This window comes from Enterovibrio qingdaonensis, from assembly GCF_028683135.1.
In the GTDB taxonomy this organism is placed as follows: Bacteria; Pseudomonadota; Gammaproteobacteria; order Enterobacterales; family Vibrionaceae; genus Enterovibrio; species Enterovibrio qingdaonensis.
This window is the reverse complement of the sequence record NZ_JAJUBB010000001.1, coordinates 114512-575884: the sequence shown is the minus strand read 5'-3', so window position 1 is coordinate 575884 and position 461373 is coordinate 114512. Positions and strand designations below refer to the sequence as shown.

The following is a 461373-nucleotide window of genomic DNA, read 5'->3' as shown; positions in this document are numbered from 1 at the left end:
CTAACGAACGCTGTGACGGCGTTGACGTTATACCCAATCAACCTGAATTCAAGCATCTTCAAGTTGTTTGGGTATAACCGGCCAAATGGCAGGTTTTTAATAAAAACGTTTGTTTGCGGCATAGCATTGCTCAAACCCATCAGCCCATCCATTGGCATAGCGTATGTCTTTGAACATGCGTTCCCTGTCTTGACGAAAGCCATCTCGGTGAGTTTGTGCTGAGGTGACTTTGCTGTGGCAGCCGTCGTCATAGCCTTCCAAATAGGGAGTGGCGAAGCCGAGATCCGCGAGAGCATCGTGGCGCGTTTGTGAGCATCCCACTAATACAACGACGCTCAACAGGAACAATACTTTGGTGTTGCGTTGGGTTGTCATGCCATACATCCTCTTACTGACATGCATATAGGCTACAACTCTGCAGAGTGTATGTGTTGTCTCAAAACCAATTCAGTATGTTAAGTCTCCTTAACAATACAAATGTCATCAAAATCTTCTTGGTTAACGTTATTTATTAGGCTGATGTACGGTCTCTGAATACAGGAAGCGTGATAAAAAAGTGGAGGGACGGGGAAGGACATGTGGCGATTGAGAAATGTAGGTATCTTGCTAATCACCATGTTGGGCTTGCAAACGGCGTGCGCAGAAACACCTAAAGCCCTTACCGAACTGCCAGTGCCGATCAAGCAAGGCGGCAACAGTAGTTCTCCGATACGGGTGATATTCATTCATGGTTCGCCGGGCAGTAAAGAAGCCTATGACGACTATCTCCAACACCATGCGTTGCAGCTTCTCGATTTGGTGTCTGTAGACAGATTGGGGTTTGGTGAATCGGGCTCAGACGTTGAAACCTCTCTCCACCGTCAGGCAGAAGCGATTGTTCCACTGCTTGAGAACAGCGAAAAGCGAACGTTTTTGGTCGGACACTCGTTGGGCGGTCCAATTGCATTACAAGTTGCGTTATTGGTTCCTGAAAAAGTGAGCGGGTTGCTACTTATCGCCTCAGCGTTTGACCCTGTGTTAGAGGACCCAAAGTGGTACAACTATTTGGCCGATACCATGGTGGCGAAATGGGTACTGCCTGAAGACATGAATCGTTCCAATGAAGAAATGATGGTGTTGGAAGGGGAGTTGGAGAAGCTTTCAGAGCAAAATTGGGAAACCTTGAACATGCCGATAGTTTTGGTTCATGGTGAAGAGGATGACATTGCTGATCCGCGCAATTCTGTTTTTGCTAAACAGAAATTGGATGGGGCTGAGCTCAAGTTGTTACCGAATGAAGGGCACTTCGTTCTTTGGCAAAATGTGACGATTTTGGTGAATGAAATCAATGCTCTTATCAATCAGTCGCTAACTTATCAGGAAGAGCAGCCTAAAACTGGAATGTAAAATTCTGTAAAGCAGGGTTGAAAAAGCAGTGTCGAAGGCGCATTTTAGTTGGGACGAGCAAATATAGCGCAATGAAGCCAACACGATTTTAATCCACGGGGAATCGACATGAGACAAATCCTAATCGGTGCGATGACACTTATTTTAGGCTTCTTCACGCTTGTATTTGCAACGGTACTTGGACTGTTTGTTTCTCTATGTGCTTTGATTGCGAAGCCTTTTGTGATGAAGAAAATACGTAGAATGCAAGAGGAACAGGCTGGCATTTATCAGCAGGAACATTCACAAGCGGAACAAACACCGTTTGGTAAGAAACACGATCATCAAGGTCAAACCATTGACGGCGATTACCAAGACATTACTGACCGTCGCTAGTCAAACGCCGTTAAGCCTCAGAATGTAAAAAACGCCAGTTCAGACTGGCGTTTTCTCTATTATGGCGTGAAGGGGAAGCGCTCCCATTCATATTCATCAAACAGACGTTTTATTTCACCTGTTCTCAGCAGCTTTTCGAATTGCTTGTCATAGATTCTACGCAACTCATTACCTCGCGGAGAATCCGAAAAAGCAGGATATAAACGCAGATCCTTTACAATCGAAATGGCGAGATTTTTGCTTTCTAGATTATCTTCGTCAAGCTCTTCCAATATTTCATCATGGGCATCTAAAAGCGCATCAATGCGATCTGAAGCCAGCAGAGACAGGCCTTGGCGGCGAGACTTTACTTCGCGCTTGTTAAGCTCAGTTTCCAAGTATTCGTCATAGTCGTATCCTTTAATCCAGGCGACCGTTTTCCCTTTTAAACTTGCCTCTCCTTGCCAGCTATTGATCACACTTGGTTTGTATACAGCGGCGACTTGCTCAGCGTCGAAATGCCATTTGGGGTATAAAACACGTTCTTGTTCGTCTATATATGATCCTAAAAAGATGTCCATCTTCTTTGACTGAACCAGTTTGACGCTGCGCGAGTAGGTTGTGGTTTGTGTCTTCACCGAGTAACCCAGCGGTTCAAAAACACGGCGCATGATTTCAAAGTAAAGTCCGCTGCCGTCTTTTTCCGTCGCATCAACCCAGAGTTCACTGATGACGGTTATCTCCCTTTGAGGCACCGTTTGCGCCAAGGTAAATCCGGGCAAAATCAGCGAAATGGTAATTAGCAGCAGTTTTGCGCATTCCCAGCATTTTAATAAACGATACATGATGGTGTTCCCCATATAGATCGCCACGTTCGCGTTCTATTGTTTATAAGAAATTAACCTCACAATACTGCTTTGTAGAAGGTCTTATTGAGCGAAGCTCGTTACTGTCTCAATGTTATGGTTACACAGATAATCGCATGATCACTGGAGTAGGTATCTTGATCAAACTTGGGGTCGACAAGGTGTTTATCCTCACAATGAAAATCCCCGACTTCTGCGATGCTAGCGGGATCTGTGCTGTTGAACTCATTGGATAAAAGAATGTAATCAAGCACAGAGCCCTTGGCGTGAAAGTAGTGTGTCGAAGGCCTGATCAAACCGGTTTCTCCGACGCTTTTTACGTAAAGCTCCCAACTGTCATGCAGTTGGTAGTGAGACAGAGGCATGTCTGCCATGTCTTCGGTGATGGTGCGGAGACTGTTTACATGAAAAGCGCGTAAAACGTCTGAATTCAGATCATCATTAAAATCTCCCATCAATATCGCTGGATTGTTTGTATGGGAGCGTCTTTCAATGATTGACGCCATTAAATGGCATGCCTCTGAACCGCGCTGGATGGAGGACGCCCAAGAGCCAGCAATTTCCTCTCTCATCGTGTCGTGGAGTGTTTTCTTTTCCGGGTTTGGTTTTTCGTCGGTGATGGGACGTTTAGATTTCAAGTGCACAACGTAAACATCAGTTTGACCGATAGACGGAAGCTCTAACGTCGCGAACAGCGGCAAGCGGCTGTACTCAAAGTCTTCATTTAAGCCTAATTTAACAGAAAGTTCTGGGTCGGCCCTTAGAGGCAGCGCGCTTAGAATAGGGTAGCGTGATGCAAGGCAAACCACTGGGCTTTTATAGATGTATTCGTCTAAAGGTTCTGGCTCGTCCACCACAGAGAAAAAGCGATATCCAAGCGGTTCTAATAATGAACGTAAGGTATTGGCACTGAACACTTCCTGAAACGCTATAATATCAGGCTCGTAACTTCCGATATAACGGTTCAGCCATGCACGTTTCTGGTGCCATTGGTCTTCGCTGTAGATATTACTGAATTCGTAATACGCACCCGGCGGCTCGATAAAATTAAACAAGTTTATCGTTGCCAGCTTTAGGCCAAAGGCACTATGTGCGTAGGAGCTTTTGCTATTCGTTGCAAACACACGCATGTCTCAGGAATGATAAGTCTTACGTTAGTATAGCGAAGAGTGGCGTAACGGATGGGAAAGAAAAAGCGCTTCTTGACGAAGCGCTCTTAAGATTTTAAGCGGATGCTTTCATTTCGTCGGACTTGCCTTTCGTTGAGTCGGAGTCATTGCTGACCGCAGACTGGTCACTCAATACTTCGGCAAGGTTTGCTCTAGACAATTCACCTTGCAATTCGCCTGCGTCATCCAATACAGGAAGCGGCAGCTCATGCTCTAAGGTGTCTGGAATGACTTGCTCAAGCAGCGCGTCAGATTGGATACCTGGTACACTTTCTAGCACGGAGTCATCAATGGCATCGTCATGGCGAGATGCTTCCACAGACTCAAGCTTGTCTCGGCACAAGGCACCTTGATAGCCATCGTCATTCATGTAGTAACCGTGTTGGGCTTTCGCCTGACGCATTTGAGCAATCGCTTCGCCGACAGTTTCTGCGCTAATGCGCAGGCTTTGTGGCTTCATGACAGTATCAACGGTCAGTGCACGCGCGCGGTTCACATCTTTAACGAATGCTTCGACATAATCATCAGCAGGGTTGAGAAGAATGTCGACTGGACGCCCTTGCTGTACCAACTTACCATCACGCAAGATGGCAATGCGATCGCCTAAGCGAAGGGCTTCGTCCAAGTCATGCGTGATAAAGATAATGGTTTTGTGAAGCTTCTCCTGAAGTCCAATCAGTTGGTCTTGCATTTCACTTCGGATCAATGGGTCAAGCGCAGAAAACGCTTCATCCATCAATAGAATTTCAGCATCCGTACACAGCGCACGGGCTAGTCCCACACGTTGTTGCTGGCCGCCAGACAGTTGAGACGGGTATTGTTTCTCATAACCGCCAAGACCAACCGTATCTAACCAGTCAGTCGCTTTTTGTTCGCGCTCCACTTTATCTACGCCTTGAACGTGCAAACCGTATGCGACGTTTTGAAGCACAGTGCGATGCGGCATGAGACCAAAGCGCTGAAATACCATCGACATCTTATGGCGGCGGAAGTCCTGAAGGCCTTTGTCATCCAACTTCATGACATCTTCACCTTCAACAATGATCTGGCCTTCAGTTGGCTCGATCAAGCGGTTGAAGTGTCGGATTAGCGTCGATTTACCTGAACCCGACAACCCCATAATGACGAAGATTTCACCACGATCGATATCGAGATTGATGTCTTGGAGGCCTACGGTGTGCCCCGTGTCTGCGAGAATATCGTCCTTAGACTTCCCCGCTTTTACGTCCGGCAACACTTTTGCAGGTGTGTTGCCAAAGATTTTGTAAAGACCCTTGATTTGAATTAGCGGCGTGCTGTTTTCTGCGTTACTCATTGTGGCCTCCGCACAAATGCTGTTGTGTACGCTTCGCATAACTTTGTGATACACGGTCGAAGATGATCGCCAAGGCTACGATGGCAAGTCCATTAATCAGGCCCAAGGTGAAGTATTGATTGGTGATGGATTTGAGAACAGGTTGACCCAAACCTTTCACACCGATCATCGATGCGATAACAACCATCGCCAGAGCCATCATGATGGTTTGGTTGATGCCCGCCATGATTGTTGGCATCGCTAATGGTAGCTGAACACCAAATAAACGCTGCATCGGGCTTGCGCCGTAAGCAGTAGCGGCCTCAAGGACTTCTTTATCAACGAGCCGTATCCCAAGGTTTGTAAGTCGTATGACGGGCGGAATGGCATAAATTACCACCGCGATGACGCCAGGAATTTTACCGATACCAAGCAGCATAACGACAGGAATGAGGTAGACGAATGCGGGCATGGTTTGCATGACATCAAGCATTGGCGTTACTGTCGATTGGACTCGGTTTGATCTCGCCATTGCAATACCGATGGGTATGCCAAGGAATATAGCGAGCATGGTACATACCAAGATAATACTCATGGTACGCATGGTGTCTTCCCACATGCCAAAGTAGCCAATGGCGAGGAAAGATAAGATGACGGCAACAGCAAGTTTCCAAGAGCGGCTGGCGACGTATGAGACCCCTGCAAGAATCGCAATCATTAGCCACCAAGGGGTGCCTAACAGTAGCTTTTCAAACCAGATGAGAAATTGAAGAAGGGGATCAAAAAATGATTCGATGGTTTCACCATAGTTTCGTGAAAACTCACGATAAGCGCCATCGAGTGTTTTGCGAATCGTCAGGAGATCTGAACGAGACATCTCCGGAAATTCGGTCAGCCAAGAATTGTCAGCCATAACAGTACTGCGTCCTCTGCGTCCTTAATTATTAAAACTATACACCCTTGTACTAAGGGTCTTACGTAACCTTATTTAAGACATAGCTAAGATAGGTCACAAAATAATTATCGTTATATTGAAAATGGCGGGCTGAGAAACACAACCCGCCGCTTTGGGAGAGGCGTTACAGCGCAGCTTTCACTTTAGTAGCGACTTCTGGGCTTACCCATTGACCCCAGATATCTTCGTGATTCTCAAGGAAGTGTTGTGCGGCGATTTCACCATCGGCCTGATTCTCTTCCATCCATGCAAGCAAACTATTTAATTGTGCATTAGTGAAAGAGCGTGTAGATAAATAGTTCACGGCTTCTGGAGAGCGGCCTGCAAAGCTTTCAGTGATAACGGTATCAACTGCTGATGGTGGATACATGGTCACTTTAGGCTCCAAACATTCTGCACTGGTGGTACAGCTTTTGAAGTGTTCTTCATCAACACCCGAGCCAAAATCGACTTTCACCATTTCATATTTACCGAGAACGGCTGTTGGTGCCCAGTAGTAACCAAACCAACCTTCACCTCGCTCGTAGGCTTTGGCAATTGAGCCTGACAAGCCAGCGCCTGAACCTGGATCAATCAGTTCAAAACCAGCATCACCTAAGCCCATTGCGCTAAATAGGTTGCCAGAGGAAATTTGACAGTTCCAACCCGCTGGACAGCCGTAGAATGCTGACTTAGATGGATCTTCTGGGTGTTCAAACAGCTCACGGTTGGCCACAATGCCTTCAATTGTCGCGAGTTCGGGTTTCTTATCTACTAAGTACTTAGGTACCCAAAAACCTTCTTCACCACCATCGGAAAGAACAGCACCAGTGAAACGAAGGCGACCTTCTTCTACACCACGATCCAGTGCAGCTTTAAGTGAATTACTCCAAAGCTCAGGTGCAACATCAGGCTCACCCTTTTCGATCATGGATGTACCCGTTGGCATCGTGTCGCCTGGAACCAATTCAGCATCGCAGTTATAGCCTTCTGCGAGGATAAAGCGGTCAACGTTAGCGATGAGGCTTGCGGAGTTCCAGTTCATATCCGCGATTGTTACCTTGCCACATTCTGAAGCCAAGCTTGTCATAGGAGCGGACGCCAGCAACAGCAACGACGTGGTTAAAAGTTTTTTCATGGAAGTTCCCTCTCATTAAAAATAGCCACGATGAATGAATACAGGTCTAATCATTTTCTTCGGTGACTTTCTACTACGTAAAACATCAAAAAGTGGTTTAACTGTCTGATTGTTTTAAGCGCAATAGAATTAATGATAACAAATCCGCATCACAATTTCCCTCTTGATGTTACATTTTGAAATTGAATTGCTTCGCGTTCTAAGTAAATGGTTGGGGTGTGATGAATGGGCGACTACCAGTAAGTGACTGATTTTTAAATATATCCAAACGCTCTATATATAAGGAGTTTCATACGTTTTAGCTATAAAGAAATTTTTCAATCCGTCTGAGAAATAAGAATTTGATTACATGAGAGAGAAAGAGGGGACTTTGTGCATTTCAAGCCGAGATTGGTGAAAGAAGGTTGGGCTCCTAAGGTTCTTACACACTGTCAATAACGACTCTTATTGTGGTGATGCTATGTCTCAAACAGTTCTGGTGTTGGAAGATGATGCGGATATTTCTGATCTTATTGCGCTTCATTTGAAAGTCATGGGGTTTGATGTTTTGAAAGGCGCATCGCTGCAAGAGGGGTTTGAAATACTTAATAGCTGCATGGTGGACGCCATCGTTTTAGACCGAGGGTTAGAGGATGGTGATGGGGTCGTGCTATGCCAACAGCTTCGCCGCCAGCAGAAAGGTTTGCCTATTCTTATTTTGACGGCGATGGACACCGAAACGGACATGGTTGAGGGGTTTGAATCAGGGGCTGATGACTATTTGGCGAAACCGTTTAGCGTGATTGAGTTTCAGGCCCGAGTTCGCGCTTTGTTACGTCGTATCACGCACCATCAATGGTCGGTTGATACACCTAGCGTGAATCCTGTTGAACCAGTGAATTCACCCTCGGCAATGATTTTTAAGCATCTGGAAATTTGCCAGGAAACCCATTGCGTCACGCTAGACGGCATTTCGATTGACCTAACACCCACCGAATTTTCCTTGTTGTGTTGCCTTGCAAAGCGCCCTGACCGTGTTTTTAGCAAAGATGAGCTTTTGAGCCGTGTGTGGAACACCGATTATGATGGTTATCGGCATACCGTTTGTTGTGCCGTGAACCGATTAAGGAGCAAATTGGAGAGCCGACCCAATGTGCCAAAATACATCCATACTGTTTGGGGAGTAGGGTATAAGTTCCGTGAGTCTGCCCCGATGAAGCATTAAGGGTTGAGGAGGTTGCGCTTGGCGTTTAAGCATCGATTGTTGTTGTTCACGTCGGTTTGGTTTCTCGTGAGTGCAGCGATATTGACCTTGTTGAGTGTTAGCGTTTGGGAAGAAAATGAGCTTCGCACACAGCAGTCGCTTCACAGAGAACTTGCTGTACATATGCGAGACGACAACCCGCTGATGGTGGGTGATGACTATAGCCCCAATGCGTTGTCTTCGATTTTCCATACGCTGATGTTGTTGGGACCTGATTTTGAAATTTACTTCTTAGACCCTGACGGCAATATTACGACGTCCGGCCCCCCAATTGACGATGTGCTTCAACCGCAGATCGATACAACGCCGATCAAACAATTCTTAGCAGGGCAACCTTTTCCAATTTTGGGAGAGGATCCGCTCATGCCCGGTAGAAAAAAGGTCTTTTCAGCAGCGCAAATCGACGTAGGTGAAGACATTGCAGGTTACCTGTATGTGGTGATTGGCAGTCAACAGCGAATAGCGTTAGACGACCCGACGTCTCTCTTGCAATACATACCCGTTGTTGCAGGTGCCTTGATCGCCATTTTGTTTTTTGCCTTAGTGGTCTATCGCATGGTCTACAGGCAGATTATTTCACCGGGTAAGATGATGGTGAAACAAATAGAAGACGCCGCTTTATCAGAGTTTAGGATCACCCCTCCTCTTCAGTTCAACGCGGCAGAATTGCAAGAGTTAGCGGCGCAATATCGACGCATGATGGCGATTATTCAACAACAGTTCATTCAACTTCGGGTACAGGAAGCGCAGCGAAGAGAACACTTGGTGCAGTTAAGTCATGATTTAAAAACGCCACTTGCGAATATTCTTGGTTATCTCGAAACGTGGCGCATTCAGCACAAAGAAGGCCAAGGAATGATTGATACGGCGTATCACAATGCGCTCAGACTCCAACAGCGCCTTAACGAACAGTTAGAAGCGGCGCGCTCACCGTCTGCAAAAGTTGTACTTTCCTATCAGGGCATAGGGGTGCTGGCGTTGCTTACTGAGGTGAAAAAGCGATTCGATTTATCGTTGACCCAAAAACAGATAGAAATGTCGATTATTGCCGATCCTAAGCTTGCGATAATGGCCGACGAGCAACTAATAAATCGGGTGTTTGATAATTTGATCGAGAACGCTGTGCGTCATAGTCCTGCGCAAAGTAAGATTAAAATTGAAGGTAAACGTAAAGGTTCGACACGGATTGTCTTTCAAATCCAAAACAGCATAGATCAACACAGTACGTCAGGCTCACTCGGTATGGGGACGAAAATTGTTGAAGCGATATTAAGCCTTCATCAAACTACGTTGCATGTTGCCGTCAAAAATTCGGTATTTCTGGTGACATTTGAGTTATCAGCAAACACCCTTGGCGTAACGCCGATTCAAGATATTCCACAGGAATTGGAAGAGGATACCCCTCCCTTAACATCACATCTTCCACATGTTCATGCTCAACGCTTCAAAAAAGAAGAGGGTGATAAGTTGGATAACTCAGAGACGTTGCATGTGTTTGCTCAAGATAAAGAGGGGAAAAAGGGAGAGCCACTGCCTTCGTTTAACGCACATGGCGTTGCGTCGGTAAAAACGCCTGAAGATGATGAAACATCGAACTCAGAAACCAAAGAATGATGTGGAATAAAAAGGCCGCAATGCGGCCTTTTGAATAACGAAGATGTGGTTTTTACCCGATGAATGCAGGTAATAACCCAGCCATAGCGAGGAAGTGGAAGAGTGCCGTTAGCACACCAAAAAGAATGACCGCACCAATCATGGCTTTCCCGCCCGGTGCCATAAAGCCTTGATTGCCGCCAATCATTGAACGTGATTTCAACGCCAGCAGTGCTGGAACGATACATGCCCAAACGGTTGCCGCAGCACCCGCGTAGCCGATAGCAACGATGAATCCGAACGGAAATAGCAGTGACATGACCAATGGCGGTAAGAAAGTCACCAACCAACATTTGGTTCTGCCTTCTCGCGTATCGTCAAACTTGAAGAAATCGGCCAAGAAGTCAAAAACACCTAAGCCTACGCCTATAAAGGAGGACAGTATTGCGGCCATTGAGAATGCATTGATGGCTTTGGAGACGCTGTCTGAGGTGATAACACCATCGAGTTCTTTCAACAGAACATCGACATTACCACCTTGCTCAATAACCGGACCAAACTCATGGCGAGGGAGGTTGCCAAAAATACTGACCAACCATAGGCAATACAGTGTTAGCGCAATGATTGTGCCACCGAGAATCGCGTACTTTGCTTTACGCTCTTCGCCATAGTAGGCACGCATTGACGACACGGAATGGTGGTAACCAAACGAGGTTAACGCCACAGGTAACATAGCCATTGCGTAAGGTGCATATTTACGCTCTTCATTTGCAGCATCGAAAAGCACACCTAAATCGACGTTAATTGCCATTCCCGACACGCCAAAGACAAAACTCAGAACCATAAATGCAATCAGAACGACTGAAATACGGTCCACTGCGCGCGTGGAATGCCAAACAAATAGCGAAAAGACTAAAACAAAAATGATGGAGGTTAGCTGACTGCTAAGTCCTGTTATTTCCTGCAGGATCAGGCCAGAAGATGTAATGTAAGCATATAATAAAATGCCTCCGACAAAGTATACGGTAATATTATTGAAGAGATTTACTTTGCTGCCGAGAAGATCTTTAGTAACAGAATTAAAAGAAACTTTTAGATCGTAGTGTTTAAACGACTCCAATAACATCCAACCAGAAATAGTCATAACAATCATGGTTGCTGTAATTGCAAGAATTGACCAAACTGTCCAGGCTCCCGCACCTGAACTGGGGAGCCCTAACATACCAGCACCAACGCAAACGCTGGCAATGATACAGGCTCCCCCTATTAAAGAAGGGCTCTTTTCCATAATTATAACTCTCAAATTTCACGAAATTAAATTTAAAAAAGGTAAAAAAAGAGCGCAATATTAATTGCGCTCGATAATATATTTATGCGGTTGGTTCTAATTGAGGTTTAGCCGAAGGCTTTTTTATAGTTGTTACCGGTGATACCTCAGTGAGTCGAGCAGTAAAGTGACGCAATACTGATGGCTCATAGGTGAACTCAAGGCCCTTCACATATTGGGCGTTCTTTTTCACCTCTTCAAACGCTTCAATAATGAAATCCATGTGCGATTGGGTATAGGTAGCACGAGGAATAGTGAGTCGAAGAAGTTCAGCTGGGCAAGGGTATTGCTCACCTGTTTGTGGGTCACGGCCTTGCAAAAGAGAGCCGATTTCTACCGCACGGATGCCCGCGACTTTATAGAGCTCACAAGCCAATGCATGAGCAGGGAATTGATCTGCGGGAATATGCGGTAACAGTTTACCTGCATCAACAAATGCGGCATGGCCACCTGCTTGTTGACAGATAACTCCGATAGATTCCAAACCATCAACCAGATATTGAACTTGCTTGATACGGTACTCCAGCCATTCTTGGCGCATGCCATCGTAAAGGCCAACGGCCAAACGTTCCATGGCACCGCCTTCAAGCCCGCCGTATGTTGGGAAGCCTTCTTGAACGACACAAAGGGTGCGACACTCTTGATAAACATCCATCATGGATTCGTCTTTGAAGCACAGCAGGCCGCCCATTTGGACCATGGCATCTTTTTTCGCGGACATCGCCAGACCATCAGCATATTTATAGGCTTCGCGCGTGATATCGGCGATGGTCCAGTCTTTGTATTCCTCTTCGCGTTGCTGCACAAAGTAAGCATTCTCAGCAAAGCGCGCGGAGTCCATGATGACTGGGATGTCATATTTCTGACCAATCTCGTAGACCGCCTTTAAGTTGGCAATAGAAACTGGCTGACCGCCTGCAGAGTTACACGTGATGGTGCTTACGATGTATGGCACGTTTTCCGCACCCGCTTCGATAATCGCCGCTTCCAACTTCTCTAGGTCAAAGTTACCTTTAAAATCTGCCGTGACGGAGGTGTCAAAGGCTTCTTTGGTGTACACGTTCTTCGCCACACAGCAGTTTACTTGTGTATGGCCTTGCGTGGTGTCAAAGAAGTAGTTCGACAGCGCGACCATTTTGTTTCTGTCTAAGCCTTTTTCTTTCTCACGCTTTTTGATCAGCACGGGAATATAGATTTGCTCAGCACCACGGCCTTGGTGCGTAGGGATAGTTAACGCGTAACCAAAGATGTCTTTCACTGCATTGGAGAGTGCATAGTAGCTGCGGCTCCCACTGTAAGCTTCATCACCACGCAGCATTGCGGCTTGCATATCTTGCGTAATTGCACCCGTGCCACTGTCGGTCAATAAATCGATAAAGACGTCTTCGCTGTCTAACAAGAATGGGTTCATGCCCGCTTTTACAATGGCTTCTTCACGGTAAGCGCGTGTTGTGCGCTTTACTGGCTCGATAACGCGAATACGAAATGGTTCAGGAATATGTTTGAAGTTTTCCATTAGTATGCCTTTTCCTTATTTCGGACGACATGTTATCGCGCGTTATTTATTTTAAGGCGATAGCTGTCCGTCAGAAATTTTAGTTTCTTAAAATGATTTGATTATTTTTGTGCAAAAGAAACCCCTGAGCTATTTAGCCCTTAGATATATTTTGCAGATGTGAGAGTGCATCTAACGCATGAGACTGCGCTAAATGTATTTATGCAGGGAAGAAAAAAGCAATTTTGTAGTCGAGGGTGATCCAGTGATTCATTTCTTTACTGATATCCATAATTACCAACCTGAAACCGAATAATTCAAGCTAACGATAGTATTATCTATAGCACAGAATGTTTGGTCATCTTGAAAAAGATTAAAGTGAGAACGTACCGACAAATTTACAGTCACCAAAATGCATTTAGAAGATGAATATCACATCAATAAGTTACCCGTTTGGAAGGTTGTATAAGAACCAATACGAGTGAGCCTAACAGGACAGCAAAAAGGATCGAAAACAGGCGTTTACCATCATCAATAAAGGCACTGCCTGCACCTTGTGTCAGGCCGTAATAAATAAGAACCACATAGCCTGAGAAAAGCAGTTGAATGGCATTAAAGCTCGCGAAACGCCGCGTCGCGTATATCCCCATTAATAGGGCACAGCATAGGGCGGCACTCAATTGACCAACAAGGTTAGTTTCCAAAGCACTGGCAAGGAGTGCGGGCATAGCAAACAAAAAACCTGCGTAAGTGGCTAGAAGTCGCCTTAATCCGTACCTATGCCCGCTAATGGGGTTGGGGTCTTTCAAAATGAGGGCTATGGTGAGTGTCACTATGGTGCTTTGTACCAAGTTCATGTGAATGGCAGTGATAAGCACGATCAAAATGACCATCGCTTTAAATATGATGTGCCAAATTTCAACGTGGACAGCCCCAAACGCTGGTGGTGGGGTCGTGTCAGCAATGGGGTTGCCCTCAGGTAGTAAGAAAAAAGCGAGGTACGCCACCAGACCTGCAACCATGATTTCCTTGAGCAGTGCTAGGGGAATTTGACTGACATCCAGCCCCTTTTGTTGGGTAAATACAGCGACCAAGATCGTCGACAATAGCAGCATGGTAGAAAGTAGATCCTGTGGGTTGCTGCGCGCTCGCTCAATACACCAGTAAAAAACAATATATAAACAGCTGTAATAAATGATGGGTCGGTCAATGAGGAAATTACTCAGAAATGCCTGAAACCACGCGGATGCAAAGAGCATAATCCCCATGAAAAGCACCATTTTTAGAGGTGGTGGCTTTACGGTGATGCTGAGAAACATGGCACAAATTGCCGGTGCTATCAATGGAAGGGACGTACCGAAATAGTGTTGCCAAAACAAAAGCAGCACGGGAAAAAGCGCGAGACGAAGAATGCCATTTCCACGGCTATGAAACATAGCTTAGGTAACTCCAACACCATGTCCATACATCAAGCAGGCTCTCACCCAATGACGATTGTCCCGTGTAGAAACTGACTGTGGCTCTTCCGCCATAGCGAAGATTGATGTCTTTAGGCAGGTCGAAAAAGCGAATGTTTACAGGGAAACGTTGTGCATGCTGAAGTCCATTGGGCGAATCAAACAAGCCATTGACGGAATCGACGTGCAAGTTGCCGTTACCGCTGCTTCCCCAACCGACAGAAGATACCTCCCCGTGAAAAATCTGTCCGGGATAAGCGTCAAGCACGACCTTTACGACCGTGCCTTTTTCGATGTAGACCAAGGAGCTTTCGCGCACCATGGCAGTCAACCAAAAATGGTAATTATTGATATAGGTGAGTATTGGTTTACCTTGTGATGCGTAATCACCTGTCGCTAACGTCATGTTGGTAATGACGCCGGAAGCGGGCGCATTTAATTGTGTGTAGGACAGATTGAGAAGTGCCTGATCTAGTCGGTTCAGGGCTGACTTTATTTGGGGGTTATTTTTCCCTTTTGGCCCTAAGGCTTGTTCGGCTTTGAGTAAGTCTGCAGTTGCCTGTGAGAGCGCAGCTTGGGCACTGTTTTCCGCAGCGACGCTGTCATCAAGGGTGGATTGACTAATGACGTTTCTTCGAGCCAAGGTTTTGTTTCTTTGCGCATGTTGTGTTGCATTTACCAACTTAACCCTTGCTGCCACTTGATTCGCTTTTGCTGCTTCGATTGCGGCAGAGTCCGCTCTTACAGACAAAGTGGCTTGTTGAAGGGCTAATTTTGCAGCATTGACTTCTAACTGGAAGGGTTGTTGGTCAATGTCGAGTAACGGTTGTCCGCGGCGTATTTCTGCGTTGTTTAATACAGAGACACTTGCGATGGGACCGGAGACTTGTGGGGTTATTCGGATAAGCTGTCCGTTGATACGACCGTGATTAGTCATGGGGGTGAATCTGTCAGCCCATAAAGTATATAGCCATACCAACAATGCTATCCCGATCAAGTAATAGGTTATGCGTCGCGCGCTGTTGGCGGCTTCTGTCTGAGATGGCGCGCTTCTCTCACTGTCTGCGGGTGAATTGGCATCACTCATTGTTCTTATTCCTTCATCCATTCGGCATATAACAACGTTTATGGGTTGTAGTTATGACCTATGCGACTTGACGCAGAAGGATAAGTCTAAGGAAAGGATATCCAGTAAGCTGTCTAAATTTAGACACTTTCTCAAAGAATGATGGAAGAGATTCACCGAGGAGTCCGCCTAGAAAGTTGGCAGGAACAGGAGAGCCCTGCCGTTTTAAGCACTGGTTAATGCCCTGTAAAGTGTGGTTTTCGTTTTTCGATGAACGCGTGCATGCCTTCTTTCTGGTCTTCGGTGGCAAACAGACCATGAAAGGCGCGACGTTCATATTTCACGCCGGCTTCCACAGAGAGCGTCTCTGCATTCAGCACGCACTCTTTTGCGAGCATGACAGCGGGTTTACTGTAACTGGCGATGGTTTTCGCCGCTTCTAAGGTCTCATGCATGAGTTGATCGTCGGGAACAACGCGAGAAACCAACCCAGCGCGTTCAGCTTCAACCGCGTCCATCATTCTTCCCGTCAGTATCATGTCGATTGCTTTTGATTTACCTACCAGATGAGTCAGTCGTTGAGATCCTCCCATTCCTGGAATGACGCCAATCGTCAATTCTGGTTGACCAAATAGTGCCGATTCCGCTGCAAAAATAGTGTCACACATCATGGCGAGCTCACAACCTCCGCCAAGCGCATAACCAGCAACGGCTGCGACGATAGGGGTTCGTATCCGACTAATCGCTTCCCAACCTGCAAAATAGTCAGTTGCCGTCATTTCCTGATATGACATGTCGGCCATTTCGCTAATGTCTGCACCTGCAGCGAACACTTGCTCCGAGCCCGTGAGGATGAAACACCCAACATCAGGGTCATTGTCGTATTGCGTTAATGTCGTGACCATTTCTTGCATCAGGGCGGTACAAAGTGCATTTCGTTTGCTGGGACGGTGCAGACGCAGGATAACAACGCCTTGGATTTTCTCAGTTTGAATAAGCATGTTTTACTCCGTCAGGAATCCCAAATTGCGCCAAAAGCCGGAATGCCTCTGCTTTCCATGCCGAACACAACCTGTCGGGTGAGTTTTTGGTTGGAGATGCAAATCACTGCCTCTGCATCGAAGGATTGGTAGGCGGCATACGCAAGGTGAACCATGTCTGGTTTGCCGTCTTTATCGGTATCCCAGATGATGGCATCAGGTTGAGCTGCAAGTATTTCGTCCACGAGTTTATCGCCATAGGTTTTCCGAGGATCTCGTGTTGACCAGACCAGCAACATAGGAAGTTTTTGCGCCAAAAGGTGCGGTAAACAAGGGCCGATACCACTGCCAGTAGCAATATAGACAACGCGTTTGAACAGCACTTCGATGTTGGCAACACCCGCGGTGGGGATACCTTTCACCCATAAATGCGAAGGTTTGTCGTCAATAAGACGCCCGGTCCAGTCGCCAGCTCTCGACACCGTTAACCGATAGCCAGATTCAGTCGGAGACGGCACATTGGCGAAGTGATGCCATTCCATCAGAGGAGAACGACTAATCGCCATGGATGAACCCGCAAACGGTGTAACACCGTAGTCAAATTTTAACAACGCGACGTGCTTGGACGGAGTATCAATCCGCACAGGGACTTTTCGCAATCTGAGCCAAGGCAGAAGGATACTGAACGTCATGATGCCAAGAAGCCAGCATGCGGGCGTTTGTAGTACGGTTGTCCAGATATCATCTGTTGGTTTGATGTTCTTGGCTAACGAAACGGTTTGAATCCAGAACAGGATCAGAATGAACCAGCCAGCAAAGCGGTGAGTGGCTTCAAACGCATTGTGAAACTTGCGGCGTATCGTTGGCATTGCCATTGCGATCATGATAACCAGCAAGGCGTTAATTATCACCGTACTCCAAAGGGTTACGGTGGATATCTCGGCGGCATTTTCGTGGTGCTGATAGATTAAGCCTCCACTAAACAGGAAAAACCACAAGGTGCCATTGACCGCGCTACCGCTGTGGAGCCCACCGTGGTGATAAACCTTTCCTAAATGCCAGCGAACTGCCAATGGCCATGTTACTGGCGCGAGGGTGGCAAGCCGAAAGAGTAGATTGATGGTGTATTGTTGTCGAACGATAACCGCGATAAAAAAATTACCAATAACGGCGTTACTTAGGCTTGCCAAGTCAACGTGCGAAGCCGTAAACCATCCCCCATCGGTCAATCCATAAATCAGCCAAGCTATATTGACGGAACTCACCAGAATAATTAAACGGACATAGTGCTCAAGCACTGGATATTTCCATATACGGCGAAGAGCAGGTTGCTTTTGGGGCAATTGAACGTCGGTATAGGGGAGCATCATGATGCACTGTTCCCGATGTCCGGCTCGTGCGAAGGTGACGCGTGGTTCTTGTAGATGTCGAGCAGTTTGCGTTTGTCGATTTTGCCGCGCGGCGTCAAAGGCAGTTGGTCGAACGCAATCACTTTCGCTGGGACTGAGTAGTAGGGTAATGAAGCTGCCACATGGGCGATTGCGGTGGCTTCGTCTATCACAGCGGGAACAACAAAAGAGACAAGTTTTTCAGCGTCGACTTTCATCGTGATGGCAAGACGACAATTGTCCAACGTTTCTAAAATGGCAGAGACGGAATCGAGTTCTACGCGATACCCTCTTATCTTGACTTGATCGTCGGTACGTCCGAAATGCTCCAGTTCGCCATTTTCCGTCCAACGACCCAAATCCCGCGTGCGGAACATAATATGACCATCCCCTAAAAATGGGTCGGGACGATATCTTTCTTGGCTAAGGGAGGCATTGGCAAGATACCCTTTGGTAACACCCGCGCCTCCTGCCCACATCTCACCAATTTCACCGATATCACAAGGCTCATAGCAGTCGTTCAATATGTATATCGTGTTATTTGGAGTGGGCTTACCAATGGTGAGTGCTCCGCCAGTTTGAAACCATTTTGCTGTGTTGATAATGGTCGTTTCAGTTGGGCCGCAACCGTTGTAGAAACGACATTGGATTGCCCATTTTTCGGCAAGAGGGCGAGGGCAAGGTTCGCCTGCCACAGCAACGACTTTGACGTCTTCACAGTTATCTGGATTGATTTGCCCAAGTATGGATGGCGTGGCGATGATGACGTTCGCATTGCTGGTTGTGTGTTCAATGACACTGTCACGAATAAGCAGTGTCGCACCGTGACAAAGGGCGACGTAAATTTCCCATGCTGACATATCAAAGGCGATGCTTAGGATCTGTGCGACACGCATACCCGGCGTCACCCCCAAGTTGCCGGGGGAGGTCAAAACAACATTGCATACGTTGCGGTGAGTGACCTGAACACCATTTGGTTTGCCCGTTGTTCCAGAGGTAAATAAAACAAAACAGACATCACTGGGCTTGGTAGGTCGTTTTCCTGCAATATCCAACGCGCGGAACTCGAATGACTTCAATAAGGTATCGAGTTCCAGAACAATGCTGTTGTTAAAAGTAGGAAGCTGTTTTCTATGCGTTGAGAGAGTAAGGATGATGCGAATTCTAGCAACGTCGACGATGTGCTCAAGCTGCTTGGCTGGGGCAACATTGGCATGTTGCGGAACATAGTTAGCACCAATTTTAAGGCAAGCTAACATGCCGACCAACATAGGGATCGAGCGCGTAATAAATAGTCCGACCGACTCTCCCTGCTTCACTCCTGCTTTTTGCAAAAGCGTGGCAAGTTTCTCTGCTTCTTGATTAAGCTCGCCGTAGGAAATTGCTCGGCTTCCATGCATGGCGGCAATGGCATGCGGTGAGCGCGCTGCGTGATATTCGAATGCTTGATTCAGAGTGCTAAATGCAGGTTTCTCTAGTCTTCCTCGGCCGTATTTAACGAACTTGCGTCTGTCTTCTGGAGATAGCTTTGATAGCGGGGCGAGATTAAAAACACTTCCATGTGCTGATGGTTGTTCGGACGGTGACGGTGGAAATAAAACAGAGTTGAGGATGACAGTCACTATCTATTCTCCTTGGTAAAACGGAGTCAAATCACCCCTGAAACGGGCGCAATGACGACGTATTAAAGAAGTTAGTGACTAAATCTCGCGGAAATCTCACAAAGCATTCGCAATAGGTTAGCAATGCAGGGGGCAGGACAGAAGAAACGGAAAATCGCGCTGATTGAGTTCAATCAGCGCATTGTGGAACTAGGTAAGTTTGGCTAGAGGTTTCGCTCTACGCTCGCTTCTCTTGGTTTTTCATCGCCGATTTTCCAGATCGTCCAACCCATAACACCAAAGAGAATGGTGACCAGAGGCGACAACCAGCAGAAAAAGGCGAAGGGTAGATAGGCTAACGTCGCGACGCCTAAGGTCGCAGCCTGATAGGCCCCGCCTGAGTTCCAAGGGACAAGGTTTGCCGTGACCGTCGCAGAGTCTTCTACGGCCCGTGAGAGATTCTCCGGTGCAAGCCCTCGCTCTCGATACGCTTCGGCATAGCTTCGTGCACTCATCACAATCGCCATGTACTGGTCACACAAAATCAGGTTCGCACCTATCCCTGTAAGAACAGTAGATACAATGAGTGAGCCCGTGGATTTTGCAGCGGACAATACTTTATCTGCGATGACTTTCAATTGGTTTGTTCGTTCCATCACGCCGCCAAACATCATGGCGACGATGATGAGGCTGATGGTGTACATCATTGAATCCATACCACCACGAGACAACAGGGAATCAACATCGTCAATACCAGTTGCTGATTCGTACCCGCCAAACGCGGCACTTGCTATAGCGTTGTAATCGGCACCTTGGAGCCCTGCCGCACAGATCGCACCCGAAATGACACCCAGCGCGATGCCAGGGATGGCAGGCATTTTTTTATACGAAACAAACAACACTATCACGAGCGGCAAGAGCAAAACGGGATTGATAAAGAAGGTACTGTCAAGCGTTGTGAGGATAGAGTTGATGCGTTCAATGTTGCTGGTGGAAGCACTGTATTGAAGTCCAATCACGATTTCTATGATCATCGTAAGTCCAATGCTGACGCTGGTGGTATAGGACATGTGCTTGATGTGGGTGAACAGATCCGTGCCCGCCATGGCAGGAGCAAGGTTGGTGGTGTCCGATAGAGGGGACATTTTATCACCAAAGTAAGCACCAGAAAGCACCGCACCCGCGACGATAGGGAGAGGAAAACCTAATCCACCGCCTACGCCCATTAATGCCACACCAATGGTACCTGTTGTTCCCCAACTGGTACCCGTAGCCAAAGATGTAATGGCGCAAATAATGACACAAGCGGGGAGGAAAACCTCAGGGGCTAAGACTTTTAAGCCATAGAAAATCAGTGTAGGCACGACACCAGCGAGGATCCAAACGCCGATGAGAGATCCAACAATCATCAAAATGATCATGGCGGGTAGCGCGTTATGAATCCCTGAGATCATACCTCCCTGAATGTCTTTCCAAGCGAAGCCGCATCTTAGCGCGACGATACTCGCTACCACGACACCGAGCATCATGGGGACTTGTGGATCCAAACCGTATAGAACAATAGAAATACTGATGCCCACAACAAGGGATAAAAGCGAAATGATCGCCTCCCAAAAATGTGGGGCTCTGGCACCTTCTGGAATATCAGTCTGCATGTTACCTCCGACTGTTTACATTTTTGACTGAAGGCCGCTAAGCCGAGGTGACCAAGTTTGTTTTATCATCATTGGCAGGCAAGGCGGCTCTAATAACACGCGTGCGGCGTCTCCCTCCTCCTAAACGGGGAGAGGTGGCAAGCTTCTGGAGGGTGATCGTATCCTTCACTGGAAACCTATCTATTTGGATGGTGAAATATTGTCCAAAGCGATCGCTCACGTGCTTTTTATTTCCTGTCTAGTGAAAAGCCAGACAGGGTTTTCTTAGAGCCTAACGGTGATAAGTTATTGAGGTGTGTTGTGAAAGCGAGACGTACGAAGACTTTTTTCGAATTACGTCTCGCGCCATAAACGATTTAGAATCGCAATATACGTCAATAAGCGTCGGCTATTGTTTATTTACCGACATGCGAGGGAGGGTTAGTGCAATAGCATTTTGTTTGTGAATGTTAAACTTTGACAGATAGCTTTTGCCTTTGAAAAAGCATCCTCATCGTTAAAGTAAATACCAAGTTGTACATAGCTTGAGTGGCTAAATGTGAAGTTATATAACGAGGCAACGCGGAAATTATTTGTTTCTTCGAACAAGCGATAGCGATAGAAAACCAATCCTTTGTCTTCACCATTTTGAATATCAAACGCGTCTTCCGCTTGTTCTTCCATGATCCATTGGAGAGCTTCCTCTGGAGATTCTTCGGGCTCAATACCCCAAATAGAACACCAAATCGTGAATCCTTCATGCCATATGACAAGATCTTCATCTTCCATCGTGACGTTGAATTCACAGGGAAGGTCAAGCGTCCATTCGTCAGTTAGTCGGTAAATGCCGGATGTAATTTGTGGCTGTAGATTGTTTTGCATTTGTTTTTATTGGCCTTTTGGCTCGAGTGTGAAGCACACCTGCATGGAGGCAGCCTACCACTGTTACCGCCGACTTACCTACATTAACCAGATATTTGTGCCACAGCCCCCTCTATCGTGCATTTTCGATACGCATGATTAAAGTGAATCAGTTCATGTTTTTCGTGCAAGTATCATTGCAAATCGAGAGCAGTATCACGACTTTTAGGTCTTCGTAGAGACGCATCGAAACGTTTCGATAAGAATGAGCGAAACGTTTCGATGATGGATTTTTCTTCTTTGGTTTGTATGAGCAAAGAGGCGTTATCGAGAATTAGCCGCTGTAAGAAGGTTAAAGAATGAAAAAAAACACCTTATTGAATTCAGAGATTGCGCATTTAATTTCTACCCTTGGACACACTGACGAGTATGTGATTTGCGATGCGGGTTTACCGATTCCCCAGCATGTTCAACGCATCGATCTCGCATTAACCCACGGTGTGCCTGGGTTTATTGAAACGGTTCGCGTCGTGCTCTCTGAGTCGCAAATCGAAGGCGTCGTATTGGCAGAAGAGTTCGCAGCGGTAAGCCCTGATTGCCACGAAGCACTAATCAAAGAAATCCTCGATGAAGAGGAGCGAAGCGGAAAATCTATTTCTATCCAGTATGTTTCCCACGAAGACTTCAAAGTACGCACCCACGATAGCCATGCCGTTATTCGTACAGGCGAGTGTACCCCCTACGCCAACGTCATCTTTAAAGCGGGCGTCGTTTTTTAACGAGCATTATGGATTGAATGAGACGAGGGCGTTCCTATGACTCAAGCAATATTACAACTCAGTGAGATTGAAAAGGCGTTTCCGGGTGTAAAAGCACTCGATAAAGCCAGTCTCAATGTGTACCCAGGTCGAGTGATGGCACTCATGGGGGAAAATGGTGCGGGCAAATCCACCATGATGAAAGTGCTTACCGGTATTTATGCTTTGGACGGTGGGTCAATCCGCTATGAAGGTAAACCTGCGGCGTTTAAAGGTCCGCGAGATTCTCAGCAAGCCGGTATCAGTATTATTCACCAAGAACTGAATCTGATCCCTGAACTGACCATCGCTGAAAATATTTTTCTAGGTCGCGAGTTTACAGGGGCGTTTGGGCGTGTGCTTTGGGAAAAAATGTACGCGGAAGCAGATAAGCTGCTGGCTCGACTGAACGTAAAACACAGTGCCAAAACACTTCTGGGTGCCCTAAGCCTTGGTGAACAGCAAATGGTAGAGATTGCTAAGGCTCTGTCGTTTGATTCGAAAGTCATCATCATGGATGAACCTACCGATGCCCTGACAGACACTGAAACTGAATCTCTGTTCAAGGTCATCAACGAGCTTCGCGACGAAGGCTGCGGCATTGTATACATCTCCCACCGCTTAAAGGAAATTTTCACCATTTGCGACGACATTACCGTGCTTCGTGATGGCAGGTTCATTGGCGAATGTCAGGTGAAAGACACCGATGAAGACGGCTTGATTGAAATGATGGTCGGCCGGAAGCTCGAAGAGCAATACCCACGAATTGCTGTGACACACGGAGATATCTGCCTCGACGTGAAAAACGTCACTGGATCGGGTGTGAAAGACGTGAGCTTTACGCTGAAACGCGGCGAAATACTCGGTGTTTCTGGTTTGATGGGGGCAGGTCGCACTGAGCTGATGAAGGTGATTTACGGTGCGTTGCCACGTGAGCGTGGTGATGTGGTGCTAAACGGTAAAGCTGTTAATCCAATAAACCCGCGAGATGGACTACTAAACGGCATTGCGTATATCTCCGAAGACCGTAAAGGCGATGGCCTGATCCTTGGCCTGTCTGTGAAAGAAAATATGTCGATATGTGCGCTGGATAAGTTCAGTAAAGGTGTGCAAATCCGTCATGCCGATGAGGTTATGGCAGTCGATGACTTTATCACGCTATTCAACATCAAAACCCCAACCCGTGAGCAGCTAATTGGCAACCTTTCTGGCGGTAACCAGCAGAAAGTGGCGATTGCAAAAGGGCTGATGACCAAGCCGCGTGTCCTGATCCTCGACGAACCCACGCGTGGTGTCGACGTGGGAGCAAAGAAAGAAATCTACCAACTGATCAACCGATTCAAAGCGGAAGGCATGAGCATCATTCTGGTGTCTTCTGACATGCCAGAAGTGCTCGGCATGAGTGATCGCATCATGGTGATGCATGAAGGCCGCATTACTGGCGAATTCAACGCGAAAGACGCCGATCAAGAAACATTACTGGCCTGCGCTGTAGGTAAACACGTTAAGAAGGATGCAGCATGAGTAGTAACGCAGTAACGCCATCAAAAGCGGAAGGTAAAAAGCTGTTCAGCAAAGAATGGCTCATTGAACAAAAATCGCTGATCGCGCTTTTATTCCTGATTGTCGTGGTGTCGTTTTTAAACCCTAACTTCTTTACCGTTGACAACATTCTGAACATCCTGCGTCAAACCTCCATCAACGCCATCATTGCTGTGGGTATGACGCTGGTTATCTTGACGGCGGGTATTGACCTAAGTGTCGGTTCCGTTCTGGCATTGTGTGGCGCATTCGCTGCCACATTAATTGCCATGGAAGTGCCTGTGCTGGTGGCGGTGCCTACGGCATTGTTTGCGGGTGCCGTTCTCGGCGCAATTTCCGGCATCATTATCGCCAAAGGTAAGGTGCAAGCGTTTATCGCGACGCTGGTTACCATGACGCTGCTGCGTGGTGTCACCATGGTGTATACCGAAGGCCGTCCAATCTCGACCGGTTTCACTGACACCGCTGATGCCTTTGCGTGGTTCGGCACGGGCTATGCGTTGGGTATTCCGGTACCTGTTTGGCTGATGGTGATTGTGTTCGCGGCAGTTTGGTACTTGCTGAATCACACCCGTTTTGGTCGCTACATCTATGCGCTAGGTGGCAATGAGTCTGCAACGCGTCTGTCAGGCATTGATGTCGACAAAGTGAAGATTGGTGCATACGCGATTTGCGGTCTGTTGGCGGCTCTGGCGGGCATCATCGTGACCTCTCGTCTTTCTTCTGCTCAACCTACCGCAGGGATGGGCTACGAACTGGATGCTATCGCCGCTGTGGTGCTGGGTGGTACCAGCCTGATGGGCGGTAAAGGCCGCATCATGGGAACCTTGATTGGTGCACTGATCATCGGCTTCCTAAATAACGCCTTAAACCTTCTCGACGTATCTTCCTACTACCAGATGATTGCGAAAGCCGTGGTCATTCTGTTGGCGGTGATGGTCGACAACAAGAACAAGTAACCCTACGAAGCAATAACCCATTTACGTGTAGAACGCGCCAATGTTCCCCTTTCATTGGCGCACCAAAAACAAAAGGATGAAGACAATGAAAAAACTATCCATGCTTATCTCTGCAGCTCTCCTTTCCTCAACCGTTTCCGTGGCTGCACACGCGCAAGACACCATGGCGATCGTCGTGTCTACGCTGAATAATCCATTCTTTGTCACGATGAAAGAAGGTGCCGAAAATAAAGCAAAAGAACTGGGTTATGAGCTGATTGTTTTAGACTCTCAGAATGACCCAAGTAAAGAGCTGTCAAACGTTGAAGATCTCACCATTCGTGGCGTCAAAGCGATTCTGATCAACCCGACGGATTCTGCCGCTGTATCGAATGCCATCCGTATTGCTAATCGCAGTGAAATCCCTGTGCTGACATTAGACCGCGGTGCGCAGCGTGGTGACGTCGTCAGCCATATCGCGTCTAATAATGTTGCTGGTGGCGAAATGGCGGGCAAATTCATCATGGAGAAAGTCGGTGAAAAAGCAAAAGTGATTCAGCTAGAAGGTATCGCAGGTACCTCTGCGGCGCGTGAGCGTGGCGAAGGCTTCATGAATGTGGTTGATGGTGGCTCGATGGAGCTTCTGGCTAGCCAGCCAGCGGATTTCGACCGCACCAAAGGCCTGAACGTGATGGAAAACATGCTGGCAGCAAACCCAGATGTTCAAGCTGTATTTGCTCAGAACGATGAAATGGCTCTGGGTGCTCTTCGCGCGGTTCAAGCATCTGGAAAAGACGTGTTGATTGTTGGCTTTGACGGGACAGATGACGGCATTGCTGCGGTTAAACGAGGCAAAATGGCCGCGACAATTGCTCAGCAACCGGAATTAATTGGTGCAATGGGTGTGGAAATTGCGGACAAAGTGCTTAAAGGTCAGCCGGTTGAGAAGTCTATCCCTGTACCTCTGAAAGTCGTTACTCAATAATGCGTATTGGCTCCCTCGAAAGGGGGAGCTAATAAAGCCGATTGCTTTAGATTCTTGATAAAGAGCCTAAATCAATGTGTTTTTAACCCCAAGCTATCATGGTGTATTTCACGGTAGTTAAGGGGGCAGTATTTACAACAACAAGGTCTCTCAAGAGGCTGAGGATAGCTCGATGAATAAGTTAGTGGTGTTAGGGAGTGTCAACGCAGATCATGTCCTTCAGGTGCCTTCTTTCCCCCGCCCGGGTGAAACCCTGCATGGTCGCAATTACCAAGTTATCCCAGGTGGTAAAGGGGCGAATCAGGCTGTTGCCGCAGCGCGATTGAACGCGGACATCGGCTTTATTGCTTGCGTGGGTGATGACCCATTCGGTATCAATATTCGCGAGAGTTTCAAATGCGACGGTATTAATATTGGGGGCGTAAAGATGCAGGCAGATTGCCCGACGGGCATTGCCATGATTCAGGTCTCCGACAGTGGCGAAAACAGCATCTGTATCTCTGCAGAGGCAAATGCCAAGCTGACAGTTGATGTTATCGAGTCGGAACTTGAGCGTATTCACCATGCTGATTTTCTATTAATGCAGCTTGAAACGCCGCTTGAAGGCATAGCGTACGCAGCCCAAGAAGCGAAAGCGCACAACACGAAGGTGATTTTAAACCCAGCGCCTGCGCGCGAGTTACCAGAAAGCCTGTTAGCTTGCATCGATATCATTACGCCAAACGAAACCGAAGCAGAAGTGCTAACTGGTGTGAAGGTGGAAGACGAAGTAACGGCGAGTGAAGCGGCAGCAATACTTCATGCCAAAGGCATAGAGACAGTGATGATCACCTTGGGTGCGAAAGGCGTCTATGTCAGTCAAGAGGGTAAGGGTCAAATTGTTCCGGGATTTCGTGTGGATGCGACTGACACTACCGCGGCCGGAGATACATTTAACGGTGCATTCGTTACTGGTTTAATGGAGGCAATGCCTTTAGAATCAGCGATTAAGTTTGCGCATGCGGCGGCTGCAATTTCTGTGACACGATTTGGTGCACAAACTTCAATTCCAACCCGTGAGGAAGTGGAAGCTTTCTTAAAAACACATGCCTGATAAGGAGATGACATGGCAACAATGAAAGACATCGCGAAGTTAGCCGGTGTTTCAACCTCAACCGTTAGCCATGTAATCAACAAAACACGCTTTGTCAGTGACGAAATAGCAGAGCGTGTGAACAATGCAGCCAAAGAACTTCAATACTACGCGCCATCAGCATTGGCGCGTAGCTTCAAAACCAACCGCACCAATACCTTCGGCATGATCGTGACCACTTCAACCAATCCCTTTTTTGGGGAAGTGGTGAAAGGGGTTGAACGCAGTTGCTACCATGCTGGCTATAACCTTATTTTGTGCAATACAGAAGGGGATGCCACCCGCATGAAAGCCTCGATTGAAACCATGATGCAAAAGCGTGTCGATGGCTTCATTCTGATGTGTTCAACAATGGAAGGTGAATATTCGGAAATTTTGGAAAAGCTAAAGAGTGTGCCCGTCGTTGTGATGGACTGGGGGCCCATTTCGCTACCCTGTGACAAAATTCAGGATAACTCTTTGCGTGGTGGCTATCTCGCCACGAAACACCTTATTGATAAAGGCCATTCCGCCATTGGTTGTATTACGGGTCCTTTGGTGAAGCATCAAGCGCAAATGCGTTATCAAGGTTTTAAGCGCGCGATGAAAGAGGCCAATTTGCCCATTAATCCTAAGTGGGTAGTAGAAGGTGATTTTGAATGCGAAGGGGGCTATCAGGCTTTTTCAGCGTTCAACAAACATGGCGAACTCCCAAGTGCAATTTTCGCTGGGAATGACATGATGGCAATGGGGCTGATCAATGCGGCGAATGAGCAGGGCATTTCTGTTCCTAGCGACCTTTCCGTCATGGGGTACGATGATATTCATATTGCGAAGTACATGACGCCTTCTCTAACAACCGTTCACCAGCCTAAGTATCGCTTAGGTAAAGCGGCGGTTGATGCCTTGATAGCGCGCATAGGAAATGGCGAACATCCACCGCAAATTGTGGAGCTTGAACCGACCGTGATGGAACGAGGTTCTGTCGCCAAAGCGGGAGCGTCAGCATGAGTGACCGCATTGGGCCAAATGCTCTGATTGTTGAAGGCGGTGCCATGCGTGGTGTGTTTTCGTGTGGTGTGCTCGACCATTTCATGCAAGAAGACTTTTCACCCTTTGACAGCTTTTGGGGGGTGTCGGCGGGAGCGAGTAACCTCGCGGCATTCTTAGCGAAGATGCCCGGAAGAAATCTCAAAATATACCTCGATTACAGTCTGCGAAAAGAATTCTTCACACTCGGTAAATTCGCTTCTGGTGGTGATCTTATGGATCTCGATTGGATGTGGAATATTACGCTTACCGAGCTGGGGATTGATAAAACCGCTCTTCAAGCTGACGAGCGCCCGTTTTTTCTTGGAGTGACACGACAAGATACAGGAATGGCCGAATACCTAACGCCAGATGTTGATGTGTTAGTGGAAACAATGAAAGCCAGCAGCGCACTGCCAATCTTGTATCGCCACGGCGTTAAATTGGGTGAGCACACATACGTTGATGGTGGCGTGACGGATGCAATACCTGTGGCGGAAGCCATACGCAGAGGGGCGAAAAAGATCATGGTACTGCGCAGCCGTCCTGCTAGTTACCGGAAATCTAAGCCTGCTTTTGCTGGTCTCACAAAACGACTATTGAAAGACTATCCAGCGTTGGTCGACCCAATGCTAACGCGTCATATCCGCTATAACGAAACTTTGGAACTCATTGAAAACCCACCTGATGGCGTTGAAATCATTCAGATATGCCCATCTGAAAGCTTCAAATTAAAACGGCTAAGTCGGGATGCGGCAACACTGGAAGCTGCGTACCGCTTGGGCGTAAAAGCCGGTGAACAAGCAATACGCAGCTGGAAAGATTAAAACGAGTTTCTAGTAGTGGAAGTCGAGTTCACGATTGCTAGCAAAGCCCTCGTAAACATTTGAAAACCGTTTCGGTCCTTTTGCTTTCGTTCTTGACCGTTTCTTCGTTGGCTCCGATCGCATGGTTTCTATGCGAGCCAACTCTTTTGCATGCATTTCTGCCTGCTCGATAAATGAATGGTCTTGTAAGGCTGCTTTACGGCTTTGATTTACACGTTCAAGCAACTTATCAAATTCTCTCACGTCCATAATACACCTCCAAAAGCACTGTTTACATATACAGTAATAGCTCTATGGGAACCGTAGGTCAATAGGTTAGGTGAAAAAAACTGTATAAATGAACAGCATTCAAGATCTATGAAAACACACTTTCATTTCAGATTGTTTAATTGTTGAAGGCGTTTTGATGTATGCGTCGAAGTTATCTTCATGAATATATTGCAAAAAAATGTTAGGGACAGAAGATAGATACCCAATCAACCTGAAGATGCAGGTTGATTGGGTATAGAAAAGGACACTGAGGATAAGAATGTGGACGCTTACAAAGACGTATTGTTGGAACGATTAACGCGAGAATGCGAAGCTCTATGTGCCATTCCGGAAAACCAACATGAGCAAAAACGCGAGAAGAAGCAGTTTATTAACGGACTTATGACGGCATCCCGCTTAGTGGGTATTAGCTATGAAGAGCTCAGTGCCGTTATCGAGGCAATGCCGAGTTCCAAGTTCAAAAACCTCGAAGAGAAACTTAATATTCCCGCCTATATTCGAAACAATATTGATATCGGACGCCTCAAGCTAAGAGACTAAAACTTCCCGTTTTCATTCTTCCATTCTGCCCTGTCAGGTATCTCCTCAACGGTATCCCAATGCTCAACGATAAGCCCATTTTCCACTCGGAATAAGTCATAAAATGCGACGTGAGAACCGCCACGATAACCTTCGCAAAGTGTAAGAACAAAGTTACCCTCTGCGAGCGTTGTATGGTGGATTTGGTAGTGAATGATTGGCTCATTGTCTTCGTTAAGCGTGGACAATGCTGCATAGAGTTGCGTCAGGTCGTCGCTAAAATGCGGACTATGTTCGGCATAGTTTTTGGTATCAAAGAAATGTGTAGTTTCGAAAGGCTGTCGTTCCAATAAAACGTGGCTTACAAATTGATTGATGAACGCGCGGTTTGATTCTGTTTTTTCGAGGTCATGGACGTCTGTTTCACCATCGGTCATTGTTCGCCCAGCCAGATTTTTAGGTTGTTTTGCTTGTAGGTTGTCCCAGTGTTCAACGGTTTTATCACCTTCAAACCTGAACACTTCAAAACAAATCTTAACGCTGCTGAAGTCATATTCTGTGTGGGCAAAAACGAAGTCACCGTCAGAAAAAATGCGGATGATTTCGACATGAGGATGCGTTAGCGCGAGATTGGCAAATAACTCCGCAAGCCCCACATCGCCTTCTTTCGTCTTAGGGTTGTGCTGCACGTAGCGTGTTTCATCTACTACCGAAACGACCTTTGCATCACCCGTTTCAATGCCGATTTTCAGTAAGTCATGGATTTTCTGCTTTCGAATGTCAGTCATGAATGCGTCTCGATAAGTACAGATTGTACGAGTGTAGCTGAAGTTCGCGTGAGCAATATGTGTCGATATTGGCGACGTCCGATTGAATCGAATATGCCGAAGGGATAAAAAAACGCGCCAAATTCGGCGCGTTGTTTTATTGCAAGTCGGTACTATCCAATCGAAAATTTACCTACGATTTGGTTCACACCTGTGGTGATAGTGGTTAGGCCATGCGCTTCTTTGGACAGCTTCTCCGTACCAGAAGCGGTACTTTTCCCTAACTCATTGAGTTGTTTTACAGCTTGGTTAACGTTGGCGACAACCGAGTTTTGTTCTTCTGCCGCGATGGCAATTTGGTGGTTCATATCACGAATATTGGATACAGACTCTGTAATTGAAATCAGGGCATCACGCGTTTTGTTGGCCTTGGATGACGTTTCCTCAGCTTCAGAAGCGCTCTTACGCATCGACTCTACCGAACGTTTTGACTCACTTTGTAAGCGGGTGATAAGTGTCTGAATTTCTTCAGTACTTTGTTGTGTTCGGCTAGCGAGACTACGAACCTCATCGGCAACTACCGCGAAACCACGACCTTGTTCACCTGCGCGCGCAGCCTCAATGGCAGCGTTCAATGCAAGCAGGTTGGTTTGCTCTGCAATACCCCTGATTGTGTCGAGAATACTGCCAACGTTTTTGGTTTCTGCTTCCAAGTTCTCAATGACCTGGCTCACTTCACCAATATTCCCTACAAGGTTTTCAATGCTGTTTCGGGTGTCATCCAAAACGCTTTGACCCTCTTGAGAATAACGGTCAGCTTCATTAGCAATATCTGAAGCCTTTTGAGCGTTCTGAGCGATATCGTCAACCGTGGCTGTTAGCTGATGCATCGCTGTCGCAGTTTGCTCTAGTTGTTCTGACTGAGACTCTGTGTTGCGTGATGTCTCTTCCGTCACACTTACCAAGGTGCCGGATGCATTGTTTAAGGTGTCTACTGAGCTAGAAAGCTGACCAACAATATCTTTCAAGTTACCGTTCATTTCGCCCATTGCAGCGAATATGCCTGTCGGTTGCTCTTTATTATCAAATGATTGCGTTAAATCACCGGTTGCGATGTTTCGGGCAATTTGTTCTATTTCGCTAGGTTCACCACCAATAGGTCTGCGAATAGCGCGGGCCACTAGAATACTGAGTAAAATGCCGACTAGAATTGCGACAGCAGAAACGGTAATAACAGTTTGTACTGCCGCCTCACTGTCTGACTGAGCTTCAGGTCCCAGTGTGTCTTGGGAGCTTCTGATCGATGCTTTGAAATCGCCTAAGTTAGTCGTAACCTGCGGCCCTATAACATCCAAAGTGCCAGAAATTCGCTTATTTCTTGCGTGAATGATCTCTGCTGTTTGTTGCAGCGCAGAGGTATAAGAAAGGTGGGCATTGGAAAATGCATCCACCATTTCGCGCTCTTCAGGCGAAGTAAGCAGGCGCTTCAATTGGTTGAGAGGGGCAATAACATCATTCAATTCGTTGAGTGAGCGATTTAAATCTTGATCTGAATTACTGATTAGAAACTTGGCGGCAAATAGTCTACCCAGCAACAAGTTTTGCTGAGCTTGAGACGCATAGAACAAAGAGTCTACTTCTCTATCTGCCGCTGAGTCTTCGATGATTTTTGTCATCGTTTGACGCATTTTAAGGCCATTAGGGTCAAGGTCTTGTTGAACCACGAGATTCCGATCAGCAAAATCTTTCACGATCAAAGCAAAGGTTTCGCCATATTTTGCCATCAAGACTTTGGATTCGTTGAGCTCATTAATTCGAGTGGGGTCTGATTCATGCGAGAGCATTATATCGATGACTTTATCGATATGGGCGATCTCTTTCTCGACTTTGTCGATTAGAGCAGGGTCTTGTGTTTTAAGGAATTTTAGTGCCGTTAGTCTCGCGCTTAGCAAGGTAGCTTCTGCTTCGCTTGCTTCATTGGAGCTACGAGCAAGCCCACGGTAGTCGGTAAAATTCTTAAAACCTTCAGATAAGCCCCCATAACCTACGATTGAAACGACAAGCAGCAGTACCAGCACTGCTGAAAAAGATACGGTGAGTTGCTGCGCAAGCTTGAGTTTGCCTAACATATTAGCCTCCCGCTAATTTGGCTTTAAAACAAATTGTTGTAGTCGATAAACGTGTTGGCGTGCGACCTCCTTCTGGAGCGACCAAAAGGTGGCTGTTATATGTATTTTCTGTCCTTGAAGGCACGCAGTGACAATAACTCTCGTCATCACTATGTGTATTGATGAGTTACTTGTCAGTTACTTAACAAATAGCTCACAATTGAGACGGTTGCGAGTTTGTTTTCTTTCTAATGAGCGTTCGTTGTTGTCTATTGAGGAGGGGCTCCAGCATAGTTATAGGTTTTGTCACTGATTGTTTTTGGGTATTAAAGTTAGTGCATGTTGCACTTAGCTATCTGCTACTTTCTATCGCATGTATTGGAGAACAAAGGCCGATAGATGATGTTCATGATAAACCGTGCTGACATTTCAGATTTAGATGAAATCGTAAAGCTGTATGAAAAATACTTGGCGTTCTACGAGGTCGATCTAAAGGGTAAAAAGCCGCTTGCCTATCTTAAAGAGCGGATAAAAAACGACGAGTCAATCATCTACTTTGCCGTGACTGATGATAATGAATTCGCAGGCTTCACCCAGTTGTATCCCTTGTATTGCTCGTTAGAAATGAAGCGTATTTGGCTTCTCTATGATTTGTTCGTGGATGAGAAGTTTCGCAAAGAGGGCGTAGGGCAGTTACTGCTAGAAAGGGCAGACCAATTGGCGGAGGAGACTGACTCCGCATTCATTATGCTGAGTACGGCGAAAGACAATGTAAAAGCTCAGCATCTCTACGAGAAAAATGGTTATGAAAAAGATGAAGGCTTTTTTACCTATCTAAAACACCTAACACATTAATGCGGGATGCAATACATAGGTTGTTTGGGGACATGACATTTGCTTTCGTTCAGCAGTCGCGCATTCGATTGGTTTATGAACTCGGCGGCACAGTTAGTGTTGCCGCCGAAATTTGCCGAATGCTGTATTAGAGATGGTAGGTTGAAAAGTAGGTCTTAACACACAACCGAGGTTTGCTATTTTCGTTGGTTACAATTGAGGCAAGGCGGACTCTCGCTTGAACCCATAAGCGTTAAAGCATTCGGCAGCAATGATAAGTGCTTCTAGGGCAGGTTTTGCTTCACCTGCTTTGGCGTTAGCAACCTTGGTGGCTGCCTCTTCAATACCGCATTCATGCGAGATTTCGTTCAACACGGCCTGCGGAACGACAGAACCATTTTCGTAAAGCCAGACTGGCGGTTTCAGGTTTTCCAAATCGAGAGCGTTTGCATACAAAGAGGTAGCCAAAGTAAGCATGGCTGCACTAGGTAAGATTTTCAGGATGTGATGCATTGTTACTCCGTCTCTTCGTAATGGGCAGTTAACGCTGTATGCGCAGGTTTTTAAAATAGAATTCTTTGTCGTGTTCGCTGATTTCACGCAACACACGGCACGGGTTTCCGACCGCAACGACATTCGCTGGTATGTCTTTGGTGACAATACTGCCTGCGCCAATCACAGAGTTTTCTCCAATTGTTATGCCTGGCAATACGACAGAATTCGCGCCAATCCAAACATTGTCACCAATATGAACGGGGACGTTAAACTGGCCAATTTTTCTTCTTAGATCAGGGTCAATGGGGTGTCCTGCGGTTGCGATGGTGACATTAGGCCCAATCATGACGTAATCACCGATATAGATGTGTGTGTCGTCGACCAAGGTCAGGTTAAAGTTTGCATACACGTAATCACCCAAATGGGTGTGTTTACCCCAGTTTGCGCGAAGCGGTGGTTCTATGTAGCAGTCCTTGCCAATCTCCGCGAAAAACCTTTCCAGAATCTCCCTACGCTTAGCAGCTTCACTGGGTCTCGTTTGATTGAAATCGTAAAGAATTTCAAGACATTGAGTTTGCTCAGCTGCCAAGCCTTCATCGTCACAGAAGTATAATTCTTGGTTGTGCATTTTTGTTCTGATGGTCATTGTAGGATCCGATAATTGGAGATTGGCGGGATAATAGCGAACTTTACAAATCAGAATGTTGAGCGGAATCTAACTCTCTATCTGCGCTTTAGAAAAGCCTTACAATTCAGTGTGACCCGTCGCCGTAGTGACGCCTATCGATGAGAATGAGGCAAGTTTGTTGATAGTGAAAGGTAGCCTTTATGATGACTAGCAGAAGCTGCATGGGCTTTTTTTTCCCTTTCCATTTGCAAAACGGCTGTTGATTACGCCGTATTTTCAAGCGTGTGTTTATCGTAAAAACAATCAGAATAGTGACAGGCATTTTTAAGATTGAGTGTTTACGCTAAATAGAGGAAGCAGAAAACGTAGAAACTAGCCTTGGCAGGCGAATTTGTAGTAAGGCGTTGATTATGCCACTTATGCTCAGCGAAAATGCTGCGCCAGCGACAGTAAGGATAGCTACGATGAGTGAACGAATTTCAGAACAACAGGCGCAAATACTTTCAGATTATATTGCTGATAAGTGTATGGAAATGGATTTAGGGCCCGAACAGATTCTAGATGGTTTATCTCGTGTTCTGTTAGGCGCGACCAATGACCTTGGGGTAGGTGGCTTTGAATTGGATATTGAGGGATTTGGGCGCTGCTCTGTGGAGCTTGATGCTGAGGAAGAAGCGTAGATTGCATTTAGCAGCCAAGATCGTACAAAAAAGCCGGGATAGCGATCCCGGCTTTATCAATAGCGCGTGGTATTAGCTGCGTTTAGGTTGCTTGTAGGTACGACCTGCTGCTGCGTATGTATCGCGGTTTTTGATTTCGAATTGTGTGTAGAAGAACCACTCAACGAATACCAAGACTTCATCACCCACGTTCATTACGTGCTCAACAAATTCTTGTTCTTCGCCTTGTTCGTTCTCTTCCGTGAATACGTGGTAAACACGGTTTTCACCTTCGATTTCAGCCAGTGAAAACTGGCCTGTCATTTCTTCAGCTGCAGCTGCAACTTCGTCGTCGCCGCATTTTTTCAGCATATCTAATGCTTCTGGCAAACCATTGGTCTCAGCCAATGCTTTTACCAATGTTTCAAATTCTTGTTGTTCCATGATGGAATTCAACCTTTAGCATGAGGCTAACCAATTTCAATATTAGCCTTGGTTATAACAGAAAATGCCCGGCAGAACCGGGCATTTTGAAACGCGAAAAAGAGATTACTCGTCGATTTCCGCGTTGTGGTATACGTTTTGAACGTCGTCACAGTCGTTCAACATATCAATGAACTTGTCGAAAGCAGCGACATCATCGCCTGCAACGGTAGTCATTGTTTGAGGAACAAATGTGATTTCTTCAACGTCTAGTGTCACGTCAGGCATTGATTCAGCCAGTGCGTTTTTCACTTTAAAGAATTCAGTGGTTGGCGCGAATACGGTGATAACGCCGTCTTCACACTCAATGTCAGTCACGTCTGTGTCTGCCATCATCAGCGCTTCCAGAACGGCTTCTTCATCGTCGCCTTGGAACTGGAATACAGCTTGGTGCTCAAACATGTGAGCAACGGTACCTGGGCCACCAATCTTAGAGTGGGTTTTTACGAAGCACTGACGTACTTCCATGTAGGTACGGTTGTTGTTGTCAGTTAGACAGTCAACGATAACTGAGCAACCACCAGGACCGAAACCTTCGTAGCGCGCAACTTCATAGTTCTCACCGCCACCACCTGCTGCTTTCTCAATCGCTTTTTCAATAACGTGAGATGGCACCTGATCTTTTTTCGCTTTCTCGATCATGCGCTTCAGAGACAGGTTGGTGTCTGGGTCGCCACCGCCATTTTTAGCGATAACGTAGATTTCTTTGCCGTACTTAGAGTAAAGCTTAACTTTGGCGCCTTGGGTTTTCGCCATTGCATTCTTGCGAACTTCGAAACTGCGTCCCATGGGGAATCACTCTCTTTGCTATACGTTATAAAATTGGGTGCGATTTTATCAATCACTGATAAGGTTTTTCCAGCATTAATGATAGCTAAACGGGTACAAATACCACTTCTGATCAACGAATCGGCCCAATTGATTAAGGAATATACCCAAGTGGCAGGGAAACAAAAAAAAGAAGAGGCGAAAGCCTCTTCTTTTGCTTACGTTCGCAATCATGCGAGAGGGGGATTACTTTTCAAACCTTACGTTGTCGATACTCAGGACCATTGGGCCTGTAGGCTCTATAACGAAGATGTTTTTGACACTCTCAATGTTTGCCTTGGCTCCGGGTGCAAAACGGTTACCGTTTTCAACCAGTTCAGCAACATTGATTCGGACTTGTTTCCATTGGCCTTTAGGTGGGAGGGCAACATCAATATCACTGGTGTTCGGCCAGCCACTGTCCATCTTAATCATCAAGCCAGCATTAGGCGCACTTTCTTCAACGAGCAGGTCGAACACTAAATCGCCGCCGCTCATCCACTCACCCATGTTGACTTCAGGTGATTCGAAGTAGAAGTTACCCGTGTCGCCCGTTTTCTTGATTGCCAGCACATTTCCTCGGCCTTCAACCTGCTTGGTTTCGGTATAGACCTTGAACTGAGGATCATACTCTTTAGACCGAAGGTGCTTGTCTAAGCCATCTTCATAGAGGGTAAACACCGGACCAGTTGCATAATCCGGCCCTGGAATGATGATCTCGGGAGCTGCTGTGCCCGCCACAAATTGCGCATCATCGGATACCGTAGAACAACCTTTGCCTGTCGCTGGGTCTTTAGAGCACTCATAGACACGGACATAATCCACTTCCATGGTTTGCGGGAAAATGGCCGGGTCAATGTCACCTTCGTTTGCATTCGATGCCCAAGAACCGCCAATCGCGAGGTTGAGGATCATATGGAAGCGTTGGTTAAACGGCGAATCATCTGGGCCTGTGACCCATTTCCCGCCTTCCTTATACTGGCTATACCAACCATCAGAACGCTGCGTGGCGTAGTGAATGCCATCGATGTACCAACGCATTTCACCCTGTTCCCATTCAATGGCATAGGTATGAAAACCGTCAGCTGGGTTAACACCATTTGGTAGGTGATACTCGGCTGCCGTGCTTACGTTGTCAGGCCATCCGCGGCCATAGTGAAGCGTTCCGTGGATACGCGCTTCTTCTTTGCCTGCTTCGGCTCCGAGTTCGTCAGTCGGTGTTTTGAGGTTAACCGCCTCTACAATATCAATCTCACCGGACGCTGCCCAACCACCATAAACATAGTCAGTCGGTAACATCCAAATTGCAGGCCACGTGCCTTGTCCAAATGGGAGTTTGGCGCGAACCTCAAAACGACCGTATTTCCAGTCGCCTTTATTCATGGTGCGCAGGCGTGCCGAGGTATAGGGCAAGGTAGCCTTGTGTCGACTTTTTCCTTCGGGATCTGAAGGGCCAGTAAACTGGTAGTCACGTGCGACGATGTGCAGCTTTCCGTCTTCAACAAAAGAGTTTACTTTACGTTTGGTGTAACACTGTCGTTCGTTGTTACCACCGCCGTAACAGTTGACTTCATGGCTCCATTTTGACTTATCAATGGCTTCGCCACTAAATTCGTCATTCCACACTAAAGTCCATGTTGTATCGGGTCTTACAATTTGCGCACTCGTGTCTGACCCTTCAGAAACGGGCGCATAATTTTTTGATTCACAGCCGACGAGGGCACCCACTATCGCAGTGGCTACGATGGCTCGTCGATAAGGGAAATTGTTCATGTCGTATCCTTACATCCTTGGTCTTTCTGGCTTTCTGCATTGTTTTTGTTTATTCAAAGCATAGAGTCGGGCGAGGAGAGGCTCCTTTACCTGTTACCAGTAAGCATCAGCCTGAATACCAAAGACGATGTCATCCTTGAGCGGAATGCGGTTATTACCCTCTTCACCTGTTGTCCAAGCCAGTGGCAAATAGGTTGCCGTGAATCGAATTTCAGCGGTAGAGAGGCCATCAGACAAAACGTAAGTCGGTGCAACAGTGAATTTTGATTGGTGCCAATGACCACCGTTTTGCACGTTCTCGTAGTAGCCGACTTCTGTTTGGACGATGAGGTTGTCTTTAACAGGGAAAATATTGCGCATCATGACGGATACCCAATAGTTATAACCTGCATCGTCACCTTCATCGTTAGTGCCTTCATCGTTGTATTGCGCTTGGACTGAAGGGAAAAAGCCGATGCCATTATCCATGGTGTAACCACCCCAAAGCAGGGCTCGCGCAGATTTTGCGTCTTCTTCACGGTGAGTGATCAGATAGTACGGGTCGCCGAAGATCGAACCGTAATTAGCGTCGTTTACTTTGTAACCTTGTGTAAGCGAACCGGGACGAAGTGCAGCGTAGTCGGTAATCGTACCACCAAGGAGATTACCTGAACCTAAGCCTTCACCCGCTTGCAAAATGGCGTATGAGAAAGCGTTACCTTTCAGACCAAAGAAATCCAGCATGTGGTAGATGGCAGTCACGTCATAGCCATACTCCGCCCACTCCTTGCCGCTCAGGTCAAAGTTATCGGGGAGGTATTTGTAGTTACCTTGCAATGTTAACGCACCCAACGTATAGGCAGCATGAAACGTGTGCATTGGGTTGTTTTGGTTGTTATTTACATATGCGCGCTGACTTTGAGGGACAAAGCGACTGTTTTGGCGTTCAATGACTTTTGCAGATGTTGACGACGTGGCGATGAAATCATCGTATGAGTCGTTACTGTCGCTAATGTTTCGCTCGCTGAAGATGTATGCGAAATCTAGAAACGCATCGCCGATTTCATAGTCCTGAACACCTGCGCCGAGACCTTCGAGATCGGTGTAGAAGAAATCCGTCATGAAGATATAGTTTTCTTCACCTATTTTTCTTTTACCACCCCAAAGCTTACCGGTTGGCAGAACGCCGTCCATTTCAATGAAGCCAATCAGGTCATCGAATTCGGTATCACCGATACCGACATGAATACTCAGTTGCTGGTCTTCATTGATATTGGCGCGAGTAATAAAGGTCAGATTGCCGTCGTTGTCTGATTCGAGACCTAAACGCCCAAGCTGTTCTTTCTGGCCACCAATGTCGGCTTTTTTGTAATCATTTTCTTTACTTACAAAATAGCCAGCTCTGAAGTACCCATGAAACTCGAACTCCAATGTGTCTAGAACGTCTGCGTTGGCAATCGGTACGCCTGTCATTGCGCTGCTACCGCACAATACAGCCATCGCTAATGTAGACTTTTTCATTTTCACTCCGTGAAGAAGTTGAAGGTTCCTACTCGTGAAAGCGCTTTCTTGTGACTTTTAAAAAAATACCCGAGGTCTAGAAGCGTTGATGCCTGACACCCAAAAGGCAATCAACTTCCTAAGTAGCGAGTTTTTATATCAATTTTGGCTCTTGGCACCCAGTCACTTTGCATATAGCGAGAGGGCATGCACGGCCTGATTCATTTCTTGAAAGTAGTTCCGCAATCTTGGATTGCATTTAGTCACACCTAAATGTGTTACATAACTCGCTGCGTTTTCAAGGTGAGATTGCTCAGATTGGCAATTTTCCATTCATATCGGATGATTATTACTCTTCTTTTTCACTTTAGAACTCATAGATTCATAAGTGAGAATATTTTCAATGCTTGCAAAATTATGTGTGCAAGATCTCATCATTCTCTTATCTGAGACGCCAATAAGCTTGTTTGTTATTGCTACTTAACAATATCTTTACAACTTGCGCGAGCTCCATGCTCGACGATAGAGGCCGAGGCATCGGCCATTTTTTGAAACTGTGTAGAAAGCGCTTTCTTTTTAGTGATGACACCTTAAACCCAAACACGTTTCTCCCTTCGCATTTGGGAGTTTTGATTCTGGCAACACCTCAGTGTTGCGGAGTTACCGAAGGATTTAGAAATACGGATGACATTATGAAGAATCTATTTGCAAAACTGCTACTGATGGCCTCGGTAGCGTTGAGCGGATGTGGTGGAGGCGACGAAGCAGGTGGTAAACCTGTTGCGGGTACGCCAACGGGTGACGAGGTCGTTACAGTTTTCCACCAAGGTCAGCTGAAACCTGGCTTCCAAGCCGTCGGTTGGCAAAATGGTACCGCGCTGACTGCGTTTTCCGCTATACCTACTGAAACGCAAAACTATACTGTAACTACCCCACCAACTGCAGGGACTCGAGCTCCTTGGGGCTGGGGGGCAGGGCTGGTGACTGATGGAGACCGTTCAAACTCCATTAACCTGTCAGGTTTCGAAAGTGGCTACATGAACTTCGATGTGAAAGGCACAGTAACGACACCTGTTACTATTGGCTTTCAATCTGGTCAAGACCGAAATGCGCCCGGCAACGAGAATAATGCACGTCCTTCTAGCAGCAATGGCGTGACGTTCAATGGCGGTACATCGTCAAACAGTGCGATTGCTCCTTTAGCGAGTGGTGAGCGTAAAATTACGTCAGATTGGCAAACGTTCCAGATCCCTATCAGTGAATTGGTCGGCGATAACCTTTTGGACTACAGCGATGTCTCCTCGCCATTGTTTGTGCAAGGCACAGTAGATGATGGTGGTATCCTCGAGTTCAGAAACATTTTCTTCAGCCAGAAGACAGATGGCCAAATTGGTTCTGATAACAATACTGGTACGCCACCACAGGCTCCTGAAAACGGCAACGATGTCACTACCGTTTATTATGACGGCAAAGTTCGCACTAATTTCGTCCCAATTGCTTGGGAAGAAACCTCTTTCCTAGGCAATAATACTGAGATCCAAGCTCTAGAATTGACCACGCCTCCGACTGCAGGTATTGCAAAAGAATGGGGTTGGGGAGCGGGTGTTATTCCTAATGCGGATCAAAATGAGCCATCGATGAACCTGACAGGTTATGAAGATGGTTACATGCATTTTGACATCAAAGGCACCACCACTTCTGAAATGGACATTGGCTTCCAAATTGGTGTCTTCGGTAATCAAGAGCGTCCACAGGTCAATGTGGGTACGAAATTTGGTGCGGGTTCTAACACCATCACCAGCGAGTGGCAGACATACAAAGTGCCTATGTCCACGTTGATTAATGGCCGCTTCCTGGACATGGATGACGTGACCTCTGGCATCTACTTCAATGGTCAAGGTGAAGACGGTGGTGTGGTTCATGTAAGAAACGTGTACTTCACGAAAGGCGAAACCGGCACGATTGGTTCAGATTGGACAGATGACGGCGGTGATGGCGGTGATGGTGGCTCCGGCGGTGGTTCTGGCGGCAATGGTGGCCAAGGCACTGTTGGTGGCAACGAAGATACCCCTGAATTAGCAGTGCAACCTGCACCAACCGGAAACTTCCCTGTATCGAGTGTGGCAGGCGGTGATGCACCGGGCGAAGCTGTTCTGGGTAACGCCAAACTTCCAGCAATTTCTTACGGTGCATTCCGTACGAGAGAGCGTACAGAAGAAAACGTACCAAGTGTGGGTGATCTAAGAGAAGATCTTTTGATCATGCACGCTGCAGGTGTGCGCATGCTTCGCACCTACAACACGCAGGGATTCTCAGACACCGAGAATCTGCTGATTGCTATCAGCCAGTTGAAGGACGAAGACCCTAATTTTGAAATGAACGTGATGTTGGGTGTTTGGATCTCTGCACTGAATGCGTTCTCGGATCAGCCAATCGATAATACTCAGGAAAGCCCTGAGAATGATGCTGAAATGGATAAAGCGGTTGAGTTTGCGCAGAACTATCCAGACATCATCAAAGTGATTGCGGTTGGTAATGAGGCGATGGTTCAGTGGGCAGAAACCTACCGTGTTGTACCACGTATCATTCTGGAACGTGTTCGTGAGCTTCAAGACCTGAAAGCAGACGGCACCATCAGCGAAAACATCTGGATTACCAGTTCAGAGAACTGGGCGGTTTGGGCGATCAATAACGACTACTACCGTGGTCATGAAGCCGACATCAAGGCTCTGATCCAAGCGGTAGACTATGTGTCTGTTCACGTTTATCCATTCCATGACACGCAGTTTGAACCTGAATTCTGGCGAGTTCCGGCTAACCAACAATCATTGTCTCGTCAGGGGCAAGCTGTTGAAGCCATGGATCGCGCATTTAACAAGGCGATTGAGCAGTTCGATGCAGCGCAAACCAGCGTTCTGGCTGTAGACAGCACCAAACAGGTTCACATTGGTGAGACCGGTTGGTCGACAGAGTCAAGCGAAGCTTACGGTGCCGGTGGTACGGGTGCCGCTGATGAATTCAAGCAGAAAGAATACTTTGACGACATCACAGCATGGTCTGCGGAATATGGTGCATCTGTATTCTTCTTCCAAGCGTTTGATGAACCGTGGAAAGGTGACTCAGGCAATCCAAGTCACTCAGAGCAACACTTTGGTCTGGTAGACATCAATGGTAATGCGAAGTACCTCATTTGGGACCTTGTCGACGCTGATGCCTTTGACGGTATCACTCGTGGTGGCAACGAGATCGTAAAATCAAATGGCGGCAATCAACAAACTGTTATTGATAATATTCTTGCGATTCCTTTTGCCGCGAACACAGGGGCTCCAATAGAGGGCAATGTATTCAACATTTACGACGGTACGCTTAACGAGAACCTAAGTGCCGTTAATTGGGAGAATACTTCCTGGTTAGCAGCAAACCCTAATAAGCAGTCTCTCGAACTGACAACACCGCCAACAGCGGGTACAGCGAAAGATTGGGGTTGGGGAGCAAGTACTGCGGTTGTTGGTAGCTCAGGCCAAAACCTGAGTGGTTTCGAAAATGGTTACCTGATGTTTGACATCAAAGGTACCACGACGACTGACATCAATATTGGTTTCCAAACCGGCGTATTCAATGACAGTTCACGTCCACAAACCAGCAACAGTGTGGTGTTTGGCAGTGGTGATTACACAATCACGTCTGAGTGGCAGTCATACAAAATTGCCATGAGCGACCTGACTAACGGTACATCTCCTGATTTTGAAGATGTAACGTCACCGATCTTCTTCCAAGGTTCTACTGATGATGGCGGTGTGGTTGAGCTTCGCAACGTTCGCTTTAGCAAAACGGGCGAAGACGATGGCGGTGATGGTGGTTCGGGCGGTTCAGATAACCCAGACTCTACGTTGACCGTTTACTACGAGAATGCACTGCAAAGTGGCTACCAAGCATTTGGTTGGGAAGAAACTTCGTTCCTTGGCGCGAACACTGCTACTGAATCTCTACAATTGACGCTTCCGCCAACGGCGGGAACAGAGAAAGATTGGGGATGGGGTGCAGGTGTTGTTGGTGCGTCTACTGAAACGTCAGACAGTGCAAATCTGTCTGGCTTTGAAAACGGCTATCTGAACTTCGAAATCAAAGGTACGAGTGCGTCTGGCTTCAACCTTGGTTTCCAGACTGGCTTGTTTGATAGTGAAGATCGTCCTCAAACCTCAAGCTTTGTTACATTCGGCAGTGGTTCCTACACAGTGACGTCCGAGTGGCAGACTTATCAGATCTCAGTATCCGATCTTCTGAATGGCAAAACCGTTGATCTTAACGATGTCACTGCTCCGCTGTTTTTCCAAGGTGCGAATGCTGACGGTGGTGTTGTAGAAGTCCGCAACGTGTTCTATAGCAAAACCACCGACGGTACCATTGGTTCGGAATTGGGTGATGGTGGCAACGGAGGAGATGGCACTTCATCACCAGGGACAGGCTACATCCTATACACGGGTCAACAAAGCACGATAACGTTTGAAGAATTGCAGGCGTGGAATAACGCAAGCATCGAAAGCGTTACAGGTGGCACTTATGATCCTGCGCTTAGCCTTACGGTCTCTGACGGTTGGGGTGCTTTAGCTTGGGTAAATAGCGCGTCTCCGATAGATATCACGCCATATACCCACGCAGTATTCAAAGTGCAGACGGATGCAGACCAAGTTCGCGTATCAATTGATAGTGCAACGCAAGGTCAGAGCGTTAATGACTACGCACTTACTACAGGTACAGCGTTGTCAGGTGGTTGGGTACAAATGACCGTACCTCTGCCAAACTTTACCGATATGACGACGTTTGCTGTTGTGTTGAATGAGAATGGCACACTGCAAATTGCAGACGTAGCATTTGTGAACAATGGTGGAGGAAACACTACCGCGCCTGAAACTGGCTATGTAATGTATACCGGACAAGAAGCGAACATTGCTTTTGATGAAGTTCAAGTTTGGAACAATGCCGGTTTAGCTGATGTTGATAACGATCTATATGATCCTGTCCTTCAGCTGTCAGTAACAAATGAGTGGGGTGCGGTTAATTGGTCAAGCAGCCAGAATCCAATCGACATCTCGTCCTATACACATGCGCAGTTTAAAGTGCGTACTGATGCTAGCCAGATCCGCCTTTCTGTTCAGAGCCTGTCTAAGAGTGAAGTGGTTAAAGATTACTTACTCTCTCAAGGTACTGCTCTGACAGGTGGTTGGGTGCAAATGGAAGTGCCACTACCTGCATTCACAGACATGACAGCGTTTGCTGTGGTATTGCGTGAAAATGGCACGCTAGACATTGCAGATATTGCATATGTCAAAAAAGACAACGGCTTTACGGCTCCTGAAACGGGTTACATCCTGTACACCGGTCAACAAACCAACCTTGTGTTTGAGGATGTGCAAGTTTGGAACAACGCGGGCTTAGCTGATGCTGACAGTAACTTGTATGATCCAGTACTTGAGCTGACAGTAACTGATGGATGGGGTGCATTGGCGTGGGCGAGTAACCTGAACCCAATTGATGTTACTTCTTACACACATGCACGCTTCAAGCTTCTGACAGACCTGAATCAAGTTCGTCTTTCTATCCAAGGTCTAACAGATGGCGAAGTCGCGAATGACTACGCACTGGCAGATGGCACAGCATTGACTGGTGGTTGGGTACAAATGGAAGTTCCATTGCCTAACTTCGCTGACTTGACTGCTTTCGCTGTAGTACTGCAGGAAAACGGTAGCTTCCAGATTGCAGACCTTGCGTTCGTAGACGCTGATAGCGATGGCGGCACTGACGGCGGCACCGATGGTGGTACTGACGGCGGCACCGATGGCGGCACCGATGGCGGTACTGACGGTGGCACTGATGGTGGTACTGACGGCGGCACTGATGGCGGTACTGACGGCGGCACCGATGGTGGTACTGACGGCGGCACCGATGGTGGTACTGACGGCGGCACCGATGGTGGCACTGACGGCGGTACAACTGGAAGTGTGGTTTCTATCTTCAGCGATGACTACACAGATATCTCTGTTAATGAATGGGGACCTTTCTGGGGTGACGCTTCAGCGCGTATCATCGATGGCACGCTAAATGACAGCCCAGCAAAAGTGATCACACTTGGTGCAGGTCAAACCTTTGCGGGTATTGATTTCTCATCAGCAGCCTTTGATGCAACGGGTTACACCACGTTCCATATGCAATACAAAGTCGATGCTTTGTTAGCAGGTCAGGTGGTTAACATTAAGTTGTCTAATCACGACGGTGGCGCAGGTGAGAGCAATGCAATTCAATACACCAGCGTACCTACAGGTACTGATGTCGTTACACTGGCAATTCCGTTGGATGACTTTACCAGTGCAGATGCAAGTGGCTCATTGGCCCGAAATGCGATTGCGCAAATTGTCATCTCTGCTGCGAGAGCAGATACAGATGAGCCTGTAGATATCTATTTGGATAATATCTACTTCAGCGGCAATACTGACGGCGGCACCGACGGTGGAACCGATGGTGGTACTGATGGCGGCACTGACGGTGGTACAACCGAAGATGTCGTGTCCGTATTCAACGATGACTACACAGATCTCGCTATTAATGAGTGGGGCCCTAACTGGGGTGATTCTTCAGCGCGTATCATTGATGGCACGCTAAATGACAGTCCAGCAAAAGTGATCAAGCTTGGTGCAGGTCAAACCTTTGCAGGTATTGATTTCTCATCAGCAGCCTTTGATGCAACGGGTTTCACCACGTTCCACATGCAATACAAAGTAGAACCTTTGTTAGCTGGTCAAGTGGTTAACGTTAAGTTGTCTAATCACGACGGCGGCGCAGGTGAGAGCAACGCAGTTCAATACACCAGCGTACCTTCAAGTACAGACGTCGTTACACTAGCAATTCCGTTGGATGACTTTACCAGTGCAGACGCAAGCGGCTCTTTAGCACGCAATGCGATTGCACAAATTGTTATCTCTGCTGCAAGAGCAGACACGGAGCAAGCGGTAGATATCTATCTCGACAATATCTACTTCAGCAATGGCACCGATGGTGGCACTGACGGCGGCACCGATGGTGGTACTGACGGCGGCACCGATGGTGGTACTGATGGCGGCACCGATGGTGGTACTGATGGTGGTACTGATGGTGGTACTGATGGTGGTACTGATGGCGGCACCGATGGTGGCACTGACGGCGGCACCGATGGTGGTACTGATGGCGGCACCGATGGTGGCACTGACGGCGGCACCGATGGTGGTACTGACGGCGGCACTGATGGTGGAACGACTGGCACCACGCCAATTGTTATCTTCAACGATGCAGCGAACCCTCAGTGGGTAGCGTGGGATTGTTGTGGTGGCACCACACCACCTGTTATCACTGATAGTGATGCAGAGTACGGCGAAGTAACCTTCTTTGAGGTAACTGCTGCGACAGTGAACGGATTTAGTTCACGAGAAGGCGTTGCTACAGATCCTCAGCCAGTCGATGTGAATGCATGGATGGTCGAAGGTGTCATCTCATTTGATATCAAGCTACTTGCAGCAGGTGATGCACCAGCTGATGACTGGAAGTTTAAGATTGAATCAAATGGTGGCCCAGATGTTGGTGGCGAATTCGTGGAGTTAAGCTTAGACAGTCTTCCAGAGTTGAATGTATGGAAGAACTATCAGTTTAACCTGAGCGACCTATCAAACAACGGTCTGGATCTTACTTCAATTGACCTGATAATGGTGTTCCCAGCTTGGGGTACAGGGATCGGTGCTGAGTATGTCATTGATAATGTGACCATCTCGCCAAGTTCCAATGGTACTGATGGCGGCACTGATGGTGGTACTGACGGCGGCACGACTGGAGATATCGTCTCTATATTCAGCGATGACTATACAGATATCTCTGTGAATGAGTGGGGCCCGAACTGGGGAGACTCTTCAGCGCGTATCACTGATGGAGAGCTTGAAGGTAGTCCAGCTAAAGTGATCAATATTGAAGCAGGACAAGTGTTTGCGGGTATTGATTTCTCATCATCAGCCTTTGATGCAACGAGCTTTACCACTTTCCACATGCAATACAAAGTAGATCCTTTGTTAGCAGGACAAGTGGTTAACATTAAGTTGTCTAATCATGATGGCGGTGCAGGGGAAACCAGTGCAATTCAATACACCAGTTTTCCGTCAGGAACCGATGTGGTTACACTGGAAATCCCACTTGGTGATTTCATCAGTGCAGATGCAAGCGGCTCTTTAGCAAGAAATGCGATTGCACAAATCGTCATCTCGGCAGCGAGAGCGGATAATGAGCAGCCAGTTGACATCTACTTGGATAACATCTATTTCGCGAAATAATAGGGTTATCTTGAATGACAGTTGATTAAATTGCTTACTATTTTTTCAACGTAAATCAAAAGGCCGAGCTGTTTGCTCGGCCTTTTTGTTGCTGGAATGAAATCATTGCGCTTGCAATAGTTTTGCTTGCTAAGCGATTGATTCATTTAGCCTGTCATTTAGGCAGTTACGATGAGAATGCGAATGAAATAGTTTACTTGTTTCAGAGAGTTAGCTATTGTCTGGAATGTTACACGTAACATTATGGATAATCAGGCAGAACATGGCTCAACAAAACAAGAAAGCACGCTCTACACTACAGGATGTTGCAGACAAAGTCGGCGTCACTAAAATGACGGTATCTCGGTATATGAGAAACCCTGAGTCTGTCGCGAAAAAAACGCGCGAGAAGATCGCCGCAGCGATAGAAGAAATTGGGTACATTGAGAATCGCGCTCCTGCCATGCTCTCCAAATCCTCCAGTAAAGCCATCGGTATTCTTCTTCCCTCGTTATCCAACCAAATTTTCGCCTCTTTTGTTCATGGTATCGAGACGGTGACCAAGGCCCATGGTTATGAGACTTTGCTTGCGCACTTTAGCTATGACGCGGATGAAGAAGAACACAAAATCGCTTCACTGCTCTCTTATCAAGTTGATGGCTTGATCCTGACTGAAACACACCATACAAAACGCACGCTTCAAATGATCAAAAATGCGGGAATACCTGTGGTGGAAACCATGGAACTTCCGAACAAACCCATTGATATGGCGGTGGGTATGGATCACGTACTGGCTTCATACCAAGTTGTAAAAAGCATGATTGATTCTGGGAAATCGACTATCGCTTATTTTGGTGCTCGGCTAGATACACGTACCCGTTTACGTATGGAAGGGTATGATAAAGCCATGCTGGAAGCAGGTTTGACGCCAAGGCATGTGCTGACCGAAGAGCACTCAAGTTTTTCCCTCGCGAACTATTTACTCACGACGGCACTAGAAACTTACCCAGATTTAGATGGCGTATTCTGCACCAACGATGATATCGCGATTGGTACGCTACTCAGTGCGCAGCAACGAGGCATCAAAATCCCAGAACAACTGGCGGTCATTGGCTACAATGCGCTGGATATTGGTCAAACAATCAGCCCGAAACTGACCAGCGTTGATACGCCACGCTTCCAAATTGGTGAGAAAAGCGCAGAGCTTTTACTTCAGCGTTTAAGAGGAGAAGACGTTGAGGAAAAAATCGTCGATATGGGTTTTAAAGTTACTGAAGGAGAGAGCGTTTAGCCTTCAAGCTTTAATAGCAAGAATAAGCACTAGGTCGAAGTCGGTCACGCTTACATAGAAGGCCGTGATGGTATTACGCCGATTATTTAGAGTAATTGATTACTTACCAACTAAATCATTAAATGATAGTTGCACTTTTTATGAGACTTCATAAAAAAAGAAATAACAGGTATAGCGTTGTAGTGAATAGGGTGTTTATATAAAATTAGGAAAATAACACTCAATTTTTTGAATATATCCGTGATATCTAGAATTACCCGATTTTTCTTTTTTGCTATCGTCTTATCACTGTCTTGTGGATTCGCATGGGGAAGTGAGGGTAAAGATATTACGACACGAGCGGTTAATTTATCCCTCTCTGAAAACCGAGTCTGGCATATGCTATTGCATTACGAGAAGGGTTTGGTGGGAGAGGAGAGTTTAATCAATGATCCCTCGTTTTTTTTATCCCCCAAAGGGCGCGTCAGTCCCGAAGAAGAACTAAAAGCCACAATTCAGGCTTTTTATCAAACGCCTGAGACCCAATGTAAATTTCCAGCAAGAAAGCATTGGCTTAATGAACAGTTGCAATTCCCTTCTTTACCTAACGTAGACTGCTCTGACTATCAAAACTATCTCGAAGCATTCGGCGCACAGAGCATTAGCTTGGTATATGCAAGTGGGTATTTAGGTAATCCTGCATCCATGTACGGTCACGTACTACTCAAGTTCAATAATTCAGAAAACCACGAGTATCTTGATAACACCTTTAACTATGGTGCGCGCGTACCGGAAGATGACAATAAACTGGTGTATATCTTTCAAGGTATTACGGGCGGGTATCAAGGCTACTACGCCAATCAAAAATACCACCATCAAAACTTAACCTACAGTGAATCAGAACTTAGAGACTTGTGGGAGTATCGGCTCAAGCTTTCAGAGCAAGATGTGACATTTGTACTTGCACATCTGTGGGAGTTGGAAAACGCGAGCATGACGTACTATTTCTTTACAGAAAATTGTGCGTATCAGTTGGCTAAGCTTCTTGAATTGGTGATCGATGCCCCTTTGGTGGCTAAGAATAAACTGTGGGTGATGCCATACGATGTCATTGTAATGCTGAACGATGCCAATGGCGGACACTACATTGATGAGGTTATCTATCATGGCTCCCGTCAAGAGCACCTCTATAATCGTTATAAGCAATTAGATGATGATGAGAAGTTAAGTGTTCAATATATTACAGAACAAGGTATTGAAAATATTCCTGCTCATTTAGATAGTCATGATGAAGTGTCTGCAAAAAAAATCATCGATACGCTTTATGATTATTATGCATTTGTTGATGTGAAAAACAGTGGGTTGATGGAAGAGCAAACCAAAAAAAGAAAGCTTCTATTAACCAAACGCTTTTTATTGCCGCCTGGGGATATACAGTGGTCTGACCCCGAGCAATCTCCGCCTCATCATTCTCAAAATACCGCTATGCTACAGGTTTCGCCTTTATATAACGATGCATTTGGTAAAGGGCTGGAATTGCGTTTCAGGGCGAACTATTACGACATGTTGAATCTCAATGCGGCGAGAATTCCCTATTCTCAACTCAATACATTTGATCTCAGGCTACTTTATGAGATTGATGAAGATAAATGGCATTTTCGTGAGCTGACACTGTTCGATATTTTGAACTTAAATGTCTCTCAAACTGGGCTGCAAGAGGACAAGCGATATGCATGGGGAGTGTCTGCAGGTTACCGGCCTACGAGTCTAGATTGCGCGGACTGCTCTGACGCATATGTGAGCGGTTTGATTGGAAAAGGCTGGGAATTCATTGGCGGCTTTGCGGGTTATGCTGCACTAACCAGTGAGCTTCAAGTTGGCAGTTTTAAAGAAGCGAACGTCTTAGGCGGAATAGAAATTGGGGGAGTGGTGACTGCCTCCCCATATTGGGCTAGCTCGATAAAAATTGGCAGTCAGATTTACGTTAACGATAGCGCGGAATATAAGAATTATCTCGTTTGGGAACAGCGAGTTTTTGCGAATCGACATGTCGATTTCAGAACGTCTGTTCGTTATGACGAGGCATTCGAATACGCCGCAAATTTCTCATTATATTGGTGATTACAATGAAAAAATGGACTTTAGTTGCTGTTACAGCAGGTACGCTTTTCACAGGTCAGGCGATGGCAGCACAGAGCAATGATTTTAACCCTTGGACACAATGCGGTATCGGCGCAATGATTTTTGAAGACAACGGCACAGCGGCTGCAATCTCAAACGTCATTTGGGATTTGGGTACGACGGCTGTGTCTTCAAAAATCTCTTCAGAAGATACCTGTAAGGGTAGTGAAGTTAAAGCTGCTCAGTTTATCCAAGATAATTTCGACAAGGTGTTGGAAGAGACGTCTCAAGGCTCTGGTGCACACTTGACTGCAATGCTAGAAATTCTGGAAGTTGAAGAGGTGGCACAGCCACAAGTGATCGCTTCTGTTCGCGCAGATATGGCAGATAAAGTGATAGCAAATGATGCAACACCTGAAGTGTTCTACAACGCAGTAATCGCAAGTCTGTAAGCGTTATACGGCGAGTCGAAAATAAAAAGGGCGGATATCAATCCGCCCTTTTTCTATCTAAGCTTGTCGCGATTAAACGATGAAGCTTGCGCCTTCTTCTGCGCTTGTTACCGATTGGCGCATGACTCGGAACATATTGCGGCCCCAAGTATCTTGCAAAGACTCAGTGTCCAGCTCAATCGCTTGGCGATCAGACATGTCAGCCAAGTTGTTCAGTTCGCCAGTCTGACAGTTCAGGCTCACCATATCACCATCACGAACCAGACCAATTGCGCCGCCACGCAGTGCTTCCGGAGACAAGTGGATTGCAGATGGGATCTTGCCCGATGCACCTGACAGACGACCGTCAGTCACCAGTGCTACTTTGAAACCTGCTTTCTGAATATTACCCAGAATAGGCATGAGTTTGTGTAGCTCTGGCATACCGTTAGCGGCAGGACCGTTGTGGGTTACCACCACGATGCAGTCTTTGTTCAGTTCGCCACGTTTGTATGCTGCTTCAACCGCATGCTGACAAGTGAACACAACCGCAGGTGCTTCAATGATGCGCTGATCTTCTTTTACGGCTGAAACTTTAACAACCGCTGTACCCAAGTTACCGGTGAGGACGCGAGTGCCGCCCGTGCTTTGGAATACTTCACCAGATGCAGCAATAACCTCTGCATCCAGACTACCTTCGATAGCCGTCCACTCAACCTTGCCGTCTTTCAACGCGGGCAGGGTCATTTGACCTTCAAAATCACCGATTACAGGCTTCACGTCACGGTGAAGTAGGTTTGCTTCATCCAGACGTTTTAGAAGGGCAGGGACACCGCCCGCTTCTTGGAAGGCGTTCATGTCAGCAGGGCCGTTAGGGTAAACGCGTGCCAGCAGTGGAACGACTTCAGACAAGTCACTGATGTCCTGCCACGTCAGCAGAATGCCTGCTGCACGCGCCACAGCCAGCATGTGGATGGTGTGGTTAGTACTGCCGCCGGAAGCCAGAAGGGCGATAACGCCATTGATCAGGCTCTTTTCGGTCACAACGTCAGACAGTGGACGGAAATTTTCCGTGCCTGCAGTCATTGAGGCGATTTTTACTGATACATAGTCAGTCAGCGCAGTACGTAGGTCAGTGTTCGGGTGGATGAATGCTGAACCAGGCAGCATCAGACCCATGGCTTCGAATACCAACTGGTTGGTGTTTGCAGTGCCGTAGAAGGTACAGGTGCCTGGTGCGTGGTAAGCGCGGCATTCCATATCTAGAAGTGCATCTTTACCGACTTCACCCGCCGCGTACTTTTGGCGAACGTCGACTTTCTCTTCGTTACTGATACCCGTTGGCATCAGACCTGCTGGTACAAATGCAGTTGGCAAGTGAGCATATGCGAGTGCACCCATCAATTGGCCTGGTGCAATTTTGTCACAAATACCCAGAAGTAGGGTTGCATCAAATACATTGTGGCTAAGTGATAGTGCTGTAGATTGCGCAATCAAGTCGCGAGAGAACAGCGACATGTCCATACCCGCCTGACCTTGCGTTACACCGTCACACATTGCAGGTACGCAACCTGCCACCTGTGAAGTGTGGCCGTACTCAGCGAGCGTATTTTTAATTTGGTCTGGGTATGTTTTGTATGGTTGATGCGCACTTAGCATGTCGTTGTAGGCACTGATCAGTGCAACGTTCGCGTGCGTGAAGTCCAGAATACGTTTCTTTTCAGATGCGCAAGAAGCGGCAACAGCGTGCGCCAAGTTGCCACACGTCAGGCTCTTGCTTGCTTTGCCAATGTCGGCTTGTGCTTTGGTGCGCGCAAAAAATGCGTCGCGGGCTTCTTTGCTGCGTTCGATGAGACGCTGGGTTACATCGATGACGATTTGGTGTGTCATTGTGCGTTCTCTTCTTTTTCTTTCAGGGCAATAACCGAACGCGCGATGACGTCGTCGATTGTGCCTTCGATGCTAACTACGAGGGTGTTGGGTTCGCCGGCTGGGTGTTCCAGTGTTTCAAACTGGCTGTTAACCATGTTTTCTTTCATAAAGTGACCCGAGCGAGCACGCATGCGCTCGAGGATCAATTCCTTGCTGCCGTCTAGGAACAGGAAGGTCACGTTCTCGTTACCTTCACGGATTTGGTCGCGGTATTTCTTTTTAAGCGCAGAACATACGATCACGCCATGCTCGCTTTTGTTTTCTAGGCTATAAGCTGCATCACGGATACGCTCCAACCACGGCATGCGGTCGTCATCGTTCAGAGGTTGACCAGACGCCATCTTCTGGATGTTTGCGCGTGGGTGAAGGTCATCGCCGTCGATGAACTTACGGTTCATCTGCTTTGCAATGTTCTCACCAATTGTGCTTTTGCCTGATGCGCATACGCCCATCACGATGACACTACTACCTGCCATAATTTCCTCATTCACCAAACTTGCGCGTGATCCCATTTTTTGACATCACTTGAAAATATGGGTTTATCTTATTCATGTTATCGGTAACATGTTACCGGTAACTTAGATAAATGTGAACTACCACACAAACTACAATTTAGATAAGGTGAACTCATGGATCAGCTAGCCCAAGCCTCTGACCCTACATTCCTACTGACTATTGCAGCACTTTCAATCGCTGCACTGCTAGTATTGATTATTAAACTAAAAATCCATGCTTTTGCTGCACTTACTATCGTAAGTTTGGTAACGGCAATCGCTACTGGCGTAACATCTGAACAAGTTGTTCCTACCATGATGAGTGGCTTCGGCGGCACGTTAGCCTCTGTTGCACTTCTGGTTGGTTTGGGTGCAATGATTGGTAAGATCCTTGAAGTGACTGGCGGTGCGAAAGTATTGGCAGATACACTGATTGGTCGTTTTGGTAAAGAACGTGCACCTTTTGCACTGGGTGTTGCATCGCTGCTATTCGGCTTCCCAATTTTCTTCGATGCGGGTCTGGTTGTAATGATGCCAATCATCTTGAGCGTTGCTGCTCGTTTTGGTGGCTCTCCAATCAAATACGCATTGCCTTCAGCGGGTGCATTTGCCGTAATGCACGGTTTTGTACCGCCACACCCAGGTCCTGTTGCTGCGGCTGAATTCCTTGGCGCAAACATTGGTCTGCTGCTTGTTGTTGGTATTCTGGTTGCTATCCCTACTTGGTACTTGGGAGCTTACCTGTTCGGTCTGTACGCAGGTGAGAAGTTCAACATTCCACTGTCAAAAGCATTCTTCAACAGCGACAACGTCGTTGATGAGAAGAAACTGCCTAAGTTTGGCACAGTAATGACCATTCTGGTTCTGCCTGTACTGCTGATCTGTCTGGACACTGTTTTGAATACCTTGGCTGTTGCAGGTGTGATTGACGGTAAAACCCCGCTTGTAGAATTCCTGCGTATGCTGGGTAAAACGCCGGTAGCTCTTCTGATCACCTTGCTTGCGTGTCTGGCGATTTTCGCAAAAGACTACGGTATGGCGAAACTAGAGAAACTGTGTGGTGATTCACTGGCTCCAATCTGTGGCGTAATCCTGGTAACAGGTGCGGGCGGCATGTTCGGTGGTGTTCTTCGTGCGAGCGGTATCGGTGATGCGCTGGCGGGTGTGTTGACTGACACAGGTATGCCTGTTGTTGTTGCAGCATTCGTTATCTCAACCTGTCTGCGTGTTGCACAGGGTTCTGCAACCGTAGCTCTGACCACGACAGCGGCTCTGATTGCGCCTGTTGTTGCTGCAACCACTGGCCTGAGCGAGCTGGATCTGTGCTTCATCGTGATTTCTATCGCGGGTGGTGCTACCGTATTGTCACACTTCAACGATTCTGGCTTCTGGCTGGTATCTCGTCTGCTAGATATGGATGAGAAAACCACACTGAAGACTTGGACGGTAATGGAAACGCTTCTGGGCGGTATCGCATTCATCATCGTTGCAGCATTGAGCTTCATTCTTTAAGGGTAATTTATGAAAACCATCGAACAACGTCTAAAAGAAATCCGTATCGTACCGGTAATCGCAATCAACGACGTAGCGCACGCGCTGCCTCTGGCGAAGGTACTGATGGAAAACGGTCTGCCATGTGCTGAAGTGACTTTCCGTACTGAAGCGGCTGCAGAGTCTATCCGCATCATGCGTGACGCATACCCAGAGATGCTGATCGGTGCGGGTACTGTGCTGACCACTGAGCAAGTAGACATTGCAATCGATGCAGGTGTGGATTTCATCGTTAGCCCGGGTTTCAACCCAACTACCGTGAAATACTGCCAACAGCGTAACGTGCAAATCGTACCTGGCGTGAACAACCCAAGCCTGGTTGAGCAAGCAATGGAAATGGGTCTGCGTACCCTGAAATTCTTCCCTGCTGAGCCTTCAGGCGGCGTGAACATGCTGAAAGCACTGACCGCTGTTTACCCAGTTAACTTCATGCCGACGGGCGGTATCAGCCTGTCGAACGTGGAAGATTACCTGTCAATCAAATCTGTTCTTGCTTGTGGCGGTACTTGGATGGTTCCAACCGACATGATGGACAAGGGTGATTGGGAAGGTATTGCTGCGCTGGTTCGTGCTCTGAACGACTAAGACTCAGCTTCCCCCTTAAACACGCTGTTCTCAACGCAATAAGAATGACGCTGTTTCGAAAAAGGCTCGACCTCATGGTCGAGCCTTTTTTGTCGATGCTCAATCACCTTGTCGCTTGAACGTGATTCGGTGCCCCTTTATGGTTATAGCAATCGCGATAATGGGGAAGGGAAGTGTGACAATGGCATAAAACGCTATTGTCATAGGCGATTGCAAAATCATCTCAATGTTGCTGCCTAAAACATACCGATAGTAGACAGCGCAGAAGAAAATCAGAAATACCACACTGGGTTTTTCCTTTGTTATTGAGTATTGAAAGTAAATTGCAGTCATTCCATAAATCGCGATAGACGGCACCAAATCATACGTCACTCCATAGGACCTCACTTGCAAGTAAAGCAAAAGCAAGAAGTAAATAGAGAACAGTATAAATGATGCCGTATACGTTTTACGCATGTGCCGCTACTCAGTTAGTCCATCTGTCGCTGAAAGCTTTGCTGATTACAGGTCGCTCGACAGTAACGTTGGTTTACGTCAAACCTCGGACCAAAAGTAAGAAATTTTGCCCCCCAATCTAGTTGTTTAGGTACATTGATGTCTTTTAACTCTGCAAGTTTTCCTCCCGCTTCATAGAAAGTATCCAGTGCCTCGGTTACTTCTGTCCCACCAGCACCTCCTATGGTTCCAATCAACGCACAGGAAACTACTTGAAGTGCAGAGCATCCCGTTGCGGTATTCGGGTTTAAACCTGCAGCGACTAGTGCGGCATTGTCGCGGTGTTGCCAAGTACCTTTGTATTTTGTCATTTGAGAATTGTTCGAATATTTTTCTTCGTTTATGGCATGCTTTTGTTCGTCATTAAACATGCGTGCTAGTGCCCCCATTGCTGCGCCATCTGAAAATTTACCTCCCGTCAGTTCTGCCGTTGTGCCACCAATAACGGCTGCGATCGTTATCCGCGCACCACTGAACTGCGTTCCTCTATCTATGCCATCTATATAAGGTGAAAATGCTTGAGTGACGGCGGCAGACATAAAGCCATCACCAAATTTCCCACCACGCATAACAGATGACATTCCCCCCGCTACGCCATGCGCTACCGTTTTCATGGCCCATCTCGCGGTACCAAAGCCACCTACTTGGAATGCTTCCCCGACGCCAAAGAAGAGGGCAGAGGTCGCAAGTGTTGTAACCAGCCCTCGAATACCGCCTGTCGCAGCCGCTCGGGCAGCACGAATCGCGAGCCCTACCCAGGGCTGAACAACGGATATGGCCATCACGACAATTTCAAAGGCGTTTTCCTTCACAAATTTGGCGACTTTTTTGACAAGCTTCACATAAGCTTTGCCAATCTTTTTAATGGCTTTACCGATGCCTTTGATAACACGCTTGACGGAATTGACGACCTTTTTGAAGGCTTTCTTGATTGCTTTAAAGAAATGCCCTGAAGGGTCAGTGTATTTGAGCGGGTTATTAAGCACATAACTGTAGCGGTTGAAAGACTGGCTGTTGCTTGAAGCCTGAATATACACATCCGCACTGACAAAACGTGCAAGCGTGGCATCATAGAGGCGTCCATTCATGTGGATAAGCCCGACCTCGTCGATTTCTTCGTGGCCGGTATAGCCTCGGTTTAAGAGCGGGTTTTGGGCGATATGTGTCGGGGAAGTCTCCCACACAAAACTCCGTTTTTTGCCCCATGTATCATAGCTATATCGTGCGACAATATTCCCCCACATGTCAGTCACAAGGTCATTGGAACCTAAAGCGTCACTGTGGGTATAACGAATTTGTCTATCGACAGATGCACTGGTACCGTCAGCATTGGTTTTTTTGAGATCAATGTTGACCGCGACAAGCTTGCCCCCAGCCTTGATGAACTGCTTATGAACAGTATCGCCATTGGCTTTTTGGGTTCGCTCATACATCTTCCCGACATACCAGGTTTGGTCTCCTTTACTGTTGGCTTTATAGTGCCGCTGGTTGTTTTCATCGTATAGAAATGAAACCCATTCGGAACCTTTAGACACTTTGATAGGTTTGTTGACCCCATTCCAAGTGAAAATACGGTTATCACCGGTCAGCATGTTACCGTTGGCATCATAGGTATATGAACGGTTCCCCGCTTGGGTAACAGCATGAGCATGGCGTGTGTCTGCATAGTGGTAATCACCAACATCAGACTTGTTGGTAATATTTCCTGCCTTGTTGTAGCTTATGGTATTTCGTTGGTTAAACAGTGGGTTGGCTACATGTTTCCCACCCAAGCCCAATAGGATATTGCTAGTGACTCGGTCTAGCGCATCGTAGCCATAGATGTCCTCAATGCTGTTAATGTAGTCAGTGCGTTGCAGAACGTTGTCCATGCGGTCGTAGACATAATGAAGTATGCGCAGGGATTCTTGACCGTTCTGCGTTGAAATATTTTGTAGTTGCCCGGTGCCTGCATTGTAGTCATACAAATTGACCAAGCCGTTGCCATAAAGCTCGGAACGTATCCTTCCAGATGCATCTAAGCTATTAAGCTTCCAGTAGTAAACTTTCCCTTCCTCTGAGGTGCTGGCATCCAGATTGGCAAGGTTTTCCAACTCGTTCACACTGTCATCACCCAGCTCTTTGTACCTTGCGGCGACAAACTGCGTTTGTTCAGTGAGTGAGATAAGTTGCTTAGCGGCTTGTAAGTAGCTATTTGCTTCTTGATGAAGATGATCTTGCAGGTACTCGAGACGCTGTATTTCTGCGGCAAGGTTGCTGAGTCGCTCAAAGCTGTCAGTGATCACCTTGTCATAGAAGGGGTGGTCTCGTCCGACGGTGATTTCGGTAATACCAGCAAGGCCGGATTCATCAAAATCGCCATAGAACACGGTAGCTTCACTTGCCGTGAGTTGAGATTCAACAGATGCCCATTCATCAATGCTCACCTTGGAAAGCTCGTTGCCCGTGAGTTTGAGATGAAACGGGGGTGGCAACATTAGCGGGGTTGCCATGTTGTTGGCAGTAAGCACGAAGGTATGAGGTACTTTTAGGTACTTTTCGCCGTTTGGTCCAATAAACACACTGAGCGGCTTACCTGAAACCGCACTTTCGATTTCGGGCGTATCACCAGACACGTGTTCGATTTGGTCTTTAAGCGCATAGTATTCGTCCGCTCGCGCTTTAAGCAGTGCTGTTTCCTGAGTGAGCGCTGTCGCTTTGTCGACATAGTCGCGAGCTTTTGCCAAAGCCTCATCAATCAAAGGTTTGATGACGGCTTGGTATTCACTTTCGCTAAATTGAAGTTGGAACTGGGCTTTGTCGCCCCAAACACCCGTGTTTACGCCTGTTGCAGAATCATACTCATAGTTTAACGAAAAATCGTTCGGCCTTTTGTCTGTTACAACCATGCCATATTGGTTGTATGTCAGACTTCGGCTGAACGTATGTTGCTCAGTTATCGCTTCCTCTTTGGCCAATTGACCAAGACTGGTGTAATACAAGTTTTTGATCAGATTTGGCTTTTCAACCCTAAGGACTGCACCTTTCCAGCTTCGATCGCCATAGCTGTCGTAAAACCATTTTGTGGTTTCAGCGGATGATGACTTCTCCGCTCCCGAACCCGAAATTGTTTCTTCGGTTCGCGTGAGCATGCGACCTAACACATCATAGCTAAAGCGGGTTTTCTGGCCTTTTGCATCGGTTTGCGAAACCAGCTCACCAAAGCCGTTGTAGGAATAATGCCACTGTCCAAGATCCGGGTCGTTCATGTGGGTCTTGTTGCCCATCACGTCGTACTGATTGCGGATTGTTTTTCCATCAGCCCCTACAGCAAGAATCAATTTCCCAGTTGGGGAATAAGACTTACTTATGATAGAGCCTGTGGGCTGAACGACACGAATTTCTTGTCCTTTTGCATTGGAATACGTGGTGGTTTTTCTGTTTAGCGCATCAATTTCGGTGTAAGCATAAGAACCATATTCAAATGAACGCCACGTTGGTGGTTTACCCGCGGGTCCTGGTTCGGAGACGGTTTTGATTCTTCCCAATGCGTCGTATTGTGTATGGGCATAAAGAACGGCATCCCCTGAGAAATAGGGACGAGATACTTTCGCCACTTGTCCGCTGGTGTTATAGCGCGTATTTGACATCACCCAACGGTTATTCAGGCTCAGAGTTGCGGACGCTACTTCTCGTTCCAGCGTATCAAAATAAACGATTTTTTTGCCAGATCCTTCTGTGTCGGTAACATGGCAATAGATTGCAAATTCAACGCTGTGCGGACATTGTGATGAGGATATTGGGTGGAAAGCGGTCAATACGGAATTATAACCATCCTCTGACTTTATGAGTGTTTCTACAACGCGGTTAAAACTATCCACTAAGGTCTTGCTATCTAGACCATTGACATCTTTTACTATCGTTTTGTTGCTGTAATAGCGGTCTACACTTTTGCTGGTGCGCTGATCTTTGGCGTTTGTTGTGGCAACAGTAAGCCAGCTAAGTGTGTGGCGTCGAAAGGTTGTGCTGGCTCTGTTGGACACACCTGTTCCGCTCCACGCAGAAAGGGTGGACTTAGTCACCTGTCCTTCATTATTGCGTACATAGGTCTGTGTCGTAGATAAGGCGTGTTGCGGCTCAGAAATTTGCTTTGCAAGGAAACCCGTGTCTTCGTTATATTCGAAGCGAGACGAGCGCGTTTCTGACTGGCCGTTAGGATTGGTGTGAGTCACTGAGGACTCTGTTAGCCGCCCTAAAATCCAGCGCGCAGCATCATTTTGATAAATACTGGCCGTTTTCTCGGAGAACGTTTCAGTGAGTCTAGTGACAGGGTTGACACCTGTTGTTCGTACTTCAATCTCCCCAACATTGCCGAATTCGTCGATTTTGCTTTCATCTTGCAGTGTCTCTACGGTTGTCAATAACTGCCCTGAAAGGTTGTAGCTTTTTTCTGTTTCTTTGATAGCAAACAGTACGTTGCGAGAATGCCCATATTTTGCGTCGCTTGATAGTACGAAGCTGTTACCCCCATTAATCTCTTCAATGGATACACGTTGGTTGGTGGGCTCCAAATTTGGGACGACACGTTCCACCTCTTCTTGCGAGAGAGGGACCAATTTGGCGGTGAAGTGAAACTCTGTGTAAAGGGATGCAGACGATGTTTTTGTGTGCTCTGTTTCTGCAAGCCGGAAATATTGGGATGACGGTATGATGAGCGGGGTCATCTGACCGTTTGCCAGCGGGATATATAGTGTGACGTTATTTACTTTGTAATAGGTTTCATCCTCGAAGGTGAAGGTGTCAAGATACCCTTCCTGCCCATTCAAGATTGACGACGTTCCCTCTATATCTACTTGAGTGATGGTTTTGTAACGCCCAATATCACGCATGCCGTATTCTTTGTCGGAGCGGTTTAACAATACTGCATCACTGAAATTCCACTTTTGACTGCCCGACTGGGTGCCATCAATATAAAACTCCTTCGCACCTGCAATATAGCCACTGAGTAACCCGTCGGTTAAGTATGTAACCTCTCGGCCTCGAACAATATCACTGGCCTGATTGTACTCCCGTTGCTTAATCCATGAGTAGCCGCTACTTCCAAAACCAAGCAAGTGATAACGCGAAGGACCATAGTAAAACTCGGTGATGTTTTCACCACCTACACCATCGTCGTTGAAGGATTTTGAGACAACAAGATTGTTGGGGTCTTGTTTGACATAGGGGTAGCTAGTGGGGGTTGGCCAGTTGGTGTGACCGACTTCTTTATGTGGGGCGTACTCGACACGAGAGGTATAGCCTAATCCATTGGTGACGGAGCTAAGAAGGGAAGGGGAATGTTTAGCAAGCGTCATGTCGTTACAGCTAAAAAAGCTACCAGTTCCTGAATCGGTGCCAGTGTGTCGGCAATATTCAGTAATGCCATCTTCGTTAATGTCTAAAAACCAACGTCTTCCAGCATGCTTTCCAACTTCACCGAGGGAAAAATCATAATTCTTATTGCCAATGTTGGTGCAACGTAAAGTCGTCCGATTACGACCGATTGTGCGGCAAAACTCCAGCAGCCCATCTCTGTCATTGTCTAACCAAAAATAACTTGGGTCAGGGATTACTGGAGGTGGGTAGATCATTGGCATCTGGATAAGCGGATCGGGATCGAGTACGACATCAACATTCAATGTTTGGATATTGCCAATTGAGCCAAAGGAGCATTTCATTTTTCGGTCGCTAAAGACTCGACAGAAATCGTCTGCACCATCTGCATTGACATCAATCCACCAGCGTTCACCATTTTTTCCCCACTCATCAATGGTGATTTTTTGGTTTTTAACGATGATTTCTGCGTCATTGAATCGCGTGCAGCTTAAGGTGCCATTGGTGTTTTGATTCGTCGAGGTGCACAGATCGTCATAGCCGTTGCCATCAATGTCTGTCCACCAGGTGTGCGTATCCGGTCCCCATTGTATGCCCGAGATGTGGTGTTTTCCCTGAAACGTATTGCCATCATATGAGGTTTGACACGCTAAACGATCGCCCGTGGTTCGGTAACAGATGTCGGGTCTCGCATCCCCGTTGAAGTCGGTGCTCCATATCCATTGATGTCCCTTGGTGGCATGCGCTGTCCAAAAATCCGTGTCTGATTTGTGGCCATCATCGTAAAACTCGGTACAGTAAAAATAGTTTTGCATCGCTTGCTGACAGAGATCGGTGCGTCCATCTCCATCCATATCAATCCAACTCCACCACAAATCGGAGCGAATGGGAGCGGGTAAGCTAAAGTTGACCGTCTTACTGTTGGATTTTGCAACATCGAATTGGCACTGAATAACCTGCGTACTGGTCAATCGACAGTAATCGAGTTTTTTATTCCCTGTAAGATCTAAGAACCAGTCGGTGCCTTGGTTACCATTCAACTTTCCCCAATGAGGAATGTTCTTTTTGAATGCGACTTTTTCGGGCTTTTCGTTCAACCACTCAAAAGATGTTTTCGGGAGGCACTCGTTGCTTGCATCACAATATTCAATAGACGTGATTTGTTGAACTTTCGCGGTCGTATCGTAGGCATTACTTAAGTCTTTGCGTGTTAGCTTGTAGTAGTTTTTCAGTCTATTGTTCGCATGGACGTCAATACGCCACAGCAACAATTTGTCGTTGCGAGTAACGTTGTGGATGCGTTGGCTTCTTGTGTTGAGTGCTTGGCGAGCATTGGAGTAGTGGAAAATAACATTGAATATATCGTATTGAATGGACTCGATTTGTCCAGACGAGCTGTAGTTATAGGTAATGGGGTTTTGACCGGTACGGTCATTTACCTCAGTCAGCAACCACGATTGGTTGTGCCATCTTTGCCCATAAGTGAGGATGTCACCGCCTTTGGTGAACACTTTAAAAGAGCTGCTTTCACTTGATGCGCTGCCGCGCAATTCGACTTTGGAGTAATTATCAATATAAGGACGATACACGGCACCGTCTTGTCCATTTTGTCCACTAAAGAGAACGAGCCTTTCCCCTTCCAGACAGAAATTGTCTCTGTGATCAAATTGCACCGAACGCGCATTGCCATCGTCAATGTTAGGGGTGGAACCACAACGAGAGATAGACGACAGCCCTGACAATGAAAAGCCTGACCCAATAACGCCTCGAGCACTGTCTTGGCTGTTGTATGTCAGCGATAGCGTGGGGGTGTTTCCACCGCGTCCGCTCGGCAGTGAAATAGGAATATCGTAATTAACAGTTCCTGATTGAACAGTCAGTTCACCTGGCAGTGAGCCGACCTCCGTTGCGCCCGCTGAATTGACGAAAACAGCAAGTAAAAAGGGTAGTATACGGCGCATACTCACTCCATGAATGTGGTGTTATCTGTTTGACGACCGAAGCTGTTCCAGTTGCTGATTAACGTTCTCTATTTGCACAACCAGTTCTTCGCGAGAAGGGGCAGATGCCAAGGGTTTCTCTGCTTCAATAGGTTCAGGAATGTTATTGATGACAGCCTTACGTAGTTGTTTAATTGCCACTTGAGAATTCAATTTGTCGACGGAATAATCTTCGTGGTAATTAATTTCAGGTTGCTCGTCTGTATTGTCGCTTTTTTTAACAGTGCTTTTTTCTCGATGGTCGAGATAAGTAAGCAATGCATTCCCCCCTACAATAAGGCAGGCGGAAACGAAAACAATAGGGGCTAACCGTCGGTAAAACCTAGCTGCTAACATGTAAATAACAATCTCTTACAAAATGCGAATATTAATTGCTCGGTGAAGATATGGAGACTGAATTAATCGTGCAGTAGCTGTATGAGTGTGGTCTATCGGTATATAGCAACTTAACAGTGCTTCCTGATATAAAGCTGTCGTAAAGCACCTGCATCATGTGGCTGGAGGTGATGGCACTGACGGCGTTTGTTGCGGGGTCTTCAATGACCAATTTGTGAGTTCTCTTCTCAGAGCTAACGGAGTGTTTACAGGCAGTTGTGCCTTCCAATCCTATATATACCGCGTCGTTATGTACATTGTAGAAGGTGACTTTTCCTTCCTCCAAGCCCACGCCTGCTACCGCGGAAAATGTCATGGAGGATAAGCATAAAGCACCTAGCAACGTATAACCTAAGCCTACTTTTTTCATTTTTTCTTCCTTGTTTTTATTGTGATTTTTACAGTGTTCTCTCGCTTATATCAGCCTTCGGTTTAATAAAGGAAAGCTGACTTGAGGGGATCTAACTGCATCATTGTTTAAAAATTCCCAGTTAACAATGATATTTAATCGATATTTTTATATTTGGGTGTTATTAAAACGAAGGTAAGGTGTTTGATAATGCTTTCTCAGATGTGATAAGCGTTACATTTTTTCATCATTGTTATTCTGACGACTTCAATATTTAAAGTTTCCAATTATAAAAAATGAAATGAAATAAAACTATCATTTCACTAGTAATAGTTTGAAAATTAAATACATCGATCTATTTGATGGTGAGATATGCAAATCAAAATCTTTTCGAGAGTAGATCAAACCAATAAATGGGGAGTGCTTCTACTAAGCAGAACGCTAGGTTTCGCAGGAAATTGCACTGATGGAAGTCAGTATCCCGAAAAAGCACGTAAATAATGAACCGACCTATGCAGTAGGATGAAACAACTGCAATAAGTCTCATCAATGAAACTTCGATAAGGATGCAGATACCTCCAATGTGATCAATGTTGCATTTTTGTAAATGCCGTCTTGTTGGCTTTGTTCAATTTCCTAGTATCAAAACCACTAAAGAAAGCGCTTTCTTTTTGTTTTCTTGCCTAACCCGCGAGATGCATTCATTAGCTACACTCAGTAAAAAGCGAAGCGTACTTTCTTATGGACTAAGCGAAACCTGATGATTGAACAGGGAAAAGGACGGCAACAATGACGAAGGACGGCAACGTGAATAAAAAGACTCTCCTCGCAGCGTTGATACTGGGGGGCTGTGCCACTGGTTCAGTATCTGCGGATGCTGTGAAGCAGGGCGGCACGCTGAATGTGCCCATTATTACCACCAGTTTCGTCGATAACTTTAATCCCTATACGTCGAAAGATGTTTTTCACGGCACCATGTTTGAGCCGCTGGTTGTGTTTAATAACATGACAGGTGAAACGCATTACCGTTTGGCGGAATCTCTCGATGTGTCAGACGATCTGAAAACCATCACTTTAACGCTGCGCGATGGTCTGAAATGGTCAGATGAAAACCCACTGACATCAGGCGACGTGGCATTTAGTTTTGAATTGGCGAAATCGAATCCGGCTTTTGACAGCAAAGGCGTATGGTCGGGTGGAAACTTAGCGTCGATAGAGACGCCAGATGAAAGAACGGTTGTTTTTAAGTTAAACGCACCTGATTCAACGTTCATCTGGAACCTCGAAAAATACCATGTACTGCCAAAGCACATTTGGGAAAAGGTTGATAACGCGACCACGTTTACCAACCCCAATCCTGTCGGCAGCGGTCCAATGACTACGGTGAAATTGCTGAAGCCTCAACAAATGGAGTTATGCCGAAATCCGCATTACTACTTGGAAGGGCGACCTTATCTTGATTGCGTGGTATTTCGTTCTTACAACGACAACTCACAAATTCAACCTGCTTTGATTAAGGGTGAGATTGATTGGGGATCAAACTTCATCGCGGATGTGGAATCCACGTTTGTGAAGCGAGACCCTCAGCACAACCATTTTTGGTACCCCGCTAATGATGCGATTCACCTTTACTTGAACACGCAAAAAGCACCGTTTAACGATGTGCGTGTTCGTCAGGCACTGTCAATGGCACTGGACCGCGAACTGATTGTTGATTTAGCGGCATACGGTTATCCAACACCAAACTTTAATGCCGGTGGTATTGGTGATTTGTACGGCCAGTACATCAACGGCGATATCACGAAACAATTCGAACATCTGACATCATTCGATCAGGACAAAGCAAATGCCTTGTTAGATGAAGCGGGCGTTGTTGATAAAGACGGCGATGGGTATCGCGATCTGCCCGATGGTTCGCCGTTCCAATTTGATATTTCGGTCGTAAATGGCTGGACGGATTGGATTCAAACCATCCAGATGGTCAATGAGCTCTATGACGAAATAGGTGTGAAATCCGGTCTGAAAACAGTCGATTGGTCTGTGTACGAGAAAAGTTTGCGTCAAGGTACTTATGACGTTGCCATTAACTGGTCAATGGTTGCGACAAATCCAATCAGTGCCTATCAGGAATATTATCTGAGCGACCGAGTAGGCAAGGGGATGCACGCCGGACATGGTATGAACAGTGCCGAATTGGATGCACTCATCAACAGCTTTGGGCAAGCGGGTACGGAAGAAGAACAACAAGCGATTCTCAACCAGCTACAAACATTTACGGCAGAGAATCTACCGTTCATTCCGCTGTTTTCAAACCCAACGTGGTTCCAGTACCGAACCAAAAATATTGCGGGTTGGCCAACAGAGGAAAACCCTTACATTCAGCCCGTTTGGTATGACGGCGGTAAACGCGTGATCATCCTGAACAATTTGCACCTGCGATAGTTGCAGGCGAAGTCAGGTGTAGGGGGCGATTGAATGGCATTTCTATTTCGGCGGTTTATGTTCTATTTCTCCGCCTTCTTCATCGCAATTACGTTCAACTTTATGTTGCCTAGGCTGATGCCTGGTGACCCGGTTGAAGCCTTGTTTGCCTCTGCGCAAGGGAGAATGGATCCCGCGCAGATGGATGCTGTTCGCGCTATGTATGGCTTTCTTGATGGAAATATTTTTGAGCAGTATTTCGCCTATATCAAAAGCGTGTTCACATTAGATTTGGGTCCGTCTGTACTGATGTTTCCTATTAGCGTGTCAGAGGTGATTGGAAATGCATTGCCATGGACGTTATTTCTTGCGTTGGGGTCGCTCATTGTCTCTTTGATTATCGGCATCAGTATTGGTACCTATGCGTCATATCATCGTACAGGTTTAGTTGGGCAAATTGTGCCGCCGGTGTTGGCGTTCATTAGTAACTTTCCCTATGTCGTGACTGCATTATTTTTGTTTTATCTGTTCGGGCTGCAGCTTGAATGGCTGCCATTGTCTTACACCTACGATCAGTCCTTGGATCCCGGATTTAACTGGCCATTTATTAGCAGTGTGTTTGAGCATGCAGTGTTGCCCGTTGGTTCTATGGTGGTGGTCGGCATCGCAGGTTGGGTGTTCAATATGCGTAATGCCATGATCAATGTATTGGGCGAAGACTATGTGACCATGGCCGAAGCGAAAGGGCTGAGCAACGGTCGCGTGATGTGGCGATATGCTGGTAGAAACGCCATCCTTCCTGTTGCAACGGCCGTGGCAATGGCGATCGGTTTCTCGTTCGCGGGCTCTATCATGACCGAAGTCGTATTCAACTACCAAGGGCTTGGAAACATCCTCCTTAAAGGCATCGTGGCCCGTGATTACCCGCTAATTCAGGCAATTTTGTTGATATTGGTCACTGCAGTACTTACGGCCAATTTCATTGCTGATCTGCTGTACGTTTGGCTTGATCCTCGGATTTCAAATTAGGTGATGACGATGGATAAGACGATTTCGACAAAGCCAGATAACAGCACGGCAAACCAACCAAGAAAGCCTGTGGCAGGGAAGTTTCGTCGATTCTTCCGTGGTGCTTATGCATTCTTTTATGGCAATCCGCCTGCGATCTTGGGAACACTTCTTCTTAGTATGGTGTTTGCCGGTGCAATATTTGCCAATGTGCTCGCGCCGTATCCAGCAGAGAAGCGCGTGGCGAGACCCCATCAACCGCCAAGTAGTGAACATATCATGGGTACCACGCGAAGCGGTCGGGATGTATTCAGTCAGGTGTTACACGGCGCGCAGAAAACCCTTTCTGTTTCGATTATTGCTGGCCTGATCGCGATGACGTTAGCCGTTATTGTTGGTGTTTCAGCAGGCTATTTCGGTGGCAAGATCGACGAACGCCTTAATTTTCTTACGAATGTTTTTTTGGTATTTCCGCAGCTCCCCTTGCTCATTGTTTTAGCCGCCTTTTTGGGGCAAGTGGGATCTGTGGTTATCACCATTCTTCTCGGGGTGACCTCCTGGCCTTGGGGCGCACGCGTCATTCGTGCGCAAACCATGGCAATACGCAACAAAGAATTCATCTTATCGTCAGAGGCGATGGGAGAATCGAAAGTGCGGATAATTTTGGTCGAGATTTTGCCCAACCTTGTTTCTATTGTATTTGGCGGATTCTTGGGTGCCGTTATCTATGCAATGGGCTCCGAAGCAGGGTTGGGCTTTTTAGGCTTGGGTGACGCGACAGAAGTGAGCTGGGGCTCGATGCTCTATTGGGCGCAAACGTCGTCGGCACTCTATACCGGGGCTTGGTGGGAAATGATGGTACCTGCTCTTGCTCTTGCGATAACGGGCGGTGCGTTGGCACTAATTAATATGTCGATTGATCAGGTCAGCAATCCTAAATTACGCACAGGGCCACATATTAAGCTTTGGAAGAAGCTGAAAAAGGCCGCAGATAAGCGCAGGGGGCTGATGTGACAACGCTATTGGATATTAATAATCTCTGTGTTGACTATGTCTCTCCGAATGGCATTGCTCGTGCGGTCAACAACGTCAGCTTGTCGCTCGCTGAAGGTGAAACACTGGGCATTGCGGGTGAGTCAGGGTGTGGAAAAAGCACCTTGGCATTTGCTATTTCACGTTTGCACAAAGCACCCGCTTTGATATCGGAAGGTGAAATCCTCTACAAAGACGAAGATGTGCTCAAAATGAGCGATAAAGCCCTACGAGCTTTTCGCTGGAATGAAGTTTCTGTGGTGTTTCAAAGCGCGATGAACTCACTGAATCCGGTTATCACGATTGGCGAGCAACTCACGGACGTGATCTTAGCGCATACAGACCTTTCACCTAAGCAGGCGTTAGAAAAAGCGGCTGAACTGCTTCAGGTGGTGGGTATTCACAGCGAACGCCTTTCTGCATTTCCGCATCAATTGAGCGGCGGTATGCGTCAACGGGTAGTCATTGCGATTGCGTTGGCACTTGAGCCGAAACTCATCATTATGGACGAACCGACTACCGCACTGGATGTGGTGGTTGAACGAGAAATCCTGAACGAATTGTATGAATTAAAAGGAAAGTTTGGCTTCTCCATTTTGTTTATCAGCCATGACTTGAGTTTGATGGGCGAAATCGCCGATCGCATCGGTGTGATGTATGCAGGTAATTTGATAGAGCTTGGCGATGCGCAAACGGTGTTTAACCACCCGGAGCATCCTTACACACAAAGCTTGTTAGCGTCTTTCCCCACCATACATGGCGAAAAAGAGCGGTTATACGGTATACCGGGTAATCCTGTGAATCTGCTTGATATCCCTGTCGGCTGTAATTTCCAAGCGCGTTGCGGGCAGTGTTTCCAAGCCTGTAAAGAGAAAGAGCCTGTATTAACACACGTGGGACAGACACATTATGTGTCCTGTCACTTGAAGGCAGGGTGACGCGAATGGAGCCTATTCTTTCCATTGAAAACTTGATCATGGATTTTCGGATTGGGCATTCCGATTCCAATATCATGCGCGCAGTGAATGACGTTTCGTTTGAGCTTAATCGCGGTGAAGCATTGGCCATCGTTGGTGAGTCGGGCTCGGGAAAAAGCACGGGAGCTCGGATCCTTACCCGTATTTATAAAGAAACGGGCGGTAATATTCGGTTTAAAGGACAACCGCTCGCTGACTATGTAAATGAACACGGTGAACTGGAATATGCTCGTCAGGTTCAAATGATATTTCAGGATCCGTTCAGCTCACTGAACCCCGTCCACAATATTTATCATCATTTGGTGCGTCCGTTACTCATACATAAACGAGTTACGAAGAAAGACGCGCGGGAAAAAGTATACGAACTCTTAGAGTTGGTGGGGTTATCGCCTGCTGTTGAAACGGCCGAAAAATTCCCCCATGAACTCAGTGGTGGACAGCGTCAGCGCGTCGCCATAGCGCGTGCACTGGCCGTTGACCCAGAAGTCATCCTTGCTGACGAGCCAATTTCAATGCTCGATGTTTCAGTTCGCCTAGGCATTTTGAATTTGATGGCGGATTTGAAAGACAAGCAGGGTATTTCTTTTATGTACATTACTCACGATATCGCGACGGCTCGCTATTTTGCCGAAAAAACGGCGGTGATGTACGTGGGGCATATGGTGGAGTGGGGAGACAGTGATAGCGTCACGCAAAACCCACAACATCCGTATTCAAAATTACTCCTTTCCGCCGTGCCTGAGGTGGGCCGCGCTGGAAAGCGAGAGTTGTTGGTTAAGAAAGGTGATATCCCGCTTTGGAAACCCGAAAGTCAGGGCTGCCCTTTTTCATCACGTTGTCCGATGGCAACAGATGTCTGCACCGACACAATGCCTGACGCCATGGAAGTGCGAACAGGCCATTTTGCGAGGTGTCATCACCTCTAACAAAAAAAGGTCCAGCGCGAAAAAAAGCACAAGAAGGATCTACGCGCCCGATGCAAGGGACTCTTTTGTATCGGGATTTTTTTGAAATGAAAAGAAAGCGCTTTCTTTTTGTTAGGAACCAAGAAAATGGATAAGTGTTTTACCTTGGCGAGTGCGCCAGTCAAAGGACAGTTTGTTGATATCAAGGGAGAGCGATTCTATCGCATCGAAAACGTCGACCATATGTCTCCGTTCTTTATGAGTGTCGTTTCCGCCAATGACCACTGGTTGTTTGCGTCCTCTACCGGTTGTTTAACGGCGGGTCGCGGGAAGCCAGAAGATGCGATTCTCCCATACCGCTCTGTGGACTTTATTCACGAAAGTGCCGACAACACTGGGCCCAAAACCTTTATTCGTCTGGAAGACGACGGCGGTGATGTGGTGACGTGGGAACCGTTCAATCCGCAACATGATGGAAAATTTTCGCTGACCCGAAATCTCTATAAAAATATTACTGGCGACAAGGTCGTGTTCGAAGAGACTAACCATTCTTTAAGCCTCTCGTTTCAGTACAGTTGGGAGAGTGGGAATACGTTTGGATTTGTGCGCCGTTGTGAGTTGACTGATTTTTCGGGGAATTCGCGTGAGATTGAGGTGCTGGATGGAATTCAGAATATCCTCCCTAATAGCGCGCCAATGCAAGCGTTACAGACCCGAAGTGCGTTGGTCGATGCGTATAAATGGAATGAAATTGTCGCAGGTACATCGCTCGCACTCTATACCATGTATGCGAAATTAAGTGACCGCGCAGATCCGGCCGAGGCTTTGCTGGCAAATATGGTGTTCAGCATTGATGCAGATGAAACAGAAATTCTGTTGAGCAGTCAGCAAATTCCTGCGTTTCGTCGTGGTGATTATATTGATGCAGAAACACTGACGCGTGGTGTTCGCGGCTCGTATTTCCTCCACAAAATGATCACCTTGCCTTCCTCTTCAAGCAACGAATGGTTGATCGTTTTGGACAGCGGAAAAGATCATAAAGATGTAAAAGCTATCGTCCAAGAACTCCAGAACCCTCAGGCGTTGCAAGCAAAAATCGAGCAAGATTGCCAAAAGAACCGTGTAGAGTTGGAATCACTGATCAGTGCCGTTGATGGGTGGCAGTACTCTCACGATGAAGCAACAGCAAACCATCACTACGCAAATGTTTTGTTTAACAGCATGCGTGGCGGAGTGTTTGAAGATGGATATTTGCTGAGAAAAGAAGATGTTCTTCAAACAGCCAAGAACATGAACAGCAAAGTGGTATTGAGGAACACTGCGTTCTATGACGAATTGCCGGAACGCTTTACCCATATAGACCTGATTAAACAAGCAGAGCAAGCCGATGACATTCAGCTTCTGCGTCTTTGTTACGAATACTTGCCGCTAACCTTTGGCCGTCGTCATGGTGATCCGAGTCGTCCTTGGAACCACTATGACATCAAAGTGAAGGACAAAGAGGGGAATCCGCTTCTTGCTTATCAGGGCAACTGGCGTGATATCTTCCAAAACTGGGAAGCACTGGCGTTAAGCTACCCAGACTATCTGCGTTCTTTTATTGCCAAGTTTGTAAATGCATCAACGATTGATGGTTACAACCCTTATCGCATTACCAAAGAGGGCATCGATTGGGAGGTGCTCGACCCCGAAGATCCGTGGAGTAATATCGGCTATTGGGGTGATCATCAAATCATCTACTTACTGAAATTCCTCGAGTGGTCAGAGCGTTTTACGCCCGGGAAGCTGAACATTAGTTTGACGCGTGAGTTCTTTAGTTATGCCAATGTCCCTTATCGTATTGGCGATTCACGCATGTTGTTTGACACGCCAAAGGACACGGTCTCGTTCGATACCCACCTTCAGGAAAGAACCGAAACACTGACAGAGCTGCTTGGTAGTGATGGAAAATTGCTGCTGGACTCAGACAATGAGGTTTATCTGGTCAATCTGTCAGAGAAGTTGCTTGTACCACTGCTGTCCAAATTGAGTAATTGGGTGGTAGATGGCGGTATTTGGCTAAACACGCAACGACCAGAATGGAATGACGCCAACAACGCCATTGTGGGTAATGGCCTTTCCATGGTGACCCTTTATTACATGCGCCGTTATGTCACGCAGCTGCAAAGCTTGTTTGCGACTGCACCGGACAAAATCAGATTATCTGCTGAGGTGGTCGTATGGCTACGCGAAACGCTCGAAATTCTGAACCGTGCGCTGTTAGATGTGAAAAAGAAGACCATTACGCGTCAGACCAAACATAAGCTGCTTACTGAGCTAGTTGAAGTGGCAAGCCGTTATCGTCATCAGGTTTATCATCAACAAGGATTTTCAGGAAAAACGCATATCGACAGGCATGAGATTGAAGGCTTGTTAAGCACGAGCCTGACATTGCTCCATAGCAGCACGATGAGCAACCTGCGTGAAGATGGACTCTTCAATGCTTACAACGTGGTGAAATACAACACCGAAAGTTTGAGTTCGTTGGAACTCTATCCGATGCTAGAAGGCCAAGTGGCGGCATTGAGTTCCGGTGCATTAACGCCGACACAAGCTGTCGCATTGCTCGATAATCTGTTTGCGAGCCAAATGTACCGTGAAGACCAAAAGTCTTTCATGTTATATCCAGACCGCGAACTGCCGGGTTTTATGCAGAAAAACCGGATCCCGACAGAGTCAGCCAAACAAAATGATTTGCTGAGAGAAATGAGTGTTCACGGAGACAAGCGCGTTATTTTTGTCGACGGGGAAGGGGACTTCCACTTCAACCCTAGCTTCGAAAATGTAGGCTTTTTGACGGACGCATTGGCAAAAGTGCGGGATGATTATCCGCATATCCTTGACCATCATTTTGAAGATGCCATCGCTTTGTATGAAGCAGTGTTTAATCACCGTGAATTCACCGGACGTTCAGGCACCATGTTTGGTTATGAAGGGTTAGGGTGTATCTACTGGCATATGGTTTCTAAATTGCTGCTGGCGGTGCAGGAGGTGTATTTTGAAAGCCTAGGTCAAAACCCAAACAGCGCGGAAACCAAACAATTGGCGAAGTACTACTACCGCGTGCGTGATGGCATTGGCTTCAACAAAACGCCGTTGGAGTATGGTGCGTTTCCTGTTGACCCCTACTCACATACGCCGAAACATGCAGGTGCTCAGCAGCCGGGTATGACAGGGCAGGTGAAAGAGGAAATTATTACCCGATTTGGTGAGCTCGGCATTGTGGTTGAAAATGGCGCAATCTCCATCAGACCGTCATTGCTAAAACGCAGTGAGTTCTGCCAAAAAGACGCCAGTTTTACCTTCATTCGTAGCGATGGTGAGAAAGAAACGGTGGCATTGGAGGAAGGTACACTGGCATTTACCTACTGCCAGACACTCTTTGTTTACCGTTTACAGCCTGACAACCATGCGCAAATTGGTGTCAGGGTAGCATCGGGTGACGTTGTGGTGGTGGAAGGAAATCGCCTGCCGGAAAGTCTTTGTACGGAGATTTTCTCTCGCACCGGTGAGGTGGAAAGCGTGCTGGTTGACCTGCCACTTAGCGCAATTTATGACGCATAGTTGAGTGGGGACTGCGGCAAAAATGCTGCGACAAGTACCTATACAACAAGTACCTAAAAAAACAGCCGCTTAAGCGGCTGTTTTTATTCGTATGTGTCCTGAAAAGCTCTGCAAGACGACAGCGTTGTGGGGGAGTGTTTGTTCAAAAATAATACGTAACCATCATTTCGCCGTAGCTGTCTGACTCGAGTCCGAAGAAAAAATCAGACGGTGACAGTGAAGAAAAATCGAATAAGGAAAGGGATAGCTCTATGTTCTGGTTAAGGCGTCGGGTCAATGTTGCTTCCAGAATGTTGCTGTGATGGTCCATATCATGGAGAAGAGAAAGGCTTAATTGGGTTGTGTCTACGTCGTTGAATGAGGTGTGCATAGCCAGTAATAAATCGTGTTGGTAGAGTGAAAGCAGTTCTTCGCCTAACGTGTTGTTAACGTATTCGCCCACCCACCGGATGTCTATGCCACTGCTGAGTACATCAAATGACGTGTACTCACCGCCAATCACATACTGGGTTGTTTTCTCAAAATAGCCGTATTGAGTCGGTGCCTTTGATGTATTCAAGACTTCGAGTTTCGTGAGCATGTTTCCTGCGATCCATTGTACTTCGAGACCGAGTTGGGTCCCGACTGCATAGATGGGTGAAAACTGGCTCGCTTCCAGCAAAAAAGCCGGTTCACGGTTGATGCCATGAAAACCGACCAAAGCAATGTCGACACTGTCGAACGAATAGGCATATCGCGCAGCAAAGCCAGGATAGTAGGCGTCTTGATCGTCTTGCCACTGCGTATGGTCACTGTTGATAGAAAACCCTGAGGATAAACGCTCTTTGTTAGAGCGAAACCGTCTTTTAGGGGTATATGGAAGGTAGTAAACGCTTGCCAGCCCATCACCTAGGTATCCAGAGGCACTGATCAATGGCTGACCTATTTTCGTGTCACCGTCGAAGTCGCTACCAAGATCTCGTTGGTTCAGGATATCGAGAATTTGGGCACCTTCGCTCGCTCCCCAAAATACAATGTCGTATCCCATCGTGATTTCCCATTGTTCGAGATAAACGGCTAAACGGCTTTTGTAAGGATCAAAGAAAGGCGAATCCTCACTGTGACTTCGCACTCTCAAGGCGGGCTCAATGGTTAACAGTGCGTCACTTGAAAGGTCTGAGTGAATGCGTGGAATCATGTCTAGGTGTGTTTGGTTAGACGTTAGACTTTCGGGAGTCTCCCAAAATTGCAGATACCCAAACGAAATTTCCCCAGTAAGAGAGGTTGCCCAAGTTGTTTGAGCCAAGCTTGCTGATGCAATAAAAACTGCCCATAAACGCCATGCTCGTGGTCCTTTCCTTTCCTTCTCACTATTGAGCGGCCGGGTTAAAAACATCCTATGCGTCCTATTAAAAACATCCTATGCGCCCTAATATATCCATATTTCCTGATATATTGAATAATAGTGTTGAGTGATAAAAAGTGAAACCCATGGGAGGGGGAATGTATGACCAGTATTGTTTCTGGGCTGATTAACTTTGGCTATAACCGGACATTTTTAGAGCCGGTTTGGACAGTATTCTTACTGACACTGCTTTCAATCGCGCTCTTAGACCCGCAGCAACTGCCTGTCTCGATTCGGTTTATGGGGAACACCTTTGTCTTAATTATCCCCTTCATTTTGGCGTCATCACTGATTTATGCCTATGTGTCCGCGACACAAGCAGACAGTTTAATTGCCAACGCGCTTCAAGGACGTCAGGCCGTTGTGATTGTAACCGCAGCGATGTTCGGTGCGTTGTCGCCTTTCTGTTCTTGTGGTGTTATTCCTTTGATTGCAGCCATGTTAGCAATGGGCGTCCCACTGGCTCCTGTCATGGCGTTTTGGATAGCAAGTCCTGTTATTGACCCCGTCATGTACCTTTTGACCGCAGGTATTGTGGGTTGGGAGTTTGCAACGCTTAAAGCACTTGGGGCCATTGTGTTGGGATTAACCGCAGGGTGGGCGGTGTATCTTGCTCAACGTGCGGGCTACCTCCAAAACCCATTGAAGCCTTCTGTGACGGGCGATACCACAACGTTGGCCCAGACCGATAAGCCGGTTTGGCGATTTTGGGAAGAGGCCCCGCGTAAGGCGGTGTTTATCGAGAAAACCACCAACATCATGACGCTGTTACTGAAGTGGTTAGCGTTTGCGTTTTTGCTCGAAAGCCTGCTCGTTGCGTATGTGCCAACCGAATGGGTGGCGTCGTCATTTGGGGGAGATACGAATACGCCCATTCTTTGGGCAACCATCATTGGCGTTCCCGCCTATATCAACGGCTATGTGGCTGTTCCGCTAATTGCGGAGCTTATAAATAAAGGGATGCAGCCTGGGGCTGGCATGGCATTTTTGATTGCTGGTGGCATTACGTCTATCCCCGCAATGATTGCCGTTGTCGCAGTTGCGCGTATTCAGGTTGTTATTTTCTATGTGGGCTTCGCGCTTGTAGGTTCGTTTGCTTGGGGGCTTATCTATCAACTGTGGGTGTAAGTTTGGTGAGGGGCTCTAAGAGCATGGAGATTGTAAAATAGTGGCGTGGAGTGAGTGGAACATCTTGCTGGCGTCTTTCGTTCAGCCAACCGTCACTACAATCATTTTCTTTGTGTCGTCGGCGGCAGTCAGTTTATTGCTTGCACTGATATATGTACTGTGTGGCCGGAGCGCTCATAGATCAGTGCGTATGCTCGCGGGGTTGTCTATCGAAGTGTCCCGCGGCGTGCCTACGGTTGTGTTTGTTCTGCTCATGGGAAATATAGGGTTGGCTCCCTTTTTCTCAGGATGGGATATAGAAGGTGCCATTCCGGGTGTTGCGTGGGGGTTTGGTGTAACCGCCATTTTCATTGTTATTGGATTGGCGTATTCAAGTTCTGGGCATTTGGCAAGAATTATAGAAGCCGCGATATCCACCATTAAACCCGACACGATGGAGTACATGGCAACGCTTCATCCTAGTATGTGGGTCAGGGTGAAGCTTATCTTCCTTGAGTGTGCGCCTGCACTTATTCCTACTGTATCAGCAAGATTGGTCCACCATCTCCACAATACGGCGTTTATCTCTATGTTTCCGATCACGGGCATTTTTGCCGCTATGCGCACGGGCGTTATCGAGACTGCACGGGTCATCCCGTATCTTGCCTTCGCGACCTTATTGTTTATCTTGCTGGGTTCTGCCATTCATATCGCGGCAAAGCAACTGGTTAAACGATTGCAGCATCGACCTGATGTGAAGGGGACTTTCAGTCTGACTGAGTGAATCCTTTTTGAAGACTATTGACTAGCTCATTGACCATGTCGCTTTCACCACCGCAGCAGTGTTCAAGCAAAAAGGTGAGAAGCAATCCGATGGTGTCCATATTGACGGAGTAATGGATCATGCGTCCTGCTCGTTTACGTCGCACGAGTTTGGCATTGTGGAGAATTGAGAGGTTAGTAGACATGGTGTTTTGTCGAATGTTCAATCGCTCTGCTATCTCACCCGACGAGAGGCCTTTTTCCCCGGCTTTGATCAGAAGCCTAAACACATCGAGTCTTGTTTCCTGCGCAAGCGCAGCGAATATCTTTGCTGATTCTTCTGAATTCATAGTTATAGAAATTGCTGTGAATAATAGTCAGACCGTGAGTTAGCGTCACCAATTGCATTTACACCTCCGATGCATTGTAAACCTTGACGTTATCAACACATCGGAGGTGTGGCTAAGTGAATACTAACATGCCATCACCAAAAACACACAGTTTCATAACCCATTGAGCTGGTGAACCATTCTTGCTTATCTCATTTTTGATATCCATATATCGGTATATCTCGATATAATGAATATATGGATATCTTTACACGCGGATTGAAATTGCCGCGTGAAAGTCTGGGGCAGGAGGCTTCGGCAAATGGAAGGCGTCTTTGACATTGCTCAGAAGATGATAATTGGTTTGCCGCATGCTCAGCCTGGAGGCCTTGTGCTGACATGGTGTTTGTTTCTTTCAACGATTGTTTTGTCAGTACCGCTCTCTTACATATTGGTATGCGTGTGTAGTAAGCGACCGTTTTTTCAGATGGGATCCGGGGGTGGTTTTGCGCTACTGAGAGCAATACCGCCTTTGGTGATTATTTTTACAATCGACTTTTTTTTGCCATTGGAAACATTTGTAAAGGGTATCTTGGCACTCACGCTCTACTCCATGTCTCATCTGGTGCCGATTTTTGACAAGTATCTTCATCTGTACCCCGACAACCTCGCGCGGGTAGAAAATGTGTTGAAACTGGGGCTGCTGCCCCGTTATGCGAGGCTCAGGGCTTACTGGGTATTTAAAAAAAGTTTCCCTGCAATACATACGCATTTTGTTTCGCTGTTCAAGGACACCAGCATCGTCATTTTGATTGGATTGCTTGAGTTGAGTGCGCTGACAAATTTGCTCGCAAGCCGTGCATATCGCCTTTCTGACTGGCTGATCATCTTTGCTATTTGCTCTGCCCTTTACTTTTTCAATGTGCAGCTATTGAACCTTGTTGGTCAGAGGCTGCGTCACACCGTCTTTCGGTCAACACACAGAATGACCCGAAGCATCAACTAAGGAGAGTTTATGTTCCGAAGAACAGCCTTTTTTATCACCGCATGGTTGGCTCTTTTTTTTTCGCCAGTCCAAGCAAACGAAAACGGGTCGGTTATCGACAGAGTGAAAGAGCGGGGTGAGATTGTGGTTGGTATCCGTCAGGACAACCCGCCTCACTCCTTCATCAATGATAAAGGTGAATGGGTTGGATTTGATGTCGATATCGCGAACGCAGTTGCCGATAAGTTAGGGGTCGACATGAAGCGTGTCCCCGTGGATGAAATTACCCGTATCACCTACTTGCAGAACGGCAAGATTGATATGGCTGCCGCTTCAATGAGCCACACATGGAAACGCGATGATGCCGTGGATTTCTCACAAACCTATTTCTGGTCAGCGCAAACCTTTTTGGTGAGGAAAGACGGTGCTAACTCACTCGATGATTTGGTGGGTAAAAAAGTGGGGATGAACCGGGGGAGCCATTCTATTGGTAACTGGAAACACTGGTTGGAAAAGAACGGTCATCCGGTCAATGAGGAAGACATCATTGAGTTTGGAAACAAACAGATAGCCATGAATGCCGTGTTGTCAGGGAAAATCGATGGGTGGGCAGAGGATGCAGAAGTCTTGGCGAGCTACGCCAAGCCAAATCCGGAGCTAACAGTGCTGAGCGGAGAAGCGATTGGCATGAAACAAGACGGCCTGGGTGTCATTGAAAATGATAGCAAGATGCGCGATGCCATTAATCGCGCCCTACAGGAAATTGAATCCAGCGGCGAATATCTGACTATCTACAATCGCTGGTTTGGCCCAGACAGCGAAACACCGATGCCACTAGAAAACCGTATTGAGGTTTGGCCACAAGGCTAACTGGGGAGATGCCAATGTTCTCACGTCAATCGCTACCAGCACCCAACCTCTCAAAGCCCGCGTTGTTGCTTCAAGATGCCAAGGTGCAATTCGCAGCTGATGCGACATCAGGGGTGTTCAGTGGCTGGTTTTCCCCGCCTCCCGCGCAGGATTCAGTGGCTGTGTTAAACGGCATCAATCTCTCCGTTCCGTCGGGGGCTTGGTACATGTTAGTGGGTCCCAGTGGGTGCGGGAAGTCGACGCTGCTTAGCGTATTGAACAACTTAACGCCGCTCAGCAGCGGTCACGCTTTGAAGTTTGGTGTGCCAGTGGATTGTTGGTGCCGTAAATGGGAGTGCTGCCCGGGCACACGCACTGGCACAGTGTTTCAAACCCCAGCACTATTTGAGCAACTAACGGCACTGGAAAACGTCTGCATGGGCTTCGAGTGTCGCGAAAAAAGCGCGTTACTTGAGAAACAACAAAAAGCACTAGCCGTCATGGAAGAGTTAGGTATTGCGCGCTTTGCAAACCGTTATCCGCCTGAGCTGTCAGGTGGTCAGCAACAACGTGTGTCTATTGCGCGAGCACTCGCTGGAGAACCGGACTTGTTGCTGATGGATGAACCTTTGTCAGCACTGGATGAAGCTAACGTCCAAAAAGTGAATGAAATCCTGCTGGCGCGCCAGCAATCAGGCACCACGATATTGATGGCATCCCACCGGCTGGATGGTTGTTTGGAAGCCTGCACCGCCAGAGTGGACATGAAAGACGGCGTTGTGACGGCCATTAGTGCCTGTAATCACCTGCCTTCGGCAACAGAGAACCAGGATGCTGTTGCTTTTAACCTTCCCAATACAAGGAATGAACGTGTATGGAACTGAAATCGAAAGATACCCGATTGTTCGATGTGCAGTTGACCTATCAAACGGATTACCTGTTCAAAAATGTCGCCAGTGAGCATGGCAACCAAGCGGGTGAACCTTATATGAGCGATGAGCCTGACCCCGTGGGTACCAACAGCGGCCCATCTACACCTGCATTGCTAGGAAGTGCAGTTGGACATTGCCTATCCGCATCACTGTTAGAGCATATGCGCTTTCATGGAGCTAAAACGGACGAAGGCTGCATCGTTACCGACGCTCAAATTACCGTACACAAAGGTGAAGAAGGCTACCCGCGTATCAGAGAAATCAATGTGACGATTATGGCGAATGATGGAGGTGGCTTAAGCAGTCAGAACCGCGCTTCAATCGAACGGAATTTCAAGAAGCACTGCACTGTCTCTGCTTCTTTGTCTCCCGCTTTCCCTATCAACGTCACTGTCCAGTGGACATGAAGGAGAAAAGACGTGTCAAACCTTATGAGTGAAACGCAACGTGTTGAAAACCAAGCTTACAAGGACTTGTTAGCGTATGTGGTCACCAACACAATCTCGGGCGAAATCATGGCGGTAAACAATTACACCACCATGGTTCCGCTTATCGAAGATGTGGATGAAAAAATCCATGTTGTAAAACAGGCCAGAGATGAAGGAGGGCATATCAATGCGCTCTCGAAACTCGGCAAACACATCAACTTCCCCACCATGAAAACCATGGTTGAACCGCAATGGAAGGAGATTGGTCGGTTCGTTAAAGAGCGGGCGCGAGAAGGGGATTTAACCTCCTGTATTATTGCCCAAGACATCATGGTGGAAACCTTCGCAACAGTGGCGTACACCGCGCTGCAACGTAATACCGATAAGCACACCACCAGTCTAGCGGCGAGCATTTTGCTCGAAGAAATTGCACACCTACAGCATGGTGTTGACGAGATTCATCGCATGCTCGACAAGGATGCGGAAGATGTACATCGCTCGTTTGAGTTGGCCCACAAAGCCGTGATGCCAGCCATGATGAGCATGGTGAACTACAACTGTTTTAGCCTGTGTGACCAGCTGCAAATCAAGTGCTCAACCGTATCGCTTGGCGTGATTGAACAGGATTTGGATCAACTGCGCATAGATGCCATTGATACCTACATGGAGAAAATAGACCGTATTGGACTCGACCCAAATCGAGTTGCCCCTTTGCTCTCCTCACTGGTTGATGATGATGCCTCCAAATGGCAGCCAAAAGACAAAGCCGATATTTCTGGAAACCGTTGCTGTCATTAATGACGGATTGCCGGGCGACAGCTCTATTTCGTCATAGAGCTATTTCGCCTGGCGTTAACAAGGACGAATGCTAATGCGAATTCTTGTGTTAGGTGCAAATGGATATGTAGGACGCTTGGTCGCTGCGGCGGTACTTATGGAGGGTTGCCATCAGCTTGTGATTGCATCCAGAGACCCTAATTCATTTGACGAACTGCAACGTGACATCATCAAACTGGCCAGGGATACATTAGATGCCTCAGAGGAAAGCTTAGCGGCGAGCGATGCAGAGATAGCAGCACTGTTCACGACAGTGCATTTTGATGACAACTTGTTTGATGCCCCAGAACTTGATGGGGTAGATATGGTGATCAATTGCATCGGTTCCGTGGAGTATTTCAACGAAGAAAACCTAAACGCAGTCAATGTGGTGCTGACCAGTTGGATATTGGAACAATCGAAAGCAAAAGGGATCGACAAACACATCTATATTTCCACCGCATTTGCACCTGCAGTCAGCGAAGGGGCGATTGAAGAGCGCATTTACGGTGATGAAGGTGATGATCCTACCTTGTACACCCAAACAAAACGCAAAGCTGAGCAACTCGTTTCAGCTTCCGGCCTTGATTACCTTATCGTGCGCCCCTCGGTGGTGATTGGCGACAGTCGCACGGGGCTATATGCAGGAAAGCGTTATGGCATTTACCAATTGTGGGATGGTGCCAAGCGCCTGCTTCCGGGTCACATCGATGTAATGCGCCTTGCGTGCCCCGAAGCGCGCATGAATTTTGTTCATCAAGATGCAGTGATCGCCGTAATGCGGCATGTCCTCGAAAAACCATTGAATGGTCAGATTATCAACCTCGCTTCGGATTCTTCTCAGGCACCCACCATGAAAGTGCTCTGGTCACTGTTGTTTGAGGAGATCGGTCAGCCAGATTCCTTGGAGTGGGCTCCCACCAATGATGCACTCGATTATCGCGGCCTTTCTACGCGTGTTCGTGCCTTCAATGCGTTTTGTCGAACCAACTTGGAAATTGCCAGCCGTAACTGGATGTTCGACCGCACCAGTATCAATGCCATGAAAGCAGAGGGGCTGCAATTTGCAGAGGCTCAGTTGACGAGTATCCGCATTTGCCAGTCGCACTTTATGACTTTGTACAATGAAAAGAAAGGACGGGTATTTAATGAGTGAGTATCGAGATGGAACGTCAGGTGTAGAGCAATGGTTGATGCGGTTAGTGTCATCCGTATTAACCCATCCGAAAATTGCGCTTATTGTGGTACTGGGTTCACTCTTGGTGCTGGCTGGTGGTCTGGCTAAGCTGGAAGTGAACAATTCAGCCCGTGTATTTCTTGCGGTTGGTTCGCCGGAAAAAATCGCGCTCGACGAGCTAGAAGCCAACTATTCCAAAGATGAAAACGTCATGTTTGTCGTGGTTCCACCCGAGGGTGAATCCGCTTCAAGCCCCAAAACATTAGGCCTTCTTCGGGCACTGACTGATGAATTATGGTTCTCACCGTATGCTAGAAAGGTCACGTCACTGGTGAATTTTATCGACCCAGTGGCGGATGCTGATGGCGGTGGAATGATCGTCGATGACCTTATCCTTTCCGGCGAGGAAAGTAGCCTAGAAGCCCAGCAGACACTCACGCGCTTTTTTCAAGAACGGCCTGATGTCATGGGAAATCTGGTGGCCAAAGATGGTCAGGTGGCGACGGTGTTCTTGACGGTGGCGATGTCGAGTGATGACTTGCGAGCCGTGAAGAAAGTCGCGCTTCATGCTCGTGAACTTCAAAAAACCTATTTGGAACAATATCCCGATTACCAAATCTATCTTACAGGACTGGTGATGCTCGACTATGCGCTGACTGAAGCCAGCGATGCTGATTCAGGGTCATTAGTGCCAGCCATGATCGTATTGGTTTTGGTACTAATTGGTGCCTTGTTCCGAGCAGTTGTTCCCTCACTGGTGGTGCTGATGGTGATTCTATGCAGCATCATTGGTGCAGTTGGGGCGGTGGCTTGGATGGGGTTTCAGCTCAATACAGCGTCGGGTGCTGCACCGCTCATAATTCTGGTGTTGGCGGTGGCAAATGCCGTACACATCATCGCTAAAACCTATCACTTACGGCAGAACATGCCTAAGGTAAAACCGCGCAATGTGGTACTTGGTGCCATGGCCTACAACGTGATTCCACTTTCCCTCACCAACCTGACAACCTTTGTTGGGTTTATGAGTCTTAATTTCTCAGATGTCGAGCCGTTTGGAGAGCTAGGTACTATCGCCGCGTTAGGTGTTTTGACCAGCTTGGTCATCAACTTAACCTTGACACCACTGGTATTGAATACGTGGCTGCAACGACGTAAAAAACCCTTGCCAAGGCTGCCCAAAATTCACTTTGGTCAACTCGCTATGCGAGTTTGTGGTAATGCTCGTTGGATCTTATTTGTGTTTTCTACGTTGGCAGTGACTGCGTTACTTGGGTTGCAACTCATCCATTTCAACGACAATTTTGTTGAGTATTTTGATGACAGAAACAGCTTCCGTGTGCAGACGGATCTGGTTCAGGATCATTGGGGCGGAATGGGGCTGATTGAATACTCTTTCGATGCGCCAGAAGGCAAAACAGTCGCTGACCCTGATTATTTGAAACAGTTGGATGCCTTTGCTGAATGGCTCCGTACTCAACCTCATGTCAATGCAGTGATTGCATTGCCGGACCACCTTGCCAGATTGCATCAAGCGTTTAATAACACACCGTATCCGGTGCTGCCCGATGACCCTTATCTCAGTTCTCAACTGTTAACCACCTATGAGATATCCGCACCCTATGGTCACAGCTTAAGTGACCGCGTCACGCCGGACTATCTGTCATCCCGCATGTCAATCATGACGGACAATCTGTCGTCGGCAGAAACCATCGCCATTGAGAAAGCAGCGAATGCGTGGATGCAAGAACATGCACCCTTGTTGTCGGGAACGGCAGGTACCGGGTTATCCCTTGCTTTTGCGTATGTGTCAGAGCGAAACAGCTTGTCGATGCTGATGGGGAATCTCACGACCATTATTACGATTTCGTTCTTGCTGTCGTTGGCTTGGCGTTCATGGAAAATGGGAATTTTCAGTTTGGTACCGAATCTGCTGCCTATTCTTATTGTGCTTGGGATCTGGGGCTATTTTGTCGGTGAAATCAACCTCGCCGTCTCAGTCGTTGGTGCCATGGTTATGGGCATTGTGGTCGATGATACGGTTTACATCCTCACCAAATATCAGTACTCACGCCGTAAGGGCAATTCGGTCGAACAGGCGGTCATCGATGTCTATTCCGGTGTGGGGTTAGCGCTGTTGGTCACAACGCTTGTGATTGCGCTTGGCTTCGCGGTGATGGCGACATCGAGTTTTGCAATTAATGCCAATTTGGGGTTGTTGGCGTTTGGTGTGGTGATTACCGCGCTACTTTACGATTTTCTCTTTGTTCCCGCACTGCTGATCACCGCCGATAAGACGATGCGCCAGCACACGATTCAGGAGGTATGAGCGCGTGAGACATTTAGCATGGATACTGGCAGTACAGATGATACTCTCGACCAGCGTGGCGGCGAATGACGGCGTCTCTGATGGAGCAAAAGGGCGCGCAATTGCCGAGAAAATGGATAAATCCTACAGCGGCTATGGTACGTCTAGCGCAGATGGAGAAATGATCCTGTATCTTGGCAATCGTGAAGTGAAACGATCGTTTCGCAGTCTCACCTTGGAAGACTTGGGTAATACGCCAAATGAATACAACGTATTGGTGTTTGAGTCCCCAGGCGACATGAGAGGGATTGCGCTGCTCACACATGCCAAAACAGAGCCAGAGGATGACAACCAATGGTTATACCTTCCCGCAGCTTCGCGAACCAAACGGATTTCCAGCTCAAATGTGTCAGGGAAGTTCGTGTCGTCTGAATTTTCGTATGAAGATTTGGCAAAACAAGAAGTGGATGAGTACACCTATAAGTGGTTGCGAACAGAAGCCTGTCCGGATAGCGCATTGAACTGCGAAGTGATAGAAACCTATCCCAAGAACGAAAACTCTGGGTACACCAAGCGGGTGATATGGGTGGATACCCAAGATTTCAGAGCGCAGAAAGTGGCGTTCTATAATCGCCGTGGTGTCCATGAAAAAACCTTGGTGCTGTCAGAATATACCTTGCCAGAAAATGGTCGATGGCGGCCGCTTAATCTAAATATGACCAACGAGTTGAACGGGAGAAGAACCGTGATGACATGGTCAAATTATCAATTTGGCGAGCCGCATGGGAAGAAGGACTTTATGAGCCAGCGTTTGAAAGCACTCGCCCGTTAGCATAGAAAAATTGGGGCATTTAAGAGCACCACTAAATGCCCCACGCATCCCGTCAAAATTGTCATTTTTCGCTATCGCTACCGAAAAACGGGCACCTGAATCCTGTTTTAGTACGTCCTCGATCCTGTTCTAGGTCGCGTGGTTACTGGCTTTTCGTCATTCTAGACTCAGTTTGATGAGCAGAAGGAAAACTACCGTGAAGCCGTTGCTAATGACCCTCATTTTTATCATATCTAGCGTACAGACCGTGCAGGCGGAGTCCGTTGGGTTTACGCAAATCACAATGAACGATGATCTCAATCGTCCACTTAGTGTGTTCATTTGGTATCCGACCAAGCAGAAAAATCCCATGTCCAAATTGGCAGAAAACGTCGTGTTTGTCGGCACTGATGTAGTGAAAAATGCGGAGCCCAAAGACACGACTTCGCCGCTGATAGTGATGTCTCATGGCTATCGAGGAAGTTGGCGTAACCTCAATTGGCTCGCGCATAAATTTGCACAGCAAGGTTATGTGGTTGCCGCGCCCGATCACCCTGGCACAACCACCTTGGACCAGTCACAAGAGAGCGCCACGCAATGGTGGCAAAGACCAAGAGATCTGAGCCGAGTGTTGACCTATATGCTAGAGACAAGCGCATGGCAAGGCCAGTTAGATGCATCAGATGTGACGGCCATTGGTCATTCGTTAGGCGGATGGAGCGTAATGCAACTGGCAGGGGCCGAATTCGACCGAGAAACGTTCAAGATCCAATGCGAAATCTTTCCTAACCCACGTGTATGTGGCTTGTCTGACGGACTAGGGTTAAGCAACAAACAGCCAAATGAACCTGAGCGGAATCGGTTTGTGGATGATCGAGTGAAAAAGGTGGTGAGCCTGGATTTAGGGATGGCGCGAAGTTTTTCACCAATGAGTTTAAGCAAGATTAAAGCACCGGTATTGATTTTGGCTGCGGGGATCGACATCGGAGACCTTCCGCAAGCGCAAGAATCAGGTTACCTCGCAGAACATATTCCTTTGCAAATCAGACGCTACAAAGTCTATGAACAAGCAGCCCATTTTAGCTTCATGCAGTTGTGTAAAACAGGAGCAGTTGCGTTGTTAAATCAAGAAGTGCCAGGCGATGGGATAGTCTGTCTCGATGGAAAGGGCGCAAAAAGGGAAAGGCTGCACAACCAAATCTTTCGTGATGTGGTTGGGTTTGTAGACGCCAAAATGTAGGAGGTTACAGAGCCGGGAGGTGTATAAGAGATCAGATACAAGGTGTATAAAAGTCTCATTAGTAAACCAAATGACCAGCAAAAATCTCGATAAATTAGATGGATACAATAGCCATAAGAAGTTGTTTAAATGAAACGGATTTCATTACTTCCCTTGCTTATTGTGTTCCTATCGGGATGCAATAGTGAAGATTCTCCCTCAACCAATTCGCCAGATTCTCCTCCATCAGTACCGCCTCAGGCGGTGTCGTTAGCTGACAGCGTGAAGAAGGAATTGGAACTGTCTTATTCGCGCAATGAACCCCAACTGGACAGGACTTCAAGCCTTGAAGGTAAAGACGAAGATGGTAATGGAGTGCGAGATGATATTGATTTAATTATCGCCGATACCAACGCAGACGACGCAGTGAAAAAGGCTCTCACACAGACAGCCAAAGCGTTGCAAGATGAAATGAAGGTGGATTGGGATAGCTTAAGTGAAACGGAAGCTAAAGATGCAATAAGAGAACTCTCCAGTACCAGTGTAAAGTCCCATCAATGTATGGCTGAGACGCTAGGGTCGGGCTTTTCACGAACATCAAAAACGCTCCAAGCATTAACGTTTAACACCAAAGCGCGAACACTGCATTACCTGAAAGGCAATAACGTCGCAGATGGAATGGCCTTTAGTATTGGGGATCATGATAATGCATGTGAATAGATGGGTTAGCGTTCTCCTGATTTTCTGTTCCGTTTCTTCATTTCAAGTGCGCGCTGCCAATACGAATACTTGTCAGAATGAAGACTATGCTGTGGTGTTCTTTAATGGTGTTTTGACGGACAGGTTTGAAGCGGAAATCAATGTAAGAGAAACGAAATATGCACTGGGTCATGGGACCCAATATAACCAAGAAGATCTGCGATACGTGCTTGCTTATAACCAAAGTGGAAAAGCGAACGGTTTTGTCAGCGCGTTGGAAGACTTTGCTGAAACCTTTGAGCAGCGCTCTGCCGAATACGATCAAATTCTTTCAGAACGTTGGGAGCTTTTTTGGGCGATTTTACGTGGCGAGCAGTCTTCGGGGTTCTTTGACTACCTTGGTGATGTGCTTGCAGGATACTTCAAGCTTTTGCAAGCCGCACTGAGTGAACAGCGTCATGATGTCATCACGCAACTACTGAGTTTCCTCTACAACAATCAAGCTGATCTCCAAACCACGCAAGAGCATCAAGCGATATTAGATTCCTTGATGTGGAGAGGAAACAAAATGGTGCTGGTGGCACATTCCCAAGGCAACCTTTATATGAACAAAGCGTATGAGCATGCGATTAATGTTAAAGCATATTCCTCCGCAGACGCCGTGAAAGCACTTCATATTGCGCCAGCTTCTCCCATACTCAACGGCAATCACATTCTCTCTGATGCAGACTACGTGATCACGTCATTAGATCTCTTCACGGGCTGGAATATAAACACCAATTTTCATTGGCCATCTCATGTCGACAAGCTTGATCCTGTGGGTCATAACTACGTCGACATCTACTTAAATGCGCCGTCAGGTTTGAGGGGCAGAGTCATTGCTGCCATTAATGCTGAACTGCTGAGTGTCACTAAACCTGACATGAAAGAATTTTTAGTGGAAGTAAAACTCACGCCGAAATTTAACCTGCAAAAATACTATAGTGCGTCTGTTCAACTCACGGATTATCAGCAAAAGCTTTATACGGCAGGTTACGATAATTATGATCCCAATAATCCCCCGGACTACTTAGCGATGAAAGTAGATGGCAGTGCATCAAACCAAGACTTGGCCCCGACGGAAATTAATGGCGACCCGTATAAAGGGTATCGGGTAGAAAATTGTGGTGAAGAAGATGAGCAGGACTGGCTGAAGCATGGCAGTTATATGCTGACCGTAGAATACCCCTTTGATAAAGGTGAGCCTTTGAGGTTAAACGGTGCGCCACAACCTGGTACTGAAATTGAAGTGACGGATAGATTTGGTGAAAAACTCAAGCTGAGGGATTCGCTGTTCCCAGGCAACACAGGTAGTACTAGCGGGCACTATATGGCGTGTGTAGACATGGGGCTCAGGAATGTGGTGTCGTTGGATCAAGATGACTACAAACCCTACATCAAGTTGTTCAGACAGCTCAAAATTCAAATGCCCTCCAAGCTGAAAATTGAAGAAATTTGGCCCTTTTGCCTCCCACACTAACGTTTGTGTATGAAGCCGTATATTTCAGACAAAGAAATATACGGCTTTTCTAACGTACCAGCCCAAGAGTGAGGCGAGTATTTATTTATGCATTAAATGCGCATTTATGTGCATAAAAGTATGAATTCATATGCCGATGATGATTATGCTGTTTTTCTGGGCATTTTTACCTTTTATGGGAAATTTATTTCATAAATGAATCAACAAATAGACTGCCTATCGCTATTGCAACGTCTCCTCATCCTTTAGTCATGCTTTCACTTTTATTTACGTCACTCCTATCTCATGCCTTTTCGCCATTGGTAGGGTAAGAGTCTGATAAAAAAACATCAAAAAGAAAAAATGTATCAGTAATGAGAAAGACCTGCCTAGGGGTAAGGAAATATGCTCTAGCAAGCACCACTACTCATTGGAAAGTTTGTGTAACCACTTTCTGGAAAGCTTGTGTCCGAAGAAGACAACACTTTTTAAGTAAATAGAAAGTTGAGTTGAATGACCAAACGTTACTTCAAAGGCGCATTGGGTGGGGTACTTGCATCAACCACATATTATGGACGATAGGTATATTTCCCGATGAAAAAATCTTTGATTTCAATTGCAGTCCTAGCCGGCGCGCTTACGTCAATGCAAGCGATGGCAAACTGTGCAGGTAACGTTTATTCAATGAATGCTGGTCGTAACCACATTGGCCTTCTTTTAGATGTCCAAGAGCTGGATAAGATGACGGGCATTTACACGTCGGATGCGGTGAATCGTACTACGTATCACTCGCGCGCAAAATTTAGCGGGCCTGCGATGTCGTATAACCCTATTACAGATCGCCTCTACTACACCAATTCAACGCAACCTACTGCGTTTCATGTTGCCGTTCCAGAAAGTGATTTTACGGAAGAGGAGTTTGCGGGACTTGATCTTCACGGCAAAACGCTCAAGCAATACCAGCTTGCCTACATGGACCCAAAGACAGGAACACACTCTATTGGGCCCACAGTAAACAAACAAATCTTGCGCATGGCGTTTCACCCGGATACGGGGGAGCTGTTTGCATCAGATGCTATGAACATTTTCAAAATCGATCCTGATACAGGCGATACCACTCAAATAGGTAGCTTTGATAACAATCTGCGATTTGGTGGCTTTACCAGTTGGGGAGCGTTCATATTTTATGAAGGCGACCTTTTGTATGTCACTAATAATCGAACTTTCAAAATCAACACGACCACGGGTGCTCAAACGTTATTGGCGTTTCACTATATCGACTTCTTAACAGCTGCGACGTTAGATCAGAACGGGCAAATGTTGGTTGCTGCGAAAAATCAAAATGTATCTGGAAACGTAAACAGTAACTGGCTGTTCCGACTCAATCCAACTACTGGTGAGAAAAAACCTGTTGGCCTTTTCCCGAGCAGGATCACCGCAATGGGAACAGTAACGTCTGAGGATCACACCTGTTATCCTAAAACTGTTTTCCCAAGCGAGCTAAATCCGGAAGTTACGGGCATCACGCTCGCTTCTGCGTCGGTGACTGAAGGTTCAATTGCCAATGCGACAGTAAACTTTGATCGTGAAACGACAAGCACGACGGCGACACTCAGTTTGTCTCTTACCGACGGTACAGCGGCGCTTAACAGCGACTATCTCAACACCGTCACGCTGCATTACTCAGACGGCACAACAGGCAGTGCTGCAATATCTTCAACTCTGACAAAAATCACCTTGCCGAAAGGCATCACGTCGGTACGCATCGCTATTTCTACCGTAAACGATAGCACAGCGGAAAATAGCGAGACCTTCACCATCAATGCGTGGGCGAAAGATGACAAGAGTGACCTTAGCAGTGCCACGATTGTTATCGCTGACGACGATGGTTCAGGTACTGGTACTAAGCAGTTGGAAGGAAGTGGCAATAATACCCCCGATGACTCCTCGTATGTGACCACCACCAATCCAGATGGCAGCTACACGGTCGTTTGGCGCGGATGGGATAGTAACTACCACGGGAATAACAGAGTCTACCTACAAAGCTTTAACGCAGACGGTACGCTCAAAGGTGACGAGTTAACGTTCGGCACCAGGCAGAAAATAGAATCACCTCAGATCACCATGCTGAACGATAAAGGCGACATGTTGGCGACGTGGACGGGTTACAACAACAGCACTAGCCTTGCCGTACATTCCTATGCTCAGGTTATTTATGCAAACCCTAGCGAGCATAATGGTGCAACGATGGGGCCAGTGATGGATCTGGGGCCATCCGCACTCAGATCGGTCACCTCTGCGCATTCGGGCAATACCAGCGTGGTCGTTTGGGCAAACAATTTCACACTGTACATGCAATTACTGGATATTAATGGCGATAAAGTGGGTGGTGCTCAGTCGATTGGCTCAATTTCTGCCAACTCAAATGGCTACCCAATTGTCTCTGCTCCAGAAATCAATGTATTAGATAATGGCAACTACACCATCTCATGGCGTCACGGTTCGACAGGCACGGGCACTAACATCATGATGCTGTCTTCAGCGGGCAGTAAAATTGGCAGTACGCATACTCTCAATATCGGTGGTACAGATGGTAACGCGGATAAAGAGACGAATGTGGTCAGTATTGGTAACAGTAAATACGCAGTGGTTGGCGCATCGGGTGGGGTCGTCAAAATGGCCTTGATGGATGCGACCAATAACCAGCCAGTAAGCAATTCAATTAAGACCCTAAGTGTATCTGGCACCACCGCCAACGATATGCCATCGATCACACCGATTGGGACAGACGGTAAGTTTGTTGTCGTTTGGCGTGGCATTGAAAGCAATGAATGGCACACCTACATTCAGCACTTCGGCGCAGATGGTAACGCCACCGGTGCAGTTGAAAAATTCTTAGCGACGGGTGGGCATGGCCCCGCGAAAGTTGTTGGTGTAGGTACTGCTGGGGACTACGTGATTGTTTGGGCTGCAATCGCCAGCAATGGCCGATATGAAGTTCGCGTTCAGAAATACAATGCTGGTGGTGACAAAATCGGCAAGCAATTGGCCTTCACAGGGCAAGATAACACCGACAATAGTCTGAACTTCGATATCACACCAGTGGGTAACAAAGGTGCCTTTGCCATCACGTTTGACGGTAAAGATTCGGCAGAAAATGGCAGTGACAGATCAATTTATGTCATCCAAGTTGACGAATACGGCAGCGTGATTCAGCCATAGAGGTAACTTATTGGTATAACCAATTCAAAATTGCAGGTTATGCATAGTTAAAAAGCCAGCAGTCAGGGACTGCTGGCTTTTTATTTCTACGTTTCCAATTATCAAGATGGCTTCTTGTTGAACTCGGCGTCGTTGTCTCTCCAGTCAAAGTACGCATTAACGCCGCGTTCTCCGCTTTCCAACAGCGCGTTGATTTTTTCACGGCTAAGGTCGAAATCCGTGGTGGTGACATCTAACGAGTCAATGAATATTGTGCGGTTCCAATCGTTTTTATGCAGATGCCTTTTGTTTGCCGCTGAACGCATAAAGCCAATCATTGCGACTGCATAGTTCAAAATGTTGTCGATATCTTTCGGTACGTTCGACCAATTGTTTTTATTGGCGGCAATCTCGTCCTTTGCATCCAGCCTAAAACCTAACGTTTCGTGATTGAATTCATAGCCGTCACTTGTGTTGTAGGTAACCTTCTCTCCATTGTCTGGGTTGGATAAATAGGATTCGTGGTCAAAAATGTTTACTGGGTAGTTCCAAGTCACGCCACCGTCGACCATGATGTCTTTATCTGAACCATAACGTACGCATTTGAAATACAAAGGAATGCTCATAGACATTCTTACTGCATCTCTGACCGCAACATCGGGTGTGGTTTTGTGCGAGAAGACTTCTGCAACTTGGTCGGATAGGTTGGTAACGACAAGATAGAGCTCTTTACTATTGCTCTTGGTTTGTAGCTCTCTGAATGTCAGATCTTTCTTTCCCGTTTTGTTTCGAATCAGGTTGCCTATCCAGCGACGAAACACTTCTCCTTCGTGCCAACCAAAGTCATTCAAAAACCGATTGGCGTCTCGGACAACCCCCAAACTATCATCAGCGAAATCGTTAAAGTTTGTTTCTGCGACGATATCGGATACTTCCTTATAGTTATATCCCACAGCAAGCAGAACAGCGGTAATGGCACCTGCTGACGCTCCAGCAACTCGCTCAATACCGGACAGGATACCTCGATGTTCCAATTCTTTGAGGGCACCACCATAGGCAATACCTTTAACGCCCCCACCTTCAAATACCAGATTTCGAAACGTGTAATTAGCCATACTAACTCCAGATATTATAAGAATATAAACTCCATGGAATTTGTTCACCCACGTGAAGCTGCTTGAAACTGATACATTTCGCTAGGTGAATTTTTCGAATGGAGCAGTGTGTAAGTTTGAGAAAGAGGTGAGGTGGCAAGTGAATCAGATTTAGGAAATAGGATATACCTAGGCGTCTTCAAGTTGTTTAGGGATAGGAATTGGAATGTTTTTAAGGGAGAGTGAATAGACTGATGTTATCTAAGTCATTAAAAAAGGGCTTCTCAATGGGGAAGCCCTTCTACAATGCTTTATTTCTTTGCGCGATTTTTAAGGTACGTATCTTGTAGAATGTACATGCGCTTAATATCGCAATATTCGCCGTTTACGAATATCTCTTGGACTAAATGCCCTTCTTCAACAAAGCCGCAATCCTCATAGAGGTGAATCGCTTTTTCGTTATGCACTGACACGCTCAAGTACACTTTGTGTAGGTTTAGAATCGTGAAAGCATAGTTGAGTGCTTTGTTGATCAGTGTACGTGCGTAACCACAGCCTTGATAATCAGGGGCAATGATAATTTGGAATTCAGCGTTGCGGTGAATGGAGTTGATTTCTACCAACTCAACCAAGCCAACAGATTGTTTTTCACCATTTTCAGCGATAAAGCGACGCTCGTTGCTGTCGTGGATGTGCTTGCGGAACAACTCTTCCAGTTCGTAATAAGACTCATACGGCTCTTCGAACCAATATGACATGATTGAACGGTTGTTGTTCAGTTGGTGAATAAAGCGAAGGTCGGTTTGCTCAAGAGCGCGTAATCGGATTTCATTATCCATGTTACTTTCCATTAACAAGTAAAAATAGTGCCCATGCCACAATAAGTAGTGGCTTATGCTGGGTTGAGAATATAGCTCTATTGTTAGCAGCAGGAAATAAATATTTTAACGTTTCGTTCGCACTGAAAGTTTACTGAGCTGAATCTGTGCAATTCAGCAACAATCGCCAATGGTGAATGGCGGATTTGCAGGGCAAATTGTCGAATAAATGCGTTTTTTCGGAACCTGATTTTGCTCTCACTCCCAGTGATTGGCACGTCGAAAGGAAAAGTCTGTTTTGCGACTGGGCACCGAGGTGGAATTCCTCGTTTAAACAGGTAAAATCGCGCCTCCTTTTGTGTCGCTGATAGAATTTAACCATGCACCAACCAGACGAATTGTTTACCCGTTTCCATGCCACTATCGATCAATTCGAGCTGCCGAGTGCGTTTACGTTTCCATTTTACTATCAGCCGCATCCGCTTTGCGTCCTCGCCGCACAAGAACTGCAGCATCACCTGATCACACAATCCGATTGGCAACACGATTTCGGGCTGACAGACACACATGAACCTGCTGCGAACTCAGGGACAGGGAAAATGTTTGGTGTGCTGTTAGTGCGGTCGCCAAACGGTGAACTAGGCTATTTCAGTGCATTCTCGGGAAAAATAGCGGAACAAAATTTATTGACGCATTTTGTGCCCCCTGTGTTTGATATGTTGGCTGAAGAGTGCTTTTTCCAACAGGAATTGGAGAGCATAACGAGGCTCAATACCAAAGTGAAAACGCTCACTGCGGACCCATTGGTATCAGAGCTAACTGCACAGTTGGCACAACAGAAAAACAATTACACAATGCTGGAACAGCAGCATCGTCAATCTATGATTGAGGGACGCGCAGCACGCAAAGAGCAGCGCCAACAGGCGGAGTCAACGCTGACCGGTGAGGCGTTAGCACAAGCCTTAGGTGATTTAGCCAAGCAAAGCGTGGCTGAAAAGAATGTGCTCAAATACCTGAAATTGGAGTGGGACGAAAAAATCGACCAGATCCAATCTGCTTTAACTGCGTTGACGAGTGAAATTGCACTGGCGAAGCAAGAACGTAAAACACTGTCCAATGCCCTTCAAAACAAGCTGTTTGAGCAATATTGCTTCCTCAACGCGCGTGGAGAGGAAAAGTCGCTCACAGACATCTTTGCACCCACGACAAACCCTGTGCCGCCAGCAGGCGCGGGAGAGTGTGCCGCACCCAAGTTGCTCCATTACGCGTATAAACACGGTTTTACGCCTCTCGCGATGGCCGAGTTTTGGTGGGGAGTATCTCCTAAATCAGAAGTGCGCCAACACAAAAAGTTCTACCCCTCTTGCCATGGGAAATGTAATCCAATTCTGAATCATATGCTGGAAGGGTTAGACGTAGACCCGAATCCTCTTGAAATGAACTGGGGTGAAGACAAAACGTTAGAGGTTATCTATCAAGATGAGGCCATTGTTGTGGTCAACAAGCCTTCTGGCCTGCTCTCTGTTCCGGGGAAAACCATAAAAGATTCGGCTTACACGCGTGTGCAAGCTTTGTTCCCAAATGTTGAAGGGCCTTTTGTGCTGCACCGATTAGATATGGCGACATCCGGGTTGTTGGTCTTTGCCCTGACAAGGCGTGCGAACAAGAGTTTGCAAAAGCAGTTTATAACGCGTGGGGTAGAAAAGCGGTACATTGCGACGGTGGAAGGCATTGTCGAACAGTCAGAAGGTGAAATTAATTTGCCAATGCGTGGTGACCCAGATGATAGGCCACGCCAGTTGGTTTGTTTTGAACACGGTAAACCGGCGACGACATATTGGCAGGTGATTCGCGTTGAAGCGGGCCGAAGTAAGCTACATATGTACCCGAAAACGGGTCGCACACATCAACTGCGTGTGCATTGTGCTCATTACATGGGGCTGAACATGCCGATGGTCGGTGACAGTTTATACGGCGAAAAAGACACGCGTTTGCATCTACACGCAGAACAACTGTCGTTTGACCACCCTTACACGCATGAACGCATGACGTTCAGTGCTGAATGTGATTTTTAAGACCGTATGAAGCACCGCGGGAAATCATGATGCTTTCCTGCTCCCTTTGATGAGGTCTTTAATGGTATCTGTCACTTCCTTGAGTTTTTGGCTTTGTTCCTTATAACTCATGGATACTTCAGACGTTGCGCTGGCAATTTGATGATTGTCGTTAACAATGCCAGCCATGGATTCCATCGCAGAATTGACCTGAACAATCCCTTTCATCTGTTGGTTGAAGGCTTCGCTGAATGAATCAATTTCTTTGGCTAGTCCTTCAATTTGTTCGGAAATGCTCGAAAAGCTCACCTGCGTTTGCTCTGAAAGCGATTTGCTTTCCTTCACGCGTATTTCGGTTTCTTTCACGATTTCACCGACGGTGGTCATAGAATCCTTAAGCAGCTTATCAATATCTTGTGAAGCTTGCCCTGACATGAGCGCAAGCTGACCTACCTCTTGCGCAACAACGGCAAATCCTCGGCCATGCTCGCCTGCTCTCTCTGCTTCAATAGAGGCATTGAGTGAGAGAAGCTTCGTTTGAAATACGATGTCGTGAATAACCTTGGTGTAATCAGAGATTTTCTGAATAATGACATTGATTTCTTGCAGTTGCTTATTCGAATTTTCTATCAAGACCACAGAATGTGCCATTTGATCCATGTTCTTGCTACCGGTACTACTTAGCTCCAGTGTCCCTTTTGAAACGTCTAAACAGCTCAAGACATTTTCATTGGTCCGTTTAACCATTTCGGTAATTTCTGAAATGGCAGAGACATTGGAGTCCAGTGCTGCTCGCTGTTTTTCAACGCCATAGGCAAGGTCTTCTGCCCCTTTCAATACGAGGCGAGAATTGTCTAACGCGGCATCAGATACGGTAGAGAGATCTTGTGTAATCGCAATAAGCGGCTTAGACAGTCGGGATGCCACTACATAGATGATGCCGCAGAGGAGAGCGATAATGGCGAAAAAGCAAAACAGAACAACTTTTAGGTTACGTTGCAGTGCGGCTGTCGAGTTTTTCTCGTTATAAATAATATTGAGTTTGCCAAGCAAGGTGCCATTTTGAGCCAGAATATCCTCTGAGTAGGTTTCTGCGTTGACACTGATTTCTTTGGGTTGGATTTCCGTATACGGGATCCCTTGTCCGTCGACAAATTCAATGTGGTCAATGTCATCATCTTGCATGCCGACGTTGACGAAATCTTCCAAAGCGGATAAATCGTAGTTAAGAATATATGTCGCGCTAGATTGCTTTAGAAAATTTGCTAGCGATTCAACTTTCCCCTGTTGAATTCTCGACAGCTCTGTCGCTGTCATTTGGTGAAAGAACAGAGCTGCGGCTGTCAGGAAAATCGTAATGCTGCCAATTAATGGCAGCAAAATACGATAGCGTAAAGACAGTCTGGAAAAGAGTTTTATCCACGTTGTCATACGATCACTTCATTTTTTGAATCGGAATGGCTTTGCCGTTTTCTATTTGGGTCAGATAGACATCATCTAAACCCTGACGGTCTGATTTGCCAAAATTAACCTGCAATCCGCCAAAGTCTTTGTTTTTCATTCCCTCTAGCGCACCCACAAAACCTTCTCTCGTCAATTGAGAGCCGGCTTCATTTAGTGCATCAACAATAACCATGGCATTTAAATAGCCTTCCAGTTGCGTGTAGTAGGGATTATCGACACCGTAGGCACTCAAATCCTTTTTGAAATCAGAGATGATTTTGAGTGTACTTTCATCGGGGTTCGGCATGACTTGAGATATATAACTACCGTCGCCAGAAGCACCGAGTTCAGCGATTAGTTTCTTGGTGCCGACGAAAGAAATATTAGCGAACTTGGGATAGAAGTTTTTACTGTGCGCCATCTTAATAAAGGCTCCACAGGCTTTGTATGCACCGACCATAATGACCGCATCGGGCTGTTTCGCCATGATGGTATTCAGACCTTGCTCAACATCCAGCGTGTTACGCTGGTATCTGCCTTCAGCATAGATTTTCAGACCACGCTTTCTCAGTGCGCGTTGAACGCCCGCTTTGCCTGCTGCGCCATATCCATCGTCTTGTATAAATACGGCGATTTTCTTGTAACCAAGATCATTGATGAAATGATCAACGAGTTTTTCAGTTTCATTGAAGTAACTTGCCCGGACGTTGAAGATATTCTTATTGGCGGGGTTACGAAGAAACTCTGCACCCGTGAAAGGACCGATATAAGGGATTTTTGCGCGGTTAACTTCGGGCACCACAGCTTTCGACGTTGGTGTGCCGACAAAACTAACAAGTGCAAAGACTTTGTCAGTGTAGATAAGACGTTTCGCATTTTTTGCCGCACGATCAGGTTCATAGCCATCATCAAGAGAGATGACTTTTATTTTTCGGCCGTGCACGCCACCCTGTTGATTGATTTTTTCGAAGTAGGCGAGGGTGCCTGCTTTCACGCCATTACCCAACCCAGATGCAGGGCCAGAGAGGGCATTACTCATGCCTAGCGTAATGGTTTTGTCTGTGACACCTACTTCAGCAAATGCTGAGAAGGAGAGCACCCAAATAGCCGCAATGAAGCAACGTAAGTAGTTCATTGATAATCCCTCTATCAATAAGTGAGTTATTTGTGAGTATAGAAAAGAATTCACATGTCTCATTATTGATTTAACGAAGGGGCGTTTATACGAAGTGAGTTGTCGGAGAGTTATTCGCCAGTTTGTCGATAGGCGGACGGTGTCTGCCCGGTAATCCGTGAAAACTCACGGTTGAAATTCGACTTAGTGTGAAAACCTGATTGTAGGTAGATATCAGAGATACTCTCATTGGTATTGGTGAGTAACTGTTTGGCATATTCAATTCGATATCCGTTCATGACTTTTGAAATGTTCTCTCCACACACGTGATTCACCGCTTGGGATATTAACCGTGCAGGAATCCCTAATTTTCTCGCCAATCGATTCAGGGTTAAGTCTGGGTCGAGAAATACCTGCTTTTCTTTCATCAGCACGTCGAGTTTATCGACAATGTTCTTTGCATCGATTTGGCTGAGGGTCGACGTTGCAGGTGTCGGCGGATTTAACGACGCAGTAAGATCTTCTTGATTGTTGGCTTTCGGAGGCACGCTCGCACTGACAATAACGACGGCATAAACAATCGCTGGGATGAGTATGAGATAGCTGATTGAAAGGATGAGCTTCGCGTGATCGGCGTTGTTGGCCATAAAGTCATAACTTAAGACGCCATCAATGAATGCAGAAAATAGCAGCAGTCCGCCTGCTGCACGTTCAGCGGAATTAACAGTATGGATGTTCGTTATTCTGACGCGGGCTGGAACTGAGAATGAGGTCGCGAAAAGCGCAATACCGTACCCGACATATAGGGCGATAAGGAGTATGTCGACAGCATTGAGCCATGTCCCATAGTTAAATGCGCAGACTGTAACAGCAAGCGGGCCAATAATATGAAGCCAACGTTGGCGGTGATTGCCACGTGCATTAGCAAAACATAGCCACGCTGCGATGGGGATAAGTGCGCCCGTGATGGGTTGTATGAAACGAAACAAAGGGACATCGAAACTCCACCTTAATCCGACGATGGCTGTTGCGACCGCACAAAGAAGGATAAACCAAACCGCTTTTTGCCCTGATTGAGGCAGTTTAGTTCTCACAACAATGGCAGTGAGTAGCAAGAGTAACGAAGCGATAAAAGGAAGAGGAATTGAGAGCATTCATGTTCCGTTGCGTTTAGTAATGGGATGTTGAGTGACGGGTAAATGGTAACGCGAACAGAACAAAATTCATACGTCAGGCAACAGCTTGCGAATGTGTCAGAGATGAAATAAGAACACCCTTTTAACAGGCTTGTTACCTATTGATATTATGGAAGAAATATCGATATCTTTTCAAAATAAAAGCGGCGCATATCACATTTTATTGTGAAATAGGTGCTTATATTGACGGCAATTTTTCGATGCATAGAAAGGACGCACCGTGGATATTGTTAGTCGTTTTATCCGTTACACCCAATTCAATACAACCTGCAATCGCAAGAACGCCGCTCAAGGTCAAATTCCATCATCAGACGGACAGTGGGAGCTGGCTCGTCATCTCGAAAACGAGCTGATTGAGCTCGGTCTTGAAGACGTTAACGTCAATGATAAATGCATCGTAACGGCAACTTTGCCAGCCAATACCAACCAAGATATTCCAACGGTAGCATTCTTTGGTCACTTAGATACCAGTGCCGAGCGTGACACCGACACGAATGCGCAGATTCTGCCGTACAACGGTGGTGACCTTTGTCTGAACCCAGAGCTAGGGATTTACCTGAAGCAATCAGAATTCCCTGAACTAGAAAACTACTTGGGTGACGACATCATCGTGACCGATGGTACCAGCTTGCTGGGCGCGGATGACAAAGCCGCAATTGCGGCGATCATGAACGTGCTTGCACACCTTAAAGCGAACCCTGAGATCCCTCATGGCACCATTAAAGTCGGTTTCCTACCGGACGAAGAAGTTGGCCTACGTGGTGCCAAAGCATTTGATGTTGAGGCGTTTGGAGCAGATTTTGCCTACACGTTGGATTGCTGTGCGATCGGCGACATGGTGTATGAAAACTGGAATGCTGGCGATGTGAAAGTGGTTTTCCACGGACAGTCTGCACACCCAATGTCGGCGAAAGGAAAGCTAAAGAACTCGTTGCTGATGGCACACAAATTCATCGCTATGCTGCCAGGTGGTGAAGCACCTCAATATACCGAAGGCCGCGAAGGCTACTATTGGGTGAAAGAGCTGCATGGAAGCAGTGCTGAAACCGTGTTGACCATTGATATTCGTGACTTTACTGAAGAGGGTTACGAACAACGCAAAGTGTTCATGAAGGCGATGGAGGCGAGTTGCAATGCACTTTGGGGTGAAGGCAGCGTGACGCTGACGGTGTCTGACCGTTACTCCAACGTTGAAAACAGTCTGAAAGGTGAAAACCGTTACCCGATTGATATTGCGAAAGCGGCCTATGCGCAGTGTGGTATTACGCCAAACGTGATTCCAATGCGTGGTGGCTATGATGGTTCGATTCTGTCTCAAAATGGCCTGCCTTGCCCTAACTTGTTCACGGGCGCACACAACTTCCATTCCATCTATGAGTATCTGCCTGTTAAATCATTGAAGGCGGCAAGCGATGTGGTACTAGCGGTGGTTGAGCAAACACGCCGTCACTTTGATAAGAGTGCCTCATAATGATTCAGGTTTTTCTGGCACTACTCATTACTGTGATGGTTGCTCGACTGATCTTGAAAGGGTACCGCGCAGAATTGGTTTTGTTTGTCGCAGGTTTTACTCTGATGGTGGCAACGCAGCTATTGGGCGTTGGCTCTATTTTGCCGAAGAACGTTGCGTCGACAGGCCTTGAAGCACTAGACAGCTTTGAGTTCATGCGCATTTTGTTCAGCTCGCGTGCGGCTGAGTTGGGCTTGATGATCATGGCCTTGATGGGCTTTGCACAATATATGGACCATATTGGTGCCAATGCTGCGGTGGTGCGTGTGGTTACGCGTCCACTGCAACGCATGAGCTCCCCGTATATTTTGCTGTTCTTTTCTTACTTGTTCGCAAGCGGTCTTCAACTTGCCATTGGCTCAGCGACAGGCCTCGCCGTGCTGTTGATGGGAACCATGTTCCCAATCATGCTGGGGTTGGGCTTGTCAGCTGCATCCGCGGCAGGCGTTATCGCGACGTCGTTGGCGATTGCTTACACCCCAACGGCGATAGATGCTATCCGTGGCTCACAAGCAGTGAACATGGATGTTGTTGAGTATGTGGTGTACTACCAAGGGCCAGCGGCGTTAGCAACTGTGCTGGTAGTGGGTATTGCGCACATATTCTGGCAACGTCACTGTGACAAAAAAGCGAACACATTGCCGTCAAAAGCAACGATGACTTCTGCATCAGATACAGGTTCGGCGCCAGGCTATTATGCCTTGTTGCCAATGCTACCCATCATTTTTGCTGTCGGTACATCTAGCTTATTTGTTGAAGGTATCAAACTGCATATCGTGACTATCGTACTTTTCTGTATGGCAATTTGTTTGCTGGTCGAAATGGCGAGAAAGCGCGACTTTAAACAGGTTTGTGATGGCTTCAACCAGTTTCTGAGCGGCATGGGTGTTGCGTTCACCACCGTGGTTTGTTTGCTGGTGGCGGCAGGTGTGTTTGCACACGGCATCAAAACCATTGGGGCGATCGAACAGCTTATTGCGTTCTCTGAGCATGTTGGCTTGCCGCCATTTGCTATGGCGGTGGTATTTGCTGTCGTCACGTTAGCGGCTGCCATCATCATGGGCTCGGGTAACGCACCGTTCCTCGCGTTTGTAGAGCTGATCCCTCAGATTGCTGCGAGCATGGGAGCCAATGCGATAGCGATGATCTTGCCGATGCAGCAAGCCTCTCATATGGGCCGTGCTATGTCCCCGGTGTCAGGTGTTGTTATCGCCGTGGCAAGTGGTGCCAAACTTGCGCCATTTGAAGTGGTGAAACGAACCTCTGTGCCTTTACTGATTGGTTTTGTCTTCCACACTTTAGTTATTGGTCTGTTTTTCTACTGATAACGCGGATATATCCCGTATTGAAGAGCCTCAAATGAGGCTCTTTTTTATTTTCAAACCCGCTTTCGTAGATAAATCGAAAATGACGCAGTGACATCGCTTCTTTGCGTAAATTCCTCGAATGTCCAACTATTAACACATGCGCGTTATCGACCGATTATCACAGCGGCAGTATGGTTATTATTTGGGAAGCATACGCAAGGATAGCGGATGGACATTGCTTACCGCGACCTTTACTGGGGCTCGCGCTACCACCTCAAACAAAACAAGCAAGGCCAATTTTATCTCGTTGGTGTGAAGCAAAAGATCTTCTCTGTCTTTGGCATTGTCAGCCTAATCCCGTTCAGTAGTTCCATCGTCATGGCCGTTGTTTCATCGGTTAAAGGAACAGGTGATACCTATTTTTTTATCGGAACCGCCATCTTTTTTTCACTGTTAAGCTTTGTGCTTTTATCACGACGTGAACATTACATTTTCAGTCAGCATCGTGTCGCTCGTTGTTCGGGGTGGCGTGGATTGCCTCTTTCTGAAATCACCTTTTGGCCGCTATCAGATTGCACACTAACCGTCACGCCCATCGTAGAACATAAGAATGGTTGCTGGCTGGAACTGAGCGTGAAAGGAGAGCGTGTATGGCGCAATAGTGTGGGCAATTTTGAACAAACGTCAGATCTCGCCATTTTCCTTTGGCAGCAACACAAGATTGAAATCATGGACAGTGTATCTGCATGGCCCAATACCGTTCCTCTTCGCGCTTCAGCCCCGAATACGGTTAGTGAAGGGGCGAATACAGAGTGTTGGGAGTATGAGATTAAAGGTTCGCTTTGGCGCTTGATATGGGTGTTTCCAGTCACGTTTGTTGTGGCGATTGGGTTGTACTTGGTTAACGCGCTGGGGAGTTGATGTCATGACGCAGGGAGAAGAGTCGAAGAGTGGCGTGACAGAGTTTAAGTTAGGTGGAGGCATTGTTATCAAGCTGATTGGCTGTGTTTTTTTGGCGGCCTCAGCCTTTCTTGCCACCCTAGGCGCCATTGAGTCGAGCGATGACATTTTCATTTGGGCAGTGTGGACGGCGTTTGGTTGGCACCTGACCTTCCTAAAGCATGGCATGGTGATTGACCGAAATAGACGTCGTTTCATCCGCCAAATTTCCAGTCTGTTCCCCATCTATAAATTTGAAGCGAACCTCGATGCTATTCGAGGTTTCGCGGTCTCAAGGGCACTGCTAGGACGAGATCGCTATGGCAGGAAAGTGTTTGAGTTAACCGTACTGTTTGATTCAGGAAAGCGGCAGAAACTGATTGCCGGCAGCAAACAAGAACTCATTGAGCGTGGTAAGGACATCGCCAAATTGTGCGACAAGCCGTTTCATATTGATGAAGCGTGATACGTAAGAAAAGCATGAAAACAACAAGTGATGGAGTGTTATATGGCTAGGAACTGTTTGAAGAGTTCAAACAAGGCGGTTGGGTTAGGTGAGATTTTACTGTGTTGTTTTTTGTCGTTTTCATCGTTGAATGTTTCCGCCGATGCGAACATCGAGCAGGTTCTCGACGCCACAGAAGCACTCAATGACAACACGGAAGAGATACTGGCAGATGCGGAAAAAAACGTAGAAGAATTTGGCGCGATTCTAAACAAGATGGAAGAGGTACAGAACCGTACAGAGTCGGCCTTAGCGGCCATTCGAAGTGTTGATTTCGGTAAAATGGCATCGCTCGCGCACGACAATGCAAGGCTTGGGAACTTGTATATTGCGGAATATCAGACGTATTTAAATCAGGTGGGTGAAGAGTCTACCTGTTATCGCCCCCAAGTCATTGGTGAGTTTAGGGATACGGTCTCAAAATTAAAGGATTATGCGAATAGGATTCCGCAGTTAAAAGCCGTAGGCACTGAAGAAGATGCCTTGCTTTCTATCATGGAACTTGGCTTTAAGAGCGGCAGCTTTTTTGCAGTACCAAGCATGTTTGCTGTGCAGACACTCTGTGTCGTGGGGGATGCCGAGCCTATCTTTGAACAATTCAATGCGATGGAAGGCGATGTTGTAGCTGGCTTCCTCGCTCATGCGATGAAGGGGGAGGGGTTTGAAGATGGCGACATCCCCCCTCTGCCAGAAGACATGATGGAAATGTACGAAGAAGACATGATGGAGATGCACGAAGAAGAGGATGATGCATGGGAACCCGTTCCTTCACGCCCTATCAGCGAAATTACGTTTTCTGACCCTAATATCGAAACCTGTGTAAAGCAATCTGCTGAGATGTTTGAAGCGCAAATGACCGATGAGTTGCCGGAGGTCGTTTGTGAGCTTCAGAATGGAGCAGCGATTGTGTTAGATGATTTGGCGCAGTTTCAGGAACTCAAGCAAGTTGTTCTCGCCGGAGCAACCATTCATTCTCTAGCACCGCTAAGTGGGTTGCCGTACCTCAATTATGTCGTGATCGAAAACAGTGTACTTTCATCGGTTGGCGATGTGTCGAGATTGGGTGGAGCACTCCTTCTGTCAAATACCGCGGTAACGGGGTGGAGTGATTTTGCTGATTCTCGCCTCGACACCCTCAATATTGAGCAGCCCAAAGATTGTCGAAGCTTGTCCACGTTTCTACAAAATGATTCCTTGATCGTGACGTTCCTAGGGACAGGGCAGTTTGAAACTATTGGTGATATTGATGGTAACGGCATGCGAGTGGTGACGGAATGCACCAAAGACAGTGTGTTTTAAGGGAGATGCAGAATAATGAAAATGAAAACCTTTTTATCCGCAAGCCTACTGGCAACTGCTGTATTCTCCGTGGCGAGTGCGCAAGCCTCCGATCTTTTTAGCCCACTACCTGATGCCAAAGAGTCAAAGGAAGGGTCACGTCATTACACGCGCATTCCTATCATCGTCGGGAGTGAAAATGGGAAATTAGTTACTGAGGAGGTTGGTGGACGCTTAAAGCGGTATGCTTATGAACTTCCTCCTTCATACGAACCCTTTCATCTTATTAACAACTACCGTGCTCAGGTTAACATGTTAGGAGGGGAGATTTTATTTAGTTGTGAAGGTGAGGAAAAGTGTGGTGATACCAAGCGACAGATTTGGCCAGTGATTAAGCCGGTTGATAGCATATCTAGAGATGATCCAGCAATACTGGTCGCCCGCATACCGTCAGAAACAAAGCCTGTTATTGCCACAATCTTTTCCGTGACTAGGAAGAAGAAGACCGCATTGCAAGTAGATGTACTGGAAGAAATTCCCGAGCCGCTGGATTTGGTCATAGTGGATGAGAAATACCTCAACAGTGCCCCTGAAGTCATTACCTTTAAAGACTTGAGCCACAAGGATAAGAGGGGAAGTGCTGATCATCCGATGATTAAACGGCTACCCGGAGCTTGGATTCAAGATTATACCCAACATGGCTATGGAGAGACGTTGCTACTTACTGGCTTCGATAAAAAAAAGCCAATTATTACTCAGCAAGCAGGGAAGGTAACGGACATTGGCTATAACTTACCGCGACAATATTCAGAGTATGAAGTGTTTGCCAACTACCATGCAGCCCTAACCAAGCTCGGTTTTAAACCCAGTTTCCGTTGTAAAGGCAAAGAAGGATGCGGGAAAGAAAGTGAGTTCAATGGAAAACTGAAAGCGTTAATCGACATCGGGAGTGATGAGAGTCAGCACTATGGTTTATACAAACTCGAACGTCCGGAAGGGAATGTTCATGTAATGGTTTACGTGCTGGGGTATGTGAATGGGCTTTGGAGTGAGTTGCGCATCGTAGAGGAAACGCAACTCGTTGATGACAGGGTGGTCATAGATCTCGAAGGCCTCACGGACAAAATGGCACAGGAAGGGCATGTCGCACTCGATGGCCTCTTGTTTGAGTTCGACAGTGACAAAATGTTACCTGAAGCCAAACCCGTATTAGATATCCTCGCCACTTACCTCAAAGCACACCCTGACTGGGCGTTTTATGTCGTCGGGCATACTGACGACAAAGGCACTCAGTCATACAACCAAAAGCTTGCCGAAAAACGTGCCAGTGCGGTCGTCAAAACACTGGTTCAGGAGTATCAAATACCGAGAAGTCAGCTTGAAGCGAGTGGAGTAGGTGAATACGCCCCCGTTGCGAATAACCTCAATGAAGACGGTCAAAAACAAAATCGGCGGGTTGAGTTAGTGTTGAGGTCGGATAAGAAATAGCAAGTTACGCCCTTTGCCTGTTTGACAAGTTAAAGGGCGTTTCAATTAGATTTTCTTCACCGACCCTCGTTCCATCAGCGTTGGGAACAAACGCGTATTGATAGTATTAAGCGGCTTGCCTTCCAATAAATTCAGCACACCTTTCGCAGCTTCAACGGCCATGTCTTCCAGCGGGAAGTGAATCGTGGTCAGGGCAGGAGACATGTACTGGCTGTATGTGTGGTTATCAAATCCGACAATTGATATGTCTTGGCCGACTTTCAGTCCGCGGGCATGACAAACGCCATAAGCGGCGAGGGCGATGCTGTCATTGAGACAGAAAATGGCGGTAATGCCGTTGTCTCTGTCCATGAGTCGACGTATGGCTGTGTCATTGCCGTCATGGTCAAAACGGCCTTCAATCACTAAGTCTGCATCGTACTCAATACCGTATTTCGCTAGCGCGTTGCGATATCCTTGCAGACGCTCACGGCTGTCTATTTTACTCAACTGACCCGTCACACAACCGATGCGCTTATGGCCGTTTTTTATCAGGTGTTCAGTTGCAATGTATCCCCCCCACTCGTTATCCATGCAGACGCATTGGTCTGATATTTCAGGGATATAACGGTTCATTAGCATGGTGGCAGGCGTCTGTTCGACAACTTTAAGAATGTCCGCATCACTCAACATGTCTGAGGTGAGCACGAGGCCATCGATTTTCTTCATGTTCAAAAAGCGAATCGACTCTTGTTCTTCATCGTAGTTTTCGTGACCGCTAGTGATAATAAGATGGTAGTTTTTTTGCCTTACCACCTTTTCGACATGGTGCATGAGAGGGCCAAAATAAGGACCGTCGAAAGTGCCGACGAGCATTCCGATGCTGTGAGAGCGATTTGAAGCCAGTGCTTGGGCAAACGCGTTAGGCTGATAACCCAGTTTCTCGATGGCGTCGAAAACCTTTACGCGGTTTTTTTCTTTTACTGAGGTGTGTCCGTTTAGCGCGCGAGAAACGGTGGATTGCGAAACGTTAGCGAGTTCTGCAACTTCTTTTATAGTGATCACGGTAGTGTCCTTTACCTCGTCTGCCAGAGCGAACATAGCGTACTTTCATACTATGGCAGCTTTCTTGAAAGTGCTTTCTTAAGTAACCCCTAAAACAACGTAAAGACTGAACTGTTTACAGTGACTATTTGTATGACGCTAGAGGGCCGATGCTTCAATATATAAACGTTTAAAACTTTCGTTTACTACTGTATTAAGTTTTGCCACGAACTGAAAAATTTTTCCATTCAGAAAGCGTTTTCAAAAGTAGTAAATGATTGCAGATTAACATTTTTGATACTGGTTTTCTTTTTTGAGGCAGGCTTACTCATGATTCTCGTTTTTAGCGGGTGCCGTTAGCCGCTCTAAGAGAGTCGAGAGAGTAAACTGACTGAACACTTCTATACCCGCTCTTCGTAAAAGCGCAGTGGTAATACCTTGCCCTTCAATTTTCTGGCCTTCAAAATTGCCATTGTAAATGAGTGATGATCCGCAGGAGGGGCTTGATTCCGTCAACAAGGCATACTTGATTTTGTGTTGTTGGCACAGTGCCAGTGCTTGTTGCGCACCGGTAACAAACGCCTCGGTGACCTCGATGCCTGTTGTGTTCCTTATGACAGCAGTACCTTCTAATACCTTATCACCATCGGCTGGGAGTATTTCCGCTGGTGGACGAGGTGTTGGCAATCCACCTGCGACTTCCGGGCAGAATGCAATGAGGGTTGCGACCTCATTTAGCCTATCTAAATCACACTGTTCCAGCTTAAGGTCGCTGCCGTTATAGCGGACTTTATTTCCATATAGGCAAGCGCTGATAAGAATTTTTTCCATAATTCAAGTCTTTAACTGTTATGAGTAGCGGCGAATGCTACCACTGATGGCTGTTAAACCGCACGAAACTAAACAATTTCAGGGTGTTAAATGGTTAAAGGATGCTCAAGCATCAGACAGGATAAATTTTTTGCAGCCAAAAGTTGAGAAAATGTGAATTAAGTCAAATAATTTAAGACTCAGGAGGAGAGTCTGTTTATGTCTGAGATGCTGCAGCAATACCTGATCATCAATAATCGTGAAATCCATGTTCGCACTTGGAATCCTGAAGGTGGAGAAACCATCTTCTGCTGGCATGGTCTAGCGCGTAATAGCATCGATTTTGTCGCTTTGGGGGATGAACTGGCCGCAAAGGGTTATCGTGTGATTGCGCCTGACACGCTTGGTAGGGGACTTTCTGAATGGGCGGAATCTCCAAGCGAAGAATATTGCTATGCCAATTATGTCGATCTCGCTGTGAAATTGATGGACTTCTACAGTTGCGACAAGGTGCATTGGGTTGGGACAAGCATGGGTGGCTTGATTGGTATTCTTCTGGCGTCACACAGCGCATTTGCAAGTCGCATCGGCTCCTTGGTATTGAATGATGTGGGACCTGAAGTGCCTAATGCTGCGTTAAAGCGTATTTTCAATTACGTAAATTCGCCTCTGTTTTTTAAACGATATAACGACATTAATCAGTACCTTCAGACGCTTTATCAACCCTTTGGTCCACATACATCCCAGCAATGGCAAACCATGATTTCAGCGTCGGTCAGGCGATTGGATAATGGGGGATACTCGACACACTACGACCCTAAAATCCTCGCGGGTTATAACCCCGATGGGCCTGCATTAAACTTGTGGCGTCAGTTTAAACGCTTGCGGCAGCCCTTGATGTTGATGCATGGCTTGCATTCAGACGTGTTAACCAAGGATATTGTGAAAAAGATGCGTGATGTTCAGCCTGATATGTTTGTAAATTACTATCTTGGATGTGGCCACGCCCCTAACATGTTCTACAAATCCTACCGAACGGATGTCGAGCACTTTATTGAAGCGCATCCGCTAGTTGAGATACAAGAGGACAAAAGAAACGCGGGATAACCCGCGTTTTTTGTTTGTTTTTAGGCACTATTTTGACGCCCAAAGGTGAAGCAGCTCGGTTGCCACGGTTGCTCCAGCTAATGCTGTCACTTCGGAATTGTCGAAGGGTGGACTAACTTCGACAACATCCATCCCCACGAGATTAATCCCTCTTAGCCCGCGTAAAATGCGTAACGCTTTGTCTGACGTAATGCCGCCAATAACTGGGGTGCCCGTGCCAGGCGCAAACGCAGGATCTAGGCAGTCGATGTCGAAGGTGATGTAAGTGGGTCTGTCACCCACCAACACTTTGACATGATTTGCGATATCGTCAGGCGTCATGTCATTGGCAGCTTCCGCACAGATAACATTGAATTCGTGATTCTGTTTGTCATAGTCAGTGCGGATACCGATTTGAACGGAAGCGGAGGCATCGATCAAGCCTTCCTTTGGCGCGTGATAAAACATGGTGCCATGGTCAAAGCGACTGCCTTGGCTGTACGTATCGGTATGCGCGTCGAAATGAATCATGGCCATTTGACCATGCTTTGCGTGATGGGCGCGAAGCAGGGGAAGGGTGATGAAATGATCCCCGCCTAACGTTAGCAAGGTTTTTCCTGACTCCAAAATTAATCCTGCCGCTTCAGCAGCCATGTTGACGAAATCCTCACTGTCGCCACATGTGAAAATTAAATCTCCACCATCCACGATGTTGCAGGTCTCTCTTAGATCGAATGGCCAAGGATATCGGTGCCCCTCCCAAGCGAGGTTGACTGAGGCACGACGAATAGCATCAGGGCCAAGACGTGCGCCTGAGCGTCCAGTTGTTGCCATGTCGTAAGGCATCCCGAGAACCACAATGTCTGCTGCGGTATCGGTGGGGTCTTTGACCATAGGAAGCCTGAGAAAAGAGTATGGATTCGCGTACAGTGAGTCATCTTTCCGGGAGAATACGTTTTCCATGTCAGCCTCGGTGTTGTTATGCCGTCTGTTTCCTCCTCTAAAAATAGCAGCAACCAGCGAGGGATATGTCTACTTTGTGCGAAGTGGCAGAAAGGGATTTGATCTCAGTATCCGGTTTGTTTTTTGTAAATAGTGAAAGGTTTTTCGGGAGTTATGTGAGTTTGTTTAACTTGCTAGAAGTGGAAAGAAATCATTCACTTTGTGTCTAATTTATTGGTCTATACACAAGGGGTATCTTTTAAAATCTCATAGTAAGGTGACAACATGGCAACGACAAGACGAAAGAAAAAGCCAACGGTATGCTTGGTACTGCAAGGTGGTGGCGCATTAGGGGCTTATCACATTGGGGCTTATAAAGCGTTACAGGACCACGGTTTCACCCCTGATTGGTTTGCTGGCATCTCAATTGGTGCACTGAATGCGGCCGTACTTGCAGGCAACAAGCCAGAAGATCGTTTGGACAAGCTTGAGGCGTTCTGGCAGCGTATTTCTCGCCCAGGAACAGACGCACACTTGCCGCCCCAAATGGCAACCGCCTTCAATACGGCCAGTGCGTCGCAAGCTCTTATGTTTGGCCAGCCTGACTTTTTCGTTCCTCGCCCTGTTAACCCATGGCTTGCAGCACCAGGCGAAGCCGCAACCAGTTTTTATGACACCAGACCTTTGTTTTCGACGCTGGAAGACTTAGCTGATTGGGATTTGATTAATTCAAAAGCTGCACGGCTTACCGTTGGCGCAACGCGAGTCACTGACGGTGAGTTAGTCTTTTTTGATAGCAAGAGTGACACGTTAGTCCCGGCTCATGCGGTTGCAAGTGGCTCATTGCCCCCGGGGTTCCCTGCGACTCAAATAGGGGAAGACCACTATTGGGATGGTGGTGTGGTGTCGAACACGCCGATTAACGGTCTGCTTGAACTAGCCGAAGACGAAGATCTGCTTATCTTTATGGTTGACCTTTGGAATGCAAATGGCGAACTACCTAAAACAATGAGTGAAGTGTTGTGGCGTGAAAAAGAGATTCAGTATGCCAGTCGTACCAGCGAACATATTGAGGCTCTCATGGCGAAACGAAACCTCGACCACGTTCTCGCCAAAGCTCCGGGGCTGGTGGACAGTGCGCAAGTGCCTGATGTCACCTCGCTAAAAGTCGGCCGTAAAATCGATATTGTGCATATTACGTTTGATCCTTTGCAAGGGCATATCCCACTTAGTGATGCAGAATTTTCGCGCCGTTCAATCAGGTTGCGTAAAGAATGTGGCTTTGCGGATATGACGCGTGCAATTGAAGAATCGCCGTGGACACAACCGAACGAAGGTTTGCCTTGCCATTTCCATAAACGTCAATGTGATGGTAGCTGGTTGAAAGAGAAGAAATTAGACAAAGCGTCTTAGTAGTCAGCAAATGAAACGACGAAAAGCCCCGTTATAGGGGCTTTTCTCGTTGAGGGAAGAAAAACCTAAACCGCGTTTGATACTTTAAAGCGGCCAACTGAGCGCCTAAAATCTGCGACCAATGAGTTCACTTCTCGCGCAGAGCCTTGAACATCGGATGCGGATTGGTGATTATTGGTCGCCATGTCGGCAATGGCTTGAATACGGCGCGCGAGCTCTTGGTTGGCGGTGGATTGCTCGTGCAATGAACGCGATACCTCTTCAATGATATTGATGAGATCTTGCGATTTTTGATGCATTTCGCGAACAGATTGCTCAGCAGAGTGAGTTTGCGACATGTTGTCATTAACCACACTGACGCTTTCCTCAATGTGTGACACCGTGGTTTCAATGCCATTGCGAAGATCTTGGATGGTAGAGGCAATCTGCTTGGTGGAATCCGACGTTCTAACGGCGAGGTTTCTCACTTCGTCGGCGACGACGGCAAAGCCTCTGCCTTGATCGCCGGCGCGCGCAGCCTCAATCGCAGCATTCAGGGCCAGCAGGTTCGTTTGCTCTGCAACATCATTAATCACACTGATGATGCCTTCGATTTCTTTGGAATGTTGATCAAGCTCTGACACCGCGGAACTGGAACGCTGAGATTTCTCGGACATCTGATCCATGTTATCGATGGTTTGACGCATGGTAGAGGCACCTTGCTGCGCTTGAATGCCACTTTCATTGGAGAGAGATTTCATCTGATCTGCATCATGCGAGATAGTATTTATACTCGCTGCAAACTCCTCGACAAGTGCGGCGATGTTTACCGTATCTTCTGATTGGCGGGTAGATGCACCAACAATGTGGTTCGAGAGATTCTCCAATTTGGCAACTTCTTGGTTAAGTTGAGTTGCACCCACTGCGATTCCCGTTAGTGTTTCTTCAAATGCGACCATTAAGTTATTGAAGGCTCGTCCCAGTTGGGAGATCTCATTGTTCCCTTTAGGCCTGAAACGAACCGTCAGGTCGAGGTTTTTCTCGGCAGTGTTTAGAAGGTTTTGTAGATTGCTAATGGGTGAGGTAATGCTTCTGGCGATGGTAATGGAGATGGCGACCAGAAATGCTGCTATCAGTGCAACGAGTAAGAGTAAGCGTTGAACATCTTCATAGAAAATGGCGTCAATATCATCAACGTAAAGGCCAGTGTTTAGCACCCATCCCCAAGGTTGAAAGGGTAATGAGTATGCGATCTTTGGATAAGGTGTTTCGTCATTTCCCGCTTTTTTCCAAAGATACTCAACAAATCCGCCACCTTGTTTAGCAACATCTACTTGGTCTCGGATGATATAAACGCCATTTACATCCTGCAACCCTGATAAGTTGCGTCCAATTAAGTTGGCACTGATCGGGTGGTGGATCATGGTCGAATTCATGTCATAAATCATGAAATAACCATTGTCGCCATAGCGCATGGCATCCAAAGAGGTGATAGCCCTGTCTTTGGCTTCATTCATGCTAATTTCGCCAGCTTCTGCTTGCTGATAGAGCCGTGTTACAAGCGTCTCCGCTGTTTCTACCAAGACTTGAATCTGACTTTTACGATCTTCGAGCATGTTCTCTCGTTTTAACATGAGAGAGACGATAGTGACGGAAACCAAAGACAACACAGCGATGATTATGATGAGCGACAACCGTTGCCGAATAGACAGGGCATTCATCGTTATTCCCCTTAATTGATAGATAACTCATTAAAAAATATATAATTACTGCCAAGAGTCTAGCAGGCAGAGGGAAAGCTGCAGTTGGTGGTTTCTTTCTGTTTTAGGGAATTGGCGGGTGGGAGAGTACGGTGTGGTGGAGGAAAGTAAGTACTGAAAAGGCCTGCATCGAAACAGCGCGTTATGATATTGATTTTGTGAATTTATTGTTGCGAATTAACATTTTTCAGTTATGTGAGAAGGTGCAAATTCTAGTGTCGAATGCCTGTGGGGAATACCGTACGCATGCCGTGATAAATGCCCGACCGAGGGCGCAATATCTATGTCTATACGGTAACGTCGACCGCAGAGTGTAAAGTGTAAATATCTTTAAACACATAAAAATTGTGTGCTTATCACTTTTCGCTATATCCGAATTCGTGATCTAGGTGTAGACTACGCGCTCTTTGCCCATGTTAACCGAGGTAACCAACATGTCTTTACCAAACTGCCCACAGTGCAACTCAGAATACACTTACGAAGACGGCGCGCTATACGTTTGTCCGGAGTGTGGTCACGAGTGGTCTCAAGACGCATCTGCAGATGCTGAAGATACAAAGGTTATCAAAGATTCTAACGGCAACGTGCTGCAAGATGGCGACACAGTTACTGTAATCAAAGACCTGAAAGTGAAGGGTTCTTCACTGGTAGTTAAAGTCGGCACCAAGGTTAAGAACATCCGTCTGGTAGACGGCGACCACGACATCGATTGTAAAATCGACGGTATCGGTGCAATGAAGCTGAAATCAGAGTTCGTGAAGAAAGTATAATTTCTTACGCCTTGAAAAAAACCGCGCAACGAAGCGCGGTTTTTTTATGGCTAAAATTTGATTAATGTAAGCTCACATTAAATACTTTCGTCCCTATAGCTGATTTAGTGAACGAAATCTCTCGCTGTTCGTACTGGTTGTTAGCGCAAAAAGGAGCGACGACGTGGCAGATTCTAAAGAGGGTAAAAAAGTTCCAACAAATCGATTCAGTCGGGTCGGTATGTTTGGCTCTGTGGTTTCAAAAGTGGCCACAAATATGGCAACCGAAGGTGCTAAGCAACTAATGGCAGGGAAGCGGCCTAAGGCGAAAGATTTACTCCTCACACCCAAGAATATTGCCAATGTTACCCAGCAACTTGCTCAACTTCGCGGCGCAGCAATGAAAGTGGGGCAATTGTTAAGTATGGATGCGGGTGATGCACTCCCCAAGGAATTGACCGACATCCTAGCGAAATTACGTTCTGATGCAGAGCCGATGCCCGCAAAACAGTTGGCGTCAGTGCTAAACGCAGAATGGGGGGCAGATTGGCAAAAGCATTTCCTTTCCTTCAATTTCAAACCTATCGCGGCGGCATCGATTGGACAAGTGCATTTTGCGCATGATGACGATGGAAATGAGCTGGCGGTCAAAGTCCAGTATCCTGGGATTAAAAAGAGCATCAGTAGCGATGTAGACAACGTTGTAACCTTGCTTCGGCTCACTGGCTTAGTGCCGAAAGACGTCGACTATAAGGCACTGTTGGAAGCAGCAAAGAGGCAACTTCATGATGAAGCAGATTATCTTTTAGAAGCGGAACAATTGTCGTCGTTTCGTGAACTGCTTGTTGATGACAAACGCTTTGTGATTCCGAGCGTAACTAACGCGTTGACGACATCCTCCATCCTCGTCATGAGCTTTGAAAAAGGCCTACCGATTGAATCCTTGGATGATTTGCCTCAAGAACTCAAAAATGAGTGGGTGGCTAACCTGTTTGGCTTGTTATTTCGTGAGGTTTTTGAATTTCGTCTTGTCCAAACAGACCCAAACTTTGCCAATTTCCTGTTCCAGCGGGAGTCTGGGCGCATTGTACTTTTGGACTTCGGCGCATCTCGATCATACTCCGTGGCTATCAGTGAAGGTTATCGAATGCTTTTATCTCATGCCATGCGTGGAAACAGAGACGGTGTAACGCAAGCAATGCACCAAATTGGATTCTTCAGTAGCCATATTTTCCCTGAACAAAAACAGGCGGTTGTCGACATGGTGATGACTGCATGTGAGCCTCTGCGCTGCGCTGGCGAATATGACTTTGAAAACACGGATTTGGGCAGTCGCATTCATGATGCGGGGATAAAGCTGAGTATGGAGCAAGGTTACTGGCATACGCCACCTGCTGATGCATTATTCTTACACCGAAAAATAGGGGGGTTATACCTTCTGGCTGCTCGTCTCAAAGCCAAAGTGAACCTCCAAGAGGTGTTTCTCCGACATGCATTGCCTGAGCCAATAGGCGAGAAAAAAGCGGTCTGAGGTAGGCGAAACCGTCAAAAGCACAAAAAACTTTTGGTTCCAACAGACTTATTGCGTCAACTGTTTGAAACTTTTGGATGGTAAAGGTAAAAGACCTAACTATAAAACATTCAAGACATTCGCTTATGCCATCTCATTTATATCAACACATCGAGACCATTTGGAATTACCACATACTGGGTCATTCTCCGCAGCTGTCTGACTGCATTTTTGTATTAGGCAGTAACGACATTCGTGTAGCCGAGTATTCCGCCGCACTGTATCGACAAGGCTTTGCACCCTATATCATGATTTCCGGTGGCGTAGGGCGGTTTACGGACGGTGTTTTTGATAAGTCTGAGGCAGAAACCTTTGCAGAGCTCATGCGAGATGAAGGTGTGCCTGACGAGGCAATGATCCTCGAAACCGCGGCAACAAATACCGGAGAGAACATTCGTTTTTCTCATCAATTGATGAAAGATAAAGGATTGGATTTCAAACGTATTTTGTTGGTTCAAAAGCCATTTATGGAACGACGCGCCTATGCGACGTTTATGAAACAATGGCCTGAACTGGCGGATAAGGTTTTAGTGACGTCTCCACCGATCCCATTAGTTGAATATGCTAATGAGGATATGCCATTTGATACCGTTGTAGCCGCAACCATTGCAGATTTTGAACGGATTAGGGAATACCCTGCAATGGGTTTTCAGACGGAGCAACTTATCCCGTCTCATGTGATTGATGCGTATAACGAGTTAAAAAAGCAGGCACTTTGGTAAGTGCCTGCAGTTTACACAAATCAAACAATGACAATTAGTAGCTAAAGCGGCCAATCATGGTGTTTAGGTTGTCCGCTTGATCGCTAACGCCGTTCATATTGTCTTGAATTCTATTGAGGATGTTGGCGGACTGCTGAATGCTTCCACCCACACTTTCCACGCCTTCAGATGCATCTTTGACCCGATCAAATTGAGCTTTGATTGATACGTTGACCAGTTCAAAATTGGCACAGACTTCATTGCTTGATGCTGTAATTTTCTTCAGAAGATCTCCAGACAAATTCACCTGTTCTGCCCCGCGAGTCACTCGCTCATCGGATTCTTTAATCAATGCTGAAATCTCTTTAGCTGCATCAGAACTGCGCTGTGCTAAATCTCGTACCTCTCCTGCAACGACGGAGAAGCCTCTGCCTTGGTCTCCGGCTCTGGCAGCCTCAACACTGGCGTTAAGGGCTAACAAGTTGGTTTGGAAAGAGATACCTTCGATGGTACTGATGATTTGCTGCATTTTCCGACTTGAATCGGTGATGGAGCGCATTGCACCTTCAATCTGTTTAACCAACGCTTCATTCTCATGAGCATGTTCGAGGGCTTTTTGTGACACGGAAACGGACACATTGGCATGATCTAACGTTTCATCAATGTTGCTTCGCATTGCTTTCATCAACAAGGAAACGTCTTTAAGATCTTTCACTTGGATATCAAATTGCTGATTCAGTTGTGTGACTTCTGCAAACGTTTCATCAGACTTCACATTCACGGTTTTCGCGGATGATTGAATCTCTTCCAGCATCTGCGCGAGTCGTGAAATGGTGTCATTGATGTCTCGCTTGAGAAGAACGTAATCGCCTTTGACGTTAAGTGAGAAGTTTTCGGTGAGATTCCCTTGTGACAACTGGCCAAGCACTTGGCGTGTGTGTGACAGGGTTTGCTCTAAATTAGTGGTCGACTGATTCACTGAACTTGCCAGTTTCAATAAGTCGCCGTTAGCGGTACGTGCATCACAACGTGCCGAGAAGTTACCGTCTGTCACTTGTTCCATCACAGTGACAATACTGGTGATAACGGAATTGGTCGAAGAAGACGCGTGGTTGACCGCCTGCTTCATTTCGTCAAGTTTGCCTTTTGCATCGACATGGACGCGACGATCAAAGTGACCTTTACCCATTTCGGCCATCACTTCGCAGATATTGTTAACAACTGCCTCTGTGTTGGTCATTGAAGAGTTGATCGACTCTTTTAATGATGCCAGTTCACCCGCCGCTGGGGCCGTTATTCGTTTGTTGTAATCACCTTGCTCCATGGCTGACATAACAAGCTTGGCATCAGCCACAAAAGCGGCGGTGGATTTCGCGGAGCTGTTCACTTGATTTTTTAGCTGCGCAAGCTGTCCTTTCGCTTTGGTGGTAATTTGCTGCTTGAAGTCACCCTGTTCAATACGCGCCATCACATCACCAATACTGCGAACCGCGACGTCAATTTCTTCCGCTGAGTCATTGATGCTGTTTTTGAGCGTTGCCAGATCACCAGTTAGATTTGTTGTGATGCGTTGAGAAAAGTCGCCCTCAGACAGCTTTTTCATTGTCCCGGAAATGTCACTTACCGCCACATTCAGCGAGGCAAGCATGCCATTTAGTGCTTCTGCAGCTTGTCCGGTTTCGTCTTTGCTGTGTATTTTCGCACGAGAAGAGAAGAGCCAATTTTGTTTCAATTGGAGTATGAAGTTCGACAGGTCTTCAATAGGCGCTGAGATCAATCGGCCAAATTGTTTTGCAATGAAGAGTATTGAGCTGACAAGTATGATCGCAACCAATAAATAAATTAATTCCAGTGAATAGATTGCAGAGAGTGCTTCCCCTGTTTCCTGTTCGACAATAACAATCCATTGCGTGTCTTTCCCGATAGATACCTTGTGAAAGACGGTAAACGCATCATGGTTTAAGTAGTTATCACCATGCAAAGCAAATGCTGGTTCAATTTCATCAGAGTTTAGTGCGTAGTTTATCGCATCAGTATCAATGATTTTGTCATGCTGGAAAGACGAATAAACCGTCAAATCCTTATCGTGGAATGTGTCGGAGCGAAGTCGTTTATCTGTCCCGACGACAAAAGACTCACCAGTTTCCCCAAGCCCATAATCTTTCTCCATTACAGCTGTGACTTGGCTGAGGGGAATTTGTACAGCCAGAACCGCAATGGGTACACCTTTGTCGAAAACAGGTGTGGCTATAAAGCTGGCAGGCGCGTTGAGGGCGGGCAAATATTGGCTGTAGTCAACAAACGCTGTTGGTGCCGCGTTGTCATCGTTAAGTGATGAGGCGGCCATTTGGTATGCTTTTGCAAGCCCCGAGTCTTTTAGTGGACCATCATTTAGGTTCGTGGCGAAATCTATTTTCTTGTTAACGGTATAAAAGATATCGCCAGTGTCGATACCCACCAAGAAAACATCGTAGAAACCAAATTTATCCGCGTACTGTTTTATATCCTTGTGAAATCGACCATGGGCGAAGTCATATTCAGAGTTTCCCGCCTGAAACAGCTGGCTTTTCTCCCCAATAGGGTGTGTGTTATTAGCGATATAAGCATGTTGAAGTGATTTTGTTGTGTCAGAGTTTTCCTTGATGTGGGTAATAAGTTGGTTTGCCTCTTCTTTATTTATGTCTAGAGAGGGCAGAAACTGCTGGGTGTAGTAGTCGCTAAGCGATGCCTTTTCACTGGCCGTCAATATTTTCTTCGGGTATTGACTAAATCCATTTTTAAGGCGCGTGGTGGCAGAAATTATATCGGGACTGTGTGCAATGCTTTGAATAACAATATTGGTGTTTTCAAAGTACGTTTCTATTGCGTCCCCCTTCAAGTGTGCAATCGCTTGAAGTGCGCCACTTTTTTCTTCCTCCAACGAGTTTGAGGCGGAGTAAAGCCCAATGAGAGCGGTCAGTATTGTGGGAATCAATCCAATCAAACACAAAATGATGGTGACTTTTTTTACCAGCGCAAAATTTTCAAATTCACGTTTCCAGTTTGCCAACACGTTTTTGTCCCGTAATTGAAATGGATGTAACAGTTATATGATTGTAGGAAGGAATTCAGCGTATGCATAAGTGGGCAAACAAGTTTTTGGCCGAAGTGCGGACACGGTTTTTGCTGTGTCGGAACAAGTGACTATCTTGAATGCCCAGCTCGGAAAGGTTTCGAGCATTCTTTAATGACCAATACCAAAGTTTTCACTGCGACAAATTGGCCAACATGTACCTTTTAAACCTGTCCACGTAGAATCAAATTTTTAACATGGAATAGTTAATCAGGTAATGCGGATGCTTTCTCCTTCTCGTTATGCTATCGACCCCCAGCAGCCCCATTGTCAGTGGTGGTTAGCGGTCGCTTCTCCTCAGATCAGTTATAACCGTCAGGAATTCGATTACTTACTTCCAGAGCTTAAGCGACAGGTTGAAGATGTTGGTGACTGGGAGAAAAGCTTTGTCGAATGGTGGGGTATTTCGACGCGTCGAGAGTGGCATGAAATGATCCATCGGTTAGCAATGGGCGAAGTTCATGGCGACATTTGGCGCAATGAATTTGGCAGACGTGCCTGTATGACAGGCAAAGAATGGGAAGAAAGAACCAATGCCGTAAAAAGCGAGGTGGCGAGAGCGGAAATGCGGTATCTCGATGCGACATATCGGCACGTGGGTAAGTCGGGTTTTCTGGCTTGGGACTACAGTCGAGCAGGCTTTCTTGCGCGTGCCGGACTCTGCTTGGGTAAAGTGACGCAGGAAGAATGTGCGTTTTTGCTTAACTTTTTAAGTAAGCGGATCCGCCTCCAGTTTGTAGGTTGGTCTGAGTATCTGCATAGCTTCATTTTTGGTAGAAATTATTGGGATTACATTCACGATGAAGATGATGATTTGGTGAATGTGCCGTATCTCCTTAATGATGGCTTTCATGTGAGTTTCAGTCGCTTTTTCGAAAGCATCGAAAACGATAAAGACTGTCCAGTTCACTGGCTAGACTGGGCGGAGCCGTTGCCTGATCTCGATGCGCCAGAATCTCTACAGGCCATTTTAAATGAAGAGCAGGAGCGTGAGTCATGACGATATGGGAAACGCTCGGTATCGAAGAAACGCACGATGAGACGGCCATTAAAAAGGCGTATCGAAAACAGCTACGCATTCATCACCCAGAAGACGACCCGGAAGGTTTCCAACGCGTGAGACGGGCGTACGAAGAAGCGTTGGCTTCTATCTCGTCTCAGTCCGAATCTGATCCTGACACCCAACTATCCATTGCTCAGAGTGACGAGCAACAGAACATCGAGCTGGCGGAAATAGGGCAATTTGATGCGATTCTTGCTAATGCTGAGCAGAGAATGGCGTTGGATTGTTGGAGAGTGTGGGCCGAATCCGTGATGCTGCTCGCCATTGACCAGCAAGAAGAGATTTCGTTGTATGCGCTTCGTACTGTAATGGCAAATCGATGGCTCCCACCCCCCATCGTCAATGTTCTTTGGGAGTCTCTTGGGTGGCAGACTTACCTGAAAGGATCGGAAGAGCAACAAGAGGTCGGCGAGTTTATTGACGATTGGCGTCAACAGGCATTTACGGTGTCTTTGGAAGAACTGAAGTCGCTGGAACATGCAGAACAAAGAGCGATGCTTGGCTTCTTGCGGCCATTAGAAATTGCATTGAGTATTGGCCAGCCTGACGCAATCGACTATTTGTTTAGCCAGCAGCTCGTTTCACGGCATTGCAACCACATTGAGACTCAGTTGCTATTGCTTCGAGGAGGCGTTGCTTGTGGGCTCACATCAGATTCCTTTCTTCAACAATTGGTGGCTCCGCTTTGTTCCCTCCCTGCGCAAACCTTGTCTCTTAAACAGTGGGATATCGTCGCTAGTGCTGTTTTACTCTTCGGCCGAGAAGATCTGGTTGTTCTCGTCATCGAACGTTTACTGAAACTGAAAGCCTACCCAGAGGTGGCAGACCTGCTTTTTCAGAGCACGGTAGGCATTGACGATCCGCTGCCAATCTGCGCCGCTTTTCTTCGTCAACAATGGATGCCATTGCCCACCGTTTATTGGCGTACTGAGCGTCGATTCGTTCAGCCAAACGAAAAAACGGCGGAATCGAGATTATTCCATTGGCTGCACGGACAACTCATGAATCAAGACAATGGAAATATCAACCATCGCCTTGATTTGCTCGGCTTACCAGACTTCTGGCATTTGGTTGGTGGTGCATTGTGGGCGGGACACTCGGGCAGTTGGGCATGGCTAAGGCAACTAAGTGAATCAATAAAGTCAGCGCAAGAACATAAATCAGGTAGGGAAAGAACACTGCTCATACTCGCAGAGCGCTGGGTGAAAGAGGCCTTGGGCAAAGCCAAGGGTTGTGACACCTTGTTGTTAAAGCTTTCTGCATACGAAAGTGACGCGATGTTCAGCGCAGAGCCACTAAGCTATGAAGAAATATCCTCTCTGTCTAAATCTGACTGGTTGGAGTGTATACGTCGGCATCCGCTTATACCTGATAGCTGGTTTTCGCAGTTGGAAGATGCCGAAATCATCGTATTTGAAGAACTCCGAGATGAATCATTTTTCCCGCATTATGCTGACGCGCTGTGCTTTTATCGTGCCATAAACAAAGACGTTAATATCAGTCATAGTTGGGCGGAGACACCGTTTGATGGGATGTTCGATTGGACGCTTTGGTTCTATTCGCATTTAGCGGCAGGGGGAGAAGACAAGCAGGAAATTATTCGATACCTGAGCGACTTGCCTGAGACGCAGCGCGAACATCAGATTGGGCTTTTATTGCCGTTTGCGGAGCAACCCGATGTTTACCTACCTGACGCTGTTCAAGCGTTTAATCGTTATCCCGAACAGTTTGTTTATCGATTGATTGTTGATCGGCAAGTGACATTGCTGGAAAACAAAAGCGATACAGAATCGCTGGTTGAGATGGCCAAAAAGGGGGATTTACTCGCCACGATGGCGTTGTCGAGAAGATTAATAGAAGACAATTTTGATGAGGCGGTGGTGCTTTGGAATCTTGTTGCGGCAGCCTCGAGTCATTGCCCACACCTGCAAGCAGTGGTTGACTGGCAACAACAAAACTTGCTCACTGTTCGTGATGAACAAGACTTGGTAAAAGAAAGCTATGAGTATTCGAAACCTGAGTTTCTTCATGCCATGTTAACAACCAACAAAACGTGGTTTAGTCCCACTAGCCAAATTGAAGAAAATGACCCAGTTGAAGAGAGTAAAAGTTTTCATTACCCCATGGTGTTGCTCTTAACCCAATTGCATTTAGGGTTGAGTGAAGCAGATCAAAACCTATTGCCGCTTAAAGAGCTGTCAAACCGCCGACTTAAGCAGACGCCATTGCAGCAAGATATTACCGATATCGCCGTTTTTCAGCTTCAAGATATGTACCAAAGAAAGCTGGATCAAGATATTGAAGCTAAAGGAGAAAAGGCAGCGACCTACAGTAAGAAACGGTTGACGTTTCTCTCGGTGGCACTGTTTTTTGCGTGGATTTTTGTGTTCCCAATGTCAGTGCTTAGGCTACCCACGTTCGAGATGGGTTCGGTGATAGTCGCGTCTGTGTTAATGACCATTATGCAAGGGTTGCTGATATGGCAAATCTCTCGGCCAATCAATGAAAAATCAAACAAAAATAAGTATATAGGCTATTCGCTATTTACCTATTTTGCTGCTTTACTTTTTAAATCACCGTTTCTTGCGTTGGTAAATGTGTTTACGCATTTTTATACCGTTTCTCATCTTTCACCGTTGTATGTGAACGGGGGATGGAACAGGATTGTTGTTGCGACGAGAAGTATCAATATGCGCAAGGTGCTTGGATTTAAAGATAAAGAGAACTAGGGTGGTGGGATGACAGTAAACCCCACAGATGATCGAAATTACGCAGAATTGAACAAACCGTTGGCATTGATTATTTTGGTGTTAGGTTGTTCATTTTGTTTCCTGAACATAACGCTTATTTTGTCTGATGAACCTCACGGCGTTCTGATGACATTGATGTATGCCATCATGGCAGCAGTGGCATTATTCGTGACAGTATTTTGGGTGTTTGACTCATACCGGACGAAAGTCACCGACAGCTACATTGCGAAAGGTGAGGCATTGATTCATTGGCAAGATGTTGTGGAAACAAAACCGAGTGAGTTTTCTATTGTGGTGAAGTCTGCAACAGATAGTGTTGTTGTAAATTACTATGCCTATTCGGATCCTGAAGCACTGATTGCGAAAATTCAGGAGCTCGTACGGCGTTCTCAAGTGTCTGATTAAATAGAAAAAGCCCAAACTTTCGTTTGGGCTTTTTCTTATCATGAAAGTTGAATATCCAACTCGTTTTGGATAATGACCACACACTGAGAGGCAAACAGCATCTTTGGCCCCAAGCTGATTTTCTTCACGCCCATGCGTTTCATGCTGTTAAACGTCTTTTTCGGCATCGGGATATGGTCTGTCAGCAAGAAACAAACATCACCGCTGAATTCTTCTTCTCGAATTGGCGTGCCTTTTTTGTCCATCATGTAGACCTGGTAGTCTTCAACCAAGTCCTGAAGCAGCCTTTCGAAACTCATGGTTTGAACAGTGATACCAGGTTCAACCTGACGCATCTGTTCTTTCGTCATACCGACTGATTTGTCCAATGCCTTGGCGACTTTTGCCAAGAGAGCCTGCTCATGAAAACCGTTAAAGTCACTTATTTCATTGGGCTTAAAGCAAATGGTGCGAGAGAAATCTTGCGTGCTTTCGAGAACCAAATAAACGATAACGTCATCACGGTGTGATTGAGCAACGAAGATGGAGTTCATGAGTGTATGAGCCAAAATTTCAGTGTGGGCTTCTTGGCCCACCGACGCGAGCAACTGCTGGCTGTTTGTCGGGGCTGAACGTGCTCGAAGTACAAAGGCGCGCATAAAAAATCCTGATGAATTGAGTATTGCTGGTGCCTGCGCACATAAGTAAAAGGTATCTGCGCGGGGTTTTAGGGGGCGCATTATCCCAGCTTTCGGTCTCACTGTAACGGGAATATTGAAGCATTCATCGCTGAACGTTAAAAATCGATACCGTACCTAAGCGACAAAACGCCTATTTGTAACCGAGGATCTTAAGCTGCCTGTTTACATCTTCACGCACATCTCGGATTGTTCGCTCGTCTTGGCTATCAAGGGCTTGAGTAAACTGAATAATGAGTTGCTCGACCAGATAGCGTTCATCCGCGAGCTTTTCTTCATAGAGTCGATTAAGCTTTTCTGACAGCGCAATATTGGGCAGTTTGTCTCTTGGGTGTACTTTTAGTGCCGCAAGTCTCTCACGGCTGGCTTTTTTATCGTCTTCGCTCATGCCAACTGGCGTTCTATCGATGATTTTCTGTGTGCATTTTTGCGTGGAAACGACGGTAACATCGACTTCAAGCAACCCATTGATGTCATAACTGAATCGCACATCAATCGCCTCGTCACCCGCTTTGTTTTCAGGAACATCTATTTCGAACTCATCAATTTTGATGTTCTCTCTTACCCAAAAACGTTCACCCTGATACACGGCGATACGCACTTTGTTCTGGTTATCTGAAGTGGTGTAGTAACGTTCGACGCGAGAGGTCGGTATGACAGTATTCCGTTCAATTATCGGGCTGAATACATCCACTTGCCCGTTTCGGTTAGAGGCTACCCCCAAACTAAATGGGCTGACATCGGTGAGTACGATTTCTTCAACTGCTTTGTCACGCAGTCGGCAAGCGGCTTGTGTTGCTGCGCCCATGGCGACAACGAGATCGGGGTCAAGTGACGATTGACCGAAGCGGCCGATGAGTCGCGTTGCTAATTGTTGAACTTGGCGAAGGCGTGTTGCTCCCCCAACGAAAATCAGTTCATCAATGTCTTGTGGGGAAATCCTCGCGTCACTGAGTGCTTGGCGTAACGGCTGCGACAGACGCAACAGTGCAGATTTCCAAACACCATCAAGTTCATGTTGGGTGAGGGAGATGTTGTCAGAAAAAGGCTCTGGCAGGGAAACACTAAATTCCGAGGCGTTTTCACGTTTTGCGTCTTCACACGCACGAAGGATTTTAGCCTTATCAGCCAGTGAGAAATCGGCACCGTCTTTACTGATTTTCTCGATAACAAAATCAGCGAGACATTGGGTAAAGTCTTCGCCGCCCAAACGGTTATCACCTGCTGAAGCGCGCACGTCAACAAAACCGTCGGCATGTTCAACAACCGTGACATCAAACGTGCCACCGCCAAGGTCAAACACAAGGAAACGTCGCTCGTGAGATTCATGAAGGCTATATGCGAGACAGGCGGCGGTAGGTTCGTTGATAAGTCGTACCGCGATTAAATCTGCGAGTTCTGCAGCGTGATGCACTTGTTTGCGTTGTTGGTCACTGAAGTAGGCTGGCACCGAAATGACGACTTCTCGAATAGGCTCGCCAAGGTAGGCCTCTGCATCGGCTTTTAGCGAACGCAAAATAAGTGCGCAAAGCTCTGTGGGTGAGAAACGGTGTTTCCCAAGCTGATAGGTTTTTTCCGTACCGACATATCGTTTAAATGCAGCGGCGGTTTCTTGAGGGCGAGTGATAAGGCGAGATTGGGCGGCATCACCCACCAACACTTGGCCGTCATCATCAACGCTGACGACAGAGGGTGTTAAGTACTGTGCGAGAGCGTTCGGAATGATTTCCGCTTTGCCATCACGCCAGATAGCAATCGCACTGTTTGTTGTGCCTAAATCGATCCCGATAGCGATAGGTTGTTTATGGGTCATCCACACTTCCAATGTATGTCGTTTCCCAGCGAACCCTTTCGCTCCATTTCTAAACAGAAATGCGCAATATCGTTGAAAACTGGGACGTTAACCTATGAGATAAATACCCAATAACACCCATGCGGCAATGGCAAATGTTTCAATAACAACCATCAGAATGGGTTCATACCCAATCGTAAACAGTTTTTTCACCGAGGTTTTGATACCGAGTGCCGCGACGGCTGAAACCAGACACCAAGAAGACAGACTCGACAACGAACTTGTTACGCCTGCCGGAAGAATATGGGTGCTATTTATGGCGACGCAGACACAAAAGCCTATCACGAAAAAGGGCAGAAGGGGAATGTCGGCTTTTTCACAATCCTTGTCAGGATGGCTACGGAAATAAAGGGAAAGCAGCAGAATGACGGGTACCAATAGCGCGACTCTGAGGAGCTTGGTAATGGTGGCGTATTCGCCTGCTTGCGGTGAAATAGAGTAACCTGCACCAACGACTTGGGCGACGTCGTGAATCGTGCCTCCTAGAAAAATGCCGGCGAGTCTGTCATCAAACCCAAGCACGTTGACGAGAATCGGGTAAATGATCATGGCGATAGTACTAAACGCCGTGACGGCAATAACGGTAAACAGGGTATTTCGTTCACTGTATTTGTGCTTTGGCAATACAGCGGATATCGCTAAGGCTGCAGATGCACCACAAATGGCAACCGCCCCTCCCGTTAACATGCCAAATTGAACACGTCGGCCGAAAAGTTTGGCGATGAGCATGCCAATAGAAATGGTCAGAGCAACGCCTGCGGCAACCCACGCGAGCAGCTCCCAGCCGAGTGACATCATCTCTTCAACCGTGATACGTAACCCCAGAAGTGCCACCCCAAATCGCAGTACTTTTTTAGCCGCGAATTCAATGCCCGGTTGGCACTTAGGATCGGTGGCGAGAAAGTGAAAGGCGATGCCGAGTAACAGCGCGAATAGCATTTGTGGTGCGGCATAATGTGAGGCGAGAAAAGTCGCTGCGGCAGCAACCGTAACAGCGAGCAATAAACCAGGCGCAAGGCTCTTTATTGTATTTTTCAACGCGTGTCCGTCAGGCACTTGTCGTCGAAGGGAAGAAAGCATAAAACATCCTGTTTAAGCGTGTGAGTGATGGGCTAATTCGATTAGTTCTTCGTAGAGTGTGTCCGCGAGTTCAAGGCCGTTCGCCAAAACGTGTTCTCTTCGCTGAAGCCGTTTGTTGCCGGGAATTCTTACTCCGTCTTGCTCTGTCATCGCATTCAGTAGCATCTCAATACGCTCAGCAAAGTGTGGGCCTGTGCTGGAAGGGTCTATGGCGACCACGGCATGGCCAATGGCTGGTGGGTCACCTTCGGTATCGAAAAATGAGGATGCTTCAAAACCATACAGTGCGCCAGACAGCGATGCTGAGAGGATTTCCACCATCAATGCCAGTGCGGCACCTTTTGCATCACCGATGGGTAACATTGAACCTTTAACTGCTTCGTCAGGGTTTGTGGTCGGTTTGCCGTGTTCATCGATAGCCCAATCGTCCGGAATGGATTCACCGTTTTTGCGGGCCAGCAGTACTTTACCGCGTGCGACTTTGCTTAGACTCATGTCAATGACGAGAGGGGGAGACGTTGCTCGCGGGCAAGCAAATGCAATGGGGTTAGTACCAAAAATTGGCCGATGGCCTCCCCATGGCGCAATGGCACTCGGGCTGTTTGAAAACACCAACGCAATGCAGCCCTGCTTGGCAATACGTTCGGCATGAAAACCTGCTTGTCCAAAATGATGTGACCGATAAACTGCGCCCAGCGCTAATCCTTGTGCTCTTGCCATTGCGGGCAAAATACTGACGAGTTTATCCATGGCAGGGAAAGCAAAGCCTAGTTCCGCGTTGATATGGCAAATAGCAGGTTTTGGAATGGTGACTTTGGGTTGCGCATCTCCCATGACCTTGCCTACCTTAACTTGGTCGATATATGCGCTAAGGCGAGAAATCCCATGCCCGGGTTGTCCGTCTATCTCCGCCTGTATTAATGCGTTAGCGACGGAAACAGCACTTTCGTGTAAAACCCCTACGTTTTCCAACGCTAAGGAAACAAGATATTTGGCGTCAGTAGGGTCGATCTTTATGCGCATAACGCGTCCTCCATGAAAACGAATATCTTGCGAAATAGAGGCGGTGCTGGCAGCCCAGCACCGTGTAGTAGCTTATGCGCTTCGATACAGTTTGGTCAGCACGAACTCACGGTGACCAAGAGATTCTGCTGCCGTGTAACGGCCGTTTGCAGTGCGAAGTGTCATGTCGATGAGTGCATCACCCGCAGAGTCCATATTCAGCTCGCGGGCTAGAATACCTGAGACGTCGACATCAATATGCTCGCCCATGGTGCGCACGGTACGTGGGTTGGCGGTGATTTTAATCACAGGCACAATCGGGTTGCCGATAACGTTACCTTGACCTGTTGGGAACAGGTGAACGGCAAAGCCTGCGGCCGCTTGCAAGGTCACACATTCCGCTGCGGCAGAAGATGTATCCATAAAGTAGAGGCCAGGGCCTGCTGCAGGACGTTCCGCTGGTGTCAGTACGTCAACGAACTGCGTGGTTTTACCGATTTTCTGGTAGTTACCAAACGCCTTCTCTTCGATGGTGGTTAGGCCGCCTAAGATGTTGCCTTTGGTTGGCTGGCTATCAGACAAGTCAGAGGTCTTGTGCGGTTCAATCACCTCATCCATGTACGCCTGCCATGTATTGAGGAACTTCTCGCCGATTTCAGGAGAAACAGCACGCGTTGCACAAATTTGCTCTGCACCGGTTAACTCTGATGTTTCACCGAAACACAAGGTTGCACCTTGAGCTGACAATTTGTCGCACAAGTTACCTACGGTCGGGTTTGCCGCGAGGCCAGATGTGGTATCAGACTCGCCGCACTTCATCGAAATCCAAAGCTCGCTCACATCACATTCTTCACGGGTGAGTTCGCTCGCTGCTTGAACATATTCTTTTGCTACGCGAGACGCAGAAGCAATGGTGTTGATGTCACCGTTTTGCTCGATAGCAAAGCCCTGAACTGGCTTACCTGATTCTGCGATGCCTTCAACAACGCGGGCTGTCCACTCTGGCTCAATACCGATGACGACTACTGCAGCGACGTTCGGGTTGCAGCCAGTACCAATCAAAGTACGGAAGTGCAGTTCCAAATCCTCACCGAACTGCAAGCGTCCGTATGGGTGAGGAATCGCCAATGTGCCTTTAATGTTGTTGGCAACAGCTTCACAAGCTGCGTTCGACAAATCATCTAATGGCAAAATAATCACATGGTTACGTACACCGACACGGCCATTTTCGCGGCGATAGCCCATAAATTTATAGTTGCTCATGGCTTACCACCTCTTAGTTTTAACGTTTTGAACGTGAACATGTCCGCCTTTAGCGATGTCCGCGATTGCTTTACCGATGTCGTTGTCATACTTCAGGATAGTGTCGCCATCCTTGATATCATTGAGTGCCACTTTGTGACCGAGTGGGATAGCATCGAGTGCGAGGACTTCGATGGTAGAGTCCGTGTCCATGACCCATCCGACAAGTGTTTGGCCAGCTTCTAAGCCCTCAACCACAATCACGCCGACAGAGTCGGTCGAATCGTGGACGAGAAAATCTGGTTTTTGCATTTTCATCTCCTTTTGAAATAAACGATCTTTCTATTCTTGGGTTACTCTTCCGGTCGCAGAACTACTTTCGCAGCAGCAATGCGGCCATTAAGCAAATCTTCAAAAGCGTCTGCGCCTTCGTTGAGCGGACGTTCCTGAATCCAGTCAAGCGCGCCGAGCGCGCCGTTATGCATCGCTTCTAGCGTGGCTTTGAAGTCCTGCATGGTGTAGGTGTAACTGCCTGCAAACGTCACTTCTTGCAGGGTGAACTTGCGAACATCCAACCCTTCCACGCTGTCTTGCAAGCCAACATGAATGATCACACCGCCGGGTTTTACCGCAGCAGATGCCCCCATTCGTGTATGTTTGTTTCCAACGCAATCCACCACAAGATCGATGCTATTCGCGGTGATTGCGTCGTCTGTTAGTGGGTCTAAAACGGTGCAGACATTGGCTGAATTGACAGTGTCACGACGAAGCGCATTCGTTTCAGCTAGGTAAATCTGTTTGCAGCCTTGCGCATGAAGGGACAGGGCCGCGGCCAGACCGACTGCGCCTCCGCCATAAACCAAGGTTTTGCATTCAACCAATGGACGCTTGCTGAGTTGCGCGCCTTTTGTAACGGCGTGCCAGCCTGTAGCAATGGGTTCGGCCAGTGAGGCCTTAGTGAGTGACATACCGTCTGGTACAGGCACGAGATTGCGTGTTGGAACGGCGACAAACTCGGCAAATGCGCCTTCACGAGGTGGCATGGAAATGATTTCTCGTTTACCGCATTGGTTGGCGTACCCTGTTAGGCAGTGGTCACACTCGCCACAGCTGACTAGCGGATTAATGACCACGGCTTGTCCGTCCATTTCACCGCTTCGCACAATGCCTGCCCCTTCGTGACCAAGGATCAGTGGGGCAGGGCGTCGATCGTCGTGGCCTAGGTAGGCGTGCAAATCGGAACCGCAAATACCCACCGCGCAGATTTCAACCAATACCTCGCCGCTTTTTGGTGTCGGCATGGGTTCGTCACGGTACGCCATTTGTTGAGGGCCGGTGTATACCAGTGCTTTCATGTCCATATTTACGTCCTCTCCCTACTTTGCTGTGTAGCCGCCATCCAGTGAAATCATTTGCCCGCAGATATAATCTGACGCGCGAGAGGCGAGAAAAATGGTCAAGCCATCAAAGTCTTCTAATTGCCCATTTCGGCCTATTGCCGTCATTGAGGCATGGTGTTCAGAAAGCGTCTTATCGTTAAATACCTTTTCAGTGAGCGGTGTTTGGAAGAACCCCGGCGCAATGGCATTTGTCGTTATCCCTTCTTTAGCCCATGCCTCGGCCATTGCACGGGTCAGTTGTGCGACACCGCCTTTTGACGCGCCATATGGCACGGAGTTGGCAAAGGCGCGATAAGACTGTAATGAGCCAATATTGATGATTTTCCCTCGCCCTTTCTCTCGCATGCCGGGAAGACAAGCTTTCGCGAGAAAGAAGGGAACAGACAGGTTTAAGTTGATGGTCATGTCCCAACTTTCCAGAGAAATGTCGTCCGCAGGCTGGCGCAGGTTTACGCCAGCCGCATTCACCAAAATGTCCGGCGCGCCGAAATTGGTGTTCACGCGCTCAATGAATTGGGGCAACGTGTCGCGATTGAGTAGGTCGACCGTCTCAATCGCTGAATCACCACCTTCGCCAGCAATGAGAGCGGCCGTTTGTGCTAACGTTTCGGCATGACGCCCTGCCAGTACAACTTTTGCTCCCGCCTTTGCCAGTGCATACGCGATGCGCTGTCCGATACCTGAGCCAGCACCTGTAACAAGGGCGACACTGCCATCAAGACTGAAAAGGTGGTTTATTACATTGCCTGCCATTCTTTGCTCCTTGCTTATTCCGGTTGCAGGTTGAACTGCTCATCCGGGAAATATTTCGCGAGGCGTGCATCTCCCGTTTTTGCGTGTGCTTCCATACCTTCCAAGCGGGAAATACGCGCCGTTACTTGAGCCACATCTTTACTGGCTTCTCGGGTTGAGCGTTGGTAGGTCACAACCTTGAGGAATTTGCCTGCGCTAAGACCGCCTGTGTATTTAGCCGCTCCTTTTGTCGGCAGGATATGGTTAGGGCCGGAGGTTTTATCACCAAATGCGACATTGGTTTCTTCACCAAGGAAGAGCGAACCGTAGTTGCGCAGGTTTTTAAGCCACCAATCCAGATCGGCAGCGTGCACTTCTAAATGCTCAGAAGCATATTCGTCACTGACTTTTACAGCCTCTTCGCGAGTGTCATAGATAATGACTTCGCCATAATCACGCCAAGCGGCCTCGGCAGATTTGCTGTTGAGTTCGGGCAACTCAGCAATCAATTCTGGCAAGCGCTTCATGACGGTCTCAGCTAACTCCTCAGAGTCTGTAAGCAACCACGCCGGTGTGTTCGGACCGTGTTCTGCTTGACCAATGAGGTCAACGGCAACCAATTCGGGGTCTGCGTCTTTGTCCGCAATGACCATGACTTCGGAAGGGCCCGCAAACATGTCGATGCCGACGCGGCCGTAAAGCTGACGCTTGGCTTCTGCGACAAACTGGTTGCCCGGTCCTACTAAAATATCCGCGGGATGCCCTGTAAACTGACCAAACGCCATGGCAGCGATCCCTTGCACGCCCCCTAAGTTAAGGATGGTGTCAGCTCCGCAAAGGTTCAGGGTATAAAGGATGGCTGGATGTACACCTTCTTCGCGCCCCGGTGGTGAACAGGCAACGACATGGTCGACGCCAGCCACTTTGGCTGTGGTAACAGACATAATTGCCGATGCGATATGAGAGTAACGACCACCAGGTACATAACAGCCAGCCGCCTGCATAGGAATGAGTCTTTGTCCCGCAAACAACCCTGGAGAAAGCTCAGTTTCGAATTCTGACAAGCTATCGAGTTGCGCCTGTGCAAAATCACGAACGCGGTCGTAGGCAAATTGAATGTCTTTCTTCAGTTGCTCAGGCACCTTGTCTGCCGCTGCGTCGATGTCGGCTTGTGACACGACGATGTCGCCTTGCCAATTATCGAACTTGCGGGTGTATTCGATACAGGTTTCTTCGCCACCCTGTTCGATTTCTTTCAGCATATTGGCGACGATTGCGCGGACGTCGTCTTCACCTGTCGCAGCAGTTTTCTCTGCTTTTTTTAGATACTTAACAGCCATGTCGTTAAATTCCTCGTTAAATTTTGGGTGCAACTTCCCTGTCCGGCTTATTCGGGAATAAGCCGGGAAGGTTAATAATTTCAATCTGTTACAATGCCCAGAGCGAAAGCTCAGGGATAAACGCCAGTAGTAGAACTACCGTTAGCATGGAAATCACGTAAGGCCCCGATCGCGCGGCAATCTTAAGTACCGAGGTCCCTGTTATTCCGGAGACAACAAAGAGGTTTAGCCCAAGTGGTGGCGTTATAAAGCCCACACCCAGAGCCGTTACCATCATGATGCAGAACTGCACATCTGCCATACCTATCTCCCTCGCGAGCGGAAGCAGTATGGGTGAAAGGATCAGAATGTTTGGCGTTGTCTCCATAAAGCAGCCAGCGACAATCAAGATGCCAATCATAATGAGGATCAGCACAGTGCGGCTGTCAGTAAACGATGTCATGGTTTGCACAAAGGCTTGTGGTACTTCCAATGCCGCCAGCGTTTGCGCCAAGGGTAAACTTAACGCGATGATTGGCAGGATAACCCCGTTTACCTTCGCCGAGCTTTCCAGCATTTTTGGGAAGTCGCTGATTTTCAACGTGCCTTGGAACAAACCGATAATAATGGTCACCACAACGGCAACTGCGGCTGCTTCTGTTGGCGTGAATACACCAGTGTAAATACCACCTAGGATGATGACTGGCACAAGCAGAGCATAGCGAGCGTCAACGATCACCGAGAACCAACGCTTGATGGAGAATCCCTGTCGTGCGTTTTCGTAGCCGTGGATTCGGTTCATCACTACGTTTGTCATCATGATGGCCATCATAACCATGATGCCGGGAACTGCCGCCGCCAAGAACAGCGTTGAGGCAGAGATACCTAGCACTAAGCCAATGATGATATAAGCGATGGAAGGTGGGATAAGGATGCCAGTACAAGCACCTGCCGCAACCAACGCACACGCATAAGGTTTGGGGTAGCCTTGCTGAACCAATCTGTCGATGGTCATGCGACCTACCGCAGCGGCACCCGCAGCATCCGAGCCTGAGATACAGGCGAAGAAACCACAACCCAATACCGTCGCGCTACCAAAGCCAGCTCGCGCACCGCCCACACTGGCTTCTGCCACATCGAGCAGTTTATTAGACAATCCAGTACGAACGAGCACGTCACCTGTCAGAATAAAGAGTGGTACAGCAATCAATGCGAATGCATCAATGCCATCAAACAGTGATTCACCAAACAGTGACAGTGGCAAAACTTCAGTGATAAAGAGCAGGGCAATGGAACCCAATCCTAACGATACCCAGACCGGCACAGCGAGTGCTATCAGCACCAACATGGCGATCACGGGGCCATAAAACTCCCAGCCAAGTTCGATGGAGGTTTGTTGAACATAGTAATTCAGCATCCGTGCCTCCTAGTCAAACAGCTTGTTGCCTTCAAACACAGGCGTATTCTGTGCGAGGCTGCGAATATCCCGACGCATGGACTGCGCCAATCGGAATATCATCATTGAAAAACCTAACGGTACGGCTGCCATGAACCACGCTTGGCTGATCCCTAAGCCATGCGTGACGGAGCCAAATTTCAAAGAAATTTCGATAGGGTGAATGGACCAATAAAGTGCAAACAGTGCGACGATCAATGTGGCGACATCGCCCAATAAGTAGATAGCGGCTTTCCCTCGGTTAGGGAGGTAGTGAAGCAGAACATCAATGCGAATATGCGCGCGTTCTTTTACAGCTGCTGATGCGCCTACCCAAGCGAGATAAATAAAAGCGTAGCGTGCGACTTCTTCTCCCCATATTGAGGAGTAACTGAAGACAAAGCGTCGCAAAACTTCCATAGCAATAGTGAGTACGATGGTGGTGTAGAAAAACAGCAATAACCACCTCTCACCGTTCTCATCGATTTGTTTTAAGAGATTCATTTCGTTCGTCCAGCGTCCGTTTCAGATAGAGCGAGTGGAGCTGTTTGGGTGAGCGTGGAGCAGACCTCACCCAAACAGCGGTTTACTCAGCGTTTACACATCGTGTACGAACGGGCCGTCATTGTTGTTAGCAGCATCCAACAGTTTATTGAACGCCGCTTTTGAGCCTGCCAATTCAGTCTTAAATGAATCCCAAGCAGGGAGTTGGTGGCCAGCTTTCGCCGCCCAAAGTTTCATTTCCTCTTTGTCAGGTGCATAGAATTGAACACCTGCCTTGCTCAGTTCAGCCATGGCATAAGCACGTGCGGCTGGCACTTTTGCAAGGTTTTGCAACGAGGTCACTTCACTTGCGAATTCAATACCTTCTTGGATATCAGGTGGGAGGCTATTGAACCACTCAAGGTTACAAGAAAACACCTGAGAATCAGGGACTGAGCGGTTAAACGTTACCCAAGAAAGCACATCCTTGAAGCCGAAAACATTGAGAGCTTCTACTGATGGGTCGAGAGCGTCAGCTACCCCTTGCTTGATGGCTGATGGGGTTTCCCCCCAAGCAACCGGTGTAGGGTTAGCACCTAACAGGCGGTAGAATTGCTGCAGGATTTTAGAACCCGGTACTCGGAATTTGATACCTTCCATCTGGTCCGGGGTTTTGATTGGGCCTTCAAGGCCATTGCGCAAGGCGACAACACGAGGGTCGATAACCACATACCAAAGTGGTTTGAAGCCTTTTGCTTCCACTTTAGGATGGATTTCTTTTTTCCATGCGTCAGACGTGACCAGATTAATAAATTTCTGGTTCTCGCCGCACCAGTAAGGGATGTTGATAAGATCAACCGCAGGCGCGAAAGGAGCAAAATTAGAAAGAGAGTGTTGCGCTGCTTGGATGGTACCGGCTTGAACTTTCTGTGCTAATGCACCACCCGCCCCAAGTTGACCGCCCGGTGCCAGTTTTACGTAAACTGCACCGTTAGTCATGTTCTGGATGTTCTCTTTAAAATCGAGTTGCATGATAGGGTAGCTGCGTGATGCACCGATGATATACGCCGTCGCGATGGTCATGGTGTACTTGGCTTGTTTCTGTCTTTCTCGTTCTTCGTTAACCGCAGCTTGTGCTGTTGTCGAGGATAACAAGGCACCGGAGGCACCTGCGACGACAGCGGCCGTAAACCCGGCTTTTTTTGCTATTTCCAGGAAACGGCGACGCTCTGCATTCTGTGGGGAGTCATCCTTATTGTGAACAGACATATATCTACTTCCTTTCTGCGTTTTTAGTTACTTAGTCGAAACACCGTCAGCGTCTTTTTCTGCAAACAGCATGGCGACAACGAAAGTCAACGAGGTAAGCAGGAGCAACAAAAACTCCCAAACATCGTTAACACGAAAGATATTTGAATCCCCTGAAGCAATCTGAATCTTGGTGCCAATGACATTGAGCAAATACAGAGAAAAGAAGAAAAGAGAAGGTAAGTAACGCTTCTTGATGTTAAAAACAGAGCTCATACATTCAACCTCATAACATGTGTAACTGCACAATGTGGCTACTTATTGTTAGTTATAGTAGTAACCGCGATGTAACAAGGATGTTAAATGTAAGCGGTTACATTTTGAAGCGTAGTTGTGGAACAAATTCTCTGTCAAGTTTTTGGCAGGTTAATTTTTCAACACGGCTATAATTAGATAGTGTCCATATAGAGCTCACTATTGAGACGTTCTTAGAAGAAGCTAATGAAAACAGGACGATGGCTAAAGAGATAAATACAGCACGTAAGCGCTTACAAAAACGAACATCAGATTCCCCAAAAGCCGAGGATGTAGCGAAAGCTGCAGGCGTATCTACGGCGACAGTTTCACGCTATCTCGCCAATCAAGATTCAGTGAGTGAAAAGCGTGGGGTGTTGATCCAAAAGGCGATTGAGTCACTGGGTTATATTCCACACGGTGCCGCGCAAGCATTGGCATCTCAGCGGACGAAAACTATTGGTGTGATTGTCCCTACGTTAGACAACGCAATATTTGCAGAAGGCATTCAAGCATTTCAGCGTCGATTGCAGGAAAAAGGCTTTACGCTGTTTATTGCGAGTTCCGACTACTCGTTGGATGAGGAGTTGGCACAAGCTGAACGGCTGGTTACTCGTGGGGTTGAGGGACTAATGTTGGTCGGGTCTGAACATCACTCGCAGCTATTTGATATCCTCGAAAAAAAACAGATTCCTTACCTTTATACGTGGTCGTATAAACCCGATCTTGGGCATCCTTGCATTGGTTTTGACAATCATCTCGCGTCGTCCCGCCTCACTCAGTATTTGTTGGATTTGGGGCATAAGAGTTTTGCTGTGATCCCAGGTATCGTTCACGATAACGACCGTACCAGAGACAGGCTAGACGGGTGCTTGGCGACGTTGGAGCAAGCTGGAATTCATTTAACCAAAGATCGTATTGTTGAATGTCACTACGATTTGTCTGAAAGCAGACAAGTTATGAAGAAATTTTTGGCGATGGAGTCACGTCCGACAGCCATAGTTTGTGGTAATGACATCATCGCGATGGGTGCGTTACTGGAAGCGCAACATCAGGGTATAAAAGTGCCGGATGCAATATCCATTGTGGGCTTTGATGACTTAGCTCTGTCTTCGCATTTTCAGCCAGCGTTAACAACAATGCATGTCCCTTCGAGAGAAATGGGTGAACGTGCTGCGGAATATTTACTTGCCTCCTTAGAGCATGAATCTGTTCAAGAATGCTATGAATTGGAAGCCAAGTTGGTAGTGAGAGAAACAACGGCCAAACCTCGCGTATAGGGAGTCATTCCGCCTAAAAGGAAATGCTGCAAATACGTTCCATTTAATTTACATGCAACCATTTATATGGTTGTAAAAATGTAAGTGTGAATATGTTTTGAGTGGAATTTGTTAAAACATCTCGTGTTAATGGATGATAGGGGTTTTGTTAATCGTGAATAACGGCATGTTGAATGTGTGGGTGTTATTTTCTGTAAATAAATGATAATTGTACAAAATACAAACCAACTGGATGGATTGGATTCATGTACTAGTGGGTTGACATGATAAAACTGTTTCAATATATTAACCGCGAAACATCTGTTTACATTATGAGTTCATTCTCAATGTAAGTGTGAGACCTCTTTCTTTTCTAATGATTTTTAACTGCACAAATTTTAACTACGACGTTATTGCATAAAAATTAATTTAAACTATCAGTTTGCTATCTGATTTATGGTGTTGCTTTTTTGGTTTTCACGGACGCATAAATATCGTTCTAAACCTTACTCAAATTCTATTGATTAAAGCTTTATCTATTTCATATTTATGTGTGTGTTTTGTTCAAAATAAAAGATGGTTTTACTTTGATGTATTAAAAATAATTTCATAAACAACATTGAGTAGGTTATGACGATAACAAAAAAATCATCTTTCTGGCTTACAGACTTTTCGCTGCGAACTTTACTATTATCACCCGTTGTAATTACGTTGTCTGTGTCCGCGTTAATATCTGCTGTACTATATTTTTACCTTGCTGAAGTAAAAGGCTCGGTTGACTATTCAACATTGAGAGCAGAAAGGGCGGAGTCGGCGGCTAAGTTAGACAGTGATTGGAACAACATCCGTGTAGAGAGTCGAGATCTTCTTAAGGAAAGTACGGAAAACTTGCAAAATGAATACGTCAGAATAAAGGGTGATATTGAGAGAATACAGACTCTTATCAAAGAAGATTTTATTTCTGACCCGGACATGTCTTCTGAAACGAAAGAGGACATGAGAGAAACACTGAAAAATATAGAAAATTATCGCTTAACCTTGTCCCAATCGATTGAACAGTATCAACGCGTGCATAGGCAGTGGTGGGAAGATACGCCGCTCTTATGGGGCGCACTATTTTCGATGACATCTGAGGTGAACGCCTATGCCGATAAGAACAGTAATTTTGATGTCATTACGTGGAATAAAGATGTTTCTGATCTAGTAAGAAACCTGGATGGTTACTACTCTAGCTTGTCTCTTAGTGTTTTTCGTCGAGCTGTTGTCAATGAAGATAAAACATTGTCATACTTGAGCGATGCTATTGATATAGTTAATAAATACACGTGGATTCAGCCAGTTAAAGACTTTAAAAATACAACAATACGAGGTTATGAAAATTCCACGAAGGTTGTGCTTTCAGGACTTAAAGATGACGGATTGTTTTCAAAAGAACGCGATGCATTAGCGAATAAAATCAGCACTGATCTTTCTGCAGTTATTTCTAGAAACATGGTTATGCTGCATGACGCGAACCAGAATTCAATGAATTTGGCTTCCAAGGCGATAACAATTCAAGGCGCGTCGTGGATTCTTTCTGTGCTTTTATCCGTCACTTTGTGCATTTTTATTATTAATAAAATTAACGGTATTTTCGGTCGATTGGTTAATTCAATGAAGTCTATGGCAAATAAAGACTTCTCAGTTTTAACCAATATTCGCGGTAAAAATGAATTGGCATCGTTGGCAATGAGTTCTGACGCGACGGTTGAATCGATCAATGGCGTGCTTGAAGATGTGAGATCTCAGAGTGTGGAGATTTCAGCAAGTGCTACCGAGCTAGCTACCGTCATGTTGCAAAGTACCGCAAATGCGGAAGAGCAGAGTTCTCAAGTTCAGCAAATTGCAGCAGCAGTGACGGAAATGTCGACATCGGCAAGTATTGTTGCAGAATCAGCAAGAATGACAGAGTCAAAAGCAGAAAATGCGTTCAAGGCGTGCCAAGAAGGTCAGATTCTGGCGGAAGAAAATAGCGTACAAGCTGATAATCTGACGGTGCAATTGGGTGATACCGCGTCGGTAGTAGAGCTACTTAAACAGCGTTGCCACAGTATCAATGAGGTTGCTACCGTTATCAGCACGATATCTGATCAGACAAATTTGCTGGCACTAAACGCCGCTATTGAGGCCGCTAGGGCGGGTGATGTAGGGCGAGGCTTTGCGGTCGTGGCGGATGAAGTACGTGCGCTTGCGGCGAAAACGCAAACATCGACTGAACATATCAAAACAATCATTGAGGAACTGCAGAGCCAATCTGATATTGCGAAGCTCAAAGTTGATGATTGTTTGGAAAAGGTTGATCAAGTAAGAGAAACATCATCCGTTGTGGTGGATAAAATGACCGCTACGCAGCTTTCTGTATCAGAGATAAATGATAGCTCATCTGAAATGTCAGAAGCTGCTCAGCAACAGTCTCAAGCGATTGAGGAAATCAGTGAGTCTTTGAATGGCATTACAGACATCATTTCTCAAAATGTGGTGGGTATTGATCAATCGAGTCAGGCTTCAAACTTCTTGTCTGACATCGCTGAACGCCAAAGCAGTCGCTTAAATGAGTTCAAGCTAAAATCAAACGCCTATTAATACAAAAAGAAAACCCCGACAAGCGGGGTTTTCTTTTTCACCAAATCCAACTGGTTTCCGTGTTGGGTATCCGCTTTTGTATGGGCGTGGTGCCATCATCAAACCACACTTCTGCAAGCAGGTAGTATTGCGATGTTGTGTTGACAATGTCGACAGTGCCTTGACCGTTAATAAGCTGAGCTGCGACCAATCTGCTATTGTAATCGGCTGAATAGCTACCATCATTGTTTGCTGAAAAATTTCGATACAAAGTGATGGTCGCATTGGACGCAGCGTAACCGCTGACATCAACCACAAAGCTCTGTTGAACATTTGGATTGTAAGAAAAAGAGTCAGGAACAACCATCGAGCTCATGGATGTGGCCGAGCTACCTACCGTGGCGGGAATGTTCGCGACGCCGCCAGAGGTATCGACCAACATTGATGTAGAGTTTGAGCTAGAGCTGCTTTCTTCTTCCGAAGGTGAATTATCAGTGCTGATTCCCGTCGTTGTGGTATCTCCGTCTCCACCACCTCCACATGCAGTGAGAAGGGCGGTCATCGCGATAATTGATAAATATTTATGATTAATCATGATGGTTACTCCTCAACACTGTAGTATTTGTTTTCGGTCGCTTTTTCGAGCAAATACCAGTCCACATTATTCTCACCGCCAGTCTCTGCATAGCCCGCAAGTTCAGAATAGACTTCCACTACGTCAACGTGTTCGCGCGGCCAGTGCCAATCGTCAGGTACAAGGATTGCCCACGGTAGGTTATCTGATGTTTTGAAGTAGCGGTTTGTTGCTGGGTCGCTAGAGTCTGACCACCATCCATACCAGTAGGTATCAAACTGCTCAGTTGGTGCCTGATCAGGTAGGTGTACTTCTAAGCCGCGGCCAGGGTTATACCAGAGACCATCACGCACATAAGCCCCAGGTGTGGCAAACATGAATGGGTTATAAGGCATGGCTGAAAGTAGGCTGGTGTCGACGTCGGCATTAAAGTAAATGTCTAATTCGAACTCAAAGGACAAGTCTTCCTGACAATGTTGCGCGGTACGGTAGTACATACAACTCGCAGGAATTTTCGTTTTCAGATCATCTGAAATAATGAATATCGCTTCTGTAGAACCCGCTTCGAGCCCATTTTCTGCTTGTTCTACACCGTTATACGAAAGCGTTGTCGTCGCAGCAATGTCTTCACGGTTCAGCCCTTCTAGCCTAAACGCAAACCCATTGTGATAGCCTGCGCCGTATGCTGCTAAATGGCCTTGAATGTGGACGCGTGTGATGTCATTTGACTGGTCAAGTGTCTCGGTGATTTTGAATTTGATTGCAACATCATTCATGTCGTAATCGCCTTCTTTTGGCCAGTTATCTTCAAAAGCAATGGTTGCATAGCCGCTAGCACTTGGGTAGTAGCGAAGAGATGAACCATTTTCCATGATGATGACTGGATGGTCTTCTACCTCACCCGTCGTTGCACCGCCGTAGTAATTGAGGCCGGATTGTTGGGCGAAGCGGAAGCGAGCCCAGCTAGAACCAATTGTTGCACCGGCTGGAACGGCAATGTTGTAAGCATTGTTGCCTGAATTGGTGAGATCATCACTGATAATTTTTTCACCGCTGTCTGCAAAGTCCCCATCACCGTTCCAGTCAATCCACGCAGATAAGTAGCCGCTGGTGGAAGCCTGAACGGATATTTGTGCGTTTTGGCCAGCACGCAAACCCGTGACGAAACCGACGCCGTCTTCATCAGCAACACCGGCTTTATTGTCGTCGAGCGGAGATTGGAAACCGTTGCCTTCGCTATCTGGTGCGACAGAACCGAGGTAATAGCCGGAGTCGACTTCATGGCGAGGACCATTTGATTCCAGCAGTGTCATATACGAATCGGGCGCATCACCAAAGTCGATGGTAGAGTCTTCGTCAATCACTGGCGCATCTTCACAACGGGCACCGTCGTTTTGGCCCGACTTGGGGCCGTCAGCGAATTTGACTGCAGGTACTACGCCGCTGTCTATTTTCGCTTGCGTTGAGAGGTCAATTCGATAGATGTTTCCGTCAGAGTTTCTGGAGATGTAGTAGTAGCCATCAACATCGAAATAGCCTGCACCAAACGTTCCCGTTACGCCAATGTTACCAATGAAGTCAGTGTCTCCATTCCCGGTATCAATGGTGTAGAGTTTGCCGTTGGCGTTATTGACCGCAAACAGCTGGTCGTTGTGAGGATGGAACGCAAAGTCAGTGAGCCCTAGAGACACGCTGTCCGTAATTGTCTCGGCAGTCAGCGTCGCGGTTGGGTCGGAGTCTAATGGCGAGAGGTCAATTTTAAACAGACCGTGACTCGTGTGATAAAGGTAGTAGTATCGGTCATACACGTCACCCACAAAGAAGTGAACGTCCGGAAGGCCGGTAACGTCAACCGTTTCTGCTTGGAAGTCGCTGCCTAGTCTAACAACACTATGGGTGGATTTTTCTACACCATAAATATATTTATGGTTGAACCCATCGCCGTCTCCAATGCCGTTATCAAAGCCAATCGCGTTGATGCCATTGTTGGTCATACCTACATCATTTGTGATGAGGTTAGTGGACCCTGTGACAAGGTTTACGCTATAGACTTGAACGGGTTTTGATTGGAATAAATAGGCCTTACTAGGACAGGTATCAAATGGCCCTGCAGTTGCAAGTGGAGATATCAGCACGAGCCCTGTCAAAGATAACTTGTAAGACATAGGACGCTCCTCAATGGAATGTTGCAAATACCTACTCAAGTAACGTGCCATTTTTAACTAATTGAAATATATAATTATTTCATAATGGTTTTTATATTGAGATACTCTTTTATGTCAATCTGACAGTCATTCCGGCAAAGCGAAGTGTCCCATTTCTCAATATGAGAAAACTGTCTATCCCCAGAATAAGGGAAAATGAGTCAGTGCCAATTAACGCGGAATCTCATTGTCAGTTAGCGGATGTCATTGCTGGCTGTGTGTCTGCGAAAGCTAAAACTAAAGTGAGGGACTGATAATGGCAAAGACAATACTGATCACTGGCGCGACGGATGGCATCGGGTTAGAAACAGCAAAGGTTTTAGCTGCTGAAGGGCATATCCTGCTGATACATGGGCGAAATCAAGCAAAGCTGGGCAAGGTAGAAACAGAGTTGAAAGCGATTAGGAGCGTTAGTACGGTAGAAGCCTATGTCGCAGACCTTTCCTCATTACCTGATGTAAAAGCATTGGCGAGAGCCATACTCACTAAGCATTCACATGTTGATGTGCTCTTGAATAACGCGGGCGTATTTCGTTTGAGCGATGCATCGACCAAGTCAGGCATTGATGCACGATTTGTGGTGAATACCATTGCCCCGTATCTGCTGACTAAGTTGTTGCTTCATGCCATGGATGAAAATAGCCGAGTGGTGAACCTTTCATCAGCGGCTCAGGCTCCCGTTAATCTCAATGCGCTGGAAGGAAAGGTGCAGTTTGATGACGACTTTAGTGCGTATGCGCAAAGCAAACTGGCGATCACCATGTGGACGCGCGTAATGGCGGAAAAGCTAGGGGAAAGCGGTCCGGCATTTATCGCGGTCAATCCAGGTTCAATGTTAGCCAGTAAGATGGTCCAAGAAGGTTTTGGTGTATCAGGCAATGATTTGTCCATTGGCGTAGATATCTTAGTACGAGCAGGCTTGTCAGACGAGTTTGCATATGCGTCTGGAAAGTATTGGGACAATGATTCGAAGATGTTTTCTCCACCGCACCCTGACGGTTTGGATGATGAAAAAGCGCAAGCTATTGTCGATGCAATTGAACGTATTATTGCGTAATTGACTAAAAAGAAAGCCCTGCAAGATGCAGGGCTTTCTCATTTAACGCTTCCTACGCATTTGGGTGATAAATGCCAAAGCAAGGTAAATAAAGGCCAGCCCCCAAAGTTGGGTAATAAACCCTTGCTGGCTTTGGAGTGTCGCCCCCATCTGATTCAACTGTATCGTTGATTGAATCGTAGGCGTTGATGGAGATAGTTGTGCGAGCCAATAGATCCAATCTGGCAGGGCACTGGTTGGCCAAACGAACCCAGATGAAAAAAGCAAGGGCATAGAGCTGAGTAAAACAGTTAATGTGATGATTTCTGGTCGTTTTATGGCTGAACCTATCAAAGTGCCTACTCCCATTGTTGCAAGAAGAAAAGGAACCATGATCATTGCCAGTGAGGCGGGTTCAGCCAAGCGATTAACCCCGTTAAAACTCAAGCTTCCGCCGAGATAGTACATCGACATTACACTGTAAATCGCAAACAGGATAAGGCTTCGAGCCGCTAAGTGGCGACGGCTGTTTGCGGTAGAGCCAGCTTGCAACATGCCTGATGCGATGAGCAACGTTTGTTGCAAAATCAACATAAATACGCCGGGTACAACGTAGTCGCCGTAGCCAGTGGTAGGGTTAAAAACCGGCACCATGTTGAGTGAAAACGGCGTGTATTGTTTTTCGGCAAGCGGCTGAGGAATATCTTTCATCATCGCTTTGGCAACTTTCACTTGCGCACCTAGCGTACTGCCAGAAGATACGGCCCCCTCAACGATCGTGCCGTAAACCAAGAAGAAAGATGCATCCCCACCAACCGAGATCACTGGGCTTTTCCCCATCAATAAATCGCGGTAAAAATGCTGTGGGATGACGATAACGCCTTCGATTTCTTTACCCGCGATAAGCTTGCTAGCCTCCGCTTCCTGACTGAGGTTCATCGACACGTTAAGTTGCGGTGTCGCATTGAGCATTCGAACAAAAGCACGGCTCTGTTGGCTGTTGTCATGATCAACAACGGCGACATTGAGTTCACGTGGCAGTTGGTGGTCGTACGGCAGCGGATAAAGCAAGGAATAGATAATGATCCCGCCAAACACGGTAAAGACAACCGCTGGGTTACTAAACAGCTTTTTCAGCTCATATGAGAAAATGTTTCGCCAACTCATTTTGCCGCTACCTCGCCGCAATCATGCTTACTAGGCACTGTGCGTTTTACTTTCAGCAATACAATCACCCATAGAGCACTGAAGGCGGCGAGTGCGCCCAATTCTGGTGCCGCTTGTTTAAGTGTTGCCCCGTAATTAAATTGCCCAATTTGAAGGCTGATGTAGTGACTTGCGGGCAATATTGCTCGCCAGCATTGTGCCAAAAATGGCATATCTGTTGCGGGGAAGCTAACCCCCATAAAGGCAAACGCTGGGGCCGTAAATCCTGCCACCAAGCTCATTGCCCTCACCACATTACGCGTTGCTGAATACAACAGCGCACCGATCGCCAAGCCTGCAGACACCATTAGACCTTGGGCGGCGAACACAATGGACCAACTGCCGTTCATTGGCCAACCAAGCGATAGGTGCATTGACAGGGCAAATGCAATGCCCATCAGCCACAAGGGTAAAAGCAAGCAGCAAAATTTCGCAGTCAGAGCACTCAACGCTTGGTTGGCAAACGCGTGCTCAAATCCGATGCGCTTATCGGTTAATGCCATCGACAACATGCCACTGGCGACGATAGCAATTTGCCAAAGTGCTGGAATAATCGCAGACACCAAGAACTGTGCGTAGTTGGTGCCGCTGTTAAACAGAGGTACCAATTGAAAACGCACAGGCACAGATTGCCCCGCCGCTTGTGCTGTTATGGTGGTGCCATGAAGCATGTTAACTTTGGTTTCTACCATGGCAGAAAAGGTGCTCTGACTTTGCGTAATCGCAGAACTGACCAGTTTGCCAATAAGAATGTACTGGCTGTTGTAAAAGGCAGTGACATCCGGTGATTCTCCGCGCATAACCGCCGCTTCAAAACGCTCTGGAATAACAATGGTCGCGAACGTTTTAGCACTGTTTAGCGACGCAGATGCATGTTGAGTATCGTCGAATTGGGTGGTAGAAATTGTTGGGCTTGCATCGTAGTAGCGAACTAATGCCCGAGACATTGCGCTGTTGTCCATATCAACAACACCAATCGGCAAGTCTCGCGCTGTTCCTGAGCTGAAAATGGCCCAAACTAGCAAGAAAAGCACAATGGGTAACACACACAGTAACGCCGACAGCCATCTGTCGGAGCTGACCAGTTTCCACTCATTGATCACCATGCGGGCAAAAGTGGGGGTATTCATGACTTATCCCTGCACGTTCGCGTCAGAAACTAATACGCTCATGCCTGCGCGCAAACCTTGGATTGGCGCGATAGGGCGAGCTTCCACCTCAAACGTACGCATGTCATACCCTTTTTGGTTATTTGTCGCGCGCCATGTCGCGAAGTCGCCCATAGGTGCAACATGCGAGACTTTAAAGCGATACGCTTGTTCGCCTAATGCAGGAATCTTTGCGTTGAATTCTGTGCCTTGCTGGAACTGACGCAACTTGTCCTCACGAACATTAAACACTGCCCAAGCGTCATTCATGTCAATGACAGTGACGACAGGAAAACCTTGAGGGGCCAGCTCGCCCGAATGCAATAAAATCTGACTGACTTCGCCTTGGTACCAGCTATGGATTTTGGTGTCTTTTGTGTAAGCCTCAACTTCAGCCACGGCTCCCGCCGCCATTCGCGCTTTTTCCTGAGCAGCACGTTTGGTTTCTGTGCGTGCACCTGCTTTCGCCATTTCATACATTTGATGCGCAGCATTTTCCGTGTATTGAGCGGCTTGCCACTGGGTGTACGCTTCATCACGTTTTTGCTCCGCGGTCACGCCTTCCACATAGAGAGCGTCAACACGGTTGAAGGTTTTTTCGGCCAGTTGTGCGGCTGCACGGGCTTTCTGCCATTGGTCTCGTGCTGCATTGATTTCTTGAGAGCGAGCACCACGCTCTGCTTGTTCAGCCATGGCATCGGCGGCTTGCTGACCTGCTTTTGCTTGTTCTAATTTCGCATCCAGCTCTGGTGTATAAAGTGTGAAAATCAGATCGCCTTTATTCACTTGCTGTCCCTTACGCACCAATACGTCTTCAATACGTCCCGGCACTTTAGAAGACACACTGTATTGTTGCGCTTCTATTTGACCTTGGAAGCGTTCAGGTTGAGGTTGGTAAGCTTGGTAGAAACTGTAACCGACCCAACCAACTAACGCGCATACCGGTACGGCAAGAAAAGCAGATTTTAATTTGGTCATGACGGATTACCCTTGAAGTGAAGCTTGATGATGGATGAGTGAGGCTGCCTGAAATTCAGGGAAGCGTTTCATTTCACCGCTGACAGCTAATAGACGGCTCAGTGACAGAACGTATTGATAAGACGCGGCAAGCTGTTGCGTTTTAATGCTGGCGAGATAGAGCTCGGCGTCAACAACATCCAGTGATGTCGATAGGCCTTGAGAGAACGCTTTTTCGCGCAGTTTTAGGTTTTCTTCCGCTAGCTCAATGCTAGAGGAAAGCCCTTGATATTGTTCGATTGCCTGTCCGGCTTCGCGCCACGTTTTTTCAACCAATAGAGACAAATCTTGCTCGGCTTGTGCACGTAAGTAGCTAACTTGAAGGGCAGTGCTATGGGCCGCTTTGACCTTATCTGAGCGACCACCGTTATCGAATAAAGGAATGCTCACACCAACGCCTACCGCCCAATCTGGCGTTAACTCTGCGGTCAGTGAGTCACCTTCATACAGGTTGTAGTTACCGTAAAGAAACACTTGCGGATAATACTTACCTTTTTCCATATCAATCAGACCATTGGCCTGCTTGCGTTTGGCTTCCAGTACTTTGAGTCCGGGGTAGGTGGCCAGTGTCTTATCTAGGAAAGGTGACATAGCAGGGGCGTTGTCTTGCGTAAAGAGTTCGCTACTCGGAATCGGGGTCTGATCGGTTTTGACCATGGCTTTTAATGCCGCTTGCGTTATTTCCAAATCCCGCACTGCTTTCATGCGAGCTGTTTTCGCTTGGTCGTAAGACACCTCGGCCTGCAAGCGTTCAACGCGCGCAATCTGGCCTTGTGCTTCCATTTTCTTGGCGTGAGAAAGGTGTTTGTACAACCCTTCTTCAACGTCAATGCGGGTTTGAACAACTTGCTCCGCCAGAACGGTTGCGAAATAGACTTTAGCCAGATCTTCGAATTTGGCTTGTTGCTCCATTTGCATCAGGTATGCCGCTTCATCACGTTGGGCGTTGGCAATATCTTCTGCTGCCAGTATTCGACCACCTGTGAAAATCGGCCATATAGCTCTGATGGAACTGGTGTAAATATCGCGGTCAGCCAATGTCGTCGTCGCAAGGCTGTCGACACTGCCGCCGATACCCGGTAATAAGCCTGCTAACTTATGAAGGGAATCGCCCCCACTCATGTGCTCCATAAGTTGTGAGGGCTTGAGTTCAATATTTTGATCGAGGCGTGTGTAGTTGCCACTCAAAGAGACACTGGGGAGATGATGCGCGGATGCCGCATTTCGCATGTGATCGGCGCGTTCTAGGTTCGCGCGTTTGGCGGCAATAGCATCACTTTTTTCTTGAACAGATTTCCATGCATCATTGAAGCTCAGTGACTGTGTATTGAGCTGTTGGGCATTCGCGATAGGTGAAATTATCGCAAAAGCACAGCACAGGCTTAATAACTGTACTGTAAAGGAAAAGGGTTTCTTTCTGATAAACATTGGATTTACCAACATAAGGAGAGAGTAATTGCATTTTAGAGTTATTACTCTATAAACGCTAGTGTTAATTAAAACGGTGTTTTTTAAACGGATTTAACTTTGATAATTTCACGTTAGCCAGTAATATGCGTTCAGCCCTATTCTGGGTTTTCTTGCCAATTGGCCACACAGAGTAACGCCTGTCACGTTACGCTGTGGGAATATCATTCCGATATTCTTGGAGCTTGACTCACCCTTGACGTATCTACCTGCCGCAGTGATCCCTGTTTCAGGTTAAAAATTTCTGACCCACGCCATTACCTTTTATGTGTTTTTTCCCAGGCCTTTCTTGTATCTGGCGTTTTCGATCCAAAGGATAACCATGCCTACGAGTATGTTGAGTGAGCGTTCTATTCGCTTTCTAATTCTGATGATTTTCCTCGCCGCAGCGATGGAAACGGACATTTATTTACCCGCTTTTCCCGACATGATGGCGGCGTTTGACACGAATGAGACCATGATTCAGCGTATCTTAAGCTTTAACTTTCTAGGCATTTGCCTTGCTTCTTTGATTTATGGGCCGCTGTCTGACGCGATTGGCAGACGGAAGGTGCTAAACATTGGGTATGCACTATTCATTGCTGGCAGCATTGGATGTGTATTCTCAGACAGCATTGAAATATTGATCTTCTGGCGATTTGTTCAAGGGTTTGGCAGTGCGGCGTGCATGATCATTGGTGCCGCGATGGTGTTCGACCTATACAAAGCTGAAAAGGCCGCAGAAATTGTGTCTGATTTGAATAGCTTGGTCGTCAGCATCATTGCTTTCGCGCCAATGCTTGGCGGATGGATTAATTATCAGTTCGGTTACACCTACAACTTTGTGTTTATCGCGGTACTGACAATTGCGACGGGACTTATTTGCTTTTTCAAATTGCCAGAGTCGTTGCCTGTTGAAAAGCGCAAAACGCTGTCAGTGAAAGGGGTAGGGCGAGATTATCTCGTTGTGCTTAAAAATGGCGAGTTTTGGGCGAATACGCTTATTACGACATTCATTTTTTCTGGCTATATGATCTTCATATCTAACATGCCTTTGGTGTTTGTGAATCACCTTGGTGTTGATGTGGCTGTCTTCCCGTTTTATCAGGTCAGTTTGCTGGTGGCGTTTGTTATAGCGAGCGTCAATGCTGGCAGAATGATCAAGTGGTTTGGCTTGGTCTTAATGCGTCGATTTGGCTTTGCACTGATCGCTGTGATGAGTTTACTGATGTTTGTGGTCCCGACAGAATGGCAACAAAGCCCACTGATGGTGACAGGGCTGATGCTGTTTTATTCATTGGGTGCAGGCATCAGCATTGGGATATTCTTCGCGCGTTCCATGGAAGCCGTGCCTGAGCAGACCGGTGTCAGTGCCTCGTTAGTAACGGCAATCAGACTGGCATTGGTGGCCGTTCTCATTGATGTGAGTGGCTCCATGTTTGATGGCACCATGACATCGGCGATAAACCTAATCAGTGGGTGTATTCTGGTGAGTAGCATGATTTATATCGCAGATGAAGTGCGAATAAAGCGTAAGGAAAAGGCAGAGTAATACGTAGCTAGGGCGCACTAGGTGACGCCCTAGTTGTGAGGTTGCGTGTAATCGAACAAGGCTTTCTCAATGGTATCAATAGCCATTCGAACGCCTATAGGCGCACTACCGTGAAAAGGGTGAATGGCATACACATTTACTAATGGCATATCGTGGTTAGGTAGACACGCCTTTAGGTTGTAATTTCTGCGAACAACAAAGTCTGGCAGTATGCCAACCCCGTATCCTGATTCGATCAGAGCCATTGTGGTTTGCATGGCATTGGTTCTGTGTCGCGGACTGTATTGAAGGCCCAGGCTTTCACGTGTTTCGCGGTGCTCGAATACGTGTTCGACAGGTCGCTGTTGCCATTGATGGATAATATAGGGAGCACGACGGAAATCACCAATAAAGGTCGTTGCACAGCAAAGTACGTCCCTGAATTCTCCAATACGTCGTTGTTTGTAATTGCTGGGAGCTGATTGCCCTGCGCGAATCGCTAAATCGATATTGTTCTCCATCAAATCTAATTGATGATCATCGTTTACCAAGTCTAATTCAACATCTTGATACTCTGAAAAAACATCTAATAAAGCAGGCACAACAAGAGACGCCATCAACGCATTAGGCGCTGTGATTCGGATTTTCCCCTTTGGCACAGTTTGTTGGGTTTTAATTTCTTCCCATGCTTTTTCAGCAAGTCTGTGCATGTCACAGCAGTGCTTATAAAACTGCTCTCCAGAGTTTGTGAGAGCTTGTCTGCGCGTTGTGCGTTTAAGCAGTGTTGTTTCCAACTCGTTTTCCAACTGCTTGAGCGATTGGCTTATCACCGATTTGGAAACATCCAGTTTTTCCGCGGCTTTTGTTATTGACCCTGATTCAACAACATTCATGAACACGGTCATTTGTCTAAGATTCTGCATATTGTCTTTTATTTCAGAACAATGAATTTTGTTTGGTTTATGAATCAATGTTAATTCGGAACTCGCAATTTAACGTCTCTCAATAATAAGAAAAGGGTGAATTTTTGTTGTTTTCCAACGATTGCTTTTCGGGTTGGTTGTGGAGCGAGATTTTACGTTTTGCTGTAGTATGCGTGATAAAAGTCTCAATAATAAATTCAATAACATGGAATACTTCGCGGCGAGTTTTTTATACTTTTTTGAGTTATGCTGAACAACCTTCTACTTTCCTTTTTAATGGTGTGCTTTTCATCAAGTGCAGTCGCTGCATCCAGTGTGACCAGTAAGCATGCAGGCGTGTTGCAAACTATCAATGGCGACACCATCCATGAGATTTCAATTAATCCACTACGTAAAACGTTAACGATCGTTGCCGATGCGCGCGCGTATAAGTTTGTTGGTTTGGATGAAATTGATGCTAAAAAGTTGGCTGAGCGCATATTGACGGGAAAGCCCGATACAACAATTGATTTGAGTAAATATTCTCGCTGACAACAAGATAAAGGCTTTTTGGGCTAGTGATTAGGGATACATCTGAGATATCACTAACTGAGTAGGGCTGAAATACACTACTATGTCCGGCTATAAATTTTAGCTTTGAGCCTTTTATCTTAATGACTACTGCAAAGACACCTGCCAGCTTTTCTGAACTTGGCCTTATTTCACCTCTGTTAGCGCGCTTAGCGGAACTTGAATACCAACAACCAACGCCAATTCAAGCGAAAGCAATCCCAAGCGTGCTAACAGGTCGCGACCTGATTGCAGGCGCAAACACAGGTTCAGGGAAAACAGCCACCTTTGCATTGCCTATGCTTCAGCAAATTCTTGAGCTGGGCGAGAAGTCAAAAGGCGGCAAAGGTAACTATGTGACAGGGCTGGTGTTAGTACCGACCCGTGAATTGGCAAAACAAGTTGCAGACAGCATTAAATCTTATGCTGTGCACAGCAATGGTGCTGTAAAAACGGTCGCGGTTTTTGGTGGTGTGTCTGCCAATACCCAAATGTTAGCTTTGCGCGGTGGTACCGACATTCTTGTTGCGACGCCGGGTCGTCTGCTTGATCTGATTTCGAGCAATGCGATCAAACTTGATCGCGTGAAAACCCTCGTGCTTGATGAAGCAGACCGTATGTTGAGTCTTGGCTTCACCGAAGAGCTATCGGCTCTGTTGGCATTGTTGCCTAAGAAAAAACAAACCCTTCTTTTCTCAGCGACCTTCCCAGAAGAAGTTCAGGCTTTAACGCAAGAGTTGTTGAACGATCCTGTCGAAATTCAACTGCAAAGTGCTGACGCCAGCACCTTGGTTCAGCGAGTGTTTACCGTGAATCAAGGTGAAAAAACAGCGGTTCTCGCGCATTTGATCAAAGATAATGCATGGCGACAAGCCCTGATTTTTGTCAACGCGAAAAAGCAGTGTGAGCACCTTGCTGAGAAACTCGCAAAACGTGGCATTAAAGCCGAAGTTTTCCACGGCGATAAAGGTCAGGGCTCGCGCACACGCGTACTGGATGGATTTAAATCGGGTGAGATCGACGTACTAATTGCAACTGACATTGCAGCGCGCGGTTTGGACATTGAAAAGTTGCCTGTTGTTATCAACTTCGATTTACCACGCAGCCCAGCAGACTATATGCACCGCATTGGTCGAAGCGGTCGTGCGGGAGAAGTGGGTCTGGCATTGTCTTTGATTGACCATGAAGACTACCATCACTTCAAAATTATCGAGAAGAAGAACAAAATTCGTCTTGAGCGAGAAGAGGTTGAGGGTTTTGAAGTTGATGAATCGGTTGCTGAGGCACTGCTGAACGTTGAAAAACCGATGGCAAAGCCAGCGGGTACGGGCAAGAAAAAGAATAAAAAGAAAGGGCTGACAGCAATGGAAAAATGGCTGAAAAGTCTAGAAGCCAAATAGAGGGCTCGTATCTTAGAACGGTACAGTAACCCCAAAAAGAAAAGGAGCACACAAGGTGCTCCTTTTTTATAGAAAGTAGGAAGTGTTAAGCTGGCGTTTCTGCCGCTTGCGCTTCTTCTTCTAGGCGTTGTTTCTCACGAATTAACTCGTTAAATTCAATGCGTGCTTGTTGAGCCGCTTCAGAGGCTTGAAGCTTATGCTCTTTCGCCGCCATCGCTTCGTCAGTCAGACGTTGAATTTCAGCCAGTTGCTCTTCCGGTGCATCACCGAGTTCTGCACCCGTTTCACCGCGAGAAAGTGCTGCCATACGGATTTCTTTCTTGAGCTGCCAAATCGCATCCAGTTTCTGACGCTCTTCGTTAGCCGCTTCAATCGCTTCATCTTTCAGACGTTCAAACTTCGCCATCGCCATGCCTTCTTTCGACCATGGATCAACATCTGGGAATTCTTCGATGTTAATAACTGGGTCGACATAGCCTTCCTGATGGGAAAGGTCGAGCGTGGCGGCTTTAACGCCCGAGATCATCAGCATAACTGCGATAACCAGCAGTGGAAGACCACCAACAATCGCGGCTGTTTGAAGCGTTGCCAGACCACCCATGAACATCAGTACTGATGGCATGAATGACAGGGTGAATGCCCAGAACAGACGGTTCCAACGCAGTGGATCTTCAGTTACGTTGTTCTGAACAACCGATGCCAGAATGAACGAAATAGAGTCAAACGTTGTTGCTGTGAAAATAATACACAGAATGGTAAATACTGCGATGACCATGGTACTCATCGGCAGTTGCTCAAGGATAGAGAAAATCGCTCGAGTTGGACCTTCGTTATTCAGAATGGAAATAACATCCAGTTGACCTGACAGTTGCAGAGACAGACCGAAGTTACCCAAAATCATGAAGTACAGGGCGCAGCCCAGTGAGCCGAAGAAAATCGAACCTGATACCATTTGCTTGATAGTACGACCACGTGAAATACGCGCAACAAACAAACCCATGCTTGGTGCAAATACCAGCCACCATGCCCAGTAGAAGATGGTCCAATCTTGCGGGAAGTGGGTGTCTTCAAACGTGCCGTAGCCGCCGAAAGGTTCTGCCCACGTTGCCATCACAAAGAAGTTAGACAGCATGCGACCAATCGAGTCCAGGCCAGTTTCCAGCATGAACAGGGTTGGGCCTGCAAACAGGACGAACGCCAACAGTGCTAATGCACCCCAGAAGTTGATGTTGCTCAACACCTTGATGCCTTCATCCATCCCTTTGTAGGAAGAGTAAGCAAACAGGGCAGTACACAGTAGCAATACACCAATCTGGGTGACCGTCGTTGAAGGAATGCCAAACAGGTAGCTGATACCTTCGTTAATCAATGGTGCAGCAAGACCCAGCGTTGTCGCCGCGCCGCCCAGAAGACCGAAAATGAATAGGACGTCAATGAATTTGCCCCAGCCACCGTGGCTGCGTGCTTCGCCGATAACAGGCATCAAAGCAGCGGACACTTTCAGAACAGGTTGCTTACGAACATAGAAGAAGTAAGCAATTGGCAGAGCAGGGATCAGGTAGATAGACCACGCAATTGGCCCCCAGTGGAAGATGCCGTAAGTAGCAGCCCAACGAACCGCTTCTTCAGAACCTGCTTCCAATTGGAATGGTGGACTTTGATAGTAGTAGGCCCACTCAATCGTACCCCAGTAAAGGATACTTGCACCGATACCACCACAGAAAAGCATCGCAGCCCAAGAGCCTGTCGCGAATTCTGGCTTCTCATCCGCATCACCAAGTTTGATCTGGCCGATATCACTGAAGATGATATAAACCATAAAAAAGAAAGCTGCGATGCCGAGAGCGAGGTAGAGGAAACCGAGTTTGTCGGTCATAAAGGTTTTAGCAATCGCAATCCATTCTGCGCCTTCAGTAGGCCAAATCAGAAGTGGGATGATCACCGAGAAAAGAAGCCCAAGTGCCCCAAAAAACGTGGGCTTATCAATGAGCTCAAAGTGCTTTTTCATAAAATGTCCTTATACACTTGTCGTAATAAGGAATTTTTATATTTTTAACAACTTGGGGCAATTTGCATTGTGAATGCTAATAATTAGTATCTTTTATAATATTGAAGTTATGAATGATTGAGGGGGCTTGAGGGGTATTGATGAGATGGTAGGCGTGTCAGTAGTGGCTATTTTTAACATTAAAGCTCATTGTGCCTATTATTTGCACGTAACAAAAATGTTGAGAATTGCGGTAGAAACATGCGCTTTTTCTACCGCCGTTCATATTTACATAGCGTTAAGCAATATTGGCAGCCTGAGAAAGGCGGTACTGCACCATGTCTTCAATGGTCAGTACTGGCATGTTGTGTTTCTTGCCGAATGCAATGATCTCTGGGGTTTTCGCCATTGAACCATCTTCGTTTTGCACTTCACAAAGTACACCCGCTGGAGAAAGTCCAGCCATTTGCATCAGATCGATCGTGCCTTCTGTGTGACCACGGCGTGTGAGGACGCCACCTTTGCGGGCGCGAAGAGGGAATACGTGTCCAGGACGCGCCAAGTCAGTTGGTTTCGCATGAGGGTTAGATGCCGTTTTAATGGTCGTCACACGGTCTGCTGCTGATACACCGGTGGTCACGCCAACTTTCGCTTCGATAGAGACAGTGAATGCGGTTTGATTGGCACTGTTGTTGTTTACCACCATAGGTTGAAGTTCCAGCTTATCTGCTTGTTCTTCAGGGAGACATAGGCACACGATACCGCTACATTCGCGGATCATCAGAGCCATTTGCTGTGTTGTCAGGTGGTCTACAGAATAAATAATGTCGCCTTCGTTCTCGCGGTCTTCGTCGTCTAGCAACAATACGCCACGGCCTTCGCGAAGGGCTTCAAGTGCAACTTCTACACGTTCAAGAGGAGTGCCGAACTCGGCAAGAAGTGAAGTGTGTGTCTGATTCATGGTAACTCCAACGTTATTAATACCAGAATCAGGGCATAGATGAGCCGTGGAAATGAGATCCACAAGCAATACAGCCAAAAATGGAATATACGCAAGCGCACACCAAAACATGGCGTATTTTTATCATCCTCTTTCATCCGGACTCTAACCGTCGGCTTTGGCATCTCACCAAATCTGCTGACCCCAAACTAGGTTTGGGCGCTCGCGGGCTCATCATTTCTGATATACCGCCGGTGGGGAATTTCGCCCCGCCCTGAGAATAATTTGCTTAAGTAAGCCTCTTGATACTACTGCGTTTTCAGTCAAAAAGGAAAGAGGCAGATGTTTGATTGGCCAATATTTACCCGAAAGTGTCGCGTTATGTTAAGGCGATGTTCGCAATACGCCTTCTCGCGTATCAGGCAGTTAAGTATGTTGTGTTTTTTTGGTAATGAGGCAGTGCTTGCTTATTTTTAGGTGCAGCGTCAGGCACTTTTTGTATTCACACGGATAACCGAACTTCTTACTTCCCTTCCTTGAAGCTATGCGCCCATGTGTAAAGTTGGCATAACGAAGTAAGTGTCCATGATAGTTGCCGAAGTCACCCCCCTTAGTTTAGGTATTTCTTGACCCTGCAACGAACAGTCCAGAGAATACGGCCCAAAATAGAACTATCTCACAGAAGGCGCAGTTAACATGAATTCACAGCCTAAAGGGTTGCGGGCCATTGCAATTTTGGAAGCAAGTAAAGGCTTGCTGGCTTTGGCAGTAGGCTTAGCACTGCATGAGCTGGGTGGGCCAAAAATTCAAGCGATGTGTGAAGCCTTATTAACGCATTTGAGGCTGAACCCAGCAGGCGAAATCCCCAGTGTTATCCATGAAGCTCTGGCAAATGTTGATGACAAGAACCTGACAATACTGGCAGTGGGCACCGTGCTTTATGCCGCGGTCAGATTGATAGAGGCCTATGGACTTTGGCGAGCATACGCGTGGACAGAGTGGTTTGCTCTCGCAAGTGGCGCAATCTATGTGCCTTTTGAAGTGTATGAAGTGGTTACGACCGGTAAAGTACTGCCAATTTTAGCGTTGGTGACAAATTTGATCATCATCGGTTATATGGCGTTAGTGATTTCTAAACGAAGAAAAGAAAATAAACGCAAAACAGCTTAACGTTATAAAACTAAGTGGCTATTTTCTGACTCTTGATTGGCATTTTATTGACGTTAATGGTGGAGATTTGAGCGATAAAGACTGGTGTTGTCTTTTTTTATCGCAAAAGATGCTTATATGTTGATTTAGGTCAATTTTATCTATTACCATGCGCTTTTTTCACACTTTAGTAAAAAAAGCACAATAACAATGACAACAGATACAAAGCCTTCAAAATTTAAATCTCCCACGATGATCGCGTATATGCTCCTTCTTAGTGGCTTGCTGACGTTTGGTATTTTCAGTCTTGCTGGCGCAGTCTTTGCGTACATCAAACGTAAAGAAGCAATTGCTGCTGGTGAAGATATGTACGCCGATCATTTCCAATGGATTATTAACACGTTTTGGGTTGCTCTGCCTTTGGCTTTGATTAACCTGATCTTGATACCTTTGGGAATTGGGTTGATCACTGCAAGTGTTACTTACTTGTGGGTATTTTACCGAGGAATGTATGGCGCGAAATCGCTCACCGATCTCCACAGCCCATACAATCACCGTCGCGAATCAAATGCTTAACACCGAAAGATAAAAAAGCCGCTAATCGCGGCTTTTTTTATGCGGTAGGTTGCTCTTGGCTTTCGCTTTCTTCTTCTTTGGCTTTTTGCTTCGCCAACGAACGCTGCAATAGCTGGCTATAAAGCGGCTTTCCACCGAGAGCTTGCGCTGTCATCGTTGCGCCTAGTGTGGTGATAAGCAGCGGTAAGATGAGCTCATACTTGTGGGTCAACTCGATCACCAACAAAATCCCAGTGATTGGTGCGCGTACCGTTGCGGCAAATAGTGCGCCCATCCCAGCAACGGCGAACATACCTGCTGTGATTTCCAATGACGGAAAGAAATGCATTGCGCCAATACCAAAGCAGGTGCCAAATAGGGTACCTAGCGCGAGCATTGGGGCGAAAACACCACCTGGCGCGCCCGAGCCAAAACACACTAACGTAGCGATAGTTCTTGCGAGGAAAAGCGCGACGAGTGCAGCGATAGCCAGCTTTCCTTCTGCAGCTTCGGGAATGATTGCGACACCACCACCACTGAGCGAAGGCAACAGCATGACCAGCAAACCAAATGATGCGCCAAGGAGCGCGCCAATCCCGACAAAACGTGACAGTTTGTTTTGATGGATTTGCTCAAATCGGTCCATGGTCATGACAACCAATTGATTAAAGCAAACGCCAATGCCACCAAAGACCAAGCCAAGCACCAGAAATAACAGTAACGCAACCAATGGAACTTCAAGGCTTGCGGGTAGCGGGATCATCGCGCCTTGTCCCATCAGACTTCGATAGGTGATGGTTGCCATGATTGATGCAATGATGACGGCTTTTACAGAAATCAGATTGTACTTAAACTGCGGGCGCATCTCTTCAACGACAAACATGATGCCGGCGAGCGGCGCATTAAAAGCTGCGGCTAAACCTGCGGCTGCGCCTGAGGCAACAAGAGTATGGCGGCTTTCATCGTCTTTTAGGCGGAAAATATCCGTCATCATGCGTCCAACACTGGCCCCCATTTGCACGGAAGGCCCTTCACGTCCAAGAACCAAACCTGCACCGATTGCGCCTATGCCACCAAAAAACTTCACGGGGATAACGCGCCACCAACGTACGGGTCTTAGTCCATCTAGTGCCCCTTCAATTTCTGGGATCCCCGAGCCTGCGGCTTCAGGCGCAACAGCTTTAACGAGGAAAAAGCCAAATGCGGAGAGTAGAGCACTCGTGACAACGACAACCAAAATGGTCAAAAACGAAATGCCATCGTGTTGAGCAACCCATTGGTGGCGTTGCTCTACCACCCAATCGATCGCAATGTCGAAGAAGGTACAAAGCAAGCCAGCGAAAACGCCGACAAAAACAGACAAAATGAGTATAGAAAGCGGACTTTGATGATTTGCGAGAAAGCGTCGCATGACACTGGAGCGCGGTCTGGCGGTTAACGTTTCATCCTGCTGCTCATCGGGCGCATTAGACATGAGTGGATCCTTAACATTATTGTTATCTTTTCAGCATAGGGCAGTTCGGTAATGACTAATTCGCCGGAAGTGATACACAGCGATAAGAATTGTTCGACAGGCAATATTTCGAACACCTCTTCGGCACTACGACCATCTGCGTAGGACATCGCTGAGTAGGGATTCTAGAATCCATGGTTTTCGAACACATGGGTTCGTGAAAAGCTAGAGTGGTGTCGACTACGAGATCGAAAAGCGTTGTTTACTTCAACTGTAAGTCAAATTTGCCCAGGGAAGATTGAGATCGGAGGGCAATAGAGGTGCGATATTTTACGGCTTAGGCAACAGTTGTATCAACGGCATAACACCTAAATTTACGATATTTCAGTGCATTATAAGATTGCAGTTTTGTCAGGTTGACCACTGTGATGCGGTGTTCCAGTGTGTCCCATTATAGAGTGCCTTCGATAAACCAGTGAGAATGTGTATTTCGCCATGCCATGACGGTATCAATGAAGTCTCTTAACTTTATGGGGTAAAAACGTTGTTTTGCGTAGATCACATGGAGGTTATGAAGACGAGATCGCCATGATGGAAGCACTTGTACCAAATGGCCTTGCGCCAACTGCTCTTCAACGACATGCAAGGGCAAGTTAGCAACCCCGAGGTTTGCTAGGGTAAGAGCCATTGTTCCAGCATAAGTCGAGCAAGATAACTTACCTTGTGTTTGAATCGTTAGTTCCGTCCCTTCGTCATTCATCAATAGCCAATTATTCCAACTGCTAACAAAACAACTTTGGATGCACTCGAGGCTCAAAAGATCGTTGGGAGTATGGATTGGGTGTTGTTTAAGCCAAGTGGGAGAAGCAACCAAAACGTTTTTTAGTGATCCCAATCGCCTCGCAACCAAGTTATCCGGCAAGTCGTCGTGAGCACGCAGAGCAATATCAAAACCACCAAATTCGACATCTTTAATGTCGGTATCGAAATCCAGAACAATATTTACATTGGGATATTTTTTCGCATAGGTAGCAACCATGGTTTCACAGATCTTATCACCAAGGCCTGCAGGAGCTGTGAATCGAATCGTGCCTGCATTATCTTGCGTTAAGTCTTCAATTTCCTTACTGGCTTCCAAGGCGAGCAATTCAATCTTTCGTGCTTTTTCTAATAGAGCCTCACCGGCTTCGGTTAGGGTTACTGTGCGGGTCGTGCGGTGGAAAAGCGTGCAGGCCAGGTCGGACTCCAGTGCCTTTACATGACGAGAGATGAGCCCCTTGGAGACGTTGAGCGCATCGGCAGCCGCAGAGAAACTCCCTTGTTTGGCTACGTGAAGAAATGACTCTAGATGAGTAAGGTTCATATTGAATCCAAAAAGTAAACAATGTGGTGAATTTATGCGGTTTTTCACGGCGATGCAATGCAATACATTTCCATCATCGAAACAATAACGCAGATAGAGATGGAGAAAGAAAATGAAAATTGCAGTGATTGGAGCCAGCGGAACGATTGGGCGTGCAGTGGTGGAATTGCTAGGGAATGACCATGAAATCGTTACCTTAGGCGCAAACTCCGGTGATATTCGTATCGATATACGTAGCCGAGAATCCGTGAAAACTGCGTTCGAACAAATGGGCAAGGTCGATGCAATAATCAATGCCGTTGGTGAGCTTGCGTTTAAACCGTTTGGTGAGCTGAATGATGAAGATTGGTATGTGGGTATTGAAAGCAAACTGCTTGGACAGGTGCGTGTGACCGAAGAGGCGGTTAATTACCTGAATGATGGCGGTAGCGTGACCCTGACGACAGGCATTATTTCTGATACGCCAATCGCTTGTGGTTCAAGTGCGACAGCAATTAATGGTGCGGTTGAATCTTATGCAAAAGCGGCTGCTATTGAAGCACCGCGAGGTATTCGAATCAACGTTGTCAGCCCGGCGATGTTGGAAGAGTCTAAAGACACATACGGTGCTTTCTTCCCGGGGTTCTTCGCAATCCCTGCGAAAGATGTAGCTCAGTTCTACAAACGCGCCGTTATGGGATTGGAAACCGGTAAAACGCTGAAATGTTTTGCTGGGAATCCGGTGTAACCCGTTTCATAGGAAAATGCGAGTAAGTTGGCCTCCGTTGTCGTTGAGACCGCGGAGGCATTCTTGTTAGTTTGAAATAGCCACTCACTTAAAATGGTTAAGGACAGCCATGACAGACGCTATCGCAGACTTAGACGCAGAACAACGGCTCATTGAATTGGGACTCAGGCTCCCAAAGGCTTCCAATCCCCAAGCGAATTACACCAATTGCGTGCGCACGGGGAACCTTCTTTATGTCTCCGGCAAAGGGCCAATGGCCGGATTAGACGCAGTTCCAAAAGGCAAACTTGGACGGGAATACAGCGTCGACGAAGGCTACGAATTCGCTAAAGTCACGGGTTTAGATATTCTGGCTGCGGTAAAACTTGAATTAGGCTCACTCGATAAAATTGCACGTGTGGTGAAAATTCAGGGTTTCGTTAATGCCACTGAAGATTTTGAGCAACACCCTAAAGTGCTAGATGGCTGCTCCGATTTGTTTGCCACAGTGCTAGGTGAGAAAGGGGTTCATGCGCGATCGGTGTTTGGTGCGGTTTCACTTCGTGGCAATTTGCCCATTATTATTGACTCCATATTTGAAATTACGCCGTAAATAGCCCTGCTTGGGCGGCGTAATCGCGCCGCCCGGCCTTTTCGAACAGTCTCCTCAGTGACGCTATTTCCTCATCTTGTCCCTTATCTACCTCATTTTCTGCACCGAGAGATTCAAATCGGCGGTTTCTCAACGGTATACATGGCGGGACAGCCTCTTTTCCATCTAGCTTTGTGGGTATTCGTCAATCACAAAAGGCAACAAGGCTGAGCATGACCGAATCAGTACCCGCATTGGTTACCTACGCGGTTTTAGGGTGGATGGCCCTGAATATCATTTTCTATATTTCCGAACGCTGGATGGTGTTTACAGACATCATCTGGATATTAATGGCAGGGCTGGCTTACGGTTGGTTGTCGTCATTTAGTGCGTTGGAACTGCCACCTTTGGTCATGGATCCGAAAGTGGTTTTATATGTATTTGTTCCGCTGTTGATCTTCGCATCAACCAAGAAAATGTGCCTTTTTCATTTCCGGCCGATTATTGTTCCTGCGCTGCTGGCAGGTACGCTAGGTATCATCATCAGCATGACTGTAATTGGTACTGCTGTTCACTGGTTGCTGAATGTGCCTTTGTTACCCGCTTTACTGTTTGGGGTGATTATTTCGGCCACCGATCCTCTCGCGGTCAGCGCCTTATTTAAAGGCGATGAAAGCATTTCAGAAAACCAGAAATTGCTTATAGAGGGCGAGTCTATTTTAAATGATGGTTTCGTTGTCACTGTGGCGGGAATACTGGCTCTTCTGATCTTCACCTCGACCAGTTTTAGTTGGCTTGATACCAGCGTAAGTTTAGTGACTCACATTGTCGGCGCACTTGTGACTGGGGTAGTGCTAGGGCGAGGTGCTAGAGCCATTTTGCGTTTCATGCATTCTTCGTACTACATACTCACCACGAACATTACACTCGCGCTTGCGTATGGCAGTTTTGTTATTGCTGAATCATTCCACTTTTCCGGTATTTTGGCCGTGTTTGCAGCGGCTTTGGCCTACGGCTATAAGCCGGATGAAGACCGCGCTAACCGTGAGGCGGAAGAGAAAGTTTGGGAATACCTCGATTACGCTGCCAATGCATTGTTGTTCTTCTTGCTCGGCACGAGTTTTGTCGTATTAACACAAGGTACGGCTTTCTCGGTTTGGATGGTTGTGCTCGCTCTTAGCCTCCTTTTCTTGGGGCGTTTTACCGCCTTATTTCTCTTGAAGCCCTTTATGAAAATCGACGGTGCCGCTCTTTCAACCATGGAGTTCTGGTTGTTGAACTTCTCAGGGGCGAGAGGTGCGGTATCCGTTGCCTTGATTTTGCTTTTGCCTTCCTCGTTTGAATATCAACCGCTGTTTCTCGCCTCTGCGTTTGTGATGATTCTGTTTTCTCTGATTGTTTACCCCTTGATTACAGCGAAGTTATTAAAGCAAGGAGGATGAGTGGGGTTTCGAGGTAACTAAGAGGGTTCTCAAGGTGAGACAAGGGCAGCGGATGCTGCCCTTGTTTTATTTTCACATATCGCCGTTTGAAATTAGTGTTGGCTAAAATTCACGGTAACCGGCGAAACGAGGGAACGTCCTTGATTGTTATCAGAAAATTCCAGCGTAAACGTTTTATCGACCATCTCTTCGGTAAGCACGATATCAAATCGATAAGTGCTGTCGTCTAACGTGCTCTTGTCTTCCAGCAGCGCAGAACGGTGATGCGTGTAAGGGACGTTGTAGGGGCAGAATGTTAAACGTGATTCGTCGTTTGATAAGGTAAGGGTTTTACCTTTGAATACCTTCCCTGAACAATCATTGAGCGAGGTCTCAAGCGACAGTGGTTTCACTTTTTCGATGCGAATACCATTCTGATCAACAATCACTTCAGCTCGAACCTGTTTCACCTCATTTGTGGTTGCATATTCGGTTGCTGTTGCATATGGGCTGTTGTTGGTGACGTGCCATTCGAATTTAGACACTGTGCCTTCTTCAATGACGATAATGCCTGTTTCGTCTTTTGCTACCAGTTTAACGTTGTAGCTTCCTGACTCATAAGCCCCGTGCTGAAGCGTTTTGGCGTTGTCATATTGCGGTTGGTAAACACCATTAATAAACCACTTGAAAGATTGAACACGTTCAACGCTGCCATTCAGTTCGTGGAATTCAACTGATGGGTTAAAAGCAAAAACTTGATTGGATTGATCAGCGAAATTTACGTACATCTGACTCTGGTTTAGTGAGGCATGCTGTGGCGATATGATGGAGAAATAGCCTGCCTTTTGATAAAGACGATTTGCCCAGCGTTCTGCATTGTAAGCATGGAAAGGGTAACCGTTTGATCGCATGATGGAGATGTCCGTTGAGCGCCACATTCCCGTCGGTTGATATTTGCCGCCTTCATACCATCCCGCAGTCCCCGAAGGGCAAGATGCTGTGGTTTCTTTACATACCGTATCGATGGTGACGTCTCCGGGTAGGAAATGTTTCCATGGTACGAAATTAAAGTCACTGCAGACATTGCTGTCACAGAAGTTAGCAGGCCCTATATCGCCACTATCTGAATATTCATCATGTAGGTCGGCGAAAGAGTGCCCTAGCTCATGAACAAAGACATGAGGATTCATTTTGTTTGCAGTGGGTATGTTACCACCAAGGCCACCGTAAACATTGGTGTTAACCATGGCAAGAATCATGTCATGTTGAGGTACGACAGTTTCGACGTGATATTTTACCAAACCGTCATTCACTGCAAGTCCGCGAGCCTGTGAATGCGCGCCGCCAACGTAAAACCCAGCATCGAATACTGTGTCTTTGTCGTTTTTGTACTCGGGATTATTACTTGGAGCCCAAGTGGCGATTTGACAGTTGTCGAAGGTCACTGGGTGACAACCCTCTTCTATCGTCCAATCTGCGCCTCGCTCATTCGAGGGAACGAACACTGAGTGGATGTTGTATAGAGCCATGTGTGGCAACAAGTTGTCATAACTGAGGAATGCTTCCAGTGCATTTTTAACGTGCATATCAAACAAGGCTTTATCTGTCGCTAAATAGCCATCACCCGTGATAACTAAATCCCAGCCTTTACCATCAGTACGCCCGATGTATTGCTTGTGGTTTCCGTCAGCGGAGACATAGATTGGGTTGTCAAAATCGATAACAGGAAGAGTACTTGGATCGTAATCAATTTGACTATTGAAGCGGACTTCACCGTCGCCAAAACCCAGCAAATCAGCGTAGTCAGCTTTAATTTTCACGCGAATGTCGCCAGGGCGATAGGTTTGGTTGTGTAAGCGTATTGTATTACTGGTCATCGGTTGGTAAGACAAGCCGCCGTTAACCGAGTATTCATAGAGTGAATAATTAAAAACATTGTTCGTGAGATGGATATTGTGACCACGATGTTCAAGGGTAGGGTCAACATACGCAATATTGTCCAGTACCTTGTGAATTTGTATCAATGCAAGGTAGTAGTTTTGGGCATTCTGCTCGCGATAGGCAGTTAAAAATGCGTCTTGGAGCGAAGACAATTGGTCATCAATACCTGCGTTTACTAACAGTTGAAGCGAGCTGACGATGGGTTGATGCTTATCACCAGACATAACATTCGCGTCGTACATTTCACCATCATAACTTCCGCCAAGCGCGGGAGACTGTTGGTCTGGTTGGCCTTGAATACCGTGGGCATAGGTGTAAGGGGCGGTGTTAAGGTTCACGCTGTATTCACGCGCATAGGTATCACGGCGCGTATTAAGGTTGATGTCGTAATACTGAGCGACGAGGCGAGGGACACAAGTGCCTTGCAGGGCACCATAGTCACCATCTGCATAATCAGTATGGTCGTGGTAAACGTACAGGTCACCACCTTGTTTAATAAAGGCTTCAATGTCAGCACAGGCGTGTGGGTTACCCTTCTCAATGTTTGCGTAATACGCGCTGTGTGTTTCTGCACTTAGCGGTTCATTAACAAAGGAGAAGGGAAGGTCATGACCAGCTACATATGCGGCAAGCTGTGGGTCAACGGATTCGCGCTGAGTGATGGTGTAGTTTTCCTCAAACTGCGCATTCACATTGATCGCGTTAAGTAATACGTATGACAACGCGCTTGAGTTATTCCAGAACGTATAAATATCATCGCGAATTACGAACACTTTTGAGCCGCTGTTCGGTGCCATCTCCGGTTTGATGTTACCAAAGCTAATACCGTCAGACGAGGTAAGCACATTCGCCGCGTAATTGCTCATGACGTTGTTCGTTTGCGACGTGTACGGGTCAACGTAAATGCTAGATGCATTGCCCAAAATTGAACGCGCTTCTTCGTTGTAGTTAATGATGGCCTTTTGGAGAGTGAATGCGTTTGCTGGCTCAATCAATGCGGCGAGAGACACGTAATCCTTTGACTGACTGCTTGTCGAAATCAAGTCAAGAATACCTGAAACTTTATTCAGATATTTTACGCTGATGGCTTTATTGAAATTGGTCAAATCGAAGCGTTTAGCCGCACCGTTCAGGTTGTGAAGTGTTTGAATGTTTTGGTTGAACTGATTGGCTTCAAGGGCGAGCGCATTAAGCTGATTATGATCGTTTACAGTGATGTTTTTGTTGTTAAGAAAGAAAGCTTTGTAGATGGGGAGAGTTTCAGCTTGATAAAGGTTGCCAAACAATCGTTCTAACGTATCACTTTGAAAGTCAATTTCACCGTTGCTATCGATGAATACCTGAAGTTTCGAGTAGTCTTGCCCTATAGGATAATTCCGAGAATTAGCATCGCTATTGATGCTTTCATGAGAAGGTTGCGCGATTGCCGCGCCTTGATTACTGACAAGCAGTGTGGCCAGTATCATCCATGCAGTCTTATTCACATTGACTCCTAGTATTGTGAATTTAGGGAAAACGCTTGAAAAGTGAGAAATACCTCACATGAATTTAAGCCGGCAGATAATTATGGCTGGAGAAATGAACATCAATTCAATTCATTAATTGTTATTAATAAAAAAATTCGCTGATTGAGTGTGGTTGTCTGATTGAAACGCCAGCACTGGGTTTGGGGTGTGATTGTTTTGTCTATACTAAAATGGAAAATAAGAACCCATATTTGAAACAATTTGTAAATTAATAATAATCGGTTGTTTTATTTAACAGTTGAATTGCTCTTATAGCAATACCAGCTCAATTTATGACTTCTTTTTTATAGAATAAAACATTTGTGATTTTATCGAATATCAGATTTTGAGGCTGTTCACTATTGGGAGAAAATTTAATAGTGCCTATCTCCAATAATCTTCTTTTATATTTTTTACTTCTCTAAGCAACTATCGTTCGAGCTTTATCCTCTAGTCTTCATATCTCTTTGATATTCCATGCATGCTCTCTTCTGTGTCGTGATTTCTTACATTTACACCTCTGTCTTGTTTTTGACATTTGGTGAATAATTTGTAAATCTATTTTTAATTGAACGTTCAATCAAAAAACATTTCGACTACATTTGATGTTGGTGATTTGAACACAATCCGGGTTTACGACAAGGAGCGTTGGATGCCAAAAGTAGGAATGCCAGCAATACGTCGGCCACAGTTAGTGGCGGCAACAGTAGCCGTTATTGATGAAGTGGGGTTGGCGGGTGCGAGTGTTTCGCTGATCAGCCGTAAAGCGGGTGTATCAGCGGGGATCATTAACCACTACTTTGGTGGAAAAAACGGACTTCTTGAAGAAACCATGCGCTCTGTCCTCAGGGAGTTGTCCGAGGGTGTCCAGAAACGCTTAGTTGTAACGCCTCATCACGATGCCCGCGCGCGAATTCTCGCTATCGTTGAGGGGAACTTTGACCCTAATCAGGTCAATAATAAGGTCACTAAGACATGGCTAGCATTTTGGTCTCATGCCATGCATGAACCGACATTGTTCCGTCTTCAACGCGTCAATGAGCAACGTCTTCTTTCCCACCTTCGTATTGAACTTAAAAAGCTATTACCCAAGGAAAAAGCCGCGTTTGTCGCACAAGGTGTCGCGGCACTGATCGACGGTATCTGGCTTCGTGGTGCGCTTAACCCCAAAGGGATCAATGCCAAATTAGCCGTCGAAACGGTTGAAAATTATCTTTCTCTTCAGCTCCAAGGTTCTTCATCCATATCAAAAGGCAAAAACTAAATGGATATTAAACAGTTATACATCCACGGACAGTCTGTGAATGCCTCGTCCGGCGAAACCTTTGCAACGTTAAACCCCGCAACGGGAGAAAAACTGGCAGATGTTCAGCAAGCCAGTCAATCCGATGTTGATCAGGCGGTGAAATCCGCATGGGAAGGGTTTCAAATCTGGTCATCCATGAGTGGTGCAGAGCGAAGAACCATATTAAACCGCGCAGTGGCAATTCTGCGTGAACGCAATGACGAACTGGCGGCGTTGGAAGTGCTGGATACGGGCAAACCGATTCAAGAGGCGCAGTATGTTGATGTGGTGACAGGTGCAGACGTGATTGAGTATTACGCTGGCTTAGCTGTCGCGATTCAGGGAGAACAACAAAGCCTGAGTGAAAACCAATTCTTCTATACCCGCAAAGAGCCCTTAGGTGTGTGTGCGGGTATCGGTGCTTGGAACTACCCGATTCAAATTGCCATGTGGAAAGCTGGCCCTGCTCTGGCAGCAGGAAACGCCATGGTATTTAAACCGTCGGAAGAAACCCCTTTGACGGTACTGAAACTGGCGGAAATATTTACCGAAGCAGGAATGCCCGACGGCGTGTTCAACGTGGTGCAAGGTGACTACCGTGTAGGGCAAATGCTATCGCGCCATCCCGACATTGTGAAAGTGTCATTTACGGGCGAATGTGGTACGGGCAAAAAAGTGATGGCAGATGCCGCAGGTTCGTTGAAGCCTGTCACGATGGAGCTAGGTGGTAAGTCGCCGCTGATCGTGTTTGATGATGCGGACTTAGACAATGCCGTGTCAGGTGCGATGCTCGCCAATTTTTATACCCAAGGTGAGGTGTGCACGCATGGTACGCGCGTGTTTGTGCATGACAGCGTGTATGACGCTTTTCTTGAAAAACTCAAAGTCCGTACTGAAAAGCTGGTGGTTGGTGATCCGACTCACCCAGACACACAAATCGGTGCGCTGATTTCCAAAGATCATCTTTCCAAAGTGCTCGGCTTTATCGAGCAGGGAAAAGAGAGCGGAGCAACGTTGCTCTGTGGCGGTCATCAGGTGACAGACGGCGACTTGGCTAAAGGCAACTTTGTCGCGCCGACCGTTTTCGCCGACTGTCACGATGAAATGGCCCATGTGAAAAACGAAATTTTTGGTCCTGTGATGTCGGTACTTCGCTTTAGCGATGAAGAGGAAGTGGTTCGTCGTGCCAATAACACCAAATACGGCTTGGCGGCGGGCGTGTTCACGAGCAACTTCTCTCGTGCGCACCGTGTTATCGCAAAGCTCCAAGCGGGCATTTGCTGGATAAACAATTGGGGAGCATCACCCGCTGAAATGCCTGTTGGTGGCTACAAGCAATCCGGGATTGGCCGTGAAAACGGTGTGGAAACGCTGAAGGCCTATACCCAAACGAAAAGTGTTTACGTCGAACTTGGCGACGTTGACAGTCCGTACGCGTAAGGAAGGACTATGACGAATCAGACGGAATTTGATTACATCATTGTCGGCGCGGGATCGGCGGGGTGTGTGCTGGCGGATCGCTTAACAGCCTCTGGTAAACATCAGGTACTGATCCTCGAAGCGGGCGGCACTGATAAGAGCATTTTCATTCAAATGCCAACAGCATTGTCCTACCCCATGAACACGGAAAAGTATGCGTGGCAGTTTGAGTCGCAGGCTGAAGAAGGATTGGACGGACGCAAGCTACATTGTCCGCGCGGTAAAGTACTGGGCGGCAGTTCCTCCATCAACGGTATGGTTTATGTGCGTGGTCATGCGTGTGACTTTGATGAATGGGAAGCTAACGGCGCAACAGGCTGGAATTACCAATCGTGTTTGCCGTATTTCAAACGCGCGGAAACTTGGATTGGGGGTGAAGATGCGTATCGAGGCGGCGAAGGGCCTGTCGGCACCTGCAACGGCAATGACATGGCATTGAACCCGCTCTACCGTGCGTTCATCGATGCGGGTGAACAAGCAGGTTACCCTGTAACGGAAGACTATAACGGTTATCAGCAAGAAGGCTTCGGCCCAATGCATATGACAGTGGATGGCGGGGTGCGAGCGTCGACCTCTAATGCGTATCTGCGCCGCGCACTTAAGCGTCCAAACCTTACCCTTATTAAAGGTGTCACGGTCAATAAGCTGCTGATTGAAAATAATGTCGCCGTGGGGGTTTCTTACACCAAAGGTGGCAGTGCTCATGACGTGAAAGCCCGCCAAGAAGTGATCAGTTCAGCAGGGTCTATTGGTTCCCCGCAATTGCTCCAGTTATCAGGTATTGGGCCTAAGGCCGTATTGGAGCGAGCGGGTGTGGACGTGAAACACGACCTACCGGGTGTGGGCGAAAACCTTCAAGACCATCTTGAAGTGTATTTCCAGTATTTCTGTAAACAGCCCATCACCTTGAATGGCAAATTAGGGCTGATCAGCAAAGGCTTGATTGGCACGCGTTGGATTTTGTTCAAAGACGGCTTAGGGGCGACCAACCATTTTGAGTCGTGTGCGTTTATCCGCAGTCGAGCAGGCGTAAAGTGGCCGAACATTCAATATCACTTTTTGCCAGCCGCTATTCGCTATGACGGAAAATCTGCCGTAGAAGGCCACGGTTTTCAGGTTCACGTTGGCCCGAACAAACCACAAAGCCGCGGCCATGTACGAATTACGAGCGCCAACCCTAACGACAAACCTGAGATCGTCTTTAACTACATCAGCACTGAACAAGACAAACAAGATTGGCGGGATTGCATTCGCTTAACCCGTGAGATTTTGGATCAAGAGGCGATGTTCCCGTTTCGTGACGGTGAAATTCAGCCCGGAGAAAGCATTCAGAGCGACGACGCAATTGATACTTGGGTGAAAGCCAACGTAGAGAGTGCTTATCACCCTTCATGTACCTGCAAAATGGGGGCTGACAGCGACCCAATGGCGGTACTCGACAGCCAACTTCGTGTAAGGGGAATCGAAAATCTGCGTGTTGTCGATTCATCGATATTTCCAACGATTACCAATGGCAATTTAAACGGCCCAACCATCATGGTTGCTGAACGTGCGGCAGACATGATTTTGGGCAATGCGATGTTACCTAACGCAAACGTATCGGTATGGCTAGACCCCAACTGGGAAACGCAACAGCGATTGAATGCGCATGCGCCTGAAGACGTGCGCGAGATCGCCACGAAATAGATAACAAGAAAGACACAATAACTGAGCGGCGTGACGACGGGTCACGCCAACAGATAAAGGAAGAGGAAAGCAATGATGGATAAAATTCAGACTCAGCGACTAACCGGTATTAGCTTGACGTTAGCCGCCAGCCTGCTTGCTGCACCGGCTTTCGCGAATCAGTGTGAAACGGTGCGTTTCTCTGATGTTGGCTGGACTGACATTACAGCAACGACCGCGGCGACAACCCTTGTACTGCAAGGTATGGGGTACGAAACAGACATTCAGCTCTTGTCCGTGCCAGTTACCTATACCTCGCTGGCAAATGGCGACATTGATGTCTTCCTTGGCAACTGGATGCCAACCATGGAAGGTGATATCGCGAAATACCGCGACGCGGGCACTGTCGAAACCATTGGTATGAACTTGGAAGGGGCGAAGTACACGCTTGCGGTGCCGAAATATGCATTTGAAGGTGGTGTGAAAAACTTCGCGGATATCGCCAAATTTGAAGATAACTTCAAAGGGCGTATCTACGGTATCGAACCGGGCAACGACGGTAACCGCCTTATTCAAGACATGATTGATTCTGATGCATTTGGCCTCAAAGGTTTCGATTTGGTTGAGTCGAGTGAAGCGGGCATGTTGTCTCAGGTTAAACGTGCCGTGCGCCGTGACCAGTGGATTGTGTTCTTAGGGTGGGCTCCACACCCAATGAATAGCAACTTTGAACTGGAATACTTGGCAGGGGGCGATGACTACTTTGGCCCTAACTTTGGCGGTGCAAACGTATATACCAACGTACGTCAGAACTACACCACAGAATGCCCGAATGTGGGCAAGCTGCTGACCAATCTTAAGTTCTCTTTACCGATGGAAAACGAAATCATGAACGGTATTTTGAATGATGGCGTGAAGCCAAGCGTGGCAGCGAAAGAGTGGTTGCAAGGCAACCCAGAGGTGCTGACAGTATGGTTGGAGGGTGTGAAAACCCAAGACGGAAAAGATGCGCTCCCAGCCGTTAAAGCGCATTTGAAAATCCAGTAAATATGGGTTTCTCGCACGCATAGTAGGGCGAGAACACTGGGCTGGTGGCACCGTGTCACCAGCCCAACCATCATGGAATTTGGAGTACACATGGACTGGATTACAGATAATAAAATACCCATCGGTAGCTACATGGAAACTGCCGTTGATTGGTTAACCTACAACGCAGCCGGCTTTTTCGACGCGCTCTCGTTGTCGCTAGAGTGGCTGATATTGTCTCTTGTCGACATCATGCAGTGGTTCCCCCCGTACGTGCCGATTTTGCTAACAGCTGCATTGGCGTGGCTACTGCATCGCCGTCTTTCTTTAGTGGTCTTCGTGACCGCCGCATTGCTGTTAATACTGAATTTAGGCTACTGGCCGGAGATGATTGAAACCTTCGTGCTGGTGCTCACTGCAACAACCTTGTCCGTCATGGTGGGTGTGCCGTTGGGCATTCTCGCTGCGCACAGACCCTGGCTCTACACCTTCATGCGTCCCGTGCTGGATTTGATGCAAACCATCCCAACGTTTGTGTATCTGATTCCTACCTTAGTTCTGTTTGGTTTGGGTGTTGTGCCAGGTCTGATTTCAACCATCATCTTTGCCATTGCTGCACCTATTCGTCTGACTTATCTCGGTATTCGAAGTGTGCCGGAAGAACTGATTGAGGCAGGAAAAGCGTTTGGCGCAACGCCGACAAAATTGCTATTCAAAGTTGAGCTACCTGCCGCCATGCCAAATATCATGGCGGGGATCACCCAGTGCATCATGTTGTCACTGTCGATGGTAGTTATTGCTGCGCTTGTTGGTGCAGACGGCTTGGGCAAACCCGTTATCCGCGCGTTGAACACCGTGAACATTTCTCAAGGTTTTGAAGCTGGCCTTGCCATTGTGCTTGTGGCGATCATTCTCGATCGTTTATGTAAAGCACCCACATCGCAAGGGAAGGAGGGTTAATCATGAAAGCGGTATCGATTGAAAACCTTGACGTTATCTTTGGTGATAAAGCCGTACTAAGTGCGGAGTTGTTAGACCAAGGCAAAACGCGGCAAGAAATCCTCGAAGAAACGGGCGATGTGATTGGCGTGAGCAACGCCTCTATCTCGGTCGAAAAAGGCGAGATCTGTGTACTCATGGGGCTTTCTGGCTCAGGTAAATCCAGCTTGCTTCGTGCGGTGAATGGTTTAAACCCGGTGACGCGCGGCTCTCTCAAAGTGAGAGCTGGCGAGGAGATGGTTGACCTTGCGGGTATCGATGAAAATACGCTACGCGACCTTCGCTCACACCGTATATCAATGGTGTTCCAGAAGTTCGCATTAATGCCTTGGCTCAGTGTGGTCGACAACGTTGCCTTTGGGCTAGAAATGCAGGGCGTAGGCAAAGCAGAACGCAGACAACGCGCGATGGAAAAGCTCGACATGGTTGGGCTAAGTGAATGGCACGACAAACTGCCGCATGAGTTATCAGGTGGTATGCAGCAACGGGTTGGTCTTGCTCGCGCCTTCTGTATGGACAGCGATATTCTATTGATGGATGAGCCGTTTTCTGCGCTTGACCCACTTATTCGAAACCAGCTTCAAGACGAGCTGTTGGAACTTCAGCGCAAGCTGAACAAGACCATTTTATTCGTGAGCCATGACTTGGATGAAGCCCTGAAGATCGGCACTAACATTGCCATCATGGAATCAGGAAAAATCATCCAGCACGGCAAACCGGAAGACATCGTTCTTCGACCGGAAAACCAGTACGTTGAAGATTTTGTTGCGCACACAAATCCTTTAAACGTGCTGCGCGGTCGTTCCTTAATGACACCAATCGAAAAGCTGGAAAAAGAGAACAACTCACTGATTCTCAATGAACGTGAACAAACACGTTTAGTGTTAGATGATGAAGGGGAGGTGATAGGCGCGATTCGAAGAGAGGAAGATCTTCTCCTCTCACATTGGAATGACTCACAACCTGTTGAAAGCGTGAAAAAAGATGCTGTCGTGATAACAACCGCTGATATTTCGATGCGTGATGCCCTAGAGATTCGCTACCGAACTGGGCAGCCCGTCCTATTGGAAAGCGAAGAGAAAATCGTCGGTATTCTCTGTGATGATGATTTCTACCACGCCTTACTAGGTAAGCACTTTTCACAGGCCGCTTGATATCAAAACAAAAGCCGATGCAAATGCATCGGCTTATTTCTGTCATACACCCTTTGAACGCTTAATGAATTTGCCCGTAACGGCTCATCGTGATTGTTGTAAGAATTGGAAAATCGATGAGATTGGAAGGATAATCCACAATGACGCGCCATTCACCATCCATAGGGTCTGTCACCATCGGGAGTTCCACATCCCTGTTTTCTGGTGGGAGAGATGAATCTGGCCACGATTGTGTCTCATGCCAAACAGATGATTTCGATGCCAACAAATTACCGTCTGGGTCTATAAGCGCAATACGGCTGTTACTCAGCGGCAAGTTAACTTCCGCAACCAAATCATTCTTGCCTGAAACGTGGAATACAAACTCCGTGGTGATGTTAGGAATAGCCAATTTATGGCTGACTTCTGAGGTGTTCGATTCCGTTTCCTGCGAGAACGCTGGGCCTATTGAGAGTACGGAAACTGCGAAGATAAGGGTCAGAAAGCGAGAAGAGGGCATAGCGCATTAGCTCCTAAATGAATGCTGTATTTTATACGGTGCAATCTTATCCATTAACGCTGATTGTCTAGTGATATAAAACCATACACATAGAAAACTTATTGACCTAACAGTTATTCATTTCGCTTTAGTTATCAGTGATTATGTATGCGCGGTGTGAATGTGTGTCGAAGGTAATGCCGCTTATGTCGCTTAGGCTGAAGCACTGCTCTTTACTTCATTAACAATGGAGTATGAGCTTGTATACACAGTCAAAGAGGCATGGATGTTTGACTTTAATATTGGCGATTGGGTGTACTCCACCCAATCTGGTGTATGGCAAATATACCGAATTGATGAGTTTAAGGCGTTTAATCCATCCACAAAGGAATTCGAAGATAAATCGCTGATATTCGCCAAGCGATTTTTCGATGACAAGGGAAAGAGGGCTTTTACGCAGGACTTTTTCTCCATTACTTCATTGTTTCCCATCAAAGGGGAGTCAAAGCTCGATCTGGATTTGTACATCAAGAGTCATCCCAGACTGTACGCCAAGTTTCTTCGCTATCAACCCGACCCCATAGATACCGTTTTTCATTGTCGGATTGACGTGCCTGAGCATCAATCAACCGACGATATAGCAGGTATGTTCCCTGTAGGTGTTGAGTTCTCCCAATCGGAGGCAGAACAATTAGTAAATTCACTAGGCCTAGACGCAAAAAGCACTCCCCACTGGACAGTGGAATTTATCTCCCGTGGCACAGTGTTACGGGACGGATATATGCGATACGTATTTAACCGAGTGCTTGAGTTTTGATAGCAAAGCGCGACTCCTCAACAAAAACTGACTGACGAGACAAAAAAGTTTATCTTTCCGGCGGCAATCCGTTAGCGCGATGAAGGTCTCTGACGCGTGCAGCCACGCACTTTTTATCGAAGTAGCCTCACTTTCCATTTGACCTGTCTATAACTCTACAGTTTATGATGCTCCCATATTGAAAGAGCGAGAACGCGTATGTACCGCATTTCAGAGTTGGGTGAATTAGTCGGGTTATCCCGCACCACCTTGCTGTATTACGAAAAGCTAGGGCTCATTCAAGGTGAGCGGCTAGGCAATGGTTATCGCACCTATAGCGAGCGTGATTTGCAGCGTTTGAGGTTAATTCTTCAGCTTCAGGCGGGTGGACTGACATTGAAAGAATGTCAGGCCTGTGTAGAAGCGAAAATTGACCGCAGTTTGTTGGTAAATCGTCTTCAAGAACTCGATGACGAGATAGCGCAGAAGCAGCGGTCACGCGCGTTGTTAGCATCATTGCTTGGTGAAGACGGTCAGACTGACTGGCACGATCAGGCAAGCAAGGTTGCGCCGGATGAACATTTAGCGTGGCTCATTAAGCAGGGCTTTAACGAAAAAGAAGCACTGCGATTGAAGTGGTTATCAAAGAACATGAACGAACACGATCAATACATGGCGGACTTTATGCTCGTTTTCAACGCGCTAGACCGCTGGGGGCCGGGCTCTGAGTCAGACACACTACATGCATTAAAGGCCGTGCCATTTTCCCCACAAAATCTGCTGGAAATCGGCTGTGGTCGAGGCATTGCGACCACGGTATTGGCGCGAAACACGAACGCAAAAATCACGGTGTTGGACAACGAAACCAGCGCGCTTGAAAGAACCATAGAGCGTGCGACAGAAGCCGGCGTTGCGGAGAAGATAGAAACCGTAAACGCCAGCATGACCGACATTCCGCTCGAAAACGGTCAGTACGATCTGATTTGGGCAGAAGGCTGTGCTTACGTCATGGGCGTGAACAACGCACTTAAACAGTGGCGTTCATTGCTGGCTGACGATGGCGTGCTGGTGTTGAGTGACATGGTGTGGACGGTGGAATCACCAAATCCAGTAATTGCAGCGTTTCTGGGCAATGAATACCCAGACCTGACAACTGCGGCAGAGCGTATCAAGCAAGCAAAAGCGGCAGGCTATGACGTGATTGATACCTTCACCATGAGCAAAGACGCATGGGACGCCTACTACACGCCACTCGGTGAACGTGTCGCTGAGCTGGAAGCCAGCATGGCGGATTCGCCAGCATTAAAAGACATTAAACGCGAAGTAGAACTGATGACAGCGTACTTCGGTGAAGTGAACTACCAACTATTTATCTTGGCGAAAGCAAAGTAACGGCTCGTCCGCAGCTTTCGACAATGAAAGGAAAATATCGTGGAATTTAAACAATACGAAACATCACAACTTAACGACATTAAAGCTCTTTTCCAAAATACCTTTACCGACTCTGAAGGTGAAGCAGAAGGCAAAATGGTCAGCGAATTAGCGTATGAAGCACTCACTACCACAGAAAACCAAGACGTATACGGCTTTGTGGCGATGGACGGTGAAACTCTCGCGGGCAGCATTGTGTTTACACGCCTGACACCAGCAAACGGCGCATCGGCATTTTTGCTATCTCCGGTTGCAGTAGCAACGTCTTACCAGAAACAAGGCGTTGGCAGCACATTGATTAACGTGGCGTTGGACGTGTTGAAAAACGAAGGCGTAGAGCTGGTGTTCACCTATGGCGACCCAAACTACTACGGACGCGTTGGCTTTCAACAAGTCAGCGAAGACGTCGTGAAAGCTCCTTGTAAATTGAGCTTCCCAGAAGGGTGGTTGGGGCAGTCACTCGTGAGCGACGAGGTTTCGACCATTGAAGGTGAAACAGGCTGTGTAGCCGCGATGAATAAACCAGAAATCTGGTAATTACGCCATTCCAACTGTTTCTCACGAAACACACAAAAAAGCCTCCCAATGCATTCGCAGAGGGAGGCTTTTTAATGTCTATAGGGTACTTAGCACTTACTTAACTTGTTTGCCCTGAACCCAGACTTTGTCGATGTCACAGCTTTGGCCCAGAGAAACGATTTTCTCCAGAATGTCACGTGGTGAATCCATGTTTGGCCAAATGCGCAGGTTACCCAGCATGCTAGGTTTGATGACCAAGGCATCGAAGTGGAAGTCTTTCTCGAACACGCCCACTTTCTCGTTCAGAACGCGACCACCGCCAGCGGTTGCCATCCAGAATGCTTCAACAAAACTCACGCGAGAACCTGCTACGCCACGCTCACCTGCCGTAAGGCGTGTATCTACGCCGTCTTCGCGAACACGCGAGTGGGTCACTGCATCAAAACTTGCGCGGAAAATGGATGGCGACGGTGCGCCAGCAATGTCACTGCCCAAACCAATGCTCACACCGCTGTCCAACAATTCGCGGGTATGCATCGCCGCATTAGCGAAGAACATATTAGAAAGCGGACAGTGGCCGATACCTGCATCGAACTCTTTCAGCATGGCGACATCGTTGTCGGTGAGGAAAATCGAGTGTGCCAGAACGGTTTTATTGTTCAGCAAACCCGCTTCTGCATAGATCTCGATATCGGTTTTGCCGTAGTGTTGCAGCGCATAATCACGCGCCCAGTCACTTTCAGAACAATGCGTTTGCATGTGAACATCGTGCTGTTGAACCAGCTTACCCAGTTCACGCAGCAGTGTTTCGGTGCAGCTTGGCACAAAACGCGGGGTGATCACTGGCTTCACCAAACCGTGTTCGTTACCTTTCAGGCCACGCACGTTTTGAATGAAAGCTTCCGTTTCCGCCAACGCTTCTTCAACAGACGGTTCGCGGTAGAAATCAGGACACTGCTCCGCGTTGTCCATGTTGATTTTACCCACAAACGCACGCTGGCCTTGCTCAAGGCTGGTCTTCGCTAAAAGCTCAGACGCTTCACGGTGGATAGACGCAAAGTACACCGCGCTGGTGGTACCGTTCGCCAAAAGGGTACGGGTAACGTCTTGGTAAACAGGTTCTGCAAACGCCAGATCGCCGTAGCGGTTTTCCAGCGGGAAAGTGTAGTTTTGCAGCCAATCATACAAAGGCAAATCGAGACCTTTACCTGCTTGCGGCCATTGTGGCGCGTGGCAGTGCAGGTCAACCAGACCTGGCATCAGGAACTGGCCTTTTTCGACGATGTTCAGTTTCGATGCATCACGGAGTGCATTCACGTAGACGCTGTGCTCAGCGTCGTCAGCGGTAAAGGTGGCGGCGATGTCACCGCACTCATCAACGAGGATGAGGAAATCAGGCAGGAATGCCATTTCACCTTTTACTGGCGTGTGGAAAGTATCGGCCAAAATACCGAATTGAATGCGAGTCATGTCGATCATGCCTCAGCCTCCTGTACAGCATCCTCAGGGAGGATAAAATTCAAAATAACAGCAGCAAGTGCGCCAATGGCGATACCTGAGTTAGCCAAGTAGCCAACCAGTTCTGGTAACGCGTAAATCAGTTCGCGGGGCATGAGTACCGCACCCAGCGCAAGCATAATCGGCAGGCCAATCACCAGCATATTACGCTCAGAAAGTTGAATGTTTTGTACAACGCGGAATCCGTTCATCGCAATCACCACACAGATCACGGCAAAGATACCCGCGATAACAGCATGCGGCACGGATGCAATTAGGCTAGTCAGTTTAGGTACCAAGCCAAGCACCAACAAAATGAAACCCCCTGCAATAATGGCACGGCGAGATGCCACGCCTGTGACCGCAATAATACCCGCGTTGGTGGAGTAACCCGTTACTGGGCTGCCGCCTAACAGTGAACAGATAAACTGACCCGCAGCTTCACCCGTCGCGCCGCGGTTTAAGCGATCGTCTTCCAAATCTGTGCCTGTTACCGCCGTCACCGCACACCAAGTACCTGTGGTTTCAACAAGTACAATCATGGCAACAAACAGCATGGTCAGAATTGCCAGAGGGTCGAACACCAACTCACCAAAAGGCAGCAGGGTAGGTAACTGAATCCATGCTGCATCAGAAACCGCAGAGAAGTCCGCCATGCCCATGGTTGCCGCGACCAAGGTACCAACAAGGATCGCACCCAGCACAGAGGCCAAACGCAGCCAATGCAGTTGTTTGATAAAACAACCCAGCAGGATAAAGGCACTCAGTGAGAACATACTCGCCATTGCGATCAGGATGTTTTCAGCAGGGCGGTCAGTCGTGTAAATGCCGTTAAACGCCACAGGAAGCAAAGAGATACCCACAACGATGATGACCGTGCCGCCAACAATAGGGGGAACAAAGGTTTTTACCAAACGGCTGAACAGGTTCATCGGACGGCCAAGCAGTGCCACGAAAATCGCCACAGGGATCATCGCGCCGTAAACCGCACCCATACCCAGTGATTTACCAATCGCCGCAATCGCACCAATAGGAATGTACGACGGCCCTTGCATCACAGGCAGTTTTAGCAAAAAGCCAGATTGGATGATGGTACACAGACCTGCAACGATGAAGGTCATCTGAATAAGTGCAGACGTGTCCCCAACAGAAAGAGAAAGTAGGCCAGCAAGAATGATAGGGACGATGTAGAGATCCATTGCCAGCACATGTTGTGCCCCAAGCGACAAAGACTTCGGCAGAGAAATCTTCTCATCAATATTCAGAGGAACGGCAGTTTTCATAGGTTTTAGTACCAAAGTGGGTAGTGAATTCTGAAGGTGTAAAAGTGACCAATTAACAGCCAGATAAAGACAAGAACACCTTGAAATTGGCGCGCATAATACTTGTTTTTTGAAGGAAGGCAATCGTTTGCGTGAGGTTTTTATCAATAGGGGAAGAATGGAAGCTTAAGTGGTGGTTTTGTGGGCGGGGGAGAGGTGAATTGGTTTGATAGCGGAAGTGCCAGTTAGTGGGTAACTGGCACGGAAATGGACAGAAACGGGTTAGAACTAATGCTCTAAACCGTTTCTAAAACATAAGAAAAAGTAACTTGAAAGCTCTGATGCTAAGACTATCGTCCATCTAGCGAGCAAAAAATAATGACCTATTTAGATCAAAGCATTGAACTCTCTTGTTGCTGCTTCTTTTTCTTCTCTTTTTCGCTTTGGGTATTAAAGACTTTCAAAAGATCTGAGTGGATATAATTCATAGACAGTTGAAAGCTCATGTGTGGAGCTTCCAATGTAATCTCAGTCTCACCATCTTTGTATGTCGCAGATTTATTCCCAACGAAAGGGATTTTTTGGTTTACTAGTTGATATTTTTTGCCAAGAGTACCATTCAAATAATCAAACTTACTTTTCGGTAATTCGCTTAAAACTGCAATCAGTTTGTTGGCGCGACTAAAGATCACAGTCACATCATTAATGCCTTCGAATTGTATTTGGTTTCGAGGGATCTGATACATATCACCTTGACTATACTTATTGATACCTTGGTGGGATACATTGTATTTGCCTTTAAGTTGTTCAACAGTAGTTTCACCAATCGTTAGTCCAAATACAGTAGGGTTTGCGAATACTGATTGGCATACAAATAGTAGTGCAAAGATTAGTTTCTTCATTTTTTAATCCATTTTAGTAAAGATGAGTATTGTTTAAGTAACCAATTGTATGGTTTTTAAGAACATATACCTCTGTCCATTTACTTCCAGAGGACAAGACATAAACATGCTGACCTTGTGGCAATGCCAGCAGCTCTTTACTGTCAAAACTGCCTTCTTCATACACTGAAGCTTTTTTGATCTGAACGGTTTTGGTTCTAAGCTTATTTAGTATTCCACTTAGGTTTGATTGCGCTTCTTTGTAATTTTGTTGTGCAGATTTTGCGTACCAGAAGGCTGCTAATTGATTGCTTTTCCTTACCCCAACACCATTTTCATACATTTGTCCCAAGTTATTCTGCGCTACATCATTACCTTGCCTTGCCGACTTTTCGTACCACTTGAAAGCTTGATAACGATCTTTTTCTGTGCCGCGACCTTGGTCATACATAACCCCAAGATTATTCTGAGCTGAGACAGAGCCTTGTTCGGCTGCTTTCTGATACCATTTGAACGCCTTTCTGGAGCTTGCGGGAACTCCTTCGCCATTACTTAACATCCAACCCAGTCTGAATTGAGCATCAACATCTCCTTTCTCAGCAGATTGAAGATACCACTTATAAGCTTGTGTTAGACTCTTATCTCTACCTAACCCTTTATAATAGTGCTGAGCAATAAAATAGTCTGACTCAGCATGACCTGATTTACTTGCTACAGAGTACCAGTCAAATGATTTCTGATAGTCATGATTTACCCCATTACCATTAAAGTACATCCCAGCTAAGTTATAAGCTGCGTACTTATTGTCTTTAGCTACTTTCGATAGTAGTTCAAATGCTTTATCGGTATCCTTTTCAGTGCCAATTCCATACAAATAATATCTTCCCAACTCGGCTGTTGGGGCTGTCCAACCTGAAGAAGCTGCTTTTGACATCCAGTAGAAGGCTGATTCCTTGTCTATATTCGTACCTTGTCCATCTTCATATAACCACGCTAGATTTCTGGCTGAGTCCTTGTTTCCGTCTTTTGCTGATTTAGAGTACCAATGAATCGCTTTTTTATAATCCTGTGGAACACCGTAGCCATTAGCAAAAGCAAGTCCCATATAGAAAGAGCAATACTTATAGCTATCAACACATTGCTCATACCATCTTAGGGATTGCTTATATTCTTTTTTCTCCCAATATAGCTCACCTAGCTTATTTATTGAGTAAGCGTCACTTTCTTCTGCTTTTAGCCATAAAGGAAATAAGTCTTTATTGTCAGCTAGTTCTTTTGATGCTTTCTCTGATTTATTCTCTGATGCTTTAATAAGGTATGCTTGTGCTTCTTTGAACTTTTCTTGTTTAAGCGCATGCATACCATAATCAAATTGAGCATTAACTAAACCAGAATCTGCCGCTTTTTTAAGCCAACCAATATCTTCATCTGATGGACGATTTGTTGAGGAATATAGACGATACATTGAACGATTATCGCCTTCTAAAGCCAGTTTTTGCCAAGATTCCCTTGCTTTAGCATAATCACCATCTTGATAGGCTTCTTCTGCCGACTCATATGTTGCTGCACAACCCGACAGTATCAATGTGACTATAGCACTAGCCAACCATGCGCGTTTTAGCATTGTCTTTTCCCTTAAAGCATTGTAATAATTATCAAAAATACTACAAAACACTCATTAGTCTTTCAAGCGGTCACAATTGTAAAGTCGTCAGTTATCACTATTTTTAGTTTTACATGTTGAATGTAATTGCAGCGGACACAGTTTACTTCTGGCGACAAGACGTAGTAAGCGTTCTGGCAAAGAGTGTGACTACTGAAAATAATCTTTACTAAGGAAAGTTTACCTAAAGTTAAGGTGGTTACGCTTTCACTTTAGCTTGAAAAGGGGCAGAAATAACCCAAGCTACCGCCCTCAACTTCTCCGATCGCAATAGTCACTTAAATGCCTTATAAATTCTGCATAAATCTAGCACAAAGTCGGAAAAACTATACTTGAATGTAGTCACGTTCTGCATTAAATCCAGAGAAAAAAGTCAATAAATATAAAGTGGTGTCATATCGAGAGGGTTGGGTGGTTGTTTTGTGGTTGCCGCGGCACAAACCTAAAAAAAGGAGCGATAAATCGCCCCTTTGGTCTTTCTACCTTCGCTTAGCCGTGTTTAATCGTCGTCTTGTATAGTGACTGGTGAGTAATTTAGGTCGCTATAATCTCTTTGCGTGAAAGCAAGCACGTTGAAGGTTTCGTTACCTTCGCGGACACTGTCACTGTTGATGATGATACCAATTTGGATAAATTTGGTACCCGCAGGCAGCGTGATCGGTGGTCTTGTGGTTGTGTTTGGTGGAAGTATGTAGTCAGTGAAAGTTTCAGATATCAATTGGTTGTTGGCGTTGTAGAAGCGGAACCCGCCTGTTTCTTTGTTGAAATCAACATGGTCCGTTGCCGTTGAACCGGTACCTGCGCCTACCGATGCAAAGAAGGAAGGAATGTCTGTCGGCGCACTCTTGTTAAGCGTCACTCTTGTACCGTAGAAAATGCCGGATTCTTGTGCCAAGCCTGTTACGGTAACGTCTTCAACGACAACTGTGGAATCTACATCTTCAATCGTGACAGTTGTTTCTTGTAGGTCTGATTTATCTTGCGTAGCCCATGTCTGGAAGGTAACGGTCTCTCCGCCGTCAGTCGCATTATCACTTATGTAAGAAACCGAGAACGTCACGGTTTTGGTTCCTGTTGGTAGTGATACGTCGCTGCCAGCTTCCTGAAGGCTCACTTCATAAGTATCTAAAAGTGCCTGTCTCTATAGCTTGATGCGAACGTTTACAATGTGGGTGATGGCGTATTGATGGATACTGTCTCCGATTGAAGAACCCACTGATGTGTGGGTTCTTCGAAAATGGGTCGGAAAGTGCGTGAGGTGTTTCCACTCTATAAAGAGAGCGAGACACTAGCCTTGTGGTTTCGGTTGATAAGCGGAGGATATCAACCACGTCGACTGCTGTCGTTTTAACATGAATTTTTGCTTCACACCTGAAGGGTTAGATGTGGTCGTGTACGTCACTGTCGCAAAGGCTCTACCTTTAAGCGCATCCATTTCAGTCAGTTCAACGCCTGAGACTTTTTCGATGGATTGTTTAAGCAACCTTTCCATATATCTGTCTTCATACAGATATTTTTTTTCAAAGTAAGGCGTTAAGTCCGCCTCGCTTTTCTTTCCTGCTTTCAACGATTCAAAAAAGGCCAAGATGACGTCTTCAGGTTGTTGCGTCACCTTGTCTACATAGCTTTGCTGAAGCTGCTCGTTGTTTGAATGAAACTCGTCGATGGCGAGAGAAAGCAATTTACTCTCAGCATCAGGCAGGGGATAGGCATAAACCAAAGGGTTGGCACTGGTGCGCTGACTTCGCAGTGATGCCCATTCTTTTAGGTGAGCAGAGTCCCGCGACATCGCGATTAAACGTTGTTTGTCCAGATCGTTATAGCGTTTGAAGTTTGGGATGTTTTTCAACAGGTCCGCTAGAACGGTTGAATTCATATCGACGTTGACGGTTTCACTCCAAGGAAACACAGGGGCTTGCATGATGTTGTTAAACCTCACGCCATCTTCGTCGGTATAGATGATGTCGAATTGAGGGAGTGCAGCACTCTTGCTCATCGACATTTTGAACGGCTGATCTGGCTCAATGTCTGACAAACACCTGAATCCAATGATTTGAAATGTGCCTGACGATGGTATGCCTTGAGGCACATCGACAGAAACATCCACCAAAAAATTTTTCGCTTTCAGGCTGGCATGGTTTTGTACGTTCTTCTGACAATCGTATGCCCACACATTGCTGACTAACAGAAGGGATACGCCCAGAGCCACGGCTGTTTTAGTCAGCTTGGCTTTCTTCCTTGAATTACATAGAGGCATACCATTTTCCTTGATATTTGGTGAACTTAGGTTTTCTGGGGAAGGTTACGTCGATGACCGCGATGGGCTCGCCTTGTCGGCTTGTGTAGAACTTTATCGGGGCGTTTTCAGCGTTAGAGAGCATTTCCAGATACGCTTGAAACCTTTCATTATTTCTATCGAAGGATTTAAGTATCTTGTCCCACTTTTTACGTTCACCGTTTGGACCAGATACCACTTGAAGAGGTTTTAAACTAGTAGGTAGAAAGTAAGTGTACAGGTAAGTGTCTGCCGACGAGTTTGGGTTATTGCCAGCAACATAAAGTTGTTTCACTAAGCTACGTATTTGCGCTTCATCGTCGGCGCGCTGTTCATCACTCGTGGCCGCTGTGGCGACGCCGCCCATGAGCAATAATCCGATTGCGATATATCGCTTCATACAAAAATCCTTTTATTTGTTTATCAGGGTTTCGACAAGTAGACGGTCGCGATGTTGATCTCTTCACCTTCTTGCGCGGTGGCAGTGTTAACGACCACGGCATTTGCTCCCATTTTTGAGCCTATGTTTTGAAGCAGAGTATTCATGTCAGGTGAGCCTTTATGCGCGTAAAACACAATGATTCCAGTCTCGATTGATCCTGAGGGTTGTTGCGTAACGACTTTTACGTCTTTGGGGGCGAGGGGAGGAAATTCTCCTTTGCAAGGAAGCTCTTGTAGGTACCAGTTTTCATCGCTGGTGAGTTTCATAAAGGTACCCGTCAATGTCCTATTGCCTGAGCAAAAAGGAATGTTGGGTTTAAAGGTAACAGGGAGTTCCTTATCAGGCTGATCGCACGCACTGAGTGCCATCACGCAAATCGCCAAGCCTAGCCATTTCATCACTACGTCCTTGTGTCTCTTTAAGCGTACTCATTCATAGTAAATGATTACGTATCCGTACTTTGGATCAAAGAAGAGACCGACGCCTTTGATCTGGCGAGATGAGGGTGAAGGGGTGACTAGAACAAAAAAAAGCCTGCTGTGTTAGCAGGCTTTGTTGCATCTTCTATCTGGGTTAGAAAACGATGTGAGAAATCACATAACCTGCGGCAACCGCAGAGATAACCATGACAAAACCTGGCAGCAAGTAACTGTGGTTGATGACATAGGTACCCAATTTGGTTGTACCGGTACGGTCGAATGACACACAACCGATTTGGCCCGCACCAGGAACGATAAAGTCACCACAAGTTGCAGGGTACATAGCAACCAGAAGGCCTGGTGGTATACCCATTGCAGCACCCAATGGCATCAACGCAGATACGGTTGCTGATGGGCTGAAAATGACAGACGAGAAGCAGAACAAGACCACACCGAACAGCATTGGTGCGCTTCCAACCATGCCTTCAAAGGTGGTTTCAAAGAATGGCTGGTAGGCGTTGAAGAAGGTGCCGGTCATCCATGAGATACCGAATACACCCACTACGCCAATAAGTCCTGAGCGGAACACTGAACCAGATGCGAATTTATCACTTGGTACTTTGGCAAAGACGATGATAAACAGCGCAGCTGCTAGCATGACCATCTGAATAAGCATTGGCGTGGAAAGCACAACCGTTTTACCGTCTACATCCCACGAAGGCAGCATACCTTTGAAGGTACCAAATAGAATAACGGTAGCAACGCCCAAACCGAAAATGAATACGCTGCGTTTGGTGCCTTTGGTTGGCTCTGCCGTTTCTTTTTGCTCTGGAAGATCAACTTCGTCATGAAGCAGTTTGTATTCACCCGCCGCAACACGGCGTTGGAACTCTGGGTCTTGCTCCAGTTCTAAACCGCGCTTGTAAACGAATGTACAGCCAGAAAGCGCACCGATCAGGAATGCAGGCATGCTCACGGCCAAAATTTGGAACAGTGAAACGTCGTACATGGATAGGGTTGCGATCATACCGGCTGTTGCCGCACTCATCGGGCTTGCGGTGATAGCGATACCGGATGCAATAACGGCCATCGACATTGGACGCTCTGGACGGATCTTGGCTTCTGCTGCAACTTCTGCAATGACGGGGTACACGGCAAACGCAACGTAAGACGTACCACAGAACACAACAAACATGGAGGAAATAAGGGGGCCAAGAAAGGTGATTGCACTGGGCTTTTTACGGAGTAACTTCTCAGCGACACGAACAAGAAAATCGAGACCGCCAGCACCTTGCAATACACTGGTACACGCAATAACAGAAATAATAATAAGAAGAACAGTGATTGGCGGTGAGCCTGGTTGCAAACCGAAACCAAGTACTAAAATACAGACACCTAAACCACCAGCAGCACCTAAACCTACACCACCGAATCGGCCGCCGACGCCAATACATAATAAAACCACAGAAAGCTGTAGCCAAAACTCAACACTCATAAAAACTCCTACCGCAAGTAAAAGTACTCGCAGTAAATCTAAAAGTTGATATATAAAAATCGCCAGCTAGAAAATAGCTGGCGATAAGGTTAATTAATTAGCGGTTGAAGCTAAAGATTGTATTGTGGAATTTAAATCCTGGTCGCTTGTGCCACCAAAACAAATTTTCGTTGCATGTTCAATTTGAATTTCAACTGCAGCAGGTGCGGTGCCGCCGTATGAATTTCTCGCTGCAACACACGCTTCCAACGTAATATCGTTATAGATGTCTTGTTCAATAGAAGCATGGAAAGATTGGAATTCTTCTAGCGTTAATTCATCCAATTTCTTTTCATTTTTAATACAGTAGTTAACGGCAGAACCTACAACATGGTGCGCTTCGCGGAAAGGAAGACCTTTACGTACTAGGTAATCCGCCATGTCTGTTGCGGTAGAGAAGCCACGGTCTGCTGCATCACGAGTGTTGGCTTCAATCACGACCATTTTTTCGATCATTGGTGTCATCACTTGAAGCGAAAGCTGCAGTGTGTCCATTGAGTCATAAACAGCTTCTTTGTCTTCACTCATGTCAGTGTTGTATGCCAATGGCAGGCCCTTCATGGTGGTGAGGATTGCCATTAGGTTGCCGTACATACGACCTGTCTTACCGCGAATTTTCTCAGCGATGTCAGGGTTTTTCTTCTGTGGCATGATGCTTGAGCCAGTACAGAAATCGTCAGACAGCTCGATGAACTTAAAGTCTTGGCTAGAGAACAACACGATTTCTTCCGCTAGACGGCTCAAGTGCATGAAGCACAGTGCTGCTGCAGCGTTGAATTCCACCATATGGTCACGGTCGCTCACTGAGTCGATGCTGTTGTGTGTTGGGCCATCAAAACCCAGTAGCTCAGCGGTATAGAAGCGATCGATAGGGAAGGTTGTGCCCGCAAGTGCCGCAGAACCCAGTGGGCATTGGCCCATACGTTTGTGTAGATCTTCAAAGCGAGAATGGTCACGCTCTAGCATCCAGAAATACGCCATGATCCAATGAGAGAAAAGGATTGGCTGGCCAGTTTGCAGGTGTGTATAACCTGGCATGATGACGTTCATTTCTTCTTTCGCACGCTTGATGATGACTTTCTGCATGGTGCGGATAAGTGCCAGATTGTCTTCAATCACTGCACGCATGTGCATTTTTGAATCTAACGTGGTTTGGTCGTTACGGCTACGCGCTGTGTGCAGTTTACCGCCCACAGGACCAATGATTTCGGTCATACGTTTTTCGATAGACATGTGTACGTCTTCATCGGCCGTGTCGTAAACGAACTTGCCTTCTTCGACTTCTTTCGCAACCGCGTTCAAACCTGAAATAATCAGGTCTGCTTCTTCTTGGGTGATGATGTCTTGGCGAGCCAGCATGGTGGCGTGCGCAATGCTGCCTTGAATATCAACAGGGAATAGTCGTTTTTCAATGAGAATTGTCGCGTTAAACTCTTCTACAAGTTTATTTGTAGGTAGATCGAATCTACCACCCCATAATTTGGTGGACATAGAGTGCCTCATATATTTGAGTTTTAGTTTGAGATATTTTGAATATAACGATTCGACCTTATTTTTGAAAATAAGGGTACAGTGTTCCAATCGATATATGAAAAGGTGCTAAAAGAGTTTTAGCTTTTTGATATTAGGTAACTGTGTCGAAGGATAATCGACGGTAGTTTCCTTGAAATGATGGTATTAGTAGCACGAAAATTCCCTTTACAACGTTGGTTTCATCTATGAGCCAACTTTTAACTCGGCCAAAAATACCTTTTTTTGTGTGTATAAAAAGAGCTGTCGCTCACAAAAACGGCACCGGGTAAAATTCAATTGTATATGGGTTTTTTAATAATGTTATTAAAGTTGTAAAAAGTAGTTATGGTGGAAATGTTTAATTAATATTCATAATAATATATGTGTTAATAGTCGATGTGGTTAATGTGGGAAGTGTGTTGTGCTATTCGAGTTTTATCTGGATAGAGTGCTTTGATGTGAGGTATCTCTGGGGCGTGTTTTTTCTCCATTTGCTACTTGTTTCGCCTGATTTGCACCTCAAATTTGTATCGGTCTGAACGGTACAGTGTTTTGCAGAACTCGATCGGGGTGTCATCTGCGGTGGACATTTGTCGCTCGATAAGCAAACCCGCGCTGTAGGGCGCGACGTTGAGCAATGAGGCTTCTTCGGGTTCAATGACAGTCGCTTCGATAAACTGGTCAGCCTGACTTAAAACATATTGATAATCTTGCTCCAAAATCGTGTACAGCGAGCCATGTTCTAGCATTGAAGGATTAAAGCTAGGGAGTAGTCTGCAGGGCAAATAGGTGGTTTCTTTTGCCATAGGCTGGTCGTTTGCGTAGCGAATCCGCACAATTTTGTAGACTTGCTCAGAAGGTGGAATCTTCAGCATTTGGCTGATTTTCGCGCCAGCCGATAAGATCTCTGAATGAATGATTTTACTTGACGGTGTGAGGCCTTTAAGACGCATTTCCTCTGAAAACGATCGCAGTGATAATTGCTTTGTTTCTGGCTTATCCGCAACGAAATTTCCCGCGCCAACCTTCCTTACGATTTGGCCTTCTGCTTCCAATTCAAGCATCGCACGTCTGAGTGTTTCCCGTGCCACCTTATATTTGCTGGCTAACTCCCTTTCTGAAGGCAAACGCATCCCAGGACTGCTGGATGCGATGAACTGTAACAGTTGCTGCCTAACGTGAGCTCTTTTTGACATTCCGCACTCGTTAAATCGGTATAGACCAATGCAACTAGCGTAGAGCCAATAGCGAAGCGTATTCAAACCTGTTTCGGTGAATTCCGGCATATTGACGCGCTTTCTTCCATGCTTTCTCAATATGAAGACGAATACTGCCTTCGGCTGGATTGTTCGAATAGTCCATGTGGTCTATTTCTAGTGAGGAAGGAAAGTGTTCTGCTGCTGATTACCATGCATGTGGTTTGGTAGAAAGCAGCGACTCAATGTAGGAATCGGAGAAGGAACATGGCAGGTATATCGATTGGAAAACTGGCTGCAGCATGCTCACTTTCGGCACTGATGAGTGTACCGGTAATGGGCGAAGTCACTGTCTTGGGGTGGCCAGGTGGGCCGGAAGAAGTCGCGTTGAGAAAAGTGATAGAGGTGTATAACGCCCAACCCGGCGTTAGTGAGAACGATAAAGTAGAAGCATTGTTTTTTAACCGGGAAGGGTTCTGGGACAAGCTCCAGTCAGATCTCGCCGCAGGGACAAAAGAATTCGATATCAATTTGACCGCAACGTACTCGTTAGGTCGGTATGCACCTTATATGGAGCCCATTACGTTAACGAGTAATGATGCATATGACGATAAAGTCCTGGCGACCATGCAGTATGACGGAAAGCAGTATGGTGTGCCGACTGACCTTTCTCTGCACTTTATGTATTACCGCACTGACTTGATGGACAAACTCCTTTCTGACCCTGATTGGCAAGCACAGTACAAAGCGATTGCCAAGGAACACTTCGGTAAGGAAATGATGCCCGTCTCGCCTGAGGCGTGGACGTGGGACGATTACACTGTGACAGCGTTGTTTTTTGCGAAAAAGCAAAACCGCCAGAGTCCGGTACGGTACGGCACAGTACTTCAGATGAAGAACTTGCTTTTTAATATGATGATCTGGCACTCCGCCGTTAAAGCATATGGTGGCAATTGGTTGAATGATAGCGGTGAGGTGACGGTCGACAGCAATGCGTTCAAAAATGCATTAACGCGCTACCGTAACCTCTATGATGCAGGTTCGTCGCCCAAAGATTCCTTGTCTTACGAGTATGCAGAGGCAAATGCAGCATTTGGTGCGGGTCAAGTCGCTACCATGTTGCAGTGGAATGCAGCAGCAGGGGATTTAACGGACGCAACTAAAAACCCTACGATTGCAGGTAAGGTAGGAATTGCACCACCGCCATCTGGCCCTTCTGGACGCTTTACGCATGTTCATGGATTGGGGTTTGGTTTGAACAAAGCCTCTGAGAACAAAGAAGGTGCATTGAAATTCCTCAATTGGTTGGCAACGGCTGACGCGGCGAAAGCCTATGCGCTTGCAGGTGGAAATCCCGCATTAAAACAAAGCGTGGTAGCAGACATTGTTGACCAGCGACCCGACTTGAAAACACTCGGCGAATATGCCGGAGAATATGGTTTTGTCATGAATGGCGGTACGTCGAAGAATGCATTGACTGTTTATGAAGTTCAGGCGCGTGAATTTACGGGTTATTGGGCAGGGCAGCAGTCACTCGATGCGGCGTTGGACAATACAGAAGAAGCCATGCAGGAGCTGCTCAAGTAACTGAGCAAGGGTGGTGACTCATATCACTGGGTCAGATGGAATAAGGAGGGACGGTGTTTTTTTTTGCCGTCCCTAGCAGGTGAATAATGAAGACGTTGCCGGTTAAGGATAACCAGAGCCGTTTGCTAATAGTGCCACTGTCGCTGTTTTTGGTGCTGTTTCTCGGCTTTCCTTTAATTGCCGATATTGTTTACAGCGTTTCACACGTGTCATTTGAAAACCTTCGTTCACCAGATTTAAGAGGGTTTGGTAATTTTATTGATGTCGTGAACGATAAGCAGTTTTGGCAAGCAACGCGCTTCTCTTTTCAGTTCGGCTTTTTTACTGCTTTGGTCGAGTGCCTACTTGGTCTTTTTCTGGCTGTTTACCTTTCGCCATTACTGAAAAAACACACGTGGATGTTGGCGATTCTCATGATGCCAATGATGGCGGCCCCCGCTTTAGTGGGGTTGATGTACCGCCTTGTGCTGCATGAATTTGTCGGCCCTGTCCCTTATTACCTGTGGGAGTGGTGGGGGGACAGCCCGGCATTTCTGGATGCGAATAACGCGATATATACGCTGATGACCATTGAAATTTTGCAGTGGACACCATTTGCGCTGCTGCTGTTTCATTTGGCTTATCAATCTGTACCTGAAGATGTTCGAGAGGCGGCAACGCTGGATGGTGCCAAAGGGTTCCAACGCTTTTGGCGCATTGAATTACCGTTTATGAAGCTTGCGCTGTTTACCGCGTTGTTTATTCGTTTCATCGACGGCTTTAGGGTGTTTGATAACGTGTATGTGCTGACCGGCAGTGGTGCTGGTGGGTCGACAACTAGCCTATCAATCTACGTGTATCTTGCCTTCTTCAAGCAAGGCAATATCGGAAAAGCGGTAGCCGCATCCATGCTCTTGCTTCTCGTCACCTTCACGGTGCTGTATTTGCTGAATTGGTTTTCCACGAAGAAGAAGTCAGTAGGAGGAGAAGCATGATTCTACGTTGGGGCGTTTTTATTCTCGCCGCGTTGCTCATGAATTTTCCCGTGTTGGTGACCTTACTGACTTCGTTTAAATCAAACGCGGAAATTGCCAGTAATCCAAGCCTATGGGTAGAAAACTGGACGATTGAAAACTACGTGAACGTTTTCCAAATATCAGAGCGGTTTGATGTGATGGCATATTTGGTAAACAGTGCGGTTTCAGCGAGTATCGGTGCGTTTTTGCCTCTGTTTGTTTGTTTTCCAGCAGCATTTGCGATGGAGCGAAAAGGGATTGGGCGACGTATTCTTATGCCTGCGGTGGTGAACCTTCGTGCGGTTCCTTTGATCATTTTCGCGATTCCACTCTACATGATGTACCAGCCGTTACATCTGCTCGATACCAAGTTTGGGTTGGGGCTGATCTTAGCCGTGGTTAACCTTCCGCTAGCACTGATGATGTCAATCAATGCGGTTCACGATATCCCCCATGAACTCGATGATGCGGGATCAATAGATGGAGCCAGTACCTTTGAGTACTTGCTTTATGTCGTACTTCCTCTGTCAAAACCTGTTTTGGCGACGGCTTTGATTTTTGGCTTTATCACGGCATGGAACGAATTCTTGTTTGGGTTGATGTTAACCACCCGAGATGCAGTGCCATTGACGGTGGGGGCATCTTTCTTCTTTGCTGCGGGAGGCGGTGGCGTTCAATGGGGCGTGACTGCAGCGGTCATGGTGATTGGTACTTTGCCTCCTACTTTATTGGGGTTACTGATCTATAAGCAAATTGGACAATCCGTCATGGGTGGCGCGGTGAAAGGATAATGATATGAATGACTTCCACATTGAGGCGGAGCCCGTAATACATGCGTTACGCGGAGGGTTGGTGGTGTCTTGTCAGCCTGTTGAAAATGGCCCGTTAGATAGAGATGACATTGTGGTGGCGTATGCACAAGCATTGTCTTCGAGCGGTGCACGGGCGTTGAGAATTGAAGGCGTAGAGCGCGTTGCTTTAGTCAAAGAGCAAACCAATATCCCCGTGATTGGTATTGTGAAAAGAGACCTGAGCAGTTCGGAGGTTAGGATCACGCCGCTTGAGCAAGATGTCATCGAACTGGCCAAAGCAGGGGCAGATATTATTGCGATTGACGGAACCTTACGAAAGCGTCCCGTTCCTTTTTCAGAGCTTGTGATATTGGCCAAAGCATTGGGTGTTCGGGTGATGGCGGATTGCTCCAATTTTGACGAAGGAATAGAAGCCGCGGATCTTCAGTGTGACTTGGTTGGGTCGACCTTGTCTGGTTACATCAGCGGGCCAACGCCCACGCTCCCAGACGTGGAGCTTGTAAAATCTTGGGTGTCAGCAGGGATCAGAGTGATGGCGGAGGGACGGTACAATCAGCCTGACTATGTGCGAGAGGCGTTAGAAGCGGGAGCATGGAGTTGCACCGTGGGTTCAGCGATAACTCGGCCAGAGTTTGTGACGCAATGGTTCGCTACACAAGCAGACAAAGGTTTTGCGCGCTTTAATCGCAGTAAAGGGGAGTTATAGCCGCGTTGCGAGTCACTCATGAGGGTGAAAATTCGCGAGGTAATAGCAAGGTGACTGTTGTACCTGTCGAGCCTTTTCGCCATTCCAATTTCCCGCCGAGTTGTTTAGCCCGCCAATGCATGTTTTTAATTCCGCGTCCTTGAGGTTTTGTGTACTCCACAGAATTCGCATTGGGCGCATCGGATGTTATGTCTTCTATAGATATAAAGACGGTGGCCGAAGAGGACGGTTCTGGAGAACCTTCGTTAGTCTCAGCGCGAGCTTCTTGATTAACCAAGCCACTGCGTACCTTAATCACCTTGGCGTTGGTGTGTTTTACGCTGTTATTGATCGCTTCTTGAACGATCCGCATGATATGCAGGTTTCGCTGCGGGCTAAAGGGCGGGGACGCAGGGAGCGCGGTGACTTCCCATTCCAAGGCGACATTGGCACTTTCCAATTGACTCTGTAGTCGAGTACGAAGGGTAGCGAGTAACATTGATATGTCGTTAATCATGGGGTCGAGGGAGTCGATCACCATTCTTAAATCGGTCAGGCACAGCTGCACTTTTGAGTAGGCACGTTCAAACACGGGGCCGTTTTGCTGTTGCAGCATGGTTGCCAGCGAGACCAGACTGCCACCAAAGCCATCGTGCATGTCTCGCATTAATCGGTCTCTTTCGCTGGCCAACAGTTGTTCTTTTTCAAGGTCATAGAGTTTTCGATACTGCAACGAGAGTTGATGTTCTTTTTCTTCAACTTGTTTTTCTAGCGAGCGGGATAACATTTCTGAGGTCGTAAGGGCTGCGGCGAACCGGCGTAACAAAAACCAGCCAAAGAGAAGGACTGTAGGGAAGGCACTGTATTGAATTGTGAACCCGTCAAACCGTGTCCAATGGTGATTTACCAGCATAATGTCGTGGATTCCGCATACGACAATGACCGAGCCGACAAGTAACATCAGGTAGGCATCGGTATTCCCTTGACGATAATAAACCCCCATCAAAAAAACCGTGGCGTATAAGCCAAATGCCACGAGAAATGCATACCAAACGCCGTATCCCCAGAAGAGTAAAGAGGGATAGTCAGGGGCGAGAAATAGGGCGAAACCGACCAAGGAGTGGGCTAGCAAACACCGTTCTACGCGTGGCCTGACGACATTGAGATAACGATGAAGCTGCTGAAGCCGATGATCCGCCAACGAGTGGGGCTCCTCCTTCTACACCAACACCGCAAGATACCGTGCCGCTGTCTTTGGCCGTGGTCGACAAAAATGGTGTGCCGATTGATGGCTATTCCGTGACTTCAAGTTCGATGGATATAAAGCAGACTGAGAATAAGCCGCCGCTGATGGCGTTATCGGTTATTCCTCATAGCAATGACAGTCTGCTTCGCATACGCAAACAAGGCTATTTAGACGGTTTGGTGTTCTTTGAAGGTATTCAAGGGCCGCATTCGCATCAAACTACCTTGATTGAGCGGGCTCCGCCGATCACCTTTGATGCAGGACTCGGCGGGCAGTTCTTCGGCCCTCTGGGGACTGGGGTTGAAATTCCACCCGGCTCTCTCAGAAAGCCAGATGGGAGTGCAGTAACGGGGCCCGTTGAATTGTATATCACCCCAATAGACACCAGTCATCCCATTGTCGGGGACGGGTTTCCCGGCAGTTTTTATGGCGTTCAAAATGCGGATGAAGAGCAAGAAGATCATCAGCTTCTTTTCACCTATGGCGTAGCAAATATCACGTTTGAACAAGAAGGGGTTGAACTGTAAATTGACGACGGAATTTACGCGACACTGCTCCTTCCTTTATTTGGCGCAACGTCTATAGAGAATGAGGACTTGAAAGAGGGGGATGCCATTCCGCTTTGGATTCTGGATGAAGAAACAGGGCTATGGGTGTACGAAAGCAATGGCTTCGTAGAGAAAAATGCGGCCACGCCGACAGGGTGGGCGTTAAGAGCAACGACCTCGCATTTCACTACGTTTAACTGCGACATTAATCCACCCGGACTAACTCGTAACCTTTCAGTGAATGGCGGCGGAGGCGGTGGATCTCGCTCTCGAGCGGAAAATGCGACGGTATCCATTCAACTTGATGGGGCAGCAGAGGGGCAAAGGTATTTGTACGAGCACCGCATGTTTATTCCCGGGCTAGGGGCGTCGTCGCGTGCTCGCGAGTTTACCTATACGGGAAACAATATTGAATTCACAACGCGTAAAGGTGTCACGGTTTCAGCGACAATAACCGACCTATCAAATACTGACCGTAGAAGCGGTGATTCTGAAGTAGTCTCTTCTGATCCAACGTTAATGTATATCGACCTTGGGGATATCCCGCTCGAATTTGTCGAATCGAGTATTCGCAGCCGGCCAGTGTTTGAATGGGTGAATAATGTGGTGGAAATTACATCCAACACGATTTATGCGGGGGCTGTGTTCAGTGGTGCGGACTCGGTCGAAATTAGCTCCTCGCTCATTTCGACCCCTTTGTTTTTGGGCTCTGGCATTTACCATGAGGTTGAATATCTTCCGACTGATCCCAATCCCGCTTCGTTTACCCTGAAAATCATGGGTGATTCTGAAGAGAAAGAGGTGTCTGAAACGGTTGACTATATAGACAGTGCCGTACCGGACCCCGGTTACATGTACCTTGGCTACACGGCAACGCCTAACGAGGTTCACGTGATGTGGCAGAACATGGAAGGGGCAGAGGCTGTCACCTTTTACTTTGTTCCGAAGGATTCTCCCGACGTAGAAGGCACCTATATTGATGGGGATGTGCTTTTAACAGAGCAACTCAATCGCGAACACAGCTTAATGCTGAATTCTCCCTTGTTTCAGAATGAGGGTTACCTTCGCGTTGTTGTGTCAAACCAATACGGCTTTGAGGAGACCTTTTTGCCGTTGGTATCCGGTTGTGTCGGGTTGGAGTGTGCGTAATTGTAAACCTAGTAACTTAATTTTATTGGCCTTGTTCCGATCTAATCGCCGTTCAATTTAACGACGTGCAATAAACGAGAGCCATCACCTAACCGTGATGGCTTTTTGCGGGCATTTTTGTTGTGCTGGTGGTGAGGTTATGACGAGAAAAGAAGCGCGAAGAAACACAATTGTCTGATTAATTGGTAAATTTTGAAGATGTCGGTCAGTATCTGCCAGAGTTTGCTGTTTGTTTATACTGACATTTTCTTAAGAAGAATCTTGAAAGGTTCTAGCCTCAGGAATGAGGCAGAAAAGCTTACTGTTAAATGGTCACATTTGAGGAAATTTTCTTGCTAAAAAGTCCAGCAGGTAGCCGTAGCCCCCCATCAGTAAATACACCTTGATGGTTGTTCCATCCTTAAAATCAAGGCGTATTTGATCACCTTTGTTCTTATATGAAATGAGCTCTTCCCATTTTATTACCTTGCGCCCTTTCCAAATTGTTTTGTAATCAATTGAATTTTCGTCATATTTCCCTTCAGAGAAGAATGTTTCCAATAACATTACAACACCAAATGCAAAAAACGCTAAGGTACCAAGAATGTGCCCAATTTCCTGCTCGTGATTGTAATCGCCTAAGAAATATAAGGTAGCTAAAAACCCGGCAAACAATATGCCCAAAAAGCCCATAGTCTTTGTAAAGGGCGTGTGACTAAGTTCTCCGTCTACCTCTTTAAACCCAAAGAAACCTGCGTAAGTAGGAGTGCTCGAAAAGTATATGAAGCCTAGAAACAATAGTAATTCCATCTGTTCACTCTTTAGATTTTTGACTAACACTCCTTCTGCTACAACCGGAGCAGAAGGAGTGAGATCATTTGGCGTTACCTGTATAGTTAGCCATAGCTGAGCGTCCAATACTACTCACACTCAGATTACTTCTCACGAATATTCCAAAATTCCACAGTAAGCATAATGTTGCATAATCACGCGGCATATTCACGGTTTGCGCTTACGTTTAAGCAATTGATTCACGTGGCGCATAGGTTGAAAAATGAACTGTTCTCATGATCACAAATAGCAAAGTTTTTAGTGCTGGTCTGATGAGTTATGGGAGTAGGATCTTCACATAACACACGAGGGTAGCTTTCCTTTTTAACTTACCCTTCTGGTCATTAACGGACCCATTACCCTCGTATGTCACTACGCGCCAAATGTCTTGAAGCCGATTTCAACGAATTGCGTTGTTTTGGCTGACGTCTCTATCTCGCTTTTTGAAGCATTGGCGCGTAAAAACGGCACTCCCGCTTACCTAATTGACGGGAGCTTTTAGAGATAAACACATCCAAGATGTGTCATGTGAGACGATCATTATGCGTAACGTGAAAAGGATTCTCGGCGCACTACTTATTCTTATTTTTTCCTTCCAACCTACGCTCGCAAGCGAGCAGTGCATTACCCCAGAAAATGGCGATACTCCTGCTATTCAGCCCGCTGACTGGGTCGAAGGTCAAGGCGGGTCTATCAGTAACTTATGTGAGTTGCGATGGCTGAGTGTATCGCCAGCGGCTTGGGATTCAACTTGGATGCAGACAGCAAATATTGATGCGTCTGTAACAAAGTATTGGAATGGAGGTGCGGGCTTTTTACCTATTGATAGCTTTAGTGGGCGGTATGACGGAAACAATTATCATGTGAGCAATCTGACAATTAATAGGCCACATGAATCTGCTATCGGCTTGTTTAGCTATGTAAATGAGACTGCAGTTTTGCAAAATATCCAACTGCGAAACGTGGATATTTATGGAAATACACATGCAGGGGCACTAGCGGGGTATTCTTATGGAAGGATTGAGAATATCTATGTTTCGGGTGCTGTTTCTGGAAATGGGTGGACTGGTGGAGTCATTGGTACTGCAGCAGGGAAAGGGCGAAATATCCAAGGTGAACAATTAATTGTCACTTCAAGCGGAAGCTACAGTGGTGGTCTACTGGGCGTTCTTCTTCGACAGGATAGTCACTATGAAAACCTCAGCTCTAGTGGTGAAATTAAATGTACAAGATCGGACGTTGGTGGGTTAGTCGGTAGTTCACAAGGCGTCGTATCTGATAGCTTTTCTTCGATGAAAGGATTTAATCATTCCTTCGGTGGTTTAATTGGGGACAATAGTGAAGGAACACTCTTACAGAGCTTTTTCGATTGTGAAATTGGCGGTCAAGAAGGGGATGAGAGTGATTGCTGGGATGGAATTTCTGGTGACGATACCTTTGGTCGAGAGACTGCACAGTTAAAAACTCCCCAAACATTCATAGATGCACAGTGGGAGGTTGGCACTGCATGGCAACAAGGTTCTTGGGTATTGAGGCAAGATAAGTACCCAACACTACAACACCCCAACTCACCTATATTTATTCGTCCATCTGCGGCTGAATTGACCCATAGCCTGAAGGAAGATAGAGAATTTACGCTTGAAGTCGAAGCTTTTTCACCAAGCAATGAAGCAGTATCGTATCAGTTGTTAAATGCGCCTAGTTGGTTATCTATTGATGATCGTGGAGTAATCTCGGGTTTACCCAGTCACCTCGGAATTGGAAGCTTTAGGGATATTGCGGTTAAAGCGGTTTCAGGTAACTACAGTAATCAACTCCCCACTATTTCAATAGACGTTGCACCGGTTAACGATGTGCCAACTGTTTCTTCGGGACATATAGGCGTTATCATTGGTGGGTCGTCACACATTGATTTGATGACATTAGTAAGTGATGAAGTTGGAGAGAGTCAAGACTACCTCTTTGAGTTGTCATCAGCGCAGTTGGGCGAAGTGGCTCTCAACGGATCAGTAGTCACCTACCGCCATGGCGGTACCGATATAGGCATTGATCGTTTTGCATTTACTGTAATAGATGGTGAACACCGTGTAACGGGAAGTATTTCGATAGACATCATGGCATCACCAACACTGGTCAATGGTGCTGCCAACCTAAATGAAGATCAGACACTAACCTTCGAACTGAGCAATTTAGCGGTTGGTATTAACAACCCAGCATTTCGCATTGATGTACCGTCCCATGGTGAAGCTCAGTTGTCAGGTACAATACTAACTTACACACCTAACCCACACTTTTACGGCTCAGATAATATAGGTATTGTCGAAACGAATACGGGGCTAGATTCTGCGCTCGTTTTGACTATTCACCCGGTGAGTGACCCTCTGCTTGCCAACACCACCACGGTTAGCTTGTTAGAGGACACATCAGAAGAAATAGATTTGTCTCACTTAGTTACAGATGTCGACAACCAACCATTAGTGTTTAGCTTAGCTACCCTCCCAACTAAAGGTCAGTTGACTCTAGAGGGGGATATAGCCACATACACGCCAAATCGAGATGCTAATGGAGAAGATACGTTTGATTATGTTGTTACTGATGGGGTAAGACCGAGCGTAAAAGCAACCGTTACATTGGATATTGTGCCAGTCAATGATCCACCGAAGGTTCGTGATGAGGTGTATTCTACATATGAAGAAAAAATCATATATCTCGATGAATTAGTGTCAGATGTTGATGGACCTTTACAGGCAAGTCAGGTGGACGTGTCTGTTCACCCAAAACTGGGTGTAATCGAGCAGGTTGAATATACGACACAATGGCGTTATGTCCCAGGCGGAACGCTTGGCGAAGACAATGTGACTTTCACAATCACTGATGGTGAATTTAGTGCCGATGTTGTCGTTACAATTCACGCGACCACGGCTCCTAAAGAGCCTTTCTATGATGAACAGGGAAGAGGCGTCATTGCCAATCTCGCCAACTTACGGTGGGTGAGTGAAGTAGCGAATGTTGAGGACGAAAGCAAATCTTGGATATTGAGTGCTGATATTGAGGCAGGAGAGACCAGATTTTGGAATTTCGTCGATATCGATGAAACGTCGATGACGGAAAATCAGGCAAAGGGTTTTCAACCGATTTCCATCGATATAGATAATTTTTTCGGCACGAATTTCGCCATTCAAAATTTATATCTATATGCCCCTAGGAATAGAGCCATCGGTTTATTCGGGGATATAGCATTAGAAAATATTCAAGACCTCACGCTGTCCAATGTCGACCTAACTGGGGGCGAATATTCCGGTTTACTTGTAGGTAATTTAAAAAGCGGTGAAAACAGCCGTAGTACCTCTATTTCCAATGTTCGCCTTCAAGGGAAAATGAGTAGTAGGAGCAATTCAGGTGGTCTTGTTGGCCTTAGTTGGAGAAACCTACTGGTAGACAAGGTTGAAGTAACACTCGACTCTCGCTTTCCAAAAGAAATGCAAACAGGAGGGATGATTGGAACCTTGTACGCTGATCTGGTGATGACTGAAAGTTCTGCGACTGTGACTGGAAGACCGATAATGGGTGGCATTGTTGGTATTGTTGGTTACAGTCACACAAGTGTTGAAATTCTCAACAGCTTTGCTGTCACCCCTTCAACACAATACGGTTTGGTAGAAGGCAATCTGTCAGGACTAGAAATCGTAAACAGCTTTTATAACTGTGATACATCGTTTATCTCGAACTGTGATGTGGACTTAGGCGGTCGCACCACTGAACAGTTAAAAACGCCCAATACCTTTACAGGTGAAGACTGGCGCTGGGATGCACTATCGCCTTGGAAACAGGGCGGTTGGCTATTGCAAAAGGGAGAGTACCCTCGGTTGCGTTGGGATGATGTGCCGCTATTCGCAGAACCAACCAATGCGCTTATTAATGAACAAGTCACAGAAGACGAGACTTATCAGCGCCAATTCGCGGCCACTCCTTTGGTAAATGGCTCTTCCGTAGCTTACCGATTGACATCAAACGTGCCAGCTTGGCTCAGTTTGGATGAAAACGGACTTCTTTCCGGCACGCCGACAAATGATGATGTCGGAACGGTAAAAGATGTCGTGATTGAAGTCGTTGAAGGCGAACGCGTTAATCGCATGCTGCCATTTGATATTGTGGTGAACAACGTCAATGATGCACCGACAATTGCAGGTACGCCTTCAACCACCGTTAAACAAGATGTTTCCTATCAGTTTGCACCTGTCGCTAACGATATTGATGCAGGCGACAAACTGTTTTTCTTCATTAGCAATCAACCGCGTTGGATGCACTTTAATAGCCAAACAGGTCTATTGGAGGGTACGCCACGCAACGCGGATGTGGGTGTTTATCCTGATATTGCGATTGCTGTGAGTGATGGGGAGTATTTTGTTGCTCTCCCTCCGTTCACTATCACCGTCGAAAACGTCAATGATGCGCCAGTGATTTCAGGCTTTCCTGCGACCACTGTGAAGCAAGATATCCCGTACCACTTCGCACCGATTGCCAGTGATATTGATGAGGGAGACAGGCTCAGTTTTAGCATTACAAACAAACCAAGCTGGGCTGTCTTTAATCTCGCCACTGGTGCTTTGTCTGGAACGCCAACAAATGATGATGTTGGTGTCACGTCAGGTATTGTCATTGCCGTCAGTGACGGCTTGGAAAATATTGCCTTACCTGCATTCTCTATCACCGTAGAAAACGTTAACGACACTCCCGTTATATCGGGCACACCTGCAACGCGCGTTCAGCAAGATGCAATGTATCGATTTGTGCCAATTGCCAGCGACATAGATGTGGTAGACACGTTGAGTTTTAGTATCAGCCAACTCCCGTCTTGGGCAACGTTTGACTTGAAAACAGGGGCCTTGTCTGGAACGCCCACTAATGAGGACGTCGGTGTTACAGAAGGTATTGTGATATCCGTGAGTGATGGCATAGAAACGGTGGCCTTACCCATGTTCTCAATCACCGTTGAGAATGTGAATGATGCGCCTGTTATCTCTGGCTCTCCGGCAACCCGTGTAAGCCAGGATGTTGCATACCAGTTCGTTCCTTTAGCTAATGACATAGATGTGAATGACGTGCTGGCGTTCACTATTGCTAATAAACCAGCGTGGGCGCATTTTGATGTAACGACGGGTATTCTTTCAGGCACGCCTAGTAACGACCATGTTGGCGTGACGGAAGGCATCGAAATTTCAGTCAGTGATGGCATTGCGTCCGCGAAATTGCCGGCATTTAGCATTACGATAGACAATGTGAATGATGTACCAACGATTTCTGGCTCACCCAGAACGACGGTTGATCAAGATGTTGCCTATCGTTTTACGCCGGTAGCAGATGACATTGACGTTGAAGATACGCTCACGTTTTCCATCACGAACAAACCGCTTTGGGCACAATTTGATGTGGCTACGGGCGGGTTGTATGGATTGCCGACTGAAGAGGATGTGGGTGTAACGGAAGGCATTATTATTTCGGTAAGTGACGGCAAAGCGTCTGCGTCATTAGCCCCATTCTCAATCACGGTTGTAGATATCAATAATGGCCCAACCGCAGTGAATGATACGTTTGAGTTGGCAGCACCGACATCAAATGAGCGGTATGTACTGAATGTATTGCACAACGATTCACACGTTGATGATTTAGCATTCAGCCTTGTCAGTGCATCAACAAAGCAAGGTAAGGTGCAAGTCGTTGGGGACACACTCGAACTGACGCTTGATGCAGCCCACTCTGATGTGTCTTTGACATACTTTGTTGAAGATATCGAGGGCCTGACAAGTCAGGCAAGTGTGCAACTGACTATCGAGCGTAACACCGATATTGTGTTTGGTTCTGTTAATGAAATTATCCTTGATGCCACGGGTGCGTTAACAAAAGTGAATTTGACGACTCCGCTTGCACAAGATAGAACAGGTGCCGCTGTGCCTGTTGAGTTGGTTGGAGGCAAAACGCACTTTGCGCCAGGTCGACACGAACTGGTTTGGCAGGCAGAGAAAGGTGATGGAACAAAGGCTACCGCAACACAAATCTTGCGGGTCAACCCAATGGTGAGCTTGCCGAGTTCTGTTCGTGTATCGCAAGACACACAAACTTATGACGTAGCTGTATTGCTCAACGGAGATTTACCTTTTGATCAGTTAGAGGTGCCATATAGCCTCGATGGTGTGGAACAAGCACCACTGGTTATTCAGCAAGGTACGTACGGATACATTGCGTTAACGTCACTTCTTGCGGGAGAGCAGTACGAGATCGTTCTCGATAGCACCCTCAATCTTGGTGAGAATTCTACGTTCACTTTGACCGTCGCTGATACTTACGTGTTGCCAAAAGTCAGTGCGCTACTCAGCCAGAAAGGCGAAGAGCGCAGCTGGATTTGTCAGCAGCAGGGGAATGTCGAAATTGAACTGGTTGTGGAAAACGCTACTGACTCAGAGGTGTTTAGCATTCAGCCGAAAGATGATGCATGGGTTCGCCTATCAGACGATGCTCACTCAGCGCGCTTTGTTGTGTCTACCACAGACTTAGCGGTGGGTTCTACTTATGCTGCCTTTACCGTGGCCAATGAAACGGCACTCGCGGATGGCGAGAATATTGGCGTGACACATGTGAGTTATTTCGATGTGGCTGAGAAGCTTGCCATGCTGAGTAACACGCTAGACAGCGATGGCGATGGTATTCCTGATGCGTTGGAAGGGTATAAAGACAGCGATGGAGACGGTATTCCAGATTACTTGGATGCAGTTGATGATCTCAATGTCCAACCTTCCAGCAACGATGACCAAGACAGCTTCCTTGCTGAAACGGAAAGTGGGGTCGCTTTAGCGACTGGTGCTTCGAAGTACAGCGAAGATGGATTGCTGGTTGACGTCAGTCGTATGCCGATTGCAGCAGGGAACTGGTATCACAGTGGTATGTTTGATTTCATCATCAAAGATATTCCTGAGCCGGGCGCATTGGTGTCGGTGGTGCTGCCACAACAGCAATCACTGGCAAAAGATGTGACGTACCGTAAACTCATTGGTGAACAATGGCTGGATTTCGCTGCCGATGGTGCTGACTCTGGTTACCCGAATGGCGCGCTGCACTCGTCTAAAGGCGAATACGGTGTTTGTCCACCGCCACAAAACCCAGAAAAGATGGTTGGTAACCAAAGTGATGTATGGACTCCGGGTCTAACTGAGGGCCATTGGTGTATTCAAGTCAGCCTTAGAGACGGAGGACTCAATGATGCGGATGGACTCGTCAACGGAATGATTGTTGACCCGAGTGGTGCAATGAGCATTTATGCAGCTCCAACGGCGTTGAATGACACGATCTCGATTGTGATAGGTGAAGAGGCGGTGATTCGGGCTTTGGACAATGACGAAGAAGCCAGCGAAGGCATGGAGCTTGAAATTGTTCACGTAGATGCTGACGAAGGCGTCGCATGGCACAACGGTTCAACGATTTACTTTACGCCCCCAGAAAATAGAGTCGGAGAGTTCCATATACGTTATACCGTGCGTAATCAATGGAACGTTATGCACTCAGCTGAAGTCACTGTCACTGTTTCTGAGGACACGAGCGGTACAGTTGAAGATGCTGGTGGCGGCACCATAAATTTATGGATGCTATGGCTGATGGTGTGTTTGTGGGGAGCGAGGCGTTACAGAGCGCGACCTATAAGGCACTAGATTTCAGTTTTATGCTGAGGCGTAATTGAAAAGTTAGGCAGTGCTGAGTAATCAGCACTGCTTTTTTTGTTTCGACTTTCGTGTTTACGACCAGAACAACAGGGCGACCAACGTTAATACGGCGATACAGCCCCAGTTCAAAAGGAATCCGACACGGATCATTTCGCTTTGCTTAATCTTCCCTGTACCGAAAACAATGGCATTCGGTGGCGTTGCAACGGGCATCATAAATGCGCACGATGCGGCAATGGCAATCAGCACAGACATAACAACTGGCGATAAGCCAAAGGCATCGGCAACCGTGGCAAATAGCGGAATAAACAGCGCAGAAAGGGCGGTATTGCTGACGAACTCGGTTAAAAACACGACAAACGACGCGATAAGAACCAGCACAAGGATTGGACCAAGGTCTGCGACGATTGCGCTAAGTGCACCGGCCAAATACGCGCTGGTGCCTGTGGCTTTGAGTACATTGCTCAAGCAGATGCCACCACCAAAAAGGAGCAGTACGCCCCAGTCGGCGGTCTTTTCTATGTCTTTCCAGTGGACAACACGGGCAAAGCTGACGGCGATAATCGCACCTAACGCGATGACGGTATCGAATTGAGCAAAGCCACCGATCATGGCGTTAATGGGTTTGCTGAATATCCAGAAAATGACCGTTGTCATGAATATTCCCAAGGTGACAACCTTGCCTTTGTCCCAATCTACTTCAGCAGTGTTGAGTGTAAAGCTGCCTTTAAGCTCAGGCTTAAGTAACAGGTGTAACACCATAATTGCAAAAGGGAGCAAAATTGCAGCCATAGGCAGCCCAAACTTCATCCACTCCGTAAAGGTCAAGCCGACTTCAGCAGCAGCAATGGCATTCGGTGGGCTTCCAACAATTGTTGCCATTCCGCCGATACTTGCACTGTAAGCGATACCGAGCAGAACAAATACGTGTGTTTTATGGCCGCTTTGATCATTCACTTTGCTCAATATTCCCAATGCGAGAGGCAGCATCATCGCAGTGGTTGCGGTGTTACTGATCCACATAGAAAGTACGGCAGTAACGCCAAAGAGCATAAATACCGCTGTACTCATCTTGCCCTTTGCAATGGTGAGTACTTTATCTGCAATAACCTGATCCAATCCTTGTCGGTTCATGGCAGCGGCTAACGCAAAGCCGCCAAGAAACAAGAAAATGATTGAGTTTGAAAAGCTACTTAGTGCGATTTGTGTATTAAACACACCAAATAGAATGGCCAGAACGGGAACGAGTATGGCGGTGACAGTGACATGTAACGCTTCGGTGAGCCATAAAATAGCGATAAAGGTTAATAGGCATAAACCGAGAACGACATCTTTCTCCATCGGAAGCGTCACGTAGAGCAATACGAACAGCGCGATATCGGCGAGTATGATTAAGCTATTTCTATTAATTAACCATTCGCGAGTATTTGTGGGTAGTGGAACGCTATCATTTTTATTCATATTATTATTTTCCTTTTTGGGCTACAGAGCGGCGAAGATATTGTCACTAATTTGGAAACGTAAAAATAAGAAAGATGACAAAATGTTGCGTGGATCAAAATGAATTGTTCATTTTGTTAATGGCTGTGTGTTTGTGAGTTAATTCCTTTATCTTTACGATAAAAATACTTAATTCAGTGTTCAATAAGTGTACTTGAATAATAGATTGAGCCGCCTAACCACCTTTTACAACTTATGGATAGGCAATACTACGGTTTCTAAGTTTGTGTTTCTGATAATTGAATCAATGTACGGCGGCATTACTATCTAGGCTTTAAGAAGTTTAGAGCCATAGGTGTTCGTTATGAAATCAGTGTCTAACAAAAGCGTCTGGAAAGGTTTGTCATATCTTTTCTCCAACCTGCCTAAAGTTGAAAAGTGGTTTCACTTTGTGGTTGTGGCTTGGGTTATCGCACAACTCTTGTCTTCGTTTGGTATGCATGTTCATGGGGATACGCCGGCATCGGCATTAACACTCGTCGATAAATTTCACATGTACAGCGGTATCGCTTTAGCACCTATTTCCTTGATTTTCTTTACGCTTATTCTAAAACGCCGCACGATAGCAACTATGTATCCTTGGCTGTTCATGGACTTTGCGGTGATAAAGCAAGACATACAGTCACTTTTTAAGCTCCAGTTACCGGATGCGCGCCCAAAAGGGTTGGCTGCAACAGTAGAAGGGCTAGGTTTGCTGGCTTTACTTTTGGCTATAGCAACGGGGCTTTTGTGGTATGTATTCTTCACGCGTGACGGTTCTGCGCCATTTTTGCTCTCTATTCATAAAACAGCGGTAGGTGCCATTGAGGCGTATTTTTACGGTCATGCCATTTTTGCACTGTTGCATTTGATCAATTGGATGAGAAAGTGACGCGATCTGGTGTATGGCAGTTATCTGATACACGGTTACGATTTGGGACTTCCGTAGTTTGTTGACGAAATGAGGCACTTATTCGGTGACCGAGGTCTTCCGATAGAGGTCTGGCATTTGAAGTGCAGTTGCTTGACGTGAAAGAGCCTCGTCACGAATTGCTGCATTCATCTAGAATTGTCTCAGACGTTTAAATAAAGGAAGAGTCCATGAAAGCGTTCATCATGCTGTTTTTATCGTTGTTTTTGGTCGCAGGTTGTCAGTTGACGCATGTGGAAGGTGAGGTTGATGACGTTAACGTTAAAGTGACGAGCAAGGATGGTGATAAGAGTGACAAAAAAGACAAATCCGAAGGCGACTTCTGTCCTCCAGGCCAAGCGAAGAAGGGACGTTGCTGAGCCAGCTTTCACCCCACTGATGCATTTGCGAAGGCAATTCACCCACCTTACCGTGCTTGATAAGGTGGGTTAGTGTTTCGCTCCTCACCGTGTGGTGTGACGACTATTTCTTATTCGCGTACTTCATGGAATCTAACGCGACCGCGAAGATGATAATGCTGCCTTTAATGATGTATTGCCAATACGGGCTAACGCCAATGTAGGTCATACCGTAGTTGATAACGGTAAAGATAAGTACACCGGTAACTACGCCTGCGATACTGCCCACACCACCGGCAAATGACACACCGCCGACCACACAGGCCGCGATGGCATCGAGCTCATAGAGGAAACCCAAGTTGTTCGTGGCACTGCCGATACGACCTGCTTCCAACATACCGCCGAAGGCATAAAATACACCGGATAGCGCGTACACCTTCAACAAGGTCATTGGTACGTTTACGCCAGATACACGTGCAGCCTCTGGGTTACCACCCACCGCAAAGATGTTTTTACCAAAGACGGTTTTGTTCCAAAGGATCCACATAAACGCAATCGCGATAATGGCGTAGAAGGTGATATATGAGAATCGGAAGTCACCGAGGCGAATAAAGCCTTGTGTAAACTCGGTAAAGCGTGGGTCAAAGCCTGCGATTGGTGATGCACCTACCGCATCGTAGTATAGCGAGTTCACGCCGTACACGATGATCATGGTGCCCAAGGTGGCGATAAATGGCGTTACCTTCAGATAAGCAACGATAACACCGTTGATTAAACCGATGATGGCACCCACCAAACACACCGCAATGATAACGCCAACGATTGGAATTTCCCCAATGCTCGGGAACACCTTATTCACGTTATCGGCAGCTTGCAGCAAGGTGGCTGACAGTACCGCGGCAAGGCCTACCTGACGACCGGCAGAAAGGTCGGTACCTTGAGTAACGATAAGACCCGCAACACCCAGTGCGATAATGACACGCACAGAAGATTGGGTGAGGATATTACTTAAGTTACGCAGGCTTAAAAATGACGGTTCCTGAATAACGATAATCGCTAACAGAATCAAAAGTACCGCGTAAATCGCACCTTCTTTAAGGTGCTTTAAGGCAAATGTTTTTACAGCATCCATAATTCACGTCCTACAGATAGCGAGAGGCCAGCTCTAATATTTCGTTTTGGGAGGTTTCTTTTGTGTTGACGATGCCTGCGGCACGTCCGTTACTCATCACCAGAATTCGGTCAGTGATCCCTAATAACTCGGGCATTTCTGACGAAATGATGATGATCCCTTTGTCTTTTTTGGCCAGCTCCAAGATCAGTTGGTAAATCTCAAACTTCGCGCCCACATCAATGCCGCGTGTAGGTTCATCAAGCATTAGAATTTCTGGTTGGGTTAAGAGCCAACGACCAATGATGACTTTCTGTTGGTTACCACCGGACAGCGAGCCAATCGGTGTTTGATGCGAGGGCGTTTTTACGCGCATTGAATCGATTACCCACTGGGTATCACTTTTCATTTTTGCGTTACTGAGAAGCCCGAATGGGGTTTTATATTCGTTCACGTTCGCAACTAACGAGTTAAACGTGATGTCGAGATTGGAATAGATACCGGTAGAGCGACGTTCTTCCGTCACCAATGCAAAACCGTTGTTGATCGCTTCATTGGCATCGCGGTTACGCATCTCTTTACCGTGTAGCAAGATTTTCCCGTGACTGCATTCGCGCACACCAAACAGGGTTTCCACAATGTCTGTGCGTCGAGAGCCAACCAAGCCTGCAACACCAAGAATTTCCCCCGCACGCAAATCGAACGAGATGTCTTCAATGGATGGTTGGTTAAGTGCCGTGAGGTGCTGAACCTCTAAAATGACATCTTTCGGTGTGTTGGTTTTATCTGGAAAACGGTTAGTCAGTTCACGACCTACCATCATGGCGATGATCTTATCCATCGTTAGGCCTTCCAGAGGGCGAGTATCAACCCACTGACCGTCACGCAAGATGGTGATTTCGTCGCAGATAGCGAAGATCTCTTCCATTTTGTGCGAGATATACACCACGCCGCAGCCTTTGTCTTTCAGCTTTTTGATGATGGTGAAAAGGTGCGTAACCTCTTTCTCCGTCAGAGACGATGTTGGCTCATCCATGATGACGATTTTCGCGTCGTAGGAGAAAGCCTTCGCAATTTCGACCATCTGCATTTGAGAGACTGAAAGCGTGGCGACCTTAACGCGCGGGTCGATTTTAATATCCAGTTCTTCAAAAATGGCTTTTGTGTCTAGATACATTTTGTCGTGATCGACAAAGAAACCTTTTTTGGGATAGCGGCCCAACCAAATATTGTCCATAACTGAACATTGTTTTACTTGGTTTAGCTCTTGGTGAACCATAGAAACACCGGATTCCAATGCTTCTTTTGATGAGGAGAAATTAATTTGTTTACCAAGAAAAACGATATCTCCTTCGTCTTTCTCATAAATACCAAAAAGACATTTTAGTAGCGTTGATTTTCCAGCCCCGTTTTCACCCATTAATGCGTGGATAGAATGTGGGCGGACTTTTAAATTAACGTTGTCTAATGCCTTAACCCCTGGGAATGACTTACTCACGCGAGTCATTTCTAACAGAAATTCGTGTGCTATTTCTTGCATGGCAGCTCTTTATTATTCTGATGAACAATGACCTTGCGGAAAATCAGGCGTCATAAAGTAGCGACGCTTTTTTGCGAGGTAATCGTTGAGGACAAAATAAATAGAATGAGGGTAGGAGGGGAGAGCCCTCCTACCTGATTATTACAGGAACTTTTCTAATGAGTTGATATCAACGCCAACGTAAGGAACACGTACGACTTTGTTCTCAATGACCCACTGTGTGCCTTCGACAGCTTCTTTGCCTTCAGCAAGGTTTCGAGACATTTCAAACGTCGCTTTCGCTTGGTTTGTTGCGTCGTTCAGCACTGTACCTGCCATGTCACCAGATTTAACCAGAGCTAACGCTTCTGCCAGTGCATCTACGCCGTAAACTGGCAGTTTGGTGCCTGCGCCGCGAAGTGCTTCAACGGCACCCATCGCCATGCCATCGTTGTTTGCGATAACGATTTCAATCTTGTTACCGTTAGGACCAGATAGCCAAGCGTCCATCTTGTCTTTTGCCATGGCGGTATCCCACATGCCAGTATCCATGTGGAGCTCTTCAGTTTGGATTCCCTTGTCATTCAAAGTTTTAACCGAGTAACTCGTACGCGCCTCTGCGTCTGGGTGACCCGGTTCGCCTTTGAGCATGACATACTGAAGAATGCCATCACCGTTCTTATCCCACGCCGGGTTGGCTTTCCATTGGTTCGCAATCAATTCACCTTGGATGATGCCAGACTCTTTTGAGTCAGTACCTACGTAGTACGCTTGGTCATAGCTCGCCATGGCGGACTTAGACGGTTCTTTGTTGAAGAACACGATAGGAACGTCATCCATTTTCGCTTTTTGGATAATGGTTGGTGCAGCAGCAGGGTCGACAAGGTTAATAGCCAATGCTTGAACACCGCGCGCTAACATAACGTCTACTTGGTCATTCTGCATAGATTGGCTGTTTTGAGAGTCATTCATAAGCAGGCGCGTTTCGTCATCTGCTTTTGCTTCTTTCTCTATTGCTTGACGAACCACGGACATAAAGTTGTCATCGTATTTATAAATGGTGAATCCCAATGTGGTGTCAGCCATAGCCGGTGCGCCGAATCCCAATCCAGCGGTAAGCATTGCGAGTACAGTCAGCTTTCTCATAGGGTACGTCCTAAAGTGTTGTTATTTTATATAGGTTTGTAGGGTGTATATTTTCTTAAAATTAAATTTTGTGAAAACGTTTACCCGTTTGAGTATATTGAGCACGTGATTAATTAATGTGAACTAAGTGGTGAATTTGTCGCCATGTGTTGTTTTAGTGGGTTTTTATGCCGGATGTGTGATCGTTGAAATACTTCTTAATTGTTTGTGTAAACGTACATCATATTTATGAAATGAAGCATGGTTTTAAATAGGGAAGTCCGCTAAGTCGTGGCAAGAAAGGCGATGCTTCAATCACATTGTTGCGCTGTGTTTTTAAATAATGCATTGAGGGCGAAATGTTTTTGTTTTGATTGTTTTTGTGAGAAATAAATATGACGTGCACGAAGTAATAGGGGCTTGAGGGCGAGACTGACTTGTTGAAGTGACACGTACAGAAACGCAAAGTAGAGAGTAAATCCTTATCGTTCTAATGAAATGGCGTGGAGAAAATAATGCAATATCGTGCGTATTACAAAGATGAACAAGGTAATGACATTGAGATACCGAGCAATGAAGTCTTTATTGAACTGGATAGTGGAGAAACGCTAACAGTTTCGTTGCGGAAACACCCGAAAGGCATCGCCATTTTAGATGAAGAGCAGGGTGAACCGCCGTATGACACTTTTGGCGTACTGAATATTACGCCGGGTGCCTGCAATGTGATGTACGTGAACGCTAAACGACAGAACAACAGAGAGTGACCACGACGCGGAATACGTTGAAAGGTGTGTAGTTCACAATTATTGATAGTCTTATTTTAACTAAGGCGCAATCACATTGCGTTTAGCCGCATGTTGGAGGTACATTACCGCCATCATTTCTTCCGGAGTCTACGCCATAATGAATAACTAATTCCTGTCATCCAATATCACATTTATTTTTTGGATCCGCAGGGTTAGTCGGCGTAGTCGTCATATCTTTTTGCTCATTGTTTTCAATCTGATTTAGCTGAATCACGCATTCTTTGGGCTTATCTGCGCCAGCTCTTCCTGCATATCAGGAGGGCTTTATGCCAATACTTCAAGCAAGTAACCTTTCATTGCGTTTTGCCGATGGCGAAACCCTATTTAATAACATCTCTTTTTCGTTAAATGATCGCCGAACCGGATTGGTAGGGCGAAACGGAGCCGGTAAATCACAATTAGTATCAATGCTGGTGGGGGAACGAGAACCGTCAGAGGGAAGCATTCAGTCCACAGCGTCCATTGGGTTGTTTCGTCAGTCGCACGACGAGGTTATCTCTTCATCACAGACCATTGCAGGCTACCTGCAGGTGGAACACATTATCGACGCCATTAAGGCGATAGAAGCGGGAAGCGTCGATCAGTGCTGGTTTGATTTAGTAGGAGAACAATGGGATTTGGCTGAGGCGTTATGCATTGAATTGCAAACGTTGAAGCTACCAGAAAATCCAGATTTTCTTGTGTCCAAGCTTAGCGGCGGACAACGCGCTAGGTTGACATTGTGGCGGATATTTCGCGCCAACTTTGATGTGCTAATTCTTGATGAACCCACGAACCATTTAGATGCCGAAGGCCAAACGTGGCTGCGTAATCGCCTTGCTGAATTTGAAGGGAAAGCATTGGTAATTAGCCATAACCGCGACTTACTTCGGGATATGGAGTCAATTTGGGAACTCAATACGAAGGGATTGTTCCACTATGGTGGAAACTATGACTTTTATGCCAAACAGAGAGACATAGAGCAAGATGCGCTCGCAAGAAAGTTGGCAGCGACGGAGAGACAGATAAAGAACCTTGATCAGCAAGCGCAACGAAATAAGGAAAAAGCCGCGCAGCGTGGCGCGATGGGAGAACGTGTTCGCAAACGAGGTGGACAGCCTAAAATCTTGCTGAATGCCATGAAAAGCAGTGCGAGCAGTGCGGATTCAAAACGACTGACCAATGAGAGTGCTCGTAGAGAAAAGTTGCAGGAAAAAGCGAGTGCGCTCAATGAGAAAGTAGAACAACGTAAAGCTCTCACTTTTTCGGTTCAATCCTCTTCGGTTAAAGGGGGGCGTTTGCTTTCCATCGAAGAAGGTAGGCTTCCCTTTGGTAGCGATAGGCCAGTGACGTTTACAATGAATGCGAATCAACGCTGTTACCTTGCTGGTAGCAATGGGAGTGGGAAATCTACCTTGCTAAAAGTGATTGATGGCGAGCTGTCTTTGGTGAGTGGTGAGTGTCATGTGGATACGCCCACATTCTATCTTGACCAACATTTTAGCTTTCTCAAGATGGAGATGTCCCTGATTGATAACCTACGCACTTACTGTCCGCACCTTTCGGAAATGGAGGCACGGACGTTACTGGCGGGAATTGGTTTTCGTCGTGAGACGGTATTTAGGCATGTTGTGGCGTTAAGTGGTGGGGAGAAAATGAAACTCGCTATCTCAATCATTACGCATCAGGAAACGCAGCCGTTACTGCTGCTGGATGAGCCAGATAATCACTTGGATTTATCAGCAAAAATATTACTAGCGTCGTCGTTATCATCTTACAAAGGTGCACTGATCTTGGTGAGTCATGACCAAAGCTTTGTCGATGATTGCGGTGAGATGGCTGTCGTCTTGTTGAGTTAATAAAACGTGAGGGCAGGGTGATTGGCTGGCACGGCTACTGTGCCTTTCGCCTTGCCCTAAGCGCGCTACCGCCAATGAAGATGATAATGAAGACGGGAGCGAGCCAAAGCAGTGCGGTTTTGCTGTTGAATGGCGGTTGGTAATGAACCATGTCACCAAAGCGGCGAGACATGTACGCAATCACTTCATTTTCTGTCGCACCTAGCTCCACTTGCTGATAAACCTTTAGCCGCAAGTTCATCGCGACGGGAGAGTTAGATTCAATAAGGTTTTGATTCTGACATTGTGGGCAACGGAGTTCACGCGCCAATTTTAATGCAAGCGTTTGATTTTCTTTGCTCGAGAATTGGAATGTTTCAGCATGGCTTTGTGTGTCTTCATATACAGTCGCAATGGCGGTAGGTGCGAAAGCCAATACTGCTAAGTAACATAATATCCTTACGAGCATTAAGATTTACCTTCTGCGGAGACATTCAATGTTTGGATACGGGAATAGAACTCGTTCTCCCAGACTTGGCTATCCAAAGCGCCCGTGTGGCGATGAACCAGTATGCCTTGACCATCGATAAGGTAGGTTTCCGGCGTGACCATGCTGCCTAGCTCCATCGCTAAAGCACCTTGCGGGTCAAAAATGACGGTTTGATAGGGGTTGCCCGTAGTGTCGAGGGTGTGAATAGCAGCCCCTTTTTTATCCCGATAATTTAGGCCAATGATGGGTACGCCTTGATTCGCCAGTGCCATCAAAAAGTCGTGTTCTTTTTTGCATACCACGCACCACGAAGCCCAAACATTGAGTATTTTCCAGTCTTGTTGAAACAGTGACTCGTCGACTGGTGTCCCATCCAGCGTGGAATAGGTGAATGCAGGAACAGCGTGTCCTTTCATCGGAAAGTTGGTGATTTGCCCTGTGTTGTCTTGATTTATCATGATCCAGAAGAGCGAAAAAATCAGACCTAAAGCACTCAGCAAAGGGAGCAGGAAACGTCGACTTAGCATACAGGCTGACCTCTTACGGTTTCATTGCGTTTATCAAACTGTCGACGCACTTGGCCCAAAACAACACTGAGTCCGGCCATTGCCATCAAGCACGCTCCCAGCCAAAGAAAAGGGATGCCGGGTTTTATTTGTATTCTTACTGCGTAGGTAGTGGCATCAAATTTGGTGCCGAGTGTAATGTAAATATCGTTGAAGCCATCACCGTATATCCCCGCTTCTGACATGTTCATGGTTCTAACGGTGTAATGGCGTTTCTCCGCAGCAACGCTGAACGACGATTTCGTTTCAGTTTTCAGCGAGAATGAAATTCTCTCAGCCGTGTAATTGGGGCCAATATGCCAACTAGAGCCCGCATGAGTGACTGAGTATTCGCCCACCACTGTTCTGTCTCCCTCACGCATTTTTAGGCTAAGTTCTTCGCTATACGTAGAGAGCATTGTCGCACCGACTATGGCGACGGCAAACCCACTGTGCCCAAGCAACATAGGAAAAGCCTTAGCACGCATGGTGTGAGTGAGAGTGGAATGAACAGCGGTGAGAACAAGAAAAAAGGCACAACTAAAACTAAGCATCGCGAGTGGCGATAGCGCAGTGTTATAGGCTTTCGCAAGATAGATTGAAGCAGCCCAACCACAACCAGTGGATAGAAGAAATATCGCCAGAATGGTGTGCTTCTTTCGCCGAAGCAGCAGGGCTGAACCAGCGAGAATGGCACAAGCGAGAGTGAGTGGTACAAAGAGACTGTTGAAATACGGTGCGCCAACAGAAAGCGTACCCAGCCCCAGCGCGTTGTAAATCAAGGGATAGAAGGTACCAAGCATGACGATTAACATCATAGAAACAAGAAATCCTGCCGCTCCCAGCATGAAAAATGACAGACTGTCTATTTGAGTAGGACTTTTTTGCAGCACGAAAAGTCGTGGACCTCGTATTGCATAAAACACCAGTGCGGGAATGAGTACTAAGGTGAAGATAATCAATAGTCCGGTTCCGCGCATTGGGTCGCTGGCAAAGGCGTGAACGGATGTGAGAACTCCCGAGCGAACAATAAACGTGCCCAAGATACTTAAAGAAAAGGTCACGATTGCCAGTAGCAATGACCAAGGAAGCAGAGTTTGTTTCTTTTCAGTGACGATCAGGCAATGGAGCAATGCTGTGGCGGTTAGCCATGGCAACAACGATGCATTTTCAACCGGATCCCAAAACCACCATCCCCCCCAGCCTAGTTCGTTGTAAGCCCACCAGGCACCAACGGCGATACCCGCAGTGAGAAATGCCCAAGCTGCTGATACCCAGACTCGGCATACAGCCGCCCATTTTTTAATAGCAATTGGAGCAGCTATGCCTGCAATAGAGAGAGAAAAAGGAACAGCAAATCCAATGTAGCCGAGGTAAAGAAGCGGAGGGTGAATAATCAATCCAACATCTTGGAGCATCGGATTGAGGTCTCGTCCTGCAGTAGGGAATGTTGGGTCTCTTAGAAAAGGGTTGGAAAGAAAGAGGCAGTAAATACCCAACATTGAGAGAAGCCCACACAGGGTGGCGAGATTGGCTTTTCTGAATGCGCGACTAAAATCGCGCAAGCGTGTGCTGATAATTGCAGTCCAACCAGAAAGCGTGAGCACCATAAACAGAAATGAACCTTCGTGTCCGCCCCAAACCGCGGCCAACTTGAACGGGATTGGCAGAGCGGAGTTGGAATGTTGAGCGACATAGCGGACCGAAAAGTCGTCAGCGTAAAAACAGTATGCAAGAAGCAGTGTCGCCATCAACATGGACACAAATGCAGTAATCGAAAGGATGGCTGGAAAGTCTTCAATGATGGTGTCTGTGCTATTTAACACACGCGCGGGAAGAAGAGCCAATAAGCCCGCCGTACAGGATGAGGCAATGCCAAGAATGAATAGAAAGTGTCCGAGTTCTGCAAGCATTAAATCAGGTGAATCCTAAATAAAGAGCCCGCCTCACCGCTGTATGTCGGAAAGGCGGAGACGATTACACAGTGGTCATTTGACCGGCATAAAGGATAAAGGTACGTAGCATCAAAACGCCCAATAAGCTTAGAGAGGTAACGACTGCCACATAGTGTTTTTTATGACGTGTTTCACCTGCGCTAAATGTATTCATACCAAGTGGTAAGAGCATCCCAAGACCGATCACTCCTATCCAAAACCAGTTAGACCAAAAGCCGCCACCAATGGCTGCCATCACTGCGGCTTCCTTTTGGCCTCCACCAAAGTAGAGTCCCGAGAAGAAGGCGAATAGCACAAACAATTCAAACAGAACGACAGGACGCTCAAAGCGGTGTATCCAGCTTACAGATGGGCTTTTTACTGGCTCTTTAAACCCAAGTATGCCAATCAACAAACATGCGGCTGCACCGGAAGACAGACTCGAAAACAAGAACAGGATGGGCAAAACAGGGTTATTTAGAAGCGGGTACGTTTTTAACGCCGACAAGAGGAAACCAGTGTACGCAGCCAGTATGAACGCGAGAATAGCGAGGGAAACCTCCAGTCCTTTATCAAAACGTTTGGTCAGTTTAAGTGCGGTATTGGCACCAGGGATTTTACTGAGTAGTCCCCCAAACACACGCTGAATGTCCTCAATGAATATGCCTGCAAGCCATGCGAACAGAACGACCATGTAAACTTGGAACAAAATCACACCCATAGACATCACAGATGTAGGATTGAAATAAATCATGATCTTCCAAAATTCCCACGGCTTAGTGAGGTGGAAAACCAAAATCAGGAGACCAAGAATAATACCCAGTGGTGCGATTATTGCGGTCGCGCGAATAATGCCGTTTTTTGACACATCGCCTTCAATGACGTTGCGCTTGAGATAAACCGCAATCATCACCGCTCCCGCCGAAACACCAGCGAGGAACAGATAGACAGCAATGATCCAATCCCATACTAATGAATCAAAATGGAAAGCTTGCTCAATCATACTCATCCTTTAACCTCCCTGATCGAATGGGGAACTTTGTAGAGCTGAGGCTCAGTACCAAGGTGTGATTTATCCCTGTAAACGGTTTTTTCCGAGACTAATTTAGAAATGTTGCTGTTTGGATCGTTTAAATCACCAAATGTCAGAGCTTTGGTTGGGCATGACTCTACACAGGCTGGTTCTTTGCCTTGTGCCAATTGAGTACTTTTACAGAAGTCACATTTGTCAGCCGCTTTGGTTTCAGGGTTAAAAAATCGCACTTGGTAAGGACAAGCGGCAAGGCAATATCCGCAACCTACACATTTATCCGCTTCAACATCCACAATCCCTGTTGCAGGGTCTTTGTAAGCCGCCGCCGTTGGACAGACATAGACACAGGGTGCATTTTCACAATGTTGGCAGGATATGCGTGTGAAGCCATATTTTACGTTTGGATAAGCCCCAACAGGTTCACTCCGCACGATGTTAAGCCGTGAGACACCTTCCGGCACATTGTTTACTTCGCGGCATGCTTCGGTACAGGCAGTGCACCCAATACACAAATTTTCATCATGAACCATACCGTATCGTTTAACGGTATCTTCTGAGTCAGCGGCGGATGCGGTTGAGCTTACGATCTGTGTACCGGCGAGCCCTGTCGTTACAATAATGGCTCCAGTACCGGACAGGAACTGTCGTCTAGAACAACTCATTATTCCTTCTCCTTAGCCAGTCGTTGATCGGTATGGCAATCTACGCAGGTATCAATGGCGGCCTTGCTGGTTAACCCCTTCATCGGGTCTGTTTCAGGGTGGACGGTGTGGCAGGAGGAGCAGGTCAAATCTCTTGCATGTACATCATGCGTCCAATTCGCTTCCTGAAGCTGGGTTGGCTCGTGACAGGTTTCACACGCTTCATTTTGTTTGGTAATCCACTCGATGGATGATGCTGCGATTGACGTACCACTAACACTCTGAGAATGATCAAATTTCACAACGTCTTTTGCGCCGTCGCGATGAGAAGGGGAGATAGAGGTGTGGCAGTCGATGCAGGTCATGCTTCGATTATTGTGCGGATTGATAACGTCTTTGTGTGCCCCCGCGAGCTTATTTTCTTCGTCTTTATGACATTGAACGCACGCGTAATCAGGGTTTCTTTGAAACGTTACCTCATGTTGCAAAGCAGTAGAGTCTGATGAGGATCGGATCTCTTTGTCTTTGCTTTCAGAAGCAACGTGCAAAGATGTTCCCCAAAGGCAAAGCACCGCGAGTAGGGGCACTAACCAGGGGAAATTGGCTTTGATATTGCTCATTTCTCACCTTTTACAGCTCGACAGATAACGCAAAACATCTGACATGGCTGTTTTTAAAAAACACACGACATTGCTAATGAGAGTTAGAACTCAGATAGCAATCACTCATCAACCAGTCGAATTTTTAACGCAGCCACAACGCCGAGCCCTTTTATTAGACGCAAAATGAACGAGCAACGGAAGAATGCAGGTCTCGTTTTCTGATAACTGATAGTTAAAATACATCTTTAATGATTTGGGTCAAAAGATCGTTAACTTTGTTAAAATTTATAAGTTATTCATTGGTTTGCCTTTGTGGATAAAATGTGACCAATCGCAAGTTGTGGTACATAAAGACATATTTAAAGTGTGGTATTTGGTAAAATCATTCCGACTCCAGTTAGTTTTTTTGCGCAATCGAACTCACAACGCCGATTGGACAATAATTCAAACATTGGAGACATTTGCTGTGAGCATTCAATCCACACTCAAAATGGCGACTGCTACCGTTTTGTGGGCGGTAATAGGGGGATCTCTTCTCGGATATTCCTATGACGTCAACGCTGAACGCGTAGAATCAAGAAACGATACCTTTCAATCCTCCCACCCAGAACAATACGACACTTGGAAAGCTACCTCTGACAGTGCTCACCTAGAAGATGCATTGGCGGAAGACCCGAATATGGTGATTCTTTGGGCTGGATATGGTTTTGCGAAAGACTATAACAAGGCACGAGGACATTATTACGCACTTGAAGATGTGCGAAATACACTACGTACGGGTGGCCCAAAGGATGAAAATACAGGGCCGATGCCAATGGCATGCTGGAGCTGCAAAAGTCCCGATGTTGCCCGCGTGATCGATGAGCGCGGAGAAGACGGCTATTTCGAAGGGAAATGGGCACGGCTGGGCAGCGAGATCAGCAATACCATTGGTTGCGCTGATTGCCATGATACAGAAAGTGAAGGCTTTGCTAAGGGGAAGCCAGCATTAAAACTCTCCCGTCCCTATGCAGATCGTGCAATGAACGCGATCAATCAGCCATTTGAAGAACAGAGTCGTTTTACGCAGCAAGCGCAAGTATGTGGGCAATGCCATGTCGAGTATTACTTTGGCGGTAAAACTAAAGCTGTTGTATTCCCTTGGGCGCAAGGCACGAATGTCGATCAGATGGAATCTTATTACGACAATTTAGGGTTTAAGGATTGGACGCACAAACTGTCTAAGACGCCAATGTTGAAAGCGCAACACCCTGAGTTTGAAACGTGGCGTGACGGTATTCACGGTAAGAACGACGTCGGCTGTATCGATTGCCACATGCCAAAAGTTCAGAATGAACAGGGTGTTGTTTACACTGACCACAAAATAGGGAATCCATTCGACCAATTTGAATACACCTGTGCCCAGTGTCATACCCAAGATAAAGCGACGTTGCAAGAAATCGTATCAACGCGAAAAGCGCAAGTGTTGAAGATGAAGTTGACTGCTGAGAAGCATATTGTTGCTGCGCATTTCGAAGCGGCCGCAGCATGGGATGCGGGGGCAACGGAAAGTGAAATGGAACCGATTCTCCAAGATATTCGACATGCTCAGTGGCGTTGGGATTATGCCATCGCATCGCATGGTGTTCATATGCATGCACCAGAAGTCGCTCTTGAAGTATTAGGCACAGCAGTTGATCGGGCGGCGGATGCGCGCACCAAACTGGCACGTTTACTGGCGAGCAAAGGCATCATGGATCCGATTGTCATCCCTGATATTTCTACTAAAGAAGCGGCTCAGGCTGCACTCGGGATGGACATGGAAGCCATGAATGCTGAGAAAGAAGCGTTCCTGAAAAATGTGGTGCCAGTCTGGGAAGAAGAGGCGACTAAACGCGAATCATCGTACTAGTTTGTTCCGCGAGCAATAAACAAAAGGGCCGAATCATATCGGCCCTTTTTGCATTCTCAGCACCTGCGTTAAGGGATGTGAGAAGCAAGGCGTGTATAGAAAAGCTTGAACGCATTTTTACCTAAAGCATTGCTTTTGCATGATTAATGGAGGTGATGATGCTTTCTCTATCGGTAGACGAATGGTTGGCATCGAGAACCCTTACCCATGTATCAATCGCTTTTTGATACTGACCTGATAGGTAGTGGTCAGTTGCAATCAGCGTGAGGGCGGATACGTTTGTGTCATCAATTTCAAGGGCTGTTTTAAGCCAATCTGATGCGACGCTATCCAGTCTTTGATGTTGTTGATAGTAACGCGCGCTCGCTCGCGCTGCGTAGATATCAGCATTTGGCGTATCCGATAGCTTTTCCGCGTAATGATATACTAGCGAGGCATTTTCAAATTCACCACGATCCATGTACTCACCGCCCAATTCAAACCAAAGTGCTCCGTTTTGTTTTTCTTCACGAAGGGCTGACTGTAATTTCTCTAAGTTTGAGATTGAGTTGGTTGTGTTCTTGGTAGACGTGTCGGACTGGCTGATTAGTGCTAACGCAGGTTCGCCTAACAGGTGGTAAAGCGATGTTGATAAAAACGCAATCAAAGAGAACGAGGAGAGTATTAGGAATACTCCGACTTTTTGGGAACGGCGTTTGAAAGCTGCCGCAGTCGCAGCAACCGTCAGGCAACAGCAGAAAGCAAAAAATACAACAACGAAGTCCATGGGCCCGATTTGTTTATGTAGTGTTACTTCGATCGTCGCTTGAATCCGTATCGGTATTCAATGTTTATCGCGGAGAAAAGACCCAAATAGTGAAGCGGTAATCATAAATACGATGTGGTTGCGTTTTGTTCTATCTGCCTGTTGACTCGTGCGAAATTAGACTTGCCGTATGACCTGCCATCGACGCCATGAAAAAGCCGTTAGAAAATTGGCTATTGACGTTATACTCTCGCTCAATTCATTTTTCTATGTTCATCAGGTTGTTTCTCATGCCGTCTTCTCCTGCAAATTCTGTCATTGTGCTCGACTTTGAAACCACGGGGCTATCTCCCAATATGGGCGATCGTGCGATCGAAATTGGTGCTGTAAAATTGATTGACGGTGAGGTAGTAGAGACGTTCCAACAACTCATGAACCCAGGCTGCCGCGTGAGCAGCTTTATTGAAAGTTATACAGGTATCACCAATAACATGCTTCGCACAGCACCCAGTTGTGAAGAGGTGATGGCTCAATTTGCTGAATTTATGGGGAACGCCCATTTAGTGGCCCACAATGCGTCTTTTGATAAGCGGTTTTTGGATGCAGAGCTAGAACGTTTGAATATCCGTTACGCAGGGCAGTTTGCGTGCTCGATGCTGATTGCAAGACGCCTAATACAAGATGCACCAACACACAAATTGGGTGATTTAGTGCGGTATAAGCGAATCGACAACGATGGCGTATTTCACCGCGCGTTAGCTGATGCGGAAATGACGGCGAAACTTTGGTTGGTCATGTTGGAAGAATTGGAGCAAAAGGGCGTATCTAATCCAAGCTTCGGTTTTATGCAAACGGTCAGTAAAACCAGCAAGGGGGCGGTAGGCGGGTTACTCGCACGGGCTCGAGTATAGGGTTAACTTAGGAAAGATAGTCGCAGTGCGTTTACTGCCGTAATTGAAAAACATACCCTCAGCGATCGATGCCTGAGGGTATTACTAGATAATTCAAATATTACCGTTTTTAACCATTTATATTTTAATGGTTTATGGCTTAACTAACGCCGTTCTATTTATTCGACAGAACCAATTAGTGAATTGCCAATGGAAGAGTTTGCTGCGTTAAGCAGGCCGTAATTATCAGAGCTTATATCCCAAGAGAATAAACCGCCCAAATTGTTGTCAACGACATATTTTGATTTGGCCGAAACAGAGCGAGGGTCATCATAGCTGATGTATTGCTTTGTCGTTGGGTTGTACAGATATGGAGCCTCAGCCGCTTCATCGTAGTTATAAATAAATCCTGGATTAGTCAGGTACTTTTCTGCGATTTCTCTATAAGTTGGAAATGCATGTTCCATTGCGCCAGTTGCTTTATTTGGGCCGAAATCAACTTGTCCTGTATCACCTAGTTGAGGTACACCTTCCCAGCCTCTTCCTTCGTTATTAACGCCAATAATCAGTTTTTCTGAAGGTACGCCTCTACTCATTAGATAGTTCATCATAATGTCTGCCCCGCTTTGAGGGAAAGGCTCGACAGCAAAAAGATTTGCAAAGTGTCCGATGTCATTTCTGCCGACGACGAAGAAGTCGTAAGTCATGACAAGGAAGAAGTCTAAATATTGAGTAACATTTTCGTAGTCGATGTATTGGGAAAAGTGCTCAAAACCATTAATTGCAGCCGATAGCTCATAGTGGCGGTTATTTTTGCTTCCGAGTTCATCAAGTGCTGCTCTGAAGCGTTGCATTAATACAGTAAATTGCTGCTTTTCGAATTCTTTTTCTGCTGGCGTAAGTGCGAGATTGGGGTCGTTATCTGGTGTTGTTTCGCCGTCGCCGCCAGGGAATTCCCAGTCAATGTCAATACCATCAAAGACAGGATTGTCTTCTAAGATTTGAATTGATGATTCAACAAATTTATTTATGCCAGCATCTGTCTTAATGAGATCATGAAATGGTCCAGAAAGGGTCCAACCGCCGAAAGATGGGATGATTTTAAGATGTGGGAATTGTTGTTTCAACAAAGCGAGTTCAGCGATATCACCTATGTAATTTGAACCATTATTTTTTATGAATCCGAATGCAGTATAAGGGTCTGCAAAGACTGCTTCACCTACTTCTTTGCCTTCACAAACTCTTTTTAAACGAAGATCTGAAGCGTTCATTTCGCTTTCTGGCTTGGGGCCGCCACAAGGTGATAAAAACGCATAGAAGATATGAGTCAGATCACCACCAGGAATATCAGCGGGAGTGTAATCCCCTTCGTATGCTGTCCAACTCGTATAATACGTTCCGACTACTTTGCCTGAATCCTGATTGTAGTTCGGTTGCACAAACGATCCGGGCTCTCCTGAGCCTGAACCACCACACCCCGAAAGTAAAAGCGGTATTGCACAAAGCCCAAGTAAAAGATTTTTCATAATCAAATAACTCCGTTGATAACCTACTGAATATTCTTTATTAAACTGACAAAATGATATGTCGCTTAGTTAGTTTGTTGAGTAGTGTTCGTCGGAATTTTCGATGGAGTGTTCAAAAATCTAGATATTATGCATTGAAATGTGGTCTCGGTGGGTTTTTAGATAATCTAATCGTCTCCATTCGAGTTGGAGGGGTAGGGAAACTTCACATGGCCAACGCGAATTATAAAAACACTGATCGCCATAATTAGCCCGGCGATAGAGATGGTGATAATCCGCCAATCGTCCATGTTTTTAAGGTCGAGAATTAAATAACGTGCTAACGCAACGATGCCAATGTATAGCGGCATTCTTACGGGGACTTTGCCGGACTCGAAGAAAATAGAGACCATGGCCAACACTTCGAGGTAGATGAACATGAGAAGCAAATCACCGACGGTGACGGTGCCATTGACGAAAACCAAATAGATCTCTTCACCGATCGCGTATGTGGTAGCAATGACGATGAGCGTAAGAACGAGGTGTTCAAGCGAGTGAATGATTTTGATGGTGGCGCGTTGTTTCAACATAAAGCTCAGTCCCTGTGGCTTCTGAGCAGTGTAGCGATGAAATGCCACGTCATGTCGTTTCAAACCTGAGAGTATCTCACGGCTTTGTTTTACACACCTATACCCAAGGATCTCTCAACTTGTTTGGGTATAAAGCCAGATGATTGAGAAGTAGGGTGACAACTGGAAACAAAACAGCCACCAAACGGTGGCTGCTGACTGACAAAATAGCGAACTATTTATTGGCAATGAGATAATTCAATGCACCGCGAATAGCTGCAACTTGTGCGTCATTACATTCTTCGTCGGTGACTTTCGGGCTGTCTGGGTACACTTCCGTTGTCGTGCCAAACTGGCAATTCGTGAAGCCGCTGCAAAGACCCAGTTTTTTGGTTGGATAGTTGATCACGCCTTCTTGCTCAATTGGCGCACCGATGATGTCGCCATTGTCATCCGGTGGCGCAATGTGTGTAACTTTACGCACTTCGTTGATGATGGCAGTTTGGAATTCGGTGTTTGGCGTGTCGCTGTCGCCAACCAGATAGAACCCATCAGGAATCACATCTTCTTCGTACGCTTTACCGTCACGAGCGGCCAGCGCAGGACGGAATTCAGATTCGTCTGTGTCAGTGGTTTCGTGCAGGTCGATATGACAGTAAATTTCGATACCCAAACCTTTCACAAATGCCATGACGTTCGCGGATTCTTCAGCTGGGCTGTTTTTGACGAAAGAACGGTTTGGATCCACAGCATGTGGGTTCCAACGGTTAATGGTTTCATAACCCCATGGGCTTACACATGGCGCAACGATGAAGTTGAAATGCTCGGTGAAGCTTAGCGCTTCAGTATCCAGAAACTTCAGGGCACCGTGCACACCACTGGTTTCATAGCCGTGTACACCACCTGTGATCAGAATGGTTGGTTTTGATGCATCAAAGTGATGTGTGCGAATGCCAAATTGTGGGTAGCGTTCGCGGTCGAAAGACAGCGCGCCATATTGAGTGACGTCAAAGCGGTCTTTCAGTGCTTCGATTTTCGTGACCACATCGTCTTTGTAACTACGCTTGATGCTGGTTGTAGCCAACCACTGCGCTTTTTCTTCGTCCCCCCATGGTTGGCCAGTGGTGCCAATTGGGAATGTGTTTGATGTGCTCATTGTCGTTTCCTTAATGATTGCGTAAAACCGACCTATCAAATCATGTGCGTTGATATCGGCTGTTCTTTTCGAGAGTACCACTCCAATTGACGACTGCAATGGCTAATGCTGTCTCCACAGCCTGAGTGGTGATACTTTACTCAGCTTCCGTGACTAGGTAGTTTTCCAATCGGTCAGATAACCATGCAGTCAGTGCACCGCCTCTTGCATCCATTGCGGTGATTTCCCCGTAAGGTTGCCATTGCATTGCGTTGGAGTGCCTGAGCACCTGCAATGTTCCACTCCTCAGGTATTTACGAAGCAAAGCAGAGGGCACATTTGCCCAGCCTGATCCATCTAACACGGCATCGCGAAGGTGTTCGTAAAATGGCAGTGCGATGTAGTGAGGAGAGATAGGGTCGAGTGCTTTTAGGCCTTCATCGTCGACATAGGCAAGGGTGATCTCGGTGTAGCGTTCTAAATCTGCACGTTGAATACGTTTTACAGTTGCAAGAGGGTGGTCCTTGTGCACCACTGACATCATGCGGACTTGGCCCAACTTTTTCTTGTTGATTCGTCCGAAAGCGCGCGTTTCAGGTAACAGGCCGAACGCCACATCAATCATATTTTCATCTGCCATCTCATAAAGTTCAGGCGGTGGGGCTACGTAGAGTGACACGCTAGATTCAGGAAAATGCTTTTGTATTTCTCGCATGGTTGTGCGCCAAAATGACTCCGGCAATGCATCATCTCGCCCGATTCTTAGGGCAGATTCAACACCACTTTCAAATTGACGACACTTCGCTTGAATATCAATTGATGCTTGTAATAAACGCTCACAGTCATCATGCACCATGCGTCCGACATCAGTGAGTGTTACGCTATTGCCTGATCTCGCAAGTAACTCAACACCAAGGCTATCTTCCAGTGCACTGATGGCTGCACTCACCGTTGTGCGGCTCTTTTCAAGGTCTCTTGCTGCTCCTGCGATCGAGCCAGTTTCTACGGCGGTCAGGAACATTTCTATCTGACTACTTCTCATAAAATGCCTGCAAATTCATCAATAAATTCATAGAACCATTTTAACTCTAAATAAGTTGATGAAAAGGGTCAGCGTCGAAAAACCTGTCGCTCAGCAACTCATTGATTATTGAAAGAGGGTGTATTGTTTGTTTAGGCGCAAATATAAAACAAAATGCGCCAATATTTTTGTCACTTTGTGGGGATTTATGTCTTGTGAATATGCGAAAGAACGTAACTTACTGAAATTTTCTACCTTTGCTTGTTTTTGCTTTGCGGCACTGGGTATTGGTCTCGGTATTTGGGCGGGGTCTATGGTTATCGTTTTCGACGGAGCCTACTCGTTGGTCGGTTTAGCACTCTCATTGATGGCTCTTGCGGCTTCAACCTATATCCGCAATCCAAAAGCAAAAAATGGAAAAGAAAGTAAGCCAATTTCTGAGCAAAAAGCAGCGCTTATTGAATCTCTGGTGGTGTTGGTTAAAGGTTTGACTGTCGCGGTCGTATGTTTGATTTCATTTGCTTCGGCACTTGAAGCCCTTTTTAGCGGTGGTCGAGAAGTTAACGCAGGTTTTGCACTTGTTTTTGGTATTGTTAACGTTGCAGGTTGTTTGGCAACCTATGCAGTTGTGAGCAAACACGCGGGTAAACGTCCTTCTGTCATCCTGAAAGCAGAGTCTAGCCAATGGTTGATGGATACTGTAATCAGCGCAGCAGTATTGGTTGGTTTCTTGGTTTCAGCTGGTTTGATGATGACCAGTTACTCGGAATACGCGGTTTACGCTGACCCAATGATGGTAATTTTGGCCTCTGTTTACTTTGCTACCGTACCCGTAAAAATGATTGGTGAGTCGTCCAAGAAGTTGATGAGCCTATACCAAGAGTCTGACAACGCCAATCGTCGTGGTGTTCCCGCTTGACTCACTAAGAAATAACGCAATAAAAAACGGCAGCCTCGGCTGCCTTTTTTTATGTCGATTCGCACTTAATTGCGCAAGTTCGGTCAGGTTGTGCGTTAGCTGTTACGGTAGGCTTCATCCATGAGAAAGGTTGAGGTTCGAAGCGAATGGTAAACAAGCACCCGAGATTGGAAGCGGCAAGAGAGTTCATTGACCTCAACTTAGACAGTGATCTCGATGTTGAAGGTTTGAGTCGTGTTGCGTGCTTATCCAAATATCACTTTCATCGTCAATTTTCTAGCTTCTACGGTATCAGCGTCGCGAACTATGTTCGTCTGCTTCGACTAAAAAAAGCATCCTATCTACTTGTTTACAAACCTCAAATGTCGGTGACTGAGATTGCCTTAGACTGTCGTTATGAGAACAGTGAGTCTTTCTCCCGTGCTTTTCGCCGTGTGTTCGAGTTATCCCCGAGTGAATTTAGGGTTTCACCGGATTGGGAAAAGTGGGGAAATCACTTTGAGGCGATTTACCGATTGAGGAGTGATCCCAAAATGAATGCTGATGATTTTGATGTATCAATTATCCATTTTGATTCGACTGATATAGCGGTAATTGAACATCAAGGTGTGCCGATACAAATTGGTGAAAGCGTCGCCAAGTTCAGAGAGTGGCGTAAATCTCAAAATATTTCATACAAACAAACGCGAATCTTTAATATTTTCTACGACAACCCAGATGATTTGGATGACGCGTCGTTGTTCCGCGTGGATATCGGCTGTCTGTATGAAGATAAAATGGATCTATCGTGTGGGTTTATTAAGAAAAAGACCATACCAGGCGGACGTTTTGCCAAGGTACGTTTTGTTGGAAGCAGTGATTCAATTGGTATGGTTGTCCGGTATTTGTATGAACGCTGGTTGCCAGCATCCGGGGAAAGGCTGCGTGATTATCCTGTGACGCTGGAAAGAGTTTCGTTCTTTCCGTTTGTCCCGGAACCTGAAGCAATCACGGATATTCTGCTTCCCATTGAATGATCTTGACGATGAAAAGGAATAGGTATCAATCATGAAATACGTGACGTGGGGGTTGGGACAAATCTATGCGCTATTAAGTTACTACGTGATAGCCGTTATCGTTATGGTGGCTTTTAGTGAATCGATGAATCTCGCCTTAAGGTTTTGGTCGGATGGCGGGATGACATTTTGGGAGAATGGTTTGTGGCAGTTGCACTTCTTTACGGCAGCTCCGATTGCTCTATACGTTTATATCAATGAGTTTACCTACTTTAGAGAGAGGTTCTGAACAGAGACATTGAATGGCAAGCAAAAAGGGATAGTCATATATGCAATGCTAAAAAATGAGCGAATTTAGCAGTCTATTCGGGACAAGCACCGCGGCGATCGCGGCACCTACTGCACCATAAAAAGCACCCGTTGCATATGCGCGATGTTTATTGATGTTGCCACGCTTTATCGCACGAACGGATTGATAAACGCAAAATAACACCCAGAGTGACAGCAAGTGGATGGGTCCATAGCCCATAAACCAATCGACAAACCCAGGTAAGCCAAAAGAAGAGAACGCGACAATCACCATAGCCAGCATCCAGCTTCGGCCTAACACCTTGTGCAGTTGTGTTCCTTTGCGCATTATCAATTGCATGGTGCCAGCAATGAGTAGCCAGATAGCCGCAATTAAGTGAATCTCAACGGTCATGAATACTATTGTCCTGCAATCGTTCTGAAATCATTTCTATCCAATGCTTTACGGGCGTTTGTGAATCTGTATTTAAGTGCAATTGACACCCTATGTTTGCGGTAAGAATCATATCTGGGGCTTCTTGCGTAAGTGCTTTGAGCTTTCGTACCTTTAATTGGCTACTTAGCTGAGGTTGCAGCAAAGAATAAGTGCCAGCAGAACCACAACAGAGATGCTCCTCAGACGTCTTAACAGTGTTGACACCGAGCCTACTAAAAACGCCACCATATGTGTTTTTGAGTTTGAGACCATGTTGAAGCGTACAAGGACAGTGAACGGCTACGCGTGCGTCCATCGGCGTTAAGGGCAGAGATTCAATATCCTCATTATTGAGCACTTCACTAAGGTCTTTCGCCAGTGAGGCTACCTTTTTGGCCTTAAGGGAATAGTGTTCATCACCCAAAAATAAGCTTGGGTAGTCTTTGATGCTCACCCCACAACCTGATGCGGAAATCACGATGGCTTCTGCGCCGTTTTCTATATATGGCCACCATGCATTGATATTGTCTTTTGCTTGTTTAATTGCCCGTTCACGCTCGGCCAGATGCAAGTTTAATGCGCCGCAGCAACCTTCCTTTTTTACACTGATGAGATTGATGCCCAAGTGGTTAAGCACATGGGTTGCCGCGCGAAGTGTTTCTGGGGTTAATGAAGATTGCACACAACCTTGAAAGCCGATCATCGTGCGGGTGGTGTGTTTGTTAGACAGGTTTTTTCGTTTGTCTGTTTCTGTTTTTTGGTCAACAAGCTTTGACTGGTATGCCGCCGGGAGTAGCGGCTTCATCCTGAGCAAGATGCGATATCCTAGCGAAACCAGTGTTCGATGAGGCAACAATCGGGTTAATAGATATCGTATGATTCGGTCTTTAAAGGGGCGTGGAAGCTGTTTTTCGATATGCTCTTTGCCGATATCAAGTAACTTACTGTACTCAACACCGGATGGACAGGTTGTTTCACAGCTTCGACAGGTGAGGCATCTGTCCAGATGGCGTTGCGTTTTGTCTGTCACCTCTTGGCCTTCGAGCATGCTTTTGATCAAGTAAATCCGACCGCGAGGCCCATCTCGTTCGTCATTTAATTCTTGGTAGGTAGGGCAGGTTGCATTGCAAAATCCACAATGGACACATTTTCTGAGAATCTCTTCAGCGCGCTGTCCGGCATGAGTTTGCAACAGATTGTCTTGTATGGATGTTTTCATCGGTGACTCCCCAACCAAGAATACATGCGCCCGGGGTTAAACACATTGTTTGGGTCGAAAGCATGCTTTAAAGCTTGGTGAGCATGTACGGAAGCGTCTGCTAGTGGGTGAAAACATTCGTCTCGTGGGTTTTCACCTTGAAAGCGCATCGCGTGTCCGCCATGTTTCTCGGCGAGATGGGAGACCTCAGAAAATGTGGAGGAAGAGTGAACCCAGCGAATAGCACCAGCCCAATCAATTAACGTGCTTTCGTCATCACTAAAATGGGGAGACGCAGGGGCGACTGAAAGCCGAAAAAGACGTTTTTTGTCTTTGAAAAAGGGATGACGAAAATTACGAATAGCTCGCCAGAAAAGGTCGGCATTTTCGAGTAAATCACCACCGATGTTGGCATGGGCCTTATCAACGGAAGGCGATGAACCTGACAGCCTAACGTAAAGCACGCCGTCAACCCATGCGCCGCCAGAAAGTGGCAATCCTTTTTCCGATAAAAGGCGCATTTCACTTAACGCATGTTGAGCACTGATGGATTTAGTCATGGTCAGCGTTTTATCTGGGATGGGTTTTACGCGCAAACTCACTTCTGTCAAAATTCCGAATGCACCAAATGCACCTGCCTGAAGTCGCGACACGTCATAGCCTGCGACATTTTTCATCACTTGCCCACCAAAACGAAGATGTTCTGCGTAGCCGTTTATTACCCTGACCCCAAGAATCGCGTCTCGTATGGAACCAGAAAAAGGGCGAGAAGCACCACTCAACCCAGTTGCAACGGCTCCCCCTAATGTGGCCTTTCCATTAAATGCTGGCGGTTCACCCACTAGCATTTGGTGATGTTGTGCGAGTGTTGCTTGAAGCTCTGATATTTTGGTTCCCGCTCTTGCGGTAATCACCAATTCTGACGGTTGATACGAGACAATACCTCGGTGAGGAGAGATAGAAACAGAGTCCCCCTGAGTGCATCTGCCATAAAACGCTTTCGAGTTACCGCCAATAATATTGAGGGGACGATTCTCGGTAATTGCGTCACTGACTTGCTCGATAAGTTCACTCGAGATATCACTCATATTACCCCCTTATTAGGCGCACTTAGCAGCGAGTGTTCCTGACAATGTTTAGGCTGAGGGATACCTTTTCCAGGGTTCAATATTTCTTTTGCATCTAAGGCGCGTTTGATGCGATGAAACTGTTCAAGTTCCGCATCATTAAATTGGTGGTACATTTCATTGATTTTCTCTATACCCACGCCATGCTCGCCCGTAATACAGCCACCTGCTTCAACGCAGGCTTTTAGGATATCCGCCCCAAATGCCTCTGTCTTTTCAAGCTCTCCAGGGATATTGGCATCAAACAGAATTAAAGGATGAAGATTGCCATCACCAGCATGAAACACATTGGCCACACGCAAGCTGTAATACCGAGAGAGCTGGTGGATTCGCGTGAGCACATTCGCAAGCTCTCGACGCGGAATGGTGCCATCCATGCAGTAATAGTCAGGGGAGATTCGTCCGACGGCCGGGAATGCAGATTTACGGCCTTTCCAAATTAGTGCGCGTTCTTCTTCGTTTCCGGAGATGCGTATGGACGTTGCGCCCGCTGCGTTGAATATGGCCTGCGTCGCAACGACTTGCTGGTTAACCTCTTCTTCATCGCCATCCAGCTCACATAAAAGAAGGGCTTCAGCATCGACAGGGTAACCCGCTTGCGCAAAATCTTCGGCTGCCTTGATGGCGTAACCATCCATCATTTCAAGTCCCGCTGGGATGATGCCTTTGCTGATGACATCGTTAACCGCGTTAGCTGCTTTTTCGACGCTATCAAACCCCACCAAGACCACCTTTGCGATTTGAGGAGTAGGGAGGAGTTTCACTTTAATCTCTGTCACGATGCCTAGCATGCCTTCCGAGCCCGTCATAAGCGCGAGCAGATCAAAGCCCGCAATATCAAGGCTGTCACCGCCAATGTCTAATCGCTTGCCTTCGGCGGTAACAATGACGAGAGAAACAAGATTGTGAACAGTGAGGCCGTATTTCAGGCAGTGCACACCGCCTGCATTCTCTGCAATGTTTCCACCAATAGAGCAGGCAATCTGCGATGAGGGGTCTGGTGCATAATAGAGGTTATAGGGGGCTGCCGCTTCAGAGATAGCAAGGTTGCGCACGCCGGGTTGAACATGAGCCACGCTGTTATCTGGGTCGATTGCGAGGATATGATTAAAACGCGCGAGAGAGAGTAAAATGCCACCCTTGAGGGGGAGTGCACCCGCCGACAATCCCGTTCCCGCGCCTCGAGCGACCACGGCAATATTCATTTGAAAGCAGAGAGATACCACTGCCATGACTTCCTGTGTGTTCGCAGGCAAAACAACATAGTCTGGGAGGGCAGTGTAGACAGACAACCCATCACATTCATAGGGGCGCATGGTTTCCTTATCGGCGATAACATGCTCGGTGCCTACGATATCGATAAGTGATTGATACAACATTGTTTCCACGCTGGCTTCCTATCAATCCTTTTTAGATGATAAAACCCTAGCTGATAAATCTCTGCTTTGGGGCTTAATCCTTATGGCATTCTGAAAAGTGTGGGTGATCTCCGGTTCATTTCGCAACAACGTGATTGTGCAATTCACTATTGCCGGATTGTTGCAATAAAACCGAGGTATTGCACTTGGGTTGATGTGCCGAGCGATCCAATGATACTGTATATAAAAACAGTTATCCGGTGCGTCCTATGTTAACAACGCTTTCAATTGCGAATTACCGCTCAATCATGAACTTGACGATTCCTTTGGGGCCATTGAATTTGATCACGGGTCCCAATGGTTGTGGCAAGTCGAACCTCTACAAAGCGTTAAGGCTTCTGGCTAAGACGGCGTCCGGCGGTGTGATCAATTCGCTAGCCGAAGAAGGCGGATTGCATTCAACGTTCTGGGCCGGGCCAGAAGAAATATCCGGCGCTATGCGACGCGGTGATGTGGAAGTACAAGGCAGTACGCGGAAAAATGTTGTTCGCCTGAAGATGGGGTTTGCCAGTGAAACGTTTGGATATGCAATATCGCTTGGACTGCCAACACCGTCCTCATCTGCCTTTTGTTTTGATCCGGAGATTAAGCATGAGACGATATTCAACGGCCCGTATTATAGGCCTGCAAGCTGTTTAGTTGAACGCAAAGGTCATGTTGTAAAAATCCGAAATAGACGCCAGTGGGAGGTGGCTTCACAACATATTCCGAGCTTTGATAGCCTGTTTGATGCGCATGCCGACCCCAGTGCTGCGGCAGAGGTTTACCACGTAAGAGAAATGATTCGGGGGTGGCGTTTCTATGATCACTTCCGAACAGATGCTGATGCACCTGCAAGAAAACCTCAGCTAGGTACACGAACGCCAGTACTTCACCATGATGGTAGAGATTTAGCTGCGGCTCTTCAGACGATCATTGAGATTGGTGATAAAGAAGCATTAGACCGAACCATTGAGGACGCATTTCCGGGCTGCCATCTGCGTGTTGTTGCTAGCGAAGACGGACGATTTGCGATTGAGTTTTATCAAAAGGGGCTTTTACGCCCGCTGTCGGGTGCAGAGTTGTCAGACGGCACGCTGCGGTTTGTCCTCTGGGTAGCAGCTTTGCTGACTCCGAGGCCGCCGTCTTTAATGGTGCTAAATGAACCTGAAACCAGTTTACATCCGGATCTTTTGCCTGCGCTAGCCCGATTGATTTGCCATGCATCTCAGCAATCTCAGGTTTGGGTGATCTCTCACGCGAACAGACTCATCAATGCCTTGAATGCTCACCCTGATTGCAATGCAATTGAGTTAGAAAAAGCATTGGGTCAAACAGAGGTGCAAGGGCAAGGAATGTTAGATACGCCAAATTGGCATTGGCCAGATTAGCACCAGATAGCGTATTGATTAACCCCTCAGTAGATTGACGAACAAATCGTACGTATTTCAATACTATGTGCAGTGGATCAAAATTATTTGCCTAAAATAGTATGCAATTCTGTATGTGAGTTCGAAATTTCGTGTCTATAATTATCTGGCTTAGCTGCACTTGGATGAATATGCACTCACTCCACAATCAAGGTCAGGAATAGGCCGAGTGGGCGCAAAATTATAAGGACAATAAGAATGCGAATTCCATTTTATATCAAATTGCTTTTTCCTATCTTGCTGCTCATGGGCTTAATGGCGAGCCCTGTTTTGAACGCGTTTTAGTTGGGTCACCTAAGCGGATTTATCGCGAAGGTAGAGCGAAAAAATGGCCACCGAAAAGGTGGCCATTTTTGTAACTGAACAACTCAAATTCTGTGATTACGCTGTTTGGCGTAATGATTTAACTTTCCACGTCACAGCTTTCTAACGCACAGGGCTTATCGTAAGGCCTTAGCCAGCCAGCGGTTTTAAATGCGGCAGGTACGAAGTAAAACGAGAGTATTGTTGTCAGAAGTGTCCCTCCCGCAATAGCGATGGCAAAAGGGGGCCAGAAGCCACCGCCAGCGAGGATGAGCGGTAGAAACCCGCCAATGGTGGTGATGGTTGTAGACGTAATATGGCGGCCGCAGCTACTTACGGCGTCCACAATAGCGTCGACATCGCCAGATTTGGCGGCTGGGTTTGCCTTTAGCTCAGCCAATATGACAATCGACGCGTTGATCGCAAGACCGACTAACCCTAACAAGCCAATGATCACGGTGAATCCAAACGGATAGCCGAACGCCCAAACAGAGAGTAGGCCCAGTCCGGCAGCCTGTATGCCAGCAAGAAATATAATGCCGCTCAATCGGAAGGAATTAAAGGAGATTACAACCACCGCAATGAGTAAGATAATCACGATAGTCAGATTTGCCATCAACTGATTTACCGAAGCGTCTCTCTCAGCAGATTCTCCCCCAAACTCTAATCTATAGCCCGGAGGCAGTTTCAAGTCAGTGCGTTCTAGAATGTCGGTAAACGCGTTCAGCGCAGTCTGAGGAAGAACACCTGCCGTAATGTATCCTTCAATCACATTGATTCGTTCTCCGTTTCGATGTGGTATCGAACCTCGACTGGGCTCAACAGACATTTCTGCCAATGCGGAAAGCGGAAGATCAGAAGGCGTGTTACCTCCTGAAATAGGCAACCGCAATTGACTCAGTTGGTTTAGGTTCGAACGTGATTCATCAGACACGCGGACGCGAACCGGGATGGATTCAGTGCCTTCAATCACGCTGCCTTGAACTATGCCTGACATGGATGCATTGAGTAAGAGCGCAATGTCAGCAAGCCGCATTCCTGTTAGGTGGCTAGATTCTTCGTTGACGTTTACCGATATTTTTGGGGTGCCTGGTTGCAAGGTTTCCCGTGTATTAATCACATCGGGTGTTTCGGACATAAGTAACCTGACACGCTCACTGATTTCCCTCAAGGTATCTAAATTTGGTCCATACACACGCACTTCTATTGGTGCATTAAATGGCGGTCCTTGCTCGAGCTTACGCACCAATATTTGCGCATGAGGAAATTTACGTGACAGTGTCACTTGTAGTTCGGGGATCATTTCATTGGCTGCATTAAAGTCCTTTGCTTTGACCATGGCTTGAGCAAAATTCGGCGCACCGTGCTGCCGGGCCATAATGTTGTAGTAAAAAGACGGGAAGTTAGTGCCATGGAGCCAGCCAACCTGCTCAATGTCATCCGTCTTCGCTAATACCGCGTCTATTTCCTTTGTTGTTTCAAGTGTGGTCGCGATACTCGCTTGTGGAGCGAGGAAGACCTGAATTTCAAACATGTCTCTGTCAGAGGGTGGGAAAAACTGTTCGGTTAATTGACCGGCAGACCAAAAGCCCGCAAACGGAACGAGAAAAACCAAGGGAATAGACAACCAAGGGAAACGGACAGCAGTACGCACCGTCTGTTTAAACAATTTGCTGATTGCAGGTATGTTTATACCCGCGTGATACCAACGTGTACTCGACTCTCCAGCGGGTAACCACCTTGCTGCGAACCCAGAAACCAACAACTGAGAAACAATGTAAGATCCTACCAAGGAGAAGCTGACGGTTATTGCTATCGCGCCAACGAATTCTCCGGCTGGACCCGGCATTAGGAATATGGGTGCAAAAGCCAAAATGGTCGTCAGCGTCGAGCCAAGCAGAGGGAGCCACAAGTGACGAATCGCACGCATTGCTGACTCTAAGCGTTTCACGTTTTGTTGGCGAAAATGTTGGATAGTGTCGACCATCACGATGGCGTTATCGACCATAATCCCAAGAGATACAATCAAGCCCGTGACAGACATTTGGTTAATCGGTAAGCCAGTAAAACTCATCATCGCGAGCGTAAACGCCGACGCTATTGGGAGAGAGAGCGCGACAAGGATGGCTGAGCGAAAACCGAGCGTGACGAATAGCACGATCAACACAAGCCCAAAACCAAGAAGCAAGCTGTCGACCAAGTCAGAAAGGCGGGTTTCTGTGTATCGGCTTTGTTTGAACAATGGTTTTAGTTCAATGTTGTCTGGCAATTCGCTTCGAAACACATCTAGCATTTTATCGGCTGAGTGAGTCCACTGATCCACCCGGATACTACTCTGCATTCTTGCGGACACCAGTACCGCTGGCTCTCCATCAATAATGGCAATCTGGTCAGGTGGCATGGCTTTAGTACGTTTAACAGTCGCAATGTCTTCTAGGCGAACCAAGAAGCCATTTGGATCCATGGCAACGGGAACCTGTTTGACACGTGTAATCGAATCGAGGGCCCCGGCGACTTCGAGTTGGAAGCGATTGTTGTCGTTATGGAGCTCTCCTGCTGCATTTTTTGCATCGGCTCCGACAATGGATTGCGACAAAGAAAGGGCCGTTTGTCCGAGGGCACTTGCATCCGCAATGTCCAATGTGACGAGTATTTCTTCGGCTGGCAGACCGTGTATATCGACGAATTCTGTACCAGATAGGTTACGCCATCGTTTGGCAAGTTCTTTTGCGTAGCGTCCAAGTATAAGCTCATCTGGCTCGCCATTTCCGTTCCATTTTAGTGCTGTGATGTACGTGAAGGCGTTGGAATGATCGTTGTCGAACTCAGGTTCAAGGGCATCATCCGGTAAAGAGGGGACGGCATCACTTAGTTTATCTCGAATCTTTGACCATACGGGTTCGGTTTCTGTCAGGCTGTCATTGAGCTCAACCGTGATAACAGAGATGCCGGGTTTGGATTGGGATTCTATGAGGTTAATTTCATCCAAAGATCTCAATTCATTTTCTACAGGTTCAGTGACCAATGCTTCAACGCGTTCGGCACTTGCACCGGGATAAGCGGTAGTAATGGTGGCCCAACGATTGACCAGTGCTGGGTCTTCCGCTCGGGGAAGGGTGGAAAGTGCCGAGTAACCAGATACGAGTATCAGAACTGTAAAAAGAACGAGCAACCGTGTGTTTTTGAGAAGTTTTTCCATGTTGAATTACTCCTCTACGATATTGACCTGTTGCCCAGAAACAATGCGGTGCACGCCGTCTGTTACGATCATGTCGCCATTTTCCATGGGACCTGAAACAAAGGCTTTTTCTTCATCAGCATGGATCACTTGTACCGAACGACGGGCGATTTGGTGTCCTCCGTTTCCATCACCATTGGCCTCAAATACATTCCATGTACCACGCAGACCATCGGTTAGGCTGGTTAGAGGGATCCAAAACCCATCGGCAGCAAACTCATTTGTATCCTGAAGGTAAACGAGTTGACCGCTGATAACGGAAACGCTGTCTGGTAAGGCATAACGAAGTTGTACGGTACGAGAACGCGCATCCACAGCAGCACCGGGGTTGAGAAGTTGCGATGGATAACTGTCATTGCCGATTCGAATGTTTGTGGTCGGTTTATTGGCAATAGAAGTGAGGTACTTAATGGGGATGCCAATTCGTGCTTCATTCTGTTTATTTGATAGCAAGGTGAAGGTAGGGGCACCCATGTTGATGACATCGCCTACAGAAACGAAGCGTTCGCTGACTTGCCCTTCATACGGTGCATAGATGGTCGATTTTTCTTTTCGCAATGTGTTGGAGGCAAGGGTGGCTTCAAGCTCTCGCATGTTTGCGCGCAAGGCATCACGTTGGCTGGTGAGCGAGTCTATTTCAGCATCAGCACTAAAGCCTTTCTTTTTTAATTGACGCTGGCGTTGAAGGTTGGTTTTTGTCAGCGCAAGTTGGGCATCAAGCTGTTCAAACTGAGCGGAGAGTTGACGTGATTCCGTATCAAGAAGCAGTGTGTCGAGTTGGGCAAGGGGTTGGCCTTTAGCGACGGTATCACCCACGTCTACAAACAATGCGTTGATTTTTCCTGCGAGCTCAAACCCCAAGTTTGCACGCTGCCCGACTTGTACGGTGCCAACAAACTCTTTCGGAACGCGATAGCTTGAAACAAGGTTTATCTCGGTCACAGTGACAGTAGGTTTGACGGTTTGAAGTTTCTGCTCCTGTGCCTCAGATTGCAGATTGCAAGCCGTCAGCGCAGTGAGAGATGTCACGAACATTATGCTGGTAATCCGTTTACGCATTGCGAAATTCTCATCGTCCGTTTATCTTTTAGACTAGACCGTCCAGTCCATATTGGTTAAAAATAATGCAAGTGGACTAGACTGTCCAGTATGATTTGGTGTTTTTTTGCGCAGAAATTTACCTGTTTTTTTGCACTGTTTTGTCAGGGATAGAAATGGCTACGAACCTTCTTCAACGTAAAGAACAAAAACGTCAGCAGATTTTGGAGGCGGCGTCGACACTGTTTTCAAAGCAGGGTTATGGCATATCTATGGGGGCTATCGCAGACTTTGCAAATGTTTCTAAGCAAACGGTTTACGCGCATTTCAGCAATAAAGATCAGTTGTTCGAAACGTGCATAGTTGAAAAATGTAAGAGTGCAGGTATTGATTGGAATCTTGAAAAAGACACGAGACCTGCGGACACGGTTTTAAAGGAATACGCATGGCAATTCCAGAACCTCATTCTGGGTGAAGATGCGATCAATATGTTTCAAAACATTGTACGCCAGTCAGACTCGCACCCTGAAATCGCGGCAATTTACCTTGAGCAAGGGCCAACGCGAAATGTTCAGCTATTGAGTGGCTATTTAAATCTACTGGTTGCTCGCGGGGATTTGCCGTTTTGTAACGATACAGAGATGGCAGCCATGCAACTTCTCCTTATGTTGCACGGTCGGTCGGTTTATTGGGCATATTTTGGGTTTGATGCAAATGAAGATGAGGTTACACGTCGCATTCATACCGATAGTTGTGTTGAAGTGTTTCTAAGAGGGTATGGCTTTCCACTATAGCCAAAGAGGCTTGGCTATAGTGGTTGTATTTACTCGGTGACCATTAAGCTTTTGTACTCATCAAAGGCAAACTGATCTGTCATGCCGCTGATGTAATCTTGTAATAAGCGACAGCGCAGATAAAACTCCCACAAGTTTGTGTCATCAACCTGCGCTGTTTGTTTCAATGCAAGCCGATAGGCAGCTACGTGTTTCTGCGATAATTTGTTAAAAAGCCGTCGTTCGACCGGGTAGTAACGCCCTTCACCGTTCACAATATTGGCGAAATCTTCTATTGGCATTTCGAGTAGTGGACGGTATTCATCTAACAATCCTCCGATGATTTTATAACCTTGCAACTCCAACGTTTCGACTTCGGGATCATTGAATACGTGGTCGATAGCCACTTGTTTAAATGTTTTTGCGATAGCGTGATACTGACTGTCGTCTTCAAGAAGGGCACGATTGAACTCACCACTGAATACAGCATGGATATTGTCAGTAAACTGCCGAGCTGCGTGATTGACTAGGGGGTGAACCATTGCCACACGTAACTTAATAAAAAAGCGGTGAGGTTTGCTGATTTCATCGGTTTGAGACTGCTCATACACCTCGTCCAGTGCTAGGTCGAACGTTTTGGTTCGATAAATTGGCCTGTTCGTCGGTTCGAGTTTATAAAACGTTTTTTTGAGCAGTTCAGTTAGCTTTTCCAGCGACAAGATGCGCTTTTCAACAGCATCCTCGATGTCTGCCAAGCAATAGGAGATATCATCGGCCGCTTCCATAATGTAACTGAGTGGGTGGCGACAATATTTCTCCATGGCCATTTCTTGCATTAAAGCCGTGATAAAAGGTTTTTCAGTCAGGTAGTACCCGACTTTTTTGGTTAAGTAGTTTTTGTCGAGCGGTGAATCACGTTTAGCTTCAGTGCCGGGACGGGTGTATTTCAACACCGCAGCCGTTTGGCTGTAGGTTAGGTTGAAGCGATGCAAAGAATGGATCAAGCGAATAGCCTGTGCATTACCATCAAAATGGCAAAGCTCCTCTTTGACAGAAGCGATATCAGATTGTATTCCTCCTTGTAATAGCTGTTGCATTGGGTAGAGAGCATCAACATTTTTATTGAACCAACGATTGATGGCATCTTCCCCGCAATGACCAAAAGGCGGATTCCCCATGTCGTGCATTAAGCATGCGATTTCAACCAAAGATTCGACAGACCGTTCCAACCCTTCAAGACCATGGCAAGAGGGCGACCTTTCCAATTTTTCATAAATAGAATGAACGATAAACCGACCCACTTGCTGAACTTCCATTGAGTGGGTAAGTCGACTGCGTACGGCGGAATTGCGCTCAAGTGGGAAAACTTGGGTTTTTTGCTGAAGTCGTCGAATGGGAGCGGAATTTATGATTCGACCTCGGTCACTTTCAAGCGCCCTATGAATGTTGTCACGACTTGTTTTGGTATTGTAAGGGCGTGCTGCGCTAATCTTGGTGCCGAAATCGATTTTAGACATTGAGTTTTCTCGATGATAAATAACGCGATTTCATTACCTTATATCTGATAGCTAAAATTGTACACTTTCTATGCTAACCGAGAGTGAGGGCTCGTATTACCGATAGCCAATATCGAGATGAGGGGGAACTCCCTGACGGTATTGTTTTTCAATATATGTGTAAAGTTGCATTCTTCGGTCGCTAAGTCCATTTTGAAAGCGTGGTTAGGTTATCAGTAAGAACGACAGAACGATGCCTAAAAATGCGCCGATGCCAAAAACCATCAAGCCAAATAAACTACGTTGAGCCCGCTTTGATACATGCATAAACAATTTCCGTATACTGAAGATATATATTGTCTACAGCAACTTGTGTGCCAATGTGGGACTGCAATAAAATCAGAGTGTTAGTTGTGGTAGTGTTTTGTATGTATTGAGGTGTGGTAAATTTTACCGCATGTTTTGGCGAAGTTTACAACCAAGGAAAAGGAGTTGTAATGTCATTTTTGGAAGGTATCCACCACGTTGCGATCATCGTAAGCGACTATCAACGATCTAAACAGTTCTATACAGAAATACTTCAGCTCCCAATCGCAAACGAGACGTATCGTGAAGAGAGGGACTCTTGGAAGCTTGATCTCCAACTGCCTGATGGCGGACAACTAGAAGTTTTCTCTTTTCCAAATAGCCCGGCAAGACACTCGTATCCCGAAGCGAGAGGATTAAGGCACCTTGCATTTCGGGTCACTGACATTGAACGTGTGATCGGTTACTTGAACGAATGCGATGTTGTGACTGAGAGCGTTCGCATTGACACCTTAACTGGTCGCAGATTTACCTTTTTTAGTGATCCCGATGGGTTGCCTCTTGAATTGTATGAAGGCTGATTATCGGTAAATCGTTCCTCTAATTGCTAGCCCTTTAGGAATCTCTTTCACCTTAGTACCGCGAAGATACACATCTCCGGATACGCGTAAATCAGGTGGGAGTTTGTTTATTTTTGTGTTGGAAAGGTAGAGATTTCCTTTGACGTTTAATCGTCGAGGTAAATTGGTTATTGGTGTGTCGACCAAACTTAAATCGCCATTGACGGTTAAACCAGCAGGCAAGGCAGAGAGTGACGAGCCCGTAAAGTTCATGTAACCGCCCACTTCAATTTTTGGAATACGAGTTAGTTTGCTGTGTGACGCGTTTAAGTAGCCTTTGACGACTAACGTATCTGGGAGGCGAGTGATGTTACTGGATTCGATGTCTAAAAAACCGACTATTGTTAAATCTTCCGGTAGCACCTCAAAGTGAGTGTTTTTTAGTCGCAAATTACCGTAGGTATCGATATATCCATGGAGTTTTATTGTGTCGACAAAATGTGGTTTAGATTTTCCAAATGCGTTGACTGTCGTGGGTAGCAGCGTACAGAAGAAAAGTACAAATAATAAGTGTTTTGAGTGAAATATACGCTTCATCTTTTTGTCTTTACCAGAATGCGATACCAATAATTATAGTGGCAATATAGATATACTGAAATAATGGATGCTGAAATTTTAACTCTTATTTGTTCTGTTGATACTTTAAAATATTTCTATAAGCAGATTGGCGAGACAATACAGATATCAGGTTGGTAGATGTAAATAGATGGTTATGCACTCGTTATTTGTTCGTCTCACGTGATTTGATAACATATTGATATTTGACTCAAGATCCCAAAATTGCCTTTTTAGTTTGGCGAAGGGAACGTATAAACGGTGCGCTCTAAAATTACAGTGACTGCCTATGAAGCCATTCAGTGCCTAGGGTGATGAAATATTGGCTTGCATTAATCGCGTGAATGAAAGGGATAAAAGTTACATAATTTGTCGATAAGTACATATTGCTTTGCAGTCACCAGACATTACAATAGGAAACTAAATTTAGTCACAGCAAATAATACGAGCGATATCTCGTTTCTGATTTGATGTACGAACACTGAAATACCGTGGTCCATAAAAGCGATATTTAATGAAAGCGAAACAAACGGGTAAGTCATTACTATCATTGCCTAATCTTTATAAAGTAGAGGCGGTTACGCGCTCTTTACGAGCAATGCGTGATGGTATGCTTTGGCTTGTACCATGCCTGATAGTGTCGAGTATTTTAGGCTTTGTTGCGAGCATGCTTGAGTTTCTTCAAGTCGATGCTCCAGTTTTTATCCACGAACTGAATCTGTTAAGGGAATCCTTAACATCACTTTATCCTTACCTTTTTTCTGCGAGTATCAGCATGATGCTTGCGATCCAGTGGCGTCTCCCTCGGCCTCCAATTGCTGTTTTGTGTATTTCCTATGTTGCGGTTGCTGAGAAAGTTCTAGGGTATGAAAGCCATTTGTCGTCGATTATGTTGACGTTTATTGGTTTGACTTTGCCTCTTTATGCAGTCCCGCTGTTATCAAAACTGAAGAAGCAAAAGTGGGCGAGACTGGTTGAAAGTGAGGTCTCTGGTAAGCTTGTCAAAGACGCGATGAACCTTATCATCCCAGGTGTGATAGTCACGTTAGTCGTGATGATGGTGACCAAATCTCTCACAGTATTGGATGGTGTATTAAACTCGACCGCTTTTCTTCAAAGCTTTGATCCGATAAATGACCCCTATGGTGTGGGAGCTATTTTCTCTCTTCTAAATTCCCTGCTTTGGTTTTTAGGTATTCATGGTTATTACGCATTAACACCGCTCGTACACCCCCTCTTCGATGCGTTAGACATGAATAGAGTCATTGAAGCGGCAGGTGGGATCCCCGGCAATGCAATGAACATTTCTACGCTATCAGCGTTTATGTTTGTGGGAGGTTCAGGTGCTACCTTGGGCTTGGCTCTTGCAGTTATCTTGTTTTCGAAAAACAAGATAATGAGGGTGATTGCGGTTACAAGTGTTCCTTTAGGGCTGTTCAACATTAATGAAATACTGATGTTTGGGCTGCCTGTCATTTTTAACCTTAGGTTGCTGCTGCCATTCTTCCTTGCTCCTGTTACAAACATGTTTATTACCGTGACGGTAATGAATATGGGGTTGGTTGCTGTTCCGGTTGTCATTGCCCCCATTACTAGCCCTCTCATATTGAACGCATTTATATCCACTGGAGGGGACTCAAGAGCCGTTGTTTTGCAGCTCGCGTTAGTGCTGCTAAGTACACTGATCTATTGGCCTTTTGTTCGTCTACTCGATCGACATGTAAAGAATCGCGATTTGTATATCCCTTCATTAGATACAACATTCATGCGTCGTGAAGAGGAAGCCTACATATTGGCTGTTGATCCGGTAACGGAATCACTTAAAAAAGTGAGAGAAATTGAAGGTGTTCAAAAGCAATTAGAGACATTGGCGTCACGGGAGTTCTATTTAGAATATCAACCACAGGTATCAGGTAAAACGCGACAAGTGGTTGGGGCAGAAGCACTCATCCGATTGCGAGACAACTACGGCAATGTAGAATCTCCAGCGAGTTTCTTGCCCGTGTTTGAGAAAGCTAACCTGATGACGGACATTGATATCTGGGTGATCAGGCAATCCGTTCAGCAAAGTAAAAAATGGATCGAGCAAGGTTTCTACATGCCGATCAGCGTAAACATTACGAGTCATACGCTGACTGACATGGCAGTGATGGACGAAGTCATTTCACTCGTATCAGAAATACCTGGGCTCATCCATTTTGAGATCACTGAAGAGTCATTGGCAGAAAAAGAGTCTCTCGTTGAAGCGTCTATTTCTCGTCTTCACGAAGCAGGTTCGCCAGTCCATATTGACGATTTTGGTACGGGTTACAGTTCGTTGAGTTATTTAAATCGCTTTGATATTGATGCGATTAAAATCGATAGAAGCTTTGTACTTGCCTTATCAACCGAGCGCGGTAAGCAAGTATTCAACAGCCTTGCTGGCATCGCGAAGCAACTTGGTATGAATATCATCGTTGAAGGTGTTGAAACTGCGGAGCAATTTAACATTGTGACACGTGAGACTGATGCTGTTATTCAAGGTTGGTATTTCAGTAAATCTGTTTCGGCGAGAGACTTGAAAAGCTATGCGCTTCAACGCAGCGCATTAGCCTCTAAACATGTTAACAAGCCTGTTCCATTGTCCCTATAGAGAGTAGAAACGCTCTCTATTTTTTCGCAGATAACGCTTCTTCCAAGGCGAGCAATAGCCGCTTGCCTTTCTCCCCACTTGTCTTCAAATACGCAGCCCTTACAGGGGCTGCCAGCTTTTTAAACCGGTTTCTCTCACGTTGGGTAAGGTGTATCAAAATCATATCTGGCTTGTAGTATTTGATCTTCTTCAATTGTGCGGCATTTAGTGCGACTTGGTGTTCAAAAATGAAGTCCGACATCTCGGCAAGCGTGTCTCTGAGTAATTCTTTGTCTTCAATACTTAGCGACAAATACCATGACTGGTTAGCAAGGACAGAAGTGGTAAATCTTTGTTGGCCCGCCCAAATTAAGTAGTCCGTTACTTCATAAAACTTCATCTCTTCGATAGAAAACAATGGGTTTATTTGACCGTCAATGATCGAGTTTTGAAGAGCACCATAGATCTGTGAGTAGGGAAGCGGGACAGGATCAGCACCAAACAATGTGTATGTTTGTTTGATTAACGGCGCATTCATCACTCGCATTTTAAAGTCTTTGAAGTCTCGCGGACGTCGAATTAACTTGTTGGTTGACCATATCATTTCACCTTCTAAATACATGGTCATTAATCGAAGGTTATTGTCAATTAAAGCATCCCCAATCACTTCATAGATAACGTGATTGCTACTGAGTACTTGTTGGTTAACACGATCATCGGCAGAGAAAAGGTAAGGGATATTAAACACTTGAATTTCGGGAATTAGACCACCCAAAATACCTGTCGAGGCATTGGTCAGTTGCAGTGTACCGTTGGCGGTGAGAGCGGTAAGGTCTTCCGATTCCCCCAAAGTGCCATACGCGTATATATCAACGCTTATCCTGCCGTTGGATTTTTGTTCGATGACGCGTTTGAACTCCTGCGCATAGATGTCCTGAACAGACCCATCGATTTCTTCCAACCCAAATCGCCATACGGTTGTTTCCACATCGTCAGCCAATGCGAGAGAGGGCCACAGCGCGATCTCGAGAAAGCAAAATAATGCGACCGCTTTGCATTTCATACTCGACATATTTTAGATCCTTCTTCTCTGTCGAATGGTTACTTCAATGAAGCTTATCAATAGGCACTGGCGTGACATCGATTGGTTGCTAGGACAAATTCTAGCTGAAGGGAAAATAGTGATGTTGTCAGAGTTTTGATTTTGAAAGGGGAATGTGTTGCTGCGTGGTTATGAGTCAGGTTTGCAAAATGAAAACAAATGTTACAAATGCGATGGCGTGTATCTGAAGAACTTCTCATGATGAAGTCGGGATAATTCACAACAAAAATAAAGTGAAAGCCCACCTATCTATTTCTCGAATAAGGAAATTCATTATGCACAAACCCCTATTGCTTTCAGCGGTCACGCTGAGTATAGCAACGGCTTTTCCGTCTTGGGCTGTGGATTGTACCGCTCTGCCTGCGTGGGAAAGTTCGGCCGTGTATACCGGTGGTAATCAGGTCGCCCACCTTGGTGAAGCATACAAAGCAAACTGGTGGACATCGGGCAAAGACCCTGCAAGTCACTCCGGACAATGGCAGGAATGGCAAGCACTCGGCCAATGTTCGGTGGCGGGCAATCAATCTCCTACGGTTAACATCACATCTCCTTTGAACAATGCACAATTGACGGATGGTGATCAGGTTGTGCTCGCTGCTGAAGCCGCTGATACAGATGGCACAGTGGCAGACGTAGAGTTTTTTGCCAATGGTGTTCGCCTAGGCGTTGTAACACAAGCACCTTATACCTTGAGTTGGCTCGCCTTAACCGGTGACTACGTTATCTCTGCTGTGGTGACGGACAATGAAGGTGCCACGTCAACATCAACCGTTGATATTCAAGTTGTTCCAACGGATGTCGCAACACCGCCAGAAGCTGTATTACTAAGTCCAACGGCTCAGTCCCAGCTTAAAGCGGGTGACGAGGTGCTGATTCAAGCCTCGGCAACGGATGCTGATGGTGTGGTATCTCGCGTCGAGTTTTACGTGGACAATGCGATTGTCGGTCAGGACGATACTGCACCCTACGAGGTGGTATGGACGGCAACCAAAGGGGTGAAAACATTTAAAGCGAAAGCGATCGACCAAGACGGTTTCTCAGGCTGGACGGGAGAGGTTTCAGTCAATGTTGCTGGCGAAAGCATTGGTGGTGGTTGCGCAGGTGTTCCCGTTTACCAAGCGGGTACTCGCTATTTAGCGGGTGACATCGTTCAAAATGGAAACTTTAAATATCAATGTGATGTCGCGGGTTGGTGTTCGTCAGACGCCGCATGGGCTTATGAGCCAAACAATGGTGCACATTGGCAAGATGCGTGGACTGAACTTGGTATTTGCGCCATTGTGCCAACGGTGACATTCACCTCGCCAGCGATCAATGCCACCGTACTTGCAGGTAGCACAGTTTCTCTTGCTGTTGATGCCTCTGATGCAGATGGCTCTGTTTCGGGTGTCGAGTTCTTCGTTGACGGGCAAAGTTTGGGATCAGATACCACGGCACCTTATTCCTTGGATTGGCTGGCAAGTGGACTTGGTAACAAGAGCTTGAGTGCCGTTGCAACAGATAACGAGGGTAACACTGGAACAGATGCGGTACTGGTGAGTGTTAGCGATCAACCCGTTGTCGCCACGTTGACATCGCCGACATCGGGATCAAGCGTTGGCTTAGGCAAGCCAGTCACACTTTCTGCTGAAGCAAGTTCTTTTGCTGGCGTAATTTCGAAAGTTGATTTCGCTGTTGATGGCGTCGTCGTCGCGACAGATGCGACCGCACCTTACAGTGCGACGTGGACACCGGGAGCGATTGGTAGCTATGTGGTTTCCGCAATTGCGACGGATGATTCTGGCCTTACTGCGACGACTGATGGAGCAACTGTTAAAGTCTTCGAACAATCTTCGGTGAAACATAAACTCGTTGGTTACTGGCATAATTTCGTGAATGGTGCGGGATGTCCTATCAATCTGAGTGAAATGTCAGATGCGTGGGACATCATCGATATTGCGTTTGCAGAAAATGATCGTGGTAGTGATGGTACGGTGCATTTCAATCTGTATGCAGGCGATATCTATAGTGACTGTGCGCCGCTTGATCCGCAGCGTTTCAAACAAGACATGGCTGCACTTCAGGCGAAAGGTAAAGTGTTTGTGCTTTCTCTCGGAGGTGCTGAGGGTACGATTACCTTGAACACTGACGCAGATGAGGCAAACTTCGTTTCGAGCCTGACGGACATTGTCAAAGAATGGGGCTTTGATGGGTTAGATATCGACTTGGAAAGTGGATCCAACCTTCTTCATGGTTCTCAAATCCAGGCACGCTTGCCACGCGCACTGAAGCAAATCGAAGCCAACATGGGTGGGGATATGTATCTAACCATGGCTCCAGAGCATCCGTACGTTCACGGCGGCATGGTGGCTTACAGTGGTATTTGGGGAGCGTATATTCCGTTAATTGATGAGCTACGCGATACATTGGATCTTCTGCATGTTCAGTTGTACAACAATGGTGGTTTGCCTAATCCGTACCTACCTGGTGCAGCACCTGAAGGCTCAGTGGATATGATGGTGGCACAATCCAAGATGCTGATCGAAGGGTTTGAGCTGGCGAACGGGCAAATGTTTGCGCCGCTTCGAGATGATCAAGTGGCGATTGGTTTACCATCTGGTCCAAGTTCAGCAAACTCCGGTCAAGCTCCAACGCAAAATATTCTCGATGCGCTGGATTGTCTAACGAAAGGGTCACGCTGTGGCACTGTGGTTCCAGCGTTTAATTACCCGAACTATGGCGGTGTGATGACGTGGTCTATAAATTGGGATCAGCATGATGGCTTTAATTTCTCGGGCCCAGTGGGCGACAAATTAAACGCGATGAATGCGGGTCAATAGAACCTAATTGCATAATCGAAAAGGGAGCATTTGCTCCCTTTTTTTATGCTTAACTTTGTATATTGAGACACTTGTATATTCGCCTGTTTTTCTAGACTTAACCGTTCGAGCTAATTTGCATGCTTTGGAAAAAGCTATTTGTAGTCACTGAGGCTGGCGGTATGAAGACTGATTTACATGGACTGATCGCTTCTATTTATGAAAGTGCTTCCAATGGAAACTGGATGCCTGCATTAGAGAGGATAGAAAAAGAACTCGGCGCAAACCGCTGTATGCTTGGTAGCTTCAACCCTAAAAATCTCACACCCAATTTCCTGCATATCACCGACTTACCCCCCGTGATGGCATCTTTTCAAGATACATTTGTTTATGACCCAATTTATAGTGTTGCTGCGGCAGTCCCACCGACTGAAGTCATGGTGTTAAATTCGGTTCAGAAGCATGCTCCATTTAAGGGGAGTTGGTTTTTCAATGAATATCATGTGCCTGCCGATGTTGGGCATATTATGGGCAGCAACTTCCTCCTCTCCGAAGAAGAATATGCGTTTGTCGCTCTCAACCGCAGTTCGAAAGTGGATGGTTTTGACGAAGAAGAATTCCGTGTGCTAAGTGTCCTTGTTTCCCATTTCGTCACGGCATTTGGAATCTATGAACAGAACCGACAACACCTACAAAATAAGGCCATTTTTGAGGCTATCTGTGAGGTCTATAATTGTGCGATAGGTGTTATTGATGACCAAGGAAAGCTGCTGCTTTCAAACGCGTTGGCGGAAGATATATTCATTAAACATAGTGTATTAAGTGTTCGCAATGGCGTACTTAGCTCTTCAGATGGGTCACTAAAAAGACTGCTTGCGAAAAGCTGCAAAGAGATTGCGCAAGGTGGTGTCCACGCATCACAAATAATCATTCCTATTAATGCCTCTCCTACTGAGCCAGCCATGCAAATCCGGTTATCTCCCCTAGTGTTGGGAGAGGATTTTTCCGGAAAGTCTAAGGTGCGAATATTGGTGACCATAAAAGTTGCCGAAGAAAAAGTAATGGCGTTTATTTCTAAAGCATATGGTTTCACCAAATCAGAAGAACGTGTGGCGGAACTACTTGTTAAAGGTAATTCGCTTCAAGAGATCTCAGATACGCTTTTTCGTTCGCGAGAGACAATTAAATCGCATTTAAAAAACCTAATGACCAAGACCAGAACGCATACTCAAGCCAAGTTGATCAGCATGCTTCTTCAACATAGCGTTTAGGCTCTACCTCGCTTATAGGCCTTTAAACGTATAGTCATCAGTGTTAGTTGTTTCTATTGGTGCCGTGCAGAACGTTTTGATTTTTATACTGACAACGGATAATCCCCCAAATGGGGGAGGAAATCGCATTAAGAAAAAGCCAAAGTGAAATGAACGACGTAACGGATGGCTGAGTATAAAAGCAATGATATTGGCTATCTTACTCGAATCTCTACGCAGTGCTCATAGAAGCATCGTCAGGTTTTGATATGTGGCTAGGATCTACCTCCCGCTTCTCGTTAGGTGGGAGATTTTTTTTATGCCTTTATTAAACCGCCGTGGTAATGCAGCTCATAGACTTTTTTGCCGTCGTACTTAATCCACTCGTAACCCGTGAAACTCTTTACAGTCCCTGAGTTAGTATCGTAATAGGTACCAAGAGGTGTTTCATTGACGGAGTCTCCCAAAAAGTGGCCAGTTTCATAGAGTTTGGCAAGGCTATCTAGTACAACAATGCCAGCTTTTTCGACATCGAACAGTGAAGGTTCAATGATCCGGCCATAGTAGTTCATTGCCCAAACGGGCTGGCTGTTGAAGTACACGATTTCCTGCCCCAGAAAGTCTGTCCCGCCGAAATAGCTATCAAGATACTGAAAATCCCCATTCTGAAATTGGATGTCGTGGGCCCCCTGACGCGAAGGCAAACATTTAGGGGCTCTTGCAACGTATGAGTTTGCTTTTGCTTTGACGATAAAAGCGTAAAGTTCTTCGGTTGAGAAATGTTTCATTAGCGCATCCTTATAAAAAATGCACTATAACTGTATGCATATACAGTTGTGGTGATCGACATCATACTTCGCAACTTTATGAAACTATTGTCTATAATTTCGACAGGTTTCAAAAATGAGGCATCGACATGAGTGAATGGTTAGATAAAGAAGTTACCGGTTTCGATATTGCGGTGATGACAAAACGCACTGTTGGTAACCTCGGCACTGAATATGAAAAATCAGGGAAAGGAAAAGAGTGGCACGCATGTCGATCTGTTCATTTAGAAGGGTTTAATGATAGTCGAGTGCTTAGTCTGGATCACATTTGGCGGCAGTTGCTTGAAAACAAGCAAACTCAGTTTTCGGGAGTGGTCTTAGCACTCGAGACAATTGTTAAGCTCGGGGACACGATGCAATTGGAAACCCCGTATGATGTGGAAATAAACATCACCTATTAATCTAATACTATTTTTTGAAGCAAGGCCCTCCAAACTTGGGGGCTTTTTTATTTTCCGGGAAATTAACCTTAGTAAAAGTGATGTTTAATGGGTAAGTTCAGAGTGTGATTCATAACGTGGAGATCGAGGTTTAAAATCATCGGTTGCTATTATTTCACTGAAATTACCAAAGCTTCAATGATGAGACATCCCTTTGTTTCCTATAGGTCTAGTCTGACTTGGTCGGCGTAATGGCGCTTATGAATACCCAAACACGCTTCGTTTAGGTACTTGGGTATAAATGTGTATTCAGCGATGTTTGGTTGGGAAGGTTGACGGGATAGTTGACTGGGAAAACAGAAGCTAATTTGAATAATGAAAATAAGGGCTCAAGCCTTACTTTTTCTGTTTTATCAGGGATAGATACATGCTCAAACTAACCTTGTTGGGAACCGGAGCCGCTGGTGGTGTGCCTTTGTATGGTTGTGAATGTCCGGCTTGTGAACGCGCAACAAAGCAACCCGCTTTTGAACGAAAACCATGCTCTGCCATGGTGGAGTGGGGAAGAAGCAGTTCTCAAGAACGTCTTATCATTGATGCAGGTCTGATGGATTTGCATGCCCGTTTCCCCGCGGGTACCTACAAAGGTTTTTTACTAACCCATTTTCATGTCGATCACGTTCAGGGCTTTTTCCATATGCGATGGGGCAAGGCGGAATCGATACCTGTCTGGTGTCCTGACGATCCTAAAGGCTGTGCAGATCTGCTAAAGCACCCTGGATGCCTGCGTTTCCTGCCTGAAATGAAGCATGGCGAAACGATGACAATCAACGGATTGAGAGTGACGCCTTTGGAAATGAGACACTCCCGTCCTACATTTGGTTTTCTGCTTGAGTATGGGACTCGGTCTATTGCCTACTTAACGGACACAGATGGTTTACCCGCTAACACCATGGAATTCTTACTCTTTCAAAAGAAACTGAATGCAATTGTTCTCGATTGTAGTTTCCCGCCATATCGCGAAGCAGATAACCATGGTGATATAGAAAATGCCAAGCGTATTTATGACGCACTTCATCCGGATGAGCTGATCATCACACATATCGGCCACGAGTTGGATAGTTGGCTGATGGAAAATGATGTTCCTGATTGGTTAGAAATAGGGCGGGAAGGGATGACTATCTGACTCCCGCACTATCTAATTATGTCGTGTTACTCGGTGGCTGTGTTAGGGATTTTATGGGTCGGCACTTCGAGTTCAATATCTGATTCTTCAAATTGCTCGTATCCCAGACCTGCTTTGGGTTCGACATTGACCAAATCAATTTTGACGATGTTTTCGATACGAAAAACAATTTCGCCCGAATTTTCAACGTCTTTGTAATCGTAAATTAAACCTGAATCACCCCAGTATTTGACGTTTTGGAGCAGGATGAAACCTTCATCAATGTCGTTTTCTGATATCTCGTCATACATTTTCTTGGAAACTTGGGCGTAGTAGTAATATGACTCCAGCTCGTCATCTTCTTCGAAGATATTGAATTGGATAAATACCCAAACTTGTTCTTGGCTGCGCATGGTTTCAGAAGCGAGGGTTTCGCTTTCTACCTTACAGCCGAATAAGGACAAAACGAAGACGAGATAAATCAGCGGTTTCATAAACTTTTCCATAAGTTGTGGATGGGTGTTTGCGTGCGATGTTATCTGTGTAATTTGAATGTACTTTGTCAGGATGTCGAGTAATGAGGTCCCAATTTAAGGCATTGGTCTTCCAAGTATCAATTTTGTCTCAGATTTCCCTGATTAATGGGTGAATGTCCTGCCAACTATGGGCTTAAAACCTTGGAAAGTTGGCAGGTACAAGTCACTATATTGTGTTACAGCGTAATGCTCTTCACCATACCCGCTTCCGCATGACCTGGAATGTTGCAGGCAAATTCCACCTTATTATCACCGTGGAAATGCCACAATAGCTGCTTTGCTTTACCCGGCTTCACTGTGACGGCATTGCCGGAATCGTGCTCATGGTGATCGGTCATGGTTCTCATCATTTCACGGTGCTTGAGTTGTTCTTCCATTGAGCCAATAGTAAATTCGTGGTCGATTTTCCCTGCGTTCATTACAACAAATTGCACAACGTCATTCGGTTCAATTTTCACGTCGTTTTTGAACGTGAAGCGCATGTCGTCAGTCATCACTACATGGATTACTTTGTCTGGCTTTGCCCCATTTGCTGGCATACCAACAGCGGACATGCCCTCCATGTTCATCATACTTGAATGATCCATTTTGCCTTGGTCCATAGATGAATGGTCCATTGACCCATGATCCATTGAACCATGATCCATCGTTGAGTGATCCATGCCCGCAGCCATTACGCCCGTTGAAAGAAAGGCGAGTGTCATTGCAATCAGTGTCTTTTTCATTGTGCTTTCCTTGTTTGTTTTATAAAAGTTGGCTGCGACACAGTGCCGCAGCCTTATGATGTGTCGCTTGTTAGTTTATTTCTCTAAGTTTCCAAAGCTTGAAAACAGCAGGAAGGACGAGAAGTGTCAGGAGTAGAGCTGATGCCATCCCCCCAATCATGGGCGCAGCAATGCGCTGCATGACTTCTGAGCCTGTTCCTTCGCCGTACATGATGGGGATAAGTCCGATGATGACAGTAAGTACCGTCATCATGACCGGACGCACACGCAAGCCTGCGCCTTCGCGAATAGCGGAGGTGAGGTCACTTGCTTGAATAGGTTGGTTTTGTTCTTGTGCATCAAGCTTTCTTCCGTGCCAAGCTTGGTTGAGATACACCAGCATGATCACCCCAATTTCTACCGCAACACCTGCCAACGCGATGAAGCCAACGCCAACGGCGATAGAGAAGTTGTAGCCGAGGTAATGCATCAACCACAGGCCGCCGACCATTGCGAGCGGCAGTGTCGCCATGATGATCATGACTTCACCAATGCGGCGGAAGCTCATGTAAAGAAGCAGCATGATGATCGCAATCGTGATTGGCACCACAACGCTCAAACGCTCTTTTGCACGCTCCATGTATTCGTATTGGCCAGACCATGCCAGTGAATAGCCGGAAGGAAGCTGAAGCTGTTCGGCGACCGCTTGCTTAGCGTCTACCACGTACGAGCCCAAATCGCGTCCGTCGATATCAACAAATACCCAGCCGTTTGGACGGGCGTTTTCTGTTTTTATCATTGGGGGGCCGTCTTCATAGCGAATATCAGCGACATCCGCTAATGCAATGCGCGCACCGTTTGGCGTGACCAAAGGCAACTCTTGTAGCTTCACCAACGAATCACGGTAATCCTGCGGGTAACGAACATTAATAGGGTAGCGTTCCAAACCTTCAATGGTTTCACCTACGTTCATGCCGCCAACCGCCGTCGAAATAACTTGCTGAACATCCTTGATACTCAAGCCGTAGCGAGCGGCTGCTCGACGCTTGATATCAATGGTGACGTAACGACCGCCGGCTACACGTTCTGCGTAAACCGAAGCCGTGCCTTCTACGTCGTTCAGAATCGGTTCGAGCTGGGAGCCGATGGTTTCTATCACCGCCAAGTCAGGGCCCGCGATTTTAATACCAATGGGTGTTTTTATGCCGGTTGCCAGCATGTCGATGCGGGTTTTGATTGGCATAACCCACGCATTGGTCAGGCCGGGGAACTGCACTAAATCGTCAAACTCTTTGCGCAAGGACTCTGTTGTCACGCCTTCTCGCCATTCTTCGCGCGGTTTCAACTGAATTACCGTTTCAATCATGGTGAGTGGTGCAGGGTCAGTCGCGGTTTCAGCACGTCCGATTTTTCCCCACACAGTGGTCACTTCAGGTACTGTTTTGATCAGTTTGTTGGTTTGTTGTAGTAACTCACGCGCTTTACCAATGGAAATGCCTGGGTACGTGGTAGGCATGTACATCAAATCGCCTTCATCCAAAGGCGGGATGAACTCACTACCTAGCTTGCTGATTGGATAATACGAAGATGCCATCAAAGTAAGTGCCAGAAAAATCATGGTTTTCGGGAACTTGAGGCTGAGGTTGAGCATTGGGCGATACATGGCAATCACGGCTTTGTTTGCCGGATTTTTGTGCTCTGGTAGTACCTTGCCGCGAATGAAATAGCCCATCAGCACCGGCACTAAGGTGATAGCCAAACCTGCTGCTGCTGCCATTGCGTAGGTTTTAGTAAACGCGAGTGGCGAGAACATCTTGCCTTCTTGGCCTTCCAGTGCGAACACAGGGACAAAGCTCAAGGTGATGATCATCAGCGAGAAGAACAGCGGTGCACCGACTTCCTCTGCGGCTTTGCTGATAACCTGCCAGCGGTTTTTGTCAGTAAGTGGTGTCCTCTCAATGTGCTTATGCACATTCTCGATCATTACAATTGCGCCATCCACCATGGCACCGATAGCGATAGCAATACCGCCTAATGACATGATGTTGGCATTGATGCCCTGCCAATGCATAACGATGAACGCTGACAGAATACCGATAGGCAAACTGATGGCGATGACCAGCGAGGAGCGCATGTGGAACAAAAATAATGCACACACCACTGCAACCACGATGAACTCTTCGGCAAGTTTCTTCCAAAGATTTTCGACGGCTGCATCTATCAGGGTTGAGCGGTCGTAGGTGGCGACGATTTCAACGCCTTCAGGCAGACTGCGTTGAAGATCGTCCAGTTTATTTTTGACGTTGTCGATTACTTCACTGGCGTTTTCACCAAAGCGCATGACGATCACGCCACCGACGGCTTCACCTTCACCATTGAATTCCGAGATGCCGCGACGCATTTGTGGCCCGATATTGATATCCGCAATATCACCCAGCAGAAGCGGCGTGCCTTTCTCTGTAACTTTAAGAGGAAGCGATTGAATGTCTTCCACGCTGCTCAGGTAACCGGTTGTGCGAACCATGTGCTCAGCTTCAGCCACTTCAATGACTGACGCGCCCGTTTCTTGGTTACCGTTTTGAATTGCCATGTTGACCTGTTGAAGCGTTAGGTCATAAGCGCGCAGCTTCGCCGGGTCAATCTGTACTTGGTATTGTTTCACCATGCCGCCGACGGTGGCGACTTCAGAAACACCTTCAACGGTTTGCAACTCATACTTGAGGAACCAGTCTTGAATACTGCGAAGCTCCGCCAAATCATGTTGTCCGGTTTTGTCTTGAAGGACATAGCTGTATATCCAGCCCACACCCGTTGCGTCTGGCCCTAATGTTGGTTTTGCGCTTGGTGGGAGCTTAGGTGCGACTTGGCTTAGGTATTCCAATACACGCGAACGTGCCCAGTACATGTCGGTATCATCGTTAAAGATGATGTAAACATACGAGTCACCAAAGAAGGAATAGCCACGGACAGTCTCCGCACCCGGTACCGCAAGCATCGCAGTAGTGAGCGGGTAGGTCACTTGATCTTCCACAACCTGAGGCGCTTGCCCCGGATAGCTGGTTTTGATGATGACTTGAACATCAGATAAATCAGGAAGGGCATCGACAGGCGTATTTTTTACGCTATAGATACCACCTATTGTGAGAAAGACGGTGGCTACCAAAACCAGAAAACGGTTAGCAATCGACCATCGGATAATTGCACCGATCATTGCTTGCCTCCTGACAGTTCAAGAGACTTCAATACATATTCGCTGCCTTCTTTGGCCACGAGGAACCGAACGGTTTGCCCCTCGGCAAAGTCCGCTAAATTGACGTTATCTTCGACAGAAAAGTTCATTTCTCCCGCCTGCCAATTCCACTCAGAAACGGGTTGGTGAGAGAGGGTGATCATGCCGAAATCGGCCATCAACATAGAAATGTCACCTGTCAGCCACGCTTCGGGGGCCACTGTGTTTTCACTCAATTTGTAATCGACGATTTCATACTGGCCCGAGTCTGCTTTTTGCATTTCAAACTCTATGCCTTGGCCTGCCTGCATGTCCTTCATCTCAATGCCATCAGCGAACATAAAGTTCATGACCATGCCCGGCCAGTTCCACGCTGGAACAGGTTCATGATTGATGGTCAGCATGCGGTGGTCGGCCATTACATCGGTGATTTGGCCTTTTGCCCACATGGTCTCTGCGGGCGGCTCAACACCGTTTATTCTTGCTAAATCCGCAGACTGGCTGGATTCAGAGTCCAGCATAAAGTGCGCAGAAGTGACGATTCGGTCAGCTTCAGAAAGCCCTTGTAATACTTCGATGCGATCACCGGCTTCTCGTCCTACTTCAATTCTTGCAGAGCGGTATTTACCGTCACCTTCTGCAAGCACGACGCGGGTCATGCCGCCTGAACGAATAACGGCATTTTTCGGCACGGTGAGAACGGCGTCATCGGTAACGGGTTGTAGGGCGATGTTGGCGAACATGTTTGGCTTGAGTTCACCGTTGGGGTTCACGAATTTTAGGCGAACGCGAAGGGTTCGGGTTTTCGGATCCAGAATAGGGTAGACGTAGTCAATTGCGCCTTTCCATTCTTTACCCGGAAGCGCATCCAGCGTCATGGTGGCAATGCTACCTGCTTTCATCCAATGCGCCTGACGCTCAAAGACTTCTGCATCTACCCAGACTTCCTCAAGTGGACCCGCACTGATCACGGCTTGAGCAGGAGACAGATAGCCACCTTCACGAATGTTCAAACTAGCGATAACACCATCAGCAATCGCTTTGATTTCGATGGTTTGAGAAGCTTTACCACGTTTCACGATTTGCTTGATTTGGTCACGATCAACACCTAATGACACTAAGCGCTCGGTCGCCCCTTTGACCAAACCTTTTCGGCCTGTACGCTGGGCATTGAGTAGCTCTTCTTGTGCTTTAACCAGATCGGGTGAATAGAGCGTGAACAACACATCGCCTTTGCTTACGCGCTCACCAACCGCATTGATAAAGAGCTTTTCAACCCAACCTGCAACACGCACGTTGGTTTGCCACAGGTGGCTTTCGTCAAACGCGATGTACCCGACGGTTTCAATGCGCGGAGACAGTTGGGCATATTCGACGGAGGCGGATTTAACGCCCAAATTGTTTTCTACCGCGGGGTCGATCTTTACTGTTCCCGGCTTGTCATTTGCACCCGCTACGTCTTCTGCATAGACAGGGATTAAATCCATGCCCATCGGGGATTGACCCGGCTTATCGCGTTTGTAGTTTGGGTCCATCGGTGCGACCCAGTAAAGTGGCTCATCGGCACCTTTGGTAGGTTCTGAACTTGCCATTGCAGACATGTCATGACCGTTTAGAAACTGATTTGCGCCAAATCCAATGGCTCCGCCAATCAGCAAAGCGAGAGTAGCTACTTGCATCGTTTTCATTGTTGTTATCCTTGTAAGCGTTTATTAGCGTTGCGCGCGCAAGATGTCAGAATCGTTCAGTTCAACAGGGTGGTCGTCAAACTCGAAACCATCGAGTAGCGACGCGAGATTGCTGCTGACAATGCTGAGGTCAGTCACCAGTCTTTCCATTTCGAGTTGAAGCGTTAATTCGTCGCTGGCTGCTGCAATCACATCGTTGAATTGCGCGGTATTGTTCTGATAACCGCGTTCAACCGCTTTGGTTCTCGCTTTTGCTTGATCCAATAACGTGGATTCATAGCGCTCAAGACGCTGTTCAAGGTTGGTTTTGTCGATGAGTAGGGCATTTACTTTTGCATTCATTTGCGAAAGCAAAAGGTCTCGTTGAGACTGTGCTGCGCCAACCTGATATTGGGCTGCAGCGTAGGTTTTGTCTTGCTTGTTCTCGGTGAACAGAGGGATGTCCAGCGTCAGGTAGGCACTCACTAAATCAGACGCAGGTTTACCGTTCATGCCATTGGCTTGTCGATAAGCGTACATGACCTCCACGCCAAACTGCGGCTGAAACGCTTGCTCAGCGATGTCGACCTGCGTACGACTCGTCTCGATAAGACTGTCGACCATGGTTACCATTGGGTGCTTCGCGAGCATCGTATAATGCTTCGCGCCCGCTGAACGCGCTAAGTTAGCCTCGAGTTTTTGCCACGACAGGGTGTTCGTTGCTTTAACGTTTTTCTGATTTTCTAGCCAGTCAGAACCCAGCCACTCCGATAATTGCGACACAATACGGCGTTGCATTTGGTCGTTTGCTTGTAGCTTTTCATCCAGTTTACTGACCTGAAGCTGCGCGTTAATCAGATCTTGTGCTTCGTTTTTACCAATGGAGTAATTGGTTTGAATGAAGTTCGCGAGCTCCTCCATAAGGTGCTGATTTTGATGAATGATATCGGCGGCTTTTTGCTGGTAACCGAGTTCCAGCCATAGCTGAGTAATGCTGTTGGCGACGTCTAATTCACGAACGGCGATTTGGTTTTGCATGCCATCTGCTTGTTGATTGGCTTTTTTAAGCTGCAACGCGAGGGTTTCGCCCCGCTCGAATTGTTGCATCAGTCCGACCGAAATATTTGTCATTGGGTCTTTGTCAAACTGAAAGCTATCGACAGGGAGGCCGCCAAAACCCACTTTAAGTTTTGGGTCCATCAGTGTTGAGCTGGCAATGCCTGTTTCTCGCACCGCTTGAGATTGCGCGAAGATAGCTTTGCGGCTGGCATCTGCAGCCAGTGCTTTATCTATTAGCAGGTCTAACTCGGTGACCTTGCTGTCGGTTGAGAGAGTGTGGCTTGAGGCATATACAGGTGATGCACTCCAAGCGATAGCACAAATAGACAGTGCCAATATGCGTGGTTTGAGTTCCATGACTTAATCCATTTTGTTTGCGCCAATATGCGGCGCAGAAAAACTGCTCCGGAACGAAAGTCGAACCTGAGATGGGTTTTGTGAAGGATTAAGCTATCGGCGGACGATAAAGTGACTGCGCACGTTCTATGACAGATGTGCGTTGATCAGCATTTATCAATACTAATTTGGCTTTGTTTTGCGGGGATTGATAGTGATTGTCGAACAGTGCAAAAGCACTTAGGCAAACGGCAGGACAGCAGTCGTGATCCATCATAGCGGAAGAGCCACAATCCGACGACATTTGAGAAGATGTCATGCCATGCATGTCATGGTGTGAGCTGACGTTATTGTCTTGCATGCCACAGGCGGTTGGCGTTGATTGAGAGACATGATGTTTGTCCATCATCTCAACAGCCATCATCGTAGAGCCAGACGCAATACTGGACATCAGCATGACGAGCACGCTGAAAGCTGTTATCCAGATTTTACGAAAGGGTGATAAATGCATCTGACTACGCGATTTAAGAATATCTTTATAAATTTAAAGCTTACCCCTAGGGGAAGGTCAACGTAGAAATGTAAAAATTAAGCCAAATAGCATGCGTTTGCATGATGTTTGAACATCATGCTGCTAAATTCGACAACAATGTAGCGAGGGTTTGTCGCTACACACAACAAGGTAAGTCGAGTACCAAGTCATCCAGATTTTCAGGATTCAGCATCTGATCAGACTTAATATCTAACTGCATGGCAACTTGTGAATTGAACAAACGCCAATGATTTAGCAGAAGGACATCCACGTTATTTGCGCTTTCTGGCCAGGTTTCAAACATCATGGGTCTCAGGCTTGTTGCTGCATGAGAACATTGCAGAAGTTGCCATTTCATTTCCCACATGTGTACAGGCTTTTGTGGGTGTTCTTTGTTGTAGTCGTCGAACAACACACCAAATACCGCAGCAAACTCTTCTTTTGAGCCCAAGAAATAGGTGAGGAGCGTATCATCGCCTTGGCGAACGGCATCTGCGATGAATTGTATTGGACGAGGATTGAGTAAGGTGAATGCCAGCATTTTTACAAGGAAGTGGTATATGCGTTCAGCACTGGATGTGTCGTTCGGCATTTTTTCGATTAGCAAGGTGATGTAGCTTTGCATGTACTCGTCCATTGCGTCGCTGATGGACTTCCAAATTTGCTCTTTACTGCCAAAGTGATGGCGAATAAGGCTGTGCGAAACCCCGGCTTTCTCGCTGATATTTCTTAGCGACACCCGCTCAAAACCAAGCTCAGCGAACATGTCTGCTGCGACGTGCATGATCTCGTGTTTTGTTTGTTCCGCAGTTTCTGCACTGCGTCTGCCTTGCTTTCTTTCTTGCATAACTGTTCGTCACACCCTCAGTTAACTCACCGTATTTTTATCAGATCCGAGAAAAAGACACCACTTCTTTATTATACAGATGGAAAATATATTGATCATAATTCGCTCTCATTTATACTGCACGGGTGTGTAATATAAATAAATGGAGAGAGTGTAGTGCGATATCAAAGACTGAAACGCACCCTCAGAGGCTTGTTAATGGTCGGAATAACGGCTGGCTTTTTGTCTGGATGTGGTGAAGCGGTGTCGGAAACCGCGGATACAACAACGGTTAAGCCAGTAAAGTTGTTAAGTGTTGCTGATTACATTGTGTCGCCAACAGACATATTTCTTGCTGAGGTGGATGCCACTAAACGGGCGCAGCTTTCATTTCAGGTAGGCGGCGAAGTGGATAATTTGTCTGTGCGCATGGGACAGCGGGTCTCTAAAGGTGATGTGTTAGCAACGCTCGATCAATCCGACCTCAAGCTGTCACTCGACTCAGCTCAAGCAAGCTATGCATTAGCCAAAACCCAATGGGAGCGATCAAAGCGTTTGTTCGCGAAGAAGTTGGTTAGTGCTGATGTATATGACCAGTCTGAAACCCAATTTAAAGCGACCCAAGCCCGTTATGAAACAGCGAGAACGGAATTGAGTTATACCCAGCTTGTTGCCCCTTTTGACGGTGTGGTTGCTTATACCTTTGTAAAACAAAATCAGGTGGTTGGAGCGAAACAACAAATCCTGAATTTGATTGATAACACCCAACTGGATGTGACGTTTTCTATGCCGGTTATCTATGTCGAAAAGCGCGGTATAGAGAATTTGTCTAGCCAAGAAATTTGGGTGACGATGGACAGCGATCCGACTTCAAAAATTCCTGCGTCTTTCAAAGAAATCTCCACTCAACCGAACACAGATACCAACACCTTTGAAGCCATCGTGACATTCGAACGTCCAGCGTTTCGTAATTTGCTGAGCGGCATGACGGGTCAAGTGCATATCACGAAAGGGCAAACTGAAATGTCACTGCGTTTGCCGGAATCTGCATGGGTGAGCAAACAAGGCAATCAAGGTTCCGTCTGGATAATGGATCCAACTAGCCACGCGGTTTCCAAAGTTAACATTACGACAAATGACAAAGGTGAAGTTGTTAACGGCTTGAGCCAGAACGACCTCGTTGTTGTGGCTGGCGTTGAATCGCTTTACGAAGGACAAGTCGTGAAAGCGTGGCTGCGAGAGGAAGGAATCTAATGAATCATAACGTACTCAGCGCAGCGATTGGAGCCATATTGCTGCTTTCAGGTTGTCAGCAAGAAGACGCCACAGTTCAAGAAACGCCGCTTTATGTTTCGACAGTGGCTGTTGATGCACCGGTAAAAAACCAGTTCCGTATTTTCAAAGGCCAAGTGGTCGCGGCAGAGCAAACACCGATTGCGTTTCGTAGCAGCGGTGAAGTGATCGAGGTGTTGGTTAAAGCGGGCGACAAAGTTGAAAAAGGGGATGTGTTAGCGCGTCTTGATGAAAAAGCAGCAACCCAAACCCTTAATGATGCGAAGGCACAACATCAACTTGCAGTGAAGCAGTTAAAGCGTGGCCGTGAGTTGTTTGGCAAAGCGATGATTTCACGTGCAGAGCTGGACGGTTTGATTGCTAATCAAGCCCTCACGAAAGCGCAAAATGAACTCGCAAAAAACCAACTTAAGTACACCCGTTTGGTTGCGCCATTTAGCGGCACTGTCTCCGATGTGTTCAAGGAACGTTTTGAGCGCGTTCAGCCGGGCGAAGCTGTCGTCAATTTGTATCAGGATGACAAGGTGTATGTGCAAATTGAGCTGTCAGACAACGTATTGGCAATGATCACACCGAATGGGCAAGCCGTTCGTTATCAGCCATGGGTAACATTTTCTGGCTTTGATGGTCGACACCAAATGACCTACCTCGAACACAGCAACGAACCGAATATGTCGACAGGAAGCTATGAGCTTTGGTTGTCGATGAATCAAATTTCGCCTGCGATTTTGCCGGGCACAACAGCGACAGTTGCCGTTGACATGGTAGAAGCGGGTATTCAAGCCGTTGATGGCTATCAAGTGCCAATGACGGTGCTCCAAGCAGGCGAACGAAAAGGTCAATTCTACGTTTGGAAACTAGTGGGAGATGAAGTTAGCCGCGTTACTGTAACCGTCGCAGAAGTGAACGGAAACGGTGCAGTTATTGCGACCGGCATTAGCGAAGGTGACGTTTTGGTGAACTCCAACTTACGCAAGCTGCGTGAGGGCAAGCAAGTTCAAGCGACGGGGAAGCATAGCGGATGAATATTGCTGAATACTCAATTAAAAACAAAATAATCAGTTGGCTCGCGATTGTCATTCTGACGATTGGTGGCATTACGTCGTTTCTGGATTTAGGACGTTTGGAAGACCCTGCGTTTACCATCAAAGATGCCATGATCATTGCGACCTATCCTGGCGCGACGCCAAAGGAAGTGGAAGAAGAACTGACGTATCCACTTGAAAAGGAAATTCGTCGTCTTCCGTATATCGATAAGATCACGTCAACATCCTCAAGCGGCATGTCTCAAATCATGGTGAGCATGAAGATGGACTACGGCCCGGATGAGCTACCTCAAATTTGGGATGAGATGCGCCGTAAGATCAATGATCTCCGTCCGTCACTGCCGCAAGGCGTCAACTCACTTTCAATTATCGACGATTTTGGCGACGTGTTCGGCATCATGTTGATGCTGACAGGTGACGGTTATGACTACGTTGAACTGAAACGGTACGCGGATGTGCTGGCTCGCGATCTTGAGCTTGTCGATGGCGTTGGCAAAGTTGCAATTGCAGGTGATCAACGAGAGATGCTGTTTGTCGAGATCTCCCTCGACCGCCTTGCTTCACTTAACTTGGACATGTCGATCGTTTCGGGTCTTCTGAACCAACAAAATAACGTTGTTGCGTCAGGGGAAGTCATGGTCAATGGCGAGAACCTGGTCATTCGACCTAGCGGAACGTTGAATTCTGTTGAAGCACTGGAAAACCTGATCATCCATGGCCGTGATACGGGCAATCTGATCCGCCTGAAAGATGTTGCGACAGTTACTCGTGATATTCAGGAAAAACCGAGCAACGTCATCACCTACAACGGCAAGCCTGCGATTAATTTGGCGGTGTCGTTTGCTTCTGGTGTGAACGTGGTAGAGGTAGGTAACCGCGTTCAAGCTGAATTGAATACATTAGAGCAACTAAAGCCTGCGGGTATCGAACTTAACTACTTTTACAACCAGTCTGCGGAAGTCGATACATCCGTGCAGGATTTTGTCATCAGCTTGGCGCAAGCGGTTGGTATTGTGATTGTTGTGCTGCTCTTTGCGATGGGTATGCGAAGCGGCATCATCATTGGATTGGTTCTGCTACTCACGGTCTTCGGTACCTTCATTTTGATGAAGTACAACGACATTGAATTGCACCGTATTTCGCTCGGCGCGCTGATCATTGCGCTCGGTATGCTGGTAGACAATGCCATTGTGGTCGTTGAAGGTATCCTCGTCGGGTTGAAGAAAGGCCGAACGCGTGTTCAGGCGGCGTCAGATATTGTTAAGCAAACCCAATGGCCGTTGCTTGGCGCGACCGTTATCGCGATTACTGCTTTTGCGCCTATCGGTCTGTCTGAAGATGCCACGGGCGAATTCATGGGGTCGTTGTTTTGGGTGCTGTGTTACTCACTGTTCCTAAGTTGGGTAACTGCACTGACGCTAACCCCCTTCCTTGCTAACTTGCTTCTTAAAGAAGAAGACGTTGTTGAGGGCGAGGATGTAGATCCATACAAAGGCTGGTTGTTTGTTGTCTTTGGTTGGTCGTTGAAACTGGCGATGCGATTCCGTTGGCTGACTGTTGCAGGCATGGTTGCCTTGCTGGTGGCTGCGGTTATGGCCTTTGGCATGGTGAAACAACAGTTCTTCCCGCCATCAAATACGCCAATGTTCTACGTGGATTTGTGGATGCCGGAAGGGACGGATATTCGTGAAACCATCAAGCAAACAGAAAAGGTGGAAGCTTATATCCGAGAGCAGGATGACGTTGAGTTTGTGACTTCGTCGGCTGGCCAAGGTTTGCAGCGTTTTGCATTGACGTACCAACCCGAGCAAAGCTACGAAAGCTATGCGCAACTACAGGTTCGTACGACAGATCGCGAGAACATGTTTGTGGTGTTGCGTTCACTGACCCAGACGCTGCCGCGAGATTTCGATAAGCCGACGTTCCAGTTCAAACTGATTGAGTTTGGCCCTTCTCCGGCCTCAAAAATCGAAGCGCGCATTACGGGGGCAGATCCGCAGGTGTTGCGTGAAATCGCCGTTCAGGTAGAAGACATTTTTCACCAAGATCCAGGCGCGCGAAACATTCGTCACGATTGGCGTGAACGTACAAAAGAGCTTGTGCCTGTGTTCAACGAGTCAAAAGCGCGTCGATTGGGGATTTCGAAACAAGACCTGTCCAACACCCTGCAACTGACGTTTGGCGGCAGTACGATGGGCGTGTTGCGTGATGGTACAGATATGCTGCCAATCGTTGGTCGTTTGCCTGAGCTTGAGCGGGTAGACTTCGAATCTATCCAAAACGCGACGATTTGGAGCCCGTCACTTCAAGCCTATGTACCGATTGACCAAGTGGTCGATGGTGTCGAGCTGACATGGGAAGACCCGATCATCAAACGTCGTGACAGAAAACGTACGCTGACGGTGCTGGCTGACCATGACATTTTGAGTGAAGACACTGCAGACGCCTTGTTCCGCCGTGTTCAGCCTGCGGTGATGGAGCTTGAATTGCCGCAAGGTTACGAAATTACCTGGGGCGGTGAATACGAGACATCGTTGGATGCGCAGCAATCGCTGTTTGGTTCATTGCCAATGGGCTACTTGCTGATGTTCGTGATCACCATATTGCTGTTCAATTCGATCAAGAAACCGCTGGTGATTTGGTTTACCGTGCCGCTGTCCATCATCGGCGTGTCGTTTGGTCTGCTGCTATGGAATATGCCTTTCAGCTTTACTGCCTTTCTCGGTTTGTTGAGTTTAAGCGGTATGATCTTGAAAAACGGCATTGTTCTGATGGACCAAATCAACATTGAAATGGACTCAGGCAAAGAGCCTTATCAAGCGATTGTCGATTCTGCGGTGAGTCGTGTTCGCCCTGTAAGTATGGCGGCGTTAACCACGATTCTAGGTTTGGTACCCTTGATGTTTGATGCATTCTTCGGTTCGATGGCGATCACCATTATGGCGGGTCTGGGCTTTGCAACCGTGTTGACCCTGATTGTTGTGCCAGTGATGTATTCCATCATGTTCAATATCAAGCCGCCAAAAGAACAAGAGGTGGAGTTAGCACCAATCGCGTAAGACGGTGTGACAAAGCGGACATAAAAAAATAAGTAAAGAAGGCGGTATTCCGCCTTCTTTCTTTTCAGGGTGACGAATTAATTAAATGGCTAGTTTTGTTTAACTGCTAATACAAAGCCTACGCCGTAGTATGCGTCAGGCGTATCTTCACTTTCAATTGCTTTTAACGACAACAGCATTCTAGAACCATCACCAGAAACAAACCCGTCAAGTGAAAGCGAAAACGTCCCGTCATCTTCAGTGAGAGATACGTTGCTATTCGCATCGACATTCGCTGTCATGGTAAATGTTTCGCTTTCTTCGGTAGGCGCGATGGACTGGCCAAGTACTGTGTTTTTGACAATGCCGAACGTCTCTCCTTGAAGTGTTGCTTGCGTACCAGCTTCATCAAATGTCATGGTGCCAGGGTGTGAAAACGTCAATACCTCAGTGCCTCCACCTTCGGTAAACCCAAGCTCCATTGGATAAAGTTTGTACGTCGCGCCGCCGACATCGGGTGGGGTGTCGCCAAGCCCAATGCCCATAACAAGGAGTTGAGCATAATCGGTGTAGGTTTCAGCGTCCTCTGGGAATCTTTCTACTAGCGAGCCAACCAGCAAATCGCCAGTCGGAGAGATGAAACCGTGTATGTCATCTTCTTCGACGGTCATCGTTAGTAGCCCATCTGTACTTAGACTGTATGTGCCAGCCATATTGTCTTCCGGTGGCGTTTCTGAAAACGCGAGAGAGGTTGGCGTTCTGAGAATTTCTGCACGTTTTTCAGAGCCGTCAGACGTTGAGAATGATCCGTTTCCGTCGAAGGATAATATGCTCGATTCAGTAACGACTTCCATTTGGGCGTTATTCGAGTTTAGGATCAAATCAAATAATACAAGCCCAACGTTTCCGTTCAATGTGTTGTTAGAGATGTCTATCCCTTTTCTCACCAACAGATCCATTGTGAGGCTAGGTTCATCGCCGTCTTTTTGGTTCGGGTCAAGGGCATCGAATTTGCCATCATTGTCTGTATCGACAGTGCGGAAACGTAGCCCTAACTCCTGATTTACGCCGATCTTCACATCGTCACTGCCACCTGGCTCAAGAATAAACGTTGAAGGCAGAGTGCGAAAACCGAATTCGGGGCCATTACCATCGTCGTAACTTAGGTGTTCATCAAGCCCTAGCCGCTCAATGAGGGTACCGTCAGCGGTAATATTTACCTGAAGCTCCTCAGGATCGTCTGGTGTGTTCTCAATTTCGGTGACTGTAAAAAGGGAGGACTCTATCTCTGAAGCACCTTGGTAAAAATGCAAAATCGCAAAGTTTTCTTCGTAGGCGTCTGAGATTGAGAGCGTGTCACTAGACACTGCTTCTACGTTTAGTTCGCTCGATTCGATGGACGTATAAAATGAGCCATAAGCTCCCGTGTCTTCATCGTGAAGCGACAATTCAAAAATGGCACCGCGCCATTCGCCAGCGAATTGTGAAGCATCTCCCGGTGTGGTTGTTAGTACACCTATTTCTTGTTGAAGCTGGTATCCGGCGACAGCATCAAGTGCTGCTAACGTTTCCGTTAAGTCTGTTCCCGCGGTTAAATCCAATTCGTCGATGATGCCACGTAAGGTGACGATGTGATTATCGGCAAGGTCTGCCAGCACAAGATCAGAATCAACCAAGTTTTGATAGATGTAGTGACTGGCCGGATCGACATTGACTTTTTGGCTCAGTGCGATGGCGTGTAAGTCAGTATTCTGTCCTCTTACTCTAACAATCAAGTTCCCAGCCAAACTAACGCCTGAAGGAAGGCTAATGTTGTATTCCCCGGTTATTGACGTTGGCGCGCTGGCAATCACGTCACCAATTTGTTTCCCGTCATCATCTACCCTAATGAGTTCTACGGTAGCGTTACGTACCGGCTCCAAACCGACGATCGCCGCATAGGCGGGAGGAAATAATTGTTCGAATAACGTTGGCTTGCTGAAATTCACAATGGCTCCACTGGGGGCTGAAACGGTGCCGCTCACAGAGCTTGTGGGAGATGGGGTGGGAGAAGAACTGGTATTGTTATCTGAGCACGCTACTAATCCAAGTAAAAGTGCGGGTATAGCCACTGAATTTTTTAATATTTTTGCATTGATACTACTCATAGCATTCATCCTAATTAGCCACATCGTTATCATTGCTTTAAGCGTTCGAAAAACGAACGAGCTAAAATTTTATGCAAGGGCAGTTAACAATCTCTGTTTCGTTAATGGGAAATCATCGGATGTATTAAATTGGATACAAAATTGGCGTGTCTGAAGGTGAAGGAATGTAAAAACGGAGACTCCCAATAGGCGACGGGAGATAAGCAGAATAACAAGAGAAAGCGGAGCTAGTTGTGCTCCGCTTTTGAGCTGTTGAGGAAGGAGTGTTGAGTCGCTACGCGGCTTTCCACCCACCGCTATGAACCAACTTATCTGTCACTTTGTTAACCGCTTTTTCCGCGCGTTCAACAATATCATCGATGTCAGATTTGTTCACGATAAGCGGCGGGGCGAAACCTAGTATATCGCCATGAGGCATTGCGCGGGCAATCAACCCTTCTTCCAAGCATGCTGCAGCAATTTGAGGACCGACTTTCAAATTAGGATCGAAGTGGGTACGGTTCGCTTTGTCGCTCGAAAATTCAAGTGCGTGCAACAACCCGATGCCACGAGAATTACCAATCAATGGATGGTTAGCGAAAGCTTCTTTCATCTTGAGTTGGAAGTATGCACCTGTGTCTCGAGCATTTTGCGTGAGATTTTCCCGTTCGATAATATCCAGATTACACATCGCGGAAGCGGCACCTAGCGGGTGACCGGAATAGGTATATCCGTGTCCGATCGCACCCCATTGGTCGGTACCGTCTTCCAGTACCTTCCAAACACGTTCGCCGACCATCACACCGGACAAGGGTTGATACGCGGATGTTAGCCCTTTCGCAACCGTGATGAGATCAGGTTTCATGTCGTAATAGATGGAGCCAAAATCTGAGCCTAAGCGGCCAAAGCCACATACCACTTCATCTGCGATAAGTAATATGTCGTATTTATCGAGTACCCTTCGAATAGCGGGCCAATATCCTTCTGGCGGTGGAACAATACCACCCGTTCCTAGCACTGGCTCGGCAATCATAGCTGCCACGGTCTCGGCACCTTCTGCTAGGATCATGTTCTCGAGTTCATGAGCGCAGTAAGCCGAGAACTCCAACTCGCTCATGTCGTTTTCATTACGGCGGTAGTAGTAGGGTGCAACGGTGTGTTTGATCCGCTCAAGCGGTAGGTCGAAATGTGCGTGGAAAAGGGGCAATCCCGTCAGTGAGCCAGAAGCGATACTGGAGCCGTGATAACCGCGATCACGAGAGATGATCTTCTTCTTGTCCGGCAAGCCTCGCGCATTGTTATAGTACCAAACCAGCTTGAGTTGGGTTTCGTTGGCATCACTGCCAGACATGCCATAATAGACCTTGCTCATGCCTTGGCCTGCCATTTTGATAATGCGTTCAGACAGAGGTATGAGTGCTTCGTTAGTGTGACCTACATAGGTGTGGTAGTAAGCAAGCTTTTTGGCTTGCTCGTAAATCGCTTCTGCCATTTCTTCGCGACCATAACCGATATTTACGCAGTACAAACCTGCGAAACCGTCAATCAGTTCGATGCCTTCAGAGTCCTTGATTCTGATACCTTTTGCATCGGTGATGATGCGTCCGGGCAGGTCGCCATCGGCATACTGTTTTAGATGGGTTGAAGCGTGAAAAACATGCTGACGGTCTGTCGCTAACAGTGCTTTGGTATCAATTTTTCTGTTCATGATTCTTTCCTTCTAAATTCCGCCAGCAATGTTCAAACCGCCAAGGCAGTAATATTTAATTTCACTGTATTCATCAAAGCCATGACGGCTGCCTTCACGGCCTAAACCTGACTGTTTCATGCCGCCAAAAGGAATAGGGTGGCCCGTCATTTTCACGCTGTTGATGCTGACCATGCCGAACTCCAACCCGCGCATTAACGCCCATATATGACGAACATCATGCCCATAGACATAGGCTGCGAGGCCATATTCGGTGTCGTTAGCTGCAGTAATGACATCGGGGATTGTGTCGTAGGGAATAATCCCTGCAACAGGGCAGAAATTCTCTTCTCGGTAAACCGCCATATCGGGTGTGATGTTGGTGAGTAGTACTGGATGAAAATAATTTCCGTCAGCGGCAGAGTGCGGTTTGCCAACCACCATTTTTGCGCCTTTGTTTATTGCATCATCGACCATCTTTGTGGCTTTGGAGACGGCTTGTGCATTGATAAGCGGTCCGATATCCGTGTTTGGGTCTAATCCATTACCGACGTGAAGCTTTTGCATCTCGGTTGCAAATGCATCAGTAAATGCGGCGAATTTGTCTTTCGGTACAAAAATGCGGTTTGCGGCAAGACAGTCTTGGCCGGAGGTTTGAAACTTTGCGTCTACTGCGGCTTTTGCTGCCTCGTTGATGTCCATATCAGGAAGGACAATAAACGGTGCGTTACCGCCGAGTTCCATCGAGCACTTTTTCACCGTGTCAGCGCATTGGCGAAGCAGGAGTTTCCCGACTCGTGTTGAGCCAGTGAAGGAGAGTGCTTTCACCTTTTCAGAACAGGCAAGTGTCGCTGATATCATTGGTGCGTCACCCGTGACAACGTTAAATACGCCAGCAGGGATGCCCGCGCGTTCCGCAAGTTCCGCCAGCGCAAGCGCGGAGAAAGGTGTTTCTCCTGCAGGTTTGATGATCACGGTACAGCCAATGGCGAGGGCAGCGGCAGCTTTTCGCGTGATCATGGCACTGGGGAAATTCCACGGTGTAATAAGTGCTGCAACACCAATAGGTTCGCGTATCGTACCCAAGTGGGCATTGGGAATGTGACTTGGAATCGTTTCGCCATAGGCACGACGTGCCTCTTCGGCAAACCACCGAATAAACGATGCGCCATAGTCAATTTCACCACGGGCTTCATTGAGCGTTTTTCCTTGCTCAAGCACCATAAGGCGCGCTAAGTCTTCGCGGTTTTCTTTGATTTTGTCATGCCATAGCATTAAGCCAGCAGCACGATGATCAGCGGACAGTGTTTTCCAGTGTTTGAAAGCAGCTTCTGCCGCATCAATGGCATGATCAACCTGCGACTTTTCAAGCGAGGTAATATAGCCCAATACATCATTGTCAGCTGGGTTAGTGACGGCAATATCAGATTGACCAGCAATCCATTTACCGTTGACATAAGCGAGCTGTTTGAACAAGCGCGAGTCTTTGAGTTGACTGAGAATCGCGTCTTTGTTTTTGTGTAAATTCAGCGCAGCCATAGGACCCCCTAGGCATCAAAGTGAGTACACTTAAACTCTACGTGCGGGATGGAAAATCTGTTTTCTGTTGGTAGGGAATCGGCTTGGTGTTTTTTCTGAATTTGAGGGAATAAGTTTGTCTTTTTTCTGCGACGTTTCTAACGCATTCTATTGCTTCAAGTTTTCATCGATGTCGAAAGGGTCTTTTTGGAACTTCACGGTTTTGGTGACAATGTAAGTGTAATAGCGCTCGATAGCGAGATCAGACATTAACCAGGTGTCGATAAGTCGCTGATATTGATCGATATCCTCCGTGACAACACGAAGGATATAATCCACGCCGCCGCCCGTCGAAAAGCAATCGGCAACTTCTGGGCAATCTCTCATGGTTTGCTCGAAGCGTTGAAAATGATTCACATCGTGTTTGCCCAGCGAAATTTCCACCATCACGGGTGTTTTCTTTTGAAAGACTTGAGGGTTAATACGTGCGCTGTAGCCTTCGATAATGCCTGCGTTTTCTAAGCGTTTTACACGCTCCCAGCATGGACTAATGGAGAGATTAATGGCTTCGGCCAGATGTGATTTGGTAATCCTACCTTGCGTGGCAAGCACCTGAAGTATTTTTAGATCGTACTTATCGAGTCGCATTGCGTATCCCTGTGCTGAATTTTATAAGCGTGGCACAGGGTTAGCGGGTTTCCCAATTTTGTTAGGTGCTTAAGAGAGGCTTTGCGATCACAACAAACGTATCACCAATGTTAATCAATGCGTGGTGACGCACTGCACACACTACGCCATCTGTCGTTGCATAGTATTTCTCTGGAGCCTGCCCGGTTCGCTCCACGGAATGTATGGTGGCGATCAAGTCGCCTTTTACCACTAATTGCCCAAGCTTTATTGCTAGCTCCATAATGCCGCGATGTTCAGATTGCGCATAACATTTGGCACTTGGGATCTCCATGGCTTTGGGTTCATCAGGAGGGTCGATATAGTTTCTCTGCAAAATACCGCTGTAGACGAGAAAGTTATGGATCCCTCTGTCGGCCATCGCCACAGTGTCAGGCGTGGTTGAGCCGCCACCTCCCAGTTCAGTGGTGACAAACACTTTTCCTTGTTTTTCAACAGCAGTATCGTAGAGCGAGGTGGCATCCATTTCTTCCATGTAGAAATAGTATGGCGCACCAAATAGTCTTGCTCCTTCCCAGCAGCGGAGTTCCTGAAGCTTATCGGGCAAACGGTGAGCGGCTGCAAAGGGGAGGATATCAAGCGTTTTTCCCCCAGAATGAATATCCAATGCCGCATCACACATTGGAATCAGAACGCGACTAAAGTAATCGGCGATTCTTTCAGTAATAGAACCTTGTGGGTGGCCGGGGAAAGCACGATTCATGTTTCCACCATCAATGGGTGAAACACGGCTTCCCGCATTGACTGCGGGGTGGTTCATCATAGGAATAATGATAACCCGACCTTTTATTTGTTTCGGCTTAAGTTTGTTGGAGAGCTTTTGCAGCGAAATTATCCCTTCATACTCGTCGCCATGATTACCGCCTGTGAGCAATGCAGTTTGCCCATCTCCGTTTTTCACCATCGTAATTGGGATCATCACTGCTCCCCATGCGGATTGATCGCTTGAGTAAGGCAGCTTGAGAAAACCATGCTGAATGCCATCCGCACTGAAGTCTATCGTGGAACTAATGGCAGAAGGGGGCAGTTTTCTAGGCATGCTGGGTCTCTCTCCTTACGCATTCAATGCTTAACAAATAACTGTCTGGGAAAATCACAGAGCGTTTTAGCTCCACGCCGTGTGATGACTATGCTCTCCGTGGTTTCCATGCCCCAGTCGTCCATCCAGAGTCCGGGCATAAAATGGAAGGTCATGCCTTCTTTGAGGAGCGTTTGATCGGTCGGTCGAAGACTCATGGTTCGCTCTCCCCAGTCTGGTGGGTAGCTAAGACCAATAGGGTAGCCACATCGCGAACCGCCACGATCAAAGCCATATTTGGCCATAGTTCGGTCTAGCGCATCTGCAATATCGCCACAAGTATTGCCGGGTCTTGCTACCGCTAAGCCTGCTTCAAGGCCTTCATTCAATGCGTCGTTCGCACGTTTGAAATGATCGGCTGGCTCACCGAGGTATATCGTTCTTGACAGTGGGCAGTGGTACCGGCGATGCACGCCTGCCATTTCAATAAAGGTACCTTCGCCTTTTTTAAAGGGGCGGTCATCCCATGTTAGGTGTGGTGCTGAGGCGTCAACGCCTGAAGGAAGCAGGGGAACAATGGCTGCATAATCGCCGAAATGATCGCCGTGCCCGATGACAGCGTGTTTGTTTATTTCTGCAACGAGAATGTGTTTAGGAAGCCCTGGTTCAATTAATTCGTAAGCGACACGGTGCATGTTTTCGACGATACGCGCTGCGGCTTGCATGTATTTAAGCTCTTGATGTGATTTTTCAGCACGACACCAGTTAACGAGAGACGTTGTATCTACTAACGAGGCGAGAGGTAGGTTATCGCGTAAAGCTTCAAATGCAGTGGCACTGAAATAGTAGTTGTCTTTTTCTACGCCGATATGGCCTCTGTCCCAGTGAAGTTCGGGCAAGATGTGATTGGCCAAAAACTCCATCGGATGAAGTGGCGGGTTCATTACATAGTGATCGGGATAGGCAGTTATGTTCTCAGGGCGCATGTAAACGGTGCGCCTTGCGCCATTGGCATCTTGTCTGCGACCAAACCAAAGTGGTTCACCCGATAAACCGAGAACAACACATTGAGGCACGTAAAAAGACCAACCATCGTATCCGGTCAGCCAGGCCATATTTGAAGGATCGTGTACGAGTAGGACATCGATCTCTTTTTCGAGCATTGCGGCACGTACCTTTGCGATACGTGAATAGAACTCTTCTAGTGAAAAGTTGAGTGAGACTTCGCTCATAGCTCAAACTCCTTTTGTACCGCCCAATGGACGAACGTTGACGTTCAACAGTCATCGCCAATCACCCGTGAGATCCAAGTTCGGAGCCGATACCTGGGCTCGTTTCAGGGTGTTTGTTTTGCCGTGTTGTGTCGGCTTTACTGCCTTAGCGTGTAAGTGACTCGCTTTCTCCTTTTTACTGTTTTACACGGAACGATTTCCAAAATGGATGCCGTGGCAGTGAAAAATGGTGGAGGCTTTGTTTCACGCTCCCCTAACACTTACATTAGTGATTAATATTTAGTCAATCAATTTGTTAGACGTAATAAATGCGCTACTGGTTCAATTTGCGTGAAAATTCGTCTGGAGACAGCGCAGTTTGCAGTCTGTCTCAAAAACGAAATTTGAGTGATTTAATAATAACGGAGTCGGTTAAACTTGTTGTGATTTGAGCTGCCTACAATGCCTAATGCCATCGGGTAGGGCTTTATTACATTTTCTCCAAATCTTCTTCAATTTGTCTACTTCGGGAGTACAAAGCCAGTGCTGAACTGATGACACCCTATACGAACGTTTTGCGAACATCCTAGGCATGATCATGCCTGTTATTGCGCTTGCGCTCGAGTCGGTGAAATCGCATAGCCTGCCTGTTTCTTTCCCTTGTCACTGAATTCAGAGTACTTCTTGCGAGCTTGCCGTGGAGCATATACCCAAGCATCTTCAGGTTATTTGAGTATAACTAAGCCCAAAAGGAACATAATTTGAATAATAAGAGAGAAATTGCCCTTACATCGAAGGATGTCACCCGTCCAAGTGGGCCTTGGACGCCAACCATTCATCAGTTTCTGCATCATCTTCATAGAAACGGTTTTACTCAATGTCCATTGCCGTTAAGCATTGAAGCCAACACTGAAACAGTAACCTTGGTAGACGGTGAAACCTATGACTACCCATTGAAAGGCGCAATCGCGTCTGAAGAGGCATTAATCAGTGCAGCCAAACTGCTCAGAAAGTTTCATGATACGTCGGCCATGTTTATTGCAAGTATGCCGAGCGATTGTCTTCATTGGCAGCAACCGCTTCGAGATCCTGTTGAGGTAATTTGTCATAGCGATTTTGCGCCATATAACGTGGCACTCAATGGAGACAAGGTGGTTGGCGTGTTTGATTTTGATACCGCACATCCTGGACCTCGCATGTGGGATTTGGCCTATGCGGTTTATTGTTGGGCTCCGTTTAAAACTCACAGGCACGATGCAATGGGAAGCCTCGTGGAGCAAAGCACTCGTGCACGTTTATTTTGTGTGCACTATGGAGCAGTGGAAAGAGATAAATTGCAGTTGGTTGATTGCATGATCTCTCGTTTACAGTCACTAGTGAGCTTTATGTATGCAGAGGCGGATAGCGGTAACACAAAGTTTCAACAAGACATAGAGCAGGGGCATCAGAACGCTTACCTGAAAGATATTGATTACTTGCTTAGGAACAAGGCACAGATTACGCGACAACTTTGTATTTAGGGCTGGCGGGTTTGCTCAAATAAAGAGCAAACCCGCTTTTTATAGGAGTTAGGCAGTAACCATAGCGAATTTGAGGGTGTTTTTGCGACTTGGTTTGGTAAAAAAGAAGGAAACAGAATCATTTTGTAACCATTTGAAATGGTTGTGTTCGCTTGTTAGCCATAAATTCGTTGTTGGCGGAAATGCCGAGATATATAATCCGCGAAATTATAATACCCATTTTAACTTTTTCGGTACGATATGTTGAAACTGCCTTCTTTAAGGTCCTGTTACGATACGTATGTTCGCGACATTTCTATTGTCTTTTTGCTACTACTGCCACTAACAATTTGTAACGCGATATCACTCTTTTCCGGGCATTTTTTAAACTTTGCGGAACAAGGCGAGCTGGCAAAGCGCTTTTTTTATTTTTCTGATTTGCTGATTGGTGTCTATCCAATCGCCCTTTGCATTATTACGACGTATTACCTTTCTTCGAAGCACAATGTGAGTCCGTTGATTGTTATTCCCTATGCGTTGGTGATGTTTACGGGAATATCTATCGCAAATGATCTGGTCGCACCGCACAATGGCTTGCCGAATAATCCGTTGATAGGGTTGCTCGCGGCGGGTGTTGCATCGGCATGGTGTGTGACGTTCAAAGTCTACCCGCTAGATCCATCACGAATAGATTTCGTCAGTGCACTGTACAAGCAGTCACTGCACTTTTTTGGCTTCTTGTTGCTGACGGTGTTCTTTAACCAACTGACGGGAACCATCATTCTAGAGTCTGATCTATTCAGGCAAGATCTTGCATTAAATCCCCTTACCATAAGTGGCGGTTTAGTCTACCAGTTCATCCTTGGGTTACTGGGTTCGATAGGTATCAATGGCCATAACTTTTTGTTTCGCGCCAAGCAGCAATTGTTTGAAGATACCAAGAACAACCTTGAAGCTTGGGAAATGGGAGAGGAACCACTAAACATACTTGGCCAAGGTTTCTATGATGCATTTCTAGCGATAGGCGGCTCTGGGAGTACGCTTAGTCTTTTGTTGTGCATTTTGTTTTTTTCAAAGGACAAACGACACCTGACGTTGGCATTGTCAGCTCTGCCTTTGGTGATGTTTAACATCAATGAACTTTTGCTTTTTGGTTTGCCAATTATTTTTAACCCAACACTGATTGTTCCATTTGTATTGGTACCGATGATTAGCTTTGTTGTGGTTTACAGTTCGATGTCATTGGGCCTCGTTAACCCAGTCAGTGCTATTGTCGATTGGATGACCCCACCGCTTATAAGTGGCTACTTGGCGACACAAAACAGTATTGGCGGTGTTGTTCTTCAAGTGGTCGTGATTGCGATTGGGGTATTGGTGTACCGACCGTTTTATTTGCATTACGCAGGCAAGAGCACTGTTGATGCAAAAATCATGATCCGTCGTCATTCCATTGAGAAAAGCTCGCTTAAATCGTTTCTTGGTGACGTTAGCCAATCGATGGGTGGGCATGTGAACCATCACGAAATCAGCCAGCGTGTGGGCAAAATGATGACTCGAGGCTCTTTCACTATGTATTACCAACCTCAGGTAAACTTGAAAGATCCAAACGACATTGCTTACGAGTCACTGGTGAGGTATCGAACCGAAGATGGACACATTTTACCGCCACTGTTTATTAAAGACTTCCACCAGTTGGGGGCAATTAAACATCTAGATGAAATGGTCATCGATTTGGTGCTAAGAGATCTTAAGAAGCTTCCGTTGAACCAAGGTTGTCGAGTTGGTATCAATATCTCTGCGGAATCTGTGTCAGACCCAGACATTGTTGATTATATTTCTGAGCGTCTTTACTTCTATGGCGTTCCACCATCGCTTTTGGAGTTGGAAATCACGGAAGAAGCGATATTGGAAGACCACGTTCAGATTCGACAGAACATCGAAATTCTCCAAGGGCTTGGCGTTAAAGTTGCCATTGACGATTTTGGCGCAGGGTATGCGTCGTTCCCGCATCTGCTTAAGTTCAATTTTGATAAAGTGAAGCTTGATCGCTCGTTGTTGTTAAACGCAACGGAAGAGAGAGGCCAAAATTTGTATCAATTGTTGGCGAAAATCAGTGAGGTAACCGGATGTGCGTTGGTCGCTGAAGGTATCGAAACGGAGCAGGACATGGAGTTTGTAGAAAGCTGTGGCATCAACATATGTCAGGGTTTTTACTTCGCAAAACCCATGGCACTGGATGACGCGATAGACTGGGCAGCATCAGCATCAGCATCAGCATCAGCATCAAAGCAAACACTGAACGTATAAAAAAACCGCGGGAAACCGCGGTTTTTTTTAACATCAAACCATTATTTGAAATCGAGTAGCTCAATATCAAAAATCAATGTAGATCCTGGTTTTATGATGCCGGCTGCACGATTGCCATACGCTAAGTCAGCAGGGATGAAAAATCGGGTTTTTTCACCTTTTTTCATCAGTTGAACACCTTCGGTCCACCCTCTAATAACTTGGTTCAAACCAAACTCAATGGGCTCGCCACGTTGTACTGAGCTGTCGAAGACAGTGCCATCAATTAAGGTTCCGTGGTAATGCACTTTTACTTTTGACGTTGCGGTTGGATGTGTGTCACCTTCGCCCGCTTCAAGAACCTTGTATTGAAGGCCTGACGCTGTAGTTTCTACGCCTTCTTCCTGTCCGTTTTGAGATAAGTACGCGTCACCCGCTTCTTTGTTTTCAGCTGCTGCTTTCATCGATTTTTGGCGGTTGAGGTAAATTAAAACGATAAGAACAACAATAGCGAGGGGTAATGCAAAATCCATAATGACTCTCTTTCTGTTGATAAGGCTAATGCCAAGCTGCATTCATTATGTAAAACCATTACGAGAAATGGAATCAATATTATGAGTCAATATGTTGCAAGCTCTGGGGGAATAGAAGAGAGAGAAAGGGGCAGAAGCCCCTAGCGTTTTACTGAGCAACGAGACCTTTAACTACATCAAGAACAAACTCCTGACAATGCGTTGCGGTGGCAGGGTCGAAATCTTGGTTATGTTGGTCTGTATTTGATAATACTCGGATGCTCACAAAAGGTACGTCGTATGCTTCTGCGACAAGAGCGGCAGCTGATGTTTCCATTTCTTCAACCGAGGTACCGAGTTTTTCGTGAAACCAGTTGATACGGTCAACTTCGCGGTTCCATTCATCGGCAGTGCCAATTACACCTGATACGATTTTGCCGTGTTTGTATGCGTCGGTGTAACTCAGCGTATGAGCAAGAAGTGCGTCATCCGCATCATAGTGACTGAAGTTAACTAACTCACCTTCTTTGCGAAGACGCATAACAACGTCAAAATTTTCCCACTTCTCTGGGTGAATCCCTTTTCCTTTTTCCGTATAGGCGACTTTGTATGCCCCCATATTGAAGCTACGTGCACCTACAACAATATCACCACGATAGAGTTCCGGATCATGCCCCCCCGCAGTGCCTTGGTTGATGATGGCTTTTGGGTTGAACAACTCGATACCTAATGTGGTAGATGCAGCTGCATTTGCTAAGCCGATTTCAGTGCGAGAAATAACGATTGGGTGCCCGTTAATTTTTCCTTCCCAAAATGTCCATGAACCACGTTCTGATTCTTTTGCGTTTTCTAACGCAGCAATGAGGACGTTGGTTTCAATGTCCATCGCGCCTTGGATTAAAATGGGTTGCTCTGTTGCCATAACTGAAGAAGAAATAAGCAGAGAAAGTGAGGCGATATTCTTAAACATTTTTGTCGACCTTGCGGACAGGGAGTAAATTTCTGGCGAATCATACTGAAGCAAACGTTTGCGTCAATATAAAATTCCAAGTATTTAAAAGATGTATATTTACTGGTCTAAATAAATTCAGGCGGGTTAATAAAGTGAAGTGCGTTAATTACCACCATATCGAGCATACTTTCTTTTCGGGAATTGATGTTTTTTGCATCTATTTGGTGCAATGTCTGCGCCATAGTTGACGCTTTATGTGATTGAAATTGTGAGGAACTGGTGGGAAGGGTTGCTTTATCTATCTTTTAAAAGGTTGGTATGTTGTTTGCAATACGTTAAATGTGCTCATGCACAGCTTTCACTAACCACTCTTGTTTAGGAGTGTTATTTATTAGCGCATATTTTAATCTCAGTTATGCTCCGCTTCCTTTGTTAAGGACGGAGCTTTTTTTTACGTCGAATTAACGGTTCTGTTAAATTAATGCTGCAACACGATGCAAACGATAAATCTTGGTATTTGGCTGGGTGCGATGCAGTATTGCTTATTTATTCTGTCTAAATTCGTTGCTCTGGTGCAAAAAACCAAGAAACAAAATGTAATTGAGATGTTTCATTATGAATGAGGGTGCCAAACTTTAACAAATATATTCGCGTCAAAAATTAAGTGGTGGAAAAGTAGTTGCTGGTGAAATTACACCATAATCCAGGACGTGGAGAATAATAAATGAATAAGAACATTAAGTTCACAGCGATTGCTGCATGTGTAGCCGGTGCCCTAGGCATGAGCGCAACCTTGCAAGCAGCGCCTTCTCACGATAAGGCTGTCATTGGGTATTTGACACAATGGGAAGCATGGAAGGGAACAGATGCAGGGTTTAGCGTTAAAGGCGAAGCCACGCATTTGAACGTAGATATGGATATCTACTCAATCCTTAACTTTTCTTTCTTTGGTGTCGCCAAAGATGGTTCTTTGCACAGTGGTGATTTAAGAAACAAAAGTATTTACCAACCCAACTCGGTACAAGAGCCGGGTCCATTGCTACACCCTGATGTCTACTCTAGCTGGGATTTCCACATTCTATGGGGTGAGCTGGAATACATTCATGAGTATCCAGGAAACGAACCTTGGCAAGCAGAACAGCTGGCTAAAGTTCAGGCGCAAGGGTTTGTAAAAGACGGCCGCGGTTGGAGACATGAGCCTACTGGCGTGACGGGGCAAATGCCGATTCCTCTGAAGAAAGCAGGTGGTGCGCCGGGCCTGATCGATCTTGCCAATGAAAAGGGTGTCAAAGTCATGGCATCAATTGGCGGCTGGAGTATGTCTAAGCACTTCCCAGAAATGGCGGCAGATCCTATTAAGAAAGAACGCTTCCTTGCAGACGTTGACCGTTTGATTGCGTTGGGTTTCCACGGTATTGATATCGATTGGGAATACCCAGGTTCAGGTGGTATGAACTTTGAGGGTACGGAAGCGGATTACGCAAACTTTGAGCAGTTGATGGATGATATTCGTGAGCGAATTGGACCCGACAGACTCCTGACCGCTGCGTTTAAAGCCGTTCCAGCTGCATTGGAAGGCTATGATTGGGCCCGCTTGTCGAACTCAATGGACTACTTCAACATGATGACCTACGACCTGAACGGCGGTTGGTCAAATGTTGCGGGCCATAACTCCCCACTTTACCCGTACACAGAAGAAGAGTTCCCAGGTCTTAACCTAGACACGCTTAAAAACTGGATGGTGAATGTTCGTGGTATTCCATCGAACCAAATCAACTTCGGTGCAGCGTTCTACGGTCGCGGTGTTCAAACGACAGAAGCAAACGCCTATTTAGGTGCACCAACTGACAAGCGCAACGTTAACTTCTCTGTAGATGGACCGTCTGTTTCAGCAGCAGACCTGACAAACTGGGCTGCGTTTGAAGGGCAACCTAACTACAACTACATCATCAAGCAAACTGGCTGGGAGCACTTGTGGGATGCAAACGCCGAAGTACCTTACGCTGTTAAAGGTAAATACTTCCTGAGCTATGATGACCCAGACTCGATTCGCAAGAAAGCAGAGTACATCGTGAACAATGACCTTGGCGGTATCATTGTTTGGCAAGTACACGGTGATATTCAATGTGAAGGTACGTTTATCAACTACGGCTCTAAGCTGAAGCAATGTACGAACCTACGCTCACCGCTTGCAGAGCAAATCGACACTGTATTTAGCCAAAACATCATTCCTAATGAAGCACCTGTCATTACCGTGCCAGGCGCACAGAGTGTGAATTCTGGTGAAGTGGTTAGCTTTGTTGTGACGGCGACCGATGCGGATGGCGATGCACTAAGCTTTGCAGCGCAAGGTGCAACAGTGGTTGATAACGGTAATGGCTCAGCGACAGTTACTTATCAAGCACCGAACACTGCAACAGACCTTACCGAAACAGTAACCGTTACTGTTAGCGATGGTAAGAAATCTGATGCTGCAAGCGTTGTGGTAAATGTTGTAGGCAGTGGCGTTGTTGAAAATACAGCACCCGAATTGACTACACCAGCATCTGTTGATGTGAACGCGGGTGATTCAGCCACGATTAACGTCTCAGCGACCGATGTCGATAATGATACCCTGACTATTACGTCATCTTTGGGTACGGTTGCGCAGACTGGAAACGCGGCTGTTGTTACCGTACCAACGGAAGCTTCAACGACCGACAGTACTTTGTCCGTGGTTGTTACGGTTACCGATGGTACTGAAAGTGTTTCTTCAACTGTAACGGTTAACGTGAAAGGTGATACTGGACCCGTTGACAGCACGTGGGATCCAAACACCATCTACAACAATGGCGACAAAGTTGTTCATGGTGGCGTTGAGTACACCGCGCAATGGTGGACAAAAGGCGAGGAACCTGGTTCTTCTGCGGTTTGGGTTGCGGTAGACGATGGCACTACGAAAGATTGGAGTGCGGGTAAAGTCTACAACGGCGGTGATACTGCAACTTACCAAGGCGTTACTTACAAAGCGAAATGGTGGACGAAAGGTGATGTACCTGGTTCAGCGTGGGGACCTTGGGAGCAAATCTAAGCTCAAATGATACACCGTTTTAAGCCCTGCATAGCAGGGCTTTTTTCGTTCAAACAGTATGTTAGTGAGCATTATTAATTCACGTGTTCCTTACAAATGAATGGCCTGTCGTAAAACTGATTTTCGATCGTGGCATTAAGTGATTGAATTTATGTGTTTATTTCGCAATGGAAAATTCTATCGGATTTATCTATCACATTGGTCGGTACTTCCAATTGGATACTGTCTCTCGATAAAACTATAAATAACGCAAACGAGAAAAACGACGTGTCCGCAATGGAGGAATGATCATGTCAGATGTAAGCAAGTGCCCTTTCCACAATACATCAGGCCGTGGTACCACTAACAGAGATTGGTGGCCAAACCAACTACGCCTCGATATTCTTCACCAGCACACTACTGAGTCAAACCCACTAGGTGGGAGCTTCAATTACAAAGACGAATTCTCAAAACTCGACCTTGCTGCAATTAAGCAAGATCTTCATGATTTAATGACAGATTCTCAAGAATGGTGGCCCGCTGACTTTGGTCACTATGGTCCGCTGTTTGTTCGAATGTCTTGGCACAGTGCAGGGACGTATCGTACATCTGACGGTCGAGGCGGTGCAGGCACAGGTAATCAACGTTTTGCGCCAGTCAACAGTTGGCCGGATAACGGTAACCTCGATAAGGCGCGCCGTTTGCTTTGGCCGATCAAACAAAAATATGGTCAAAAAATATCTTGGGCTGATTTGCTCATCTTAACGGGTAACGTTGCGCTGGAATCAATGGGATTCAAAACCTTTGGTTTTGCGGGCGGTCGAGAGGATATTTGGGCTCCAGAAGAAGACGTGTATTGGGGTACCGAAAAAGATTGGCTAGGGGATAACCGATACACGGGCGATCGTGATTTGGAAAATCCATTAGCTGCGGTTCAAATGGGTCTGATCTATGTGAATCCTGAAGGGCCTAATGGCGACCCTGACCCAATTGCAGCAGCAACGGATATTCGTGAAACGTTCGCGCGTATGGCGATGGATGATGAGGAAACCGTCGCGCTGATCGCCGGTGGTCATACATTTGGGAAAACACATGGCGCGGGTGATGCGGCTTTGGTTGGTCCAGCACCAGAAGAAGCACCTATTGAGCTTCAAGGCTTTGGTTGGGCAAGCAGCCATGCTTCGGGTAAGGCTGGAGATGCAATCACGAGTGGTTTGGAAGTGACATGGACACAAACACCAACTCAGTGGAGTAACTATTTCTTCGAAAACCTATTCGGCTACGAGTGGGAATTGTCAAAGAGTCCAGCGGGTGCCCATCAATGGATCGCGAAAGATGCCAATGGCGTCATCCCCGATGCATTCGATGGCAGTGTAAAACATTTGCCCACTATGCTGACGACGGATCTGTCTCTTCGCTTTGACCCTGCATATGAGAAAATTTCTCGTCGATTCATGGAAAATCCCGATCAGTTTGCAGAAGCATTTTCACGTGCGTGGTTCAAATTGACTCACCGTGACCTCGGTCCTCGCTCTCGCTACTTAGGTGGTGAAGCACCAAGTGAAGAGCTTATTTGGCAAGACCCGATTCCAGCATGTACACATGCCGTGGTTGATGCTGCAGATATCGCAACACTAAAAGCGAAAATTGAAGCGACTGGCCTGACCGTGTCTGAACTGGTTTCCACCGCTTGGGCATCGGCATCTACATTCCGTGGGTCGGATAAGCGTGGTGGTGCAAATGGTGCTCGTATTGCGTTGGCACCACAAAAAAATTGGGCAGTTAATAAACCTGAGCAACTGGCGCATGTACTCGCAAAACTGGAAGGCGTTCAGCTTGATTTCAACAGTGCACAAGCGGGTGACAAACGCGTTTCTTTGGCGGATCTGATTGTGCTAGCTGGTGGTGTGGGTGTTGAGAAAGCGGCGAAAAACGCAGGTCAAGAAATCTCCGTTCCGTTTACGCCAGGGCGCATGGATGCATCACAAGCGCAAACTGATGAGCATTCGTTCGCAGTTCTTGAGCCAGAAGCAGATGGATTCAGAAACTACCTGAAAACCAAATACACGGTATCTGCAGAGGAAATGCTGGTCGACAGAGCACAACTGCTGACGCTCAGCGCGCCAGAAATGACCGTGCTTGTTGGTGGTCTTCGTGTATTGAATACGAATGCTGGCGGTGATTGTCACGGTGTGTTTACCCAAAGCCCTGAAGCCTTGACCAATGACTTCTTCGTGAACTTGCTGGATATGAGCACAGAATGGAAGCCTGTTGGTGGTGATGATGTTTTTGAAGGCCGTGACCGTGCTACAGGTGATGTGAAATGGACGGGTACTCGCGCAGACTTGGTGTTTGGTTCTAACTCACAGCTTCGCGCACTTGCAGAGGTCTATGCAACCCAAGATGCACAAAACAAATTCCTCAATGACTTTGTTTCGGCGTGGGTGAAAGTGATGGAACTGGATCGATTTGATCTGTCCAAGTAAACGCTAGCAAAAGAAAAAGCCGCTGAATTCAGCGGCTTTTATTGTTCTATGTACTGTGGATGGAAGGTGATACAACTCTGACCAGATAGATGTGCGGTTGATAAATCGAACGTTCGTGCTATAAATTTACTGAGCCGATAACAGAAGTTTCGTTATGAGTAAGAAAAAGCAAACACGAGAGCAAATCTTAACCGTTGCCTTTGATATGGCCAGTGATGAGGGGTTAGAAAGCCTGACCATTGGTGAGCTTGCTAAACGCGTTGGCATGTCAAAAAGTGGGTTGTTTGCGCATTTTAACGCGCGCTCGAACCTACAAGCAGCAGTTGTCTGGTATGCAGGAGAGCGATTTGCAGAAAGAGTAATCGCACCCGTTCGTGAAACTCAGCATGCGAGTTTAGAGAGCAAGATTCGCCATTTAATGGACAACTGGATGTCGTGGAACGGTTCATTTCAAGGAAGCTGTATGTTTCTGGATGCATGGCGGGAAAAGTCGAATAACGACGACGTTATGCAGCAAGCACTTGAAGCGACGACAAACAAGTGGCTGAGTTATTTGCATATTCAGTTCGAAAAAGGGATTGAAGCAGGCGAGTTTGATCCCGAGCTAGATTGCTGGCAGTTGGTGTATAAGCTTTATGGTTTGTACCTGAGCAGCCACCTTTTCAGAAAGCTCGATTTAGAAACTGAACACGGCCAACGGTTCTGGTTAGGGATTGACGATCTATTCCGCGTGATTAAACGCTAAAGCAGAATAAAGCAGGCAGTTATATAGCCTGCCTATTTTTAAAATCAAAATAGCACGACCGTTCGAAAAAGGAGTCGAGCATGAGTAGCAAAATTTATTTCGGCACAAACAGGCGTTTTAGTTTCAAACGCGGTGCCATCAGTATCGCAAGCAAGCTTCATCACAAGCTCGCTCCTAAACACGCGCTGAAAACGGCACGTAAGTTGTTTCTAACGCCGGTAAAAGGAAGAGAGCTAAATCCAACACCGGATGCGATGAAAATAGAAGCGGTCGAAACCCTAGAAGGGAAAATGATGACCTATCAGCTTGGGTCGGGCCCCACTTGGGTTTTGACACATGGATGGTCAGGTTCTGCTAATCAGTTTTTTCCGTTAATGGAATACATCGCGGAAGCGGGTTTTACCGCATTAGCCTATGATCATCCTGCTCATGGCAAAAGTGAGGGCAAAGAAGGCAGTATTCCTGCATTTCTTAACGCGTTAGACGGTATTTTAAATAGTCAGGAAAGAATAGAAGGTGTGATAGCTCATTCAATGGGCGGTGCCACCTTACTGGAAAGTGAACACCCAAGTTTGAAGTCGAAGCCGGTCATTCTCGTTGCACCTGTGCTGAAATATTGGGATAACCTTTTCGGTACGGTAAAGGCGTCGGGTTACTCAATGAAGCTATTTCGCGAAGTGATCGATGATGTAGGCAGGCAGTACAACGTTACGCTAGAGAGTATCGATCCGTTTACTAAGCTATCTAACCGCCAAGGTGCGGTGACGATTGTTCATGATAAAGGAGACAGGTTCGCGCCGTTTTCGGTATCGGAAGAAGCCACGCAATTTGAGCATGTTTCGCTGTTTGCGACGGAAGGCTTGGGGCACGGCCGAGTGTTAAAGAGCGACCCGTTGAAACAGGCATTCGATAGTGTCACTGGTCGGATTTAACACTGTACTAAGTTCATAGGGAGACAAGGATGGTCACACCCATTTATGCCGCAATACTGGCGTTCATTTATCTCGATACCTAAACAACCTGAAGATGCAGGATTCAGCGAGTTTGACGGGTGTTGTGATCGCGGCGTTCCTTTGCAGGTGTAGTCACCTCCATCAAAAAGGGACAACAAAGAGCACGACGTCCGTCAACTCGCCCGAAGGGAGGCCTTCAATGCGCCCACTTCATCGTTAAATTTCACGGAAATAGGATAACTATTCCTCGTGAAATTCGCCTCGAATTGAACGCATTGATGACCTCTGAATGCGAGCATCTTCAGGTTGTTTGGGTATATTTAGCAAAGAGAGTCATTGGATTCCGCCAAGAGTTTAAGGTTGGGCTTGGCGATGGTGGCAATGCGTTGCTCAACAAAGCGATTCGTGCGCACAGTAACTTTTCTGAGTACGTGCCATTTACCTTGGTTTTAATTTTGTTGGTGGAATTGCAAGGTACTTCGTTTATAGCGGGGCTGCATGTGTTGGGCGCGACACTTGTGCTAGGCCGACTACTGCATGCATATGGTGTAAGCCAAGAAGTTGAACCGTTCAAGTTTCGTGTTTTTGGCATGGTATTAACGGGTCTAGTCGTGATAATTGCAGCACTATGGGGCTTTTTCTTAGCAATCACTTGAAGCATTCTTCCGTGACATGCATAGTGGCGGTTGAAAATACAATGACTTGGTTGAGACATGTTGAAAAACATTGCCGTATTCGCAGACGTTCAAAATATTTATTACACCACCCGACAAGCCTATGGGCGTCAGTTTAATTATCGTAAGTTGTGGCAGCAACTCAATGAGATGGGCAATGTGGTCTCGGCCAATGCATATGCCATTTCGAGGGATGATGACCAACAGATCAAATTTCAAGATGCGCTGCGACATATTGGCTTTGATGTAAAGTTAAAACCCTACATCCAAAGAAGTGATGGCAGTACAAAAGGCGATTGGGATGTCGGTATTGCGATTGATGTGATGGAAGCGGCGCAGTCTGAGGAGCAACCTGTCGATATCATTGTTTTGCTTTCTGGCGATGGGGATTTCGATATGTTAATGGCGAAAGTTCGTGAAGGATATGGCAAAGAAGCCGTTGTATTCGGTGTTCCCACACTAACGGCCAATTCGTTAATCAACGCAGTCGATAGGTTCATACCTATCAACGAAGATATATTGCTCTAAAAAGCCAGTTTTAGAAGAATAAGTTCAGGATCGTTCGTATCCTGAACTTGATGCTCAAATCCCAACTTTTCGAGTAAGGTTATACTGCGATTGTTGGTTGGGTGCGTGATCGCCACTATTTGAGGAACGGCTAACGTTTCTTTTGCAATACCAATCACTGCTTCAGCGGCTTCTTTCGCATAGCCTTGACGTTGCGATTCTGGAAAAAAGCCATAGCCCAAGTCAATGTCATCGAGAGAATCCCGTTTAATTAGTCCGCAGATACCAATCGCTTTCCCACTATTTTTTTCTTCTACTGCCATTAGCCCCATGTGATCTTGCTTGTACATCGGTAATAACGTCGAGCGTAAATACACCGCTGCATCAATATCGCTGCGAATATTCTTGTCACCAACAAACGTCAGGAAGCCATCGGTGTTGTATAGCGCATTCAAAAAGCTAGCGTCGCTTTCATTTAAGTGACGCAGTGTTAGACGGGGTGTTTCTAATAGCATTGATGGTTTTGTCATCTATTAAGTGTGGACAAAAAAAAGAGCCCATGCACAGGACTCTTTTATATTTGCTAGGCGGATAGTGTTATTTCCCAGCGACGCTCAAACGTGTAAATCGAATCAATGGCGCAAAGAAACGGCCATCATAATTCGGGATGACGGTGTTACCAACGGCATCAACTTCTTTGATCATTGTATAAAAGTTACCAGCAACGGTTATCCCGCGAACTGGGCGAATTCGCTTTCCATCTCGGCAAAGGAATCCACTGGCACCAAACGAAAATTCGCCGCTGATAGCATCTGCGCCAGAATGTACGCCTTGCAGTTCGACCAACTCAAGGTATTCACCCGCAGTGATTTCAGCATCACTGCTTGTACCCGCAGAAATAACATCGTGGCGAGAGGTAACGCTGAGCGTCCCCTTGGCTGAACGTCCTGCATTGGCGGTTGGTGTGACGCCAAAATGTGCCGCGGTTGCAGAGTTGTGCAACAAACCAATGAGTTTGCCATTTTCAATTAACGGCGTGTCACCAGTTGCAAAGCCTTCACTGTCGAATGCTTTAATCGAATGCCCATTTTTCATGTAAGCGATATCGCTAAATGTCAGCAGCGGGCTTGCAACCTGCTCGCCGACTTTATCACGCCAAGGGTTAATGCCTCGTTTCGCTGATTCACCCGAGAAACAACTGCCGAAAGCCCCTAATACTTCATTGAGACAATCTTGTGCAAAGACAACAGCATATTTCCCAGTCTCTACAGGTTCGCCTTCGAGTAATGCATTCGCCATTTCATAGGCATCATTGACGATTTTATCCGGCGACAAACCGTCGAAGCGTCGTGCAACAGAGGCGGCGATATGCATGGCCTGTTTGCCGTTATGGTCGATTAACGCAGTGGTATAGCAGCTAAAAGTCCGTTCTTGATGTGAGCATCGTGTGCCCAAGGTATTGCCGAGTAATGTAAGAGAACTGTTTTCACTGTAACCATTGTAGGGCGCAGATTTAGCGAGAGGTTTCTCGCGAATTCGGCCTTCTAATGCTAATGCCAGCTCAATTTTTTGCTCTGGCGTCGCGGTGTCTTCTTGGAAGATTTCCGACGGGTCGGTGTGAAGGATTAAACCTTCTGCACGAATTTGTTGTAACGGGTCTTTTTTTGTGTAACTCGCGTTTGTCAGAGCCTGCTGGACCATCTGCTCAAGACTCGCGGGTTCAAGTGACTCGGAGTAGCTAATTGCAACGTGTTCATCTTTAATTACACGCACACCAATTACTTGGCTGGCAGTGACCTTGTACTCTGACAATTCGCCTTGATCTGCTTTTAAACTGAAGCTCTCGCCACTCGACGCAATAACATCTGCTTGAGCACCTTGCTTTGCTGCCAAGTCGAGGACTTGTTCGACGGCGTTTTCTAATGTTTTCATCTCGCTCATTAGTTACCACCTCCCACAAGAATGTTATCGACTTTAAGTGCGGGCTGACCAACCGTAGTCGGCACTGCACCGCTGACTGAACCGCACATACCAGCAGCAAGGGCAAAATCGTTGCCAACCATACTGATTTCTTTCAACACTTTAGGGCCAGTACTGATCAGCGTTGCTGATTTCAGTGGATGCGTAATCTTGCCATTTTCAATCATGTAAGCTTCTTGCACGGCAAAGTTAAACTCGCCCGTACCAGGCTGTACTGAGCCGCCGCCCATTTTCTTGGCATAAATACCGCGTTCAATACCGCTAATCATGTCATCAAAGGAGTCATTGCCTGCTTCGATATATGTATTACGCATTCGTGACGTAGGGGCGTACTTGTATGATTCTCGACGACCAGAACCTGTGCGCGCAAACCCCGTTTTTAGGCTACCCATATGGTCGACCATAAAGCTGGTTAACCTGCCATCTTTAATCAGTTGCGTGTGTTGGGTTTCCATGCCTTCGTCATCAATGTTGATGGAGCCCCATTCGTTAGTCATTAGACCGTCATCAACAGCATTAACGACAGGGTTAGCTATCATTTCACCCATTTTGTCGTGGAATACCGAGGCTTTTTTAGCGACGGATGTGGTTTCAAGCAAGTGTCCACATGCTTCATGGAAAATCACGCCGCCGAAACCATTACCGATAACCACTGGCATTTCACCAGAAGGACAAGCCGCTGCACCAAGCTTAATAAGTGCTTGCTTTGCGGCTTGTTCGCCAAGGGCTTCCGGGTCGATTTGGGTGTTAAACTCCCAGCCAGATAGCATGCCAGGTGCTTCGTAACCCGTGGATTGTTCGCTGCCAGAAGAAGCAACAACAGATGAAACAATGCGGGTGTAATGGCGGGTATCTTGGATATGAAGACCTGTTGAGTTAAAGATCTCTACATGCTGTTCGCGCTGGAGTATGCGACCAACGATTTGCGAAATCTTGTCACTTTCAGCGCGCGCTTTTGCATCAACCCTTCGCAAGTAGGCAATTTTTTCTTCAACATGGTTATCTGTTGAGAATGGCATAGATGCGTGATGACGATTGTTCCCCGTCATAAAGTTCAACGCACCAGCTGTCGCAATTTGGTCTCGTTTGTCTTTGGCACATAGTAGAGAGGTGACCTGCTTTAATTTTTCTTCATCGAGGCTATTGGTGTAGCCGTACAGGACTTTCTTACCAAAAAAAAGACGAATACCAATTCCAAAATCAATGCCGGAATTCACTTTATCAACGTCGCCGGATAGCAGTTCAACGCTTCCTGAATGATGACGCTCTACAAAGAGCTCAGCAAAATCAGCACCCAGAAATAGAGCGTGATCAATCACCGCTTTAGCAGTGTTGGTATTTAGCATTTATTTCTCCTCTATAGAGAGTCAGCTTCTTATTACTTTCAGATTATCAGGTTGAGGGAATTGCACCAATCATCTTTACCTTTTAGTGATATAGGCAAGATTAATTGGTTGCTTTGTAATCTGTCTTGGTCGAGATGGTGTTTTTTTAGGCTAATAACTGAATTCAGGATGTACTTAAGAGGCTTACTTTATTCTCAACCTAGCGTTCTTTCCATTTTACACATGTTTAGTCACTTATATTCATTTTCAAAGTCATATTGAGAATGTGATGCGTAAGATCACATTAAGAGTGGGGCGACTTAACAATGTAAGAAATTAAATTACCATTAACGCATTGATAAATTGGGATAAATATAGATTTATTTGATGTGGCATCTTCCTTGCTTAGAACTCAAGCGGGTGAACATAGGGAGTGTTGCTTAACATGAATTTACGTTGCCATCTTTACATTGCATTCGTCGGTATATTTTTATTGTCAGGGTGTCAAATGACATCAAAAAATAGCCAGTTTCGTATTTACGATCCGACGCAAGTTGATTCCTTTCAATTGCCTGTTTTGATTGATGGTATCGATACAGTTAAAAGTTATCGCCAATTACACAATGAAGAAACTTGGTTTTGGACCTTGCTTGAAAACGACACGTTTTTGGAAGGTGAAAACATCTTGGTTCAAGTGGTTGGCCAAAGTCCGTTAAAACAACCGCCTTCCCAATTCGTTTTTCATGTGCCAGACAATGAAGGCTTACTCGCCTATAACGCTATTGGGCCTTTTCAGTACTGGACAACCACGAAAGAAACGGGGGAGCGTTGTGTTGTAGCTCTTCAGAATTCGAAAAAAGGTGGCTACTGGCTATCGCTTTTTACTCACTACTGCACTGCTGATCAAGAAAAAGACATCTCTTGGGTGAACCGACTCAAGCTCTCTTTATTGTTAGAAGGGTTCTGAAATGCGACTAAATCTGTTTACGCGGCTAATTAAAGTGCTGCTGGTTTTGTGCGGGCTTTACGCTTTGTTCATGCTTGCGACACTGAATATTTCCACTGATACGCACTTGTGGCTCGCATCGAGTGCTTTTGTTCTTATCTTGTTGTTATCTAGAAACATGTCTACGAGAGCAACAACGTTCATTTTAATTATCGGCGCGTTTATTTCGTTCAGATATATTTATTGGCGATTCCACGAAACGCTTCCTTGGGAAAGTAATTTGGATCTGCCGTTTGCAATGTTGCTTTTCTTTGCGGAGTGCTACGGTATTTTGGTTTATGTGATGGGTATGTTTGTCACGGTCAAACCTTACGAGAGAAAGCGCGTCCCGATAGATCATCAAAAAACGCTGCCATCCGTTGATGTCTTTATCCCCACATACAATGAACCGTTAGATGTCGTTGAACCTACGATTTTGGCTGCGTCTCGGCTTGAGTATTCAGGTGTCTGCAATGTGTATGTACTCGACGATGGGGGGACACATCAGAAATTGTCGGATGACGATGTGGATGCTGCTGATCAGGCAAAGCGCAGAGCCGAGTCATTAAAAGCGTTCTGTGCTGAGGTGGGAGCACACTATATTACGCGAGACCGTAACGAAAAGGCGAAAGCGGGCAACATTAACCATGCATTGAAAAAAAGTGACGGCGACTTAATCCTGATTTTGGATGCAGACCATGTACCGACACGAGACTTCTTGTCCAATACAGTGGGGTTGTTCCAAAAAGAACCGAACTTAGGCTTTGTTCAGACACCGCATTTCTTTATCACGCCAGGCCCGGTAGAACGGAATCTGGGCATTGAAGATAAGGTGCCTTCTGAAAATGAAATGTTCTATAACAAAATTCTATTGGGTATGGATTTTTGGAATGGTTGCTTCTTTTGTGGTTCAGCCGCGGTTATACGTCGTGTCGCACTTGAGGAAGTAGGTGGGATCTCAACCAAAACCATCACGGAGGATGCTGATACCGCAATCAATATTCACGCCAATGGTTGGGACAGTGCCTACCTCAATCGCGCTATGGTTGCTGGGCTTTCTCCTGATACCTTTGGTGCTTACGTAACTCAGCGTTCGCGCTGGTCTCAGGGTATGATTCAGATATTCTTGTTAAATAACCCGCTCTTTAAACGCGGCCTCAGCATGGCGCAGCGGGTATGTTATCTGAACTCGACACTCTATTGGTTCTTCCCAATATTCCGGTCGGTATTTTTACTTTCCCCGTTACTTTATTTGCTTCTGGATCTTCAGATTTTCGTTGGCAACGCCACAGATTTCTTAATCTTTGTTGTTCCACATCTCGTGATCAGCGTGATGATCACGCAAAGGCTATTTGGTAAGACTCGGCGGGCGTTTTTCTCTGAGCTCTATGAGACGGCATTGTCCATCTACCTCTGTTTGCCGGCACTTTCCGTATTGATCCATCCTAAAAAACCCAATTTCATCGTGACTCCAAAAGGGGAAACAACAAGAAAAGTGTGTTTCTCGAAACTCACTCCCTTCATGGCGTTTATTTTTGGATTGGTGGTGTTGGCCGAGGCTTGGGGGATCTATCGGTATATCCAATTCCCAACAGAGCAAAGCCAACTGATATTGGTGATCATTTTCAATACCTTCAATCTTATGCTTATTGTGCTCTGTTTAGGCGCGATGCTTGAAAAACAACAACGGCGTAGCGAGCCGCGTTTACTTATGAATGAAAAGGCGGTCATCAAATTTGAAGACAAGAGCATTAACGCGACCTTGAATGACATCTCTTTGAAAGGTGCTCGATTAACATTGAAAGAGTCTGAACATGACGTTCACAGAGGTGACATGGTGGATGTCGCTTATTTCACAGAGAAGGGACGGAGTGCCAAGAGCAAGAAACCGCTTTATCAAATGGTTCACCTGAACATGCGAGTTGTCGCTGTGAAAAATGGCCATCATGGCGTTCAAGTTTGCTGCTTGTTGGAAAGTCACATGGCACAAGACATGCAAATTCAGTATGCGAAAGCGTACGGGCAGAGTAGTCGGTGGAAAGAGCGTAGACGTTATGAAGAGAGTCTCAATCAAGATGTGTTCTCTTCCGTGCTTGGTCTGTTTTCTCTGGTATGCCAAAACCTGACGCGCGTGTTAACCACGTCAGTTAAACAAAAAGTACAGGCATCCAACTATCAGGGAAAAAGGGAGTTTCAGAATGAATAAGTGCGCAGCGTTAATTCTTTTCTTTCTGTCTGCTTTTGCAATGGCTGAAAAAACGGCAAAGGTCCCGTTAACCTATGCGACAGATAATCAAAATGACATCGTTTTACGAGGTCAAAGCCAAACTGTGTCAGTGCCTATTTCTATATTGGATGGGCAAGAGGTCGACAGCATCCGTCTGTCCCTGTCAATTTACAATAACAATGTGATTGATAAATCGATGCTTTGGATATCGGCAGGCAATAGAACCTTAGCCAATGTTGAAATCAAGCAAAGGGCTCAGCATCAGCTGGTTGAAATGACAATTCCGTCGGAACTATTGTCAAAGCGTGAACCTCGGTTGGACTTACGAATCCAGCATCTATCGAATGATCCGTCGTTGGTGATTGATACGACACGGCTGAAAACCATTATTAGCGCAGAACGTTCCTCATACACGTTGAATTATCAAGAGAGTGGGCAAGTGAGCAACGCAACCATTTCATCATTTGATGAAATGGTGCGAAGTGGCCAACATCACGATGCGCCAGTTCACTTAGTCTCTGTGTTAAAAAATGACCCAGAAGCGGCGTTAAACATTGCAGCTTCTTTGGTGCAAGGTTGGACCTTAAAAGCGGGTTCCAAGGAATACCACTTCGACTATCGGCAGTTTTCAGAATATAACGCAGCACTTGAAGGGCCAGCCATTGTCTTTGGAACCCGCGATGACTTATTGAGTGCGGGTTGGATTGGTCAAGAGCAATATCAGCAGATTGTCGGTCCTTATTTGGGGATGGCAGACACGGCTAAAACGTCAGAATGGGTATTGTTCCTCTCAGGCGTAAGTGAAAGGGACGTTAAACGTGCGACCAAGGTATTTGCGAATAATGTGCGTCGACTACCTGAACGAGATCACTGGGTAGTCACCGAAGACGATGACATGATTGATCGTTCGCTTAAGAGTGATTCTACCTATCTATTGTCTGAGTTTACCGACCAATCGGATTTGACGGACACACCGTTAGAACTGAGTCTTGTCATGCCAAGTAATATCCTTTTTAGTAGTGAAGACAACGCGAAAATAAACCTGTTGTTGACTCACTCGCGTGTGGCCCCCGGTGCCGGGTCGATGATTTTGCGGGTTAATGGTGATTACGCAAATAGCCTGCCGCTGCGTTCTAGTTATTGGAGAGATTCCCAACACTATCGTTTAAACATTCCAATGCGTGATTTCCGGCCTGGGATTAACAAAGTGACGGTAGAGGTTTATGGACCTGTAGATGTTCGAAATCAACAACGTCGTTTTGCTGTATACATGTCGGAAAAGTCGAACCTCAAATTAAGCTCATGGGTTAAATTTATCCCTACAGAAAGTCACCACGTTTCTCCCCAGGATTTTTATGCTATTTCAGATGATTGTGGGAAAAAAGCCCAACTAACAGTAGACCCCAATGATCCGGTGCAGCTTGAAAGCCTCTGGCGATTGATTAGTCATGTGTCCCATCATACAAAAAAAGCGATGCCTGGCCTTCTGGTGACGGCGGACCGCGAACAAACAAGGCCATTCCACGTTGTGTTTGGGGAAGAAGAGCAAGCGACCCCTTTCTTTACCGAAATTAAACCGCATTCGACGTGGGGGGAAATGAAGCAACGTCTGTTTGATTTTGTTGCTAACACCCAATTTGAAGAAGAAAGCGTTAATGACTTTGAGCCAAACACGGTTGATGAAATCGCGTATGTAAAACATACCAATGACCAAGGCTGGTATCGCATTATCATGCTGGAAAGTACGTCCGAAGAGTTCGCAAGTTTTTTACGTAACGAACACATCATGCCTCCCGCGGGTGTATTGAGCGAACGTGAGTTTTCTAGCAGTACATCTCAATTTGTTAAAGCCGCTTTTATTGGCTATCCCGCAGGTCTAGCAGCGGTTGCTTTGCTTATTATTTGGTGGATGTCAGCCTTCGTGACTCGCTCCTTGGAGACACGCCGATGAAATATAGCTTGATGTGTGCAGCAATGCTTGCCGCGATGACCAGCAATGCTGTACACGCGAATGCACAGTGTGATCGTAATGATTGGATGTGGGCGTCATTTAAGCAGAGTTTTGTAACGAGCGAAGGGCGTGTTGTAGATACAGCCAACAAGCGTATCTCGCACAGCGAAGGGCAGGGTTATGGAATGCTAATGGCGGTTCACTATGAAGATAAAGCCATGTTTTCAAAGCTTTGGAGCTGGACTGAACGGCACTTACAGCGTGAGGTTGACTCGCTTTTCTCTTGGAAGTGGCAACCGCAGAAACCCCATATTCCAGATAAGAACAACGCCAGTGATGGTGATGTATTGATTGCATGGGCTCTTATGCGTGCTCATAGTCAATGGCCACGCTTAGGATATAACGCAAAGGCCAAAAATATAGTTAGGGACCTTCAAACGTCTCATATGAGAAGAGTCAACGGTGAAACGGTGTTACTGCCAGGAACTCATGGCTTTTCCTTCGGTGATCGTACGATTGTCAATCCAGGCTACTGGGTGTATCCCGCCTTGGCATCTTTTTCGAAATACGACAAAGTGTGGAATGCCTTGTCAGACAGCGGGCTATCCATCTTGAGTAAAAACCTTTATGGCGACGCTAAATTAACACCAGATTGGTTGCAGTATTCGGCCAAAGGTTGGCAACCAGCCAACAGCTTTCCTTCCCAATTCAGCTATTCAAATTACCGCATTCCACTTTATATGGTCTGGGGCAACAAATCGCACCCGCTTAATCGCAATTTTACCCGTTGGATAGGGAAAGATAATGCGGCTTGGATAGATGTCATATCCGGTGAGAAAGCAAATTATCCGCCACCTGCAGGTGCGAGAGCCATTGCTCAGTTAGTTGCGATGGCAAATGGAACGCGATCGGTCGATCAAGGCATATCTATCACGCCTCAAGGAAAAGATTACTACTCAGACAGCTTGGTGCTTCTTTCGCACATGGCTTACAAGGAGAGGGTTTGCAAATGAAAACGATGACGTTAATGACTTTGTTCGCCGTATTTGGTGCTAATGCGCAAGATCATCATGAAGTAAATCTCTTTGATGAACGCATTGTCGTTGAAGTAAAAACAGAAACCGCGAATGACTTTGATGAAACCCCACTTTGGGAAGTCCTAGATCAAAAGGGGTGGCAAGCTGCAAAGCAAGCGATTGAAGGAAACCCTGTTTCGGATGTACTTGTTGATGAAATCACCTACCGAGAAAGCATCGAAAAACTGTCGAGTGCTATCAAAACTCAGCGATATTCAGCCGCAGATGCCTTATTGAAAAGCAATGAACAGTGGCTAAGTTGTGAACGCATTCAATGGGTGTGGTTGGACTTACAGCGTGAAGTTGTTTCAGGATATGGTGAAAATACAAAAGCGAAGTATCAATACGCCTTGGACAATTGCGAAGGGTATGAGCAGAGCACGGCCACCAAGTTGTTTGGCTGGGCTGGCGCGAATGCTGGTGCGGATATCGTTGCACGCTATCGAAAATCAGCAGGCTTTGACGAAAAGGTCGCAGCTAGAATGGAAAATGATGTCATGCTCGCAACGTTATCTAAAAATTCGGTATCCGATCACGAGCTTTCCACTGCACTTTCAAATGTTGAGTCATACAAAGATGGTAAAGCCGCTGAAATCTTGGGGTGGAAATACATCAAACGTGAGGATGCAAAGTCTGCATTAAATTGGTTCGAGAAATCCATTCAATGGGCCGGGCCTACCCAGAAACGTGTTGAAGGAAAGTTACTGAGTTTGCAGCAGCTTGGTGAGCTTGAACAATTGCATCAAGAACACCAACAATGGGTTGAACAATTTCCGAATCTGACTGACTTAACGTTTGGCTCGGATGATGAAGCTCCTATTCACTGCGAGGGAAGTGCAGGAGAATGTTTACGGACGCTTTCTCAAAAAAGTCAGCTGAATGCAGAAGAATATGCGCTCCAAGGTTGGAAACTGTATGAAATTGGACGTCCCATGTCAGCGTCGATGTCATTTGAACGTGCTCTCGACATGATGGATGCCAATTCACCTGAAAGAGGTTTAACGCAATACGGGTATGTATTGTCACTTCAGAAGTTTGGATTCTCAGACAAAGCACAAGCGTTGGCCTTAAATATTGACGATGCGGAAAAACGTATTGAGATAGATAGACAATTGGCAATGAAGCGTGTGTTTAACGCGTTCAATGCTAAAGAATATGGCGTGGCACTTTCGCATATCAGAAACTACGAAATGGCATATGGGAAAGATGTAAAACTGATCGAAGTGAAAGCCTGGTCCCTTTACAACAGCCAGAAAAAGTTAAAAGCACTCAAGGAATACAGCAAGTTGACGGAAGCATTCCCTCACAATGAAGATTATAAGCATTCTTATATGATCATTAGGTGCGGATTAGCAACAAAGGATCCGAAGTGTAAAAAGTATAACTCCTAGCTGATTGCAAAATGGCTTGCCAGTGCTTCCTGTTGAGAGCACTGGCAAAAACCGATGTGTTCACAAGATTCACCTGATACACTCTCTTCACTGAAATCACACAGGGTGTAAGCTCCACGGGTCAATGGGGCACAGGAAAATCATGGCAGAAAAACTTACCAAAAAAGTCCCTACGAATATCATCACTGGCTTTCTCGGCGTGGGGAAAACCACAGCAATTCTTTCTCTACTCAAGCAAAAGCCAGAAAATGAAAATTGGGCAGTGCTGGTTAATGAGTTTGGAGAAGTGGGTGTTGATGGCGCATTTCTTAGTGAGCAGGGGGCGATTGTCAAAGAAGTCCCGGGTGGATGCATGTGCTGTGTCGCAGGGCTTCCAATGGCCATTGGCATTAATGCGTTACTTGCACAAAATCCTGACCGACTGTTGATTGAGCCGACGGGGCTCGGCCACCCGAAAGACATTATTGGGAAGTTACTTTCGGAGCACTACGAAAATTATATCGACCTGAATGCGACGATTACCATGGTGGATCCACGCAATTTCGGAGACGCACGGTATACAGAAAATCAAAACTTCCAAGATCAATTGGCACTTGCTGATGTCGTTGTTGCGAATAAAACAGACCTTTGTTCACAAGATGACATTGCGGCTTTTGAGCGATATGTTGCCGATTCTGAAATTGCGAAGTTGGCGTCAGGCTATGTGGAACAGGGTGCGCTAAAGCCAGAGTGGCTATCTCTTCCTCGTGTTGACCGAAATGCTCAGTTTGCGCATCACCATTCACATGATGGCGATGAAATGCCGCCGTTCGAGCTTGAGCCCGGAGAAAAATTCCGACGTAAAGAAAACAAAGGCCAAGGGTATGTCAGTTGTGGTTGGATATTTGAGCCGACAATTACCTTCCCGTTTGATGCGGTTTATGGCTTGCTGGCAAACCTCAACGCAGAGCGTGTAAAAGCGGTGATGAAAACGGATGAGGGCATGTACGCATTTAACGTCGTGAATCAGATGGTAACCGTTAATCCGATTTCCTTAGAGGGCGTTGAATCTAAAGTCGAGGTAATTGATAAATCCCCACTGCCTTGGGATGAGCTGGAAGAAATACTGCTTTCATTTATCGAATGATCATAGATAGCCCGACCTTTGTGTCGGGTTTTTTATCGGAGAGAGTCAATGGATCGTACTGTCGAAGAAAAGTTTATGTCCTACCCCGAAGGGATTAGAGAGCAATTACTCCTCGTTCGAAAACAGATTTACGCAGTAGCTGAAAAATTGGACAAAAATGTGGAAGAATCACTAAAGTGGGGCCAGCCTAGCTACGTGGTTAAAGGGGGAACTGCGATTCGGATTGATTGGGCAGAAAGCCACCCTGACCATATTTCGCTTCTGTTTAACTGCCAAACGCAGTTAATCGAAACATTTAGAGAAGTTATGCCAAAGGCCTTTATTTACGAAGGGAATAGAAGTGCACTACTTCGCATAAATGAGGTGCTTTCGAATGAGAGTGTACAAAAGTGTATTGCTGTTGCATTCACATATAAAGCAAGGAAAAAGCTATTTTTGCTAGGCTTATAGAGATACGACTGAAATGTTACAAGGTATGTCTTATATTCTGTGCAATGCAGCGTAAAATAGAAACGGGCTATTTTGAGACATGCCAGTATTGAATCACAATCGGGGCAACAAATTCATTCTACCCAAATAAAGTAAAGACGCTGTCTCCGGCCAGTTTGGGTAACAATCACGCCCAACAGAATGGGTGATGACATATTGAGTAGCCGCCAACATGCTTTCGAGATTTATCTATGCCTACGGGAATACGTTGTACATTCAAATGTGGTCAGATCGATTGCGTGTATTTGATGGGAAAACAGGAAAAGTTTTCGACGAAAAACCGCAGATAGCATGGAGATTTGGTGAAAGAAAGCAAAAGCAAATTCTTGCTTTTGGCAATGGGGCTGAAAAGTTCCGTAATGTAAATGCTGTCACAATATCCAACCCCTTTAGTCATCCTCGTAGTATCATTTCGGACTATAAAGCGATTCAACCTTTACTTCGTCATGCAATCGCGCAGGTCGTGAAAACGGGCGTCTTAATGCCTCGGATTCAGGTGATATTGCATCCAATGGAAAAAGTAGAAGGCGGGATCACAGAAGTAGAAAAGAAAGCACTGTGCGAAATGGCGTATCATGCGGGTGTTAAAAGTGCCTTCGTTTACTGGGGGGAGACCCTAGAAGAAGCGCAACTTACCCGCGCTCATGATACGTTTGGAAAAGCGTAGCCGCTTTACTTGGCTATGCCGAAATGATGTTATTCCGAACAAGACCACGTTTAACATTTGTGCAGAGTTTTCCAAAACGCCTTATTTCGTCAAATTGAGGCGTTACACCCCGTGACATTGCAGACTCCCAGTACGTCAATTCTGAATCCACAAGTTCAATCAACTTCTTAGGACAGCCAATACAGTTGTTGTCTGGTCCACACACAAATGTTTCGGGCTCGTATAAAGGTAATTCCTGCTTTACCTGCTCAATGATGAGCTTCATTGCGTCCGTGCGAGATGGTTTCGGCGTCATGGTATCTCTCGCAAAGCAAAGATGGTGAAGCCGAGGATTTTATTGTGGCACGCGGCTAATGTCGACAAATATGATGATATAACTCGCACTTTTCATTCGAGTCCTTTCTATTATTTGGGGCGAACTAAAGGGCATAGGCAGTATGGTTTTTGTAAATAATTACCGGAGTTGATAGGGTATTTACCCAATGGCATGATAATCAGGAGAGAGATATGGCAACATCAGGTGATAGGTTAACAGGGCAATGCTTGTGTGGTCAGATAGCCTATGAAGTTGATCATCTAGAGCCAGCGATGGGGCACTGCCATTGCACGATGTGCCGTAAATTCCATGGTGCTGCATTTGCCACCTTTGGTGAAGCGAAAGCCAACCACTTCCGTTTTGTCAAAGGAGAAGATGAACTCGCCGTATATGAGGCAGAAAATGGGACGAAGCGTTCTTTTTGCAAGCACTGTGGTTCCAGCCTTTTATTTGAAGCTTCAAACAGTGACGGATCGCTGGTGGAGTTTACATTAGGAACCTTGGATAGCCCGATTTCGCAAAAACCTGATGCGCATATTTTTACGCGATATGCAGCGAGTTGGTACGAAGTGACAGATGGTTTGCCTACATTTCCAGAAGGCAGACAAAGTTAACCGCCATTAAAAAGGGCAGCCACAATGTGCTGCCCTTGCGATTTAATGACTGAACTAAGCGTAACTCGACGTGAGTGTCAGCCAGTTACGTTTTTGTTTTTGGAAATCAAACTTAAGAATTTGAAGCTGTTGAACCAAAATAGCTTTTTCGTACTTCTTCAGTAAGTTTTCTTTTTTAAGGTCAATCAAGCGTTTTTGCGCTTCGTAGTATTCACTCATACGAGAAACCAGCGCATCATATTCTTGCTCGATAATTTGCAGACGATGTGATGCATTGGGCATGACACTTAAACGTTCCTGAATGTTCTTCAGGAGCAGTGTTGCTCTTGCCTTTTCGATTCTATCTGCGGGGGTCTCTCGAAGTTTACGGGTGAGGCCAACCCAACTTGCAGATTTAATCAGCCACTTGGTTGGATCGAATTGCCACCAATAAATTCCGTTTCGATAGTCGTTCTCAAAAATATGGTGAAAGTTGTGGTAGCCCTCGCCAAACGTAAACAACGCGAGAATCCCATTGTCTCTCGCCGTGTTTTTTTCCGTGTAGGGTTGGCTTCCCCATATGTGAGCCAGAGAATTGATAAAGAAGGTAGTGTGGTGGTTCAGTACTAATCGGGTAAAGCCGATCAAAATGATTGCACCCCAGATATCGCCATGAATCACGCCAAAAGCAATAGGAATACCGAAATTAGTGGCGAGAACCAGAGGTAGGTAATACTTGTGCTGCCACATGACGACCTTATCTTTTTGCAGGTCTCGGCAGTTGGTGTAGTCGGTATAGCGATGTTTCTGATATTCACGCAGCATCCAACCAATATGGGAATACCAAAAACCGCGCTTGGCCGAATAAGGGTCAACATCATTGTCATCAACATGACGATGGTGGATACGGTGATCAGAAGACCAGTGCAGAATACTATTTTGAATGGCGAATGCGCCGCCTAATGCGAAGATCACCTTCAGAGCAGGGTGGGACTCATAAGTTCGATGAGACCAAAGACGGTGATACCCCGCCGTGATTGAAATTCCCCCAAAGGTGAAGGCGAGGGCAAACATGCCAATTTGCACCCAGTCAAAGCCGTGGTAATACGCCCAAAGTGGCGTACCAATGACTGCCACCGCAAACGTCACGACGAAAACAGTAACATTGAGCCAAATAATAGGAGGTTTCTGTGTTTGATTTGATTCCATTTAAAATACCGCAAATTCCAGCGTACACATGTACGCTAGAATAGAATGCGGCAGAATAGTGGTCAAGATGGCTGTTAACAATTTGTCGCAATTTCGACGAGAAAATTTTTAACTTCTCCCGAACGTCCAAAAAATTGTGAAACACTGAGAATGTGTTGCAGCCCATTCACCGAGGTCAGGACAGAACAATCGCACCTGTTTGGTAATGCAAGCCGCCTTCAATGTCGTCCTTGATTAAGTACGCACCATCCAGATCAACGAGCACGGCATTGGCTGCTACCGGAAGGGCTGCTTTCATGGCAATCGAGCTTCCCAGCATGCATCCAACCATGATCTCCAATCCGGCTTCACGGGCTCGGCGTTCTAGTTCCAGTGCGCCCGTTAACCCGCCGGTTTTATCCAGTTTTATGTTGACCATTTGATAAAGGCCGATCAACGAAGGTATGTCAGCTTGGGTATGGCAGCTTTCATCTGCACAAATAGGAATTGGGCTATTTAAACCTTTTAGCCTTTCATCTTCTGCAGCTGGCAGCGGTTGCTCAATCATGGCGATGTTAAGTGGAACCAATTGGTGAATGGTTTGGTGTAAATCAAGTGCAGACCAGGCTTCGTTGGCATCGACAATAAGCGTTGCATCGGGTGCGACCTGACGAACCGCACTCAAACGTTCATAAATATCCTCTGCATCCAGTTTTACTTTAATCAGACGTGCGCCTTGATCGATGTAGCTGCTGGCTTCTTGGGCCATGTTATCCGCAGATGAGATAGACACAGTCATTGCCGTTTGAATCGTGCTTGGAAGATCAAATTCGAATGGAAAACTCTTCGACGCCAAATCCCAGAGCGCACAGTCGATGGCGTTTCTGGCTGCGCCGGCTGGCAGCAGTGTTTGCAGCGTAGCTCGGTCGAACTGGTGAGGCTCTAGCGATGCAATCTGTGCCATCACGCTGTCAAAGGTTTCGCCATATCTCCCTGTCGGGGAGCATTCACCAATTCCCACCTTGCCATCTTGCGTTATGGTGACTTGAATGACTTCCGCCGTAGTGCGGCTTCCTCTCGATATGGTGAATGGCTTTTTCAGCTTGTACGATACAATTTGGGCATCAATTTTCACGGCTATCTCCTCAAAACTGTTGTTCTATGCGCGTGACAATAGAAGAAACGCCATAACGAACAGGATCGGTTGCGGGTAAACCATATTGTTTAGAAAGCGCATTCAAGTAAGACAGAGCCTCTGCATCGTCCAATACGGAAGTATTGACCGCAATGCCGACAAATTGTGGGTTGGAACTGGTAAGCTTCGCAAGAGAGACGGATAACACCATAATGTCTTCCAACTCAGGCATGGCCATATGTGGTAAATGGCGCATATGGTCTCGTCCCACCTCATGACACAAGACCAACGCATCGGGTTGGGCTCCGTGAAGGAGCCCCATCGTAACGCCTGAGAAGGCAGGGTTAAGCAATGATCCCTGTCCCTCGATAAGCTGCCACTGGTGTGGTTGGCATTCTGGGGAGAGGGATTCGGTCGCTCCAGAGATAAAATCTGCGACCACTGCATCAATCGCGATGCCTGAGCCTTGTATCAGTATCCCTGTTTGGCCAGTGGCACAAAAAGTGGCATCAAACCCTTTGTCTTGCATGGCTTTTTCCAAGGCCAGTGTCGTGAACATTTTCCCTACTGAGCAATCAGTCCCCACTGTAAGCAATCTCCGGCCCGACCGTTTTGCTCCTGAACCAACATCGAGTTGCTCGTTGTTATGGCGTAAATCGAACAGTGATACGCCACGTAGGTTTGCAGCGTGTGCAATGGCGGGAACGTCAGTGAGCTTTTGGTGCAAACCAGAAGCGATATTCATGCCTAACTCAATCGCTTCAACAATGAGCGGAATCCAATGTTCAGCTAATACCCCTCCTGCGTTTGCGGTGCCTAAGACCAGCGTTTTCACCCCCATGTCAGATGCAGTTTTGATGTCCATGTCGGGCAGAGAAAGCGACGCCGTGCTTTCGTTTAGACGAAGCTGTCCGAGACATTTCTCTGGGCGCCAATAGTGAATGCCGCGCGCTGTTTTGATAGAGAGCGGATCAGAGGAGTCTCCGAGCATTAATAGGTAGGGGGAAGGGATATTCATAACTGTCCTTGTTTGCATCGAACGATTGCTGGTGGCTTCAATACACTAACTATAAGAACGAATTAGGCAGTATGGAAAATGCCAAGTCAGCCTGACCAATGCATAATTGTTATGGCAAGGCTTTATAATTGTTATGTAGATCTCGTAAATAGGTTGTTGCGACGCTATTTGGTGGATATTCTGGATTTTTGTTGAGGGAGCGAAGGCGTGATGAATATCGAAAGCAAATGGCTTGAAGATTTTTTGGTTCTTTCTGCAACACGTAACTTCTCTGTCGCAGCAACGAACAGAAACATCACACAACCTGCGTTTAGTCGTCGTATTAGAATGCTCGAACAGGCAGTGGGGGCTGAGCTTATTGATCGCTCTCAAACACCGATAGCGTTGACTGCCAGTGGTCGCATCTTTCGAGTAACAGCGAGAACCTTGATAACCCAAATTGCCGACAGTATTGGCGAAATATCTGCGTTGAATTATACCGATGGAAGTATCGTAAGAATTGCTTCGGCACATTCGCTCGTATTTCGGTCTACGGAAATGCTACAGCATCATTTTAGTGAGGAAGAGATGCCCTTGCTTTGTGTCGATGCTATGAATGTGGATGAAGCCGTAGAAGCGTTGCAGCAGGGGGGATGTGACATCTTGCTCGCATTTGACAACGAGCATTTAAAGCTGCCTCCTTTTGAACATATCCAAATGGGAACGGGAAGCCTAATCCCCGTTAGTGGTGCGAAATCAGACGGTTCGCCACGCTTTAGCATTGAAGAAGACACCGTTCCGTGGTTGGCTTATAGCCCTTCGCTATATATGGGCCGCCAACTTGAACCCGTTCGGCAGCAATTAGCACTCATGCCTGTTTTTATTTCATCAATGGTCGATCTTCTCAAAAAGCAGGCTATCGATGGAAATGGCGTTGCATGGCTTCCCGATTTCTTAATTACTCACGAGCTAAATACAGGCGAGTTAATTGAGATTGGCGATGAGTCACACCAGCGTAACGTGTCGTACTTCGCGTATAGGTATCAATCTCGGTTGCATCCGTCGGGGGAGAAAGTGTGGTCTGCACTTAAAAATATTGCGGGTGTTGATACCCGATAAATTCGTGCATTTTCAGATGACTTGGGCTTTTTGCGAAGCGAGGATGAGAGAAGAGTAACAATGCGCTGCTATATTTTTTTAGAGTAGTGCCGATAACTAGGATAGACGACTATAGAATTCATATTCGCTGCGAAAAGCCATTGTTTCAAACGGGAGGAGTTATGCCGTTGAAAGAACCTATCCCAAATTTTGTAAAGGCGATGGGGCATCGTGTTATTAGCTATATTTTGAACGTTTCTGAGCCAGAAGCGAGGCAAATCCTTCAGCAGCAATTCGCGCTATCCGCCAAGCAAAAAGATACCTTGGCATCCTACATTCAATTGTGCCGTCAAATGCGTGCCGTCGCTGTATCTCAAGGCGATATTGAACAGTCATTTTTTCATCGTTTACCTCATGTTCTGCACGGCGAACGCCATATTTTCACGGTTTGGCACAAACAAAATAATGGCCGAGTGATCAATACCAAAGGCAGCGACGCACTATCAAAAAGTCTTGCTGCACTGGCACTCGATTTGTATCCGCTTTTTTTAGTGAAAGCGGGGACAAGACCTCACCTGTTTTACCGAGCGTCAGGGTATCTGAGTGCAGCTATTTCGCATCTTCCCAGCAGTAAAGCGTTATACCGTCAGATCTTGGAAGATCTCTCTTTTGAACGTATCTTCGAAGCAATCGGGAACTCCCCAAGCGAAACATGGGGACATTACGCAGACTCAAATGGGCGAAGAGGCATCATCACCCTTTCTTCTCTGCCTGCAGCGATTTTGATTAATAGTTACGATTTAATGCGTATTCGTGGCCCCGTATCCCAAGAGACATTTGTCGATACTGTATTGGAAATGCTCGAAATCGCCAGGAGCGTCGCAGATGGTGAAGTGGCTCAGATCCCTCTTTTCGTTGGTTTTAGAAACGCATCGTTGACCGACCTTGACGAGCTAGATACCAAGTGGGGTACGTTACGCCGGTACACCCCTTCAATCGCCGAGTATGTTCTTCAAATCCCCAGCCAAATGGCGAAGCGAAAAGACAGCGGCTTTATGTTGGAGTCAGGTTTTGCGTATGCGGTGAACAGTGGTGATTTGCTGGAAGATGATGATTGGCCAGATGAAGTTCAAGACGCTGAAAATGAAAAAGCTTCTACCGAACTCAACATCACACTTTGTATCGCCATGTGCTTTCTTTCTGAATCATCGCCATTTGTTGCGCCGGAATGGGTTTGGCGGGTTGACCCGTTCTCGCTGGAAAGTGCCAAAGAGTGGGTCGATACCGTACAAGAAGCCGAATATCCATTAGAGATCTCCAATGATGTGTTAGATGATCTCGAAAGTTGGAGCCTGAGATTGGAGGATACGGACTCAAGAGGAATTCGTATCGCATTCTCTCGCTTGTTTTGTGCAGCGAGACAGCCTGAAAAATTAGATGGCTTGTTGGACAGTATTCTGGCGCTAAGAAATTTATTTGGGGCAGGTGCGGATGCTAATCGCTTGTCTGATGCAATCGGCGCACTTGTGATTGGCGGAAGTGATGAAGCAATTCAATTAGCCAAAACGTTAGAGCAAGATTGGGCATTGATATTGTCTGGTGAAGCGTGGTGGGACGCCGAGGAGATTCGAGATAAGACACTGAGCTGTATTTCATTATGCTTAACGTGTCTCCATCATATGTACTTAAAGTATCCAACGCTCGTTAGTGATCCTGAGCGTTTAGAACGCATTATTGCTTCGTCATAGCTATTTAGTTGAAACTTGCAATAAGAATCAGAGAGATAAAGCGGTGCAATACCTTGTGCTGTGCCAAATAGAGGGTTTAGTTGGACGCGGAAAATGTGCTCTAATTACAGAAGGAAGTGAACAATAAAAATATAAGGAGCCATTGTGGGCGCAAAAGTCAGTCAATTAAATGTCTTTCCGGTGAAATCTGTCGCTGGGATAAGCCTTTCAAATGTTTGGGTTGAAAAGATAGGCTTCAGCTTCGACCGCCGCTTTATGGTCGCTGACAGCACGGGAAAATTTGTAACCGGGCGAACCGAACCCAAAATGACGCAAGTTAAAGCGTCAATGAATGCTGATGGGATTACGCTTACTCACCCAACCATGTCTCCTTTGATGCTTAAATACGCGCACTTTTCGATGGATCGTGTCGATACCAACGTATTTAAAGATGAATTTCCAGCCTACTCGACAACCTCGACAGCAAATGCCTGGTTTAGCCACCTGTTAGGGGGTAAAAAGCAACTGCTATTTATTGGGCAGGAATCTTCACCCCGCGTTTCTTCTAGTGCCGAAACACAGGTCAGTTTCGCTGATGGCTTCCCAGTACTTTTGATCTCTGACGCATCATTAGACGCCTTAAATGCGCGTTCGCCCGACAAACACTCGATGGATCAATTCCGTACAAACATCGTCGCGACTGGTTGTGAAGCATTTGAAGAGGATACGTGGGGGAAAGTGCGTATAGGTTCGGTCGTGTTTGATGTTGCCCGCCCATGTAGCCGTTGTATTTTCACTACTTTGGATTTAGAAACCGGTCGTTTTCGAGCAACGGGCGAACCGATTACGACACTGAGCCAGTTCCGTACTGACGAGAGTGGCAATGTTAATTTTGGTATGAACTTGATTGCGCTAAACGAAGGTGTGATTTCCGCTGACGATAAAATCGAAGTCCTGGAATACCGAGACGTAGAAGTCTATGAGGACCACACAACACCCAAGTTGAATCTAAAAGTCAGAGAGGTTGAAGAAGTTGCTAAAGACTTTAAAACATTCTGGTTTGACAGTCAGCAGGGCACACAGCCTCAATATAAAGCAGGTCAACATCTGCCGATTGAGTTAAATATTGATGGTGAGCGAATCCAGCGCCGTTACACCTTGTCCTCTTCGCCTACGCGCCCTGAGCGTTTGGCTATTTCGGTTAAACGTGTTGAAGGTGGTCAGGTATCAAATTGGATTCATGACAACTTTGTAGTGGGTAGCCAGTTTAAAGCCCAACAGCCTGACGGGCAGTTTCATTTGAGTGATGATGTGGCGAAGCGCAGTCCGCTACTATTGCTTTCTGGAGGTAGTGGCGTCACCCCAATGATGTCGATGCTTAGAGCAATGGCTGATAGTGATGGTATTCATGACGTCCTATTTTGGCACCAATGCCGCGCAGAAGAGGATATTCCTTTTGCCTCCGAACTCGAAGAGCTGACTAAACAACACAAAGGCTTATCTGTTGTATTTACACTTAGCCGTCCTTCGTCTTCTTGGACGGGAGAGTCTGGTCGCTTAAGCGCATCTCACTTAGTTGCAATGTCCAACCTTGAAGCACGACAGATATATTTGTGTGGCCCGGAAGGGTTTATGTCTTCTGCAAAAGTGTTGTTGGAAGAAGCGGGCATTTCTCCTGATAAAGTGCAGCAAGAGTTTTTCGAACCGCCGACAATAGAGCAAGATGCACCGCCAAAAGATGTGTCTATCACCATTGAAGGGGAGTTCATCTATGGCAACAATCAACGCCCAATACTTGTGCAAGCTGAAGAAGCCGGTGTTCAGGTGGATTATTCATGTCGAGCAGGTGTGTGTGGTTGCTGTAAGCTGAAATTGGTCGAGGGAGAAGTGGACCAACCCGACATGCCTGCGCTTTTCCCTGGTGAAAAAGAAGAGGGGCTTGTCCTTGCCTGTTGTTGTATCCCGCAAGGTGATGTTGTTTTGACCAAGGTTTAACCAACTGATAGAAACTTAACGGAATTTTTCTGAAACCTAACATTATTAGCCGCTGCCGTGCGTTATGATGGCGGCGGCTTTTTTAATTGGACGAATGTAATGACAAAGACAAAGAAAACATCGGTTTTGTTCCTTGTTGGTGGGATGGTATTAAGTGGTTTTCTTGTTGCTTACTTTATGTCGTCAAACGAGCGTTCATCCCAAGATGCGCTAGATACCCTGACGGCGCAACGAGACGCTTCAAATGTCGCACTGGCCGTTGCACGTGATGAAGTTTTGGCATTAGAGACAAAAATAGAAGAGCAGGTGACCGATATCGCCAGTTTGCAGACAAAGCTGTCTGAGAAAGAGTTGGCGTCTCATTCTCTTCTTGAACAAATAGAAATCAATAAGAAAAAACACACCCAAGAGACAAAGGTGCTGAATGATAAGGTTGCCGCGTTAGAGACCAACGTTAGCGCATTAGAGCAGCGAATCATTGATACAGACAAGCTCTATGAACAGCGTTATGCCCTGACAAAACAAGTGGGTGATCTCAACGAAGACATATTGAAGGCCAGCCACAAAGCTGAACTCAGTAAGACGGCATGTGATGAGTTTAAGCAAGGTAACTCTTGGAATTGGGTATCTGAAGCGGACTGTGACAAGTTCAATAAATGGCGACAAGAAGGGCAGCAGCTAATTGTTGAGTTTGAAAACAAAAACAGAGCACTGGACAGCGTAAATCGACAAATCGCGTCTTTTCGCGCGCCGCAAGAATAACCAATCGTAACGGTATGGCGTTTCGGTGAGGGTCTCGGGTAAAACGGTACCTAATTCAACAAAGCAGTGATAGAAAGCTGAATCGTGGCGATAAAGTGAACAACTCGCACTATGCTTATGAGAAGAATGTCATATGCTTGAGACATTAGTGCGCACTTTACGTTATATTTTGCGCCTTGATCGATTGGCGATAGCCAGTATTACTTCTTGATGCATTCAGTATCAAAATCATGAAACATAGGGGTAGACACTTTGACGACCCGAGTATTGATCACTGATGATTCTGCTTTAGCACGAAAGCAGTTAGCTCGTTCATTCCCTTCCGATTTCGACGCTGACGTGTCGTTTGCAGAAAACGGCAAAGTTGCTGTCGAATTACTCAAAGAACAGTCATTTGATGTTATGTTTCTTGACCTGACCATGCCCGTAATGGACGGTTATGAAACGTTAGATGCGATGAAAAAACACCGCATAAATGTGCCTGTCTACGTCGTTTCCGGTGACATTCAACCGAAAGCACAAGAACGGGTTTTAAGACTCGGGGCCAAAGCCTTTGTTAAAAAGCCTGTCAGTCCAGAAAAGCTAGAAGAGATTCTTACGCCTTATAAATCCATTCGGACCGAGCCTGCACCAGCTCCTGTTGTGGCTCCTAGCGCACCAAGCCAGCCAACACAATCAGCGACAACCGCCGCCTTAAATGACATGAAGGTGGGAAGACGCGAGATGTATATGGAGGTTGTGAACGTCGCCATGGGGCGAGCCGCAGACTCCTTGGCGAGGTTTTTTGATGTGTTCGTACATATGCCGCTTCCTCAAGTCAACGTGTTGGAGGTCAGTGAGCTGGTCATGACGGTCAGGCATTTGGCAAACAATGACAACATGTCGGGAATTTGCCAAGGCTTTAGTGGAGAAGGGCTTGCTGGTGAAGCACTGATGTTGATTTCAGATTCATCGATGAAAGATTTATTAAACATCATGGATTACCCTGACGACGGTACGGTCGATAACGAACTTGAAGTGATGGTGGATGTTAGCAACGTCCTTATCAGTGCGTTTTTATCCGGTATCGGAGAGCAAGCTGGGCTAGTTTTCGCACAAAGTTATCCAGAAATCATTGGTCAGCATTTGGCAGTCGACAGATTGGTGGAGAAAATGCAGGGCACCTGGAAGCGTACGGTGACTATTGAGGTTAGCTACGCCATTGATGGAACGAACATCAAGTGCGACTTGCTCCTGTTACTCGTCGATGATTCTTTACCACTACTTGATGCGAAACTGGCATATTTGATGGATGATGAGGACTAACCATGATTGACTCACCAGAATTTGAACAGTTCAACTGGATGGTCGATATGGTACAGAATATCGACATGGGCCTGATCGTTGTGGACCGTGATTTTAATATTCACATGTGGAATGGCTTTATGGTGCACCACACGGGCAAACATCCGAACAAAGTGCAAGGTAAGTGTTTGTTTGATGTCTTTCCTGAAATTAATGAAGCATGGTTTCGCGCCAAATGCCGTCCTGTGTTTGAATTGAAATGTCGTGGTTTCGTGGTTTGGAAGCAACGCCCGTATCTTTTCCGTTGCCGCAATGTTCGGCCAATCACTGGTGAAGCCGAGTTCATGTACCAAAACGTGTCATTAAACCCGATCGTCAATTTGCGTGGGGAAGCTCAGCACATGTTTATCTCAGTTGCGGATGTCACTCCAGAAGCACTGGCAAAACTGCATTGACGTGAAAATCTGAATAAAAAATGCCCGCTCTATGCGGGCATTTTCAGTTTAAGGTCTCACGCATTTTGGTGCGTTAGTGGTCGAAGGCGGTAACCGCTGTATTGCTGCTTGTAGGTCTTCAATACGCGTAGTGTGTGAGGGGTGAGAGGAGAAAAATTCAGGGGGAGCACCGCCGGAGGCTTTGGCCATATTGCGCCAAAGCTCGACACTTTGTTGAGGGTCGAAGCCAGCATCATTCATCAACTGCAGCCCAATTAGATCGGACTCTGATTCATGCGTTCGACTAAAGGGCAATAACACGCCCACGTTTAGGCCTAATCCCAGTCCTGCCATAATCATGTTTTGGTTATCTGTCCCTGACGCACCCAGCGCAATGTTCGCCACCTGTAGCGCACCATTTGCTGCAAGTGAGCTTGAAACACGCTCACCACCGTGGTTAGCCATTACATGACCAATTTCGTGGCCAACGACGGCAGCAAGTTGATCGGGCGTTTGAGCAACGTCAAGCAAGCCTGTATACACGCCAATCTTCCCTCCAGGTAGCGCAAAGGCGTTTACTTGATCGCTATCGAAGACAACCACTTCCCATTTTTCAAAATCAGGCTGTGGTGGTGTCACTGTTAGCAGCGCGTCGGTCACACATTGCACATAGGCGTTGGTCCGTTTGTTTTTGCTGATCTTTTCTTCCTTTTTAAGTTCAGCAAATGATTGGTTACCCAAGGTAGCCATTTCCGAGCCAGATACCATGATGAATTGGTTACGCCCGGTTGGTGATGTGGAACAGCCGACGAGCAAAGCAACAAGTGCTGCTGCAGTGGTAATTTTTGCATGTAATAGTGGCATGGCTTTGTCCTTTCAAGCGTCTCTTTTCTAAAGTGTCCCTGTTCGTATCTTTCATTACTACTTCACAATAGAAAGGTGATTGCCTCAATGAAATAGAACAATTCCATAAACTACCTACTACAAGCCTAATCAAAAAAGTCACATAAACGAGTTTGTGAAGTGTGTTGAAAGAATTAGCGATTTCAGGGCGAAGAACCGATAATGGCGAAAAGACCGGAGCAGTATTAGGAGCGAGCGTGTCTATTTGGAAGAAACCGATCTCTATTGAAGGATTGAATGCCACATCCGCAAACACACTGATGGCACATTTGGACATTCGTTATACCGAATTCGACGACAACAGCTTGTCAGGAACGATGCCCGTTGACCATCGCACCCATCAGCCGTTGGGAATGCTGCATGGAGGAGCCTCTGTTGTATTGGCTGAGTCACTAGGTTCTTTAGCAGCAAACATGGCAGTCGATGAAAACAAATACTGTGTTGGTTTAGATATTAATGCGAATCACATTCGTGCGATGCGTTCGGGTCTCGTACATGGCAAAGCCACAGCGGTACATTTAGGGGCGACGACACATGTATGGCAGATTGAGATCACTGACGAGCGCGGTCGGCTAGTGTGTACAAGTCGACTAACCATGGCCGTTATGACACACAAAGGTAAGTAATAAATGGTCATCCAAATTACTGGCGGTCGTGTTATCGCAACCATGCATGAAGTCATGGTGAAACTCCAAGAAAACAAAGCAACGCTGCAAGCACAGGTAGATGACATAGCGATTCTGGCGGCACCTAAAATGCTTGTCGTGAGTGGCGGCAGTATCAATTGGAGCATTTCGCTTGAAACTGATGAAAATGTTCAGGCTCTGAGTGAAGCAACGGGAATTGCTGTCAAAAACTGAAGAAGAAACGCGCGAACAATATTCGCGCGTTTAGTAAGAATAGAAGTATGAATCAGTATTCTGCAGTGACTTCGTAACTGGTGAACTTACGTACGTTAATCACGCCCGTGTCGAAGATCAGGTATTGGCCTTTAATTCCCTGAAGAATGCCAGTTACCACAGGATCTTTATCAAAATTTAGCGAAGTAATTTTTGTTGGGAACTCTGTGACAGGGTAACTAATATTAACAATGTCATGTTGAATAGTTTCTACTGCATCAAAGCCATACTGAAGGCGTAGGCTGAAGATTTTGGCATCTACGAGCGGCAAAAGGCGACGCGCTTCTTCTTTTAAGTCGATATCGGCATTGTTGCCTTTCAACATTGCACGCCAATTGGTTTTGTCCGCTAAAAAATCTGCAAGTGCGATTTCAACTAACCCAGATAGATGACGGCTTTTCACTTTCAAAATAGGTAATGCCTGCGTCGCACCCTGATCAACCCAACGCGTTGGAATTTGGCTAGCGCGGGTGATCCCCACTTTTAGTCCTGACGTGTTGGAGAGATAAACAATGTGGTCTGTCATGCAGAACTGCTCACCCCATTCTGGTTCACGACAAGTCCCATCAGCAAAATGGCAAGTTTCTGGTTTTAAGATGCACATGTCACAACGCGCGAGTTTCTTCGTACAAGGAAAGCAATGTCCTTGGCTAAAGCTTTTGTTTGTTTTCGCGCCACAGGCATCACAATAGATATTGCCCGTGTATGTCAGGGTGAGAGGCTTTCCAATAAGGCTATTAAGTTCGACGAGTGCGTCGCCCACAGGGAGAGAATATGTCACGCCATTATCCAGCGTGCTCTTCATTTTGCTCAACGTTCCAGTAGTCATGCTCGTTATTATTTTGTTTTCCTTTGGTGGCAGTAGTGTATACCCAACTCACCTGAAAATGCAGTCTTGCGTTACTTCATCATTAACGAACATTAACAGGTTTAGTTGGTTTGCCTAAAAAAGGAGCAAAACGAGGAAGCCGCCGGGTTAACGCTTGACCATGCCGTCATTGAGGTCCTTATAAAGTGAAACCGAAACGATAAGCATATTGAGGTCGATATCTTCATTGATGTCATCAATGACAAAAAGATCTGCGTCTGACGTTGAGGTGTTATTTTCCGCTAATACGACGATATCTTGGTTGATGTCACCATAAATGGTGAGTTGTTCAATTTTCTCATACTGGCCAAACGAAAGCAGCGAAAAAGGCGCAAGTTCCGGTTTAGCTGAAACAGGAAGAGTGAAAGCCATAGCGGCAGCAAGCAAAGAGGCATTCAACAAACGCATATTATGTTCCTTCATTATTTTTTCGAAGAGTGTCATACACGTCGCCATACTATGTCAGGTGTAGGTCAGAAGCAGTTGGAGAAACGGTTAAAGCCCTTTTAAAATGCGGGCTCTGGGCAGAAGATCACGTTATGGTGTCAGACAATGAGGCAGCGGGAATGAGGCGTTTATACCGATATGTTTGTATAAACGCCTGAAGATTATGCGTCGACCTTGATAAGGTTTAACGCGACGCGGTAGCTATCAACAAATGATGGGATCGGAAGAAACTCAAAGCGGCTATGGAAATTGTGTGCGCCAGTGAAAAAGTTTGGTGTAAACAGTCCTTTTACTGAAAGCGCAGAGCCGTCAGTACCGCCACGCATGGCAATGGTCTTCGCTGGGATTTCCATCTCCTCCAACACGCGATACAGGCGTGTTAACGCCTCGATATCTTCTCCCATTGCCTGCGCAATATTGCTATATACGTCGGTCAGAGTCAGTGAGATATCTGCTTTGGGATGTTTGTGCTTAAGCAGGGTCTCGACGGATTGTAAGTAGGCTTTTCTGTCATCGTACTGTGATTGAACAAAATCACGAATTGCGACGACGACTTTCGCGGTGTTTTGATTTCCCTGTATATCGGTTACCCAGAAATACCCTTCTCGGCCTTCGGTTTGCTCTGGTAGTCCGTGATCTCTTAGCAAATCAATGAAGTCAGCGGCGATAAGGTTTGGGTTAACCAGCACATTCTTTGCACTCATCGGGTGGGCAGTGATACCAGAGATATCAAGGACAGCGGTACCCGCATTGAAGGTCTCATAGATCACCTCTCCGCGCTCACAGCAATCGATGGTGTAACAATAATCAACGGGGAATTTCTCCAAAGGTAATGCTTTAGCACCACGAAGACCAGTTTCTTCGTCTGGTACAAACGCAAAGTAGATGTCGCCGTGTTCGATGTTCGCCGCCTTGATTTCATGTGCAAGCGTCATCATGACTGCGATAGCGGATTTATCATCGGCTCCGAGCACACTGGTTCCGTCTGAAAACAGAATATCCTGTCCTAGATATTTGCTAAGTTCTGGGTGAGAAATTTCATCAATCATGATGTTTTCATCGGCGTTCAAGCACAGTGGTTCGCCTTCATAACGCAGGATCTGAGGGGAAATATCAGGGCTCAGACCGACATCGACGGTATCAAGGTGAGCGATAAAACCAATCTTCTTTGCGTTTGGATTCGTGCCTGGTAGGCGAGCCAAGGCAATGCCTGTTTCAAGCAACTCAGTTTCTGAGTAACCGATGCTGTTGAGTTCATTACAGAGCAATGTTGCCAGTGTGCGTTGTCCTTCGCTGGATGGCAGGGTTGATACGCTGCCATCAGATTGGCTGCTGATAGCCACGTAGCGTTTAAAGTTCGCAATGAGTTTTTGTTCGATTTCTTTCATTCTTGTTATCTCTTAAAGGCCGTACGTGTAACCACTGTTAAAGCCAAGCGGGATGTTGAATCCCCAGAACAGGTAAAGCATGGCCATGAGAGCAATGAGTAGCGCAACGGTGTAAGGAAGCATCATTGATACCAGTGTGCCGATACCTGATTGACTGCTATAGCGTTGCATATAGGAAATGATCAATGGGTAAAAGGCAAACATTGGCGTGCTCACGTTCACGGCACTGTCTGAAATGCGGAAGGCGGCTTGAGTTAACTCTGGTGAAATATCCACAGCCATCAGCATAGGCACCAGAACAGGCGCAAGAATCGCCCATTTTGAAGACGCGGACGTAATAATGATATTCAGAACTGCTGTTAATAGAATCACACCAAAAATGGTCAATTGACCTGGCATGTTCAAGGCCTTAAGGCCTTCTGCACCTGACAACGCAATGAGGCTACCAATGTTTGATTTGCCAAAGCAATACAAGAACTGGGCGCAGAAAAAGGCAAACACGATAAATGAAATCAACGAAGCAGTGATGTTTTCCATCGATTTGGTGACATCTTTCGATGTTTTGAATTTTCCACTCACAAAGCCGTAAACAAGACCGGGTGCGGTGAAGAAAATAAGGAGCAATGGAACAATCGTTTTCATTGCAGGCGCTGCTGGGCTGGTTAATGAGCCGTCTGGTGCGCGGAACAGAGATGATTCAGGCACCATAAGAGCAACGAGAAGTGCGATTATGCCCAGTAGCGTCCAGTTGGCGAGCTTAAACGCGCGCGTTTCTGAATCTGACAGGGTTTCGCTTTCTTCATCAACCTGAGGCACGTCAACAGGTAAGGTGCGTTGCAAGCGAGGCTCGACAATCTTATCGGTCACATACCAACAAGCTCCGATAACGGCGAACGTCGACGCAAAGGAGTAGAAGAAGTTACACAGCACATTGACGACGTATGTTGGATCCAGCACTTGAGCGGCGGATTCTGTAAATCCCGCCAAAATAGGGTCAATAATAGAAGGCGTGTAGGATGCGGTAAATCCACCTGCTAGACCTGCAAAGCCCGCTGCAATGCCGGCTAATGGATGCTTACCTGATTTATAGAATATGTATGCTGACACTGGCATGAGAACAACATACGCAGAGTCAGAGGCGACATGCGCCAAAATACCAATGAAAATTACCGATGGTGTTACTGCTGACATAGGGACAACGGCCAGCAGTTTTCGAAGTGCTGTGGTGATATAGCCAGAGCCTTCTGCAATACCAATACCTAGCGTTGCAACAATGACGATGCCGAGTGGTGGGAAGTTAACAAAGTTACTGACCATTGCACTAAGCAAGTTCATCAACTCTGATGATGTCAGGAGGTTAGCCACTTGAATCGGTTTGTTTGTAAGAGGGTGGATATAGTCAAATTGGATTTGCGAAAGTACCATGGAAAGTAAGATACAGATGCCTGTCGCGAACAGGAAAAGCATCGTGATGTCAGGGATTTTATTTCCAACGTTCTCTATACGATCTAGCCAGCTTTTTTTATTTAAAGGATGAGGTGATGTCTGTGTTGCCATGAATATTCCATTATATAGCAGTTATTGATAGATGAGTTTATTAGCGTTAATGAAGGGATAAAGGCAAGGATAAATAACGCATACTTTGCGGTAGCATTATTAAAGAATCGGTTTGTATATGGAGTTATTTAAAATATTGTCTTATTGAGTGTTTGAAATGTTATTTGTAGCGCGAAATATACGTGGTGTTGATGGTGGATTTCTTTCTATATTGTCTTGATTATCTAGACAGTCTCTGTATGGATAAACGCAATGGGTTGTCAGGTTAACGCTTAGAGTTCAACATAAACAGGACAGTGGTCTGATAGTCGGTAGTTTGCGACGGTGTGATAGGAGTAACGGAACTGCTTGGCTAAGGGAGTTATATCACTTGAAATCGCACCTGGGCTAGCAATAATGTGGTCGATCAATTTGTCATAAACCACTTGCTCCCACCGTTTTGTTCGGAAATTAAAACGACGCGCTTTACATTTCGCCTGAGTAAATTCAGATAAATTAACCAAGTTATCTTTACCTGCACCTTTTACCAGCGACTCCCAAACCCATTCATTGTTTATATTCATGTAGTGATTAAAATCACCGGCAATAATGAACTCTTGCCCCAGCTCTTGTCGCGTTTTGATCCACACGCTAAGTGCATCGACTTGTCTTTCCAACTTCTTACAACTGTTATTTCGCCTTACCGGTGTTTCAAAGCAGCCCGATTTCAAATGAATGGAGAGAAGGTGCAATGAAGGTTGGTTGTCTCTAACGACTTCAATGTACGTGCCATAACGTAAATTACCGCGAGACAAAAATGTCGGTAAACCGAGTGGCTTGTAATCGGCGTGATCGATAACTTGGATGCCTTTCCTTACTGCCCATCCCGTGAACTGATTACTGCCTCGGCTTTTGGTGTAGTACTTGGCGCGGTCAGATAAAAAGAAATTGTATTCATTAGGGTTAAGGACCTTTGAAAGGGCATAGAGGCTATCCACTTCCTGAAATGCCACAAGATCAGCATTAAGCACAGACACGACCGTCTGCATCATGAGGTAATCATCTGCTTTTCGCTGACCCTGAATGATGTCACCTTTGTCGCTGAGCCACTCCATATTCCATGTAGCAAGCGTCAACGATGCAAATGCATGTTTGACGTTCACAGACGCAGCGACAACGACTGCGAGACAGGCAGTATGAATCAGCTTGGAGAAACGAGGGTGGAGTCGAAATGTCATTCAGTAGGTGGTCCTGCGCCGATTTATGCTTTTTTAGCACTCTTATTATTGTGTGTTTCGTTACTAAAGAAAGTCCATGTTGGGGGCTTTCATTGACGATATGGATTGCCGTCTTACTAAACCTCGCTACGGTGAATTGGTAGTAAAAACCCATGCAAACGCTTTACCCGGATACTAGAACATTGTCATCTCAGCTGTCTTACAACATGGTGATTTTGAGTGTCGTGTTGGATTTTTTTACAGACTTTTTTTGATAATTGAATTTATTGCACAGTAATCGAATAGATAAAAATCGCATGCATGTATGCCATGATCTAAATCAAAGTATTGGCTCCGCCGAAATCGTCTAATGCACCACATATTGTATCTCTGTGTGTGAATGCCCCTACATTTTGTATTTCTTGACCTTGCTCTCATTTGCGTGTAAGGCGACTTTTATTCGCTTCTTTTTTGTGGAGCTAAGTGCAAATTTCGGGTAATTCAGCCGTGGAATGACGCTAAAAACCTAGGCGTTTCAACCCATCACCAGAATGATCGAACTCTATCCATCCCTGCCGTAAGTAGGGCTTTTTGTTGAGGAGCTATTTGTGAAACCTGTTGTCATCAAACGCGATGGATGCCGCGTACCTTTCCAGCGCAAGCGCATTGAAGAAGCTGTTTTAAGTGCTGCTGACGCTGTAGAAGACATGGATCAAGCCTATGCAGCAGCAGTGGCAGATGGCGTTTTATCTCAATTTATGCGCCTGGAAGAAGTCGAGATCCACCAGATTCAAGATGCTGTTGAGAATCACTTGATGGCAGGGCCATTCAAGGCAGTCGCTCGCGCATATATCGAATACCGTCATGACAGAGACAGTATTCGCGAGAAAAAGAGCCAACTTAGTCATGAAATTCGTGGTCTGGTTGAGCAAACGAACTCAGATATCCTCAACGAAAATGCGAATAAAGACAGTAAGGTAATTCCTACTCAACGTGATCTGTTGGCGGGTATCGTTGCGAAACACTACGCGAAGCAGTACATGTTGCCGCGTTCAGTTGTGCGCGCACACGAGATGGGTGATATCCATTACCACGATTTGGATTACGCGCCATTCTTCCCAATGTTCAACTGTATGCTGGTGGACTTGGAAAACATGCTTACGCATGGTTTCAAAATGGGTAACGCGGAAATTGATACGCCGAAATCTATTCAAACCGCAACAGCTGTAACGGCTCAGATCATCGCTCAGGTGGCAAGCCACATCTACGGTGGTACAACGATCAACCGTATTGATGAAGTGTTGGCTCCTTACGTTGAAATCAGTTACGAGAAGCACCTTGAAGTTGCTCGTGAGTGGGACATCCCGAATGCGGAAGAATACGCGAAAGCGCGTACAGACAAAGAATGTTATGACGCATTCCAATCGCTGGAATATGAAGTAAACACGCTTCATACAGCAAATGGGCAAACACCATTTGTGACGTTTGGTTTTGGTCTTGGTGAGTCTTGGGCGGCGCGAATGATTCAGCGTTCAATCCTTCGCAACCGTATTGCAGGTTTAGGCAAAAACCGTAAAACAGCGGTATTCCCTAAACTGGTATTTAGCTTGAAGGACGGTTTGAACCTGAAAGAAGGTCAACCAAACTACGATATTAAGCAACTTGCGTTGGAGTGTGCGTCGAAGCGCATGTACCCAGACATTTTGAATTACGACCGAGTTGTTGAAGTGACAGGCTCTTTCAAAACGCCAATGGGTTGTCGTAGCTTCTTATCTACCTACGAAGAAAACGGCGAGTTGATCCACGAAGGCCGAAACAACATCGGTGTTATCAGCATCAACCTTCCGCGCATCGCGATGCGTGCTCAGGGCGATGAAACCGAGTTTTATCGTCTGCTGGATGAAGTGCTGGCGGTGTCTCGTGAAGGTTTGGATACACGCATAGCACGTCTGCAAGGCGTTAAAGCGCGTGTCGCGCCGATTCTCTACATGGAAGGCGCGTGTGGTGTTCGTCTAAACCCAGATGATGATGTCAGTGAGATCTTCAAAAATGGCCGTGCGTCAATCTCTCTGGGTTATATCGGTATCCATGAAACCGTGAATGCACTGTATGGCACTGCTGAGCATGTTTATGACTCAGAAACGCTGCGCCAGAAAGCTGTTGAAGTGGTAGCGTACCTGCGCAAAGCAACGGATAGTTGGAAAAACGAAACAGGCTATGGTTTCAGCTTATACAGCACGCCGAGTGAAAACCTGTGCAGCCGCTTCTGCAAGATAGATGCGAAAGAATTTGGCGTCGTCGCAGGCGTGACGGATAAAGGTTATTACACCAACAGTTTCCATTTGGATGTTGAGAAAAAAGTTAACCCTTACGACAAAATCGATTTTGAAATGCCATACCCGTCAATAGCGAACGGTGGCTTCATTTGTTACGGCGAATATCCAAACATTCAGCACAACGTTGAAGCATTGGAAAATGTCTGGGACTACAGCTACGAGCGCGTTCCATATTATGGAACCAACACCCCAATCGATGAGTGTTACGAATGTGGTTTCACTGGCGAGTTTGATTGTTCAAGCAAAGGCTTTGTGTGCCCAAGCTGTGGCAACCATGACTCCACCAAAGTATCAGTGACACGTCGTGTATGTGGTTACTTGGGAAGCCCGGATGCGCGCCCATTCAATGATGGCAAGCAGGAAGAAGTAAAACGCCGCGTCAAACACATGTAAGGCAAAGATGAACTTCCATCAATATTATCCCGTTGACGTGGTAAATGGCGAAGGTACACGTTGCACCCTGTTTGTGGCAGGGTGCGAACACCAATGCCGAGGTTGTTACAACCAATCCACCTGGTCTTTATGCTCGGGACAGCTATTCGATCAAGCAATGGAAGACAACGTCATTGCCGATCTAAACGACACACGAATTAAGCGAAAAGGGCTGTCACTGAGTGGTGGTGACCCGTTACACCCTGCCAATGTTGCGGCAGTTCTGAAACTGGTTCAGCGTGTTAAACGCGAATGCGAAGGCAAAAACATCTGGCTTTGGACGGGGTACACGCTTGCTGAACTTTCGGATGAACAACGCGAAGTCGTTCAGCTTATTGACGTGTTAATTGATGGGAAGTTTGAAAAGGATCTTGCGGATCCTTCCTTACCCTGGCGAGGAAGCTCAAATCAAACTGTTCATCGTTTGACAGAGAGTTAACACTCGAGCTTTCATCGTGATTTATAGTTCCTATAACGCCGCTTACCTAAGCGGCGTTATTTTTAGGGAACTTGCGTCAAAATCTGCGTCTAACCCTACAGAATGAATCCTCTTAGAAAGAACATGTTATGAAGTACAAATTTGTCGCCTTCTTTTTCCTGCTTTGTTTAAGCCCGATATCTTTTGCTGCATCGAATGCTGATACGCCAGTCTATGAGCATGCACCCGATGGAAAACTCATCATGGGTGAAAAAGAGTGGGTAAAAGTTGATACCGTTGGTGTCACGCTAAAGGCGAGGGTGGATACTGGGGCTACCACTTCATCAATCAGTGCCATTGACATTCAGTCTTTTAAAAAAGATGGCGAGAATTGGGTGAGATTTCGCTTAGCACATGATGGAAGAGAAAGCCGAGTCATCGAACTGCCTGTCGTACGTACAGTTAGAATTATTCAATCCAGTGCCGAAGGCTACGATCGCCGGTATGTCGTTAAGTTACCGATTACCATTGGTGACGTCACAGAAGAAACGCAGTTTACCCTTCGTGACCGCCAGCATTTGATTTTCCCAGTGCTACTTGGCCGCAGCTATTTGAAAGGGATGGCAATGGTCGATGTCAGCCGCCAATACGTGCAACCCAAGCCTGATCACGCTAAAAGGGACTAAGTACGGTAACGTCGCGTATCTATTAAGTAGCCTCGTTCCCCCGAAATTCAATGGGATGAGGCATTTATCGCGGCTCTTTACGTTTAACTGCTTTATCAATTGCCTCAGTTGGGTATAATCGCCCGCCTTAAGTGCGTCACTCCTTCAATTTGCGAGCATCCCATGTCTAAATGTTTTTTCAAAGGCCGTATCGAAACCCGACTAAATCACGTTATGTCTGGCTATAACGTAAACCGTGATGTAAAAGCGGGAACCGAGGAAGCCCCTGTTTCTGTTGTTGTAAACTCAGAAGCACGCAAAGCAGAGATTGAAGCATTGGTTGCGGAGCACGCTATCGTAGCGAATATCGTTGTCGATGCTGCTCAAGAAGAAAACACGGTAGAACTAGACACCGTGATCAACAAGCCAAAAACCATCGTGTTTGAGAAAACCCCGAACCGCAATGATCCTTGCTCTTGCGGAAGCGGTAAGAAATACAAAAAATGTTGTGCCTAAACAACGCAAACAAATGACCGCCTTTGGCGGTTTTTTTGTCTTTGAGGGTGAAAAAACACAGGGTGTATTTGAGAAGAGTATCGCGCATCCTCTCCTTGGTGCTGAATGACTGCAGCCAAACACCCGCTAGCCGAAACGTTGAAATGGCGTAGCGTGCTTTCAGATCAACGTTAATCTGCTCTCATGGTGCTGTTTTTACTTGCACCCATACGGCCTTTCGGTATACATACAAAGGATTAGGTGTTCGATAAGGAAGTTATCTCATGTTTAACCTGCTTTCTCCTGCGCAGCAGGATCCGATTCTCTCGCTTTCTGTAGCATTCCGAGAAGACCCACGCGAAGAAAAAATGGATTTGGGTATTGGTGTTTATAAAGACAGCCAAGGCGCGACACCAATCATGCAAGCTGTGAAATCGGCGCAGCAAATTTTAGCGGATACACAAGTTACTAAAAGCTACGTTGGATTGGCGGGAAGCGAAGGCTTCAACCAAGCAATGACGGATTTGCTGCTTAAGGGAACGGCGGGTTACAGTCGTTCTGCAGCCGTTCAAACGCCGGGTGCCAGTGGTGCATTGCGTATGTTGGGCGATCTGATGTTTTTGGCAAAGCCAATCACAACGGTGTGGATCAGCAACCCGAGCTATGTGAACCACAAGCCAGTTATGGAAGCAGCAGGACTGACCGTTAAATTCTACCCGTACTTCAATGCAGAAACGAAAACTGTGGATGCTGATGCGATGCTGGATGCATTGGCGGCAGCGGGCCCAGACGATGTCGTGTTGCTGCATGGTTGCTGTCATAACCCAACTGGTGCGGATATTCGCGCTGAACATTGGCAGGCTATTGCGGCGTTGGCACAGAAAAACGGTTTCATCCCATTTGTTGATATAGCGTACCAAGGTTTTGGCTCTGGGTTAGAAGAAGATGCCTACGGTGTACGACTGTTGTCTGATAGCGTTGAAGAAATGCTGATCGCTACGTCTTGCTCAAAGAACTTTGGCCTATACAGAGAGCGTACTGGTGCGGCCATCGTCATTGGTAAAAATGCGAAAGAAGCGGTGAATGCAAAAGGGCGCATTCTTCAATTAGCGCGTTCCACCTATACTATGCCACCCGATCATGGGGCCGCTATCGTTGAAACGATTCTCTCAAGCGACGCCTTAACCCAAGAGTGGAAAACGGAGCTGGATGTGATGCGAAATCGCATCGTGACGTTAAGAGATGGATTGAGTGCGGCATTGGCTGAACGTTGTGGTGATAACCGTTTTGATTTCATTAAGCAGCACAAAGGCATGTTCTCAATGCTAGGTATGTCGCAAGATCAAGTGAGTCGATTAAAAGACGAATTCGGGATTTATGCGGTTGGAGACAGCCGTATTAACATTGCGGGCTTAACAGAGTCGCGGATTGATTATCTTGCTGACGCATTAATGACTGTTGCCAAATAGTAACGACGATTAGACGAAATAAAGCCAGCAACTGCTGGCTTTATTTTTGGCCGTCAGTTCTCTTTAAACACCAAACTCACGCTAACAGGCACTGTGCTGGAAATGTCGATATTGCCGACCGTTGCAGAGACATCCTTCAAGTTTTGTTCAGGTATACCAAAAGTGGCTCCGCTGATGATCACGGGTTTATAAGTGAACGCGAAAATACTGTCGTCAGTCTTAATGATGTTCATGTCTAAGGTGATGTCTTTGGTATTCCCAAACAAGGTGACTTTCGCGGGGATGGACTGTTGCAGCATGGTTCCGTTCTTGTCGAGTCCAGCCATATCAACCTGGCCTTCCACTGTCAGCGTGGGAAATTTTTTTGAATCGAAGAATAGTTCGTTTAGGCGTTGATTGCGGATAGGAATCCCCGTGGAAACTGAAGAGATTGGTGCGGTAATACGAAAAGAGCCGTTGGCATCAACTTGTCCTTCAACACCACTGAGAGTTGCGGGTTCGACAACGTAGGTTTTTTTAATCGTCGCAAAGCTAATGGAAGACGCGTCAGAAACAATGGTGTAATCGTCAGAAGCGAAAGCAAGAGAAGGGGACAGTGATAAGGCCAAGATAATGGCTGATGAACTACCTTTCATTTTTCATTTCCTTCTTATTAATGGGAGGTACCCCAGCCACCTGATTCCTGCGTCTTCAGGTTTCTCGGGTATATATAGCCTTGTAGACGAAGGGCATTTTGTACATCGGTTTATTTCGATGTGGGGTTTCTGAAATTTCGATTGAAGCCGGCTCGGTGCAAATGCTTCAACATTAAAACAAAATGACACGTACAACCTTACAGACGGCAGTACCTAATGAACGTTGTTATATGCTCGCGGTGATGACGTGCTATAGGGCGTTCTGCTAGACTGTGTCGACAAATTAAATGTGGTAGTAACGTAATGAAAATCCATCGAATTAATCCAACTAAACGTTGGTCTGACGTCACCGTATACAACGGTATTGCACACTTTGTTGAAGTGCCAGAAAGTGATTTGAGTGCCGACATTAAGGGTCAGACAGCCCAAATTCTTTCTCAAGCAGAAGAAATGCTTGCGAGCGTAGGCAGCGACAAAACCCGCGTACTGTCCGTCACTATTTACGTGACTGATTTTGCACACTTCGAAGGTTTGAATGAGGTGTGGGATGCATGGTTTGAAGAAGGCACAGCCCCAAGCCGTGCGTGTATCAAAGCAGAACTCGCGAAGCCTGAGTACCTCGTGGAAATGGCGTTTGTAGCAGCCGCTGGTGAAGAATACCTCGCGTAACTGCCTACTGAGTGGACAGTGTAAACTAATCGTAAAGGCAGTGTTCTACACTGCCTTTTTGCGTCTAGCACTCCCCAGATAAATTGACCAGATTACTATGCGAAACTCGTCGCAAAAGGACTAAAAACTATCCTTCAAATTAATGAAATTTTCTTTGTTTTCTTTAAAGTGATCTCTGGCTAGGAAAGGCCGAAATACAAAAGCGATGGAGAGTGGCTTTGAAAACTGAGAGTGCAAGATTTACATTAGATGATACGCATTTGAACGTAGGGTCTCATGCCTATCGCCTCTCAAGTATCGGGAGTGTCGAAGTTAAGAGTAGTAGCGTAAACCACTATGCCGCGAAGGTACTGTTTTTTGCGCTTTCTGCGGTCACTATTGTGTGGTTGTTATGCCCAGATGGCTATGCACAGCTCTTTTCGCCGTTGGCGTTTTTGTGTGGGGCGGTTTTTTCACATTGCGTATTTGGCCGTCACAGTCTTCGCATAAAAATGCTTCGTCTTGATAACCTTGCGTCACATTGGATCACGATTTCGAGTGGAAATTCCGATGAGGCGTGTGAATCATTGCAAACACAAGCCGAGCAAATATCTAGGTTGATCGCTGGCAACAAAGAAAAAACTCGGCTTGCGCGGTTGTCTATCGCCTAATCGTTAAATCTTTCATCAATGAACGAGAGGGAAGGAACAAAGTAACTATTGCCTGTTTTTGCCTCTACAAAATCCAACAGTTTGTCGTAGTCACCGTTTTCGTCTGCCGTGATCATTTGCGTTAGTGATGTCTCGATAATTGAAGGCGTGTTAGCAAAGCCGACGAACATCGTTCCGTGTTCCATGGCATTTCCATAAGGTCGATTCTGACGAAGCATTTTTACTTCCTCGCCATCGATTTCTACCTTACTTTTCGCATTATGTGCCCACGCTGGCTTTTCGTCGTCATCTAATTCGATGTCATCCATTTTGGTACGACCAACCACTTTTTCCTGGTGTTCTGTAGGCAATGCATCCCATGCACCTTGTTTATCTACATAACGCTGAACAATCAGGTAACTGCCACCTACCCAGGTTTCATCGTCCGAGATAAGCACGGATTCAACGCGTTCTTCATCAATGGGATTTTCCGTACCATCGACAAAATCAATCATGTCTCTGTTGTCCAAGTACTTGTAACCTTGAATGTCCTCAATGAGTTCAGCAATGGAAGAAAGTGCTTTTGCCGCATACTTAGCAACTTGGAAGTTTAGGTCTTTTCGCTCTGATTTCACCATGATGAAAATGTCACCTGGCGTTGACGGAAAATGACGGTCACCGTTTTGCATTTCTGGGAAAGCATGAAGCTCAGCAGGCTTACTGAGATCAGGGAAGAGCATTGGCCATGCATTATCAGAAAAGCCCAATGTCATTGTTAGGCCTGCTGATGGGTCTTTTTGACGGATCGACTTTTCAATGCCCGGAAGTTGGGAAAGCGCGTCATTGATTTCGTCGATATTAAACCATTGGTCTTTTAACACTAAGGTTAAGTATTCCACATGTGTTGTTGGGTTGGTAAGGACACCCGACTGTGCAAGCATTGCTAAATTTTTCATAGTCTTTCCTGTTATCAACATCATTGCGTTTCGTAGACGCTTTGTAACTTTAGAATAGGGAGAACCGCATATTTGCGGTAGGAATGAGACGTTACAAATTTAGTGTCCTTAGAACGCAAAAGCCCTGACAGAGTCAGGGCTTAGAATTCATCGTTTGTTGCGCAGGTAGCGTTTGCGGCGTTCTTCTTTGTGTTTGGCTTTCTCTTCCGCTTTGCGAGAGGCCGCTTCTTCGACTTCCACCAACTCTTTGTCAATCATGTCTGGGTGTTCTAGTGTCACCAGTCCCAACGTACCGTTACGAAGATCATTGATCAGAATTTCAGACGCTTTGTGCAGGTCGATGCGTCCACCTGCGCGAAGACAACCGCGTTTCTCCCCAATAGCTTCCATCAATTCGATTTCAGTGTCAGGAAGTTCTTCAATGTTGTAACGCTGTTTCAGTAAATCCGGGTACGCTTTTGCTAAATACTCCACGGTATAGAAAGCAACTTCGTCGTATTCCATTGCCGTATCTTTAACTGCGCCTGTTGCCGCTAAACGGAAACCGCTGTGTGGGTTTTCCACTTTTGGCCACAATATTCCCGGCGTATCTGAAAGAACCACGCCATTTTGCAAATTGATACGTTGTTGCTGACGGGTTACCGCCGGCTGGTTACCGGTTTTAGCGACAACACGACCAGCAAGGGTATTGATGATGGTTGATTTGCCCACGTTGGGGATACCCATGATCATGGTACGAATGTTTTTTCCCATCTCTTCGCGATGCGGAGCGAGCTTTCGACACAGATCCATGATCTTATTGACTTCGCTGATCTGATCAGTGGTGATGGCCATAGCTTTAACACCTTGTTCTTTTTCAAGGTGCTCTAGCCAAAGCGCAGTCATTTCTGGGTCAGCCAAATCGCGTTTATTTAGTACTTTGATAACCGGTTTATCTTTGCGGATGCGGCGGATAAGCGGGTTTTCGCTACTAAAAGGAATGCGTGCGTCTAGCACTTCAATGATGACGTCGATTTTCGGAACGACTTCTTCAATCTCTTTGCGTGCTTTGTGCATGTGGCCCGGAAACCACTGAATAGAATTGTTAATCATGGGAATGATTGCCTTCGTAAATCCAGATATCGCTGACGGGTATTGGAGTCCCAGAGCGAAATAATGGCGGTGATCTTATCACTTAAATGTGATTAACGGAAAAGTATCAATAAGATTGCTGCTTGAGCGGGTGATTCTTGTACGGTCGAGGAAGCTGAATTGATAATTCAGCGGAAAAACGGGCTATTTAGCTTCACGCTAATTGCGAGAAATCAAAAGGGTCGGAGTCAAAATACTCAGATAGTGGCTGGGGCATTCCTAGATAAAATCCTTGAAAATATCCCACATTGAGGGCTTTCATTGCCTCATATTCTTCTTCGTTTTCGATACCTTCAACCAGCACCTCCGCACCGACCTCTTTGGCCAATGCAATAGCACGAAGTATGGCTTCGACTTCACCTTGGACATAGGCTTGAACGAGTGAGCGATCGATTTTAATAATGTTTGGGCGCAGCATTCTGACACGTGCTTCTTCTGAGCCTTCTACGCCGTAATCGTCGACTGCAATGCGGAAACCATTTTTTATGGATTCATTGGTTGCGGCAGACAATGAAACAGAATCGGAATGCAGATGCTCTACCACTTCCAGAACAACATGTTCACGAGGAATGCCCATTTCGGCAAGTCGTAGCACCATCAAGTTTTGGTTTGAAAAGGTTTCGATGGACGCCACAGCAGAAGAGGGAAGCATGTTAAGAAAAATCCAATGCTGTCCGGCATATTTTGCGAAGTTTCTGAGGTGAATAACACGCGCCAATTTATCAATACTGATCTGATTCGCGAAGTCCTGGTGCCCTTGATCGATACATCGAAAAAGGTGAGCAGGGCAGACATGTGTTCCATCAACTGCGACAGCACGAATTAAGGCTTCAAAACCGACAATGGTACCGTTTCGACGGAAAATAGGTTGGTAGACACTTCTCAGGTTCAATCCATTGAATTCGGCGGTAATATCACCGTTATCATTGGTCTGTAAACACTGTTCAAATTCAGCGCGTGTTCTTAAGTGGTCTACCACGTACTTATACCTCTAACTTCACTGACCGAATATGTTACGCCAAAGAGAGGAATTGGAAAATGAAACCTTCATTTGCGTCATGAATTAATGTGATCGTCCCCTCTTCTTTTTTATCCTAGTACGAAATTTCGCCGACCATTTGCTGAATAAAATCAGATTCAAATAAGCAACTGAGTGCAATGTAAAAATAACATGTAAATTTATTTTTACGTTCTTCCGTACTGTAACTGCCGACGCTAACTGACAGAATAAGTAACTTATTACTATCGTTTTACTAGGAGAATTATTCAGGAGGCGAAGATGAAACCGTTTAAATACGAATCTAAGCCACAAGATAGAAATGGGTTGGTGCATTGGTCTGAAGAGGAGACAGAGGTTTGGCGCCATTTAATGGTGCGGCAGTTAGCGTGCATAGAAGGTAAAGCGTGCAAAGAGTACCTTGATGGTTTGGATATGTTGGGTTTACCCATCACTCAGATTCCACAACTTCCCGACATTAACCGCGTATTACAGGGTGCAACAGGGTGGTCTTTAGCTCCCGTCCCAGCACTTATCGATTTCGACCGCTTTTTTGCACTGCTTGCCAATCGGCAATTTCCTGTCGCGACGTTCCTGCGAACGCGATCGGACATCGATTATCTTCAAGAACCCGATTATTTTCATGAAATATTCGGTCACTGCGCAATGTTAACCAATCCGGCATTTGCGGCATTTACCCAGTTATACGGAAAACTAGGCGTGAACGCATCTAAAGCGGAGCGCGTATATCTTGCTAGGCTATATTGGTTTACCGTTGAGTTTGGAATGATACGTTCAGACGATGGGTTCTCAATTTATGGTGGTGGAATTCTTTCGTCACCTGCTGAAACGGTTTATGCATTTAGTGATGAACATGTATTGAGAGAGCCACTGGATATTATTGAGGTGATGAGAACGCCTTATCGTATTGATATATTGCAACCTATTTATTTTTATTTGGATGATATGCATCAATTATATGAGTTGTCCAAAATAGATCTAATGGCATGTGTTCGACAGGCCATGAAGATGGGTTTGCACGAACCGCTATATCCCATGAAGATCGCACAGTAAGGAGAGCCGTGATGACAGAGTTGACAGAACTGCAATGTGAAGCGTGCAGAGCCGATGCACCCAAGGTGTCAGAGGACGAGGCCAAGGCACTACTGGCAACACTTGACGGGTGGGAGATGAAAGAAGAAGACGGTATTCCTCAACTGCAACGCGTGTTTGTGTTTAAGAACTTCAAAGAGGCATGGGCCTTTTCCAACAACGTAGCCCAACTGGCAGAGGATGAAGGTCATCACCCAGCAATATTGTTGGAGTGGGGACGTTGTACCGTGACATGGTGGACGCATAAAATTAAAGGGTTACACCAAAACGATTTTATATGTGCCGCAAAAACAAATGCTCTTCTGTTGCCATAATTCCTCTGTCGCCATCAATTCCCGCAGGGGCTAAGGTCTCTGCGAGATTTTGTAACCTTGCTCACACCTTCCATCGTATTGCAATTTTTATGACGTCTCCTATGTCTTAATAGTGATGAACGTTTCCTGTCGATGCTCGGAGCCCTTATGTTAGTGCGTTTGATCAGCCCGATCTTTTTGCTATTCGTTATCGGGTGCTCATCCCTTCCGACTTCTACTCCTCTCGCCGTAGACTCAAATTGGGTGTCGAAAACGCTGCCCAATGGATTTCAGTATCACCTTTATCCTATCGAAGGCACTGAGATTGAAATCCGTTTGATTGTGAATGTAGGCAGCCTCAACGAAGAAGAGAGAGAAAGAGGATACGCACATTTTGTTGAGCATATGGCGTTCAATGGTTCTCGACATTTTCCAGACAACTCTGTTTTTCGTGATTTTGCGACAGTGGGGGTTCAGTTTGGGCCAGACATTAATGCGGTAACGGATTACACCAGAACGGTTTATACCCTGTCCCTTCCCGATGAACAAAAGCTCGAGGATGCGATCACGTGGTTTCGCGATATTGGCGATGGACTAACACTGAGTAAGTCCCAGGTTGAAGGCGAAGTTGACGTCATTTTTGGAGAATGGCGCTTTGACAATCGGGCTGATGCGTCGTGGCAACTGAAGCTTTACGATGCCCTGTTAAAAAATTCGCGATATGCAGAACGTGATCCTATCGGAACCGAGTCAACGCTAGTATCCGTCAATGATTCGTCTCTGCGGGCATTTTACGAGCGTTGGTATCAAGCGAATAGAATGCAGCTAGTTGTCGTCGGTGGGTTTGATGCGAATGCAGTCGCCAGTGAAATTGACAGCCAATTTGAAACCCTTCGAACAGAAGACGATGAACCTGAGCGTCATCATCCGCTAGTGCTGGATGAAGGTTTTCACTATCCACTAACAGTTTTTGCGCCTAAGGGGCAATCTTCAGCGATGATACTGAGCTTCAATGAGGGAGAGTACTCGCCGCCTAAAACGTTGAAGCAACAGCGCGATATGTGGGCAGATTGGTTTGTCCTAGACGCGATAGAGCAGCGTTTATCTGAGCAATTAGATCGACGAGGGATTGCGTACAATGGACTTTATTCTGGCTATGCGTTTGTTCCTGGCTGGAGCGTTTTTGAGGTAATCACCGAGTTTAACGCCGCAGACCGGGCATTGGTGTTAGATGCTGTCGCAGATGATCTGGCTTCGTTAAGAGATGAGGGGATTAGCGACAGTGAGTTCTCTTCGCTACTTGAGTATTTTGAGTCATCGGGGTATTTGCTGGATGACTATTTACCCATTGAAGTCGCGGAAAGCGCATCAGACGAACTTTACTATAACGAGCTTCCTCAAGATGGAGAGCAGCGACTAAATAACTTTGAGCGATTCCTTGGTGAGGTTGACCATGAAGGTATCAATGCGCGCTTGAGGAACTACCTCAGCGATTTACCGCAATCACTGTCTCTTGTTTACGTAAAAAATGAATCGATTGCCGGTGCTGATACGTTTAAGACAGCCTACTTCTCTCGTTTAGCCAAGCCTGGCGAAGATATACGCGTAAATTATACTGACGTTGATATTCCACAACCTACCGTCTTTCCTGCCCAGAAACCCGCGATAACCTCACTTGATAATGATGTCTACACATGGGAAATGCCGAATAACGTGAGGGCACTTTTTCATCATATGGATGATCTTTCTTTGATGAGCCACGTTGTGCTTCAAGCAAAGGGTGGTTTAGCGTCATTAAGCCGCACTGAGCGCGCAGCCGTTGACATACTGTATGAAGTATTACGTGGTAGTGATGTGGGACCCATAGGCGGATTAGATTTCCGTCATTACCTCGAAGGCAATGGCATAGAAATAGAACCTGCCGTGTATGGGAAAAGCCATAATATTTCCATGTCGGTACAAAGTGAGTATTTGCCTGAGGCACTGAATGTACTGCGTTATTTCATCGAAAATATCACATTAAGTGAAGCCGTTTTTGACAGGGAAAAAGCGCGTGTTGTGAGTCGGATGCAGAGCTTGGCGACGTCACCTTATGATGCATTTGAGCGCGAGCAACTTGCGATGATTTACCCCGCGCATTCCTATGATTCTCCGCTTACAGTAGAAGATTATGAGAAAGTCACGTTTGATCATGCTGAACGCGCTTATTCGACGCTATTTCGAGATGTCGGGGCATTTAAGGTTTATGTGATATCCGACTATTTGGCAGATGCCGCGACAGATCAGGTCAATGTGTATCTGGGAGCTATTCCAGTGACGCGTCCCCCAACAAATCCTCGCAGCGTAATGATTAACGAGCAGGGAGGAGAGTTAATCAGACATACCTCACCTGAAGACAGAACCTATGTTGAGTTCGCCGATATCTCCCGTGTGCCTTCCAGAGATATCTCTGCTGTTTTTGCTGAGGATATGATGAACCGGATTCTTCAGGATCGGTACACACAAATCATGCGGGAAGAATATGCGTTCGACTATGACCCCTATTTCGCCTCTTGGTCTCGTGATGGAGAGGGGCTTCGGACTACAACGCTGACAGCGTTAATTTCACCAGAGCGCGAGGCTGAGCTGAATAAATTGTGGCCTGAGATAAGGCAAGCGTTGGTGAAGCCGATTACCAAAACTGAGCGGGATAATGCAGCTCGTCAATTGGAAAGGGACATTATGAATCTCAATGGTGATAGTCAACATCTGGTCGGGGCGATAGCGCGATATGAGACTTGGGGTTACGGTACGGAAGGTTTGTTTTATCCCGCGACAGTGATTCGGGGAATTGATCGTCAGACGCTGAGTGAAATGGCAAGCGGTTTGTTTTCAAGCACCATTAGGTATAAAAGTGTGATGCGCCCGGCTTCCTCGCTCTCCGAAAATTAACGCGCCATTGGCGCGCTAATTATGCATATTCGTTGGTGCCACAGAACGTGGAATCAGTGAGACGTCTTACCGCCAAAATACTTTTCAAGGATTTCAGGGGTTAGTTCGCCTTTCTCTTCTAACGCTTTCAGTTCTGCTGCAATGCGTTTTTGTTCTTCCAACGTAGGCAATGGCAGGTCTGGTTCGCGTTCAGGTGCGTCTTTAATCAGGTTTTCTAAATCGATCATGTCGAATTCACTCATTTTTTAGTTCTGGCCGTATTCTAAGTAAAAGTGCCTACACCTCGCAAGCCATTCCAAGTCAGTGAATTAATACTGAAAGACCGTGACGACTGAAATGTAGCGGTGCAACGCTTTTTGCAGGTACAAAACGCTTTTTCTGCGCACTACGTAAATACAGAAAAGAATCGGGACGCTTGTTCTTGTGTTTTGGCTGTTTTTGTAACACTGTAACAAATGAGCCCTTAGAGAAATCGACAATAAGAAAAACAAGGAACGGTAGATATGGCAGATATTCTTGAAGTCTACACAGTTAATGCATTCGTCGCCGATAACCAAGGCGGCAACATGGCAGGCGTTGTTTTAAACGCCGACGGATTGAAAGTTGCTCAGATGCAGCGCATTGCGGCAGATCTCGCATTCTCAGAAACCGCATTTATTCTCAAGTCAAAAAAGGCAAATTACAAAGTCAGATTTTTTACGCCGACAGAAGAAGTTAACTTCTGTGGTCATGCCACAGTCGGTGTATTTGCTACGCTGTTTCACACAAAACGTGTTGAACCAGGAAACTATACCCAAGAAACAAAAGCGGGCTTGTTAGCGGTTGAGGTTAGTAGTGAAGGCCGAATCACGATGGACCAAGCTACTCCTCAGTTCGGCGAGGAGTTGACCGCAGAAGCGGTTGCACCTTTGTTTGGTATTCAAGCTGAGGACATCCTGTCGACCGGTTTACCTGTTAAGGTCGTTTCTACCGGTTTAGCGGACATCATTGTGCCGGTTTGCGATGAAAGTGTGCTTAACGCGTTGCAGCCAGACTTTGCTGCGATCAATGCGTTTTCCAAACAGCACAAGGCAATGGCTATCCATGCATTCGCGCTGACGCCAACGGAATCCGATATTTCTGCGAGATGTCGAAATTTTGCACCGCGAGTTGGCATCAATGAAGAGTCAGCGACAGGCAGTGCTGCAGGGGCGTTGGCGAGTTATCTGCACGTTTATCAAGGCGGTAAGTATCGATACTTGTTTGAACAAGGAGAGATACTCAATCGCCGGTCGCTTCTTTCCGCGAAAGTGGACTCAAGCGAACACGGCATTGAGCGCGTCGCTGTAGGTGGCCTCAGTGATAAACCGCAGCGCATACCGTACAGGCTAGCAGAAGAAGCAACACCGTAAAGAAATCCACAAAACAAAAGGGAAGCGAAGGTGCTTCCCTTTTTTCTTTTATTGCATCTATTTAGCGGAAAAAGAAGGAAAAATTTCGCGCATGTTCTAAATTTAAGAGAGTGTCTCTTATGTGGGTATTATGTGCGTGGCTGAAGTGTTTTTTTCCTGTCAACCGGTGTTTGCGAACGACCTACAGCAGTGGGGTAGCGAACTGTTATTTCGAGAGGGGTTGGAGAATAAATTTCCGTCCATCGATGAGGATACCGCCACCTCTCGAATCCTGAGTGCCAACTTTCTTGCCAGTAACTCCAATCAAGCACAAAGTCGATATATCGTCAGTTTTGGCGAATCTTCTCTCCGGGATGAAATCCCTTTATCAATGCCCAGTCAAAGTCTGATTATTTTCGTTACTGAAGATTGCCAACCGTCTGCGGATTTGGTGAGCAAGTTACGTGCTTACCGTACGCAAGGTTATCGCATCATGATGGATGGCAAAGCCTTGCACAATGCGTGGCGAAATTATCTAGAGCTGGTGGATATTTTCAGCATCAGTATGGAGAGGGATAGCCCAAGTGATTGGGAGCAAACCATCAACCAGTATTCTCAGCAAGTGTTTCTCGCCCGCAAAGTTGAAAAACAGGAAGAACTCCATGCTGCTCAGCATGCAGGTTTCACGCTTTTCCAGGGGTATTTCTTTGAGAAACCGACCATTATTCGCTCTGAAGACATCGCCCCTTCAGTCATGTCATTGCTGGATATCTGCATCATCATCAATAAAAACCCAGACGATATTGATACCCTGACCAATATTATTTCCAAAGACGTCTCGCTTCTCTATAAGGTCATTGCGAGTGCTAATATCTTGGCAAAAACAAAAACAAACAAAATAGCCAACCCAAGACAAGCCGTGGTTTATCTCGGCGTTCAAGCATTGAGAAGGCTCGTATCGTTGCTGATTATGTCAAACCTCAATCATCAACATGCGGTGCAGCTGCAAAGCATTGCATTACTCCGAGCAACATTCTTTTCCTCCCTTCAAATAGAGCATAAAGAGTTCAACGCGGATGAAGCCTTTATCGTCGGCGCATTTTCGATGCTCGACACCATGCTGAGTAAGCCAATGAATGAGATCGTTAGTCAGTTGGACCTTTCGAACAATGTGAAGAAAGCCTTGACCACTAAAGAAGGGGTGTATGGTCAGCTAATTCTTCTTTCGCATGACATTGAGCACGCTAACTGGAACGGCTTGGTTCATTGGTGTAATGAGCTTAATCTCAATGACAAAGTTGCAGTAAAAGAGTTTGAAGCTGCGAGGATAAATACAGCCGAAATTACATCAAGTATGCAGGTTTAAGTCATGTTTCTGATGCGCACCAAACTTGCAGTTATTCTCGTTGTCAGTGGTACGCTGATACTCAGCCTGTTCGGTCTGTTTAACTATTTTAAAACGCATGACCGCCTCTACGGGGAGTTGGAGTTTGAGGTTAACTCCATTGCCGATCGCCTCTCTTATCGTCTTCCGGACCAACTTTGGAATTATGACTTTGATACTGTCGTTAATGACTTAGAGAGTGAGGCGACATCACGCTTTATCTACCGTATTGAAGTGATTGCGAAAGAAGACAATTTCCGGCACATCACTGCTCCCAAAGATGGTTTAGATGACAACGAATTCCACCTTCGAACTTTCCCCATCATTTTTAACGGCGTCGACCCGCCAGTTGAAGTAGGGGAGTTGATTGTCTATGAAGACCCTCGCCCCATTAAAAATACGCTCACATCAGAAATCGTCTCTGGGATCGTTCAAGTATTCTTGCTTGATTTGATGATCATGTTTTTGATCTGGAAGTATGCGCGAGCGATTAAAGAGATAGAGTCAAATCAGCGTTATCTCAACACAATCATTCACAGTTATAATGATGGCCTGATTGTGTTGGCAGAAGACCACAACATTGTCACGCTTAATGAAGCGGCAAAGCGGATTTTTGAATTTGAGGGTTTCACAGATTCAGAACCTCAACTTTCTGACATCATTGCCAAAGTAGTGCCAGACTCCCGCGCATATTTTTCCCAAGCACTATACGGCTTCAATACGAAGAACTTGAATTACGAACTTGTTCGCGACAAAGAAAAGATGATTGTTCAGGTACGTTCCACGCGGATTCTAGTGAACGATGAACATCTACAGGTGGCGATATTTCGGGACATTACCGAACAGCACATCGATAAGCTTAAAGTGTCAAAAGGTGCAGAACTGTTTTCGGCAGTCAAAACCCTTCAAGATAAATTTCTGACCAGCGAAGATTTTCAACACAGCTTCAAGGAAGTCCTGAAGATCTTGCTTAAGATTGGCGAAAGTAACCATGGCATCATTGTCGAAGTTGATTATGACAGCCCAAATAACTATCGCACGCTGGCACAAACCCGACTAGTGGCGAATGGATTTGTTTCGGCCAATTTCGTCGAAGGTGTCATCACCGATGTGATTGAAACAAAAAAGGGAAATCGAAGTTTACAGGTTGCTGGCCTGACGCAGTCGAACAGTAAACTCATTATTAACTCTCTAAGCATGCCACTGTTTCTTTCTAATCAGCTGGTAGGGGTGGTGTGTTTGTTCGATGAATCTACCTACTACGAAGACGATTTGTTGTCTTGGATTGATCCTGTTCTTTCAAGCTTGAGTGCAATGGTGAACTTTGTTCGTCAGAAAAAGCTCAATGACCTTATTTCAGAGGAAATGGTCAGGGCAAAAGAGCAAGCGGAAAAAGCCAATGAAGCGAAAACAAACTTTTTAGCAATGATGAGTCACGAAATTCGGACGCCTATGAATGGGATTGTCGGGATGTCGAATTTACTAAAGGACACCAAACTTAGCCAACAACAAACGTACTTTGTTGATACGCTCGTTCACTCCTCTAATGCTCTGTTGAATATCATTAACGATGTTCTAGATTTGACCAAAATCGAAGCAGGCAAAATGCAATTGATCCAACAAGAAACTGAGTTGGTGGATACCGTGCATGATGCGCTGGCTGTGTTCCACAGCAAAACAGTTGAGAAAAGTATTCGTCTGCACTGTTTGATTGAGCCTGACTTGCCAAAATGGGTCTTACTTGATCAAGTACGCTACACGCAAATTATTCTGAACCTTGTCGGCAATGCCGTGAAGTTTACTAAAAATGGTTCGGTGATGGTGTTGCTGCAAAAAGTGCCTAGCTCAACGGGGCCTGTTTTACGTTTACTCGTCATCGATACGGGTATTGGTATTCCAAAAGAGAAGCAGGCATCCATTTTCGAAAACTTTACGCAAGTAGACTCGTCCTATTCACGTTCTTATCAGGGCACAGGCTTAGGGTTACCCGTTTGTTTGAAGCTAACTGAATTAATGAATGGTTCGATTACCGTAGAGAGTGAAGAAGAAGTCGGAACGACATTTACCGTTGATGTGCCGCTTATATCCGTGAAAGGCAAGATGGATACGCTGTTTGATGACTTTACGTTAAGTAATGAGGTGTTATCCAGACGAATACTGCTAGCAATGGAAGACAACCAACTTCACTCCGTACTTCATCGCTACCTTGTGGCTCTTGGGCTGCGAGTTAAACGTATTTCCGAAAGAGATATCCTCTCCGATGATGAATTGGAGTCTTCTGCACTGTTTGTCGATGATGAGGTGCTAGGTAAGTACCAACCGATAGTCAGGAAAGTGGCCCATTCACTTTTGATTAGTCACGATGGCTTAATTGAAGAACACGGTATGCCTTGCTTGATCAACCCTGTCAGCCCAGAAGCATTGGTCTATGCGCTAGATTTTGGTAAGACACTGCCACTGGAGGCTGAAGACGCTGTCGAAAAATCTGAACCTGTCTTTGATGGGTTAAATGTTCTCGTTGCGGAAGATCATCAGGTTAATCAAGATTTGATGGTGTTAATCCTCAACAGTTTGGGTTGCAAGTCGACGTTATCGGAAAACGGGGCTGAGGCACTTGAGAAACACAAAGCGTCTCGGTTCGATCTGATTTTGATGGATTGTCAGATGCCTCAAATGGATGGCTTTGAGGCGACAAAGCGCATTAGAGAATTTGATATAGAAACACCTATTATTGCAGTGACGGCGAATGCGCTGTCCGGTGATGCAGAGCGTTGTTTGAAAGCGGGAATGAACGCGCACCTCGCGAAGCCTTTCACGAAAGACCAGCTTGTCAATTTGATGACGCTGTATGTGCCATCGGATAAGTTCACAACGTGTGGTCCCGCGCCAGTGAGCACAGAGCACAAATCGTCGAACCATGACTTAGCGACAGAGAACGCCCCAACACCTGAAAATGATTCGAAGGTAGATACGTCAGCGAGTATTGATTTAGATAGGCTGAGAGATCAAGTAGGTGACAGTGAAGAACTGCTTCATCATATACTGTCGAAATATGTGACCAGCCAAGAAAATGATCTGGGGGCATTCCAAAAGGCCTTAGACAATGGTGATATTGCCTCTGCAAGGAAACTTGCGCATAGAATGAAAGGTGCTGCAGCTATGGTTGGCGCAGATGATCTTGCAGCTTTATGTTTGAAGATCGAGAAACATCAGAGCAATAGCGTTCAAGATTTATACGAGATTTTTGAAGAGTTGAATCAGCGAGCGCAGTCAGTAGCCCGAGAAGTAGAAACTATCTGTACCGCTTAGCTCGCGTCTTCAAAGTCATATCGCCAAGGTTATTTAAAAAGGAAAAAGTTGACCGGATTCCGCGAGCGATAGGTACGTACTTCGAAAGCCATTATTCCATTCGTGCAACATATAGCCCCCTGTATTTTGTGTAAATCCAACGGGGGCATCTTGTCTGTGATCGGTCACAAACGAACTTGCCGTGGCAGGTGAAGACATCACGGTTTTGCCTCCAACACTGCACACAATACTGTTATGCAGATGCCCACATATGATTCTTACGTCTCTTTGTGTATTTGTGAGTATTTCGTGCAATTCATTCACACCTTCTAGCCCGATAGCATCCATAAACTGAATACCCGATTCAAAAGGGGGATGGTGCATCGCTATCAGAGCGGGTCTATCGGAAGATTTATCGAGTGATGAAGCGAGGAACTGCAAGGTACTTGGTGACAGTCTGCCGCCACCGCTGCCCGGTATGACGGTATCCAAACCAACAAGATCAATATCGTGAAAATGTGCAACCCAATTGATTTCTTCAGATTGGTTTACATCAATCATTTCACCAAAACACTGATGCATAGATGACCGAAGGTCGTGGTTTCCAGGAATTACGTGATAAGGGATCGCCAATCGTTCAATAACCTGCTTGAAACCTTCATAACTGGCGACATCGCCATGATCTGAAATGTCGCCTGTTACAACAATGCCATCAATCTGGCCGAGTTTAGGTAAATCCTGTTTTATTTTCTCGATAGCCTGTTCAAACAGAGAATAGGTATCAAGCACCTCTGATACCTTCTTTGGCGGGGGAACGATATGCGTATCGGTTAACTGAATAATTCTCGTCATGCAACGTTCCTTACTTTATGCCTGCTCGCAGGAATGCTTGCACAAACTGTCGTTGGAAAATGAGGAATGCGATAAGCAGAGGCGCGATCGACATCATTGTGGCTGCTGAAATTACCGAGATATCTACCCCGTTTTCTGGTGCTCCAAAAATTGACAAGCCAACGGTGAGGGGGCGGGTATCGTCAGAGTTAGTCACAATCAACGGCCAGAGGAAGTTATTCCAGTGCGTTGAAACAGACACCAAGGCGTAAGCGAGATAGGTGGGCTTCGCTAAGGGTACATAGACACGCATCAATATACCAAAGAGCGAACACCCCTCAACACTTGCGGCTTCATGTAGTTCATAAGGTACTGACTTAAAAGACTGACGCATCAGGAATATGCCGAATGCGCTTGCCATGTAAGGCATGCCAACCCCAAGAATGGTGTCGAACAAGCCAAGTTTTGATGTGACGGCATAGTTCTCGACGATCAGCACTTCCGGTAAAATGAACAACTGCAGCAATACCAGAATAAATACAAAGTCTTTTCCTGGAAAAGATACCTGGGCAAACGCAAAGCCCGCCAACGTGGTGATGATAAATTGACCAATTAAAACCACGGTTACGAGGCAGAATGTATTAATGAAATACTTAATCCACGGTGCGCCTTCCCATGCAACACGGAAATTGTCGAGAGTCCATCCAGACAGTAGATTGAAGTTGACCGCATCTGATGTTGTATGAAACGCAGCCCAAAACGCGAATAGCAAAGGCGAGATCCAAATGACCGCGAGAAGCAGTGCGCCAAATGTGTCGAGATGCTTTTCGATAGCTTTCATTGGTAATGCGTCCTTTTATCGAGATACAGAAATTGAACAGCGGCTGCAATTCCTAAAACAATCAACACCAATACAGTCATCGCGGCGGCATGTGGTGCATCGAAGAATGCGAATGCCATTTCCCAGATGTAGTAAAGGATGAGTTTGGACGCGTCTGAAGGGCCACCTTTCGTCAGAATAAATAGGTGGTCAATGAGTTTTACCGAGTTAATCATGGCGTTAACCACAATAAACAGGGTGGTGGGCATCAACAACGGCAACACGATTCGACGCGTATAAGTCCAGCGTCCAGCACCTTCAATATCGGCGGCCTCTTTGTAGTCTGCGGGGATAGTTTGAAGCGCGGCAAGGTAGAAAATCATAAAGAAGCCTGCTTCTTTCCAAATCGTCACGATAATCACTGCCCATAATGCCGTTTCAGGCTGACCGAGCCAATTGACCGATTCAAAGCCAAAGAAAGCTCCAATCTGGTCAAGCACGCCAAGGTCTGGGGTGTAAAAAAACAGCCATAGGTTTGCTGCTGCGATCATCGGTAACACGGTTGGCGTAAAATAGGCGGTCCGGACAAACCCTTTTCCTGAAATTTTGCCATTCGCCCAAAGGGCCATTGTCAGCGCAATAATAATGGAGAGTGGAATAGTCATTGCTGCATAGAAAAGGTTGTTTTTAACCACTATCCAGAAGGTCGGGTCATTGAATAAGTCGGCATAGTTCTCAAGACCGGTAAATTCAGAAGGCCGACGTCGAGTACCTTTGGAGAACAGACTCTCCCATAGCGTTGCCAAGGAGGGATAGAATGCAAAGAGCGAGAGCAAAATGGCGGCAGGCGTTAATAAAAACCAACCGTAGAGATGCTGTCGACGACGTTGCAATTCGGCGTAATGATTCATAGTAGAGCTCTACAACTAATGCGCTCCCTGCTGCATCAGCAGGGAGCGGGTGGCTTACTGATAGTCACGAAGAAGACGTTTCGCAGAGGTTTGTGCCTCTTCCAAAGCGACTTCTGGCGTTTTTTGGTCGGTTAACGCAAATTGTATCGCGTTGTTTAACCCCTCACGGACGCGAGCAGTTTCATACGTTGAAAACTCTGCGACTGCATGTTGGAGTTGGTTACGAGCGACAAGGGCTGGTGGAAATGACGCGGTATATTCTTTCAATACTTCTGTCTCATAAGCACTTTTAGACACACCCATATACCCGGTTGCTTTAGACCATTTAGCGGCCTGCTCAGGGGAGGTCATGAACTTAATGAGCTTCATTGACGCCGCTTTTTCTTCATCAGACGTATCTTTGAATATGTAGAAGTTACCACCACCTGTTGGTGAGCCAAGACGAACATTACCGGGTAACATAGCAACGCCGAAATCGAATTTTGCTGCGTTTTTAACAGCGGTTAGATTGCCTGTTGAGTGCCACATCATCGCTGTATTGCCTTCGAGGAAAGCTTGACGAAGCGTGCCCCATTCAACCGTACCTTTTGGCATTACACCGTGCTCTTCAGACAATGACTTCCAGAACTTGAGCGTATCTACCACGTCCTTGTCATTGAAATAGGTTGTCAGGCCATCATCGGACATCAGCTTTTTACCGTTTTGAATAGCTAAAGCCTGAAACATCCAATAAGGGTATCCCGTAGAAGGGATCATGATGCCGTAAGTATCATCGTTGGTGAGCTTTTTACTGACCTCTACCAATTCATCCCATGTTTTTGGTGGTTTTTCCGGGTCTAAACCAGCAGCGCGAAACATGTCTTTGTTGTAGTAAGCGACGATGGTGGAACGCTGAAAAGGAATACCCCATGTTTTGCCTTCTGCCTGACCGTTTTCCATCAGTGCAGGGTAGAAATCATTGAGCCAAGCTTGGTCTGCTTCCCCTTTGAGTTGGTCATCAAAAGGAGAAATGAGGTCTTGCTCAATCAAATCATAAACATCGATAGAGAACATAACGGCTAACTGTGCAGGCTCCCCGGAGTTAAGGGCCGACAGTGCACGGACGCGTGTGTCGTCATAGTTGCCTGAATAAATCGCATTCACTTTGATATCAGGGTTCTGCGCTTCAAAATCATCGACCATTCCATCGACGACTTTTGTTAGCGCGCCACCGACTGCAATCGGGTAGTACATATTGAGTTCAGTGGTTGCTGCCATTGCTTGTGAAGAAAGTGTGAACGCACTGGCAAAGGCACAACTCAATACCGTTGAGAACTTCATAATTTCACCATTGGTTACGTTGAACGTTATTTGAGGTTTCGGTTATCGCGGCTTCATGCGATGTAGCATGATGGTGGCGAGAAACGGCCCCTCTCCGTGTTAATTCATTCTGTTTCCATCACCATCAAAGAAATGCAATGCATTGTCCTCAAAGGTTATGTCTACTGCGCTCCCTTCTTTTAAGGAGTTATACCCATCTAATTTCACCACTAAGCCTTTGGCGTTGGGGTGGTCTAATAACACATGGGTTTCTTCACCGAGGTATTCGCTTTCAGATACGATGCAGCTAAGTCGTCCGAGACCAGCTTCTACAACGTGAATATTCTCAGTACGAATGCCAACCTTTGACGTGTGTTCGGTTCCGTCAATGACACCACCTTCGATCAGTGCCATGGGCGGTGCGCCAATGAATTCAGCGGCAAAAGTATTCTGAGGTTCGTTGTAGAGTTGTTGAGGAGAACCGGTTTGCATGATGTGGCCATCTTTCATCAAGACAATAATGTCGGCCATACTCATGGCTTCGGTTTGATCATGCGTAACATAAACCACGGTCATGCCGAGTTCTTTCTGCAACTTCTTGATGTCTTTTCTAACCGAATGTCGAAGCTTGGCATCTAAGTTAGAAAGGGGTTCGTCCATCAGGCATAGGGGCTGACCGGCGACGATAGCGCGGGCAAGCGCAACACGTTGACGTTGACCGCCTGATAACTCTCCTGGCTTTCTCTCTTCATAGCCGCTCAGGCCAGTAATATTGAGTGCATTGGCCAATTTTTGATGTCTTTCTTCTTTCGGAACTTTACGTACTTTCATGCCAAACATGACATTTTCAGCAACGGAAAGATGGGGAAACAATGCATAAGATTGAAATACCATCGACAAATTCCGAGCCGATGGGGCCATTTCAGTGACATCAGAGCCTTCAATGCGAATTTGGCCGTTATCGGGTATTTCCAAACCAGCAAGAAGACGCAGTGTGGTTGATTTGCCACAGCCAGAAGGCCCAAGCAGTGCAACGAACGCGCCTTCAGGAATATCAATCGAAATGTTTTCTACACCAAGCTGCCCATTCCAACGTTTTGCGATGTTGTCGAATGAGACAAAAGGTTCTGAGTTCATGAAGCGTCGCCTCCTACTAACTTCAAACGATCGCCGACACGGTCACTAATCGCGGAAAAGTCATCACCGGGATGTTGATCCATGATGATCAAATCGACGTCAAAAAGATTGCCGCCAATGGCGGGTGCAGTCCGTGTTAATTTTGTACTGTCCATGACTAAAATGGATGTTTTGCAGTGTGTGCGAATGGCTTCCCTTACTCGCACTTCAGAGGCATGAAAATCGAGTAGACCGCCGTCTTCCGATACGCCTGCTACACCAAAAATGCCAAATTCAGCGCGGTAACTGTTAAAGAAATCCAATACGCCGTCTCCCAAAATATCTCTGTCGGGCATGCGCACTTCCCCCCCCGGAATAATGATGCGATTGCTGGGTTCATTGCTCAGCACCATGGCTGCATTCAAGTTGTTCGTCATGACCGTTAACCCAGACTTTTGAGTCAACGCTTCAGCCACAATTGCAGGTGTAGATCCAATGGAAATAAACACTGTTGCACCATCTGGAATAACGTCAGCGACAGCATCAGCTATCGCTTTTTTCTCTGTTGGGTTGGTTGCTGCACGCAAATCGTAAGGCGCATTAAGCTGTTGTTCGAAACATTCAACGCCCCCGTGACGTCGGCGTAAAAGGTTGTCATTGCAGAGTTGCTTGAGATCTCTTCTAACTGTCTGAGGAGATACGTCTAACAACTCTGTAAGTAGCTCTACAGATACGTTGCCTCTTGCCTGTGTCAATTCGATGATCTTTTTTCGACGAATTTCGGCTTTCGATGACAGTTTTGATTCAAGGGTCATGGCTGCTCGTTTCTCCTTGTTTCGATCAAGCTAAGAACAGGATTAACAATTGCGCAACAATAAATGAGCGAATGAGCATAAAAATGTTCGTTTATTGATCAAAAGCTCACTTTTGACTAAGTTATTAATAGGCAAATGCTCAAGTTGGATCGGTGTTTGACTGATATGGAACCATTGAAGGTGAACATAAATTGCGTGGTTAAATGGAGGGCGAATGAGTGGAACTGCAATACTTTTCAATCTGTTAGGAGGCGTTGCGTTATTGTTGTTTAGCCTGGCTTTGGTCAAAGAGTCAGTGCTTAAGGCGTTTGGCGGAAAAATCAGGCGAAGTCTAGGCCGAGCGGTGTTTAGCCGTTGGCGAGCGTTTGGCGTCGGCTTGGGTGTGACGTGCTTGCTTCAGAGCAGCACAGCGACAGCATTGTTAGCCAGTTCGTTGGCAAATCAGGGCTTAGCGACGGCGAGTGGACTTGCTATTTTGTTGGGGGCTGATGTCGGTACAACACTCGTTGCGAAAGTTCTGACGTTTGATTTAAGTTGGTTACAGCCTTTATTTTTCATCACGGGCATTATCGTGATGTCCTCAGGAAAGAAAGAAAAGAACCGTCACTTAGGTTCGATTGGCATTGGGTTAGGCTTGATGTTGCTGGCACTTAATATCATTGTTTCTACCTCATTGCCCATGCGTGATTCGTTTGCCATCCAATCTGTCATGACGGCTCTGAATGATGAGCCTTTATTAGCGATCATCGTGGGGATGGGAATCGCATTTCTGGTTCACTCTAGCCTAGCTACCGTTCTTCTCGTCGTCGCGATGGCAAGCTCGGGGGTGATCTCGATTGAGGGGGGAATGCCGCTGATTTTGGGGTCAAATCTCGGCGCAGCATTACCCGCAGTATTCAACACGCTACATTCTTCTCCATCGATTTATCGGGTACCGTTGGGCAACCTTGCGTTTCGAACGATAGGGGTGATCGTGACCTTGCCGATGCTCAATATCATTTCGTCCATGTCCTTATTTCACGGGAACGATCCTGCCGTTGTCCTTGTTAACTTTCACATGATGTTTAATTTATTACTCGCGTTCAGTTTTCTTCCCTTTGTTGGGCCTTGCGCGCGATTACTTGAAAAATGGGTACCAGAGATAGCCACTGAAGCGAGTGATAACAGCCCTAGGTATCTTGATCGTAAAGCCTTTAGAAAGCCTTCTGTTGCTCTAACAAATTCCGTTCGTGAAGTACTGAGAATGGGGGACTTGCTCAAAACCATGCTAGATGGCGCGTTTGATGCACTCCACACCCGAAATGGAGCAGAACTGCAGAACATTAAACGATCAGACGATTTGGTTGATGAATACCATGAGAAAATAAATTGGTACTTAACCGAACTAAGTCGGCATGACATTCCCAAAAAGTACCGTCGACGGTGCTTTAGAATTTCGTCTTATACAACCAATCTTGAACATGCGGGAGACATCCTCGAGTGCAGCATGACCGAGGTTATCAAAAAAATCATTCAACAGAACGTGCATCTTCCTGATTACGAAAAAGCGGTGATTGAAGAGTTAAAACAGTGTATTTATCGGAATATGGAGTTGGCATTTAGTGTGCTCCTGACGGGCGATGTTACCAATGCTCGTGCCCTCATTGAACAAAAAAGCATAGTAAAGAACATAGAGCGAGAAGCGACATTGGCGCATCAAAAAGGGCTTAGAGACAATGACGGCCCCTTTGTATCAGGAAGCTCTTTGTATTTAGATTTACTGAGAGATTTAATACGTATCAATTCACATTTTACCTCTATTGCCTATCCGATACTCGATCAGGCAGGAGAGCTTAGTAGTAGTCGCCTTAAAAAGGCAGAACCTCTCGATGTGATTAACGCCAATCCAAGTCAAAAACGGACATAGATGTCATCAATAAGGTTAGGGAAAAATGACTGAACTTAAAAACACTTACATGATAATGAGGCATGGACAGAGCGAAGCGAATGTGGCGGATATTGTTGTTAGTGACCCCAATATTGGCTGCGATAATTATGGCCTTACTCCCTTGGGTAAGGAACAAGCCCGAGAAACCGCCTTTGCATCTCGTGATAAGCAAATAGATGTGATTTATTGCTCTGACTTTAAAAGGACAAGAGAAACGGCTGATATTGTGGCTCACGTTTTATCGTTAGCCCCTCCAATCACTGATATACGGCTTAGAGAGCGATACTTTGGTGCTTATGAAGGGCTGTCTTCATCGTCATATTCAGAGGTATGGGAAAAGGATGCGTTAGATTCAACGCAAGAGGAAAGGGGCGTTGAAAGCACAATGAATGTGAGAGCACGCGCATTGGCTGCCATTGCAGATTTAGAGCGTCTTTACACTGACAAAGTGATTTTGTTGGTATCTCATGGCGACACATTGCAGATTTTGAGTTCGGCGTTTCATAACATTGAGTCAGGCAGTCATCGATCATTGCCCCATCATGAAACAGGGGAAATCAAAATCTTGATGCGGTGAGGCTTCGCAGATAACCGCTAGCCGTAAAGAAGGGATAGCCAAGGTTATGACGGATCAGTATTCAGCCATTATCTCTTGATTTTAACACTGCGCGCTAATTTCTGACGAGTTACACGAAAGCTACTCTTCGAAAACGTCCAGTTCAGTGCGGGAATTGGATGATTGAAACGTCACGTTTTTTATTCAGATAAGTCGGCTGTATTTTCAAAATTCATTTCATTTGAAATACTTGCACGAAATCACACAAAAAAAATTCACAAAAAATTGATTTGAAAGCTTGACCTTAAAATGGCATGTAAAACATGAGGATACGTGCGATTGTCAGGTGTGGATAACGCATTTTTTATCCACAGAATCGGTTGATAAGTCGGTAGATTTCTTCTTACAACACTGTCTTCATGCGGCTTCCCAGAAAGTCAATAGTGCCTTAAAAATTGCCAAAATATTAAAAGACAAAAACACATCACCTGACCAAGATATTAGTCAGGTGATGTCTATGTAACAGAGAAATTTGCGAGAGGGATAACTCGAGAAAATAAAAGTGAATCGACAATCATTCGGCAACGTCTTGGGGGACTGCACTGCGTTGCCGTAACGTGTGTTTTAAAGCCAGATAGCCGATCACGGATGCCAAAATTGACCCAATGAAGATAGCAACCCGAGAGAGATCAACCAAGGCATGCGACTCTGCGCCTGGGAATGCCAACGTAGTAATAAAGATCGACATCGTGAAGCCGATTCCACAGAGTATTGATGCAGCCATTATATGACTGAAGTCGAGCCCTTTGGGAAGGCTGGCAACATTCGCTTTTATCGCGAGGTAACAAGCGGCTGAAATCCCGATGGGTTTTCCGAGCAGTAAGCCCAGTGTAATACCGAGAGGCAAAGGCTCAAACAGCATACCAAAGCTGAAATTATCGAGAGGAACGCCACTGTTAGCAAAGGCAAACAACGGCAAAATAGCAAAGCTACTCCATGGGTGGATACCGTGTTCAAGATATCTTAACGGGCTGCGGACACGGTGGTGTTTTATGCGCAGTGGAACAGCAAAACCTAGGATAACACCTGCCACAGTGGCATGAACGCCAGACTTCAATACCGCTACCCAAAGAATGGCACCTACCAGTAAGTAGCCGGTCAATCTCGCAACGCCTTTCGCATTCATATAAAACAAGGTTGCGCTAGCAAGAACGGCAACGGCCAATGAAACGAGGGACAAATCGCTGCTGAAGAAAAGCGCGATAATAATAACCGCTCCCAAGTCATCGATCACAGCCAGTGCGAGAAGAAAGACTTTCAGGCTAACGGGTGTTTGTTTGCCAAATAAAGCGAGCACACCAAGGGTAAAAGCAATGTCAGTTGCGGCGGGAATTGCCCATCCTTGCATAGATTCTGGGTTTCCTATGTTAAACATGACAAAGACTAATACCGGAACAACCATCCCCCCAACTGCGGCAACGACTGGGAACATGGCGCGCGATTTGGTTCGTAATGCACCTTGAATAAGTTCACGTTTAACTTCTAGGCCTATGAGCAAAAAGAAAATGGCCATCAGGCCATCATTAATCCACAGTAAGAGATTCTTCTCGATATCCAGTGCGCCAATCTTTATGTGAATGGGCATATCAAGCAAAGTAAGGTAAGCGGGGGCGAGAGGAGAGTTGGCGATTATCAGTGCGGCAAATGCCGTTGCAATGAGAATGATCCCCGGCGCGGTGTCGAGTTTAAAAAAGTCGCCCAATTTCTTGATCAAAACACTCTCCACCCATCGCAAACTTATACCTAAGTCTAATAAGCAAAAGAAGAAAAGGGCAAAAAGTTGTCTTGATTAAAGGTGAAAATTGTGTGATCGAACCTAGGCAAGTCACTTATACAGTACAAAATGCGACTATATCTATGAAACTACTTTCACCGAGAGTGTCAAATCGAAGACTGCCATGGGTTGGTCAAGATTAATAGAAGGGCAAGTGGCAACGATGCGCACCGCTTGATTGACACGCTCACCAGTAGAAAGCGTTTCATCCAACATTTGGTCGATGAGCTTGCCATCGGTGCAGGTAAAAAGCACATCGGCTTCGGGGCGTTTCAGAAAATCACCTTTTACCGATTTAAAAGCCAGTGAGATTTTTCGCCCTCTAGCCTCGGCTTTACTCATGGCCATAAAACCGCCCGCCACATCGGCCCCTATTGCCAAGGTGCCAAAGTACATGCTGTTAAGGTGATTTTTAGTTTTTCTTTTAAGCGGAATGCGTACCTGCACTTGCTCTTCGTCTAAAACAAGGATTTTAGGGCGGCAGTACCAAATTAACGGTACCTTAAAAAATCCGAACAGTTTTAGCATGCGGTTGGCGTGAGCAAGAGTCTGTTTCATCTTTCATCCTTGATATGATCCAGCAATAATCACCCTAATTCGCCAACTGGTCGGATGTCAATGTAAACGCCTTGTTACGTCCGGGCTATGTGATCAACCCCATCAATTGTGCGCGGCAAAAGGCAACAATCGTTTTGCTGTCTTTAATCTCATTGGTCACGATCATTTGCTTCACCTCTTCCACGGAAAAGTGCACGACTTCAATGACTTCATCCTCATCCATATCAGCCTCTGCGAGTGACAGGTTTTTGGCCAAAAAGAGGTATTGAGATTCATTGCAAAAGCCTGGCGCTGGAAGACTCTCACCAAGGTTGTGCCATTCAGATGCCGCGAGTTTGGCTTCTTCGGCTAACTCTCTTTTTGCACAGGCCAAACGGTCTTCATTGCTTTCGAGTGTGCCGGCAGGAAATTCGTAAATCCATGATTCAATAGAAGGGCGATACTGACGGAGTAACACTAGCTTCCCATCGTTCGCGACGGGGAGGATTAAAACCGCGCCAGGGTGAGACAGGGTAATATGCGAGGTCTCTACACCGTTGGGTAAGGTGTGGATTTTTTCTTCAAGCGTAAAGCGTTTCCAGCGTTGAAGGATTGTTGTTTTGGCCATTTGTCGTGCTCTTTATGGTTTCAATCGTTTGATAAGCTACGCGTAACAGAGAAAATTACCGAGATTTGGCGGATTAACGTCCACAAAAGTGTGATCAAACACAATAAAAACTGCGAGAAATTGCAGAAATATGGTAGTATTCGCGCCGAATTTCCACGGGAGTCGCCATGGGTTGATGGGTAAAAGTAGACTCAGTAACTCCCTGTATAAAGAATGATTTTGGAGTATTACCTTTGCAATTTGAAGATCTGGGTTTAGACAAGCGCCTGATAAAAACAATGGAACACTGGGGTTTTGACGCTCCTACCGACGTTCAGGCGGCAGCCATTCCAGTTATTTCGGCCGGAAAAGATCTGCTCGCTTCGTCTAAAACTGGTTCAGGTAAAACACTGGCGTTTTTGCTGCCTGCACTTCAGCGTGTTATGCGCGCTAAAGCGTTCAGCAGACGCGACCCTCGTGTTGTCATCCTTGCGCCTACCCGTGAATTGGCAAAGCAAGTTTATGGCGAGTTGAAGAAACTGTTGGCAGGCACATCGTACAAAGGTGTGTTGATTCTTGGTGGTGAAAACTTTAACGACCAAGCGAAAGAGTTTCGTAAAGATCCGATGTTTGTTGTTGCAACACCGGGACGATTGGCTGACCACCTAGAGCATCGCCATCTGAGCCTTGAGGGTTTGGAAATGCTGATCCTTGATGAAGCTGACCGCATGCTGGACTTAGGTTTTGCGCCTCAGTTGAAAGCAATCAATGCAGCAGCAGGGCACCGTCGTCGTCAAACATTGATGTTCTCAGCGACACTTGATCACAAACAAGTGAACGAGATCGCCGCTGACATGTTGAACGAACCAAAGCGTGTAGCAATTGGTTACGTGAATGAAGAACATAAAGATATCGAACAACGCTTATACCTATGTGATCACCTTGACCACAAACAAGCTCTGCTTGATCGCGTAATGGAAGAAGAGCAATACCAACAAATGATGGTGTTCACTGCAACGCGTGCAGATACTGATCGCCTAGCGAAATTGTTTGTTGAGCGCGGTATTAAAGCGGTAGCACTAAGCGGTGACATGAACCAAACATCACGTAACCGTATTATGAACGAATTCGAACGTGGCTTGCACAAAGTGCTAGTAACGACAGATGTTGCATCTCGTGGCTTGGATATTTCAAACGTATCCCACGTAGTGAACTTTGATATGCCAAAACACGCTGAAGAATACGTTCACCGCATTGGTCGTACTGGCCGTGCAGGTAATAAAGGTATTGCTATCTCGTTTGTGGGGCCAAAAGATTGGAACAGCTTCAAGAGCATTGAAGGGTTCTTGGACAAAACCATGAACTTTGCGACATTTGAAGGCTTGGCCGGTAAATTCAAAGGTTTGGTACCAAAACACAAGAAAACCTTTAAGAAGAAACCAACGCAAACGAAAAGCACCAAGAAGCCAACCGCGAAGAAAGCCGCGCCTAAACAGCGTGATAAGAGCTTCTATAAAACGGTTTCTGTGGGCGAAGATGTGTTCATGGTTAAGAAAAAGAAACCTGAAGCAGAGTAAGCTAACGGTATGAAGAAAGAGCGCCAGCTAATGGCGCTTTTTTTATGTTCAACTAGTGAAAATTAATCGACAGGGAACACGATGAAGATGTTTACTCGCCATGGAAATAATATGGCGTATCTGGATATAGGTAGTGGTCCTGCACTGCTCTTTGGTCACGGTTTCTTATTGAATAGCGCAGTGTGGGCATCGCAGATTGACGTCTTGAGTCAGCACTACCGCTGTATCGTTCCAGATTTTTGGGCGCATGGTCAATCTGCGCCAATGCCAGACGAAACGAAAACATTGGTCGACTATGCCGATGACATGCTGGCATTGATGGACCATTTGGATATTGAAACCTTTGGTGTGGTTGGGCATTCCGTTGGCGGTGTGTGGGGTGCGGAAATTGCGTTAAAAGCACCAACACGCGTGAAAACACTTGTGATGCTGAATGCATTCTTAGGGTATGAGCCAGAAGTTACCAAAGCTAAGTATTTTGGGATGTTAGATACGATTGTATCTGCTCAACATGTGCCTGTTGACGTTATCGACGCGTTTGCGAATCTGTTCTTTTCCGTCAATGCAGAGACGGAGTGTGTTGATGATTTCCGTCAAGTGTTGGGTCGTCTGGATGGGGATCGAGCACAAGATATCGCTAAGGTCGGCAGAATTGTCTTTGAGCGACGAGACACCTTCGATGATGCCGAGTTGCTGACACTTCCGACGCTGATCCTTGCTGGCACTGAAGACAAAATCCGTTCTCCATTAGAATCTATGTTGATGCACGATGGTATTGATGGTAGTGAATATGTTCTTATTCCGAATGCAGGCCATATGAGCAATGTAGAGCAAGCCGACATGGTGACGCGTGCATTAAGCTCGTTTTTATCGAAACAGACCCTCATCTAACTTCTAAACAAATGCCGCCAATTTCAGCGGCATTTTTGCTGAAACTCCTCCGATCTTCCTCAGAAATGTCTTGTTGTTGAGAAGTAACGAACGATCGTTTTCGCTTTATTCAATCGTCGATTGTTAAGGCTTTGGCAATCCTTATACTCCCAAAAAGAAAGCGCTTTCTTTTTCGTTATCATGCCAAAAGGACATTGGTTTTGAAGAACAATATTCAATTTTTGCTGTTTGTGTTTATTTCTCTTCTTTTATCAGCGTGTGGCGGAGGAGGGGGTGGCGATGAAACGCCAGCTGGCAGTGTTCCCTCATCAACGTCGACACTTACTGTCTCTGTGAGTGACAGTGTCACCTCATCTTTGCTGTCATCGGCGACGGTAACGATAAATGGCAAGTCAAAGTCGACGGATAACGAAGGCTCTGTTCAGTTTTCTTTGGCTGCGGGTCAGCACACTGTTGCCGTTTCGAAGTCAGATTACGACAGTGTGCAGCGTCAAATATCAATCAACGGCGAAAATCAGAACCTTACTATTCCCTTGAGCAAGACTGAGACTCCCGGGCCTGTTGACACCAGTGACAAAAGGTATCTGTTTCACTCCGAATTTGAACCTTCCTATGAATTCGAACACAAGGGTAGCCCGTGGGATTCGCAGGCAACCGCAATATGGAACCCTGCTGGGAGCCAATATGCGAAAAGTATTCGTGTCTCCAGTGGCTATTATTGGGGGCCTTACGCCGTTGCTGCGTGGGGCAATGAAGACGCTAATGCGATTGATACGCGTGGTTTTGACTTACTGCGTTTCAAATATAAATCTGACTTTGCTACACAGGTAGAAGTGTCGATTCAAGGGGTTAATACCCCTGAATCAAAAGTGGCCTATTCTCTCGGAACCTCCACGTCATTGGGCAACGGATGGCACGAAATGGAAGTGCCGTTTCCTGGATTTGCTGATCTGACATGGGTTGGCCTGATGTTCCCCGGTGATGGCACAATAGAGATTGCCGATCTGCTAATTGTTGATGTCCCTGTCGAGACCGACGTGACTGCCTACGGGGCTGGAAACGTCGCAAACACGTTTAATCCCAATGGTTACCGGTGCACAGTTGATCATGGTTTTTGGGTATCAAATGCAGGTGTTGTTGAACCCGGTGTACCTTCTTGCGATAACATCGGGACGCCAAAAAAACGTTATCCTCAAGTCGTGCCTGAGATAGCACACGAGCCCATTGCCACACACAAATGGTGGGGGTCTGTGTCCTTTCTCGGTGAAATGCGAATTGGCGATCCGAATAACGCAGGCTATATCACGCCTGATCCCATCACAGCGAGGATCTCCGAGCGAGGAGCGCGAATCATGGGCATTCCCAACGCGCTGCAAGGACAAGGCAACTTGTTCCAATATGTCGTTCCGGATCCCTTCAACGAAGTGTTTGACGGCATCGCGATTGCGAACAGTAAACACAATGATATGCAAGGGTACCTAAAAGATCACAGTGATGGTGCAATGACGGTTGAGTGGCGTTCAGGATCGACGCCAGTAATGGAAGCCACCTTTGTTCATGGTTCACCTTATGCGTATTTCAAATCGTATGACGGCGATTTTCAGATTAAAACGACCAGTACGGATGGCTTTCAAAAGGGAACCTTCTATCAAACAGCTCAAGCCTTGGGTGTTTGGACAGATGTGGCAGGTAACAGAAACAGTTTCTTAATCGTAGGTGAAGGTAATACCGAATTTAGTAACATTGGGGGAAGCCTTATTACTGTCAGCAACAGTTCAAAAGAAATCACGGTGGCTCTGTTGCCATCTTCGGGTACACCAAGCGGTGCGATGTCTTCCTATTTCGAAGGTTTTGCGCGACAGGTTGTCAGGGACGTAGACATTTCGTATTCGGTAAATCGTGAAAACAATGAAGTGACCGTGGCGCATACATACCTAGACGCAAATGGCGCATCGATAGAAACGATTGCAGGCTTACAGCCATTGCATTGGAAAAATAGTCACGAGCCGACAACGCAATACAGTGTGAGAAGCACACGAGGGACGACCAAGTTCTCTCAAACAAACGCCTTTACGTACACTTTACCCTTCGTCGGCGTTTTGCCTTCTTTGCCAAACGTTGCAGATTTAGACATGAATACGCTTCGTTCACTGGTGATGGAGTATATGAATGGCGGCCAATCTGCGTGGAATCCTTATACCGACACTTATTGGTCAGGTAAAAGCTATGGCAAAGCTGCTGAAGTCATCGCCATCGCGCGCTCTATCGGCATGAACAATGAAGCCAATACTCTTACTGGCTGGTTAAAGGCGGAATTGGAAGATTGGTTTACCGCCAATACATCCGGAGATCTGGATACCGTTAAGTACTTTGTCTATGACCAAACGTGGACAACGTTATTAGGGGTTGAGGAATCTTTTGGTGCTCACCAGCAGCTAAACGATCACCATTTTCATTACGGTTATTTTGTTCGTGCAGCAGCAGAAATTTGTCGCACCGATAAATCGTGGTGCAGCGAAAGCCAATACGGTCCAATGGTCGATTTGCTGATTCGCGATTACGCCGCCAGTAAAGGCGATGACATGTTCCCGTACTTGCGTAATTTCGACCCAGCAAATGGCTTTTCTTGGGCGTCAGGCTCTGCCAATTTTGTTCTTGGTAACAACAATGAATCGACGTCAGAAGCGGCAAATGCTTATGGCGCAATCGTACTTTATGGACTGATCGTTGGTGATGAAGAATTGGTCAATAAAGGTATTTATCTTCATTCTTCTTCTGCTGCGACATATTGGGAGTATTGGAATAACCTAGACGGTTATCGTAATAGATCGCCTTCTTATCCTAATCGTGGTGACAGCTACGATAACTTTCCTGACAACTATAACCAAATTACGACATCAATAATTTGGGGACAGGGCGCGTCTTTCTCTACGTGGTTCAGTGGCGCGTACGCGCATATTCTGGGAATACAAGGCTTACCGTTGAACCCGCTCGTCTTCCATGTTGGTCTGCATGCTGATTATATGGCCGACTATGTAGAACTAGGATTGACCGAGTCGAGGAACCAAAAGCCATCAGGATTGGTCGATGGACAATGGCGTGACATATGGTGGAATCTGTGGGCGATGACGGATGCCGATGCATCAATTGCAGACTATGAAACCCTTGGCTCAAACTATATTCCAGAGGAAGGTGAATCAAAAGTGCACACATTCCATTGGATTTACAATTGGCAGCAACTGGGCCACCTAGAAACAGGGACTGGAGAACTGACTGCAGACTATCCAGCGGCGGTTGCGTTTAAAAAAGGCAATACAATGTCTTATCTCGTCTACAACTATGAAAGTGAAGTGAAAACCATACGTTTCAGTGATGGCACAACATTGATGGTTGAACCGAATAGCTTTGGAACGTTGGTGAAATGATCACGCAAGCGGGGAGCCTGTGAGCAATGTGGCTCCCGCAATGCTTCTTTATAGGTGACGGCGTCACATTTTGACTTTTGAAGATGCGACCGAGTTTGAATTTATGGGATGGCTCAACAATCTGAAAGCACCAGTATGTTAGTGTTATTAATATGTTGAGCAGGAATAAAGACGAAAAATTCGCAGTGTATCGTCAGCTATAAATCGGTTTCTTCTACAAACGGGTTGGGCGGTAATGCCGTCGGCTAGAGCAGCGTAACGTAGAGTGCTTTCCATACAACTTTTTGTTTCTTTTCAAGTGGAGTGCTTACTATGAGTCGCTATCTATTCTTTCTCAAAAACAAGGTTGCCATCCATGTAGATTTCGACGGTGTTGATTTCTACGCAGAAAAGTTTCAACTGCTAGAACAGGGCTTTGAAATTAGTGGCGATATGGTTGAGGCTAAAACGGTCGCCGAAGCGTATGAGCTATACAAACAAAGGTATGGCGATATTGATGTCGAATATCCGATGATCAATGCGTTAGCGAATATACCGCAAGTTGTTGCTTGGCAAACGATATTTCGCGGGTAAAACACCCGCGAAACACCGTCTCTATCAATGTCTTTCGTAGACGCACTCGCCGTATGAATAGGTATTGGCGATGGTTCTGTCATCGCCAATCGTCATCAGGACAAAGAGTTTGTCCTCTAACGACTTCGCGTGCTCCATTCTAAATCTCATCAGTTGTGTTGCATTGAGATCCAAGACAACAAAGTCTGCTTCTTTTCCTGATTCGAAATTCCCTATCACATTGTCGAGAGACAGTGCCTTCGCGCCACCCAATGTCGCTTGGTAGAGCGATTTAAACGGATGAAGTTTATCGCCTTGGAGCTGCATTACTTTATAGGCTTCACTCATTGTTTGTAGCAACGAAAAACTGGTGCCTGCACCTACATCTGTTCCCATGCCCACTTTGATCCCTTTTGCTTCCATATCAGAAAGTGGAAATAAGCCTGAGCCTAAGAAAAGGTTAGATGTTGGACAAAATGCGATGGCAGAGTCAGTTTCAGAGAGTCGGCTACATTCGCCTTCACAAAGGTGAACACCGTGGGCAAACACAGAGCGGCTGGAAAGCAAACCGTGTTGATCGTACACATCCAAATAGTTTTTGCTCTCGGGAAATAGTGCCTGTACCCACTCGATTTCCTTTTCGTTTTCGGAAAGGTGCGTATGCATGTAAACGTCGGGGTACTCTTCCAGCAGTTTTCCTGCTAAGCGTAATTGCTCAGAGGTACTGGTCGGTGCGAAACGTGGTGTTACCGCGTAGTGGAGGCGACCTTTATTGTGCCATTTTTCAATAAGGGCTTTGCTGTCTTCGTAACCCGATTCCGGCGTGTCTGTCAGATCGTCTGGGGCATTTCGGTCCATTAATACTTTGCCCGCAATCATGCGGAGGTTACGCTTCTCTGACTCTTGAAAGAATACGTCAACGGATTCTTTATGCACGGTACCGAAAACCAACGCCGTAGTGGTGCCATTTCGCGCGAGCTCGTCCAAGAATTGCACGGCAACCTCGCGGGCATAGTCTTTATCCGCAAAGCGTTTTTCTTCCGGAAACGTGTAGTTGTTTAACCAATCCAGAAGCTGTTCGCCATAGGCTGCAATCATCCCTGTCTGTGGGTAATGAATATGGGTATCAATAAATCCTGGGGTAATGAGCTTGTTTTCCAGTTCGGTCACAACGACGCTGTCGTCGAGTGTGGGTAGTATCTCTTTTGCGTTTCCGACTTTCACGACATGTCCATCTGCGATCAGCAAAATACCGTCTTCAAAATATTGGTATGAGTTTTCCAACCCAACATCAGTAGGGTTTGCAATGCTATGCAATATGGCAGCGCGAAAGGCTTTCGCCGGATGAGCTTTTGGGTCTTTCATTCCTTTATGCCCTTATTCTCTCTTTGTTATTTTTATCGTTTTCTTCAGGCTCTCTATTCAGGATAGTGAGCTTTTCGGGTTGTTTCTGTGCCTCGGCTCCATTTGTAGCGTGTTCGCGTTTGTCGAGAATCTGTTCGCCTTGATAGCAAGCAATGAGTTCTCCGGCGACAGAAACGGCAATTTCAGCAGGGTGCTTTCCTTTGACTTCCTCAATGCCGATAGGACAGATCATGGTATTGATGTCGTCATCGTTAAAACCTCGCTCTTTTAAGCGATAGTCAAAACGCTTCCTTTTAGACAAAGAACCAATTAACCCAAAGTAACGGCTGTCCCCGCGTTTGAGAATGGCACGAGAGAGATCAAAGTCGAGCTGGTGGTTATGGGTTAACACCAGATACATGCTGTTCGCTGGTAGCGTAGACACTTCACCCACGGGGTCATCACACACGCGCATTTCGACGTTGTCGGGTATATGGACGGGAAATTGATCGTCTCGTTCATCTATCCAAATGACCTTAAACGGTAACGTTGCCAGAATATGTACCAACGCTTTCGCGACGTGGCCTGCGCCAAAGAGGGCAAGGACATGGCGCTGTTGCCCAATGGGCTCGAAACTTAGCGTAACGACACCCCCACAGCATTGTCCTAATCTCGCGCCGAGGTTAAAGCGTTCAACTTTCATCTCGTGCTCGCCTTGGGCCAACATGTCCTGTGCGGTTTTCATGGCAACGTGTTCGAGGTGCCCACCACCAATAGTCGCAACGATGTCGTTGTCAGTGACGAGCATTTTGGTTCCCGCGCCGCGAGGCACTGAGCCTTTATCCTCCAGCACGGTGACCATGACACAGGGTGTGCCATTGGCTTCAAATTCCGCCAGGGCCTGGATCCAATTGTCTTTAAACATGACTGATCTCCATGGTTCTGGTGTGCCGTTTATAGTGCAAACGGCACAGAAGACTTACCTTTACGTACTTGTTTAATGGCGTTGTAGACCTGCTCAGGCGTTGCTGGTGCTGGCAAGTGCGGAATTTCACCCTCGTCGGCAACACTCACAATGGCATCGCGGAGCGCACTCCATACTGATATTGCCAACATGAATGGCGGTTCACCGACTGCTTTTGAGTGGAACACAGTGTCTTCTGGGTTGGCGCGGTTTTCTACCAAGCGGGTATTAAAAATCTCGGGGGTGTCTGCCACTGCAGGGATCTTGTAACTCGCAGGGCCCGATGTCATGAGCTGACCTTTGTCGTTCCAAACCAGCTCTTCTGTCGTCAACCAGCCCATGCCTTGTATGAATCCACCTTCCACCTGACCAATATCAATAGCAGGATTGAGAGACGCGCCGACGTCGTGAAGTATGTCTACTCGCAGTACTTTGTATTCGCCGGTGAGCGTATCAACAATCACTTCTGAGCAGGAGACACCGTAGGCAAAGTAATAGAAAGGGCGGCCACGAGCAGTTGCGTGATCGTAAAAGATCTTCGGTGTGCGATAGAAACCCGATGCTGCTAACGAGATTTGGTTGAACCAGCAAAGCTCGCAGAAATCCGCAAAAGTGAGGGTCTCTTTTTCGCCAATGGAAACAATGCCATTGCTAAAGATCACATCATTAGGTGATACATCAAAATGCGAAGACGCAAAGTCGACCATTCGCTCTTTAATGATCAACGCAGCGTTCTGTGCTGCTTTACCATTAAGATCCGTACCGGATGAAGCGGCCGTTGGTGACGTGTTTGGCACTTTTTCGGTGTTGGTGGCAGTCACTTGAATCGTATCAACGTCCACGTTAAAGGTTTCTGCGACAATCTGCGCCACCTTGGTGTTGAGACCTTGGCCCATTTCTGTGCCGCCATGGTTAAGGCTAATGCTGCCGTCTGTATACACAGTAACAAGTGCGCCAGCTTGGTTGAGGAAAGTGGCCGTAAACGAGATGCCAAACTTCACAGGCGTAATCGAAATCCCTTTTTTAAGGATCTGGCTTGTGGCATTGAATTTTGAAATCGCATTGCGGCGTGCTTGGTAGTCGCAAGACATTTCCAAGTCAGCCGTCATTTCATGAATGAAGTTATCTTCGACTTTTTGGAAGTAGTGGGTTTCGTCTCTGCCTTCGCCTGCGTTGCCATAGTAATTGGCTTTACGTACTTCGAGTGGGTCTTTATTGAGGTGGCCGGCAATGGTGTCCATGACATGCTCAATGGTCATCATCCCTTGAGGGCCACCAAACCCACGATACGCAGTATTGGATGCCGTATTGGTTTTTACGCAATGTCCTGTCACAGTGGCATTGTTAAGGTAATACGCATTGTCAGAATGGAACATGGCGCGATCGACAATGGAACGAGAGAGATCAGGTGAGTGGCCCGCATTACCCGAAACTACAATCTCAATGCCTTGAATGACGCCGTTATCGTCAAATCCTACTTTGTATTGGTTGAAGAACGGGTGGCGTTTTCCTGTCATCATCATATCTTCACGACGTGGCAGGCGGAATTTAACCGGTTGTCCGGTTTGGATGGCGATCACTGCGGCGATACAAGCGGGTGCCGCTGCTTGTGTTTCTTTCCCCCCAAACCCACCACCCATGCGGCGCATGTCGATAAGCACCTTGTGCATGGGTACACCCAACACGGACGAAACGAGCTTCTGTACTTCCGTTGGGTTTTGGGTCGAGCAGTAAACAATGACGCCGCCATCTTCCGTAGGAACAACACTGGATACCTGTGTTTCCAAATAGAAGTGCTCTTGTCCACCCACATGCAGCGAGCCTTCTAGAACATGCGCAGATTGAGCAATCGCGCTGGCGGAATCGCCACGTTTTTGCGTGTGGCTGTCTGTCACGAACAGCTCTTGTGCTAACGCCTCTTCTACATCTAACGCGGCCGGCAGTTCTTGATATTCAATAATCGCGGCTTCAGCACCTTTGCGGGCGTTATCAAGGCTATCTGCGGCAACAGCAATAACAGGTTGACCTACATAGACCACTTTGCCATCGGCAAGCATAGGGTCGCCCGGTAAAATTGGGCCAATATCGAGTTCACCCGGCACATCATTCGCAGTGATGACAGTACGAACACCAGGCATGTTATAGCAAGGCGACACGTCTAATTTAGTGATCGTGGCATGAGCATGAGGGCTCATGAGTGCATAGACATGAAGTTGATTCGGAAACTCGCCGCGATCGTCAATATAGAGGGCTTCACCACTAACCTGTTTTTCAGCACTTTCGTGTTTAACGGACTTGCCAACCCCGGTTGCCAACCCCGCTTTAGCTTGTGCGGTCATTTCTTCCATTGTCATGCTTGGCGTTGTTTTACGGGACATAATGAATCACCCTCGTTTCAATCGTTTTTCCATCTGCTGCGTAGTTCAATTCTGTGAACAGGCGGTAGAGTAAGTTGGCTGCAGTTTCTGCACGGTATTCTTTTGAGGCGCGGAAATCAGAGATAGGCGAGAAATCGTTCCCTAGCGCCGTCATCGCAGATTGAATGGTTGCTGATGTAAGCCGTTGACCTACTAAAGCTTGCTCACAGTGGCTGGCTCGCGCGGGAATGGCTGCCATCCCCCCAAATGCAATACGTGCGTCTGAGATGATGTCACCATCGAACGTTAAGCGGAACGCACCACATACAGCGGAAATGTCATCATCAAAACGTTTTGAAATCTTGTATGCCTTGAACGTTTGATCGGGCTGAGGCTTTGGCACCCGAATAGTTTGCACAAACTCTGAAGGTTGTAGTTCGGTGACTTTATAGCCTTTAAAGAAATCTTCGAGCTGAATTTCACGCGCGGTATCACCACGGCGTAAGACAATACTTGCTCCCAGTGCGATAAGAAGTGGAGGGCCATCACCGATGGGTGAAGCGTTAGCGATATTGCCGCCAATCGTGCCTTGATTCCGAATTTGCAGCGACGCAAAACGTTGTAACAAGGCTCCGAAATCAGGGTAGTGGGGTTCGAGCGCACGATAGACATCGGTAAATGGCACGTTTGCGCCAATATCGATGTGCGAGTCGGTTTCATTGACGGTTTTGATATCATCAACACGGCCGAGATAAATCAGCTTTTCGATATCACGATGAAATTGCGTCACTTCAAGTGCTAGGTCCGTACCACCCGCGAGCAGTTTTGCGTTTGGGTGCGCCAATAAGGTTTGTGCAAGCTCATCGCTATTGGTTGGCGTGAACGCCGTTTTACCATCGGCATGATACTCAAGATCAGGTTTACCGATTGCATTGAGTTTCGCGATGATGTCGCTTTCGTATTCTGCAAATTGGTCGCGGATCGGTGTTTCCTGACTTAATGACAGCGCAGCTTCGACAATGGGACGATAACCTGTGCAGCGACAGAGGTTGCCGGCCAACGCTTCATAGGTCTCTTCTTTGTCTGCATTAGGGTGGTTTTTAGACAGGGCAAACATCGACATGATGAATCCCGGCGTGCAGAAACCACACTGGCTACCATGAAAGTCGACGACCGCTTGCTGGACTGGATGCAGCGCATTTTTGGTGCGTAAATCTTCAACGGTAATGAGTTGTTTACCGTGAAGGGCTGACACAAACGTCAGGCAAGAGTTCACACTGCGGTATTCAAGCTTACCATCGACCACTTCGCCCAATACCACCGTACAGGCACCACAATCGCCAGAGCCACATCCTTCTTTGGTGCCTGTTTTGCGCACGTGTTCGCGGAGGTAGTTCAGTACGGTAAGGTTAGGAGAGACATTGGTCTCTTCCTGTAAGTTCTGATTTAAGAGAAAACGGATCACACGGCCTCCATGACGTCTTCGTATCCACTGATTACAAATTAGTCATTTCTGACCGCTTGGTCAACTTTATGAAAACATCATGATAACACGAGCGTAACATGTCAAAGTTCAATTAAAACAATAGCTAATGTGTTTTTTCGTGTTTCATTTACCAATATATGATGTGGAAATTGTATACAATCTGTGAGGTTGATCGTTGATGATTCTCACTATTGGTATGGGGTTGTGAGGAAATGTTTGGGGAATATTGGCGTTTAGCCCCACTAAAATGCGGGGCAATTGAAAGAAGATATCAGGCTTTCTTTTTCAGAACATTGGAAAATACTGCATGGAGATCTTGAGCGTTGGTTTCATCTTGTAGGTTGAGCTTAGAATTGATGTGATCGAGGTGCGTTTTCATCAGTGCAATTGCTGCGTCTTTGTCACCGGCCTCGATGACATCCAATAATTGCGTGTGCTCATCACAGGAGCAGTTGGTTTTTTTGGACGATTCGTACAACGCGATAATGAGCGAGCATTGAGAAACCAGACTGCGTTGAAAACTCATTAGCGGCAGATTGTTCGCCATTGCCGCAAGCTCTATATGAAACTCCCCGGACAAGCGAATGCTTCGGCCAGTATCATTTTGCGCAATGGCCTCTTGTTCTTCTGCAACCATTACGCGGCATTTGGCGATTTGCTCACTGGTGGCATTTTCGGCGGCCAATTCGACGATGGCCAATTCCATCACTTCACGTGCTTTCAATATTTGCATCGCCTCTTCCACTGAAGGTGAGGCGACGATGGAGCCACGATTTGGTCGAGTGCTAACAACCTGCTCGACAGAAAGACGGAGTAAGGCACGGCGGATAATGGTGCGGCTAACACCAAAAATTTCGCCTAGTGCTTCTTCACTGAGTTTGGTACCGGGTGGGAGACGCTGTTCGAGAATCGCATCAAAAATATGCCCGTAAACGATATCATCCTGCGTGAGTTTAGGGTTTGTCGGTTTGTTTTTCTTATGGGTTGCTTTGAGAAGCCCTGTCATACAGTAGTTCCTTTCCAAATTCGCTGTTCGACGAACTTGCAGTTAAATAACGTTTCTAAAGCGAACGAAAACCTATAATTGTTCGTTTTTGTATATGAATATCTGAACTGATTGTACAACATTGCAGGTTTTATTGTATCGACACTGTTATAGGTTTGCGGTGTGTGTTCTGTTCCATTAGGGAGATATCAGGTCGATTTCGTGGGAAGAAACCTTCAAATCAACAACGCGTGTCGATTTGAAGGTGTTGAAGGGCGGAATTACGCGGTCAAATAACTGTCGGTGCAAAATTTTGCAGCAACAATACCTGCAATTGCGACAGCTTCATCAGTATCAGAGATATCGCCGGACACGCCGACAGCACCAAGAAGTTCAGATGCATCATCACGGATAAGCACACCACCAGGTACAGGCACAAGATTACCCTGTGCGAGCGTGGCCACTGACGAGATAAAGCAAGGTCTGGTTTGAGCATCATCCGCGATTTTTCGCGATGAACACCCAAGAGCTAATGCGCCCCATGCTTTGGCAATGGCGATTTCTGGACGCATCATGCTTGACCCATCCTGCCTTTGCAGCGAAATAAGAGCACCTCCTTTATCCAGTATCGCTACTGTCAGTGGTGCGGTTTTGCGCTCCTGAGCTGCAAGAAATACCTGTGTGGTTATTTCTAGAGCCTTTATCATCGTCAGATTTTCCATGTCGATCTCCTTGAAGTGGACGACAGCGACAGTCTTGCCGCTGCCAATACGTGTTATTCGAGTTTTTCGTAGCAAGGAATGGTCAGGAAATCTGCGAAGTCTTTATCCGTAGAGAGGGAATAGAACATCGCTGATGCTTCTTCAAATTTCCTTTTCTCTTCATTGCCTGCCGCCGCCTTCATGTCCGCGACTTCTTGGTTTAGCCATTGTTTGAACATCTCTGTCGTGAACGTTCTGCCATCGTCCAAAGAGACTTGATGCTTCAGCCATTGCCAGATGTTGGCGCGTGAGATTTCTGCCGTAGCGGCATCTTCCATCATTCCATAAATGGGGACGCAACCGATGCCGCGAAGCCATGCCTCCATATAGAGCACTGCAATTCGGATGTTCTTCCTCACTCCGTTTTCGTCTTTCGGGCCTTGGCAGGGTTGTAGTAGTAGTGCGGCGTCATAGGTGCCATCTGGCATAAAGCAGCGTTGATTTGTCGCGCCGTCTAAATATTGGTCAAACGTGTCACGTGCAAGTGTGACGAGGTGCGGGTGTGCAACCCAAGTGCCATCGTGGCCATTAGTGGCTTCTCTGCGCTTGTCTTCGATGACCTTTTGCGTCACGCGCGCCATTTCATCTGGATCTTTCGAAGGGATAAATGCTGACATGCCGCCAATCGCTAATGCGCCTCGACGATGGCAGGTTTGAATCAAGCGTTTGCTGTACGCGTCGAGAAAAGGCTGATCCATGCCGATAGCATGACGGTCAGGCAAGATGCGGTCGGTGTGATTTTTTAACGTTTTGATGTAGCTGAATATGTAATCCCAACGGCCGCAATTCATGCCGACGATGTGCTTGCGCATGGCATACAAGATTTCTTCCATTTGGAATACGGCGGGCAGGGTTTCAATCAATACCGTTGCGCGGATTGTCCCTGACTCGGCAGTAAAGTAGCTCTCGGTGAAATCAAAAACCGCTTCCCACCAGGCAGCTTCTTCCATGGACTCCAATTTAGGCAGGTAAAAATATACGCCTTGACCACGTTGCTTGCGGCTTTGGTAGTTATGAAAGAAGTACAGGCCAAAATCCATCAAGGCGGCGGGAATAGGCTTGCCGTCAAAAACGATATGCGCTTCCTCAAGGTGGAGTCCACGCGGGCGATGTATCAAGGTTGCGGGCTTATCTACCAGTTGGTAATGCTTACCGTTTTTCGGGTCAGTAAAGGCAATTGAGCCATTGTTTGCGTCCCGCATGTTGATTTGCCCATTGACCATATTTTCCCACGTCGGAGAGCTGGCATCTTCGAAGCAACACATAAAGACGTTTGCGCCGGAATTGAGCGCATTAATCACCATCTTCCGGTCAATCGGGCCTGTGATTTCAACGCGTCGGTCGAGTAAATCATCAGGGATAGGGGCGACCTTCCACGCGGGGTCATCACGTAGCGGTGCTGTGTCTTCCCGAAATTGAGGAAGGGCTCCGTCATCCATTTGCGTTTGTGTTTCTTTCCTAGCAGAAAGAAGCGCGTCTCTTTTGCGAGCAAACCGGTCGCACAACGCAGCGACGAAGGCTAATGCATCTTCGCTCAGTATCTCTTTTGCTTGGTCGCTGAACAACGAACCAGTCACTTGGATTTTCCCCAAATTATCCTGTGTTTGAGCATCTTGTTCGGGGTGGTTAGGGTTACTTTTCATGTCATACATCGGCAAGGTCCTTTAACAAAATGTATACAATAAAATACTAATAGGTGTGCTTTATAGTGTTCTTATAGTGAACAATAAAAGCACAATGTTAATTCAATGTGAATAGTCTTTGGTAATAAATATCAAGCATCAATAAGTTGTCAGACCTCTTGCATGAGGCGTCTGTACACCGCGTGCTGGCCATTTTGTTGTCTTTTGAATGTTTTTTAATTGTTAAAAAATGCTTGCGATTAATAAATAATCGATCTAAGAATACAATTAACAACTAAATTGTATACAAAAGGAGTTTTGTATGGCGAAGATGAGAGCGATAGATGCAGCAGTAGAGGTATTGAAGCGAGAAGGTGTAGTTAAAGCTTTTGGCGTGCCGGGAGCAGCGATTAACCCGTTTTACTCCGCGTTAAAGAAGTCTGGAGGGATTGATCATATTCTGGCGCGTCATGTGGAAGGCGCGTCACACATGGCAGAAGGTTACACCCGTGCCAACCCGGGCAATATTGGTGTGTGTATCGGTACATCAGGCCCTGCGGGAACCGATATGATCACTGGCCTCTACTCAGCGCAGGCCGATTCGATTCCCATTCTTTGTATTACTGGGCAGGCCCCAAGAGCGCGTCTTCATAAAGAGGATTTTCAAGCGGTCGACATCGAATCTATCGCACGTCCCGTCACCAAATGGTGTTCGACGGTACTAGAACCTGCTCAAGTGCCGCGCGCCATTCAACATGCGTTTCAGGTTATGCGATCGGGTCGTCCAGGCCCAGTGCTTCTGGATTTACCCTTGGATGTTCAGTTGGCAGAAATTGAATTCGACATCGACAGCTATGAACCGTTAGAGCCTTACAAGCCTTCGATTTCACGCAATCAAGCTGAAAAAGCGATGGAAATGCTGAACAGCGCAGCGAAGCCGCTTATTGTATCGGGTGGCGGCGTGATCAACGCTAACGCTTCAGAGCTTTTACAAGAGTTTGCGGAAATCGTGGGTGTGCCTGTTATACCTACACTCATGGGGTGGGGAAGCATCGCTGATGATCATGAGCTCATGGCCGGCATGGTGGGGCTGCAAACATCTCACCGCTATGGCAATGCATCGATGTTAGCCTCTGATTTGGTGTTTGGTATTGGTAACCGTTGGGCAAACCGACATACCGGATCGGTAGATGTTTACACGGAAGGAAGAAAGTTTGTTCACATCGACATCGAACCCACCCAGATTGGCCGTGTGTTCTGCCCGGATTTGGGCATTGTCTCTGATGCGCACAAAGCCCTCACTGAACTGATCGACGTCGCCAAAGCGTGGAAAGCACAGGGTCGCCTAAACGACCACAGCGCGTGGGTGAGTGACTGCCAGCAACGTAAATTAACCATGTTGCGTAAAACCCACTATACCGAACAGCCTGTGAAACCCATGCGCGTGTACGAAGAAATGAACCGCGTGTTTGACCGCGATACTTGCTACGTAAGCACGATTGGTTTGTCACAAATTGCCGCTGCGCAGTTCCTGCATGTTTATAAACCTCGCCATTGGATCAACTGTGGTCAAGCAGGACCATTAGGTTGGACTGTGCCCGCAGCTCTGGGTGTACGTGCGGCTGATCCTGAACGTCAAATCGTTGCAATTTCAGGCGATTACGACTTTCAATTCATGATTGAAGAGCTTGCAGTCGGGGCACAATTCAACCTGCCGTATGTTCATGTGCTGGTGAATAACTCCTACCTTGGCCTTATTCGACAGGCGCAACGCCAGTTCGATATCGACTATTGCGTGCAGTTAGCGTTTGAAAACCAGAATGCGCCAGAACTCGCAGATTACGGTGTTGACCACGTGACGGTTGTAGAAGGCTTGGGATGTAAAGCGTTACGTGTGACTGACCCTGACAAGATTGCACCTGCATTGGAAGAGGCCAAAGTATTGATGGCTAAACACCGCGTGCCTGTTGTCGTGGAAATCATCTTGGAGAAGGTGACCAACATTTCGATGGGTGTGGAGATTGACGCTGTTAACGAATTTGAATCATTGGCGGATTCTATTGCAGATGCACCGACTGCGCTCGCTGCAGAACGCCAGTAATCAGAATTATTGAACAAGAAAAACAGAATAAGGACATTGTTATGCCAAAACTTGCTGCCAATCTCTCCATGCTGTTTACCGAGTTGCCGTTTATTGAACGATTCAGTGCGGCGGCGAACTTCGGTTTTCAAGGGGTGGAATACCTGTTCCCTTATGCCTTTGACGCGCACGAAATTAAAGCTGAGTTGGATAGAAATCACCTAAAACAAGTGTTGTTCAATCTTCCAGCCGGCGATTGGGACGCGGGCGATCGAGGTATTGCCGCAGACCCGTCTCGCGTCGATGAATTCCGTGCCGGTGTTGCACTTGCTATTGAGTACGCAAAGGTCCTTGAGTGTGACCAAGTAAATTGCCTGGCGGGTATTGTGCCGGACGGCGTGAGCTTGCAAGAGGCTGAGGCAACACTGATCGAAAACCTAAAATTTGCCAACGACGCGTTAGAAAAAGCAGGGATCAGGCTTGTCGCAGAAGCCATTAATACCCGAGATATCCCGGGCTTCGCCCTGACCAACACGCAACAGGCGTTACGCGTTTATGAGGCGGTAGGCAGTGATAACTTCTCGCTGCAATACGATATCTACCACATGCAAATCATGGAGGGAGATATCGCCCCAACGCTTTCATCGACATTGGACAAAATTGGTCATATTCAGCTAGCGGACAACCCGGGGCGTCATGAGCCAGGAACGGGCGAACTGAACTACCACTTCCTACTAAAACATATCGACGACATTGGCTATCAAGGTTGGGTGGGCTGCGAATACAAACCGGCCACAACGACCAATGAAGGCCTTAAATGGTTAGCGGATTACGGACAGAATGAGGAGTAATGGAATGACGACAATCGCATTTATCGGCACGGGCATAATGGGTAAACCCATGGCGGAGAACCTGCAAAAAGCAGGGTATCAGCTTCATTTGTCAGAAAGCCGTTCGGCTGCACCTGCTTCTTTGGTTGATGGCGGCGCAAAAACGTTTCCTTCTAACCAAGAAGCGGCGAAAAATGCAGACGTCATCATCATCATGGTGCCAGATACGCCACAAGTGGAAGATGTACTGTTTGGAGAAGATGGTATTGAAAGCGCGTTGAATAGCGGCAAAACCGTTATTGATATGAGCTCAATCTCACCCATTGAAACCAAACAATTTGCGGAACGCGTCAATGAAAGTGGCGCAGCGTACTTAGATGCACCTGTTTCCGGTGGTGAAGTCGGCGCAATTAATGCCACGTTGACCATTATGGTCGGCGGTGAAGAAGGCGTGTTCGAAAAAGCGTTGCCGCTGTTTGGAGCCATGGGAAAGAACATCAACCTTGTTGGTGACAACGGCGCGGGTCAGGTGTGTAAAGTGGCAAACCAAATCATTGTGGCGTTAAACATTGAAGCAGTCTCAGAAGCTCTGGTGTTTGCTTCAAAAGCAGGCGCCGATCCTGCGCGTATTCGCAATGCCTTAATGGGGGGCTTTGCCAATTCCAAAATACTGGAAGTGCACGGTGAACGAATGGTGAAAGGGACATTTGACCCTGGCTTTAGAATTCGTCTGCATCAAAAAGATCTTAACCTTGCACTTTCTGGCGCCGAAGCATTGGGTGTGGCGTTACCCAATACAAAATCTGCACAGGAACTCTTTGGCTTATGTGCAGAACAAGGTGGTGAAGATTGGGACCACTCTGCGTTGATCAAAGCGATTGAATCGTTATCTCAACACAACATCCGTAACGAATAATTTGAGTTTTTGTTTTATCGGTCCTTTTTGCCCGCTTCTTTAACGACGGGCTTTTTTTCTATGGAGAATCGCGATGTCACAGCAGGAAGTGATCACTGAACAACGAACAAGCAACAAAGAATCGCCAACAAACACCATTTTGGAGAGTGGAACATCACCTTCGTTGTTCTTGAGAAAGCTGTTCGAAACAGCCGTTGATGCGGCATTACCTTACGGCAATATCGACAAGTATCTCCCCAAAGACAGAACGGGAAAGCTGGTGGTAATCGGTGCTGGGAAAGCCGCCGCCTCAATGGCGCAGGCTTTAGAAGCAAGCTGGGAGGGCATGATTTCTGGGTTGGTCGTCACGCGATACCAACACGGCGCACCGTGCCGATATATTGAAGTGGTTGAAGCGTCACACCCAGTTCCCGACGATGAAGGTGAAAAAGTCGCAAAACGTATACTGGGCTTAGTGAATGACCTGAATGAAAACGACAATGTCATTTGCCTATTGTCGGGTGGGGGATCTGCATTGCTAAGTTTACCTGCCCCAGATATACGTTTTGCTGAAAAACAGTCAATAAACAAAGCCCTTTTAAAGTCAGGCGCAGCAATTGATGAAATGAACTGCGTGCGCAAACACCTTTCTGCGATTAAAGGTGGGCGACTAGCGCAAGCGGTATATCCGGCAAACATGCTGACGCTTGCTATTTCAGATGTGCCCGGTGACTGCGCAGATGTCATAGCATCAGGCCCCACAGTGGCAGACCCAAGTACACGGTTTGATGCCATGAACATTTTGAAGAAATACAAGATTGCGGTTAGCAATACGGTGATGCAATGGCTGGAAAGCGAGGCCTCTGAAACGCCCAAATATGGCGACAAAAAACTCACCAGAAGTGCGTTTGAAATAATATCGACCCCCATGTCGTCTTTGCTTGCGGCACAAGAAAAATCTGAATCAATGGGAATTCCTGCTTACATTTTGGGAGACAGTTTGGAAGGAGAGGCCAGAGATGTTGCTCAGGTGCATGGCGCGATGGCAATCAGTGCGGCTAAGCACGATCAACCGTTTCCCGTTCCTTGTGTGATCCTTTCCGGCGGAGAGACAACGGTAACGGTGAGAGGAAAAGGGCGCGGTGGGCGAAACTGCGAGTTTCTGTTGTCGCTCTATCAAGCATTAGAAAAGGCTCCAGACGTAAAAGATAGAATCTATGCGATTGCCTGTGACACTGATGGCATTGACGGCGTTGAAGACAACGCAGGTGCTGAACTCAAACCCGAGTTTTACCGAGCAACGCAAGCGTTAGGATTAAAGCCAGATAGCTACCTTGCTAACAATGACAGCTACGGATTTTTCAATGCACTGAACGCGTTAATCTTAACGGGGCCTACGCGCACCAATGTGAATGATTTTAGGGCGATTCTTATTCTACCTGAGGCACAATAACGCCCTGATTCTTTCAGGCTTTTTGTGAGTGTTTCGAGAGAATTCTGCAATTTTGCCCATTCGAGCAGGCATTAAACTGGATGATCTGCGGTGGATTCATTAAAGTTGTTGATAAGCATTTTAATGAATCCACGGATGGGCAATGTCACGTATCAGGACGAAAAACCAAGAAAAAATCATCGATGTTGCCAGCCAATTGTTCGCAGAAAAAGGCTACGCAGCAACAACGACCGCTGAAATTGCCCAACGTGCTGAAGTGCCCAAGCCTAACCTGTATTACTACTTCAAAACCAAAGACAACCTTTATCGCGCGGTGTTAGAAAGCGTGACCCAGCCTTTGCTGGAAGCCTCTTACCCTATAGAGCAACTTGACGACCCACACGAAGCGTTAACCCAATACATCCGCGCGAAACTCCATATTTCTAAAGAGTACGCCTCTGCCTCAAAAACCTTTGCTGCTGAAGTGATGGCAGGTGCACCACATCTTCCGAGAGACATCGCCGAAGCTTTGATGGATCAATCCAAAATGATCCTGAGTAAGTTCGAATACTGGATTGAAAAAGGCTGGATGGAGCCTGTTTCATCTAAACACCTGATGTTTATGCTCTGGTCTTCGACACAAACCTACGCCGATTTTAACTGGCAGATCTGCCAAGTTACCGGACAATATGAATTGGATGAAAATGACTTCGAAGAAGCCGCTGAGTTCCTGGTCAGTTTGGTGCTAAAAGGGTGTGGAGTGAAACATGCGGATTGATGTTTAGCGTAGTTAGGCATTAAAACGTTTCAAAAAAACGAATCGCGTTAACCGCCATTTCTTTGCTTTTTTCTTTGCTGGTTTTTTATACAGTCCGGGTGGGTTTCGGTACGTCTGCAATAAAAGGACATTCTGTCCTTTTTCTGCATCTCAGTTTTAATATTGATTGAAAAATTTCGTTAAAACATAATGTTAGGAAGTGGTAGAATCAGTGCGTTTGTTATTAAAAGACAAAGTGTCGTGTTTAAACAGGACGTTTTGTCGTCTAATACACTGTTATGCATTTCGAGGAGTTTTATGTTTACAACGACAATTAGGCACATTGTTGTAGTGCCGAATGATGTATCTGAAGAAAACTGCACGTTTTTTCAAAGGTATTCAGATGAAATAGTTAACAGCTATCAGTGGGTATTTGATGTTTTGTCTGATGTTCCTCACGATGCTTTAGAACCTTTCTTGAATAGTCCAAATTACATTAAATCTAAACTCGCAGGTTCCTCACTTGATGTACAAATGATTAGATCTGATTTACTTAAAGCGGTCTATGATGAATCGGATTGGGTGTTTAATATTATTTGGAGTACACCAGAAACCTTTAGTCAAGCAAAAGAATCAGAGGTGCTCTTTAAGTATAAGCCACTTCATATTACAAGTCTTGAAACAACAGAGGCTCTATTCATTGGAGACTTATCTCCTGATTCACTAAGTGAAGAAATTAATAATTATATTAGACAGACGCTATCACGTCTGGATAGCTGTGATGCAGTTGAAGAAATTTTGGCAATTATAGACTCTGGACAAAAGAAAGATGAAATTAAGTTTGATTTTAGTCCATTAAATCATAATTGCACTAGAGCACTCTACAAGCCATTAACAGGCTATGGTTACTATGCAGAAGACTGTGAGGATATTATACCTAGTGATAATATTGAACAGCATGTTAGAGGTATGACTAAATTATCAGAAGTCATTAATGAGATACGAGGAAGTGTTGAAATTCCACGCCATTTAATAAAAAATGACTCGATAATATACAGCATGGCGATGTGTTCATTTCTATATAAACATAATAGCCAAATGTGGAACGAGTTGTACAGAAAATTAGAAAAGCCTAAAAGGGACTTCCTAAAATCAGCGATAATTAGGAATAAGCTCTTCTCTAATTTTTCAATATCTAATACCGAAGTGTTTAATCCTTACGAAGATCCTATTATTTCAGGATTACTAAAGGAAAGGCAATCAGAATTAGCGATGTTTACTAGCGTAGTTACTATACTAGCAGTAAACCAGTTTACTCCAGCATTGAGGTTGCCCAATGCTGTAATGCTGCACCATGATCTGCTAAAAAATATATCGGCATTAATTACTAATCCTAATAAAAAATCTCATCGCAATTTAAATATTAAATTAAAGAACTATAGCGACGTATTAAAGTCTGAAATTGGAGGTGAATTAATTAATGCAAGTATAATTGATAAAAATAAAATCCTCGCAATGTGTGACTTTCCAATTGAATGGTTAAACCTTGACGGCTTCCCTATTATGGTTACACATGAAGTATCAAGAATTCCAACAACCCCCGGCAATCTATGTTCACAGCTAGCATTGTCTGGACAGAGAGTTGTGTTACCTTATGAAGCATTCAAAGACATACTTATTGTAAGTTCTTTTAATAGTTTTGACCCGATAAAGGATCATTTGACGTCTTCCTTAGAGCATTTTAAGACTAATAATCAATACAAAAATTTAAATATAACAGAGGTTAACGTTAGCTCTGAATCAGAGCTGATCGATGCGTTGAATGACTTTTCTGGTGGTATTGTTGTCTTCGATTGTCATGGCAATCATGGTGGTGTAACAGCTCATGGGTGGCTGTGTATAGGTGATGATAAGGTGGATGTATGGTCACTAGCTCATAGAGCTAGGATTCCACCTATTGTCATTTTAAGTGCTTGCAGCACTCACCCGATAGATGGGTCTCATGCATCCGTTGCGAATGGACTCTTCAGGTGTGGGGCTATTAGTGTTATTGGTACTTACGCACCTATACGTGCAGATCATGCAGGTTTGTTTGTAGCTCGTTTGCTATTTAGAATTTCCGAATTTATTCCAATTGTAATTAAGTCAAGATCAATATCTTGGCGTGAAGTTATAACTGGATTTTTTAAAATGTCTTACTCGACAGATGTTCTTCAGTATATGGTTAGTGAATCGAAAATGTTAACTAAGCAGCAATACATAGAAATACACAATGAAGTTAACTATATTATTAATAGTGGTCAAGATGATTGGACTAAAAAGTTTACATCATTGATTTCTGACAAAATAGGAAAAGATGAATCTGAAATTTATGATTTAATAAATGAAGAATGTCGATTTGTTGATACAATGTTGTATTCTCAACTTGGAAGACCTGAAAATATAGTAATTTGCCAATAAAATGCATAACACATATGAGCCCTTCTCCGGTCAATAGGCAATAGCATTCTTTTGGCTGCGTCAGCAGCCAATGCTCTCGAACAACAAAGTCGTCTACTTCGTTTTGTCATTTTCGCCATTAAGTCGTTGCTTACGGCAAACACATATAGAAGGTCTCTTACTGCGGTCTCACCGCTGCCTGCCAATCGAGTGACAGGGCCATTAGACACTATTCGGTTAACCCAAGCTGGCACTATTCAAAAAGAAGGTTAAACAATTGTTTTCCAGTTATCTTCAGGCTCAGGTTGGGTGTAAGCAACTTTGTTGTTCGTATGGGTGCGCAACGATGGGGTGGCTAATCAAAGCAAAAGGGCTTGGACCACATTCGACACACCTGACCATCAGGGCTTAATGCCCATTAAACTCAGTCAGCAACGTGCTCTTTCTCAGCACCAGTTATATTTAGTTATGTCTGTCCTAATTAACTGTGTCATTTCTATTTAGTTATGTCTGTCCTAATTAATTGCATGACGGCATCTAACATTCTGTTTTTTATTGAAGTACTCACAAGGTGCATTGACGTAGACACCATGATGGTTACTGGCGGCAATACGGTATTTTTCTCCATCATTTCTTTGTTTAAGCCGTGGGGTTTCGCAATGGCGTGTAAGTATATCTAGTCATCAGTGCGCACCATTGCCAACCTAGTGTGACCTGAGTCAAATTATTGTGGAATAGTTTCGGTTGACTATTTCTTTATATATGCGAAATAAGGTGAGCTTGATTCTGCGTTTTTTAAAAGGTTTAAAAGAAAATACAATCAATTATGAGGCTATTAAGAATTGTGAAATATAAGAGATGTCATTCCTTATAAAATGTTATTTTGCATTAAGTTCATGTTAATTAAGTGATGTATCAAAAATGATAATCACCCTCTGGAATACTGCTAGGATTTTAGCTGCCAAAACATATTTTCTAGGGGGACAATATGAACACAATGGCAAAATCACTAATTACTACAGCAGTGTTAATTGGACTAGCAACATCCAGTGCTACCTTTGCAAAAGACGGATTCTTAAATGGTAAGCCTTTTGAATACCTTAAAAGCAAGGTGGATGCAAACGCTGATGCGATTTCAACGTTAAATGAAATCACAGCCAACCTAACCGCTGACATCGCAGCAATTAATGCGACGTTAGAAGTTATTGAAAATGATGTGGAAAGTAATAAGGCAGATATACAAGAGATTAATAGTTTACTTCTCTTGTTAGAAGACGCTGTGGATGTAAATGCGGATAATATAGATGCTCTTCGAGCCAGTATTGATTTGCTTCAGGTACAACATGACAACGATATTGCTCAACTGCTTACTGACATAGGAGAGTTGAGAGCATCGATTGATAATTTACGATCTACAATAGACGGAGCCTTGGCACAGCTAGGGACCACAGTTGACCAACTCCAGCTTGAAGTTGATGCCAACACTGGAAACATCCAATCGCTTCTAGTGAGCTCTGTGAATGCACTGGCAGATATCGTGGCTATGCAATCGATTCTAGATGATCATGAGGCGCGATTGGTTGATGCCGAATCTCACCTGACATCAGTCGACTTGCAAATAGCCGATATTAACGATCGGTTAGATGCGATCAATTTAAGGTTGGATGGATTGGATACCGCAGTGGCGGGCTTACAAGCTTTCCACACAAGCCACTTTACAGGTGTGCTTAACGATGTGCCAATTGACGATCTCAATGGGTGGACACAGTGCTTCTCCGCTCTGTACTCCGATACCTCAGCCACAGCAGCTAAAATGCAGTCACAATGTACTAAACCGCATTTGATTGTCGCTTGTCGTGCCACTGGTGACACTGTGCTAAGAGTGATGGCCGAAGCACCTAGAGAAGACGTATTCAACGAAGATGGCTCGGGAAGAAATGTTTCTCGATTGGTCAACGGAGCCCAATGGTACTTTAGTAACAACTACAGTATGGGTTTCGCTCCTGCAGGAGAAGCTGTACGCAGGTCATCGGCGGATACCTTAAATATGGGGTCGAATGACAGGTTAAGTTGGCATACTCACAGCAGTTACAATGCGGGATGGCGTTGCGGCGACAGAGTTGGTTTGAACGGTTCGTCGGCGTGGGAAAAACTGATATTTGAAGCTGATTTTTAAGAGACCAATGGAGGTTGCATAATAGCAACCTCCTTTTTATTGGATGCTAGAAATGAATGTGTTGCAAAGTCACAAGAAATCCGGATTTACACGCTAAGCAAACCTTAACGTTGTTTTCATTTGGACGTACTTAATACAAAACCAGTTGCAACTCGCAAATGTTGTCGATAAAAACACGGCAAAATGACGCGCCTCGTAGTTTATCCCTCTTGATAAAGACAGTATGTTTCGACGCACACATACTACAAAAACCACCAAAATATTGAGGTTTTTGAGCAAGATGACACTCACTCCTAGTAAGTTTTTTTTGTTTAGTTCTCTTTTAATGAGTGCTTTAGTGATGCCCTTGGCGCAAGCTGCTGAGGATATCAAAGGCATCAATTTACTTCATACCGCTAATTGGAAAGCGGCAACGGACGATTTTGGCTCTAGCTTCGTTGCTTCGAACCCGCTGGTCCAAAATGATGAAATTGCCGTTGAATTCACGCTGTATAAGAAGCAGGAAGGCAAAAGGTGGCCTTTTGTTGAATTGGTTTGCGCGACGGATACAGCATTGACGGGTGTGTCTACATTAGAGATTACCTATCGTTCTGAATCCGACGTGTCGGTTAAGTTCAATCAGTCTGATTTTGGTTCGAGTGGTGACGGCTCATATGCTCATTATCAAACCGTGATACCTGCGTCTGACCAGTGGGTAACTGTAAAGCTTGATACCAGTGATTTTAAACAGCCTAGCTGGGCACCTGAAAGCACACAAAAAATCGCTCTGAACTTAGGCAATGTAAAAGATATCTACCTTTCACCAAAACTGAACTTTGAGACTGGCGAAACAAGCACCTTTAGGATTAAAAGTCTGAGAGTATTGTAATTCGGCTACTGCGGTTACTAAATATTTCAGAGATTACAAAAAACCACGTTCTTTAACGTGGTTTTTTATGTAACTGCAGATATCGCAAAATTGAATGACCTGCAAGGATGGGGCGCTACCAATAAACACATATCTGATTGTGCCAATTGCAAAACTGTCCCAAATCACAACTCTATCTATTTATCACTCACTAACGTATTGCTATATAGACAAATTTGACGGAGATCTGCCTTAAAATTCAAATGCCGTGCTAGTTTTTAACCGCGTTCGATAAGAAAGCGTGGCAGGTGCGCTACCAAAGCAAAAATGTCGGTTTGTTTAATCGTTGTGAGTCCAACAACGTGTGTTGTTCTACCGAGTCGTTGGTGACGCTGCTTAATCATACTCTCGCAAGGAGGCGGGTGTTATGCGGCAGAAGGGTTTTACACTATTAGAACTAATTGTCGTTATTGTCATTCTGGGAATTTTAGCTGTGGTTGCATCACCTAAATTTTTGAATTTTAGAGATGATGCTGATGAGGCCGTTATGCTGTCGATGAAAGGGGCGATTGCATCAGCTGACAAGCTAGTTTCGATGAAAATTAAGATGAACCCTGATGGGCTAAGTGCCAACAAAAGTCGGTTTACTTTAGATAGTGGTGAAACGATTCGAGTCAGAGGTAATCTGCCGGATGGACGCTGGAAAAACACGTTTATGCACCTGGTAGACTTTAGCGATATTGCGCAGGTCTCTTCAAATAACTGCAAAAATGGCGCACTTAAATGGTGTGTGCGTCAGCGGAACGCTAATTGGTTTTCAAGCCGAGGCTATACAGCACTTGGTACAGGCCGAGGATTCGTGATATTCCCGAATGGGCGAAATCTCAATCGGGATCGCTGCTACATCTATTTTTTAAACCAAAACAGTGGAGGGAATAGCACATCTGTTCATCCCTCCCTTATCGGCCATGATTTTAGTCAGTGCTCCTAATCAGGCTAACTTTTCTACGCTGATAACAATCGGTTTGACGCATTTCAATCCAACGCTACTTAACGGTAACCTTTGTGATCACTATCGGCTCGCAAGGAACGTCATCGTGACCCATCTTTGACGTGGTTTTCACCTTCGCGATTTGGTTTACGACTTCCATGCCTGCGGTCACTTTCCCAAACACGGCATAGCCCCAGCCTAGGTTTGTGGTGGCGGTAAAATCGAGAAACGCGTTGTCAGCGAGGTTGATGAAAAACTCCGATGTCGCGGAATGTGGTGCATCGGTGCGTGCCATGGCAATCGTGCCGATTTGGTTTTTCAGACCACGGTTTGCTTCATTGGCAATCGGTCCTCGCGATGGTTTTTCTTGCATACTTTCCGTATATCCACCGCCTTGGATCATAAAGCCGTCGATGACACGGTGGAACGTTGTCCCTTCATAAAATCCTTCGTTACAGTAGCGCAGGAAATTTTTGGACGAGACGGGTGCTTTGTCCATATTGAGTTCGATCTCAATGTCGCCAACGTTGGTGGTAAGGATGATCATTGTGTTGAGCCTGATGTCGAAAATGGGCGGCGAGTATAAACCTAAACAGTGTGAATGTGCAGATGTCTATCATGCTTACCTGTCATTTAGCGTATCAACGATAAAATCCAAAAACACCCTGACTTTTTCGGGCAAATAGTTACGCTCGGGGTAAACGGCATACAAGTTTTTGTGGGGCATTTGATAGTCTTCAAATAATGCGACCAATTCACCGTGTTCGATCGCTGACTTAACAATAATCTTAGGCAGTCTCCCAGCACCTAAGCCTGCGGTAACTGCATCTCGAAGAGCAACGCTATTGTTTACACGATAGTTACCCGTCACCTTGACCTTATAGTCTTCACCTTGAGCAGATTGAAATTGCCACACGTCTGCATTGCTGGAGTAGCTATAAATAATGCAGTTAATTTTTGCCAATTGGGCTGGTTTTTTGAGTTGCTCTTTGTGCGCTTTATAAAACGAGGGAGAAACACAGACTACGCTATGGAGTGGCTCCAAACGCCGTGCAATGAGTGATGAATCAGGCATGTCACCGGCTCGAATAGCCAAGTCGTATCCCTGCTCAACGAGGTTGGTGGGGTTGTCACCCAACACAAGATCGATCTCAATTCCTGGGTGACGTGCAAGAAACTCGGGAATTAGCGGGGCGATATACATTTGGCCAATCGTCATGGGTAAATGTATTTTCAATAAACCTTTGGGCTCACCTTGCAGTTCTCCAACGGCATCTTCTGCTTGTTTGGCTGCGCGATTGGCGAGAGCGGCGTATTGATAATACCGTTCTCCCGCTTCAGTCAGACTTAACTTTCGCGTTGTACGATGGAACAACCTCGCACCGAGTTGATCCTCCAATTGAGTGATACGTTTACTCACGGCTGACGTCGAAATGCCCAATATTCTGGCTGCTGAGGAAAAGCCCGCATTGTCAGCCACCGCGACAAAAATCGGTATTCCGTTAAAGGTATCCATCATTTTTTGCTCATCATTGTTGAGAAATATTCAACACTGAGTCTACTTGTAGCCATATTGTTTATCCATTGTTGTGAATCTAAAGTGAAATCAGCGTTTACATTCTTAACAGCAACAACAACTAGGAGGCCATTATGGTGCGCTTGGAACACGTGAATCTTGTGATGAAAAACATCCAACCTACCTTGGATTTCTTGCTAACGGCATTCCCTGAGTGGCGAGTGCGAGGTGAGGGAAACATGGCATGGGGAAGCGCGGAAAATGGTACATCTCGAGATTGGTTACACGTAGGAGACGATGACTATTATTTGACGTTAAACAGTAATGCGGTAGGCGAAATTCGAGATACAAAGGGCATTCAACCTGGTGTCGCCCATATGGGTTTTGTAGTCGATGATCTGCAAGCGTTGATCGACCGTTTGCTGGTCAAAGGATTTGTCGTTGACATTAAAGGCAGAAATCATCCTTTTCGTAAAACCGTGTATTACAACGATCCTGCGGGATTTCAATTTGAATTTTTAGAGTACAGCAGTGAGGACCCAGCCGAAAAGAACATGTACGGCGGAGAAAGCGGTGATCTCGAAAAGAAAGTGACGCCAATAATCTAATCAGTTGAGGAAAGAAGAATGGATAAGCAAGATGCCACTACTTTTGTGCACGATCTCTATCATGCCGTGGACAGGAAAGATGTTGGCTATTTAAGCGATGTACTCGCCGAACAATGCCGTTTTCGCCTTGGAAATAATCCAGAGGTTATTAATAAAGGACAAATTTTAGAAGGTAATCGCCACTTCTTTGAAAGCATAAAGTCAATGAGCCATAGCATTGAGGAGGTTGTGTTTCAGGCTCCCGAGGAGAGTGGAGCAGCGAAAGTTAACTGCTATGGTTCTGTTTATTACGAAAGGCTAGATGGTAGCAACACCTCAGCCGTTTTCGCGACACACTTACAAGTGGAGAAAGGATTGATCACGGACTATTTGGTGTTCGCTGATTTATCGGCACTATGACAATTAGTCGTTAAAAAAACAGTCGTTAAAAAATCAGTCTTTAAAACAATAAGTAGCGAAACGTTGAGCAATGCAGAAGTTATCGATGTTTATCCAAGCTATAACACCCAAAACGCTTTCTACATTGGCTGCCAATATTGAAAGTTTGCGGGACATGTAGAGATGCAGCTAAATGCTGCATCCATTCTCATCACATCCAGATTGCGATGTATCTTCTATTGAATTGTTTTCATTCCGTTGTAGAGGTTCATTTTCTTCGAGCAACGAGCCAATGATTGCACCCAATTGCAATTCATTGATTGTACCGAAATGGTTTAACCGCAACCTACCGTGTTGATCGATAACTAAGATCGTAGGTGTTCCCCCGAATTGATAGGCTTTCATCGTTTCAGGAAGGTGGCTATGTTGGCTGGGTTTATCAACGGCAACGGGAAATGTTAGTCGATATTCGTGAATAAATGCCTGAAGGGCTTTGGGTGTCATGACATCATGATGCTCAAAGACGGAGTGCAAGCCAATCACCTGCACATCATCGGCACGAAAAGACTGCTGAATGTTCTTCGCGAGCGGCAGTCCATGGGAAATGCAGCCCGGACATAACATTTGGAAGACATAAATCACGACGACTTTTCCCTCAAAGTCAGAAATCTGATGCTCTTTCTCTGTGTTGAACCAATGACTTACATTTAGGTTGAATTGACGTCCTGGAATATTGTTTAACATGTTTCCCCCTCGTGTAATTACGCATTAAGGTTTCGATGCGAAACCAAAATAACAAGAAGAGCGTGATGATGTCAAACATGCACTTTTTTAGGTGTGCTTACGTCGAATATGCGGAAGCTGGCACGGTGATGCAAAGGGAAGGGAAGTATAAATAGGTTGATTTAACCGGAGGGGAAGAATAACAAAGGCACTTTCGTGCCCTTGTTCTAACGCTTTTTTATTCCTGATTCGGAACAATCTGAATTTCAACACGGCGGTTTTTCGCACGACCATTTGCCGTCGTATTTGAGGCGATAGGCTGCGTCTCGCCAAAGCCTGTCGCGTAAAGACGCTGTGCGTTGATGCCTTGCATCTGAAGGTAATTCTTCACGCTTTCAGCGCGCTTTTCAGACAGCATCATGTTGTAAGAAGCCTCACCAGAACTGTCGGTGAAACCTTCAATGCTTAGGTGCGTTTTGTCATATTTGTTCATGACACGCGCAACGGCGTTCAGTGTGGTGTCAAAGCTTGGTGAGATGCTGCTTTGGTTCGTTGCAAACGTAATGTTTGAAGGCATGATGAGACGAATGTTGTCACCTTCACGCACGACATCAATACCAGAGCCTGCAAGTTCTTCACGAAATGCCGCTTCTTGTCTGTCCATATACTGACCAACCGCTGCACCAGCCAGTGCGCCGATCGCAGCACCAATGAACGCGCGTTTATTCTTATGGTTGCTCGTCGTCTTACCAATCAGGGCACCACTGGCTGCGCCAATTGCTGCACCAGTGCCTGTATTAGATGCACAGCCTCCAAGAGCGAGGGATGCAGCTAACAGAGTAATAACGGGAATTGACTTACGCATTGATATGGTACTCCTCATTTATGCGCTTTTGGGACAAACGCATATGCGTATCGAAGGCGAGTACCATACCGAGCAAAATACGGTATATGTCAGGGGTTTGTAAGTTTTAATTCACAACTAATCGGGATGATTGTTTTACCATCACAATGCTGCATTAATGTGCTTTTCCTTTTTCTCTCTGACACCACAAAAAAGTCCAACGAGGGCTCCGCCTAAAAATCCGCCAAAGTGACCCGCATGATCAACGTTTGACATGAACAAAGAGATAACGGTGGATACGGCGATAAATGCGATTAACATTAGTGCATCAGAACCTTGTTGTTTGCTTAATCTTCTTGTGATCAGCATTGCGACTAATGCACCGATAAGTCCGTAATTTATGCCTGAACTGCCCGCACTCAAGGTGCTTTCGTTTACGTAAATACTCAAGGTCGTACAGCCAACCGCAGATACGACAACAAGTAGCGTAAAGCGAATGCTACCAATGAGTGGTTCGATGAATTTACCGCCCAGACCAAGAACAAATAGATTCATGGCAATGTGGGCCAAACCAAAGTGGGCAAATGCCGCTGTGATTAACCGCCAATACTCTCCGTTAAGCACGAAGTCTCTTCTCACTGCTCCGTAGGGAATGAGCTCGTTCACGCTCGCATTCATGAAGTCGACACCATTCAAGACACCCATTACGTATACCGCTAAACAGATCAATACGAGCAAGGTTGTGATTGGCACTCCTGCTCTGAAGGTGAGCATACGAACGATTTGGGTTGTAAAGTCGCTGTTATCTAACTGCCCACTTTGATAAAGCTCCAATGCTTTAGGATCTGTTTTCAATACGAATGAGACGATTGCGACCACGAGAAATGCGATGGCAGCAGAGATGTAGAAAATGAAGTAAAGCTCGTCATTCGCGTCAGCTAATGTTTCTTTTTGCGGGTACAGAATAAAGAAATCTTCGTTGGTCTTTAGTGGGTACGTTTGAAGAATGGCATTCTTAAAACCATCGTAGAGTTCAGAGTCTCTAAGAAGTTTAAAATGACTATGGTCGTAGTAATCGTGTTCTTTGAACTTTTCATTCGCCTCATCGATGAAGGTTGTATAAGCAGCCTGCTTTTCGTTATCTGAACCTTTGTTGCTGATCGTCTTGTAATAACGGACGCCGTACCAAATGTTCTTTTCTAAATCGATAGGGACGGCAACATACAGATTGATGGCCAGATCTTCGTTGTGTTTTCCCCTGACCCTGAAAACGGTGTCACTCGCAAATTGATTACGACTTACTCGATATCTGTCTATGGTGAAAAATTTTTCTGATTCGTGGGCTAAAAGTTCGTCGCTAGTGCGGAGGTTAACGAGTTCGTATGAGGCAGATGAGACAAGGGCCTGAGCAATTCCCATAGGTATCGCTAGCGCAAGAACTAAGAACATCTTGGTTAGCATAGAAGGCTCTTCGCCTTTTATTCGAAATACGCGAAACCGTTTACGTGTAATGAGAGCGATTGAGCTAATGGAAATGATAGCGGGAATGAAAAGCTCCCATGCCTTTTCATCGAACGTTACAGCATTGAGTTCGATGTCAAACCACCAGCGGAAAAAGGTATAACCAGAAATCGCGGTGAAAAACGTGATCAAGAAAGGTAGAAAGATCAGACGACACTTAACCATCATTTATTCGTCCCTGAATAAAGTGAAAATAACGACATCAAAAGGTTAGGGTATTGAATATCTTTTAATTGAGATATTAATAGGGCAATTTTTTGCGGTGGGAATAGCGTAATCTCCCTACGTTTAAAAATCTTGGTGAATATTGCGTACAGAACCAGATGTTAAAAGGGGAAGGCTTTGTGCCGCCGTATCCCCTTATGATAAATGTGAAGGTGACTTAAATAACGCTGCGTCCAAACGCACTTAAGACAAGTTGAACCGCTCTTTCCGCCGAGATGTTTCCTTTATCAAGAAACGGATTTAATTCAACGAGATCCATGGACGTCATGAGCCCTGTTTCAGCGCACTTTTCTAAGAGTAAATGTGCTTCGCGATACGTGACACCCCCCGGTACCAGTGTGCCAGAGCCCGGTATAAATTCGGGGTCACAGCCATCTACATCGAAACTAACATGAAAGCCAACGGTGTCTTTGGTGACAATTTCAATGATTTCATCGCTAACCCTGCTCATGCCTAGCTCATCGATATCGCGCATGCTGTACACTTTAACGCCCGATTGTCTGATGAGTTCCTTTTCTTTCTCATCGATATCCCTAACGCCGACGAGCGCGACGTTTTCCGGTTTTATCTTGGTGTTTGCGCTTAAGATGCTGGTGAAGTCTTTGTCGCCATACCCCAGCAAATGAGCAAGAGGCATGCCGTGAACGTTGCCAGACGGGGAAATTCCAGGGATATTCATATCCGCATGCGCATCAAACCAGACAAGTCCTAAATCCTGATTTTGGTTTTGGTAATAGTCCGAGATACCAGAGATAGACCCCATAGCGATGGAATGGTCTCCACCCACCACCAGTGGCATATCTCCATGTTCTAACGCTGCTTTTGTGACCAAGGCGAGGTCTTGGCAGACTTGAAGAATTTCATTTCTAAATCGCATCGTATTACCCGTTTCAACGGGTCTAGATTCCTTCGACGGAACGGCAACGTCGACTTCTTGTGAGATGTGATACCCCATGTTTTTTAACTGCTCACCGAGACCAGCGATACGAACCGCTGATAGTCCACCATCGGTACCTCTTCGAGAGGCACCTAAATCGACAGGAACGCCGATTATTTGAATTGATTTTGCTAATCCATGCTTCTTCATAACTTGAGACTCAATACGCTTAGAAATGGAAGGAGGTGTATTGCACAACTCCTGAACGCAATATTTTTAAAACATAGCTGAATTCCGAGCACAAGATCGGCAGGCTCCGCAAAACAAGAAGACATAGCAAACTACTGAAATTGGTACATCCATCTTCAAAAAGACACATAATGTAATCTTTTTTGGATACATGGAATCTAACGAAAATCTGTCTAATTTCTGCAGATGTATTACGCAAAATTAGTCGTTTTTTTTCGATATGGCGTACTGGATACAAAAGTATCAAGTGACCACCATGCTGTGATTTTTATTGGGGTTTTGATTGGTTGCGCTTAGTAAAACCACTCGTTTGCTCTACGCTCTTATTGATAATCTTAAAATTCTTGCGGACGTTGTTTTTATGAGTGAATGACACGTAATTTGAATGGGTTAGTGCAAGTGTGTAGACAGGGCATCAAACGCTTTTTTCAGAATGTTGATGCGCCTAAAGGTCGGATATATTAGGGAGAGATTGCGGTGAGCATTCGTTTGAAACTGACGTTGCTACTGTTGTGCCTATTTGTAGGAGCGATAGCCAATTCGGCATTTACCTTTAGATTGGAAAACTTTGGTGACGAAAAACTGAACTGGGTTGTTCACACTCATGATGTGTTGGACCATACACACGCGTTGTTGAGTTCTATGACAGATGTGGAAACGGGACAACGTGGTTATTTAATCACATCTAACTTATCGTATTTGGAGCCTTACCATAACGGCATAACAGAATCGAAAAGGAACTTATCACTGTTACAGGAAATGACGGCAGACAATCCCAGTCAACAAGAATTACTCGCGTTAATTTCTAATGAAATGACGTTAAAGTTCGACGAGATGGCGAAGACGATAGAATTTGTTCAAAACGGTCAAAAAGAAAAGGCAGTTGCCCTAGTGTCGCAAGATATCGGTAAGCAATATATGGATAATATTCGCCGGTATCTCAATGAATTTACAAGTGCTGAGCAGATATTGTTAGAACAGAGAAAAGGGGATTTTAGGGAAAATCGAGCCAAGATAACAACGCTGATGGCAGTTGAAATCGTGTTTTTTATTGGCCTCGCGATATTCACGCTCTCTTTTTTACAGCGTAACTTTTTTGTTCCGTTGCAACTGCTGGTTTCGAGCACTCGACTGGTTGAAAACGGTAAGCGTTTACAGGTGATGGATGTTCTGGAGAAGAACGAAATGGGGCACCTGCTTTCGACCTTCTACAGGATGAGTGAGAAAGTGCACCATAGGGAAAAAACGCTAGAGCACAAAGCACACCACGACGAATTGACAGGCTTGAAAAACAGGATGTCCATCTATGATGAGCTTGATACTTCAATTTCGCTGATGGAGCGTGCGGGTGACAAAATCGCAGTGATGTTCTTGGATCTGAATTTATTCAAGAAAATCAATGACACATTAGGTCATGATGTTGGCGACCAAATCTTGATAGAAACGGCAGATCGTCTGGTTCAAGCTGTCCGGTCAAGCGACACGGTATTCCGTCTTGGTGGTGATGAATTCGTTATCATTGTTCGACAAGTTCATAGTACGAAGGATGTGGAAGGGGTCGTCCTTTCAATCCTTAAAGCGTTTGAACCCCCTGCAATGGTGGATGGCCACTCGATAGATATTTCAACCAGCATTGGTGTGGCGATGTCACCGGATGACTCCACGAACAGTGATGATCTTGTTAAGTATGCCGATTTGGCAATGTATGAAGCCAAGAAAGATAAAAAGGCGCATTTCAAAATTTTCACGAAAGATATGTTACGCAGAGATAGCGACATTAATGCGGCATAGCGTTGCCTGAGCAACACTTGTAAGGAAAAGCCTGCATTATTTGCAGGCTTTTTTGTTTTTATCGAATACTGGCTTTCTCGGCTAATTTTCTCGCCGCTGCTCTGTGTTTTATCATCAATCCATGCTTATCAATATCTACTAATTCGCCGTCTTTCACTCGCCACTCGCCGTTGACCATTACCCTGTCTGCGCGGTGTGCGCCACACAGTACAAGTGCTGCAAGCGGGTCATGGCTGCCAGAAAATTGGATTTTGTCGAGCTTAAACATCGCGATATCTGCCAGCATTCCTTTCGACAGTTTGCCTATATCTTTGCGGCCAATATTTCTCGCTGAACCTGACGTCGCCCAGCGGAACGCGTCGAGATGACTAACGCTTGAAGAACCATAACGTAGCCGCTGAATATAGGTGGCCATTCTTAGTTCATTCACGAGGTTTGAACCGTCATTAGATGCAGAGCCATCTACACCTAATCCCACTGATGCGCCAGCGGCTTCAAGTTCCAAGTTTCGACAAATGCCGGATGCTAGCATCATGTTTGAACTTGGGCAGTGGCAGATCCCGATGCCCGCATGACCGAGCCTCTTAATTTCCTCGTCATTAAAATGGATACCGTGTGCCAGCCACGTTCGGTCGTGAAGCCAACCGACCTCTTCGAGATAATCCACAGGGCGATAACCAAAGCGTTCGAGACAAAAGTTTTCCTCGTCGATGGTTTCGCACAGGTGTGTATGTAACATCACGTTGTGCTGTCTGGCGACATGTGCTGTTTCTTTCATCAGATCCGTTGTCACCGAAAAGGGTGAGCACGGCGCGAGCGCAATTTGCGTCATTCCCCCGTATTCTGGCTGGTGGTATTCACGGATTAGACGAAGGCTGTCATCGATAATGGCTTGTTCTGTTTGAATGGTGTGCCGTGGTGGCAAGCCGCCTTGGTCTTCACCAAGACTCATTGAACCGCGAGTCAGTACCGTACGCAGCCCCATTTTTCGTGTAGCGTCGACTTGTATGTCTATAGCGTGTTCGAGACCAACCGGGATCAAATAGTGATGATCGGATGCCGTCGTGCAGCCAGAGAGTAGCAGCTCTGCGCTGGCTAACTCAGTGCCCAATCGCATCATGTCTTCATCGAGACCAGCCCAAACGGGATAGAGGGCCTTAAGCCAATGGAATAGCTCTTTGTCTAATGCATCAGGATAGGCACGGGTCAGTGTTTGGTAGAAATGGTGATGCGCATTAACCAAACCGGGAAGCACAACATGCTCTGAGGCGTCCACTGTTTCATCAACAGTGACCGAGGGCATCGTGTTTTTGCCGATCACTTCAACAATCGTATTTCCATCAACGACAATGCCGCCAGCCGCATCTTCTTCATTTCCGGTCCAAATTGCGAGTGGATGTTTAATCCAAGTCATTGCCATACTTTGTGTCCTTACTGAAAAAGAAATCGCCCCAAGTTTCATGAAGAAAGCAAGGGGCGATAGAGGGATGCATTATTGCGTGGGTTTGGATTCTTGATCGTTTGCTACGTCTTCTTGGGCAGTCGAAGTTGCACTGCTCGCCATAACGGGATCAGCAGTTTCTTCGCTTAGAGGTTGAGTATGCTCGCTGTTCATTTCTTCCTCTTCAGCCTCCCTTTCTGCCGTTATATCTTCTTTCGTTTTAGGCAAAACGAGATTCAATACAACGGCAACAATCGTACCCGTGGTAATGCCAGAGTGGAGCAATTGCGCAATATCATGGTGCATGTGCTGAAGCAGGGAAGGTTTGATAGTTACAGCAAGACCTGCAGCAAGAGAGACACAAATGACCAGTGCATTGCGTCGTGTGTCGGCTGCTTTAACCAACATGCGAATACCCGCATACGCAATCATGCCGAACATGATAAAGCCAACGCCGCCCAAAACGGGTTTAGGCACAGTAACTGCCAATGCACCGAATTTAGGGAATAAACCCGCAAGAATTAATAAGGCACCGGTTGTTCCCACGACAAATCGGCTTGCGACGCCCGTAATACCGACGATACCGACATTTTGGCTGAACGATGCCAGTGGCATGGCTCCAAAGAAGGAGCCAATTGCACTGCCGATACCATCACCCAACAATCCACGCTTCAGATCTTTACCCGAAATGGTGCGGTGACAATTGCTGGCAAGTGCGAGGAAATCGCCAGTCGCTTCGGCAATAACGACGATATAGGCCAGACACATACTGATGATGGCAGGCCAGGAGAAGCTCAGACCAAACTTCAAGGGTTCAGGCGCAGAGAACCAACTGGCTTTGCCGATTTGTTCTATGTTCACCATGCCCATGCTGAGTGCGACCAGATAGCCACCTGCTAAACCGATCACAATGGCCGATGCTGCAACAGACCCTTTTGCATAGGTAGCAACGAGCAAGACAACAAGCAGGGAGATACCAGCAAGAAAAAGTTTAGGCAATGTCGCAAAATGTTCGCTGCCAGCAGGTGCGTCACCCACCCAATTCATGGCAACGGGCAAAATGGTTAAGCCAATCAAGGTGACAACGACACCGCTTACGACAGGTGGGAACAGCTTGCGGATTTGCTCCATAAAGAACGCGGAGACAATGACCATACATGCCCCCACTAGGGCTGCCCCCATAATGCCCGAAACGCCATCTGCTTTACCGATGCCGATAGCAATGCCTAGAAAGGCAAAGCTAGAGCCCATAACGACGGGAAGTCGAATGCCGACAGGACCAAATCCGATACATTGGACAATGGTAATTGCACCAGATACAAACAGAGCAGCATTAATTAATGTTACAACGTCACCTGTTGGCAATCCAATTGCCGTTCCAACGATGAGGGGGACAGCGATAATACCGCCGATAGATGCAAGCATATGTTGAATAGCCAGCAGGAGCATAGATCCTACCGGCGGTTTCTCGTTTAATTCATAGAGCAGTTTCATAACGTCTTCCTCTCACTGCCGTGCTTCCTGTTAAATTGGCAGTGTTGGTGGTGAATGTAGAATTACCCTTGGTCCTAAAACGAAATGTGTATTATTAGAATGAAAAGAAAAGGCCTCTACGGGCCTTTTACTTGTGTATAACTAAATCAAAATCAGTTTGAACACGAAGAGGATGCTCAACGCATACATAGCGATTGAAATATCAGAGAACTTTCCTGTACCGGCTTTGAGCACTGTGTAGGTAATGAAGCCAAGTGCAATGCCGTTTGAGATAGAGAAAGTCAGCGGCATCATCAATGCAGTAACGGCGGCGGGGACGGAGTCTGTAAAGTCATCCCAGTTGACGTTCTTGATGCTGCTCATCATAAGAAATGCCACGTAAATCAGTGCACCTGCCGTCGCATACGCAGGGATCATACCTGCAAGTGGAGCAAGGAAAACAGCCGCCAAGAACAATACGCCAACGACAATGGCAGAGAGGCCTGTTCGAGCACCCGCTGAAACGCCTGACGCACTTTCTACATAGCTTGTCACTGGAGGACAACCAAAGCAGGCACCAATCACGCTGGACATGCTGTCTGCTTTTAATGCTCGTGGCAGGCCATCTATTTTTCCTGTTTCTTTATTGATTAAGTTTGCACGCTCAGCGACGCCCATCAGGGTGCCTGCGGTATCAAACATGTTTACAAACAGGAACGCCAAAATGATGCTGATCATACCGACGTTGAGTGCACCAGCGATGTCCATCGCCAAAAAGGTAGGTGCAATGCTTGGCGGTGCAGAAAATATGCCGCCGTATTGAACAAGATCGAGGCCCAAACCAATTAAGGTGACACTAAAGATCCCGATAAGTACCGCACCAAATACCTGCTTAACTGCAAGGACTGAGATAATAAAGAAACAGACGGCAGCCAGGATTGCCTGTGGCTGTGTGAAGTCGCCGAGTGTGACTAACGTTGCTTGGCTACCGACGACAATGCCCGCGCTTTTCAGACCGATAATGCCGAGAAACAGGCCAACACCAGCGGTCATGCCGTAGCGAAGGGAGGAGGGGATGCTGTTAATAATCCACTCTCTGACTCGCGATACGCTGAGGCCAACAAAAATGACGCCAGAGATAAATACCGCACCCAGTGCAACTTGCCAGCTATACCCCATTTCCCCAACAACGGTAAATGCGAAGAATGCATTCAAGCCCATGCCGGGGGCGAGGCCGACAGGCCAATTAGCGAATAGCCCCATCATTAACGTGCCGATCGCGGCCCCGATACAGGTAGCAACAAAGAGCGCGCCCGGATCCATACCGGATGCTGACATGATATTAGGGTTCACAAAAATGATGTATGCCATGGTGGCAAAAGTGGTGATCCCGCCTATCAGTTCATTTTTTACTGAGGTACCGTGCTGGCTTAACTTGAAGTAACGTTCCAAAAAGCCACTCTTACCTATGGGTTGTTCAACAGTGCTTTGCTTTTCCATTATTTCATTCCTGTTGTTATGGGGCGTGTACGTCAGGTCACGCGCGTTGCCTTAAAAAAGGATCCGATAAATCGCTGCTACCGCTATTTAGAAACACAAATGCGTTTTTCAAACGGCGAGGCAATGTCGAAACGTCAACGCTCCCCCTAGACTTACTGCGAGTTTTCCTTTTCGCATTATTTCGTTGGCTTAAGGCCAGTGTGTTTGCGTTCGGCAATTGTTGCCAAACAGAGGAAGGCTAGCTTCCTCTGTAAGTTGAAAAACTGTAGGGCGAAACGAGCAAAGGTACGTGGTAGTGCGAATTCGCGTCATCCACGCCAAAACGAATGATTACATCGTCTAAAAAGGGGGTATCACTCAGGGAAACGCCCGCGTTGCGGAAGTAATCGGCGGTGTTGAATTGGAGCTGATATTTGCCCACTAACAAACCGTTAGCCTCCAGAAGCGGCTCATCGGTGCGCCCATCTGAATTCGTTGTTGTCGTGATCACATGTTGTAAAGTGTCACCATCAACACGGTATAGCGATACGTTGATATCAGCTCCCGGCTTTCCATGCGCGGTGTCTAGTACATGCGTCGTCAGTTTTCCCATCTGTGTTCTGTCCTTTTGTCGAGTTACCAAGGTTACGCATTCCTGCATGTATTACCTTGGATACTAATACAGCTACCTTTGTCTGCACGTATCTAAGTCTGAGTGATTCGAGTTAATCCGAACAATGTGCACATCTACAAACTAAAATGTACACAATAGTTAATTGTTGTAAAGGTCAAAAATTGTGCAGTTCTAATTGTGAGAATCGGGCAATAAACCACGAATTTAGCGGGTTTAGCGCGTATTCTTTGTGTTCATTATAGATTTTTTGGATTTGCAGAAACTTGAACGCGGCAACATTTTGTTAACTTGTTCTTGTAAATTGTATACAAAATGTAATACTAAAAATGACTTCATGAGAACCGAAACGGATTCTTTGATCTTTATACCGCCATAAGTAGATAAATAGAGCGGCAAACACGAACAACATTCACGCAAGGTTTAAGGAAAGGAATGGCGCGATGAGTAGTGATTATCCTCGGGATTTGAAAGGCTATGGTGCTCATCCTCCTCACCCAAGGTGGCCGGGTGAGGCGCGGATTGCGGTTTCATTTGTACTGAATTACGAAGAAGGTGGCGAGCGTTGCGTATTGCATGGTGATCGAGAGTCAGAAGCGTTTCTTTCGGAAATCCCATCAGCGCAACCCCTTTCAGGTGTTCGTCACATCAGTATGGAATCTATCTATGAATATGGTTCTCGTTCGGGTGTATGGCGGATCCTTCGTCTATTTCGCCAGCATGAGATACCGCTCACTGTGTTTGCCGTTGGTATGGCGGCGGAACGTTATCCTGAAATCATCCAAGCGATGGCAGACGAAGGCCATGAAATCTGCAGCCATGGATATCGCTGGATCGATTATCAATATGTTCGAGAAGAAGACGAGCGTGAAGATATGGATAAAGCCATTGCTGCGTTAACGGCGATTACGGGAGAGCGTCCAGTAGGTTGGTATACAGGAAGAACCAGCCCAAACACTCGCAGGCTGGTGGCTGAAGAAGGTGGATTTCTTTATGACTCAGATGCGTATGACGATGATCTTCCATATTGGCATGAGGACGGTACCGAAAAAGGTAAGCCTCAGTTAGTGATTCCGTATTCGTTAGATACTAATGACATGCGCTTTTCTACGGTTCAAGGGTTTAACTCTGGTGAACAGTTCTTCCAGTACTTGAAAGACAGTTTTGATGTGCTTTATGAAGAAGGGCTGGATGCACCAAAAATGCTGTCTATCGGCCTGCATTGTCGTTTGATAGGCCGCCCCGGCCGATTGGCTGCGTTAAAGCGATTTATCGAATATGTAGAACAACACGACAGGGTTTGGGTGACTCGCCGTGTTGATATTGCCAATCATTGGCACAAGCATCATCCGCATTCAAGCATGACCACGGAGTAGGTAATCAATGGGGCTCTTTACAACCTGTCGGCCAAGCAGTCAGACAAAAGCACAGTTTGTTGAAACCTTTGGTGGTGTCTATGAGCACAGCCCTTGGGTGGCTGAAACCGCATTTGGAAGTGGGTTAGATACGGCATTTGACGATCAAGACACCTTGCATTCGCGCATGTCTAACGTGCTGAATGACGCCGACGACGCAAAAAAAATGCAGGTGGTGTTGGCGCACCCAGATTTAGCAGGCAAAGCGGCACAAGCTGGCGAATTAACCGCCGAATCGACCTCTGAACAAGCAAGTGCTGGCATTAGCGAGTGTACAGCTGAAGAGTTTGCTCGCTTTACTGATTACAACCAACGCTATAAAGAGAAGTTTCAGTTCCCGTTTATCATGGCGGTAAAAGGCGCGAACAGGCATTTGATTTTATCAGCGTTTGAAACACGTTTAGACAACGACTTACAAACTGAATTTGACACAGCGATTGCCGAAATTAACAAAATCGCTTTGTTCAGGCTACGTGATTTGTAGCTCTCTGGGTGCCGTGATGGTGATATTTCATTACATCAAACGGTGAATTCAGCGTCTCGCAAATTGAAGCTCGCCGAAGGTGCAATTAAATGCCTTCTGCCACAGTGAAAGGGGAAAAGACGCGACCTTTTGTATCAAAGATGCCAGGCCAAAAAGGCAACTCGGTGTCACGGATATATGTGATAAAAGGAAGCAATAAAAATGGAAAATCGTCCTGAATTCGTCAAGCTTGTGAATCTTGCCAGTAGCCGGTTAGGCACAAAGGTAATTTATGCAACAGATGACTTCTTTGCCGATAAACAGCGTCTAGTCGATGATGCGCCCGCGCAATGGAAAGAAGACGTATACGATGACAACGGAAAATGGATGGATGGCTGGGAATCGCGCCGTAAGCGTGAAGAAGGGCATGACTATTGTGTTGTCAGACTGGGTTTGCCGGGCAAAATTTCCGGTGTAGATATCGACACCTCTCACTTTACGGGTAACTACCCGCCCTCAGCATCGTTAGAAGGATGTTACTCGCCAGATGGCGACCCACAGCAAGAGCAAGTCTGGGAAACGCTGATTGCATCCACAAACCTGAAGGGTGACAGCCACCACTTCGAAAATGTTGAATCGAAAAAGTCATTTACCCATGTGAGATTTCACATCTACCCCGATGGCGGCGTCGCCAGACTACGAATTTATGGACAACCAGAGATTGACTGGACGCGCGTAAGTTCAGATCAAGAGTTGGACTTAGTGGCGGTCGAGAACGGTGGTCGTGCGCTGGCATGTAACGATCAGCACTTTGGTCATATGAGTAACCTCATAATGCCAGGTCGTGGCGTAAACATGGGTGACGGCTGGGAGACGGCACGACGTCGTGTACCTGGGAATGATTGGGTGATCCTTTCTTTGGGTCATACCGCCTATGTTGACCGTATTGTAATCGACACTGCGCATTTCAAAGGAAATTACCCTGATAGTGTCTCGATTCAAGCTGCATTTGTTGAAGGGGGCACTGACGAGCAGATCGCCACACAAAGCCTATTTTGGCGTGAACTGCTTCCAAGTCAAAAATTGTCCGCAGATAACATCCACGAGTTTGCTAATCAGGTAAATACACTTGGGGCGATTTCGCACGTTAGGGTAAATATCTTCCCTGATGGTGGCATTAGCCGTGTTCGACTGTTTGGTCGAAAGTCAGATTGAACAAATATCGTCATAGTGAACGTGTAAACGCAGGATGATACAAGAAATGGATACAGATATTGAAAAGGGCGTGACAATCACGTTAACGCCAGAGCCATTAACACCGGATGCGTTTGCGCCGTTTGGTGATGTCATTGAAACTGAAAATCGTGACTATTTCATGATCAATGGTGGTTCTACTCGACGCTATCACAAGCTTGCGACCACGCAAGTTGATGAAGGTAGTCGCGTTATCATCAATATCTTTCAAGCGACACCGCTGTCATACCCGCATGGCATTGAAATGCTGGAGCGTCATCCAAAAGGCTCACAAGCATTCGTGCCACTGTTGGGTAATGACTATTTGGTCGTTGTTGCACCCAAGGCCGATGCGCCTGATCCGCATGCTATTCGTGCGTTTTATGCAAAAGGGTCACAAGGTGTGAATTACCATTGTGGCGTATGGCATCACCCTGTGCTTGCTTTGTCGCCAAACGATCAGTTTCTGGTCGTTGATCGAGAAGGTGAAGGTAAAAACTGTGACGAGTTTTTCTTTTCAAAACAGATACGTGTGATATTGGCTCCTGAATCTTAATGTCTCTTTTTCAAAGTGAGTCGCTTGCTGCTTTGTTTAAAGTGAATGCCAATATCTAAGAAAAACAGGAAGGGACGACGTAAGCTTTATTGTTAATCGCAAGATAAGCAACGGCGTTCATACAGGAGGTTGTTATGGATCCGTACATCACGGAATGGTTGAACCTTGCGGTACGCTGGATACACATGATCACCGGCGTCGCTTGGATTGGTGCCTCTTTTTACTTTGTTTGGCTTGAAAATAACCTAAATAGAGATAACCCCAAAGAAGGGTTGTCAGGGGATCTTTGGGCCATACACGGTGGTGGCATTTACCACCTCGAGAAATACAAATTGGCACCCCCTAAAATGCCAGAAACCTTACATTGGTTTAAATGGGAAGCCTACTTTACTTGGCTAACCGGTGTGGCCCTGCTGAGCATCGTTTTCTATTCCAACGCAGATATTTACCTTGTTAAACCGGGGTCGGGTATTGCTCCAATGACAGCGGTTGCAATAGGTATTGGCTCTTTAGTTGCGGGCTGGTTTGTCTACGATTTTCTGTGTGATTCCCCTTTGGGTAAAAAGCCGCTGCTACTTGGGGTGGTGTTATTTGCGTCTCTTGTCGGAGCTGCGTGGGCATTGAGCTTAGTATTTAGCGGTCGAGGAGCGTACATCCATGTCGGTGCCATCATAGGTACCATTATGGTGGGTAATGTTTTCCGCATTATTATGCCGGCTCAGCGTGGCTTGGTTAAAGCGATAGAAGAAAACAGAGAGCCTGATCCAGAGTTGCCAGCAAAAGGGTTACTTCGTTCTCGTCACAACAACTACCTGACGTTACCTGTGCTGTTTATTATGATCAGCAACCATTTTCCAAGCACCTATGGAAACGAATATAACTGGGCAATCTTGGCGGGTTTGTCAGTCATCAGTGTTTTGGTGCGCCATTACTTCAATACGCGACATGGTAGTCAGAAATATGCGTGGACAATTCCAACTGCTGCACTTGGATTAGTTTGCCTTGCTTTTGTGTCCAACCCTAATGCGTTCCAAGAGAAAAGGGTCCCCGTTGCGGTTTCATCTTCTGGAACAGAGAATGTGGAAATTGTAACCGTTCAACAAACTGATATCGTTGCGTTTGAAACGGTAAAAACCATCATTACGGAGCGGTGTACGGTATGTCATTCACAACAGCCAACTCATGCGGCTTTTGCGACTGCACCTGCAGGAGTGATGCTCGACACGCCTGAGCAGATGCAAAACGAAGTATCTAGAATTGTCGCTCAAACTGTCACTACAAATATCATGCCTTTAGGTAATCTGACACAAATGACGGTTGAAGAGCGAGAGGCTATTGGGAAGTGGGCTGACGATGGTGCTTCTATCCATTGAGGTGGACAGAGAGTCGCTTTTACTAGGCGACTCTCACACAAAAAGTAAGTGAAGTGGTGTGATAACTTATTGTTCTTTATGTAATTATGGGTGAATTACGATAGGGCGGTAAGACAAAATAGAGGTATTTCACGAATTTATGTACAAATGAGTATTAAATTGGCAAAAAGTAAAGAACGACCAAGAAAAGAAAATTGATCTTCGTTATACTCTGCTTCGTATAAAAAAACACCGCTTAGCCATGCCAACCGAAGAGTGTGGATTGACTAAGCGTTAGCTGAAATACTTGTAGGGGATATACCGTGGAAACCGTTCTGGTCGTTGCTTTTCTTGTCGCTGCATTTTTCATCGTCAAGAAAGAGCGTAAGTGCCGTTGTAAATAATACTATGTAAAGACTGAAACCCTTTTTTATCTCACTTTTCAGTCAATTACTTTACTGTCTCAATGTATCGGTGCCAGAGACATCTGAAATCAGAATGCACTTCGGTCATCAATGAATCGAGACAAAAAAAGCAGAGCTTAGCTCTGCTTTTTTATTTGTATATCAGATAATTACTCAACCAATATAACGCCATTCTTAGCAACTGACTTCATGTGGCTCATCATAGCCGTTTGGGCTGCGTCAGTGATACCGAAGACATCATAGATACCTTCCACTGAGCTTTCTTCTTCTTGCGTCTCGAAGAGCATACCTGTCGCGACAGGTTTTCCGCGTTCCATCGCAACGTAAAGAGCAACATTTACACCATCGGGAGTGGGAATATCAGTCAGAGATAACTGAGACAGGTATTCGACCATGACCTCTTGTTGGTCATCGGGCCATTTTTGCGCCAAGGTAAGTGCATATCGCACGACCAGTGGGTGACAATCGACAGCATAAAAAGTGAAACCGTCTTGTGATTCAGTGTGCTGAACCTCTTCGACTGACGGGGACGTCTCTGCAGCTTGATAGAAAGCCAAGCCCCTTTTGCTTTCTGGGGTAGGAAACTGGGCATCGTCGATGTGACTTGCCATCCATTGTTGCTTTTTATGATAGTGAGAAAGAACAGTCGATTCGATCATGATGGCTCCTGAGCCTATGCAACATCAGCATGTGAACACCGATAATAACGCCGTTAAGTGAAATAACAATCTCCAGAGCACAAAATGAGGAAATGTTTCTGACGAATGGCTAACTCTTGACCAGTTAGATATTGATAGCGAAAGCCGTATTTGAGTATAAAATAGGAAATATTTCTGCAAACTAAGCGACTTAGGGGTTCCTCTTTTATGTCAGGACAGCGCCTTCAAACCCAGTTTTCTAAAATCTATGCCTATTTCAGTGGCAGAGACAGTGACACCAATTTGGAAACGATGGCGGACATTCTGTGTTGTACGCGACGAAACGCGAGAATGGTGCTGAATAAGATGGCTGAGCAAGGCTGGCTGAGCTGGGATCCTGCCGTTGGGCGAGGGAAGCAAAGCCGATTGAATTTCTATCGCACTGAATCTGACCTTCAAATGCGCCGAGTTAGAAAGTGGGTTCAAGAAGGTAAACTTGATGCCGCATTGGAAGAACTCGATAACGATGCAGAAAAGTTAGCGCGATTGATCCAAGAACAATTGGGTGTGTCAACGCAAGAGGGTAAGCAAATCATTCGTTTGCCCTATTACCGCAGCTTTCCAACGTTAAACCCTACCAAGCCTCTAAGACGCTCCGAGCAGCATCTTGTGACACAGATTTTTAATGGGCTTACTCGAATTAACGAGAAAACCGAGCTGGTGGAGCCCGATCTTGCCCATCACTGGGAGGCAATTTCTCCCCAACAATGGCGTTTTTATCTGCGCCCGGCGGTTAAATTTCACGACGGAAGCCTACTGCATGCTGATGATGTTATTTGGTCACTGAAAGTCCTGACGACAAATCCTTATTTCGCGCATATTGACCGAATTGAAGCCCCTGAAGATAACGTGATCGATGTATTTCTTTCGCGGGCGGATAACTACCTACCTGAAACGTTGGCAATTCCCATGGCAGCGATTCAGTCAAAAAAAGTCGCTCAAACAAAGGATGGAGACAGAATGCCAGTAGGCACGGGTCCATATCGTGTTGCGGTTAACAATGAACGTCAATTGGTACTCAAAGCGCACGACCAGTATTTTGGCTTCCGTGCATTGACGGATGAAATAGAAATCTGGGTACTGGACAGTGCCGCTATGTGTTACTTGCAACCGACAGCTTCTCTTGATCCTACCGCACTGGATTCACGCCAGGGTGCACTTCAGAGTGATGCAAGTGATAGATTGGAGTTGGATGAAGGTTGTAACTATTTGCTGCTAAATCGCCAAACAGGGATTGCGAAAGATGAACGCTGGGCAACCTACATTCGCCAGCGTGTTTCTTCACTGTGTTTGCTGCCTTATCTTGCCAAGTTAGAGATAGGAGAATATCGCTTAATTAACGCGTATGGGTTAGTGCCAGGTTGGATCCATTCGAATGTTTCTTCAACCAGTACGCCAGCTCCTGCTCAGAAAACATTGCGGCTTGTTCATCAGTCAGAAAACCCATTGTTTCCTTTACTCGCATTGGCCTTGAAGCAAATGCTGGCAGAAGACGGCGTGACGTTGGAAATTGATACAGTGCCTTACGAAGAGATGATGATACCGAAAAAAGCCAAGAAGATTGATATTTGGCTGTGTGGGGTCAGCTTCGGGAATAAGCGTGCCGATTCGATGCTACCGTGGTTAACTAACTTTGAGCACCTATCGACCGCGATGCCGCGTGATGAGTTTGATGATTTGTACGAAAACATCGCACTGTGGCGCGAGCAGTCAGAAACTGCATTTGATTCAGAGGCGATAGGTCGTTCATTGGTTGAAACTTCGCAGCTCGTTCCCTTGTTTCACATCTGGTTAGGTGTGGTGGACAGCGCGGACCTTGAGGATGTCTCATCCAATCGGGTTGGCTGGTTTGACTTTAAATCTGTGTGGAAAAAACCCCTGATTTAGCCACCACTACCCAATATAGAAAGTTGCTGCCAGCAGCAGGGGTAAGGTGATGATGGTGAGTAAATTGCCAAAGAGCACCATCGAAGCCACGTTGTCTGCACCAATACGAAAACGCTCTGCCAGCAAAAAGTTCATCACTGCTGGCGGAAGCATGGTAAACAGCAGCAACATTTTCATGTGCTCGGCTGGCAGTGGGATCCAGTAATAAATCACCGCAAACGTAATGCCTCCGGTTACTAAACTAAGAGCGGTCGACAGTAACCCTACGCCAATTCCGGACCAACGAATCGCGGTTAATTGCACACCCAGAGAAATAAGCATGATTGGTACCGCTGCTTGGCCAACCAATGTCATTGCCTCATAGAGCGGATTCCAGAGTGTTGCGTCGAAGACGTTAAACAAAATCGCGGCCAGAGACGCCCAAAGAAGTGGCATTTTTAGCACATTTCGGAACTGATACTCTTCGTTGCTAAGCATTGCCAATCCAACGGTAATATGTAGCAACAACGACACAACGAAAAGCAGAACGGCAGGTCCTTCTGCGGCCGTACCAAATGCATAACCAAAAAGTGGTATGGCCAAGTTTCCGCTATTGCGGAACATCTGCGGTGGCGTCCAGGTTTTATAGGAAAGCTTAAGCAGTTTGCAGACAGGAACCATTAATAGCCCCGGCAAAAGTACAGCGAGTGACGCTGCGAAAATGAGAGAGGATTGCGCTTTTCCCAAGGGCATGATGGACAAGGTGGAGAATACCAAGCAAGGGATCATCAAGTCGATATTGATACGATTCATGTCACCCATATTGGGTTTGAACTGCTTTCCAACGAAAAATCCCGCCACTACGACAGCGAAAATAGGGAAGAGAATACTGATGACTTTTTCGAGCATCCTTGCCTCAAAAGTGTAAATAATGTGTGTGATGAATTACCTATCCAACACCACGCTACGTTAACTTTCTGCTTTCATCAAGCCTAAAGAGGGCGTGCAAGTTCTCAGGTAAGTGACAGATTCCGCGAGATACCTAAAACGCTGACGTTAGATTGGATAAGTAGCAGTCAAAAGAAGGTATTTGTAAAGCGGTAAACCATCGCGTTGTCGATGAAGTGGGTTATATAACCTGTGCAGACCTTTTTCGAGACTACATTCAGATTCGATATCTGTGGCGAGGTCTTGTTCGGCTAAGACCAACCTGATGCCTTGCGATATGTATTCGTCGATATGAATAGGCTGATGGCCAAGCCACCAACTAGGAATAGACTTACTGGCACTTGAGCGGTCGACCCAGTGGTCAGCAACAATAATCAAACGTGCGTCTTTTGTCCTATCAATCGAGACCTCTTCCAGTACGTGTTTGATGTCTCTTACTAGTCCTTTACGGCAAGCAGAGCTTGCACTGATCATTCGGTGAGCGAGGACGAACACTTGGTGGTTGTCAGACTCTATGCAATAGATGGGTTGTTTGTAGCTTGACGCTTCTTCTAATTGACTAAAGTTGGTTAGGATATTCAGGTTGTCAAAAGAATGAACGATACGGCGTGAGAGAGCCTTGCCCATATGGCTGTCTTTCATGCCGCGATTGTGAATTGTAGGATAATGATGCTCGCAGAAACTCAAACAGTCTGATTGAAAGTTTCTCAAACTTTGCGAGATGAGTTCGTCCAACAAAAAGGTCCACTCCAAAAACAATCGTTACTACATAAGGTTACTTAAAGTATGGCAAAAATTTTGAATTTGCTATATCAACTTTAGGTATTTGTGGTAAGTGGTGGAAAAGTGATACTAACTTCGTCTTATCACGGGCCGAAAAACGATTCTTTTCAAGGTTTTCCAACGAATCAGCAACAATGAAATAGCAAGTGCGAAGTAGATTGCTGGCTCAATAAGTTCTGATTTTGAAGACCAATAAAAGTGTATGGGAGCAAGAATAAGCGCAATATAAACGCTGTTATGCAATTTTTGCCATTTAGCACCCATGGACCTTTGAATACGTGAGGTTGACGTGACAGTTAATGCAAAAAGTATTAACCAGCACGTCGCCCCAACAGTGAGGTAAGGACGTTTAACTATTTCACTACCAAGCAGGGCAATGTTGAAGCCAAGATCTAACGAAAAATACGTTAGCATATGAAGCGTTGCCCAGAAGAAAGCGTAAAGCCCAACCATGCGTCTGCACCTGACTAACATCCCTTGCTTGGTGACCTTTGCCAATGGACTAATGATTAATGTCAAAATGAGGGTATTTAAGGCAGCAATCCCTGTGTAGTGCGTGATGCCTTCGACAGGGTCTGCACCAAAGCTTTCGCTTAGAACTCTCCAGACAAGGTCAGCAAAAAAGATGAGTGAAACAAAATGAATGGCTGCTTTCACCCAAAAAACATGTTTTATAGTCAATCTAATCAATAGTTAGCTCTCAAATCCATGCCGCTATACATACTCGCCACTTCCTCTGCATAACCGTTAAACATGAGGGTGGGCTGCCTGCGAGAACTGAATATTGTCCCTTCGCCGATAAATCGCTCAGACCCTTGACTCCAACGAGGATGGTCTACTTGAGGGTTTACATTGGCGTAAAACCCATACTCATGACGAGCCAACAAGTTCCATGTTGTCGCAGGTTGCGCTTCCAGCAAATGGATTTTTACGACCGATTTAATGCCTTTAAACCCATATTTCCAGGGAACGACTAATCTAACGGGCGCACCATTTTGAGGGGCAAGTGTTTGTCCGTAGAGACCGACGCTTAATAACGTTAACGGATTCATGGCTTCATCGAGTCGAAGGCCTTCAACATAGGGATAATCGATACCGCCACCCACAAATTGAGAGCGTTGTCCTGGCATCTGTTTTGGGTCATATAGGGTCTCAAATGCAACATACTTTGCGCTACCCAGCGGGTCCGCTTGCTTGATAAGTGATGCAAGTGAGAAGCCAACCCAAGGAATATTCATTGACCACGCTTCGACACAACGCATGCGATAAAGCCGTTCTTCAAGAGGGAAGCGTTTTAGAAGATCGTCATACGTTAGCGTGATGGGATTATTAACCAAGCCTGTCACCTCAAGCTTCCAAGGATCAACCTTAAAGGCTTGGCTGTTTTCAACAGGGTCGTTTTTGCCTGTCCCGAATTCATAAAAATTGTTGTAGGTGAGGACTTTTTTCTCTGGCGTTAATTCGAGACCTTCACCAAAAGGTGTAGAGCCGGATTGAAGAGGGTGTCGAGTGAAAATCGAGGGGGCTTCTTTTTCTTCGTCTGAATTAAACAAACCAAAGAGGTTGGCATTCGCCTGAGAAGCAATTGGCAATGTTGCAGTGACTATGCCCAGCTTTTTTAAAATGTCTCTGCGTTCTTGATAAACGGACTCAGGGGTTAGTTCGTTCTCTTTTAAGTCTGATTGTTTTTTCCGGCGGATAAGCATTGTGTCTGTCCTTAATATGTCAGCCTTTACGGTTTTCACGCTGCAATCAGAAAACGCATCCTCAAATTGCTTGGTTACATAGACCTATTAAACGCATCATTTCTTTCATTAGTTTAGGTTTGGATTAAAAAAATCGAACACTTTCGATAGTCTTAACTGAATTTGGCAAGTAGAGTGACAGTTCAGCGTAGTCTGGATTATAAATTGACCAAAAAGCAACCAGTTAGGGTTGGTGAAGCCGTTTGGCGACTACGTGGAAATATGTTTTTAGAATTTGAAATGGATGTTTACATGAAACGTATTCTTGTCATTCTCGCACTTATGCTGCCAGCAACCTCCGCATACTCTCAAAGTTTCTCAGCAGGTGTATTTTTAGGTACCCCAATGTCGGGAATTACCGTTACACAAGCCAACCTCAGGCTGTCATTGGGTTTAGATAACTTAGGCGTAGCGATTGATGGTTTATGGAGTTTGAGCGAGTGGTTGGCAAGGCCTGAACTGCAAGGTGTATATGGCTACACTGGCATTCAATGGGTCAATGACGACGTTCACGAATGGGGGCCCAAAGCGGGACTTGGTATTTCAGTGCCTGTGGGACATGGTAATGCAGAGCTATATGGTGAGGCAGGCTCAACCTGGTATTGGAAAGAAGACGCAGGGTTTGAATTAGAAGGTCTTATCGGATTAAGAATGCACTTCTAACAAAGGGACCATGAAAATAGAGCACCGAAAGGTGCTCTTTACGTTTTGTATCAGCTCAGAGAATTTGACATTAAATAAGTCTATTCTTGAAGGATTAAGCGGGTCGATCCGGTCTGAATGCATGGTATCTTCAGACGAGCTTCAATTTCTTGCATGAATAAGTAGCTTGTACGTTAATTGGGTGTCTATGTTGGGCAACGTTCGATTTTTCCGACAGACCCGTAAGTAATATTTGAAACAGTTGAGACCGTGGCGCATGAAATCGAAACGGATAGCCTTCCTAACACTTCTACTTTGTTTGTCGCCGTTAAGCAGTATGGCGAATGAGTATGCTTGGCCCAAGCCAGATACGCGCCTCTTAGGTGAAAATACTATCCATATTGTGAAAGATGGCGAACACCTTGAAAGCATCGCAAAACGTTACGATGTTGGTTTTCTTGCCTTACTGTCCGCCAACCCTGGTGTTGATCCTTACCTGCCCGATCCCGGTACGTTTGTTACCGTGCCTCAACAGTTGATCTTGCCTGAAGTCGACTACGAAGGCATCGTGATTAACCTTGCAGAGCTCAGACTCTATTACTTCGACAAGAAGGCGCATAAGGTCCATGTTTTTCCTATCGGAATAGGGCGAATAGGCAGAAATACGCCCATCATGAAAACCAAAATTAGCCAGAAACGAGAAAATCCAACGTGGACGCCGCCGGAAAGTATTAAGAAAGAATATCTCGAAGAAAAAGGCATTGTATTGCCAGATGTTGTTCCTGCCGGGCCAGAGAATCCGTTAGGGAATCGTGCGCTCAGATTGGCGTATGGCACAGGATCGTATCTGATCCATGGCACCAATAAGAGTTTTGGCATTGGGCTCAGGGTAAGTTCAGGCTGCATTCGTATGCGACCAAAAGACATTTTGTGGCTGTTTGATAAAGTGCATGTCGGGGAAAAAGTAAGGGTAATCAACGAACCAGTTAAAACCAGTTACGAACCCGATGGCGCAGTCTTTGTTGAAGTGCATCGCCCGCTGTCAAATGACGAATCAGATGCTGGAAAGCGTATTCTTACCCAGCCGGACGCACGTATTTCGACTTGGTTGAGAACCAATGCGATGAACGAAACGCGCTATCGTGCTGCGTTGGCGGTTCAGTCGGGTATTCCTATTGAGATGGGAAACGCTGCGGCTCCCGAAGGAGCCGCAGAATTATAGTGTTGTCATTAGCGCCGTTTTACTTGGTGTAAGACTGCGCCATGTTGTCGATACGCTCATTAGCGCGAGCTGCTTCGTCATAAGACAGAGCAGACGCCGCAGCTACGTCAGCAACATCGCCTTGTAGAGCAGAAACTTGGTTAGATAGAGAGTCTACTTTAGACGACAGATCTGCGACGCTTTGCTCTAGCGCTGAGTTGTTAGAACAACCAGCTAAAATTGCGGTTGAAGCAATCGCTGCTAACGTTACCAGACGAATTTTCATAGTCAAAAACCTCTTCATTTTTGTTGGGTTGCCTTACTGCACTGCTTTTTACCTGTTAAACAACTGGCTGCAGTTTAACCATAGACTGCGATTAGCTATTCTGCCGCCGTGAGTCATACTTATCCGCCTCAATGTTGATACAGCTTAAAAATCTAAGCCTGCAATCAGCATAATTGGTTAGACCTTTTCAGGTTAATGGCCTGATTCATGCCCGTGTTTCATTTTCGAGTGAGCCATGACTCTTTTAACCGGAACGTCTAATGCGACGCTCGTTTGGTCAGAAAAGGTTAGCTTAAGCGGAATTGTTTTTCCTTCCTTGAGTGGAGATGGGAGATCAAACAGCATGATGTGTAAGCCACCAGGCTCTAGGTTCGCCATACCACCTGCGGGAATTTTAATGTTTTTAACCTGCCGCATTTTCATCATGCCGTCGATCATTTCATGGTTATGAAGTTCAACGGTGTTGGCTGCAGCGGTTGAAGCACTGAGCAAAAACACATCTTTATCGCCGTTATTAACAATTTCCATAAATGCGGCACTGTTTGGCGCATGAGGCGGTGTCGCTCTCGCATAAGGGGTATGGACATTGATTTCTGCAACGGCACTGGCAGACATCAGTCCCAGTAACAATCCGACAGAAGCGGCTTTAAACATCACGGTTTACTCTCCTTGTTATTGTACTTATGTGTGTTTCTAAGGTGTTGCTGTGTCCGTTAGGCGAAGAATCGCGTCGGAAATCATATTCGGGTTAAGCGTATGTGGCACTTTTTCAAGCAGGCTGCCATCAGGGCTAAGAAAGTAGAAGTATGAACTGTGGTCAACTGCGTACTCCATCGCGGAGTTTTCCAATTCAGTGATTTGATAAAGCACGCCATATTTCTTAGCTAATGTGCCTATGGATGCCTCTGGGCCACTGCTGCCTTCGATCATGGGGTGAAAATACCCTGCATATTCTTTTGCAGCGTCTGGTGTATCCCGTTCAGGATCGAGCGTGATGAAAATGGGACGCACTGCGCGGAGTGTTTCCTCGGGGAGCGACTGCAGTGACGCGGCGAGCATGGCTAAAGAGGTAGGGCAAACATCAGGACAGTGGGTATAGCCAAAATAGACGACTCTGACTCTTTGGTCTGCAGTGTCAAAAAGGTTCAGTGGTTCAGACCCTGTTTGAAGAGTGATTGTATTCGTCGTTGTTACGTCTGCATCTTGAAAGTGGTCAACTGCGTAGCGCGCACCTAGACCAGCGACCAGAGCGACAGACAAAATAAGTATTTTTGTTTTCATCGCACCATTCTTATATCAACGGGTAGTACGGTTTGATTGTCAGGGCTGGAAATCTGACCTCTCCACGTCATTTCTTCGTGCATACACAGTGGCAATAAAACATCGCCTTCAAACGTTTGATTGCCGATGTCTGCCAACTTAAGTTTGTAAATTCCCATATTCATTTCGACACCTTCCAATTCCAAAACCAAGTAAGGTGGCGTAGGGATGTCGTCATTCAATGTAACGGTAAGATTAGATGGTACTAAGGGCGCGACCGAATCATTCGCAAGTCGTGCATTGGCATCGTTAAATTCACATGCTTTTTGACCAAGCGTGCACGTGGGGGCGATCGCCGTTGAGGTTACTTCACGTGCAAACAAAAAATTGTCAGCGAATAAGTATCCAATCGTAGCGAAAAGCGTGATGGCTGAGAGCGTCACCACTCGATGTTTAGAATTCGTAGTAATCATGCCTGAGCGATATTAGTGATAATTGCGTCAAAAATACTATCACTTTATGTTACGCGGCTGTGTGAGAAATGTCTTGAAATGAAAGGAATAAAAAAGCTGCTCGAGAGCAGCTTTAGTCAATAATGCATGTCATTGCGAAGAATGATTAATCGGCCATTTTTTCAGAGAACTTCTCTAGACCAACCACCAACGCAAAACCGACCACCATCGCGACGATAGACGGAACAAGCAACGAAGGCTGACCCGTTACGGATTCGAACGCACCTGGCATCAGTACCTTCTCAATTAGCGGTACTTGTTCGCCTGCTGAGTTAATACGGTAGCTCAACACTTCTTTCCATGGCCACACTTTTCCTAATGCGCCAATAAGCAGGCCAGTAAGAAACGCGATGGTAAGATCACGATACTTGCGAAGTAACCAAGAAAGCACGTGTGAGAACGATAAGATGCCCGCCAGACAGCCAATCGCAAAAAGACCGAGGATTGGAATGTCGAAGGATTTCACGGCACTTAATACAGGACCGTACATACCAAGCAATAGCAGAATAAAGCTACCTGAAATGCCCGGCAGGATCATGGCACAGATGGCAATAGAACCAGAAATAAACACCGTGAGGTAGTTGAATTCAAGTGATACAGGGTTTGCAACGGTTATGCCGTAAGCAAAAATGGCACCTGCAACAGCAAGGGACAGTGTGGCGGCATTCCAACGCTCGACTTGTTTGATCATATGAATTGCCGATGCCACGATAAGGCCGAAGAAGAATGACCAAATCAGCACTGGGTGTTCAGCCAGCGCATAGGTAACGGCTTTCGCTAACGTCAGGATTGCAGTCAGGATGCCTGTTAGCAATGAAGCAAGAAAGGTACCGTTGACGTGTTTCCATACAGCGGCGAATCCTTCTTTGCGCCACAAAGAGAATAGAGAGGGATTAACGCGGCGAATGCTTTCTAATAGCGTGTCGTAGATGCCGGTGATGAATGCTATAGTACCGCCGGATACGCCTGGTACTACATCGGCGGCACCCATCGCCATTCCTTTGAAAAAGGTCAAAATGTTTTGCTTCATTTACAGTTTCTGATTCTGGAAAAAAATTGGGTCAATTATAACGGCTTGCGTCCAGACGGAAACCTCTTATATGCAAGGGGTTACAATTAACGCGTAAATTAACTGAAAATTGATTCGTGTTTTAGTGCCCATGCGTAGGCGTGTGCCAATTTTCTCTTTCCATCAAACAAGATTGGATCGCCATGAATAGGAAGAATATGGTCAAACGGCCAGGTAAGAATCTCTTGAAGTGATTGGCGTAAGAGTTGTTTGTTTTTCACCCTCAGTCTTTGAGGTAATGGAACGATAACTTGGTTTTCGCATCCACTCAGTTTCCCTACCATACGGCGAGTGACTGATCCTTCATTTAGGGCGATCACACTTTCCCCCAAAATGAGCGTCTTGCTAATAGGGTCACAAAAAACCACTTCCTCACAGTCTTCGTTCCCGCGGATGATGGTCTGATATAACTGACCTTTCCAGCGGGGAGAGGTGGTGGAATTAAGTACGCCATCAAAGCCTATATCAGTGCGTTTGGCTGCTAAGCCTGGTGCTGAATAGAAATAGGCATCTGGGAAGGCCAACCACCAATCGGAGAGATCATCATGCAGGTCTTGGTTGGCAGTCGTGATACAGCTTACTTCGCCTAACCCGTCGATATACTGCTTGATTGACTCAGTAAGCTGGCAAGGGTTGTGAATGAGTAAGGAGCCGTTGTCTAGCCGGATGACAGACATGCGTAGGCCTAAATCGATACCGAATTTACGGTAAGTGTCTAAGTGATACCAAAAGCGATTACTTTGCCACTCTATCATTGAAATTCATCCTTGAATTACGTCTGTTGGATAAATATCAGAGATACAGGTGTTGGGAAAGAAAATAATTTACGTGGCGAAAAACTATTTTCTAAATTTAGTCATCACGCGCCTCTTGTTCGAAAAAACTGAATAAGTTGATAGGGAGCAGCTCATGTTCACGCTATCGCTATGGCAATAGACTGTCAGTAACAAAGGAGGTCACAATGACAGCTAAGCAAATAGTTCGTGTTATTCGGTCTCACGCGTCTAAAGACGGTGATGGCGTGAATATCCAAAGAGTACATGGCTTTAATGATTCAACGTTTAGTCCGTTTTTGATGATTGACGAGCTGAAAAGTGAAAATCCAGATGATTATGTTGGCGGGTTTCCTCCTCATCCTCATCGTGGCATAGAAACATTGACGTATATGCTGAAAGGGCACTTTGAACACCGTGACCATATGGGCAACGTCGGTCAACTCAAAAGCGGCGGCGCGCAATGGATGTCCGCTGGAAAAGGGGTGATTCATAGTGAAATGCCAATAGTGACCGAAGGTGGCTTACATGGATTTCAGATTTGGATAAACCTTCCTGCTGAGAAAAAACGCCTTCCGGCCAAGTACCATGATTTTCAGTCACCAGAAATTAATGAGTACGGTTCAGAGCAAAACCTGTTACGGGTTATCTCTGGTACATTAAAAGAGAATGATGCGTTGCGAGAAGGGCCGTTGCAGGACACCGGTGTTGAAACCATTGTCGCCGATTGGCGTGCGGCTGGTGGTGAGTCGAGAACGTTGACCATTCCCGCACATTATCAAACCAACCTTTATGTATATAAAGGTGAGGTAAAGATTGGCGGCGATACAGTGAAAGCGGGGCATTGGGTTTGTCTTGGTGATAGTGACAGTGTCACATTGGAGTCGGTTGAAAACGCAGGTGTGTTGATATTGGCGGGCCAGCCCATCGACGAGCCAGTCGTACACTATGGTCCATTTGTCATGAACAGCATGGACGAGATTAATCAAGCGATCGCTGATTATCAAAATGGTGTGCTAACAGATTAAGCGATTTGTGGATCAAACGCTGGTCTTCCAATACAAGGAACTCTTCAGGCATCACAACCATTGGCTGAGATGTAAACAAATTGTTGATCTAAGATCGTGTATTTGTTTTAGTGGCTATGTTTGGTTTCTGGACAGGAAGACTGGCTTTTGCTCCAAATCATTGCGCATGCGATAGAAACCGTACTGCTTCTCACTGGCGTGTTGATGCTGGTTCGTTGTGCGTTCCAGTACGCGAGTCGAACGCACAATTGGCACCGTGTAAACGTCGTACTTTTTCATATCCGTAGCCTCTCTAAAGACGAAATGAAATGGTGGTACGCTGCCATGTTGAGCTTGTCTTTGGGGGCTGGCGCAAAACTCGTGTCGATAACGCTTTTTCAATGAGTAGCAGTGCAACATAACTGTGATGTATGTGAACTAAGATCTGGATCTGATACACTTTGATTTTGCGCCTACGCAATAAAGGGATCCATGCTTAGAACAAAACCAATAAAGCTCGCTATCGCGCACGTCAACGATACACACTCGCATTTTGAACCTACCCCGATCTCGCTTGCAATACCTTGTCTTGAAGACCGTGTTTACGCCAACGTAGGTGGATTTGCTCGCATTGCGACCGTAGTGAATCAATTCAAACAACAAGCTGCCGAATCGACGGATGGCTTCCTTTTTCTGCATGCGGGAGACTGCTTTCAAGGAACGCTTTACTACAGCTTGTTTAAAGGCGAAGCCAATGCCGTTATGCTTAATCAGTTGGCCCCTGATGCCATGGCTTTGGGGAATCATGAACTTGATTTGGGTAATGCCGCGGTTTCAAAGTTTCTCGACCAAATAGACTTTCCCTTGCTGGCCGGAAATTGGGATGTCAGTGGCGAAAGCCCGGACAAAGCTTTCCCGGTGAAGGGGAAAAGCAATTTACTCGCCTACAACCCAGACAATTTGGCTGCAGAAGTACTCCTTAAGCCAATCGGAGACCAAGAGGTAGCGATTTTCAGTGTTGCATTAGACAAAATGGCAGATATCGCGATGCCTGATGCAGACACACCATTCATTAATGCCAAACAGACCATCATCAATACGGTGAACTATATTCACCAACACCACAAAACCCCCCATATCATATTGCTCAGTCATCTGGGCTATGACCAAGACTTGAAGATAGCCGAAGAAGTCGAAGGGCTCTCGCTTATTGTTGGCGGACACAGCCATGTGTTACAGGGTGACTTTTCTAACCTAGGGCTTGGGGATATGGGTCCGTATGGTCGTCATATTAATCAAACACTGGTGGTTCAAGCGGGTTGCCATGCATTGGCGTTGGGGAGGCTAGAGGTCACACTTAATGCGTGTGGTGGCATTGATAGCTATTCAGGCGGCAATGTCCTGATGTTAGGAAGAAGCTTGGCAATGGATACCTCTTGGGACCAGTCTTTGCCAGCAGAAACGTTTGAACGCGCCAAGTCGTATCTTCTTACTCAGCCTAATGTCGTTCACTGTCGTGGCGATGAATCGCTAAAATCGGTGTTGAATGAAAGGTATCGTCCTGCCGTTGAAAAGCTAAAGCGTGACGTTGTCACTCAAGTTCCAGAAAGACTTCGCCACCTTCGTGTTCCGGATGAGAAAGGAGCCAGCCAAATCGCGCCGCTTGTCTGCGAAGGACTCATGTATTCAGCCGAGCAACGTGGCCACCATGTTGATTTTGCGATACACAATGCTGGTGGTGTGCGAGTAAGCCTTGAGAAAGGCAAACTGACGGCGGCAGAGGTGGCTGGCAGGTTGTTGCCGTTTGCCATAGATATCATGCTCTACAAACCGACAGGCTTGCAGGTAAAACAAGCCATTGAAGGTGCCATAGACAATGCATTGAACAATGGCGTGGAAGGCACAGGTGATGGAAGCTTCCCTTATACGGCAGGGTTGAAGTTTACCTATCAAGTGTCTAAGCCAAAAGGTGAGCGTATCACTGCGCTGAAATACCGAGACAAGACAGGTCACTGGAGTGACGTTATCATGGAAAAAACCTACCATGCGGTGTCGTCTGCGTATACGTCGCAAGGAAAGGAAGGTTATGACTCCTTGAAGCACCTTTCCCAACCGCCACAGTCGATTGATGTAATTTTGTCAGACAGTTTTATCGAATATGCGCGCAGTTGCCATGAACTTGTGCCACCCTCCGAGCAACTATCAATCATCCTTGAATAACATCCGCGCATTGTAATTACTCGGCAAAAGAGAATGCCTCATACTCAAATGACCTGATTACCTTACTTTCAGGTTATTTGGGTACAAGTAGTTGATTTAACTCGTCGCATTTATCCCTTTTACCGCGAAAATATGTTCACTTCACACTTTGAGCCTGAATTTTGCATTGGAATTGAAACAAAGCCAGTTTTTGCCGTCTATGAAAAAGTGGTTTTGAAATATTACAGTTTCAATATTTTTCGCCGATATAGTGAATAGCAACGATTGAGGAGGCTCTATGGTTGAGAAACGTGATTGGTTAGATTTTGGATTAATCGCTTTTTGGCTTGCTGCATGGGTTTCATTGGTTTACTTCGTGCCAGCGGCCATGTGACGACGAGAACTACCTATTAACGACCTGACAGAGGGCCCATCAGGTACGTTTAAGTAAATTGCTCTTCAATACGGTCAAGCCACAGGTTGCTTGATGGTATTTCGACTTCGATTAACGAAAAATTTGACGACAAACGGCTGTATGTAAGTCGGTAGTTGTAAAGCCCCTATCAAAGGCAGGTAAAGTGGACCTAAAAACACGCCTGCGACGGAATAGGTGAGTAACACATTTCTATTCCCCGAAGTAATTGCTGCGACGAACGCGGCCTCTTTTCCCTTTCTCCAAAACACAAGCAAACCAATGAGGAAAAAGGACACACAGATCATAAAGGCGATCGCCATTGTGATCAGCGCAAACGATCGATCTTCTTCCCAAAGCCACCGGTATTGCCCACTTAGCCCAAACGGAAAGCTAAACACCAATACAATCGTGAACTGCGCGATTTTCCCATGAACGCGAGACAACTTCTCCTGAGGTGCGTGCTTGCGGATAAGGTAGGAAAGCAGCATAGGGCCAAAGATAAATATGAGTAAGCGAACAACGTACTCTTTCATGTCCAGTGAGAACGAGTCGTCACTAAACAGAGTCAGATTAACAAACAGTACGATTGGCATCATCAGCGTACTGGCAATGGTGAAAGCCATGGCAGCGAGCGGATTAAAACCGACGCTCCTAACGATTGCGGGAGTAGCAAAGAGGCTGCCAGTAGCACACACGGCGACGAGAGCGATCAACAGAGGTGGGCTTGCATCAAGAGAAATGGCAATGCCGCTGACGATTAGTGTAGTCAACGCAGCATGAACAAGTGCATATCGCCATGCGTCAGGTTTTGCTAATGACGCGACCAACGCCTTTTGGTCAATACCGATAAGGGTGAAAAGCATCAGCATAAATAATATATAGGGTAGAGCGGGAAGTAACGCTGATGACATTGATGGAAACGAAAACCCTAAGATTGCCCCACTGAGTAAGAACAATGACGAGTGTTTGGCGATTAATGCGAGCAAAGTGGCCTCTACAATCCGTTGTTAAAGACAAATGTTACCAAAATGGAAATGGATTGATAAATAAATATTAATAATGGGAAAGTGTCTAGCGTAGGAGGAAGTCACTGAAACTATTAGCGTATTCTAGGAGTGCCCGCGCAAACGGAATGTGAATTCAGATAAGAAAAACTAATGATAAAGGATAGTTTAAGTCATTTTTACTCGTGCATGGTAACGCTTAGAATTTAACCTGAAAAAACAATCAACAGTGAGAATGTCATGACGCAGGCAGTTAACTTTGCTGAGGCATATGCTTCGGAGAGTACAACGAATAAAAGCTATGCGGTTTCTTTCAAAGGATTGATTTTCCACGCACTGGATGTGCTTCGCAGTAAGCAAAAAAGTAAAATGATGTTGTCCACCTCAGATTTGCCGGACCACATCAAACGAGATATTGGTTTAATCCGTTAAATTCACAGTGTCCAACCGATTTGAAAAGCGCGGCTTATACACCGCGCTTTTTTGTTTTTGGACGATCCGTTGTTCTCCTCAACTCGCGTTTTTGCGCCATCCCGGACTATCGACACGCCTAACTTCACGCTTCCACCAGTACGTGTTGTCCAATACCGTCAACCGTTGCCCTTCGCTTTGTATAGACAAGTTATACCGTCTTCGTCACTATAAGGTTCCCATTCAGGAAAGTGAGATAATTATCATGGGCTTATTTAGCTGGCTGTTCGGCTCAAAAGAAGAAAATGCAAAAACCGTAGAGCCAACAGAATACAAAGGATTTTTGATCTACCCCGAAGCGAAATCAGAAGGCGGCCAATTTCGTATCTGCGGCCGAATTTGCAAAGACATCGAGGGAGAAACACAGACGCATACTTTTATTCGTTCCGATCTTCTACCGAGTGAAGAGGGAGCCAATGACTTAATGCTGAAGAAGTCTCAACTATTTATCGATCAAATGGGCGAAAGAATGTTTAGCTAGGTGACCAAGATCAACGCATTTGTAATCGATTTCGGTCAAAAGTATCTCTTTGATTTGAATTCTTAAACGGATTTGATGAATTATCCATCGATTGTGCGTTGAATGATAGTTTAATCAACGATTTGGTTTGATTGTGGTAGCAAAGGTCTGACCTCCGTCCATGAACAAATGGCGTTATTTTATTACTAAAAGTCATTAAAATTAGCTCGTATTAGGGTTGAATGTTGATTATTTTGGTATTTTTCCTACAGAAGTACTTGATTAAGCCTTATCAGTTCGCTACAAACAAATTACTTACACTGCCAATAGTCAGGGACTAACTATGCAAATTGGTGTTCCAAAAGAAATACTTGCGCATGAAACGCGAGTTGCTGCCACACCTAAAACGGTTGAGCAGCTAATAAAAATGGGCTTCGATGTTGTCGTTGAAAAAAGTGCCGGCGTTCTCGCCAGCTTTGATGATGCGGCCTTTGAAGAGTCTGGTGCTAAGGTTGTTGATGCCGACACGGTTTGGCAATCAGATATCATCTTTAAAGTGAATGCACCGGTTAAGAATGACGAAACCGGCATTGACGAAATTGCGCGCATTAAAGAGGGTGGAACCCTTGTTAGCTTCATCTGGCCTGCCCAGAACGAAGAATTGATGCAGCAATTGACGACGAAGAAGATTAACGTTCTCGCCATGGATGCTGTACCGCGAATTTCGCGCGCTCAAGCACTGGATGCGTTGAGTTCAATGGCAAACATCGCAGGTTACCGTGCGGTTGTTGAAGCAGCACATGAATTTGGTCGCTTCTTTACGGGGCAAATTACCGCTGCTGGTAAAGTACCACCTGCAAAAGTGTTTGTTGCAGGTGCTGGTGTTGCAGGTCTTGCTGCTATCGGTGCTGCAGGTAGCCTTGGTGCTATCGTCCGTGCGTTTGACGTTCGCCCTGAAGTGGCAGAACAAGTTGAAAGTATGGGTGCTGAATTCCTGAAAGTGGAATTCGAAGAGCAAGCAGGTAGTGGTGACGGCTACGCAAAAGAAATGTCTGACGAGTTTAACCGTAAAGCGGCTGAACTTTATGCAGAACAAGCGAAAGACGTTGATATCATTATTACCACTGCGCTAATCCCTGGTCGCCCGGCTCCTAAGTTGGTTACCAAGGAAATGGTTGATTCCATGAAAGCGGGTAGTGTGATTGTTGACCTTGCAGCGGCTAATGGCGGTAACTGTGAATACACAGAAGCTGACAAAGTGATTACCACGCCGAACGGTGTGAAAGTCATTGGTTACACCGACATGGTTGGTCGTCTGCCTACTCAGTCTTCCCAGCTTTACGGCACAAACCTTGTCAACCTGATGAAGCTTCTCTGCAAAGAGAAAGATGGCAACATCGATATCGATTTTGAAGATGTTGTACTACGTGGTGTGACTGTTGTTAAAGACGGTGAGATCACATGGCCTGCGCCACCAATTCAAGTTTCTGCACAGCCTCAAGCTCAACCTGCGCCTGTCGCAAAAGAGCCAAAAGTTGAAGAACCAACCTCTCCAACTAAGAAAATTGTTGGTCTAGTCGCTGCGCTAGGCGCATTCGGCTGGGTTGCTTCTGTTGCGCCTCCTGCTTTCCTTTCTCACTTCACGGTATTCGTATTGGCGTGTGTTGTGGGTTATTACGTGGTTTGGAATGTCACGCATGCGTTGCATACGCCTTTGATGTCTGTAACAAACGCAATCTCCGGCATTATCGTTGTGGGTGCGTTATTACAAATCGGTCAGGGGAACGGACTCGTTTCCTTCCTCGCGTTTATCGCGGTTCTCATTGCAAGCATTAACATCTTTGGTGGCTTTACCGTTACCAAGCGTATGCTTGAAATGTTCCGTAAAGATTAATAGGAGTAGCAAAGAATGTCTGCAGGACTAGCACAAGCAGCGTATATTGTTGCTGCACTATTTTTCATCCTGAGTTTGGCTGGCCTTTCAAAGCAAACAACAGCCCGTTCAGGTAACTATTACGGTATCGCAGGTATGGCGATAGCGTTGATTGCAACGATTTTTGGTCCACACTCGCAAGGGTTTGGCATGATCATCGTTGCAATGGTCATCGGTGGTAGCATTGGTATTTTCTACGCTCGCAAAGTAGAAATGACAGAAATGCCAGAGTTGGTTGCAATCCTTCACAGCTTCGTGGGTATGGCAGCGGTTCTGGTTGGCTTCAACAGCTACTTCGATCCACCAGTATACTCAGGTGAATTTGCGCACACAGAGCACGTTATCCATATGGTTGAAGTGTTCCTTGGTGTGTTCATCGGTGCGGTAACCTTTACAGGCTCAATCGTCGCATTCGGTAAACTTCGTGGTGTTATTTCATCTTCTCCGCTAAACCTTCCTCACAAACACAAAATGAATCTGGCAGCCGTGGTTGTTTCAACCCTTCTGATGATTTATTTCGTGAAAGCAGACGGCAGCACGTTTGCACTGATTGTAATGACACTGATTGCGTTTGCATTCGGTTACCACTTGGTGGCATCAATCGGTGGTGCGGATATGCCAGTGGTTGTTTCAATGCTGAACTCCTACTCGGGTTGGGCAGCGGCAGCAGCAGGCTTTATGCTGGCTAACGATCTTCTGATTGTTACCGGTGCGCTGGTAGGTTCTTCAGGTGCGATTCTGTCTTACATCATGTGTAAGGCGATGAACCGCTCTTTCATCAGTGTTATTGCTGGTGGTTTTGGCCAAGAGATTTCAGTGTCAGAAGATGTTGAATACGGCGAGCACCGTGAAGTGTCAGCAGAAGACGTAGCTGAAATGCTGAAAGACTCTAAGAACGTAATCATCACTCCAGGATACGGCATGGCAGTTGCTCAAGCTCAATATCCTGTTCAGGATATTACGGAGAAACTTCGTGCAAAAGGAATCAATGTTCGCTTTGGTATTCACCCAGTAGCGGGTCGTCTACCAGGTCACATGAACGTTCTTCTCGCAGAAGCAAAAGTGCCGTATGACATCGTTCTGGAAATGGACGAGATCAACGAAGATTTCCCAGAGACAGATACCGTTCTGGTTATCGGTGCGAATGACACGGTCAACCCTGCGGCGATGGAAGATCCAAACAGCCCAATCGCAGGCATGCCTGTATTGGAAGTATGGAATGCGAAAAACGTTATCGTGTTCAAGCGTTCTATGAATACTGGTTACGCAGGTGTTCAAAACCCGCTGTTCTTTAAAGAGAACACGGCAATGTTGTTTGGTGATGCGAAAGAGTCAGTAGACGCGATTGCGAAAGCAATCTAAATCAAACATCACTTAACCTGTTTGAAAGGCCAGCATTTGCTGGCCTTTTTTGTGCACTTAATGGACGATTGCGCGATCTTCGTGGCTTAGTCTGACAAAGTACTGACAATCAGGGATATTTTGATGCTAATCTCACGGCATGCGAAAGTTCTTGGCTGCCTTTTTCCTTATCGTCCACTTACCCGCGTGGGCAAATGCTTCTTTTCCTGAACAGCTTAATAAGTTCAGGGATTCGCTGTTGCGTGAAAAGCCAATTGCCGAATATTCGCTCAACGCAATTCACAGTGAATATCCTAAAGCACTGTTGGTCTCGGATAGTTTGTTACCGCAGTCGACGCAATATCCCTTAAAGGATCTTAAACGTCTCTACCAAGCAGCACAAAAGTGCAAGGGCCCATGGCCTGTAAGTCCTTTGGTGACAGATCCTCTCGTCTTTACGCGAGCAATGTGTTTTAACACACGCTTGCCTTCAGTCTGGTTTTCTCGTTCAAACTTAATCCATCCTGGTGGGGGAAGTTATGCGGCGAAATACGTTGAGAAGTTCCCAGAGCGTAGAGATGAGTTGCTGCGTTTCTTTCATATAAAAGAACGACTGTTAGCACCACCAGAAACACTGTTAGGTCAGCTTCAACGCATGCCTGAACATGGGATAAATGCATTAAATGGCGGTGCTGAGACACTGTTGTCGGATGATGAGCTGTGGTTGAGGAAAGGGAGCGAATATCGTGTCTATTCTGCAGACGAGTGGATGCCATTGCTGGAGCGGTTAGATCTTCTCGCTTCTCCGACAGATAATAAAGGGTATTGTCTATCAAGGATCGGTAATGTCTGCTGGAATCAGCAACAAGCTCCATCTTATTGGTCGCATCTCGTCATTGGTTTGGCGGTCGTTAACATTCTCTGGATTGCGGGTTGGGTATTCAACCGCTGGACAGTTAAACGTCGTCTTATTCAAGAACGTATGTTGGTCTTGCAGATCTTGACCCATGAACTTAGGACACCGATTGCAAGTTTGTCGATGACCGTTGAAGGTTTTCGTCGAAAATTTGATAGCCTGCCTGAACCACTTTATGACGAGTTCAGACGGCTATGTGAAGACTCGATGCGGTTAAAGCAACTTGCAGAAGCGAGTAAAGATTACCTTCAATCGAATCAACAACAATTAGTAAGAGAGACGATACCGTCGCTCGAAGAGTGGCTTGGTTATTTGTGTGAGGAACGTGAAGTGAGTCTTGAGGTCAAAGAAGATGGCCCTGTTGCAGTAAATATCTACTGGCTTACCACGTCTCTCGACAATTTAATCAGCAATGCAAAGAAATATGGCATGACACCCGTTAATGTCATCGCACAAATTCACAACGGTTACCTGACGATTAAAGTGCAGGATCAGGGACAGTTAACCGCGAAGGATTGGAAGACAATTCGTAAGCCTTTTGTCAGTGAAAGAGGCCTTGGGCTCGGTCTGACAATTGTAGAATCAATGATAGAAAGGATGGGGGGCAAATTGTCACTGATTGGCCCACCAACCACCTTTATTCTGGAGATACCCTGTGACCCAAACAACGCTGTTACTCATTGAAGATGATGCTAACCTCGCTGATGGTCTTTTAGCTAGCCTAGAGCAGAATGGCTACAACGTACTTTACGCAGAAAACGCAACGAAAGTTGAGGCACTATGGCCAAAAGCTGATCTTGTGGTGTTGGACCGTCAACTGCCTGAAGGTGATTCGCTGGAATGGCTAGAGGGCTGGAAAAAGTTAAAAAACGTGCCTGTGATCATGCTAACAGCGATGGTTTCAGTTCGTGATCGTGTTGGCGGATTGGACTCAGGTGCCACCGACTATATGACCAAGCCATTTGCTGAAGCAGAACTGCTGGCGCGCATTCGTGTGCATCTCAGACGAAATGTCACAGAAGAAGATACGACGCAAGACGATATCGTCGTTGGTACGCTGCGGATTAACTCTGCAACTCGGAGTGTTATTTGTTCCGAGAGTGAAGTCATTCTTACTCGTACCGAATTCGATTTGTTGGCATTTCTGGCAAAAAATGCAGGGCGTGTGTTCACACGTGACGAGTTGCTCGACCAAGTTTGGGGTTATAACCACTATCCGACGACGCGTACTGTTGATACCCATGTTTTGCAGTTGCGCCAGAAGCTACCGGAAATCGAAATCGAAACGCTTCGCGGTGTTGGCTATCGAATGAAGATGCAATGATGAATCGGTGGGTATTTCTAACACTGTGGCTATTTTGGCCTGGAACCGTGCTTGCTGCATGGTTTAGTGGTTCTGACGCATTAACGTCGGCACACCAAAAGCTATTGGAAGGAAATACCGCCGAAAGTTTTGATGCAATGGTTGAAGCGTGGCAGCAAGAGAACGGCCCAACAGAAAAACGACATCTGGCGGACTTTTTATCTCTTGCTATTACAGAAGATTGTGGCAGAAGTTTAAGCACACTTTCATTACCGAGCTGGTTGCAGAACATCGTCATACGTCGCGAGACGGTGCAAACGCCTAACCGCGTTTTTTATCATTTCTCCATCTATGGCAATTCATCGACGGGAGTATCGTCGGTTTCATTTAGTGCATGGCCAGATCAATCTGTGCTGCATAGCAATTTTTCCGATGATGAGTCGCGCGATTTTAAGCTTGATTATGATGGGCTCTCTCGCGCGATAAAAGCAGGGCTATACAAGCTGGAGGTGACGTCTAGCAACGGTGAACGTTGGTCTTCCAGTATATTGATTACACAGCCTGAAGCTATTCAATCAATAAGTTGGAAAGACAGTCGGAGTTGGCGCATTGCTCCACCAACAGATTTGAAAGGTACGTGCCCAAGACCTTTCTTATCCATGAATTTGTACAGCCAAAATGATGGGCAAACTGCACCTATATGGTCAGAAGAGAAAGATAAAAATCTACCGACAGCATTGCCTGTTATCGATGTGCCAGATGGTCAATATTGGTTTTCTGTCGCACTCATTGAAAGGCGGTGGCAAGGTCCTATCTTATTTGAGGAAGTTCAGCGTATTGGTCGGTCTGTTGATTTGCCGGACGTTGATCTTCAACAATTGTCACCACGGCGACAATAGCTAATCGTATATCCGCATGATTTATCGTTTTGAACGATTGAGTAACTATATAGTTTGAAAAGTATCACAAACTGGTCACATGATTTCTAATTGAGAATTCCGCTCGGCTACCCTGAATAGGGTAAGTTGGCCTTACTTCTATTTAAGAAGTTTAGGAACCGACGAGACTAGGCCTAGAAAGTCGAGATGGAATTCTTATTATGAATAAAAAATTAGTGGCATTAGCAGTATCTTTAGCTCCATTTGCTTCATTTGCAGCCAATTACAGTGTTGATGCGAGAATCGACGCGATGGGTGGTGCCGGCACAGTCGCATCTGACTACCTCGCTGCCGGTTTTCATAATCCTGCACTTGTTGCGCTCGAGCCAACTTCAAGCTTTGGTGTTCTCTTTCCGACGCTAGGTGTTCAATATCGCGATCCCGATGATATGGTGGACGCGTTAGACGATTTTGGGGCTGTATATGATCGGTTTCAAGCTGATCCAACGAGTGATGCCAATCGCACCGATGCAGCCAACGCATTATCTAACCTTCAAAATAAAGTTGCTTATTTAAGTGGCGGTATTGGCGGGGCGATTGCGATTCCTACCAATTCTGTCTCTGGAAACTTCTTTGTTAAGGCATATACAGAAGCTGTAGTGCTTCCTGAGATAGCAAGTTCAGATATCACGGCCATCGAAACGTCAACCACCACGGCACCCACCTTGGTTTCAGAAGCGAGAGTGCTTGCCTTTGGCCTCGTGGATGTCGGCTTAGCCTTGGCTGGGAATGTAGAGTTTATGGGTCAACGCCTTGCGATAGGTGTTACGCCAAAAACGCAAAAGCTTTATACCTACCATTACCAAGTGACTGTTGAAGACTTCAATGTCGATGATTGGGACGCCGACAGTAATCGTACTGAAGAAAGCGGATTTAATATGGACATTGGTGCCGCGTGGCAAAACGGACCAATGCGGCTCGGTTTCGCAGCTAAAAATCTCATTTCTAACGAGATTACAACGACAACACGTTGGGCGCGACAATACACTTATGAGTTGAAACCGCTACTGACAGTAGGGGGGGCTTATGTCACCGAACTCTTCACCATGGCCCTTGATATCGACCTAAATGAACAAACGCGTTTTGCTCAAGCGGCGGGTCCTGAGATTAAAGACAACACACAAATGATCCGTTTTGGTACTGAGTTCAACGCATGGGGTTGGGCGCAGGCTAGGGCTGGTTATATGAAAGATCTTGAAGATACGCTTGATGGTACGTTAACACTGGGTCTGGGATTATCGCCTTTCAATACGGTTCATCTGGATTTGGCCGCGCAATTGATTGATAGCAACAGTTATGGTGGTTCTTTGCAGTTGGCAGTGACATTCTAAGATGACATCGCTTTGACACATAAGTAGAATACGCGCCTTATATCTATTTAGTCAGAGGGTGCATATGCACAGTATGCCGTCACTCAGCCATGCCGAACAGCAAGAGGCTGCAGAAAGAATTCACGCGCTTATGGCTCAAGGTATGAGTAGCGGAGAGGCCATTATGTTGGTGGCCAATGAAATCCGTGAGCGTGAAGCGTCACAAAAAAACGATTAATTTTGAAACGGCCATTATTTGGCCGTTTTCTTTTTTTTTCCTAACGTTAAGCTATAGCAAAAATTAAAGCCCGACCAAAGTAAGGGCTATTCACACAACCATAGCTAAATTAGGGGTGTTTTTTGAACGATCGCTTGTTGCTTGCAAGGACGATAGCAAGGGTGCGCCATGAAGGTCAGCGGTATGGAGAGTTTCCGTACCATGTTCATTTGGATGATGTTGAACGTCTGACGCAATCTTTCGGTCTCAATGCAATGATCGTTGCACAACTGCACGATATTCTTGAAGACACGACCACAAGTGTTGATGAACTGCTGTTAGATTTTGGCGAAGTCATTACGTTAGCGGTGAGCTACCTTACTGACCCGCTTGGTGTTGATCGGGCAACACGTAAAAAGCAGTTACATGAGCGCTTCAAGCAACTCGATGAGCATGAAGACGCAGCTAGGTTAGCACTGATCGTTAAAGCATGTGATAGGCTGGCTAATGTAAAGGCCAGTCGTCTGTTTAACCCCGAAAAATTCAAACTCTATCAATCAGAGCATTCAGCGTTTCGAAGTGCTGCATATCGTCGAGGACTTTGTGAGATGATCTGGTGGGAGCTAGATATGATGATCGAAGTCGGTGATAAGCTCGGCCGAAAATAGATAAGAAAAAAGCACCTTTCGGTGCTTTCTTACCTTGTCCGCAAATTTACTCTTCGTCGTAAATTGTAGGAATTGGCTGACGCTTATGCTGAGTTGCTTTGTAGATGCCAATCAGTCTTTCAGTGACGTAATCCGGAACATCTTTTCCTTCGAGAAAATCGTCGATTTCTTCGTAAGTGAGTTGCAGTGCATCTTCATCGGCTTTTTGCGGCGCGAGTTCTTCAAGATCGGCTGTAGGTGTTTTCACAACCAGCGTTTCTGGCGCGCCTAAATACGCGGCAACCTGTCTAACCTGACGTTTGTTGAGTCCAAACAGCGGTGCAAGGTCACATGCGCCATCACCAAATTTGGTGTAGAAACCCGTGATGTTTTCTGCAGAGTGGTCAGTACCTAGAACAAGGCCGCCAACCATACCCGCGATTTCATATTGTGCCACCATACGTGCACGCGCTTTTACATTACCTTTAACAAAGTCGACTTTTGCGTCGTCTTGAGGAATCAGGCCAGTGCCTTCCAGAGCGGTTAATGTAGAAGCATGAAGTCCGTCAACGCCATCTTTAATGTTCACGCTAACTGAGTGTGTTGGTTGAATGAAGCTCAGAGCGAGTTGCGCTTCGTCTTCATCTTGTTGCACGCCATAAGGCAGACGTACAGCAATGAACTGGTAGTCATTGGAGCCAGTTTCAGCGTTAAGTTGGTCAACAGCAACTTGCGCCAAACGGCCACACGTTGAAGAGTCAACGCCGCCACTAATACCTAACACAAGAGATTTAGTACGAGATGCGATTAGACGCTGCTTGATAAAGTCAATGCGACGTTGTGCTTCAAATGCAGGGTCGATGGTGGGTAGGACGCGCATTTCTTCGCGGATAACGTGTTCCATTTCGCAGGGTTCCTCGGTTTCTTTTATATTTCGTTCATGTATTTTGCATTAACTGAAAGACAAAATCATGGACTATTGCGCGATAACGCGGAACTTAGATGATTCTGTCGCCAGTCCTGGCGCAGGCGAAGCAAGGTCTTTGGTGATACGTTGCTTCCAACATAAAGATCACGTTGTTTTCATGGGGTAAAATCGGTGTATTTCTTCATCAAATAGTCTTTATTTATTGCGAAATACATTGAATAAGTGCCATGTCCTGTATCAATATAGCCTTCTAGCAACCTTATTGGTTCTACACAGTTTTTTGCTTTGAAAGTCGATGAAATAAATGCCATGAGTAAACCGGATTTACCACAAAAAATTGCCATATTTGGCAGTGCCTTTAACCCACCTACGTTAGGGCACCTTAGTGTGATTGAGCGACTTTCACATTTCGACAAAGTATTTCTCGTGCCAAGCTTTGCGCATGCATGGGGTAAGCAAATGGCTGACTTTGATAAACGCTGTCATTGGGTCAGTATGTTTATCAATGATGTGTCTTGTACCAATGTTGAGCTGTGCACGGATGAGCAAGCCTTAGATGCTGGCAATTCAGTGACAACGTGGGCCTTGCTGAATCATCTCCAAGAGACATATCCAAACGCGGAACTCACGTTTGTCATTGGTCCGGATAATTTTCTGAAGTTTTCCAAGTTCTACAAAGCGGAAGAGATTCTTTCTAAATGGGCTGTGCTTGCCTGTCCAGAGACTGTCCCTGTACGCAGTACACAAATACGCGAAAGCTTAGAGAAGGGCGAGTCCATAGAAGGACTAACGACTGCTTCGCTTGTCGACCTTCTGCAAGACAGCGATTTTAACGCTTAACCAAAATAAAAATACCGCACTGTTAAATTGGCAGTGCTTTATAACAACAAAAATAATATCTCAGAGTTTGTTGTACTGTGATGAAAAAATCGTTGTGGACGGGCTGTTCAGTCTGTCTTTTTATGACCCTGTCACACGCTAACGCGGCCTATGTTGTCGGTAGTAACGTTATGAGAAATAACGAATCAGGAATGGTGGAGAAGAGTACGTCTGACGTGATAGCAGTGATTGCGCCGCAGAATGTCTCCGTCATTGACTGGAATATTAATACTGAAAACGAGGTCTCTATTTGGGATGGCTGGAAATACGGATTTGATATTCCGCAAATCTTGACCACCTCTGCGGGCAACACATTTTATGGGTTTGGTGTTTGGCAGCCTGAAGAATATAAAAACCTCTCGTTTGGAGAGGTTTCGACGTCAGAGTGGTTAAAAACTCACGGCCTTAATTTGAGTTTTGGTGCGACGTCAACGGACAGCGAAACGCGATATCGTTTCGATGTCCGTTGGCATGAAGATACCGATGCTGACTTCATGCTTCAAATGCAGATCCCGTTTAAATAAAACCCGCCACTTCTTCTAATTGCGCAGCAATGTCTGTTTCTTTAAGAGACGCTGCTGCTGCGATTTTCGCATTGCTTTGTCCTGATTTTCTTTGACGAACCCAATCACGCACCACAAGCTGAGTGTGCAAATCGTTGTTGTCGATACCAAACGCCATTTGAAATAATGAAGCGTATTGTGGTGACAAATCCGTCCCTTCTGCGAGTTTTTCTAAACCTTTAATTACTGCTTTTACATCAGCACCATAGCGATCATTTGGTTGCGTCTCACTGAAAAAATCACGAGCACAGCGCAACAGACGACCGTAGCTACCTTGCCAATCATTTTGCTTAGAATGTTTTTTTGTTCGCAATTGAGCAATCAACTCAGAGATAAACGCGATATCGTCGACAAAGCCCGCTGCACTGGGTAGAGAAATGGTTGAACGAACTGAAAAATCTAGCGTCGAAACCAGAGAACCTTTGAGAATGGTTAGTGCATTTAAGCAATTCAATGGCAACCAATATCCCTGACCGGCAACCACAGGAATTTCTAGTTTACCTAAACGTATGAGTGCACCGCCTTGATGGACAAAAAGGAATGTCGAATGGCTTTGTTTTTTGCGTGCGCCGATGACCATCTTGTCTGCGGAAATAGTTTTGTATTCGATAGCTTGTAGCATTTTGATTTTCTCATGTTGCAAGGCGGACATAGTCGGCTGTTTTGATGCCTAGATCAAGCATTCGAGAGAGGGATATGGGAGAATACCTGTAATTGTTAAGGTTACGTTGCGAGAGAATGAGGTTAGACCTCCAACCTCTGGTCAAACTCGTCAAAAACAATGTTCGAAATCTTTTATCTGCGTAAAATGGCGCAGTTTTTTAACGGAGCAAGTAGAATCTCGTGCCACACACCAATGATCCTTTCCTAGATATTCGCCCTTATAACGACGATGAAGTGCCAGCAGCACTTGAGCGTTTGGTCAATGACGAAGAGTTTATTACCGCTATTTTGAAGTACCGCTTCCCAGCACTCTCTGGTGCAGCAGCCTGGATAATGAAACCGTTGTTGAAGCAATACCTGCGCAGCAAATGGGGAAAAATCAAAACGGTTCGTGACGTGCAAATGAATGTTGCAAGTTACATGCAATCGATGATTAAGAATACCTCGGAAGGTTTCACTACCAGTGGCTTGGAGAAACTGGACCCGAAAGTAGGCTATCTCTTTGTTTCGAATCACAGAGACATCGCGATGGATCCGGCTATGGTGAACTGGTGTTTGCATCAGAATGGGTTTGAGACGGTGCGTATCGCGATCGGCGATAACCTGCTGAAGAAGCCATGTGCAACTGAGCTAATGAAGTTGAACAAAAGCTTCATTGTTAAACGCTCTGCGAAAGGCCCACGCGAGATGATGAAAGCGTTGGGGCAGTTGTCGGCATATATCAAAACGTCACTTGATGAAAATCATTCTATTTGGATAGCGCAAAAAGAAGGTCGAGCGAAGGACGGTCACGATAAAACCGATCCCGCTATCTTGAAAATGTTCTTTATGGAAGGACGTAAGCAGAAAGTCGAATTTGCTGAGTATGCAGCGTCACTGAAAATTGTTCCTGTTTCTATCTCTTACGAAAATGATCCTTGTGATGCGGCAAAAGCGAATGAGCTATACCGCAAAGAAAAAGAGGGTGCGTACGAGAAAGGTGAATTCGAAGATATCGAAAGCATAGTGCAAGGTATCGTTGGGCAAAAACGTAGAATTCACGTTGCGTTTGGTGATGTGATTGGTAACGAGTTTGATTCACCGGATGCGTTGGCGGCGGAAATAGATCGCCAGATTTATCAAAACTACTGTCTATTCCCGTCGAACTATATCGCAGCAGGTAAAGAGCATGAGTCAATCACAGATGCAGATCGTGCTGACTTTGATAGCAAATTGTCGTCGTTACCGACTGACGTAGCAAACATTGTTAGAGCGATGTATGCCATGCCTATAGATAAAAAAATAGATATCTAACAGCGATTTAGAAGATCAAAAAAAAGCGTGACATTGTCACGCTTTTTTTATTTGATAGCATCAAAGCCGTGAGTTGCATTGATGTGTTCAGCGAGAAAGTCTACAAAATGTCTGACTTTTGGTGCCAGAAACTCACGGCGTGGATACACCGCATAAACGGGCAGTTCCATTGTTGGCTTCCAATCCTTCATCACCACTTGCAGGTGACCTTGTTCAATTTCATGATCCAGCAGGTACGTTGCAATATAAGCGATACCTAAGCCAGACTTTGCAGCTTCAAGAACGGCAGGCGCATTGTTAATGCGATAGGTACCTCGCACTGTTACTGACTGTTCACTGCCATCGCGTTGAAAAGGCCATTGGTCATAAGTGCGTTGTAAGCTTTGGTAGGTGATGCAATTATGGTCACGCAAATCTGACGGATGAGTTGGCATGCCATGCGTTGCCAAGTAAGACTGCGAAGCCACCAGCTTGAATTTACAATCTGCGAGTTTTTTCGCCACCATGCCTTCGGGTGGGTGCTCATGGATTGCCAGCCAACAATCATAACCGTCTTCGACCAAATTCGGGCGGTGATCAAAGAGGTGAACTTCAAGATCGATGTTCGGATACTGACTTTGAAATGAAGAAAGCAGGCGAGTGATTTGGGCATTTCCAAACGACTGCGCAACGCCAATCTTTAAACGGCCAGACACTTCATTCCTAAAACCCGCAACCATGGCTTCGGCATCTTGCATTGTTTCAACAATTTGTCGTCCAAACGCAGCGTATTGTTTTCCCGCTTCAGTCAAAGCAACCGAACGTGTATTACGTTGCACCAATTGAATGCCAAGACGTTCCTCTAAATAGCGAATCTGCTTACTTACTTGAGATTTCGAAATTCCTAGGTACTCCGCTGCACGTGTGAAGTGTTGTTCGTGTGCGACGGTTGCCAATACCACCATCTGCTGCAGGTTATCTAACATTGCGGATTTTCCGTTTATCAAGAGGAGGATAGGTTACCACATCTTTCGATTATTCCGCATGTTACGCTGTCACATATCAATTTCTCCTTTGGCACTAATCATTCGTTTTCTCGAGGTGGCAAAAATAAACCCACACAACGTTGGCACGATGAAATGCGTTAAAGCATGTAAGGCGATCAGAGTAAAGATAACGGTTAAAACATAAGAGATGTTGATGTGAGATGTCTTTGACAGAAGAGAGTAGGCGATAAAAGTACTTGGAAACAGAAAACATGCTCTCAGGTTTTGGGACGATCGCTTTAATCATTGAGCAAAAGGCTGTTATTCGGTTTGGCCATACGGATTTTCGCTTGAAGATCTGATTTGTAGGAGACTTTCATACAGAATTGAAAATTAAACAGAATGAAAGGTTGTATATAAGTCATTGTAATATAAATCTATATATTAAATTGTGCACACATGGAAACAACAAAAGCCAAAGTTAGTAATCACTCACTTACAAATGAAAGAAAGCTACAGATCTCGGGGATCTTTCCTGTCATTTAGATCAAAACGGAGGCTGATAAACGGAAAGTAAGACTTGCCACATCGATTTGATTAATTGAGGGGATTAATACGAATTGTTTCTATTGATGCGAACGCTTCGATAAAATTGACGGCATTAATGGAGGTTCATTTCGAATGTTTGACGTATTTTTTCGATTTCTAGTTTTAGGCTGTATGAGTTTTGGTGGGCCCGTTGCTCATATTGGCTATTTTCAGCGTGAGTTTGTTGATAGACGTAAGTGGATAGAGGAAGAGAAGTTCTCAACGGCTCTTAGCCTTTGTCAGTTCTTGCCAGGTCCTGCGAGTAGCCAGTTGGGGATGTTTATAGGCTATCACCGTGCAGGTTATCTGGGTGCCATTGCAGCATTTGTTGGGTTCACCTTTCCCTCTTTTGCGTTGTTGACTGCAGCGGCGGTATACAGTGCCCAATTAGGTGATTCAACGTGGCTGGGTCTTCTTATTGCAGCGGCTAAGCTTTTGGCAGTGGTCGTGGTAGCGGATGCTATCTGGACGATGGCGAAGAAATTCATCAGTGACGCTGTCACATTTATCGTGTGTATTGCGTCTGCTGGTTGGATTTTATGGCAAACGGGTCTTGTCGCTCAGCTATTGCCAATTGTTATTGCGGGCGCACTTGGCTGGTTCTTCATTCGTAAACCAGAAGCTGGCAAGGAAACGCCTAAAGCGATGGGTTGGACTCAGACGTTTGTCTTGTTCGGTGTGTTCGTTGCTCTGCTTGTTATTCCGGCACTAAGTAGTGCGCCATTGGTGAATATGTTTAATCATTTTTACCAAGCGGGTAGCTTTGTATTTGGTGGCGGCCACGTCGTTCTTCCTTTACTTCAGCCTCTAATTGGCGACGCTGTATCTGGTGATGCACTGGTAGAAGGCTATGCTGCTGCCCAGCTTGTTCCAGGCCCAATGTTTACGATTGCGAGTTACATCGGTGCTTCTATGGACGGCATTCATCCTGTCATTGGTAGTATCGTGGCGACTATTGCCATCTTCTTGCCGGGTGCTCTGCTTTTGTTTGCGGCACTTCCGGTGTGGCAGGCAGTAATGAATCACCGTAAATTCGCGGGATCAGTGGTTCTGATTAACGCAGCAGTTGTTGGTCTGCTTGTGGCTGCATTCTACCAACCTGTATGGGTATCAGCGGTCTATGGCATCGCTGACGTTGTAGCTGTGATTGTCGGCTTTGCGGTTCTTCGTAAATTCAACCTGTCTGTATTCTGGTTGCTAGCAGGCATGCTTGTGTACGTCGTTGCGAAAAGCATGATCTAAACTAAGTATTGCTGATATAAGAGCCCGCAGTTATGCGGGCTTTTCACGTTTGGGGGAGGGACTAGAGCCTGTGATAGTAATGCTTATGCACTATAACTATATCTCTCTGCGTTAATATAAGACGTTATGCAAGGAGGCGAATGGGGGTAGTAATAGCGAGCTAATAAGACGCCAGTTAATACCTTATCAGTAGTAATAACATGGCGTCTAATGGCGTCTAATGGCGTCTAATGGCGGAGAGACTGAGAGCGTTAGAACTCCCAACGCTCTGTTTTACCTGCTGCAGAGGAGTGTTGGGCCAGTTCAAGTGCGTAGATGACTTTGACTGCGTCGTAGGTATCTACAGGGGACGTTTCGCCATTTAAAATGGCTCTGGCCAACTGTGCGAACAGTTCACTGTAGCAACCGAATTCCAATTCAACTTCTCTTTCAGTGACGTTGTCACCTATCTCTAGCTTGCCCACATGCTGTTGGCGACCAAACTGATGATATGTCACAGTGACACCGTCACGTAATTGTTGTTCCTGAATGTCCAAACCCTGGCAAGAGAAGGTGGCTTTGTCGCCTTGAACAACGAATCGTGATGTCGTCCCTGAACGGTATGGGCTGGAATTCAGAATCACTTCTTTATCGCTGTAGTGAAGCGTCATGTGAAAATAATCGACGGCTTGTGATTGAGGGCGCATGGACCTACAGCGTGCTGTCAGAGCTTGAGGTTGGCCAAATAGATACAAAGCCTGATCAACAAGGTGGGAGCCTAAGTCATAAAGAATGCCTGAGCCATCGCCAGGCTGCTCACGCCATCGGTTTCTCACTTCAGGGCGAAATCTATCGAAATTCGATTCAAACACACGCACATTGCCGAGTTCACCGGATTCAATTAACGATTTAACCGTTAGGAAGTCACCGTCCCAACGACGATTTTGATATGGACAGAGGATTTTTCCACGCGCATTTGCCAACCTGAGCAGATCTAAACCTTGGCCGCTTTTCACCACAAATGGTTTTTCGAGCAACACATGGCAATCTGCTTCAAGCGCCTGACGCGCGTAGTCGTAATGTGTGTGGTTAGGAGAGGTAATAACAACAAGGTCGAGCTCAGCCTCGCTCAGCATTTCCTCAATCGTTGCGTAGTAACTTGCCGTCGGTAAATGCTCTGCAACCAATTCGCGTTTTGAAGAGACGACAGCGACGGGGGCAAAGTCTGGAAGAACAGAAAGAAAGGGAAGGTGGAAAGTTTGAGCTGAAAAGCCAAAGCCAACAATTCCTGTGCGAATCATTTGTCGATCCTTGCGTATTTTTAGAGTGATTTCTCTTAAAACTATAAGTTATCGGCGGAATGCTGTCATCCAGTCAACACGTAGCAACAGAGAGAAACAAGCCCTCATCGAGAGGGCTTCGTCATATTCCACGTTTGCGATAGCAGCACTAAGCAAGAATGACAGGGTAGTCGTTCTCTGGATGCGGGATTACCTGAACAGGCCAACCGTAGACGTCTTCGATATTTCTCGGCGTAATCACTGTTTGCGGAGAACCTTCAGCGACAATGTGGCCCTTATTCAGCATAATTATGTGGTCAGCATACTGAGCGGCGAGATTTAGATCATGGATCACGGCGATCACAGCTGATCCTTTTTTCGCCAATTCTTTTGCCAGTTGTAACGTCTTATGTTGGTGGCCAATATCCAACGCTGAGGTTGGCTCATCCAGCATGAGTACTGTTTCTCTCGGCGATTTAGACAGTTGCGTTAAAACGCGTGCCAAATGAACGCGCTGCTTTTCACCACCTGACAGGCTTGGATATAAGCGGTTAGCAAGATGGAGCACATCGGTGGTTTGCATTTGTCGCGTCGCGATGTCTGAGACGTCGGATTGAGACGCACTTAATGCCAAACCACCAAGCTCAACCACTTCGCGTACGGTAAAGGCAAAGGTGAGGCTACTGTATTGAGGAAGAATACCGACAGATTGCGCGAGCTCGGCTGGCTTCCATTGTTCTGAGGGCTTGCCATAGAAACTCAGTTGACCATTACATTTCCACTCACGGCTGATGAGCTTAAGAAGGCTACTCTTACCTGTACCGTTTGGGCCAAGGATGATCGTCAATTCACCCGTTTTGAAATGTGCACTGAAGTTTTCCAAAAGCACTTTATCGCCTAACGTCAGTGAGGCATTTTTAATTTCAACACTCATTATGCTAAACGACCTCGTTGTTTTAGGAGCAGAGCAAGGAAGAAAGGCGCACCAATCGCGGCGGTGATGATACCGACTGGAATTTCCAACGGCGCTACGACGATACGCGCAACCATATCTGACACCAACAGCACTAGGCCGCCAAGCAGCAAAGAGACAGGGATCAGCGTGCGGTGATCGGGGCCTGTCAGCATACGGCCGATGTGAGGAACAACAAGACCGATAAAGCCAATCATGCCTGACAAGGCAACAGTAATGCCTACACCCGCGGCGGTGAGCAAAATCAGATTGCGTTTGAGCTTTTGAACATCAATGCCCAAATGACGGGCTTCTGCTTCACCCAAAAGCAGGGCATTAAGTGGTTTTGCGTTTTTCTGGAACAGGAACGCCAACGCAAACAAGGAAGCATACGCCAGAAAGATGGAATCCCACGATGCTCCAGCTAAAGAACCCATTGTCCAAAGCGACAGATCGCGAAGGGCTTGGTCATCGGCAAAAAAGTTAAGGAGCCCCATGCCTGCGCCAGCGATCGCGCCCAGTGCAACACCGGCAAGCAGCATGATGGTCACAGACGTACCGTTACTGCTGGTTCCCATGTAGTAGATCGCAAATGTCGCCAACGCGCCACCTAGAAATGCGAAAACAGGAACCGTTCCAAGCACGAGGAACAAAGTATTACCCAGAACACCACCGAAAAGGACGATGGCAATCGCCGCGCCCAAAGAGGCACCCGCAGACACACCGATGATGCCCGGATCCGCCAGCGGGTTTCGGAACAACCCCTGCATAACCGTGCCACACATCGCCAAAATACCACCCACAGCAATAGCAAGCAGGGTGCGTGGTAAACGCACTTGTTGAATGATCACTGATACATACTTTGGTAGCTCAGAATCAAGGGGAAGAAGGGCTTTCAGGCTGTCAAAGAAGCCGATATTCATCGGCCCCAAGGTAATGGAACTCACTACCGCGATATACAGCAAGATCGTCGAGAAAACCATTAACCAGCGAGCGGGTACACGACGAGTCAAAATATCGTTCATTAGAATTCCAGTTACTATTTCGCGTTAAAGCGTTCGTTGAGCTCAGTCGCCAAATCTAAGCTTGCCAATCCAAATCCACCAAGGATTGAATAGCCAGAAATTGTGATGATATTGCCGTTTTGTACCGCAGGGGTGGCGGCAAGAAGCGGTTGCTGTTTAATCACCGCGTCGATTCCACCGATTTGCTCCAGCGTTCGTTCTGAAATCAGGATGTACTCAGGCTGCATTTCTACGATTGATTCTGTAGATAGGGGCTTGTAGCTGCTGGTTTCTTTTGCAGCAGGGTTAACACCGCCAGCCAACTCGATCACGGTATTTACTGTTGTTTCGGCACCCGCGACGGTTAAAGGACGGCCATCAGATAGCATCATAAACATGACACTCGGCTTGTCAGCAGGTTGGGCGGCGCTTAATGCGTTGATCTGGTTGGTAACGTTTTGTTTGATTTCCTCGCCTTTTTCCTCGGTGTGAGTGATTTTAGCAACAGCATCGACGCGTTGTTTGAAGTCCTCTAACGTGTTGCCAACAGGAAGAGCTTTAACTTCAACACCCGCAGACTTAAGCAACTTTAATGTGGTATCCGGGCCCATGTCTGGCGAGCCAAGCAGGTGAGTCGGACTCAACGCCAGCAGACCTTCTGTTGCCAATTGGCGGTGGTATCCCAATACGGGAATGTCTCGGTCACCTAAGTAGTGGCGACTGGTCAAATCGATTGCGACAACGTCTTTATCAGCGCCAAGTTCGAAAAGCAATTCCGTGACCGTAGAGCCAGCACTGATAATGCGCGTTTCGTCAGCCTGAGAAAGAGGGCTCAGTAACGCGGCAAGAGCCAAAGCTGCGGCTTTAATTGGTGTATTCATCATTATTCTTCTTCCATTACGATGTTGGTTGCGTTGATGTTGTTGTTTTGCATAAAGGCCAACACTTTCAGCATGCTTTCAACGTTCGCTTGCTTATCTGCAGCGATAACAACCGGTTTTCCAGGGTTAGCGTTAATCATTTCCAATAGCGTTGCCGTAAACATCTCCCAAGAATCGACTGGCTCGCCTTGAAGGGCCCAAGACGGCGAACCTTTGAGTACATTAATTGCAATGACCTCTTGGTCAGGGGAATCGAGTACCGCACTGTCCGTGGTTTGCGGTATTGCCACTTCCATTGTTTTTATCTGAATATTTGCAGTAAGAAGCAAAAACACCATCACGATGAAAATAATGTCGAGCAGGGGAGTCAAATCCGGCGTAAAGCTGTCATTGTCGCTTTCCGGGCGAGAACGTATCATGCGGCATCATCCATCGCTGTCGGCTTTTTTGTGCTGTTTGCACACGCAGGCGGGCAATCTTTAGGGCAGCAGTTACCGCTCTCGTCGAAAGACACGCCGGCCAGATGCAGATTGAAGTGATTGAGGACATATTCAATTTTCGCCAGTGTGCGATCCGCCCATAAGCTGAATACTTGTGACGCTGCAATAGCAGGCAGAGCAATCAGAAGACCCGCAGCCGTCGTTGCCATTGCAAGGCCAAGACCGTCTGCCAACTCTGCGGGTGAAATGCCACCTTGTGTTGCAGACAAGCCTTTAAACATTTCAATCAGACCCATTACCGTACCCAACAGGCCGATCAATGGGCTAAGTACACCAATAATATTCAGCAGTTTTAGGCCTGCAGTGAACTGACGGCGTTTCTTTTGCAGCCAGATGCTCACCGCTTCTTCACGAAGAGATTTAGTGAACTGACGGTGGCTAATCAGCATACACAAACCTTGCGAAAGGGTGCTTTTGTCTTTTTGATGCTTCTCTACATGCGCTTCTAGTTGCTCGTCGTTGGTCAACGAGAGGCTGTAAATCTCGCGCTGTAGGCTTTTGCTGTGAGTCTTTGTGTTTAGGATAACGAAAACAACGCGCTCAAAAATCAGCATTAGCATCAAAGCAGAGAGGATCGACAGTGGCCAAGTCATGATGCCAAGTTGCGCGTGGATGGATGAGAAAAATTGTAAATCCATGATTAATCCAAATTAAAACGTACAGGAATCTTCACTCGGTGAGCCAATGGCACACCATTTTCTTCGTGGCCATTGAAACGCCACTTTTTCACAGCTGACATAGCAGCTTCGTCTAACACATCGAAGCCAGATGACTGAACAATCGCTTGTTTGGTTTGAACGCCTTTTTCATCTAGCCAAACCTCAATCAGTACCGTGCCTTGCATTCCTTTGCGTTTAGCGATTCTTGGATATTTAGGTTGAGAAGGACGGACTTTAAATGTCGGTCTGTCTACCAATACCGGCGCGTTATCCTTTGCCTGATTCATTTGCACGTCTGAGGTCACGTCCTGTTTCTTTTCTTCAGGCTGTTTCTCTTTCGGCTCTTCTTTTGGTTCAGGTTTCTTTTCAACGACTTCCTGCTTCTTCACCTCTTTCTTCGGTTTTGGCGGGGTAGGCGTCGGATCTTTTTTCTTTGGTTGTTCAACAAGTTCCTTCACGGGTTTAGGAACAACCTTCTTAGTTTCGGGCTTAGTTTCTGGCTTAGGTTTTAAGGGCGCAGGTTTTGGCTCAACGACAGGCTTTTCAACCTTCGGCGGCTCTTCAACCGGTGGCTTTTTCTCTACCTCGGGTTCTGTTTGAACAGGCTCAGGCACGGGCTCAGGTTTTGGCGGAGCGGCGGCAACAAGCTGTATAGCAACACGGTTACCCGGTTGCGTGTCATTCAACGCAAACTGAGGTGGGGGGGACTGTTGGGCTGATAGTGCAAGACTATGCAGTGCGACAGAAACGACACCACAAACAACGTACCGTCGAGCGTTCACACTCTCTCCTGAGTAGTAAATCTTATAAAACTGGACTCATTATGCATGAAATAAAAATGAGATCAATTATCAGTTGCATTATCGTTTAATATGAATATGATTGAAAACACTTGAAAACAGCCCGTTGAGTGGCGCTGTTGTCTGTATAAGGTCGTTTCAGGCAATGAATTTTGATTTAAGCAACGTTGATCTGGTTGGTCAGAACACGCCAGACCCGCTTCGTTTTGCATTTCAGCGTAAGAAAAGTGCCCATGCTGGCGGCATGATGCATGCTGTGAAAGGGGAAGAGATCCAGTCTTCGCTTGCATTGGCTCACGCTACTGCGCCAAGTAACACTTTCGCACCACGATGCCTTTATATTCATATTCCGTTTTGTCGTGTGCGTTGTACGTATTGCAACTTCTTCCAATACGCGTCTAGTACCGCATTGATGGATAACTATGTGGATGCTTTGCGCAGAGAGATTCATTGGAAAGCGGCTCAACCTTGGGCGCAGGCAGCACCTTTCCAAGCGGTTTACATTGGTGGCGGTACGCCGACAGACATCAGCGGTGAACAAATCCGTACGATCGTTTCAGAAATCCGTCGTCTGTTCCCACTTACGCCAGATTGTGAAATCACGCTGGAAGGTCGCATAAACAAATTTGGCACGGACAAGTTTGAAGCAGCACTGGAAGGTGGCGTAAACCGTTTCTCATTTGGCGTTCAAAGCTTCAATACCCAAGTTCGCCGCAGTGCAAAACGCCTTGATGATCGTGAGGTCGTGATTGAAAGCATCCAAAATATGGTGGCGTATAACGCGGCTCCCATTGTGCTGGATCTGCTTTACGGATTGCCATACCAAACCTTGGATATCTGGCAGCAAGATTTGAACGACTTCCTTGATACTGGCGCACACGGTGTCGATCTGTATCAGCTAATCGAAATGCAAGGCCTGCCAATGGCGAAGATGGTTGAGCAGGGCAAACTGCCACATCCGGCCGATACGCAAATGAAAGCAAGCATGTTCGAAATGGGTGTGGATTTCATGGCGAAACACCACCTCAAGCGCTTGAGCGTAAACCATTGGGCATCGGATAACCGCGAGCGCAGTATTTACAACTCACTGGCGAAGACCACGGCAGAAATCATGCCTTTGGGAGCCGGTGCAGGTGGCAATGTTAACGGCTGCCAAATGATGCAAACACGCGATATGGACACCTACATCGCCGCCATCAACGAAAATCGTTACCCTGTCACTATGATGACGATGGCACCTTCTAATCGCGCTATTGCTGCCGAGATTAAGTCTGGTTTTGACGCGGGCGTGATGGCGCAGTTCAAGCTGGATCGCGTGGCAGGAGAAGGAACATTTGACGCATTAACCCCACTGTTTGAAGCGTGGGAGAAAAACGGTCTGGTCTATCTTGAAAAGAGTGCGTCAGGGCGTGGTTATCTGAAACTCACATTAGCAGGTCAGTTCTGGGCAGTCACTTTGGCGCAGAATCTGATTGAAGTTCTACAGTCTCAAACAATGAAACATAAAGCGGCTTAAGCCGCTGTTTAGGAGTAACACTAGGATGCAACAAGCAATCATCGTGTCGGAAGAAACCAAACAACGCGTAGCCGAGTTCCTAGCACAGGACGAACACACGCCAGTATCAAGCATGGCTGACGCTATGAAACTGACGGAAGGCGAAATCACACTGGCTCTGCCATCTACCATGGTGGCGCGCGCGGAAGGCTCTCTGGCGCAAAGCATTCTTGAGGCAATGCCTACTTGGGGCAAAGTCACCACCATCGTTCATTCTGGTGGTTCAGTATTCGAATTCAAAGCGAACTTCCCTAAAGGTAAAGTGCTGCATGGTTACTACAACCTGATGGGTCGTGAAGGCCAACTGCATGGTCACCTTCGCTTGGATCTGGTTTCTGACATCGTATTCGTCAGCAAACCATTCCGTGGAACCGAAAGCCACTATATCGGTTTCTACGACAGCACAGGTCACTGTGTATTCAAGATTTATCTGGGTCGTGACAAAAAGCGTCAACTGTTCCCAGAACAAATTGAACTGTTTAATGCCATGAAGCAGGAGTTGGCAAAATGATCGACAAGGCAGAACGTCTACAAAACCGTCTGGGCCCTGAAATTCAGGAATTCCGCGACTCACGCAATACGCTGCAACTTGGCACCGTAGACAAGGAAGGGAAACCACACACCAGCTACGCTCCATTCGCGTTCTCTGAAATGGGTTACTACATCCTGGTTTCTGATCTGGCAACTCACGGCCAGAACCTGAAGAACAGCAAAGCGGTTTCAATCATGATGATTGAAGACGAAAGCGAAGCACGTTCAATCTTCGCGCGTCGTCGTTTGTCGTTTGACACCAATGCAGAGCACATCGAGCGCGATTCTGAACAGTGGATTGCAGCGATTGAAGTGATGCAAGCGCGTCTGGGCGAGATGATCGAAAACCTAAGTTCACTGGGCGACTTCAACCTTTACCGTTTGAATCCAGTAGAAGGTCGCTACGTGAAAGGCTTCGGCCAAGCGTTCAATGTGTCTGGTGAAGACATGCTATCTGTCATGCACTTGGACGAAGGCCACGTGAAGCAGATGAAAGAAGAGAACGCGAAATAATCGCCTTCTAATTCTATAAGGCTCTGCGGCCGCAGAGCCTAATCCCAATCCATAAAAAAACACTAATTTTTCGTGCTGATACCAGTGCGAAAGGCTTTCTTTTGCCTTTTTTACGAGTAATACACATGACAATTAAGAAAAACAAGCTGGCGCTATTGGTGGGACTTCTGTGCGCCGGAAGTGCCAATGCACAGGAAGTGTATACCTTTGACGAAGTGGTTGTATCTGCAACCCGTACTGAACAAAACATCAATGACGTTTCGGTATCCGTAGACGTGGTTGATGACAAAGCAATGGAAGAGAACTTGGCCCAAGACCTGTCTCAAGCTGTTGCTTATAAGCCGGGCGTTTCTATGCCAGGTACTGGCCGTTTCGGCAATTCAGGCTTCAATATTCGTGGTCTGAGCGAAAACTATGTAAAAACCGTCGTAGATGGTGTTGAGCAGCCTTCGTCGTACGACCCAGGCGCAGACGTTATGCGCAAATACAACAACACGGTAGAAACTGACACGCTGCACCGCGTTGAAATCAACAAAGGTCCTTCATCGAGCCTTTACGGCAGTGATGCACTGGCAGGTGCCGTGATCATCCGTACTAAGAACCCAGAAGATCTGCTCGAAGCAGAGGGTGATGATACTTACGCAGCAGTGAAAACCGGTTACTACAGCGCAGACGAAAGCTATAAAGCGACAGCAACGTTGGCAAACCGCACTGGCGACCTAGAAACGTTGTTGATTTTCACGCATCGTGATGGTCACGAAACAGCAACTCATGGCAGCGGTGCAGACATCGAAGGCCGTGACCGTGGCCAAGCAGATCCTTTCGACATCAACTCTGACAACCTGCTGGCAAAAGCCTTCTATCAAATCAATGAGGACCACCGTATCGGTGTAACGGGCGAGATTTTCAACCGTGAAGCGGACGGTCAAATCCTGTCGAACGAAGGCTATGAAATGATGCCGGGCTTCACCTACACACGTAACAGTGCGCAGGACGAAGACAGCCGCAAGCGTATCTCTTTTGAACACAACTGGCAGGCAAACAATATCGCGTTTGACCACCTGAAGTGGCAATTGACTGCGCTTGAAAGTGAAACCAAGCACAGCACGTTCGATGAAACACCGTCTAACGGCTACCGTAACCGTATGCGTAACGGTGTGGACAGAAGCAATCAATTTGATGCGCAGTTCGATAAAGCGTTTGAGCTGGAAAATAGCTACCACGAAATCAGCTATGGCGTTAACTACATCACTAATGAGTTTGAACTGGACTACCGTGATATTTACTTAGAAGGGTCTAAAGCAGGCACCTCTGTTGATAAAACGGGTGAAGTGCCAAACGCTGAATCAGTGAAGTGGGGCGTTTACATTCAAGACCAAGCCTTCTTTATGGACGAGCAACTGGTTGTTAACGCAGGTCTGCGTTACGACAGTTTCAAAGCGAAGCCAAAGAATTCAGCAGATCACGACACCTCCAAAAGTGACGCCGTCACGGCCAAGTTGGGTGCAGTATACCATTGGACAGATGCGGTAAGCAGCTACGCGAACGTTAGCCAAGGATTCAAGTCACCAACACTGCAAGACTTATACTACTTCTACGAAACCGACGCGGCATATGGGGCTGTTTTTGAAGCAAACCCGAACCTGAAACCGGAAGAAAGCATCGGTTACGAAACCGGTATGCGTTTCAACTACGATTTCGGTCGTATTGATGTGTCCGTGTTCTACAACGATTACACCAACTTTATCGAGTCTCGCAAAACAGCAGAAGACAATGGCGCAGGTAAAGAAGTGTGGACGAAAGAGAACATTAGTGATGCAGAAATATACGGTGCAGAGTTGAAAACGCAATTCGCGCTGGATGTGTTGGTTGGCGCACCTGCAGGCATGTACACCGACATGAGTGTGGCTTACGCGAAAGGCGAAGATAAGCAAAATGGTGAAGCGATTGACTCTATTGCACCTCTGACTGCTCAAATCGCGCTGGGTTATGCCGAGCCACAAGGTACTTACGGTGGTAAAGTTGCGGTTAAAGCGGTAGCGGGTAAGTCTGATTCAGACTGGAGTAACGCAAACGGTGTCGATAACGTGAAAGCATCAGGTTACGCTGTCACAGATATTACGGCTTATTACCGACCAATGAGCGATCTGACTGTTCGTGCGGGTCTGTTCAACGCATTCGACAAGAAGTACTGGGAATACTCTGACCTGTCTGGCAAAGAAGCCGATGTCCAAGGACTTGATCGTCGTACGCAACCAGGACGTAACTGGGGTATTGAAGCCGAGTACGTGTTCTAAGCGATTAATCGTTATCGAAACACCCCGGACTGACGGGGTGTTTTTGGTTTTGTATTAGTTTCATACCCTTGTATGCATACCCAAGTGATGCGTGTTGTACATTAAGCGTTCAACCCTGCTTCACTTGGGTATACACTCAAATAGATATAAATAAGAAATGAAAAGAGACGAAGACACAGTGAGTAATGGTGCTTTAACAACGCTATCGACGAGATGGCTGATAGAACAGGCGAAAAAGCAGAAGAAGCGTTTGATTGCTGCCAACCTTATCGCCATTTGTGCAACGCTGATCAGCGTGCCGATTCCACTTTTGATGCCTTTAATGGTAGATGAAGTGCTACTGAACAAACCGGATAAAGGCATCGCATTCTTCAATAACTTCTTGCCTGAATCTCTCCAACAGCCAGCCAGCTATATCGTATTGGTGCTGCTGATGGTGATTGTTATGCGCATTGCGAGCCAAGCGTTGAACATTTGGCAAAGTCGCCAGTTCACCTTGGTGTCAAAGTCGATCACTTGCTACATCCGCCAGCAACTTCTCGATAAGCTTGGCCGCGTGAACATGAAAGAGTTTGAAGAGCGCGGCAGCGGTGGCATCAGTTCTCATCTGGTCACTGATATTGAAACGATAGACTCCTTTTTAGGGAACAGCTTGAGTCGCTTTGTGGTGGGTGTTTTGACCGTGTTCGGCACGGCAATTATCTTGCTGTGGCTGGATTGGGGATTGGGGTTGTTTATTCTGCTCGTTAACCCAATCGTAATTTTCCTATCTCGTAAAATGGGTCAACGCGTCAAGCATCTTAAACGCGCGGAAAATCAGTCATTCGAACGCTTCCAGCAACGCTTAGTAGAAACCCTTGATGGCATCTATCAACTGCGAGCAGCGAACCGTGAACGCGCCTATTTGGACGTGCTGAAAACCGACGCTGAAGCTATCCGTCATGATGCAGACAAATACGCATGGCAATCAGAAGCAGCAGGGCGTGTGTCTTTCCTGATGTTCTTACTTGGTTTTGAATTGTTCCGTGCGGCAGCAATGTTGATGGTACTATTCAGCGACTTAACAATCGGCCAAATCTTCGCTGTGTTCGGTTACTTGTGGTTTATGCTGAGTCCAATTCAAGAACTATTGGGCATCCAATATGCGTGGTTTAGCGCGTCAGCTGCAATGAAACGCCTAAACAGCCTTTTGGCTCTTGATGAAGAGCCAAAGAGCGAATCAACCAGCGACCCATTGATTGACCGTGACACCTTTGGCGTAGATTGTCGCAACATCGACTTTGCATACGACAGCGAGAAAACAGTCCTTAACGGTTTGTCTTTGTCGATTCCTGCTGGTAAACGAGTCGCGCTTGTTGGTGCATCGGGCGGCGGTAAGTCGACACTGATTCAACTGCTACTTGGCCTATATCGCAAGTCGGAAGGTGACATCTTGATTGATGGCCAACCGGTCGAAGAAATCGGCTATGAAACATTGCGTCAGCATACCGCGGTGGTTCTCCAGCAACCCGTGATTTTTAACGACACCCTGCGTGCAAACCTGACGTTAAATCGTGATGATTTCACTGACGAGCAATTATGGAAATCGTTGGAAATCGCGCAACTCAGTGATGTCGTTGATAAGCTAGAAAATGGGCTGGAATCCCAATTGGGCCGCCAAGGCTTGAAACTCTCTGGCGGTCAGCGTCAGCGTTTAGCGATTGCCCGTATGATTCTGACTAATCCTAAGCTTGTGATTCTCGATGAGGCCACTTCAGCATTGGATACGGCGACAGAAGCAGCATTGCACGAAGCACTAAATAACTTCCTGCAAGGTCGTACGACACTTATCGTTGCGCACCGTTTGTCAGCCGTTAAGCAAGCGGATTTGATTTACGTACTGGAAGACGGAAAGGTCGCACAATGTGGTAACCATTCCGATTTGGTGAAAGAAGCGGGACTTTATCAAACCCTTTACGGCAACCTACAAGCCGGATAAATACAAGGCCCTGCAAATGCGGGGCTTTTTTTCGTCATGGATTCTCAAGAGTAATGGGAAGTTTGCTGGCGAGTAACGCATTCTCGTTCCACGCTTACATAAGTCATTCCCTAAAGTAGAGTCGGCAATGAAGGTAGTTTTAAAGTCCGAGCTTAAGTGTCCTCACTGCGGGCACGCGAAGGTTGAGTTGATGCCTATAGATTCCAGAGCCCAGCATTTTAAATGCGAGAGCTGCAATGAGGTCATGATGGTACCCGAGGGCGTCTGCTGCGTGTTCTGTGCATTTGGTGATTCACTTTGCCCCAAATCGCAACTTAAAGGGACGTGTTCGGACAAACAACACTAGCTGACTTCAGCGGGGTAGAAAACCGCAAGCCAAACAGTATTGGTCTCTGGTTTTGTCCAGCTTACTTTATGTTTAGTGTGTGCAGGGATGTTCAAATGGTCGCCATGCTTTAGTTGAATGACTTGTTCATTCTCAAACGTAATCTCCGCTTCTCCTTGCAACACGATAACCCACTCGTGCTCATCTTGATCGTACCAACCTTCATCCGGTGAACACTGGCCATGAGACACAATTCTCTCTATTCGTACGGAAGGGTGTTTGATTAAATCATCAAAAACTTCGTTATTTTGGGCATTTGGTAACGATTTAAAAAGACTTCCTTGTTTGAACATATTCGAGTATTCCTTTCAATTAAAACGCTGACACATAAGCACTATCGTGACGAAATTAAATGGTTTAATGCGCGTGAAAAGCACGCCTTATGGTTACTGCCCATTTGGCAAAAGACTATTACTGAGAAACAAAACCACTAAATGTAGTTTGTCTCATAAATGCTTCACAAAATGAAATCGATATGAAATTACACTCACCGCTTTAGAGGAGTATTTTCCAAGGAGTAGCACTATGAGTGTACATATGTGGCATTGCGAAAGCTGCAAAAAAGAAACCGGCCATGAAGTGAGAGAGCAGCAGCATCACGATCCTGCGTTGCAAGCACTGACCGTCCCACCATCCAGTGGTAATTTTAGCGACCATACTGAATGTACGTGTGTAGAGTGCGGACATGTCGAATGGGTTGATCCTGTCGATATTTTCCACGTAGATGAACATGACTTCGGTGATTAAGGGTTATGTATAGAATATAGGAAGGTGAAGAAGGGGATATCTTCACCTTTTAAAGAACTATATAACGCACTATAACTTTAATGTCGCTTAATTAAATAACATTACAAACAGGATTAAACACAACCACTTAATCCATCGACACATTGTGACATCACAACGTTCATCCATGTCTATGTAGTCAAACGATCGGGAAAACTGAGTGTAATTCAGGCTGACATTTTCTTAGTTGTTTGATCGTTTTATAAGTTTCTGGTGTTTAGCTAGAGTCGCTGAGATTTACGTAATACTATGAAAAACAAAACAACGATAAGGAAAACGCTAACATGCCACTAATCGCTTGCCCGGTATGCGAAAAACAAGTTTCTAAACGTGCTCTGGCATGCCCAGGGTGCGGAGAGCCTGATCCATCTAGACACCATACGAGAAATACTTGGCTTGGCCGTTTATTTTGGCTGGCTGTTTGGGTTGCCATCGGTGCACTTGTTTGGGTGAAAGTCGTGCCTATGGTTATGGAGATTTTCAAGCAGTAACCGCTCGTCTTCAATTCGAATACAAAGAAAGCGGACTGTCATAGGCCGCTTTTTTTAGCTCGTCGTTTCAGGCAACGATGCATGAAGATGGCAAGAAGCCCAATCTTGCAAGCTCAAATGGGTAAGGAGACATCCAGGCGATTTTTGGCCAATCGCAACCTTAAGGAAGAGAGTGGCAGTTTCAGCGTCACCGCCAAAACACCGTTGTATCGCGCTAATTACATCGCTTTCTGCTTCGCCCTCATCCACAAGTTGTCTGACCCACTCGTATTCAATTGAATCTCTGTTGACGAGCGTTTTTCTTCCTAGCGTAAATGTCGCCACTTATCCTCCTCACAGGATGAAGAAACGGTTGCATTTTGATGTAGATAGATATTAAATCGGAAAAAACTGACATGCGTAGCGAGGGAGATCGCAATTGAGCATCTTTTCATCGTCAAGGTATGAGTGTTAGTGGACTAATGTATTGATATTTATCACCTAAGTTAACTCGGGTTATTCCGTATTATTACGTTTGCTTGCCCAAAAACGCAGCCCGTGACGCAAAAATGTTCAAAAACTGCTCCTGTTTTTATTGAAAAGTGGTAGTTTTTTGGCGTCGCTTTACATGGTAGTTAAGAGTTATGAAATGGATTCTGTCTGACTGGATTCGAAAGAAAAAGTACGAGAAGTTCTTTAATCGAGTCGAAGAAGATTTCTTCAAAAACAAAAAGTACAGACCTTATTTAGAAGACCGTATTCTCTCTACACTCAAGAACAGTGCAGAGCAGAAACCCAAAAGGGCCACACGCATCGTGCTCGGCTGTATACGGTTGTCTCTCCTCGATAAATACCTCATTGAAAACCGCTACATACGCTTTCTAGAAGACAACAGCAAAGAACTTTGCAACCAGTGCGTGTCTGGCAGTGACGTCACCTATGATCCAGAAGGTCTCATCGAGAACTTCATACACAACAAACACCGTGAATGTTCTGACTACATCCTCTCTCACATCCCTAAATACTACAAAAAAGTCGCCAAGGAACTGGATGTTGAGCTCAGCTATACAGTAAACAAACACGGTGAATCAGAGATGCATGAAGACATGATCATGATCCTGTGCCATAAAAAGTCCGACACTTGAAAATCAGCTCACTCGTCTAGAATAACGTGCCACTACTGTACAATATCCAACCCAGACAGGCCTGAGCCTGTCTTTTAGTTTTCAACAAACAGCCTCTTAGGCTCAATTCCCAGACGGACAAGACGATTTTCACCAACTACAACTGATCGTGAGCAAACCGCGCGTTTAGTTGAAGGAAGAGCGTCTAATGAAAGACATTCCATTGATTGTCACCGAGGAAAGAGCACTTAAAGTAAGCATTTTCGCCAACCTTGTTATGGCCTTTTCTGGTTGGGTCACTTATTACCTGTCAGGCTCCGAAGCCTTGTTACTCGACGGAAACCTGTCGTTTATTCTGTTTCTCTCATCGATCGTTGCGCTGCGGCTAACGAGAGTAAAAGCCTTAGTGACGGATGATTTCCCGTTCGGGAAGTTTGCCGGCGAGTCCATGTACACCTTGTTCAAGGGCATCATGATCCTTGGTGTCTTGTTGTCGTCTATCACTACCAATGTTGGCAAAATCGTTGGTTATATAGATGGGGAACCAACGCCTCAACTCGTGATTGGTCCCATCATGATATATACAATCGCCATGGTCGTTATCTGTCTCGGGTTAGCTTTTTATTACCACAGTGAAAATAAAAAAGTACAGAACAACAGCATGTTACTTGAGGCCGAGACAAAATCCTCGCTAGTTGATGGTGTACTGTCTGCCGCGATTGGGGTCGCATTGATTGCGATTGAGTTTGTCGATATTCATGGCCCGGCAGGGTTCTTACACTACATCGGGGATGCCATTGTCGTTGTGCTTATGGGGATAGTGATGCTGCCACAACCCGCAGATCTTATCCGGTGCGCCTTCCATGAGCTAATGGGAGGAAGCCTAAAAGATGAAGAGGAACAACGCGAGATTGACACCACAATCAGGCAGCTCCTTGATGCGCGAGAGATTGAGTGCGAAGAATTGCTGGCAATGAAAGTAGGGAGTAGCTATCTCATTATCATCTGTTTTACGGCAGACGTGTTTAAGCATAAGAGTGATGACTTGGTTGAAGTCAGAAAAGAAATCTTATCAAGCTTATGTAAAACAAGGAGCTTTGTTGATTTAGAACTCGTACTGGATTAGACATCTACACCCCGTACTTGATCGTTTGTCAGAATCATGCACAATAATACTGTATATATAAACAGTGTTATTTAAAATGCCAGCAATTCGATACCGACATAACTACAAAGCCATTGTGCTTCGTCATGAAGCGACACAAACAAAGGGCCATCTAATCCCGGCTTACCTTAAAGACGGGAGCTTGGTTTATTACCCCTTTGGAGGCTTTGTAAACAGAGAGGTACTGACATACGAACAGTACGTTAAGTTAGTTTTTATCGATGGATACTGTCATTCAGACGATGACGGGGCATGGGAGAATATCAGCAGTAAAAAAGTACTGGGTGTATTTATGAGAGGCGAATACTTCGTGGTGTTAAACCAAGGCAAACCGATAATGATATCGTGATCAACGGTTATTACGTGGCTGCGAACAGCTAATGAGTTAGCTGAAACGCCGTAAACGTTCATCTCTGCGCGCATTTTCCTCTTTCAAAATCGGCTCAGCATCCAGTTGACGCAAGGGTTTGTCATCGCCCCTGATAAGCACACCGTCGGCGATAAGTGACAGATACCGACTGCAACATACGCGTAGAAAGGATGTGAAATTGCTGACATCGTGATTTGCTTCCAGTGACTCAAAATACAGATTGGTGATCATCTTGTTTAAGGCAATTTGGTCGCGGTGTGCAATCTCTTGAAGGGTGTTCCAGTAAAATTGCTCAAGACGAATAGAGGTGACAACGCCATCTATGCGTAATGAGCGAGTGTGGCTTTCCCATAATTTCTCATCCGCACCGATAAATACTTGGCACATGCCAACCTCCTTTTGATTATCCGTTTTCTCAGCCAATCCTAAAAAAGGGCGACGAACTGTTTTAGCATTTCGGGGTGAGCAGGCCATGCGGGGGCTGTCACCAAGTTTCCGTCCGTAATGGCATCATCAAGCGCGATTTCAGCGTATTCACCGCGCGCAAGGTCAATCTCGGGTTTACACGCTGGGTAAGCGGTTAGCTTACGACCTTCAACAACGCCTGACGCTGTAAGTAACTGGATCCCATGGCAAATTGACGCAACAGGCTTGTTTGATTCAAAAAACGCTCTTACCAATCGAACCACATCCTTGTTTAATCTTAGATATTCTGGCGAACGACCACCTGGAATGTACAAAGCGTCATATTCCGTTTCCTGCACATCGTTAAAATTCGCATTCAATGCAAAGTTATGGCCACGCTTCTCGGTATATGTTTGATCGCCTTCAAAGTCATGCACCGAGGTTGAAATCGTATCGCCTGCGACTTTATCAGGGCATACGGCGTGAACTTCATGACCCATTGCGATCAGTGCTTGGTAAGGCACCATGTTTTCATAATCTTCAACAAAATCACCGGTAATCATCAGTACTTTAGCCATCATGCTTCCTTTTCGTTAGGTTGAGGCGCGCCAGAGTTCTTCTCGCGCACTGTGATAGCTATATAACCGCAGTAATTTAACAACGTGGTAACATGGGAATATTACATTTCGACAATGTAGTGCTCAACTAAGAGACTTCGTGAGTTGCGCTATGCAATGAAATGGAAAGGGTGTTTAGCAAGAACCTCTTGAAGAATAAGAGGTTCATCACTCTAAGAAAGGAATTCTGGAAGATTTACGCCGATGATCAGTGCAGCTGACGCTTTTCAAAATCCAACAATGCAGAAAGTGCCATTTCCGCCTTATCTGCAGGCACAAAGACATGATCATGGTAAAACGCCGCAATCACATTTGCACTTATGCCTCTTTCTGCAAGCTTGGTAGACACAGCCGCCGTCAGCCCAACGGCCTCTAAGCTTGAATGAACGGTTAAGGTGATTTTTTTAAACACACCGTCATAAGGCAGTTTTGCGCTGTCAGCCATCGCCTTGCTTAATACCAGCGTTAAACCCTCGGCTTCTTGAAACGTCGCTAGCGGGGCTAGTTCGATGTAATCCTTTAATTTTCCTTCTACAGTACAGAATACCACTTCATACGACTCTAATTCTGGTTTCATTGTTCGTAAAAGCGCATCCAAATCGACAATACCTGACATAGCAATCCATTATTTTTGTTTATTAGTACACGTACCTTTGCCAAAACGCGTTGAAATTACAAGGCTATGAAACGTCAATTTGCAGAAAGCCAACCTCGATCATAAAGGATAAGTGGCGTTTTTATGGGTAACTGTGTTTATATACAGTACAAAAGGAGTTATTAAGGAAACAGCAAAATGAGAGCGTCACTGCGCAAAAAAGTCTTAGACGTCTGCCAAAAGAAAATCGACACCAAAGGCGATAAGGTTAACGTCTCTTTCTATGCATTTTTTGCCAACAAGAACGACGATCCAGAGCTTTTGATGGAAGCGGCCACGTGGTGGATTCAAACACATAAGTTAGACCACTTTGTGAGTGCCCATACCGTGATGACGTTAGTCAGGAACGAAAGCGAGAAGACGTAGCGGAGTTTAGTAAGGAGAGAGTTGAGGAAGAATAGGGCGCAGAAGACCTTCGATGCGCCCTATATGCGATAAGCTATCAGCGAGCTATTTCAGACAAAAGATCCTTGTTCACGACAAGGTTTCGTACGCCATGCGCATGGTCTTCATCAAACGCATTGCCTTCACACCATTCCCCGACAGTCTCAATATTTACCTTGGCCACTTTAGGGCGAACGCTCCACGTAACCTGAAACGGCGAGCCCGCTTCGTTATAACTTGGGCCAGTTGTAGAGCCTGCATACTGAATCGGTTTCCCTGTATTCACAGGAATGCTCACGGCTTGGTGCACGCCGTCTTGCACTTCATGTTCAGTCAGTGTTTCAAAGTCATACGCATTTTTGTCATTCACCAATACGTACACCTGAGTTTCGACACGCAGTTGCGGGTTCTTATTGGCATCGTTCAGACAGGCACCAAGTGTCGGGCCTGGGGAAACCTGAGCAGTTGAGTGAACATAATGCACCTCAATGGTGTCACCAGGCATCAGACCACCATGTTTGCTTGGGCAAATCTTCCCGCTTGTTGGCATCAATTCGGCATCGGTTAACGTTCCAGAGTACTTATAACCAGTTTGATAACCTTCGCCATCGCCGTTGCCCGCGTATGTCGTAAACTCGCCACCTTTATGTTCCGCGTTTTTATGGAAATGGATATTACACAGGTTCATTTCGGTGTAAGACGGCGCAGCACTGAATACCACTGCGTTATTTCCACCGACTGAGTCGATATCACGCGGAGATTGCGGGCCGAATCCTTCGCCCTCAGTATTTTCCGCCAACTCTTCACGTTGCTCTGAGATCACCTTGTCTGAAACGGCGATCTGTGCGTCTTTCGCCAATACGCCAAACGACGCCGTCATCGCCAGTGTAATAAGGCAAAGGTTGCTAGCTTTCATTGGTTTAGTCCCTTATCAATTGAAATGGTTAAATGGTGTCCTCACCGACAACTGCATCGAAACTAACCTTGGTTTCAAATATCTTTAGGCATACGCCTGAATAGAGAGCACGGTGCGAGAATATCGAAAGTTGCTGCATTTTTTGACTGGAAACGGCCTTACGACACCCATCTTTTCGATGGATTCTCTTTAATGCAGCAAAGCATTGTACAAATTGCCTACGCTTATGTGCGAAAGCTCATACTTTAAAATGCCTAATTAAACAAACATAAAAGTCAGTTGGTTTACTTACAAAACATAGGGATAAGTGGGTTGGGGTACGAAGGAGAGGGAACAAGTGACCAGAAAAATGACCCGCTGCGAGCGGGTCATTAATATTAGAAATAGTAAGCGACAGTACCTAGCAACTGAGTATTGTTAGCCACGTCATCAAACGTGAACCCAGCGTTAGCTCCGAGGTAGAGTCCATTATAAACCTCATACTCCGTGCCCACGTTCAGGGCTAGGCCCACACTGTTTTCGGTTTTATATCCGTTGGACACCGAAATGCTTGGGTGAGAGACAGAAGACTCCGTATCAGTCACTTCATTTTCTGTTTCTCGAGATACCGAACCCGTGGTTTTGTATTTGGTATACGTTAGGCCCAACCCGCCTTTTAGACGCAATTTGTCATTCACATCGTGGAAGTACACAGGCATCACAACGAATTGTTTTGCTTTCAAATCAGCACTCCATTCGTCTTCCGTTTGTGTATTTTGAACAACGCTGACAACCTTGCTGCGCGACGCGTCGGCATTAAATTGGCGATAGCCAAGTTCAAGGCCAAAGTCATTGTCAAAGCGATAGCCTACGCTTCCAGACCAAATGCTGTCAGAGCTATCTGGCGTGAGGGAGGTTCCATCACTGAATGCAACTGAATTGTCATGAGACAACGCGTTGTATCCATAACCAAGAGATACATAGGGTTGCGCCATAACAGCTGTAGACATTACCAATGCTGGTAGCGCAATTAGAGCCTTCTTAATCATTTGGATTATTCGCAAGAAGAATGTTATCTACCGCAATCGTATTCGCGTTAGGCTCAACATCGACTTCACCCACAAGCACAACTTGCGTGGTGGCATCTACGTCGATCGCCGCCATATCCTCATCATCGATTTCAACGGTAATCATGCCTGTTGAATCTTTGAAGGTGTACATTTCATTGCCAAGAGAATCAACGATGTAGCCAGTCAGCACAACGTTTTGGTCATCCATCGCAGCGTTTGCGTTCAATACATTAGAAACGGACGATGTTGCCTGTACGGTTGCCGTAGTTTGAGTGTTCGTTGCAGCAAAAGCAGGATTAAGCAGTGAAGAACCCAGGATCAGGGCAATAGCGCAGTATTTAGTTTTCATAAGAAACTCCATTTGTATCAGTATTTGTTTTTATTTTTGAGACAGTTGGAGTGTACGCCCGCGCTGCGACGCATGTCACTGAGCAGTATTGGAATGTAAAGTTGCAGAATAAAAGGAGATTTAGGGTAGGGAGATCTGGTATGTGCATGACGAGGACAAGGTTTTACTCGCTATCATTGGCGCATCGGCTGCAACGGGTTTGCTGTCGTTCGTGCTGACAGTCATCGCACTGAAAGTCGATGTGCGTTGAGCGAACATCACCAACTTCTCCGGCGGCTTGAAATGAAAAATGCCAGTGAGCACTAAATCATCAAAAATGAAAGCTCGGTCTACACCGAGCTTTTTTCATTATCGACCTGCATAGGAGTTAGTTTATTGAAAGCTCGCGTTGGCAAGGGCTGTGTTTAACTCAAATTGCTCCAATCAAAGTCTGTCTTTGGAAATAAGGCACCTACAGAGTGATTGATATTAACTCCTTCGAAAGCATCAAATACGCTCTCTATCAAATTAAGAGGTAACGCTAAACGCATGACTTCCGTAAAATCAGAGCACGGTAATTCCATGATTTCCAAAGGTAGCCCTAATGCCAAATGCACATCTTGAGTATTAACAACAACACTATCATTATACCCCTCCAAGATTCGTACACTTTTGCCATTCAATAGGATCATTCTAATTTTCATGCTTTTCCTTTCTTATCGTTGAGGGGGGAATCATAACATACTGTTTATATTGAATATATTATCCAAATACTGACAGGGTCGCGCCAAATTATTTCAATTTTTCTCTGCTTGGTATCCATAGCCCAGTGACATACGTTTATTGCCAGGCTGAACAGGCGGTTTTCAATGACGCCGTCACATCCCTTTAAATCGTGGAACAGGCTAAAAGAAGTCACTCGAATCACACCCCAAACACATAACTGTATATATATACAGTTATGTATGCTAAGTTCTGAAGTAGTGACCATTACTTCAATCTAGGGAATTAAACGTGGCGCATTCAAAGACAAGCTGCCTGTGTGGGCAGGTAAAGATTACCGCAGAAGACATCAATCCAAAGTTTACCGTTTGCCATTGTCAGTCATGCCGTGCTTGGGGCGGCGCGCCGTATTTTGCGGTGAAGTGCGGAACCAAGGTTCAGATTGAAGGTGAAGAAAAGATCACCATGTGCGAATCATCAAGCTGGGCGTCTCGTGGATTCTGTAGCCAATGCGGCACGCATTTGTTCTACAAATTCAAAGCGACCGGCGAGTACAACATGCCAGTAGGTTTATTTGCAGACTTACCAGGCTTGGAAATGGACATGCAGTACTTCAGTGATGCACGACCAAGTTATTACTGCTTCAGCAACGAAACCAAAGAAATGACGACAGCAGAGATCATGGCGTACTTTGGACCGCAGCCATAAAGCAGCATTCGACATTTAAAATCTCCGCGCGATACAATCGGTGAACGCGATAAATTCCCACAGCACACAAACAGCACTGTGGGAGCACCAACTTAGAAAGCCACGGCAAAGCATAGAGACACAAGGGTTAGCGTAAATCAGGCCATCTCGATGGATGTTAAAACCCAACCCTTATGTCAAACCTCTTTTAAGAAGTCCTATTTCCTGCTCATTAGAAATGTCACTGTTTGGGATACGAGTAGGTGAAAGGTATTGGATAGTAGACGGCAGCAATTGGGATGTGATTTCCCTTAATCTAAAGCCGGGTTTCGTCCAAGAGCCCGTATTTGTGCTCGTCGCTTCGGCATTTTCTTGCTCCGTGAGCGCTGGTCAGCACGATCCATTTCATCTTGTTTCTGTTGAGCAAATGACAGGACCGCTCCAAGACGTTTGTTCTCTACAATTTGCCCTTGATCTACTTCTGCCAGCTTGTCAAATACCTGACAATCGAGTGATCGATCGCCGTACATAACAGCGATGCGTCCGTCTGGGTAGTCAAGCACCTTGACTGTTTCGCCGGCCAGGCGGCTATTCTCTTCGGTTGGTTCTACCAAATACAACACTTTGTCATATTGGAAGGTCAAGGACTTCGATAGCACACGCGTGTCGTGCCAAGCAAAG

Annotated in this window: 395 protein-coding genes and 1 riboswitch (2 of these 396 only partly in view); of the genes, 197 read left to right on the top strand and 198 right to left on the bottom strand. The window is 46.4% G+C overall.

From position 1 onward, the window contains the following. On the top strand, positions 1 to 4 hold the 3' portion of the coding sequence (locus LRP49_RS02530; RefSeq protein WP_274139972.1) for a hypothetical protein. 317 nt of this gene lie to the left of the window's left edge; 4 of the gene's 321 nt are visible here — the last part of the coding sequence; the start codon falls outside the window, past its left edge; the stop codon is at positions 2 to 4. A gap of 92 nt (positions 5 to 96) precedes the next feature. On the opposite strand, the gene LRP49_RS02525 is transcribed toward LRP49_RS02530, so the two are convergent. Continuing rightward, positions 97 to 375, bottom strand: coding sequence for a hypothetical protein (locus tag LRP49_RS02525; protein ID WP_274139971.1), 279 nt, complete (start codon positions 373 to 375; stop codon positions 97 to 99). A 201-nt stretch (positions 376 to 576) separates the two neighbouring features. Here LRP49_RS02525 and LRP49_RS02520 point away from each other — a divergent pair, with 201 nt between their 5' ends. Both LRP49_RS02520 and LRP49_RS02515 read left to right on the top strand, forming a co-directional pair. After that, on the top strand, positions 577 to 1386 hold the full coding sequence (locus LRP49_RS02520; protein WP_274139970.1) for an alpha/beta fold hydrolase: 810 nt from the start codon (positions 577 to 579) through the stop codon (positions 1384 to 1386). A 108-nt stretch (positions 1387 to 1494) separates the two neighbouring features. Next, positions 1495 to 1761: a hypothetical protein gene (locus LRP49_RS02515; RefSeq protein WP_274139969.1), complete on the top strand. Its 267-nt coding sequence runs from the start codon at positions 1495 to 1497 to the stop codon at positions 1759 to 1761. Positions 1762 to 1820: 59 nt separating this feature from the next. Here the strand turns inward: LRP49_RS02515 and LRP49_RS02510 are convergent, their stop codons facing one another. From LRP49_RS02510 to LRP49_RS02490, 5 genes are all read right to left on the bottom strand, one after another. Next, positions 1821 to 2507 carry a substrate-binding periplasmic protein gene (locus tag LRP49_RS02510; RefSeq protein WP_274139968.1) on the bottom strand — a complete coding sequence of 229 codons (687 nt, stop codon included), beginning with the start codon at positions 2505 to 2507 and terminating at the stop codon, positions 1821 to 1823. Between the two features lie 179 nt (positions 2508 to 2686). Continuing rightward, positions 2687 to 3730, bottom strand: coding sequence for an endonuclease/exonuclease/phosphatase family protein (locus LRP49_RS02505; protein ID WP_337992935.1), 1044 nt, complete (start codon positions 3728 to 3730; stop codon positions 2687 to 2689). 100 nt (positions 3731 to 3830) lie between these two features. Further along, positions 3831 to 5090: a quaternary amine ABC transporter ATP-binding protein gene (locus LRP49_RS02500; RefSeq protein ID WP_274139966.1), complete on the bottom strand. Its 1260-nt coding sequence runs from the start codon at positions 5088 to 5090 to the stop codon at positions 3831 to 3833. Then, positions 5083 to 5982 carry an ABC transporter permease gene (locus tag LRP49_RS02495; protein ID WP_274139964.1) on the bottom strand — a complete coding sequence of 300 codons (900 nt, stop codon included), beginning with the start codon at positions 5980 to 5982 and terminating at the stop codon, positions 5083 to 5085. The genes LRP49_RS02500 and LRP49_RS02495 overlap by 8 nt, the downstream gene beginning before the upstream one ends. A 166-nt stretch (positions 5983 to 6148) precedes the next feature. Next, positions 6149 to 7141, bottom strand: coding sequence for an ABC transporter substrate-binding protein (locus LRP49_RS02490; RefSeq protein ID WP_274139963.1), 993 nt, complete (start codon positions 7139 to 7141; stop codon positions 6149 to 6151). A gap of 460 nt (positions 7142 to 7601) precedes the next feature. Here LRP49_RS02490 and LRP49_RS02485 point away from each other — a divergent pair, with 460 nt between their 5' ends. Both LRP49_RS02485 and LRP49_RS02480 read left to right on the top strand, forming a co-directional pair. After that, a complete protein-coding gene (locus tag LRP49_RS02485) occupies positions 7602 to 8345 on the top strand; it encodes a response regulator transcription factor (RefSeq protein ID WP_274139962.1) in 744 nt (247 codons plus the stop codon). Positions 8346 to 8363: 18 nt separating this feature from the next. Then, the gene (locus tag LRP49_RS02480; protein WP_274139961.1) at positions 8364 to 9998 is read left to right on the top strand and encodes a sensor histidine kinase; all 1635 of its coding nucleotides are present in this window, start codon (positions 8364 to 8366) and stop codon (positions 9996 to 9998) included. 52 nt (positions 9999 to 10050) lie between these two features. On the opposite strand, the gene LRP49_RS02475 is transcribed toward LRP49_RS02480, so the two are convergent. From LRP49_RS02475 to LRP49_RS02435, 10 genes are all read right to left on the bottom strand, one after another. Then, complete coding sequence (locus tag LRP49_RS02475) at positions 10051 to 11265, bottom strand: aromatic amino acid transporter (protein ID WP_274139960.1); 1215 nt, start codon at positions 11263 to 11265, stop codon at positions 10051 to 10053. An 82-nt stretch (positions 11266 to 11347) separates the two neighbouring features. Continuing rightward, positions 11348 to 12820, bottom strand: a complete 1473-nt coding sequence (tnaA, locus tag LRP49_RS02470) for a tryptophanase (RefSeq protein WP_274139959.1) — start codon at positions 12818 to 12820, stop codon at positions 11348 to 11350. Positions 12821 to 13019: 199 nt separating this feature from the next. After that, positions 13020 to 13073, bottom strand: coding sequence for a tryptophanase leader peptide (gene tnaC, locus LRP49_RS25290; RefSeq protein WP_420791516.1), 54 nt, complete (start codon positions 13071 to 13073; stop codon positions 13020 to 13022). Positions 13074 to 13236: 163 nt separating this feature from the next. Beyond that, positions 13237 to 14235, bottom strand: coding sequence for a DUF2955 domain-containing protein (locus LRP49_RS02465; RefSeq protein WP_274139958.1), 999 nt, complete (start codon positions 14233 to 14235; stop codon positions 13237 to 13239). Then, positions 14225 to 15343, bottom strand: a complete 1119-nt coding sequence (locus LRP49_RS02460) for an HlyD family secretion protein (protein ID WP_274139956.1) — start codon at positions 15341 to 15343, stop codon at positions 14225 to 14227. Before LRP49_RS02460 ends, LRP49_RS02465 begins: the two co-directional genes overlap by 11 nt. Before the next feature lie 215 nt (positions 15344 to 15558). Continuing rightward, positions 15559 to 16323: an enoyl-CoA hydratase-related protein gene (locus tag LRP49_RS02455; protein WP_274139954.1), complete on the bottom strand. Its 765-nt coding sequence runs from the start codon at positions 16321 to 16323 to the stop codon at positions 15559 to 15561. A gap of 11 nt (positions 16324 to 16334) precedes the next feature. Continuing rightward, complete coding sequence (locus tag LRP49_RS02450; protein WP_274139953.1) at positions 16335 to 17672, bottom strand: ferredoxin reductase domain-containing protein; 1338 nt, start codon at positions 17670 to 17672, stop codon at positions 16335 to 16337. After that, positions 17669 to 19312, bottom strand: coding sequence for an amino acid adenylation domain-containing protein (locus tag LRP49_RS02445; protein ID WP_274139951.1), 1644 nt, complete (start codon positions 19310 to 19312; stop codon positions 17669 to 17671). The genes LRP49_RS02450 and LRP49_RS02445 overlap by 4 nt, the downstream gene beginning before the upstream one ends. Before the next feature lie 203 nt (positions 19313 to 19515). Further along, positions 19516 to 20946 carry a Na+/H+ antiporter NhaC gene (gene nhaC / locus LRP49_RS02440; protein WP_274139950.1) on the bottom strand — a complete coding sequence of 477 codons (1431 nt, stop codon included), beginning with the start codon at positions 20944 to 20946 and terminating at the stop codon, positions 19516 to 19518. Between the two features lie 420 nt (positions 20947 to 21366). Then, complete coding sequence (locus LRP49_RS02435) at positions 21367 to 21807, bottom strand: hypothetical protein (RefSeq protein WP_274139948.1); 441 nt, start codon at positions 21805 to 21807, stop codon at positions 21367 to 21369. Between the two features lie 338 nt (positions 21808 to 22145). On the opposite strand from LRP49_RS02435, the gene rbsD reads away from it, so the two are divergent. From rbsD to LRP49_RS02400, 7 genes are all read left to right on the top strand, one after another. Next, complete coding sequence (gene rbsD / locus LRP49_RS02430; RefSeq protein WP_274139947.1) at positions 22146 to 22565, top strand: D-ribose pyranase; 420 nt, start codon at positions 22146 to 22148, stop codon at positions 22563 to 22565. Positions 22566 to 22601: 36 nt separating this feature from the next. Beyond that, the gene (rbsA, locus tag LRP49_RS02425) at positions 22602 to 24107 is read left to right on the top strand and encodes a ribose ABC transporter ATP-binding protein RbsA (RefSeq protein ID WP_274139945.1); all 1506 of its coding nucleotides are present in this window, start codon (positions 22602 to 22604) and stop codon (positions 24105 to 24107) included. Then, the gene (gene rbsC / locus LRP49_RS02420) at positions 24104 to 25084 is read left to right on the top strand and encodes a ribose ABC transporter permease (RefSeq protein WP_274139944.1); all 981 of its coding nucleotides are present in this window, start codon (positions 24104 to 24106) and stop codon (positions 25082 to 25084) included. The genes rbsA and rbsC overlap by 4 nt, the downstream gene beginning before the upstream one ends. Positions 25085 to 25169: 85 nt before the next feature. Continuing rightward, positions 25170 to 26048, top strand: a complete 879-nt coding sequence (gene rbsB / locus LRP49_RS02415) for a ribose ABC transporter substrate-binding protein RbsB (RefSeq protein WP_274139942.1) — start codon at positions 25170 to 25172, stop codon at positions 26046 to 26048. A gap of 172 nt (positions 26049 to 26220) precedes the next feature. Further along, complete coding sequence (gene rbsK, locus LRP49_RS02410; protein ID WP_274139940.1) at positions 26221 to 27141, top strand: ribokinase; 921 nt, start codon at positions 26221 to 26223, stop codon at positions 27139 to 27141. A 12-nt stretch (positions 27142 to 27153) separates the two neighbouring features. Beyond that, complete coding sequence (locus tag LRP49_RS02405; protein WP_274139938.1) at positions 27154 to 28170, top strand: substrate-binding domain-containing protein; 1017 nt, start codon at positions 27154 to 27156, stop codon at positions 28168 to 28170. Next, entirely contained in the window at positions 28167 to 29015 is an 849-nt protein-coding gene (locus LRP49_RS02400; protein ID WP_274139936.1) for a patatin-like phospholipase family protein, read from the top strand. Before LRP49_RS02405 ends, LRP49_RS02400 begins: the two co-directional genes overlap by 4 nt. Positions 29016 to 29024: 9 nt before the next feature. On the opposite strand, the gene LRP49_RS02395 is transcribed toward LRP49_RS02400, so the two are convergent. Beyond that, a complete protein-coding gene (locus LRP49_RS02395) occupies positions 29025 to 29264 on the bottom strand; it encodes a hypothetical protein (RefSeq protein WP_274139934.1) in 240 nt (79 codons plus the stop codon). Between the two features lie 282 nt (positions 29265 to 29546). On the opposite strand from LRP49_RS02395, the gene LRP49_RS02390 reads away from it, so the two are divergent. Then, positions 29547 to 29825: a hypothetical protein gene (locus LRP49_RS02390; protein ID WP_274139932.1), complete on the top strand. Its 279-nt coding sequence runs from the start codon at positions 29547 to 29549 to the stop codon at positions 29823 to 29825. Here the strand turns inward: LRP49_RS02390 and LRP49_RS02385 are convergent. Continuing rightward, the gene (locus LRP49_RS02385) at positions 29822 to 30592 is read right to left on the bottom strand and encodes a nuclear transport factor 2 family protein (protein ID WP_274139930.1); all 771 of its coding nucleotides are present in this window, start codon (positions 30590 to 30592) and stop codon (positions 29822 to 29824) included. The two genes, LRP49_RS02390 and LRP49_RS02385, sit on opposite strands and share 4 nt — an antisense overlap. Before the next feature lie 152 nt (positions 30593 to 30744). Beyond that, entirely contained in the window at positions 30745 to 32700 is a 1956-nt protein-coding gene (locus LRP49_RS02380; RefSeq protein WP_274139928.1) for a methyl-accepting chemotaxis protein, read from the bottom strand. Positions 32701 to 33078: 378 nt separating this feature from the next. On the opposite strand from LRP49_RS02380, the gene LRP49_RS02375 reads away from it, so the two are divergent. Further along, complete coding sequence (locus tag LRP49_RS02375) at positions 33079 to 33534, top strand: GNAT family N-acetyltransferase (RefSeq protein WP_274139926.1); 456 nt, start codon at positions 33079 to 33081, stop codon at positions 33532 to 33534. 189 nt (positions 33535 to 33723) lie between these two features. Here LRP49_RS02375 and LRP49_RS02370 read toward each other — a convergent pair whose 3' ends face one another. Both LRP49_RS02370 and LRP49_RS02365 read right to left on the bottom strand, forming a co-directional pair. After that, complete coding sequence (locus LRP49_RS02370; RefSeq protein ID WP_274139924.1) at positions 33724 to 34026, bottom strand: hypothetical protein; 303 nt, start codon at positions 34024 to 34026, stop codon at positions 33724 to 33726. A 28-nt stretch (positions 34027 to 34054) separates the two neighbouring features. After that, positions 34055 to 34654: a sugar O-acetyltransferase gene (locus tag LRP49_RS02365; RefSeq protein WP_274139922.1), complete on the bottom strand. Its 600-nt coding sequence runs from the start codon at positions 34652 to 34654 to the stop codon at positions 34055 to 34057. Between the two features lie 446 nt (positions 34655 to 35100). On the opposite strand from LRP49_RS02365, the gene LRP49_RS02360 reads away from it, so the two are divergent. Further along, a complete protein-coding gene (locus tag LRP49_RS02360) occupies positions 35101 to 35316 on the top strand; it encodes a hypothetical protein (RefSeq protein WP_274139921.1) in 216 nt (71 codons plus the stop codon). Positions 35317 to 35388: 72 nt separating this feature from the next. Here the strand turns inward: LRP49_RS02360 and LRP49_RS02355 are convergent, their stop codons facing one another. The 4 genes from LRP49_RS02355 to LRP49_RS02340 form a co-directional block, all read right to left on the bottom strand. After that, positions 35389 to 35739, bottom strand: coding sequence for a hypothetical protein (locus LRP49_RS02355; protein WP_274139919.1), 351 nt, complete (start codon positions 35737 to 35739; stop codon positions 35389 to 35391). Positions 35740 to 35844: 105 nt separating this feature from the next. Next, positions 35845 to 36567 (bottom strand): YebC/PmpR family DNA-binding transcriptional regulator, encoded by a 723-nt coding sequence (locus LRP49_RS02350; RefSeq protein ID WP_274139917.1) that lies wholly within the window; start codon positions 36565 to 36567, stop codon positions 35845 to 35847. Positions 36568 to 36792: 225 nt separating this feature from the next. Beyond that, entirely contained in the window at positions 36793 to 38358 is a 1566-nt protein-coding gene (locus LRP49_RS02345; protein ID WP_274139915.1) for a glycoside hydrolase family 16 protein, read from the bottom strand. A gap of 93 nt (positions 38359 to 38451) precedes the next feature. Continuing rightward, complete coding sequence (locus LRP49_RS02340) at positions 38452 to 39858, bottom strand: carbohydrate porin (protein WP_274139913.1); 1407 nt, start codon at positions 39856 to 39858, stop codon at positions 38452 to 38454. Positions 39859 to 40529: 671 nt separating this feature from the next. Between LRP49_RS02340 and LRP49_RS02335 the strand changes: the two genes are divergently transcribed. The 4 genes from LRP49_RS02335 (at position 40530) to LRP49_RS02320 (ending at position 52004) form a co-directional block, all read left to right on the top strand. Next, positions 40530 to 48182 (top strand): glycoside hydrolase family 17 protein, encoded by a 7653-nt coding sequence (locus LRP49_RS02335; protein WP_274139911.1) that lies wholly within the window; start codon positions 40530 to 40532, stop codon positions 48180 to 48182. Between the two features lie 262 nt (positions 48183 to 48444). Further along, positions 48445 to 49452 (top strand): substrate-binding domain-containing protein, encoded by a 1008-nt coding sequence (locus LRP49_RS02330; RefSeq protein WP_274139909.1) that lies wholly within the window; start codon positions 48445 to 48447, stop codon positions 49450 to 49452. Positions 49453 to 49692: 240 nt separating this feature from the next. Beyond that, on the top strand, positions 49693 to 51552 hold the full coding sequence (locus LRP49_RS02325; RefSeq protein ID WP_476397336.1) for a lipoprotein N-acyltransferase Lnb domain-containing protein: 1860 nt from the start codon (positions 49693 to 49695) through the stop codon (positions 51550 to 51552). Between the two features lie 5 nt (positions 51553 to 51557). Beyond that, positions 51558 to 52004 carry a DUF3015 family protein gene (locus tag LRP49_RS02320; protein WP_274139905.1) on the top strand — a complete coding sequence of 149 codons (447 nt, stop codon included), beginning with the start codon at positions 51558 to 51560 and terminating at the stop codon, positions 52002 to 52004. Between the two features lie 72 nt (positions 52005 to 52076). On the opposite strand, the gene edd is transcribed toward LRP49_RS02320, so the two are convergent. Then, positions 52077 to 53873 (bottom strand): phosphogluconate dehydratase, encoded by a 1797-nt coding sequence (edd, locus tag LRP49_RS02315; RefSeq protein WP_274139903.1) that lies wholly within the window; start codon positions 53871 to 53873, stop codon positions 52077 to 52079. Next, positions 53870 to 54391, bottom strand: coding sequence for a gluconokinase (locus LRP49_RS02310; protein ID WP_274139901.1), 522 nt, complete (start codon positions 54389 to 54391; stop codon positions 53870 to 53872). The genes edd and LRP49_RS02310 overlap by 4 nt, the downstream gene beginning before the upstream one ends. 153 nt (positions 54392 to 54544) lie before the next feature. Here LRP49_RS02310 and LRP49_RS02305 point away from each other — a divergent pair, with 153 nt between their 5' ends. Then, a complete protein-coding gene (locus LRP49_RS02305; RefSeq protein ID WP_274139899.1) occupies positions 54545 to 55921 on the top strand; it encodes a GntP family permease in 1377 nt (458 codons plus the stop codon). 9 nt (positions 55922 to 55930) lie between these two features. Then, positions 55931 to 56545: a bifunctional 4-hydroxy-2-oxoglutarate aldolase/2-dehydro-3-deoxy-phosphogluconate aldolase gene (locus LRP49_RS02300; protein ID WP_274139898.1), complete on the top strand. Its 615-nt coding sequence runs from the start codon at positions 55931 to 55933 to the stop codon at positions 56543 to 56545. Between the two features lie 470 nt (positions 56546 to 57015). Here LRP49_RS02300 and LRP49_RS02295 read toward each other — a convergent pair whose 3' ends face one another. The 3 genes from LRP49_RS02295 to LRP49_RS02285 are packed head-to-tail and all read right to left on the bottom strand — an operon-like array spanning position 57016 to position 65137. Then, positions 57016 to 64353, bottom strand: a complete 7338-nt coding sequence (locus LRP49_RS02295; protein WP_274139896.1) for an RHS repeat domain-containing protein — start codon at positions 64351 to 64353, stop codon at positions 57016 to 57018. Positions 64354 to 64374: 21 nt separating this feature from the next. Continuing rightward, positions 64375 to 64728, bottom strand: a complete 354-nt coding sequence (locus LRP49_RS02290; protein WP_274139895.1) for a hypothetical protein — start codon at positions 64726 to 64728, stop codon at positions 64375 to 64377. Positions 64729 to 64759: 31 nt separating this feature from the next. Continuing rightward, entirely contained in the window at positions 64760 to 65137 is a 378-nt protein-coding gene (locus tag LRP49_RS02285; RefSeq protein ID WP_274139893.1) for a hypothetical protein, read from the bottom strand. Positions 65138 to 65923: 786 nt separating this feature from the next. Here LRP49_RS02285 and LRP49_RS02280 point away from each other — a divergent pair. The 6 genes from LRP49_RS02280 (at position 65924) to LRP49_RS02255 (ending at position 75062) form a co-directional block, all read left to right on the top strand. Then, a complete protein-coding gene (locus LRP49_RS02280) occupies positions 65924 to 67558 on the top strand; it encodes an ABC transporter substrate-binding protein (protein WP_274139891.1) in 1635 nt (544 codons plus the stop codon). Between the two features lie 33 nt (positions 67559 to 67591). Then, entirely contained in the window at positions 67592 to 68566 is a 975-nt protein-coding gene (locus tag LRP49_RS02275) for an ABC transporter permease (protein WP_274139890.1), read from the top strand. Positions 68567 to 68575: 9 nt separating this feature from the next. After that, entirely contained in the window at positions 68576 to 69559 is a 984-nt protein-coding gene (locus tag LRP49_RS02270; RefSeq protein ID WP_274139889.1) for an ABC transporter permease, read from the top strand. Continuing rightward, on the top strand, positions 69556 to 70515 hold the full coding sequence (locus LRP49_RS02265) for an ABC transporter ATP-binding protein (RefSeq protein WP_274139888.1): 960 nt from the start codon (positions 69556 to 69558) through the stop codon (positions 70513 to 70515). The genes LRP49_RS02270 and LRP49_RS02265 overlap by 4 nt, the downstream gene beginning before the upstream one ends. A 5-nt stretch (positions 70516 to 70520) precedes the next feature. Next, positions 70521 to 71480 (top strand): ABC transporter ATP-binding protein, encoded by a 960-nt coding sequence (locus tag LRP49_RS02260; RefSeq protein ID WP_274139887.1) that lies wholly within the window; start codon positions 70521 to 70523, stop codon positions 71478 to 71480. Between the two features lie 126 nt (positions 71481 to 71606). Further along, on the top strand, positions 71607 to 75062 hold the full coding sequence (locus LRP49_RS02255; RefSeq protein ID WP_274139886.1) for a hypothetical protein: 3456 nt from the start codon (positions 71607 to 71609) through the stop codon (positions 75060 to 75062). 142 nt (positions 75063 to 75204) lie between these two features. Here LRP49_RS02255 and LRP49_RS02250 read toward each other — a convergent pair whose 3' ends face one another. After that, positions 75205 to 76437 carry a hypothetical protein gene (locus LRP49_RS02250; RefSeq protein WP_274139885.1) on the bottom strand — a complete coding sequence of 411 codons (1233 nt, stop codon included), beginning with the start codon at positions 76435 to 76437 and terminating at the stop codon, positions 75205 to 75207. A gap of 111 nt (positions 76438 to 76548) precedes the next feature. On the opposite strand from LRP49_RS02250, the gene LRP49_RS02245 reads away from it, so the two are divergent. Both LRP49_RS02245 and LRP49_RS02240 read left to right on the top strand, forming a co-directional pair. After that, entirely contained in the window at positions 76549 to 77574 is a 1026-nt protein-coding gene (locus LRP49_RS02245; protein WP_274139883.1) for a permease, read from the top strand. 40 nt (positions 77575 to 77614) lie between these two features. Beyond that, positions 77615 to 78337, top strand: a complete 723-nt coding sequence (locus tag LRP49_RS02240; RefSeq protein WP_274139882.1) for a hypothetical protein — start codon at positions 77615 to 77617, stop codon at positions 78335 to 78337. Here LRP49_RS02240 and LRP49_RS02235 read toward each other — a convergent pair. Continuing rightward, complete coding sequence (locus LRP49_RS02235) at positions 78321 to 78665, bottom strand: ArsR/SmtB family transcription factor (RefSeq protein WP_274139880.1); 345 nt, start codon at positions 78663 to 78665, stop codon at positions 78321 to 78323. The two genes, LRP49_RS02240 and LRP49_RS02235, sit on opposite strands and share 17 nt — an antisense overlap. A 271-nt stretch (positions 78666 to 78936) precedes the next feature. On the opposite strand from LRP49_RS02235, the gene LRP49_RS02230 reads away from it, so the two are divergent. The 12 genes from LRP49_RS02230 to LRP49_RS02175 all read left to right on the top strand — a co-directional run bounded on the left by LRP49_RS02230 (position 78937) and on the right by LRP49_RS02175 (position 93585). After that, on the top strand, positions 78937 to 79650 hold the full coding sequence (locus LRP49_RS02230; RefSeq protein WP_274139879.1) for a hypothetical protein: 714 nt from the start codon (positions 78937 to 78939) through the stop codon (positions 79648 to 79650). Positions 79651 to 79659: 9 nt separating this feature from the next. Next, on the top strand, positions 79660 to 80499 hold the full coding sequence (locus LRP49_RS02225; protein WP_274139877.1) for a transporter substrate-binding domain-containing protein: 840 nt from the start codon (positions 79660 to 79662) through the stop codon (positions 80497 to 80499). 14 nt (positions 80500 to 80513) lie between these two features. Continuing rightward, positions 80514 to 81362, top strand: coding sequence for an ABC transporter ATP-binding protein (locus LRP49_RS02220; RefSeq protein WP_274139876.1), 849 nt, complete (start codon positions 80514 to 80516; stop codon positions 81360 to 81362). Beyond that, a complete protein-coding gene (locus tag LRP49_RS02215; RefSeq protein ID WP_274139874.1) occupies positions 81353 to 81817 on the top strand; it encodes an OsmC family protein in 465 nt (154 codons plus the stop codon). Before LRP49_RS02220 ends, LRP49_RS02215 begins: the two co-directional genes overlap by 10 nt. A gap of 12 nt (positions 81818 to 81829) precedes the next feature. Continuing rightward, positions 81830 to 82636 carry a ferritin-like domain-containing protein gene (locus tag LRP49_RS02210; RefSeq protein WP_274139873.1) on the top strand — a complete coding sequence of 269 codons (807 nt, stop codon included), beginning with the start codon at positions 81830 to 81832 and terminating at the stop codon, positions 82634 to 82636. Between the two features lie 73 nt (positions 82637 to 82709). Further along, positions 82710 to 83810 (top strand): NAD-dependent epimerase/dehydratase family protein, encoded by a 1101-nt coding sequence (locus tag LRP49_RS02205; protein ID WP_274139871.1) that lies wholly within the window; start codon positions 82710 to 82712, stop codon positions 83808 to 83810. Then, positions 83803 to 86157, top strand: coding sequence for an efflux RND transporter permease subunit (locus tag LRP49_RS02200; protein WP_274139870.1), 2355 nt, complete (start codon positions 83803 to 83805; stop codon positions 86155 to 86157). Before LRP49_RS02205 ends, LRP49_RS02200 begins: the two co-directional genes overlap by 8 nt. A 4-nt stretch (positions 86158 to 86161) precedes the next feature. Next, positions 86162 to 86968 carry an outer membrane lipoprotein-sorting protein gene (locus tag LRP49_RS02195; RefSeq protein ID WP_274139868.1) on the top strand — a complete coding sequence of 269 codons (807 nt, stop codon included), beginning with the start codon at positions 86162 to 86164 and terminating at the stop codon, positions 86966 to 86968. A gap of 211 nt (positions 86969 to 87179) precedes the next feature. Beyond that, the gene (locus LRP49_RS02190; RefSeq protein ID WP_274140094.1) at positions 87180 to 88187 is read left to right on the top strand and encodes an alpha/beta hydrolase family protein; all 1008 of its coding nucleotides are present in this window, start codon (positions 87180 to 87182) and stop codon (positions 88185 to 88187) included. A gap of 129 nt (positions 88188 to 88316) precedes the next feature. Further along, a complete protein-coding gene (locus LRP49_RS02185; RefSeq protein ID WP_274139867.1) occupies positions 88317 to 88886 on the top strand; it encodes a hypothetical protein in 570 nt (189 codons plus the stop codon). Further along, a complete protein-coding gene (locus tag LRP49_RS02180) occupies positions 88873 to 90384 on the top strand; it encodes a hypothetical protein (protein WP_274139865.1) in 1512 nt (503 codons plus the stop codon). Before LRP49_RS02185 ends, LRP49_RS02180 begins: the two co-directional genes overlap by 14 nt. A gap of 573 nt (positions 90385 to 90957) precedes the next feature. Continuing rightward, positions 90958 to 93585 carry a hypothetical protein gene (locus tag LRP49_RS02175; protein WP_274139864.1) on the top strand — a complete coding sequence of 876 codons (2628 nt, stop codon included), beginning with the start codon at positions 90958 to 90960 and terminating at the stop codon, positions 93583 to 93585. 101 nt (positions 93586 to 93686) lie between these two features. On the opposite strand, the gene LRP49_RS02170 is transcribed toward LRP49_RS02175, so the two are convergent. Both LRP49_RS02170 and speG read right to left on the bottom strand, forming a co-directional pair. After that, positions 93687 to 94679 (bottom strand): patatin-like phospholipase family protein, encoded by a 993-nt coding sequence (locus tag LRP49_RS02170; RefSeq protein WP_274139863.1) that lies wholly within the window; start codon positions 94677 to 94679, stop codon positions 93687 to 93689. Positions 94680 to 94969: 290 nt separating this feature from the next. After that, positions 94970 to 95497 (bottom strand): spermidine N1-acetyltransferase, encoded by a 528-nt coding sequence (gene speG / locus LRP49_RS02165; protein WP_274139862.1) that lies wholly within the window; start codon positions 95495 to 95497, stop codon positions 94970 to 94972. A gap of 359 nt (positions 95498 to 95856) precedes the next feature. Here speG and LRP49_RS02160 point away from each other — a divergent pair, with 359 nt between their 5' ends. Further along, entirely contained in the window at positions 95857 to 97551 is a 1695-nt protein-coding gene (locus LRP49_RS02160) for an RluA family pseudouridine synthase (protein ID WP_274139860.1), read from the top strand. Between the two features lie 24 nt (positions 97552 to 97575). On the opposite strand, the gene LRP49_RS02155 is transcribed toward LRP49_RS02160, so the two are convergent. From LRP49_RS02155 to LRP49_RS02145, 3 genes are all read right to left on the bottom strand, one after another. Further along, the gene (locus LRP49_RS02155) at positions 97576 to 98961 is read right to left on the bottom strand and encodes a methyl-accepting chemotaxis protein (protein ID WP_274139859.1); all 1386 of its coding nucleotides are present in this window, start codon (positions 98959 to 98961) and stop codon (positions 97576 to 97578) included. A gap of 4 nt (positions 98962 to 98965) precedes the next feature. Continuing rightward, positions 98966 to 100108 carry an ABC transporter substrate-binding protein gene (locus tag LRP49_RS02150; RefSeq protein ID WP_274139858.1) on the bottom strand — a complete coding sequence of 381 codons (1143 nt, stop codon included), beginning with the start codon at positions 100106 to 100108 and terminating at the stop codon, positions 98966 to 98968. A gap of 110 nt (positions 100109 to 100218) precedes the next feature. After that, positions 100219 to 101241 carry a helix-turn-helix domain-containing protein gene (locus LRP49_RS02145; RefSeq protein WP_274139857.1) on the bottom strand — a complete coding sequence of 341 codons (1023 nt, stop codon included), beginning with the start codon at positions 101239 to 101241 and terminating at the stop codon, positions 100219 to 100221. A 262-nt stretch (positions 101242 to 101503) separates the two neighbouring features. Between LRP49_RS02145 and pepT (LRP49_RS02140) the strand changes: the two genes are divergently transcribed. The 6 genes from pepT (LRP49_RS02140) to LRP49_RS02115 all read left to right on the top strand — a co-directional run bounded on the left by pepT (LRP49_RS02140) (position 101504) and on the right by LRP49_RS02115 (position 108310). Beyond that, the gene (gene pepT / locus LRP49_RS02140; protein ID WP_274139855.1) at positions 101504 to 102754 is read left to right on the top strand and encodes a peptidase T; all 1251 of its coding nucleotides are present in this window, start codon (positions 101504 to 101506) and stop codon (positions 102752 to 102754) included. Then, the gene (dcuC, locus tag LRP49_RS02135) at positions 102754 to 104118 is read left to right on the top strand and encodes a C4-dicarboxylate transporter DcuC (RefSeq protein ID WP_274139853.1); all 1365 of its coding nucleotides are present in this window, start codon (positions 102754 to 102756) and stop codon (positions 104116 to 104118) included. Before pepT (LRP49_RS02140) ends, dcuC begins: the two co-directional genes overlap by 1 nt. Positions 104119 to 104328: 210 nt before the next feature. Continuing rightward, complete coding sequence (locus LRP49_RS02130) at positions 104329 to 105021, top strand: hypothetical protein (protein ID WP_274139852.1); 693 nt, start codon at positions 104329 to 104331, stop codon at positions 105019 to 105021. Positions 105022 to 105025: 4 nt separating this feature from the next. Next, complete coding sequence (locus LRP49_RS02125; protein WP_274139851.1) at positions 105026 to 105505, top strand: hypothetical protein; 480 nt, start codon at positions 105026 to 105028, stop codon at positions 105503 to 105505. 42 nt (positions 105506 to 105547) lie between these two features. After that, complete coding sequence (locus LRP49_RS02120; protein WP_274139850.1) at positions 105548 to 106843, top strand: hypothetical protein; 1296 nt, start codon at positions 105548 to 105550, stop codon at positions 106841 to 106843. A 15-nt stretch (positions 106844 to 106858) separates the two neighbouring features. After that, positions 106859 to 108310, top strand: coding sequence for an OmpA family protein (locus LRP49_RS02115; protein WP_274139849.1), 1452 nt, complete (start codon positions 106859 to 106861; stop codon positions 108308 to 108310). Between the two features lie 45 nt (positions 108311 to 108355). Here the strand turns inward: LRP49_RS02115 and LRP49_RS02110 are convergent, their stop codons facing one another. Both LRP49_RS02110 and LRP49_RS02105 read right to left on the bottom strand, forming a co-directional pair. Next, entirely contained in the window at positions 108356 to 109354 is a 999-nt protein-coding gene (locus LRP49_RS02110; protein ID WP_274139848.1) for a LacI family DNA-binding transcriptional regulator, read from the bottom strand. Between the two features lie 303 nt (positions 109355 to 109657). Beyond that, the gene (locus tag LRP49_RS02105; protein WP_274139847.1) at positions 109658 to 110164 is read right to left on the bottom strand and encodes a 2-thiouracil desulfurase family protein; all 507 of its coding nucleotides are present in this window, start codon (positions 110162 to 110164) and stop codon (positions 109658 to 109660) included. A 198-nt stretch (positions 110165 to 110362) separates the two neighbouring features. Here LRP49_RS02105 and LRP49_RS02100 point away from each other — a divergent pair, with 198 nt between their 5' ends. After that, positions 110363 to 111250 carry an alpha/beta fold hydrolase gene (locus tag LRP49_RS02100; protein ID WP_274139845.1) on the top strand — a complete coding sequence of 296 codons (888 nt, stop codon included), beginning with the start codon at positions 110363 to 110365 and terminating at the stop codon, positions 111248 to 111250. A gap of 27 nt (positions 111251 to 111277) precedes the next feature. Here the strand turns inward: LRP49_RS02100 and speB are convergent, their stop codons facing one another. Further along, positions 111278 to 112192: an agmatinase gene (gene speB / locus LRP49_RS02095; protein WP_274139844.1), complete on the bottom strand. Its 915-nt coding sequence runs from the start codon at positions 112190 to 112192 to the stop codon at positions 111278 to 111280. Positions 112193 to 112456: 264 nt separating this feature from the next. Between speB and LRP49_RS02090 the strand changes: the two genes are divergently transcribed. Further along, on the top strand, positions 112457 to 113584 hold the full coding sequence (locus LRP49_RS02090; protein WP_274139842.1) for a patatin-like phospholipase family protein: 1128 nt from the start codon (positions 112457 to 112459) through the stop codon (positions 113582 to 113584). Between the two features lie 65 nt (positions 113585 to 113649). Here the strand turns inward: LRP49_RS02090 and LRP49_RS02085 are convergent, their stop codons facing one another. Then, a complete protein-coding gene (locus LRP49_RS02085; protein ID WP_274139841.1) occupies positions 113650 to 115284 on the bottom strand; it encodes a methyl-accepting chemotaxis protein in 1635 nt (544 codons plus the stop codon). Between the two features lie 473 nt (positions 115285 to 115757). Here LRP49_RS02085 and LRP49_RS02080 point away from each other — a divergent pair, with 473 nt between their 5' ends. From LRP49_RS02080 to LRP49_RS02070, 3 genes are all read left to right on the top strand, one after another. Next, on the top strand, positions 115758 to 116093 hold the full coding sequence (locus LRP49_RS02080) for a zinc ribbon domain-containing protein YjdM (protein WP_274139839.1): 336 nt from the start codon (positions 115758 to 115760) through the stop codon (positions 116091 to 116093). 163 nt (positions 116094 to 116256) lie between these two features. After that, on the top strand, positions 116257 to 117603 hold the full coding sequence (locus LRP49_RS02075; RefSeq protein ID WP_274139838.1) for an ABC1 kinase family protein: 1347 nt from the start codon (positions 116257 to 116259) through the stop codon (positions 117601 to 117603). Between the two features lie 125 nt (positions 117604 to 117728). Further along, a complete protein-coding gene (locus LRP49_RS02070) occupies positions 117729 to 118364 on the top strand; it encodes a YdcF family protein (RefSeq protein ID WP_274139837.1) in 636 nt (211 codons plus the stop codon). Between the two features lie 34 nt (positions 118365 to 118398). On the opposite strand, the gene LRP49_RS02065 is transcribed toward LRP49_RS02070, so the two are convergent. Further along, positions 118399 to 121395, bottom strand: a complete 2997-nt coding sequence (locus tag LRP49_RS02065; protein ID WP_274139836.1) for a methyl-accepting chemotaxis protein — start codon at positions 121393 to 121395, stop codon at positions 118399 to 118401. Positions 121396 to 121678: 283 nt separating this feature from the next. Here LRP49_RS02065 and LRP49_RS02060 point away from each other — a divergent pair, with 283 nt between their 5' ends. Genes LRP49_RS02060 through LRP49_RS02050 form a run of 3 tightly spaced genes read left to right on the top strand, consistent with a single transcriptional unit; the run spans position 121679 to position 125673 of the window. Then, the gene (locus LRP49_RS02060) at positions 121679 to 122455 is read left to right on the top strand and encodes a DUF1266 domain-containing protein (protein ID WP_274139835.1); all 777 of its coding nucleotides are present in this window, start codon (positions 121679 to 121681) and stop codon (positions 122453 to 122455) included. Then, a complete protein-coding gene (locus LRP49_RS02055) occupies positions 122452 to 125247 on the top strand; it encodes a J domain-containing protein (RefSeq protein ID WP_274139834.1) in 2796 nt (931 codons plus the stop codon). The genes LRP49_RS02060 and LRP49_RS02055 overlap by 4 nt, the downstream gene beginning before the upstream one ends. A 9-nt stretch (positions 125248 to 125256) precedes the next feature. After that, positions 125257 to 125673 carry a hypothetical protein gene (locus LRP49_RS02050; protein ID WP_274139833.1) on the top strand — a complete coding sequence of 139 codons (417 nt, stop codon included), beginning with the start codon at positions 125257 to 125259 and terminating at the stop codon, positions 125671 to 125673. A gap of 38 nt (positions 125674 to 125711) precedes the next feature. Here the strand turns inward: LRP49_RS02050 and trmY are convergent, their stop codons facing one another. The 13 genes from trmY to LRP49_RS01985 all read right to left on the bottom strand — a co-directional run bounded on the left by trmY (position 125712) and on the right by LRP49_RS01985 (position 138419). Beyond that, positions 125712 to 126311, bottom strand: a complete 600-nt coding sequence (trmY, locus tag LRP49_RS02045) for a tRNA (pseudouridine(54)-N(1))-methyltransferase TrmY (RefSeq protein ID WP_274139832.1) — start codon at positions 126309 to 126311, stop codon at positions 125712 to 125714. Between the two features lie 172 nt (positions 126312 to 126483). After that, the gene (locus LRP49_RS02040) at positions 126484 to 128163 is read right to left on the bottom strand and encodes an Hsp70 family protein (protein WP_274139831.1); all 1680 of its coding nucleotides are present in this window, start codon (positions 128161 to 128163) and stop codon (positions 126484 to 126486) included. An 87-nt stretch (positions 128164 to 128250) separates the two neighbouring features. Continuing rightward, on the bottom strand, positions 128251 to 129282 hold the full coding sequence (locus tag LRP49_RS02035) for a YeiH family protein (protein ID WP_274139829.1): 1032 nt from the start codon (positions 129280 to 129282) through the stop codon (positions 128251 to 128253). A gap of 12 nt (positions 129283 to 129294) precedes the next feature. Next, the gene (locus LRP49_RS02030) at positions 129295 to 130305 is read right to left on the bottom strand and encodes an Ldh family oxidoreductase (protein ID WP_274139828.1); all 1011 of its coding nucleotides are present in this window, start codon (positions 130303 to 130305) and stop codon (positions 129295 to 129297) included. 72 nt (positions 130306 to 130377) lie between these two features. Beyond that, positions 130378 to 131547: a UxaA family hydrolase gene (locus tag LRP49_RS02025; protein ID WP_274139827.1), complete on the bottom strand. Its 1170-nt coding sequence runs from the start codon at positions 131545 to 131547 to the stop codon at positions 130378 to 130380. Between the two features lie 3 nt (positions 131548 to 131550). Next, positions 131551 to 131838: a UxaA family hydrolase gene (locus LRP49_RS02020; RefSeq protein ID WP_078753842.1), complete on the bottom strand. Its 288-nt coding sequence runs from the start codon at positions 131836 to 131838 to the stop codon at positions 131551 to 131553. Between the two features lie 41 nt (positions 131839 to 131879). After that, entirely contained in the window at positions 131880 to 132887 is a 1008-nt protein-coding gene (locus LRP49_RS02015) for an alcohol dehydrogenase catalytic domain-containing protein (RefSeq protein WP_274139826.1), read from the bottom strand. 15 nt (positions 132888 to 132902) lie between these two features. Continuing rightward, positions 132903 to 133679 (bottom strand): SDR family NAD(P)-dependent oxidoreductase, encoded by a 777-nt coding sequence (locus LRP49_RS02010; RefSeq protein ID WP_274139825.1) that lies wholly within the window; start codon positions 133677 to 133679, stop codon positions 132903 to 132905. A 14-nt stretch (positions 133680 to 133693) separates the two neighbouring features. Continuing rightward, complete coding sequence (gene hisD / locus LRP49_RS02005) at positions 133694 to 134998, bottom strand: histidinol dehydrogenase (protein ID WP_274139824.1); 1305 nt, start codon at positions 134996 to 134998, stop codon at positions 133694 to 133696. A gap of 88 nt (positions 134999 to 135086) precedes the next feature. Beyond that, on the bottom strand, positions 135087 to 136394 hold the full coding sequence (locus tag LRP49_RS02000) for a TRAP transporter large permease (RefSeq protein ID WP_274139823.1): 1308 nt from the start codon (positions 136392 to 136394) through the stop codon (positions 135087 to 135089). A gap of 9 nt (positions 136395 to 136403) precedes the next feature. Continuing rightward, positions 136404 to 136916, bottom strand: coding sequence for a TRAP transporter small permease (locus tag LRP49_RS01995; RefSeq protein ID WP_274139822.1), 513 nt, complete (start codon positions 136914 to 136916; stop codon positions 136404 to 136406). Between the two features lie 93 nt (positions 136917 to 137009). Beyond that, the gene (locus tag LRP49_RS01990) at positions 137010 to 138164 is read right to left on the bottom strand and encodes a TRAP transporter substrate-binding protein (RefSeq protein WP_274139820.1); all 1155 of its coding nucleotides are present in this window, start codon (positions 138162 to 138164) and stop codon (positions 137010 to 137012) included. A 27-nt stretch (positions 138165 to 138191) separates the two neighbouring features. Next, the gene (locus tag LRP49_RS01985) at positions 138192 to 138419 is read right to left on the bottom strand and encodes a hypothetical protein (protein ID WP_274139819.1); all 228 of its coding nucleotides are present in this window, start codon (positions 138417 to 138419) and stop codon (positions 138192 to 138194) included. A 239-nt stretch (positions 138420 to 138658) separates the two neighbouring features. Here LRP49_RS01985 and LRP49_RS01980 point away from each other — a divergent pair, with 239 nt between their 5' ends. Further along, positions 138659 to 139717 carry a LacI family DNA-binding transcriptional regulator gene (locus LRP49_RS01980; protein WP_274139818.1) on the top strand — a complete coding sequence of 353 codons (1059 nt, stop codon included), beginning with the start codon at positions 138659 to 138661 and terminating at the stop codon, positions 139715 to 139717. Positions 139718 to 140326: 609 nt separating this feature from the next. Next, entirely contained in the window at positions 140327 to 142318 is a 1992-nt protein-coding gene (locus tag LRP49_RS01975) for a methyl-accepting chemotaxis protein (protein WP_274139816.1), read from the top strand. A 37-nt stretch (positions 142319 to 142355) separates the two neighbouring features. Here LRP49_RS01975 and LRP49_RS01970 read toward each other — a convergent pair whose 3' ends face one another. Continuing rightward, the gene (locus LRP49_RS01970) at positions 142356 to 142892 is read right to left on the bottom strand and encodes a hypothetical protein (protein ID WP_274139815.1); all 537 of its coding nucleotides are present in this window, start codon (positions 142890 to 142892) and stop codon (positions 142356 to 142358) included. 5 nt (positions 142893 to 142897) lie between these two features. Further along, complete coding sequence (locus LRP49_RS01965) at positions 142898 to 145036, bottom strand: LruC domain-containing protein (protein WP_274139814.1); 2139 nt, start codon at positions 145034 to 145036, stop codon at positions 142898 to 142900. A 295-nt stretch (positions 145037 to 145331) separates the two neighbouring features. Here LRP49_RS01965 and LRP49_RS01960 point away from each other — a divergent pair, with 295 nt between their 5' ends. After that, positions 145332 to 146132: an SDR family NAD(P)-dependent oxidoreductase gene (locus LRP49_RS01960; RefSeq protein WP_274139812.1), complete on the top strand. Its 801-nt coding sequence runs from the start codon at positions 145332 to 145334 to the stop codon at positions 146130 to 146132. Positions 146133 to 146174: 42 nt separating this feature from the next. Here LRP49_RS01960 and LRP49_RS01955 read toward each other — a convergent pair whose 3' ends face one another. The 4 genes from LRP49_RS01955 to LRP49_RS01940 are packed head-to-tail and all read right to left on the bottom strand — an operon-like array spanning position 146175 to position 150910. Then, on the bottom strand, positions 146175 to 147278 hold the full coding sequence (locus tag LRP49_RS01955; protein ID WP_274139811.1) for an ABC transporter permease: 1104 nt from the start codon (positions 147276 to 147278) through the stop codon (positions 146175 to 146177). Further along, positions 147275 to 148447, bottom strand: a complete 1173-nt coding sequence (locus LRP49_RS01950) for an ABC transporter permease (protein ID WP_274139810.1) — start codon at positions 148445 to 148447, stop codon at positions 147275 to 147277. The genes LRP49_RS01955 and LRP49_RS01950 overlap by 4 nt, the downstream gene beginning before the upstream one ends. Positions 148448 to 148450: 3 nt before the next feature. Continuing rightward, complete coding sequence (locus LRP49_RS01945; protein ID WP_274139809.1) at positions 148451 to 149443, bottom strand: HlyD family secretion protein; 993 nt, start codon at positions 149441 to 149443, stop codon at positions 148451 to 148453. A 6-nt stretch (positions 149444 to 149449) separates the two neighbouring features. After that, a complete protein-coding gene (locus LRP49_RS01940) occupies positions 149450 to 150910 on the bottom strand; it encodes a TolC family protein (protein WP_274139808.1) in 1461 nt (486 codons plus the stop codon). Positions 150911 to 151271: 361 nt separating this feature from the next. Here LRP49_RS01940 and LRP49_RS01935 point away from each other — a divergent pair, with 361 nt between their 5' ends. Continuing rightward, complete coding sequence (locus LRP49_RS01935; protein ID WP_274139807.1) at positions 151272 to 152480, top strand: multidrug effflux MFS transporter; 1209 nt, start codon at positions 151272 to 151274, stop codon at positions 152478 to 152480. A gap of 29 nt (positions 152481 to 152509) precedes the next feature. On the opposite strand, the gene LRP49_RS01930 is transcribed toward LRP49_RS01935, so the two are convergent. Next, positions 152510 to 153382 (bottom strand): LysR family transcriptional regulator, encoded by an 873-nt coding sequence (locus LRP49_RS01930; protein ID WP_274139805.1) that lies wholly within the window; start codon positions 153380 to 153382, stop codon positions 152510 to 152512. 246 nt (positions 153383 to 153628) lie between these two features. Between LRP49_RS01930 and LRP49_RS01925 the strand changes: the two genes are divergently transcribed. After that, positions 153629 to 153913, top strand: coding sequence for a hypothetical protein (locus tag LRP49_RS01925; protein ID WP_274139803.1), 285 nt, complete (start codon positions 153629 to 153631; stop codon positions 153911 to 153913). A 122-nt stretch (positions 153914 to 154035) separates the two neighbouring features. After that, positions 154036 to 155331, top strand: a complete 1296-nt coding sequence (locus tag LRP49_RS01920; RefSeq protein WP_274139801.1) for a DEAD/DEAH box helicase — start codon at positions 154036 to 154038, stop codon at positions 155329 to 155331. Positions 155332 to 155416: 85 nt separating this feature from the next. Here the strand turns inward: LRP49_RS01920 and LRP49_RS01915 are convergent, their stop codons facing one another. Both LRP49_RS01915 and ribB read right to left on the bottom strand, forming a co-directional pair. Then, positions 155417 to 157339, bottom strand: a complete 1923-nt coding sequence (locus tag LRP49_RS01915) for a BCCT family transporter (RefSeq protein WP_274139799.1) — start codon at positions 157337 to 157339, stop codon at positions 155417 to 155419. 277 nt (positions 157340 to 157616) lie between these two features. Beyond that, complete coding sequence (gene ribB / locus LRP49_RS01910) at positions 157617 to 158279, bottom strand: 3,4-dihydroxy-2-butanone-4-phosphate synthase (protein WP_274139797.1); 663 nt, start codon at positions 158277 to 158279, stop codon at positions 157617 to 157619. 121 nt (positions 158280 to 158400) lie between these two features. Continuing rightward, positions 158401 to 158544: riboswitch (FMN riboswitch) on the bottom strand. Between the two features lie 410 nt (positions 158545 to 158954). On the opposite strand from ribB, the gene LRP49_RS01905 reads away from it, so the two are divergent. Both LRP49_RS01905 and LRP49_RS01900 read left to right on the top strand, forming a co-directional pair. After that, positions 158955 to 159428 (top strand): DUF2127 domain-containing protein, encoded by a 474-nt coding sequence (locus LRP49_RS01905; protein WP_274139795.1) that lies wholly within the window; start codon positions 158955 to 158957, stop codon positions 159426 to 159428. Between the two features lie 189 nt (positions 159429 to 159617). Then, positions 159618 to 159983, top strand: coding sequence for a DUF4870 family protein (locus LRP49_RS01900; RefSeq protein ID WP_274139793.1), 366 nt, complete (start codon positions 159618 to 159620; stop codon positions 159981 to 159983). A 37-nt stretch (positions 159984 to 160020) separates the two neighbouring features. On the opposite strand, the gene clcA is transcribed toward LRP49_RS01900, so the two are convergent. Together clcA and LRP49_RS01890 are read right to left on the bottom strand one after the other, a co-directional pair. Continuing rightward, on the bottom strand, positions 160021 to 161436 hold the full coding sequence (clcA, locus tag LRP49_RS01895) for a H(+)/Cl(-) exchange transporter ClcA (RefSeq protein ID WP_274139791.1): 1416 nt from the start codon (positions 161434 to 161436) through the stop codon (positions 160021 to 160023). 430 nt (positions 161437 to 161866) lie between these two features. Then, positions 161867 to 162778: a LysR family transcriptional regulator gene (locus tag LRP49_RS01890; protein ID WP_274139789.1), complete on the bottom strand. Its 912-nt coding sequence runs from the start codon at positions 162776 to 162778 to the stop codon at positions 161867 to 161869. A gap of 112 nt (positions 162779 to 162890) precedes the next feature. Here LRP49_RS01890 and LRP49_RS01885 point away from each other — a divergent pair, with 112 nt between their 5' ends. From LRP49_RS01885 to LRP49_RS01875, 3 genes are all read left to right on the top strand, one after another. Further along, the gene (locus tag LRP49_RS01885; RefSeq protein WP_274139787.1) at positions 162891 to 163505 is read left to right on the top strand and encodes a short chain dehydrogenase; all 615 of its coding nucleotides are present in this window, start codon (positions 162891 to 162893) and stop codon (positions 163503 to 163505) included. A gap of 109 nt (positions 163506 to 163614) precedes the next feature. Beyond that, positions 163615 to 164097 (top strand): RidA family protein, encoded by a 483-nt coding sequence (locus LRP49_RS01880; protein ID WP_274139785.1) that lies wholly within the window; start codon positions 163615 to 163617, stop codon positions 164095 to 164097. A 212-nt stretch (positions 164098 to 164309) separates the two neighbouring features. Continuing rightward, the gene (locus LRP49_RS01875) at positions 164310 to 165518 is read left to right on the top strand and encodes a cation:proton antiporter (RefSeq protein WP_274139783.1); all 1209 of its coding nucleotides are present in this window, start codon (positions 164310 to 164312) and stop codon (positions 165516 to 165518) included. 92 nt (positions 165519 to 165610) lie between these two features. Here LRP49_RS01875 and LRP49_RS01870 read toward each other — a convergent pair whose 3' ends face one another. Next, entirely contained in the window at positions 165611 to 168922 is a 3312-nt protein-coding gene (locus LRP49_RS01870; RefSeq protein ID WP_274139782.1) for a M64 family metallopeptidase, read from the bottom strand. A gap of 673 nt (positions 168923 to 169595) precedes the next feature. Here LRP49_RS01870 and betI point away from each other — a divergent pair. The 6 genes from betI (at position 169596) to choV (ending at position 176551) form a co-directional block, all read left to right on the top strand. Beyond that, positions 169596 to 170207: a transcriptional regulator BetI gene (gene betI, locus LRP49_RS01865; protein WP_274139781.1), complete on the top strand. Its 612-nt coding sequence runs from the start codon at positions 169596 to 169598 to the stop codon at positions 170205 to 170207. Continuing rightward, on the top strand, positions 170208 to 171668 hold the full coding sequence (betB, locus tag LRP49_RS01860) for a betaine-aldehyde dehydrogenase (RefSeq protein WP_274139780.1): 1461 nt from the start codon (positions 170208 to 170210) through the stop codon (positions 171666 to 171668). It begins immediately after the preceding gene. Between the two features lie 9 nt (positions 171669 to 171677). Continuing rightward, the gene (betA, locus tag LRP49_RS01855; protein WP_274139778.1) at positions 171678 to 173393 is read left to right on the top strand and encodes a choline dehydrogenase; all 1716 of its coding nucleotides are present in this window, start codon (positions 171678 to 171680) and stop codon (positions 173391 to 173393) included. A gap of 75 nt (positions 173394 to 173468) precedes the next feature. After that, positions 173469 to 174419, top strand: a complete 951-nt coding sequence (locus LRP49_RS01850) for a choline ABC transporter substrate-binding protein (protein WP_274140093.1) — start codon at positions 173469 to 173471, stop codon at positions 174417 to 174419. Positions 174420 to 174509: 90 nt separating this feature from the next. Further along, positions 174510 to 175358 carry a choline ABC transporter permease subunit gene (choW, locus tag LRP49_RS01845; RefSeq protein ID WP_274139776.1) on the top strand — a complete coding sequence of 283 codons (849 nt, stop codon included), beginning with the start codon at positions 174510 to 174512 and terminating at the stop codon, positions 175356 to 175358. 2 nt (positions 175359 to 175360) lie between these two features. Next, positions 175361 to 176551, top strand: coding sequence for a choline ABC transporter ATP-binding protein (gene choV / locus LRP49_RS01840; protein ID WP_274139775.1), 1191 nt, complete (start codon positions 175361 to 175363; stop codon positions 176549 to 176551). Between the two features lie 61 nt (positions 176552 to 176612). Here choV and LRP49_RS01835 read toward each other — a convergent pair whose 3' ends face one another. Next, on the bottom strand, positions 176613 to 177050 hold the full coding sequence (locus LRP49_RS01835) for a PDC sensor domain-containing protein (RefSeq protein ID WP_274139774.1): 438 nt from the start codon (positions 177048 to 177050) through the stop codon (positions 176613 to 176615). Positions 177051 to 177315: 265 nt separating this feature from the next. Between LRP49_RS01835 and LRP49_RS01830 the strand changes: the two genes are divergently transcribed. From LRP49_RS01830 to LRP49_RS01820, 3 genes are all read left to right on the top strand, one after another. Beyond that, positions 177316 to 177846, top strand: a complete 531-nt coding sequence (locus LRP49_RS01830) for a hypothetical protein (protein WP_274139773.1) — start codon at positions 177316 to 177318, stop codon at positions 177844 to 177846. Positions 177847 to 178044: 198 nt separating this feature from the next. Further along, entirely contained in the window at positions 178045 to 179217 is a 1173-nt protein-coding gene (locus LRP49_RS01825) for a MerR family transcriptional regulator (RefSeq protein ID WP_274139772.1), read from the top strand. A gap of 39 nt (positions 179218 to 179256) precedes the next feature. Further along, positions 179257 to 179793 (top strand): GNAT family N-acetyltransferase, encoded by a 537-nt coding sequence (locus LRP49_RS01820; protein ID WP_274139770.1) that lies wholly within the window; start codon positions 179257 to 179259, stop codon positions 179791 to 179793. A 96-nt stretch (positions 179794 to 179889) separates the two neighbouring features. Here LRP49_RS01820 and guaD (LRP49_RS01815) read toward each other — a convergent pair whose 3' ends face one another. The 12 genes from guaD (LRP49_RS01815) to LRP49_RS01760 all read right to left on the bottom strand — a co-directional run bounded on the left by guaD (LRP49_RS01815) (position 179890) and on the right by LRP49_RS01760 (position 192622). Further along, entirely contained in the window at positions 179890 to 181254 is a 1365-nt protein-coding gene (guaD, locus tag LRP49_RS01815) for a guanine deaminase (RefSeq protein ID WP_274139769.1), read from the bottom strand. Beyond that, positions 181251 to 182555 carry a solute carrier family 23 protein gene (locus LRP49_RS01810; RefSeq protein ID WP_274139768.1) on the bottom strand — a complete coding sequence of 435 codons (1305 nt, stop codon included), beginning with the start codon at positions 182553 to 182555 and terminating at the stop codon, positions 181251 to 181253. Before LRP49_RS01810 ends, guaD (LRP49_RS01815) begins: the two co-directional genes overlap by 4 nt. A 371-nt stretch (positions 182556 to 182926) precedes the next feature. Then, the gene (locus LRP49_RS01805; protein ID WP_274139767.1) at positions 182927 to 183436 is read right to left on the bottom strand and encodes a hypothetical protein; all 510 of its coding nucleotides are present in this window, start codon (positions 183434 to 183436) and stop codon (positions 182927 to 182929) included. A 13-nt stretch (positions 183437 to 183449) separates the two neighbouring features. Next, complete coding sequence (locus tag LRP49_RS01800; RefSeq protein WP_274139765.1) at positions 183450 to 185039, bottom strand: SEL1-like repeat protein; 1590 nt, start codon at positions 185037 to 185039, stop codon at positions 183450 to 183452. A gap of 538 nt (positions 185040 to 185577) precedes the next feature. Further along, positions 185578 to 186192: a hypothetical protein gene (locus tag LRP49_RS01795; RefSeq protein WP_274139764.1), complete on the bottom strand. Its 615-nt coding sequence runs from the start codon at positions 186190 to 186192 to the stop codon at positions 185578 to 185580. A 174-nt stretch (positions 186193 to 186366) separates the two neighbouring features. Continuing rightward, positions 186367 to 187335, bottom strand: coding sequence for a hypothetical protein (locus LRP49_RS01790; RefSeq protein ID WP_274139762.1), 969 nt, complete (start codon positions 187333 to 187335; stop codon positions 186367 to 186369). Further along, positions 187322 to 187753 carry a hypothetical protein gene (locus LRP49_RS01785; RefSeq protein ID WP_274139761.1) on the bottom strand — a complete coding sequence of 144 codons (432 nt, stop codon included), beginning with the start codon at positions 187751 to 187753 and terminating at the stop codon, positions 187322 to 187324. Before LRP49_RS01785 ends, LRP49_RS01790 begins: the two co-directional genes overlap by 14 nt. A gap of 23 nt (positions 187754 to 187776) precedes the next feature. Beyond that, on the bottom strand, positions 187777 to 188193 hold the full coding sequence (locus LRP49_RS01780) for a hypothetical protein (RefSeq protein ID WP_274139760.1): 417 nt from the start codon (positions 188191 to 188193) through the stop codon (positions 187777 to 187779). A 175-nt stretch (positions 188194 to 188368) separates the two neighbouring features. Continuing rightward, complete coding sequence (locus LRP49_RS01775; RefSeq protein WP_274139759.1) at positions 188369 to 189709, bottom strand: anaerobic C4-dicarboxylate transporter family protein; 1341 nt, start codon at positions 189707 to 189709, stop codon at positions 188369 to 188371. Positions 189710 to 189802: 93 nt separating this feature from the next. Continuing rightward, positions 189803 to 191239: an argininosuccinate lyase gene (gene argH / locus LRP49_RS01770; protein WP_274139758.1), complete on the bottom strand. Its 1437-nt coding sequence runs from the start codon at positions 191237 to 191239 to the stop codon at positions 189803 to 189805. Between the two features lie 515 nt (positions 191240 to 191754). Then, on the bottom strand, positions 191755 to 192456 hold the full coding sequence (locus LRP49_RS01765) for a GntR family transcriptional regulator (RefSeq protein ID WP_274139757.1): 702 nt from the start codon (positions 192454 to 192456) through the stop codon (positions 191755 to 191757). Between the two features lie 34 nt (positions 192457 to 192490). Continuing rightward, positions 192491 to 192622, bottom strand: coding sequence for a hypothetical protein (locus LRP49_RS01760; RefSeq protein ID WP_274139756.1), 132 nt, complete (start codon positions 192620 to 192622; stop codon positions 192491 to 192493). A gap of 101 nt (positions 192623 to 192723) precedes the next feature. Here LRP49_RS01760 and LRP49_RS01755 point away from each other — a divergent pair, with 101 nt between their 5' ends. The 4 genes from LRP49_RS01755 to LRP49_RS01740 all read left to right on the top strand — a co-directional run bounded on the left by LRP49_RS01755 (position 192724) and on the right by LRP49_RS01740 (position 196556). Further along, entirely contained in the window at positions 192724 to 194043 is a 1320-nt protein-coding gene (locus tag LRP49_RS01755) for an ABC transporter substrate-binding protein (RefSeq protein ID WP_274139755.1), read from the top strand. Positions 194044 to 194129: 86 nt separating this feature from the next. Continuing rightward, positions 194130 to 195017 carry a carbohydrate ABC transporter permease gene (locus tag LRP49_RS01750; protein ID WP_274139754.1) on the top strand — a complete coding sequence of 296 codons (888 nt, stop codon included), beginning with the start codon at positions 194130 to 194132 and terminating at the stop codon, positions 195015 to 195017. Continuing rightward, on the top strand, positions 195014 to 195829 hold the full coding sequence (locus LRP49_RS01745; RefSeq protein WP_274139753.1) for a carbohydrate ABC transporter permease: 816 nt from the start codon (positions 195014 to 195016) through the stop codon (positions 195827 to 195829). Before LRP49_RS01750 ends, LRP49_RS01745 begins: the two co-directional genes overlap by 4 nt. Before the next feature lie 4 nt (positions 195830 to 195833). Beyond that, positions 195834 to 196556 carry an N-acetylmannosamine-6-phosphate 2-epimerase gene (locus LRP49_RS01740; protein WP_274139752.1) on the top strand — a complete coding sequence of 241 codons (723 nt, stop codon included), beginning with the start codon at positions 195834 to 195836 and terminating at the stop codon, positions 196554 to 196556. A 16-nt stretch (positions 196557 to 196572) separates the two neighbouring features. On the opposite strand, the gene LRP49_RS01735 is transcribed toward LRP49_RS01740, so the two are convergent. Beyond that, on the bottom strand, positions 196573 to 197736 hold the full coding sequence (locus tag LRP49_RS01735; RefSeq protein ID WP_274139751.1) for a sensor histidine kinase: 1164 nt from the start codon (positions 197734 to 197736) through the stop codon (positions 196573 to 196575). A 41-nt stretch (positions 197737 to 197777) separates the two neighbouring features. On the opposite strand from LRP49_RS01735, the gene LRP49_RS01730 reads away from it, so the two are divergent. Both LRP49_RS01730 and LRP49_RS01725 read left to right on the top strand, forming a co-directional pair. Continuing rightward, a complete protein-coding gene (locus LRP49_RS01730; protein ID WP_274139750.1) occupies positions 197778 to 198308 on the top strand; it encodes a hypothetical protein in 531 nt (176 codons plus the stop codon). 69 nt (positions 198309 to 198377) lie between these two features. After that, the gene (locus tag LRP49_RS01725; protein ID WP_274139749.1) at positions 198378 to 199478 is read left to right on the top strand and encodes a hypothetical protein; all 1101 of its coding nucleotides are present in this window, start codon (positions 198378 to 198380) and stop codon (positions 199476 to 199478) included. 312 nt (positions 199479 to 199790) lie between these two features. Here LRP49_RS01725 and LRP49_RS01720 read toward each other — a convergent pair whose 3' ends face one another. Next, positions 199791 to 200375 carry a hypothetical protein gene (locus tag LRP49_RS01720; RefSeq protein ID WP_274139748.1) on the bottom strand — a complete coding sequence of 195 codons (585 nt, stop codon included), beginning with the start codon at positions 200373 to 200375 and terminating at the stop codon, positions 199791 to 199793. A 455-nt stretch (positions 200376 to 200830) separates the two neighbouring features. Between LRP49_RS01720 and LRP49_RS01715 the strand changes: the two genes are divergently transcribed. Continuing rightward, entirely contained in the window at positions 200831 to 207988 is a 7158-nt protein-coding gene (locus LRP49_RS01715) for an Ig-like domain-containing protein (protein ID WP_274139746.1), read from the top strand. A gap of 84 nt (positions 207989 to 208072) precedes the next feature. Here LRP49_RS01715 and LRP49_RS01710 read toward each other — a convergent pair whose 3' ends face one another. Next, positions 208073 to 209461 (bottom strand): SLC13 family permease, encoded by a 1389-nt coding sequence (locus LRP49_RS01710; protein WP_274139745.1) that lies wholly within the window; start codon positions 209459 to 209461, stop codon positions 208073 to 208075. Positions 209462 to 209804: 343 nt separating this feature from the next. Here LRP49_RS01710 and LRP49_RS01705 point away from each other — a divergent pair, with 343 nt between their 5' ends. Next, positions 209805 to 210371, top strand: a complete 567-nt coding sequence (locus LRP49_RS01705) for a cytochrome b/b6 domain-containing protein (RefSeq protein ID WP_274139743.1) — start codon at positions 209805 to 209807, stop codon at positions 210369 to 210371. A gap of 209 nt (positions 210372 to 210580) precedes the next feature. Continuing rightward, positions 210581 to 210769 carry a hypothetical protein gene (locus LRP49_RS01700; protein WP_274139741.1) on the top strand — a complete coding sequence of 63 codons (189 nt, stop codon included), beginning with the start codon at positions 210581 to 210583 and terminating at the stop codon, positions 210767 to 210769. Between the two features lie 103 nt (positions 210770 to 210872). On the opposite strand, the gene mglC is transcribed toward LRP49_RS01700, so the two are convergent. The 3 genes from mglC to mglB form a co-directional block, all read right to left on the bottom strand. Continuing rightward, positions 210873 to 211880 carry a galactose/methyl galactoside ABC transporter permease MglC gene (gene mglC, locus LRP49_RS01695; RefSeq protein WP_274139739.1) on the bottom strand — a complete coding sequence of 336 codons (1008 nt, stop codon included), beginning with the start codon at positions 211878 to 211880 and terminating at the stop codon, positions 210873 to 210875. 10 nt (positions 211881 to 211890) lie between these two features. Next, complete coding sequence (gene mglA, locus LRP49_RS01690) at positions 211891 to 213399, bottom strand: galactose/methyl galactoside ABC transporter ATP-binding protein MglA (RefSeq protein ID WP_274139737.1); 1509 nt, start codon at positions 213397 to 213399, stop codon at positions 211891 to 211893. A gap of 141 nt (positions 213400 to 213540) precedes the next feature. Next, a complete protein-coding gene (gene mglB, locus LRP49_RS01685) occupies positions 213541 to 214524 on the bottom strand; it encodes a galactose/glucose ABC transporter substrate-binding protein MglB (RefSeq protein ID WP_274139735.1) in 984 nt (327 codons plus the stop codon). 494 nt (positions 214525 to 215018) lie between these two features. Between mglB and LRP49_RS01680 the strand changes: the two genes are divergently transcribed. After that, positions 215019 to 215267, top strand: coding sequence for a hypothetical protein (locus LRP49_RS01680; RefSeq protein ID WP_274139733.1), 249 nt, complete (start codon positions 215019 to 215021; stop codon positions 215265 to 215267). A gap of 308 nt (positions 215268 to 215575) precedes the next feature. Beyond that, the gene (locus LRP49_RS01675; RefSeq protein ID WP_274139732.1) at positions 215576 to 217147 is read left to right on the top strand and encodes an ABC-F family ATP-binding cassette domain-containing protein; all 1572 of its coding nucleotides are present in this window, start codon (positions 215576 to 215578) and stop codon (positions 217145 to 217147) included. Between the two features lie 34 nt (positions 217148 to 217181). On the opposite strand, the gene LRP49_RS01670 is transcribed toward LRP49_RS01675, so the two are convergent. From LRP49_RS01670 to nrfB, 6 genes are all read right to left on the bottom strand, one after another. Beyond that, complete coding sequence (locus LRP49_RS01670; RefSeq protein WP_274139731.1) at positions 217182 to 217595, bottom strand: cytochrome c-type biogenesis protein CcmH; 414 nt, start codon at positions 217593 to 217595, stop codon at positions 217182 to 217184. Continuing rightward, the gene (locus LRP49_RS01665) at positions 217595 to 218143 is read right to left on the bottom strand and encodes a DsbE family thiol:disulfide interchange protein (protein WP_274139730.1); all 549 of its coding nucleotides are present in this window, start codon (positions 218141 to 218143) and stop codon (positions 217595 to 217597) included. Before LRP49_RS01665 ends, LRP49_RS01670 begins: the two co-directional genes overlap by 1 nt. Next, positions 218137 to 220074, bottom strand: coding sequence for a heme lyase CcmF/NrfE family subunit (locus LRP49_RS01660; protein WP_274139729.1), 1938 nt, complete (start codon positions 220072 to 220074; stop codon positions 218137 to 218139). The genes LRP49_RS01665 and LRP49_RS01660 overlap by 7 nt, the downstream gene beginning before the upstream one ends. Positions 220075 to 220138: 64 nt before the next feature. Next, a complete protein-coding gene (nrfD, locus tag LRP49_RS01655) occupies positions 220139 to 221104 on the bottom strand; it encodes a cytochrome c nitrite reductase subunit NrfD (RefSeq protein ID WP_274139728.1) in 966 nt (321 codons plus the stop codon). Then, on the bottom strand, positions 221101 to 221790 hold the full coding sequence (gene nrfC, locus LRP49_RS01650; protein ID WP_274139727.1) for a cytochrome c nitrite reductase Fe-S protein: 690 nt from the start codon (positions 221788 to 221790) through the stop codon (positions 221101 to 221103). The genes nrfD and nrfC overlap by 4 nt, the downstream gene beginning before the upstream one ends. Next, positions 221790 to 222389 carry a cytochrome c nitrite reductase pentaheme subunit gene (gene nrfB / locus LRP49_RS01645; protein ID WP_274139725.1) on the bottom strand — a complete coding sequence of 200 codons (600 nt, stop codon included), beginning with the start codon at positions 222387 to 222389 and terminating at the stop codon, positions 221790 to 221792. Before nrfB ends, nrfC begins: the two co-directional genes overlap by 1 nt. 502 nt (positions 222390 to 222891) lie before the next feature. Here nrfB and nrfA point away from each other — a divergent pair. Next, entirely contained in the window at positions 222892 to 224262 is a 1371-nt protein-coding gene (gene nrfA / locus LRP49_RS01640; protein ID WP_420791515.1) for an ammonia-forming nitrite reductase cytochrome c552 subunit, read from the top strand. Between the two features lie 121 nt (positions 224263 to 224383). Here the strand turns inward: nrfA and LRP49_RS01635 are convergent, their stop codons facing one another. After that, on the bottom strand, positions 224384 to 225028 hold the full coding sequence (locus LRP49_RS01635) for a hypothetical protein (protein ID WP_274139724.1): 645 nt from the start codon (positions 225026 to 225028) through the stop codon (positions 224384 to 224386). Positions 225029 to 225297: 269 nt separating this feature from the next. Here LRP49_RS01635 and LRP49_RS01630 point away from each other — a divergent pair, with 269 nt between their 5' ends. Beyond that, positions 225298 to 225918, top strand: coding sequence for a 3'-5' exonuclease (locus LRP49_RS01630; protein ID WP_274139723.1), 621 nt, complete (start codon positions 225298 to 225300; stop codon positions 225916 to 225918). Between the two features lie 158 nt (positions 225919 to 226076). Here the strand turns inward: LRP49_RS01630 and LRP49_RS01625 are convergent, their stop codons facing one another. The 4 genes from LRP49_RS01625 to LRP49_RS01610 form a co-directional block, all read right to left on the bottom strand. After that, complete coding sequence (locus LRP49_RS01625) at positions 226077 to 227423, bottom strand: glycoside hydrolase family 18 protein (RefSeq protein ID WP_274139722.1); 1347 nt, start codon at positions 227421 to 227423, stop codon at positions 226077 to 226079. A 167-nt stretch (positions 227424 to 227590) separates the two neighbouring features. Then, complete coding sequence (locus LRP49_RS01620) at positions 227591 to 227992, bottom strand: phosphate-starvation-inducible protein PsiE (RefSeq protein ID WP_274139721.1); 402 nt, start codon at positions 227990 to 227992, stop codon at positions 227591 to 227593. A 214-nt stretch (positions 227993 to 228206) separates the two neighbouring features. Beyond that, the gene (locus LRP49_RS01615; RefSeq protein WP_274139720.1) at positions 228207 to 229127 is read right to left on the bottom strand and encodes a M14 family metallopeptidase; all 921 of its coding nucleotides are present in this window, start codon (positions 229125 to 229127) and stop codon (positions 228207 to 228209) included. A gap of 136 nt (positions 229128 to 229263) precedes the next feature. Further along, complete coding sequence (locus LRP49_RS01610) at positions 229264 to 230148, bottom strand: LysR family transcriptional regulator (protein ID WP_274139719.1); 885 nt, start codon at positions 230146 to 230148, stop codon at positions 229264 to 229266. Positions 230149 to 230335: 187 nt separating this feature from the next. Here LRP49_RS01610 and LRP49_RS01605 point away from each other — a divergent pair, with 187 nt between their 5' ends. The 3 genes from LRP49_RS01605 (at position 230336) to LRP49_RS01595 (ending at position 232330) form a co-directional block, all read left to right on the top strand. Continuing rightward, entirely contained in the window at positions 230336 to 231046 is a 711-nt protein-coding gene (locus LRP49_RS01605; protein ID WP_274139717.1) for a cation efflux transmembrane domain-containing protein, read from the top strand. Positions 231047 to 231192: 146 nt separating this feature from the next. Next, complete coding sequence (locus LRP49_RS01600) at positions 231193 to 232062, top strand: AraC family transcriptional regulator (protein WP_274139716.1); 870 nt, start codon at positions 231193 to 231195, stop codon at positions 232060 to 232062. Positions 232063 to 232093: 31 nt separating this feature from the next. Then, the gene (locus tag LRP49_RS01595; RefSeq protein ID WP_274139715.1) at positions 232094 to 232330 is read left to right on the top strand and encodes a hypothetical protein; all 237 of its coding nucleotides are present in this window, start codon (positions 232094 to 232096) and stop codon (positions 232328 to 232330) included. Between the two features lie 48 nt (positions 232331 to 232378). On the opposite strand, the gene LRP49_RS01590 is transcribed toward LRP49_RS01595, so the two are convergent. From LRP49_RS01590 to LRP49_RS01575, 4 genes are read right to left on the bottom strand one after another with little or no spacing between them, the layout of a single operon-like run. Continuing rightward, positions 232379 to 232744: a DUF2306 domain-containing protein gene (locus LRP49_RS01590; protein WP_274139713.1), complete on the bottom strand. Its 366-nt coding sequence runs from the start codon at positions 232742 to 232744 to the stop codon at positions 232379 to 232381. Then, positions 232734 to 233984: a glycolate oxidase subunit GlcF gene (glcF, locus tag LRP49_RS01585; RefSeq protein ID WP_274139711.1), complete on the bottom strand. Its 1251-nt coding sequence runs from the start codon at positions 233982 to 233984 to the stop codon at positions 232734 to 232736. The genes LRP49_RS01590 and glcF overlap by 11 nt, the downstream gene beginning before the upstream one ends. After that, entirely contained in the window at positions 233981 to 235051 is a 1071-nt protein-coding gene (gene glcE, locus LRP49_RS01580) for a glycolate oxidase subunit GlcE (RefSeq protein WP_274139709.1), read from the bottom strand. The genes glcF and glcE overlap by 4 nt, the downstream gene beginning before the upstream one ends. Next, positions 235048 to 236469 carry an FAD-linked oxidase C-terminal domain-containing protein gene (locus tag LRP49_RS01575; protein ID WP_274140091.1) on the bottom strand — a complete coding sequence of 474 codons (1422 nt, stop codon included), beginning with the start codon at positions 236467 to 236469 and terminating at the stop codon, positions 235048 to 235050. Before LRP49_RS01575 ends, glcE begins: the two co-directional genes overlap by 4 nt. A gap of 248 nt (positions 236470 to 236717) precedes the next feature. Between LRP49_RS01575 and LRP49_RS01570 the strand changes: the two genes are divergently transcribed. Beyond that, on the top strand, positions 236718 to 237878 hold the full coding sequence (locus LRP49_RS01570) for an AAA family ATPase (protein WP_274139708.1): 1161 nt from the start codon (positions 236718 to 236720) through the stop codon (positions 237876 to 237878). A gap of 442 nt (positions 237879 to 238320) precedes the next feature. On the opposite strand, the gene LRP49_RS01565 is transcribed toward LRP49_RS01570, so the two are convergent. Continuing rightward, complete coding sequence (locus tag LRP49_RS01565; RefSeq protein ID WP_274139707.1) at positions 238321 to 241419, bottom strand: efflux RND transporter permease subunit; 3099 nt, start codon at positions 241417 to 241419, stop codon at positions 238321 to 238323. Positions 241420 to 241425: 6 nt separating this feature from the next. Then, a complete protein-coding gene (locus LRP49_RS01560; RefSeq protein WP_274139706.1) occupies positions 241426 to 242517 on the bottom strand; it encodes an efflux RND transporter periplasmic adaptor subunit in 1092 nt (363 codons plus the stop codon). A 155-nt stretch (positions 242518 to 242672) separates the two neighbouring features. Between LRP49_RS01560 and LRP49_RS01555 the strand changes: the two genes are divergently transcribed. Then, positions 242673 to 243290, top strand: coding sequence for a TetR/AcrR family transcriptional regulator (locus tag LRP49_RS01555; RefSeq protein WP_274139705.1), 618 nt, complete (start codon positions 242673 to 242675; stop codon positions 243288 to 243290). Between the two features lie 29 nt (positions 243291 to 243319). Here the strand turns inward: LRP49_RS01555 and dgt are convergent, their stop codons facing one another. Next, positions 243320 to 244786, bottom strand: coding sequence for a dGTPase (gene dgt, locus LRP49_RS01550; RefSeq protein ID WP_274139704.1), 1467 nt, complete (start codon positions 244784 to 244786; stop codon positions 243320 to 243322). A gap of 476 nt (positions 244787 to 245262) precedes the next feature. On the opposite strand from dgt, the gene gloA2 reads away from it, so the two are divergent. Then, complete coding sequence (gloA2, locus tag LRP49_RS01545; RefSeq protein ID WP_274139703.1) at positions 245263 to 245652, top strand: SMU1112c/YaeR family gloxylase I-like metalloprotein; 390 nt, start codon at positions 245263 to 245265, stop codon at positions 245650 to 245652. Here the strand turns inward: gloA2 and LRP49_RS01540 are convergent, their stop codons facing one another. Beyond that, on the bottom strand, positions 245653 to 246228 hold the full coding sequence (locus LRP49_RS01540; RefSeq protein ID WP_274139702.1) for a hypothetical protein: 576 nt from the start codon (positions 246226 to 246228) through the stop codon (positions 245653 to 245655). 532 nt (positions 246229 to 246760) lie between these two features. Here LRP49_RS01540 and LRP49_RS01535 point away from each other — a divergent pair. Further along, positions 246761 to 248878 carry an EAL domain-containing protein gene (locus tag LRP49_RS01535; protein WP_274139700.1) on the top strand — a complete coding sequence of 706 codons (2118 nt, stop codon included), beginning with the start codon at positions 246761 to 246763 and terminating at the stop codon, positions 248876 to 248878. A gap of 16 nt (positions 248879 to 248894) precedes the next feature. Here the strand turns inward: LRP49_RS01535 and dctP are convergent, their stop codons facing one another. Further along, positions 248895 to 249929: a TRAP transporter substrate-binding protein DctP gene (dctP, locus tag LRP49_RS01530; protein ID WP_337992934.1), complete on the bottom strand. Its 1035-nt coding sequence runs from the start codon at positions 249927 to 249929 to the stop codon at positions 248895 to 248897. 305 nt (positions 249930 to 250234) lie between these two features. Here dctP and LRP49_RS01525 point away from each other — a divergent pair, with 305 nt between their 5' ends. Continuing rightward, positions 250235 to 252778 carry an Ig-like domain-containing protein gene (locus tag LRP49_RS01525; RefSeq protein WP_274139698.1) on the top strand — a complete coding sequence of 848 codons (2544 nt, stop codon included), beginning with the start codon at positions 250235 to 250237 and terminating at the stop codon, positions 252776 to 252778. Positions 252779 to 252897: 119 nt separating this feature from the next. Further along, the gene (locus tag LRP49_RS01520) at positions 252898 to 254028 is read left to right on the top strand and encodes a helix-turn-helix transcriptional regulator (protein ID WP_274139697.1); all 1131 of its coding nucleotides are present in this window, start codon (positions 252898 to 252900) and stop codon (positions 254026 to 254028) included. 296 nt (positions 254029 to 254324) lie between these two features. Here the strand turns inward: LRP49_RS01520 and LRP49_RS01515 are convergent, their stop codons facing one another. After that, on the bottom strand, positions 254325 to 254795 hold the full coding sequence (locus LRP49_RS01515) for a DUF5680 domain-containing protein (protein ID WP_274139696.1): 471 nt from the start codon (positions 254793 to 254795) through the stop codon (positions 254325 to 254327). A 128-nt stretch (positions 254796 to 254923) separates the two neighbouring features. On the opposite strand from LRP49_RS01515, the gene LRP49_RS01510 reads away from it, so the two are divergent. Together LRP49_RS01510 and phnP are read left to right on the top strand one after the other, a co-directional pair. Further along, positions 254924 to 255235 carry a hypothetical protein gene (locus tag LRP49_RS01510; RefSeq protein WP_274139694.1) on the top strand — a complete coding sequence of 104 codons (312 nt, stop codon included), beginning with the start codon at positions 254924 to 254926 and terminating at the stop codon, positions 255233 to 255235. 406 nt (positions 255236 to 255641) lie between these two features. Continuing rightward, positions 255642 to 256400 carry a phosphonate metabolism protein PhnP gene (phnP, locus tag LRP49_RS01505; protein ID WP_274139692.1) on the top strand — a complete coding sequence of 253 codons (759 nt, stop codon included), beginning with the start codon at positions 255642 to 255644 and terminating at the stop codon, positions 256398 to 256400. 26 nt (positions 256401 to 256426) lie between these two features. Here phnP and LRP49_RS01500 read toward each other — a convergent pair whose 3' ends face one another. The 7 genes from LRP49_RS01500 to LRP49_RS01470 form a co-directional block, all read right to left on the bottom strand. Continuing rightward, positions 256427 to 256873 (bottom strand): hypothetical protein, encoded by a 447-nt coding sequence (locus tag LRP49_RS01500; RefSeq protein ID WP_274139691.1) that lies wholly within the window; start codon positions 256871 to 256873, stop codon positions 256427 to 256429. Positions 256874 to 257091: 218 nt separating this feature from the next. Beyond that, complete coding sequence (copI, locus tag LRP49_RS01495; RefSeq protein WP_274139690.1) at positions 257092 to 257640, bottom strand: copper-resistant cuproprotein CopI; 549 nt, start codon at positions 257638 to 257640, stop codon at positions 257092 to 257094. Between the two features lie 70 nt (positions 257641 to 257710). Next, the gene (locus LRP49_RS01490) at positions 257711 to 260830 is read right to left on the bottom strand and encodes an efflux RND transporter permease subunit (RefSeq protein ID WP_274139689.1); all 3120 of its coding nucleotides are present in this window, start codon (positions 260828 to 260830) and stop codon (positions 257711 to 257713) included. Continuing rightward, positions 260827 to 262536, bottom strand: coding sequence for an efflux RND transporter periplasmic adaptor subunit (locus LRP49_RS01485; RefSeq protein ID WP_274139688.1), 1710 nt, complete (start codon positions 262534 to 262536; stop codon positions 260827 to 260829). Before LRP49_RS01485 ends, LRP49_RS01490 begins: the two co-directional genes overlap by 4 nt. A gap of 24 nt (positions 262537 to 262560) precedes the next feature. Continuing rightward, positions 262561 to 263931, bottom strand: coding sequence for a TolC family protein (locus LRP49_RS01480; RefSeq protein WP_274139686.1), 1371 nt, complete (start codon positions 263929 to 263931; stop codon positions 262561 to 262563). An 88-nt stretch (positions 263932 to 264019) separates the two neighbouring features. After that, positions 264020 to 264367, bottom strand: a complete 348-nt coding sequence (locus tag LRP49_RS01475) for a hypothetical protein (RefSeq protein WP_274139684.1) — start codon at positions 264365 to 264367, stop codon at positions 264020 to 264022. Positions 264368 to 264578: 211 nt separating this feature from the next. Then, positions 264579 to 265289 carry a TetR/AcrR family transcriptional regulator gene (locus LRP49_RS01470; RefSeq protein WP_274139682.1) on the bottom strand — a complete coding sequence of 237 codons (711 nt, stop codon included), beginning with the start codon at positions 265287 to 265289 and terminating at the stop codon, positions 264579 to 264581. A 156-nt stretch (positions 265290 to 265445) separates the two neighbouring features. Here LRP49_RS01470 and LRP49_RS01465 point away from each other — a divergent pair, with 156 nt between their 5' ends. The 3 genes from LRP49_RS01465 to LRP49_RS01455 are packed head-to-tail and all read left to right on the top strand — an operon-like array spanning position 265446 to position 270666. Continuing rightward, the gene (locus LRP49_RS01465) at positions 265446 to 266522 is read left to right on the top strand and encodes an efflux RND transporter periplasmic adaptor subunit (protein WP_420791512.1); all 1077 of its coding nucleotides are present in this window, start codon (positions 265446 to 265448) and stop codon (positions 266520 to 266522) included. Continuing rightward, complete coding sequence (locus tag LRP49_RS01460) at positions 266522 to 267586, top strand: efflux RND transporter periplasmic adaptor subunit (protein WP_274139680.1); 1065 nt, start codon at positions 266522 to 266524, stop codon at positions 267584 to 267586. The genes LRP49_RS01465 and LRP49_RS01460 overlap by 1 nt, the downstream gene beginning before the upstream one ends. Beyond that, on the top strand, positions 267583 to 270666 hold the full coding sequence (locus LRP49_RS01455; protein ID WP_274139679.1) for an efflux RND transporter permease subunit: 3084 nt from the start codon (positions 267583 to 267585) through the stop codon (positions 270664 to 270666). The genes LRP49_RS01460 and LRP49_RS01455 overlap by 4 nt, the downstream gene beginning before the upstream one ends. A gap of 89 nt (positions 270667 to 270755) precedes the next feature. On the opposite strand, the gene LRP49_RS01450 is transcribed toward LRP49_RS01455, so the two are convergent. The 6 genes from LRP49_RS01450 to LRP49_RS01425 form a co-directional block, all read right to left on the bottom strand. Then, complete coding sequence (locus tag LRP49_RS01450) at positions 270756 to 272792, bottom strand: hypothetical protein (protein WP_274139678.1); 2037 nt, start codon at positions 272790 to 272792, stop codon at positions 270756 to 270758. Between the two features lie 274 nt (positions 272793 to 273066). After that, positions 273067 to 274479, bottom strand: a complete 1413-nt coding sequence (locus LRP49_RS01445; RefSeq protein ID WP_274139677.1) for an aspartate aminotransferase family protein — start codon at positions 274477 to 274479, stop codon at positions 273067 to 273069. A gap of 12 nt (positions 274480 to 274491) precedes the next feature. Beyond that, positions 274492 to 275997: an NAD-dependent succinate-semialdehyde dehydrogenase gene (locus tag LRP49_RS01440; RefSeq protein WP_274139675.1), complete on the bottom strand. Its 1506-nt coding sequence runs from the start codon at positions 275995 to 275997 to the stop codon at positions 274492 to 274494. Between the two features lie 147 nt (positions 275998 to 276144). Further along, positions 276145 to 276624, bottom strand: coding sequence for an Lrp/AsnC family transcriptional regulator (locus LRP49_RS01435; protein WP_274139674.1), 480 nt, complete (start codon positions 276622 to 276624; stop codon positions 276145 to 276147). A 61-nt stretch (positions 276625 to 276685) separates the two neighbouring features. After that, positions 276686 to 277702 carry a N(2)-acetyl-L-2,4-diaminobutanoate deacetylase DoeB gene (doeB, locus tag LRP49_RS01430; protein ID WP_274139673.1) on the bottom strand — a complete coding sequence of 339 codons (1017 nt, stop codon included), beginning with the start codon at positions 277700 to 277702 and terminating at the stop codon, positions 276686 to 276688. A 23-nt stretch (positions 277703 to 277725) separates the two neighbouring features. Next, complete coding sequence (locus tag LRP49_RS01425; protein WP_274139671.1) at positions 277726 to 278913, bottom strand: M24 family metallopeptidase; 1188 nt, start codon at positions 278911 to 278913, stop codon at positions 277726 to 277728. A 740-nt stretch (positions 278914 to 279653) separates the two neighbouring features. Here LRP49_RS01425 and LRP49_RS01420 point away from each other — a divergent pair. Both LRP49_RS01420 and LRP49_RS01415 read left to right on the top strand, forming a co-directional pair. Beyond that, positions 279654 to 280412 carry a phosphotransferase enzyme family protein gene (locus LRP49_RS01420; protein WP_274139670.1) on the top strand — a complete coding sequence of 253 codons (759 nt, stop codon included), beginning with the start codon at positions 279654 to 279656 and terminating at the stop codon, positions 280410 to 280412. A gap of 486 nt (positions 280413 to 280898) precedes the next feature. Then, on the top strand, positions 280899 to 282698 hold the full coding sequence (locus tag LRP49_RS01415) for an EAL domain-containing protein (RefSeq protein ID WP_476397335.1): 1800 nt from the start codon (positions 280899 to 280901) through the stop codon (positions 282696 to 282698). Between the two features lie 41 nt (positions 282699 to 282739). Here the strand turns inward: LRP49_RS01415 and LRP49_RS01410 are convergent, their stop codons facing one another. Next, positions 282740 to 283210, bottom strand: coding sequence for a BamJ family beta-barrel-assembly machinery protein (locus LRP49_RS01410; protein ID WP_274139667.1), 471 nt, complete (start codon positions 283208 to 283210; stop codon positions 282740 to 282742). Positions 283211 to 283358: 148 nt separating this feature from the next. Continuing rightward, positions 283359 to 284159 (bottom strand): 5'-methylthioadenosine/S-adenosylhomocysteine nucleosidase, encoded by an 801-nt coding sequence (locus LRP49_RS01405; RefSeq protein ID WP_274139666.1) that lies wholly within the window; start codon positions 284157 to 284159, stop codon positions 283359 to 283361. A 706-nt stretch (positions 284160 to 284865) separates the two neighbouring features. Between LRP49_RS01405 and LRP49_RS01400 the strand changes: the two genes are divergently transcribed. From LRP49_RS01400 to LRP49_RS01375, 6 genes are all read left to right on the top strand, one after another. Next, positions 284866 to 287211 (top strand): glycosyl hydrolase family 18 protein, encoded by a 2346-nt coding sequence (locus LRP49_RS01400; RefSeq protein ID WP_274139664.1) that lies wholly within the window; start codon positions 284866 to 284868, stop codon positions 287209 to 287211. 290 nt (positions 287212 to 287501) lie between these two features. Continuing rightward, positions 287502 to 289676 (top strand): catalase/peroxidase HPI, encoded by a 2175-nt coding sequence (katG, locus tag LRP49_RS01395; RefSeq protein WP_274139662.1) that lies wholly within the window; start codon positions 287502 to 287504, stop codon positions 289674 to 289676. Positions 289677 to 289830: 154 nt separating this feature from the next. Further along, the gene (locus LRP49_RS01390) at positions 289831 to 290421 is read left to right on the top strand and encodes a TetR/AcrR family transcriptional regulator (protein ID WP_274139661.1); all 591 of its coding nucleotides are present in this window, start codon (positions 289831 to 289833) and stop codon (positions 290419 to 290421) included. An 80-nt stretch (positions 290422 to 290501) separates the two neighbouring features. Beyond that, complete coding sequence (locus LRP49_RS01385; protein WP_274139660.1) at positions 290502 to 291353, top strand: alpha/beta hydrolase; 852 nt, start codon at positions 290502 to 290504, stop codon at positions 291351 to 291353. A 299-nt stretch (positions 291354 to 291652) separates the two neighbouring features. After that, positions 291653 to 292030 (top strand): MAPEG family protein, encoded by a 378-nt coding sequence (locus LRP49_RS01380; protein WP_274139659.1) that lies wholly within the window; start codon positions 291653 to 291655, stop codon positions 292028 to 292030. Between the two features lie 60 nt (positions 292031 to 292090). Then, the gene (locus tag LRP49_RS01375) at positions 292091 to 292576 is read left to right on the top strand and encodes an NYN domain-containing protein (protein ID WP_274140086.1); all 486 of its coding nucleotides are present in this window, start codon (positions 292091 to 292093) and stop codon (positions 292574 to 292576) included. Here the strand turns inward: LRP49_RS01375 and LRP49_RS01370 are convergent. The 3 genes from LRP49_RS01370 to LRP49_RS01360 all read right to left on the bottom strand — a co-directional run bounded on the left by LRP49_RS01370 (position 292573) and on the right by LRP49_RS01360 (position 295881). Continuing rightward, a complete protein-coding gene (locus tag LRP49_RS01370) occupies positions 292573 to 293070 on the bottom strand; it encodes a GNAT family N-acetyltransferase (RefSeq protein ID WP_274139658.1) in 498 nt (165 codons plus the stop codon). The genes LRP49_RS01375 and LRP49_RS01370 overlap by 4 nt on opposite strands. Positions 293071 to 293152: 82 nt before the next feature. Then, positions 293153 to 294496, bottom strand: a complete 1344-nt coding sequence (locus LRP49_RS01365; RefSeq protein WP_274139657.1) for a TldD/PmbA family protein — start codon at positions 294494 to 294496, stop codon at positions 293153 to 293155. Next, a complete protein-coding gene (locus tag LRP49_RS01360; protein WP_274139655.1) occupies positions 294496 to 295881 on the bottom strand; it encodes a TldD/PmbA family protein in 1386 nt (461 codons plus the stop codon). The genes LRP49_RS01365 and LRP49_RS01360 overlap by 1 nt, the downstream gene beginning before the upstream one ends. Positions 295882 to 296368: 487 nt before the next feature. On the opposite strand from LRP49_RS01360, the gene LRP49_RS01355 reads away from it, so the two are divergent. The 8 genes from LRP49_RS01355 to LRP49_RS01320 all read left to right on the top strand — a co-directional run bounded on the left by LRP49_RS01355 (position 296369) and on the right by LRP49_RS01320 (position 305772). Then, a complete protein-coding gene (locus LRP49_RS01355) occupies positions 296369 to 296827 on the top strand; it encodes a hypothetical protein (protein ID WP_274139654.1) in 459 nt (152 codons plus the stop codon). Position 296828: 1 nt separating this feature from the next. Continuing rightward, positions 296829 to 299051, top strand: a complete 2223-nt coding sequence (bcsA, locus tag LRP49_RS01350; RefSeq protein ID WP_274139652.1) for a UDP-forming cellulose synthase catalytic subunit — start codon at positions 296829 to 296831, stop codon at positions 299049 to 299051. Next, a complete protein-coding gene (locus LRP49_RS01345) occupies positions 299044 to 301023 on the top strand; it encodes a cellulose biosynthesis cyclic di-GMP-binding regulatory protein BcsB (RefSeq protein WP_274139651.1) in 1980 nt (659 codons plus the stop codon). Before bcsA ends, LRP49_RS01345 begins: the two co-directional genes overlap by 8 nt. Beyond that, positions 301020 to 302036, top strand: a complete 1017-nt coding sequence (locus tag LRP49_RS01340) for a family 8 glycosyl hydrolase (RefSeq protein WP_274139649.1) — start codon at positions 301020 to 301022, stop codon at positions 302034 to 302036. Before LRP49_RS01345 ends, LRP49_RS01340 begins: the two co-directional genes overlap by 4 nt. After that, entirely contained in the window at positions 302033 to 303490 is a 1458-nt protein-coding gene (locus tag LRP49_RS01335; RefSeq protein WP_274139647.1) for a hypothetical protein, read from the top strand. The genes LRP49_RS01340 and LRP49_RS01335 overlap by 4 nt, the downstream gene beginning before the upstream one ends. 142 nt (positions 303491 to 303632) lie before the next feature. Beyond that, complete coding sequence (locus tag LRP49_RS01330) at positions 303633 to 304616, top strand: CobW family GTP-binding protein (protein ID WP_274139645.1); 984 nt, start codon at positions 303633 to 303635, stop codon at positions 304614 to 304616. A 48-nt stretch (positions 304617 to 304664) separates the two neighbouring features. Next, positions 304665 to 305066 (top strand): DUF1801 domain-containing protein, encoded by a 402-nt coding sequence (locus LRP49_RS01325; RefSeq protein ID WP_274139644.1) that lies wholly within the window; start codon positions 304665 to 304667, stop codon positions 305064 to 305066. 211 nt (positions 305067 to 305277) lie between these two features. Further along, positions 305278 to 305772, top strand: coding sequence for a rod shape-determining protein (locus LRP49_RS01320; RefSeq protein WP_274139643.1), 495 nt, complete (start codon positions 305278 to 305280; stop codon positions 305770 to 305772). A 13-nt stretch (positions 305773 to 305785) separates the two neighbouring features. Here LRP49_RS01320 and LRP49_RS01315 read toward each other — a convergent pair whose 3' ends face one another. Beyond that, positions 305786 to 306067, bottom strand: coding sequence for a hypothetical protein (locus LRP49_RS01315; protein ID WP_274139642.1), 282 nt, complete (start codon positions 306065 to 306067; stop codon positions 305786 to 305788). Between the two features lie 212 nt (positions 306068 to 306279). Here LRP49_RS01315 and LRP49_RS01310 point away from each other — a divergent pair, with 212 nt between their 5' ends. Next, on the top strand, positions 306280 to 306702 hold the full coding sequence (locus tag LRP49_RS01310; RefSeq protein WP_274139640.1) for a GFA family protein: 423 nt from the start codon (positions 306280 to 306282) through the stop codon (positions 306700 to 306702). 54 nt (positions 306703 to 306756) lie between these two features. Here the strand turns inward: LRP49_RS01310 and LRP49_RS01305 are convergent, their stop codons facing one another. From LRP49_RS01305 to dgcN, 3 genes are all read right to left on the bottom strand, one after another. Next, on the bottom strand, positions 306757 to 307890 hold the full coding sequence (locus LRP49_RS01305) for an acyl-CoA desaturase (RefSeq protein WP_274139639.1): 1134 nt from the start codon (positions 307888 to 307890) through the stop codon (positions 306757 to 306759). Between the two features lie 175 nt (positions 307891 to 308065). After that, positions 308066 to 309004, bottom strand: a complete 939-nt coding sequence (gene dgcA, locus LRP49_RS01300; RefSeq protein ID WP_274139638.1) for an N-acetyl-D-Glu racemase DgcA — start codon at positions 309002 to 309004, stop codon at positions 308066 to 308068. 10 nt (positions 309005 to 309014) lie between these two features. Further along, positions 309015 to 310022, bottom strand: coding sequence for an N-acetyltransferase DgcN (gene dgcN / locus LRP49_RS01295; RefSeq protein ID WP_274139637.1), 1008 nt, complete (start codon positions 310020 to 310022; stop codon positions 309015 to 309017). A gap of 210 nt (positions 310023 to 310232) precedes the next feature. Here dgcN and LRP49_RS01290 point away from each other — a divergent pair, with 210 nt between their 5' ends. The 6 genes from LRP49_RS01290 to LRP49_RS01265 all read left to right on the top strand — a co-directional run bounded on the left by LRP49_RS01290 (position 310233) and on the right by LRP49_RS01265 (position 317322). Next, positions 310233 to 311120: a LysR family transcriptional regulator gene (locus LRP49_RS01290; RefSeq protein WP_274140085.1), complete on the top strand. Its 888-nt coding sequence runs from the start codon at positions 310233 to 310235 to the stop codon at positions 311118 to 311120. 161 nt (positions 311121 to 311281) lie between these two features. Beyond that, the gene (locus LRP49_RS01285; RefSeq protein WP_274139636.1) at positions 311282 to 312847 is read left to right on the top strand and encodes a hypothetical protein; all 1566 of its coding nucleotides are present in this window, start codon (positions 311282 to 311284) and stop codon (positions 312845 to 312847) included. A 144-nt stretch (positions 312848 to 312991) separates the two neighbouring features. After that, a complete protein-coding gene (locus tag LRP49_RS01280; RefSeq protein WP_274139635.1) occupies positions 312992 to 314821 on the top strand; it encodes a hybrid-cluster NAD(P)-dependent oxidoreductase in 1830 nt (609 codons plus the stop codon). Between the two features lie 99 nt (positions 314822 to 314920). Beyond that, complete coding sequence (locus LRP49_RS01275; protein ID WP_274139633.1) at positions 314921 to 315583, top strand: hypothetical protein; 663 nt, start codon at positions 314921 to 314923, stop codon at positions 315581 to 315583. 252 nt (positions 315584 to 315835) lie between these two features. Further along, positions 315836 to 316888 carry a response regulator gene (locus LRP49_RS01270; RefSeq protein ID WP_274139631.1) on the top strand — a complete coding sequence of 351 codons (1053 nt, stop codon included), beginning with the start codon at positions 315836 to 315838 and terminating at the stop codon, positions 316886 to 316888. A 2-nt stretch (positions 316889 to 316890) separates the two neighbouring features. Then, complete coding sequence (locus LRP49_RS01265; protein ID WP_274139630.1) at positions 316891 to 317322, top strand: PAS domain-containing protein; 432 nt, start codon at positions 316891 to 316893, stop codon at positions 317320 to 317322. A gap of 48 nt (positions 317323 to 317370) precedes the next feature. Here the strand turns inward: LRP49_RS01265 and LRP49_RS01260 are convergent, their stop codons facing one another. Then, a complete protein-coding gene (locus LRP49_RS01260) occupies positions 317371 to 318165 on the bottom strand; it encodes a M48 family metallopeptidase (RefSeq protein WP_274139629.1) in 795 nt (264 codons plus the stop codon). Between the two features lie 236 nt (positions 318166 to 318401). On the opposite strand from LRP49_RS01260, the gene LRP49_RS01255 reads away from it, so the two are divergent. Then, the gene (locus LRP49_RS01255; RefSeq protein WP_274139628.1) at positions 318402 to 318830 is read left to right on the top strand and encodes a hotdog fold thioesterase; all 429 of its coding nucleotides are present in this window, start codon (positions 318402 to 318404) and stop codon (positions 318828 to 318830) included. Positions 318831 to 318833: 3 nt separating this feature from the next. Then, positions 318834 to 319064: a DUF3389 family protein gene (locus tag LRP49_RS01250; RefSeq protein WP_274139627.1), complete on the top strand. Its 231-nt coding sequence runs from the start codon at positions 318834 to 318836 to the stop codon at positions 319062 to 319064. 52 nt (positions 319065 to 319116) lie between these two features. Here the strand turns inward: LRP49_RS01250 and LRP49_RS01245 are convergent, their stop codons facing one another. The 5 genes from LRP49_RS01245 to LRP49_RS01225 form a co-directional block, all read right to left on the bottom strand. Beyond that, positions 319117 to 319932, bottom strand: coding sequence for a DUF2797 domain-containing protein (locus tag LRP49_RS01245; protein WP_274139626.1), 816 nt, complete (start codon positions 319930 to 319932; stop codon positions 319117 to 319119). A 147-nt stretch (positions 319933 to 320079) separates the two neighbouring features. Next, positions 320080 to 320379, bottom strand: a complete 300-nt coding sequence (locus LRP49_RS01240; protein WP_274139624.1) for a hypothetical protein — start codon at positions 320377 to 320379, stop codon at positions 320080 to 320082. Between the two features lie 200 nt (positions 320380 to 320579). Beyond that, positions 320580 to 321806: a peptidase T gene (gene pepT, locus LRP49_RS01235; RefSeq protein WP_274139622.1), complete on the bottom strand. Its 1227-nt coding sequence runs from the start codon at positions 321804 to 321806 to the stop codon at positions 320580 to 320582. A 12-nt stretch (positions 321807 to 321818) separates the two neighbouring features. After that, positions 321819 to 323363 (bottom strand): AbgT family transporter, encoded by a 1545-nt coding sequence (locus tag LRP49_RS01230; protein ID WP_274139621.1) that lies wholly within the window; start codon positions 323361 to 323363, stop codon positions 321819 to 321821. Positions 323364 to 323635: 272 nt separating this feature from the next. After that, positions 323636 to 324580, bottom strand: coding sequence for an endonuclease/exonuclease/phosphatase family protein (locus LRP49_RS01225; RefSeq protein ID WP_274139619.1), 945 nt, complete (start codon positions 324578 to 324580; stop codon positions 323636 to 323638). A 587-nt stretch (positions 324581 to 325167) separates the two neighbouring features. Here LRP49_RS01225 and nrdD point away from each other — a divergent pair. The 5 genes from nrdD to LRP49_RS01200 all read left to right on the top strand — a co-directional run bounded on the left by nrdD (position 325168) and on the right by LRP49_RS01200 (position 330374). Further along, positions 325168 to 327288: an anaerobic ribonucleoside-triphosphate reductase gene (gene nrdD / locus LRP49_RS01220; RefSeq protein WP_274139617.1), complete on the top strand. Its 2121-nt coding sequence runs from the start codon at positions 325168 to 325170 to the stop codon at positions 327286 to 327288. Positions 327289 to 327295: 7 nt separating this feature from the next. After that, positions 327296 to 327766, top strand: coding sequence for an anaerobic ribonucleoside-triphosphate reductase-activating protein (gene nrdG, locus LRP49_RS01215; RefSeq protein WP_274139616.1), 471 nt, complete (start codon positions 327296 to 327298; stop codon positions 327764 to 327766). Positions 327767 to 327894: 128 nt separating this feature from the next. Continuing rightward, on the top strand, positions 327895 to 328431 hold the full coding sequence (locus LRP49_RS01210; protein ID WP_274139615.1) for an ATP-dependent zinc protease family protein: 537 nt from the start codon (positions 327895 to 327897) through the stop codon (positions 328429 to 328431). A 162-nt stretch (positions 328432 to 328593) separates the two neighbouring features. Beyond that, positions 328594 to 328926, top strand: a complete 333-nt coding sequence (locus LRP49_RS01205) for a PBPRA1643 family SWIM/SEC-C metal-binding motif protein (protein ID WP_274139613.1) — start codon at positions 328594 to 328596, stop codon at positions 328924 to 328926. 263 nt (positions 328927 to 329189) lie between these two features. After that, the gene (locus tag LRP49_RS01200; protein ID WP_274139611.1) at positions 329190 to 330374 is read left to right on the top strand and encodes an amino acid aminotransferase; all 1185 of its coding nucleotides are present in this window, start codon (positions 329190 to 329192) and stop codon (positions 330372 to 330374) included. 53 nt (positions 330375 to 330427) lie between these two features. Here the strand turns inward: LRP49_RS01200 and LRP49_RS01195 are convergent, their stop codons facing one another. Beyond that, a complete protein-coding gene (locus LRP49_RS01195) occupies positions 330428 to 331009 on the bottom strand; it encodes a YceI family protein (protein WP_274139610.1) in 582 nt (193 codons plus the stop codon). A 303-nt stretch (positions 331010 to 331312) separates the two neighbouring features. Here LRP49_RS01195 and LRP49_RS01190 point away from each other — a divergent pair, with 303 nt between their 5' ends. Both LRP49_RS01190 and LRP49_RS01185 read left to right on the top strand, forming a co-directional pair. Beyond that, the gene (locus tag LRP49_RS01190; protein ID WP_274139609.1) at positions 331313 to 331678 is read left to right on the top strand and encodes a RidA family protein; all 366 of its coding nucleotides are present in this window, start codon (positions 331313 to 331315) and stop codon (positions 331676 to 331678) included. A gap of 218 nt (positions 331679 to 331896) precedes the next feature. Then, a complete protein-coding gene (locus LRP49_RS01185) occupies positions 331897 to 332328 on the top strand; it encodes a hypothetical protein (RefSeq protein WP_274139607.1) in 432 nt (143 codons plus the stop codon). Here the strand turns inward: LRP49_RS01185 and LRP49_RS01180 are convergent. The 3 genes from LRP49_RS01180 to LRP49_RS01170 form a co-directional block, all read right to left on the bottom strand. Continuing rightward, complete coding sequence (locus LRP49_RS01180) at positions 332325 to 333263, bottom strand: Dyp-type peroxidase (protein WP_274139605.1); 939 nt, start codon at positions 333261 to 333263, stop codon at positions 332325 to 332327. The genes LRP49_RS01185 and LRP49_RS01180 overlap by 4 nt on opposite strands. A 147-nt stretch (positions 333264 to 333410) precedes the next feature. Then, positions 333411 to 334355, bottom strand: a complete 945-nt coding sequence (gene ylqF / locus LRP49_RS01175) for a ribosome biogenesis GTPase YlqF (protein WP_274139603.1) — start codon at positions 334353 to 334355, stop codon at positions 333411 to 333413. 193 nt (positions 334356 to 334548) lie between these two features. Then, positions 334549 to 335373 (bottom strand): EAL domain-containing protein, encoded by an 825-nt coding sequence (locus LRP49_RS01170; protein ID WP_274139602.1) that lies wholly within the window; start codon positions 335371 to 335373, stop codon positions 334549 to 334551. A gap of 300 nt (positions 335374 to 335673) precedes the next feature. Between LRP49_RS01170 and phhA the strand changes: the two genes are divergently transcribed. The 3 genes from phhA (at position 335674) to LRP49_RS01155 (ending at position 339728) form a co-directional block, all read left to right on the top strand. Beyond that, complete coding sequence (gene phhA / locus LRP49_RS01165; RefSeq protein WP_274139601.1) at positions 335674 to 336465, top strand: phenylalanine 4-monooxygenase; 792 nt, start codon at positions 335674 to 335676, stop codon at positions 336463 to 336465. Positions 336466 to 336476: 11 nt separating this feature from the next. After that, on the top strand, positions 336477 to 336818 hold the full coding sequence (locus tag LRP49_RS01160) for a 4a-hydroxytetrahydrobiopterin dehydratase (protein ID WP_274139600.1): 342 nt from the start codon (positions 336477 to 336479) through the stop codon (positions 336816 to 336818). A gap of 147 nt (positions 336819 to 336965) precedes the next feature. Then, positions 336966 to 339728, top strand: coding sequence for a M16 family metallopeptidase (locus LRP49_RS01155; RefSeq protein WP_274139599.1), 2763 nt, complete (start codon positions 336966 to 336968; stop codon positions 339726 to 339728). Positions 339729 to 339781: 53 nt separating this feature from the next. Here the strand turns inward: LRP49_RS01155 and LRP49_RS01150 are convergent, their stop codons facing one another. Continuing rightward, positions 339782 to 339955, bottom strand: coding sequence for a restriction endonuclease subunit S domain-containing protein (locus tag LRP49_RS01150; protein ID WP_337992937.1), 174 nt, complete (start codon positions 339953 to 339955; stop codon positions 339782 to 339784). 276 nt (positions 339956 to 340231) lie between these two features. On the opposite strand from LRP49_RS01150, the gene LRP49_RS01145 reads away from it, so the two are divergent. The 3 genes from LRP49_RS01145 to LRP49_RS01135 all read left to right on the top strand — a co-directional run bounded on the left by LRP49_RS01145 (position 340232) and on the right by LRP49_RS01135 (position 345791). After that, positions 340232 to 341119: a PhzF family phenazine biosynthesis protein gene (locus LRP49_RS01145; protein WP_274139597.1), complete on the top strand. Its 888-nt coding sequence runs from the start codon at positions 340232 to 340234 to the stop codon at positions 341117 to 341119. Between the two features lie 136 nt (positions 341120 to 341255). Then, entirely contained in the window at positions 341256 to 342464 is a 1209-nt protein-coding gene (locus tag LRP49_RS01140; protein WP_274139596.1) for an EAL and HDOD domain-containing protein, read from the top strand. A gap of 3 nt (positions 342465 to 342467) precedes the next feature. Continuing rightward, entirely contained in the window at positions 342468 to 345791 is a 3324-nt protein-coding gene (locus LRP49_RS01135; protein ID WP_274139595.1) for a response regulator, read from the top strand. A 33-nt stretch (positions 345792 to 345824) separates the two neighbouring features. On the opposite strand, the gene LRP49_RS01130 is transcribed toward LRP49_RS01135, so the two are convergent. The 6 genes from LRP49_RS01130 to LRP49_RS01105 all read right to left on the bottom strand — a co-directional run bounded on the left by LRP49_RS01130 (position 345825) and on the right by LRP49_RS01105 (position 351562). Continuing rightward, complete coding sequence (locus LRP49_RS01130) at positions 345825 to 346622, bottom strand: phosphodiesterase (protein ID WP_274139594.1); 798 nt, start codon at positions 346620 to 346622, stop codon at positions 345825 to 345827. A gap of 10 nt (positions 346623 to 346632) precedes the next feature. Continuing rightward, positions 346633 to 347442: a carbohydrate ABC transporter permease gene (locus LRP49_RS01125; RefSeq protein ID WP_274139593.1), complete on the bottom strand. Its 810-nt coding sequence runs from the start codon at positions 347440 to 347442 to the stop codon at positions 346633 to 346635. Continuing rightward, positions 347439 to 348332, bottom strand: a complete 894-nt coding sequence (locus LRP49_RS01120) for a carbohydrate ABC transporter permease (protein ID WP_274139592.1) — start codon at positions 348330 to 348332, stop codon at positions 347439 to 347441. The genes LRP49_RS01125 and LRP49_RS01120 overlap by 4 nt, the downstream gene beginning before the upstream one ends. Positions 348333 to 348386: 54 nt before the next feature. Next, positions 348387 to 349652: an ABC transporter substrate-binding protein gene (locus LRP49_RS01115; RefSeq protein WP_274139591.1), complete on the bottom strand. Its 1266-nt coding sequence runs from the start codon at positions 349650 to 349652 to the stop codon at positions 348387 to 348389. 99 nt (positions 349653 to 349751) lie between these two features. Continuing rightward, positions 349752 to 350768 carry an ABC transporter ATP-binding protein gene (locus LRP49_RS01110; RefSeq protein WP_274139590.1) on the bottom strand — a complete coding sequence of 339 codons (1017 nt, stop codon included), beginning with the start codon at positions 350766 to 350768 and terminating at the stop codon, positions 349752 to 349754. After that, positions 350765 to 351562 (bottom strand): DeoR/GlpR family DNA-binding transcription regulator, encoded by a 798-nt coding sequence (locus tag LRP49_RS01105; protein WP_274139589.1) that lies wholly within the window; start codon positions 351560 to 351562, stop codon positions 350765 to 350767. The genes LRP49_RS01110 and LRP49_RS01105 overlap by 4 nt, the downstream gene beginning before the upstream one ends. Before the next feature lie 214 nt (positions 351563 to 351776). Here LRP49_RS01105 and LRP49_RS01100 point away from each other — a divergent pair, with 214 nt between their 5' ends. Together LRP49_RS01100 and LRP49_RS01095 are read left to right on the top strand one after the other, a co-directional pair. Further along, on the top strand, positions 351777 to 353468 hold the full coding sequence (locus LRP49_RS01100; RefSeq protein WP_274139588.1) for a Na/Pi cotransporter family protein: 1692 nt from the start codon (positions 351777 to 351779) through the stop codon (positions 353466 to 353468). A gap of 25 nt (positions 353469 to 353493) precedes the next feature. Further along, positions 353494 to 354066 carry a histidine phosphatase family protein gene (locus LRP49_RS01095; protein ID WP_274139586.1) on the top strand — a complete coding sequence of 191 codons (573 nt, stop codon included), beginning with the start codon at positions 353494 to 353496 and terminating at the stop codon, positions 354064 to 354066. 553 nt (positions 354067 to 354619) lie between these two features. Here LRP49_RS01095 and nhaA read toward each other — a convergent pair. The 3 genes from nhaA to LRP49_RS01080 form a co-directional block, all read right to left on the bottom strand. Continuing rightward, positions 354620 to 355819, bottom strand: coding sequence for a Na+/H+ antiporter NhaA (nhaA, locus tag LRP49_RS01090; RefSeq protein ID WP_274139585.1), 1200 nt, complete (start codon positions 355817 to 355819; stop codon positions 354620 to 354622). A 141-nt stretch (positions 355820 to 355960) separates the two neighbouring features. Beyond that, positions 355961 to 356437, bottom strand: coding sequence for a DUF4442 domain-containing protein (locus tag LRP49_RS01085; RefSeq protein ID WP_274139584.1), 477 nt, complete (start codon positions 356435 to 356437; stop codon positions 355961 to 355963). A gap of 85 nt (positions 356438 to 356522) precedes the next feature. Continuing rightward, entirely contained in the window at positions 356523 to 357044 is a 522-nt protein-coding gene (locus LRP49_RS01080) for an NUDIX hydrolase (RefSeq protein WP_274139583.1), read from the bottom strand. Between the two features lie 233 nt (positions 357045 to 357277). Between LRP49_RS01080 and LRP49_RS01075 the strand changes: the two genes are divergently transcribed. The 4 genes from LRP49_RS01075 (at position 357278) to LRP49_RS01060 (ending at position 363489) form a co-directional block, all read left to right on the top strand. Continuing rightward, entirely contained in the window at positions 357278 to 358600 is a 1323-nt protein-coding gene (locus tag LRP49_RS01075) for a DEAD/DEAH box helicase (protein WP_274139581.1), read from the top strand. 81 nt (positions 358601 to 358681) lie between these two features. Further along, complete coding sequence (locus tag LRP49_RS01070) at positions 358682 to 359491, top strand: alpha/beta fold hydrolase (protein ID WP_274139580.1); 810 nt, start codon at positions 358682 to 358684, stop codon at positions 359489 to 359491. Between the two features lie 200 nt (positions 359492 to 359691). After that, positions 359692 to 362916, top strand: coding sequence for a glycosyl hydrolase (locus tag LRP49_RS01065; RefSeq protein WP_274139579.1), 3225 nt, complete (start codon positions 359692 to 359694; stop codon positions 362914 to 362916). 312 nt (positions 362917 to 363228) lie between these two features. Next, positions 363229 to 363489, top strand: a complete 261-nt coding sequence (locus LRP49_RS01060; protein ID WP_274139578.1) for a hypothetical protein — start codon at positions 363229 to 363231, stop codon at positions 363487 to 363489. A gap of 24 nt (positions 363490 to 363513) precedes the next feature. On the opposite strand, the gene guaD (LRP49_RS01055) is transcribed toward LRP49_RS01060, so the two are convergent. The 7 genes from guaD (LRP49_RS01055) to aceB form a co-directional block, all read right to left on the bottom strand. Beyond that, positions 363514 to 364833 (bottom strand): guanine deaminase, encoded by a 1320-nt coding sequence (guaD, locus tag LRP49_RS01055; RefSeq protein ID WP_274139577.1) that lies wholly within the window; start codon positions 364831 to 364833, stop codon positions 363514 to 363516. Between the two features lie 4 nt (positions 364834 to 364837). Beyond that, positions 364838 to 365737, bottom strand: a complete 900-nt coding sequence (xdhC, locus tag LRP49_RS01050; RefSeq protein WP_274139576.1) for a xanthine dehydrogenase accessory protein XdhC — start codon at positions 365735 to 365737, stop codon at positions 364838 to 364840. A gap of 29 nt (positions 365738 to 365766) precedes the next feature. Continuing rightward, positions 365767 to 368154: a xanthine dehydrogenase molybdopterin binding subunit gene (gene xdhB / locus LRP49_RS01045; RefSeq protein ID WP_274139575.1), complete on the bottom strand. Its 2388-nt coding sequence runs from the start codon at positions 368152 to 368154 to the stop codon at positions 365767 to 365769. Beyond that, on the bottom strand, positions 368144 to 369598 hold the full coding sequence (xdhA, locus tag LRP49_RS01040; protein ID WP_274139574.1) for a xanthine dehydrogenase small subunit: 1455 nt from the start codon (positions 369596 to 369598) through the stop codon (positions 368144 to 368146). Before xdhA ends, xdhB begins: the two co-directional genes overlap by 11 nt. Before the next feature lie 292 nt (positions 369599 to 369890). Then, positions 369891 to 370625, bottom strand: coding sequence for a GntR family transcriptional regulator (locus tag LRP49_RS01035; RefSeq protein ID WP_274139573.1), 735 nt, complete (start codon positions 370623 to 370625; stop codon positions 369891 to 369893). 260 nt (positions 370626 to 370885) lie between these two features. Further along, complete coding sequence (locus tag LRP49_RS01030; RefSeq protein ID WP_274139572.1) at positions 370886 to 371326, bottom strand: GlcG/HbpS family heme-binding protein; 441 nt, start codon at positions 371324 to 371326, stop codon at positions 370886 to 370888. Positions 371327 to 371379: 53 nt separating this feature from the next. After that, the gene (gene aceB / locus LRP49_RS01025) at positions 371380 to 373017 is read right to left on the bottom strand and encodes a malate synthase A (RefSeq protein WP_420791511.1); all 1638 of its coding nucleotides are present in this window, start codon (positions 373015 to 373017) and stop codon (positions 371380 to 371382) included. Positions 373018 to 373309: 292 nt separating this feature from the next. Between aceB and gcl the strand changes: the two genes are divergently transcribed. From gcl to LRP49_RS00980, 9 genes are all read left to right on the top strand, one after another. Further along, a complete protein-coding gene (gene gcl, locus LRP49_RS01020; RefSeq protein WP_274139571.1) occupies positions 373310 to 375088 on the top strand; it encodes a glyoxylate carboligase in 1779 nt (592 codons plus the stop codon). A gap of 41 nt (positions 375089 to 375129) precedes the next feature. Beyond that, on the top strand, positions 375130 to 375918 hold the full coding sequence (hyi, locus tag LRP49_RS01015) for a hydroxypyruvate isomerase (protein ID WP_274139570.1): 789 nt from the start codon (positions 375130 to 375132) through the stop codon (positions 375916 to 375918). 4 nt (positions 375919 to 375922) lie between these two features. Next, a complete protein-coding gene (locus LRP49_RS01010) occupies positions 375923 to 376813 on the top strand; it encodes a 2-hydroxy-3-oxopropionate reductase (protein WP_274139569.1) in 891 nt (296 codons plus the stop codon). A gap of 73 nt (positions 376814 to 376886) precedes the next feature. Continuing rightward, the gene (locus tag LRP49_RS01005; protein ID WP_274139567.1) at positions 376887 to 378245 is read left to right on the top strand and encodes a glycerate kinase type-2 family protein; all 1359 of its coding nucleotides are present in this window, start codon (positions 376887 to 376889) and stop codon (positions 378243 to 378245) included. A gap of 142 nt (positions 378246 to 378387) precedes the next feature. After that, on the top strand, positions 378388 to 379002 hold the full coding sequence (locus LRP49_RS01000) for a TetR/AcrR family transcriptional regulator (RefSeq protein WP_274139566.1): 615 nt from the start codon (positions 378388 to 378390) through the stop codon (positions 379000 to 379002). Positions 379003 to 379299: 297 nt separating this feature from the next. Next, positions 379300 to 381441: a hypothetical protein gene (locus tag LRP49_RS00995; RefSeq protein ID WP_274139565.1), complete on the top strand. Its 2142-nt coding sequence runs from the start codon at positions 379300 to 379302 to the stop codon at positions 381439 to 381441. Between the two features lie 967 nt (positions 381442 to 382408). Further along, a complete protein-coding gene (locus tag LRP49_RS00990; protein ID WP_274139564.1) occupies positions 382409 to 383596 on the top strand; it encodes a hypothetical protein in 1188 nt (395 codons plus the stop codon). 280 nt (positions 383597 to 383876) lie between these two features. Then, a complete protein-coding gene (locus tag LRP49_RS00985; protein ID WP_274140083.1) occupies positions 383877 to 384464 on the top strand; it encodes a hypothetical protein in 588 nt (195 codons plus the stop codon). A 406-nt stretch (positions 384465 to 384870) separates the two neighbouring features. After that, complete coding sequence (locus LRP49_RS00980; protein WP_274139562.1) at positions 384871 to 385434, top strand: type II secretion system protein; 564 nt, start codon at positions 384871 to 384873, stop codon at positions 385432 to 385434. A 55-nt stretch (positions 385435 to 385489) separates the two neighbouring features. Here LRP49_RS00980 and LRP49_RS00975 read toward each other — a convergent pair whose 3' ends face one another. Both LRP49_RS00975 and LRP49_RS00970 read right to left on the bottom strand, forming a co-directional pair. After that, complete coding sequence (locus tag LRP49_RS00975; RefSeq protein ID WP_274139561.1) at positions 385490 to 385981, bottom strand: peptidylprolyl isomerase; 492 nt, start codon at positions 385979 to 385981, stop codon at positions 385490 to 385492. Between the two features lie 75 nt (positions 385982 to 386056). Then, positions 386057 to 386953 (bottom strand): LysR family transcriptional regulator, encoded by an 897-nt coding sequence (locus tag LRP49_RS00970; protein ID WP_274139560.1) that lies wholly within the window; start codon positions 386951 to 386953, stop codon positions 386057 to 386059. Positions 386954 to 387084: 131 nt separating this feature from the next. Between LRP49_RS00970 and LRP49_RS00965 the strand changes: the two genes are divergently transcribed. Further along, positions 387085 to 387558, top strand: a complete 474-nt coding sequence (locus tag LRP49_RS00965) for a VOC family protein (RefSeq protein WP_274139559.1) — start codon at positions 387085 to 387087, stop codon at positions 387556 to 387558. Between the two features lie 18 nt (positions 387559 to 387576). Then, the gene (locus LRP49_RS00960; RefSeq protein WP_274139558.1) at positions 387577 to 387957 is read left to right on the top strand and encodes a nuclear transport factor 2 family protein; all 381 of its coding nucleotides are present in this window, start codon (positions 387577 to 387579) and stop codon (positions 387955 to 387957) included. Between the two features lie 168 nt (positions 387958 to 388125). On the opposite strand, the gene LRP49_RS00955 is transcribed toward LRP49_RS00960, so the two are convergent. The 4 genes from LRP49_RS00955 to rocF all read right to left on the bottom strand — a co-directional run bounded on the left by LRP49_RS00955 (position 388126) and on the right by rocF (position 392336). After that, a complete protein-coding gene (locus LRP49_RS00955; protein ID WP_274139556.1) occupies positions 388126 to 388680 on the bottom strand; it encodes a peroxiredoxin family protein in 555 nt (184 codons plus the stop codon). A 217-nt stretch (positions 388681 to 388897) separates the two neighbouring features. Further along, positions 388898 to 389524 (bottom strand): YiaD family glycine zipper/OmpA-like lipoprotein, encoded by a 627-nt coding sequence (locus LRP49_RS00950; RefSeq protein ID WP_274139554.1) that lies wholly within the window; start codon positions 389522 to 389524, stop codon positions 388898 to 388900. Between the two features lie 141 nt (positions 389525 to 389665). Then, the gene (locus tag LRP49_RS00945; protein ID WP_274139552.1) at positions 389666 to 391192 is read right to left on the bottom strand and encodes a rhomboid family intramembrane serine protease; all 1527 of its coding nucleotides are present in this window, start codon (positions 391190 to 391192) and stop codon (positions 389666 to 389668) included. A 214-nt stretch (positions 391193 to 391406) separates the two neighbouring features. Further along, a complete protein-coding gene (gene rocF, locus LRP49_RS00940; RefSeq protein ID WP_274139550.1) occupies positions 391407 to 392336 on the bottom strand; it encodes an arginase in 930 nt (309 codons plus the stop codon). A gap of 516 nt (positions 392337 to 392852) precedes the next feature. On the opposite strand from rocF, the gene LRP49_RS00935 reads away from it, so the two are divergent. Then, positions 392853 to 394166 carry a diguanylate cyclase domain-containing protein gene (locus LRP49_RS00935; protein ID WP_274139549.1) on the top strand — a complete coding sequence of 438 codons (1314 nt, stop codon included), beginning with the start codon at positions 392853 to 392855 and terminating at the stop codon, positions 394164 to 394166. Positions 394167 to 394224: 58 nt separating this feature from the next. Here LRP49_RS00935 and LRP49_RS00930 read toward each other — a convergent pair whose 3' ends face one another. The 4 genes from LRP49_RS00930 to uraH form a co-directional block, all read right to left on the bottom strand. Then, positions 394225 to 395586, bottom strand: coding sequence for an 8-oxoguanine deaminase (locus LRP49_RS00930; RefSeq protein WP_274139547.1), 1362 nt, complete (start codon positions 395584 to 395586; stop codon positions 394225 to 394227). A 72-nt stretch (positions 395587 to 395658) separates the two neighbouring features. Further along, positions 395659 to 397101, bottom strand: a complete 1443-nt coding sequence (locus tag LRP49_RS00925; protein ID WP_274139546.1) for a nucleobase:cation symporter-2 family protein — start codon at positions 397099 to 397101, stop codon at positions 395659 to 395661. Positions 397102 to 397242: 141 nt separating this feature from the next. Continuing rightward, entirely contained in the window at positions 397243 to 398580 is a 1338-nt protein-coding gene (locus LRP49_RS00920) for an NCS2 family permease (protein ID WP_274139544.1), read from the bottom strand. Between the two features lie 238 nt (positions 398581 to 398818). Further along, the gene (gene uraH / locus LRP49_RS00915) at positions 398819 to 399172 is read right to left on the bottom strand and encodes a hydroxyisourate hydrolase (protein WP_274139543.1); all 354 of its coding nucleotides are present in this window, start codon (positions 399170 to 399172) and stop codon (positions 398819 to 398821) included. A 461-nt stretch (positions 399173 to 399633) separates the two neighbouring features. Here uraH and puuE point away from each other — a divergent pair, with 461 nt between their 5' ends. The 5 genes from puuE (at position 399634) to LRP49_RS00890 (ending at position 404230) form a co-directional block, all read left to right on the top strand. Then, positions 399634 to 400566 (top strand): allantoinase PuuE, encoded by a 933-nt coding sequence (gene puuE, locus LRP49_RS00910; protein ID WP_274139542.1) that lies wholly within the window; start codon positions 399634 to 399636, stop codon positions 400564 to 400566. Positions 400567 to 400573: 7 nt separating this feature from the next. After that, complete coding sequence (gene uraD, locus LRP49_RS00905) at positions 400574 to 401089, top strand: 2-oxo-4-hydroxy-4-carboxy-5-ureidoimidazoline decarboxylase (protein ID WP_274139541.1); 516 nt, start codon at positions 400574 to 400576, stop codon at positions 401087 to 401089. 201 nt (positions 401090 to 401290) lie between these two features. Then, positions 401291 to 402283 carry an allantoicase gene (gene alc / locus LRP49_RS00900; RefSeq protein ID WP_274139540.1) on the top strand — a complete coding sequence of 331 codons (993 nt, stop codon included), beginning with the start codon at positions 401291 to 401293 and terminating at the stop codon, positions 402281 to 402283. A 46-nt stretch (positions 402284 to 402329) separates the two neighbouring features. Then, positions 402330 to 402857 (top strand): ureidoglycolate lyase, encoded by a 528-nt coding sequence (locus LRP49_RS00895; RefSeq protein WP_274139539.1) that lies wholly within the window; start codon positions 402330 to 402332, stop codon positions 402855 to 402857. Between the two features lie 134 nt (positions 402858 to 402991). Further along, on the top strand, positions 402992 to 404230 hold the full coding sequence (locus LRP49_RS00890) for a urate hydroxylase PuuD (RefSeq protein WP_274139538.1): 1239 nt from the start codon (positions 402992 to 402994) through the stop codon (positions 404228 to 404230). Between the two features lie 553 nt (positions 404231 to 404783). Here LRP49_RS00890 and LRP49_RS00885 read toward each other — a convergent pair. Continuing rightward, complete coding sequence (locus LRP49_RS00885) at positions 404784 to 405293, bottom strand: hypothetical protein (RefSeq protein WP_274139537.1); 510 nt, start codon at positions 405291 to 405293, stop codon at positions 404784 to 404786. A gap of 207 nt (positions 405294 to 405500) precedes the next feature. On the opposite strand from LRP49_RS00885, the gene LRP49_RS00880 reads away from it, so the two are divergent. After that, positions 405501 to 407219, top strand: a complete 1719-nt coding sequence (locus LRP49_RS00880; RefSeq protein WP_274139536.1) for an SgrR family transcriptional regulator — start codon at positions 405501 to 405503, stop codon at positions 407217 to 407219. A gap of 6 nt (positions 407220 to 407225) precedes the next feature. On the opposite strand, the gene LRP49_RS00875 is transcribed toward LRP49_RS00880, so the two are convergent. From LRP49_RS00875 to msrP, 4 genes are all read right to left on the bottom strand, one after another. Then, positions 407226 to 408107: an AEC family transporter gene (locus LRP49_RS00875; RefSeq protein ID WP_274139535.1), complete on the bottom strand. Its 882-nt coding sequence runs from the start codon at positions 408105 to 408107 to the stop codon at positions 407226 to 407228. Between the two features lie 147 nt (positions 408108 to 408254). Next, a complete protein-coding gene (locus LRP49_RS00870; protein WP_420791510.1) occupies positions 408255 to 408884 on the bottom strand; it encodes a hypothetical protein in 630 nt (209 codons plus the stop codon). Positions 408885 to 408998: 114 nt separating this feature from the next. Beyond that, on the bottom strand, positions 408999 to 409616 hold the full coding sequence (gene msrQ / locus LRP49_RS00865; protein ID WP_274140082.1) for a protein-methionine-sulfoxide reductase heme-binding subunit MsrQ: 618 nt from the start codon (positions 409614 to 409616) through the stop codon (positions 408999 to 409001). Continuing rightward, the gene (gene msrP, locus LRP49_RS00860; RefSeq protein WP_274139533.1) at positions 409616 to 410635 is read right to left on the bottom strand and encodes a protein-methionine-sulfoxide reductase catalytic subunit MsrP; all 1020 of its coding nucleotides are present in this window, start codon (positions 410633 to 410635) and stop codon (positions 409616 to 409618) included. The genes msrQ and msrP overlap by 1 nt, the downstream gene beginning before the upstream one ends. 291 nt (positions 410636 to 410926) lie before the next feature. Between msrP and LRP49_RS00855 the strand changes: the two genes are divergently transcribed. Beyond that, positions 410927 to 411337 carry a hypothetical protein gene (locus LRP49_RS00855; RefSeq protein WP_274139532.1) on the top strand — a complete coding sequence of 137 codons (411 nt, stop codon included), beginning with the start codon at positions 410927 to 410929 and terminating at the stop codon, positions 411335 to 411337. Between the two features lie 256 nt (positions 411338 to 411593). Continuing rightward, positions 411594 to 412538 (top strand): L,D-transpeptidase family protein, encoded by a 945-nt coding sequence (locus LRP49_RS00850; protein WP_274139531.1) that lies wholly within the window; start codon positions 411594 to 411596, stop codon positions 412536 to 412538. 19 nt (positions 412539 to 412557) lie between these two features. On the opposite strand, the gene LRP49_RS00845 is transcribed toward LRP49_RS00850, so the two are convergent. The 6 genes from LRP49_RS00845 to LRP49_RS00820 all read right to left on the bottom strand — a co-directional run bounded on the left by LRP49_RS00845 (position 412558) and on the right by LRP49_RS00820 (position 416399). Next, a complete protein-coding gene (locus tag LRP49_RS00845) occupies positions 412558 to 412803 on the bottom strand; it encodes an LPP leucine zipper domain-containing protein (protein WP_274139530.1) in 246 nt (81 codons plus the stop codon). 192 nt (positions 412804 to 412995) lie between these two features. Then, positions 412996 to 413457, bottom strand: coding sequence for a copper chaperone PCu(A)C (locus tag LRP49_RS00840; RefSeq protein ID WP_274140081.1), 462 nt, complete (start codon positions 413455 to 413457; stop codon positions 412996 to 412998). Positions 413458 to 413496: 39 nt separating this feature from the next. Further along, complete coding sequence (locus LRP49_RS00835) at positions 413497 to 414084, bottom strand: SCO family protein (protein WP_274139529.1); 588 nt, start codon at positions 414082 to 414084, stop codon at positions 413497 to 413499. Beyond that, a complete protein-coding gene (locus LRP49_RS00830; RefSeq protein WP_274139528.1) occupies positions 414081 to 414536 on the bottom strand; it encodes a hypothetical protein in 456 nt (151 codons plus the stop codon). Before LRP49_RS00830 ends, LRP49_RS00835 begins: the two co-directional genes overlap by 4 nt. A 145-nt stretch (positions 414537 to 414681) precedes the next feature. Next, complete coding sequence (locus tag LRP49_RS00825; protein ID WP_274139527.1) at positions 414682 to 415605, bottom strand: polyprenyl-phosphate transporter; 924 nt, start codon at positions 415603 to 415605, stop codon at positions 414682 to 414684. A 98-nt stretch (positions 415606 to 415703) separates the two neighbouring features. After that, positions 415704 to 416399, bottom strand: a complete 696-nt coding sequence (locus tag LRP49_RS00820) for a DUF4336 domain-containing protein (protein ID WP_274139526.1) — start codon at positions 416397 to 416399, stop codon at positions 415704 to 415706. A 206-nt stretch (positions 416400 to 416605) separates the two neighbouring features. Here LRP49_RS00820 and LRP49_RS00815 point away from each other — a divergent pair, with 206 nt between their 5' ends. The 3 genes from LRP49_RS00815 to LRP49_RS00805 all read left to right on the top strand — a co-directional run bounded on the left by LRP49_RS00815 (position 416606) and on the right by LRP49_RS00805 (position 419644). Beyond that, on the top strand, positions 416606 to 417445 hold the full coding sequence (locus LRP49_RS00815; protein ID WP_274139525.1) for a pirin family protein: 840 nt from the start codon (positions 416606 to 416608) through the stop codon (positions 417443 to 417445). A gap of 147 nt (positions 417446 to 417592) precedes the next feature. Then, on the top strand, positions 417593 to 417829 hold the full coding sequence (locus LRP49_RS00810; RefSeq protein ID WP_274139524.1) for a hypothetical protein: 237 nt from the start codon (positions 417593 to 417595) through the stop codon (positions 417827 to 417829). Positions 417830 to 417916: 87 nt separating this feature from the next. Continuing rightward, positions 417917 to 419644 carry a bifunctional metallophosphatase/5'-nucleotidase gene (locus LRP49_RS00805; protein WP_274139523.1) on the top strand — a complete coding sequence of 576 codons (1728 nt, stop codon included), beginning with the start codon at positions 417917 to 417919 and terminating at the stop codon, positions 419642 to 419644. Positions 419645 to 420091: 447 nt separating this feature from the next. Here LRP49_RS00805 and LRP49_RS00800 read toward each other — a convergent pair whose 3' ends face one another. Further along, positions 420092 to 421024 carry a hypothetical protein gene (locus tag LRP49_RS00800; RefSeq protein WP_274139522.1) on the bottom strand — a complete coding sequence of 311 codons (933 nt, stop codon included), beginning with the start codon at positions 421022 to 421024 and terminating at the stop codon, positions 420092 to 420094. Between the two features lie 258 nt (positions 421025 to 421282). Between LRP49_RS00800 and LRP49_RS00795 the strand changes: the two genes are divergently transcribed. From LRP49_RS00795 to LRP49_RS00750, 10 genes are all read left to right on the top strand, one after another. Continuing rightward, complete coding sequence (locus tag LRP49_RS00795) at positions 421283 to 421474, top strand: hypothetical protein (protein ID WP_274139521.1); 192 nt, start codon at positions 421283 to 421285, stop codon at positions 421472 to 421474. A 244-nt stretch (positions 421475 to 421718) separates the two neighbouring features. Continuing rightward, the gene (locus LRP49_RS00790) at positions 421719 to 421994 is read left to right on the top strand and encodes an HlyU family transcriptional regulator (protein WP_274139520.1); all 276 of its coding nucleotides are present in this window, start codon (positions 421719 to 421721) and stop codon (positions 421992 to 421994) included. Between the two features lie 322 nt (positions 421995 to 422316). Next, positions 422317 to 423867, top strand: a complete 1551-nt coding sequence (locus LRP49_RS00785) for a Re/Si-specific NAD(P)(+) transhydrogenase subunit alpha (RefSeq protein ID WP_274139519.1) — start codon at positions 422317 to 422319, stop codon at positions 423865 to 423867. A 15-nt stretch (positions 423868 to 423882) separates the two neighbouring features. Next, entirely contained in the window at positions 423883 to 425268 is a 1386-nt protein-coding gene (pntB, locus tag LRP49_RS00780) for a Re/Si-specific NAD(P)(+) transhydrogenase subunit beta (protein WP_274139518.1), read from the top strand. Positions 425269 to 425407: 139 nt separating this feature from the next. Continuing rightward, entirely contained in the window at positions 425408 to 426847 is a 1440-nt protein-coding gene (locus LRP49_RS00775) for an ATP-binding protein (RefSeq protein ID WP_274139517.1), read from the top strand. Then, positions 426819 to 427487 (top strand): response regulator transcription factor, encoded by a 669-nt coding sequence (locus tag LRP49_RS00770; protein WP_274139516.1) that lies wholly within the window; start codon positions 426819 to 426821, stop codon positions 427485 to 427487. Before LRP49_RS00775 ends, LRP49_RS00770 begins: the two co-directional genes overlap by 29 nt. Beyond that, positions 427487 to 428365 (top strand): DUF2861 family protein, encoded by an 879-nt coding sequence (locus tag LRP49_RS00765; RefSeq protein ID WP_420791514.1) that lies wholly within the window; start codon positions 427487 to 427489, stop codon positions 428363 to 428365. The genes LRP49_RS00770 and LRP49_RS00765 overlap by 1 nt, the downstream gene beginning before the upstream one ends. A gap of 200 nt (positions 428366 to 428565) precedes the next feature. Further along, positions 428566 to 429735 (top strand): conjugal transfer protein TraF, encoded by a 1170-nt coding sequence (locus LRP49_RS00760; protein ID WP_274139514.1) that lies wholly within the window; start codon positions 428566 to 428568, stop codon positions 429733 to 429735. Positions 429736 to 429808: 73 nt separating this feature from the next. Next, positions 429809 to 429952 carry a YoaH family protein gene (locus LRP49_RS00755; RefSeq protein WP_420791513.1) on the top strand — a complete coding sequence of 48 codons (144 nt, stop codon included), beginning with the start codon at positions 429809 to 429811 and terminating at the stop codon, positions 429950 to 429952. A gap of 122 nt (positions 429953 to 430074) precedes the next feature. Then, positions 430075 to 430599 (top strand): phosphohydrolase, encoded by a 525-nt coding sequence (locus LRP49_RS00750; protein ID WP_274139512.1) that lies wholly within the window; start codon positions 430075 to 430077, stop codon positions 430597 to 430599. Positions 430600 to 430645: 46 nt separating this feature from the next. On the opposite strand, the gene nadE is transcribed toward LRP49_RS00750, so the two are convergent. After that, entirely contained in the window at positions 430646 to 431482 is an 837-nt protein-coding gene (nadE, locus tag LRP49_RS00745) for an ammonia-dependent NAD(+) synthetase (protein ID WP_274139511.1), read from the bottom strand. A 333-nt stretch (positions 431483 to 431815) separates the two neighbouring features. Between nadE and LRP49_RS00740 the strand changes: the two genes are divergently transcribed. Together LRP49_RS00740 and LRP49_RS00735 are read left to right on the top strand one after the other, a co-directional pair. Further along, positions 431816 to 432346, top strand: a complete 531-nt coding sequence (locus tag LRP49_RS00740) for a nicotinate-nicotinamide nucleotide adenylyltransferase (RefSeq protein WP_274139510.1) — start codon at positions 431816 to 431818, stop codon at positions 432344 to 432346. A 170-nt stretch (positions 432347 to 432516) separates the two neighbouring features. Beyond that, positions 432517 to 432909, top strand: a complete 393-nt coding sequence (locus tag LRP49_RS00735) for a hypothetical protein (RefSeq protein ID WP_274139509.1) — start codon at positions 432517 to 432519, stop codon at positions 432907 to 432909. Here LRP49_RS00735 and LRP49_RS00730 read toward each other — a convergent pair. Next, positions 432902 to 433600 carry a hypothetical protein gene (locus LRP49_RS00730; RefSeq protein WP_274139508.1) on the bottom strand — a complete coding sequence of 233 codons (699 nt, stop codon included), beginning with the start codon at positions 433598 to 433600 and terminating at the stop codon, positions 432902 to 432904. The two genes, LRP49_RS00735 and LRP49_RS00730, sit on opposite strands and share 8 nt — an antisense overlap. Before the next feature lie 191 nt (positions 433601 to 433791). On the opposite strand from LRP49_RS00730, the gene LRP49_RS00725 reads away from it, so the two are divergent. Further along, complete coding sequence (locus LRP49_RS00725) at positions 433792 to 434904, top strand: 1-acyl-sn-glycerol-3-phosphate acyltransferase (RefSeq protein WP_274139507.1); 1113 nt, start codon at positions 433792 to 433794, stop codon at positions 434902 to 434904. Between the two features lie 47 nt (positions 434905 to 434951). On the opposite strand, the gene LRP49_RS00720 is transcribed toward LRP49_RS00725, so the two are convergent. Continuing rightward, positions 434952 to 435869: a LysR family transcriptional regulator gene (locus LRP49_RS00720; RefSeq protein WP_274139506.1), complete on the bottom strand. Its 918-nt coding sequence runs from the start codon at positions 435867 to 435869 to the stop codon at positions 434952 to 434954. A 681-nt stretch (positions 435870 to 436550) separates the two neighbouring features. On the opposite strand from LRP49_RS00720, the gene chrA reads away from it, so the two are divergent. Continuing rightward, on the top strand, positions 436551 to 437699 hold the full coding sequence (gene chrA, locus LRP49_RS00715) for a chromate efflux transporter (protein ID WP_274139505.1): 1149 nt from the start codon (positions 436551 to 436553) through the stop codon (positions 437697 to 437699). Between the two features lie 251 nt (positions 437700 to 437950). Here chrA and LRP49_RS00710 read toward each other — a convergent pair whose 3' ends face one another. The 7 genes from LRP49_RS00710 to LRP49_RS00680 all read right to left on the bottom strand — a co-directional run bounded on the left by LRP49_RS00710 (position 437951) and on the right by LRP49_RS00680 (position 443736). Further along, a complete protein-coding gene (locus LRP49_RS00710; protein WP_274139504.1) occupies positions 437951 to 438979 on the bottom strand; it encodes a Gfo/Idh/MocA family oxidoreductase in 1029 nt (342 codons plus the stop codon). A 148-nt stretch (positions 438980 to 439127) separates the two neighbouring features. Continuing rightward, on the bottom strand, positions 439128 to 439892 hold the full coding sequence (locus LRP49_RS00705; RefSeq protein WP_274139503.1) for a heme ABC transporter ATP-binding protein: 765 nt from the start codon (positions 439890 to 439892) through the stop codon (positions 439128 to 439130). Beyond that, positions 439892 to 440935, bottom strand: coding sequence for a FecCD family ABC transporter permease (locus tag LRP49_RS00700; RefSeq protein WP_274139501.1), 1044 nt, complete (start codon positions 440933 to 440935; stop codon positions 439892 to 439894). The genes LRP49_RS00705 and LRP49_RS00700 overlap by 1 nt, the downstream gene beginning before the upstream one ends. Positions 440936 to 440949: 14 nt before the next feature. Next, positions 440950 to 441798, bottom strand: a complete 849-nt coding sequence (locus LRP49_RS00695; protein ID WP_274139500.1) for a heme/hemin ABC transporter substrate-binding protein — start codon at positions 441796 to 441798, stop codon at positions 440950 to 440952. Beyond that, positions 441798 to 442214, bottom strand: a complete 417-nt coding sequence (locus tag LRP49_RS00690) for an ExbD/TolR family protein (protein ID WP_274139499.1) — start codon at positions 442212 to 442214, stop codon at positions 441798 to 441800. Before LRP49_RS00690 ends, LRP49_RS00695 begins: the two co-directional genes overlap by 1 nt. After that, complete coding sequence (locus tag LRP49_RS00685; protein WP_274140080.1) at positions 442211 to 442936, bottom strand: MotA/TolQ/ExbB proton channel family protein; 726 nt, start codon at positions 442934 to 442936, stop codon at positions 442211 to 442213. The genes LRP49_RS00690 and LRP49_RS00685 overlap by 4 nt, the downstream gene beginning before the upstream one ends. After that, entirely contained in the window at positions 442936 to 443736 is an 801-nt protein-coding gene (locus LRP49_RS00680) for an energy transducer TonB (RefSeq protein ID WP_274139498.1), read from the bottom strand. Before LRP49_RS00680 ends, LRP49_RS00685 begins: the two co-directional genes overlap by 1 nt. A gap of 163 nt (positions 443737 to 443899) precedes the next feature. Between LRP49_RS00680 and hutW the strand changes: the two genes are divergently transcribed. The 6 genes from hutW to LRP49_RS00650 all read left to right on the top strand — a co-directional run bounded on the left by hutW (position 443900) and on the right by LRP49_RS00650 (position 450974). Beyond that, the gene (hutW, locus tag LRP49_RS00675; RefSeq protein WP_274139496.1) at positions 443900 to 445270 is read left to right on the top strand and encodes a heme anaerobic degradation radical SAM methyltransferase ChuW/HutW; all 1371 of its coding nucleotides are present in this window, start codon (positions 443900 to 443902) and stop codon (positions 445268 to 445270) included. 25 nt (positions 445271 to 445295) lie between these two features. Beyond that, positions 445296 to 445820, top strand: a complete 525-nt coding sequence (hutX, locus tag LRP49_RS00670; RefSeq protein ID WP_274139494.1) for a heme utilization cystosolic carrier protein HutX — start codon at positions 445296 to 445298, stop codon at positions 445818 to 445820. Beyond that, the gene (hutZ, locus tag LRP49_RS00665; protein WP_274139492.1) at positions 445817 to 446353 is read left to right on the top strand and encodes a heme utilization protein HutZ; all 537 of its coding nucleotides are present in this window, start codon (positions 445817 to 445819) and stop codon (positions 446351 to 446353) included. The genes hutX and hutZ overlap by 4 nt, the downstream gene beginning before the upstream one ends. 125 nt (positions 446354 to 446478) lie before the next feature. Next, entirely contained in the window at positions 446479 to 448650 is a 2172-nt protein-coding gene (locus LRP49_RS00660) for a TonB-dependent hemoglobin/transferrin/lactoferrin family receptor (RefSeq protein ID WP_274139491.1), read from the top strand. 178 nt (positions 448651 to 448828) lie between these two features. Beyond that, positions 448829 to 450628: an ABC transporter ATP-binding protein gene (locus LRP49_RS00655; RefSeq protein ID WP_274140079.1), complete on the top strand. Its 1800-nt coding sequence runs from the start codon at positions 448829 to 448831 to the stop codon at positions 450626 to 450628. Positions 450629 to 450755: 127 nt separating this feature from the next. Beyond that, positions 450756 to 450974: a GDCCVxC domain-containing (seleno)protein gene (locus LRP49_RS00650; RefSeq protein WP_274139489.1), complete on the top strand. Its 219-nt coding sequence runs from the start codon at positions 450756 to 450758 to the stop codon at positions 450972 to 450974. On the opposite strand, the gene LRP49_RS00645 is transcribed toward LRP49_RS00650, so the two are convergent. Beyond that, the gene (locus tag LRP49_RS00645; RefSeq protein WP_274139488.1) at positions 450971 to 451306 is read right to left on the bottom strand and encodes a cupin domain-containing protein; all 336 of its coding nucleotides are present in this window, start codon (positions 451304 to 451306) and stop codon (positions 450971 to 450973) included. The two genes, LRP49_RS00650 and LRP49_RS00645, sit on opposite strands and share 4 nt — an antisense overlap. Positions 451307 to 451538: 232 nt before the next feature. Between LRP49_RS00645 and LRP49_RS00640 the strand changes: the two genes are divergently transcribed. Both LRP49_RS00640 and LRP49_RS00635 read left to right on the top strand, forming a co-directional pair. Further along, the gene (locus tag LRP49_RS00640; RefSeq protein WP_274139487.1) at positions 451539 to 451760 is read left to right on the top strand and encodes a hypothetical protein; all 222 of its coding nucleotides are present in this window, start codon (positions 451539 to 451541) and stop codon (positions 451758 to 451760) included. Positions 451761 to 452083: 323 nt separating this feature from the next. Continuing rightward, the gene (locus tag LRP49_RS00635; RefSeq protein WP_274139486.1) at positions 452084 to 452290 is read left to right on the top strand and encodes a hypothetical protein; all 207 of its coding nucleotides are present in this window, start codon (positions 452084 to 452086) and stop codon (positions 452288 to 452290) included. A gap of 54 nt (positions 452291 to 452344) precedes the next feature. Here LRP49_RS00635 and LRP49_RS00630 read toward each other — a convergent pair whose 3' ends face one another. Beyond that, positions 452345 to 452614, bottom strand: a complete 270-nt coding sequence (locus tag LRP49_RS00630) for a hypothetical protein (protein WP_274139485.1) — start codon at positions 452612 to 452614, stop codon at positions 452345 to 452347. A 299-nt stretch (positions 452615 to 452913) separates the two neighbouring features. Between LRP49_RS00630 and LRP49_RS00625 the strand changes: the two genes are divergently transcribed. The 3 genes from LRP49_RS00625 (at position 452914) to LRP49_RS00615 (ending at position 454907) form a co-directional block, all read left to right on the top strand. Next, a complete protein-coding gene (locus LRP49_RS00625) occupies positions 452914 to 453414 on the top strand; it encodes a hypothetical protein (protein WP_274139484.1) in 501 nt (166 codons plus the stop codon). Between the two features lie 187 nt (positions 453415 to 453601). Further along, entirely contained in the window at positions 453602 to 454519 is a 918-nt protein-coding gene (locus LRP49_RS00620; RefSeq protein ID WP_274139483.1) for a cation transporter, read from the top strand. A gap of 76 nt (positions 454520 to 454595) precedes the next feature. Then, on the top strand, positions 454596 to 454907 hold the full coding sequence (locus tag LRP49_RS00615) for a hypothetical protein (protein WP_274139482.1): 312 nt from the start codon (positions 454596 to 454598) through the stop codon (positions 454905 to 454907). Between the two features lie 36 nt (positions 454908 to 454943). Here the strand turns inward: LRP49_RS00615 and LRP49_RS00610 are convergent, their stop codons facing one another. The 3 genes from LRP49_RS00610 to LRP49_RS00600 form a co-directional block, all read right to left on the bottom strand. Then, a complete protein-coding gene (locus tag LRP49_RS00610) occupies positions 454944 to 455315 on the bottom strand; it encodes a ribbon-helix-helix domain-containing protein (protein WP_274139481.1) in 372 nt (123 codons plus the stop codon). Between the two features lie 38 nt (positions 455316 to 455353). After that, positions 455354 to 455911 carry a DJ-1/PfpI family protein gene (locus LRP49_RS00605; protein WP_274139480.1) on the bottom strand — a complete coding sequence of 186 codons (558 nt, stop codon included), beginning with the start codon at positions 455909 to 455911 and terminating at the stop codon, positions 455354 to 455356. A gap of 247 nt (positions 455912 to 456158) precedes the next feature. After that, entirely contained in the window at positions 456159 to 456566 is a 408-nt protein-coding gene (locus LRP49_RS00600; protein ID WP_274139479.1) for an ACT domain-containing protein, read from the bottom strand. A 177-nt stretch (positions 456567 to 456743) separates the two neighbouring features. Between LRP49_RS00600 and LRP49_RS00595 the strand changes: the two genes are divergently transcribed. Then, positions 456744 to 456971 (top strand): DUF6500 family protein, encoded by a 228-nt coding sequence (locus LRP49_RS00595; protein ID WP_274139478.1) that lies wholly within the window; start codon positions 456744 to 456746, stop codon positions 456969 to 456971. A 76-nt stretch (positions 456972 to 457047) separates the two neighbouring features. Here the strand turns inward: LRP49_RS00595 and LRP49_RS00590 are convergent, their stop codons facing one another. The 4 genes from LRP49_RS00590 to LRP49_RS00575 form a co-directional block, all read right to left on the bottom strand. Then, positions 457048 to 457869 carry a delta-class carbonic anhydrase gene (locus LRP49_RS00590; protein ID WP_274140078.1) on the bottom strand — a complete coding sequence of 274 codons (822 nt, stop codon included), beginning with the start codon at positions 457867 to 457869 and terminating at the stop codon, positions 457048 to 457050. A gap of 413 nt (positions 457870 to 458282) precedes the next feature. After that, a complete protein-coding gene (locus LRP49_RS00585; RefSeq protein ID WP_274139477.1) occupies positions 458283 to 458933 on the bottom strand; it encodes an AcfA family outer membrane beta-barrel protein in 651 nt (216 codons plus the stop codon). After that, positions 458926 to 459303, bottom strand: a complete 378-nt coding sequence (locus LRP49_RS00580; protein ID WP_274139476.1) for a NirD/YgiW/YdeI family stress tolerance protein — start codon at positions 459301 to 459303, stop codon at positions 458926 to 458928. Before LRP49_RS00580 ends, LRP49_RS00585 begins: the two co-directional genes overlap by 8 nt. A 404-nt stretch (positions 459304 to 459707) precedes the next feature. Beyond that, positions 459708 to 459986, bottom strand: coding sequence for a hypothetical protein (locus LRP49_RS00575; RefSeq protein WP_274139475.1), 279 nt, complete (start codon positions 459984 to 459986; stop codon positions 459708 to 459710). Positions 459987 to 460296: 310 nt separating this feature from the next. On the opposite strand from LRP49_RS00575, the gene LRP49_RS00570 reads away from it, so the two are divergent. Next, a complete protein-coding gene (locus LRP49_RS00570; RefSeq protein WP_274139474.1) occupies positions 460297 to 460713 on the top strand; it encodes a GFA family protein in 417 nt (138 codons plus the stop codon). A 290-nt stretch (positions 460714 to 461003) separates the two neighbouring features. Here the strand turns inward: LRP49_RS00570 and LRP49_RS00565 are convergent, their stop codons facing one another. Further along, a protein-coding gene (locus LRP49_RS00565; protein ID WP_274140077.1) for an ISNCY family transposase crosses the window boundary here: on the bottom strand, positions 461004 to 461373 show its end. It continues 932 nt past the right edge of the window; only the last 370 of its 1302 coding nucleotides appear in the window; its start codon lies off the right edge, out of view; the stop codon is at positions 461004 to 461006.

Bases quoted from the DNA above. Each gene is read 5' to 3' on its own strand.
- LRP49_RS02525 (WP_274139971.1), bottom strand. From the start codon at position 375: ATGACAACCCAACGCAACACCAAAGTATTGTTCCTGTTGAGCGTCGTT.
- LRP49_RS02520 (WP_274139970.1), top strand. From the start codon at position 577: ATGTGGCGATTGAGAAATGTAGGTATCTTGCTAATCACCATGTTGGGC.
- LRP49_RS02515 (WP_274139969.1), top strand. From the start codon at position 1,495: ATGAGACAAATCCTAATCGGTGCGATGACACTTATTTTAGGCTTCTTC.
- LRP49_RS02500 (WP_274139966.1), bottom strand. From the start codon at position 5,090: ATGAGTAACGCAGAAAACAGCACGCCGCTAATTCAAATCAAGGGTCTT.
- LRP49_RS02495 (WP_274139964.1), bottom strand. From the start codon at position 5,982: ATGGCTGACAATTCTTGGCTGACCGAATTTCCGGAGATGTCTCGTTCA.
- LRP49_RS02490 (WP_274139963.1), bottom strand. From the start codon at position 7,141: ATGAAAAAACTTTTAACCACGTCGTTGCTGTTGCTGGCGTCCGCTCCT.
- LRP49_RS02485 (WP_274139962.1), top strand. From the start codon at position 7,602: ATGTCTCAAACAGTTCTGGTGTTGGAAGATGATGCGGATATTTCTGAT.
- LRP49_RS02475 (WP_274139960.1), bottom strand. From the start codon at position 11,265: ATGGAAAAGAGCCCTTCTTTAATAGGGGGAGCCTGTATCATTGCCAGC.
- tnaA (WP_274139959.1), bottom strand. From the start codon at position 12,820: ATGGAAAACTTCAAACATATTCCTGAACCATTTCGTATTCGCGTTATC.
- LRP49_RS02465 (WP_274139958.1), bottom strand. From the start codon at position 14,235: ATGTTTCATAGCCGTGGAAATGGCATTCTTCGTCTCGCGCTTTTTCCC.
- LRP49_RS02460 (WP_274139956.1), bottom strand. From the start codon at position 15,343: ATGAGTGATGCCAATTCACCCGCAGACAGTGAGAGAAGCGCGCCATCT.
- LRP49_RS02455 (WP_274139954.1), bottom strand. From the start codon at position 16,323: ATGCTTATTCAAACTGAGAAAATCCAAGGCGTTGTTATCCTGCGTCTG.
- LRP49_RS02450 (WP_274139953.1), bottom strand. From the start codon at position 17,672: ATGATGCTCCCCTATACCGACGTTCAATTGCCCCAAAAGCAACCTGCT.
- nhaC (WP_274139950.1), bottom strand. From the start codon at position 20,946: ATGCAGACTGATATTCCAGAAGGTGCCAGAGCCCCACATTTTTGGGAG.
- LRP49_RS02435 (WP_274139948.1), bottom strand. From the start codon at position 21,807: ATGCAAAACAATCTACAGCCACAAATTACATCCGGCATTTACCGACTA.
- rbsD (WP_274139947.1), top strand. From the start codon at position 22,146: ATGAAAAAAAACACCTTATTGAATTCAGAGATTGCGCATTTAATTTCT.
- rbsA (WP_274139945.1), top strand. From the start codon at position 22,602: ATGACTCAAGCAATATTACAACTCAGTGAGATTGAAAAGGCGTTTCCG.
- rbsC (WP_274139944.1), top strand. From the start codon at position 24,104: ATGAGTAGTAACGCAGTAACGCCATCAAAAGCGGAAGGTAAAAAGCTG.
- rbsB (WP_274139942.1), top strand. From the start codon at position 25,170: ATGAAAAAACTATCCATGCTTATCTCTGCAGCTCTCCTTTCCTCAACC.
- rbsK (WP_274139940.1), top strand. From the start codon at position 26,221: ATGAATAAGTTAGTGGTGTTAGGGAGTGTCAACGCAGATCATGTCCTT.
- LRP49_RS02405 (WP_274139938.1), top strand. From the start codon at position 27,154: ATGGCAACAATGAAAGACATCGCGAAGTTAGCCGGTGTTTCAACCTCA.
- LRP49_RS02400 (WP_274139936.1), top strand. From the start codon at position 28,167: ATGAGTGACCGCATTGGGCCAAATGCTCTGATTGTTGAAGGCGGTGCC.
- LRP49_RS02395 (WP_274139934.1), bottom strand. From the start codon at position 29,264: ATGGACGTGAGAGAATTTGATAAGTTGCTTGAACGTGTAAATCAAAGC.
- LRP49_RS02385 (WP_274139930.1), bottom strand. From the start codon at position 30,592: ATGACTGACATTCGAAAGCAGAAAATCCATGACTTACTGAAAATCGGC.
- LRP49_RS02380 (WP_274139928.1), bottom strand. From the start codon at position 32,700: ATGTTAGGCAAACTCAAGCTTGCGCAGCAACTCACCGTATCTTTTTCA.
- LRP49_RS02375 (WP_274139926.1), top strand. From the start codon at position 33,079: ATGATGTTCATGATAAACCGTGCTGACATTTCAGATTTAGATGAAATC.
- LRP49_RS02370 (WP_274139924.1), bottom strand. From the start codon at position 34,026: ATGCATCACATCCTGAAAATCTTACCTAGTGCAGCCATGCTTACTTTG.
- LRP49_RS02365 (WP_274139922.1), bottom strand. From the start codon at position 34,654: ATGACCATCAGAACAAAAATGCACAACCAAGAATTATACTTCTGTGAC.
- LRP49_RS02360 (WP_274139921.1), top strand. From the start codon at position 35,101: ATGAGTGAACGAATTTCAGAACAACAGGCGCAAATACTTTCAGATTAT.
- LRP49_RS02355 (WP_274139919.1), bottom strand. From the start codon at position 35,739: ATGGAACAACAAGAATTTGAAACATTGGTAAAAGCATTGGCTGAGACC.
- LRP49_RS02350 (WP_274139917.1), bottom strand. From the start codon at position 36,567: ATGGGACGCAGTTTCGAAGTTCGCAAGAATGCAATGGCGAAAACCCAA.
- LRP49_RS02345 (WP_274139915.1), bottom strand. From the start codon at position 38,358: ATGAACAATTTCCCTTATCGACGAGCCATCGTAGCCACTGCGATAGTG.
- LRP49_RS02340 (WP_274139913.1), bottom strand. From the start codon at position 39,858: ATGAAAAAGTCTACATTAGCGATGGCTGTATTGTGCGGTAGCAGCGCA.
- LRP49_RS02335 (WP_274139911.1), top strand. From the start codon at position 40,530: ATGAAGAATCTATTTGCAAAACTGCTACTGATGGCCTCGGTAGCGTTG.
- LRP49_RS02330 (WP_274139909.1), top strand. From the start codon at position 48,445: ATGGCTCAACAAAACAAGAAAGCACGCTCTACACTACAGGATGTTGCA.
- LRP49_RS02320 (WP_274139905.1), top strand. From the start codon at position 51,558: ATGAAAAAATGGACTTTAGTTGCTGTTACAGCAGGTACGCTTTTCACA.
- edd (WP_274139903.1), bottom strand. From the start codon at position 53,873: ATGACACACCAAATCGTCATCGATGTAACCCAGCGTCTCATCGAACGC.
- LRP49_RS02310 (WP_274139901.1), bottom strand. From the start codon at position 54,391: ATGGCAGGTAGTAGTGTCATCGTGATGGGCGTATGCGCATCAGGCAAA.
- LRP49_RS02305 (WP_274139899.1), top strand. From the start codon at position 54,545: ATGGATCAGCTAGCCCAAGCCTCTGACCCTACATTCCTACTGACTATT.
- LRP49_RS02300 (WP_274139898.1), top strand. From the start codon at position 55,931: ATGAAAACCATCGAACAACGTCTAAAAGAAATCCGTATCGTACCGGTA.
- LRP49_RS02295 (WP_274139896.1), bottom strand. From the start codon at position 64,353: ATGCGCCGTATACTACCCTTTTTACTTGCTGTTTTCGTCAATTCAGCG.
- LRP49_RS02290 (WP_274139895.1), bottom strand. From the start codon at position 64,728: ATGTTAGCAGCTAGGTTTTACCGACGGTTAGCCCCTATTGTTTTCGTT.
- LRP49_RS02285 (WP_274139893.1), bottom strand. From the start codon at position 65,137: ATGAAAAAAGTAGGCTTAGGTTATACGTTGCTAGGTGCTTTATGCTTA.
- LRP49_RS02275 (WP_274139890.1), top strand. From the start codon at position 67,592: ATGGCATTTCTATTTCGGCGGTTTATGTTCTATTTCTCCGCCTTCTTC.
- LRP49_RS02270 (WP_274139889.1), top strand. From the start codon at position 68,576: ATGGATAAGACGATTTCGACAAAGCCAGATAACAGCACGGCAAACCAA.
- LRP49_RS02260 (WP_274139887.1), top strand. From the start codon at position 70,521: ATGGAGCCTATTCTTTCCATTGAAAACTTGATCATGGATTTTCGGATT.
- LRP49_RS02255 (WP_274139886.1), top strand. From the start codon at position 71,607: ATGGATAAGTGTTTTACCTTGGCGAGTGCGCCAGTCAAAGGACAGTTT.
- LRP49_RS02250 (WP_274139885.1), bottom strand. From the start codon at position 76,437: ATGTTTTTAACCCGGCCGCTCAATAGTGAGAAGGAAAGGAAAGGACCA.
- LRP49_RS02245 (WP_274139883.1), top strand. From the start codon at position 76,549: ATGACCAGTATTGTTTCTGGGCTGATTAACTTTGGCTATAACCGGACA.
- LRP49_RS02235 (WP_274139880.1), bottom strand. From the start codon at position 78,665: ATGAATTCAGAAGAATCAGCAAAGATATTCGCTGCGCTTGCGCAGGAA.
- LRP49_RS02225 (WP_274139877.1), top strand. From the start codon at position 79,660: ATGTTCCGAAGAACAGCCTTTTTTATCACCGCATGGTTGGCTCTTTTT.
- LRP49_RS02220 (WP_274139876.1), top strand. From the start codon at position 80,514: ATGTTCTCACGTCAATCGCTACCAGCACCCAACCTCTCAAAGCCCGCG.
- LRP49_RS02215 (WP_274139874.1), top strand. From the start codon at position 81,353: ATGGAACTGAAATCGAAAGATACCCGATTGTTCGATGTGCAGTTGACC.
- LRP49_RS02205 (WP_274139871.1), top strand. From the start codon at position 82,710: ATGCGAATTCTTGTGTTAGGTGCAAATGGATATGTAGGACGCTTGGTC.
- LRP49_RS02200 (WP_274139870.1), top strand. From the start codon at position 83,803: ATGAGTGAGTATCGAGATGGAACGTCAGGTGTAGAGCAATGGTTGATG.
- LRP49_RS02190 (WP_274140094.1), top strand. From the start codon at position 87,180: ATGACCCTCATTTTTATCATATCTAGCGTACAGACCGTGCAGGCGGAG.
- LRP49_RS02185 (WP_274139867.1), top strand. From the start codon at position 88,317: ATGAAACGGATTTCATTACTTCCCTTGCTTATTGTGTTCCTATCGGGA.
- LRP49_RS02180 (WP_274139865.1), top strand. From the start codon at position 88,873: ATGCATGTGAATAGATGGGTTAGCGTTCTCCTGATTTTCTGTTCCGTT.
- LRP49_RS02175 (WP_274139864.1), top strand. From the start codon at position 90,958: ATGAAAAAATCTTTGATTTCAATTGCAGTCCTAGCCGGCGCGCTTACG.
- LRP49_RS02170 (WP_274139863.1), bottom strand. From the start codon at position 94,679: ATGGCTAATTACACGTTTCGAAATCTGGTATTTGAAGGTGGGGGCGTT.
- speG (WP_274139862.1), bottom strand. From the start codon at position 95,497: ATGGATAATGAAATCCGATTACGCGCTCTTGAGCAAACCGACCTTCGC.
- LRP49_RS02160 (WP_274139860.1), top strand. From the start codon at position 95,857: ATGCACCAACCAGACGAATTGTTTACCCGTTTCCATGCCACTATCGAT.
- LRP49_RS02155 (WP_274139859.1), bottom strand. From the start codon at position 98,961: ATGACAACGTGGATAAAACTCTTTTCCAGACTGTCTTTACGCTATCGT.
- LRP49_RS02150 (WP_274139858.1), bottom strand. From the start codon at position 100,108: ATGAACTACTTACGTTGCTTCATTGCGGCTATTTGGGTGCTCTCCTTC.
- LRP49_RS02145 (WP_274139857.1), bottom strand. From the start codon at position 101,241: ATGCTCTCAATTCCTCTTCCTTTTATCGCTTCGTTACTCTTGCTACTC.
- dcuC (WP_274139853.1), top strand. From the start codon at position 102,754: ATGATTCAGGTTTTTCTGGCACTACTCATTACTGTGATGGTTGCTCGA.
- LRP49_RS02130 (WP_274139852.1), top strand. From the start codon at position 104,329: ATGGACATTGCTTACCGCGACCTTTACTGGGGCTCGCGCTACCACCTC.
- LRP49_RS02125 (WP_274139851.1), top strand. From the start codon at position 105,026: ATGACGCAGGGAGAAGAGTCGAAGAGTGGCGTGACAGAGTTTAAGTTA.
- LRP49_RS02120 (WP_274139850.1), top strand. From the start codon at position 105,548: ATGGCTAGGAACTGTTTGAAGAGTTCAAACAAGGCGGTTGGGTTAGGT.
- LRP49_RS02115 (WP_274139849.1), top strand. From the start codon at position 106,859: ATGAAAATGAAAACCTTTTTATCCGCAAGCCTACTGGCAACTGCTGTA.
- LRP49_RS02105 (WP_274139847.1), bottom strand. From the start codon at position 110,164: ATGGAAAAAATTCTTATCAGCGCTTGCCTATATGGAAATAAAGTCCGC.
- LRP49_RS02100 (WP_274139845.1), top strand. From the start codon at position 110,363: ATGTCTGAGATGCTGCAGCAATACCTGATCATCAATAATCGTGAAATC.
- speB (WP_274139844.1), bottom strand. From the start codon at position 112,192: ATGGAAAACGTATTCTCCCGGAAAGATGACTCACTGTACGCGAATCCA.
- LRP49_RS02090 (WP_274139842.1), top strand. From the start codon at position 112,457: ATGGCAACGACAAGACGAAAGAAAAAGCCAACGGTATGCTTGGTACTG.
- LRP49_RS02085 (WP_274139841.1), bottom strand. From the start codon at position 115,284: ATGAATGCCCTGTCTATTCGGCAACGGTTGTCGCTCATCATAATCATC.
- LRP49_RS02080 (WP_274139839.1), top strand. From the start codon at position 115,758: ATGTCTTTACCAAACTGCCCACAGTGCAACTCAGAATACACTTACGAA.
- LRP49_RS02070 (WP_274139837.1), top strand. From the start codon at position 117,729: ATGCCATCTCATTTATATCAACACATCGAGACCATTTGGAATTACCAC.
- LRP49_RS02060 (WP_274139835.1), top strand. From the start codon at position 121,679: ATGCTTTCTCCTTCTCGTTATGCTATCGACCCCCAGCAGCCCCATTGT.
- LRP49_RS02055 (WP_274139834.1), top strand. From the start codon at position 122,452: ATGACGATATGGGAAACGCTCGGTATCGAAGAAACGCACGATGAGACG.
- LRP49_RS02050 (WP_274139833.1), top strand. From the start codon at position 125,257: ATGACAGTAAACCCCACAGATGATCGAAATTACGCAGAATTGAACAAA.
- trmY (WP_274139832.1), bottom strand. From the start codon at position 126,311: ATGCGCGCCTTTGTACTTCGAGCACGTTCAGCCCCGACAAACAGCCAG.
- LRP49_RS02040 (WP_274139831.1), bottom strand. From the start codon at position 128,163: ATGACCCATAAACAACCTATCGCTATCGGGATCGATTTAGGCACAACA.
- LRP49_RS02035 (WP_274139829.1), bottom strand. From the start codon at position 129,282: ATGCTTTCTTCCCTTCGACGACAAGTGCCTGACGGACACGCGTTGAAA.
- LRP49_RS02030 (WP_274139828.1), bottom strand. From the start codon at position 130,305: ATGCGCATAAAGATCGACCCTACTGACGCCAAATATCTTGTTTCCTTA.
- LRP49_RS02025 (WP_274139827.1), bottom strand. From the start codon at position 131,547: ATGAGCAACTATAAATTTATGGGCTATCGCCGCGAAAATGGCCGTGTC.
- LRP49_RS02020 (WP_078753842.1), bottom strand. From the start codon at position 131,838: ATGCAAAAACCAGATTTTCTCGTCCACGATTCGACCGACTCTGTCGGC.
- LRP49_RS02015 (WP_274139826.1), bottom strand. From the start codon at position 132,887: ATGGACATGAAAGCACTGGTATACACCGGCCCTCAACAAATGGCGTAC.
- LRP49_RS02010 (WP_274139825.1), bottom strand. From the start codon at position 133,679: ATGGCAGGCAATGTAATAAACCACCTTTTCAGTCTTGATGGCAGTGTC.
- hisD (WP_274139824.1), bottom strand. From the start codon at position 134,998: ATGGCTGTTAAGTATCTAAAAAAAGCAGAGAAAACTGCTGCGACAGGT.
- LRP49_RS02000 (WP_274139823.1), bottom strand. From the start codon at position 136,394: ATGCTGAATTACTATGTTCAACAAACCTCCATCGAACTTGGCTGGGAG.
- LRP49_RS01995 (WP_274139822.1), bottom strand. From the start codon at position 136,916: ATGAATCTCTTAAAACAAATCGATGAGAACGGTGAGAGGTGGTTATTG.
- LRP49_RS01990 (WP_274139820.1), bottom strand. From the start codon at position 138,164: ATGTCTGTTCACAATAAGGATGACTCCCCACAGAATGCAGAGCGTCGC.
- LRP49_RS01985 (WP_274139819.1), bottom strand. From the start codon at position 138,419: ATGAGCTCTGTTTTTAACATCAAGAAGCGTTACTTACCTTCTCTTTTC.
- LRP49_RS01980 (WP_274139818.1), top strand. From the start codon at position 138,659: ATGGCTAAAGAGATAAATACAGCACGTAAGCGCTTACAAAAACGAACA.
- LRP49_RS01975 (WP_274139816.1), top strand. From the start codon at position 140,327: ATGACGATAACAAAAAAATCATCTTTCTGGCTTACAGACTTTTCGCTG.
- LRP49_RS01970 (WP_274139815.1), bottom strand. From the start codon at position 142,892: ATGATTAATCATAAATATTTATCAATTATCGCGATGACCGCCCTTCTC.
- LRP49_RS01965 (WP_274139814.1), bottom strand. From the start codon at position 145,036: ATGTCTTACAAGTTATCTTTGACAGGGCTCGTGCTGATATCTCCACTT.
- LRP49_RS01960 (WP_274139812.1), top strand. From the start codon at position 145,332: ATGGCAAAGACAATACTGATCACTGGCGCGACGGATGGCATCGGGTTA.
- LRP49_RS01955 (WP_274139811.1), bottom strand. From the start codon at position 147,278: ATGAGTTGGCGAAACATTTTCTCATATGAGCTGAAAAAGCTGTTTAGT.
- LRP49_RS01950 (WP_274139810.1), bottom strand. From the start codon at position 148,447: ATGAATACCCCCACTTTTGCCCGCATGGTGATCAATGAGTGGAAACTG.
- LRP49_RS01945 (WP_274139809.1), bottom strand. From the start codon at position 149,443: ATGACCAAATTAAAATCTGCTTTTCTTGCCGTACCGGTATGCGCGTTA.
- LRP49_RS01940 (WP_274139808.1), bottom strand. From the start codon at position 150,910: ATGTTTATCAGAAAGAAACCCTTTTCCTTTACAGTACAGTTATTAAGC.
- LRP49_RS01935 (WP_274139807.1), top strand. From the start codon at position 151,272: ATGCCTACGAGTATGTTGAGTGAGCGTTCTATTCGCTTTCTAATTCTG.
- LRP49_RS01930 (WP_274139805.1), bottom strand. From the start codon at position 153,382: ATGCAGAATCTTAGACAAATGACCGTGTTCATGAATGTTGTTGAATCA.
- LRP49_RS01925 (WP_274139803.1), top strand. From the start codon at position 153,629: ATGCTGAACAACCTTCTACTTTCCTTTTTAATGGTGTGCTTTTCATCA.
- LRP49_RS01920 (WP_274139801.1), top strand. From the start codon at position 154,036: ATGACTACTGCAAAGACACCTGCCAGCTTTTCTGAACTTGGCCTTATT.
- LRP49_RS01915 (WP_274139799.1), bottom strand. From the start codon at position 157,339: ATGAAAAAGCACTTTGAGCTCATTGATAAGCCCACGTTTTTTGGGGCA.
- ribB (WP_274139797.1), bottom strand. From the start codon at position 158,279: ATGAATCAGACACACACTTCACTTCTTGCCGAGTTCGGCACTCCTCTT.
- LRP49_RS01905 (WP_274139795.1), top strand. From the start codon at position 158,955: ATGAATTCACAGCCTAAAGGGTTGCGGGCCATTGCAATTTTGGAAGCA.
- LRP49_RS01900 (WP_274139793.1), top strand. From the start codon at position 159,618: ATGACAACAGATACAAAGCCTTCAAAATTTAAATCTCCCACGATGATC.
- clcA (WP_274139791.1), bottom strand. From the start codon at position 161,436: ATGTCTAATGCGCCCGATGAGCAGCAGGATGAAACGTTAACCGCCAGA.
- LRP49_RS01890 (WP_274139789.1), bottom strand. From the start codon at position 162,778: ATGAACCTTACTCATCTAGAGTCATTTCTTCACGTAGCCAAACAAGGG.
- LRP49_RS01885 (WP_274139787.1), top strand. From the start codon at position 162,891: ATGAAAATTGCAGTGATTGGAGCCAGCGGAACGATTGGGCGTGCAGTG.
- LRP49_RS01880 (WP_274139785.1), top strand. From the start codon at position 163,615: ATGACAGACGCTATCGCAGACTTAGACGCAGAACAACGGCTCATTGAA.
- LRP49_RS01875 (WP_274139783.1), top strand. From the start codon at position 164,310: ATGACCGAATCAGTACCCGCATTGGTTACCTACGCGGTTTTAGGGTGG.
- betI (WP_274139781.1), top strand. From the start codon at position 169,596: ATGCCAAAAGTAGGAATGCCAGCAATACGTCGGCCACAGTTAGTGGCG.
- betB (WP_274139780.1), top strand. From the start codon at position 170,208: ATGGATATTAAACAGTTATACATCCACGGACAGTCTGTGAATGCCTCG.
- betA (WP_274139778.1), top strand. From the start codon at position 171,678: ATGACGAATCAGACGGAATTTGATTACATCATTGTCGGCGCGGGATCG.
- LRP49_RS01850 (WP_274140093.1), top strand. From the start codon at position 173,469: ATGGATAAAATTCAGACTCAGCGACTAACCGGTATTAGCTTGACGTTA.
- choW (WP_274139776.1), top strand. From the start codon at position 174,510: ATGGACTGGATTACAGATAATAAAATACCCATCGGTAGCTACATGGAA.
- choV (WP_274139775.1), top strand. From the start codon at position 175,361: ATGAAAGCGGTATCGATTGAAAACCTTGACGTTATCTTTGGTGATAAA.
- LRP49_RS01835 (WP_274139774.1), bottom strand. From the start codon at position 177,050: ATGCCCTCTTCTCGCTTTCTGACCCTTATCTTCGCAGTTTCCGTACTC.
- LRP49_RS01830 (WP_274139773.1), top strand. From the start codon at position 177,316: ATGTTTGACTTTAATATTGGCGATTGGGTGTACTCCACCCAATCTGGT.
- LRP49_RS01825 (WP_274139772.1), top strand. From the start codon at position 178,045: ATGTACCGCATTTCAGAGTTGGGTGAATTAGTCGGGTTATCCCGCACC.
- guaD (WP_274139769.1), bottom strand. From the start codon at position 181,254: ATGATCGACATGACTCGCATTCAATTCGGTATTTTGGCCGATACTTTC.
- LRP49_RS01810 (WP_274139768.1), bottom strand. From the start codon at position 182,555: ATGAAAACTGCCGTTCCTCTGAATATTGATGAGAAGATTTCTCTGCCG.
- LRP49_RS01805 (WP_274139767.1), bottom strand. From the start codon at position 183,436: ATGAAGAAACTAATCTTTGCACTACTATTTGTATGCCAATCAGTATTC.
- LRP49_RS01800 (WP_274139765.1), bottom strand. From the start codon at position 185,039: ATGCTAAAACGCGCATGGTTGGCTAGTGCTATAGTCACATTGATACTG.
- LRP49_RS01790 (WP_274139762.1), bottom strand. From the start codon at position 187,335: ATGCCTCTATGTAATTCAAGGAAGAAAGCCAAGCTGACTAAAACAGCC.
- LRP49_RS01785 (WP_274139761.1), bottom strand. From the start codon at position 187,753: ATGAAGCGATATATCGCAATCGGATTATTGCTCATGGGCGGCGTCGCC.
- LRP49_RS01780 (WP_274139760.1), bottom strand. From the start codon at position 188,193: ATGAAATGGCTAGGCTTGGCGATTTGCGTGATGGCACTCAGTGCGTGC.
- LRP49_RS01775 (WP_274139759.1), bottom strand. From the start codon at position 189,709: ATGAGTGTTGAGTTTTGGCTACAGCTTTCTGTGGTTTTATTATGTATT.
- argH (WP_274139758.1), bottom strand. From the start codon at position 191,239: ATGTCCACCAAATTATGGGGTGGTAGATTCGATCTACCTACAAATAAA.
- LRP49_RS01765 (WP_274139757.1), bottom strand. From the start codon at position 192,456: ATGTCAAAAAGAGCTCACGTTAGGCAGCAACTGTTACAGTTCATCGCA.
- LRP49_RS01760 (WP_274139756.1), bottom strand. From the start codon at position 192,622: ATGGACTATTCGAACAATCCAGCCGAAGGCAGTATTCGTCTTCATATT.
- LRP49_RS01755 (WP_274139755.1), top strand. From the start codon at position 192,724: ATGGCAGGTATATCGATTGGAAAACTGGCTGCAGCATGCTCACTTTCG.
- LRP49_RS01750 (WP_274139754.1), top strand. From the start codon at position 194,130: ATGAAGACGTTGCCGGTTAAGGATAACCAGAGCCGTTTGCTAATAGTG.
- LRP49_RS01745 (WP_274139753.1), top strand. From the start codon at position 195,014: ATGATTCTACGTTGGGGCGTTTTTATTCTCGCCGCGTTGCTCATGAAT.
- LRP49_RS01740 (WP_274139752.1), top strand. From the start codon at position 195,834: ATGAATGACTTCCACATTGAGGCGGAGCCCGTAATACATGCGTTACGC.
- LRP49_RS01715 (WP_274139746.1), top strand. From the start codon at position 200,831: ATGCGTAACGTGAAAAGGATTCTCGGCGCACTACTTATTCTTATTTTT.
- LRP49_RS01710 (WP_274139745.1), bottom strand. From the start codon at position 209,461: ATGAATAAAAATGATAGCGTTCCACTACCCACAAATACTCGCGAATGG.
- LRP49_RS01705 (WP_274139743.1), top strand. From the start codon at position 209,805: ATGAAATCAGTGTCTAACAAAAGCGTCTGGAAAGGTTTGTCATATCTT.
- LRP49_RS01700 (WP_274139741.1), top strand. From the start codon at position 210,581: ATGAAAGCGTTCATCATGCTGTTTTTATCGTTGTTTTTGGTCGCAGGT.
- mglC (WP_274139739.1), bottom strand. From the start codon at position 211,880: ATGGATGCTGTAAAAACATTTGCCTTAAAGCACCTTAAAGAAGGTGCG.
- mglA (WP_274139737.1), bottom strand. From the start codon at position 213,399: ATGCAAGAAATAGCACACGAATTTCTGTTAGAAATGACTCGCGTGAGT.
- mglB (WP_274139735.1), bottom strand. From the start codon at position 214,524: ATGAGAAAGCTGACTGTACTCGCAATGCTTACCGCTGGATTGGGATTC.
- LRP49_RS01680 (WP_274139733.1), top strand. From the start codon at position 215,019: ATGCAATATCGTGCGTATTACAAAGATGAACAAGGTAATGACATTGAG.
- LRP49_RS01675 (WP_274139732.1), top strand. From the start codon at position 215,576: ATGCCAATACTTCAAGCAAGTAACCTTTCATTGCGTTTTGCCGATGGC.
- LRP49_RS01670 (WP_274139731.1), bottom strand. From the start codon at position 217,595: ATGCTCGTAAGGATATTATGTTACTTAGCAGTATTGGCTTTCGCACCT.
- LRP49_RS01665 (WP_274139730.1), bottom strand. From the start codon at position 218,143: ATGCTAAGTCGACGTTTCCTGCTCCCTTTGCTGAGTGCTTTAGGTCTG.
- LRP49_RS01660 (WP_274139729.1), bottom strand. From the start codon at position 220,074: ATGCTTGCAGAACTCGGACACTTTCTATTCATTCTTGGCATTGCCTCA.
- nrfD (WP_274139728.1), bottom strand. From the start codon at position 221,104: ATGAGTATGATTGAGCAAGCTTTCCATTTTGATTCATTAGTATGGGAT.
- nrfC (WP_274139727.1), bottom strand. From the start codon at position 221,790: ATGAGTTGTTCTAGACGACAGTTCCTGTCCGGTACTGGAGCCATTATT.
- nrfB (WP_274139725.1), bottom strand. From the start codon at position 222,389: ATGAGCAATATCAAAGCCAATTTCCCCTGGTTAGTGCCCCTACTCGCG.
- LRP49_RS01635 (WP_274139724.1), bottom strand. From the start codon at position 225,028: ATGGACTTCGTTGTTGTATTTTTTGCTTTCTGCTGTTGCCTGACGGTT.
- LRP49_RS01630 (WP_274139723.1), top strand. From the start codon at position 225,298: ATGCCGTCTTCTCCTGCAAATTCTGTCATTGTGCTCGACTTTGAAACC.
- LRP49_RS01625 (WP_274139722.1), bottom strand. From the start codon at position 227,423: ATGAAAAATCTTTTACTTGGGCTTTGTGCAATACCGCTTTTACTTTCG.
- LRP49_RS01620 (WP_274139721.1), bottom strand. From the start codon at position 227,992: ATGTTGAAACAACGCGCCACCATCAAAATCATTCACTCGCTTGAACAC.
- LRP49_RS01615 (WP_274139720.1), bottom strand. From the start codon at position 229,127: ATGAGCACATCAAACACATTCCCAATTGGCACCACTGGCCAACCATGG.
- LRP49_RS01610 (WP_274139719.1), bottom strand. From the start codon at position 230,148: ATGAGAAGTAGTCAGATAGAAATGTTCCTGACCGCCGTAGAAACTGGC.
- LRP49_RS01605 (WP_274139717.1), top strand. From the start codon at position 230,336: ATGTCTTGTGAATATGCGAAAGAACGTAACTTACTGAAATTTTCTACC.
- LRP49_RS01600 (WP_274139716.1), top strand. From the start codon at position 231,193: ATGGTAAACAAGCACCCGAGATTGGAAGCGGCAAGAGAGTTCATTGAC.
- LRP49_RS01595 (WP_274139715.1), top strand. From the start codon at position 232,094: ATGAAATACGTGACGTGGGGGTTGGGACAAATCTATGCGCTATTAAGT.
- LRP49_RS01590 (WP_274139713.1), bottom strand. From the start codon at position 232,744: ATGACCGTTGAGATTCACTTAATTGCGGCTATCTGGCTACTCATTGCT.
- glcF (WP_274139711.1), bottom strand. From the start codon at position 233,984: ATGAAAACATCCATACAAGACAATCTGTTGCAAACTCATGCCGGACAG.
- glcE (WP_274139709.1), bottom strand. From the start codon at position 235,051: ATGAGTGATATCTCGAGTGAACTTATCGAGCAAGTCAGTGACGCAATT.
- LRP49_RS01575 (WP_274140091.1), bottom strand. From the start codon at position 236,469: ATGTTGTATCAATCACTTATCGATATCGTAGGCACCGAGCATGTTATC.
- LRP49_RS01570 (WP_274139708.1), top strand. From the start codon at position 236,718: ATGTTAACAACGCTTTCAATTGCGAATTACCGCTCAATCATGAACTTG.
- LRP49_RS01565 (WP_274139707.1), bottom strand. From the start codon at position 241,419: ATGGAAAAACTTCTCAAAAACACACGGTTGCTCGTTCTTTTTACAGTT.
- LRP49_RS01560 (WP_274139706.1), bottom strand. From the start codon at position 242,517: ATGCGTAAACGGATTACCAGCATAATGTTCGTGACATCTCTCACTGCG.
- LRP49_RS01555 (WP_274139705.1), top strand. From the start codon at position 242,673: ATGGCTACGAACCTTCTTCAACGTAAAGAACAAAAACGTCAGCAGATT.
- dgt (WP_274139704.1), bottom strand. From the start codon at position 244,786: ATGTCTAAAATCGATTTCGGCACCAAGATTAGCGCAGCACGCCCTTAC.
- gloA2 (WP_274139703.1), top strand. From the start codon at position 245,263: ATGTCATTTTTGGAAGGTATCCACCACGTTGCGATCATCGTAAGCGAC.
- LRP49_RS01540 (WP_274139702.1), bottom strand. From the start codon at position 246,228: ATGAAGCGTATATTTCACTCAAAACACTTATTATTTGTACTTTTCTTC.
- LRP49_RS01535 (WP_274139700.1), top strand. From the start codon at position 246,761: ATGAAAGCGAAACAAACGGGTAAGTCATTACTATCATTGCCTAATCTT.
- dctP (WP_337992934.1), bottom strand. From the start codon at position 249,929: ATGTCGAGTATGAAATGCAAAGCGGTCGCATTATTTTGCTTTCTCGAG.
- LRP49_RS01525 (WP_274139698.1), top strand. From the start codon at position 250,235: ATGCACAAACCCCTATTGCTTTCAGCGGTCACGCTGAGTATAGCAACG.
- LRP49_RS01520 (WP_274139697.1), top strand. From the start codon at position 252,898: ATGCTTTGGAAAAAGCTATTTGTAGTCACTGAGGCTGGCGGTATGAAG.
- LRP49_RS01515 (WP_274139696.1), bottom strand. From the start codon at position 254,795: ATGAAACATTTCTCAACCGAAGAACTTTACGCTTTTATCGTCAAAGCA.
- LRP49_RS01510 (WP_274139694.1), top strand. From the start codon at position 254,924: ATGAGTGAATGGTTAGATAAAGAAGTTACCGGTTTCGATATTGCGGTG.
- phnP (WP_274139692.1), top strand. From the start codon at position 255,642: ATGCTCAAACTAACCTTGTTGGGAACCGGAGCCGCTGGTGGTGTGCCT.
- LRP49_RS01500 (WP_274139691.1), bottom strand. From the start codon at position 256,873: ATGAAACCGCTGATTTATCTCGTCTTCGTTTTGTCCTTATTCGGCTGT.
- copI (WP_274139690.1), bottom strand. From the start codon at position 257,640: ATGAAAAAGACACTGATTGCAATGACACTCGCCTTTCTTTCAACGGGC.
- LRP49_RS01490 (WP_274139689.1), bottom strand. From the start codon at position 260,830: ATGATCGGTGCAATTATCCGATGGTCGATTGCTAACCGTTTTCTGGTT.
- LRP49_RS01485 (WP_274139688.1), bottom strand. From the start codon at position 262,536: ATGAAAACGATGCAAGTAGCTACTCTCGCTTTGCTGATTGGCGGAGCC.
- LRP49_RS01480 (WP_274139686.1), bottom strand. From the start codon at position 263,931: ATGGAACTCAAACCACGCATATTGGCACTGTCTATTTGTGCTATCGCT.
- LRP49_RS01475 (WP_274139684.1), bottom strand. From the start codon at position 264,367: ATGCTGATGTCCAGTATTGCGTCTGGCTCTACGATGATGGCTGTTGAG.
- LRP49_RS01470 (WP_274139682.1), bottom strand. From the start codon at position 265,289: ATGCAAGAAAGAAAGCAAGGCAGACGCAGTGCAGAAACTGCGGAACAA.
- LRP49_RS01460 (WP_274139680.1), top strand. From the start codon at position 266,522: ATGAATCATAACGTACTCAGCGCAGCGATTGGAGCCATATTGCTGCTT.
- LRP49_RS01455 (WP_274139679.1), top strand. From the start codon at position 267,583: ATGAATATTGCTGAATACTCAATTAAAAACAAAATAATCAGTTGGCTC.
- LRP49_RS01450 (WP_274139678.1), bottom strand. From the start codon at position 272,792: ATGAGTAGTATCAATGCAAAAATATTAAAAAATTCAGTGGCTATACCC.
- LRP49_RS01445 (WP_274139677.1), bottom strand. From the start codon at position 274,479: ATGAACAGAAAAATTGATACCAAAGCACTGTTAGCGACAGACCGTCAG.
- LRP49_RS01440 (WP_274139675.1), bottom strand. From the start codon at position 275,997: ATGGCTGCGCTGAATTTACACAAAAACAAAGACGCGATTCTCAGTCAA.
- LRP49_RS01435 (WP_274139674.1), bottom strand. From the start codon at position 276,624: ATGCGACTCGATAAGTACGATCTAAAAATACTTCAGGTGCTTGCCACG.
- doeB (WP_274139673.1), bottom strand. From the start codon at position 277,702: ATGCCTAGAAAACTGCCCCCTTCTGCCATTAGTTCCACGATAGACTTC.
- LRP49_RS01425 (WP_274139671.1), bottom strand. From the start codon at position 278,913: ATGAGCGAAGTCTCACTCAACTTTTCACTAGAAGAGTTCTATTCACGT.
- LRP49_RS01410 (WP_274139667.1), bottom strand. From the start codon at position 283,210: ATGGATTTTGCATTACCCCTCGCTATTGTTGTTCTTATCGTTTTAATT.
- LRP49_RS01405 (WP_274139666.1), bottom strand. From the start codon at position 284,159: ATGTTTAAGAATATCGCCTCACTTTCTCTGCTTATTTCTTCTTCAGTT.
- LRP49_RS01400 (WP_274139664.1), top strand. From the start codon at position 284,866: ATGAATAAGAACATTAAGTTCACAGCGATTGCTGCATGTGTAGCCGGT.
- katG (WP_274139662.1), top strand. From the start codon at position 287,502: ATGTCAGATGTAAGCAAGTGCCCTTTCCACAATACATCAGGCCGTGGT.
- LRP49_RS01390 (WP_274139661.1), top strand. From the start codon at position 289,831: ATGAGTAAGAAAAAGCAAACACGAGAGCAAATCTTAACCGTTGCCTTT.
- LRP49_RS01385 (WP_274139660.1), top strand. From the start codon at position 290,502: ATGAGTAGCAAAATTTATTTCGGCACAAACAGGCGTTTTAGTTTCAAA.
- LRP49_RS01380 (WP_274139659.1), top strand. From the start codon at position 291,653: ATGACCTCTGAATGCGAGCATCTTCAGGTTGTTTGGGTATATTTAGCA.
- LRP49_RS01370 (WP_274139658.1), bottom strand. From the start codon at position 293,070: ATGCTATTAGAAACACCCCGTCTAACACTGCGTCACTTAAATGAAAGC.
- LRP49_RS01365 (WP_274139657.1), bottom strand. From the start codon at position 294,496: ATGAGCGAGATGAAAACATTAGAAAACGCCGTCGAACAAGTCCTCGAC.
- LRP49_RS01360 (WP_274139655.1), bottom strand. From the start codon at position 295,881: ATGCTAAATACCAACACTGCTAAAGCGGTGATTGATCACGCTCTATTT.
- LRP49_RS01355 (WP_274139654.1), top strand. From the start codon at position 296,369: ATGACATCAAAAAATAGCCAGTTTCGTATTTACGATCCGACGCAAGTT.
- bcsA (WP_274139652.1), top strand. From the start codon at position 296,829: ATGCGACTAAATCTGTTTACGCGGCTAATTAAAGTGCTGCTGGTTTTG.
- LRP49_RS01345 (WP_274139651.1), top strand. From the start codon at position 299,044: ATGAATAAGTGCGCAGCGTTAATTCTTTTCTTTCTGTCTGCTTTTGCA.
- LRP49_RS01340 (WP_274139649.1), top strand. From the start codon at position 301,020: ATGAAATATAGCTTGATGTGTGCAGCAATGCTTGCCGCGATGACCAGC.
- LRP49_RS01335 (WP_274139647.1), top strand. From the start codon at position 302,033: ATGAAAACGATGACGTTAATGACTTTGTTCGCCGTATTTGGTGCTAAT.
- LRP49_RS01330 (WP_274139645.1), top strand. From the start codon at position 303,633: ATGGCAGAAAAACTTACCAAAAAAGTCCCTACGAATATCATCACTGGC.
- LRP49_RS01325 (WP_274139644.1), top strand. From the start codon at position 304,665: ATGGATCGTACTGTCGAAGAAAAGTTTATGTCCTACCCCGAAGGGATT.
- LRP49_RS01320 (WP_274139643.1), top strand. From the start codon at position 305,278: ATGCTTTCGAGATTTATCTATGCCTACGGGAATACGTTGTACATTCAA.
- LRP49_RS01315 (WP_274139642.1), bottom strand. From the start codon at position 306,067: ATGACGCCGAAACCATCTCGCACGGACGCAATGAAGCTCATCATTGAG.
- LRP49_RS01310 (WP_274139640.1), top strand. From the start codon at position 306,280: ATGGCAACATCAGGTGATAGGTTAACAGGGCAATGCTTGTGTGGTCAG.
- LRP49_RS01305 (WP_274139639.1), bottom strand. From the start codon at position 307,890: ATGGAATCAAATCAAACACAGAAACCTCCTATTATTTGGCTCAATGTT.
- dgcN (WP_274139637.1), bottom strand. From the start codon at position 310,022: ATGAATATCCCTTCCCCCTACCTATTAATGCTCGGAGACTCCTCTGAT.
- LRP49_RS01290 (WP_274140085.1), top strand. From the start codon at position 310,233: ATGAATATCGAAAGCAAATGGCTTGAAGATTTTTTGGTTCTTTCTGCA.
- LRP49_RS01285 (WP_274139636.1), top strand. From the start codon at position 311,282: ATGCCGTTGAAAGAACCTATCCCAAATTTTGTAAAGGCGATGGGGCAT.
- LRP49_RS01275 (WP_274139633.1), top strand. From the start codon at position 314,921: ATGACAAAGACAAAGAAAACATCGGTTTTGTTCCTTGTTGGTGGGATG.
- LRP49_RS01265 (WP_274139630.1), top strand. From the start codon at position 316,891: ATGATTGACTCACCAGAATTTGAACAGTTCAACTGGATGGTCGATATG.
- LRP49_RS01260 (WP_274139629.1), bottom strand. From the start codon at position 318,165: ATGCCACTATTACATGCAAAAATTACCACTGCAGCAGCACTTGTTGCT.
- LRP49_RS01250 (WP_274139627.1), top strand. From the start codon at position 318,834: ATGGTCATCCAAATTACTGGCGGTCGTGTTATCGCAACCATGCATGAA.
- LRP49_RS01245 (WP_274139626.1), bottom strand. From the start codon at position 319,932: ATGACTACTGGAACGTTGAGCAAAATGAAGAGCACGCTGGATAATGGC.
- LRP49_RS01240 (WP_274139624.1), bottom strand. From the start codon at position 320,379: ATGCGTTTGTTGAATGCCTCTTTGCTTGCTGCCGCTATGGCTTTCACT.
- pepT (WP_274139622.1), bottom strand. From the start codon at position 321,806: ATGAAAGAAATCGAACAAAAACTCATTGCGAACTTTAAACGCTACGTG.
- LRP49_RS01230 (WP_274139621.1), bottom strand. From the start codon at position 323,363: ATGGCAACACAGACATCACCTCATCCTTTAAATAAAAAAAGCTGGCTA.
- LRP49_RS01225 (WP_274139619.1), bottom strand. From the start codon at position 324,580: ATGACATTTCGACTCCACCCTCGTTTCTCCAAGCTGATTCATACTGCC.
- nrdG (WP_274139616.1), top strand. From the start codon at position 327,296: ATGAACTTCCATCAATATTATCCCGTTGACGTGGTAAATGGCGAAGGT.
- LRP49_RS01210 (WP_274139615.1), top strand. From the start codon at position 327,895: ATGAAGTACAAATTTGTCGCCTTCTTTTTCCTGCTTTGTTTAAGCCCG.
- LRP49_RS01205 (WP_274139613.1), top strand. From the start codon at position 328,594: ATGTCTAAATGTTTTTTCAAAGGCCGTATCGAAACCCGACTAAATCAC.
- LRP49_RS01200 (WP_274139611.1), top strand. From the start codon at position 329,190: ATGTTTAACCTGCTTTCTCCTGCGCAGCAGGATCCGATTCTCTCGCTT.
- LRP49_RS01195 (WP_274139610.1), bottom strand. From the start codon at position 331,009: ATGAAAGGTAGTTCATCAGCCATTATCTTGGCCTTATCACTGTCCCCT.
- LRP49_RS01190 (WP_274139609.1), top strand. From the start codon at position 331,313: ATGAAAATCCATCGAATTAATCCAACTAAACGTTGGTCTGACGTCACC.
- LRP49_RS01180 (WP_274139605.1), bottom strand. From the start codon at position 333,263: ATGAAAAATTTAGCAATGCTTGCACAGTCGGGTGTCCTTACCAACCCA.
- ylqF (WP_274139603.1), bottom strand. From the start codon at position 334,355: ATGATTAACAATTCTATTCAGTGGTTTCCGGGCCACATGCACAAAGCA.
- phhA (WP_274139601.1), top strand. From the start codon at position 335,674: ATGAAACCGTTTAAATACGAATCTAAGCCACAAGATAGAAATGGGTTG.
- LRP49_RS01160 (WP_274139600.1), top strand. From the start codon at position 336,477: ATGACAGAGTTGACAGAACTGCAATGTGAAGCGTGCAGAGCCGATGCA.
- LRP49_RS01155 (WP_274139599.1), top strand. From the start codon at position 336,966: ATGTTAGTGCGTTTGATCAGCCCGATCTTTTTGCTATTCGTTATCGGG.
- LRP49_RS01150 (WP_337992937.1), bottom strand. From the start codon at position 339,955: ATGATCGATTTAGAAAACCTGATTAAAGACGCACCTGAACGCGAACCA.
- LRP49_RS01145 (WP_274139597.1), top strand. From the start codon at position 340,232: ATGGCAGATATTCTTGAAGTCTACACAGTTAATGCATTCGTCGCCGAT.
- LRP49_RS01135 (WP_274139595.1), top strand. From the start codon at position 342,468: ATGTTTCTGATGCGCACCAAACTTGCAGTTATTCTCGTTGTCAGTGGT.
- LRP49_RS01130 (WP_274139594.1), bottom strand. From the start codon at position 346,622: ATGACGAGAATTATTCAGTTAACCGATACGCATATCGTTCCCCCGCCA.
- LRP49_RS01125 (WP_274139593.1), bottom strand. From the start codon at position 347,442: ATGAAAGCTATCGAAAAGCATCTCGACACATTTGGCGCACTGCTTCTC.
- LRP49_RS01120 (WP_274139592.1), bottom strand. From the start codon at position 348,332: ATGAATCATTACGCCGAATTGCAACGTCGTCGACAGCATCTCTACGGT.
- LRP49_RS01115 (WP_274139591.1), bottom strand. From the start codon at position 349,652: ATGAAGTTCTCAACGGTATTGAGTTGTGCCTTTGCCAGTGCGTTCACA.
- LRP49_RS01110 (WP_274139590.1), bottom strand. From the start codon at position 350,768: ATGAACTCAGAACCTTTTGTCTCATTCGACAACATCGCAAAACGTTGG.
- LRP49_RS01105 (WP_274139589.1), bottom strand. From the start codon at position 351,562: ATGACCCTTGAATCAAAACTGTCATCGAAAGCCGAAATTCGTCGAAAA.
- LRP49_RS01100 (WP_274139588.1), top strand. From the start codon at position 351,777: ATGAGTGGAACTGCAATACTTTTCAATCTGTTAGGAGGCGTTGCGTTA.
- LRP49_RS01095 (WP_274139586.1), top strand. From the start codon at position 353,494: ATGACTGAACTTAAAAACACTTACATGATAATGAGGCATGGACAGAGC.
- LRP49_RS01085 (WP_274139584.1), bottom strand. From the start codon at position 356,437: ATGAAACAGACTCTTGCTCACGCCAACCGCATGCTAAAACTGTTCGGA.
- LRP49_RS01080 (WP_274139583.1), bottom strand. From the start codon at position 357,044: ATGGCCAAAACAACAATCCTTCAACGCTGGAAACGCTTTACGCTTGAA.
- LRP49_RS01070 (WP_274139580.1), top strand. From the start codon at position 358,682: ATGAAGATGTTTACTCGCCATGGAAATAATATGGCGTATCTGGATATA.
- LRP49_RS01060 (WP_274139578.1), top strand. From the start codon at position 363,229: ATGAGTCGCTATCTATTCTTTCTCAAAAACAAGGTTGCCATCCATGTA.
- guaD (WP_274139577.1), bottom strand. From the start codon at position 364,833: ATGAAAGACCCAAAAGCTCATCCGGCGAAAGCCTTTCGCGCTGCCATA.
- xdhC (WP_274139576.1), bottom strand. From the start codon at position 365,737: ATGTTTAAAGACAATTGGATCCAGGCCCTGGCGGAATTTGAAGCCAAT.
- xdhB (WP_274139575.1), bottom strand. From the start codon at position 368,154: ATGTCCCGTAAAACAACGCCAAGCATGACAATGGAAGAAATGACCGCA.
- LRP49_RS01035 (WP_274139573.1), bottom strand. From the start codon at position 370,625: ATGACAGGGCTTCTCAAAGCAACCCATAAGAAAAACAAACCGACAAAC.
- LRP49_RS01030 (WP_274139572.1), bottom strand. From the start codon at position 371,326: ATGGAAAATCTGACGATGATAAAGGCTCTAGAAATAACCACACAGGTA.
- aceB (WP_420791511.1), bottom strand. From the start codon at position 373,017: ATGTATGACATGAAAAGTAACCCTAACCACCCCGAACAAGATGCTCAA.
- gcl (WP_274139571.1), top strand. From the start codon at position 373,310: ATGGCGAAGATGAGAGCGATAGATGCAGCAGTAGAGGTATTGAAGCGA.
- hyi (WP_274139570.1), top strand. From the start codon at position 375,130: ATGCCAAAACTTGCTGCCAATCTCTCCATGCTGTTTACCGAGTTGCCG.
- LRP49_RS01010 (WP_274139569.1), top strand. From the start codon at position 375,923: ATGACGACAATCGCATTTATCGGCACGGGCATAATGGGTAAACCCATG.
- LRP49_RS01005 (WP_274139567.1), top strand. From the start codon at position 376,887: ATGTCACAGCAGGAAGTGATCACTGAACAACGAACAAGCAACAAAGAA.
- LRP49_RS01000 (WP_274139566.1), top strand. From the start codon at position 378,388: ATGTCACGTATCAGGACGAAAAACCAAGAAAAAATCATCGATGTTGCC.
- LRP49_RS00995 (WP_274139565.1), top strand. From the start codon at position 379,300: ATGTTTACAACGACAATTAGGCACATTGTTGTAGTGCCGAATGATGTA.
- LRP49_RS00990 (WP_274139564.1), top strand. From the start codon at position 382,409: ATGAACACAATGGCAAAATCACTAATTACTACAGCAGTGTTAATTGGA.
- LRP49_RS00985 (WP_274140083.1), top strand. From the start codon at position 383,877: ATGACACTCACTCCTAGTAAGTTTTTTTTGTTTAGTTCTCTTTTAATG.
- LRP49_RS00980 (WP_274139562.1), top strand. From the start codon at position 384,871: ATGCGGCAGAAGGGTTTTACACTATTAGAACTAATTGTCGTTATTGTC.
- LRP49_RS00975 (WP_274139561.1), bottom strand. From the start codon at position 385,981: ATGATCATCCTTACCACCAACGTTGGCGACATTGAGATCGAACTCAAT.
- LRP49_RS00970 (WP_274139560.1), bottom strand. From the start codon at position 386,953: ATGATGGATACCTTTAACGGAATACCGATTTTTGTCGCGGTGGCTGAC.
- LRP49_RS00965 (WP_274139559.1), top strand. From the start codon at position 387,085: ATGGTGCGCTTGGAACACGTGAATCTTGTGATGAAAAACATCCAACCT.
- LRP49_RS00960 (WP_274139558.1), top strand. From the start codon at position 387,577: ATGGATAAGCAAGATGCCACTACTTTTGTGCACGATCTCTATCATGCC.
- LRP49_RS00955 (WP_274139556.1), bottom strand. From the start codon at position 388,680: ATGTTAAACAATATTCCAGGACGTCAATTCAACCTAAATGTAAGTCAT.
- LRP49_RS00950 (WP_274139554.1), bottom strand. From the start codon at position 389,524: ATGCGTAAGTCAATTCCCGTTATTACTCTGTTAGCTGCATCCCTCGCT.
- LRP49_RS00945 (WP_274139552.1), bottom strand. From the start codon at position 391,192: ATGATGGTTAAGTGTCGTCTGATCTTTCTACCTTTCTTGATCACGTTT.
- rocF (WP_274139550.1), bottom strand. From the start codon at position 392,336: ATGAAGAAGCATGGATTAGCAAAATCAATTCAAATAATCGGCGTTCCT.
- LRP49_RS00930 (WP_274139547.1), bottom strand. From the start codon at position 395,586: ATGGCAATGACTTGGATTAAACATCCACTCGCAATTTGGACCGGAAAT.
- LRP49_RS00925 (WP_274139546.1), bottom strand. From the start codon at position 397,101: ATGAAACTGCTCTATGAATTAAACGAGAAACCGCCGGTAGGATCTATG.
- LRP49_RS00920 (WP_274139544.1), bottom strand. From the start codon at position 398,580: ATGGAAAAGCAAAGCACTGTTGAACAACCCATAGGTAAGAGTGGCTTT.
- uraH (WP_274139543.1), bottom strand. From the start codon at position 399,172: ATGGGAAAACTGACGACGCATGTACTAGACACCGCGCATGGAAAGCCG.
- puuE (WP_274139542.1), top strand. From the start codon at position 399,634: ATGAGTAGTGATTATCCTCGGGATTTGAAAGGCTATGGTGCTCATCCT.
- uraD (WP_274139541.1), top strand. From the start codon at position 400,574: ATGGGGCTCTTTACAACCTGTCGGCCAAGCAGTCAGACAAAAGCACAG.
- alc (WP_274139540.1), top strand. From the start codon at position 401,291: ATGGAAAATCGTCCTGAATTCGTCAAGCTTGTGAATCTTGCCAGTAGC.
- LRP49_RS00895 (WP_274139539.1), top strand. From the start codon at position 402,330: ATGGATACAGATATTGAAAAGGGCGTGACAATCACGTTAACGCCAGAG.
- LRP49_RS00890 (WP_274139538.1), top strand. From the start codon at position 402,992: ATGGATCCGTACATCACGGAATGGTTGAACCTTGCGGTACGCTGGATA.
- LRP49_RS00885 (WP_274139537.1), bottom strand. From the start codon at position 405,293: ATGATCGAATCGACTGTTCTTTCTCACTATCATAAAAAGCAACAATGG.
- LRP49_RS00880 (WP_274139536.1), top strand. From the start codon at position 405,501: ATGTCAGGACAGCGCCTTCAAACCCAGTTTTCTAAAATCTATGCCTAT.
- LRP49_RS00875 (WP_274139535.1), bottom strand. From the start codon at position 408,107: ATGCTCGAAAAAGTCATCAGTATTCTCTTCCCTATTTTCGCTGTCGTA.
- msrP (WP_274139533.1), bottom strand. From the start codon at position 410,635: ATGCTTATCCGCCGGAAAAAACAATCAGACTTAAAAGAGAACGAACTA.
- LRP49_RS00855 (WP_274139532.1), top strand. From the start codon at position 410,927: ATGAAACGTATTCTTGTCATTCTCGCACTTATGCTGCCAGCAACCTCC.
- LRP49_RS00850 (WP_274139531.1), top strand. From the start codon at position 411,594: ATGAAATCGAAACGGATAGCCTTCCTAACACTTCTACTTTGTTTGTCG.
- LRP49_RS00845 (WP_274139530.1), bottom strand. From the start codon at position 412,803: ATGAAAATTCGTCTGGTAACGTTAGCAGCGATTGCTTCAACCGCAATT.
- LRP49_RS00840 (WP_274140081.1), bottom strand. From the start codon at position 413,457: ATGTTTAAAGCCGCTTCTGTCGGATTGTTACTGGGACTGATGTCTGCC.
- LRP49_RS00835 (WP_274139529.1), bottom strand. From the start codon at position 414,084: ATGAAAACAAAAATACTTATTTTGTCTGTCGCTCTGGTCGCTGGTCTA.
- LRP49_RS00830 (WP_274139528.1), bottom strand. From the start codon at position 414,536: ATGATTACTACGAATTCTAAACATCGAGTGGTGACGCTCTCAGCCATC.
- LRP49_RS00825 (WP_274139527.1), bottom strand. From the start codon at position 415,605: ATGAAGCAAAACATTTTGACCTTTTTCAAAGGAATGGCGATGGGTGCC.
- LRP49_RS00820 (WP_274139526.1), bottom strand. From the start codon at position 416,399: ATGATAGAGTGGCAAAGTAATCGCTTTTGGTATCACTTAGACACTTAC.
- LRP49_RS00815 (WP_274139525.1), top strand. From the start codon at position 416,606: ATGACAGCTAAGCAAATAGTTCGTGTTATTCGGTCTCACGCGTCTAAA.
- LRP49_RS00805 (WP_274139523.1), top strand. From the start codon at position 417,917: ATGCTTAGAACAAAACCAATAAAGCTCGCTATCGCGCACGTCAACGAT.
- LRP49_RS00795 (WP_274139521.1), top strand. From the start codon at position 421,283: ATGACGCAGGCAGTTAACTTTGCTGAGGCATATGCTTCGGAGAGTACA.
- LRP49_RS00790 (WP_274139520.1), top strand. From the start codon at position 421,719: ATGGGCTTATTTAGCTGGCTGTTCGGCTCAAAAGAAGAAAATGCAAAA.
- LRP49_RS00785 (WP_274139519.1), top strand. From the start codon at position 422,317: ATGCAAATTGGTGTTCCAAAAGAAATACTTGCGCATGAAACGCGAGTT.
- pntB (WP_274139518.1), top strand. From the start codon at position 423,883: ATGTCTGCAGGACTAGCACAAGCAGCGTATATTGTTGCTGCACTATTT.
- LRP49_RS00775 (WP_274139517.1), top strand. From the start codon at position 425,408: ATGCGAAAGTTCTTGGCTGCCTTTTTCCTTATCGTCCACTTACCCGCG.
- LRP49_RS00765 (WP_420791514.1), top strand. From the start codon at position 427,487: ATGAATCGGTGGGTATTTCTAACACTGTGGCTATTTTGGCCTGGAACC.
- LRP49_RS00760 (WP_274139514.1), top strand. From the start codon at position 428,566: ATGAATAAAAAATTAGTGGCATTAGCAGTATCTTTAGCTCCATTTGCT.
- LRP49_RS00755 (WP_420791513.1), top strand. From the start codon at position 429,809: ATGCCGTCACTCAGCCATGCCGAACAGCAAGAGGCTGCAGAAAGAATT.
- nadE (WP_274139511.1), bottom strand. From the start codon at position 431,482: ATGGAACACGTTATCCGCGAAGAAATGCGCGTCCTACCCACCATCGAC.
- LRP49_RS00740 (WP_274139510.1), top strand. From the start codon at position 431,816: ATGAGTAAACCGGATTTACCACAAAAAATTGCCATATTTGGCAGTGCC.
- LRP49_RS00735 (WP_274139509.1), top strand. From the start codon at position 432,517: ATGAGAAATAACGAATCAGGAATGGTGGAGAAGAGTACGTCTGACGTG.
- LRP49_RS00730 (WP_274139508.1), bottom strand. From the start codon at position 433,600: ATGTCCGCCTTGCAACATGAGAAAATCAAAATGCTACAAGCTATCGAA.
- LRP49_RS00720 (WP_274139506.1), bottom strand. From the start codon at position 435,869: ATGTTAGATAACCTGCAGCAGATGGTGGTATTGGCAACCGTCGCACAC.
- chrA (WP_274139505.1), top strand. From the start codon at position 436,551: ATGTTTGACGTATTTTTTCGATTTCTAGTTTTAGGCTGTATGAGTTTT.
- LRP49_RS00710 (WP_274139504.1), bottom strand. From the start codon at position 438,979: ATGATTCGCACAGGAATTGTTGGCTTTGGCTTTTCAGCTCAAACTTTC.
- LRP49_RS00705 (WP_274139503.1), bottom strand. From the start codon at position 439,892: ATGAGTGTTGAAATTAAAAATGCCTCACTGACGTTAGGCGATAAAGTG.
- LRP49_RS00700 (WP_274139501.1), bottom strand. From the start codon at position 440,935: ATGAACGATATTTTGACTCGTCGTGTACCCGCTCGCTGGTTAATGGTT.
- LRP49_RS00695 (WP_274139500.1), bottom strand. From the start codon at position 441,798: ATGATGAATACACCAATTAAAGCCGCAGCTTTGGCTCTTGCCGCGTTA.
- LRP49_RS00690 (WP_274139499.1), bottom strand. From the start codon at position 442,214: ATGATACGTTCTCGCCCGGAAAGCGACAATGACAGCTTTACGCCGGAT.
- hutW (WP_274139496.1), top strand. From the start codon at position 443,900: ATGAATTTTGATTTAAGCAACGTTGATCTGGTTGGTCAGAACACGCCA.
- hutX (WP_274139494.1), top strand. From the start codon at position 445,296: ATGCAACAAGCAATCATCGTGTCGGAAGAAACCAAACAACGCGTAGCC.
- hutZ (WP_274139492.1), top strand. From the start codon at position 445,817: ATGATCGACAAGGCAGAACGTCTACAAAACCGTCTGGGCCCTGAAATT.
- LRP49_RS00660 (WP_274139491.1), top strand. From the start codon at position 446,479: ATGACAATTAAGAAAAACAAGCTGGCGCTATTGGTGGGACTTCTGTGC.
- LRP49_RS00650 (WP_274139489.1), top strand. From the start codon at position 450,756: ATGAAGGTAGTTTTAAAGTCCGAGCTTAAGTGTCCTCACTGCGGGCAC.
- LRP49_RS00645 (WP_274139488.1), bottom strand. From the start codon at position 451,306: ATGTTCAAACAAGGAAGTCTTTTTAAATCGTTACCAAATGCCCAAAAT.
- LRP49_RS00640 (WP_274139487.1), top strand. From the start codon at position 451,539: ATGAGTGTACATATGTGGCATTGCGAAAGCTGCAAAAAAGAAACCGGC.
- LRP49_RS00635 (WP_274139486.1), top strand. From the start codon at position 452,084: ATGCCACTAATCGCTTGCCCGGTATGCGAAAAACAAGTTTCTAAACGT.
- LRP49_RS00625 (WP_274139484.1), top strand. From the start codon at position 452,914: ATGAAATGGATTCTGTCTGACTGGATTCGAAAGAAAAAGTACGAGAAG.
- LRP49_RS00620 (WP_274139483.1), top strand. From the start codon at position 453,602: ATGAAAGACATTCCATTGATTGTCACCGAGGAAAGAGCACTTAAAGTA.
- LRP49_RS00615 (WP_274139482.1), top strand. From the start codon at position 454,596: ATGCCAGCAATTCGATACCGACATAACTACAAAGCCATTGTGCTTCGT.
- LRP49_RS00610 (WP_274139481.1), bottom strand. From the start codon at position 455,315: ATGTGCCAAGTATTTATCGGTGCGGATGAGAAATTATGGGAAAGCCAC.
- LRP49_RS00605 (WP_274139480.1), bottom strand. From the start codon at position 455,911: ATGGCTAAAGTACTGATGATTACCGGTGATTTTGTTGAAGATTATGAA.
- LRP49_RS00600 (WP_274139479.1), bottom strand. From the start codon at position 456,566: ATGTCAGGTATTGTCGATTTGGATGCGCTTTTACGAACAATGAAACCA.
- LRP49_RS00595 (WP_274139478.1), top strand. From the start codon at position 456,744: ATGAGAGCGTCACTGCGCAAAAAAGTCTTAGACGTCTGCCAAAAGAAA.
- LRP49_RS00590 (WP_274140078.1), bottom strand. From the start codon at position 457,869: ATGACGGCGTCGTTTGGCGTATTGGCGAAAGACGCACAGATCGCCGTT.
- LRP49_RS00585 (WP_274139477.1), bottom strand. From the start codon at position 458,933: ATGATTAAGAAGGCTCTAATTGCGCTACCAGCATTGGTAATGTCTACA.
- LRP49_RS00580 (WP_274139476.1), bottom strand. From the start codon at position 459,303: ATGAAAACTAAATACTGCGCTATTGCCCTGATCCTGGGTTCTTCACTG.
- LRP49_RS00575 (WP_274139475.1), bottom strand. From the start codon at position 459,986: ATGAAAATTAGAATGATCCTATTGAATGGCAAAAGTGTACGAATCTTG.